At 70.2% G+C, this 454,192-nt stretch carries 401 protein-coding genes, 6 tRNA genes, 1 other RNA gene, 13 pseudogenes and 1 riboswitch (2 of these 422 only partly in view); of the genes and pseudogenes, 238 read left to right on the top strand and 183 right to left on the bottom strand.

Annotated elements, in window-relative coordinates; all coding sequences use genetic code 11:
* The 4 genes in view from lanKC to SALPAC3_RS0111255 are tightly spaced (each overlapping or abutting the next) and all read right to left on the bottom strand, a layout consistent with a single transcriptional unit that may run on beyond the window.
* A protein-coding gene (gene lanKC / locus SALPAC3_RS0111270) for a class III lanthionine synthetase LanKC (RefSeq protein ID WP_018221348.1) crosses the window boundary here: on the bottom strand, nucleotides 1–1,624 show its 5' portion. The gene continues 1,061 nt to the left of window position 1, outside the view; only the first 1,624 of its 2,685 coding nucleotides appear in the window; its start codon is at nucleotides 1,622–1,624; its stop codon lies beyond the left edge, outside the window.
* Nucleotides 1,621–2,256 carry a flavoprotein gene (locus SALPAC3_RS0111265; RefSeq protein ID WP_232430493.1) on the bottom strand — a complete coding sequence of 212 codons (636 nt, stop codon included), beginning with the start codon at nucleotides 2,254–2,256 and terminating at the stop codon, nucleotides 1,621–1,623. Before SALPAC3_RS0111265 ends, lanKC begins: the two co-directional genes overlap by 4 nt.
* Entirely contained in the window at nucleotides 2,243–2,887 is a 645-nt protein-coding gene (locus tag SALPAC3_RS0111260; protein ID WP_018221346.1) for a GNAT family N-acetyltransferase, read from the bottom strand. Before SALPAC3_RS0111260 ends, SALPAC3_RS0111265 begins: the two co-directional genes overlap by 14 nt.
* Nucleotides 2,884–8,388, bottom strand: a complete 5,505-nt coding sequence (locus SALPAC3_RS0111255) for a type I polyketide synthase (RefSeq protein ID WP_018221345.1) — start codon at nucleotides 8,386–8,388, stop codon at nucleotides 2,884–2,886. The genes SALPAC3_RS0111260 and SALPAC3_RS0111255 overlap by 4 nt, the downstream gene beginning before the upstream one ends.
* 315 nt (nucleotides 8,389–8,703) lie before the next feature.
* Between SALPAC3_RS0111255 and SALPAC3_RS0111250 the strand changes: the two genes are divergently transcribed.
* The 7 genes from SALPAC3_RS0111250 to SALPAC3_RS0111220 are packed head-to-tail and all read left to right on the top strand — an operon-like array spanning nucleotide 8,704 to nucleotide 18,805.
* Entirely contained in the window at nucleotides 8,704–14,217 is a 5,514-nt protein-coding gene (locus SALPAC3_RS0111250; RefSeq protein WP_018221344.1) for a type I polyketide synthase, read from the top strand.
* 26 nt (nucleotides 14,218–14,243) lie between these two features.
* Nucleotides 14,244–14,429: a hypothetical protein gene (locus SALPAC3_RS0111245; protein WP_018221343.1), complete on the top strand. Its 186-nt coding sequence runs from the start codon at nucleotides 14,244–14,246 to the stop codon at nucleotides 14,427–14,429.
* On the top strand, nucleotides 14,426–15,352 hold the full coding sequence (locus SALPAC3_RS0111240) for an LLM class flavin-dependent oxidoreductase (RefSeq protein WP_018221342.1): 927 nt from the start codon (nucleotides 14,426–14,428) through the stop codon (nucleotides 15,350–15,352). The genes SALPAC3_RS0111245 and SALPAC3_RS0111240 overlap by 4 nt, the downstream gene beginning before the upstream one ends.
* A 10-nt stretch (nucleotides 15,353–15,362) precedes the next feature.
* Complete coding sequence (locus tag SALPAC3_RS25655) at nucleotides 15,363–16,223, top strand: thioesterase II family protein (protein ID WP_232430492.1); 861 nt, start codon at nucleotides 15,363–15,365, stop codon at nucleotides 16,221–16,223.
* Nucleotides 16,189–17,151 carry an ABC transporter ATP-binding protein gene (locus tag SALPAC3_RS0111230; RefSeq protein ID WP_018221340.1) on the top strand — a complete coding sequence of 321 codons (963 nt, stop codon included), beginning with the start codon at nucleotides 16,189–16,191 and terminating at the stop codon, nucleotides 17,149–17,151. Before SALPAC3_RS25655 ends, SALPAC3_RS0111230 begins: the two co-directional genes overlap by 35 nt.
* Nucleotides 17,148–17,987: an ABC transporter permease gene (locus tag SALPAC3_RS0111225; RefSeq protein WP_018221339.1), complete on the top strand. Its 840-nt coding sequence runs from the start codon at nucleotides 17,148–17,150 to the stop codon at nucleotides 17,985–17,987. The genes SALPAC3_RS0111230 and SALPAC3_RS0111225 overlap by 4 nt, the downstream gene beginning before the upstream one ends.
* Complete coding sequence (locus SALPAC3_RS0111220; RefSeq protein WP_018221338.1) at nucleotides 17,987–18,805, top strand: ABC transporter permease; 819 nt, start codon at nucleotides 17,987–17,989, stop codon at nucleotides 18,803–18,805. Before SALPAC3_RS0111225 ends, SALPAC3_RS0111220 begins: the two co-directional genes overlap by 1 nt.
* Nucleotides 18,806–18,857: 52 nt before the next feature.
* Here SALPAC3_RS0111220 and SALPAC3_RS0111215 read toward each other — a convergent pair whose 3' ends face one another.
* Nucleotides 18,858–23,915, bottom strand: coding sequence for a non-ribosomal peptide synthetase (locus SALPAC3_RS0111215; protein WP_018221337.1), 5,058 nt, complete (start codon nucleotides 23,913–23,915; stop codon nucleotides 18,858–18,860).
* On the bottom strand, nucleotides 23,912–25,207 hold the full coding sequence (locus tag SALPAC3_RS0111210) for a condensation domain-containing protein (protein WP_232430491.1): 1,296 nt from the start codon (nucleotides 25,205–25,207) through the stop codon (nucleotides 23,912–23,914). Before SALPAC3_RS0111210 ends, SALPAC3_RS0111215 begins: the two co-directional genes overlap by 4 nt.
* Before the next feature lie 294 nt (nucleotides 25,208–25,501).
* Between SALPAC3_RS0111210 and SALPAC3_RS0111205 the strand changes: the two genes are divergently transcribed.
* On the top strand, nucleotides 25,502–27,772 hold the full coding sequence (locus SALPAC3_RS0111205; RefSeq protein ID WP_018221335.1) for a lantibiotic dehydratase: 2,271 nt from the start codon (nucleotides 25,502–25,504) through the stop codon (nucleotides 27,770–27,772).
* 416 nt (nucleotides 27,773–28,188) lie between these two features.
* On the opposite strand, the gene SALPAC3_RS0111200 is transcribed toward SALPAC3_RS0111205, so the two are convergent.
* From SALPAC3_RS0111200 to metH, 10 genes are all read right to left on the bottom strand, one after another.
* Nucleotides 28,189–29,160: an ABC transporter substrate-binding protein gene (locus tag SALPAC3_RS0111200; protein ID WP_026185460.1), complete on the bottom strand. Its 972-nt coding sequence runs from the start codon at nucleotides 29,158–29,160 to the stop codon at nucleotides 28,189–28,191.
* A gap of 20 nt (nucleotides 29,161–29,180) precedes the next feature.
* On the bottom strand, nucleotides 29,181–29,786 hold the full coding sequence (locus tag SALPAC3_RS0111195; protein WP_018221333.1) for a GTP-binding protein: 606 nt from the start codon (nucleotides 29,784–29,786) through the stop codon (nucleotides 29,181–29,183).
* The gene (locus SALPAC3_RS0111190; protein WP_018221332.1) at nucleotides 29,770–30,198 is read right to left on the bottom strand and encodes a DUF742 domain-containing protein; all 429 of its coding nucleotides are present in this window, start codon (nucleotides 30,196–30,198) and stop codon (nucleotides 29,770–29,772) included. Before SALPAC3_RS0111190 ends, SALPAC3_RS0111195 begins: the two co-directional genes overlap by 17 nt.
* Nucleotides 30,195–30,620, bottom strand: a complete 426-nt coding sequence (locus tag SALPAC3_RS0111185; RefSeq protein WP_018221331.1) for a roadblock/LC7 domain-containing protein — start codon at nucleotides 30,618–30,620, stop codon at nucleotides 30,195–30,197. The genes SALPAC3_RS0111190 and SALPAC3_RS0111185 overlap by 4 nt, the downstream gene beginning before the upstream one ends.
* Complete coding sequence (locus SALPAC3_RS0111180; RefSeq protein WP_026185459.1) at nucleotides 30,610–33,087, bottom strand: sensor histidine kinase; 2,478 nt, start codon at nucleotides 33,085–33,087, stop codon at nucleotides 30,610–30,612. Before SALPAC3_RS0111180 ends, SALPAC3_RS0111185 begins: the two co-directional genes overlap by 11 nt.
* Before the next feature lie 436 nt (nucleotides 33,088–33,523).
* On the bottom strand, nucleotides 33,524–33,925 hold the full coding sequence (locus tag SALPAC3_RS0111175) for a hypothetical protein (protein ID WP_232430490.1): 402 nt from the start codon (nucleotides 33,923–33,925) through the stop codon (nucleotides 33,524–33,526).
* A 429-nt stretch (nucleotides 33,926–34,354) separates the two neighbouring features.
* Nucleotides 34,355–34,615, bottom strand: coding sequence for a GNAT family N-acetyltransferase (locus SALPAC3_RS26975; protein ID WP_080635157.1), 261 nt, complete (start codon nucleotides 34,613–34,615; stop codon nucleotides 34,355–34,357).
* 217 nt (nucleotides 34,616–34,832) lie between these two features.
* Nucleotides 34,833–36,122 carry a choice-of-anchor A family protein gene (locus tag SALPAC3_RS0111165; protein WP_018221327.1) on the bottom strand — a complete coding sequence of 430 codons (1,290 nt, stop codon included), beginning with the start codon at nucleotides 36,120–36,122 and terminating at the stop codon, nucleotides 34,833–34,835.
* Between the two features lie 184 nt (nucleotides 36,123–36,306).
* Nucleotides 36,307–36,789 carry a hypothetical protein gene (locus SALPAC3_RS0111160; RefSeq protein ID WP_026185457.1) on the bottom strand — a complete coding sequence of 161 codons (483 nt, stop codon included), beginning with the start codon at nucleotides 36,787–36,789 and terminating at the stop codon, nucleotides 36,307–36,309.
* A gap of 195 nt (nucleotides 36,790–36,984) precedes the next feature.
* Nucleotides 36,985–40,599: a methionine synthase gene (gene metH / locus SALPAC3_RS0111155; RefSeq protein WP_080635255.1), complete on the bottom strand. Its 3,615-nt coding sequence runs from the start codon at nucleotides 40,597–40,599 to the stop codon at nucleotides 36,985–36,987.
* Nucleotides 40,600–40,625: 26 nt separating this feature from the next.
* Nucleotides 40,626–40,702: riboswitch (S-adenosyl-L-homocysteine riboswitch) on the bottom strand.
* 464 nt (nucleotides 40,703–41,166) lie between these two features.
* Between metH and SALPAC3_RS0111150 the strand changes: the two genes are divergently transcribed.
* Together SALPAC3_RS0111150 and SALPAC3_RS0111145 are read left to right on the top strand one after the other, a co-directional pair.
* Complete coding sequence (locus SALPAC3_RS0111150; RefSeq protein ID WP_018221324.1) at nucleotides 41,167–41,772, top strand: ArsR/SmtB family transcription factor; 606 nt, start codon at nucleotides 41,167–41,169, stop codon at nucleotides 41,770–41,772.
* Entirely contained in the window at nucleotides 41,769–43,031 is a 1,263-nt protein-coding gene (locus SALPAC3_RS0111145) for an MFS transporter (RefSeq protein WP_018221323.1), read from the top strand. Before SALPAC3_RS0111150 ends, SALPAC3_RS0111145 begins: the two co-directional genes overlap by 4 nt.
* Before the next feature lie 149 nt (nucleotides 43,032–43,180).
* Here the strand turns inward: SALPAC3_RS0111145 and SALPAC3_RS0111135 are convergent, their stop codons facing one another.
* Both SALPAC3_RS0111135 and SALPAC3_RS0111130 read right to left on the bottom strand, forming a co-directional pair.
* Complete coding sequence (locus tag SALPAC3_RS0111135; protein ID WP_026185456.1) at nucleotides 43,181–43,753, bottom strand: GNAT family N-acetyltransferase; 573 nt, start codon at nucleotides 43,751–43,753, stop codon at nucleotides 43,181–43,183.
* 120 nt (nucleotides 43,754–43,873) lie between these two features.
* Nucleotides 43,874–44,644, bottom strand: coding sequence for a hypothetical protein (locus SALPAC3_RS0111130; RefSeq protein WP_026185455.1), 771 nt, complete (start codon nucleotides 44,642–44,644; stop codon nucleotides 43,874–43,876).
* A 264-nt stretch (nucleotides 44,645–44,908) separates the two neighbouring features.
* On the opposite strand from SALPAC3_RS0111130, the gene SALPAC3_RS0111125 reads away from it, so the two are divergent.
* Both SALPAC3_RS0111125 and SALPAC3_RS0111120 read left to right on the top strand, forming a co-directional pair.
* The gene (locus SALPAC3_RS0111125) at nucleotides 44,909–46,108 is read left to right on the top strand and encodes an RtcB family protein (protein ID WP_026185454.1); all 1,200 of its coding nucleotides are present in this window, start codon (nucleotides 44,909–44,911) and stop codon (nucleotides 46,106–46,108) included.
* Between the two features lie 197 nt (nucleotides 46,109–46,305).
* The gene (locus tag SALPAC3_RS0111120) at nucleotides 46,306–47,016 is read left to right on the top strand and encodes a DUF3626 domain-containing protein (protein WP_018221318.1); all 711 of its coding nucleotides are present in this window, start codon (nucleotides 46,306–46,308) and stop codon (nucleotides 47,014–47,016) included.
* 72 nt (nucleotides 47,017–47,088) lie between these two features.
* Here the strand turns inward: SALPAC3_RS0111120 and SALPAC3_RS25650 are convergent.
* The 5 genes and pseudogenes from SALPAC3_RS25650 to SALPAC3_RS0111095 all read right to left on the bottom strand — a co-directional run.
* Nucleotides 47,089–47,457 (bottom strand): annotated as a pseudogene (locus SALPAC3_RS25650) (phosphotransferase); the annotation flags it as partial.
* Nucleotides 47,421–47,600 (bottom strand): hypothetical protein, encoded by a 180-nt coding sequence (locus SALPAC3_RS28710; protein WP_018221316.1) that lies wholly within the window; start codon nucleotides 47,598–47,600, stop codon nucleotides 47,421–47,423. The gene SALPAC3_RS28710 and the pseudogene SALPAC3_RS25650, both read right to left, overlap by 37 nt.
* Complete coding sequence (locus tag SALPAC3_RS0111105) at nucleotides 47,597–48,370, bottom strand: class I SAM-dependent methyltransferase (protein WP_018221315.1); 774 nt, start codon at nucleotides 48,368–48,370, stop codon at nucleotides 47,597–47,599. Before SALPAC3_RS0111105 ends, SALPAC3_RS28710 begins: the two co-directional genes overlap by 4 nt.
* 215 nt (nucleotides 48,371–48,585) lie before the next feature.
* Nucleotides 48,586–48,774, bottom strand: a complete 189-nt coding sequence (locus SALPAC3_RS0111100) for a DUF397 domain-containing protein (protein WP_018221314.1) — start codon at nucleotides 48,772–48,774, stop codon at nucleotides 48,586–48,588.
* Nucleotides 48,771–49,583, bottom strand: coding sequence for a helix-turn-helix domain-containing protein (locus tag SALPAC3_RS0111095; protein ID WP_018829229.1), 813 nt, complete (start codon nucleotides 49,581–49,583; stop codon nucleotides 48,771–48,773). The genes SALPAC3_RS0111100 and SALPAC3_RS0111095 overlap by 4 nt, the downstream gene beginning before the upstream one ends.
* A 675-nt stretch (nucleotides 49,584–50,258) precedes the next feature.
* Here SALPAC3_RS0111095 and SALPAC3_RS26965 point away from each other — a divergent pair.
* The 6 genes from SALPAC3_RS26965 (at nucleotide 50,259) to SALPAC3_RS0111065 (ending at nucleotide 55,857) form a co-directional block, all read left to right on the top strand.
* Entirely contained in the window at nucleotides 50,259–50,699 is a 441-nt protein-coding gene (locus SALPAC3_RS26965) for a flavin reductase (protein ID WP_080635154.1), read from the top strand.
* 43 nt (nucleotides 50,700–50,742) lie between these two features.
* Nucleotides 50,743–51,570: a polysaccharide deacetylase family protein gene (locus SALPAC3_RS0111085; RefSeq protein ID WP_018221312.1), complete on the top strand. Its 828-nt coding sequence runs from the start codon at nucleotides 50,743–50,745 to the stop codon at nucleotides 51,568–51,570.
* 9 nt (nucleotides 51,571–51,579) lie between these two features.
* Complete coding sequence (locus SALPAC3_RS0111080; RefSeq protein ID WP_018221311.1) at nucleotides 51,580–52,758, top strand: UDP-N-acetylglucosamine--LPS N-acetylglucosamine transferase; 1,179 nt, start codon at nucleotides 51,580–51,582, stop codon at nucleotides 52,756–52,758.
* 61 nt (nucleotides 52,759–52,819) lie between these two features.
* Nucleotides 52,820–53,323, top strand: a complete 504-nt coding sequence (locus tag SALPAC3_RS0111075; protein ID WP_018221310.1) for an S-ribosylhomocysteine lyase — start codon at nucleotides 52,820–52,822, stop codon at nucleotides 53,321–53,323.
* 110 nt (nucleotides 53,324–53,433) lie between these two features.
* Complete coding sequence (locus SALPAC3_RS0111070; RefSeq protein WP_018221309.1) at nucleotides 53,434–54,462, top strand: hypothetical protein; 1,029 nt, start codon at nucleotides 53,434–53,436, stop codon at nucleotides 54,460–54,462.
* Between the two features lie 87 nt (nucleotides 54,463–54,549).
* Complete coding sequence (locus tag SALPAC3_RS0111065) at nucleotides 54,550–55,857, top strand: MFS transporter (protein ID WP_018221308.1); 1,308 nt, start codon at nucleotides 54,550–54,552, stop codon at nucleotides 55,855–55,857.
* A gap of 95 nt (nucleotides 55,858–55,952) precedes the next feature.
* Here the strand turns inward: SALPAC3_RS0111065 and SALPAC3_RS0111060 are convergent, their stop codons facing one another.
* Complete coding sequence (locus tag SALPAC3_RS0111060) at nucleotides 55,953–56,408, bottom strand: Lrp/AsnC family transcriptional regulator (RefSeq protein WP_018221307.1); 456 nt, start codon at nucleotides 56,406–56,408, stop codon at nucleotides 55,953–55,955.
* Nucleotides 56,409–56,503: 95 nt separating this feature from the next.
* Here SALPAC3_RS0111060 and SALPAC3_RS0111055 point away from each other — a divergent pair, with 95 nt between their 5' ends.
* A complete protein-coding gene (locus SALPAC3_RS0111055; protein WP_018221306.1) occupies nucleotides 56,504–57,427 on the top strand; it encodes an SMP-30/gluconolactonase/LRE family protein in 924 nt (307 codons plus the stop codon).
* Here the strand turns inward: SALPAC3_RS0111055 and SALPAC3_RS25645 are convergent.
* The 5 genes from SALPAC3_RS25645 to SALPAC3_RS0111030 all read right to left on the bottom strand — a co-directional run bounded on the left by SALPAC3_RS25645 (nucleotide 57,403) and on the right by SALPAC3_RS0111030 (nucleotide 63,247).
* Nucleotides 57,403–58,680 carry an MFS transporter gene (locus SALPAC3_RS25645; protein WP_198290346.1) on the bottom strand — a complete coding sequence of 426 codons (1,278 nt, stop codon included), beginning with the start codon at nucleotides 58,678–58,680 and terminating at the stop codon, nucleotides 57,403–57,405. The genes SALPAC3_RS0111055 and SALPAC3_RS25645 overlap by 25 nt on opposite strands.
* Before the next feature lie 17 nt (nucleotides 58,681–58,697).
* Entirely contained in the window at nucleotides 58,698–59,537 is an 840-nt protein-coding gene (locus SALPAC3_RS0111045; protein ID WP_018221304.1) for an SDR family oxidoreductase, read from the bottom strand.
* A 94-nt stretch (nucleotides 59,538–59,631) separates the two neighbouring features.
* Entirely contained in the window at nucleotides 59,632–60,411 is a 780-nt protein-coding gene (locus tag SALPAC3_RS0111040; protein ID WP_026185452.1) for a glucose 1-dehydrogenase, read from the bottom strand.
* Nucleotides 60,412–60,437: 26 nt separating this feature from the next.
* Nucleotides 60,438–62,228: a glycoside hydrolase family 15 protein gene (locus SALPAC3_RS0111035; protein ID WP_018221302.1), complete on the bottom strand. Its 1,791-nt coding sequence runs from the start codon at nucleotides 62,226–62,228 to the stop codon at nucleotides 60,438–60,440.
* Nucleotides 62,229–62,263: 35 nt separating this feature from the next.
* Nucleotides 62,264–63,247: an NAD(P)-dependent alcohol dehydrogenase gene (locus SALPAC3_RS0111030; protein WP_018221301.1), complete on the bottom strand. Its 984-nt coding sequence runs from the start codon at nucleotides 63,245–63,247 to the stop codon at nucleotides 62,264–62,266.
* Between the two features lie 134 nt (nucleotides 63,248–63,381).
* On the opposite strand from SALPAC3_RS0111030, the gene SALPAC3_RS0111025 reads away from it, so the two are divergent.
* From SALPAC3_RS0111025 to SALPAC3_RS0111010, 4 genes are all read left to right on the top strand, one after another.
* On the top strand, nucleotides 63,382–64,089 hold the full coding sequence (locus SALPAC3_RS0111025) for a TetR/AcrR family transcriptional regulator (protein ID WP_018221300.1): 708 nt from the start codon (nucleotides 63,382–63,384) through the stop codon (nucleotides 64,087–64,089).
* A gap of 235 nt (nucleotides 64,090–64,324) precedes the next feature.
* The gene (locus SALPAC3_RS0111020) at nucleotides 64,325–65,500 is read left to right on the top strand and encodes an alpha/beta fold hydrolase (RefSeq protein ID WP_018221299.1); all 1,176 of its coding nucleotides are present in this window, start codon (nucleotides 64,325–64,327) and stop codon (nucleotides 65,498–65,500) included.
* A 143-nt stretch (nucleotides 65,501–65,643) separates the two neighbouring features.
* Entirely contained in the window at nucleotides 65,644–65,934 is a 291-nt protein-coding gene (locus tag SALPAC3_RS0111015; RefSeq protein WP_018221298.1) for a putative quinol monooxygenase, read from the top strand.
* A gap of 69 nt (nucleotides 65,935–66,003) precedes the next feature.
* Nucleotides 66,004–66,294 (top strand): putative quinol monooxygenase, encoded by a 291-nt coding sequence (locus tag SALPAC3_RS0111010; protein ID WP_018221297.1) that lies wholly within the window; start codon nucleotides 66,004–66,006, stop codon nucleotides 66,292–66,294.
* Between the two features lie 56 nt (nucleotides 66,295–66,350).
* Here the strand turns inward: SALPAC3_RS0111010 and SALPAC3_RS0111005 are convergent, their stop codons facing one another.
* The 3 genes from SALPAC3_RS0111005 to SALPAC3_RS0110995 form a co-directional block, all read right to left on the bottom strand.
* The gene (locus SALPAC3_RS0111005) at nucleotides 66,351–67,412 is read right to left on the bottom strand and encodes an AEC family transporter (RefSeq protein WP_026185450.1); all 1,062 of its coding nucleotides are present in this window, start codon (nucleotides 67,410–67,412) and stop codon (nucleotides 66,351–66,353) included.
* 189 nt (nucleotides 67,413–67,601) lie between these two features.
* The gene (locus SALPAC3_RS0111000) at nucleotides 67,602–68,186 is read right to left on the bottom strand and encodes a ClpP family protease (RefSeq protein WP_018221295.1); all 585 of its coding nucleotides are present in this window, start codon (nucleotides 68,184–68,186) and stop codon (nucleotides 67,602–67,604) included.
* 192 nt (nucleotides 68,187–68,378) lie between these two features.
* Nucleotides 68,379–69,008, bottom strand: a complete 630-nt coding sequence (locus SALPAC3_RS0110995; RefSeq protein WP_026185449.1) for a helix-turn-helix domain-containing protein — start codon at nucleotides 69,006–69,008, stop codon at nucleotides 68,379–68,381.
* Nucleotides 69,009–69,169: 161 nt separating this feature from the next.
* Between SALPAC3_RS0110995 and SALPAC3_RS0110990 the strand changes: the two genes are divergently transcribed.
* The gene (locus tag SALPAC3_RS0110990) at nucleotides 69,170–70,189 is read left to right on the top strand and encodes a potassium channel family protein (protein WP_018221293.1); all 1,020 of its coding nucleotides are present in this window, start codon (nucleotides 69,170–69,172) and stop codon (nucleotides 70,187–70,189) included.
* A gap of 138 nt (nucleotides 70,190–70,327) precedes the next feature.
* On the opposite strand, the gene SALPAC3_RS0110985 is transcribed toward SALPAC3_RS0110990, so the two are convergent.
* On the bottom strand, nucleotides 70,328–71,362 hold the full coding sequence (locus SALPAC3_RS0110985; protein WP_018221292.1) for a 2-oxoacid:ferredoxin oxidoreductase subunit beta: 1,035 nt from the start codon (nucleotides 71,360–71,362) through the stop codon (nucleotides 70,328–70,330).
* Entirely contained in the window at nucleotides 71,355–73,202 is a 1,848-nt protein-coding gene (locus SALPAC3_RS0110980) for a 2-oxoacid:acceptor oxidoreductase subunit alpha (protein ID WP_018221291.1), read from the bottom strand. Before SALPAC3_RS0110980 ends, SALPAC3_RS0110985 begins: the two co-directional genes overlap by 8 nt.
* Before the next feature lie 748 nt (nucleotides 73,203–73,950).
* On the opposite strand from SALPAC3_RS0110980, the gene SALPAC3_RS0110975 reads away from it, so the two are divergent.
* Complete coding sequence (locus SALPAC3_RS0110975) at nucleotides 73,951–74,595, top strand: C39 family peptidase (protein ID WP_018221290.1); 645 nt, start codon at nucleotides 73,951–73,953, stop codon at nucleotides 74,593–74,595.
* 106 nt (nucleotides 74,596–74,701) lie between these two features.
* Entirely contained in the window at nucleotides 74,702–75,079 is a 378-nt protein-coding gene (gene ndhC / locus SALPAC3_RS0110970; RefSeq protein WP_018221289.1) for an NADH-quinone oxidoreductase subunit A, read from the top strand.
* Nucleotides 75,080–75,116: 37 nt separating this feature from the next.
* Here ndhC and folP read toward each other — a convergent pair whose 3' ends face one another.
* Complete coding sequence (gene folP, locus SALPAC3_RS0110965) at nucleotides 75,117–75,986, bottom strand: dihydropteroate synthase (protein WP_018221288.1); 870 nt, start codon at nucleotides 75,984–75,986, stop codon at nucleotides 75,117–75,119.
* A 153-nt stretch (nucleotides 75,987–76,139) separates the two neighbouring features.
* Between folP and SALPAC3_RS0110960 the strand changes: the two genes are divergently transcribed.
* From SALPAC3_RS0110960 to SALPAC3_RS0110945, 4 genes are read left to right on the top strand one after another with little or no spacing between them, the layout of a single operon-like run.
* A complete protein-coding gene (locus tag SALPAC3_RS0110960; RefSeq protein ID WP_018221287.1) occupies nucleotides 76,140–76,754 on the top strand; it encodes a DivIVA domain-containing protein in 615 nt (204 codons plus the stop codon).
* Entirely contained in the window at nucleotides 76,751–77,272 is a 522-nt protein-coding gene (locus tag SALPAC3_RS0110955) for an SRPBCC family protein (RefSeq protein WP_018221286.1), read from the top strand. The genes SALPAC3_RS0110960 and SALPAC3_RS0110955 overlap by 4 nt, the downstream gene beginning before the upstream one ends.
* A gap of 53 nt (nucleotides 77,273–77,325) precedes the next feature.
* Entirely contained in the window at nucleotides 77,326–77,925 is a 600-nt protein-coding gene (locus SALPAC3_RS0110950) for a DNA-3-methyladenine glycosylase I (RefSeq protein WP_018221285.1), read from the top strand.
* Nucleotides 77,922–78,533, top strand: a complete 612-nt coding sequence (locus SALPAC3_RS0110945) for a hypothetical protein (protein WP_018221284.1) — start codon at nucleotides 77,922–77,924, stop codon at nucleotides 78,531–78,533. The genes SALPAC3_RS0110950 and SALPAC3_RS0110945 overlap by 4 nt, the downstream gene beginning before the upstream one ends.
* A gap of 10 nt (nucleotides 78,534–78,543) precedes the next feature.
* On the opposite strand, the gene SALPAC3_RS0110940 is transcribed toward SALPAC3_RS0110945, so the two are convergent.
* Both SALPAC3_RS0110940 and SALPAC3_RS0110935 read right to left on the bottom strand, forming a co-directional pair.
* On the bottom strand, nucleotides 78,544–79,335 hold the full coding sequence (locus SALPAC3_RS0110940) for an enoyl-CoA hydratase-related protein (protein WP_018221283.1): 792 nt from the start codon (nucleotides 79,333–79,335) through the stop codon (nucleotides 78,544–78,546).
* Nucleotides 79,332–80,159: a PaaX family transcriptional regulator gene (locus tag SALPAC3_RS0110935; RefSeq protein WP_018221282.1), complete on the bottom strand. Its 828-nt coding sequence runs from the start codon at nucleotides 80,157–80,159 to the stop codon at nucleotides 79,332–79,334. Before SALPAC3_RS0110935 ends, SALPAC3_RS0110940 begins: the two co-directional genes overlap by 4 nt.
* 189 nt (nucleotides 80,160–80,348) lie before the next feature.
* Between SALPAC3_RS0110935 and SALPAC3_RS26960 the strand changes: the two genes are divergently transcribed.
* Together SALPAC3_RS26960 and SALPAC3_RS0110920 are read left to right on the top strand one after the other, a co-directional pair.
* Nucleotides 80,349–80,516: a DUF3117 domain-containing protein gene (locus SALPAC3_RS26960; protein ID WP_011904620.1), complete on the top strand. Its 168-nt coding sequence runs from the start codon at nucleotides 80,349–80,351 to the stop codon at nucleotides 80,514–80,516.
* Nucleotides 80,517–80,750: 234 nt separating this feature from the next.
* Entirely contained in the window at nucleotides 80,751–82,217 is a 1,467-nt protein-coding gene (locus SALPAC3_RS0110920; protein ID WP_018221281.1) for a leucyl aminopeptidase family protein, read from the top strand.
* 33 nt (nucleotides 82,218–82,250) lie between these two features.
* Here SALPAC3_RS0110920 and SALPAC3_RS0110915 read toward each other — a convergent pair whose 3' ends face one another.
* Entirely contained in the window at nucleotides 82,251–82,838 is a 588-nt protein-coding gene (locus SALPAC3_RS0110915) for an O-methyltransferase (protein ID WP_018221280.1), read from the bottom strand.
* A gap of 331 nt (nucleotides 82,839–83,169) precedes the next feature.
* On the opposite strand from SALPAC3_RS0110915, the gene SALPAC3_RS0110905 reads away from it, so the two are divergent.
* The 3 genes and pseudogenes from SALPAC3_RS0110905 to SALPAC3_RS25640 form a co-directional block, all read left to right on the top strand.
* Complete coding sequence (locus tag SALPAC3_RS0110905; protein WP_080635253.1) at nucleotides 83,170–84,450, top strand: S1C family serine protease; 1,281 nt, start codon at nucleotides 83,170–83,172, stop codon at nucleotides 84,448–84,450.
* 73 nt (nucleotides 84,451–84,523) lie between these two features.
* A complete protein-coding gene (locus SALPAC3_RS0110900; protein ID WP_018221278.1) occupies nucleotides 84,524–84,952 on the top strand; it encodes a twin-arginine translocase TatA/TatE family subunit in 429 nt (142 codons plus the stop codon).
* 105 nt (nucleotides 84,953–85,057) lie between these two features.
* Nucleotides 85,058–85,810: pseudogene (locus tag SALPAC3_RS25640) on the top strand (tyrosine-protein phosphatase); the annotation flags it as partial.
* Nucleotides 85,811–85,910: 100 nt separating this feature from the next.
* On the opposite strand, the gene SALPAC3_RS0110890 reads toward SALPAC3_RS25640, so the two are convergent.
* Genes SALPAC3_RS0110890 through SALPAC3_RS0110880 form a run of 3 tightly spaced genes read right to left on the bottom strand, consistent with a single transcriptional unit; the run spans nucleotide 85,911 to nucleotide 89,001 of the window.
* Nucleotides 85,911–87,059 carry an Mrp/NBP35 family ATP-binding protein gene (locus SALPAC3_RS0110890; RefSeq protein ID WP_018221276.1) on the bottom strand — a complete coding sequence of 383 codons (1,149 nt, stop codon included), beginning with the start codon at nucleotides 87,057–87,059 and terminating at the stop codon, nucleotides 85,911–85,913.
* A 57-nt stretch (nucleotides 87,060–87,116) separates the two neighbouring features.
* Complete coding sequence (locus tag SALPAC3_RS0110885; RefSeq protein WP_018221275.1) at nucleotides 87,117–87,722, bottom strand: DUF1003 domain-containing protein; 606 nt, start codon at nucleotides 87,720–87,722, stop codon at nucleotides 87,117–87,119.
* Complete coding sequence (locus tag SALPAC3_RS0110880) at nucleotides 87,715–89,001, bottom strand: magnesium transporter MgtE N-terminal domain-containing protein (protein ID WP_018221274.1); 1,287 nt, start codon at nucleotides 88,999–89,001, stop codon at nucleotides 87,715–87,717. The genes SALPAC3_RS0110885 and SALPAC3_RS0110880 overlap by 8 nt, the downstream gene beginning before the upstream one ends.
* A 33-nt stretch (nucleotides 89,002–89,034) precedes the next feature.
* Here SALPAC3_RS0110880 and SALPAC3_RS0110875 point away from each other — a divergent pair, with 33 nt between their 5' ends.
* From SALPAC3_RS0110875 to SALPAC3_RS0110865, 3 genes are all read left to right on the top strand, one after another.
* Nucleotides 89,035–89,904: a PhzF family phenazine biosynthesis protein gene (locus tag SALPAC3_RS0110875; protein ID WP_018221273.1), complete on the top strand. Its 870-nt coding sequence runs from the start codon at nucleotides 89,035–89,037 to the stop codon at nucleotides 89,902–89,904.
* 118 nt (nucleotides 89,905–90,022) lie between these two features.
* On the top strand, nucleotides 90,023–90,532 hold the full coding sequence (locus SALPAC3_RS0110870) for a hypothetical protein (RefSeq protein ID WP_018221272.1): 510 nt from the start codon (nucleotides 90,023–90,025) through the stop codon (nucleotides 90,530–90,532).
* Nucleotides 90,533–90,711: 179 nt separating this feature from the next.
* Nucleotides 90,712–91,623: a DMT family transporter gene (locus tag SALPAC3_RS0110865; protein ID WP_018221271.1), complete on the top strand. Its 912-nt coding sequence runs from the start codon at nucleotides 90,712–90,714 to the stop codon at nucleotides 91,621–91,623.
* On the opposite strand, the gene SALPAC3_RS0110860 is transcribed toward SALPAC3_RS0110865, so the two are convergent.
* Nucleotides 91,611–92,465, bottom strand: coding sequence for an SDR family NAD(P)-dependent oxidoreductase (locus SALPAC3_RS0110860; RefSeq protein WP_026185447.1), 855 nt, complete (start codon nucleotides 92,463–92,465; stop codon nucleotides 91,611–91,613). The two genes, SALPAC3_RS0110865 and SALPAC3_RS0110860, sit on opposite strands and share 13 nt — an antisense overlap.
* Nucleotides 92,466–92,616: 151 nt before the next feature.
* Between SALPAC3_RS0110860 and SALPAC3_RS0110855 the strand changes: the two genes are divergently transcribed.
* A complete protein-coding gene (locus SALPAC3_RS0110855; RefSeq protein ID WP_018221269.1) occupies nucleotides 92,617–93,573 on the top strand; it encodes an HpcH/HpaI aldolase/citrate lyase family protein in 957 nt (318 codons plus the stop codon).
* An 86-nt stretch (nucleotides 93,574–93,659) separates the two neighbouring features.
* Here the strand turns inward: SALPAC3_RS0110855 and SALPAC3_RS0110850 are convergent, their stop codons facing one another.
* The gene (locus tag SALPAC3_RS0110850) at nucleotides 93,660–94,229 is read right to left on the bottom strand and encodes a DUF4190 domain-containing protein (protein WP_018221268.1); all 570 of its coding nucleotides are present in this window, start codon (nucleotides 94,227–94,229) and stop codon (nucleotides 93,660–93,662) included.
* A 121-nt stretch (nucleotides 94,230–94,350) separates the two neighbouring features.
* On the opposite strand from SALPAC3_RS0110850, the gene SALPAC3_RS0110845 reads away from it, so the two are divergent.
* Nucleotides 94,351–95,250, top strand: coding sequence for an SDR family NAD(P)-dependent oxidoreductase (locus SALPAC3_RS0110845; protein WP_018221267.1), 900 nt, complete (start codon nucleotides 94,351–94,353; stop codon nucleotides 95,248–95,250).
* A gap of 52 nt (nucleotides 95,251–95,302) precedes the next feature.
* Here the strand turns inward: SALPAC3_RS0110845 and SALPAC3_RS26950 are convergent, their stop codons facing one another.
* Nucleotides 95,303–95,803, bottom strand: a complete 501-nt coding sequence (locus SALPAC3_RS26950) for a DUF4190 domain-containing protein (RefSeq protein WP_026185446.1) — start codon at nucleotides 95,801–95,803, stop codon at nucleotides 95,303–95,305.
* Nucleotides 95,804–95,967: 164 nt separating this feature from the next.
* On the opposite strand from SALPAC3_RS26950, the gene SALPAC3_RS0110835 reads away from it, so the two are divergent.
* Complete coding sequence (locus tag SALPAC3_RS0110835; protein WP_018221264.1) at nucleotides 95,968–97,164, top strand: acyl-CoA dehydrogenase family protein; 1,197 nt, start codon at nucleotides 95,968–95,970, stop codon at nucleotides 97,162–97,164.
* A gap of 9 nt (nucleotides 97,165–97,173) precedes the next feature.
* Here SALPAC3_RS0110835 and SALPAC3_RS0110830 read toward each other — a convergent pair whose 3' ends face one another.
* The 3 genes from SALPAC3_RS0110830 to trxA form a co-directional block, all read right to left on the bottom strand.
* On the bottom strand, nucleotides 97,174–97,581 hold the full coding sequence (locus SALPAC3_RS0110830; protein WP_018221263.1) for a CoA-binding protein: 408 nt from the start codon (nucleotides 97,579–97,581) through the stop codon (nucleotides 97,174–97,176).
* A 66-nt stretch (nucleotides 97,582–97,647) separates the two neighbouring features.
* Nucleotides 97,648–98,685: an Rv2578c family radical SAM protein gene (locus SALPAC3_RS0110825; protein WP_018221262.1), complete on the bottom strand. Its 1,038-nt coding sequence runs from the start codon at nucleotides 98,683–98,685 to the stop codon at nucleotides 97,648–97,650.
* 72 nt (nucleotides 98,686–98,757) lie between these two features.
* Nucleotides 98,758–99,120, bottom strand: coding sequence for a thioredoxin (gene trxA / locus SALPAC3_RS0110820; RefSeq protein WP_026185445.1), 363 nt, complete (start codon nucleotides 99,118–99,120; stop codon nucleotides 98,758–98,760).
* Between the two features lie 558 nt (nucleotides 99,121–99,678).
* On the opposite strand from trxA, the gene SALPAC3_RS0110815 reads away from it, so the two are divergent.
* The 8 genes from SALPAC3_RS0110815 to SALPAC3_RS0110785 all read left to right on the top strand — a co-directional run bounded on the left by SALPAC3_RS0110815 (nucleotide 99,679) and on the right by SALPAC3_RS0110785 (nucleotide 104,489).
* Nucleotides 99,679–100,194 carry a MaoC family dehydratase gene (locus SALPAC3_RS0110815; RefSeq protein WP_018221260.1) on the top strand — a complete coding sequence of 172 codons (516 nt, stop codon included), beginning with the start codon at nucleotides 99,679–99,681 and terminating at the stop codon, nucleotides 100,192–100,194.
* Between the two features lie 115 nt (nucleotides 100,195–100,309).
* Nucleotides 100,310–100,825, top strand: coding sequence for a hypothetical protein (locus SALPAC3_RS0110810; RefSeq protein WP_018221259.1), 516 nt, complete (start codon nucleotides 100,310–100,312; stop codon nucleotides 100,823–100,825).
* A gap of 35 nt (nucleotides 100,826–100,860) precedes the next feature.
* On the top strand, nucleotides 100,861–101,484 hold the full coding sequence (locus SALPAC3_RS0110805) for a TrmH family RNA methyltransferase (RefSeq protein WP_018221258.1): 624 nt from the start codon (nucleotides 100,861–100,863) through the stop codon (nucleotides 101,482–101,484).
* Nucleotides 101,485–101,502: 18 nt separating this feature from the next.
* Complete coding sequence (locus SALPAC3_RS29185; protein WP_332308191.1) at nucleotides 101,503–101,733, top strand: hypothetical protein; 231 nt, start codon at nucleotides 101,503–101,505, stop codon at nucleotides 101,731–101,733.
* A gap of 77 nt (nucleotides 101,734–101,810) precedes the next feature.
* Nucleotides 101,811–101,969, top strand: a complete 159-nt coding sequence (locus SALPAC3_RS28325) for a hypothetical protein (RefSeq protein WP_018218449.1) — start codon at nucleotides 101,811–101,813, stop codon at nucleotides 101,967–101,969.
* A 6-nt stretch (nucleotides 101,970–101,975) separates the two neighbouring features.
* Nucleotides 101,976–102,851 carry a PH domain-containing protein gene (locus tag SALPAC3_RS0110795; protein WP_018221257.1) on the top strand — a complete coding sequence of 292 codons (876 nt, stop codon included), beginning with the start codon at nucleotides 101,976–101,978 and terminating at the stop codon, nucleotides 102,849–102,851.
* Nucleotides 102,852–102,933: 82 nt separating this feature from the next.
* Nucleotides 102,934–103,548 carry a MarC family protein gene (locus tag SALPAC3_RS0110790; RefSeq protein ID WP_018221256.1) on the top strand — a complete coding sequence of 205 codons (615 nt, stop codon included), beginning with the start codon at nucleotides 102,934–102,936 and terminating at the stop codon, nucleotides 103,546–103,548.
* A 32-nt stretch (nucleotides 103,549–103,580) separates the two neighbouring features.
* Nucleotides 103,581–104,489, top strand: a complete 909-nt coding sequence (locus tag SALPAC3_RS0110785; RefSeq protein ID WP_018221255.1) for a RecB family exonuclease — start codon at nucleotides 103,581–103,583, stop codon at nucleotides 104,487–104,489.
* A gap of 75 nt (nucleotides 104,490–104,564) precedes the next feature.
* On the opposite strand, the gene SALPAC3_RS0110780 is transcribed toward SALPAC3_RS0110785, so the two are convergent.
* Nucleotides 104,565–104,993 (bottom strand): Fur family transcriptional regulator, encoded by a 429-nt coding sequence (locus SALPAC3_RS0110780; protein WP_018221254.1) that lies wholly within the window; start codon nucleotides 104,991–104,993, stop codon nucleotides 104,565–104,567.
* A 152-nt stretch (nucleotides 104,994–105,145) separates the two neighbouring features.
* Between SALPAC3_RS0110780 and SALPAC3_RS0110775 the strand changes: the two genes are divergently transcribed.
* Nucleotides 105,146–105,628 carry a DUF2231 domain-containing protein gene (locus SALPAC3_RS0110775; protein ID WP_018221253.1) on the top strand — a complete coding sequence of 161 codons (483 nt, stop codon included), beginning with the start codon at nucleotides 105,146–105,148 and terminating at the stop codon, nucleotides 105,626–105,628.
* 3 nt (nucleotides 105,629–105,631) lie between these two features.
* Here the strand turns inward: SALPAC3_RS0110775 and SALPAC3_RS0110770 are convergent, their stop codons facing one another.
* On the bottom strand, nucleotides 105,632–106,039 hold the full coding sequence (locus SALPAC3_RS0110770) for a hypothetical protein (RefSeq protein ID WP_018221252.1): 408 nt from the start codon (nucleotides 106,037–106,039) through the stop codon (nucleotides 105,632–105,634).
* 102 nt (nucleotides 106,040–106,141) lie between these two features.
* Between SALPAC3_RS0110770 and SALPAC3_RS0110765 the strand changes: the two genes are divergently transcribed.
* The 3 genes and pseudogenes from SALPAC3_RS0110765 to SALPAC3_RS28705 all read left to right on the top strand — a co-directional run bounded on the left by SALPAC3_RS0110765 (nucleotide 106,142) and on the right by SALPAC3_RS28705 (nucleotide 107,278).
* Nucleotides 106,142–106,324 (top strand): hypothetical protein, encoded by a 183-nt coding sequence (locus SALPAC3_RS0110765; RefSeq protein ID WP_026185443.1) that lies wholly within the window; start codon nucleotides 106,142–106,144, stop codon nucleotides 106,322–106,324.
* A 200-nt stretch (nucleotides 106,325–106,524) separates the two neighbouring features.
* Nucleotides 106,525–106,874: pseudogene (locus tag SALPAC3_RS25630) on the top strand (endonuclease/exonuclease/phosphatase family protein); the annotation flags it as partial.
* Nucleotides 106,875–106,972: 98 nt separating this feature from the next.
* The gene (locus tag SALPAC3_RS28705; RefSeq protein WP_018221249.1) at nucleotides 106,973–107,278 is read left to right on the top strand and encodes a hypothetical protein; all 306 of its coding nucleotides are present in this window, start codon (nucleotides 106,973–106,975) and stop codon (nucleotides 107,276–107,278) included.
* A 14-nt stretch (nucleotides 107,279–107,292) separates the two neighbouring features.
* On the opposite strand, the pseudogene SALPAC3_RS29065 reads toward SALPAC3_RS28705, so the two are convergent.
* Together SALPAC3_RS29065 and SALPAC3_RS0110750 are read right to left on the bottom strand one after the other, a co-directional pair.
* Nucleotides 107,293–107,433, bottom strand: a pseudogene (locus SALPAC3_RS29065) (FmdB family zinc ribbon protein); the annotation flags it as partial.
* A gap of 114 nt (nucleotides 107,434–107,547) precedes the next feature.
* Entirely contained in the window at nucleotides 107,548–108,177 is a 630-nt protein-coding gene (locus SALPAC3_RS0110750; RefSeq protein WP_018221248.1) for a 5-formyltetrahydrofolate cyclo-ligase, read from the bottom strand.
* Nucleotides 108,178–108,301: 124 nt separating this feature from the next.
* On the opposite strand from SALPAC3_RS0110750, the gene SALPAC3_RS0110745 reads away from it, so the two are divergent.
* The 6 genes from SALPAC3_RS0110745 to SALPAC3_RS0110720 all read left to right on the top strand — a co-directional run bounded on the left by SALPAC3_RS0110745 (nucleotide 108,302) and on the right by SALPAC3_RS0110720 (nucleotide 114,690).
* On the top strand, nucleotides 108,302–110,485 hold the full coding sequence (locus tag SALPAC3_RS0110745) for a GGDEF domain-containing protein (protein ID WP_033774842.1): 2,184 nt from the start codon (nucleotides 108,302–108,304) through the stop codon (nucleotides 110,483–110,485).
* A gap of 9 nt (nucleotides 110,486–110,494) precedes the next feature.
* Nucleotides 110,495–111,451 carry a UTP--glucose-1-phosphate uridylyltransferase gene (locus SALPAC3_RS0110740; RefSeq protein WP_018221246.1) on the top strand — a complete coding sequence of 319 codons (957 nt, stop codon included), beginning with the start codon at nucleotides 110,495–110,497 and terminating at the stop codon, nucleotides 111,449–111,451.
* Nucleotides 111,448–112,761, top strand: coding sequence for a molybdopterin molybdotransferase MoeA (locus tag SALPAC3_RS0110735; protein WP_018221245.1), 1,314 nt, complete (start codon nucleotides 111,448–111,450; stop codon nucleotides 112,759–112,761). Before SALPAC3_RS0110740 ends, SALPAC3_RS0110735 begins: the two co-directional genes overlap by 4 nt.
* Nucleotides 112,762–112,803: 42 nt before the next feature.
* A complete protein-coding gene (locus SALPAC3_RS0110730; protein ID WP_026185439.1) occupies nucleotides 112,804–113,451 on the top strand; it encodes a GNAT family N-acetyltransferase in 648 nt (215 codons plus the stop codon).
* A gap of 180 nt (nucleotides 113,452–113,631) precedes the next feature.
* Nucleotides 113,632–114,450 carry a divisome protein SepX/GlpR gene (sepX, locus tag SALPAC3_RS0110725; RefSeq protein ID WP_018221243.1) on the top strand — a complete coding sequence of 273 codons (819 nt, stop codon included), beginning with the start codon at nucleotides 113,632–113,634 and terminating at the stop codon, nucleotides 114,448–114,450.
* A gap of 166 nt (nucleotides 114,451–114,616) precedes the next feature.
* Nucleotides 114,617–114,690 (top strand) — tRNA-Ala (locus tag SALPAC3_RS0110720).
* 747 nt (nucleotides 114,691–115,437) lie between these two features.
* On the opposite strand, the gene SALPAC3_RS0110715 is transcribed toward SALPAC3_RS0110720, so the two are convergent.
* The 4 genes and pseudogenes from SALPAC3_RS0110715 to SALPAC3_RS0110700 all read right to left on the bottom strand — a co-directional run bounded on the left by SALPAC3_RS0110715 (nucleotide 115,438) and on the right by SALPAC3_RS0110700 (nucleotide 119,511).
* A complete protein-coding gene (locus SALPAC3_RS0110715) occupies nucleotides 115,438–116,211 on the bottom strand; it encodes an HAD family hydrolase (RefSeq protein WP_018221242.1) in 774 nt (257 codons plus the stop codon).
* Nucleotides 116,212–116,330: 119 nt separating this feature from the next.
* Nucleotides 116,331–116,809: pseudogene (locus SALPAC3_RS25620) on the bottom strand (DinB family protein).
* Between the two features lie 245 nt (nucleotides 116,810–117,054).
* Nucleotides 117,055–117,723: an esterase/lipase family protein gene (locus tag SALPAC3_RS0110705; RefSeq protein ID WP_018221240.1), complete on the bottom strand. Its 669-nt coding sequence runs from the start codon at nucleotides 117,721–117,723 to the stop codon at nucleotides 117,055–117,057.
* Between the two features lie 162 nt (nucleotides 117,724–117,885).
* Nucleotides 117,886–119,511: an alkaline phosphatase D family protein gene (locus tag SALPAC3_RS0110700; protein WP_026185438.1), complete on the bottom strand. Its 1,626-nt coding sequence runs from the start codon at nucleotides 119,509–119,511 to the stop codon at nucleotides 117,886–117,888.
* Between the two features lie 229 nt (nucleotides 119,512–119,740).
* Here SALPAC3_RS0110700 and SALPAC3_RS0110695 point away from each other — a divergent pair, with 229 nt between their 5' ends.
* Genes SALPAC3_RS0110695 through SALPAC3_RS0110660 form a run of 8 tightly spaced genes read left to right on the top strand, consistent with a single transcriptional unit; the run spans nucleotide 119,741 to nucleotide 127,666 of the window.
* Nucleotides 119,741–120,064 carry an NADH-quinone oxidoreductase subunit A gene (locus tag SALPAC3_RS0110695; RefSeq protein ID WP_018221238.1) on the top strand — a complete coding sequence of 108 codons (324 nt, stop codon included), beginning with the start codon at nucleotides 119,741–119,743 and terminating at the stop codon, nucleotides 120,062–120,064.
* On the top strand, nucleotides 120,055–121,116 hold the full coding sequence (locus SALPAC3_RS0110690) for a hypothetical protein (RefSeq protein ID WP_018221237.1): 1,062 nt from the start codon (nucleotides 120,055–120,057) through the stop codon (nucleotides 121,114–121,116). Before SALPAC3_RS0110695 ends, SALPAC3_RS0110690 begins: the two co-directional genes overlap by 10 nt.
* Nucleotides 121,109–122,038 carry an NADH-quinone oxidoreductase subunit H gene (locus SALPAC3_RS0110685; RefSeq protein WP_018221236.1) on the top strand — a complete coding sequence of 310 codons (930 nt, stop codon included), beginning with the start codon at nucleotides 121,109–121,111 and terminating at the stop codon, nucleotides 122,036–122,038. Before SALPAC3_RS0110690 ends, SALPAC3_RS0110685 begins: the two co-directional genes overlap by 8 nt.
* Before the next feature lie 3 nt (nucleotides 122,039–122,041).
* Complete coding sequence (locus SALPAC3_RS0110680) at nucleotides 122,042–122,605, top strand: hypothetical protein (RefSeq protein ID WP_018221235.1); 564 nt, start codon at nucleotides 122,042–122,044, stop codon at nucleotides 122,603–122,605.
* Nucleotides 122,602–122,904 carry an NADH-quinone oxidoreductase subunit NuoK gene (locus SALPAC3_RS0110675; protein ID WP_018818170.1) on the top strand — a complete coding sequence of 101 codons (303 nt, stop codon included), beginning with the start codon at nucleotides 122,602–122,604 and terminating at the stop codon, nucleotides 122,902–122,904. The genes SALPAC3_RS0110680 and SALPAC3_RS0110675 overlap by 4 nt, the downstream gene beginning before the upstream one ends.
* Entirely contained in the window at nucleotides 122,901–124,766 is a 1,866-nt protein-coding gene (locus SALPAC3_RS0110670; RefSeq protein WP_018221233.1) for a proton-conducting transporter transmembrane domain-containing protein, read from the top strand. Before SALPAC3_RS0110675 ends, SALPAC3_RS0110670 begins: the two co-directional genes overlap by 4 nt.
* A 4-nt stretch (nucleotides 124,767–124,770) precedes the next feature.
* Nucleotides 124,771–126,261 (top strand): complex I subunit 4 family protein, encoded by a 1,491-nt coding sequence (locus SALPAC3_RS0110665; protein ID WP_018221232.1) that lies wholly within the window; start codon nucleotides 124,771–124,773, stop codon nucleotides 126,259–126,261.
* A 4-nt stretch (nucleotides 126,262–126,265) separates the two neighbouring features.
* Nucleotides 126,266–127,666, top strand: coding sequence for an NADH-quinone oxidoreductase subunit N (locus SALPAC3_RS0110660; protein ID WP_026185436.1), 1,401 nt, complete (start codon nucleotides 126,266–126,268; stop codon nucleotides 127,664–127,666).
* A gap of 83 nt (nucleotides 127,667–127,749) precedes the next feature.
* Here the strand turns inward: SALPAC3_RS0110660 and SALPAC3_RS0110655 are convergent, their stop codons facing one another.
* From SALPAC3_RS0110655 to SALPAC3_RS0110635, 5 genes are all read right to left on the bottom strand, one after another.
* Nucleotides 127,750–128,514, bottom strand: a complete 765-nt coding sequence (locus SALPAC3_RS0110655) for an enoyl-CoA hydratase-related protein (RefSeq protein WP_018221230.1) — start codon at nucleotides 128,512–128,514, stop codon at nucleotides 127,750–127,752.
* 19 nt (nucleotides 128,515–128,533) lie between these two features.
* Nucleotides 128,534–129,925: a ferredoxin reductase domain-containing protein gene (locus SALPAC3_RS0110650; protein ID WP_018221229.1), complete on the bottom strand. Its 1,392-nt coding sequence runs from the start codon at nucleotides 129,923–129,925 to the stop codon at nucleotides 128,534–128,536.
* Nucleotides 129,922–131,562, bottom strand: a complete 1,641-nt coding sequence (locus tag SALPAC3_RS0110645) for an amino acid adenylation domain-containing protein (RefSeq protein WP_026185435.1) — start codon at nucleotides 131,560–131,562, stop codon at nucleotides 129,922–129,924. Before SALPAC3_RS0110645 ends, SALPAC3_RS0110650 begins: the two co-directional genes overlap by 4 nt.
* Nucleotides 131,563–131,814: 252 nt before the next feature.
* Complete coding sequence (locus SALPAC3_RS0110640) at nucleotides 131,815–132,471, bottom strand: 4'-phosphopantetheinyl transferase family protein (protein ID WP_018221227.1); 657 nt, start codon at nucleotides 132,469–132,471, stop codon at nucleotides 131,815–131,817.
* Between the two features lie 423 nt (nucleotides 132,472–132,894).
* Nucleotides 132,895–134,586 carry a dolichyl-phosphate-mannose--protein mannosyltransferase gene (locus SALPAC3_RS0110635; RefSeq protein ID WP_026185434.1) on the bottom strand — a complete coding sequence of 564 codons (1,692 nt, stop codon included), beginning with the start codon at nucleotides 134,584–134,586 and terminating at the stop codon, nucleotides 132,895–132,897.
* Between the two features lie 85 nt (nucleotides 134,587–134,671).
* Here SALPAC3_RS0110635 and rsmI point away from each other — a divergent pair, with 85 nt between their 5' ends.
* From rsmI to SALPAC3_RS0110585, 10 genes are all read left to right on the top strand, one after another.
* Nucleotides 134,672–135,520, top strand: a complete 849-nt coding sequence (rsmI, locus tag SALPAC3_RS0110630) for a 16S rRNA (cytidine(1402)-2'-O)-methyltransferase (protein WP_018221225.1) — start codon at nucleotides 134,672–134,674, stop codon at nucleotides 135,518–135,520.
* 91 nt (nucleotides 135,521–135,611) lie between these two features.
* Nucleotides 135,612–137,414, top strand: coding sequence for a methionine--tRNA ligase (metG, locus tag SALPAC3_RS0110625; RefSeq protein ID WP_018221224.1), 1,803 nt, complete (start codon nucleotides 135,612–135,614; stop codon nucleotides 137,412–137,414).
* Between the two features lie 132 nt (nucleotides 137,415–137,546).
* Nucleotides 137,547–137,789 (top strand): DUF3311 domain-containing protein, encoded by a 243-nt coding sequence (locus tag SALPAC3_RS0110620; protein ID WP_018221223.1) that lies wholly within the window; start codon nucleotides 137,547–137,549, stop codon nucleotides 137,787–137,789.
* Entirely contained in the window at nucleotides 137,789–139,453 is a 1,665-nt protein-coding gene (gene mctP / locus SALPAC3_RS0110615; protein WP_018221222.1) for a monocarboxylate uptake permease MctP, read from the top strand. Before SALPAC3_RS0110620 ends, mctP begins: the two co-directional genes overlap by 1 nt.
* Nucleotides 139,454–139,506: 53 nt before the next feature.
* Entirely contained in the window at nucleotides 139,507–140,448 is a 942-nt protein-coding gene (locus SALPAC3_RS0110610; RefSeq protein ID WP_018221221.1) for a TatD family hydrolase, read from the top strand.
* Nucleotides 140,449–140,527: 79 nt separating this feature from the next.
* Nucleotides 140,528–141,397, top strand: a complete 870-nt coding sequence (gene rsmA, locus SALPAC3_RS0110605; protein WP_018221220.1) for a 16S rRNA (adenine(1518)-N(6)/adenine(1519)-N(6))-dimethyltransferase RsmA — start codon at nucleotides 140,528–140,530, stop codon at nucleotides 141,395–141,397.
* A gap of 101 nt (nucleotides 141,398–141,498) precedes the next feature.
* Nucleotides 141,499–142,446 (top strand): 4-(cytidine 5'-diphospho)-2-C-methyl-D-erythritol kinase, encoded by a 948-nt coding sequence (locus tag SALPAC3_RS0110600; RefSeq protein ID WP_018221219.1) that lies wholly within the window; start codon nucleotides 141,499–141,501, stop codon nucleotides 142,444–142,446.
* A 99-nt stretch (nucleotides 142,447–142,545) separates the two neighbouring features.
* A complete protein-coding gene (locus SALPAC3_RS0110595; RefSeq protein WP_018221218.1) occupies nucleotides 142,546–144,342 on the top strand; it encodes an ABC-F family ATP-binding cassette domain-containing protein in 1,797 nt (598 codons plus the stop codon).
* Between the two features lie 109 nt (nucleotides 144,343–144,451).
* Nucleotides 144,452–144,907 (top strand): DUF4383 domain-containing protein, encoded by a 456-nt coding sequence (locus SALPAC3_RS0110590; RefSeq protein ID WP_018221217.1) that lies wholly within the window; start codon nucleotides 144,452–144,454, stop codon nucleotides 144,905–144,907.
* Between the two features lie 148 nt (nucleotides 144,908–145,055).
* Nucleotides 145,056–145,490 (top strand): DUF4383 domain-containing protein, encoded by a 435-nt coding sequence (locus SALPAC3_RS0110585; RefSeq protein WP_018221216.1) that lies wholly within the window; start codon nucleotides 145,056–145,058, stop codon nucleotides 145,488–145,490.
* A gap of 26 nt (nucleotides 145,491–145,516) precedes the next feature.
* Here the strand turns inward: SALPAC3_RS0110585 and SALPAC3_RS0110580 are convergent, their stop codons facing one another.
* Nucleotides 145,517–146,200, bottom strand: coding sequence for a TetR/AcrR family transcriptional regulator (locus SALPAC3_RS0110580; protein WP_026185433.1), 684 nt, complete (start codon nucleotides 146,198–146,200; stop codon nucleotides 145,517–145,519).
* Nucleotides 146,201–146,525: 325 nt separating this feature from the next.
* Here SALPAC3_RS0110580 and SALPAC3_RS0110575 point away from each other — a divergent pair.
* From SALPAC3_RS0110575 to SALPAC3_RS0110540, 8 genes are all read left to right on the top strand, one after another.
* A tRNA-Gln gene (locus SALPAC3_RS0110575) sits at nucleotides 146,526–146,597 on the top strand.
* 98 nt (nucleotides 146,598–146,695) lie between these two features.
* Nucleotides 146,696–148,207, top strand: a complete 1,512-nt coding sequence (gene glmU / locus SALPAC3_RS0110570) for a bifunctional UDP-N-acetylglucosamine diphosphorylase/glucosamine-1-phosphate N-acetyltransferase GlmU (protein ID WP_026185432.1) — start codon at nucleotides 146,696–146,698, stop codon at nucleotides 148,205–148,207.
* A gap of 79 nt (nucleotides 148,208–148,286) precedes the next feature.
* A complete protein-coding gene (locus tag SALPAC3_RS0110565) occupies nucleotides 148,287–149,267 on the top strand; it encodes a ribose-phosphate diphosphokinase (RefSeq protein ID WP_018218501.1) in 981 nt (326 codons plus the stop codon).
* 295 nt (nucleotides 149,268–149,562) lie between these two features.
* A complete protein-coding gene (locus SALPAC3_RS0110560) occupies nucleotides 149,563–150,264 on the top strand; it encodes a 50S ribosomal protein L25/general stress protein Ctc (protein WP_018221213.1) in 702 nt (233 codons plus the stop codon).
* Between the two features lie 93 nt (nucleotides 150,265–150,357).
* Nucleotides 150,358–150,948 (top strand): aminoacyl-tRNA hydrolase, encoded by a 591-nt coding sequence (gene pth, locus SALPAC3_RS0110555; protein WP_018221212.1) that lies wholly within the window; start codon nucleotides 150,358–150,360, stop codon nucleotides 150,946–150,948.
* A gap of 63 nt (nucleotides 150,949–151,011) precedes the next feature.
* A complete protein-coding gene (locus SALPAC3_RS0110550; protein ID WP_026185431.1) occupies nucleotides 151,012–151,839 on the top strand; it encodes an inositol monophosphatase family protein in 828 nt (275 codons plus the stop codon).
* A gap of 69 nt (nucleotides 151,840–151,908) precedes the next feature.
* On the top strand, nucleotides 151,909–152,820 hold the full coding sequence (gene cysD / locus SALPAC3_RS0110545) for a sulfate adenylyltransferase subunit CysD (protein ID WP_018221210.1): 912 nt from the start codon (nucleotides 151,909–151,911) through the stop codon (nucleotides 152,818–152,820).
* The gene (locus SALPAC3_RS0110540) at nucleotides 152,820–154,127 is read left to right on the top strand and encodes a sulfate adenylyltransferase subunit 1 (RefSeq protein ID WP_018221209.1); all 1,308 of its coding nucleotides are present in this window, start codon (nucleotides 152,820–152,822) and stop codon (nucleotides 154,125–154,127) included. Before cysD ends, SALPAC3_RS0110540 begins: the two co-directional genes overlap by 1 nt.
* Before the next feature lie 68 nt (nucleotides 154,128–154,195).
* Here the strand turns inward: SALPAC3_RS0110540 and galE are convergent, their stop codons facing one another.
* Nucleotides 154,196–155,179 (bottom strand): UDP-glucose 4-epimerase GalE, encoded by a 984-nt coding sequence (galE, locus tag SALPAC3_RS0110535; protein ID WP_026185430.1) that lies wholly within the window; start codon nucleotides 155,177–155,179, stop codon nucleotides 154,196–154,198.
* A gap of 172 nt (nucleotides 155,180–155,351) precedes the next feature.
* Between galE and SALPAC3_RS0110530 the strand changes: the two genes are divergently transcribed.
* The 5 genes from SALPAC3_RS0110530 (at nucleotide 155,352) to SALPAC3_RS0110510 (ending at nucleotide 159,603) form a co-directional block, all read left to right on the top strand.
* On the top strand, nucleotides 155,352–156,374 hold the full coding sequence (locus SALPAC3_RS0110530) for a hemolysin family protein (protein WP_050563688.1): 1,023 nt from the start codon (nucleotides 155,352–155,354) through the stop codon (nucleotides 156,372–156,374).
* Nucleotides 156,375–156,407: 33 nt separating this feature from the next.
* Nucleotides 156,408–157,433 (top strand): tryptophan--tRNA ligase, encoded by a 1,026-nt coding sequence (gene trpS, locus SALPAC3_RS0110525; RefSeq protein WP_018221206.1) that lies wholly within the window; start codon nucleotides 156,408–156,410, stop codon nucleotides 157,431–157,433.
* Between the two features lie 30 nt (nucleotides 157,434–157,463).
* Complete coding sequence (locus SALPAC3_RS0110520) at nucleotides 157,464–158,042, top strand: 2'-5' RNA ligase family protein (RefSeq protein ID WP_018221205.1); 579 nt, start codon at nucleotides 157,464–157,466, stop codon at nucleotides 158,040–158,042.
* 117 nt (nucleotides 158,043–158,159) lie between these two features.
* Nucleotides 158,160–159,152 carry a YihY/virulence factor BrkB family protein gene (locus SALPAC3_RS0110515; protein ID WP_026185429.1) on the top strand — a complete coding sequence of 331 codons (993 nt, stop codon included), beginning with the start codon at nucleotides 158,160–158,162 and terminating at the stop codon, nucleotides 159,150–159,152.
* 7 nt (nucleotides 159,153–159,159) lie between these two features.
* On the top strand, nucleotides 159,160–159,603 hold the full coding sequence (locus SALPAC3_RS0110510) for a hypothetical protein (RefSeq protein WP_018221203.1): 444 nt from the start codon (nucleotides 159,160–159,162) through the stop codon (nucleotides 159,601–159,603).
* 77 nt (nucleotides 159,604–159,680) lie between these two features.
* Here SALPAC3_RS0110510 and SALPAC3_RS0110505 read toward each other — a convergent pair whose 3' ends face one another.
* On the bottom strand, nucleotides 159,681–161,312 hold the full coding sequence (locus SALPAC3_RS0110505) for a glycoside hydrolase family 13 protein (RefSeq protein WP_018221202.1): 1,632 nt from the start codon (nucleotides 161,310–161,312) through the stop codon (nucleotides 159,681–159,683).
* 171 nt (nucleotides 161,313–161,483) lie between these two features.
* On the bottom strand, nucleotides 161,484–162,548 hold the full coding sequence (locus tag SALPAC3_RS0110500; protein WP_018221201.1) for a LacI family DNA-binding transcriptional regulator: 1,065 nt from the start codon (nucleotides 162,546–162,548) through the stop codon (nucleotides 161,484–161,486).
* 343 nt (nucleotides 162,549–162,891) lie between these two features.
* Here SALPAC3_RS0110500 and SALPAC3_RS0110495 point away from each other — a divergent pair, with 343 nt between their 5' ends.
* The 11 genes from SALPAC3_RS0110495 (at nucleotide 162,892) to SALPAC3_RS0110445 (ending at nucleotide 175,257) form a co-directional block, all read left to right on the top strand.
* Nucleotides 162,892–164,193, top strand: a complete 1,302-nt coding sequence (locus tag SALPAC3_RS0110495; RefSeq protein WP_026185427.1) for an extracellular solute-binding protein — start codon at nucleotides 162,892–162,894, stop codon at nucleotides 164,191–164,193.
* A 110-nt stretch (nucleotides 164,194–164,303) separates the two neighbouring features.
* The gene (locus SALPAC3_RS0110490) at nucleotides 164,304–165,317 is read left to right on the top strand and encodes a carbohydrate ABC transporter permease (RefSeq protein WP_018221199.1); all 1,014 of its coding nucleotides are present in this window, start codon (nucleotides 164,304–164,306) and stop codon (nucleotides 165,315–165,317) included.
* Nucleotides 165,317–166,261 (top strand): sugar ABC transporter permease, encoded by a 945-nt coding sequence (locus SALPAC3_RS0110485; RefSeq protein WP_018221198.1) that lies wholly within the window; start codon nucleotides 165,317–165,319, stop codon nucleotides 166,259–166,261. Before SALPAC3_RS0110490 ends, SALPAC3_RS0110485 begins: the two co-directional genes overlap by 1 nt.
* A gap of 59 nt (nucleotides 166,262–166,320) precedes the next feature.
* Entirely contained in the window at nucleotides 166,321–166,662 is a 342-nt protein-coding gene (locus tag SALPAC3_RS0110480) for a hypothetical protein (RefSeq protein ID WP_018221197.1), read from the top strand.
* 289 nt (nucleotides 166,663–166,951) lie between these two features.
* Nucleotides 166,952–168,013: a BMP family lipoprotein gene (locus SALPAC3_RS0110475; RefSeq protein ID WP_018221196.1), complete on the top strand. Its 1,062-nt coding sequence runs from the start codon at nucleotides 166,952–166,954 to the stop codon at nucleotides 168,011–168,013.
* 192 nt (nucleotides 168,014–168,205) lie between these two features.
* The gene (locus tag SALPAC3_RS0110470) at nucleotides 168,206–169,801 is read left to right on the top strand and encodes an ABC transporter ATP-binding protein (RefSeq protein WP_332308190.1); all 1,596 of its coding nucleotides are present in this window, start codon (nucleotides 168,206–168,208) and stop codon (nucleotides 169,799–169,801) included.
* A complete protein-coding gene (locus tag SALPAC3_RS0110465) occupies nucleotides 169,798–171,111 on the top strand; it encodes an ABC transporter permease (RefSeq protein ID WP_018221194.1) in 1,314 nt (437 codons plus the stop codon). The genes SALPAC3_RS0110470 and SALPAC3_RS0110465 overlap by 4 nt, the downstream gene beginning before the upstream one ends.
* A 5-nt stretch (nucleotides 171,112–171,116) precedes the next feature.
* Nucleotides 171,117–172,397 carry an ABC transporter permease gene (locus tag SALPAC3_RS0110460; RefSeq protein ID WP_018221193.1) on the top strand — a complete coding sequence of 427 codons (1,281 nt, stop codon included), beginning with the start codon at nucleotides 171,117–171,119 and terminating at the stop codon, nucleotides 172,395–172,397.
* A 12-nt stretch (nucleotides 172,398–172,409) separates the two neighbouring features.
* On the top strand, nucleotides 172,410–173,114 hold the full coding sequence (locus tag SALPAC3_RS0110455; RefSeq protein ID WP_018221192.1) for a cytidine deaminase: 705 nt from the start codon (nucleotides 172,410–172,412) through the stop codon (nucleotides 173,112–173,114).
* Nucleotides 173,115–173,204: 90 nt separating this feature from the next.
* A complete protein-coding gene (locus SALPAC3_RS0110450) occupies nucleotides 173,205–174,485 on the top strand; it encodes a thymidine phosphorylase (RefSeq protein WP_018221191.1) in 1,281 nt (426 codons plus the stop codon).
* Between the two features lie 118 nt (nucleotides 174,486–174,603).
* Nucleotides 174,604–175,257 (top strand): DUF4272 domain-containing protein, encoded by a 654-nt coding sequence (locus tag SALPAC3_RS0110445; RefSeq protein ID WP_018221190.1) that lies wholly within the window; start codon nucleotides 174,604–174,606, stop codon nucleotides 175,255–175,257.
* On the opposite strand, the gene SALPAC3_RS0110440 is transcribed toward SALPAC3_RS0110445, so the two are convergent.
* Nucleotides 175,254–176,141: a putative RNA methyltransferase gene (locus SALPAC3_RS0110440; RefSeq protein ID WP_018221189.1), complete on the bottom strand. Its 888-nt coding sequence runs from the start codon at nucleotides 176,139–176,141 to the stop codon at nucleotides 175,254–175,256. The two genes, SALPAC3_RS0110445 and SALPAC3_RS0110440, sit on opposite strands and share 4 nt — an antisense overlap.
* Nucleotides 176,142–176,386: 245 nt before the next feature.
* Here SALPAC3_RS0110440 and SALPAC3_RS0110435 point away from each other — a divergent pair, with 245 nt between their 5' ends.
* The 5 genes from SALPAC3_RS0110435 (at nucleotide 176,387) to SALPAC3_RS0110415 (ending at nucleotide 183,077) form a co-directional block, all read left to right on the top strand.
* Entirely contained in the window at nucleotides 176,387–177,475 is a 1,089-nt protein-coding gene (locus tag SALPAC3_RS0110435) for an adenosine deaminase (RefSeq protein ID WP_018221187.1), read from the top strand.
* 584 nt (nucleotides 177,476–178,059) lie between these two features.
* On the top strand, nucleotides 178,060–181,617 hold the full coding sequence (locus SALPAC3_RS0110430; RefSeq protein ID WP_018221186.1) for a sensor histidine kinase: 3,558 nt from the start codon (nucleotides 178,060–178,062) through the stop codon (nucleotides 181,615–181,617).
* A complete protein-coding gene (locus SALPAC3_RS0110425; RefSeq protein WP_011904728.1) occupies nucleotides 181,614–182,018 on the top strand; it encodes a roadblock/LC7 domain-containing protein in 405 nt (134 codons plus the stop codon). The genes SALPAC3_RS0110430 and SALPAC3_RS0110425 overlap by 4 nt, the downstream gene beginning before the upstream one ends.
* An 89-nt stretch (nucleotides 182,019–182,107) precedes the next feature.
* Entirely contained in the window at nucleotides 182,108–182,485 is a 378-nt protein-coding gene (locus tag SALPAC3_RS0110420) for a DUF742 domain-containing protein (protein WP_026185425.1), read from the top strand.
* 1 nt (nucleotide 182,486) lies between these two features.
* Entirely contained in the window at nucleotides 182,487–183,077 is a 591-nt protein-coding gene (locus tag SALPAC3_RS0110415; RefSeq protein ID WP_018221184.1) for a GTP-binding protein, read from the top strand.
* A 140-nt stretch (nucleotides 183,078–183,217) separates the two neighbouring features.
* On the opposite strand, the gene SALPAC3_RS0110410 is transcribed toward SALPAC3_RS0110415, so the two are convergent.
* From SALPAC3_RS0110410 to deoC, 9 genes are all read right to left on the bottom strand, one after another.
* Nucleotides 183,218–185,488, bottom strand: coding sequence for a hypothetical protein (locus SALPAC3_RS0110410; protein ID WP_018221183.1), 2,271 nt, complete (start codon nucleotides 185,486–185,488; stop codon nucleotides 183,218–183,220).
* 39 nt (nucleotides 185,489–185,527) lie between these two features.
* Entirely contained in the window at nucleotides 185,528–186,451 is a 924-nt protein-coding gene (locus SALPAC3_RS0110405; protein ID WP_026185424.1) for a hypothetical protein, read from the bottom strand.
* A gap of 171 nt (nucleotides 186,452–186,622) precedes the next feature.
* The gene (gene cydC / locus SALPAC3_RS0110400; protein ID WP_018221181.1) at nucleotides 186,623–188,458 is read right to left on the bottom strand and encodes a thiol reductant ABC exporter subunit CydC; all 1,836 of its coding nucleotides are present in this window, start codon (nucleotides 188,456–188,458) and stop codon (nucleotides 186,623–186,625) included.
* A complete protein-coding gene (cydD, locus tag SALPAC3_RS0110395; protein WP_018221180.1) occupies nucleotides 188,458–190,131 on the bottom strand; it encodes a thiol reductant ABC exporter subunit CydD in 1,674 nt (557 codons plus the stop codon). The genes cydC and cydD overlap by 1 nt, the downstream gene beginning before the upstream one ends.
* A 97-nt stretch (nucleotides 190,132–190,228) precedes the next feature.
* Nucleotides 190,229–191,134 carry a M56 family metallopeptidase gene (locus tag SALPAC3_RS0110390; RefSeq protein WP_018221179.1) on the bottom strand — a complete coding sequence of 302 codons (906 nt, stop codon included), beginning with the start codon at nucleotides 191,132–191,134 and terminating at the stop codon, nucleotides 190,229–190,231.
* Nucleotides 191,135–191,144: 10 nt separating this feature from the next.
* Complete coding sequence (locus tag SALPAC3_RS0110385) at nucleotides 191,145–191,597, bottom strand: BlaI/MecI/CopY family transcriptional regulator (RefSeq protein ID WP_018221178.1); 453 nt, start codon at nucleotides 191,595–191,597, stop codon at nucleotides 191,145–191,147.
* Between the two features lie 31 nt (nucleotides 191,598–191,628).
* On the bottom strand, nucleotides 191,629–192,468 hold the full coding sequence (locus tag SALPAC3_RS0110380; protein WP_018221177.1) for an aldehyde dehydrogenase family protein: 840 nt from the start codon (nucleotides 192,466–192,468) through the stop codon (nucleotides 191,629–191,631).
* The gene (locus tag SALPAC3_RS0110375; protein WP_018221176.1) at nucleotides 192,461–193,891 is read right to left on the bottom strand and encodes an aldehyde dehydrogenase family protein; all 1,431 of its coding nucleotides are present in this window, start codon (nucleotides 193,889–193,891) and stop codon (nucleotides 192,461–192,463) included. Before SALPAC3_RS0110375 ends, SALPAC3_RS0110380 begins: the two co-directional genes overlap by 8 nt.
* A gap of 5 nt (nucleotides 193,892–193,896) precedes the next feature.
* A complete protein-coding gene (deoC, locus tag SALPAC3_RS0110370; RefSeq protein ID WP_026185423.1) occupies nucleotides 193,897–194,907 on the bottom strand; it encodes a deoxyribose-phosphate aldolase in 1,011 nt (336 codons plus the stop codon).
* Between the two features lie 122 nt (nucleotides 194,908–195,029).
* Between deoC and upp the strand changes: the two genes are divergently transcribed.
* Nucleotides 195,030–195,662 (top strand): uracil phosphoribosyltransferase, encoded by a 633-nt coding sequence (upp, locus tag SALPAC3_RS0110365; RefSeq protein ID WP_018221174.1) that lies wholly within the window; start codon nucleotides 195,030–195,032, stop codon nucleotides 195,660–195,662.
* A gap of 220 nt (nucleotides 195,663–195,882) precedes the next feature.
* Here upp and SALPAC3_RS0110360 read toward each other — a convergent pair whose 3' ends face one another.
* Both SALPAC3_RS0110360 and SALPAC3_RS0110355 read right to left on the bottom strand, forming a co-directional pair.
* Nucleotides 195,883–197,574, bottom strand: coding sequence for a phospho-sugar mutase (locus SALPAC3_RS0110360; protein ID WP_018221173.1), 1,692 nt, complete (start codon nucleotides 197,572–197,574; stop codon nucleotides 195,883–195,885).
* A 47-nt stretch (nucleotides 197,575–197,621) separates the two neighbouring features.
* Complete coding sequence (locus SALPAC3_RS0110355) at nucleotides 197,622–199,661, bottom strand: serine/threonine-protein kinase (protein ID WP_026185422.1); 2,040 nt, start codon at nucleotides 199,659–199,661, stop codon at nucleotides 197,622–197,624.
* 202 nt (nucleotides 199,662–199,863) lie between these two features.
* On the opposite strand from SALPAC3_RS0110355, the gene SALPAC3_RS0110350 reads away from it, so the two are divergent.
* Nucleotides 199,864–201,447 (top strand): acyl-CoA mutase large subunit family protein, encoded by a 1,584-nt coding sequence (locus SALPAC3_RS0110350; RefSeq protein WP_018221171.1) that lies wholly within the window; start codon nucleotides 199,864–199,866, stop codon nucleotides 201,445–201,447.
* Between the two features lie 562 nt (nucleotides 201,448–202,009).
* Nucleotides 202,010–203,269 (top strand): amidohydrolase, encoded by a 1,260-nt coding sequence (locus SALPAC3_RS0110345; RefSeq protein WP_018221170.1) that lies wholly within the window; start codon nucleotides 202,010–202,012, stop codon nucleotides 203,267–203,269.
* Here the strand turns inward: SALPAC3_RS0110345 and SALPAC3_RS0110340 are convergent.
* Nucleotides 203,226–204,239 carry a DUF4349 domain-containing protein gene (locus SALPAC3_RS0110340; protein ID WP_026185421.1) on the bottom strand — a complete coding sequence of 338 codons (1,014 nt, stop codon included), beginning with the start codon at nucleotides 204,237–204,239 and terminating at the stop codon, nucleotides 203,226–203,228. The genes SALPAC3_RS0110345 and SALPAC3_RS0110340 overlap by 44 nt on opposite strands.
* A 126-nt stretch (nucleotides 204,240–204,365) precedes the next feature.
* On the opposite strand from SALPAC3_RS0110340, the gene SALPAC3_RS0110335 reads away from it, so the two are divergent.
* Together SALPAC3_RS0110335 and SALPAC3_RS0110330 are read left to right on the top strand one after the other, a co-directional pair.
* Nucleotides 204,366–204,995: an MBL fold metallo-hydrolase gene (locus SALPAC3_RS0110335; RefSeq protein WP_018221168.1), complete on the top strand. Its 630-nt coding sequence runs from the start codon at nucleotides 204,366–204,368 to the stop codon at nucleotides 204,993–204,995.
* A 5-nt stretch (nucleotides 204,996–205,000) separates the two neighbouring features.
* Nucleotides 205,001–205,927 (top strand): hypothetical protein, encoded by a 927-nt coding sequence (locus tag SALPAC3_RS0110330; RefSeq protein ID WP_018221167.1) that lies wholly within the window; start codon nucleotides 205,001–205,003, stop codon nucleotides 205,925–205,927.
* Nucleotides 205,928–206,018: 91 nt separating this feature from the next.
* On the opposite strand, the gene SALPAC3_RS0110325 is transcribed toward SALPAC3_RS0110330, so the two are convergent.
* Entirely contained in the window at nucleotides 206,019–206,474 is a 456-nt protein-coding gene (locus SALPAC3_RS0110325) for a gamma-glutamylcyclotransferase (RefSeq protein ID WP_026185420.1), read from the bottom strand.
* 106 nt (nucleotides 206,475–206,580) lie between these two features.
* On the opposite strand from SALPAC3_RS0110325, the gene SALPAC3_RS0110320 reads away from it, so the two are divergent.
* Nucleotides 206,581–207,984 (top strand): NAD(P)H-quinone dehydrogenase, encoded by a 1,404-nt coding sequence (locus tag SALPAC3_RS0110320; RefSeq protein WP_018221165.1) that lies wholly within the window; start codon nucleotides 206,581–206,583, stop codon nucleotides 207,982–207,984.
* 368 nt (nucleotides 207,985–208,352) lie between these two features.
* On the opposite strand, the gene SALPAC3_RS0110315 is transcribed toward SALPAC3_RS0110320, so the two are convergent.
* From SALPAC3_RS0110315 to SALPAC3_RS26930, 3 genes and pseudogenes are all read right to left on the bottom strand, one after another.
* Nucleotides 208,353–208,754, bottom strand: a complete 402-nt coding sequence (locus SALPAC3_RS0110315; RefSeq protein WP_018221164.1) for a nuclear transport factor 2 family protein — start codon at nucleotides 208,752–208,754, stop codon at nucleotides 208,353–208,355.
* A 244-nt stretch (nucleotides 208,755–208,998) separates the two neighbouring features.
* Complete coding sequence (locus SALPAC3_RS0110310) at nucleotides 208,999–209,637, bottom strand: hypothetical protein (protein WP_018221163.1); 639 nt, start codon at nucleotides 209,635–209,637, stop codon at nucleotides 208,999–209,001.
* A gap of 39 nt (nucleotides 209,638–209,676) precedes the next feature.
* Nucleotides 209,677–209,886: pseudogene (locus SALPAC3_RS26930) on the bottom strand (metal-dependent hydrolase); the annotation flags it as partial.
* A 345-nt stretch (nucleotides 209,887–210,231) separates the two neighbouring features.
* Between SALPAC3_RS26930 and SALPAC3_RS0110300 the strand changes: the two are divergent.
* Nucleotides 210,232–210,597, top strand: a complete 366-nt coding sequence (locus tag SALPAC3_RS0110300; protein WP_018221161.1) for a VOC family protein — start codon at nucleotides 210,232–210,234, stop codon at nucleotides 210,595–210,597.
* 429 nt (nucleotides 210,598–211,026) lie between these two features.
* Here the strand turns inward: SALPAC3_RS0110300 and SALPAC3_RS0110295 are convergent, their stop codons facing one another.
* Together SALPAC3_RS0110295 and SALPAC3_RS28320 are read right to left on the bottom strand one after the other, a co-directional pair.
* Nucleotides 211,027–211,629 (bottom strand): hypothetical protein, encoded by a 603-nt coding sequence (locus tag SALPAC3_RS0110295; protein ID WP_018219561.1) that lies wholly within the window; start codon nucleotides 211,627–211,629, stop codon nucleotides 211,027–211,029.
* A 389-nt stretch (nucleotides 211,630–212,018) separates the two neighbouring features.
* On the bottom strand, nucleotides 212,019–212,234 hold the full coding sequence (locus tag SALPAC3_RS28320; RefSeq protein WP_196233726.1) for a hypothetical protein: 216 nt from the start codon (nucleotides 212,232–212,234) through the stop codon (nucleotides 212,019–212,021).
* A 218-nt stretch (nucleotides 212,235–212,452) separates the two neighbouring features.
* On the opposite strand from SALPAC3_RS28320, the gene SALPAC3_RS0110285 reads away from it, so the two are divergent.
* The 4 genes from SALPAC3_RS0110285 (at nucleotide 212,453) to SALPAC3_RS0110275 (ending at nucleotide 216,165) form a co-directional block, all read left to right on the top strand.
* Nucleotides 212,453–212,635, top strand: a complete 183-nt coding sequence (locus SALPAC3_RS0110285; protein ID WP_018221159.1) for a hypothetical protein — start codon at nucleotides 212,453–212,455, stop codon at nucleotides 212,633–212,635.
* Nucleotides 212,636–212,870: 235 nt separating this feature from the next.
* Nucleotides 212,871–213,542, top strand: coding sequence for a hypothetical protein (locus tag SALPAC3_RS0110280; RefSeq protein WP_018221158.1), 672 nt, complete (start codon nucleotides 212,871–212,873; stop codon nucleotides 213,540–213,542).
* A gap of 280 nt (nucleotides 213,543–213,822) precedes the next feature.
* A tRNA-OTHER gene (locus tag SALPAC3_RS27930) sits at nucleotides 213,823–213,950 on the top strand.
* A 55-nt stretch (nucleotides 213,951–214,005) separates the two neighbouring features.
* A complete protein-coding gene (locus tag SALPAC3_RS0110275) occupies nucleotides 214,006–216,165 on the top strand; it encodes a TerD family protein (protein WP_018221157.1) in 2,160 nt (719 codons plus the stop codon).
* Between the two features lie 238 nt (nucleotides 216,166–216,403).
* Here SALPAC3_RS0110275 and SALPAC3_RS0110270 read toward each other — a convergent pair whose 3' ends face one another.
* Nucleotides 216,404–216,790: a DUF6228 family protein gene (locus tag SALPAC3_RS0110270; protein WP_033669922.1), complete on the bottom strand. Its 387-nt coding sequence runs from the start codon at nucleotides 216,788–216,790 to the stop codon at nucleotides 216,404–216,406.
* A gap of 560 nt (nucleotides 216,791–217,350) precedes the next feature.
* Between SALPAC3_RS0110270 and thrS the strand changes: the two genes are divergently transcribed.
* Complete coding sequence (gene thrS / locus SALPAC3_RS0110260) at nucleotides 217,351–218,568, top strand: threonine--tRNA ligase (protein ID WP_018221155.1); 1,218 nt, start codon at nucleotides 217,351–217,353, stop codon at nucleotides 218,566–218,568.
* Nucleotides 218,569–218,676: 108 nt separating this feature from the next.
* On the opposite strand, the gene SALPAC3_RS0110255 is transcribed toward thrS, so the two are convergent.
* The 3 genes from SALPAC3_RS0110255 to SALPAC3_RS0110245 form a co-directional block, all read right to left on the bottom strand.
* Nucleotides 218,677–220,695: an ABC transporter ATP-binding protein gene (locus tag SALPAC3_RS0110255; RefSeq protein WP_026185419.1), complete on the bottom strand. Its 2,019-nt coding sequence runs from the start codon at nucleotides 220,693–220,695 to the stop codon at nucleotides 218,677–218,679.
* Nucleotides 220,692–222,425, bottom strand: coding sequence for an ABC transporter ATP-binding protein (locus SALPAC3_RS0110250; RefSeq protein ID WP_018221153.1), 1,734 nt, complete (start codon nucleotides 222,423–222,425; stop codon nucleotides 220,692–220,694). The genes SALPAC3_RS0110255 and SALPAC3_RS0110250 overlap by 4 nt, the downstream gene beginning before the upstream one ends.
* Nucleotides 222,426–222,540: 115 nt before the next feature.
* Nucleotides 222,541–222,987 carry a DoxX family protein gene (locus SALPAC3_RS0110245; protein WP_018221152.1) on the bottom strand — a complete coding sequence of 149 codons (447 nt, stop codon included), beginning with the start codon at nucleotides 222,985–222,987 and terminating at the stop codon, nucleotides 222,541–222,543.
* A gap of 80 nt (nucleotides 222,988–223,067) precedes the next feature.
* Between SALPAC3_RS0110245 and SALPAC3_RS0110240 the strand changes: the two genes are divergently transcribed.
* A complete protein-coding gene (locus SALPAC3_RS0110240) occupies nucleotides 223,068–223,697 on the top strand; it encodes a TetR/AcrR family transcriptional regulator (protein ID WP_018221151.1) in 630 nt (209 codons plus the stop codon).
* Here the strand turns inward: SALPAC3_RS0110240 and SALPAC3_RS0110235 are convergent.
* On the bottom strand, nucleotides 223,606–224,163 hold the full coding sequence (locus SALPAC3_RS0110235; RefSeq protein WP_026185418.1) for a MarR family winged helix-turn-helix transcriptional regulator: 558 nt from the start codon (nucleotides 224,161–224,163) through the stop codon (nucleotides 223,606–223,608). The genes SALPAC3_RS0110240 and SALPAC3_RS0110235 overlap by 92 nt on opposite strands.
* A gap of 52 nt (nucleotides 224,164–224,215) precedes the next feature.
* Between SALPAC3_RS0110235 and SALPAC3_RS0110230 the strand changes: the two genes are divergently transcribed.
* Nucleotides 224,216–225,841, top strand: a complete 1,626-nt coding sequence (locus tag SALPAC3_RS0110230) for a DHA2 family efflux MFS transporter permease subunit (protein ID WP_018221149.1) — start codon at nucleotides 224,216–224,218, stop codon at nucleotides 225,839–225,841.
* A gap of 33 nt (nucleotides 225,842–225,874) precedes the next feature.
* Here the strand turns inward: SALPAC3_RS0110230 and SALPAC3_RS0110225 are convergent, their stop codons facing one another.
* From SALPAC3_RS0110225 to SALPAC3_RS0110210, 4 genes are all read right to left on the bottom strand, one after another.
* Nucleotides 225,875–227,314, bottom strand: a complete 1,440-nt coding sequence (locus SALPAC3_RS0110225) for a GuaB1 family IMP dehydrogenase-related protein (RefSeq protein WP_018221148.1) — start codon at nucleotides 227,312–227,314, stop codon at nucleotides 225,875–225,877.
* A gap of 147 nt (nucleotides 227,315–227,461) precedes the next feature.
* Nucleotides 227,462–229,213, bottom strand: a complete 1,752-nt coding sequence (locus SALPAC3_RS0110220) for an acetyl/propionyl/methylcrotonyl-CoA carboxylase subunit alpha (RefSeq protein WP_018221147.1) — start codon at nucleotides 229,211–229,213, stop codon at nucleotides 227,462–227,464.
* Between the two features lie 132 nt (nucleotides 229,214–229,345).
* Nucleotides 229,346–229,999 carry an O-methyltransferase gene (locus SALPAC3_RS0110215; RefSeq protein ID WP_018221146.1) on the bottom strand — a complete coding sequence of 218 codons (654 nt, stop codon included), beginning with the start codon at nucleotides 229,997–229,999 and terminating at the stop codon, nucleotides 229,346–229,348.
* 40 nt (nucleotides 230,000–230,039) lie between these two features.
* Entirely contained in the window at nucleotides 230,040–230,720 is a 681-nt protein-coding gene (locus SALPAC3_RS0110210) for a Maf family protein (RefSeq protein WP_018221145.1), read from the bottom strand.
* 953 nt (nucleotides 230,721–231,673) lie between these two features.
* Between SALPAC3_RS0110210 and SALPAC3_RS0110200 the strand changes: the two are divergent.
* Nucleotides 231,674–232,976, top strand: a pseudogene (locus SALPAC3_RS0110200) (serine/threonine-protein kinase); the annotation flags it as partial.
* A gap of 26 nt (nucleotides 232,977–233,002) precedes the next feature.
* Here SALPAC3_RS0110200 and SALPAC3_RS0110195 read toward each other — a convergent pair.
* Nucleotides 233,003–233,215 (bottom strand): acyl-CoA carboxylase subunit epsilon, encoded by a 213-nt coding sequence (locus SALPAC3_RS0110195; RefSeq protein ID WP_018221142.1) that lies wholly within the window; start codon nucleotides 233,213–233,215, stop codon nucleotides 233,003–233,005.
* Between the two features lie 90 nt (nucleotides 233,216–233,305).
* On the opposite strand from SALPAC3_RS0110195, the gene SALPAC3_RS0110190 reads away from it, so the two are divergent.
* The 4 genes from SALPAC3_RS0110190 (at nucleotide 233,306) to SALPAC3_RS0110175 (ending at nucleotide 237,492) form a co-directional block, all read left to right on the top strand.
* Nucleotides 233,306–235,192 (top strand): serine/threonine-protein kinase, encoded by a 1,887-nt coding sequence (locus tag SALPAC3_RS0110190; RefSeq protein WP_018221141.1) that lies wholly within the window; start codon nucleotides 233,306–233,308, stop codon nucleotides 235,190–235,192.
* 75 nt (nucleotides 235,193–235,267) lie between these two features.
* Nucleotides 235,268–236,011, top strand: a complete 744-nt coding sequence (locus SALPAC3_RS0110185; RefSeq protein WP_018221140.1) for a M50 family metallopeptidase — start codon at nucleotides 235,268–235,270, stop codon at nucleotides 236,009–236,011.
* 106 nt (nucleotides 236,012–236,117) lie between these two features.
* A complete protein-coding gene (locus SALPAC3_RS0110180) occupies nucleotides 236,118–236,618 on the top strand; it encodes a SigE family RNA polymerase sigma factor (protein WP_018221139.1) in 501 nt (166 codons plus the stop codon).
* A complete protein-coding gene (locus SALPAC3_RS0110175) occupies nucleotides 236,611–237,492 on the top strand; it encodes a hypothetical protein (protein ID WP_018221138.1) in 882 nt (293 codons plus the stop codon). The genes SALPAC3_RS0110180 and SALPAC3_RS0110175 overlap by 8 nt, the downstream gene beginning before the upstream one ends.
* Before the next feature lie 18 nt (nucleotides 237,493–237,510).
* Here SALPAC3_RS0110175 and SALPAC3_RS0110170 read toward each other — a convergent pair whose 3' ends face one another.
* Complete coding sequence (locus tag SALPAC3_RS0110170; RefSeq protein ID WP_018221137.1) at nucleotides 237,511–239,094, bottom strand: acyl-CoA carboxylase subunit beta; 1,584 nt, start codon at nucleotides 239,092–239,094, stop codon at nucleotides 237,511–237,513.
* A gap of 85 nt (nucleotides 239,095–239,179) precedes the next feature.
* Here SALPAC3_RS0110170 and SALPAC3_RS0110165 point away from each other — a divergent pair, with 85 nt between their 5' ends.
* Both SALPAC3_RS0110165 and SALPAC3_RS0110160 read left to right on the top strand, forming a co-directional pair.
* Nucleotides 239,180–240,055: a biotin--[acetyl-CoA-carboxylase] ligase gene (locus tag SALPAC3_RS0110165; protein WP_018221136.1), complete on the top strand. Its 876-nt coding sequence runs from the start codon at nucleotides 239,180–239,182 to the stop codon at nucleotides 240,053–240,055.
* A 64-nt stretch (nucleotides 240,056–240,119) separates the two neighbouring features.
* Nucleotides 240,120–240,743: a PH domain-containing protein gene (locus tag SALPAC3_RS0110160; RefSeq protein ID WP_196231356.1), complete on the top strand. Its 624-nt coding sequence runs from the start codon at nucleotides 240,120–240,122 to the stop codon at nucleotides 240,741–240,743.
* Nucleotides 240,744–240,864: 121 nt separating this feature from the next.
* Here the strand turns inward: SALPAC3_RS0110160 and SALPAC3_RS0110155 are convergent, their stop codons facing one another.
* The 3 genes and pseudogenes from SALPAC3_RS0110155 to SALPAC3_RS29385 form a co-directional block, all read right to left on the bottom strand.
* Nucleotides 240,865–241,560 carry a GtrA family protein gene (locus SALPAC3_RS0110155; protein ID WP_018221134.1) on the bottom strand — a complete coding sequence of 232 codons (696 nt, stop codon included), beginning with the start codon at nucleotides 241,558–241,560 and terminating at the stop codon, nucleotides 240,865–240,867.
* Between the two features lie 64 nt (nucleotides 241,561–241,624).
* Nucleotides 241,625–242,200: a GtrA family protein gene (locus SALPAC3_RS0110150; protein WP_018221133.1), complete on the bottom strand. Its 576-nt coding sequence runs from the start codon at nucleotides 242,198–242,200 to the stop codon at nucleotides 241,625–241,627.
* A 140-nt stretch (nucleotides 242,201–242,340) separates the two neighbouring features.
* Nucleotides 242,341–242,425, bottom strand: a pseudogene (locus SALPAC3_RS29385) (GtrA family protein); the annotation flags it as partial.
* Between the two features lie 135 nt (nucleotides 242,426–242,560).
* Here SALPAC3_RS29385 and SALPAC3_RS0110145 point away from each other — a divergent pair.
* From SALPAC3_RS0110145 to SALPAC3_RS0110135, 3 genes are read left to right on the top strand one after another with little or no spacing between them, the layout of a single operon-like run.
* Nucleotides 242,561–244,399, top strand: a complete 1,839-nt coding sequence (locus tag SALPAC3_RS0110145; protein WP_018221132.1) for a phosphoenolpyruvate carboxykinase (GTP) — start codon at nucleotides 242,561–242,563, stop codon at nucleotides 244,397–244,399.
* Nucleotides 244,400–244,435: 36 nt separating this feature from the next.
* Nucleotides 244,436–245,656, top strand: coding sequence for a geranylgeranyl reductase family protein (locus SALPAC3_RS0110140; protein ID WP_018221131.1), 1,221 nt, complete (start codon nucleotides 244,436–244,438; stop codon nucleotides 245,654–245,656).
* Nucleotides 245,657–245,687: 31 nt separating this feature from the next.
* Nucleotides 245,688–246,458, top strand: coding sequence for an isoprenyl transferase (locus tag SALPAC3_RS0110135; RefSeq protein WP_026185416.1), 771 nt, complete (start codon nucleotides 245,688–245,690; stop codon nucleotides 246,456–246,458).
* A gap of 116 nt (nucleotides 246,459–246,574) precedes the next feature.
* On the opposite strand, the gene otsB is transcribed toward SALPAC3_RS0110135, so the two are convergent.
* The 3 genes from otsB to SALPAC3_RS0110120 form a co-directional block, all read right to left on the bottom strand.
* On the bottom strand, nucleotides 246,575–247,399 hold the full coding sequence (otsB, locus tag SALPAC3_RS0110130) for a trehalose-phosphatase (protein WP_018221129.1): 825 nt from the start codon (nucleotides 247,397–247,399) through the stop codon (nucleotides 246,575–246,577).
* Nucleotides 247,400–247,498: 99 nt separating this feature from the next.
* Nucleotides 247,499–247,852, bottom strand: coding sequence for a hypothetical protein (locus SALPAC3_RS0110125; RefSeq protein WP_018221128.1), 354 nt, complete (start codon nucleotides 247,850–247,852; stop codon nucleotides 247,499–247,501).
* A gap of 159 nt (nucleotides 247,853–248,011) precedes the next feature.
* The gene (locus SALPAC3_RS0110120; protein ID WP_018221127.1) at nucleotides 248,012–248,455 is read right to left on the bottom strand and encodes a helix-turn-helix domain-containing protein; all 444 of its coding nucleotides are present in this window, start codon (nucleotides 248,453–248,455) and stop codon (nucleotides 248,012–248,014) included.
* 266 nt (nucleotides 248,456–248,721) lie between these two features.
* Here SALPAC3_RS0110120 and SALPAC3_RS0110115 point away from each other — a divergent pair, with 266 nt between their 5' ends.
* The 6 genes and pseudogenes from SALPAC3_RS0110115 to SALPAC3_RS0110085 form a co-directional block, all read left to right on the top strand.
* A complete protein-coding gene (locus tag SALPAC3_RS0110115) occupies nucleotides 248,722–249,066 on the top strand; it encodes a hypothetical protein (protein WP_018221126.1) in 345 nt (114 codons plus the stop codon).
* Between the two features lie 31 nt (nucleotides 249,067–249,097).
* Nucleotides 249,098–249,469, top strand: coding sequence for a hypothetical protein (locus tag SALPAC3_RS0110110; protein WP_018221125.1), 372 nt, complete (start codon nucleotides 249,098–249,100; stop codon nucleotides 249,467–249,469).
* Nucleotides 249,470–249,751: 282 nt separating this feature from the next.
* Nucleotides 249,752–250,444, top strand: coding sequence for an aggregation-promoting factor C-terminal-like domain-containing protein (locus SALPAC3_RS0110105; RefSeq protein WP_018221124.1), 693 nt, complete (start codon nucleotides 249,752–249,754; stop codon nucleotides 250,442–250,444).
* Nucleotides 250,445–250,575: 131 nt separating this feature from the next.
* Nucleotides 250,576–251,229, top strand: a complete 654-nt coding sequence (locus tag SALPAC3_RS0110100) for a rhomboid family intramembrane serine protease (RefSeq protein WP_018221123.1) — start codon at nucleotides 250,576–250,578, stop codon at nucleotides 251,227–251,229.
* A gap of 108 nt (nucleotides 251,230–251,337) precedes the next feature.
* Nucleotides 251,338–252,306: an NAD(P)/FAD-dependent oxidoreductase gene (locus tag SALPAC3_RS0110095; protein ID WP_018221122.1), complete on the top strand. Its 969-nt coding sequence runs from the start codon at nucleotides 251,338–251,340 to the stop codon at nucleotides 252,304–252,306.
* A gap of 140 nt (nucleotides 252,307–252,446) precedes the next feature.
* Nucleotides 252,447–252,857 (top strand): annotated as a pseudogene (locus tag SALPAC3_RS0110085) (NAD-dependent epimerase); the annotation flags it as partial.
* Here SALPAC3_RS0110085 and SALPAC3_RS0110080 read toward each other — a convergent pair.
* Both SALPAC3_RS0110080 and glpX read right to left on the bottom strand, forming a co-directional pair.
* Nucleotides 252,854–253,798 carry a DMT family transporter gene (locus tag SALPAC3_RS0110080; RefSeq protein ID WP_018221119.1) on the bottom strand — a complete coding sequence of 315 codons (945 nt, stop codon included), beginning with the start codon at nucleotides 253,796–253,798 and terminating at the stop codon, nucleotides 252,854–252,856. The pseudogene SALPAC3_RS0110085 and the gene SALPAC3_RS0110080 sit on opposite strands and share 4 nt — an antisense overlap.
* 3 nt (nucleotides 253,799–253,801) lie before the next feature.
* A complete protein-coding gene (gene glpX, locus SALPAC3_RS0110075) occupies nucleotides 253,802–254,833 on the bottom strand; it encodes a class II fructose-bisphosphatase (RefSeq protein ID WP_018221118.1) in 1,032 nt (343 codons plus the stop codon).
* A 152-nt stretch (nucleotides 254,834–254,985) separates the two neighbouring features.
* Between glpX and SALPAC3_RS0110070 the strand changes: the two genes are divergently transcribed.
* Nucleotides 254,986–255,735, top strand: coding sequence for a DUF4245 domain-containing protein (locus SALPAC3_RS0110070; protein WP_018221117.1), 750 nt, complete (start codon nucleotides 254,986–254,988; stop codon nucleotides 255,733–255,735).
* A 40-nt stretch (nucleotides 255,736–255,775) separates the two neighbouring features.
* Here SALPAC3_RS0110070 and SALPAC3_RS0110065 read toward each other — a convergent pair whose 3' ends face one another.
* Nucleotides 255,776–255,988, bottom strand: a complete 213-nt coding sequence (locus tag SALPAC3_RS0110065; protein WP_018721170.1) for an exodeoxyribonuclease VII small subunit — start codon at nucleotides 255,986–255,988, stop codon at nucleotides 255,776–255,778.
* A 112-nt stretch (nucleotides 255,989–256,100) separates the two neighbouring features.
* The gene (xseA, locus tag SALPAC3_RS0110060; RefSeq protein WP_080635150.1) at nucleotides 256,101–257,354 is read right to left on the bottom strand and encodes an exodeoxyribonuclease VII large subunit; all 1,254 of its coding nucleotides are present in this window, start codon (nucleotides 257,352–257,354) and stop codon (nucleotides 256,101–256,103) included.
* A gap of 73 nt (nucleotides 257,355–257,427) precedes the next feature.
* Between xseA and SALPAC3_RS0110055 the strand changes: the two genes are divergently transcribed.
* On the top strand, nucleotides 257,428–258,411 hold the full coding sequence (locus SALPAC3_RS0110055; RefSeq protein WP_026185415.1) for a 4-hydroxy-3-methylbut-2-enyl diphosphate reductase: 984 nt from the start codon (nucleotides 257,428–257,430) through the stop codon (nucleotides 258,409–258,411).
* A 95-nt stretch (nucleotides 258,412–258,506) separates the two neighbouring features.
* A complete protein-coding gene (locus tag SALPAC3_RS0110050) occupies nucleotides 258,507–258,965 on the top strand; it encodes a hypothetical protein (protein WP_026185414.1) in 459 nt (152 codons plus the stop codon).
* A 72-nt stretch (nucleotides 258,966–259,037) separates the two neighbouring features.
* Here the strand turns inward: SALPAC3_RS0110050 and SALPAC3_RS0110045 are convergent, their stop codons facing one another.
* The 3 genes from SALPAC3_RS0110045 to ppc form a co-directional block, all read right to left on the bottom strand.
* Nucleotides 259,038–262,283, bottom strand: coding sequence for a S8 family serine peptidase (locus SALPAC3_RS0110045; RefSeq protein ID WP_026185413.1), 3,246 nt, complete (start codon nucleotides 262,281–262,283; stop codon nucleotides 259,038–259,040).
* A 130-nt stretch (nucleotides 262,284–262,413) separates the two neighbouring features.
* Nucleotides 262,414–263,622 carry a DNA recombination protein RmuC gene (gene rmuC / locus SALPAC3_RS0110040; RefSeq protein WP_018221110.1) on the bottom strand — a complete coding sequence of 403 codons (1,209 nt, stop codon included), beginning with the start codon at nucleotides 263,620–263,622 and terminating at the stop codon, nucleotides 262,414–262,416.
* 94 nt (nucleotides 263,623–263,716) lie between these two features.
* Complete coding sequence (ppc, locus tag SALPAC3_RS0110035) at nucleotides 263,717–266,503, bottom strand: phosphoenolpyruvate carboxylase (RefSeq protein ID WP_018221109.1); 2,787 nt, start codon at nucleotides 266,501–266,503, stop codon at nucleotides 263,717–263,719.
* A 237-nt stretch (nucleotides 266,504–266,740) separates the two neighbouring features.
* Between ppc and mfd the strand changes: the two genes are divergently transcribed.
* From mfd to SALPAC3_RS0110020, 3 genes are all read left to right on the top strand, one after another.
* Nucleotides 266,741–270,391, top strand: coding sequence for a transcription-repair coupling factor (gene mfd / locus SALPAC3_RS0110030; protein WP_018221108.1), 3,651 nt, complete (start codon nucleotides 266,741–266,743; stop codon nucleotides 270,389–270,391).
* 79 nt (nucleotides 270,392–270,470) lie between these two features.
* Complete coding sequence (locus SALPAC3_RS0110025) at nucleotides 270,471–271,205, top strand: hypothetical protein (RefSeq protein ID WP_018221107.1); 735 nt, start codon at nucleotides 270,471–270,473, stop codon at nucleotides 271,203–271,205.
* Between the two features lie 2 nt (nucleotides 271,206–271,207).
* Complete coding sequence (locus tag SALPAC3_RS0110020; protein ID WP_018221106.1) at nucleotides 271,208–272,185, top strand: nucleoside triphosphate pyrophosphohydrolase; 978 nt, start codon at nucleotides 271,208–271,210, stop codon at nucleotides 272,183–272,185.
* Between the two features lie 12 nt (nucleotides 272,186–272,197).
* Here SALPAC3_RS0110020 and SALPAC3_RS0110015 read toward each other — a convergent pair whose 3' ends face one another.
* Nucleotides 272,198–272,893 (bottom strand): hypothetical protein, encoded by a 696-nt coding sequence (locus SALPAC3_RS0110015; protein ID WP_018221105.1) that lies wholly within the window; start codon nucleotides 272,891–272,893, stop codon nucleotides 272,198–272,200.
* A 243-nt stretch (nucleotides 272,894–273,136) separates the two neighbouring features.
* Here SALPAC3_RS0110015 and eno point away from each other — a divergent pair, with 243 nt between their 5' ends.
* The 20 genes from eno (at nucleotide 273,137) to SALPAC3_RS0109915 (ending at nucleotide 290,419) form a co-directional block, all read left to right on the top strand.
* Nucleotides 273,137–274,420 carry a phosphopyruvate hydratase gene (eno, locus tag SALPAC3_RS0110010; RefSeq protein ID WP_018221104.1) on the top strand — a complete coding sequence of 428 codons (1,284 nt, stop codon included), beginning with the start codon at nucleotides 273,137–273,139 and terminating at the stop codon, nucleotides 274,418–274,420.
* 32 nt (nucleotides 274,421–274,452) lie between these two features.
* Nucleotides 274,453–275,076: an FtsB family cell division protein gene (locus SALPAC3_RS0110005; RefSeq protein WP_018221103.1), complete on the top strand. Its 624-nt coding sequence runs from the start codon at nucleotides 274,453–274,455 to the stop codon at nucleotides 275,074–275,076.
* A gap of 28 nt (nucleotides 275,077–275,104) precedes the next feature.
* Nucleotides 275,105–275,662, top strand: coding sequence for a DUF501 domain-containing protein (locus tag SALPAC3_RS0110000; protein ID WP_018221102.1), 558 nt, complete (start codon nucleotides 275,105–275,107; stop codon nucleotides 275,660–275,662).
* A gap of 1 nt (nucleotide 275,663) precedes the next feature.
* Complete coding sequence (locus tag SALPAC3_RS0109995; RefSeq protein WP_018221101.1) at nucleotides 275,664–276,176, top strand: amino-acid N-acetyltransferase; 513 nt, start codon at nucleotides 275,664–275,666, stop codon at nucleotides 276,174–276,176.
* Between the two features lie 45 nt (nucleotides 276,177–276,221).
* The gene (locus SALPAC3_RS0109990; protein ID WP_018221100.1) at nucleotides 276,222–277,151 is read left to right on the top strand and encodes a Ppx/GppA phosphatase family protein; all 930 of its coding nucleotides are present in this window, start codon (nucleotides 276,222–276,224) and stop codon (nucleotides 277,149–277,151) included.
* 109 nt (nucleotides 277,152–277,260) lie between these two features.
* Entirely contained in the window at nucleotides 277,261–278,997 is a 1,737-nt protein-coding gene (locus tag SALPAC3_RS0109985) for an alpha-keto acid decarboxylase family protein (protein WP_018221099.1), read from the top strand.
* Nucleotides 278,998–279,139: 142 nt separating this feature from the next.
* Nucleotides 279,140–279,472 (top strand): PadR family transcriptional regulator, encoded by a 333-nt coding sequence (locus SALPAC3_RS0109980; protein WP_018221098.1) that lies wholly within the window; start codon nucleotides 279,140–279,142, stop codon nucleotides 279,470–279,472.
* Nucleotides 279,469–280,563, top strand: coding sequence for an HAAS signaling domain-containing protein (locus SALPAC3_RS0109975; protein ID WP_018221097.1), 1,095 nt, complete (start codon nucleotides 279,469–279,471; stop codon nucleotides 280,561–280,563). The genes SALPAC3_RS0109980 and SALPAC3_RS0109975 overlap by 4 nt, the downstream gene beginning before the upstream one ends.
* Before the next feature lie 154 nt (nucleotides 280,564–280,717).
* Nucleotides 280,718–281,212, top strand: a complete 495-nt coding sequence (locus tag SALPAC3_RS0109970; protein ID WP_018221096.1) for an LppU/SCO3897 family protein — start codon at nucleotides 280,718–280,720, stop codon at nucleotides 281,210–281,212.
* 197 nt (nucleotides 281,213–281,409) lie between these two features.
* Nucleotides 281,410–282,096, top strand: coding sequence for a dienelactone hydrolase family protein (locus SALPAC3_RS0109965; protein ID WP_018221095.1), 687 nt, complete (start codon nucleotides 281,410–281,412; stop codon nucleotides 282,094–282,096).
* A 46-nt stretch (nucleotides 282,097–282,142) separates the two neighbouring features.
* Nucleotides 282,143–282,904, top strand: a complete 762-nt coding sequence (locus SALPAC3_RS0109960; RefSeq protein WP_018221094.1) for a uracil-DNA glycosylase — start codon at nucleotides 282,143–282,145, stop codon at nucleotides 282,902–282,904.
* Nucleotides 282,905–282,922: 18 nt separating this feature from the next.
* Nucleotides 282,923–283,705, top strand: a complete 783-nt coding sequence (locus SALPAC3_RS0109955; RefSeq protein ID WP_018221093.1) for a DUF4129 domain-containing protein — start codon at nucleotides 282,923–282,925, stop codon at nucleotides 283,703–283,705.
* A gap of 40 nt (nucleotides 283,706–283,745) precedes the next feature.
* Nucleotides 283,746–284,345 carry a hypothetical protein gene (locus SALPAC3_RS0109950; protein ID WP_018221092.1) on the top strand — a complete coding sequence of 200 codons (600 nt, stop codon included), beginning with the start codon at nucleotides 283,746–283,748 and terminating at the stop codon, nucleotides 284,343–284,345.
* Entirely contained in the window at nucleotides 284,345–285,352 is a 1,008-nt protein-coding gene (locus tag SALPAC3_RS0109945) for an AAA family ATPase (RefSeq protein WP_018221091.1), read from the top strand. The genes SALPAC3_RS0109950 and SALPAC3_RS0109945 overlap by 1 nt, the downstream gene beginning before the upstream one ends.
* Nucleotides 285,352–286,740: a DUF58 domain-containing protein gene (locus SALPAC3_RS0109940; RefSeq protein ID WP_018221090.1), complete on the top strand. Its 1,389-nt coding sequence runs from the start codon at nucleotides 285,352–285,354 to the stop codon at nucleotides 286,738–286,740. The genes SALPAC3_RS0109945 and SALPAC3_RS0109940 overlap by 1 nt, the downstream gene beginning before the upstream one ends.
* A gap of 31 nt (nucleotides 286,741–286,771) precedes the next feature.
* A complete protein-coding gene (locus tag SALPAC3_RS0109935; protein ID WP_018221089.1) occupies nucleotides 286,772–287,332 on the top strand; it encodes a hypothetical protein in 561 nt (186 codons plus the stop codon).
* Nucleotides 287,333–287,430: 98 nt separating this feature from the next.
* The gene (locus SALPAC3_RS0109930) at nucleotides 287,431–288,756 is read left to right on the top strand and encodes an NAD(P)/FAD-dependent oxidoreductase (protein WP_018221088.1); all 1,326 of its coding nucleotides are present in this window, start codon (nucleotides 287,431–287,433) and stop codon (nucleotides 288,754–288,756) included.
* A gap of 148 nt (nucleotides 288,757–288,904) precedes the next feature.
* Nucleotides 288,905–288,985, top strand: a tRNA-Leu gene (locus SALPAC3_RS0109925).
* Nucleotides 288,986–289,113: 128 nt separating this feature from the next.
* On the top strand, nucleotides 289,114–289,929 hold the full coding sequence (locus tag SALPAC3_RS0109920) for a Bax inhibitor-1/YccA family protein (RefSeq protein ID WP_018221087.1): 816 nt from the start codon (nucleotides 289,114–289,116) through the stop codon (nucleotides 289,927–289,929).
* 166 nt (nucleotides 289,930–290,095) lie between these two features.
* Complete coding sequence (locus SALPAC3_RS0109915) at nucleotides 290,096–290,419, top strand: hypothetical protein (protein ID WP_018221086.1); 324 nt, start codon at nucleotides 290,096–290,098, stop codon at nucleotides 290,417–290,419.
* Between the two features lie 88 nt (nucleotides 290,420–290,507).
* Here SALPAC3_RS0109915 and SALPAC3_RS0109910 read toward each other — a convergent pair whose 3' ends face one another.
* The 3 genes from SALPAC3_RS0109910 to SALPAC3_RS0109900 are packed head-to-tail and all read right to left on the bottom strand — an operon-like array spanning nucleotide 290,508 to nucleotide 293,723.
* Nucleotides 290,508–291,770 (bottom strand): acetyl-CoA C-acetyltransferase, encoded by a 1,263-nt coding sequence (locus SALPAC3_RS0109910; RefSeq protein ID WP_018221085.1) that lies wholly within the window; start codon nucleotides 291,768–291,770, stop codon nucleotides 290,508–290,510.
* A gap of 58 nt (nucleotides 291,771–291,828) precedes the next feature.
* Nucleotides 291,829–292,641, bottom strand: a complete 813-nt coding sequence (locus tag SALPAC3_RS0109905; RefSeq protein ID WP_018221084.1) for an SGNH/GDSL hydrolase family protein — start codon at nucleotides 292,639–292,641, stop codon at nucleotides 291,829–291,831.
* Nucleotides 292,638–293,723, bottom strand: a complete 1,086-nt coding sequence (locus tag SALPAC3_RS0109900; protein ID WP_018221083.1) for an SGNH/GDSL hydrolase family protein — start codon at nucleotides 293,721–293,723, stop codon at nucleotides 292,638–292,640. Before SALPAC3_RS0109900 ends, SALPAC3_RS0109905 begins: the two co-directional genes overlap by 4 nt.
* Before the next feature lie 121 nt (nucleotides 293,724–293,844).
* Here SALPAC3_RS0109900 and SALPAC3_RS0109895 point away from each other — a divergent pair, with 121 nt between their 5' ends.
* Nucleotides 293,845–294,216, top strand: a complete 372-nt coding sequence (locus SALPAC3_RS0109895) for a DUF1232 domain-containing protein (protein WP_018221082.1) — start codon at nucleotides 293,845–293,847, stop codon at nucleotides 294,214–294,216.
* A gap of 69 nt (nucleotides 294,217–294,285) precedes the next feature.
* Nucleotides 294,286–295,656: a cystathionine beta-synthase gene (locus tag SALPAC3_RS0109890; RefSeq protein ID WP_018221081.1), complete on the top strand. Its 1,371-nt coding sequence runs from the start codon at nucleotides 294,286–294,288 to the stop codon at nucleotides 295,654–295,656.
* Nucleotides 295,657–295,738: 82 nt separating this feature from the next.
* On the opposite strand, the gene SALPAC3_RS0109885 is transcribed toward SALPAC3_RS0109890, so the two are convergent.
* From SALPAC3_RS0109885 to SALPAC3_RS0109865, 5 genes are all read right to left on the bottom strand, one after another.
* Nucleotides 295,739–296,248: a GNAT family N-acetyltransferase gene (locus tag SALPAC3_RS0109885; RefSeq protein ID WP_018221080.1), complete on the bottom strand. Its 510-nt coding sequence runs from the start codon at nucleotides 296,246–296,248 to the stop codon at nucleotides 295,739–295,741.
* The gene (locus tag SALPAC3_RS0109880) at nucleotides 296,245–297,174 is read right to left on the bottom strand and encodes a ribonuclease Z (RefSeq protein WP_018221079.1); all 930 of its coding nucleotides are present in this window, start codon (nucleotides 297,172–297,174) and stop codon (nucleotides 296,245–296,247) included. Before SALPAC3_RS0109880 ends, SALPAC3_RS0109885 begins: the two co-directional genes overlap by 4 nt.
* A 377-nt stretch (nucleotides 297,175–297,551) precedes the next feature.
* On the bottom strand, nucleotides 297,552–298,745 hold the full coding sequence (locus SALPAC3_RS0109875) for an osmoprotectant NAGGN system M42 family peptidase (protein ID WP_018221078.1): 1,194 nt from the start codon (nucleotides 298,743–298,745) through the stop codon (nucleotides 297,552–297,554).
* Entirely contained in the window at nucleotides 298,742–300,589 is a 1,848-nt protein-coding gene (ngg, locus tag SALPAC3_RS0109870; RefSeq protein WP_018221077.1) for an N-acetylglutaminylglutamine synthetase, read from the bottom strand. The genes SALPAC3_RS0109875 and ngg overlap by 4 nt, the downstream gene beginning before the upstream one ends.
* A gap of 2 nt (nucleotides 300,590–300,591) precedes the next feature.
* A complete protein-coding gene (locus SALPAC3_RS0109865; protein WP_026185408.1) occupies nucleotides 300,592–302,376 on the bottom strand; it encodes an N-acetylglutaminylglutamine amidotransferase in 1,785 nt (594 codons plus the stop codon).
* Nucleotides 302,377–302,823: 447 nt separating this feature from the next.
* On the opposite strand from SALPAC3_RS0109865, the gene SALPAC3_RS28695 reads away from it, so the two are divergent.
* Together SALPAC3_RS28695 and SALPAC3_RS28690 are read left to right on the top strand one after the other, a co-directional pair.
* Complete coding sequence (locus SALPAC3_RS28695; RefSeq protein WP_232430489.1) at nucleotides 302,824–303,009, top strand: hypothetical protein; 186 nt, start codon at nucleotides 302,824–302,826, stop codon at nucleotides 303,007–303,009.
* Nucleotides 303,010–303,457: 448 nt separating this feature from the next.
* Nucleotides 303,458–303,988: a hypothetical protein gene (locus SALPAC3_RS28690; RefSeq protein ID WP_018221074.1), complete on the top strand. Its 531-nt coding sequence runs from the start codon at nucleotides 303,458–303,460 to the stop codon at nucleotides 303,986–303,988.
* Here SALPAC3_RS28690 and SALPAC3_RS0109850 read toward each other — a convergent pair.
* The 3 genes from SALPAC3_RS0109850 to SALPAC3_RS0109840 all read right to left on the bottom strand — a co-directional run bounded on the left by SALPAC3_RS0109850 (nucleotide 303,985) and on the right by SALPAC3_RS0109840 (nucleotide 305,754).
* On the bottom strand, nucleotides 303,985–304,386 hold the full coding sequence (locus tag SALPAC3_RS0109850; RefSeq protein WP_018221073.1) for a VOC family protein: 402 nt from the start codon (nucleotides 304,384–304,386) through the stop codon (nucleotides 303,985–303,987). The two genes, SALPAC3_RS28690 and SALPAC3_RS0109850, sit on opposite strands and share 4 nt — an antisense overlap.
* 194 nt (nucleotides 304,387–304,580) lie before the next feature.
* Nucleotides 304,581–305,249, bottom strand: a complete 669-nt coding sequence (gene msrA, locus SALPAC3_RS0109845) for a peptide-methionine (S)-S-oxide reductase MsrA (protein ID WP_018221072.1) — start codon at nucleotides 305,247–305,249, stop codon at nucleotides 304,581–304,583.
* A gap of 94 nt (nucleotides 305,250–305,343) precedes the next feature.
* On the bottom strand, nucleotides 305,344–305,754 hold the full coding sequence (locus tag SALPAC3_RS0109840) for an HIT family protein (RefSeq protein ID WP_018221071.1): 411 nt from the start codon (nucleotides 305,752–305,754) through the stop codon (nucleotides 305,344–305,346).
* A 57-nt stretch (nucleotides 305,755–305,811) separates the two neighbouring features.
* Here SALPAC3_RS0109840 and SALPAC3_RS0109835 point away from each other — a divergent pair, with 57 nt between their 5' ends.
* The 3 genes from SALPAC3_RS0109835 (at nucleotide 305,812) to ilvA (ending at nucleotide 309,690) form a co-directional block, all read left to right on the top strand.
* Nucleotides 305,812–306,954 (top strand): cystathionine gamma-synthase, encoded by a 1,143-nt coding sequence (locus tag SALPAC3_RS0109835; protein WP_018221070.1) that lies wholly within the window; start codon nucleotides 305,812–305,814, stop codon nucleotides 306,952–306,954.
* Between the two features lie 19 nt (nucleotides 306,955–306,973).
* Nucleotides 306,974–308,383, top strand: coding sequence for an amidase (locus SALPAC3_RS0109830; protein ID WP_018221069.1), 1,410 nt, complete (start codon nucleotides 306,974–306,976; stop codon nucleotides 308,381–308,383).
* A gap of 86 nt (nucleotides 308,384–308,469) precedes the next feature.
* Nucleotides 308,470–309,690: a threonine ammonia-lyase gene (gene ilvA / locus SALPAC3_RS0109825; protein ID WP_018221068.1), complete on the top strand. Its 1,221-nt coding sequence runs from the start codon at nucleotides 308,470–308,472 to the stop codon at nucleotides 309,688–309,690.
* 96 nt (nucleotides 309,691–309,786) lie between these two features.
* Here the strand turns inward: ilvA and greA are convergent, their stop codons facing one another.
* Together greA and SALPAC3_RS25595 are read right to left on the bottom strand one after the other, a co-directional pair.
* Nucleotides 309,787–310,284, bottom strand: a complete 498-nt coding sequence (gene greA / locus SALPAC3_RS0109820) for a transcription elongation factor GreA (RefSeq protein ID WP_018221067.1) — start codon at nucleotides 310,282–310,284, stop codon at nucleotides 309,787–309,789.
* Nucleotides 310,285–310,410: 126 nt separating this feature from the next.
* Entirely contained in the window at nucleotides 310,411–310,845 is a 435-nt protein-coding gene (locus SALPAC3_RS25595) for a DUF4307 domain-containing protein (RefSeq protein ID WP_033660504.1), read from the bottom strand.
* Between the two features lie 294 nt (nucleotides 310,846–311,139).
* Here SALPAC3_RS25595 and mca point away from each other — a divergent pair, with 294 nt between their 5' ends.
* The 6 genes from mca to purE all read left to right on the top strand — a co-directional run bounded on the left by mca (nucleotide 311,140) and on the right by purE (nucleotide 318,637).
* Nucleotides 311,140–312,000 carry a mycothiol conjugate amidase Mca gene (mca, locus tag SALPAC3_RS0109810; RefSeq protein ID WP_018221065.1) on the top strand — a complete coding sequence of 287 codons (861 nt, stop codon included), beginning with the start codon at nucleotides 311,140–311,142 and terminating at the stop codon, nucleotides 311,998–312,000.
* A 66-nt stretch (nucleotides 312,001–312,066) separates the two neighbouring features.
* Nucleotides 312,067–312,357 (top strand): hypothetical protein, encoded by a 291-nt coding sequence (locus SALPAC3_RS0109805; RefSeq protein ID WP_018221064.1) that lies wholly within the window; start codon nucleotides 312,067–312,069, stop codon nucleotides 312,355–312,357.
* A gap of 185 nt (nucleotides 312,358–312,542) precedes the next feature.
* The gene (locus SALPAC3_RS0109800; protein WP_026185406.1) at nucleotides 312,543–314,720 is read left to right on the top strand and encodes a putative bifunctional diguanylate cyclase/phosphodiesterase; all 2,178 of its coding nucleotides are present in this window, start codon (nucleotides 312,543–312,545) and stop codon (nucleotides 314,718–314,720) included.
* Between the two features lie 25 nt (nucleotides 314,721–314,745).
* Nucleotides 314,746–316,830: a thioredoxin domain-containing protein gene (locus tag SALPAC3_RS0109795; RefSeq protein ID WP_018221062.1), complete on the top strand. Its 2,085-nt coding sequence runs from the start codon at nucleotides 314,746–314,748 to the stop codon at nucleotides 316,828–316,830.
* A gap of 137 nt (nucleotides 316,831–316,967) precedes the next feature.
* Complete coding sequence (locus SALPAC3_RS0109790) at nucleotides 316,968–318,149, top strand: 5-(carboxyamino)imidazole ribonucleotide synthase (protein ID WP_018221061.1); 1,182 nt, start codon at nucleotides 316,968–316,970, stop codon at nucleotides 318,147–318,149.
* Nucleotides 318,146–318,637 carry a 5-(carboxyamino)imidazole ribonucleotide mutase gene (purE, locus tag SALPAC3_RS0109785; RefSeq protein ID WP_018221060.1) on the top strand — a complete coding sequence of 164 codons (492 nt, stop codon included), beginning with the start codon at nucleotides 318,146–318,148 and terminating at the stop codon, nucleotides 318,635–318,637. The genes SALPAC3_RS0109790 and purE overlap by 4 nt, the downstream gene beginning before the upstream one ends.
* Nucleotides 318,638–318,779: 142 nt before the next feature.
* Here purE and SALPAC3_RS0109780 read toward each other — a convergent pair whose 3' ends face one another.
* Complete coding sequence (locus tag SALPAC3_RS0109780; RefSeq protein ID WP_026185405.1) at nucleotides 318,780–323,681, bottom strand: SCO7613 C-terminal domain-containing membrane protein; 4,902 nt, start codon at nucleotides 323,679–323,681, stop codon at nucleotides 318,780–318,782.
* Nucleotides 323,682–323,809: 128 nt separating this feature from the next.
* Nucleotides 323,810–325,237, bottom strand: a complete 1,428-nt coding sequence (locus SALPAC3_RS0109775) for a UDP-glucose dehydrogenase family protein (protein ID WP_026185404.1) — start codon at nucleotides 325,235–325,237, stop codon at nucleotides 323,810–323,812.
* Nucleotides 325,238–325,488: 251 nt separating this feature from the next.
* Here SALPAC3_RS0109775 and SALPAC3_RS0109770 point away from each other — a divergent pair, with 251 nt between their 5' ends.
* The 3 genes from SALPAC3_RS0109770 to SALPAC3_RS0109760 all read left to right on the top strand — a co-directional run bounded on the left by SALPAC3_RS0109770 (nucleotide 325,489) and on the right by SALPAC3_RS0109760 (nucleotide 329,187).
* Nucleotides 325,489–326,652 (top strand): acyl-CoA dehydrogenase family protein, encoded by a 1,164-nt coding sequence (locus SALPAC3_RS0109770; protein ID WP_018221056.1) that lies wholly within the window; start codon nucleotides 325,489–325,491, stop codon nucleotides 326,650–326,652.
* Between the two features lie 493 nt (nucleotides 326,653–327,145).
* Nucleotides 327,146–327,334 carry a hypothetical protein gene (locus SALPAC3_RS0109765; RefSeq protein WP_018221055.1) on the top strand — a complete coding sequence of 63 codons (189 nt, stop codon included), beginning with the start codon at nucleotides 327,146–327,148 and terminating at the stop codon, nucleotides 327,332–327,334.
* Nucleotides 327,335–327,354: 20 nt separating this feature from the next.
* Nucleotides 327,355–329,187: a hypothetical protein gene (locus SALPAC3_RS0109760; protein ID WP_026185403.1), complete on the top strand. Its 1,833-nt coding sequence runs from the start codon at nucleotides 327,355–327,357 to the stop codon at nucleotides 329,185–329,187.
* Nucleotides 329,188–329,257: 70 nt separating this feature from the next.
* On the opposite strand, the gene SALPAC3_RS0109755 is transcribed toward SALPAC3_RS0109760, so the two are convergent.
* Nucleotides 329,258–329,869 carry a hypothetical protein gene (locus tag SALPAC3_RS0109755; protein ID WP_018221054.1) on the bottom strand — a complete coding sequence of 204 codons (612 nt, stop codon included), beginning with the start codon at nucleotides 329,867–329,869 and terminating at the stop codon, nucleotides 329,258–329,260.
* Nucleotides 329,870–329,925: 56 nt separating this feature from the next.
* On the opposite strand from SALPAC3_RS0109755, the gene SALPAC3_RS0109750 reads away from it, so the two are divergent.
* Entirely contained in the window at nucleotides 329,926–330,444 is a 519-nt protein-coding gene (locus SALPAC3_RS0109750; RefSeq protein WP_018221053.1) for an acyl-CoA thioesterase, read from the top strand.
* Between the two features lie 163 nt (nucleotides 330,445–330,607).
* Nucleotides 330,608–332,605 (top strand): acetoacetate--CoA ligase, encoded by a 1,998-nt coding sequence (locus tag SALPAC3_RS0109745; protein ID WP_018221052.1) that lies wholly within the window; start codon nucleotides 330,608–330,610, stop codon nucleotides 332,603–332,605.
* Between the two features lie 46 nt (nucleotides 332,606–332,651).
* Here SALPAC3_RS0109745 and SALPAC3_RS0109740 read toward each other — a convergent pair whose 3' ends face one another.
* Nucleotides 332,652–333,341 carry a TIGR03089 family protein gene (locus SALPAC3_RS0109740; protein ID WP_018221051.1) on the bottom strand — a complete coding sequence of 230 codons (690 nt, stop codon included), beginning with the start codon at nucleotides 333,339–333,341 and terminating at the stop codon, nucleotides 332,652–332,654.
* A 149-nt stretch (nucleotides 333,342–333,490) separates the two neighbouring features.
* On the opposite strand from SALPAC3_RS0109740, the gene SALPAC3_RS0109735 reads away from it, so the two are divergent.
* On the top strand, nucleotides 333,491–334,636 hold the full coding sequence (locus tag SALPAC3_RS0109735; protein ID WP_026185402.1) for a glycosyltransferase family 4 protein: 1,146 nt from the start codon (nucleotides 333,491–333,493) through the stop codon (nucleotides 334,634–334,636).
* A gap of 55 nt (nucleotides 334,637–334,691) precedes the next feature.
* A complete protein-coding gene (locus SALPAC3_RS0109730) occupies nucleotides 334,692–335,789 on the top strand; it encodes a mannose-1-phosphate guanylyltransferase (protein ID WP_018221049.1) in 1,098 nt (365 codons plus the stop codon).
* Here the strand turns inward: SALPAC3_RS0109730 and SALPAC3_RS0109725 are convergent.
* A complete protein-coding gene (locus SALPAC3_RS0109725; protein ID WP_018221048.1) occupies nucleotides 335,758–336,357 on the bottom strand; it encodes an NUDIX hydrolase in 600 nt (199 codons plus the stop codon). The genes SALPAC3_RS0109730 and SALPAC3_RS0109725 overlap by 32 nt on opposite strands.
* A 63-nt stretch (nucleotides 336,358–336,420) precedes the next feature.
* Here SALPAC3_RS0109725 and SALPAC3_RS0109720 point away from each other — a divergent pair, with 63 nt between their 5' ends.
* A complete protein-coding gene (locus SALPAC3_RS0109720) occupies nucleotides 336,421–337,455 on the top strand; it encodes a hypothetical protein (RefSeq protein ID WP_018827108.1) in 1,035 nt (344 codons plus the stop codon).
* A 49-nt stretch (nucleotides 337,456–337,504) separates the two neighbouring features.
* Here the strand turns inward: SALPAC3_RS0109720 and SALPAC3_RS0109715 are convergent, their stop codons facing one another.
* Together SALPAC3_RS0109715 and cofD are read right to left on the bottom strand one after the other, a co-directional pair.
* Nucleotides 337,505–338,593: a coenzyme F420-0:L-glutamate ligase gene (locus tag SALPAC3_RS0109715; RefSeq protein ID WP_018221046.1), complete on the bottom strand. Its 1,089-nt coding sequence runs from the start codon at nucleotides 338,591–338,593 to the stop codon at nucleotides 337,505–337,507.
* The gene (gene cofD, locus SALPAC3_RS0109710; protein ID WP_026185401.1) at nucleotides 338,590–339,537 is read right to left on the bottom strand and encodes a 2-phospho-L-lactate transferase; all 948 of its coding nucleotides are present in this window, start codon (nucleotides 339,535–339,537) and stop codon (nucleotides 338,590–338,592) included. The genes SALPAC3_RS0109715 and cofD overlap by 4 nt, the downstream gene beginning before the upstream one ends.
* 99 nt (nucleotides 339,538–339,636) lie before the next feature.
* Here cofD and SALPAC3_RS0109705 point away from each other — a divergent pair, with 99 nt between their 5' ends.
* From SALPAC3_RS0109705 to SALPAC3_RS0109695, 3 genes are all read left to right on the top strand, one after another.
* Nucleotides 339,637–340,464 carry a hypothetical protein gene (locus tag SALPAC3_RS0109705; RefSeq protein WP_018221044.1) on the top strand — a complete coding sequence of 276 codons (828 nt, stop codon included), beginning with the start codon at nucleotides 339,637–339,639 and terminating at the stop codon, nucleotides 340,462–340,464.
* A gap of 89 nt (nucleotides 340,465–340,553) precedes the next feature.
* Complete coding sequence (locus SALPAC3_RS0109700; protein ID WP_026185400.1) at nucleotides 340,554–343,064, top strand: bifunctional FO biosynthesis protein CofGH; 2,511 nt, start codon at nucleotides 340,554–340,556, stop codon at nucleotides 343,062–343,064.
* A 622-nt stretch (nucleotides 343,065–343,686) separates the two neighbouring features.
* Complete coding sequence (locus SALPAC3_RS0109695) at nucleotides 343,687–343,944, top strand: WhiB family transcriptional regulator (RefSeq protein ID WP_018218664.1); 258 nt, start codon at nucleotides 343,687–343,689, stop codon at nucleotides 343,942–343,944.
* An 80-nt stretch (nucleotides 343,945–344,024) separates the two neighbouring features.
* Here SALPAC3_RS0109695 and SALPAC3_RS0109690 read toward each other — a convergent pair whose 3' ends face one another.
* A complete protein-coding gene (locus tag SALPAC3_RS0109690; RefSeq protein ID WP_018810780.1) occupies nucleotides 344,025–344,474 on the bottom strand; it encodes a metallopeptidase family protein in 450 nt (149 codons plus the stop codon).
* 151 nt (nucleotides 344,475–344,625) lie between these two features.
* Between SALPAC3_RS0109690 and SALPAC3_RS0109685 the strand changes: the two genes are divergently transcribed.
* Nucleotides 344,626–344,997 carry a DUF3499 domain-containing protein gene (locus SALPAC3_RS0109685; protein ID WP_026185399.1) on the top strand — a complete coding sequence of 124 codons (372 nt, stop codon included), beginning with the start codon at nucleotides 344,626–344,628 and terminating at the stop codon, nucleotides 344,995–344,997.
* A 114-nt stretch (nucleotides 344,998–345,111) separates the two neighbouring features.
* Here the strand turns inward: SALPAC3_RS0109685 and SALPAC3_RS0109680 are convergent, their stop codons facing one another.
* The 3 genes from SALPAC3_RS0109680 to SALPAC3_RS0109670 are packed head-to-tail and all read right to left on the bottom strand — an operon-like array spanning nucleotide 345,112 to nucleotide 348,334.
* Nucleotides 345,112–345,507 (bottom strand): DUF779 domain-containing protein, encoded by a 396-nt coding sequence (locus SALPAC3_RS0109680; protein WP_018221040.1) that lies wholly within the window; start codon nucleotides 345,505–345,507, stop codon nucleotides 345,112–345,114.
* On the bottom strand, nucleotides 345,507–347,012 hold the full coding sequence (gene exaC / locus SALPAC3_RS0109675; protein ID WP_018221039.1) for an acetaldehyde dehydrogenase ExaC: 1,506 nt from the start codon (nucleotides 347,010–347,012) through the stop codon (nucleotides 345,507–345,509). The genes SALPAC3_RS0109680 and exaC overlap by 1 nt, the downstream gene beginning before the upstream one ends.
* Before the next feature lie 41 nt (nucleotides 347,013–347,053).
* Nucleotides 347,054–348,334, bottom strand: a complete 1,281-nt coding sequence (locus tag SALPAC3_RS0109670; protein WP_018221038.1) for a GAF domain-containing protein — start codon at nucleotides 348,332–348,334, stop codon at nucleotides 347,054–347,056.
* Nucleotides 348,335–348,409: 75 nt separating this feature from the next.
* Here SALPAC3_RS0109670 and SALPAC3_RS0109665 point away from each other — a divergent pair, with 75 nt between their 5' ends.
* The 12 genes from SALPAC3_RS0109665 (at nucleotide 348,410) to hpf (ending at nucleotide 363,301) form a co-directional block, all read left to right on the top strand.
* Nucleotides 348,410–349,849 (top strand): aldehyde dehydrogenase family protein, encoded by a 1,440-nt coding sequence (locus SALPAC3_RS0109665; RefSeq protein ID WP_018221037.1) that lies wholly within the window; start codon nucleotides 348,410–348,412, stop codon nucleotides 349,847–349,849.
* A gap of 526 nt (nucleotides 349,850–350,375) precedes the next feature.
* A complete protein-coding gene (locus tag SALPAC3_RS0109660) occupies nucleotides 350,376–351,761 on the top strand; it encodes a phosphomannomutase/phosphoglucomutase (protein ID WP_018221036.1) in 1,386 nt (461 codons plus the stop codon).
* Nucleotides 351,762–351,821: 60 nt separating this feature from the next.
* A complete protein-coding gene (locus SALPAC3_RS0109655) occupies nucleotides 351,822–352,007 on the top strand; it encodes a Trm112 family protein (RefSeq protein WP_018221035.1) in 186 nt (61 codons plus the stop codon).
* The gene (locus SALPAC3_RS0109650) at nucleotides 352,004–353,200 is read left to right on the top strand and encodes an SIS domain-containing protein (RefSeq protein WP_018221034.1); all 1,197 of its coding nucleotides are present in this window, start codon (nucleotides 352,004–352,006) and stop codon (nucleotides 353,198–353,200) included. Before SALPAC3_RS0109655 ends, SALPAC3_RS0109650 begins: the two co-directional genes overlap by 4 nt.
* Nucleotides 353,201–353,243: 43 nt before the next feature.
* Nucleotides 353,244–354,215: a cation diffusion facilitator family transporter gene (locus SALPAC3_RS0109645; RefSeq protein WP_018221033.1), complete on the top strand. Its 972-nt coding sequence runs from the start codon at nucleotides 353,244–353,246 to the stop codon at nucleotides 354,213–354,215.
* 3 nt (nucleotides 354,216–354,218) lie between these two features.
* Complete coding sequence (gene manA / locus SALPAC3_RS0109640; protein ID WP_018221032.1) at nucleotides 354,219–355,382, top strand: mannose-6-phosphate isomerase, class I; 1,164 nt, start codon at nucleotides 354,219–354,221, stop codon at nucleotides 355,380–355,382.
* Nucleotides 355,383–355,655: 273 nt separating this feature from the next.
* On the top strand, nucleotides 355,656–357,146 hold the full coding sequence (gene ahcY, locus SALPAC3_RS0109635; protein ID WP_018221031.1) for an adenosylhomocysteinase: 1,491 nt from the start codon (nucleotides 355,656–355,658) through the stop codon (nucleotides 357,144–357,146).
* 355 nt (nucleotides 357,147–357,501) lie between these two features.
* Complete coding sequence (gene mtrA / locus SALPAC3_RS0109630; protein ID WP_011904877.1) at nucleotides 357,502–358,191, top strand: MtrAB system response regulator MtrA; 690 nt, start codon at nucleotides 357,502–357,504, stop codon at nucleotides 358,189–358,191.
* Nucleotides 358,192–358,203: 12 nt separating this feature from the next.
* Nucleotides 358,204–359,955, top strand: a complete 1,752-nt coding sequence (mtrB, locus tag SALPAC3_RS0109625; protein ID WP_018221030.1) for an MtrAB system histidine kinase MtrB — start codon at nucleotides 358,204–358,206, stop codon at nucleotides 359,953–359,955.
* Nucleotides 359,952–361,721: an LpqB family beta-propeller domain-containing protein gene (locus SALPAC3_RS0109620; protein WP_018221029.1), complete on the top strand. Its 1,770-nt coding sequence runs from the start codon at nucleotides 359,952–359,954 to the stop codon at nucleotides 361,719–361,721. Before mtrB ends, SALPAC3_RS0109620 begins: the two co-directional genes overlap by 4 nt.
* Before the next feature lie 6 nt (nucleotides 361,722–361,727).
* Nucleotides 361,728–362,429, top strand: coding sequence for a ComF family protein (locus SALPAC3_RS0109615; RefSeq protein WP_018221028.1), 702 nt, complete (start codon nucleotides 361,728–361,730; stop codon nucleotides 362,427–362,429).
* Nucleotides 362,430–362,674: 245 nt separating this feature from the next.
* The gene (gene hpf, locus SALPAC3_RS0109610) at nucleotides 362,675–363,301 is read left to right on the top strand and encodes a ribosome hibernation-promoting factor, HPF/YfiA family (RefSeq protein WP_018221027.1); all 627 of its coding nucleotides are present in this window, start codon (nucleotides 362,675–362,677) and stop codon (nucleotides 363,299–363,301) included.
* A 51-nt stretch (nucleotides 363,302–363,352) separates the two neighbouring features.
* Here hpf and SALPAC3_RS0109605 read toward each other — a convergent pair whose 3' ends face one another.
* Nucleotides 363,353–364,489, bottom strand: coding sequence for a GNAT family N-acetyltransferase (locus tag SALPAC3_RS0109605; protein ID WP_018221026.1), 1,137 nt, complete (start codon nucleotides 364,487–364,489; stop codon nucleotides 363,353–363,355).
* Nucleotides 364,486–364,620 (bottom strand): hypothetical protein, encoded by a 135-nt coding sequence (locus SALPAC3_RS29060; protein ID WP_269744939.1) that lies wholly within the window; start codon nucleotides 364,618–364,620, stop codon nucleotides 364,486–364,488. Before SALPAC3_RS29060 ends, SALPAC3_RS0109605 begins: the two co-directional genes overlap by 4 nt.
* A gap of 166 nt (nucleotides 364,621–364,786) precedes the next feature.
* Between SALPAC3_RS29060 and secA the strand changes: the two genes are divergently transcribed.
* Nucleotides 364,787–367,702 (top strand): preprotein translocase subunit SecA, encoded by a 2,916-nt coding sequence (gene secA, locus SALPAC3_RS0109595; RefSeq protein ID WP_018221024.1) that lies wholly within the window; start codon nucleotides 364,787–364,789, stop codon nucleotides 367,700–367,702.
* A gap of 42 nt (nucleotides 367,703–367,744) precedes the next feature.
* On the opposite strand, the gene SALPAC3_RS0109590 is transcribed toward secA, so the two are convergent.
* Both SALPAC3_RS0109590 and SALPAC3_RS0109585 read right to left on the bottom strand, forming a co-directional pair.
* Entirely contained in the window at nucleotides 367,745–368,338 is a 594-nt protein-coding gene (locus SALPAC3_RS0109590; protein ID WP_026185396.1) for an Rv3235 family protein, read from the bottom strand.
* A 108-nt stretch (nucleotides 368,339–368,446) separates the two neighbouring features.
* Entirely contained in the window at nucleotides 368,447–368,677 is a 231-nt protein-coding gene (locus SALPAC3_RS0109585) for a helix-turn-helix domain-containing protein (protein WP_018810795.1), read from the bottom strand.
* Between the two features lie 214 nt (nucleotides 368,678–368,891).
* On the opposite strand from SALPAC3_RS0109585, the gene SALPAC3_RS0109580 reads away from it, so the two are divergent.
* Nucleotides 368,892–369,398 (top strand): DUF6912 family protein, encoded by a 507-nt coding sequence (locus tag SALPAC3_RS0109580; RefSeq protein ID WP_018221021.1) that lies wholly within the window; start codon nucleotides 368,892–368,894, stop codon nucleotides 369,396–369,398.
* A 74-nt stretch (nucleotides 369,399–369,472) separates the two neighbouring features.
* On the opposite strand, the gene SALPAC3_RS0109575 is transcribed toward SALPAC3_RS0109580, so the two are convergent.
* Entirely contained in the window at nucleotides 369,473–370,564 is a 1,092-nt protein-coding gene (locus tag SALPAC3_RS0109575; protein ID WP_018221020.1) for a hypothetical protein, read from the bottom strand.
* 270 nt (nucleotides 370,565–370,834) lie between these two features.
* Between SALPAC3_RS0109575 and pruA the strand changes: the two genes are divergently transcribed.
* The 8 genes from pruA (at nucleotide 370,835) to SALPAC3_RS0109540 (ending at nucleotide 378,562) form a co-directional block, all read left to right on the top strand.
* Nucleotides 370,835–372,463 carry an L-glutamate gamma-semialdehyde dehydrogenase gene (pruA, locus tag SALPAC3_RS0109570; RefSeq protein WP_018221019.1) on the top strand — a complete coding sequence of 543 codons (1,629 nt, stop codon included), beginning with the start codon at nucleotides 370,835–370,837 and terminating at the stop codon, nucleotides 372,461–372,463.
* A gap of 155 nt (nucleotides 372,464–372,618) precedes the next feature.
* Nucleotides 372,619–373,134, top strand: coding sequence for a PadR family transcriptional regulator (locus SALPAC3_RS0109565; protein ID WP_018221018.1), 516 nt, complete (start codon nucleotides 372,619–372,621; stop codon nucleotides 373,132–373,134).
* Nucleotides 373,135–373,472: 338 nt separating this feature from the next.
* The gene (prfB, locus tag SALPAC3_RS0109560) at nucleotides 373,473–374,594 is read left to right on the top strand and encodes a peptide chain release factor 2 (RefSeq protein WP_018221017.1); all 1,122 of its coding nucleotides are present in this window, start codon (nucleotides 373,473–373,475) and stop codon (nucleotides 374,592–374,594) included.
* Nucleotides 374,595–374,712: 118 nt separating this feature from the next.
* Entirely contained in the window at nucleotides 374,713–375,393 is a 681-nt protein-coding gene (gene ftsE, locus SALPAC3_RS0109555; RefSeq protein WP_018721072.1) for a cell division ATP-binding protein FtsE, read from the top strand.
* 58 nt (nucleotides 375,394–375,451) lie between these two features.
* Nucleotides 375,452–376,327 (top strand): permease-like cell division protein FtsX, encoded by an 876-nt coding sequence (ftsX, locus tag SALPAC3_RS0109550; RefSeq protein WP_018221015.1) that lies wholly within the window; start codon nucleotides 375,452–375,454, stop codon nucleotides 376,325–376,327.
* A 185-nt stretch (nucleotides 376,328–376,512) separates the two neighbouring features.
* Entirely contained in the window at nucleotides 376,513–376,992 is a 480-nt protein-coding gene (gene smpB, locus SALPAC3_RS0109545; RefSeq protein ID WP_026185395.1) for an SsrA-binding protein SmpB, read from the top strand.
* Between the two features lie 83 nt (nucleotides 376,993–377,075).
* Nucleotides 377,076–377,451: a transfer-messenger RNA gene (ssrA, locus tag SALPAC3_RS26910) on the top strand.
* A 169-nt stretch (nucleotides 377,452–377,620) separates the two neighbouring features.
* On the top strand, nucleotides 377,621–378,562 hold the full coding sequence (locus SALPAC3_RS0109540) for a hypothetical protein (protein ID WP_026185394.1): 942 nt from the start codon (nucleotides 377,621–377,623) through the stop codon (nucleotides 378,560–378,562).
* Between the two features lie 24 nt (nucleotides 378,563–378,586).
* Here SALPAC3_RS0109540 and SALPAC3_RS0109535 read toward each other — a convergent pair whose 3' ends face one another.
* The gene (locus SALPAC3_RS0109535; protein WP_026185393.1) at nucleotides 378,587–379,390 is read right to left on the bottom strand and encodes an S-methyl-5'-thioadenosine phosphorylase; all 804 of its coding nucleotides are present in this window, start codon (nucleotides 379,388–379,390) and stop codon (nucleotides 378,587–378,589) included.
* 132 nt (nucleotides 379,391–379,522) lie between these two features.
* On the opposite strand from SALPAC3_RS0109535, the gene SALPAC3_RS0109530 reads away from it, so the two are divergent.
* The 4 genes from SALPAC3_RS0109530 to SALPAC3_RS0109515 all read left to right on the top strand — a co-directional run bounded on the left by SALPAC3_RS0109530 (nucleotide 379,523) and on the right by SALPAC3_RS0109515 (nucleotide 383,282).
* Nucleotides 379,523–380,122: a YqgE/AlgH family protein gene (locus SALPAC3_RS0109530; RefSeq protein ID WP_018221011.1), complete on the top strand. Its 600-nt coding sequence runs from the start codon at nucleotides 379,523–379,525 to the stop codon at nucleotides 380,120–380,122.
* Nucleotides 380,123–380,212: 90 nt separating this feature from the next.
* Nucleotides 380,213–380,285, top strand: a tRNA-Ala gene (locus SALPAC3_RS0109525).
* 872 nt (nucleotides 380,286–381,157) lie between these two features.
* A complete protein-coding gene (locus SALPAC3_RS0109520) occupies nucleotides 381,158–381,736 on the top strand; it encodes a hypothetical protein (RefSeq protein WP_026185391.1) in 579 nt (192 codons plus the stop codon).
* Nucleotides 381,737–381,968: 232 nt separating this feature from the next.
* Nucleotides 381,969–383,282 carry a GNAT family N-acetyltransferase gene (locus SALPAC3_RS0109515; protein ID WP_018221009.1) on the top strand — a complete coding sequence of 438 codons (1,314 nt, stop codon included), beginning with the start codon at nucleotides 381,969–381,971 and terminating at the stop codon, nucleotides 383,280–383,282.
* A gap of 239 nt (nucleotides 383,283–383,521) precedes the next feature.
* On the opposite strand, the gene SALPAC3_RS0109510 is transcribed toward SALPAC3_RS0109515, so the two are convergent.
* The 12 genes from SALPAC3_RS0109510 to SALPAC3_RS0109450 all read right to left on the bottom strand — a co-directional run bounded on the left by SALPAC3_RS0109510 (nucleotide 383,522) and on the right by SALPAC3_RS0109450 (nucleotide 394,492).
* Entirely contained in the window at nucleotides 383,522–384,367 is an 846-nt protein-coding gene (locus tag SALPAC3_RS0109510) for an endo alpha-1,4 polygalactosaminidase (RefSeq protein ID WP_018221008.1), read from the bottom strand.
* Between the two features lie 332 nt (nucleotides 384,368–384,699).
* Complete coding sequence (locus tag SALPAC3_RS0109505) at nucleotides 384,700–385,344, bottom strand: DUF4360 domain-containing protein (protein ID WP_026185390.1); 645 nt, start codon at nucleotides 385,342–385,344, stop codon at nucleotides 384,700–384,702.
* 675 nt (nucleotides 385,345–386,019) lie between these two features.
* Nucleotides 386,020–386,781, bottom strand: coding sequence for an alpha/beta hydrolase family protein (locus SALPAC3_RS0109495; RefSeq protein ID WP_018221005.1), 762 nt, complete (start codon nucleotides 386,779–386,781; stop codon nucleotides 386,020–386,022).
* A gap of 128 nt (nucleotides 386,782–386,909) precedes the next feature.
* On the bottom strand, nucleotides 386,910–387,575 hold the full coding sequence (locus SALPAC3_RS0109490) for a class I SAM-dependent methyltransferase (RefSeq protein WP_018221004.1): 666 nt from the start codon (nucleotides 387,573–387,575) through the stop codon (nucleotides 386,910–386,912).
* A gap of 122 nt (nucleotides 387,576–387,697) precedes the next feature.
* Entirely contained in the window at nucleotides 387,698–388,480 is a 783-nt protein-coding gene (locus SALPAC3_RS0109485; RefSeq protein WP_018221003.1) for a bestrophin-like domain, read from the bottom strand.
* A gap of 245 nt (nucleotides 388,481–388,725) precedes the next feature.
* Nucleotides 388,726–388,911 (bottom strand): DUF397 domain-containing protein, encoded by a 186-nt coding sequence (locus SALPAC3_RS25590; protein WP_269744912.1) that lies wholly within the window; start codon nucleotides 388,909–388,911, stop codon nucleotides 388,726–388,728.
* 8 nt (nucleotides 388,912–388,919) lie between these two features.
* Complete coding sequence (locus SALPAC3_RS0109475) at nucleotides 388,920–389,351, bottom strand: hypothetical protein (RefSeq protein WP_026185389.1); 432 nt, start codon at nucleotides 389,349–389,351, stop codon at nucleotides 388,920–388,922.
* 186 nt (nucleotides 389,352–389,537) lie between these two features.
* Complete coding sequence (locus SALPAC3_RS0109470) at nucleotides 389,538–390,173, bottom strand: hypothetical protein (protein ID WP_018221000.1); 636 nt, start codon at nucleotides 390,171–390,173, stop codon at nucleotides 389,538–389,540.
* 24 nt (nucleotides 390,174–390,197) lie between these two features.
* Entirely contained in the window at nucleotides 390,198–390,458 is a 261-nt protein-coding gene (locus tag SALPAC3_RS0109465; protein WP_018218703.1) for a hypothetical protein, read from the bottom strand.
* A gap of 62 nt (nucleotides 390,459–390,520) precedes the next feature.
* Nucleotides 390,521–391,192, bottom strand: coding sequence for a hypothetical protein (locus SALPAC3_RS0109460; RefSeq protein ID WP_018220999.1), 672 nt, complete (start codon nucleotides 391,190–391,192; stop codon nucleotides 390,521–390,523).
* Nucleotides 391,189–393,660, bottom strand: coding sequence for an FtsK/SpoIIIE domain-containing protein (locus tag SALPAC3_RS0109455; protein ID WP_018220998.1), 2,472 nt, complete (start codon nucleotides 393,658–393,660; stop codon nucleotides 391,189–391,191). The genes SALPAC3_RS0109460 and SALPAC3_RS0109455 overlap by 4 nt, the downstream gene beginning before the upstream one ends.
* Nucleotides 393,661–394,021: 361 nt before the next feature.
* Nucleotides 394,022–394,492: a hypothetical protein gene (locus tag SALPAC3_RS0109450; RefSeq protein WP_018220997.1), complete on the bottom strand. Its 471-nt coding sequence runs from the start codon at nucleotides 394,490–394,492 to the stop codon at nucleotides 394,022–394,024.
* A 255-nt stretch (nucleotides 394,493–394,747) separates the two neighbouring features.
* Here SALPAC3_RS0109450 and SALPAC3_RS0109445 point away from each other — a divergent pair, with 255 nt between their 5' ends.
* Nucleotides 394,748–395,515 carry a Calx-beta domain-containing protein gene (locus SALPAC3_RS0109445; protein ID WP_018220996.1) on the top strand — a complete coding sequence of 256 codons (768 nt, stop codon included), beginning with the start codon at nucleotides 394,748–394,750 and terminating at the stop codon, nucleotides 395,513–395,515.
* Here SALPAC3_RS0109445 and SALPAC3_RS0109440 read toward each other — a convergent pair.
* Nucleotides 395,482–398,601, bottom strand: a complete 3,120-nt coding sequence (locus SALPAC3_RS0109440; protein ID WP_018220995.1) for an AfsR/SARP family transcriptional regulator — start codon at nucleotides 398,599–398,601, stop codon at nucleotides 395,482–395,484. The genes SALPAC3_RS0109445 and SALPAC3_RS0109440 overlap by 34 nt on opposite strands.
* A 224-nt stretch (nucleotides 398,602–398,825) precedes the next feature.
* On the opposite strand from SALPAC3_RS0109440, the gene SALPAC3_RS0109435 reads away from it, so the two are divergent.
* Nucleotides 398,826–399,977 (top strand): MerR family transcriptional regulator, encoded by a 1,152-nt coding sequence (locus SALPAC3_RS0109435; protein WP_026185388.1) that lies wholly within the window; start codon nucleotides 398,826–398,828, stop codon nucleotides 399,975–399,977.
* A 105-nt stretch (nucleotides 399,978–400,082) separates the two neighbouring features.
* On the opposite strand, the gene SALPAC3_RS0109430 is transcribed toward SALPAC3_RS0109435, so the two are convergent.
* Entirely contained in the window at nucleotides 400,083–401,318 is a 1,236-nt protein-coding gene (locus SALPAC3_RS0109430) for a DUF2786 domain-containing protein (protein ID WP_018220993.1), read from the bottom strand.
* 242 nt (nucleotides 401,319–401,560) lie between these two features.
* Between SALPAC3_RS0109430 and SALPAC3_RS0109425 the strand changes: the two genes are divergently transcribed.
* Nucleotides 401,561–401,632: transfer RNA gene (locus tag SALPAC3_RS0109425), tRNA-Lys, on the top strand.
* 137 nt (nucleotides 401,633–401,769) lie between these two features.
* Nucleotides 401,770–402,183, top strand: a pseudogene (locus SALPAC3_RS29180) (NF041680 family putative transposase); the annotation flags it as partial.
* A gap of 327 nt (nucleotides 402,184–402,510) precedes the next feature.
* On the opposite strand, the pseudogene SALPAC3_RS0109420 reads toward SALPAC3_RS29180, so the two are convergent.
* Nucleotides 402,511–402,816, bottom strand: a pseudogene (locus SALPAC3_RS0109420) (MarR family transcriptional regulator).
* A gap of 285 nt (nucleotides 402,817–403,101) precedes the next feature.
* On the opposite strand from SALPAC3_RS0109420, the gene SALPAC3_RS0109415 reads away from it, so the two are divergent.
* Nucleotides 403,102–404,118, top strand: coding sequence for a TerC family protein (locus SALPAC3_RS0109415; protein WP_018220991.1), 1,017 nt, complete (start codon nucleotides 403,102–403,104; stop codon nucleotides 404,116–404,118).
* A gap of 513 nt (nucleotides 404,119–404,631) precedes the next feature.
* On the top strand, nucleotides 404,632–405,933 hold the full coding sequence (gene nhaA / locus SALPAC3_RS0109410; protein ID WP_018220990.1) for a Na+/H+ antiporter NhaA: 1,302 nt from the start codon (nucleotides 404,632–404,634) through the stop codon (nucleotides 405,931–405,933).
* A gap of 208 nt (nucleotides 405,934–406,141) precedes the next feature.
* Here the strand turns inward: nhaA and SALPAC3_RS0109405 are convergent, their stop codons facing one another.
* Genes SALPAC3_RS0109405 through SALPAC3_RS0109350 form a run of 12 tightly spaced genes read right to left on the bottom strand, consistent with a single transcriptional unit; the run spans nucleotide 406,142 to nucleotide 419,381 of the window.
* Nucleotides 406,142–407,287, bottom strand: a complete 1,146-nt coding sequence (locus SALPAC3_RS0109405) for a hydroxymethylglutaryl-CoA synthase (protein ID WP_018220989.1) — start codon at nucleotides 407,285–407,287, stop codon at nucleotides 406,142–406,144.
* Nucleotides 407,277–408,332, bottom strand: a complete 1,056-nt coding sequence (locus SALPAC3_RS0109400; RefSeq protein ID WP_018220988.1) for a hydroxymethylglutaryl-CoA reductase — start codon at nucleotides 408,330–408,332, stop codon at nucleotides 407,277–407,279. The genes SALPAC3_RS0109405 and SALPAC3_RS0109400 overlap by 11 nt, the downstream gene beginning before the upstream one ends.
* A complete protein-coding gene (gene fni, locus SALPAC3_RS0109395) occupies nucleotides 408,332–409,411 on the bottom strand; it encodes a type 2 isopentenyl-diphosphate Delta-isomerase (protein WP_018220987.1) in 1,080 nt (359 codons plus the stop codon). The genes SALPAC3_RS0109400 and fni overlap by 1 nt, the downstream gene beginning before the upstream one ends.
* Nucleotides 409,408–410,373: a phosphomevalonate kinase gene (locus tag SALPAC3_RS0109390; RefSeq protein ID WP_026185385.1), complete on the bottom strand. Its 966-nt coding sequence runs from the start codon at nucleotides 410,371–410,373 to the stop codon at nucleotides 409,408–409,410. Before SALPAC3_RS0109390 ends, fni begins: the two co-directional genes overlap by 4 nt.
* Nucleotides 410,370–411,341, bottom strand: a complete 972-nt coding sequence (gene mvaD / locus SALPAC3_RS0109385) for a diphosphomevalonate decarboxylase (RefSeq protein WP_018220985.1) — start codon at nucleotides 411,339–411,341, stop codon at nucleotides 410,370–410,372. The genes SALPAC3_RS0109390 and mvaD overlap by 4 nt, the downstream gene beginning before the upstream one ends.
* The gene (gene mvk / locus SALPAC3_RS0109380) at nucleotides 411,334–412,371 is read right to left on the bottom strand and encodes a mevalonate kinase (protein WP_050563686.1); all 1,038 of its coding nucleotides are present in this window, start codon (nucleotides 412,369–412,371) and stop codon (nucleotides 411,334–411,336) included. The genes mvaD and mvk overlap by 8 nt, the downstream gene beginning before the upstream one ends.
* A complete protein-coding gene (locus tag SALPAC3_RS0109375; RefSeq protein ID WP_018220983.1) occupies nucleotides 412,358–413,530 on the bottom strand; it encodes a 3-deoxy-7-phosphoheptulonate synthase in 1,173 nt (390 codons plus the stop codon). The genes mvk and SALPAC3_RS0109375 overlap by 14 nt, the downstream gene beginning before the upstream one ends.
* A gap of 9 nt (nucleotides 413,531–413,539) precedes the next feature.
* Nucleotides 413,540–414,469 carry a diiron oxygenase gene (locus SALPAC3_RS0109370; protein WP_018220982.1) on the bottom strand — a complete coding sequence of 310 codons (930 nt, stop codon included), beginning with the start codon at nucleotides 414,467–414,469 and terminating at the stop codon, nucleotides 413,540–413,542.
* Nucleotides 414,456–415,319, bottom strand: coding sequence for an aminotransferase class IV (locus tag SALPAC3_RS0109365; protein ID WP_232430487.1), 864 nt, complete (start codon nucleotides 415,317–415,319; stop codon nucleotides 414,456–414,458). The genes SALPAC3_RS0109370 and SALPAC3_RS0109365 overlap by 14 nt, the downstream gene beginning before the upstream one ends.
* A complete protein-coding gene (gene pabB / locus SALPAC3_RS0109360) occupies nucleotides 415,316–417,385 on the bottom strand; it encodes an aminodeoxychorismate synthase component I (protein ID WP_018220980.1) in 2,070 nt (689 codons plus the stop codon). Before pabB ends, SALPAC3_RS0109365 begins: the two co-directional genes overlap by 4 nt.
* Complete coding sequence (locus SALPAC3_RS0109355) at nucleotides 417,382–418,215, bottom strand: arylamine N-acetyltransferase family protein (RefSeq protein WP_018220979.1); 834 nt, start codon at nucleotides 418,213–418,215, stop codon at nucleotides 417,382–417,384. Before SALPAC3_RS0109355 ends, pabB begins: the two co-directional genes overlap by 4 nt.
* On the bottom strand, nucleotides 418,212–419,381 hold the full coding sequence (locus SALPAC3_RS0109350; RefSeq protein WP_018220978.1) for a cytochrome P450: 1,170 nt from the start codon (nucleotides 419,379–419,381) through the stop codon (nucleotides 418,212–418,214). The genes SALPAC3_RS0109355 and SALPAC3_RS0109350 overlap by 4 nt, the downstream gene beginning before the upstream one ends.
* Nucleotides 419,382–419,692: 311 nt before the next feature.
* On the opposite strand from SALPAC3_RS0109350, the pseudogene SALPAC3_RS0109345 reads away from it, so the two are divergent.
* The 5 genes and pseudogenes from SALPAC3_RS0109345 to SALPAC3_RS28685 form a co-directional block, all read left to right on the top strand.
* Nucleotides 419,693–419,926 (top strand): annotated as a pseudogene (locus SALPAC3_RS0109345) (helix-turn-helix domain-containing protein); the annotation flags it as partial.
* 23 nt (nucleotides 419,927–419,949) lie between these two features.
* Nucleotides 419,950–420,258 (top strand): LuxR C-terminal-related transcriptional regulator, encoded by a 309-nt coding sequence (locus SALPAC3_RS0109340; RefSeq protein WP_018220976.1) that lies wholly within the window; start codon nucleotides 419,950–419,952, stop codon nucleotides 420,256–420,258.
* 112 nt (nucleotides 420,259–420,370) lie between these two features.
* Nucleotides 420,371–421,258: an SAM-dependent methyltransferase gene (locus SALPAC3_RS0109335; protein WP_018220975.1), complete on the top strand. Its 888-nt coding sequence runs from the start codon at nucleotides 420,371–420,373 to the stop codon at nucleotides 421,256–421,258.
* Nucleotides 421,259–421,289: 31 nt separating this feature from the next.
* The gene (locus SALPAC3_RS0109330; RefSeq protein WP_018220974.1) at nucleotides 421,290–422,120 is read left to right on the top strand and encodes a methyltransferase domain-containing protein; all 831 of its coding nucleotides are present in this window, start codon (nucleotides 421,290–421,292) and stop codon (nucleotides 422,118–422,120) included.
* Nucleotides 422,121–422,228: 108 nt separating this feature from the next.
* A complete protein-coding gene (locus SALPAC3_RS28685) occupies nucleotides 422,229–422,432 on the top strand; it encodes a GntR family transcriptional regulator (RefSeq protein ID WP_232430486.1) in 204 nt (67 codons plus the stop codon).
* A 510-nt stretch (nucleotides 422,433–422,942) separates the two neighbouring features.
* Here SALPAC3_RS28685 and SALPAC3_RS0109320 read toward each other — a convergent pair.
* The gene (locus SALPAC3_RS0109320) at nucleotides 422,943–424,196 is read right to left on the bottom strand and encodes a cytochrome P450 (RefSeq protein ID WP_018220972.1); all 1,254 of its coding nucleotides are present in this window, start codon (nucleotides 424,194–424,196) and stop codon (nucleotides 422,943–422,945) included.
* A 166-nt stretch (nucleotides 424,197–424,362) separates the two neighbouring features.
* Here SALPAC3_RS0109320 and SALPAC3_RS0109315 point away from each other — a divergent pair, with 166 nt between their 5' ends.
* Nucleotides 424,363–425,340 carry a polyprenyl synthetase family protein gene (locus SALPAC3_RS0109315; protein WP_018220971.1) on the top strand — a complete coding sequence of 326 codons (978 nt, stop codon included), beginning with the start codon at nucleotides 424,363–424,365 and terminating at the stop codon, nucleotides 425,338–425,340.
* Nucleotides 425,341–425,350: 10 nt separating this feature from the next.
* Nucleotides 425,351–426,247, top strand: coding sequence for a UbiA family prenyltransferase (locus SALPAC3_RS0109310; protein ID WP_018220970.1), 897 nt, complete (start codon nucleotides 425,351–425,353; stop codon nucleotides 426,245–426,247).
* Here SALPAC3_RS0109310 and SALPAC3_RS25585 read toward each other — a convergent pair.
* The 5 genes from SALPAC3_RS25585 to SALPAC3_RS0109290 all read right to left on the bottom strand — a co-directional run bounded on the left by SALPAC3_RS25585 (nucleotide 426,240) and on the right by SALPAC3_RS0109290 (nucleotide 430,037).
* Complete coding sequence (locus SALPAC3_RS25585) at nucleotides 426,240–426,476, bottom strand: hypothetical protein (RefSeq protein WP_018220969.1); 237 nt, start codon at nucleotides 426,474–426,476, stop codon at nucleotides 426,240–426,242. The genes SALPAC3_RS0109310 and SALPAC3_RS25585 overlap by 8 nt on opposite strands.
* Complete coding sequence (locus tag SALPAC3_RS28315) at nucleotides 426,473–426,859, bottom strand: hypothetical protein (RefSeq protein WP_018220968.1); 387 nt, start codon at nucleotides 426,857–426,859, stop codon at nucleotides 426,473–426,475. Before SALPAC3_RS28315 ends, SALPAC3_RS25585 begins: the two co-directional genes overlap by 4 nt.
* Nucleotides 426,856–427,032: a transposase family protein gene (locus SALPAC3_RS28310; RefSeq protein WP_232430558.1), complete on the bottom strand. Its 177-nt coding sequence runs from the start codon at nucleotides 427,030–427,032 to the stop codon at nucleotides 426,856–426,858. The genes SALPAC3_RS28315 and SALPAC3_RS28310 overlap by 4 nt, the downstream gene beginning before the upstream one ends.
* Before the next feature lie 132 nt (nucleotides 427,033–427,164).
* Nucleotides 427,165–428,805, bottom strand: coding sequence for a carbamoyltransferase N-terminal domain-containing protein (locus tag SALPAC3_RS0109295; RefSeq protein ID WP_018220967.1), 1,641 nt, complete (start codon nucleotides 428,803–428,805; stop codon nucleotides 427,165–427,167).
* A gap of 14 nt (nucleotides 428,806–428,819) precedes the next feature.
* Nucleotides 428,820–430,037 (bottom strand): cytochrome P450 family protein, encoded by a 1,218-nt coding sequence (locus SALPAC3_RS0109290; RefSeq protein WP_018220966.1) that lies wholly within the window; start codon nucleotides 430,035–430,037, stop codon nucleotides 428,820–428,822.
* A 114-nt stretch (nucleotides 430,038–430,151) separates the two neighbouring features.
* On the opposite strand from SALPAC3_RS0109290, the gene car reads away from it, so the two are divergent.
* From car to SALPAC3_RS28305, 5 genes are all read left to right on the top strand, one after another.
* Nucleotides 430,152–433,445, top strand: a complete 3,294-nt coding sequence (car, locus tag SALPAC3_RS0109285; protein WP_232430485.1) for a carboxylic acid reductase — start codon at nucleotides 430,152–430,154, stop codon at nucleotides 433,443–433,445.
* The gene (locus tag SALPAC3_RS0109280; RefSeq protein WP_018220964.1) at nucleotides 433,433–433,690 is read left to right on the top strand and encodes a hypothetical protein; all 258 of its coding nucleotides are present in this window, start codon (nucleotides 433,433–433,435) and stop codon (nucleotides 433,688–433,690) included. The genes car and SALPAC3_RS0109280 overlap by 13 nt, the downstream gene beginning before the upstream one ends.
* A gap of 30 nt (nucleotides 433,691–433,720) precedes the next feature.
* Nucleotides 433,721–435,043, top strand: a complete 1,323-nt coding sequence (locus SALPAC3_RS0109275; RefSeq protein WP_018220963.1) for an MFS transporter — start codon at nucleotides 433,721–433,723, stop codon at nucleotides 435,041–435,043.
* 3 nt (nucleotides 435,044–435,046) lie between these two features.
* Entirely contained in the window at nucleotides 435,047–436,477 is a 1,431-nt protein-coding gene (locus SALPAC3_RS0109270) for a GMC family oxidoreductase (protein ID WP_018220962.1), read from the top strand.
* Between the two features lie 76 nt (nucleotides 436,478–436,553).
* Nucleotides 436,554–436,706, top strand: a complete 153-nt coding sequence (locus SALPAC3_RS28305) for a hypothetical protein (protein WP_018220961.1) — start codon at nucleotides 436,554–436,556, stop codon at nucleotides 436,704–436,706.
* 321 nt (nucleotides 436,707–437,027) lie between these two features.
* Here the strand turns inward: SALPAC3_RS28305 and SALPAC3_RS0109260 are convergent, their stop codons facing one another.
* Both SALPAC3_RS0109260 and SALPAC3_RS28680 read right to left on the bottom strand, forming a co-directional pair.
* A complete protein-coding gene (locus SALPAC3_RS0109260; protein WP_232430484.1) occupies nucleotides 437,028–438,386 on the bottom strand; it encodes a threonine/serine exporter family protein in 1,359 nt (452 codons plus the stop codon).
* An 881-nt stretch (nucleotides 438,387–439,267) separates the two neighbouring features.
* A pseudogene (locus tag SALPAC3_RS28680) lies at nucleotides 439,268–439,475 on the bottom strand (hypothetical protein); the annotation flags it as partial.
* Between the two features lie 192 nt (nucleotides 439,476–439,667).
* Here SALPAC3_RS28680 and SALPAC3_RS0109255 point away from each other — a divergent pair.
* Entirely contained in the window at nucleotides 439,668–441,059 is a 1,392-nt protein-coding gene (locus tag SALPAC3_RS0109255) for a hypothetical protein (protein WP_026185383.1), read from the top strand.
* A 268-nt stretch (nucleotides 441,060–441,327) separates the two neighbouring features.
* A complete protein-coding gene (locus tag SALPAC3_RS26880) occupies nucleotides 441,328–441,483 on the top strand; it encodes a hypothetical protein (RefSeq protein ID WP_018220958.1) in 156 nt (51 codons plus the stop codon).
* A gap of 157 nt (nucleotides 441,484–441,640) precedes the next feature.
* On the opposite strand, the gene SALPAC3_RS0109245 is transcribed toward SALPAC3_RS26880, so the two are convergent.
* From SALPAC3_RS0109245 to SALPAC3_RS0109235, 3 genes are read right to left on the bottom strand one after another with little or no spacing between them, the layout of a single operon-like run.
* Nucleotides 441,641–442,750 carry a HAMP domain-containing sensor histidine kinase gene (locus SALPAC3_RS0109245; protein WP_018220957.1) on the bottom strand — a complete coding sequence of 370 codons (1,110 nt, stop codon included), beginning with the start codon at nucleotides 442,748–442,750 and terminating at the stop codon, nucleotides 441,641–441,643.
* Nucleotides 442,747–443,439, bottom strand: a complete 693-nt coding sequence (locus tag SALPAC3_RS0109240; RefSeq protein WP_018220956.1) for a response regulator transcription factor — start codon at nucleotides 443,437–443,439, stop codon at nucleotides 442,747–442,749. The genes SALPAC3_RS0109245 and SALPAC3_RS0109240 overlap by 4 nt, the downstream gene beginning before the upstream one ends.
* A 25-nt stretch (nucleotides 443,440–443,464) precedes the next feature.
* A complete protein-coding gene (locus SALPAC3_RS0109235; RefSeq protein ID WP_018220955.1) occupies nucleotides 443,465–444,286 on the bottom strand; it encodes a F510_1955 family glycosylhydrolase in 822 nt (273 codons plus the stop codon).
* On the opposite strand from SALPAC3_RS0109235, the gene SALPAC3_RS28675 reads away from it, so the two are divergent.
* Both SALPAC3_RS28675 and SALPAC3_RS0109230 read left to right on the top strand, forming a co-directional pair.
* A complete protein-coding gene (locus SALPAC3_RS28675; protein WP_232430483.1) occupies nucleotides 444,276–444,434 on the top strand; it encodes a hypothetical protein in 159 nt (52 codons plus the stop codon). The genes SALPAC3_RS0109235 and SALPAC3_RS28675 overlap by 11 nt on opposite strands.
* 178 nt (nucleotides 444,435–444,612) lie before the next feature.
* Nucleotides 444,613–446,139, top strand: a complete 1,527-nt coding sequence (locus SALPAC3_RS0109230) for a multicopper oxidase family protein (RefSeq protein WP_018220953.1) — start codon at nucleotides 444,613–444,615, stop codon at nucleotides 446,137–446,139.
* 75 nt (nucleotides 446,140–446,214) lie between these two features.
* On the opposite strand, the gene nshR is transcribed toward SALPAC3_RS0109230, so the two are convergent.
* The 5 genes from nshR to SALPAC3_RS0109205 form a co-directional block, all read right to left on the bottom strand.
* Nucleotides 446,215–447,117 (bottom strand): NshR/TsnR family 23S rRNA methyltransferase, encoded by a 903-nt coding sequence (gene nshR / locus SALPAC3_RS0109225; protein ID WP_018220952.1) that lies wholly within the window; start codon nucleotides 447,115–447,117, stop codon nucleotides 446,215–446,217.
* A gap of 153 nt (nucleotides 447,118–447,270) precedes the next feature.
* A complete protein-coding gene (locus tag SALPAC3_RS25575) occupies nucleotides 447,271–447,726 on the bottom strand; it encodes an NUDIX hydrolase (protein ID WP_018220951.1) in 456 nt (151 codons plus the stop codon).
* A gap of 204 nt (nucleotides 447,727–447,930) precedes the next feature.
* Nucleotides 447,931–449,073: an epoxide hydrolase family protein gene (locus tag SALPAC3_RS0109215; protein ID WP_018220950.1), complete on the bottom strand. Its 1,143-nt coding sequence runs from the start codon at nucleotides 449,071–449,073 to the stop codon at nucleotides 447,931–447,933.
* 86 nt (nucleotides 449,074–449,159) lie between these two features.
* Entirely contained in the window at nucleotides 449,160–450,155 is a 996-nt protein-coding gene (gene mgrA, locus SALPAC3_RS0109210) for an L-glyceraldehyde 3-phosphate reductase (protein WP_026185381.1), read from the bottom strand.
* Between the two features lie 19 nt (nucleotides 450,156–450,174).
* Nucleotides 450,175–450,630, bottom strand: a complete 456-nt coding sequence (locus tag SALPAC3_RS0109205) for a GNAT family N-acetyltransferase (RefSeq protein WP_018220948.1) — start codon at nucleotides 450,628–450,630, stop codon at nucleotides 450,175–450,177.
* 139 nt (nucleotides 450,631–450,769) lie between these two features.
* On the opposite strand from SALPAC3_RS0109205, the gene SALPAC3_RS0109200 reads away from it, so the two are divergent.
* Nucleotides 450,770–451,378 carry a TetR/AcrR family transcriptional regulator gene (locus tag SALPAC3_RS0109200; protein WP_018220947.1) on the top strand — a complete coding sequence of 203 codons (609 nt, stop codon included), beginning with the start codon at nucleotides 450,770–450,772 and terminating at the stop codon, nucleotides 451,376–451,378.
* Nucleotides 451,379–451,432: 54 nt separating this feature from the next.
* Nucleotides 451,433–451,900 carry a hypothetical protein gene (locus tag SALPAC3_RS0109195; RefSeq protein ID WP_018220946.1) on the top strand — a complete coding sequence of 156 codons (468 nt, stop codon included), beginning with the start codon at nucleotides 451,433–451,435 and terminating at the stop codon, nucleotides 451,898–451,900.
* A 4-nt stretch (nucleotides 451,901–451,904) separates the two neighbouring features.
* Here the strand turns inward: SALPAC3_RS0109195 and SALPAC3_RS0109190 are convergent, their stop codons facing one another.
* Together SALPAC3_RS0109190 and SALPAC3_RS0109185 are read right to left on the bottom strand one after the other, a co-directional pair.
* Nucleotides 451,905–452,639, bottom strand: coding sequence for an RICIN domain-containing protein (locus tag SALPAC3_RS0109190; protein WP_018220945.1), 735 nt, complete (start codon nucleotides 452,637–452,639; stop codon nucleotides 451,905–451,907).
* Nucleotides 452,640–452,696: 57 nt separating this feature from the next.
* Nucleotides 452,697–452,981: a DUF427 domain-containing protein gene (locus SALPAC3_RS0109185; RefSeq protein WP_018220944.1), complete on the bottom strand. Its 285-nt coding sequence runs from the start codon at nucleotides 452,979–452,981 to the stop codon at nucleotides 452,697–452,699.
* A gap of 101 nt (nucleotides 452,982–453,082) precedes the next feature.
* Here SALPAC3_RS0109185 and SALPAC3_RS0109180 point away from each other — a divergent pair, with 101 nt between their 5' ends.
* Nucleotides 453,083–454,192, top strand: the 5' portion of a protein-coding gene (locus SALPAC3_RS0109180; protein ID WP_026185380.1) for an FAD-binding oxidoreductase. 273 nt of this gene lie beyond the right edge of the window; 1,110 of the gene's 1,383 nt are visible here — the first part of the coding sequence; the start codon lies at nucleotides 453,083–453,085; its stop codon lies beyond the right edge, outside the window.

Below are 454,192 nucleotides of genomic sequence, written 5' to 3'. Positions count from 1 at the left end.
CGAACCCGACGCCGCCGCTACCGACGAACTGCGCCACATCGCCCGGGAAGAGCCGGTCGGTCCGCTCCGGATCGGCAGTGGACAGAATGGCCCGCACCATCGACTGGACCGCGCTAGCCGAGCCCGGGCCCTCGCTATCACGCCAGACGGGCGACCCGAGCGACTCCGGTGCCCGACGCCGGACGACGGGCGACTCCGGCTCGGCGGTCTGCTTTCGCGCGATCAACCAGTGGTCGATGGACTCCCGTAACTCCGTGGGCAGCGCAAACCGCTCGATCACGAAGTCCAGATACTCTCCTGCCCGGTCTGGCACGAGTTGCAGCATCCGGTTGAGCGGCAGGAACAGCCATAGTCCGAGGGCAGCCAGGGCGTGACGGTCCCGATCAAATCCTCGTACCTCGTCGGGTGCGGCGAATCCTGCAGCGCGCAGCGCCGGCCCTCCGACATCGGCTGCCTCATGGGCCACCTCAAAGTCGACCAGGTATGGCTCCTGGGAGTCGGTGACCATGATGTTGGCGGGATGTAGGTCATCGAATACGACGCCGCGCGCGTGCATGTGGGCGACGAGGGTACTGATGCGGTCGTACATCGCGAGTGCCTCGCGGGTGTACGCCTCAAGCTGGTGCTGCTCCGGCTCCTCCCAGACGACGTACGGATAGCGGCTGCCCTGCCACTGGTAGAGCGTTGGGCCGGCGATGTACTCCTCGGCGAGGAACTCGTGGTCGCCTGCGGTGAAGTAGTCGTGCAGCGCGGGGACCCCGGCGATGCCGCGCAGCCGGTCGAGCGCCCACCGCTCGCGGCGCAGGCGCGTCACGGCATGCTGTCCGAACGCGTCGACTCCAGCCAGCGGTCGGGCCTCCTTGAGGACCAACTCGTGCCCGTCGCGGTGTCGTCCGAGATAGACACCGCCTCCGTTGGAAAAGTGCAGTGCCTTCACCACCTGGTACGGCAACCGGCCGGCGCTGGCGACACGGCGGGCGGCCAATTGCTCCTCCAGGAACGCTGGGAGCGTCACCCAGGCAGGGGTGGTGAAAGTCGGCCGGCGGCGGTCGCTGACCAGTGTGCCGTCGGGGTCGGCGATCGCCGGTTCGAGCCGCCCGTTTCCGGCCACCCGGAAGCGCTCCACGAATCCGCCGTAGCGGACGTACAGGGGACCCTCACGCCATCGGAGATCGCTGAGAATGTACGGTGACGCCACCCCGCTGACGAGTTTGTCGAGTTCGTTCAGGATTTGGCGCAGATGCTCGACGTCCTCCGGGTACAGGGTCATGAGCTTGCCGCTGCTCGGTCGAGGTGCGTACTTGGCGCTGAGCGCCCGTAGGACGTTGCGGTTACGGAGGAACTTGAAAGCGACCCGATTCTGCTGGCAGTAGTCCCAGACCGTGGCGGTGAGTTGCTCGGCGTCGGCGACCGTGCTGGCAACATGAATTTTCCAGCCCTGATCGGGGAGCAGGCATCCGTTCGGGCGCAGCACGATCCAGGGGTCACGTTCGCTGCGGGTCCAACCCGATGGTGTCGACCGCGTGCTGACGGCGAACGCCTCACGGTCGTCGTCCCAGCGCCCAGGCGACTCGAAAAAGACCGGGTCAGCAAAGAGGTAGTACTGCTGCCCACCGAAGCTCATCCGGCTACCTCGCTCTCGGTGGTGGGTGCCACGTGAAGGGATTCCATCCGGGCGAGCAGCGTCCACAACGGCGTTGCGACTCCGTCACCGGAGCGTCCCGTCGTGGCACTGCGGCCGACCCTCGTCGGCGCGACGGTGATGTTCGGCCGGGCATCGAGACTCGTTACGTGTCGCTGGTACACCGGATTGGTCAACATGCCCGGCGGCACCGATGGGGCGACCCCGATCACCGCCTCGGTGCACTGGAGCGCGAGCATGACCGGCGTGTCGGCCAGCCCGAGGGCGAGTCGTGCGAGGAAGTGCGCGCTGGCCGGGTACACGGCGACCGCTTGCGCCCACTCCGCCAGCACGACGTGTGTCGCCTGCGGGTCGGCTGTGTCCGGCCACTCGTCCCGGACTACCGGCCGGCCGCTGAGCAATCCCAACGTCTGCGCCGTCACGAACCGTTCGCCGCTGCGGGTCACTGCCACCTTCAATTCGAGGTCCGGATAGCTGCTGCGAAGCCAGTTGATCCAGAACGCGCTGAAGCCCGCGCTGGCCGCGCCGGTGATGACCAGCAGCAGCCGGTCGACCGTCAGTCGCGGCGGCCGGCTTCCGCTCGCCGGGGGAGCGTCCGGTTCAGCCACAGACATCACCGTCGTCGATGGGGCGTAGGGCGACCGGATGCTTGGTGAGGTGCGCGGCGAGCAGCTCCCGCGCCTCCCGCTTTTCCTGCGCGGCGACCGCGTCGCGCGGGTAGCCGATGGTCGGCATCATCCGGTAGTACTCGTCGCGCAGTATCGAGCCGATCACCGAGTCGTGGTACTCGCCGTCGAGGTAGTAGTAATCACGGAGAACGCCTTCAACGACAATGACGCCGGAGGTGAGCAGCTGCATCATTTGCTTGTTGAACACGCCAGCCTGGATGTGCACTCGGTGGGCGTTCTTCGTGTGGAACAGGTACTCGAGCAAGACGAGCATCGAGTCCATCCCGTAGCCGCCGCCCCACAAGTCAGCGTCGCTGATCGCCACACCGACCGTGTACGACTGCGGGTGCGCCAACGTTTCCCAGTTGACCATGCCGATTGGCCGGTCGTCGTCTAGCTTGCGGATCATCAGGTACGACGAGGCGCGGCCGTCCAAGGTGGCGCGCATTTGGTCTGCGGTCATCGGGTTCTGGGTACCGGAGCTGTAACTGCTCATCAGGGATCCGGACCAGACCGCCAGCAGCCCGTAATCCTCCTCGCCGTCCAGCGCTACAAGGCGGACCAGCTCGCCCTTCATCGCTGCTCTCCTTCGTCGGTGGTGTCACGACCCTTGCCGGCCGCGGCGATGGCGTCGTCGATGGTTGCGGCGAGAGCCCGGATCGTCGCGTGTTCGAGGATGGTGATACCGGAGACGGTGATGCCAAAGTGCTCCCGCATCCGTACCGCGAGGTGAACCGCGACCAGGGAGTTGCCGCCCAGTTCGAAGAAGTCGTCGTCCATACCGATGTGACTGGCGCCGAGCATCTCCTGCCACAGGGCGAGGATCGCGGCCTCGGTGTCGTTCGCATCGGAGAGGGGGCCTACCGCGGTGGCCGAGTCGGCGCCCGCGGTGGCGCTCGCCTGATCCAGCTGCGCGGCCAGGCCGGCCATTCTCGCCAGCTTGTCCTCGACGGGCTCACGGCTGATGACCACCTGGTTGGGCGTCGTGTCGTCGAGCATCCGCCAGAGCAGGTCGATGCCTTCGTCCGGGGTGATGAGATAGTCGCCGATGCCGGTGCGCGGCGGGCCGCCCCGATCGGTGGCAGCGGGCTGCTCCCCACCGACGACCGCGTCGCGCACGGCCGCAATGTCGACGCTGCGGACAGCGAAACCGTCGATGGTGACGAGTACCCGGCCGGTGTCGTCGAGCAGTTCGACATCGTAGGTGTAGATGCCCGACGGGCTCTCCCGCATGCTGCGGTCCCGAAGGTGGCTGTAGAAGCGCGAGGGCAACGCTTCCCGGACGACCATTCGGCGGAAGCCGATCGGCAGGTAGCTGGCTCCGCCGCGGTTCACCTCGGGTAGGTAGAGGCTGAGCGCGGTGGCGCCGTCGAGGAGCGCAGGATGCAGGACGAACTCCGCGCAGTCCGCTTCGTACCTAGCCGGCAGCTGGATCGTGACCAGTTGCTCGCCCTCACCCATCCGTACCGACTCGACGTTGAGCCAGCGTGGCCCGAACTCGACCGCGCCGCTGTCCGTGCCGTTGAGATCCGGCCGCCAGGTCAGCAGGTTACAGCGGTTGTCGATCGCCGCCATGTCGCGTCGCTGCACCGTTGTCCGTGGCGCGGCTGTGATCCGGCCGCGGGCGTGCCGTTGCCAGGCGTCCAGGTCGGCGACCGGCCGGCTGACCACCTCGACGTCGAAAACCCCGGGCTGCTGCTCCCGGCCGATCACCCGCAGCTCTCGGCGGCCGTCGATTCTCAGCGGCTTGGCGAACACCAGATCGCTGATCTCGACCAGCTCGGCATCCTGCGCCGCCACGAACGCGGCGCGGATCAGCTCCGCGTACGCCGTGCCCGGTAGTACGGCTTCGCCCGCTATATGGTGTTCGGTCACAACCCAGTGGAAGTCCGGGCCGATGGTGGCGGTGAATACCAGGTCCTCGCCGTGGCCGGTGATACGCCGATCGAGCAGCGGGTGGCTGGCCGGCTGGTACTCCAGTCCCGCCTCGATGTCCCGGAACAGCTGTGGGGCGTCCTGCCTGGTGTTGCGGACCATGCCGACCTCACTCCAGCCGCACCAGTTGATCGACCGGACTCGCTGTGGGTCGCCGGCGCCGAAGTGGGCGAAGGCGTCGAGAAAGGCGTTGCCGGAGCAGTAGTCGACCATGCCGAAGTCGCCGGTCACACTGATGATCGAGGAGAAGAGCACAAAGATCTCGACCTCGGCCCCGAGTAGCCGGTGCAGCACCAGGGTCCCGTTCACCTTGGGTGCGAGAACCTGCTCTGCCTGCGCCCGGGAACGCAACGCCACCAGGCCACCGCCGGGCACCCCCGCAGCGTGGAACACACCGGCCATCGGGCCGAACCGGCGGTGGACCGACTCGACCACCGCGCGCATCGCGGACTCGTCGCAGACGTCCGCGGTGACGAGCATGACCTCACCACCGAGCTTTTCGATGTCGCGTACGCCGCGGATGCGTAGGCTCGTCGCGTCGTCGTCATCGTGGTTCGCCAGATGCTCGTCCCACTCGGCGCGGTCAGGCAGCGGTGAACGGCCGACCAGCACGACCCGGGCCCGCGCGGTGGCGGCCAGCTCCTTGGCGACGGCCAGCCCAATGCCGCCGAGACCACCAGTGATCAAGTATGCGCCGCCGGGTCGGATCCGGGGTGTGGCCGCGTCCCGCATGGGGAGCTGGACCGGCACGTACCGACGGGTCCAACGCAACCGACCGCGATGCGCGACGAAGCGGTCGGTGACTGGCGTGCGCAGCTCCACTATGAGCCCGTCGAGGTCCACGTTGTCCGGCCCGGAAAGAGGCCTGGACAGGTCGATCAGCTGAGTGCGCAGCGCCTTGTGCTCGGTCGGCACGACCATGGCCGGACCGACGAGCAACGACTTGGCTGGCTCGACTCGTTCCACCCCAGAGACGTCGAAGCAGTTGCTGGTCACGATCCGGAGGTCCATTTCTTCGTCCGGCCAACGCTCAGCCAGCACCTGCGACAGGAACAGCAGGCTGAGGAAGCCGCTCTCCTGCGCATCGGCGACGACTGCGGGGTCGATCGGTCCGGTGGCCGCCCGTCCCGCCGTCCAGCCATGAAGCATGGCGGCCGGCCGCCCGTACCGTTCACTGATCTCGTCGAGCAGGTCCACGTAGTCGGCGCGTTCACCTGGCGCGATTCGGTAGCGTCGATTGCCCACTCGGCCGAATGACCGTCCCTCAGCCACCCGTACCACCAGCACACCGGCGCTGCTGAGCCGAGCGGCCGCCTCCTCTACCGGACCCTCGCCCGGGCTGAACACGAGCCATACCTCGCCCGGGGTCCCCGGCTCCATCGGCGTCGAGTGTGGTTGGCGAAGCCAGACCGGGACGAACGTCGAGTCGGCCGGGGCCAGTGTGCCGGTGGGCCGAGACCCGTGGTCAGCTGCCCGATGCTCATCGACGGTATCCGGGTCCGGGTCGATCCAGAAGCGCTGCCGTTCGTACGGATAGGTGGGTAGAGTGGCCCGCCCGCGCTGGCTGTGATGGAGGCGCTGCCACTCGAGTGGGACGCCGCCGGTCCACAGCCGGGCGGATGCCTTCGCCAGCTGTTGCTCGTCGCCATACCCGTCGTCCATCCGGCTCAGCGAGGGCACCACCATCGCGGCGGTGTTCGACAGTTCGGCGAGCACCTGGCGTGCCAACGACGACAGGGTGTGGCGCGGGCCCACCTCGAGCAGAATCACGTCGGTGTCGGCTAGGGTGGCGCAGGCCTCGGCGAAGCGGACCGTGTCACGTAGGTGACCGGCCCAGTAGTCCGGATCGATTGCCTCCTCCGCGCTGATCCAGGTGCCGGTGCGGGTCGAAACGAAATCCCGGGTCGGAGGCTTGGGGCCGACCCGAGAGACCAGGTCGAGGATCTCCGGGACGACGGGATCCATCATCGGCGAGTGGAAGGCGTGGGATGTCCACAGCCGTTGGGTGGCAACGCCGCGTTCCGCGAACCGGTCGGCGAGCGCCTCGATTTCGTCGCGAGGCCCTGACACCACGCACGAATCGAATGTGTTCACGGCTGCCACGCCTGATGTCGCGCCGAGCTGCGGCAGCACGTCCGCCTCCGGCAGGGGCACGGCGAGCATGACACCCGGCGGCATGGCCTGCATCAGCCGGCCGCGGGCCACCACGAGTTCGACCGCCTCGGCGAGGTTGAACACCTCGGCCAGGCAGGCGGCCACGAACTCGCCCACGCTGTGCCCGATCATCGCCCTCGGCTGCACGCCGCGGCTCCGCCACAGTTGGGCCAGCGCGTACTCGACGGCGAATAGTGCGGGTTGAGTGAATCTGGTCTGCCGCAGCTTTTCGCCGTCGGCGTGCTCGCCGGCGAACACCACCTCACGTAGGTCGTCGCCGAGATGCTCGCGCGCCAGGTCGGCGCACTGGTCGAAGGCGGCCCGGAAGACCGGCTCGCGCCGGTAGATTTCCTCGGCCATGCCGACGTATTGTGCGCCCTGCCCGGGGAACATGAACACCACGGAGGGCTGGTAGCTCGCCCGAACCGGGGCGGTCTTCGTGATCGGGGCCCGCAGCTGCGCGACGGCGTCGGTCACGTCGCGGCACGTCATCGCCGACCGGTGGGCGAGCGCTGGTCGTCCCATCTGGAGGGTGTAGGACACATCAGCGAGCGAGGTCGGTGGGCCCGCTACGAGCCGGTCCGCGAGAGCCTCAGCCATGGTCGCCAGCGCACTGGGCGACCGGGCCGACAGCGGGAGGACGTGCCAGGAGTTGTCGTCCACGGAGGCGACCTGGGCCGGCGGCTGCTCGATGATGAGGTGGGCGTTGGTGCCGCCGATTCCGAACGAACTCACCGCGGCGCGCCGAGGTCCGCCCCGCTCTGGCCACGGTGCCAGCGAGGCGTTGACGTAGAAGGGGGTCCGCTCGAATGGGATGTTCGGATTCGGCTGCTCGAAGTGCAGCGAGGGCGGGATGAGGCCTGTCTCGACGGCGCGGATCGCCTTGATCAGCCCGGCGGCCCCCGAGGCCGGCCCCAGGTGTCCGATATTCGTCTTAACCGAGCCGATGGGGATGACCTGGTCGCCGGTCGCCCCGTCGAGCCGGTACGCCTCCGACAATGCCGCGACTTCGATCGGGTCACCCACGAGCGTCGCCGTCCCGTGCGCCTCGACCAAACCGATGCTGGCGGCCTCGACGCCCGCGTTCGCCAGCGTCGCGGTAATCAGACTTGTCTGGCCCTCCAGACCCGGCGCGGTGAACCCGACCCGCCTGGCGCCGTCGTTGTTCACCGCGCTGCCCAGGACGACTCCGTGGATCCGGTCTCCGTCGGCGACGGCGACGGTGTACCGCTTCAGCACCACCGCCGCGGCTCCGTGGCCGAAGTTGGTGCCCTGCGCCGCGGCGTCGAAGGCGCGCACGTGCCCGTCTCGCGAGTAGATGCTGTTCTCGGTCCACCTCCGCCCGACGTAGTACGGCAGTTCCACCGATACTCCACCGGCCAGCGCCATGTCGCACTCGCCGGCCAGCAACGATCGGATCGCGAGGTGCACCGCTACCAGAGACGTGGAACAAGCGGTCGCGACGGAGACTGCCGGCCCGGTGAGCCCCAGCGTGTACGCGACCCGGGTGGCCAGGTAGTCCATCTGGTTGCTGACCTCGATGGAGATCTCACTGGCCGCCCGCGTGGTCTGGGTGTTGCTGTAGACGTTGCTGGTGGCGTACCGGTTCGGTGAACTGCCACCGAAAACGCCAGCCCGGCCGGTGTAGCGGGTCACGTCGTATCCGGCGTGTTGAATGGCGGTATTGCAAATTTCCAGGAAGATCCGCTGTTGCGGATCGGATATCTCGGCCTCGCGCGGGCTCAGTTTGAAGTAGGCCGCGTCGAAGCCCTCCATGTCGCCCATCAGCGGCACGAGCCGCACGTAGCGTGGATCGGCGATTTGCTCCTCGGACACCCCTGCAGCGCGCAGCACCTCGTCGCTCAGTTCGGTGAGCGACTCGACGCCGTTGACAAGGTTGTTCCAGAACTCGTCGACGTCGCGAGCACCGGGGACACGGGCGGCCATGCCGATGATTGCGATGCGGTTGTCCTCGTTGCCGGCATTCACCCGCGGGACTCCTCACCAGTAGGCCACCGAGGCGGCGATCGCTGCGTTGCGCCGGGGAATGGGCGGCGACTGCCCGGAACGTGGCCCGGTTCGAACGACCGGCTGGACATCGCTGACCCGCCATGAACCTAGCTAGTCCGGAGCGCTGTGAGCATGTTCGTTTCTGATGGACCACTTTTACCGGGCGACTGACCATCGGCTTCGACCCCTTGTTCGGACGTCATGGGTTTGTGGACAAATCAGTGACGTTGGCACGCTCCGGTGTCGGCACTAGCGTCGGTGCCGATCGTCCGTCGCCGAACTCCAGGGGGCACCATGACTGACGAGCTCCGCGACGACCACATTGCGATCGTCGGCATGTCGTGTCGCTTTCCCGGTGCCGCGAACATCGACGACTACTGGCGAAACCTCGCTGCAGGCGTCGGGTCCATCCGGCCCCTCAGCGACGAGGATCTGCTCAGCTCTGGTGTCGCGCCCGAGGTCTTCAATGACCCTTGCTACGTGCGGCACGCTGCCCTGATCGACGACATGGAGGGATTCGACGCCCGCTTTTTCGGCTACACGCCCCGCGAGGCAGAGGTACGTGACCCACAGGGCCGGATGTTTCTCGAGGCCTGCTACGCGGCCATCGAGGACAGCGGGCACGACCTGGCGAGGATCGACGGGCTCGTCGGCGTCTTCGGTGGCATGTCCAGCAACATGTACGGCGAGCGGTACGTGGGCCGCAACCGGGCCGCCAGGGCAGCGGTCGGCGAGATGGCCATCGAGGTCAGCAATAGCCCCGACTACCTGACCACCACCGTGTCGTACCGGTTGGGCCTGCGTGGTCCGAGCGTGAACGTACAGACCGCGTGTTCCACCGCCCTGGTCGCGGTACACCTGGCCAGCCAGGCGTTGCGTAACGGCGAGTGTGACTACGCCCTCGCCGGAGGGGTCGAGGTGGAGCTGCCGTACCGGGTCGGCTACCGCTGGGTCGAGGGCGGCATCTACACCCGGGACGGCCAGATCCGTGCCTTCGACGCTGCCGCCTCCGGGACGTTGTTCGGTACCGGCGTGGGCGTGGTGGTGCTCAAACGTCTGGGCGACGCACGGCTCGACGGGGACCACATCTATGCCGTCATCCGCGGCTCGGCGGTCAACAACGACGGCGGCGACCGGGCTGGATTTACCGCGCCCGGAGTGGAGGGCCAGGCGCAGCTCATCACCGAGGCATTGGCCGTCGCCGAGGTGCATCCCGACACGATCGGCTACGTCGAGGCGCACGCGACCGGCACCCTGGTTGGTGATCCGATTGAGGTCGCCGGGCTGACCCGGGCGTTCCGCGCCGCGGGCTCGACCGGACGGCAGCTCTGCCCAGTTGGTTCGGTGAAGCCGAACATTGGGCACCTCGGCCCCGCCGCCGGGATGGCCAGCCTGATCAAGGTCTGCCTGGCGATGCGCGAACAGGCGATCCCGCCGAACATCAGCTTCAAGAGCCCCAACCCGAGCCTGCGGCTGGAGGAAAGTCCCTTCTACGTCCCCACCGAGTTGGTCGCCTGGCCTGGGGGCGACCGGCCGCGGCGCGCGGGAATCAGCTCCTTCGGTATCGGCGGCACGAACGCCCACGTGATCCTGGAGGAGACACCGGCGCCGCCCGCCGCGCCCTCGGATGGCCGGCGCTGGCGGGTCCTGCCCCTGTCGACGAAGACCGCAACCGCGCTGGACACCGCGGGACGTCGGCTCGCCGACCACCTGGCCGAGCGCCCCGATCTCGAAATCGCTGACGTCGCGTACACCCTGCAGGTCGGTCGCGCGGCGTTCGCGCACCGACGCGCCATCCTGGCGACATCGACTGCCGAGGCCGTCGTCGCGCTGCGCTCGCCGCATGGGTCGAGCGTTGTGCGCGCCACGGCGTCGGCCCAGCCGCGGCGGACCGTGCTGATGTTTCCCGGCCAGGGCTCGCAGCACGCCGGGATGGGCGCTGACCTCTATCTCACGGAGCCGGTGTTCCGTGACGCCATCGACCGCTGCGCCGAGCTGCTGCTCACACATCTCGATGTCGACCTGCGGGAGGTCCTCTACCCCGCGAGCGGGGTGGACGTCGCCGCCGAGGCCCAGATCCGGCAGACGCGCTACGCCCAGCCGGCCCTGTTCGCCGTGTCATACGCCATGGCCGAACTGCTCACCGCGCACGGGGTCATGGCGGCGGCCGCGATCGGGCACTCCGTCGGCGAATTCGTCGCGGCCCACCTCGCCGGTGTCTTCACCCTGGCTGACGCGCTGGCCGTCGTCGCCGCACGAGGGCGCATGATGCAGGCGATGGCCCCCGGTGAGATGCTCGCTGCCGCCGCGCCCGAGGCGACGGTCCGCTCGCTGCTCCCCGACGGCACGGAGGTGGCAGCGGTCAACAGCCCGGTGCTGACCGTGCTGACCGGTGCCCCGGAGCATATCGAGCAGGCACGCGCCAGCCTCACCGCTCGTGGCGTGGCCACCACGGACGTCCGTACCTCGCACGCCTTCCACTCGGCGTTGATGGAACCGTGCCTCGCGGAGTTCCGCGAGGTGGTGGCAGGCGTGTCGAGGAACCGGCCGGCCACGCCGTTCGTCTCCAACCTCAGCGGCACGTGGATCACCGACGAGCAGGCGATGGACCCCGCCTATTGGTCGGAGCACCTGCGCGGCACTGTCCGCTTCGCGGACGGGCTCGTCGCGGTGACCCCGAGCGCCGACGACGTGGTGCTGGTCGAGGCTGGTCCCGGCGACGCGCTGTCGAAGCTTGCCCGGCAGTGTGTGGCCCACCGTGGGGTGCCGATCGTGTCCACCATGCGGCATCCGGCCCGCGCGGTGACCGACGACCAGGCGTTCATCGAGGGGCTCGCCGCGGTATGGGTCGCCGGTGGACCCGTCGCCTGGGAGCCGTCGCACTCGGCTGGACGTCGGCGTGTGCCGCTGCCCGCGTACCCGTTCGAGCGGCGCCGCTTCTTCGTCGAACCGGACCCTGGGTACACCGACAGTGACGCCGTGCGGGAGCAACCCGCGGAGGTGCCGTTGCCGGCCGAGCGGTGTGCGTTCGCGCCGGTGTGGCGGGAGGAGCCGCCGGTACGCGAGGGCCGCGCCGACACCGCCACCCACTGGCTGGTGATGGGCGGAAAGCATCCGGTGGTCGACGAACTCGTCGCGGCGCTCGCCGCGGACGGGGCGTTGGTGACCCGGGGCGCCGCCGGCACCGGATTCGGTCAGCACGGCGAGGGTCGGTACACCCTTCGCGCAGCCGACACCCACGACCTCGACCGTCTCCTCGACGCGGCCGAGGCGCGAGGACCGGTCACCGACGTGATACACGCCTTCCAGGTCACCGCACCGTCGGACGAGCCGCTGGGGCCCGAGGCGGTCGGAGTTGGCGTCCAGGACGGATTCTTCAGCCTGCTTCATCTCGGGCAGCAGTTGTCACGCCGCAACGGACCACCGCCACGACTGACCGTGCTCAGCAGCAACCTCCAGGAGGTAACAGGCGACGAGCGGATCGAGCCGGCAAAGGCGCTGCTCCTCGGGCCGGTGAAGGTGCTGCAACGGGAGTTGGCCGGTGCCGTCTGCCGCAGCGTGGATATCGTGCTGCCGACGACCCTGCCCATCCCGGCGGTTGTCCGCAACCTTGTCAGTGAGCTGGTGACCCACAACGCACCGCAACAGGTGGCCTGGCGGGGACGCCGGCGATGGGTGCTCGACTACCGCACCGCACCGTTGGACCCGGTCGACGAGCCGGCGCATCCGCAGGGGCCCGGCCTGCGCTTCGGTGGGACGTACCTCATCACCGGTGGTCTGGGCGGCATCGGCCTCGCGGTGGCCGCGGACCTGGCCCGCACAGTCCGCGCGAACCTCGTGCTGGTCGGTCGCACGCCACTGCCGCCCCGCGCCGAATGGGCGGTGCTGCTGGCCGACCCGGCAACCGACGCGACGCTGCGCGCCAAGCTGGACCGGCTGCGGGAGGTCGAGGAGGCGGGTGGCACGGTCCTCACGCTCGCCGCCGATGTCGGCGACCCGACGGCGGTGGCGAACATGGTGGCACGGGCCCGTGACCGGTTCGGCCGGATCGACGGGATCTTTCACTCCGCCGGGGTCGCCGGCGGGGGAATGATCGCCGTCCGGGAGGACGCCGAGGCACGTGACGTCCTTACCGCCAAGGTGGACGGGACGCTGAATCTGTTCCATGCGGTGGGCGAGGATGTTGACTTCCTCGTCCTGTTCTCCTCGATCGTAGCGGTGACTGGAGACTTCGGTCTGGTCGACTACTGCGCGGCCAACAACTTTCTCGACTCCTTCGCTCGGTGGGCCGCACAGCGCGGCACCCCGGTGATCTCGATCGGCTGGGGCGGCTGGAGCGAGTTCGGCATGGCGGCGGATACGGACACCGCAGCCCCTGCCGCGTTCCGGCAACTTCAGGTGGGCTTCCGATCCGAACCGGCGCGCCATCCCCTGCTGGACCGGCGTGTCCACGAGCCGGGCAGCGACGTGGTCTTCACAACGCGGCTGGAGCCAGGCGGCCACTGGATCAACGCCGAGCATCGGCTCGGCGGCGTGGAACTCGTCGTGGGCACGGCCCTGGTGGAGATGGTTCAGGGTGCCTATCTGGAGGCAGTAGCCGACAACAACCTCCCAGGCGAACTCACCGACGTCGTCTTCCTCGGCCCGGTCGGCGTAACCGCACCAATGGACATCCGAACCGTGCTGCGACCCGACGACGCCGGCTGGACGGCCACCGTGTTCAGCGCCCCGCCCGGAGGGCGGACGCCAACCTGGACCGAGCGGATGCGCTGCCGGATCCGGGCGATTGATCGAGAGCCGGCACCGAAGCATGACCTCGCGGCTATTAGACAGCGGTGCAGTCGCTACGACGTCAGCGAGGCGGAGCTGTCCGCGCCCGACCGTCTGGTCAGTTTCGGGCCCAGATGGTCCAGTCTGAAGAGCACTTCGGTCGGAGTGGGAGAGGAGCTGTCCCGTCTGGACATCGACGAGCGATTCATCGCCGAGTGCGGCCGGTACCACCATCATCCGGCACTGCTGGACCAGGCGCTCAACGATACCCAGTACGCCCCGAACATTCTCGCCCGCGGTGATACCTACCTACCGTTCGGCTACAGCGGGTTGCGGATGCACGAGCCGCTGCCGCCGTCGTTCTGGGCGCTGGTCGCCCACCATGACGGCCAGGAGGGCGAAGTCACCACCATGTCAGTCCTGCTCATGCACGACGACGGTCAGGAGATCGGCCGGATCAGCGGGTACGCGATGCGCCGGGTCGACCCGGCGGCGATGCGGGCGTCGCTCGCCGGTCCCGCCGCTCCCGAGGTCGGCGACCTGCCCGGTGAGTCCCCGCGTCTTACCACCGGCATCACCGAACAGCTTGGCATCGAGGTGCTGCGCCGGATCGTACGCTGGCAGCCGGAGCCACACCTGGTCGTGTGCCCCGAGGACCTGCACCGGAACCTGCACCGGGTCGAGTCGCTCACCGTCGACCTGGTCGAGCAGGGACTCGACGCCGCGTTCCTGAGCGACTCCGTGATCGGCGAGAGACTCTCCAACGTTCCATACGTCCCGCCCGAGGACGACCTACAACGGACGCTGGCGTCGTTCTGGAGCGGGGTTCTCGGGCTCAGCGAAATCGGCGTAGACGACGACTTCTTCGAGCTTGGCGGCAATTCGCTGGTAGCGGTCCAACTGGCCGCGCGGATGCGGGACCAGTTCGGCGTCGATGTGTCGATCGCCAGTCTCTTCGACCACCCCACGATCCGGTCGATCGCCACCCACTTGGACACCGAGTACCGGCTCGGTGTCCGGTCCCAGCTCGCGTGCTGATGGAAGAGAACCGCGCCCCACGAGAAATGAACTATCAGATGGTGCGAAACGGGCAGGATCGGTGTTCGAGCGGGCCGCAGGAGCGTCCCCTGCCGCCCGGCTGGTGGCCGGCGGGCTTCGCCGGCGCCAAGGTGCACGGCCTGTCCTTCGTCGATGACCACTGGACCGACCTGTGGCCACGTGACCTGCGCACCTGGTTGGCCGAAGCATGACCGGCGTGGCGCGCGCCCTGATGATCGCTTCACATCAGGACGAGCTTCGCCAGTTACCCGCTCGCATCCGCCTCGCCGAACGGCTCGGCGTCGATGAGATCTGGACCGACCAGCTACCGGACCAGCGGGATGCGACGGTCGTCGCGGCGAGTCTCCTGTCCGCCACCCGTCGGGCCCGGGTCGGCACCGCGATCCTGCCCATCCGGCTGCGGCACCCGGTCGCGATGGCGCAGGCCGCAGGCACCCTCGCAGAGCTGTCCGGCGGCCGATTCATCCTTGGCATCGGCGCAGGACATCGCATCCTCACCGAGTTCGTGCTCGGTGAGCGGGACCTGTCGCCGGTGGGTGCCGTGCGTGACTACCTCACGATCGTGCGCGGCCTGCTCGACAAGGGTACGGTCGTCCACGAGGGCCGCTACTTCACCGCGCGTGCCGAGTACCGGCCACCGCGTCTAACGGTGCCGGTCTACCTCGCGGCGCTCGGGCCGCAGATGATCCGCCTGGCGGCGGCGTACGCCGACGGCATCGTTGTCTACCTGTGCACCCCCGACATCGTCCGGAGCACCCTTGTCCCGCTGCTCAGAAATGCCTGTGCGGCGGTGGGCAGAGATCCGGACGAGGTGCCGATTATGGCGGTGGTCCCGGCATACAGCGGCCCCGAGACCGCAGATCGGCTCGCCCGCCTACAGGTGAGCATCAATGGCTACCGGCTGCTGCCGGCGTACCGGAAGGTCCTGGAGCACATCGACGGTAGTGGCACGGGTCGGGACCTCGCCGAGCGAATTGCCCTGGTCGGCAGTGTCGAGCAGGTACGGCAAGGGCTTGACCGCTACCGTGCGGCCGGCTGTGTCCCGGTCCCGTCGCCGATGGCGGGAACTGACGAGGATTTCGCCCGCACGGTCGAGGCGCTCTATGGCCGCTGAGGTGTCCGGCGTGGCCAGCAGCTGGATCCGCTTCGCCCGCCGGGTCCCAAGGGTGCGGATCCGGCTGTTGTGCTTTGCCCACGCCGGTGGCGGCGCGTCGATCTATCGCAGGTGGCCCGCGCAGCTCGCCCGGCATGGCATCGAGACCTGGCCGGTGCAGATACCCGGGCGTGAGGAGCGTGCCGGCGAGCCACCGATCGCTAGCCTGAACGTCCTGACGGATGCCCTGCACGGCGCGCTCGGCGACCACCTGGACTCGGCACCGTACGCCCTGTTCGGGCACAGTGCCGGCGCGGCAGTCGCGTATGCGCTCGCGCTGGCGGCACGCCAGCGTGAATGTCCGCCGCCACGGTGGCTGGTGGTGTCGGCGTGCCGCCCACCGACCCATCCCGACCCCGACTCACCCATGCACGGGTGGGAACGCTCGCGCCTGGTTCCGAAGCTGATGCGGTACGGCGGGATGCCCGCCGATATCGCCGGCAACGACGAGCTTTTCGACCTCATCCTACCTGCCGTGCGCGCCGACTTCGCACTGTTCGAGAACGCGCGATGGCCCACCGGTCAGCTGCTCGACTGTCCGGTGACCGCGGTCGGCGGAGTGTCCGACCGAATGGTGCCCGCCGGACTGCTGCCCGCCTGGGGCGCGGTGACCCGTGGCCACTTCGAGGTCCAACTGCTGCCCGGCGGGCACTTCCGCCCTCCGCTGGCCGAACGGAAGCTCATGGAGGTGCTTGTCGATGGCCTTGTCAAGAATGCCGCAGCTCGCCCCGGCCCGCGAGGGCCGGGATCAGTGGCCGGAGCGATCTCACCCGAAGACGGACCTGTCGGCGGTCGAGTTGGCGCAGCTCACAAAGATTTACCCGGGCCGTAAGGACGAGAACGGCGCGCCGATCGCGGCGGTCGACGACGTCAGCCTGCGGGTCGGGGCGGGCGAGATCTTCGGGCTACTCGGACCCAACGGCGCCGGCAAGTCCACCACGATCCGGATGATCGCCAGCCTATTGGAGCCGACCAGCGGCACGGTACGCGTCGACGGCTTCGACGTCCGGACTGATCAGATCGAGGTACGTCGACGACTGGGTGTCGTGCTCGGCGGCGAGCGCAGCGTCTACTGGAAGCTGACCGCACGGCAAAACCTCGAGTACTTCGCCGCCCTGCACGGCGCGTCGCGGCGGCGCTCGCGGACACGCATCGACGAGGTGCTGGAGCAGATGGACCTGCTAGCCCGCGCGGATGACTATGTGGAGTCGTACTCGACCGGCATGCGGCAGCGACTCGTGATCGCGCGGGCCCTGCTCGGGCGGCCCACAGTTCTGTTGCTCGACGAGCCGACGACCGGGCTGGACCCGCACGCCGCCACCGCAGTGCACGAACACATCCGGCAGCTGAAGGCATCCGGTCATACGATCATCCTCACCACGCACTACATGGAGGAAGCCGACGCGCTCTCCGACCGGCTGGGCATCATCGACGGCGGACGGCTGATCGCGGAAGGCACCTCGGTGCGGCTCAAGTCCGAGGTCGGGATCGCGCAGGTGCTGCACGCGCGACTTCGGTTGCGCCATGCCGAACGCCTCGATGCGCTGCTCGCCGACCTCGGGGCCAAGGCCGAGGTCGAGTCCATCGCCGCCGACGACGGACTCGACCTGACGGTGCGGAGCAAACTCGGCGACGACCTCGTGCCCTGGCTGATCGTGACCGCCGGCCACCATGACGCGGCGGTGCTGCGGGTGGAAAGTGAGCCGGTCAGCCTCAAGGATGTCTTCCTCACCCTGACCGGCAAGGAGCTGCGCGAATGAGCCGGGTGGCCCATGAGGCGGTGGCGTTCGGGGCCGTGGTCCGCAAGGAATGGCTGGTGCTCTGGCGCTACCCGGTGAATCTCGTCGTCACGCTCGGTATGGCGGTCCTGCTGCCAGCGGCGTACGTGGCCCAGGCGTACGGCTTCGCCGGAGACAGCCAACAGGCCGTCGACGCGTTCACCCAACGGTCGGGCACGCCAGAGCTGGCTGGGTTCATCTATCTGGGCTGGGCCGTCTTCATGTGGATCTCGATGATGCTCTGGGGGCCGGGGATGATGCTGCGCGAGCAGCAGATGCAGGGTTCACTCGAGGCGGTCTTCCTCACCCCGGTGTCCCGGTTCGCCCTGCTATTCGGTCCGGCGGCGGCCCACATGGCGCCGGCGGTGATGGTCTTCGCTGTCGTCGGGCTGATGCTGCGGTTCGTGTTCGGTGTCCCGATCAGCTGGGGCAACCTGGTCGGTGGGCTGCTGGTGGTCGCCGCCTCCGTGCCCGTGCTCTTCGCGCTCGGCGCGATCTTCGCTGTTTCCGTGCTTCGCTTCCGTGACGCCGAGGGCATTTCCGGCGCGGTGCAGGGCCTGGTGACGGTGCTGTGTGGGATCACTTATCCGATTGCCGTGCTGCCCGGCTGGCTACAGCCGATCAGCGAGGCGTTGCCGCCGACCCAGGTTCTTGTTGCCCTCCGTGCGGCGGTGCTCCAACCGGTCGGACCCGAGGGCACCCTGCGCCGGGTCCTCGTTCTGCTCCTAGCCGGTGTCGTCGTTGGCGCCGCCGCGATCCTCCTCCTCGGGCGCTCGCTACGCAGCGCGCAGCAGACCGGAAGATTGGGCCAGTATTGATGTCCGCCGTTTCCGCGATAATCCTGCGCGACCTGCGGATCGCGCGTCGCTATCCACTGAGCGTGATCAACCTAGTCCTGCTCACTCCGCTGTATCAGATGGCGATCCCGACGCTGCTGCTCGGTACCGCTTTCCTCGTCCAGGGCAACGCGGTGGGGCTGGGCCAGTTCGTCGGGACCACCGATTTGGCCGGATGGCTCGGCCTCGGCGTCCTTGTCGCCTCGCTCATTGTCGGCGTGATGTGGACGGTCGCCGGTGACCTGATGTCCGACCGGATGACCGGGGTATTGGAGCACTCCTGGGCGACCCCGGCTCGGCGCGAGTCTTTCGTCCTCGGCGCGGCCGGCACTAGCTTCATCTTTACGCTGGCGGCTAGCGGTTTGTTGATCCTTTTCGGGGTGCTGGTGCTCGATGCTCGGTATGCGCCGAGTGGCCTGCTGCTCGCCGCGCCCGTACTCGGGGTGACCCTGGTCGGGATCATCGGCTTCGGTCATCTCGCCGCCGCCGGTATCCTGTCGCTGCGCAAGTCCAGTGCCCTGTTGGACACCGCCGGCTACCTGCTCTCCGCCCTGTCCGGTGTGTCCTTTCCGCTGGCTGTCCTCCCGACGCCGTTGCGCGAGATCACCTACCTGTTGCCGACGGCGTGGGGGCTGGACGTGATGCGTCACCTCACGCTCGGCACCGAGACGATGCTCCCGCTGCCGCAAGCCTGCGTCGCGCTGGTGGTCACCTCGGTCGGGGTGTTCACCCTCGGCCGGATGCTGTTCCTCCGGGCCGAGCGGGCGCTGCGGACCGCGGGCACCCTGGCTCAGTTCTGACCGGCCTTCGGTCACGTCGGCGCTGGTACCGGCGTGACCGCGGCTCATCGGGCTAACGGCCGGCTCGGCGAGGTAGCCGGGGGAGGACCGTGAGCGCCTCGCGGGCGGCAAGGCGGCGATCCCGTTCGGCGCCCGGGTCGTGCCGGGATCGGGATCTGCCCCGAGCGATCGCGGGCCGTTCGGGATCGTCGTGGCCGCCGGCGGCGGCGAGGCGGCGCGCCAGCGCCCGCACATTGGGGTACTCGTAGAGCGCGAGCAGTGCTACGCCCGGGTCGATCTGCCGGCGGATGGCCGCGTGCAAGGCGATGACCTGGAGTGAGTTCGCGCCAAGATCGAAGAAGTTGTCGGTGGGACCGATCCGGTTGATGCCGAGGACCGCGGCGCAGACGTTCGCCAGCTGCCGCTCCGCCGGTGACAGCGGCTGTGCCGGGGACGCCTCGGTGACGCCGGCATCGGGCCGTTCGGGTATGGAACGAACGAGCGCGGCCCGGTCGACCTTGCCGTTCGGGCCCAGCGGAAGGCTGCCCACGACGATGACGTGCGCCGGCACGGCGGCCCGGGGCAGCTCCTGTCCCACGAGTTCCCGGATCTGGGTGGGCAGCAGGACGCTACCTGGCCGTGGCACGACGAAGGTGACCAACTCGGTGGTGAGGGGACCGTCACGGGTGACCGTGACCACCGCAGAAATCCGCTCGTCACCGCGTACCACCCGGTCGATCTCGGCGGGGGAGACTCGGTGCCCTCGTATCTTGACCAGGTCACCGGAGCGGCCCAGCCACTCGACGGATCCGTCGGTGCGGTACCTGCCGCGGTCACCGGTGTGAAAGCGCTGGACACCGGGGACGTCATCGGCGCCGAACCGGGCCCGCTCGGCGGTGTCGCCGAGATAGCCGGAGAGCAGGTGTCGGCTCCGGACGACGATGTCGCCCGGTTCACCGACGCCGCACGGCACACCCTGGTCGTCCACGACGAGAAGCTGTGTGCCCGGCAGGCCGCGCCCGATCGACACCGGCTGCGGCGGGTCGAGGACGGCGTACGAGGCCAGCTGCGGTGTCTCGGTGGTGCCGTATCCGTTGACCACCGTGGCGTGCGGCGCGGCCCGGCGCAGTTCCGCCACCAGGGCCGGAGGGACCTCGTCACCGGCCAGGCAGACCAGCCGTAGCGCGGGCAGACCGCCCGGTGGCAGGGCATCGAGGATGAGCCGAGCCAGCAGCGGCGTGAGGTGGACGACCGTGATCGCCTCGCGCCCCAGCCAGTCCGCGAGCAGGTTCGGTGCGAGGTGGGTTCGCTCGTCGGGCACGTGCAGGGCGCCGCCGGTCCACAACGGTGCCAGTAGGTCCCGAAAGACCGGATCGTGCCCGAGGCCGGACAGCAGGGCGAAGCGGTCGTCGGGTCCGAGCGCGAACCGGTCGGCATACCAGCCGAGAAACGTCCACACCGGATCGAGGCGACCGGAGACGGCGATTGGGGTGCCAGTGGTGCCGGAGGTGAAGGCGACGTAGTCGGCCGCATTGAGCACCTCGTCGTGGCCGGTGTGTCCGGTCTGCCCCTTCAGCGTGGCCGCCACCCGTCCGTCCGGGCCGACGTCGACCACGGGGCCGGTCCAGTTCAGCGTCGCGGGCACCGTGTCGGCTGCCGGCCCCGCCGGTACCACAAGGCACCGCACCGCCGAACGGACCAGTTGTTCGCGCTGGCGACGAGTCGGGTGGCGCGGGTCGAGCACGACAAGTCGCCCGCCGGCACGCAGCACCGCCAGCACGCTGACGACGAAGTCGGCGGTGCGGCGACCATGCACCGCGACGGTGCGGCCCGGCGCGACGCCAGCGTGGCGTAGTGCGCCGGCCGCATCCCGGACCCGCCGGTCGACGGTATGCCAGTCGCAGTCGACGGCTGGGTCGCGCAACGCCGTCCTGCCGGCGTGCCGACGCAGCATCGTGGCGATCCGGCGGGCCGGCCGCACGTGCTTCCGGGCGGTTAGCGGGTCAGCGGGATCCGGCAATCGCCCGGTAGGGAACCGGTGCTGCCGAACAGGGCGGGCCGGTGCGGACGACGCCGCCGTGAGCAGCGTGTGGTACTGATCCAGCAGCTCGACGGCGCCGGCCGCGTCATGACGGCCGCCGTGTACGAGCTCAACGGTGATGCCGTCGACATGCTCGGTGACGTAGACGTTCACCTCGAACAGCGCACCCGGCGCCGGGGGGACGCGCAGCGCCGTCCGCAGGCCGTCCATGCGGGGCGGCTCGTCCGGCGGACCGAAATGGTTGAACCACACTCGGAAGGGCGGCCCGGCGCCCTCGGCAGGCCTGGCCGAGTGGGCGAACGGACCGGTCCGCCGGGTTGTGGCGGTCCCGATCTCCCGGTGTGCGCGGGTGGCCAGCTCGGTCAGGCCCGGCATGCCCGTGGTGTCGATCCGGGTAACCAACGTGTCGATGAAGAAACCGATCAGTCCGAGGGCGGCCGGATGGTCCCGCCGGCTGACCGGGAAGCCGATGCGCGGCGCCGGATCACCGCTCCAGCGCGCGACCAGTTCGGCCATCGCGGCGAGCATCGTGGCGAAAACGGTGGTGCCAGCATCCCGCGCGACCCGGCGGAGCGCTCGTGTCTGCCCGGCGTCGAGACGCACCTGGTGCCGGAGGGTGCGATCATGTCCCGTCGGCGACTGCGACGCCGGCCAAAGCAGCGGTGGGGCGGCGGTACTCCCCAGGTGGCTGCGCCAGTAGTCGGCGTTGTTCGCGGCCTCCGAAGGGGAGATCCGGCGCCAGTGGACGAGGTCGCCGTACGTGGTGTCGGGCGCCTCGCGCACCACCGGCTCCCCGTGTATCGCACGGTCGTAAGCCGCGCCCAGTTCTTCGAGCATGACCCGGATCGAGGCGCCGTCAGTGGCGATGTGGTGCACCGCGAGTACGAGTCGGTGGCGCCCTTCCCGCTCGGTCAGCAGTAGGCAGCGTACCGGTGGCTCACGGTCGAGCCGGAAGGGACGGCGCAGGCAGTCGTCGACGATCTGGTCGCCGTCGTCAGGTCCGGCCACCACCCGTACGGGCAGCGCCACCGGCGCCGGCGCGAGTACGGCCAGCGTCGGCTCGCCGCCCTCCAGCCGGATCACCGACCGCAGCGGCTCGTGCCGCGTCACGACAGCGGTGATGGCCGCACCCAACGCGGTGACGTCGAGGTGACCCTCCAGCAGGATCTCCGTCGGCACCGTGTAGGTCGGATCGTCCGGGTAGAGCACGCTGTGGAGCCAGAGTGTGCGCTGGCCGTCACTGAGTGGGTGCCGGTCCGCGTCGGGGCGGCGCGGAACGGACCAACCGGACCTTTTGCCCTGTGCCAGCGCGTGCGCCAGCCCTGCCGGTGTGGGGTCGCGGTGCACAGCTGCGATGTCGAGTGGGGCGCCGGCGATAGCGCCGAGTCGTACCGCGAGCCGCGCCAACGCCACCGAGTCACCTCCGGAGGCGAAGAAGTTGTCGCCGAGGGTGGCGGGTGCCCGGCCGAGCACCGCCCGCCACTGCGTGACGACGGTCCTGGCCACCGGGTCGTCGTCGACGATGCCTGCAGTTGGCGCGGCGCTCGCGTCAGAGTCCGCGGCTGCCAGTTCGGCCAGGGCCGGCCGGTCCACCTTGCCGTTGGGATTCAGCGGCAGCGCCTGGTGCCGCAGTAGCCGGGCCGGGACCGCCTCCGGGGGGAGGCGTTCCCGCGCGTAGGCCCACACCTCGTCGTCAGCGAGCGTCTCGTCCTTGACGACAAGGTGCCCGTACAGGACGGTTCCCACCTCGGTGGTGATGACGGTGGCGCAGGCGAGCGCCACTTCGGGGTGAGCGGCGAGGACCGCCGCCACCTCGTCGAGGTTGATCCGGGTGCCGCGCACCTTCTGTTGGTCGTCGATCCTGCCCAAGTAGTGCAGGGAGCCGTCCTCGTCCCGCCGGACGAGATCGCCGGTGCGCAGGGCACGTTGGCCGTACCGGTGCGGATGGGGTACGAACCGTTCCGCGGTCTGCGCGGGGCTGCGTAGGTAGCCGCGACCGATCCCCTGGCCGGCGAGGTACAACTCGCCGACACCCGTGCGCCGTACGGCACCGGTCGCCGGGTCGGCCACGAACGCCTCCGTGCCCGAATGCGCCACTCCCAGCGGCATCGGCCCGCCAAAGTGCTCGACGGCCGGCGGACCGTGGTGGATCAGGTTGTCGATGGTCGTCTCGACGAGTCCGTAGGTGTTGATGACGGAGGCGTTGGGAAACGCCGCGCTGACCCGTGAGAAGTCGACCGCCCGCCACGGTTCGCCGCCGACCGCGACCGTCCGCAGACCCGCCAACGCCTGCCCGGTGGCGGCAAGGTACTCCACCAGCAGGAACAGCAGTGACGGGGTGAACTCGGCCATTGCCACGCGGTGGTGCTCGATCAGGCCGGCCAGGCGCGCCGGGGCAAGTCCCGCCTTCGGTGGCGCGATGATCAGCGTTCCTCCGGAGAACAGGCAACGCCCGAGGTCCGAGACGAACACATCGAAGCCGAAGCCGGCGAGTTGCAGATGGGTCATCGGACGGTCGACCAGGTCGTACGCCTCGAGCCACCCGAGGGCGCACCGGGCCAACGCCTCGTGGCTGATCCCTACCGGTTTCGGCTGGTTGGTCGACCCCGAGGTATGCACGACGTACGCCAGCGCCAGCGGGTGCGGCCGGACCGGGGCCATTGCGGGAGACCCATCGGTGCGTGCGTCCGTCCGAAACACCCGGATGCTGCCCGCGTCGAGCACCCGGGCGTCAAGTTCCGGTGCCGCGATCACGATGTCCGGCCGGCCCGACTCGACGAGATACCGCAGCCGCTCGGTCGGGTTGGCCGGATCCAACGGCAGGAAGGCGACGCCCGCGTGCAGCACGGCGAGTACCCAGGCGACCGTGTCGCCCGCCCGGTGAGCGGCGATTCCCACCACCGTCTCCGGGCCCACCCCCTGCTGCTGGAGCCAGCCGGCTCGGGCGGACACCAGGCTGGCCAGGGCCGCGTAGCTGTATGTGCCATCCGGGCCCGTCACGGCGGTGGCCTCCGGCCAGCGCGCCGCACGGACGGCGAACTCCTCCGCGAAGGGACGAACGTCGTCCCATCCGGTTGTCGAGGAGCTCATAGGCGGGCGGCGCCGACCGCGGCCGGACGCACGGCGGCAGTGGCGACCATGGCTCGCCACTGCGTCATCGAGGATCGCCGCCAATCCAGGTCGGCGAGGGCCACGAGCGCGTCGTGCCAGCGATTCAGCAGGGTCTGCGCCATGCCGGCGCGGGACCGGGTGCAGATCGCACCGAGCCTGACCAGCGGCCGCGAGCCGTCCGCTCGTGGTGGTGGCGTCTCCAGGAGGAACAGGTCGATGTCGGCCCCGGTTGGGCATACCGAGACCGCCGACCGCTGTCCGGAGACCGGACCGCGTTGCGCGGTGGTCTGCGCGCCGCCGCTGAGCTGGCTGGGCAGGTAGAGCAGGGAGACCGACACCCCGCCATCCGGGACCGGCTGGCCCGCGTCCCGCAGCCGGTCAAGCGGCAGCCACTGGTCGCCGAGCACGTCGAAGATCTCACTGCGCAGGGCACGCAGGTAGTCATCGACCTGGCCGCGCGGTGCCGGCAGCACCACGGCCACGTCGGTGGAGAGCCACCCCACGACCTGCTGTTCCGCGCCTGGGGTGCGGGCGGCGAAGGTCGAGGTGACCGTGACCGGTCGAGTCGGCTCGCAGGGCAGGGCCGCGACCACGCCGGCCAGTCCGGCGGCGAGCGTCGAGCCGGCGGCCGCGCGGATCCGTTCCCGCAAGCGCAGCACCACCGCGTCAGGCAGGTCGACGGACTGCTCGGTGAGGGCATCGTTGCCCTGGTCGTCGGCATCAGCGGCGGGGGCGTTCCAAGGCAGGCGATCGGTGCTGCCCGCTAGCCGGGCGCGCCGGCGGGCCAGCGCGACCTCGCCCGCGGGGCCCTGCTCCCACCGGGCTCGGTTGCGACGCACCGCCGGGTAGGCGTCATCCGTGGGCGGCCCGACGGGGCGGGTCCCAGCTAACGCGTGTCTGACCAGGTCATCCTGGATGAGGTTGGCCGACCACGCGTCGGCAGCCAGCGGATCGGCGGAGATGACCAGCAGATGCCGACGAGGCTCGGCGGTGAGCAGGAGGGCGCGCAGCAGTGGGGTGGCGCCGACCGCGAACGGCTGCCTGCTCTCCTGTGCCGCCGCGTCGTGCGCGGCCTGCCAACGCCGTGCCGGCGTTGACTCCGACAGCACCCGGTGCACCAGGGGGACCGGCCTGGCTGGCGCGATCTCGTGGTATGGCACCGCGGGTGAGAAGACTCCGCGCAGCGCGGGCCGGGTGGCGACCACCCGGTCGAGGGCCTGTCGGAGTACGTCCACCCGAAGCGGCCCGGTGATATCGACTGCGGTCGTCACGCAGCGCGCGAGGTGACCGGCCTGCCCGGCCACGATCGCCGCGAGACGGGCACGTTGACCGTGGCTGTTCGGCAGGCGCTCAGGTGGTTCGGCCAAGGAGTCCCCCCATCCGGATCCTGCGCAGCGTCCACGCGACCACGCAAGCCCGACGCTAGCCAGCGATGCCGGGACCGCGCAGCCGCCTTGTGATTGTCCATCTGAGACGTCAAGCAGAAGCACGACACACGGTCGGCTTCGCTTGACTCGGATTACCGGACTCGATAAGCCGCGACCGGCGGGCCAGACTGTTCCGGGATGGACGCTGACAACGATCGCTGCCCGCTCGGTGCGGGCGGCTGGCTGCTGTGGCGGCACGTGGTGCTCCGTAGCGCCGGGTTTCCTTTCGCCCGGCTCACTGACGCCCTCGGCGACCCCGTGACGGCCGATCCGGAACCTACCGACGAGGCCTGGCGCGACGCGGTCGCGCGTACCGTCACCCGGGCACTCCCGCTGGCCGCCGATCCCGGGATCAGAATGGCCCTGTGGTGGCAGAACCCGGCGATCGACGAGGTGGTCGTACGCTGGCTTGAGCGGCACGCGGACACCCCTGCCGAGCGTCCGCAGGCCCGCCGCCGGCACGAGACGACGCTGACCAAGTACCTCCAGCGTTACCACGCCAAGAACGACTCCGTCGGATTCTTCGGTCCGGTCAGCTGGGCCACGATCGACCACACGAACGATAGCCCGCCAATCTCCGCGGTGCCCGGTGGCGCGCTGATCCGGCGCCAGCTCGTCCGATTCGAGGACTGGGCGGTGCACGCGCTCGGTGAGGCTTTCGCCGCTGACCCGGAGATTGCCTGGTGGCTGCCGCCCGCGCTGCGACTCGACGTGGGCCGGGTCGGCGGATACCTGACCCGGGCCGGCGAACGACCGTACCGCCTCACGGGCGACGAGCGTCGCGTCGTCGATCTCGTGGACGGATCGCGCGACCCCGACGACATCGCCCGTGCCGCGGGGTTGTCCCCGCGGCGCACCGCCGCGGTTCTCCGCGATCTGGTGGACGCGGGCCTGCTGACTTGGTCGTTCGACGTTCCCCTCGCCCTCGACGCGGAGCAGGCCCTGAGCCGGCAACTGGCCGCGTTGCCGCCGGGACCGGCGACCCGTCAGGCTTGCGAGGCCCTGCGTCGGCTCCGCGCCGCCCGCGACGATGTCGCCGCCTCGACCAGCCCGGTCGGGCTGGCCCCCGCGCTGGCCAGGCTGGACCGCTTGTTCACGGAGGTGACCGGGGCCGCACCGACCCGGTCGCGCAACGTCGCGCCACGCGGCCGTCGCCTGCTGGTCTCCCAGCACGAACGCGACGTACGGGTAACCCTCGGCCGACCGGTGGTCGACGCGCTCGCCGAACCCCTCGCGTTGGTGCTGGCCGCCGCGCGTTGGCTGGCCTGGCGAGCCGCTGAGCACTTCAACGATCTCGCCCGCGCCGGGCACCGGGCGCTGGCGCCGCTGTTCCCCGACGGCCACGTCGCACTCGACGTGCTGTGTCAGCGGCTGATCCCGGCAGTCAGGCCTGAGGTGCTCGCGGACGCCGTCGCGGAAATGCAGGAGCGCTGGGGTCGGGTACTGGCCGTCGACCCGTCGGCCAGCCGGGAACACCGCGCCGCGCGTGACCTCAGCGCGACGGTCGGCGAACTCTTCGCCGCACCGCCCGCCCCCTGGCACAGCGGTCGTCATCACAGCCCGGACGTGATGATCGCCGCCGCGAATCCGGAGGCGGTGGCGGCCGGGGAGTACGAGCTGGTCCTCGGAGAGCTGCACGTCGGTCTGGTGACAGCTGACGATTCGGCGTTCAACACCTTCGCGCCGGACCCGGATCTGGTCCGGCGGGCCTCCGACGCGGCGCTGACCGCAAGCCAGCCGCGCTTCGTGCCGCTGCATCCCCGTACCGGTGACGAGTTGTCCGGCTTCAACTATCCGCCGCCTGAGGCGTTCTCCCCGGCCTACCACTACCTGTCCTTCGGCGAGCGGGTCGGCGAGCGGCCGGTGCCGGCCGGACGCCGGATCAAGGCGGACGCCGTGTCGGTCCACAACGAGGGTGGCGACCTGGTCGCGGTGCTGCCGGACGGTAGTCGGCACAGCCTGACGCACGTGCTTGGCGAGTACGTGTCGTACCTGGTCTCCAGCCAGTTTCGGCTCATGGCGCCGACGCAGCACACCCCCCGGATCACGATTGACCGACTGGTGGTGACCCGGGAGACCTGGCGGGTACCGGTTTCCGCGTTCGCTGCGGCCACCATAGTCGCCGGCACGGACGAAGCGGGCGCGTTCCGGGCGGTTCGCCGCCTCGCGACCGACTGCGGCATCGCACGGCACACGTTCTGGCGGACGACCGATCCGATGAAGCCTATCTATCTCGATCTGTGTAGTCCGTTGCTGGTCGCGCTGCTGCTGCGCGTACTGCGGGGCGCCGAGGGGATGGTGACCTTCACCGAGATGTATCCCGGACCGGACGAGTTGTGGCTCACCGATGCCGACGGCGAGCGCTACACGAGCGAACTCCGGTTGACCGTCGCCGAACCGGCGCGATGAACCTCTCCACCGAACCGCACGGCGGCCATGCCCCGACCCCACCGATGGCGGGCGAGAGGTGATGGGGCAGGGTTCGATGGGAGGCGGAGTCTCTACGCGAGTTGGTGCAGCGTCACCTCTGCTGATCTTGGTTGTTTGGGCTGAAAGGGGGTCTTGTTGCGGATGCAGGCCCAGAGGACGTTGAGGCGTGGTCTGGACAGGGCGGCGGTGGCTTGGCGTTTGGACACCGGCGTCGATGATCTGGTCCGCACGTCGGCGCACCGCGCCAGGTCGTTGCCCTCCAGGATGCGGCCGCCGGCGGCACCGGAGATCCTGCTTGCTGGCCTTGGGCCAGCGGGCTCTCCGGTCCGGCGGAAGGTCGATGAACTGACCATCGGTCAAGGCCCACGCACAGACACCCGGCCCGGGCGTCCAGCTCAGGTGGCAGGCAGCCAGGACTGCCAGACGTCAGGGTTCGCGTCCAGCCACTTCTTGGCGGCCTCATCTCGGGACAGTTTGTCCTGCCGGATGTAGCGAGCGACCTCGTTCTGATCGTCGTTAGTCCACTGGAAGTTCTTGATCAGGCCCGCGGCCGGGCTACCGGATTCGGCGAACTCCCGGTTGGCGATCTTGTCGAGATCGTACGGCTGGTAGTCACAGGCCACCGTCGCCGGATCGGCGTCGCATCCGGGCGTGTACTCAGGGAGTCTGATGTGCACCAGATCGACCTCGGAGAGGAACCACTGGGGTGCGTAGAAGTACCCGATGACGGCCCGCCGTTCCTCCTCCGCCGCACGGAACGCCTCGATCAACTTGTCCTCACTACCGGTGAAGGTGACCGTGTAGTTCAGCTTCAGGTTTCGGATCAGTGCCTCGTCGTTGGTGACGTAGCTGGGGTCGCCACCGAGCAACTCTCCTTTGCCGCCGGAGCCGGGGGTCCGGAACAGGAAGGTGTAGTCGTTGAGCTTCCGCCAGTCGGTGATGCCCGGGTACCTCTCGGCCAGCCATGGCGGAACATACCAGCCGATGATGCCCTTGTTACCGGTGAGGCCGTGCTCCACGGCGACCCGCTCGTCATCGATGTACTGCTTTTTCAAGTCGTCGTGACCCCAGTTCTCCAGGATCGCGTCGACCTCGCCGGCGGCGAGCAGCTTCCAGGAGTCTTCCTCACTCAGATCCTTCTCGACCACGGTGCAGTTGAGCCGGTTCTTGGCCAGGTAGCTGATGACGGCGAGGTTCGCCTCGTACCCGACCCACGGGTTTACCGCCAGGGTCAAGGTGCCGCAGTCGGTCGCCGTGGGCGGGCCGGGGGCCGCGACTTTGGGCTGAATATCGGACGCACACCCAGCCAGGGCCAGTACGGCCGAGCCGACGAGGGACGTTGCCCTGATCCAAGCTGGTATCCGCATCGCGCGTGTTCCCCTTCTCGTTAGGCTCTGCCGGCGACATCACCGACGGTTGACCGAGCTAGGTGTTGGGTCAGGACCACCTCGGTGAGCGCGGTCAACACCTGCTTGACCGACCCCCGGTCGCGGGCGTCGCAATCCACGATCAGCACGTCGTCCGCCACCCCCAGGGCCTCTCGCACCTCGGTGAGCTCGAACCGGTAGGCCACATCGAAGTTGTTGATCGCCAACAGGAAAGGAACGTTATGATCCTCGAAGTAGTCGATGGCGGGAAAGCAGTCCTCGATGCGACGGGTGTCGACCAGGACAACCGCTCCCAACGCGCCGTCCACGAGGTCGTCCCACAGAAAAGCGAAGCGGTCCTGACCCGGCGTGCCAAATAGGTACATCAGCAGGGACTCATCGAGACTGATTCGGCCGAAGTCCAGGGCCACTGTGGTGGTGGTCTTCGCCGCGACCCCGGTGACGTCGTCGACGCCCACCGACACTTCGGTCATTTCGGCCTCAGTGACCAGGGGTTCGATCTCCGAGATGGCCCCGACGAAGGTGGTCTTGCCGACCCCGAATCCGCCACTGACCACGATCTTCACGGACGTGGGCGCGGACCGATAGCTAGAGGGCGCGGACACGGTCTCTGATCCTCTCAAGCATGGCGAGGGAGAACTCGCCCTCTTCCTCGCGACGCAGGTGGCCCTCGGTGAGGAGGTCGGCGACGAGCACCCGGACCACGCCGAGCGGTACCCGCATCGCCACCGCTAGATCTGCGACACTGGTGGGTCGCTGGCACAGCGTCACGATTCGGTTGGCCTCGAAACGCAGCGGTGCGGAGAGCGCTGCGGGCCGGGCGGAGAGCAGGGTCTCCACCCGCAGCCCGTCCTGCACCGGCCGGGTACGCCCGCCGGTGAGCAGGAACGGACGCACCGCCGCCTCGTCCGCCGGTTCCGCGGCGGGCGGCTGCGGTTCCACGGGAGCTGGCGGCCGCGTGGAGGTCCAGTGTGGGATCATCCGCGGGTCGGGCAGCCGGGGTCCGCTGTCGTTCACCGGGGTAGGACCCGTCTCGACTCGGAGATCAGGGCGGGGGTCAGCATGGCGCCGAACCGCTCAGCGAGGAGCGAGATTTCGTAGCCGACCAGTCCCAGGTCGCATCCGCCTTCGGCGAGCACACCCAGGCAGCTACCGTCACCGATCGTCGATATCAGGAGGAACCCTCGCCTCATCTCGATCATGATCAGCTTTAGTCCATCGAAGTCGTACTTCCGAGAGGCTGTTCGTGCCAGGCTCGACATACTTGACACGATCGCCGCCAACTGGTCCGCGGCCCCCCGGTCCAGTCCCGCCGATGCGGCTATCAACAAGCCGTCGGTGGAAACGGCGACAGCATCCCGGGCCCCGTCGGTATGCCGGACGAACTTAGCCAGCAACCAGTTCAACTGGTGCGGATCGGTCTGGGTGTCAACCGTCACGTGTCCTCCAAGGCTCGGTCGGGGCATCAGTGTCGGAGTCAGTCCCGTGCGCCGGCGGCTCGATCTGACCGCGAAACATTCCAGCGCGCAGTGCGGTTAACCGGTCCCGAATGTTCGTTGGTGAGTCGTCAAGAGCTGGCGGACGTTGTCCCGACTCGGGTGCGGTGACCGCGGGCACCGCTGTGGTCGTCCGCCGCTCCCGCGGCAGGCGTTTGCGCAACCCGTTGGCGGTCCGATCCCCGCTCAGGCCCGCCGGGGGTACCTGGATGGGGGAGGAGCCGGTCGGCTGGTCGATCACCGGCGGGGCCGCGGCGTCGGGCTGAGAACCACCAGTGTCTGGGGTGGTGCCGGCGGATGCCCCCTCGGCGGCGGGCCGACTGGCGACCTGAAGGGGTTGGTAGGACGGGCCCGCGGACACCGCCGCGACCTGTTCGGACGCGATGGCGATCGGCAAGGCCTTCCCGGCCACCGAGCTGTCCTCGCCCCGGTCCGTGCCCGGGGTTGTCAGCACGGCGAGCGGTAGGAGCACCCTGGCGGTTACCCCGGTTACCGGCGAGGGGACCAGTTGGACATCGACCTCCAGGTCCCGGGCGAGTTGGCCCACCACATAATGCCCGAGATACCGGGTGGGGGCCACGAGGAAGTCGCCCTCCCCACGAAGCCGGGCATTCGCCTGAGCTAGCTCCTCGGACGACATCCCAACACCGTGGTCGGTAATGGCGATGAGATACCCCTCGCCGCTGCGGCGACCCTGGATTTCCACGTCGGATTCGGGTGGTGAGAAGGTCAGCCCGTTTTCCACCAACTCGGCGAGTATGTGCGCCACCGCGCTGACATCGGCTCCGACGACCCAGGAATCGTCGATGCGTCGCAACTGCACGCGCCGGTACTCCTCGACCTCGGAGATCGCCGCGCGAATCACATCGGCGACCGGCAGTGGTGCCAGCCCCTGGCGCGGCTTAGGCTTACCCGCACCCACCAGTACCAGCAGGCTCTCCGCGTTGCGGCGCATACGGGTGGCGAGATGATCCAGCTCGAAGAGGTTGGCGAGCCCGGCGGGATCACTCTCCTCCCGTTCTAACGTGGTGATGAACCCGAGCTGGCGCCGCAGCAGATTTTGGTTACGCCGCCCCAGGTTCGCCAGCGATTCGGTGGTACTGCGACGGAGCAGGGCCTGCTCGGCGGCGAGTCGGAAGGCCACAGCCTGCACTTGGTCGAGGGCGCCAGCCACCGATCGGATTTCCGAAGTGGATCCGGCCGGTACCCGGACCGAGTCCGGGGCCACCAGATCACCGTCCTCGTGCCCATCCTGGAGCCGGCTCACCGCGGCTGGCAGCCGGGTTGTCGCCAGGTCGTTGGCCTCCGCGACAAGCGTCGCCAGCGGGCGGGTGATCGACCGCGCGGCCAACACCAGCAAGGCGATCGCGCTGACCAGGAAGAGCAGCACACCGGTGGCGACCACGAGGATGCGCTGGGTCGACTCGTTCTGGCGCTCCGCGGCCCGAGCCTCGATCTCCGCGCCGACGTGCTGCTGAATTCCGCGCATGCCGTCCAGCACGGTGGTGAGGGCCGACCACCATGACTGGGGGTTGACCTGTAACCGACGGCCATCCGCGGAGGTGAGGGCGACCTGCTCGAAGTGGGCAGCCACCCGGGCGGCCCCCGTGTCCAGCACCCAATCGCTGGCGGCCTTCTGACTCGGCGTCGCCTGTCCCGTGAAGTCGACGAGGGCGACGTCCCGAGCAGCACGCATCGCGGCGAACTGGAGGAACTCACCCTCTTCGAATCCACCGGCGGAGAACACCCCGTTGAGGAAGGCCCGCTGTTGGGCGGTGCTCTCCTTGATCCTGTTCAGTGCGGTGAAGGTGGCGACGTGCCGCCGCAGCTCCGGATCGGTGACCTGTTCGAGTCCGAGGTCGACGCGATTCAATGTGGCGATGCGTTCGGTGAAGAACTCGAACGTGGCTGCCCGTCCGGCGCTGCCGTTGTCGGCACCGGAGCGGACCACGGAAAGCCCGTCGAGCTCCCGCAGCGCCAGGTCCACGCGATCGGCAACATCCCCACCGTCGGCGATCGCGGTTTCGACCACCGCCCGCCGCTGGTCCACCCGCTCCCGGGCTGGGCCGATCTCGGAACGAAACCCCACGTTGCCGCCGAGCAGACCGGCGGTGAGACCGCGCTCAGTCTGCAGTTCCTGGGTCAGATCCTGCACGGCGAGGGCGAGCGACACCGAGTCACTGGCCGCCGTGACGGCGCGGTAGCTGGAAGTCTCCACGACCGTTATGTAGCCGAGCAGTAAGACGACTGCCACTACCGGCAGGGCGATGATGCCGACCAACCGGCCACGGATGGTTCCTCCCTGACTCGGGACCACCTGGGCCGAGGAGGATCCGACCGAGGGCTCCGGACTCGGCGAAGCCAACGTGGAGCTCGTCTGCCTGCTGCGCCGATGCCGCACCACCGTCACTACCTGCTCCTTGTCACGCCAGCCGGGCGGCGGCGGGTGAAGACCGTTTCAAACCTATGTGGACACGCGTTTTGGTCGCCGACAACGCCTCCCCGCCCGGTGGTATCGGATCACAGGAAATATGGCGGTACATTCGTCGTCCCGCAACCCTTGGACGGCGGTGACTTGGGCCAGAACCCTACTTCATAGCCCTTTGACCGATCTGGCTCCCGGCTGGATCGCCGATTTCGCGTCCGATCGCACCATCTACCGACGAAGTCTCAAGACCCCGCTTCGCCGTCGCCAGACCACACGGAGCGCTGTTCTCAGGTCACGCTGCGCAGCCGGGGTTGTCGCGGGATGGCCGCCACCATGCTGGGCACCGACAAACACCGAGATGTATCCGCGGTGGCTACGGAAGGGTCCGTCCCACGGCCACGCCCTGGACCGGGATCCCTCATGGATAGTCATCCGGCGCAACAGGTACGTCGCCGGAGCATATGTTCGGCCGATCCTTGGTGACAATGGTGTCGGTGTCGGTGTCGGTGTCGGTGCCGGTGTTCAACACGACAGTGCCGCCTGCTTCGTTGAAGATGCCTCCGCCATCGGTGACAGCGATGTTCTTGACAATCATCGTCGAAAAGAGAATGAGTGTTTCGTTACTGTCGTTGTAGACGCCAGCGCCCTGATCGGCTTGGTTGCCGACGATCTTCGTGCTCTGCACCGTCGTTTGCGCCGAGTTGTATATTCCTCCACCGAGGGACGTTGGGGTGGTGTTGTTCTTGATGAGACTGTCCTCGACGACAACGAAGCTTGGGTCCCCTTTACCTTCGACGAACAGGCCACCTCCCAGGCTCACAGAGGTATTCTCAATGAGGTTGACATGCCGCACCGTCAACTGTCTTCCAATGTCGACTCGGGTGCCGCCACCGCCACCACTAGCGGTATTACCCGCGAGACGGGTACCGGTGACTGTGCCGACCCGCCGGAATTAGACAGCCCCCTGCTCCTGACGTTTGGTGCGCGCTGACCTCGACGTCGAGGACGACGGTGGTGAACGGCACCGTCTGTTCGCGGAAGACGTGCGCAAGGCCTTCGACTGGTATCGGGCGCACCGCGTCCCACTGGACTGGCGCAGAATCTTGACGCACTGCTGACCGAGCGTGGCGTCACTGCTCGGTGGCGCGTCCGGTTTCTCGCCGACGCCGGACGTGGTTACCGCCGGAGTGACCCGACTCCCGACCGACAGAGGGTGGACGACAGCGCTGCCTCTGACCTCCACCGACGGCTACAGCGACGCCGGGTAGCACCAGACGCATGGTCGGAGAATGCGTCGGCGCGAAGCCCAACGCCCGGTAGAGCGACTCACCATCTGGGATGCCTGCAGATACGCTCTCGTAACTCCCCGCTGCTGATGCCAACCGAGGAGCGCCTGCATCCAGGACCGCGAGTAGCCACGCCTACGGCAGTCGCGATCCGTGGCTACATTGAAGACGTGTCCCACATCGCCGCTGGGGTTGTCCGGACCACCCAGACGATGAGGGGACATTCGGTGCGTACCAACGGGAGGTCTGCACCGCGTTCGCTGACGCTGACGCGGAGGTGGCGGAGGCCCGCGAGCGCAACCCGGGTTTGTGCTGCCTGAGTTCCTGACCAGCCTGCCCTGGCTGGTCGGTGCGTCCGCTGCCTGCCTGGACGAGGCCCGCCGCGATTCTCGGCGGGCGGAGGGCCATCGTCCAGGTAGCGGTAGCGGTGCGTCGTTGCGCTCAGCTTTCGGCGTTGCGCCGGCGCCGGTGCGTCAGACCGATTGTGAGCAGGAGGGCGGTGCCGGTTAGCACGGCCAGGCTGCCGGCGAGGAGCATCGACCCGCTGGACGATCCGGTGATTGGTAGGTCGGTCCCGGTCGGGCTTGGCGTGACGGTCGGGGTCGCCGTCGGATCGGCGGTGGGGCTGGCGGTCGGCGTCACCGTCGGGCTGGCCGTCGGGGAACCGCTGTCGCAGGCGAGCGTCGTGCTGAAGGGGTAGTCGTGGATTTCCCCGCCGCGGTGCTCCAGGGTGCGCGCGATGATGCTGCCTTCGGTGTTGCTCTGGTCAAGATCGGTGTAGTCGGCGCGCGGCGCGTAGATCGTTCCTTCGACCGTGGCGCCGCCGGGCGCGAGGGTGAGGGTGGTGGCGGTGGGGAAGTTGAACAGGATGAAGCGGGCTTCGGGCCCGCCGATGCCGGCGAAGTTCGGTGCGGTCCAGGCGAAGGTGTCCCCCACATCGGTGGTGTCGACGTTGACCAACAATGGGCTGCTCGCGGTCGGCTGGTCGGGGAAGGTCAGGACGCCGATGTTGTCCAGATCGGTAGAGTTGATGTTGAGCACGTTGGTGGTGTTCGGGCTCAGGTCGATGACGGCGTTGGTCCCGGGCGGGATGGGGGAGGAGATCGGGTCGCCGTTCGGGCCCCGCAGCACGACGGTGTTCTGGCACGTCGCGAGTTCGGTGGAGTTTGACCGGAAGGTCTGGAACGCCTCCGTGAAGTCAATCACCGAGACCGGGCCGACACTCGGCACCGACTGGTTGGTGACGAGTTCGATCCGGGGTGAGGCGTCGTAGTCGTCGGCCGGCAGGATCCGTGTGTTGGACGGCGCGTTGTTGTTGTCGACATTCCGCACGAAGGTGCCGTTCAGGTTTCCGATCTTGGCGAATCCGCCCTGCAGGACCTGGAGGCGGGTGTTGGGCACACTGTTCACAAAGTCCACCTGCCCGTCCACCACGAGCGCCGTGGGGATGCTCTCGCCGGGGGCGAAGAAGTTTCCGGCGCTCACCACGGCCAACTGGTACTGCGAGAATGCGAGGTTCCCGCCGACGGCCAGCGTCCCCTCGTTCTCCGTGCCGATCAAGGTCGCGTTTCCCTCCGTCATGACCAGGAATCCTTGGGTGGCCTCGACGGGGTCGATCGGGCCGACGGGCGCGGCGCTGACCACGTTGCCCATCATCACGAATGCGGTGGTGGCGGCTACCGCAGCGGTCGCGGTGGCGCGGGTGGTAGTCACCTTCGCGTTCTTGTTCATGGCTTCCCATCACATAGACGACTTCTTGCCCTCTTCAGTGATAATAGGTACGGTATGGGCAATTCGTGCGTCTTGACCTGCCCGGGCCTGTCGAGTCGAGACCGCGTAGCGCCAGATCGGGGCCAGTGCGCCCGACCGCGTCCCCACGGGACTGCCTGCCGGGGTGGAAGTGCGTCGGCTCCGACTAGGTGCTAGCCGGGCCTGATGCCGGCGACGGGAAGTGCCGTCGGGCCGAATTGGTCCTCGACATGGCGTGGGCGAGGACCACGTAGGCCACGGTGGGGCTGAGCACAGCGACCATGCTGCCCAGGCACGCCAGCGTTGTGCCGGCAGCTGACGCGTCGGTTGCTACCGCCACGACGACAACATAGATCGTGGCCAGCGCGGCGGCCACGGCGAACGTAGTCACCAACCTCAGAATGAGGCGCCCATGTTTCGTGGCCGCCTCGCCGACCAGGCCGGCTGGCAAGAACAGCAGCGGCACCAAGATGGCGCCCAGCACGGCAGCAAGCAGCACCGTCATCGGCCCGGCTAGCGGACTACCTAGCGGTGCATTGGTCAGCAGCGCAAGTCCGAACAGCACTGTGTAGGCGGCGGCCGCCTGCGCGACGAACACCCACCAGGCCGCGACCGCACCTAGAAGGTGCCGGACAGTCTGTTTGAGCATGGCGTCTCCCCGTACCACGGCTTCAGCAGTCGCCGAGACCAGCATGTAGACGCTGACCACACTGCCATGACCACAGTGTGGGCTCCGGATCTTCTGGACCTTCCCAGGTCTCCGGCTCCCAGGCCCAGCTGACGCTACGACGTGGCGCTCCCACCCGGCCGGTAAACCACGTGGTCGGTTGGGACGCGGCCGGCGTCAGGACGGTTCATAGGCCAGATTGGGTCGCAGCCACCGCTCGGCCTCGGCGACGCTGATGGCGCGGCGGGCGGCGTAGTCTTCGATCTGGTCCTTGCCGATCCGGCCCACGGTGAAGTACTTCGCCGCCGGGTTGGCAAAGATCAGCCCACTGACGCTGGCTGCCGGCGTCATCGCGCAGGTCTCCGTCAGACCGATGCCGAGCTCGGCGGTCTCCAGCAGGTCGAACAGGTCCCGCTTCTCGCTGTGATCCGGGCTGGCGGGATAGCCGAGCGCCGGTCGGATGCCCCGGAAGCGTTCGGCGTGCAGGTCGGCGAGGTCCGGCGTGGCGTCCGGCTCGAACCAGTCGCGGCGGGCCTTCAGGTGGATGTACTCGGCGAAGGCTTCGGCAAGGCGGTCGGCCAGCGCCTTGACCATGATCGCGCGGTAGTCGTCGTGCTGGGCCTCGTAGTGCGCGGCCAGGGAGTCGGCGCCGTGGATGGTCACGGCGAAGCCACCGAGGTGGTCACCGTCGGGGGCGACGTAGTCGGCCAGGCAGCGGTTGTTCCGGCCGGCCGGTTTCACCGTCTGCTGGCGTAGCATCGGCAGGCGCACCCCGTTGCCGAGGACGATGTCGTCGCCCTCGGAGTGTGCGGGCCAGAAGCCGTAGACGCCTCGGGCCTGGAAGGAGCCGTCCTTCGTGATCTTGTCCAACAGAGTGTTGGCGTCGTCGTAGAGCTCGCGGGCGACCGGCTGATCCAGGATCGCCGGGAACTTGCCCTTGAGCTCCCAGGCCAAGAACAGGAACTGCCAGTCGATCATCTCGCGCAGCTCCGGCAGGGTGGGCTGGACCGTCCGCCAGCCGGTGAAGTTTGGGGTCGGTAGGTCGCTGAAGTCGACCTGCTCGCGGTTGGCGCGGGCCTCAGCCAGGCCGAGCATCGGCTGGGAGCGCCGGTTGGCGTGCGCCTCGCGCAGTTGCTCCTGCTCGACGCGGTTGGTGCGGTCCAACTCGCGGGCCCGACCGTCGTCGAGCAGGTCGGAGACCACGCCGACGACCCGGGACGCGTCGAGCACGTGCACGGTTGTGCCGTCGTACGAGGGGGCGATGCGCACGGCGGTGTGTTGACGCGATGTCGTGGCCCCGCCGATCAGCAGGGGCACCTTGAGACCGCGGCGCTGCATCTCGGCGCCGACGGCGACCATCTCGTCCAGTGATGGCGTGATCAAGCCGGACAGGCCGATGGCGTCGGCGCCCTCGGCGACGGCGGTGTCCAGAATCCGGCCGGCCGGAACCATCACGCCCAGGTCGATGACCTCGTAGTTGTTGCAGCCCAGGACCACGCCGACGATGTTCTTGCCGATGTCGTGCACATCGCCCTTCACGGTCGCCAGTACGACCTTGCCCTGCCCGCGGCCGGGGTCGATCCGGCCCTCCAGGCGAGCCTGCTCCTTCTCGGCTTCCATGAACGGTTCGAGGTAGGCGACCGAGCGCTTCATGACCCGGGCGCTCTTGACCACCTGCGGCAGGAACATCTTGCCGGCGCCGAACAGGTCGCCGACGATCTTCATTCCGTCCATCAGCGGACCCTCGATGACATTGAGGGGTCGGTCGAGGCCCTGCCGGGCCTCCTCCGTGTCCTCTTCGATGAAGTCGACGATGCCGTGCACGAGCGCGTACGACAGCCGCTCGTGCACCGGCGCCTCGCGCCAGGAGAGGTCGACCGCACGCTTCGTGCCGGAACCGGTGACGGTCGACGCGAAGGTGACCAGGCGGTCGGTGGCGTCCGGGCGCCGGTCGAAAATCACGTCCTCGACGAGTTCGATGAGGTCGGCGGGGATGTCGGCGTATACGGCGAGCTGGCCGGCGTTGACGATGCCCATGTCCAACCCGGCACGGACAGCGTGCAACAGGAACGCCGAATGCATCGCCTCGCGAACCACGTCGTTACCCCGGAAGGAGAATGACAGGTTGGAGATGCCGCCGCTGGTGCGGGCACCCGGGCAGCGCGCCTTGATCAGCGGGAGGGCGTCGATGAACGCCTTCGCGTACCCGTTGTGCTCGGCGATGCCGGTGGCGACCGCGAGCACGTTCGGGTCGAAGATAATGTCCTCCGGCGCGAACCCGACCTGCTCGACGAGCAGATCGTAGGCCCGGGCGCAGATGGACACCTTTCGTTCGGTGGTGTCGGCCTGGCCGTCCTCGTCGAAGGCCATCACCACCACGCCGGCACCGTAGTCGTGGATCCGGCGGGCCTGCGCCAGGAACGACTCCGTGCCTTCCTTGAGGCTGATGGAGTTGACCACGGCCTTGCCCTGCACACACTTGAGGCCGGCTTCGAGCACCGTCCACTTCGAGCTGTCAATCACCACCGGGATCCGGGCAACCTCGGGCTCGGTGGCGATAAGATTGAGGAAGGTCGTCATGGCGCGCTCGCTGTCGAGCAGGTCCGCGTCCATGTTGACGTCGAGCAGGTTGGCGCCGCCGCGGACCTGCTCCAGGGCCACGTCGACCGCGCCCTGATAGTTGTCCGACTCGATGAGCCGACGGAACTTGGCCGAGCCGGTGACGTTGGTGCGCTCACCGATCATCACGAACCCGGTGTCCGGTCCGATCGCGAACGGCTCCAGCCCACTGAACCGGGTGGCTTCCGGCTGGGCGGCAACCGTCCGTGGCGGGATGCCGGCCACGGCGTCGGCGATCCGGGCGATGTGCTCCGGTGAGGTGCCGCAGCAGCCACCGGCGATGTTGAGCAAGCCGGATGCGGCAAACTCGCCGAGCAGGCCGGCGGTTTCCTCCGGCGTTTGGTCGTAGCCGCCGAAAGCGTTCGGCAGACCGGCGTTGGGGTGACACGCCACATAGCTCTTGGCGATCTTGGAAAGCTCCTCGATATGCGGGCGCATCTCGGCCGCACCCAGCGAGCAGTTCACGCCGACGACCAGCGGATCGGCCCGCTCTATCGAGCGCCAGAATGCCTCCACGGTCTGCCCCGACAGCGTCCGGCCGCTGAGATCAACGATGGTCACGGAAATCCACAGCGGCAGCTGCGGCGCGACCTCACGAGCTGCGGCGATCGCCGCTTTCGCGTTCAACGTGTCGAAGATCGTCTCGATCAGCAGGAGGTCGACACCGCCCTCGGCCAGGGCCGAGATCTGCTCCGCGTACGCCGCGCGCACCTCGTCGAAGTCGACGGCGCGATACGCCGGGTCCTCGACCCGCGGCGACAGCGACAGCGTCACGTTCAGCGGCCCGATCGAGCCGGCCACGAATCGGCCACCGAACTCGTCCGCCGCCTGCCGGGCCAGCCGCGCACCCTGAACGTTCATCTCACGAACCAGTGACTGGAGCCCGTAGTCGGCCTGGCCGATGCTCGTCGCCGTGAAGGTATTGGTCGTGGTGATATCGGCGCCGGCGGCCAGATACTGCCGGTGTACGTCCAGAATGACGTCGGGCCGGGTGAGGTTGAGCAGGTCGGGATCGCCATTGACGTCCTGCGGATGGTCGACGATCAGGTCGCCTCGATAGTCCGCGGCGGTGAGCTTCGCGGCCTGCAGCATCGTGCCCCAGGCGCCGTCCAGTACCAGAACCCGCTGCGACATCAGCTGCCGTAGCGACGATGCCGTGCTCTTCTGGCTCAGTAACGCGCTCAAGCAGCCGCCTCCAAAGCTCGGAGGCGCCCTTGTTTTAACAAATCAGGGCCGAGCGTGGCGGGCTCTGCCCGTCGCAGCGCCTCTCGACCCGAGCCAGATAGTACCCGATCCGCGTGCCGGGGCGTCCCCCATGAAGCGTCGGCATCTGACTGCTGCGGTCACGAGCCAAGCCCGATCGGTGACGAGCGCCGCCCTTCGCGGGCGAGGCGGCGGAGCGAGTCGACGCCGATGGTGAGCACGTAGCTGGACTCCGTCACGGGTAGGGGAACCAGCGCGGCAGCGCCAGCGCAGCCGACACCCCCGCCGGCTCGCGGCCGCACCGGGTCCGGGTCGGGAAGCTACGGCTCCCGTGAAGCCCGGGGGACATCAATGGCCCCATCAAACCCGGTGCGGGACAGGACGGCACCGCCGTCGAAAAGGCACACCTCGCCGAGCTGACCGGAAGCACCATAGGCGGATAAAACGGTCAATTGGAATCGGTTGGACCGGGAGTGGATCCGTCTGACTTGAGGCTGAACCCGTCCAGCTCTTGACCGCTGGACAACTTGGGAACTAATGTTCCGGAACATGTCTTCCACAATTCGAGCGGTAACCACGCTGGAGGGCCTGCGGGCGTTGGCCCATCCGACCCGCCTGGCTCTCCTCGACCTGCTTCGGGTACGGGACACGCTGACGGCGAGTGAAGGTGCCACGCTGCTCGGCCTCACCCCGAAGACCTGCTCCTACCACCTGCGCATCCTCGCCGCGCAGGGCCTGGTCGAGCCGGCTGTGGTGGAGGGGGCCAGCCTTCGGGAGCGCCACTGGCGACGGGCGACCCCGGAGACCGACGTGCCCTTGGCGGACGTGCCGACGGATGACCCAGAAACGGGAAAGGCGCAGGAGCAGTTCATGCGCGTCCGGCTGCACCGGGACCAGGCCCTGTTGCAGGAGTTCGTGGCCACGCACGACGAGCGCCACGCCGGGTGGAACACGTCGGTGACGATGCACAGCCGCACCGCGCTGATGTCGCCCGCCGAACTGTCCGCCTGGGGGCAGGAGGTGGAGTCGATCACCCGGGAGCATGTGCGCCGCGCCGAACTGGCGTCCTCGGAGGCACAGGAGCCCGTCCGACTGATCCTCTACGGGTTCCCGCAAACCATGCCCGGGGGAAGGCAGTCGTGAGCACCGCCCCGGACCAGACCTCCGCGCCGCCGGTGGCCGACCCCGTCGGAGTGCGTCGGTACCTCGTGGTGGTCTCGCACCCGACGATTCGGTGGGCGTTCCCCGGCTCGCTGATCGCACGCCTCACCCAGACCATGGTCCCGCTCGCGTTGCTCCTGTTCGCCCAAGAACACCTCGGTGGGTTGGGGGCAGGGGGCGCGGTCGTGGCCGTCTATGCGGTTACCGCGAGCCTCGGCTTCGTCGTCATCGGCCGAATGGTCGACCGCCGGGGACCGTACGTGCTGGTGATCGCGGCGGTGATCAATGCGGCGGGCATCATCGCCCTCGTCGTGGTGCCCGCGCCGTTCATCTGGCCGCTCGCAGCGGTCGCTGGCGTGTCGACCCCGCCGCTGGGTGCGGCTATCCGCTCCGTGTTCATCCACAGCTTCGGCAAGCCGAGCGAGCGGGCCAGCGCCCTGAGCCTGGACACGATCGGCACGGAGGTCATGTTCATCGGGGGTCCCGCGCTCGTCGCCGCACTGGTGGTAGTGGCTTCGCCCATGACGGCGTTGCTTATCGCTGTCGTCGTGGGTCTGGTGGGCGCCGGGCTGTTCGCCGCCACAGCGGGTTGGTCGAAGGGTGAGCAGATTCGGGCGACCACCCGACACCGCAGGTTGTTGGACCGCGGGTTGTTGGCCCTCGCTCCCCTACTGCTCATCGTGGCGCTGCAGATGGCGGCGGTCGGGTTCATCGAGGTCGGGATCATCGCCCGGGCCATCGAACTCGGGTCGACGTCCGCAGCGGGAGTGTTGTTGGCGGTCTGGGCAGCCGGGAGCGTGGCGGGAGGGCTCGCGTTCGGCACTCGGGACTGGCCCGGAGGTATCCGGCGGCAGTGCGGAGTCCTACTGGGCCTGACCGGCCTCGGATTCTGCACCCTGTTGACGGGTCAGAACCTCGCGGTCCTCTATCCCCTGATGTTCCTGGCCGGACTCGCGATCTCACCGGCGGCGACCACACTGGCCACGATCTGCGGTCTCCTCGCGCCCGCGCACTGCCGGACCGAGGCGTTCACGTGGCTCGCTTCCGCGACCGGTCTCGGCGGCGCCGGCGGCTACGCTCTCGGCGGCGTGCTGGTCAGCCAGACCAACGCCGGCACGGCCTTTCTCGTCGCTGCGGCGATTCCGGTGCTCGCGGTCGCGCTGGTCCTGACCCTGCCGGCCCGGCGCCTGTCGGGTGTGACCGGCGGTGGCGCCGAAGACGGCGCGCTTCTACATCGATAGTTCGGCCCGGTGCCGGTACAGCAACGCTCCGTTGAGCCGGCGGTCGAGGCGCTCTGGCGGAGCGGTCGGCAGCGGTTGCTCCACCTCGGTCACCGGGGTCACCTTCGGTTGCGGGGATGGCATCGACGAAAGCTCTCAGCTCCGGGCGGCTACCGGTCGTGGTCGAGACGGGAGTGGAGGTGCATGTCGTGCCAGCCATCGGTGTGGCGAGCCTCGCCCCGTTTCGTGCCTTCCATCGTGAAGCCGGCGTACTGCGCGACCCGGCAGGACGCGGTGTTCACCGTCGAGTGGCAGAGTTCGACGCGGTGGAGCCGGAGGGTGGTGAAGGACCAGGTGGTGACCGCGGACAACGCGCGGGGGGCGACCCGGCGGCCGCGCGCCTCCGGCAGCACCCAGTACGACACCTCTGCCAAGCCCTCGGCCAGGTCCACCCGGCGCAGGCTGATCTGCCCTACGACGTGTCCCGCAGCCAGCACGGCCCAACCGGCGCCGGTCTCCCCGCTCCACCGGCCGGGCCAGGCGGCTATCCAGTCATCAGCTTCATCGTCGGTCATCGAGCGGCAGTGCCAGCGTTGGATGGCCGGGTCGGCGTAGCCAGCCACGACGGTACGCCGATCTGACGGCTGCCAGGGGCGAAGCAGTAGGTCCTGCGCGGTGAGCTCGGGTTGCGTCAGCGCCGCCATCGAGCCGCGCGGCAGTGCGGGTGAGGCAAGGATCGGCACAGATCGACTGTAGAGGCACAGCGCCCGCCCGGGCTTGGTGCCACCCGCGCGGCGGTCGGAGAGCCCGGTCAGCTTTCGCTGATTTCTGGCCCAGCCGGGCATCTCATCGCCGGTCAAGCGCTAGACGCCGGGCCGCGGCACCCACCAGTCGCCGAGGGCTCTATGCAGGATCGAGACGACGGCGATGTGCAAGATTGCCAGGACTAGGCCGATCGCGAAGCCGAGAGCGCCGCGGTCTCGCCGTTCGCCGCTGCCGGAGGGGGCGGCATGAGGGGCCGAACGTGCCCACGGATGCTCCCGGACCAACCAGAACAACAAGCCGAGACCCAGCGGTGTTAGGTAGATCAGCCAAAACCAGAACCATCGAGTGCCCCGGCGCGGCGGTGGACCGGCGATCACGACGCCAAGAATGACCACGGCGAGAAGGAAGGTTATCCCGGCCGTGATGGATGCCCCCTGGGGCAGGATGCCGCCTCGCTGCTCGATCCCGGCGGCGCGTAGCTGCCGCGCGATGCCGGCGGCTCCAGGCCCGGAGTAGCCGTCATCGTCGATGGATGCCTCCACCTGCGTGAAAGTGGTGGTGTCGGTCCAGCACCACCGACCATCGGAGGTTTTCCACGCGAAGTATGACCCGCGCTGGCTGGAGCTCTGTCGCAGACCGGGAGTTTCGAACCAACGTCCCGCGTCGGTGCTGTTCCAGTGGTCGCCCCACTGAAAGGCCGTCACGCGGCCGGCAGCGGCATCGGCATGCGCCCTTTCGTAGCTCTGCTCTCGGGGAGTCGTCCACCAGGCGGCGACCGCCGCCACCAGCCACAGTAGGACCAGGGCGAGCCGCAGCGCACTCCACCATCGGAGGCTCCGGTCCACCGTACTGATGACAGGTGACTCCATGAGCAAATTGTCGCAGGACGTAGCCAGTTGCTGTTGCCGGCAGAAAGTCGTCACCACCTGAACTCGGTGGTCAGTGCGGTGACACCCGGCCTCGTCGGATCGGCACTGGTCGCCAGGGCAGGTTGAGCCCCAATAATCCGGTGATCTCGACGGTTGTCTTCGCGATACTGGGCTGACGAGGTCGAGACCGTTGTGGCCGAGCACGAGGGCGTACCCCGGTGTTCGGTAGACCTGTGCAACGCAAACCATCAGGAAGTGCAGATCATGACGTACGCCGTGCTGCCCGCCACCCGGGCTCCGGTTCGGGTGTGGACCGACCCGTACAGCATCGAACCGCAGGCCGCTCAGCAGCTCCGCAACATCGGCACCCTGCCCTGGGTGCAGGGCGTCGCCGTGATGCCCGACGTGCATTTCGGTAAGGGCGCCACCGTCGGCTCGGTCATCGCGATGCGGCAGGCCGTCTCGCCGGCCGCGGTTGGCGTCGACATCGGCTGCGGCATGTCGGCGGTTCGGACCTCGCTGACCGCGGCTGACCTGCCGGACGACCTCGCGGGGCTGCGGCACGCCATCGAGGACGCGATTCCGGTCGGCTTCGCCCAGCGCAAGAAGGCGGTGAACCCGCGTCGGATCTGGGGGCTGGCGCAGGCGGGATGGGACGACTTCTGGCGGCGCTTCACCGACCTGCACGCCGGGGTCGCCCGGCTGGAAGGCCGAGCGATGAACCAGATGGGAACCCTCGGCGGCGGAAACCACTTCATCGAGGTCTGCCTGGAGCAGGGTGGCGTGGATGCGGGCCGGGTGTGGTTGATGCTGCACTCCGGCTCCCGGAACATCGGCAAGGAGCTGGCGGAGCGGCACATGGCCATCGCCCGGAGGCTGCCGCACAACGCCGCCCTGCCCGACCGTGACCTGGCGGTCTTCCTCGCCGGGACGGCGGAGATGGACGCCTACCGGCGGGACCTGTGGTGGGCGCAGGAGTACGCGCGGCGTAACCGTGCGGTCATGCTCGCGCTGCTCTGCACCGTGGTCCGGGACCGGTTCCCGCAGGTGAGCTACGACGAGCCGATCAGCTGCCACCACAACTATGTCGCCGAGGAGACCTACGACGGTGTGGAGGTGTTGGTCACCCGCAAGGGCGCCATCCGGGCCGGGGCGGGAGAGCTGGGCATCATCCCCGGATCGATGGGGACCGGTTCCTACATCGTGCGGGGTAAGGGCAACGAGGCGGCGTACTGCTCCGCGTCGCACGGCGCGGGCCGGCGGATGTCCCGGGGGCAGGCCAAGCGGAGCTTCACCACCGATGATCTGGCGGCGCAGACCGCCGGGGTGGAGTGCCGCAAGGATGCCGGGGTCGTGGACGAGATTCCCGGCGCGTACAAGGACATCGAGGCCGTGCTGGAGCAGCAGACCGATCTGGTCGAGGTGGTCGCGCACCTCAAGCAGGTGGTGTGCGTAAAGGGGTAGGCCGCACCAGCGACCAACCGGACAATGGACGGGTGGATGAAAGGGTGTTTTCGGAAGCTAACCTGCACTCTGCCTGTTCGCAGGCTTTGCGCTACGTGGCAACCCGGTCCGCGGGGCCCCCGGTCGACGCGTCTCTGCGGATCACGCTGAACTTTCATCCTGACCGGATGGTCGCTGACAGCCCTATCCTCGGCAGGATGGTGGCGGACGGGGTTTACCTATCTCAGTTTGTCACCGGCACCAGCAACGGTGGGCTCACCGCCCATCCCGGTGGCGACCGGTGGCGCTGGGAACAGCGGATGTTCGGCGGCGCCTATGACGCCATACCCGTCCAGCATCGACCGGTTTACGGTGGGCTGAACTCCCGCCGTAAACCGGTCGGTGCCGCACCCCGATTCGGCTCTGCTCACCTGCGGCTGACGGCGTCCACGCTCAGCCGGGCGACCTTCTGCTACCCGGACAGCCACCTCGAGCCAACCATGTTCGGCGTGGCCGAACGCATGTCGCTGGTCGACCTGGCTCACGCCGACCAGCGGGACGAACTGGACGACTACGTCGAGGCGCAGGTGCACGGTGCGGTCCGGCTGGACCGTGATGTCGAGGCCCTCGTACTGGATTCCTGCTATCGCGGCACCGACGTCGAGAGTGCAGCCCGTCGCCTGCCCTGCCGGCTGGAGTGGCATCCGGGATTCCGGCTCTCCGTAGCCGAGCTCCGTCGGCATCCGGAGTACCGTGGCCCGCGCTACGTGGAACTCGGTGCCGCTCTCGCCGTCCAGGGGTACCTCACCCCACGCATCATCGGGGACGCCGTTCGTACCGGTTGCTACCACCCGCAGGATCTCAAGCGCGTCTGGCACTACCTCGCCCGTTTCGGCAGCCCCGCCACGCCGTCCCGCGTCCCTGGCTGAGGTTTGCGCCTGGGCAGCCCGCCTACCGGGGCGGGCGGGCCGTGCCACCGAAACCGCGGGGAGGCCGGCCCGTTACCGCCCGGTCTGGTGGTAGCGGCGCTCAAGAAGTGCGATGAGGGTGGCTCGTTCGGCCGCGACGCCTTCCGCGAGGCGAGCCGCGGCCTGTACCGCCAGCCAGGATCCCGACTGCGGTGGCGGCCGCACCGAGCCGGCCCGGTAGGCGCGGGTGTAGCGGCGGGCGAACACGGACCGGCTGCTGCTGATCAGCGTACGAGCCACCCGCGATGTCTCCGGTAGCGGAGCGGAGTAGCGCAGAAGCAGCTTCGTCCGGGCATGGTCGGCTGCTGGGGCGCCGCGCGTCGCGTTGGGCCAGTCGATGACCGCGGCTCGACCATCGGTGAGCATCAGGTTGCCGGGGTGGTAGTCCCCGTGGCAGGAGCGATGCCGGGCCCGGCCAGCGCGGTCAGTGCTCTCGCCTCGGCGCGGTGTCCGAGCAGCCCGGGCCGGTACAGCTTGATGACCGCGTCGTCGCACCACCTGTGTACGTCCGCCTCCCGTCCGGCACCGATCTTGGCTCCGATCATTTTTGGGCCCTTCGGCGGGGTGCGCGGCTGGCCTCGATCAGGGTCCTGGTGGAGCGCGCGACGAATGTGCCGTGGGCGCGGATGTGGGCGTCGAGCCGTTCGAGTCGGGCGCGGTGCCGCTCCACGGTGAAGTCGGGCACCCACCAGGCGCACTTGCGCAGGGTGTAGACGACCGCGCCGATGTCGAAGAACTCCATCCGGCAGCGGGCGGTGCGCAGCTCCACGATCTCCAGCCCGGCGCGCCGCGCGGCGGCGACCTCCCGGTGTGGGTCACGAGCGAAACGCTCGTGGGGCACGGGGCCGCGAAAGTACTCGATGAGTTCGAACGCGGAGGCGGGCCCGACATGCTGGGCGAGGTAGCTGCCGCCGTCCTGGAGCACCCGGGCGATCTCGGACCAGTCGGGGCGGACGGGGTGGCGGCTGGTTACCAGCGGGAAGCTGGCATCGGCAAAGGGCAACGATCGTCCCGGTTCTACCGCGACGACCGCGACGCCGCGGGGCTGTAGCAGTGCTCGGGCGCGCTCCACGTTCGGTGGCCAGCCCTCGGTGACCACCATCCGGGGCGCCAGCCGGGGCAGCTCGGCGAGGACTTCACCACCGCCGGTGTCGATATCCAGTGCCGCGGGGGAGTGGGGTAGCCGGGACGCGAGCAGACGTGAGTAGCGCCAGGGCGGTCGCTGCTCGGTCGCCCGGCCGTCGAGCCAGTCGAAGCTCCACCCGGACACGTCCGCCGCTGCTGCCTCGTCAACCAGTTCCTGGAAGGCACGCACCTCCGAATTTTGACCGTGCCGTCAACCGGTTTGACCTTTCAGGGCCGACCGAGGCCGATGACCGTGTTCACGAACGGGTGTTCGCGGCCCGCTCACCAGCCGAGCACGGCCGGGCTCGAAGCCGTTGTCGGCTGTCTGGAGGGTGATACCTGACGTCGAGGACCGGGCATGCGCAAGCCCCCCAGCGCGCCAGCACCGGGGGGCTCAAGTTCTTCTCAGCGCCGGGCGTGCGTAACGAACGCCTGCCACGCCTCCGGACCGAACACCAGCGACGGCCCGGTTGGGTCCTTGCTGTCACGGACGCCGACGACGCCGGGAAGGTTGTCGGCCACCTCCACGCAGTCCCCGTTTCCGCCACCGGAACTCCGGGTGGATTTGCGCCACGTGGCGCCGTCGAGGTTCATTGCTGTTCCTTCCGTAGTTCCCGCGTCACCGACGCGGCGGCTTTCTTTGACTCTACCGGGCTCAGGGCTGAAGCTCGGAGGTGATCGAAAGCCAAGGTGTATCGCCCCACGTCGCGGGCGGCGTCGACCGGGGTGTCCCCGGTCAGCGCCTCGCGGAACGCGATCGTGGGGTACTCCGCAAATTCCATGATCGTGAAGGCGCCGCTCAGCCCGGAGTGCCATCCGATGTTTGATGGCAGTACCTGCACCGTCACTCCTGGTGGCGGGCTGGCCACTCGCTCAAGCTGCCCTGCAAGCACCTCTGAGGACCCGACTTGACGGTGTAGTAGCGATTCGTCAAGGACGACCCACAAGCTCAGCCCGTCGTTCTCGATCCGCTGCTGACGTTGCATTCGAGCCGCCACCAGTCGATCCACCTCCTCGGGCTCCGTTCGTACGGGGTCTGCCGCGAACAGCGCCCGAGCGTACGCCTCGGTTTGGAGCAGCCCGGGGAAGACTCCCAAGGACCAAATCTTCAAGGATGTGGCGTCGTTCTCGAATCCAATGTAGGACCCGAGGGAGCCGGTGATGACGTCCCGGTACGACTCCCACCAACCCCGCTCTCGTCCGGCGCGGGCAAGCTGCCAGTGCCGATCTTGTTCGTCCGGGTCGGTGACGCCGTACAGGTTGAGCATCAGCATCAGATCCCCTTTGGATACCGGGGATACGGCATTCTCGATCCGACTGACCTTCGGCTGGCTGCTGGCAAGGTGCTCCGCGACCTGGGCTGTGCTTAGCTCGGCCGCCTCTCGAAGCGCCCGGAGCATCATCCCGAGCCGTCGACCAGCCATGTTGCCTGGTTGGTACCGCCGTGAGTTGGCCATGCATCGCATCGTACTCACGCGGACGCGAATCCAGATACCCCGAAGGTGAGCACGATTAGTATCGCGTGGGATTGCATTGTCGTGTGTGCATGATGCACGATGGACTCGACGTGGCACCCCATATGCAACCCGTATAGGTCGCCGGATCCCCAGCCCTGCAGGAGGAGACATGCGCCCCAGTCGTTGGTTCCGCCGCCAGAGGAGGAACTCGCCGCGCTCCGCGATCGCACCGCAGCAGAGGAACAACGTCCCGTACCCCGTGACGGTGCAGCGCGCTAGGCCGGTCAACTTGCCGGCATGGATGACCCAGCCCACCCTCGCCGACCCCCGGCCCGGCCGCGTCGGTTGGCTCACCCCGGCGCAGCAGTGGCGAGCCAACGGAGGCCGCTGGTGACCGCGCACCAGCCGCCTGCCCGAAGCGCCGACAGGCAAGACTGAGATGGCATCGGTGGTTGTCGTTGCTATTGCCGTCGTCGTTGGGCTCGCCGTTGGCGTGGTCCTGGGCCTGGTGACCAAAAGCCGTTCGGGTAGTTGGTGCCCCAGGTGTGGTGACCTCAAGCGCTGCCTACGTGACCACGACACGCGTGGGAGCCGGTCGTGGTGAGAAAGGCACACGACCCCATGCGCCCGCTCTGGCGGTGCCGGGCCTGCGGCGCCGACTGGCCCTGCCAGCCCGCCCGGCTCGCGTTGTTGGATGAGTATCGCGGCAGGAGGTCAGCCCTGCTGGCCCACCAGGGCAAGCTCCTGGCCGAGGCATCTGATCAGCTATCCCGGCTCAACGGCACCAGGCCGGACCTCAGGGAGAGGTTTGTCGACTGGTGCTGGCGGGCGGAACCCGACCACCCCACAACCAGCGCCTTCGAGCCGGGAGACCTGGACCTGGACCTGGTGTTTCGCGGAATCGAAACGATCATCCGTAGCCACTGGGAAGGGCGGACCTGCCCCCGGTGCGCGAACAAGGGTTGCCCGCATCTCGACTGGGCCGACGGCTGGCTGGCCCGCCTACGACGATCACCGCAAGGCCGCCCAGACGAAAGCCGTGCTCCGTTCCGAAGCGGGTAGCGGGGTCCGAAGCGGGTATCGGAACGCCGTGGCAGGTGGCGTCGTGGCAGGTGGCGTCCGGGTCGGGGGGCCCGAACTTCGGCGTTGGTTGGCGGGGACGGCCGCCGTCGCCGCGGGCGGGGCGGTGGTGCACGCGCTGCCGGTGGTCACCGCCAGCGGAGCGCTGCGGCGCCGGTATTGGCCTCGGCTGGCGGGGGTGGGTGCGGCCACCCGGATCGCGTTGACCTTCGACGACGGGCCACGCCGTGCCTCCACCACCCGGTTTCTGCGGGCGTTGGAGCATGCCGAGCTGCGGGCGACGTTCTTTCTGCTCGGCACGCTGCTCGACCGTGATCCGGGACTCGGTCGGGAAATGGCGGCGGCCGGGCATGAGCTCGCGGTGCACGGATGGGAGCACCGGAACCTGCTGTGCCGATCACCTGCCGCGACCTACGCTGATATTGCCCGCGCTCGGGATACCGTCGCGGCGGTCACCGGAGCCGAGCCGTTGTGGTACCGGCCCCCATACGGGGTACTGACGCTGCCGGCGCTGCTGGCTTGCCGGCGGCTGGGCCTGACCCCCCGCCTCTGGACCGCCTGGGGACGCGACTGGGACGTGACACGGTCTCCGGCGTCGATCTGGGCAACCATCGTGAAGGATCTCGACGGTGGCGGCACGCTGTTGCTACATGATTCGGATCATGCGTCCAGCCCGGGTGCCTGGCGAGGTGCCCTGGCTGTCCTGCCTCGCCTCGTGAGCTGGGCCCAGGAGCGGGAGCTGACCATCGGGACGCTCGGCGCACACGAGGAGACCGAGGCGGCCCGGGAGCCCGGGGCATGGCGCCCACCGGTCCGGGCACGACCGGGGCATGGCGACGTACCGGGTGGGTAACCACAGCCGGTGAAGCCACGGCCGGGCGGGAGAGGTCCGCGCGGCGGTACGTCCCCGATTGGTGCCGGTCGCGACGACCTCGACGGCCGCCAGGGCCAGCTGCGGATCCTGGTCGTCTCCGCCGACATCGGCGCGGGCCACGACGCCGCCGCGGCCGAACTCGCCGCCCGGCTCGCCGGCGACGGAGTCGTCGTGGAGCAGCTTAACTTCTTCGCGGCCCTGCCCCGGCCGCTGCACCGGCTCGTCCGGGAGGGCTACCGCACCATGCTCCAGCGGTTTCCCTGGAGCTACGACGCGCTCTTCCGGTTTACCGACCGGTCGTCGTCGATGGTCCGGGCGTTCCGGGCCGCGCTGCGGGCGGCCGTACCGCGGATGCTGTCGCGGATATCGGCGGACACCTGCCTGGTGGTGACGACACACCCGTTCGCCAACCAGCTACTCGGCCCGATGCGCGGCACGGGGCAGCTCACCGTGCCGGTGCTCAGCTACGTCACGGATTTCGTCGTCCACCCGATCTGGATCTCGCCGGGGGTCGACACCTACTGCGTCGTTCACGACGGGACACAGCGGCAGGCGGCGGCGCGTGGGGCAGCTGATGTCCGGGTGGTCGATCCGCTGATCTCCGCCGAGTTCGCCGCGTCGGCGACGGCCTGCCAGCGTACGGCTCGGGCCCGTTTCGGCCTGCCCGAGCAGGAGCGGCTGGCCTTGATCGTCGCCGGCTCCTGGGGGGTGGGCGACGTGGCCCGTACCGCTCGGGATGTGCTCGCCGCCGGCTGCGTCACCCCCGTCGTGGCGTGTGGGCGCAACGTCCGGCTGCGCCAGCGCCTGAGTGCCTTTCCCGGACACGTCCTGGGCTGGGTCGAGGACATGCCCACGCTGATGCGGGCGGTTGATGTGGTGGTGGAGAACGCCGGCGGGCTCACCTTTCAGCAGTCGCTGGCCGGTGGGCTACCCACCGTCACCTATCGGCCGATTTCTGGGCATGGTCGGGCCAATGCGGAGCTGCTCGCCGAGGCGGGGCTCACCACCTATGTCACGACCGCTGCCGAGCTGGCGCCGGTGCTGACGGAGCTGACCGGCGCGGCGGCCAGCCCGGCTCTTCCCGTTGGCAGCGCCACCGACATGGCCAGTTTGATTTCGGAGGTGGTCCGGAGCGGCGACCGGCTTGACCGGAAGCGGGCAGCATGAGCGCGCATTCCTCCTAGGCTGAGGGCGAGTCCGCCTTGGGAGTGACCTAGGAGTCCTGGCTATGCCGCAGTCACACGATTTGGATCATCGGTACGTGGTGCCGCCCTACCTGCGGATCGTCAACGAGCAGACGGTGCCCGGCACGAGCCAGCCGGTCGCGCTCTGGGACTTCCGGGTGGCGCAGCCGAACGCGTCCCAGGTGCCGGGCCCGGTCATGCACACACTTGAACACTTTCTCGGCACCTACGTACGGCAACATCACCCTACGATCATGAACGTCGCGCCGATGGGCTGCATGACCGGCTTGTACGTCTGGACGGTGGGCCCGTGGAGCTTCGACGATCTGGCGGAGGTCATCGCCGCCGGCCTGCGCTCCATCGAGGACGCCACCGAGGTGCCGCTCGCGAACGCTATCCAATGTGGCTCGGCGGAGTACCACGCCTTGGTGGGCGCGCAGGAACTCGCCGCACAGCTGCTCGCGAAGCGGGATCAGTGGGGGGATCCGGGTCCGGACGCCCATGAGGTGAGCGCGGCAGACCTGCGGGAACTCGCAGCGGGCCAGTGAGCCGACACCTTGGTGGTAACGGGGGAGGAACGGCCCGCAAGAAGGCGAGAATGATTCTACTTTTGTCCCTGGCGGGTCCGGCGGTCGTGCCCGCCGGTTGAGGGGGACGAATGATTCGCCGTCGGTTCATCGCCTGCGGGCTGCTGCCGGTCGCCACCGGACTGAGCCTGCTCGCGCCCGCCACACCGAGTCTGGCGCAGCGCCAACCCGGGGCGGACAGCCCACCGGCCCGGGAGGCGGTTGACGCTTCCTCGACCGAGCGGCTCGAGATCCGGGCACCCCGCGAGTTCAGCGGCATCGCCTGGCTCACCACCGAGGAGAGCGACGGGGTGGTGCAGGAGGTCTTCCTGGTCTGCCACGACACCCGGGACAACGATGCGGAGCGCGACCTGCCGCGACTCTCGATCGTGCGGACGCCCGTCGACCCGAACGGCATCGTCGTTGACGAACTCGATGTCGACTTCCCCGGTCGTGGGGTGCCGAATGATCTCGAAAGCATCGCCCGCCTGCCCGGCCGGAACGCGGCCCTGCTGGCGGAGAGCAACGCCGACGGTGTCGACCCCAACCCCACGATCTATCTCGCCCGGTGGGACCGGGACCTTAACGTCGAGATCGTGAGCGCGGTGCCGTGGCCCGAGACGCCCGAGCCGCTGGTGAACGTCGAGGCGACGGCCGTGGCGACGATCCGCGGAGAGGACTACTTCGTCTACGCCGAGCGGGCGGAGGGTCGGGACACCACCTTCATCCACATGACTCGCCTGAGGGTGTCCGAGGACGGCGAGATCCAGTTCGGTCGGCGGTGGACTTCGGTTCCCTTCACGGCACCCGAACCACCGGATGGACGACCCGCCTCGGGCATGGACATCGACCGGTGGGGCAACGTCTACGTCTCGTCCGCGTACGACCCGGGTGACCTCGGCCCCTTTGACAGCGCGGTGTATCGCGCGGCGACGGTCCGGGAGGAGGGACGCAGCGGCGTGCGGCTGCGTCCGGTCGAGCCACCCCAGCAACTGGCGCGCAGCTCGGGCCTCAAAATCGAAGGCGTGGGACTGGTCGCCGGCTCACTTCCGATCTTCATCGGAGACGACGACGAGGACTACGGTGGCCTGCTGCGTCAACTGCGGGTGACTTTCGAGTAGGCCGGCTTCGCGCACCGTGCGTCGGTGGTCGATCTCCCGCCTGGTTGGGGGCAGCGAGCCAGGTGGCCGTTCTGAGAACATCCCCGGGTGACGATTGGCGATCCTCCCCGTACGGATGACCGGAGAACGCCGGGCCCAGCGGGCCACCTGGCTGCTCGGCGTCGGGATGCCGAGAAGCTGGGCACCCCGTTCTGGCAGCTGTGGTCCGCGTCCGCGGCGTCGAACCTCGCCGACGGGATCGTCAAACTTGCGCTGCCGCTGGTCGCGGTCAGCTTGACGGATTCACCGATGCGGGTGGCCGGGGTGGCGATGGCGTTCAGCCTGCCGTGGCTGTTCTTCGCGCTGCCGGCCGGCGCGTTGGCCGACCGGTGGGACCGCCGCCGGGTGATGGCGGCCGCCAACGCGGTGCGTGCGGTGTTGTTCGGGGTGATGGCGCTGGCCGCGGCCCTGGATGCGGCGTCGATCTGGCTGCTCTACGCGGTGGCGTTCGGCGCCGGCGTCGCCGAGACGCTCTATGACACCTCGGCCCAGTCGATCCTGCCGCAGGTGGTGTCGCGGGACGCGCTGCCGCGCGCCAACGGGCGACTGCACGCGGTCGAGTTGACGGCCAACCAGTTCGTTGGCCCACCCCTGGCGGGGTTCCTGGTCTCCGCGAGCGTGGCGGTGGCGGTGGCGGGGCCGGCGGGGCTGTGGGCGGTCGCGGTCGCGGCGTTACTCCTCATCCGCGGCCGGTTCCGGGTCGAACGGGACGCGCCGAGCAGCCTGCGTCGGGACATCGCGGAGGGCCTCCGGTTCCTCTGGCGACACCAACTGCTGCGCACCATGGCGGTGATGGTGGGGGTCAGCAACTTCACGATGAGCGCGGTTGTCGCGGTGCTGCCGCTCTATGCGGTCGGTCCCGAATCGGCGATGGGGCTCACCGAGTCGGGGTACGGGCTGCTGCTCGCGACCCTGGCCGTCGGCGTTGTGCTCGGCTCGTTGGTCGCGGGGGCGATTGAGCGACGGCTGGGTCGCTCCGCCACCCTCGGCGTGGCAGTCGTCGTCGCCGCGGTAGTTGTCGGTGTGCCGGCGTTGAGCGCCAACCCATTCGTGGTGGGCGCGGTCTATCTGGGGGGCGGGGTTCTGGTCGCCACCTGGAATGTGATCACGATTTCGCTCCGCCAACGGATCACCCCCGACCGGTTGCTGGGCCGGGTCAACAGCGGCTACCGGATGCTGGCCTGGGGCGGCATGCCCCTCGGTGCGCTCACCGGCGGTCTGCTGGCGGAGTTGCTCGGCCTGCGCGTGGTCTTCGCGGTCATGGGTGTGTTGGCGCTCAGCCTGGTCATTGGCTTGTTCTGGGTCACCGACAGTGCGATTGACGCTGCCGAGCGGGAGGCGGAGCAGCAGGCGTGAATGCCGTCTCGCTCCGCGCCGGATGCCGGATCTGGCCGGTGCGTCGGCTGACGGTCGGGTCTGGCCGGTGCGTCGGCTGACGGTCGGGTCTGCGCTCAGCGAACCGGGTCAACGCTGATCGGCCGTTCGAAGAACGATTCCAGGACGACGATGGTTTGGGTGCTGGTGACGCCGTCGATGGCGAAGAGGCGTCTCAGCAGGGCTTGCAGGTCTTCGGTGGTGGCGGTGCGAACCTTCACCAGCACGCTCGCCGTGCCGGCGATGATGTGTGCCTCCTGGATCTCGGGAATGGCCGTGAGCGCGTCCCGGGTGGCCGCGTCGCCCATCCACTCGTCGGCACCGAGCATCACGTAGGCGAGCACGTCCCGGCTGACAGCGGCCGGATCGACGTCAACGGTGGTACGCCGGATCACGCCCCGTTCGCGCAGCTTGCGTACGCGTTCGTGCGCCGAACCCGCGGACAGGTCAACGGCCGCGCCGAGGGCCGCGTAGGACTGGGTCGCGTCCTGCTGCAGGCGGGCTACCAGGACGCGGTCAATATCGTCAAGCATCGAACACCCATCGGGATCGGAACGGCGACGACTTGACCATATCAGATTCGGAAGGCAGGCTTTGCTATAGAACAACATCTGGCGAGGAGGCCAATATGCCTGACACAGTCCCTGCTGAGTTCCGACTGCTGGATGAGCGCTTCCGGGACCTCGACGGTGACTTCGTCCTGACCGTCCTGCACGGTGACGCGCGGAAGTCGGAAGGCCCGGCCTACTTCGCGGCGGGGCGCTACCTGGTGTGGAGCGACATCCCCAACGATCGGCTGCTGCGCTGGGACGAGACCACCGGCGCGGTTGGGGTGTTTCGCCAGCCCTCCGGCTACGCCAACGGCAACACGATCGATCGGCAGGGCCGGTTGATCACCTGCGAACAGGGAAACCGGCGGGTGACCCGCACCGAGCACGACGGGGCGATCACCGTGCTGGCAGATCGCTACACCGGCAAGCGGCTCAACAGCCCCAACGACGTGGTGGTCCGGGCCGACGGCACGATCTGGTTCACCGACCCGAGCTACGGCATCAACAGCGACTATGAGGGCAACAAAGCCGAGCCCGAGTTCGGTGGCTCGTGCTACGTGTTTCGGCTGGACCCCCGCACCGGGGACCTGCGGGTGGTCGCGGACGACTTCTTCCGCCCCAACGGTCTGGCGTTCTCACCGGACGAACAACAGCTGTTCATCGTCGATACCCGACAGGAACCCAGCCACATCCGGGTCTTCGACGTCACCGCCGACGGGACCCTCAGCGGGGGCAAGATCTTCGCCGAGTGTGACTACGGACGCTTCGACGGGCTGCGCGTCGATGAGGCCGGTCGGGTCTGGGCCGCGGCCTGGGACGGCGTGCACTGCTTCGCTCCCGATGGCAGCCTCATCGGGAAGTTGCTCCTGCCCGAGCCGGCCGCCAATCTCACCTTCGGTGGGCCGAAACGCAACCAGCTCTACCTCACCGCGGGCCGGTCGGTGTACGCGCTGCGGGTCACCTTCAACGGCGCCCGCTACCCGGAACCAAGCGCCCGATGACCGGATCGTCGCGCCCACTGTGACCGGGCACGTCCTCTGAGAAATAGCATCGACGCGGTGACGAGCGCCGCGAGCACAACCGTGGCGATGCCGGAATACAGCAATGTGTCAGCGGCGCCCCAAAGCGTGACCAGTGGGCCGCCGAGCGCCGCACCCAAAGGTGTTGCCGTGGTGGTGACGGCGGACCGGGCTGCCAGGATGGAGGTAAGTTCAGAAGCGTCTGCGGCCTGCTGAAAAAGAGAAATAGTGAACGCTGGAAATGGGCCGTAGATCAATCCGCCGAGGGCGAACGAGGTCATGGTTGCTGAGGTGTTGTCGGTGATGCCGAAGGGGAGGAGGGTTAGACCCCAGCCGAAGATAATGGCGATCACAGCCGGCCATCTGGGCGCGCGGGCCAAGGCGCCGCCGGCGAAACCGCCGATCACTGCGCCGATACCGAATGCGGTCCAAAATGCTCCGAGTAGTTGGCCGCTGCCAGCCAGGTTGCCGGCGACATAGAGCGGAAGCCCAACCTCGACCGGGCCGTACAGGAAGAAGAAGGCGGCCGTGATCAGCAACAGGGAAACCAGTTGGGGTCGCCGCGCGAGTATCCGGAAGCCGGCCACGACGCCAGCCCGTCGAGCTACCGCCGGTTGTTGCGGAAGCTTCAGGCGGGCGACCGTGGTGAGAAGAAGCAGGTATGAGATCGCATTGACTGCGAGGATTGCCGAGCCGTCCAGCTTCAGCAGGATCATGCCAGCAATTGCCGGGCCGATGATGATGCTGACCTGCTGGGATACGCTGAGTAGAGCATTCGCGGGAAGTTGACGACCATCGGCGAACAACTGGCTGACAATAGTGTACAGACCCGCGTTCCCCCACGCTGAAAAGAGAGACGAAACGGCTAGGAGGGCAATGTAGGAGAAGGCGTTGAGTTGGTCGGCGGCGGCCAGCGCGACAATTGTTGCCAGTCCAAGAGTTCGCAGGCCGGTGCTTGCGCCGACCAACTTCTGTGCGCTCATGCCGCCGAACCACCGGCCAAGTACGAGAGCTCCAAGGGCGCCGGGCAGCGTGTACGCCGCCAGCGACAGTCCAGCGACAACTCCCCCTTGATCCGGCTGTGCCAGTTGTATCGCCAACCACGGTATTCCTACGAGTGCCATGCCGTCGCCAAGGAAGGAAACAGCGGAAGCGGGGATCAGTCTGGAGTACCGGCCGTCGGTGAGAACAGGGCGATAGGCGGAAAGAAGAGGGATTCGGATCTTACCCAGCAACCGGGATCCCGGATGGTTCAGGCGAAGTCGGCGGCGTGGTCGGCGGCCCACTGGGCGAAGGTCCGCGCGGGTCGCCCCAGTACCGTCTCGACATCGTCGGTCACCTGCTCTGGCTTCTCCGCCATCGCCGCCCAGCCGGCCAACGCCATCTCCGCGAAACCGGCGTCCCCGAACGCCTCGACCAGCATCGGGCGGACAGCCTCCGCCGGGATGTCCTGCCACCGCACCTCACGGCCGATCGCGGCGCCGATGAGACGTACCTGCTCGGCCTGGGTGATTGTCTCCGGGCCGGTGAGCACGTAGGTCCGCCGGTCGTGCCGGTCGCCGGTCATCGCCTCGACCGCCACCGCGGCGATGTCGTCCTCGTGGATCAGGGATCGGGCCGCGGCGCCGTACGGCCAGCGCACCACCCCCTCGGCGCGAATAGCGTCGGCCCAGCCCAGCGTGTTCGTGGCGAAGCCGGTGGGACGCAGCACCGTCCCGGGGAGGTCGCGTTCGCGGAGGGTGCGCTCCACCACCGCCCAGAACGAGTTCGGGTCGGCTTCGGCGGAGGCGGCCGACAGGTACACCACCCGGGGTGACCCGGCGCTGGCCAGCACGTCCGCGAGGGCCGGCGCGAGCGCAACGGCGACGGCGGGGTCAGTGTATGGCCAGATCAGGAACACGGCCCGGACCCCGTCCAGGTGCGGGCGGAGGGTCGCCGGATCAGCCAGATCGGCGGTGACCGCCGGTACCCCGGCCGGAAGGTTCGCCCGGCTGGGGTCGCGGACGACGGCGCGGACGTCGTGGCCTGCGGCGGTCAGCCGTGCCACCACCCGCCGTCCGACGTTGCCGGTCGCGCCAGTAACCAAGAACATGGGTCTCCTCCAGGAACGCTCCGATCGCGACAGGGAGACGGTAAAACCTCAACCAAGGTTGAGGTCAACCGTTCGCCACGCGTCGGAGCGCGCCCTACGCGCCCTGCCCCTGGTTCTGCATGAGGCCACCGTCCATGAAGTAGGTCGACCCGGTGACGTAGTTCGCGTCGTCGCTGGCCAGGAAGACGGCGAGCTTCGCGATCTCCTCCGGCTGGGCGGCCCGCTTCCACGGGATCGACTGCACCTGCTCCTCCAGGTACTGCGGGTCGTCGATCGCACGTTGGTTGAACGGCGTGAGCACCATGCCCGGCCCGATGTTGTTGACGTTCATGTGTAGCGGGGCGACCTCCAGCGCGATGCTCTTGGCCAGCTCCAGCATGCCGCCCTTGCTGGCGTCGTAGTCGGCGCCGCCGGCCCGGGCCACCTCCTGGTGGATGGAGGTGATGTTGATGATCTTTCCGTGTCCACCATGGTCGCGGCGGTGCCGGACGAACCGCCGACAGCAGAAGAACATCCCGTACAGGTTCGTACGGATGGCGCGGTCCCAGGTCTCGGTGTCCAGATCGGCGACCGGGGTGCCGGACGCGTCCACCCCGGCGTCGTTCATCAGGATGTCCAGCTCTCCGAACGTCGCCAGGGCCTCGTCGAACATCGCCTCGACCTGGTGCTCGACGCTGATGTCGCCCTGCACCACCACGGCCCGCCGACCGGCCCGCTCGATCTCGGCCTTGGTGTGGCTCGCCCCCGCATGGTCATGCAGGTAGTGCACCACCACGTCGGCGCCCTCCCGGCCAAACTCGATCGCGGTGGCCTGCCCGATACCGGAGTCCGAGCCGGTGATCAGGGCGGTTCTACCCATCAGTCGTCCGCTCATCAACGTGCTCCTTTCCTCGACTGCCACTACCTACTGGTTCCTGCGGCCTCGACCTGGCCGATGGTCCAGGCGGCGTTGATCAGACCGATGTGGGACAACGCCTGGGGAAAGTTGCCGATCAGGCGCCCGTCGCGTCGGTCGATCTCCTCGGCGAGTAGGCCGAGATCGTTCGCCCGGCCGGTGACGGTCTCGAAGACCTGTCGGGCCCGGTCAACCCGCCCGGCCAGAGCCAGGGCCTGGGCCAGCCAGTACGAGCAGATGATGAAGGCGCCCTCGTCCCCGGCCCGGGTCCAGCGCTGCACCAGGCCGTCCTGGACCAGGTCCCGTTCGATGGCATCCACCGTGCCCAGGATCTTGTCGTCGTCGGCGGGGAGGAACCCGAGAATGGGCATGACCAGGACTCCGGCATCCAGGTGGTCGGAGCCGAACGCGCCGGTGAACGCCCTGCTCGAGCTGTTCCACCCCTCCTCCAGGATCGCCGCGCGGACCTCCGCCATCGCCTCCGACCACTGCGGGACCTTCGCCTCAGCATCCAGAAGCCCGGCGAGCTTGACGGCCCGGTCGAGGGCCAACCAGCACATCACCTTGGAGGTCAGGTAGTGCCGCTGCCCCTCGCGCCCCTCCCAGATTCCGGCATCCCGCTCCCGCCAGGTGTCCGCGGCCCGGTCGGCCAGGGAGCGGAGCAGGCTGGCGGCGGCGGGCGACAACTCGGTGAGCTGGTCCCGCAGGACCCAGGCGCACTCGATGACCTCGCCGATAACGTCGAGTTGCTTCTGCAGCCAGGCGTCGTTACCAACCCGTACCGGGCGGCTGTCCCGGTAGCCCTCAAGGTGCCCGAGGGTGTGCTCGGTGAGATCACGCTCACCGCCCGGGCCAAACATGATCGGGACGTGGTCCTCCGCCTCCACCGAGCCCATCGACTCGGCCATCCAGTCGAAGAACCGGTGTGCCTCGTCCGGGCAGGCGGCGACCCAGAGCGCCTTCAGGGTGAAGGCGCCGTCGCGGAGCCAGCCGAACCGGTAGTCCCAGTTCGCCTCGCCACCGATCTCCTCGGGCAGGGAGGTGGTGGGGGCGGCGATCACGGCCCCGGTCGGCTGGTAGGTCAGCGCCTGCAGGACGAGGGCACTGCGTCGGACCTGCTCCCGGTAGGGCCCCTGGTACCCCTGGTGGATGCGGTCCCAGGACCGCCAGGCGGCGATGGTGTCCCGCAGCGCCACCCGACCGTCGAGGGGAACCGTCGGCGGGTCGGTGGACCGTCGGTGGTGCAGCGCGAAGACCGCGCTCTCGCCTTCGGCGAGACTGAACTCTCCGGTCACCACGGAACCGTCGATGGTCAGGTCGCGGTCGCTGGTAAGGGTCAGCCGGTCGGCGCCGCCGGAGATCTCGATCCCCGTTGTGGCGTCGGAGACAGTGGGGCTGACCAGGCCGTACTCGGGCCGGGCCGCCACCTCGACCGTCACCTGCGCCGGGCCGGCGATTGCGTCGACCCGGCGCAGGAGGACGTGCGGCGAGCTGAGGCCGATCTGGTGACCGCGTTCCCCGACCCCGAGGCTGAGCGCATCGGTCAGCCGCAGCACCCCGTCCTGGGTGTGAAAGTCGGTCTGGACGACCATCGTGCCGTCGAGGTAGCAGCGGCTCGTCGTGTACCGCCCGTGCGGTCGGATCCACCAGTGGCCGCCAGCGGAGCCGAGTAGCTGCGCGAAGACGCTTGGCCCGTCGAACCGGGGTGGACACCACCAGTCCACCGAACCGTCCGCCGACACCAACGCCGCGCCCTGGCAGTCGCCCAGAAACGCATAGTCACTGATCTCCGCCACACCCGCGTTCTACCCGCGATGGCACCGGTTACGCCTCAGAGGGTGATCACTACTTTCGCCCGCGCGTGTTCACCTTCGAGGTACCGAAGTGCTTGCGGTACCTCGTGCAGCGGGTAGCTCCGATCGATGACCGGGGTTAGGTCCCCGGCCTCGGCGTGGTCGCGGAGCACGTCGAGGTGCTTTCGGCTGGGCACGGTGGTGAGAACGGCGATGCGCTGTCGGACGAAGGGCGCCAGGAGTCGCCCGCGGGTGATGAGCCAGACCGGTCCGACGAGGCTACCGCCGCGGTAGACCCCGCCGCCGGAGAGGATCAGCCTCCCGGCGGGGGCCAGCACTCGCCGGAGTGCGGTGAGCGAGCGGTTGCCGACCAGGTCGAACACGACATCGTGTGGTTGGGCGTCGTGGGTGAAGTCGCTCCGGGTGTAGTCAATGACGTGGTCAGCGCCGAGGGAACGAACCAGCTCGGTGTTCCGGGTGCTGCACACTCCGGTCACGGTCGCGCCGAGCGCCTTGGCCAGCTGCACGGCGAGGGTGCCGACGCCGCCGGAGGCACCGTTGATCAGGACGCGGTGGCCGGGCTCGACCTGCCCGAGATCCGCCAGCCCCATGAGTGCGGTGACGCCGGCGAGGGGCAGGGCGGCGGCCTGCCGCGGCGTCAGGTTGGTCGGCTTCGGCGCGACCAGGGCTTCGGGTACGCAGACGTACTCGGCGAAGGCGCCGTTGGCATCGCCGAGGTCGCCGAAGACCGCATCGCCGGAATGAAACTGGTGAACGTTCTCGCCGACGGATTCCACCACGCCGGCGAAGTCGCGGCCACGGATGCGGGCCCGGGGCTTCGACCGGCCCAGCGCCAACCGCGCCATCCGCGGATCGCCGCGTAGCACATGCCAGTCGTAGGCGTTGAGGGCTGCGGCTTCGACCCGCACCAGCACCTCGTCGGCGGCGGGCACCGGCGGGTCAACCTCCGCGAGGGTGAGGGACTCCGGCGGCCCGTAGCGGTCCTGCACGATGGCCTTCATTCTCCACTCCAAGGTGTACGGCGTCCGCCTCATTCGTGGTGTACGGCGTACGCTGGTCTCTGAACAGTAGGTGTACGCCGTACACTCGTCAAGGCGGTTATGGTTTCCAGCACCGCTGGAGACGAGGAAACGAGATGGCTGAGCAGACCGAGGTGCCTCGCCGAACGCCGCTGAGCAGGGAGCGAGTCCTGCGGGCCGCTGTCGCGCTTGCCGACGAGGCCGGGATCGACTCCCTCAGCATGCGCAACCTTGCCCAGGACCTGGGCGTCGTGCCGATGGCCCTCTACAAGCACGTGGCCAACAAGGACGAACTGGTCGCCGGCATGATCGATGTGGTCATCGACGAGATCGCCCCGCCGCTGGCCGACACCGACTGGAAGCACGCGGTCCGGGAGCGGATTCTCTCCGCGCGGCGGGTGCTGCAGCGGCACCCCTGGGTGTCCCTCGCCATTGAGTCGCAGCAGACGCCGACGCCGGCCATCCTCGCCTACCTCGACTCGATGGTCGGGACCTTCCGGACTGGCGGCTTCTCCGTGGACCTTGCCCACCACGTGATGCACGCGATGGGCAGCCGCACCCTGGGTTTCAGTCAGGAACTCTTCGACACCGCACGGAACGCCGGCCGGACCGGCGTGACCAGTCCGGAGCCACCGGCGGCCCTACCAGCGCAGTTCGCCGACCGATTCCCCAACCTTGCGAAGATCGCCGTGGTGGCGTCCCACGACGACACGTCGGTGGTGGGGCGGGGCTGCGACGACCAGTTCGAGTTCGAGTTCGCCCTGGACCTGTTGCTCGAGGGCATCGAACGGCTGCATCAGCAGGGCTGGACATCCGCTCGTTGAGGCGCTGATGCGGCCAGCGGGCCGTATCGCGCGCCTCAATTTGGGTAGGGCTGCCCCCAGCAAAGACTGGCTGGTACGCCGTATTTCCTGGCCCACCCCGCGTTCCTAGGCTCGGGACGACGGGAGTGGTTCGCCGGGCGGTGCGCTGAGATCGTGCTGCTCTCCGACCGGCTCGGGGTTGGGATTGGGGATTGCCGTGAGCGGTAGGTCGAGGAAGTTCTCTGTTCGTCTCCTCGTGGCGTCGGGGGTGCTGGCCCTCGCCGCCCTGGCAGTCGCCGCCGGCGGCGTTCCGCAGCGGGACAGCAGGGCTACCCCAGAATGGGAGCGCCCGTTTCCAGTGGCGGAGAGCGTCTATCCGTTCCAGTCAAAAGTCTACGAGTGGAACGGGTTCGCATATCACTATGTGGACGTGCCCCCAGCCGTCGGCCATACCCCCAAGGGCACCGTTCTGGCGGTCCACGGCAACGGAACCTGGAGCATGATCTATCGGAAAATTGTCGACCCGTTGAGCGCGGCTGGATTTCGGGTGATCCTCACCGACCACCTTGGTTTCGGTTTCTCCGACAAACCGAGGGTCAGCGAATTCGACTACCTGCCGAGTTCGCACGCGACGGTGCTGCGGGACTTCATCGCCGACCTGGCCCTGGAAGATCTCTACCTGGTGCTCCAGGACTGGGGTGGGCCGATCGGACTGGCCGCCGGAGTCGCGACCCCGGAGAAGGTGCGGGGTCTTGTGCTGATGAACACCTGGGCCTGGCAACTCGACCGTATCGAACAGGGGCAGACCGGATTCATGCACGCGGTGCACGATCGTGGGCGCCATGCGCAGCTGGAACCAGAGTTCTACACGGAGGGCGAGCTCATCCGCCGCGGTGCGATCGGGGTCGCCGAACGCAACGCGGTGGAGGGGTCGGCGGAGTACGCGGCGCTGCGGGACGCGATGTGGGGGCCCTACCTCACCCTGGAGCCCCCGCATGAGCTGCGCTATCCGGAGGTGACCCAGCCCGTGCACATCTCCGCCATGGCGACCGTCGCGGACGGCGCGTTCCTGGATCAACTCGACCGGGACCTGGCCGCGCTGCGGTCGAAGCCGGTCTTCCTCGCCTTCGGTGACGACACGGCCTTCGGGCCCTACAAGGTCGACCTGGCGATTCTCGGCGGCGACCGGGAGCTCTGCCGGCCCGGCTATCACCCGGCGAGTGAGGAGGTCACCACCCGGACCAATTGTGTCGATGACGAGACCGGTGCGGCCTACTGGTATCCGCTGGAGCGGTTTCTGTCGGAGTGGCACCCCACCGCGGTCGTCGGTCAGTGGCGGGACAGTACCCACGGCCACTGGGTGCAGGACGAGGTTCCCTCGGTGGTGGTCGAGGCGGTGCGGTCCGTCCACGCGGCCGGTACCCGACCGTGAGGACGGGTACCCCCAAACCTGGGCCCTGGAACCACCTGATCAGCTCCGAGCCGCATCTGGCGACTCACCGGCCCTGGTGCGGGCTCTTCCGCTAGCGTGAAGAAGTTCCACAAACGAACGACGAGGCGACCAGGGGGTACCGCATGTCACGCCTGACTATTGTTGCCAACATTCACGCCAAGCCGGACCAGGTCGACCTGGTAAAGGCGGAGTTGGAGAAGCTTATCCCGACCACTCGGGCAGAGAAGGGGTGTATCAACTACGACCTGCACCAGGATAATAGTGACCCGGCTCATTTCGTTTTCTACGAGAACTGGGAGTCCCGTGACCTGTGGCAGGCGCACATGAACGCCGCTCACATGGAGGCTTATGGAGCGGCGACCGCCGGCAAGGTGGATGAATTCGTAGTCAACGAGATGACCCACATTGGCTGACGGCTCGTGAACCGCGCTGTCGGGCTGAGGGCGTTTCACAACGGAACGATCAGGTGAGGAGGGTGCAGAATGTCGCGTTTGTCTATTGTTGCCAACGTTCACGCTCGGCCGGGCCAGGCGGACCTGGTGAAAGCGGAGTTGAAGAAGCTTGTCCCGTTGACTCGGGCGGAGAAGGGGTGTATCAACTACGACCTGCACCAGGATAATAGCGACCCGGCCCACTTCGTCCTCTACGAGAACTGGGAGTCCCGCGAGATCTGGGAGGCGCACAAGGGTGGCGCGCACTTGCGGGAGTATATGGAGGCGACATCCGGCAAGATCGATAAGTACGATTTCATTGACCTGACGTATCTTGATTGATGTAGCGTTTGGGGCTAGCTCGGGTGCGCCGTACCGGAGGTGGCGGGGCAACGAGGTCATCCCGCCTGCGCCCAGTGGACCCAGAGCGGCAGCAGCAGTAGCGCCGCGACCGAGCTCTTCACCACCAGCGCGGCCGACAGCTCGACGTCAACGCCGTAGCGCTGCGCGACGATGAACAGGTTCTGTGGCGCCGGCATCGCCGCGATGAGGACGAGATAGGTCAACCAGGGGCCGTCAATATCGAGGACGTGCGCGACGGCCAGCCAGACCGCAAACGGGAACAGCAGACACTTGACGGCGATCAGCCAGATCTCCTCGCCGGTGGTGTGGCGGAAGCTGACCCCGCTGCCGCCCAGGTGCAGGCCCAGGGCGAAGAGCGCGATCGGCGCGGCGGCGCCGACGAAGTCGAATCCGCCGAGCAGCGGCTCCGGTATCCGGACGGCTAGCAGGTTGAACAGGAGGCCGGCGTTGCACGCCAAGACGACCGGGGTGTTCAGGGCACCCCACACCGCCCGGCCCACTCGGCCGCGTCGGCTCCGACGTTGCGGTGGCGCCGGTGGCCGGCCGGTCTGCGTCGGTCCCAGCCCGCCGGTCGGCTGCGCCTGCCGCCCGCCGGCCCCAGCCGAGGTGGGTACGGCCTGACCAGCCGGTACAGCCTGCACCGGCGCCCCGCTCAGCTCCATGATGGCCAGGACGACCAGGGTGAGGACGCATACCTGGAGCAGCAGCACCGGAAAGACCGGCGCTGCGTCGCCAAAGAGCATGATGAATACGGGTACCGCGAAATAGGCCGTATTTACCTGGATCGCCGCCATGATCCGTAACGCGAGCTGTCGCGGCTCGCGGGTGGTGGTCAGCCCCGCCAGCACCCCGACCACCGCCATGGTGATTCCCGCCGTGCCGGCGTAGCCGGCGAGAGCGGGCCAGGCGAACAGGGCGCTCAGATCGCTGCGGTAGATGTTGGCGAACAGGTAGCACGGCACGGCGAAGAGGAAGGCGAAATCGGCGAACGCCTTCGAGCTCGCCGCGCTGACGACGCTCCGCCGGGCGAACAACACACCGCCGCCGAGAGCCAACGCCACCGGCACGAGCTTTCCGAAGACGGCAAGCGCTTCCAACGGCACGGGCCTCCAGCGGTCCTGGTTGGCCGGCCCGATCCGGTCGGCAGAGGGCGTCCCGTGGTCCGGCGGAGGCTCCGTTGCTATCAAAGGGACAAGGGTCGACGCCAATCGGGGAGCGGGTGAACAACATCCGCCGCCGCAGTAGGTAGGTTCGGCCGACCCATGCGGCTTCGGCCCGACCGTTGCTCAGCGCGTGAGCTCCGCCGCCTGCGTGATGACGTGGTCGATGAGGCCGTACTCGCGGGCTTGCTCCGGGGTGAACCAGCGATCCCGGTCCCAGTCTCGCTGGATGTCCGCCAGCGTCCGACCACTGTGCTGGGCGATCAGTCCCTGCATGGTCTTCTTCACGTGCAGGAGGTTCTCCGCCTGGATCCGGACGTCGGCAGCGGTGCCCCCCATCCCGCCGGCCGGCTGGTGCATGAGGATCCACGAGTGGGGCAGCGCGTATCGTTTGCCCGCCGTCCCGGCGCAGAGGAGGAACTGCCCCATCGAGCCGGCCATGCCCAACGCCAGCGTCGCCACGTCGTTGCGGACAAACCGCATCGTGTCGTAGACGGCCATCCCCGCGCTCACCGAGCCGCCGGGCGAGTTGATGTAGAGCTTGATGTCGCGGTCCGAGTCCTCGGCGGCCAGCAGCAGGATCTGGGCACAGACCCGGTTGGCCGACTCGTCGGTCACCTCGGTGCCGAGGAAGACGATGCGTTCCCTCAGCAGCCGCTCGAAGACCTGGTCGCCGAAGCCCTGCTGCCCATCGGCCAACATTCTGATCATTAGGTGCTACCTCCAGCGCGTCGGCGGGCGGGGACCGCCCGGGAGTCGGCCCGTCCAGCGTGCGCGTGCCGGGGTAGGAGGAGGTAGCCGATCTGCCGGCAGCAGATCGGCTCAGAGCAGATCGGTCGAGGGCGGATCGGCCGAGCAGATCGATCGGCTCGGGGCGGTCTGGTTGGGCTACCGCCGGGTCCGCTACCGCCGAGCCAGCTGCCGGCGTGCCCGGACGAGCCGCCGGACCCGCCACGAGCGTCGTGCGGTTCGGTCAGCCGGCGCCGCCGCGATCAACCGGACTCGTAGGCCGGCCCCTCCCGCCGGGCCGCCGGTCAGCGCCGGCCCGGTCAGCGCCGGCCCGGTCAGCGCCGGCCCGGTCAGCGCCGGCCCGATCGGCGCGGGCCCGATCGGCGCGAGCCCCGCCCCACCGATGGGTAGCCCAGGAGAACCCAGTCGAAGGGGCACCTGGCCGGCGCCGCAGGAGGTGGGGCCGCCGCCGCGTAGCCCGGCCCGGACCGAGTGCTGCCGGGCCGGCTCGACGCGGGAACTCGGCGTGCGGTTGACCTCGCCGATGGTGAACCCCATCGGCTCGGGCCGCTCCAGGCGGCGTAGCTCGTCCCGGGCCTCCCCGAGCAGGTCGGATAGGCGGATCCCGAGTGCCCGGCAGACCGCCGCGAGCACCTCGGACGAGGCCTCCTTACGCCCCCGCTCCACCTCGGATAGGTACGGCATGGAGACCCCGGCGGCCGTAGCTACCTCCCGCAGCGTGCGGCCCTGCCGCATCCGGACCCGGCGCAACACCCCGCCGATGACTCGTCTGAGCAACGACATCCTTCGCCTCGCTTTCGTTGGCTGTGGTCGCGGGGCACAGCTCCCATCATGCCCGTCGGGGGCTGTCGTGCCGTCGTCCCTGCCGCCTCGCCATCTGCGTTACCCCCGACCCGTTATGTTGTGGGCGTGCAGGTATCAGCGGAGTTTGGGCGGGGCGAGCGGTGATCCATTTCCCGGCGCAACGGCGCGATCCGCTGAGCGCGTTGAGTCTACGGTTGGCCGCGGCCCTCGGGCTCGTCCTTGCCAGCGTCGCCGTGGTGTGGCTCGGCAGGGACGGTTATCGGGACGCCAACCGCGACTCGGACGGGCTGAGCCTCCTCGACTGCTTCTACTACGTTGTGGTTTCCCTCTCCACCACCGGGTACGGCGACATCGCCCCGGTCTCGGAGTCGGCCCGTCTGCTCAACGTCCTCTACATCACCCCGGCCCGGGTCATCTTTCTGATCATTCTGGTCGGCACCACCCTGGAAGTCCTGACCGAGCAGTACCGGACCGGCCGTCGCCTGTCGCGGTGGAGGAGAGCTGTGAAGGACCACGTCATCATCTGCGGCTACGGCACCAAGGGCCGCAGTGCGATCTCCGCCCTGCTCGAGAACGGTTTCGACAAGTCCAGGATCGTGGTGGTCGAACGTAGCGGCGCCGCCCTGCGGCAGGCGACCTCGGCCGGTCTGGTGGCGATCGAGGGGTCGGCGACCCGCTCGGCAACCCTCAACGAGGCGCACATCCGGACCGCCAAGGCGGTGATCATTGCTACCGACAGTGACGATGCTTCGGTGCTGGTGGCGCTGACCGTTCGGCAGCTCACCGCAGGACAGGTGCGGATCATCGCTGCGGCCCGGGAGGCGGAGAACGCCCCGCTGCTCAAACAGAGTGGTGCCCATCATGTGATCGTCTCGTCGGCGACCGCCGGTCGGCTGCTGGGCCTCTCCACCTCCGCGCCGCCGCTGATCGATGTCGTGGAGGATCTGCTCACGCCCGGTCAGGGGATGGCGCTCGCGATGCGGTCGGCCGAGCGGCACGAGGTCGGCCGCTCCCCCCGCGAGTTGGAGGCTCTGGTCATCGCGTTGGTGCGGCGGGGCAAGGTGGTCACCCTCGCCGATCGGGCCGGCGGGGTCATCGAAACCGGCGACATGCTCGTGCACGTCCGCGACGACCGTCGAACCTCCACCCCGATGTCCTGAACCCCGCGCCGCTGCGCCTCGGGCCGCTGTCCTGAACCCCGCGCCGTAAGTGCCCCGGGCCGGAGCGCCCGCGCCGCTGCACTCCGGGCCGCTGTCCGGAGCCCGGCTACCCGGCGGACACGGGGACCAGCCTCCGGCTCAGTTGATCGTCCAGGTATCGCCGCTGTGCAACAGGCCGGCGAACTGCTGCTCCCGAGTCTCGGTCACCGTCGCCCGGGCGGCGTCGAGCTGCTCCTGCACCACGCTGTCGTACGACGGTCGTCGGACCGAACGCAACACCCCGATCGGGGTGTTGCGCAGGTCCAGGCCCGGCAGCCGAGACAGGGCGAACGCGTACGCCGGGTCGGTGATGGTGGCATCGTGGACGACGATCTCCTCCGCCGTGGTGGCCGCGGTCTCGCGGACCTCCAGGCCGAAACCGCCGGGCGGGTGTACGACGCAGAACTGCCCGTCCCGGCCGAACGTGATCGGCTGGTTGTGCTCCAGCCGGATCAGCGAGTCGTCCCGGGTGGCGGGACCCTTGAGCTGTTCGAAGGCCCCGTCGTTGAAGATGTTGCAGTTCTGGTAGATCTCCACGAAGGCCGAGCCCTCGTGCTCGGCGGCGGCCCGGAGCACCGACTGCAGGTGTTTGCGGTCCGAGTCGATGGTGCGGGCCACGAATGTGGCCTCCGCGCCCAGCGCCAGCGAGAGCGGGTTGAAAGGTGCGTCCGCCGACCCGACCGGGGTCGACTTGGTGATCTTGCCGACCTCGGACGTGGGGGAGTACTGCCCCTTGGTCAGGCCGTAGATCTGGTTGTTGAACAGCAGGATCTTCAGGTTGACGTTACGCCGTAGCGCGTGGATCAGGTGGTTGCCGCCGATCGACAGCGCGTCGCCGTCCCCGGTGACCACCCAGACGGAGAGGTCGGGGCGGGTGGTGGAGAGGCCGGTGGCGATCGCCGGGGCGCGCCCGTGGATCGAGTGCATCCCGTACGTGTTCATGTAGTACGGGAAGCGCGACGAGCAGCCGATGCCGGAGACGAAGACGATCCGCTCCCGGGGGATGTTCAGCTCCGGCATGAAGCCCTGGACGGCGGCGAGGATCGCGTAGTCACCACAGCCGGGGCACCACCGCACCTCCTGGTTGGACTTGAAGTCCTTCGCGGTGAGCTTGAGGGCGACGGGCTCAGACATTCTTCAGGACCTCTTCCAGCATCGTCTCCAGCTCGTTGGCGGTGAACGGCAGACCGTGTACCTGGTTGTAGCCGATCGCGTCGACCAGGTACCGGGCGCGGATCACGTGGGCGAGCTGACCGAGGTTCATCTCGGGGATGACCACCCGCTCGTAGGAGCGCAGTATCTCGCCGAGGTTGGCCGGCATCGGGGCGAGGTGCCGCAGGTGCGCCTGGGCGACGGAGAGCCCGCGTTGGCGGAGGCCCCGGCAGGCCGCGCCGATCGGCCCGTAGGTGGACCCCCAGCCGAGCACCAGCACCTGAGCGTCACCGTCCGGGTCCTCGACCTCAAGGTCGGGCACCGGGATGGCCTCGATCCGGGTGGCACGGGTCCGCACCATGAAGTCGTGGTTGGCCGGGTCGTACGAGATGTCGCCGGTCTTGTCGGCCTTCTCCAGCCCACCGATGCGGTGCTCCAGCCCCGGTGTGCCGGGGACGGCCCAGGGCCGGGCCAGGGTCTCCGGATCCCGCAGGTACGGCAGGAAGGTGGCACCGTCCTCGCCGTTGGGCCGGGTGGCGAAGTCGACCCGCAGGTCGGGCAGGGACTCGACGTCGGGGAGCAGCCATGGCTCGGATCCGTTGGCCACGTAGTTGTCGGAGAGCAGGAGCACCGGCGTGCGGTAGGTCAGCGCGATCCGGGCCGCCTCCAACGCCGCGTAGAAGCAGTCGGCCGGGGACCTCGGCGCGAGCACCGCCACCGGCGCCTCGCCGTGTCGGCCGAAGAGGGCCATGTTCAGGTCGGCCTGCTCGGTCTTGGTCGGCATCCCGGTCGACGGCCCGGCCCGCTGCACGTCCACGATGACCAGCGGCAGCTCCAGCGCCACCGCGAGCGAGATGGTCTCGCTCTTGAGTGCCACGCCGGGGCCGCTGGTGGTGGTGACGCCGAGCGCCCCGCCGTACGAGGCGCCCAGCGCCGCGCCGATGGCCGCGATCTCGTCCTCGGCCTGCATGGTGAGCACGCCGAAACGCTTGTGCTTGCTCAGTTCGTGCAGGATGTCCGATGCCGGGGTGATCGGGTAGGCGCCGAGGAAGACCAGCAGCTCGGAGCGGACCCCGGCGGCCACCAGGCCGAGCGACAGGGCCGCGTTGCCGGTGATGTTCCGGTAGGTCCCGGGCGGCATCTTCGCCGGCTTGACCTCGTACCGGACCGCGAAGTCCTCGGTCGTCTCACCGAAGTTCCAGCCGGCCTTGAACGCCGCGACGTTGGCTCCGACCAGCTCCGGCCGGGTCGCGAACTTGCGCTCCAGGAACCGTAGGGTCGACTCGTACGGCCGGGAGTACATCCAGCTCAGCAGACCCAGCGCGAACATGTTCTTGGCCCGTTCGGCGTCTTTCTTGGACACCTCGTGGTCGGCGAGCGCCCCGACGGTCATCGAGGTCAGCGCCACCGGGTGCACCGTGTAGCCGGCGAGCGAGTCGTCCTCGAGCGGGTTGGCCTGGTAGCCGACCTTGGCCAGGTTACGGCGGGTGAACTCGTCGGTGTTGACGATGATGTCGGCTCCGCGCGGCAGGTCGGCGAGGTTGGCCTTGAGCGCGGCCGGGTTCATCGCGACCAGGACGTTCGGCGAGTCGCCGGGGGTGAGGATGTCGTAGTCGGCGAAGTGCACCTGGAAGCTCGACACCCCGGGTAGCGTCCCGGCGGGCGCGCGGATCTCCGCGGGGAAGTTGGGCAGCGTGGAGATGTCGTTACCGAGTTGGGCGGTTTCGGAGGTGAATCGGTCGCCGGTCAGCTGCATCCCGTCGCCGGAGTCCCCGGCGAAGCGGATGACCACGCGGTCCAGTTGGCGGATCTTCTTGGTCATGACCGCACCCCGCTCTGGTCGGCACGGTCGCCCGGATCGCCGCACTCGCTCCTGACCTCGCCCTGCCCGGTCACATGGCCTCCTCGGCGCGCCGCCGTGACCCACCTCGTGTGGTTGTCCGGCCTGCTGTCGGTTCTCACCTGAGAGCCTACGTCGGATCACCTCCACGCCAGCTCGAGAGGTCCGTCGACTGAGACTTGATTTGGCGAGTAGATGACCGTTTCATTGCTATTTTCGGCCGGCTGTCGTAATCCAGATCACCCGATTGCTTCGTCGGTCTCGGTGCCGGTGGACTCCGGTGCTCGTTGGCTGCCCCAAAGGCTGTTGGCCGAGCGGGGGGTGGTGGCCGGAAGGCTCTTTGTGGCCGCCGTTGCTATCGCCAATGCGATGCGATTACCGATAAAATAGGCGTTTTGGTCGGATTGGTAGTTTCATCGAATGTGAGGTATCTGACGTTTTGTCGGGTGGCCCGGGTCACCGTCGCCGGGGAATCGGTGGTGGGGGCCCGTGGTTATACCTGGCGTAACCATGCGGGGCAGCCGCGAGCGCCCCGCCGGACCGCCGGACGCCGGTAGTTCGCCCGCCCCGGAATGCCACCGGGCCGGCGTTGGTTACCCCCCTCGGGCCGCCCGAGTAGCACCCCGCCGGGCGCAACCCCCTCTTTCGAATCTCTTCTCGAACCACCTCGCCCGACCCGTAGGCGCGCCCCCGCGTCCGCGGCACCCCCGAGCGAAAGGCTTCGATCATCATGCGTACCGACATCCTTCGCAAGACCGCCCTGACCGCCGCTGGCCTGATCGCCACCGGTGGCGCCATCGCCGCCCCCGCGACCGCCGCCTTCGCCGCCCCCACCGCGCAGCCCACCGCGCAAAGCCAGCGCGACGGCACCCGCGTACTCCCGGTCGACTACGAGGCCCAGCCGAACTTCTACTACTGCGGCCCCGCCGCCGCCCGCAACGCCCTGTCCGTGCAGGACAAGGACATCGACGTCTACTCGATGGCCGAGCGGATGGGCACCACCGAGTCCGGCACCGACTCCATCAACGACATCACCCCGGTGCTGAACACCGAAACCGGCAGCGACGTGTACCGCAGCGTCGAGATCTCCACCCCCGAGGCCGACACCACACAGACCGACACCCTGCGCGAAGACATCATCCGCACCGTCGACGACGGCCGCGCCGTCGTGGCCAACATCGCCGGCACCGCCACCGACACCAACGGCGAGAGCCACTCCTTCGCCGGCGGCCACTACATCGCCGTCAACGGCTACCGCGACGCCGGCGACCAGGTGAAGATCGCCGACTCGGCGAACCCGAACACCGCCGAGTACTGGATCACCACCGAAGCCCTCGCCGACTGGATCGCCACCCGCGGCTACTCCACCAGCTGACCCCCAACCAACCGACAAGGGCCGGCCCCCACCAGGGGCCGGCCCTCGTCGTCGTCCACGGCTCGACGGATGCGGGCCGGGGGCCGGACCGGTAGTCTGAGCCACCGTGACCGGTTACCTGGGCTCCTACGCGACGCTCGGGCTCCTGCTCCTCGCCAGTCTGCTCTTCTTCGTGACGGCCTTCTCGGCCAACCGGGTGTTGCGCCCCGCCCGCCCTGCCGAGCCACCTGGCAAGCGCGCTGCCTACGAGTGCGGGCTGGACCCGGTCGGCGGTGACTGGGCCCAGGCCCAGATCCGTTACTACGTGTACGCCTACCTGTATGTGCTGTTCGCGGTCGAGGCGGTGTTCCTCTTCCCCTGGGCTGTGATCTTCAACCGGCGTGGCTACGGGCTGGTCACCGTCGTGGAGATGGCGATCTTCGTGGCGGTGCTGGCGCTGGGCATCCTCTACGCGTGGCGGAAGAACATCCTGCGCTGGACCTGACCGTCCGGCGACGCCAAGTCGGGGCCCACGGTGAGCGTTACGCCAGGCCGCGCCGGGTGGACGCGGGCGGGCGGTCGCCGCGGATGGTGGCCACCATGTCCAGGACCCGGCGGGTCGCCTGGACCTGGTGCGCCCGGAACACCCGGGCGCCCAGCCAGGCGGAGATCGCGGTGGCGGCGAGGGTGCCTTCCAACCGTTCGACGGCTGGCAGGTCCAGGGTCTCGCCGATGAAGTCCTTGTTCGACAGGGCGACCAGCAGCGGCCAGCCGGTCCCGGCGAGTTCGTCGAGGCGGCGGGTGAGCTCCAGGGAGTGGTGGGTGTTCTTACCGAAGTCGTGGGCCGGGTCGATCAGAATGCCGTCGGGCCGTACCCCCAGCGACACCGCCCGCTCGGCGAGGCCGGTCACGGTCGCCACCACGTCCGCCAGCACGTCGTCGTAGCCGACCCGGTGCGGCCGGGTACGCGGGGTCAGCCCGCCCGCGTGCGAGCAGACCAGCCCGGCGCCGGTCTCCGCCGCGACCCGAGCGAGCGCTGGATCGGTGCCGGACCATGTGTCGTTCAGCAGGTCCGCACCGGCGGCCACCGCCGCCACGGCTACCTCGGCCCGCCAGGTGTCGATCGAGATGACCACGTCGGGGAAGGCGGCGCGGACCGCGGCGATGGTGGCCACGGTCCGGCGGATCTCCTCGGCCACATCGACCTCGGCGCCGGGGCCGGCCTTGACCCCGCCGATGTCGATGATGTCGGCGCCCTCGGCGACCGCGCGTTCCACCGCGCGCAGCGCGCTCTCCTGCCCGAAGGTCGCGCCCCGGTCGAAGAACGAGTCCGGGGTGCGGTTGACGATCGCCATGACTCCGAGCTCACCTGGGCCGAAGGTACGTCGGCCGAGCCGCAGCGCGTTCGCCATCCCGCCTCCTGAGGGTGTCGCCGGACCTCCCGGCCGTCCCGACGCTAGTCGGTGCCCACCGAGTCGGCCGGACCGGTGGTCAATTCGCCTGCTCACCGGGGATCCGGGGTGGTGGGGTCGCCCCCGCCCGGTTGACATGCCACGATCTGGTGCATGGGTCAGGTTCTGCTCCTGTTGGTCGCGGCGCTCACCGTCGCGGCGGTGGTCTTCGGCGTGGCGGTGCTGGTCACCGACCGGGATTCGGGTCTTGCGCCAGTCGAGCCGGACGGGGCAGCGGTGCCCCTGCCCAGCACTCGCCCGCTGTGCGAGTCCGATATTGGCCAGGTGCGGTTCGACACCGCGCTGCGCGGGTACCGCATGGCTCAGGTCGACCAGGCGATGCGCCGGGCGGCGTACGACATTGGCTACAAGACGGAGCTGATCGGGGTGCTGGAGGCAGAGGTCACCGCGTTGCGTGAGGGGCGCAACGCCGATGCGGAGACGCTGCTGCGCGCCCGCAGGCAGGCCGCCGGAGCGCACTCCGGGGCCACCGCTGACCCGCCCGATGGCGTGGCGCAGCGGTCCCGACCACCGGCTGCCGAGACCGCTGACGAGTCGGCGGACGAGGCCCGCCTCGGTGGCGAGGTCGGGCGACGTTCCGATGCGCAAACCGTTGACGAGACCCGGTCCGGTCCCGAGGCTCGGTCCGGCGGCGAGAGCACGGCTGGCTCGGCGGACCGGGCCGGGCCGGGCGCGGCGGACTCGGCAGCCCGCTCGGAGTCGGTGTGACGGTGGGGGACGGCGCCGAGGAGCGGGCCACCCCGGACCGCGCTGACCTGCGCGAGGTGGCGCGGCCGGGAGCCGGCGAGGTTACCGCCGCGGTGATCGTCAACGCTTCGGCCGAGCGGGTCTTCGCGGCGCTGGTCTCCTGGGAACGACAGAGCGAGTGGATCCCCTTCACCCAGGTCCGGGTGGTCGAGGGGGACGGTGGCGAGGGCAGCCTGGTCGAGGCGGTCACCGCGGTCGGGCCGGCCACACTCCGCGACGAGATGCGGGTGGTCCGGGTAGACGCACCGTACGAGGTGCGCGTGGTTCACTGCGGGAAGCTACTGCGCGGCCCCGGCGTGCTGCGGTGCACCCCGTTGGCCGGAGAGCGGACCCAGGTCGTCTGGCACGAGTGGTTCCAACTGCCGGGCGGGGCGGCCGGACGGGTGGTGTGGCCCTTCCTGTGGCCGGGATCGAAGGTCGGCCTGACGCGGGCCCTCCGGCGATTCGGGCGGCGGGTGGAACAGGGCCGTCTTCCCTGATCTGCCCGGGCCGGGCGTGTCGGTGCGTCGGTGGGGTGCCGTAGCGTTGACGCGTGACTGACCTCGTGATCGGCGCTGACGGTTCGCCTCGCTGTGCCTGGGGGGCGGGCACGCCCGACTACGCCGTCTACCACGACACCGAGTGGGGCCGCCCGCTGCATGGCGACGACGCCCTCTACGAGCGGGTGACGCTGGAGGCGTTCCAGTCCGGGCTGTCGTGGCTGACCATCCTGCGGAAGCGGGCCGCGTTTCGGGAGGCGTTCGACGGGTTTCGGATCGAGTCGGTAGCCGCGTTCTCCGCGGCGGACGTCGCCCGGCTGCTCGGTGACACCGGCATCGTCCGCAACCGGGCCAAGATCGAGGCGGCGATCTCCAACGCGCGGGTCGCGCTGGAACTTCCGGCCGGTCTCTCCGCCCTGCTCTGGTCGTACGCGCCGCCACCGCGGCGCTCCCGACCGGCCTCGTTCGCGCAGGTGCCGGCGCTGACCGTGGAGTCCACCACGATGGCGAAGGCGTTGAAGAAGCGGGGCTTCCGGTTCGTTGGCCCGACCACCGCGTACGCACTGATGCAGGCCACCGGCATGGTCGACGACCATCTCGTTGGTTGCCACGTGCCAGCTGGCGGTGGCGACGTGATGAGATGGAGCGCATGACGACGGACACCGCGGACCGGACCGACCGGACACCCCGTACCGACGGCGCGGACACCTGGGCGGTGCTGCTGCCACCGGGGCGGTACGAGGCCGAGCGGCTCGTGCACCATGACACGTTCGAGCTAGTCGGTGCCGAGGGAACCCGGCCGCGCCTCGGCGACCAGGTCGCGGTGCTCGCCGATGCGCCGTCGAGGCTGGTCGCGCTGGGTCGGGTCACCGACATCGGCGACCTGCGCCCGGAGGGCCCGCGCACGGATCAGGTCGAGCCGCGGCTGGTGATCACCTACACCCGACGGTCTTTCGACACGCCGGTGTCGGCCGAATCCCTGATGGTCGATGGGCCGGTCACCCCGCTGGACCCGATGGCCTTCCAGGCGCTGGCCGACCAACTCGGCCCGCCCCCGCCGCGGCAGTCCTGGATGGTCAGTCTCAACCTGCCGATCGAGGCCGTGTCGCCGGCGGAGGCGGTTCGGGAGTTCTGGGCCTACGTGCAGGAACTGGGCCCCGGCGAGCTACCCGCATTCGTCTGGCCGTCCGGTGACGAGCTGGCCATGCAGGCGTTCGTCCTCGGTGCGGAGGCCAACCAGGACCCGGAGGAGGACGACTGACCGGGCACTGTCAGCGGCCCTCGAAGACCGGCTTCTGCTTGGCGACGAAGGCCATGGTGGCGGACCGGTGGTCGGCGGTGGCGCCGCAGATCGACTGAGCCTGCGCCTCGGCGGCCAGGGCGTCGGCGAGAGTGCCCGCGTCCGCGATGGAGAGCTGTCGTTTGATCGCCCCGTACGCGACGGTCGGGCCAGCCGCCAGTCGGGCGGCCAACTCCTGCGCCGCCGGGAGTACCTCCTCGTCGGTCGCGACCAGCCGGTTGAGTAGGCCGAGCTGGTGAGCCTCCGCCGCCCGTACCGGCTCGGCGAGCATCAGCAGCTCGACAGCCTTGGCGTGGCCGACGAGCCGGGGCAGTGTCCACGAGGCGCCGGTGTCGGCGGCGAGCCCAACCTTCGCGAACGCCATGAGGAAGCTGGTGGAGGGTCCACCGACGCGGATGTCGGCGAGGAAGGCCAGCGAGGCACCCGCCCCGGCGGCCATGCCGCCGACGGCGGCGACGACGGGTTTGGCCAGTCCCGCCAGCCGGGCGACGATCGGGTTGTAGTGCGTTCCCACGGTGTCGAGCGGGTTGCCCTCGCCGGACTCCAGCGTCCGCACGTGTTCGCGCAGGTCCTGACCAGCACTGAACGAACCGCCCGCCCCGGCCAGCACCACCGCTCGGCAGCTCCGGTCGTTCTCCAGCTCGGCCAGGGTGTCCCGGAGCGCCTCCTTCAGCGCCGTGTCGAATGCGTTCATGGCTTTGGGGCGGTTCAGGGTGAGGGTTACGACGGCGTCGGTACGGTCGATGAGGAGTGGCTCGGTCATGGTGTCAAATGACCCTTCTGTCCAGTGATGCGGTTACCGGCGTCGAGACAGGCCTCGACGTAGCGGTCGGCGGCCGGCCGAAGCCGGGCCGCGTGGCGGTCGAAGAAGCTGCCGGCGGCGGTGCCCGGCCAGCGCTCGGGAAGCAGCGCCAGCGGCAGCTGTGGGTCCCGGAACAGGAACGTGCGCCAGGCGTGCACGAGTCGGAACCGGGCGGCGTACGCCTCCTCGTCGGGACTGCGTACGGTGACTCCGGCGAGCAGCGCCCGTTGTTCGGTGACGAACTGCTCGTATGCCCGGCCGATCTCGGCCAGGTCCCAGGCGCGGCGGACGATGCCCATCGCCCCCGGGGTGCCGGCGGCGTGCGCGGCGGTGAACCGCTCGTAGCGCACCCCTGCCTCGTCAAGGAGCAGGTCCACGCCCTCGCCCGGTCGGGTGGCCACCCAGGTGCACTCGTCAAGCGTGCCGTAGCCGAGGAAGCTCAGGTTCGCGGCGAGGCGCTGCCGTTCCCGGCGGGCGGTCGGTGCCGCCAGGACGAGCAGGTCGAAGCGCCCGTCCCAGCCAGTTTTGCCGGTGCGGTAGATCCGCGTGGCCGCCTCGTCCAACCGGCGTGCGGCTTTCGGCGTGATCGCGTAGCCCGGCCCGGTGACCATTCGGAGGGGTTCGAGCCAGCCCTGGCGCACCATCCGGGAGACCGCCGTCCGTACTGCTGGCGGTGCGATGCCCAGGGGTGCCAGCAGCTTGACCAGGGCAGCGACCTGTGCGCGGCCACCACGGGGCCGGAGGTGGTCACCGTACAGGTCGAAGAGTGCTGACCGTGCCTGCATGACCGCACATTGTGACAGGCCTTCTCGGGATAAGCTAGGTTCTGTTACATCAATACTGCCTCGGTTTGGGTCCGGCGGTGTTCATCAGGGAAAATCGTTGGTCGACACCCCGGTGAAGGTGCGGGTGGTCGTGGCGAAGTGGCTGTGGGGCAACCCACCGACCCTGGTTCAGGTCTGAGGGGAGACAACATGGCGGCGATGAAGCCGCGGACGGGCGACGGTCCGCTGGAAGTCACCAAGGAGGGCCGGGGCATCGTCATGCGAGTCCCGCTGGAGGGCGGTGGCCGGCTCGTCGTCGAGATGACTCCGGACGAGGCCAACGCGCTCGGTGATGCGCTGAGGGCGGCTGCCGGCTGAGTACGGACCGTCCGCGCCTCGCGTGGACGGTCCGTCCGCCTCCTGATCCACCGGTGTTCGCTCGCCGGTGGTCGTAGGCATGCTGAAAACGGGACGGCGAGTCGGTGGCCACCCGGGACTCCGGGCGGCCACCGCTGGTCGTCAGGTGACCCACCGACCCGGCAGCCGCCTGCAGAATTTTTCCTGTCCTGCGGACGTCGCTCCGCAGGCTTCTCCTGGAAGGTACGGCGTCGCGTGCTCGCCATCCGTCTCATCGCTGAGCCCGAGCGGCTCGATGTCCTGGCCCTGCCCGTCCGACCCGCTGGCGAGGCGGAACCGTCAGCTCAGCCGGTGCCCGTCGCGGCGGCCCTGCCGGACGGGGTCGCCGACGAACTCGCCGCGCTGCTGCCGGTCGCGCGACTGCGCGGCGATGCCGGTCAGACCTGGACCCAGCTTCGACCCGAACGGGTGCCGGCCCGCCTGCTCCCGTTCGGGATCGGGGCCGGGGACGAGGCGGCCTGGCGGACGGCCGGGGCCACCCTCGCCCGAGCGGCGGCAGGCGGGGAGCACGTCACGCTCCCGCTACCTACGGCTACCAACCCAGCAGCCGTACGGGGGCTGGTGGAGGGGCTGCTGCTGGCGTCGTACCGGTTCCGGCTCGGCGCCGACGAGGCCGCGCCCGCCCTGGCCGCGGTTGACCTGGTGGTGCCGGATCCAGCGGAGTACGCCGACGTGGTCGCGGGCGCCCGCACCACCGCGGAGATGACCCGACTCGCCCGCGACCTGGTGAACATGCCCTCGTCGGTGAAGAACCCGGGCTGGTTCGCCGGGCAGGTGGCCGACGCCGCGGCCGACCTCCCCGACCTGCACCTGCGGGTCCGGGAACCGGATGAGCTGGCCGCCGAGGGCTTCGGCGGGATCGTCGCGGTGGGCAGCGGCTCCGCCAACGGTCCCCGGCTGGTCGAGCTGGACTGGCGGCCGGCCGGGGCGCGGATGCACGTCGTGCTGGTCGGCAAGGGGATCACCTTCGACACCGGGGGGATCTCGATCAAATCCCGGGACGGCATGAAGCTCATGCGCAAGGACATGGCCGGCGCGGCGGCGGTGGTGGCGGCCACGCTGGGGGCGGCCATGCGGCGGCTGCCGGTCCGGGTCACCACCCTCGCCCCGCTCGCCGAGAACATGGTCAGCGGCGCCGCGTTCCGACCCGGCGACATCATCCGTCACTACGGCGGCGTTACCAGCGAGACCACCAACTCCGACGCCGAGGGCCGGCTGGTCCTCGCCGATGCGCTCGCCTACGCCGTACGGGAACACCAGCCCGACCTGGTTGTCGATCTGGCCACGCTGACCGGTGCGAACGCGGTGGCGCTGGGCAAGCGCACCGGCGCCCTGTACAGCGAGAACGACCGTCTCGCCGGGGACCTGTTGGCGGCGGTCAACGCCGCCGGTGAAGCGGCGTGGCGGATGCCGTTGCCGACCGACTATGTCGACTACCTCAGCAGCGATCTCGCCGATCTCTACAGCGCGCCGGCCCAGGGAGCTGGGTCGGTGGTGGCGGCGCTCTACCTGCGCGAGTTCCTCGGCGAGCTGCGGGACAGGTGGGTGCACGTCGACATGTCGGCGCCGTCCTGGTCGGAAGGGGCGGACGCGGAGTTGACCCCGGGCGCCACGGGCTGGGGTGTCCGTTCGCTCCTGCGCTGGCTGGACACGCTCGGCTGACGTGGGTCGATGGCGATCCGGGCGTCCGGATGCCTAGCTGCGCACCGCGGTGAGTAGCCCGTGGCCGACCGGGAGCAGGGCGGGAATCCAGTACTCGGACTCCCGGATCGCCTTGATCGTCTCCCGGGTGGTCACCGTCTCCACATCCCGGGCGGCGGGGTCGGCGATCCGGCCGTCGGCCAGGGCGCCGTTGAGGGCGAGTACTCCACCCGGTCGGAGTAGCCGGTGGGCGGCCTCCACGCAGGTGGCGAAGCCAGTCGCCTCGGTGTCAACGAACACCAGGTCGTACGCGCCGTCGGCGAGGCGTGGCAGCACGTCCAGCGCCCGGCCGGTGATGATCCGGCTCCGCCCGGCGGGGAAACCGGCCTCGGTGAAGATCCGGCGGGCGATGCGCTGATGCTCGATCTCACCGTCGATCGTGGTCAGTACCCCGTCGGGGCGCATTCCGCGCAGCAGCCAGACACCGCTGACGCCGGTGCCGGTGCCGATCTCCACCACCGCGCGGGCGTTGCCCGCGGCGGCCAGCAGCCGCAGGGCGGCACCCGCACCGGGGGTCACCGCCTCTAGGCCGATCTCGTGGGCGAGGGCGCGGGCGGTGCGCAGTACGAGATCCTCGGTCACGTATGACTCGGCGAGTTGCAGAGCCTGGGCCGAAGAGCCGGAATTGGCGACCGTGGCGATGGGACACCTCCGGACGGCGTTCGGGTCAGAGCGGGCTCCGGGTGCTGCGGCAGCATGACCGGAACGCGCCCCGCAGGGGTGAGTGGGGCACTGTGAGCCTAGAGGCGATGTGCACGGGGCGCAGCCGCGCGTCCCACACATCGACGATCACGGTGGGTAGCCATGACTCCACCCGTGGCTTCCGTGCAATCCTGGAGGCGGTGTCCGAACGAGTGCGACCGGTCGAGCGTGGCTGGCACGGATGGGCCCGGGACGAGTGGGAGGCAGCGACGTGACCGATGGCTGGGACCGGCGCCAGCCCGGGACGGGTGCCACAGCGGCGGGCTCGTCGTCGGCTCCTCCTCCGCCGGGCGGCCCGGGTTCGCCCTGGTGGTCTGACGCGTTGGCCGACCCGTGGCGGGATCCGATGGCGCCGGCGGCGGTGGTCGTGCCCGCCGCGCCGGTTCCCGGCGCCGAGCCGGAGCCGGTCACCGACCCGGATTCGGCCCGTCCCAGACTGCGGCACCTGCTGATCATTCCGTTGGTGACGGCCCTGCTCGCCGGTGCGCTGGGGGGTGCGCTCGGTTACGCGTTCGCGATCCGCGGTGGCACCGCCCCGGTCCTCGGTGGTGCCCCGATCCAGCCGCCGGAGCTGGCCCAGCGCCGGCCGGAGTCGCTCGCCGGGGTGGCCGAGCAGGTGCTGCCGAGCGTGGTCACGGTTCGGGTGGCGGTGCCCGACGGGACGAGCGAGGGTTCCGGCTTCATCGCCACCACCGACGGCTACGTGATCACCAACGACCATGTGGTGGCGGGCGCGACCGGGCCGGCCACGGTGGTCTTCAACGATGGCAGCTCCGCCTCGGCCACCCTCGTCGGTCAGGATCCGGAGTCCGATATCGCGGTCATCAAGGTCGCGAAGGAAGGGCTCCGTCCGGTGGCGTTCGGTGACTCGGAAGCGCTCGCGGTCGGTGATCCGGTGTTGGCCATTGGGTCGCCGCTCTCCCTGGCCAACACGGTCACCGCCGGCATCATCAGCGCCCTCGACCGGACGATGCAGGCGGGCGAACCGGGCGGCCCCACCCGCTACTACGCGGCGATCCAGACCGACGCGGCGGTCAACCACGGCAACTCCGGCGGCCCCCTGGTGGACGGTGCCGGCCGGGTGGTCGGGGTCAACTCCACGATCAAGTCGCTGGTCGCCGAGGGGCAGGAGGCCGGCAACATCGGGCTCGCCTTCGCGATTCCGATCAACCAGGCCAAGCGGATCACCCAGGACATCATCGGCACCGGCAAGGCCCGTCGTACGGTGATCGGCGCCCAGGTGGGCGGCGGGGGTGTGGGCGCCGGGGTGGGGGTGCGGTTGGTCTCGGTGGAGCCCTCCGGTCCGGCGGCCAGCGCCGGGCTGCGGGCGAATGACGTGATCGTCACGCTCAACGGGCGGCCGACGAACGGGCCGACGGACCTGATCGCCCTGGTCCGTAAGTTCGCACCCGGTTCCGTGGTGGTGGTGGAGTACCGGCGTGGCACGTCGCGGCGGAACGCCTCGGTGACCCTGGTCGCGGATGCGAAGTGAGCCGCTCGGCCCCCTGCCGAGCTAGCCTGTGACGTGCGTAGGCTTGCGCTGAGGCCGAAGGGAGGGTCGTGCGGTGTTCGACAACCTGAACTGGTGGGAGATCGGTGCGCTGTTGCTCCTGGCGCTGTTGATCTTCGGTGACCGGCTGCCCTCGGTCATCAGTGACGGTCTGCGGATGGTGCGTAACCTGCGCCGGATGGCGACCAACGCCACCACTGACCTGAGTCGGGAACTGGGCACCGACATCCAGCTCCAGGACCTGCATCCGAAGGCGTTCGTTCGTAAGCACCTGCTCAGCGAGGAGGATGAGGCGGCGATTCGGAAGCCGCTGCAGGGGGTCTACGACAACCTGCGGGCCGATGTCACCAGCGTGCGCGAGGAGTTGAAGGACGTCGCCACCGCCGTTGACCCGACAAGCCGTCCAGCCAACCCCCCGGCCCGGACGACCGGCGGTACCCTGCCCGCGCCCACTCCTCGGGTCAGCTACGACGACGCGACCTGACCCGACGACGCGACCAGTAGCGGCGGCGCGACCGGCAACTGACGGCGCGACCTGACGGACACCTCGCCGGGGTTTGGTGGTGGGGTCGAACTACGGTGCCGTGGCATGACTAGCATCGACTGTGGATCGACGCCGCTCGTCCGTGCCGACGGCGATGACCCGACGGCGGCGCGGGGCAGGGAGCTCTTCTGGGACGGTTGTCTCAACGCTCGGGAACTGGGCGGGCTCGGGCGGGTACGGCCGGGCGCGGTGGTCCGGATGGCCGAGCCGAACCACCTGAGCGCGGCGGGGTGGGCGGCCGCCTGGGCGTACGGGGTTCGCACGGTCGTCGATCTGCGAAACGCCGACGAGTACGGGCCGGACAGCGCGCCCAGACCAGCGGGGATTACGACGGTGCGGGTGCCGCTCGAACCGGTCGGCACACCCTTCTACGCGCACTGGGAGAAGATCGATAACCTGGCGTCACCGTTGTACTACCCGGCGATGCTGACCGAGCAGTCGGAGCGGGTGACAGCCGCCGTCCGGGCGATCAGCACCGCCGCGCCGGGCTGCGTGCTGTTTCACTGCTCCGGCGGCAAGGACCGGACCGGGCTGCTCGCGCTGGTGCTGCTGACCTTGGCGGAGGCGACGCCGGAGGAGATCGTCGCCGACTACCTGCTCTCCTACGAGCGGATGCGGCAGCGCTACGCCGAGCTTGGTCACCCAGACCAACTCGTCGCGGTGACGGAGTTCCTGGCGACTCGGAACACCACCATCGAGGCATCGCTGAGCTCGACGGTCGCCGCCCTGACGATGCCCGACTACCTCCTCATGAACGGCCTGACCGCAGCCGAGGTCGGCGACCTACGGGCTCGCCTGATCCTGACCGGCGGGCCCAGCCACCCGCCTGACCGACTGACCGGCGGGCCGCCCGGCAAGAGGCCCGCTGGGTGTTGCCGAGCGGCCCGACCAGTTCGAGCTAGCTGCCGGCCGGCTTGAGGCCCAGCGGTTTGCCGAGCAGTGACTCGCGTCGTACCGCGAGCCGGTCGGCGACCTGGCCCAGCGCCGCAGCGGCGGGGGCGGTCGGCTCGGCGAGTACGACCGGGTTGCCCTCGTCGCCGGCCTCGCGGACTCGGGTGTCGAGCGGGACCTGACCGAGTAGCGGCACCTGCGCACCAACGGCCTTCGTCAACGAATCGGCGACCGCCTGGCCGCCGCCGGCCCCGAAAACCTCCATTCGGGTGCCGTCCGGCAGCTCCAGCCACGACATGTTCTCGATGACGCCGACCACCCGCTGGTGGGTCTGCAACGCGATCGCGCCGGCCCGCTCCGCCACCTCGGCGGCGGCGGTCTGCGGCGTGGTGACCACCAGGATCTCGGCGTTGGGCAGCAGCTGGGCCAGCGAGATCGCCACGTCTCCGGTGCCCGGGGGCAGGTCGAGCAGGAGCACGTCCAGGTCGCCCCAGTACACGTCGGCGAGGAACTGCTGTAGGGCCCGGTGCAGCATCGGGCCCCGCCACACCACTGCGGCGTTGCCGGGGGTGAACATCCCGATCGAGATGACCTTCACCCCGTGCGACTCGGGCGGCATGATCATGTCCTCGACGCGGGTGGGTCGCCCCTCGGCCCCGAGCATCCGCGGCACCGAGTGGCCGTAGATGTCCGCGTCAACCACCCCGACGGAGAGCCCCCGGGCGGCCAGCGCCGCCGCCAGGTTGACCGTCACGCTGGACTTGCCGACGCCGCCCTTACCGCTGGCCACCGCGTACACCCGGGTACGGGAGCCGGGCTGGGCGAACGGGATCACCGGCTCCTGGTCGGTGCCGCCGCCGCGTAGCCTGGTCTGGAGTTCCTTGCGTTGCTCGGGGCTCATCACGCCGAACTCGATCTCCACCCCCGTCACCCCCGGCACCGTGCCCACGGCGGCCGTGATGTCCGAGCGCAGCTTCTCCTTCAGCGGGCAGCCGGCGACGGTGAGCAGCAGCTCAACCTGAACCACGCCGTCGTCGCCGATCGCCGCGGAGCGGACCATCCCCAACTCCGTGATGGGACGGCGGATCTCCGGGTCGTTGACAGTGGCCAGGGCGACCTGAATCGCGTCGGAGACGGTATTGGCTGGTGCAGACATGACGGCAATGCTACGTCGGCGACGATGCGGCGCCGCCCTGGGTGGCAGCGACGACGGTCACCCGTTCCCGGCGCCGGTGCGGCCGTCGCCGGCCGGATTGGTCTCCACCTCATCCCGGGGTTCGTCGAGCCCGTCCCCGTCAACCGGCTGCCCCGGGGCCCGGTGCTGCCGGCGCAACCGGCGTTGGGCGGCGTCGTCCAGCTCCTCGGCGAGCCGGGCCAGCTCGGAGCGGAGGAAGTCGCGGGTGGCGACCTCACCCATCGCGTTCCGGAGCGCGGCGATCTCCCGGGCCAGGTACTCGGTGTCGGCCTTCTGGGCGGTAGCCCGACGCCGGTCCTCCTCCAGCGCCAGCCGGTCCCGGTCCGCCTGGCGGTTCTGCGCGAGCAGGATCAACGGAGCCGCGTAGCTCGCCTGCAACGACAACATCAGGGTCAGGAACGTGAAGGTGTACGGGTCGAACCGAAGATGCGTGGGGGCGAGCGTGTTCCAGCTGAACCAGGCGGCGATCACCACCGTCATGTAGACGATGAAGTGGGCGGTGCCCATCCCCCGGGCGATCGCCTCCGACCATCGGCCGAAAGCCTCCGGGTCGAACCGGGGCAGCTGGACGCGCCGGACCTCGCGTGGCTGATCCAACCGTTCCGGCCGCCGCCGCTCAACCATCCGTACCGTCCGACGACTCGCCGGTGCCGACCGGGGTGGACGGCCGCGCGTCCCGGTCCCGCCAGTCCCGAGGCAGCAGATGGTCCAGCACGTCGTCCACGGTGACCGCGCCCACCAACCGGCTGCTGCGGTCGATTACCGGCATGGCGACCAGGTCGTAGGTGGCCATCCGGCGGGTGATCTCAGGTAGCGGGGTGACCGGCCGCAGCGGGTCGATGTCGTTGACCACCACTCCGCCCAACAAGTCAGCCGGCGGCTCCCGCAGCAGCCGTTGGAAGTGCACGATTCCGAGGTAGCGGCCGGTCGGTGTGGTCAGCGGCGCCCGGGTGACGAAGACCTGGGCGGCTACCGCGGGGGAGAGCTGGGGCTCGCGGATTCGGGCCAGCGCCTCGGCCACCGTGGCGTCCGGGGGCAGAATCACCGGTTCGGAGGTCATCACCGACCCGGCCGTGCCCGGCGTGTACTTGAGGAGCTGGCGTACGGGATCGGCCTCGTCCGGCTCCATCAGGTCGAGCAGGACATCCTGCTCCGGTGGCGGTAACGCGCCGAGCAGGTCGGCGGCGTCGTCCGGGTCCATCTGCTCCAGTACGTCCGCGGCCCGTTCTCGGTCCAGTGCGGCCAGGACCTCCACCTGGTCGTGCTCCGGCAACTCGCTGAGCACGTTGGCCAGCCGTTCGTCGTCGAAGGCGGCAGCGATCTCGTTGCGCCGTTCGTCGGGCAGGTCCTGCAGGGCGTTCGCCAGGTCCGCGGGGCGCATCTCCTCCAGGACCGCCAGCAGGTTGGCGGTGCCCCGGTTGTCGGCGATCCCGCTCAACCCGCGAACCCGGTCCCACTCGAGCTGGCGCAGGTTGCCGCGGCGGGTGAGCCGGCCGGTGTGCTCGCGGATCGCGACTCGCGTCAACGTCCACTCGTCGCGGGTCGCCTCCATGGCGACATCCACCACTACCCCGGCCACCCCGTCCGGGTGGATCTGCACCCGGCGGTCGAGCAGTTCCTGGAGAACGAGCAGCTCGTTCGGGCGCTTCTCGAACCGGCGTAGGTTGAGGGTGCCGGTGCCGAGAACCACGGCGTCCGGATCGATCGAGGTGATCCGGTTGATCGAGAGGAAGATCCGCCGCCGCATCGGCATCTCAGCGACTAGGCCGACCACCTCCGGCGGGTGCTTCGTGGCCCGTAGCCGAGCTACCGCGTCGCGGACCCGGCCCACCTGGTCGCCGTTGGGGTCGTAGACGGCGACTCCGGCGAGCCGGGCGATGTAGACCCGGGTCGGCGTACTCACGCAGACCAGCCTAGGTGCCTATTGTCTATCAGCATGTCGACCCTGGATTACGAGATCGTGGACGTCTTCACCGATCGCCCCTTCGCCGGTAACCCACTGGCGGTGGTGTTTGGCGCCCAGGGGTTGGCCACGGAGCAGATGCAGGCACTCGCACTGGAGTTCAACCTCTCCGAGACGGTGTTCGTGCTCCCACCAACCCGGGCAGACGCTACCTATCGGGCGCGGATCTTCACCCCGGCTGCCGAGTTGCCGTTCGCCGGTCATCCAAGTGTTGGCGCGGCGGTCACCGCCAGCCGGCGTGGTCTCTTCGCCACCGGCTCGGTCCGGCAGGAGTGCGGCGCCGGTGTGCTGCCGATCGAGGTGGATGCGACCGGTGCGACGCTGACCGGAGGCACGCCGACGCTCGGCCCCGAGCTGGATCCGGGACCGCTGCTGGAACTGGTTGGCCTCACTGCGGTTGACCAGGCCGGGCCGGGGCCCCGGGTGGCCGGCTGCGGTCTGGAGTTTCCGTTCCTTCCGGTGCGTCGGGACGCGGTGCCCCGCGCCCAGCTGAATTCGGGGGCCGCACAGCGGTACGGCGTGGAGCACGTCGCGGTCTTCTCCTGGGATGCCGAGTCGCGGACCGCGCACACCCGGGTCTTCGTCCCCGGGCTGGGGGGGCCGGAGGATCCAGCGACCGGGTCGGCCGCCCTGGGACTGGGGGTGTGGCTGGTGGCCAGTGGGCTGCTACCCGGTACTGGCCGGACCGGTTACGCCGTCCGCCAGGGCAGCGAGATCAACCGACCATCCGCGCTGACCTGCACGGTTACCGCGACGGATGGGGCCGCCCTCGGTGCCACCGTCAGCGGCCGGGTGGTACCGGTGGCCCGGGGTAAGATTGTGATCCCGCCGTTCGTCGGCTGAGCGGCGCGGGCGGCGCGGTCGCTGCGGGCGGTGCGGTCGCTGCCGCGACGACGAACCGGAGCTGCGTCAACCCCCGACCACGGGTGCGGACCAGCGGTCGGTGCGGGAGGATGCGGGGGTGAGTGACGCGGTACGACGCAGCAACCTGCTGGTTGACGAGGCGCTGAAGAAGGCGGGCATCGCCTGGGTCGGCGTCGCCGACGCCCCGGCATCCGCGCTCTGGTGTGTGCCCCTGGCGGGCGCGCTCCTCGTGGTCAGCGGGCCGGGGGAGCAGTCCGCTCCCGGGCTCGCCGACGCGCGGCGGGCGGAGGTCACGCTGCGGGGCGATCACGGCGGCCGGATCGTCACCTGGCCGGCGGAGGTGACCCGGTTGCTGCCCGGTACCGAAGACTGGGAGACCAGCGCGCCGCTGGTTGCGGCGAAGCGGTTGAACGCACCAGGTTCGGCTGCCGACCTCGTGGCCCGCTGGGCGGCGGTCGGTTGCGCGCTCAACCGCCTCGTTCCCGCTGGCGATCCGCTGGCCGGCCCGGCACTCCCCACCGGTTCACTGGCCCAGCCACCCCGCCCGGCAGCGGTGGTGCGGGCCGCCCGCAAGCCGTTCCGGCTGCACCGCGTCCGTCGACGCTGACCTCCACCGGCTGGTGCTGCCCAGCGGGGGCCGACCACGCCGGGCAGCGTGCCGAACAAGAGCACCGCCCGGAACCTGGGCAGGAGGCCCTCGGCGCTGAAGGGTCGGCGGTGCGTCGCGGACGATCGTGATCGAAGGCTGATCGAACCGGCTTCGGATACGTGGGACTATTGCTCTTTGTGCCCGCCCTGCCGTACCGGCTGCCGTCGGAGCCGTTGACCGGCGGCGCGCTCGTCCTCGCCGTGCTCGCCGTGTCGTCCTCCGCGCCGCTGGTCGCCTTCGCCGCCGCACCGGCCCTGGCGGTCGCCTTCTGGCGCAACCTGCTCTCGACCGCCGTGCTCGGTCCGGCCACTCTGCTCCTGCGGCGGGCCGAGCTGCGGGCGTTGGCCGCTCCGGCCGGACGACGCGCCGGTCGATACTGCGTCTTCTCCGGGTTAGCGCTCGCCGCGCACTTCGCCACCTGGATGCCGAGCGTCAAACTCACCACGGTGGCGGCGGCCACCGCACTGGTCGCCACCCAACCCGTCTGGCAGGGGCTGATCGCGCAGGCCCAGGGGCGGCGACTGCCGAGGGCGGTGTGGGTCGGCGTCGGCGTGGCGGTCGCCGGCGCGGCACTGGCCACCGGAGCCGACTTCGCGCTCTCCGGGCCGGCCTTCCTCGGTGATCTGCTCGCGATCCTCGGCGGAATGTTCGCCGCGGTCTACACCGCCCTGGGGGAGCAGGTCCGTCGAACGGTCAGTACCATCACGTACACCACCGTCTGCTATAGCGTCTGCGCTCTGGTCCTGCTCGTGGTCTGTTGGATCGGTGGGGTGCGGCTGTCCGGCTTCGACACCCGTACCTGGCTCGCGGTGCTGGCCCTGGTGGTCGGTGCCCAACTGCTTGGTCATTCGATGTTCACCTACGCGCTGCGCCGGGTCTCGGCCACCACGGTCAGTCTGCTGATTCTGTTGGAGGCTCCGGGTGCGGCGCTGCTCGGCTGGGCCTGGCTGGGCCAGCTGCCACCGCCGCTGGCGTTGCCGGGCCTGGCGTTGCTGCTGGTGGGCGTCGCGGTGGTGATCCACAGCAGCGCGCGGGGTCAGCGCGCCTGACCCTCCCCGGACCCCTGGCTCCCGTCGATGCCGACCGCCTTCGCGCTGGTTTCCCAGAGCTGGGCGGCGGATTCCGGATCAGTTGCCTTCTGGGCTGGTTGGCGAAGCCGTAGATCCTGGTAGTACCCGCCGCTGTGGAGCCGTTCCGGAGCCTGGTTGGCGAGCCAGACCAGGGTCTCGGCCCCCTTCTCCGCACGGCGGGCCGGCATCAGGCGCATGGCGAAGGTGATCAACCGGCTGTCACCGCCGAACCGGGTCCGCACCACGCCTGGGTGGAAGCAGTACGTCGGCAGGTCCGGCCAGCGTCGGGCTGCCTCCGTGGTGAACAGGATATTCGCCTGTTTGCTGGTGCCGTAGGCGCTCATCGCGCGGTACCGGCGCAGCGGCTGGTTGAGATCGTTCGGGTTGAGCGAACCGCTGCGGTGGGCGCCGGAGGCGGTCACCACGACCCGGCCGAGTCGATCCCGCAGGAGATTGGTCAACAGGAACGGTGCGAGATGGTTGGTCTGCATCGACAGCTCGTAGCCATCAACGGTGGTGGTCGGCGCGAGCACGATCCCCCCAGCGTTGTTGGCCAGCACGTCGATCCGGTCGTACGCGGCGCGCAGCTGCTCTGCCAGGGCACGGACGTTGTCGAGGACGGCGAAGTCCGCGCGGAACACCGCCGGCAGTTCGCCAGCCGCCTCCCGGACCTGCTCGGCGGCGGCGTGGAGGCGGGCCGAGTCGCGTCCGACGAGTACCACCCGGTCGCCGCGGCAGGCCAGGTCAACGGCGGCGGCGAGGCCGATGCCGGAGCTGGCTCCGGTCACCACCACCAGTCGACGCCCAGTGAGATCTTCCACAGGTTCGTTCACCCCAGTCACGGCACGAGGTTACCGTGACCTCCCCATTACTTTGGCTTCGTCAAGCCGCCTGTTTGGGTCGCCAAGTCCACATACGTCTGCATGGTTGAGGTGGCGCCGGCCTGTCGCCGGACGCTGGAAGGAGCGCTTTATGACCGCAGTCGGTCGCCCCCGTCGGTCCTGCCTCGCGGTACCGGGTTCCAGCCTCAAGATGTTGGGGAAGGCGCAGGGCCTCCCCGCCGACCAGGTCTTCCTTGATCTGGAGGACGCGGTCGCCCCGCTCGCGAAGCCGGACGCGCGGAAGAACATCGTCGCCGCCCTCAACGAGGGCGACTGGACCGGCAAGACCCGGGTGGTCCGGGTGAACGACCTGACCACCCCATGGACCTACCGGGACGTCATCGATGTGGTCGAGGGCGCCGGCGCCAACCTGGACTGCATCATGCTCCCGAAGGTGCAGGACGCCGGCCAGGTGCGGTGGCTGGACCTCACCCTCACCCAGGTGGAGAAGACCCTCGGCCTCCAGGTCGGGCGGATCGGGATCGAGACGCAGATCGAGAACGCGGCTGGCCTGGTGAACGTCGATGCGATCGCCGCGGCGTCGCCCCGGGTGGAGGCCATCATCTTCGGCCCTGCTGACTTCATGGCGTCGATCAATATGAAGTCGTTGGCGGTCGGGGCGCTGATTCCGGACTACCCGGGCGATCCCTACCACTACATTCTGATGCGCATTCTGATGGCTGCCCGGATGCATGACAAGCAGGCGATCGACGGCCCGTTCCTGCAGATCCGGGACGTTGATGGGTTCCGCGACGTGGCCAAGCGGTCGGCCGCGCTCGGCTTCGACGGGAAGTGGGTGCTGCACCCGGGCCAGTTGGAGGCCGCAAACGAGGTCTACTCCCCAGCCCAGGACGACTACGACCACGCCGAGCTGATCCTCGACGCCTACCAGCACTACACCTCCGAGGCTGGCGGCAAGCTCGGTGCGGTGATGCTCGGCGACGAGATGATTGACGAGGCGTCGCGCAAGATGGCGTTGGTAATCGCGGCGAAGGGCCGAGCGGCCGGGATGGTTCGTACCTCTTCCTTCACCCCGCCCGCGCAGTAGCCGGCCGGCGGTCGGGGCGGTCAGCCGATTCCGGCCCGCCGGGCCTGGCCCCGGTTTCCCGGGGCGGCCCGCTGCGGCCGGTTGGCTCAGACGGTGCTCGCGGATTCGGTGGCGATAATGACGAACGCCACCACGTAGAAGACGATCAGGAGCGCTACCAAGCCGGTCAGGATCCAGCCGACGATGATCGCGGCCTTCGCCATACCCTCGCCGCGCTCGCCGGTTTCCCGGATCTGCTTCTGCGCGATGTGGCCGAGGACTGCCCCGACCGGCGCGGTGATGCAGGACATCAGCCCGAACAGCGACAACACCAGGGCGACGATGGCCATACTGTTCGTCTGCGGCTGGGGGTAGCCGTAGCCCGGGTACGCGCCCGTCGGGTACGCCCCCGGTGGGTTGGCGCCCGTCGGGTACGCCCCCGGTGGGTACGCCCCCGGTGGGTTGGCGCCCGCCGGGTAGCCGGCCGGCGGGTAGGCGCCCGGGTACGGGTCGGTCGGGGGGTAGGGAACGCCCCCGGCTGGCTGCCCGAGCCCGGGTTGGTCGCCTACCGAGGCGGAAGGAGCGGACTGCTGCCCGGGCTGCTGACTGTCGTCCGGCAACCCGCCAAGTGGTCTGGTGGGGTCCTGCCAGTCGCCGGAGGAGGGGGGGTAGGTCATGGTCTGGTTCTGCTCTCCGTTTGGGTAATGGTGAGCCGCCAGCGTAGTCAGCCGAATGAAATTCGGGGCACTGCCACCGCGCCGCGTTGCTCGGGCCGGGGCAAACAGGCAGGATTCTGGCATGGCGATTGACGCGAGTGCCGGGAGCCGACCGAAACGAGACGCGAGTCGGCGCGGTGTGGCCCGCCGCAGCCGGGCGACGGGCGGCAGTCTGGCCGGGCCCGGCGGGCAGGACGAGCAGGTACCCCTGCCGGAGCTGGTCACCATGCGGCTGGACGGGCGGGTGGCGTTGGTGACCGGAGCCGGCAGCCCGGACGGTATCGGGTACGCGACCGCGCGTCGCCTCGCCGACCTGGGCGCGCGGGTCGCCATCGTCTCCACCACTCGCCGCATCCACGAGCGGGCCGGCGAACTGGGGGTCACCGGGTTCGTGGCTGACCTCACCGACGAGTCGGAGGTCGGTGCGTTGGCAGATGCGGTCACCGAGCAGCTCGGTGAGGTGGAGGTGTTGGTCAACAACGCCGGCTTGGCGAGTCGGGCGAGCCCGGAGGTGCTGCGGCCGGTCGCCCAGCTCAGCTACGAGGAGTGGCGCGGTGAGATCGATCGCAACCTGACCACGGCCTTCCTGTGCAGCCGGGCGTTCATCGGCGGGATGGCCGAGCGGGGTTGGGGCCGGATCGTGAGCCTGGCGGCGACCGCCGGCCCGGTCAATGCCTTGCCAACGGAGGCCGCCTACGCGGCGGCCAAGGCCGGAGTCGTCGGGCTGACCCGGGCGTTGGCGATGGAGATGATTGCGGACGGGGTGACCGTCAACGCGGTGGCCCCGGGGACCATCCACACCGCCGCATCAACGGTGGCCGAGCTCAAACAAGGCCTGGGGACGCCGGTGGGCCGGCCGGGCACGCCGGACGAGGTGGCGGCGTCCATCGCGTTTCTCTGCTCGCCGGCCGCCTCCTACATCACCGGTCAGATGCTGGTCGTGGACGGCGGCAACAGCGTGCGCGAGGCGCAGTTTCGCTGACCCGACGGCGCTCAACACCCGGTCACCACGCCACGGGCCAGGGCGCTTCGATTCAGTACGTGCCGCTGTCGTTGCCGCCGACGGCGGCCAGGACCGCCCAACCGCAGCAGGCCAACAGGCCGAGCGCGGTGAAGATGTAGCTGAGGATCAGGCCCGCGGTGGCGAGTTGGCCACCGGACTCGCCGCTGGTGCGCAGCTGTCGGCGGGCCAGGTGGCCGAGGACGATGCCAGCGGGTGCGAAGACGAAGGCGAAGACCAGGCAGAGCACGGCCAGGACGTTCGTCGCCGAGCTTCTGGGCGAATCATAGAGCTGGTGCTGCTGCCCCCACTGTGGCTGTTGCGCCCACGGTTGTTGCTGCTGTTCCCATTGTTGCTGTTGTTCCCACTGCTGCTGCCCCCACTGGGGCTGGCCGCCCTGCGCCGCACCGTGCTCCGGCGGCTGGTTCGGGTCTGTTCGGTGTGAAGGGGGCGGCTCCGGGCCGGCGGCGGGCTGTTCCCAGGGGGACGCGGGCCGGTCGGGATCCGGTGGATCGGGCGACGGTGGCTGGCTCACGGTTTTCTCCTCCTGCCGAGGTCCCTATGGCCGGACGCTACCCCGGCTGGTGAAACTTTTCACAGCGGTTGGGGGGACCGGTCACCTTGGCGGCACCGCCCGCGCCGCCGATACTGGCCGGGCATCTGGTTACCCCCGAGTAGCACAACGACCCGGAGGCGGATATGGCTCGACTCGCCCAGACACCCGGCCTGACCGACGTGCAACAGTCGATTCTGGAAACCGTCCGGGAGTTCGCGAACAAGGAGATCATCCCGCACGCGCAGCGGTTGGAGCACGCCGACGAGTACCCGGCCGACATCCTGGACGGGATGCGTGAGATGGGGCTGTTCGGCCTGACCATCGGCGAGGAGTACGGCGGTCTGGGCGAGTCGCTGCTGACCTACGTGTTGGTGGTGGAGGAGCTGTCCCGGGGCTGGATGTCGATCTCTGGCATCGTTAACACCCACTTCATCGTGGCGTACCTGATCTCTCAGCACGGCTCGGTCGACCAGCGGGCTCGGTTGCTGCCGAAGATGGCCACCGGCGAGGTACGTGGGGCCTTCTCGATGTCCGAGCCGGAGTGCGGCTCCGATGTCTCGGCGATCACCTCGCGGGCGGTCCGGGACGGCGCGGACTACGTCCTCAACGGCCAGAAGATGTGGCTGACCAACGGGGCGTATGCGTCGGTGGTCGCCACCCTGGTCAAGACCGACACCGGCGCCGATTCGGTGTACGGGAACATGAGCACCTTCCTGCTGGAGAAGGAGCCGGGCTTTGGGGAGACCGCTCCGGGCCTCACCATCCCCGGCAAGATCGACAAGATGGGCTACAAGGGGGTCGAGACCACCGAGATGGTTCTCGACGGCGTGACTGTCCCCGAGTCCGCGGTGCTCGGCGGAGTGGAACAGGTCGGTCGCGGTTTCTACCAGATGATGGACGGGATCGAGGTGGGCCGGGTGAACGTGGCGGCCCGGGCCTGCGGCATCTCGATCCGCGCCTTCGAGCTGGCCGCCGCGTACGCGCAGCAGCGTCGCACCTTCGGCCAGCCGCTCGCCAAACACCAGGCCATCGCGTTCAAGCTGGCCGAGATGGGGACGAAGATCGAGGCCGCGCACGCGTTGATGGTCAACGCCGCCCGGCTCAAGGACGCCGGTCAGCGCAACGATGTCGAGGCCGGCATGGCCAAGCTACTCGCCTCCGAGTACTGCGCGGAGGTGGTCCAGGAGGCGTTCCGGATCCACGGTGGCTACGGCTACTCCAAGGAGTACGAGATCGAGCGTCTGATGCGGGAGGCCCCGTTCCTGCTCATCGGGGAGGGCACCTCGGAGATCCAGAAGACCATCATCTCTCGTGGTCTGCTCCGGGAGTACCGGCTCTGACGCGTCCGGTCAGCCCCGGCGGCTCAGGCCGGCGGCGGCGCGTTCGACGCCGAGGCAACGGTCCTCGACGTAGTCGATGCCAGCGTCGGCGGCGATCCGTCGGGCCGCTGGGGAGACGATGCCGAGTTGCAGCCAGACCGCCGGTGCGCCGATTGCGACGGCCGAGCGGACGACCTGCACCGCGTCGTCGGCCGGCCGGAACACGTTCACCAGGTCGACCGGGTGCGGGATGTCGGCGAGGGACGGGTGGGCGCGCTCGCCGAACAACTCGTCCACGGCCGGGTTGACCGGGATGATCCGCCAGCCGTGTTGTTGCAGCTGTAGCGGCACGGTGTGCGCGAATTTTCGCGGATCCCGGGACGCGCCGACAACAGCGATCACGGTGGCTTCGGCGAGGATCTGCTGGGGTCCGCGCATCCATCGACTCTAACGTCCCCGTCGGGATCTGGTGGGGCGGAGAGTCGGGGGATCCGGTGGGGGCGGCTAGAGCAGGCTGAGCTGCTCGGCGTGCGGCCGGTCGGGGGGCCGCGGGGCGTCCCGGGGAGCGCCGGGATGGAGGCCGTGCCGGCGGGCCGCGATCCGGACCCGGGCGGTCAGCTCCCGCTGGTACGACTGCGGGGAGTACGCACCGGCCCCGTACAGCTCACGGTAGCGGGGGACCAGGTGCGGAAAGGCGCGACCGAGCCAGCGGGCATACCAGTCCCGGGCGCCGGCGCGCAGGTGCAGCGCGATCGGGGTCACGCCGGTGGCCCCGGCATCGACGATCGCCGCCACGGTCGCTTCGATGGACTCGTCGTCGTCACTGAGGCCGGGCAGGATCGGTGCCATCAGCACCTCGACGGCGAAGCCGGCTTCGGTGAGTTGGCGGACCACGTGTAGCCGGCGACCCGGGCTCGGCGTGCCCGGCTCGACCGCCCGCCAGAGCCGTTCGTCCACGAAGCCCAGCGAGCAGGCCAGGTTGACCCGGGTCACCTGGGCGGCCTGGCGGAGCAGGGGAAGGTCACGCAGGATGAGGGTGCCCTTGGTGAGGATCGAGAAGGGGTTGGCGAAATCCCGTAGCGCGCTGATGATCCCCGGTAGGAGTTGGTAGCGCCCCTCTGCTCGCTGGTAGCAGTCCACGTTGGTGCCCATCGCGATCTGCCCGCCCCGCCAGCTGGGTGCTGCCAGTTCTCGGCGGAGCAACTCGCCGGCATTGGTTTTGACGATCACTCTGCGGTCGAAGTCGGCACCGGCGTCGAGGCCGAGGTAGGTGTGCGTGTTGCGGGCGAAGCAGTACACGCACGCGTGGCTGCAACCCCGATACGGGTTGATGGTCCACTCGAAGGGGACCCGGGAGGTGCTGGGGACTCGGTTGATGATCGACTTTGCCTGGATTTCATAGAAGGTCATGCCGGCGAAGTCGGGCGTGGGAAAGCTGCGGACGGTGGCGCCGGTGAGCGCCAGCGGCAGGGGTGGCGCCGCTGGCGCTGACCCGTCGAGGCCGATCGTGCTCGGATCGGCGGCGAGGTTGTCCCAGCGCATGACCGGTATTCGAACACAGGTACGAACAGGTGGGCAAGCGTTGTGGGGTGTGCCGGCCCGGCCCGGGGTGGGTCAGTGGGGGTGCTCGGCGAGCTTCTTGCGGACGTCGTCCATGTCCAGCGCCTCGACCTGCTCGATCAGGTTCTCGAGGGCCGACTCGGGCAGCGCGCCGGGCTGGGCGAAGACGATGACCCCGTCGCGGATCGCCATGATCGTCGGGATGGAGCGGATGTCGAACTTTGCGCCCAGCTCCTGCTGTGCCTCGGTGTCGACCTTGCCGAAGACGATGTCTGGGTGCTTCTCCGAGGAGCGCTTGTACACCGGGGCGAACCGCTTGCAGGGGCCACACCAGTCGGCCCAGAAGTCGACCAGCACGATTCCGTCGCCACCGGTCAACTCGTCGAAGTTCGCCGTGGTCAGCTCAACGGTTGCCATCTCAATCTCTCCGATCACGTGGAACAGCTACCTCTGGTCGAACCAGAGCACGCCGCGGGGAATTCCCGGGGCCCTGATGGCCGAAACGCCGCCGCCGTGGGTTGGTTACGGCGAGGGGTCACGCATCATCGATGTCTATCGGTGCCGAGTGGGTGCTGCAATACGCAAGTGCATGTCGCATTTGCGTTACCATCGGTAGTGGGAGCGCTCTCAGGGTGGGTGGGCGGCACTGTGGGTACGTGTCGGTAACTTTAGTCATGACAAGGGGCTATCGGATTCACCGTGATCACTTGCAGCAGGGCTGTGGATTACGCTGAGTGATGTAACAAAAAGGAAACTGTGATCCCCGTCTCTGTTGGAAAGTGGTTGCCGTGCGGCAGAATCTGTCGCATCAGAGCGTGGGCGGCGGGTGCCGGGGAGGGCCCCGCCGCTCATTGCGTCCGGCCTCGGTTGGCACTGGTGTGACTTTTCCCGGCCACCGTCGTCCCCTGGCCCACCTTTACGATCGGTAAGGCATGCTGTGCCGAACTCATCACCGCCCGTCGAAGGGGGACCAGGATGCAGTTCGGCCGCTACTACGAGGATTTCGAGGTTGACGCGGTCTACCGGCACTGGCCGGGCAAGACGGTCACCGAGTACGACGACCATCTCTTCTGCCTGCTCACGATGAACCACCACCCGCTTCATCTGGACGCGCACTACGCCGAGACCGCGAGCCAGTTCAAGCGCAACGTCGTGGTCGGCAACTACGTCTACTCCCTGCTGCTCGGCATGTCGGTGCCCGATGTCAGCGGCAAGGCGATCGCGAACCTGGAGATCGAATCCCTGCGCCATGTCGCGCCGACGTTCCACGGCGACACGATCTACGGCGAGACCACGGTCCTGGACAAGCGGGAGTCCTCCTCGAAGCCGGACCGCGGCGTGGTCGCCGTCGAGACCCGTGGCTACAACCAGGACGGCACGCTGGTGTGTGTGTTCCGGCGCAAGGTCATGGTGCCGAAGAGGGCGTACGCCGAGGCCGCGGCCGCCGACGGGGTGGATCTGGAGCGGCCGAGTTTCCCCACGCCGCGCTGACGGCGTTGCCGCGCCGGAGGCTCCGGAAGGCTTCCGGCGTGGTCCATCCTTCGCGCTATTACAGATTTATCCGGTACTCCTCGTTTTGTTGCTCTTTTATCGGTAATCGGGGCTTATGCTGGCGCCGGAGGTTCCGATGAGCCACTCCGTCGCCGGCGAGCCGCCCGTCACTGGCCGCCACGCCGTACCGCTGACCGCTGCTGCCTACTCCGCCGCGGAGTGGGACCTGCTCTCCAGCCTGCCCAGCTGGACCGTCGTCGTTACCGCCACCCAGGTACCCGTGCGGGGGGTCGCCGCTGGGCTGGCCGGCCTCGACGCCGTTGCCGCCGGTCGGTCCTTCGACAGCGATTTGGTCCGCGCGGTGGTGGCCACGATCTACGCCCGGCACGACGGTTCGGCGAGCGCGCCGAGGGGGCGGCTCGCCGACGACGCCGAACTGCTCGCCGTCGCCCGTGCGGTGGCCCGGCTGCTCGAGCGGCGGGCCGATCCAGCGGACTCGGCCGCCTACCGGCAGTGGGTGCAGTCGGTCGCCGCCCGGGTCTGCCGGGCCGGGCCGAGCCGGGGCGGGCCGGTTGCCCGCAGCGACCGCCGGTTCCTCGATCGGCTCGGGAATGCCCTGGGGCTGGGCTGAGTGGCGCGTCCGACTGGCCGTACCCTCTAGGACCCGTGACCGGTGAGCAGTTTGAGGTCGGGGTGGGTCCGTGGCAGGGCACCCCGCCCGACGACCCGCACTATGACCCAGACCTGCTGGCGCACGGTGACCGACGCAATGTCGTTGACCGGTACCGCTACTGGCGACAGGAGGCGGTCGTCGCGGACCTGGACCAGCGGCGGCACGACTTCCACGTGGCGATCGAGAACTGGCAGCACGATCTGAACATCGGCACCGTGGTCCGCAACGCCAACGCGTTCCTCGCCGCCGAGGTCCATATTGTTGGCCGCCGCCGGTGGAATCGACGCGGCGCGATGGTGACCGACCGCTACCAACATGTGCGGCACCACGAGACGATCGAGGGCTTCGTCGGCTGGGCGGCGGGTGCCGGGCTTTCGGTGGTTGGCATCGACAACCTGCCGGGTTGTCAACCGCTGGAGACGGCCACGCTGCCCCGGCGATGCGTACTGCTCTTTGGTCAGGAGGGCCCGGGTCTATCCGAACCTGCTCGGGCCGCCTGTGACCAGCTCTTCTCGATTGCCCAGTACGGCTCGACCCGTTCGATCAACGCCGGCGTGGCCAGTGGCATCGCGATGCACGCCTGGATCCGGTCCTACGGCGGGCCAGCTCCGGCCTGAGGCGGTGCCGCCCCTCCACTGTGTCGTGTGAGATCACCGACGGATCGAAGCGCGTCGGCCGGTGAGGCTCGGGGATTGTGGCTGCATGCGATAGCCTGGCCGGCGAGTGCGGGGCGTTGCTCGTGGGTCGTCAAGCGCGACCTCTCGAGGTTGACGCGCCTTGGGCTCAGGCACGGTGCACCCCCTCCGGATCTTGCGATGGGCTTGACAAGTCCCTCGGAATGTCGGAGAACGGACACAGTCAAATAACTGTACGGCATCACGCTGATACTCTGAGTGTCGCTGCGGTAATCGGACCCGGCGCCCGCGCGAGAGGATGGCCCGTCATGGTCAAGAAGGTCCTCACCTGGGCCGGTATCGCATTTTTGATCTTTTTCGTGGCCTACCGGCCGAACTCCGCGGCGGACGTCTTCAAGTCGCTTGGCGGCGGTCTCGTGGACATCGCCCAGGGGTTTGGCGAGTTCGTCACCAACATCGTCGCCTAGTCGACGATGGGTAGCCCCTCCGATCCCCCCTTCGACCCCGACGACCCCGACCGGGAGCGCCGGGAGCGCGACACGGAATCGATTCCCCGGATCGAACCAGAGAACGGATCCGGCTATGGATCCGGTCCACCCCCGTTCCAGGGCCCCGGGCCGTTCGACGAGGCGAGGTTGGGCGAGGGGCCCGGGTTCGCCGACGACAGCAGGTCGGGGCGGAGCTGGATTCCAGACCCCGAGGGCGACTACCAGCCGCCGCAGATCTCCGAGGACGAGATCGCCGGCCTGCGGGCGGACGCGGCCGGCATGGCGCCGCGCCGGGTCCTGCCGTTGGAGGATGAGCCCAGTTCCCTCGTCGCCCGTTACCTCTTCCCCACCGAGCGGTACCGGGGTGAGTGGAAGCGGCACTGGGTTCACCTCGTCACCCCGCTGCTCATCGGCGTGGTGGCCACCTTCGTGCTGGGGTACCTCTCCGGCTTCCTCGCCGGCCGGGATGTCGGTGGGCTGACCACCGTCGCCGTGCTGGCCTGGTTTGCCGTGATGGGTTGGGTGGCGTGGCGGGTCGCTGACTGGTGGTACGACCGGTTCATCCTGACCAACAAGCGGGTGATGGTGGTCAACGGCATCATTACCCGCCAGGTGGCGATGATGCCGTTGGTTCGGGTTACCGACATGAAATACGAGCAGACTCCAGCCGGGCGAGCGCTCAACTACGGCACGTTCGTCCTCGAGTCCGCCGGTCAGGAACAGGCGCTGCGCGAGATCAAGAATCTGCCCAACCCGAACGAGCTTTACCTGCGTGTCGTCGAGGAGATGTACGAGCCGCAGGCGGTCGAGGCGCGGCTGGGCAAGGAAGCCGACGAGGCGAAGGCCGACGACGGCGCCTGAGACAACGCCGGAGCCGGCGTGACCAGCGTCCCTTCTGGGGGAGGCGACGTGACGTCCACGCCGGCGCCGCTAGGTTGATCCGGTGGATATCAAGCTCTTCGGCGAGGTCTTCGTAACCCTGCTCGTGATCGTCGACCCGCCGGGCATGATGCCCATCTTTCTGGCGCTGACCGGACCGCTGTCCGCCCGGGACCGGCATCGGGCGGCCTGGCAGGCGGTGGCGCTGGCGCTCGGGGTGATCGCGATCTTCGCGGTGGCGGGCTCGACCCTGCTCGACTACCTGCACGTGGACCTGCCCGCACTGCAGGCCGCCGGTGGCCTGCTGCTCGTACTGGTCGCCCTGGAACTGCTGACCGGTAAAGCGGACGACCCCAGCCAGCAGGTCACCTCGAACATCGCGCTGGTGCCGCTGGGCACCCCGCTGCTCGCCGGTCCCGGTGCGATCGTGGCCACGATGCTCTTCATGCAGCAGGCCGATGGCGCGAAGGACATCACCGCGATCGCCGGCGCGATCGTCGCCGTGTTGCTCGCCGTCTGGGTGGTCCTTCGCTTCTCCGGCGGAATCGTCAAGATCCTGCGTCCGGGTGGAATCGAGGTGCTGACCCGGATCGCCGGACTGCTACTGGCGGCGATCGCGGTGCAGTTGATCGCCGACGCGGTGGCCGCCTTCGTCACCCAGTACACGACCGCGGGCTGACTTCTGTCGGGGGCGGATGGCAGGATCGCGGTGTGCGACGAGCTGGCCGACCTTCCACCACCCCGCCGCGACCCCGCGCCGCCGAGCCCGAACAGCTCGGCTTCGAGGGCATGCCGGAGCGGCTCTTCGTCTGCACCCCCAGCAAACTCGGCGCCTACGCGGACTGCCCACGGCGCTACCGCTACACCTACTTGGACCGTCCCGCCCCGCAGAAGGGGCCGCCCTGGGCACACAACTCACTCGGGGCCAGCCTGCACACCGCGTTGAAGAACTGGTATGCGCTCCCCGTTGACCGGCGACGGTCGGCGGCGCTGGCGACGCTGCTCAAGGGCACCTGGGTGCGCGACGGCTACCGGGATCACGAGCAGGAGCGAGCCGCGTTCCGAAAGGCGCTGGGCTGGCTTGAGGCATACGTGGCGACGCTTGACCCGGAGACCGAACCGCTGGGGGTGGAGCGGGTGGTCGCGGTGAAAACCGGGGTACTGGCGTTCAACGGCCGCGCCGACCGGATTGACTCCCGGGTCGGGCCGGCGGGGGCGGAGCTCGCCATCGTGGACTACAAGACCGGCCGAGCTGGGCTGGACACCGACGATGCCCGCGGCTCGCAGGCGCTGGCGCTCTACGCGTACGCCGCGGAGCGGGTCTTCCGCAAACCGTGTCGCCGGGTGGAGCTACACCACCTGCCGACCGGGACCATCGCCGCGCACGAGCACAGCCCGGAGTCACTCGCGCGGCAGGTGTCCCGGGCTGAGGAGACCGCCCGGGACATCATTGCGGGTGAGCGCTCGGTCGCCGCCGGCGGTGACCCGGAGCAAGCCTTCCCCACCGCTCCGGGGCCGCGCTGCGGCTGGTGTGACTTCCGGCGGCACTGTCCGGCCGGTGCGCAGACGCCGGGGAAGGATCCGTGGGCCGCGGTGGAGCGGGTGACCGACAACGGGTGACGGTCGACGCCCCAACCGCCCACGGGAGGGCGGCGCGTTGTCGTCCCCGGCGCAACGGCGGAGCCGGGTCGGTGGTCAATCGTCGGCGCGGCGGCGGGCCTGGCAGCGGGGGCAGAGACCCCAGAAGGTCACGTCGGCCTCGTCCACCTCGAAACCGTGGGCGATGTTCGGGTCGAGGCAGGGAGCGTCGCCGACGGCGCAGTCCACGTCGGCGATGTCCCCGCAGCCCCGACAGACAACGTGGTGGTGATTGTCGCCAACGCGGGCCTCGTAGCGGGCGGGGCTGCCGGCCGGCTCGATCCGGCGGGACAGCCCGGCCCGGGACAGTGCGCCGAGCACGTCGTAGACCGCCTGGGTGGAGACCGAGTTGAGGCGCTCTCGGACCCGCCGGGCGATCTCGTCCACCTCCAGGTGGCCCCCGGCGGCGAGCACGTCGAGGACAGCGAGGCGGGGACGGGTTACCCGCAGACCCTTCGACCGGAGTAGCTCCTCACTACTGGACATGCGCCAATGACAGCACGCGACGACCGAGAGCGACAACCGAGCGGCGAACCGAACGGATCACGACTGCGTGTAGCTCGGGCGCGGGTCGTAGGTGGGTGGGTCAGGTGACCGTAGGCTGGCCGTCCCGTGCCGGCACTCACCCGGAGGTGTCCATGTTCAAGGAGTTCATGGGGCTGCCCGCCCACGTGCTTGTGGTGCACGCTGTGGTCGTCTTCGTGCCACTGCTCGCGCTGGTGGCGATCGCCTATGTCGCGTTGCCGCGCTTCCGGCCCCGGATCGACTGGGCACTCGTCCTGCTGGCGGTGACGGCGCCGGCCACCGCCTGGGTCGCGGTGCAGTCCGGCGAGGAGCTGAACGACCTCTTCACCGCCCGCGGGATACAGGGGCCGATCGTCGACCAGATCGCTGAGCACTCTCGGTACGGCGCCCTGACCTTCCGATACGTACTGGCGTTGGCTGTCGCCGCGATCGTGCTGCTCGTGGTGACCAGCGGTCACCCCCGTGCGCCGAAGACGCCGCCCTGGGTGATTCGCGTGCTGTCAGTGGTGGTGGTCGCGCTCGCCGTGGTCAGTCTCATCTACGTCTCGCTCACCGGACATACCGGCGCCGAGGCGGTCTGGGGGAACACCCTCTGACCCTCAGCGCACCAGCCGGACGCAGAACGCACAGCTGAGCGCCAACAGGATCACGACGACGACCGCGCCGACGGTCCAGGTCAAGTGCTGCGCTCGCTGCTCGGCCCGGTCCAGCGCCGTCAGGTCCTGTCCGGGGAGCTGTCGTGGTGGTGGCGGCTGGACGTGGAGCGGCGGATGCCAGTCGGCCGGCGGCGGGATGGTCGGCGGCGGGCCGGTGTATCCGCCGGGCGGAGCCGTCGGCGGCGGGTCGGGCTCGCCGGGCGGAGCACCGGCCGGGTCGGGCTCGCCGGGCGGAGCACCGGCCGGGTCGGGCTCGCCGGGCGGAGCACCGGCCGGGTCAGGCTCCGCACGCGGAGCACCGACGCCGGGGGATCGCCAGTAGTCGTCCGCGGAGCTGCCGGGAGTCGTCACGTCCGCTGACGCTACCAACGGCTGGTCCGCGCCACCGTCCGGTCGTCGACGCGCATCGTGATCTCGTTCTCCCCTCGGCCGGCTGGGCTAGGGTTGGTGCTCGTGAACCACCAGGAGCCGGGGAGATCCGGGGTGCGTGCCGAGGACCGGCCGAGCGAGCGGCGCGATGACGGCTACTCGATGCTGCCAAAGCGGGCCGGTGACGACACCGACCAGGGGTGGGGGGAAGCCACCGGCGGTAACGACGCCTGGCTGCTCGAGCAACGCCCGCCGCACTGGGACTGAGTACGCGGGCCTGGCCGGCTCTGTCGTCGCCGCACCCTGCCCAAACCGTCGCGTGGCGAAGCCGGGGTTGATTGCCACCCCGGCTTGTCGCGTATGCGAATAGTTTCCCACTGTCGGCTCTGGCGGGAGAACGGGTTGTTCGTCAGGAGCCTGATCACCGCCATCTTGGTCCCACTTGCGCTGATACTCGGTTCGGGTACGCGCTTGGGGTGACCGTCATTCTCGCTGGCGATCTCAACAATCAGCCCGACTACGCGCGGTTGGACAAGTGGTACTCGTCCAGTCCGAACACTCCGTACAACTCCGCCAACTATGGCAGCTATCGGGAGCTGGACGACACGGATACCCGTTGTGCCGGGTACGGCGAGGTCACCGTCGACAACGGTGGCCCGTGCGGGTTGGGTCGCAAAATGACTTCATCTTCGTACGAGAGAATCGCGCTGCCGGGTCGTACCCCGGTGACTCGCTCTCCATCTCCACCGTGTGTGACGGCTACTGTTCCGACCATCGGATCGTGATCGGCGCCGCCACGGTCGACGTGAACCTCTGACCCGGTCGGTCCGCTTCCTGCCATCGGGCTGAACCCCGAGCGACTACGGACAACCCCGGCGTGTTGATGGTTCCGCTGAAGGACCGTTTCCCGACCGGGTGCTGCCCGTGATCGACGTGCCGGAAGCCGCGGGGTGGGGCGGGGCCACCCCGCCCCACGCTCAACTGGTGCCGCTGGCGGCGGGGGTCTTCTTGCCGCCGGAGTTGGCAGCGGTGCCCGTGCTCTTCGAGGAGGTTGCGCCGCCCGCCGCGGAGCCGTTCGAGGCCGATCCGCTCGAGGTCGAGTCCTTCGAGGTCGAGTCCTTCGAGGTCGAGTCGCTCGACGAGCCGGACTCGTTGCTCGCGGCGGCGGGCTTGCTGGCCGCGCCACCCGAGCCGGAGTCGGTGCGGGAGTCGGTGCGGTAGAAGCCCGACCCCTTGAACACGATGCCGACCGAGTTGAACAGTTTCCGCAACCGCCCCGCACAGGTCGGGCACTCGGTCAGCGGCTCGTCGGTGAAGGACTGCACCGCCTCGAGCTGGTGGCCGCACGCGGTGCAGGCGTACTGGTACGTGGGCACGTTCTCCTCCGGAACTGGCACTGTCGGTTGGCACTCAAGATATTCGAGTGCCAATGGTGCGTCATCGCCCCGGATTCGTCCAGCGGACGTGTGGGGCGCGACACCACCGCGGGTTCAGCGCGGTAGGGCATCGTCCAGCGTACGCAGGCCGTCAGCCGGGGTGACCACAGCGTGGACCGGACGGTCATGCGGCTCCACCGGTAGCGTGTGCACCAGCTCACCATCGTGCAGCGGCACCACGGTCAGGGTGGTCGTCGGGACCCGGGCGAGCGCCCGGTCGTACGAGCCGCCACCCCGCCCCAGGCGCACCCCCCGCCGGTCCACCGCCAGCGCCGGCAGCACCACCAGGTCGGCCGTCGTGACCGCGGCCCGCCCCAGTGAGGGCGCGGTCGGCTCCCGCATCCCCCGCCCGGCGGCTGCCAGGTCGTCGGGTCCGGTCCATGGCGCCCAGTCCAGGTCGAGGTCGGCCCGGAGCACCGGCAGCAGCAGTTCGGCTCCCTCCGGCAGCGCGGCGTGCAGCACCGCCGGTAGATCCGGGCCTCCGGGTTCGGTGGCGACCGGCACGTACGCGGTCACCCGGCGCGGGCGCAGTCGGCGCACCAGGGCGACCAGGCCAGCCTGGACCTGCCGGGCGGCGGCGGCGCGCTCGGCGTCGCCGAGCCGCCGACGGTGGGCGAGCAGTCTGGTTCGCGCCGCAAACTTCGCGTCGCGGGTCAGTTCCGCCCGATCAGAAAAATCTGGCACGCAACACTCCTGACGCAGGGCTCACCCGGGAGTGACTCTGTGTCAGCATCGCAGGCATCGGCCGGCGAAGTCCCGGGGGGACCGAGTGACACTACGGGCACGCTTAACCGCAGTCCTCCTCACGGTGGTGCTCGGCCCGGTGCTGGTCGGGGCGTACTTCGTGGGGTCGGCGGTGAACAGCATCGATCGAAGTCGGTCCGCCGACCGGCTCGCGGTTGCCACGACCGCCGTCCGAACCGCGGTCAACGTGCTCTGCCAGCAGCTGCGGGCCGCCGCGGAGGTGGTGGCCCTCGCCGCCGATCGGGCGGTCGCCGTGGGGCAGGTGGTCGATCGGGGTCTCGCCGCCGCCGTGCGGGTCACCGATGGTGAGGGGCAGGTGCTCCATGCCACCGCGCCGCTGCCCGCCGCGCCCTGGTGGGACTGCGCGGCTCGTACCCCGGCCGAAGCTCCGCCCGGCGCCCTGGCCGTTCGGGTGGAACTACGGGGCGCCACCGGGGTCGCGCAGGGCGCGGTCACCGCGGTGCAGCCGGTCAACCCTGCATTCGTGGCGCGGCTGGCGGTGCTCACCGGGGCAGCGGTCACCCTGCTCGACGGCGCGGACCACCCGGCCGGCCGGTTCCAGCGCACCACCGAGTCGGCGGGAGCGCGCGAGGCGGTGCTCGGGGCTACCGGTGAATTGGACGGGGAGCAGGTGGTGGGCACCAACGACGGTCGGTACATGCGGCGGGTCGGTCCGTCCGACGGGCAGCCACTGTCGTTGGTGCTCTCCGTTCCGAGCGACCAGCCCTCCAGTCTGTACGTCGCTCTGGCCGCCGCCGTGCTGTTGACCGTGCTGTTGGTGGTCGTTGTCGCCGGGCGGCTGGCCCGGGCCGCCAGCCGACCCCTGGTCGAACTGGCGGGGGCGGTGGACCGGGTGGCGCGGGGTGATCTGACCGCGCGGGTGCCGGTGCGCGGTCGGGACGAGATCGGGCGGCTGGCCGCGGCGTTCAACCGGATGACCCGGGAGACCGGCACCTACGTCGCCGCGCTGACCAGCAGCCGGGACCAGCTGCGGGGACACCTGGAGGTACTGGGGGACACCCTGGCCAGTACCCATGATCTGCAGCGGATCCTGCGGGTCATTCTGCACAGCGCGATCGCGGCGACCGGCGCCCGAGCGGGGGCGGTACTCCTCGTCGATTCGGCGGGGCTGCTGGTCGCGCAGGCGACCGAAGGGCTCGAGGCGCCGGCCGGTGGGCCGGGGCCGATCCGGGTGCCGCTGGGCGACCTGGTGGGCGCGGTTACGGTCAGCGGAGAGGCACGCCGCGGCCGGGTGGAGCCATCCGTGGCGCCGCCGGGGGAGCCCCCTTGTCGGACGTACATCGCGGTGCCCTTCGCGGCTCCGCGGGCTGATGGTGCTCCGCGGGATGGCGGCCCATCCCCCCGCGCGGGTGGCCCGCCGGACGGTGCGGCGCCGGCGACGTTCGGCGTGCTCGCCCTCTACGACCGGCTCGGCGGGGAGGAGTTCGACGACGACGACCTGGTCACGCTGCGCACCTTCGCCGGGCACGCCGCGGTGGCGGTGGACAACGTCCGGGTGCACGAGGAGACCCGGCGACTGTCGCTGACCGATCCGCTCACCGGTCTCTGGAACTACCGCTACCTGCGCCAGTCGCTTCGCCGTGAGGTGGAACGGGCCACCCGGTTCGGCCGAATGCTCAGCGTCCTCGCCCTCGACCTGGACCGCTTCAAACACGTCAACGACACCCACGGCCACGCCGCCGGGGACCGGGTGCTGGTTGAGTTCGCCCGGCGGATCCGCGGCGAGATCCGCGAGGTCGACCTTGCCTTCCGACTGGGAGGAGAGGAGTTCGTGGTGCTGCTACCGGAGACCGACGCCACGGGTGCGACCATCGTCGCGGAACGGCTCGGTGCGGCGGTACGGGACACCCCGATCACCATCGACGGGTTGGCTGCCCCGACCCTGGTGCCGGTGACCGTCTCTATTGGTGTCGCTGTCCACCCCCACCACGGCGGCACCGGCCAGGAGGTGCTCAATGCCGCTGATGAAGCCCTGTACGTGGCGAAAGCCAGCGGCCGCGACACCTGCCGGGTCGCCGGGGCGGCGAAGGCGCCCGCGCCCGGGCTGCCGGCGCCGGCCGGCACGGCCGAGGGGACGCCCCGAGCCGGGACGCGGCGCGAGCCGCCGGCGCAGCCCCGTGTCGGTGGGAACGGGTCGGAGACCGAGGCGGCGCCGGGGTCGGGGACGGTCCCGCCCCGCGGCGCGACTTCCGGTCCTCACCCGCCACGGCAGAGCCGCGGCCGATAGTCTCGCGGCATGTCGGAGCACGCAGCGAAACCTCCATCGACGGCCACCGGGACCGGCGGTCCCCGCGCGGTCAAGGCGGTCATTCCGGCCGCCGGGCTCGCCACCCGCTTCCTGCCCGCCACCAAAGCGGTGCCCAAGGAGTTGCTCCCCGTGGTTGACCGGCCGGTGTTGCAGTACATCGTCGAGGAGGCCACCCAGGCCGGGATCACCGACGTCCTGCTGATCACCGGGCGAGGCAAGACCTCCATGGTCGATCACTTCGACCGCCGCCCCGACCTGGAAGAGCGGCTCGCGAAGAAGCCCGAGTTGCTGGCCGCGGTCAAACGGACCGAGGACCTGGCCGCCATCTACACCTGCCGGCAGCCGGATCAGCTCGGGCTCGGCCACGCCGTCGGCTACGCCGAGTCCCACATCGGGGACCAGCCCTTCGCGGTGCTGCTCGGGGACGAGTTCGTGAAGCCGACCGAGCCGCTGCTGCCGGCCATGTTGGAGCTGCAGGCCCGGACGGGCGGGGTCGTGCTGGCCTTCTTCGAGGTCGACCCCGACCAGACCACCCGTTACGGCATCGCCTCGGTGGTTCCAGCCGAGGCGGAGTTCGCCGACATCGGCGACGTGGTTCGGGTGACCGGCATGGTGGAGAAGCCGGAGCCGGAGGAAGCCCCCAGCAATCTCGCCGTGTTGGGCCGCTACGTCCTTCCTGGCCGAATCTTCGACGCGATCCGCCGGACCGATCCGGGTAGCGGTGGCGAGATCCAACTGACCGATGCGATGGAACGCCTGCGCACCGAGGGGGTGCCGGTGCACGCCATCGTCTACCGGGGCACCCGGTACGACACGGGCATGCCGTTGGGCTATCTCCAGACCGTCGTGCAGATCGCCGCGGAACGCGACGACCTTGGCGCAGAGTTCCGTAAGTGGCTCGCCGACTTCGTCAACGCGGGCTCCTCGGGTGGTCCGCGTACATGACGGGGACGGCCGACGCCGAGGCGGCCGTGAACGAGTTGACGCCGCTCGCCGACTACCTGGGCAGTGTGCTGCGCAGGTTACGCGCACTGCCGCCACTCGACCTCGACCTCACCCAGGCGTACGGAAACGTCCTCGCTGAGGATGTCGTCGCGACACACTCCGTCCCCGCCTTCGACCAGGCGGCCGTGGACGGGTACGCGGCGTGCTGGGAGGACATCGTCGCCGGTGGCCGGGGCATCGTGTCCCTACCGGCCCAGGCCGGCTCGCCCGGCGGGCGGGTTGTGCAGCTCAACGTCGTCGGTGACCTGGGTGCCGCTAGTTGGCGTCCGGTCCGGCTCACCCCGGGGACCTGCTTCTCGGTGGCCGCCGGGGCGCCGCTGCCGATCGGTGCGGACGTGGTGGTTCCGGTCGAGTGGACCGACCAGGGTATGGCATCGGTGGAGATCTACCGGGTGCCGAAGCGGGGGTACAGCGTCCGCAAGGCCGGCGAGGAACTCCCGGCCGGCACGTTGCTCGCCCGGGTCGGTACCTATGTCTCGCCGGCGCTGGTCGCGGTGCTCGCCGCTACCGGAATCGGCCATGTGGTGGTCCGGCCCAGCCCGCGCGTGGTGGTCGTGGCCACCGGTGACGAACTCGTCGAGGTGGGGCGGGGCAGCCAACCCGGCCAGGTGGTGGATGTGAACTCGCACGCGTTGACCGCGGCGGCGGCTGAGGCCGGCGCTCTCGCGTACCGGGTGGGCATCTGCGACGACGACCCGGAGGGGCTACGTGGCCTGCTGGAGGACCAGACCCTGCGCGCCGACCTGATCATCACCACCGGTGGTACCGGCACCGGGCCGGGCGACATGGTCCGGCGGATTCTCTCCCGTCGGGAGGGGAGCCGGACCGGATCGGTGGCCTTCACCGAGGTGGCGCTCTACCCCGGCACCGCCCTCGGGTTCGGTACGGTCGGCCCGGAGGAGGTACCGGTGGTCTGCCTGCCAGGTGACCCGGGGGCGGCGCTGATCGGTTTCGAGGTGCTGGCCCGACCGGTGATCAATGTGTTGGCCGGGGCGGAGCCGGTTTTTCGCCCCGGTGTTCGGGGACATCTACTGGAGACGATATCGTCGCCGGCGGGGTTGCGTGAGTTTCGACCGGCGCAGGTCGCGGAACGGCGTGGCGGCGGCTACACCGTCCAGCCGTTGCGGGGCGGCCCACTGGCCCTTTCCGGGCTGGCCGAGGCGAACGGGTTGCTGGTGCTCGGTGAGCGGGTGACCACAGCCGCGGCGGGTTCCACCGTGGACGTGTTGCTGCTGGACCGACGTCGGTGAGGGTGCTTGCCCCGGCCGGCGCCGAGGGCGGAGGATCGGCCGGTGAGCCTTCTGGGACGACGTCCGCCGGGCTGGCCCGCCGTGTTGGTGGATGGTCCGGTGTTGGTGCGGCCCTACCGGCGTTCCGACGCCGTGGCCTGGTCTGAGGTGCGCCGCGCCAACGAGGCGTGGCTTGCTCCCTGGGAGGCGTCGCTCCCAGGTGCCTGGGCGGACCTGAACTCACCCGACGCCTTTCGCTGGGTGTATCGGGAGCAGCGCCGCTCGGCCCGGATCGGCGAGAGCATGCCGTTTGTGGTCTGTCTCCGCGAGGGAGGACGGGAACGCCTGGTCGGGCATCTGAATGTCGGCAGCATCGTGCGCCAGGCGTTCTGCTCGGGCTCTGTCGGCTACTGGGTGGATTCCCGGGTGGCCGGGCGAGGCATCATCCCTACCGCGCTTGCCCTGGCGGTGGACCACGCCTTCGGGCCGGGCGGGCTGCACCGGGTCGAGATCAGCATCCGCCCGGAGAATCAGCCGTCGCGTCGGGTGATGGAGAAGCTGGGCTTTCGCGAGGAGGCGTACCACGTGCGCTACATGCACATCGACGGCGCCTGGCGTGACCACATCGGGTACGCCCTGACCAGCGAGGACGTGGCGGCCGAGGGGGGCCTGCTGGCCCGTTGGTACCGGCTACGGGCAACGACCGGCTGAACGGGTCCCGGCCGAGACGATCGGCGCGGCGTGCCGGCATCCGGTGCCTCCGCCCGTAACCTCAGGTAACTGCAAGCTACGGCATTTGCAGCCGCCCGTAGGATCTTCGGCTTCAGGCCGAAACGTGAAAGATCGTCCGGTGTTGGCCTGTGCTTGCCCGAAATTCGGTGAACGGGAGGGGTGCGGGTGCCGACCTCGGTGCTCCTCGCCGTCCTCGCCGCCGCCGGCCTGCTCGCCCTGGCGCCGGCCCTGGTCCGCCGGTACGACGCGACCGAGCGGCTGGTGGCGGAGCGGGCGAAGTCGACGGCGCGGGTGCTCCAGCGCCGTCGACGACGCCGCACTGTCCCAGGTCGCCGACCGATAAATCCGCCACGTTCCCTTTCGGTTACGTTAAGCGAAAACGGCGGCTCCGATACCGGCGGTGCCGAATCGGCGCCACGGTCCCGTCGGTCGGACCAGCTGCGCGCGGTCCCGGCCAACCCCAAACGGCAGCGCCGGCTCGGTGGGCGCCCGGGCGCCCACCCACGCCGACCCCAGCCGCGCCGCCGCCCGGGCCCCCCAGCCATCTACCGCCGGCGGCGAGTGCTTGCCGCGCTGTTCTTGCTCAACGCCGTCGAACTGGTCGGGGTGCTGTTCGTCGGCCCCGGATTCTGGATCAGCTTCGCGGTCACCGCCGCCCTACTCCTGGCCTACGTCGCCCACCTGCGCTCCCGTGCCCTCGCGGACCAGCGCCGCCGACGCGCCCAGGCCCGCGAGGCAGCCTGGCTGGCCGCCCGTCAAGCTGAGGTGCGGCGCGAGCAGTCGCGCCGGGCCGCGGCCCGGCGCGAGGCACAGCGCCGCCTGGCGGCCCAACGGGAGTCGGTACGCCGTACCGCGATGGGTCTGGACCGGCCGGCGGACCTGCCGGCGGCGGCGAACGGCGGGACCGTCTCCTACCGGCGGGCCGGCGGCCTACGCGGGCGCCCGTACCAGTCCGGCCGCGGTGCCCACCCGGCTTGACCTCGGAGCGCACACGCGGCCGGAACCGGGCGTTCCACCCGCTTGGTTCGCGGCGCACCCCTTCGCCGCGTCGGGGGCAATTCGCCGGGCGGCCAGCGACCTGTTAGCCTTAGCGCCGGCCCGCTCGGTGAACGCCGAGTGGGACCTACGCCGGTACACCGGCGGAGGGGCTGTGGCGCAGACCGGTAGCGCACCTCGTTCGCATCGAGGGGGTCAGGGGTTCAAATCCCCTCAGCTCCACATCAATAAGGCCCTGACCAACAGTTCCGGTCAGGGCCTCAGTGTTTGGCTAGGCGAGTGTGATCACCCGGGACGCCACCAAGATAGGTCATTGTCTTCGATGCATCTCGTGGTGTTGTTGACCATGCCAGGAAGTTGCAGATGTCTTCCTGGCGCCTGGGCAGATCAGCATCCCCGCAGAATGGGCTGACGACTTGCAGCCCTGATACCCACATGTTCCCGTTGACGCCGGATGCGCGGGCCACCGTTCGCGCCAAACCTGCCAAGATCGAGTGGCGGCTCGCCGCCGAGCACCCCAGGCAGGCACACCCCCCGTCAGTGGACCCGTGTCACCTGCGCAGTCGTCCGCTGGTCTGGGTGTCGCTCGAACCCAGTGAGGCGAATGCCGGGGTGGCCGAGCTCAGCTGTGAGATGTGGCCGGAACATCGACGGGTGCGCCTTGCTCGACAAGATCGATGACACGGCGTGGATCGTCGCCCTGCTTGCGCTTTCGACATCGAGACCGCCCACACCGCCGACGGAATCCGCGAGGAGTTACCGGAACACGAAGGGGCTATCCGACGAGAGTCGGATAGCCCCGGGCACCACAGACGGTCAGGCATGGTTGGTGCGGCTATCCCGGACCGGCTTCGCGGAATCATGACGCGCCCGTTGTCGGGGGACGGACCTCGTCCCCGACCGAACAACTCGCCCACCTGCTCGGTCACCGGAGAGACCGGCGATGAGGCGTACGGCGGCCGGGCCTCGTCAGATGTCCGCGGCGGTGCTGCTTCGGCGCAGCAGGGCGAGTAGCTCGTTGCCATCCTCGACCCGAGCGTCCGGCCGTATGTCGGGATGTGGGGGTTCTCGGTCGGTGCGGGGCGAGCGCATCAGGATGGCCGCGCCGGCACCGGCACGGCGGGCGCACACGATGTCCCGGTGCACGCTGTCGCCGATGAACCAGCAGCCCCGGATCGGTACGCCGAGGGCGTCGGCGGCGAGGTGGGCGAGGCGGGGGTTGGGCTTGCGGGGCCCGGCTTCGTCGCTGTAGAACTCGGCGGTGAAGCGCCCGGACAGGCCAGCGGTGGCGAGGAAGTCCCGGTGTGCGGCGCCGCAGAGGGCGTTGCTGACCACGGCCATCGGTAGGCCCGCCTCGGCAGCGGCCTGTAGCGCTTCGGGGATGCCGGGGCGGACCTGCCACTCGGCCCGCCAGGTCCAAGCGTACGCCAGCGATGTGGCCTCCCGTTCGACGGCCTCGCGGGCGGGCTGCGGCCAGGTGTGGGTGACGAAGTCCGCCCAGACCCGGGTGTGTGGTAGCTCCGTCGGCTCGCCACCCCGGCCGACCTCGTCGCGCCAGGCGGCGTAGGAGCGGGTGCCTCTGGCCAGGTCGTTGGCGATCCGCTCGGTGGAGACTGTGCCGTTCACCAGGGTGAACAGTCGGCGGACCACTGCTGCCGGTGCCGGTGACTGTCGCGGAGCGTCCGCGAGGACACCACCGAAGTCCCACAACAGGGCGTACGGCATCCGCAGCATGCCGTCCATGATGCGACACGGCACTGTCGATGGCTAACCCCTGCTGCCGCGTCGACCGGGCGGCGAACCGTTTGGCGGCGGATCGGGCGCGGACAACGGCGCAGCCGAGCCCGGCGGCCGGGCTGCGGTCAGAAAGCGCTGGTTGACCCGTCGGTCAGCTCGCGAAGGACGTCCGCGTGGCCGGCGTGCCGGGCTGTCTCCTGGATCATGTGCACCAGGATCCAGCGGAGTGAGACTTCGCCGAGCTGCGGCTGCGGCACCACATGGTCGAGGTCGAACCGGGCGGCAACCGTTCGGGACCGGACGCACTCTGCCTCGTAGGCCGTCGCAAGCCGCTCGACGGTGTCCTCGTCGGTCAGGGTGAAGCTGGCCAGCGCGCTCTCCGCGGTGGCCAGCACGACCTCCCCGGCACGGGGGTCGAGTAGCGCGGAGAACCAGTTTCGCTCGACGAGCGTGAGGTGTTTGACCAGGCCGGCGACCGTGGTGGTGGACGGCACCAGGCGGCATCGGTTTCGGAGAGTCCACGCAGCTTGCGCAGCGCCACGCCGCGGTGGAAGTCGAGGAAGGATTCGAGTACCGCGCGTTCACTGTCCGTGCGTACCTGCACCAGGCCTACCGTGGGATCAACGTTCCTCGTAAGCATGCCGGGACCCTAATCGACTGCTGGTGCCGGCACTGCCCCGAGCACCGCGGGTCCTTTCGGTCGGGGGCGGAAAGCGGTCAGGAGCGGGTCTCGGTGGCCTGAGTACCCGCCCCTGATCGGTTGCGGAGCGCGATAGCCGGGGAAGTTTCGGCGTTGGGCTGCCGGTGACGGCTTTCGGACGTACGAACTGGACGGTGGTGCCGTGCCGGTCAGGCGATGAAGTCTCGGACCTTGGTGTAGTTACTGGAGTCGTCATTCATGTCGGTGTGCCCCTTGCAGCCCACGGAGGTGTTCACCGCACCGTCGAGCTTTGCCGAACTGTCGGGGTTGATCAGTGCGTCGCACGTCGACCACAGGGTGGCGTAGTTTACGTTTCCGGGGGTTTCGTCACCGGAGTTCAGGGAGTCGAGGAAGCTACTGCCTCGAATCATTTCCCGGCACGAGATGTAGAAGAAGCAGAACAAGGAGACGTCGGTGCCGTGGTTTACCCCGGCCACGGAGACGAAGTCGTCCACGGTGGCGGTCCCGCCGCCGTTCTTGAGGTACCAGCGGGAGCTCAGTGCTCCCATCGAGTGGGCGACGATATCAACCTTCGTGGCGCCGCTCGCGTCGAGCACCTCCTGCACCTTGGTGATGAGCTTCGAGCCGGTGGTCGCGTTGGACTGTTTCCAGTCGTAGGACCAGGTGTACAGCTCGGAGGCCTGGTAGCCGTCCGCCTTGAACTTGTTGATCCAGGCGTTCCAGGTGCTGGCGGAACTGCTCAGACCATGGACGAAGAGGACGGGATTGCGGTCTGCGGCCTGCGCGGCCGACGGGGCGACCAGTGCCACCGTCGCCACTAGGGCGGCGACGATGGCGGTGCGGACGAAGCGTCTCATGGGGGTCTCTTTCGATCCAGGCGGCCCAGAGTTCGGACCTGACGGTGGTGGGTGGGAGACAATCCAGTGACGAACGTCAATGTGACATGAAGGTGTTGGAGGGTGCTAGTGGCGTTATGTTTCGATCAGGTAACACCGTTCGGTGTCTGGTGGGAATGCGGGTCAGGTTAGGGGTGAATGCTCCTCGCGTAGCTTCGCCGACCCGGCGCCGACCGACCAGCCGGCGACCCACTGGCTGGATGTGGTCGGCTTGGTCCGGTCCGCCAGGTGGTACCAGTCCATTCGGCACGAGGCCCGCGTCACCTCCAACACGCCGTAGCCGTGTCCGTCCAGTTCGGTCCAGCGCACGTGTGGATTCGTCGCGCGGATCAGGCTCGCGCCGAGCTTGCTGATGGCGTTGTCGGGCCGTAGTCGCAGGAAGTCGTCCACGTTGTCGGTGGTCACCGATGGCACCACGAATTCGGCGGCGGCCGGCGACCAGGGGCCGGTGGCCTTCGTCGTCAGTTCGTTGGCCCACGAGGTGTGGATATCCCCGGTGAGGAAGACGACGTCGCGGGTACCGGTGGCGCGGAGGTGGTCGACCAGTTCGTTGCGGTCGGCGTTGTAGCCGTCCCACTGGTCGGCGTTCAGCACCAAGCCGTTCTGTGGCACGCCCAGCAGTTCGCCCAGCGGGCCGAGGAGCCAGGCGGGCAGCGTGCCGACATCGAGGCGAGAGATCATCACCGAGCTACCGACCAGCTTCCATCGCGCGTCGGAGGCGGCCAGACCGCTCTTCAGCCAGGTCATCTGGTCTTCGCCGGTGATTGTCCGGTCGGCGTCGTCGACCTCGCCCCAGTCCTGCTCTGACCGGTACGTCCGCAGGTCCAGCATGGAGAGATCAGCCAGGCGCCCGAAGCGGAGTCGGCGGTAGATGGCGCCGTCCACTCCCGCGCGTACGGGCATCCATTCCAGGTATGCCTGCCGCGCCGCGGCCAACCGGGCCGCGTAGTCACCCTCATCGCCCGGGGTGTGGTTCTCCGCGCCGCCGGACCACGAGTTGTTGGCGACCTCGTGGTCGTCCCAGGTGATCGCCCACGGCAGCGCGGCGTGCAGGGACTGCAGGTCTGGGTCGGTCTTGTAGGTGGCGTGCCGGATGCGGTAGTCGGTCAGGGTGAGTGTCTCGTGCGGTGGGCTGACCGGACGGATGACCTGGCCCCCGGTGCCGAGTTCTCCGGTGCCGTACTCGTAGAGGTAGTCGCCGAGGTGCACGATGAGGTTCAGGTCGCCCCGCTCGGCCAGGTACCGGTAGGCCGCGAAGTAGCCGCCCTCCCAGTTCGAGCAGGAGACTACTCCCAGTCGCAGGCGATCGATCTCGGCGTCCAGGTCCGGTGCCGTCATCGTTCGCCCGGTCGGAGACCAGCCGCCGTCGTAGCCGAAGCGGTACCAGTACGTGGTGGCTGGCTCGAGCCCGGTTGCCTCGACGCGAACGGTGTGGTCCCGCGCGGGCCCGGTGGGGATCGTCCCCTGTGCCAGCAGCGTGGTGAAGTCTGGGTCGGCGGAGATCTGCCAGGACACCTGCGCCTCGGGGCCGAGCCCGGAGCCGGGCTGGGCCTCCTCGGTCGGGGTCAGGCGGGTCCAGAGTAGGACTCCGTTGGGGAGGGGGTCACCGGAGGCGACGCCGTGCCGGAAGGCGCCGCCGGCGGCCTGCGCGGGATTGCCGCTGGCGACGGTGGCGCTGGCGAGGGCGGCGGTGCCAGCGGATGCACCGGCCACCCGGAGTAAGGTCCGGCGATCAATTCCATTCATCATGGACTATGTCTACCGGATCCGGTGTCGGGTTCGCTACCGCTGGCTGTGGCGGCGGCGGTGCCCCGTCCGGGCGTCGAGAGATTGCGGGGGCGGGGCCGGGGATGAGCCTCAAACGGGTGAGGAGGCCCGCCATCCGGGTGGAAAGTCCCGTTCGGTTCCTAATGTGATAGCGCGCCCTCGCGGGTGGGGCAGGGCGGGGTGAGGCGTGATGTACGCAGGGGCGGCGGGTATGGCGCTGGTCGCCGTAGTGGTCGTGGCGGGCTGCTACCTGGCGCATCGTGCGCTGGCGATCGCTCGTCGGCCGCTGCTGGTCTCGCCCTTCCAGTCCGGCTGGCCCCCAACGGAGCACGCCCTGTCTCGGTACCACGTCCGTTGGTACCTGGTGACGGTGTTGTTCCTGGCGTTCGACGTGGAGATGCTCTTCATGTACCCGTGGGCGGTCGTCGTCGCCGACCTGGGTGTCACCGCCGTGGTGGAGATGTTCGTCTTCCTGGCGGGTGTGCTCGTCGCGGTGGTGTGGGCCTGGCGGGAAGGCGCGCTGCGATGGGTGTGAGCAATGCGCTGGCGGGGCTCGCCCTCCGGCACGCCCACCTGCTGCTCATCGAGGTGCCCGGGTACTGGCTGACCCGGGTCGCCGTTGAGCGGCTCGCGGGCGTCCGGGGGTGGCGGCTGGCGGTGTCACCGGCGGACGCCGACATTCTGGCGGTGTGTGGGGCGCCCGGACCGGAGCTGGCGCTGGTGGTGGCGCGCCTGTGGGAGCAACTGCCCGGGCCGCGAGCCCGGATCGACGTTACCGGGCCGGAGCTGGTGGCCGCCGCCCTGGACCAGGCGGAGGCAACCCTGCGGGACACGCCCCGCCAGCGGAGGGACAGCACCGCCCGCGACGGGCGTGGGCCCGACGACGCCCCGGACGGCGACATTGCCCTGGCACACGGCAGCGAGGATCGCGACGGGCTGGAGATGGACGTGTTGCACGTGCGACTCGGCCCGGTGCTGCCGGACTGGCCAGCCGGCCTGGTCCTCCACGCCCATCTGCACGGCGACCTCATCGCCGAGGCGCAGGCGGGTGTCGTTGACGCTGGGCACTGGCCTGCCGGCGGTGCGCAGGTGGTCGGTGGTGATTCATCCGGCGAGGTCAGGCCGGCAGACGCCGCAGAGCTCGCTGCCCAACGCTGCGACAACGCGGCTCGGCTGCTGGCCCTGGCGGGCTGGCAGGACGCGGCCCAGCGGGCCCGCGTTGTCCGCGATCGGCTCCTGGTCGGTGAACGGCCGGCGGCGACCACGGAGTTGGCGCGGCTACGGCGCCGGGTGCGCCGCTCACGGCTGCTGCACTGGTCGCTGCGGCGGGTGGGGCCACTGCCGCCCGACGAACTGGCCCGCTTGGGGCTCGCCCCGGATCTCACCGGCGATGTGTGGGATCGACTCAACGGCATGCTCGACCGGGCTGCCCTCGCGGCCGGTGGTCCCGTCGGCGTCGCGGTCGGCGTGCCGGTCACCCCGCCCGCGGCGGTCGCCCGCGTGGTGTCCGGGTGGGACCTGGCCACCGCCCGGCTCATCGTGGCCAGCCTCGACATTGCTGCGCTGGGTGTGGTTACCGATGGCTGAAACACCGGTAGCCGTCTCCGGTGGCTGGGCGCCGGTCGCGGCGGGGCTGCTGGGGACGCTCGTGGTCGCCGCGGCGCTCCTCGACGGCGCCCTGGCCGGCCGGGCCGCCGGTGCCCGGTCCAGGATGGGGCGGCCGGTGGGTGAGGTGGCGCGGTTGCTGCGGCAGCGCCGGCGAACCACCGTCGCCGCGGACCGCCTGCTGTGGCGGGTCGGCGGGGCCGGGTTGCTCGGGATGGCGCTGATGATCGTCACGGTGGTGCCGCTCGGGCGGTGGACCCTGTTCGACCTGGCTGTCGGGGTGGTGTGGGTAAACGCACTCGATGTCCTGGCCTGGGCGTTCGTCTGGCTGACCGGGTGGGGCGCCAACTCCGCGTACGCGATGGTCGGCGGGTACCGGTTCCTCGCGCACGGGCTGGCGTACGAGTTGCCGTTGATGTTCGCGTTGGTGGCGCCGGCGGTTGCGGCGTCCAGTCTGCGGGTCGGGGAGGTCGCCGCCGCGCAGCAGGGGTTGTGGTTTGTGGTGTGGATGCCGGTGGCCTTCGTCGTCTACTGCCTCGGCGTGGTGGCGATCGCGGTGTGGGGGCCCTTCTCGCCGGCGCTCGGTCGCGACGTGGCGGGTGGGGTGACGGCGGAGCTCTCCGGTGTGGATCGGCTGTTGTTTCTGGCCGGGCGGTACGCGCTGCTGGCGGCGGGTGCCGCCTTCGCCGTACCGATGTTCCTCGGTGGTGGGGGCGGGCCGCTGCTGCCCGCCTGGGCCTGGGTGCTGGTGAAGGCCACGGTGCTACTGGCGGGATTGGTGTGGCTGCGCCGGCGGGCGCCCGCGCTGCGTCCGGACATGTTCATGGAGGTGGGCTGGCTGGTGCTGCTGCCGGCGGTGCTGCTGCAGGACCTCCTCGTCGCCGTCATCGTGATCGGGGGCTGAGGCATGCTCGCCCACCTCGTCTTCTGGGGCCTCGCGGTCGTCGCGGTGCTCGCCGGGGTCGCCGTCTTCGTCGTCAACTCGATGGCCCGGGCCAGCTACTCCCTGGCGCTGTCCTTCATCGCGGTCGGTCTTCAGGTGCTCCTGCTGCAGCAGCTCTACGTCGGCGTGTTGGTCATTCTGATGATGGTGATGGAGATGGCGATCATGGCCGTCTACATGAACATGTTCATGGGAATGAATCCGGCGATGATGTCGATGAACATGGTCCACGGTGCTCGTCATGCCCTGCCGGTGTCGGTCGGGGTGTTTCTGCTCCTGGCCGCCGGGGCGCTGTTCGCGCCGTGGCCGAGCCGTCGCGGCAGCCCACCGGCGGATGTCACCGCCGCCCTCGGCACGGAGCTGATGGGTCCGAAGATGTTGACCATGGCGACGGTGGGCGTGGTCATGGCGGCCACCATCGTCAGTGGGGTCGTTCTGGCCGCGCACCGCACCCGCTACGACCGGCTCGGGGACGACCTTCGTCGGCCTCGGGCGGCCGATCCGCAGCCGGGGGGAGTCAGCCGGTGACAGTACGGACTGTGCTGCTGGTGGCCGCGGCCCTGATCTCCGTCGGTTTGTACGGCGCCCTGTCCCAACAGGTCGTGGTGATGGTGATGATGGGCCTGGAGTTGATGCTCAACGGCCTGATCCTGGCCGTGGCCGGGCTGTGGTGGTTCTGCGCCCCCGACCCGTCCGGGCAGGTGCTGCTTCTGGTCATCCTCGCGGCGATGACGGTGGAGATGGCGATGGGCTTCGCCGTCGCCACGTCACTGCACCGGATCCGGCGGTCGGACCTGACCGACACGGCCGCGGACCTGTCCGGATGACCGCGCTCGGGATGGCAGCGTTGTGGGCGGTGGTCGGCCTGCCCGCCACCGCCGGTGCCGTGCTGGTCGTCGCCCGGCCCAGGGATCGGGTCGCGGTGCGGGTCGCGTTGGCGGTCGCTGCCACGGCCGTGCTGCTGTCAGCACTGGTCGCCGTCGCCCGGCCGACGGTGGCGGTGCCGTTCCTGGCCGGCGCGGATCTCGTCCTGACGGTGGATGGGCTGGCCGCGCTGGTCCTGCCGACGGTGCTGGCGGTGACGCTGCTGGTGCTGGTGGCCGCCGCCGGCGAGGCGCTCACCCCGGCGGCGCGGTTCCACGGCCTGATGCTGTTGTTCGCTGCCGCGGCCGCGCTCACCGTCAAGGCGGGCACCCTGCCGACGTTGCTCTTCGCCTGGGAGCTGATGGGCGCCGCATCGTACGCCTTGATCGGGTTCTGGTGGTGGGACGAGGCCCGAGTCGCCGCCGGCCGCACGGCATTCGTCACCACCCGTACTGCGGATCTTGGCCTCTACCTGGCGGCCGGGGCGGCGCTGGCCGGTGGTGCGGGCCTGGCCCTGGCCGACCTCGCCGCCAGCAGCCCGGGGTGGCGGCACGTGTTGGCGGCGGGTGTCCTGGTCGCGGCGCTCGGCAAGGCCGCGCAGCTACCGTTCTCCTTCTGGCTGTCCCGGGCGATGGCCGGGCCGAGCCCGGTCAGCGCGCTGCTGCACTCCGCGGCGATGGTGGCGCTGGGCGGCTACCTGCTCCTGCGGACGCAGCCGCTGCTGGCCGCCACCGGCTGGGCCCCGTGGGTGGCCATGTGGGTGGGTGCGGGGACCGCGCTGCTGCTCGGCGCGGTCGCGCTCACCCAGCCCGACCTCAAGCAACTCCTCGCCGCTTCCACCTGTGCTCAACTCGGTTTCGTGGTGTTGGCCGCCGGGGCCGGCGCGGTAGCGGGTGGGACCGCGCATCTGGTGGCGCACGCCGCGGTCAAGGCGCTGTTGTTCCTCGCCGCCGGGGCGTGGCTTGCCGCGCTGGGCACCAAACAGCTCGCCGGTCTGGCCGGGGTGGCCCGGCGGTGGTCGCTGGTCGGTTGGTCGGCCACGGTCGCGCTGTTGGCGTTGGCCGGGATCGCGCCGCTGTCGCTCTGGGCGACCAAGGACGCCATCCTCGTTGCCGTCCGTGAGGAGTCACCGGCGCTGTACGCGGTGGGCCTCGCGGCCGCAGCGCTCTCCGCCGCCTACGCGGGGAAGGTTCTCGTCGTGCTCTGGCGGCGGGTCCCCGCCGAGCAGCAGGGCGCGGTGGACGCGTACCGGAACCAGGAGGGGACCGGCACCGGGCGGATTCCCCGGGCCGGGTGGTTGCCGCTGCTGGTGCTGGCGGTCGCCGCCGCGGGCGCCGGGCTGCTGGCGCTGCCCCCGACCGGTGCCGTGGTCGCGCACGCCGTCGGTCAACCCGGCGGCTACCACCCGGTTCCGGTGCCGGAACTGGCCGCGTCGGCGTTGATCGCCCTGGCGGCCCTCGTCGTCGTGGCGCGGTGGCGGGCGCCGGCACCACGCTGGGCGCGGCGGTGGCTGGGCCTCCGACAGGTGGCTTCGGTGCTGGTGACGCGTCCGACCCTGGCGCTCGGTGCGGCGGCGGCTCGGTTCGACGACCGGGTGCTGGACCGGGGCGTCGCGCAGGCGGCGCGGGCCACGGTCGTCCTCGCCCGGCGGGCCGCTCGGGTCGACGAGCGCCGAGTCGACCGGACGGTGGAGGTTGTCGCGGCCGGGCTGCGGCGGCTGGGGCACCTCGCGCGCCGGCCGCAGACCGGGCAACTGCACCAGTACTACCTCCAGGCTGTGGTGGTGCTCGTCGTCGGTGCCGTCGTTCTCGTGGTGCTGGGGTAGCCGGATGTTGACCGCGATCGTCTTTTTGCCCCTGCTCGTCGCGGTGCTGCTGGCCGCCGTCCCCCGGTGTGGCGACGCCACCGCACGCTGGGTCTGGGTGGGTGCGGCGACGATCGAGCTGGCGCTGGTCGGTGTCGTCTGGGCGGGGTACGAGACGCCGCCGCCGGGAGAGTTGGCCTTCGCCGAACGGGCGGCCTGGATCCCGGGGGTGGGCAGTAGCTACCACCTCGGCGTGGACGGGCTCTCCCTGCCCCTGATGGCGATGACCGCGGTGGTCTTCCTCGCCTGCGCGGTGTACGCGCTGCGGGAGCGGCACCGCCCCCGCGTACAGGCGTCGCTCTTCCTGTTCTTACAGAGCGTGTGCCTCGGGGTCTTCGCCGCGGCCGACCTGATCCTCTTCTTCGTCTTCTTCGACCTGTCCATCGTCGGGATGTACGTGGTGATCGCCGGCTGGGGGCACGGCGACCGGGCCCGGTCGGCGCTGAAGTTCTTCCTCTACACGTTCCTCGGCTCGCTGGCACTGCTCACCGGGTTCATCGGCCTGTACGCGGCCGCCGACCCGCACACCTTCGACATGCCGACCCTCACCGCGGAGAACCCGCTCGCGGGGCGCCCCCTGGCCGGCGGCGTGGTGCTCGCCGCGATCCTGATCGGCCTGGCGGTGAAGACCCCCACCGTGCCGTTTCACACCTGGTTGCCGCCGGCGCACACCGACGCTCCCGCGGTCGGCTCCGCTGTTCTGGCCGGGGTGCTGTTGAAGCTGGGTACCTACGGCTTCGTGCGGATCGCCGCGCCGATGCTGCCCCAGGCGTGGCGGGGCTGGGCGTGGGTGATCGTCGCCGTCGGGGTGGTGTCGGTCCTCTACGGCGCGCTGGTCGCCCTGGCCCAGACCAACCTCAAGCGGATGATCGCCTACACCTCGATCAATCACATGGGCTACGTCGTGCTCGCCGTTGGCGTCGCCGGTCTGGTCAGCGTGGACACCGTCGAACCGCGGGCGGTGGCGGTGACCGGTGCGGTCACCCAGATGGTCAGCCACGGTCTGATCACCGCTGCCCTGTTCCTGCTCGCCGGCGTCCTGTACGAGCGGGCCGGCAGTTATGACCTGCACGCGTACGGCGGTCTCGCCGCCCCGGCGCCGGCGTTCGCCGCGTTCTTCGCCGTCGGCGCCTTCGCCTCCCTCGGCCTGCCGGCCTTCTCCGGCTTCATCGCTGAGTTCCAGGTCTTCGCCGGCAGCATCGCCACCGCCCCCGTGACGGCGGTGGCGCTGCTCGGCATCCTCGTCACGGCCGCGTTGTTCCTCCGCGCCGGGCAGACGTTGCTGACCGGCCCCACCGCCGGCTGTGCGAAGGGCTTCGGTGACCTGCGCGCCACCGAGCTGTGGTCGGTGGGGCCACTTCTGGCACTGTCCCTGCTCATTGGGGTGCTGCCGCGCCCGCTGCTCGATCTCGTCGAGCCCGCTGCCCGTACCGTCGTTGACCTGCTTGGCCGGTGACCGGGTGGCGTCGGAGATGATGCGCGCCGAGCTGCTGTTGCCGGAGATGCTGCTCGCCGGCGGTGCCCTCGTGGTCCTGCTCGGCGGCTCGTTCACGCCCCGCCACCGGCAGTGGATCCTGCGAGGGGTCGCCGCCGCTGTCTGCGGCACAGTGATCATCACCGCGGCGGTCGCGCTCTCCGCTCCGGCCAACACCGCCTTCGACGGCACCTACGCGGTCGACACCGGCACCGGCGTCGCCCGGATCCTCGCCGCCACCGGCTGCCTCCTCGTCCTCGCCCTCGCCGGGGACGAACTCGCCGGGTCCGCCCGGGAGAGCGATGCCTACGCGCTGCTGCTCTTCGCCACCGCCGGGGCGGTGCTGCTCGCCGGCGCCACCGACCTGCTCGCCCTGGTAGTGGGCTTTCTGCTGGCCAGCATCCCGCTGTACGCGCTGATCGGTCTGGCCGGCACCGGCGCCGGCGCCGAAGCGGTGCTCAAGACCTACCTTCTCGGCGCCCTCTTCGGCATCCTGCTGCTGCTCGGTGTCACGCTGCTCGCCGGGACCACCGGCACCACGGCCTACGCCGACCTCGCCGCTCGGCTGCCGGACGCGCCGCGGTCGGTGGTGACCGCCGCCGTCGTCGCGGTGATCGGCGGGTTGATGTTCAAAGCCGGTGGATTCCCCGCGCACTTCTGGGTTCCCGACGCGGCCCAGGGCGGTACGGCCACGGCGGCGACGTTCCTCACCACCGTGCCCAAGATCGGTGCGTTGCTCGCGGTCCACCGGCTCGCCGAGGTCCTCCCCGGCTCCTCGAACTGGCCGACGGTGGTGGCCACGCTGGCCGTGGCGTCCATGCTGTTGGGTAACCTCGCCGCGTACTGGCAGACCGACGTGCGGCGGCTACTCGGCTGGTCAACGGTGAGCCAGGTCGGCTACCTGCTGGTGCCGGTGGTCGCCACCGGACGCAGCGACCTCGCCCAGCCGTCGTTGTTGGTCTATCTCGCCGGCTACACCGTCACCAACGTCGCCGCCTTCGCGGTCACCGCCGCGCTACCACGGCACCGCGGCCGTACGTCCTGGCGCGGGGTGGCGGCGGCCGCGCCGTGGCTGGCCGCCGCCCTGGTGGTGGCGCTGCTCGGTTTGGTCGGCACGCCGCCGACAGCGGTCTTCGTCGGGAAACTGACCGCCGCGAGCGCCGCCTGGGACGGCGGGTACGCGTGGCTGGCGGTCGTCGTCTTCATCAACTCCGCGCTCAGCCTCTTCTACTACCTGCGGTGGCTGATTCCGCTCTATCAGCCCTGGGCGGTCGCCCCGCCCGACCGCCCAGGGCGATGGAGTACGACGGTGGCCGTCGTGGCGGCCGTGCTCAGCCTCGCCGTCGGGATCGCCGCCGGCCTGGTGTGGCGGGCCGCCGGCGGATAGCGAGCCGGAGCACGAGGTCAGCGGCAGAATTCACCGGGCGCCTACCGACGGGTTCGGCGCAAACCGAGGCGTTCACCGGGCGCCTACCGACCGGTGAACCGTGGCGCCCGCTTGTCGAGGAAGGCCTGCATCCCCTCCCGCTGGTCGGCGGTGCCGAACAGGGAGTGGAAGCTGCGTCGCTCAAAGCGGACCCCCTCCCGCAGGCCGGTCTCCAGCGCGCGGTCGACCGCCTCGCAGGCGGCCGTGGTGGCCACCTTGCCGTATCCGGCCACTGTCCGGGCCACCGCCTCCGCCTCCGCCAGCAACTGGTCGGCCGGAACGACCCGGGAGACCAGGCCGCCGCGCTCGGCCTCCTCGGCAGTCATGAGCCGGCCGGTCAGAATCAGGTCCATGGCTTTGGCCTTGCCCACCAGCCGGGTCAGCCGCTGGGTGCCACCGATGCCGGGGATCACGCCGAGTTTGATCTCCGGCTGCCCGAAGCGAGCCGTGTCGGCGGCGACGATGATGTCGCACATCATGGCCAGCTCACAGCCGCCGCCGAGGGCGTAGCCGGCGACCGCCGCAACGGTGGGCGTACGAAGCGCGGCGAACGCCTCCCAGCCGGCGAAGAAGTCCTCGACCACCATCTCCGCGGCCGACTTCGCCGCCATCTCCCGGATGTCCGCACCCGCCGCGAAAAACTGGTCGGTGCCGGTGAGGACGAAGCATCCGACGCCCGGGTCAGCATCCAGCGGCTGCAGCGTGGCCAGTAGTTCGGTCAACAGTGCGGTGTTGAGCGCGTTGCGGGCGGCGGGCCGGTTCAGCCGTACGGTGACGACTCGGTCGGTCCGCTCCACGATGAGATTCACAGTCTTCTCTCCTTGTCGCTCAGGAGTCCCAGATGGCGCCGTAGGCGGGGATGCCCCGTTGCTCCAGTCCGTGGACGACCTGCCAGGTCAGCTTCTTGTTGGAGATGCAGATGACGGCTTCGGCGCCGTGTTCGCGGTAGGCGCGGTAGGCCAGGGCCACCATGTCGGGCTTACCGTCGGTGGCGGTGTCCCAGATCAGGGCGTCGGGCCGGGCGGTGCGAATCTCGTCGATCAACGCGTCTCCGTAGGTGGTCCGGGGGCTACGGACCGCCCAGACCAGGTGCGAGGGGACCGCATCTGCCAGCAGGTGGGGCAGCACCGGCCCGATCCCGCTGCCGGTGGCGACGTAGACGACCTTGGTGAAGAGCGTCTCGATGTTGGCCACCCCGGCGGTGGTGATGCCCTTGACCCACAGGTGGGACGGGGGGTCGTCAACGAGGGCGCCGGTCCAGTCGCCCGCGCGGGAGATGGTGATGCGGAAGTGTCGTTGTCCTGGTGCGGGCACGTTGGCGAACGAGTGCCACTCCAGCAGCGGGCTACGGCTGACCGCGGTGGAGGAGCCGGGGAAGGGAACCCGGCGTCGCTTGAGCTGGACCAGCGCGACGTGGGTGGATGGTCGTTCGACGGCCACGGGCACCCTGCGCAGGCGGAGCCACGGCAGGGCGACGCTGAACGTCATCAGGGCGAGCGCCCAACTGCTCGGCGCGGTCAGCAGCGCGGTGGCGAGCGGTCGGGAACCGGATTCTGCGGCGATCATCAGTACCGTCAGCGCCCAGAACAGCGTCAGCGCCAGCCACCCGCCGAAGCGGTGGACCCGCTCGAACAGGTCGTGGCGCCGGGCGCGTACCGGTGGCAGGGCGGTGCCGCAGACGGTGAGGAGCAGCGCGGCCAACAGATAGGTCACGACCAGGGTCGCGGGCAGGCCCGAGCCGGCTCGGCGGGCCTCGACGGTGGCTGTCGCGGTGAGGGCGAGGAACCACAGGGTCCCGGCGAGCGCACCGCCGACATGTAGCCCACCGAAGTGGTAGACCTTGCCGAGGGTCCGGCGGATGCGCAGGGGCCAACTCGGTCGGGCCCGGGTGGCCAGCCAGAAGAAGAGGTTGATGACGTACTGCTGTCGGACGATGACGGCGAGGGTGAAGTTCGCCAAGGTCAGGTCGGCGAGTGGGGAGGTCGGTAGCTCGGCGGTGGACCATCCGCCGGGGCCGAGCCCGTACCCGGCCAGGCCGATGTTCACGACCAGCACCACCGCGGCCAGCCGGTGATGGTGCATCAGGGCCGGGTGCGTGAAGATTCGCCGCGGTAGCGGAAGCCGTGGCGGCAGCGTGCCGCCGCGGGCGGAGCGCTCCGAGTCCAGGGCTGCGCTGGTCGATGGGGCGGGCGGCGTTTCGGCCAGCGGGGTGGTGGTCATCGCGTCGCCTCTCGCTCGTGGTCGGTTACGAGCCGGCGGAGGGCGGTCTTGTCGATTTTTCCTCGGCTGGTCATCGGGAGTTCCGGCAGGGTGTGCACGGTCTCGGGCACGCAGTAGTACGGCAGCGCCTCGGAGACGGCCATCCGGGCGAGCCCGGGATCCACCTGGGTGGGTGCCACGAATGAGATGAGAGTGCGGTCGTCCAGTTTGATGGTCGCCGCTCGGGTGCACCCCGGTACCGCCTCCAGGATCGCCGACACCGAGTCCAACTCCACCCGAAAGCCGCGGACCTTCACCTGGTCGTCAGTCCGTCCGAAGTGTTCCAACTCGCCGTCGGGGGTCCAGCGCCCCAGATCCCGGGTACGGAACATTCGGCGCCCACCGCCGAGGAACGGGTCGTGGGCGTACCGTTCGGCGGTGAGCTGGGGGTTTCCGAGGTATCCCGCCGAGACACCGGCACCACCGGCCCACATCTCACCGACCGTGCCGATCGGGCAGGGTCGGAGGTCGGCGTCGAGCACGTACACGGTGTTGTTGGGGGTTGGCCGGCCGATGGTGAGTCGTTCGGTGGTCGGGTGGTGTCGACTCATCGTGTTGACGATTGTGGTTTCGGTGGGGCCGCAGGAGTTGTAGAAGGAACAGACCGCGGACCAGGTGTCCGCGAGCGAGCGGGGGCAGGGCTCACCGGCGACCGCCACGACCTTGACCCGGTGGCACCGGTGTGGGTCGATCCGGCTGAGCACCGTCGGGGTCGCCACAATGACGTCGACGCGGGACATCGTCTCGGCGATGTCCCGGCCACGAACGACGAGCGTTGCACCGTGGCTGAGCGCCCCCAGGATCTCCCAGGCGGCCATGTCGAAGGCGATGTTGAGGATCTGGCCGACCCGCCATCCCGGCTGGATACCGAGGTCGCCGGGGGAGGTCAGCAGGATGTTGCAGAGGTTGCGGTGGGTCACGACCACCCCGTTGGGTCGGCCGGTGCTACCAGAGGTGAACAGCACATAGCAGGGGTCGTCGGGCTGAAGCGGCCTGGTCGGGGTGAAGCGACGGACCGGGCGGTCGCCGGGCTCCGCAGCCGGACTGTCCAGGGTGATCACGACGTGGCCGTGGGGAGCCGGAATGCGGTCGGCGGTGGCGGTGAGCGTCAGGATCACTCGGGTCCCGGCGGCCTGGATGACATGCTGCAACTGCGCCGTGGGCACGGAGTCGACGTGTTGCGGTACGTAGGCCGCGCCGGACTTCAAGGCCGCGATCAGGCCGACGACCATGGGGATCGACCGCCGGACGAAGAGCGCGACCCGGTCGCCGGGACGGACACCGGCGGCGGCGAGCCGGGCCGCCAACTGGTCTGCTCGCCGGTCCAACTCGCGATAGGTGATGGTCTCGTCGCCGTGTTCGACGGCGACGGCGTCCGGAGTCACGGTTGCCCAGTACTCGAAGGCGTGGTGGATGTGGGAGTGCGCGACGGATTCGGTGGGACCGTAACCGAAGCGTATGAATAGCTCGCGGTCGTGGGGCGGCAGTGTGGCCAGTGGTTCCGGAAGTTGGCGGGGCGGGGTGGGCACGTTCGGGTGGCTGGTCGTTCGGGTCGAAGCGGTTGTCTCTCCGGTTGGGGCAGTCGAGCTGCGCTGCATGGGGTCCTACTTCCTGGCGTGGGTTCCAGACCGATGGCGACAGCGCGGGTCGCCGCTTTCCAGAGAAGCGGACGAATCCTGAATGGTCAGCGTTCATGCCATTTACGTAAGTAAATGGTAATGTATTTCGATATGTCTGGGTATGGCTAGCTTGGGACGGCTCAGGGTGGTTCTGGTGCTGGCTCTGTGGCTCGGGCGGGCCCTCTGATGGCAGGGTGGTGCCGCCCCCGACCGGCGCCGGTGGTCCGGGTGCTACGCCGGAAGCAGCACCGCCGCGGTGCGGACCAGACCGTCAACGACGGCGAATCGTCCGGACACTGTGGCTGGTGGAGCGGGCACGGGGGCGGCGGCAACTCGCGCGGGGGCGATCCGGGCGGTGAATCGACCCGCCTCTGGATCCAGCGTCACGGTCGCGTCATGGAAGTCCAACCAGGTGCCGACGACCGGGTGCCAGACCTTGTAGACCGTCTCCTTCGCGCTGAACACCACGGTCGGCCAGGAGACGCCGCTGGGCAACCGCGGAAACAGCGCTTCCTCCTCCGGCAGGCAGATCGCCGATACCACCCCCGGGCTCAGCGGCCGGTGCTGCTCGGCGTCGAGGCCGACCGAGCGGATCTCGTCGGCCCGGGCGACGGCGGCGGCGCAGTAGCCGCGGGTGTGGGTGATCGCCCCGACCACCCCGGCCGGCCAGACCGGCGCCCGGTTGGCGGCGGTGGGGACGGCGACCGGCGACCGGCCGAGTACGGAGATGGCGCGGCGGGCGCAGACGCGACCAGCGGTGAATTCACGCCGGCGGCTGGCCACAACTCGATCGCCGAGGCCCGCCTGCTCCTCCGGCAACAGCACGCCCTCCCAGTCGGGCGGCTCCGCGACCACGACGGCGACGGTGGCAGGCAGCAGGTCACGCATCGACTACTCCGGTGCGGCTTCGTCGGCGGAGGGTTCGCGCGGCGCAGCCGGCGTCTGCGGGACGGCCATGGCTGCCCAAGGTAGCGCATTCGCGGTGATGCTGTTGGAGCCCGACCCCCGCGCGGAGACTCGAACCCCACGCGAAACCCCCGCCTCGACTCGGGCGCGGGTTGCTAGCGGCTCATTCGCCTCGGCCGCAACGACGGATCGGCGTGGCGATCGTCGTATATCTGACCCAACCCGGCCAGTTGTGCCATCGCTGTAAGCTGGTTAAGCTTTTCCTGCGCGCTCCAATCGCCCGCTTCCCCCGTGGCAGGCGATCGGGGCGCGCTTTTCATGGCAGGGCCCGCACGCCGCGCGTGCGGGCCCTTTCCGTTGTCACGGGTGCCAGAGACGGAGTCGGCCTGATCCAACCGGAGCCGGTCAGATCCATCGGCTGTCCAGCCACATCCGGTTGGACCAGCTGTCGTATGGAATCGGCTCGCCGACGAAGATCGGATAGAAGTAGGCGAAGTTGAGCGCCACCAGCAGCACGAACCCTCCGGCGACGACGGCGCCGACGAGTCGTTGCCCCCCGTTGCCTGCTGCCGGGGTCTCCGTCGCGCGCTCCGAAGCGGTCGCCGCCGGCGGGCCGATGATCACACCCAGCACGTAGGTCACGGCGAGCACCAGGAACGGGAGCGCCGGGGCGGTATAGAAGGAGAACATGGTGCGCCCGCTGTCCGTCGCGTACCAGAACCAGGGCAGCAACCCGGCCGCCACACAGAGCAGGATCGCCCCGGCCCGCCAGTCCCGTCGGGCGAGGCCCAGCCAGGCGAGCGCGGCCAGGGCGGGTAGGAAAGACCACCAGAGCAGCGGCGTGCCCAGCAGCAGCACCTCGGTGGCGCAGTTCGCCGCAGCGCAGGGTCCCTCGCCCGACCAGTAGAACGCGACCGGCCGCGCCAGGAGGAGCCACTGCCAGGGCCAGGACTGGTATGTGTGCGCGCTGTCGAGTTGCCGGTGGAAGCCGTACGCCTGCCGGTGGTACTCGATCAGGTTCTGTAGCGGCCCGATGACGGGGGTGTCGCTCAGCGCGGCCTGCGGCCATCGCTGTGCGTCGGGCACCCGGTAGAACCCCTCGTCGCCCAGCAGCCACCCGGACCAGGTGGCGAGGTAGGTGACCACCACCAGCAGCCCGGCCAGCAGCAGCCAGGGTGTCTCTTCGAGCAGGGTGCGCCGCCACGGTCGGCGTACCCGGGCGGAGCGGCGGGCGCCGACCTCCCAGAAGATCACCAGGAGCGCGAACACCGGGAGGAAGTACAGCGCACTCCATTTCACTGCGCAGGCACAGCCGAACAGCACCCCGGCGGCCAGCCGCCACCACGGCCACGTCCGCCAGCCGCCGGCCGGTCGGTCGGCGGCTGGCGGGTGGCCCGGATTCAGTCCGGCGGTGAGGGTCTCCGCCCAGCGGCGGCGCCGGGCGTCCCGGTCGAGAACCAGCGCGCCAAACGACGCCAGCACGAAGAAGAGCAGGAAGATGTCGAGCAGTGCGGTGCGGGACAGCACCAGGTGGAAGCCGTCCAGGGCCAGCAGCAGCCCGGCGGCGCAGCCCAGCACGGTGGAGCCGAACAGTCGGCGTGCGATGCGGACCAGCAGCAGTACCGAGAGGGTGCCGATCAGTGCCGCCGAGAACCGCCAGCCCACCTCGGGGGCGGTGGTGATCAGGTGCCCGGCGGCGGCGACCCCCTGTTCGGTGTCGCTGTAACCGAAGGCCCACTCGCCGAGCCCGATGAGCCACTTGCCCAGGGGTGGGTGGACCACGTACGACGGGCCGTCGTCCTGGTAGTTCCACTCGACGCCCCGGTCGACCAGAGCCCAGCCCTCGCGGGCGTAGTAGACCTCGTCGAAGATCTTGCCGGGCGGGTTTCCGAGGTTGACGAAGCGCAGGACCGCCGCGATCGTGACGATCACCGCGGTGGCCAGCCAGGACCGCCGGTCGAGCCGGTTGTCAACGGTGGCCAGCCGGCGGCGGACGAGGTCGGGAAGGCCCTTGCCGGGGGGCAGGTTCCGGCCCGTCGGCTCGGGCTGTTCCGGCCCGGCCTGGCCGGCGGGGTGCGCTGTTGACGCCTGGGTCACCCCGTGATCGTAGGCTGCGAAGGTGGGCCGGCGTGCCCACTGCCCCAAGCCAGACTTGTAACCGTCGATGAAGGAGCGTCCTTTCGTGGATGCGAAGTCCGATGTCGGGCGCTTGGTCCTGCTCGGCGCGCCGCTCGGAAATCCGGCCGACGCCTCCGCCCGGCTCCGCGAGGTGCTCGCGACCGCTGACCTGGTGGCGGCCGAGGACACCCGGCGCCTGGCCCGGTTGGCCCGGGAGCTCGAGGTGACCGTTTCCGGGCGAATCGTCTCATATTTTGAGGGGAACGAGGAACGCCGTACGCCGGAACTTGTCGAGGCGCTCCGCACCGGCCTCAGCGTGGCCCTGATCACCGACGGCGGCATGCCCAGCGTCTCGGACCCGGGCTACCGGCTGGTCCGGGCGGCGGTGGACGCCGGGATACCGGTCACCGCCGCCCCCGGCCCCAGCGCGGTCACCACCGCCCTCACCCTCTCCGGCCTGGCCAGCGACCGGTTCTGCTTCGAGGGCTTCCTGCCCCGCAGCCCGGGCTCGCGCCGTGCCCGGCTGGCCGCGCTCGCCACCGAGGAACGCACCCTGGTCTTCTTCGAGGCGCCGCACCGGGTCGCCGTGGCCCTCGCCGACCTGGCCGCGGCGTTCGGCGCGCACCGGCCGGCGGCGCTCTGCCGGGAGCTGACCAAGACCTACGAAGAGGTGCTCCGACGTCCGCTCGGTGAATTGGCGAGTTGGGCCGCCGAGGAGCCGGCGCGTGGCGAGATCACGCTGGTGGTGGCGGGGGCCTCGGGTCCGGCCCGGCAACGGCCGGACGACGAGACGTTGCGGGCGGCGGTCGCGACCCGGGAAGCGACCGGCCGTTCCCGTCGGGACGCGGTGACCGAGGTCGCCGTCGAGTACGGGCTACGCCGACGTGAGGTCTACGACATCGTCCACCGGTGAGGTGGGGTCCACGGAAGAGAAGTGACCAGGGCCGCCCGGTCGGGCCTGTTGGTTCGCGGCCCCGCGGCCGGGGTCACTAGGCTTGCTGGTCATGAGTCACGTTCTCGCGGCGGTTGCCTGGCCTTACGCCAACGGCCCGCGCCACATCGGCCACGTCTCCGGCTTCGGCGTTCCCTCCGACGTCTTCGCCCGGTACATGCGGATGGCCGGCCACGACGTGCTCATGGTCTCCGGCACCGACGAGCACGGCACGCCGATCCAGGTGCAGGCCGACGCGGAGGGGGTCACCCCCCGTGAGCTGGCCGACCGCTACAACCGGGTGATCGTGGCGGACCTGCATGGGCTCGGGCTCTCCTACGACCTGTTCACCCGCACCACCACCCGCAACCACTACGCCGTGGTGCAGGAGCTGTTCGAGGGGATGTACCGCAACGGCTACATCGTGCCGAAGACCACCATGGGTGCCATCTCCCCGTCCACCGGTCGGACCCTGCCCGATCGCTACATCGAGGGCACCTGCCCGATCTGCGGCTACGAGAGCGCCCGCGGCGACCAGTGCGACAGCTGCGGCAACCAGCTTGACCCGATCGACCTGCGAAACCCGAGGTCGAAGATCAACGGAGAGACGCCGAAGTTCGTCGAGACCGAACACTTCTTCCTCGACCTGCCGGCGCTCGCCGACGTCCTGGGGCAGTGGCTGGACTCCCGGGAGGGCTGGCGGCCGAACGTGCTGCGCTTCTCCAGGAACCTGTTGGACGACCTCCAGCCCCGGGCGATCACCCGGGACCTGGAGTGGGGTGTGCCGGTCCCGCTCGACGGCTGGCGGGAGCGCGGCGACAAGCGCATCTACGTGTGGTTCGACGCGGTGATCGGCTACCTCTCCGCCTCGATCGAGTGGGCCCGCCGCTCCGGTGACCCACAGGCGTGGCGCCGGTGGTGGTCGGCGGACGGGCCGGGCAAGGATGCCCCCAGTCACTACTTCATGGGTAAGGACAACATCGTCTTCCACTCGGTGATCTGGCCGGCGCTGCTCGCCGGCTACTCCGGCGAAGGCTCCCACGACGGGCAGCCGGGCGAGTTGGGTCGGCTGAACCTGCCCACCGAGGTGGTCTCCAGCGAGTTCCTGACCATGGAGGGGCGGAAGTTCTCCTCGTCGCGGCGCGTGGTCATCTACGTCCGCGACTTCCTGGAGCGCTACGACGCCGACGCGTTGCGCTACTTCATCGCGGTGGCCGGCCCGGAGAGCAACGACACCGACTTCACCTGGGCGGAGTTCCTCCGGCGCAACAACGACGAGCTGGTCGCCGGCTGGGGCAACCTGGTCAACCGCTCCATCTCGATGGCCGCGAAGAACTTCGGCGCGATCCCGCCGGTCGACCCGGCCGGGCTCACCGAAGCCGACGAGGCGTTGCTCGCGGTGGCCCGGTCCGGCTTCGACACGGTCGGCGAGCTGATCGGCCGGCACCGGCAGAAGCAGGCGATCGGCGAGGCGATGAAGGTGGTGGCCGAGGCTAACCGCTACCTCTCCGAGCAGGCGCCGTGGAAGCTCAAGGGCGAGGCGGACCGGCCGCGGATGGGCACCGTCCTGCACGTCGCCCTGCAGGTGGTCAGCGACGCGAACACGCTGCTCACCCCCTTCCTGCCGCACTCCGCGCAGAAGATCCACCAGCTGCTCGGCGGCACCGGGGTGCACGCGCCGATGCCGGTGATCGAGGAGGTTGAGGACCTCGACGGTGGGCCGGCCTACCCGGTGCTGACCGGCGACTACACGGTCGGTGCCCGGTGGGAGTCGGTGCCGTTGGAGGTGGGGCGGGCACTCGAACCGCCCAAGCCGGTGTTCCGCAAACTCGACCCGTCGATCGTGGACGAGGAACTAGCCCGCCTGGCGGGCTGAGCGCTGGTGGCCGCGCCGCTCGCCGCAGCGGAGCCACCGCTCGGCGCAGCGGCCCACCGGCGGCAGGTGATGGTGATCATGCGGTCGTAGTCTCGGCCGGCACACCCAATCACCCGCACCGGAGGTGGGCCGATGGCGACACCCGAACCCAAGACGCCGGCCGCCGCGAAGACCCGGGCGAAGGACAAGAGTCCCTGGAACTGGCTGCTCTTCGTGCCGGTCGTCGTGCCGCTGATCCCAGCGTTCTACAACTCCGACTCGCCCCGGGTTCTCGGCTTCCCACGGTTCTACTGGCTCCAGCTCGCGTACATTCTGCTCGGCGTCGCGGTCACCACGCTCGTGTACCAGCTCACGAAGAGGCGGGGTGACCGCTGATGTGGCGTGATCACGTCACCGAGATCAGCATCTTTACCGCGCTCTTCCTACTGGTGAGCGTCATGGGATTCATCGCATCCCGCTGGCGCGCGCCGAAGGACATGGCCCACCTCGACGAGTGGGGGCTGGGCGGGCGCAACTTCGGCGGCTGGATCACCTGGTTCCTGATCGGCGGCGACCTGTACACCGCGTACACCTTCGTGGCCGTGCCGGCGTTGGTATTCGGTGCCGGCGCGATGGGCTTCTTCGCGGTGCCGTACACCGTCGTCATCTACCCGATGGTCTTCCTGGTGCTCTGTCGACTCTGGTCGGTGTCGCACCGGCACGGCTTTGTCACTCCGGCGGACTTCGTCCGTAGCCGGTTTGACTCGCCGGTCCTTGCGCTACTTGTGGCGATCACCGGGATTGTGGCCACGATGCCGTACATCGCGTTGCAGCTCGTCGGGATCGAGGCGGTGCTCAAGGCCATGGGCGTGACCGGGGAGACTAGCCTGGCTCGGCACCTGCCCATCATCATCGCGTTCGCGATCCTGGCGGCGTACACGTACCAGTCCGGGCTCCGTGCGCCGGCGCTGATCGCCTTCGTCAAGGACGCCCTGATCTACGTGGTGATCCTGGCGGCGGTGCTGTACCTGCCGTACAAGCTGGGGGGCTGGGGAGAGATCTTCGACGCTGCCGACGCGAAGTTCGCGGCATCCCCGAATCCCAACGACGGGATTCTGCTCAACGCCAACAACCAGGTCCAGTACGTCACCCTGGCCTTCGGCTCGGCGCTGGCGCTCTTCCTGTACCCGCACAGCATCACCGGTGTGCTGGCCAGCCGGAACCGGGACGTCATCAAACGGAACATGTCGGCGTTGCCCGCCTACAGCGTGCTGCTGGGGCTCATCGCGCTGCTCGGCTTCATGGCGATCGCGGCCGACGTGCAGCCGCTGCCCGGGGCGACCGCGGGCACGGTGGACAACAACACCATTGTTCCGGTGCTCTTCGATCAGCAGTTCCCGAGCTGGTTCACCGGCGTCGCCTACGCGGCCATCGGCATCGGGGCGCTGGTGCCGGCGGCGATCATGTCGATCGCGGCAGCGAATCTGTTCACCCGCAACATCTACAAGGAGTATCTGCGGCGGGACGCCACTCCGGCCCAGGAGGCGAAGGTCTCCAAGCTCACCTCGTTGGTGGTGAAGATCGGCGCAGTAGCCTGCATCGTCTTCCTCGACCCGCAGTTCTCCATCGATCTGCAGCTGATCGGCGGCGTGATCATCCTGCAGACGCTGCCGGCGGTGGCCCTCGGCCTCTACACCCGCTGGTTCCACCGCGGTGCGCTGATCGCCGGTTGGGCAGTGGGCATGTCCCTGGGAATGTGGATGCTCTACCAGGTGTCCAGCCCGACCCGGAGTCACTTCGGTGGTTCCGCGTTCCCCCTGGAGAGGTTCGGCTTCGACACGACGATGACCATCTACGCCGGGTTCGTGGCCGTGCTGGCCAACCTGTTGGTCGCGGCAGCGCTGACGCTGGTGCTGCGGACCGCGCAGGTGGCCGACGGGGGCGACCGGACCAGCCCGGACGACTACTTCGCCGACGAGGGGGACCCGCGGGTGAGCCTGGGTGATCGCCGGGGCGTCGACGCGGCCCCGGAGTCGGTGGCGGGCGCGAGTGCCGGGTAGCCGATGGTCCGGGTGAACACCGGGTAGCGGGAGACTGCCGGCACTGGTGTGTGATGCTTGCGCCGATGACCGAGCAGACCGAAACCCGTAAGCAGCGCGCGGCTCGGCGGGCCGGGGAGTTCCCGCCCGCGCCCGCGTCGTTGCCCCGACCGGTGCCCGACAGCCACACCCACCTCGACATCACGATCAGTGCGGCCGGGGTCCCGCCGCGCCGGGAAACGGCGGTGTCGGCCGCCGACCCGGGGGCCGACACCGGCCGGGCGGTCGACCCGGTCCAGGCCGCGGTCGAGGCGGCCACGGAGGTCGGGGTGGACCGGTTGGTGCAGGTGGGGGTCGACGTCGACTCGTCCCGGTGGGGGGTGGAGGTGGCCCAGCGCTATCCGGCGGTCGTCGCCACCGTCGCGCTGCACCCCAACGAGGCGCCCCGGTTGGCGGAGCTGGACGAGGCGCTGCGGGTCGTCGAGTCGCTGGCCGGCCAGGACCGGGTACGGGGCGTCGGCGAGACCGGGATGGACTTCTTCCGCACCGGCGAGGACGGGCGGGCCGCGCAGGAGGCCAGCTTCCGGGCACACATCGACATCGCCAAGCGGTACGGCCGGACCCTGGTGGTCCACGATCGCGACGCGCACGCCGACGTGTTGCGGATCCTGGACGACGCGGGCGCCCCGGAGACGGTGGTGATGCACTGTTTCTCGGGCGACGCCGAGTTCGCCCGCGCGTGCGTGCGCCGCGGCTACCTACTCAGTTTCGCCGGCACCGTCACCTTCAGCAGCGCCGCGGCACTGCGGGAGGCCGCCGCGGTGACCCCGCTGGATCACCTCCTCGTGGAGACGGACGCGCCGTATCTCACTCCGGTGCCGCACCGGGGGCGGCCCAACGCGTCGTACCTGATCCCGCTCACCGTCCGCGCGCTCGCCGCCGCCACCGGCAGCGACCTGGACGAGCTCTGCGCTGCCCTCTCCCGTACCGGCGAGCGGGCCTTCGGTCCTTGGTGACGGCGGGGCTGACGGGATTTCGGCGGGAGGTGGCGGGCCCCTGCCCGGGGCGCGCCGGCGTCCACCTACGCTAGCGGGCGTGACCGGTCTCCTCGGCCCGGCGGAGATCCGGGACCTCGCCGCCCGCCTCGGCGTCGCTCCCACCAAGCGGCTCGGCCAGAACTTCGTGCATGACCCCAACACGGTGCGGCGGATCGTCACCACCGCTGGCCTGACCGCCGAGGACGTGGTGGTGGAGGTCGGGCCGGGACTCGGCTCGCTCACCCTCGCGCTGCTGCCGGCCGCCGCGCACGTGCACGCTGTCGAGATCGACCCGGTCCTCGCCGCCGCCCTACCGGAGACCGCCGCCCGGCACGCCGGTCCCGCCGCCGGTCGGCTCTCGGTGCACCGCGCCGACGCGCTTCGGGTCACCGCCGGGCAGCTCGCCGATCCCGCGCCGACCGCGCTGGTCGCCAACCTGCCGTACAACGTCGCCGTGCCGGTGGTGCTGCACCTGCTCGCCGAGTTGCCGACGCTGCGGCATGGCCTGGTCATGGTGCAGAAGGAGGTCGCCGATCGGCTCGTCGCCGGTCCCGGTTCCCGGGTGTACGGCGTGCCGTCGGTCAAACTCGCCTGGTACGCCCACGTTCAGGCGGCCGGGAAGGTGCCGCCGAACGTGTTCTGGCCGGTGCCGAACGTCGACTCCGGGCTGGTCGCCTTCACCCGTCGTGAGCCGCCGGGCGCGGGTGGTTCCCGGGAACGTGTCTTCGCGGTGGTGGACGCCGCGTTCGCCCAGCGTCGCAAAACCCTTCGCGCGGCCCTGGCCGGCTGGGCCGGCGGTGCGGACCGGGCGGCCGCGGTGCTCACCGCCGCCGGAGTGGACCCCGGCGCCCGGGGGGAGGCGCTCCCGGTCGAGCAGTTCGCCGCGATCGCCGCGTCGGCCCCGGCTGCCACTCCCACCGGGCAGTAGGCTGACGCCGTGCCCGTCAAGGAAGTTGGAAAAGCCACGCCGTTGTCCCCGCCCGTCGCGCCGGGGACGGTGAGCCGGGGCTCGGTCTGGGGCGCCATCCCGTGACCGAGGCATGGCGACCGGAGGATGACGAACCGCGAGGTGTCAGCGGGCCGGTCCGGGTACGAGTCCCCGCCAAGATCAATCTGCATCTGGGGGTGGGCCCGCTACGCCGGGACGGTTATCACGAGCTGAACACCGTCTACCACGCGATCTCTGTGCACGACGAGTTGACCGCCCGCCGGGGCGACACCCTCAGCCTGACGATGGCGGGCGAGGGGACCGGCGAACTTGCCCTGGACGAGTCGAACCTGGTTATTCGCGCTGCCCGCGCCCTCGCCAGCTCCGCCGGGGTGCCGCCGCACGCCCGGCTGCACCTGCGTAAGCAGATTCCCCTGGCCGGTGGGCTCGCCGGAGGCAGCGCCGATGCCGCCGCCGCGCTGGTCGCCTGCGACGCGCTGTGGGGAACCGGGCTGTCGCGGGACGAGTTGGCGGAGATCGCCGCCGACCTCGGTTCCGACGTGCCGTTCCTGATCCACGGTGGCACCGCGCTCGGCACCGGCCGGGGTGAGGCGGTCAGCCCGGTACTGGCCCGGCCGACCGTCTGGCACTGGGTCGTCGCGGTCGCCGACGGCGGCCTCTCCACGCCGGTCGCGTACCGGGAACTCGATCGGCTCCGTGAGGCCGGGGCCGCCGGCCCCCCACTCGGCAGCACCGACACCCTCCTCGCCGCCCTCCGGCAATCTGACCCCGGGGTGCTCGCCGCGGCCCTCGGTAACGATCTTCAGGACGCCGCACTCGCCCTGCGGCCGTCCCTGGCCGCCACCCTGAAGGCGGGCGAGGCGGCGGGGGCGCTCGCGGGTATCGTCTCCGGCTCCGGGCCGACCTGCGTCTTCCTGGCCACCGGAGCGGCCGACGCGGAGCGCATCGCCGCCGAGCTGGGCGCCCTCGACGTGTGCCGACACGCGCGCACCGCACACGGCCCGGTCGCCGGGGCCCGGATCGGCTGACCGTCCCCGGCGTCGGCCGCCCGGCGTCCGCGTACCCTTGCTTCGGGCGTCCTTGGCTGCCGATCCGGTGCCGGGCGCCCTGACCATGGAAGGGGTGTAGTGGCCAACATCGTCAACCTGGACCGGGTGTCCAAGGGCTACGGCGCTGCCGGGCCGCTGCTCACCGATGTTTCGCTCGGTCTCGACGACGCCGACCGGATCGGTGTGGTGGGGCTCAACGGCGCCGGCAAATCCACCCTGCTGCGCCTGCTCACTCGGCAGGAGGAGCCGGACGACGGCCGGGTGACCCACCGGCGCGACCTGCGCGTCGCCGGGTTGCCGCAGAACCTGCAGCTCGCCCCCGACGCGACCGTCCGAGACGTGGTCCTGGGCACTGCGTGGCTGGCCGAGGGGATGGGCGCCGAGCACGAGTGGGCCGGCGACGCCGGCGTCCGGGCGGTCCTCGACGGCCTCGGGATGCCGCACCTCGGCCTCGACGCTCCGGTCGGCCCGATGTCCGGCGGCGAGCGCCGCCGGGTCGCCCTGGCCGCGCTGCTGGTCCGCGACGCCGACCTGCTGATCCTCGACGAGCCGACCAACCACCTTGATGTCGGCGGCATCGACTGGCTGGCCCGGCACCTGCTCGCCCGCCGAGGTGCGCTCGTCGTGGTCACCCACGACCGGTGGTTCCTCGACGCCGTCTGTACCACCACCTGGGAGGTCGCCGACCAGACCGTCCGGGCGTACGAGGGTGGGTTCGCCGCCTGGACCCTCGCCCGGGCCGAACGGGAACGGGTCGCCGCCGCCACCGAGGCGCGCCGCCAGAACCTGCTCCGCAAGGAGATCGCCTGGCTGCGGCGCGGCGCGCCGGCCCGTACCGCCAAGCCGAAGTTCCGCATCGACGCGGCGAACGCGCTGATCGCCGACGTTCCGCCACCGCGGGACAGCATGTCGCTGCAGCGGCTCGCCACCGCCCGGCTCGGCAAGCAGGTGTACGACCTGGAGCACGTCCGGTTGGACGCGGGGCCGAAGGAGATCCTGCGCGACCTCACCTGGCAGGTCGGTCCCGGGGATCGGATCGCCGTCCTCGGCCGCAACGGCGCCGGCAAGACCACGCTGTTGCGGATGCTCGCCGGCGTCACCCGACCGGAGCACGGCCGGTTCGTGGCCGGTTCCACCGTGCGTCCCGCGTTCCTCTCCCAGGAACTCGCCGAACTCCCCGGCCAACTGCGCGTTCTTGAGGCGGTCGAGGAGATCGCCCGCCGGGTCCGGCTGGGTGACCGGGAGATCTCCGCCGCCCAGCTCGCCGAGGTCTTCGGCTTCGACGACCGCCGGCTCTGGACCCCGGTGGCTGATCTCTCCGGTGGCGAGCGGCGGCGGCTGCAGCTGCTACGCCTGCTCGCCGGTGAGCCGAATGTGCTCCTGCTGGACGAGCCCACCAACGACCTGGATACCGACACCCTCGCCGCGCTCGAGGATCTGCTCGACTCCTGGCCTGGCGTGATCATCGTGGCCAGCCACGACCGGTACCTGGTGGAACGGGTCGCCGACACCGTGTACGGCATGTTCGGCGATGGCCAGTTGGTGCACCTGCCCGGCGGGGTTGACGAGTACCTGGCGCGGGCCACCGACGGCGGCCGTCCGGTACCGGCGTCCGGTGGTGGGCCAGCGCCGGCGAAGGCGAGCGGGATGTCTGCGGCGCAGGTCCGCCAGGCCCGTAAGGAACTGGCCCGGCTGGAGCGGCAGGTGGGCCGGCTGGAGCAGCGGGAGGCGGAGCTGCTCGACCAGTTGGCCGCGAACGCGACCGACTACGCCCGGGTGGCTGAGCTGGATGCCCAGCTCAAGGAGGTCCGGGGCGAGCGGGAACAGGTCGAACAGGCCTGGCTGACGCTGGCTGACGAGATCCCGGCCGGCTGACCGCCGCCGCGCCGCGGCGTGGTCGCCCCGGGACCGTGTGCGGCGTCACACCGGCCGGTACGGGACAATCGGCGCCGACCCTCACCGTAACGTCGTTGGAGACTCAGCCATGGCCCACACCCCCGTGAACCACCCCGCGCGGCCGATCTACCGGGCGATCGGCGGGCTGACCGGCCTGTACCTGGTCGTCTTCGGCGTGCTCGGTCTCATCGCGACCGTCGGTGACGAGCTCTGGGCCCAGGGCGACACCGCGGTACTCGGTCAGGGCACGAACCTTGGCTTCTCGTTGCTCAGCGTGCTGCTCGGTGGCGCCGTGCTGGCCGGTACGGCGATCGGCCGCAACGTCGACGTGTTGATCAATCAGGGGCTGGGGTACGCGGGTATCGTGCTCAGCCTCGCCGGCCTCGCCTTCCTCCGCACCGAGGCGAACTTCTTCAACTTCAACATCGCCACCGTCCTCGTGCTGATGGTGACCGGCCTGGTCCTGCTGATGGTCGGGATGTACGGCAAGGTCGGCACCGACGCGGAGCAGGAGGCCTGGCAGAAGGCACGGCTGGTGCTCTGACCGTCGTCCTCGGCCACGGAGCCCGCCGCACCCATGGGGCCGCGGCGGGCTCCGTGCCGCCTGCCGGCTACCCGGCCGATTCGCCGTACGCGCGGCCCCGGCCTGGGTGACAATGGCCCCTGGCTGTCGTCGAGTGGTCGGAGGCGTCATGGCGCACATCCCACTGAACCATCCGGCGCGGCCGATCTACCGGGTCCTCGCCGGGCTGATCGGTCTCTACATCCTGGTTTTCGGTGTCTGGGGCGCCGCGCAGACGCTGGGTGACCCGCTCTTCGACCGGGACGGAGAATGGGTGCTCGGTCTCCGCACCAACCTCGCGTTCGCGCTGGCCTCGGTGGTCTTCGGCGCCTTCCTCCTGGTGGGGGCGTCTCGGCGGGGCAACCTCGGCCACTACATGAACCTGATCGCCGGGGTCGTCTTCCTGGTGACCAGCATCCTGATGATGTCGGTGCTGCAGACCTCGGCCAATGTCCTCAGCTTCTCGATGTCGACCGTGATCGTGTCGATGCTCTTCGGGCTGATCCTGCTCGGCACCGGCCTCTACGACAAGGTCGGGCCGGTGGAGCCCGCCGAGACGGAGTAGGCCGCCGCCCGGAACCGGTCGATGACTCAGCGTCTCCGGACGGTGATCAGGCCGGGCTTCGGCTCGAGGTGGGACAGGCCGTTCCAGGCCAGGTTCACCAGGTGCGCCGCCACCGTCTCCTTGCCCGGCCGGCGTACCTCCAGCCACCAGCGGCCGGTCAGCGCCACCATTCCCACCAGGGCCTGGGCGTAGAGTTCGGCCAGTTTCGGGTCGTACCCGCGGCTGGAGAACTCGGCGCCGAGGATGTGCTCCACCTGGTGCGCGACGTCGTTCATGACGCTGCTGAAACTACCCGTTGACGACATCAGGGGTGACTCCCGGACCAACACCCGGAACCCGCTGTTCTCCTCCTCGATGTACGTGAGCAGGGTCAGCGCGGCCTGTTCGAGCAGTTCCCGCGGGTGGCCGGCGGTCAGGGCGGTGGTGATCCGGTCGAGCAGGCTGCGGACCTCCCGGTCCACCACCACCGCGTACAGCCCCTCCTTGCCGCCGAAGTGCTCGTACACCACCGGTTTGGAGACCTTCGCCCGAGCCGCCACCTCCTCGATCGAGGTGGCGTCGAAGCCGCGTTCGGCGAAGAGCTGGCGCGCGGTCGCGATGAGTTGTTCGCGCCGCTGTGCCGCCGACATGCGTACCCGTGCGGTTTTGCCGGCCGCTGCGGCTCCCCGGCGCCGACCGGGGTTGTGGTCGCTGCCCAGGCCATTCATTATGTCGTCACCTCATCGGGGCTCGGTGCCGTCCAGTCTTGGGGTCGAGTCGGTCACCGGCCATCCGGTCGTGCGTCGAGCCCGTTACCGGCCATCCTGTCAGGTCGGCTCGGGCGCGGCGCTCGACGGCCGGTCGGGTCCGGTGCCGCGGCGCGGCACCGGACCCGCGCTGACCCCACCACCCGGTTGGCCCTAAGTTGGCGGGGACTATCGTGGTTGTCGGTAATTCGGCCTGCGGCCGGGCGCTGTCCGGACGGATCGCAGGTATGATCACCGAGCTGTTCCGGATCGTGGGTCTGCCCGACCACGCGTCCGGACGACATGGCGATGGGGTGTGGGGTAACGGCAACCCGCAGGCCTTTGGAGCCTTGAGCTCCTGGTTCGAATCCAGGCACCCCAGCTCCTGCCACCGGTCAGCATGGTGCAGGCCCCGCCGATGCCGGGTTGATCTGGTTAGCATGACCGCGAGACTGTCGCCGCACCGACGGGAGCCCTTCCGTGTCCCAGCAGCCCTCTCCCCGTACCGTCGTGGTGCTCGCCGCCGGTGCGGGTAAGCGGATGAAGTCCGGGCTTCCGAAGGTGCTGCACCCACTACTTGGCCGCACGCTCGTCGGCCACGTGCTCGGCGCTGCCGAGCCGCTCGCCGCCGACCGCACGGTGGTCGTGGTCGGCCACGGCGCCGACCAGGTCCGGGCCCATCTGGCGGAGATCGTCCCGCAGGCCACCCCGGTGCTTCAGGCCGAACAGCTCGGCACCGGGCACGCGGTACGGGTCGCGTTGGCCGCCGTCCCGGAGAGCAGCGGCACCGTGGTGGTGCTCAACGGTGACGTGCCGCTGCTCCGCCCGGAGACCCTCGGCGGGTTGGTCGAGGCGCACGAGCGGGCGGGCGCCGCGGCGACGGTGCTGGCCGCTGAGGTACCCGACCCGACCGGGCTCGGCCGGATCGTGCGCGACGCCGACGGTCAGCTCCAGCAGATCGTGGAGCAGCGCGACACAACCCCCGACCAGCGGGAGATTCGGGAGATCAACGCCGGCATCTACGCGTTCGACGCGGCCCTGCTGCGGGACACGCTCGGCAAGCTGTCGACCGGCAACGCCCAGGGCGAGGAGTACCTGACCGACGTCTTCGGCCTGCTGCGGTCGGCGGACGAGCCGGTCGCGGTACACGTGGCGCCGGACCACATCGAGACGCTGGGCTGCAACGACCGGGTGGAGTTGGCCGGGCTGCGGCGACTGCTGCGTGACCGGGTCAACGAAACCTGGATGCGCAGCGGGGTCAGCCTGCTCGACCCGGCGACCACCTGGATCGACGTGACCGTGGCGTTGGACCGGGACGCGGTGGTGGACCAGAACACCCAGCTCCGGGGCGCCACCGTGATCGGTGCCGGTGCGCAGGTCGGCCCGGATGTCACGTTGGTGGACACCCTGGTCGGGCCCGGCGCCACCGTGGTCCGCAGCCACGCGGTCGGAGCCGAGATCGGCCCGGCGGCCAGCGTCGGCCCGTACGCGTATCTGCGGCCGGCGGCGCGGCTGGCCGAGAAGGCGAAGGTGGGCACCTTCGTCGAGGTGAAGAACTCCGAGGTCGGCGTGGGGTCGAAGGTCCCGCACCTGACCTACGTCGGGGACGCCACGATCGGCGAGCAGAGCAATATCGGCGCGGCGACCGTGTTCGTCAACTACGACGGGGTACGCAAGCACCGCACCGTCATCGGTGACCACGCCCGTACCGGCGCGGACAACATGTTCGTGGCGCCGGTCGAGGTCGGCGACGGGGCGTACACGGCGGCCGGTTCCGTGATCGCCGAGGATGTGCCGGCCGGGGCGATGGGGGTGGCCCGGTCGCGGCAGCGCAACATCGAGGGCTGGGTGCTCAAGCGGCGGGCCGGCACCGCCGCCGCGGCGGCTGCCGAGCGGGCCGGGCGGGCCGGTGGCCCGGGAGCGTCTTCCGGGGCGACGGCAAGTGAAGGTGAGGTAATGCACGCGGGGACCGAGCCGGCGGGTGGGGCGTAGGGCACCGGGGATACTGCAACCGACTCGCTCCGGCCCACCACCGCGCCGGGCACCACCAACCAACAGGAGCAGACGGGCCATGGGCAGCATCGTCGCCGAAAATCGCAAGAGCCTGATGCTCTTCTCCGGGCGTGGCTTTCCGGAGTTAGCCAAGGAGATCGGCGAGGTGCTCGGGGTCGCCCCGACACCGGCCGACGCCTACGATTTCGCCAACGGTGAGATCTTCGTCCGCTACAAGGACTCGGTGCGTGGCTCGGACGCCTTCGTGGTGCAGTCCGTCACGCACGGGGTCAACACCTGGGTCATGGAGACCCTGATCATGATCGACGCGTTGAAGCGTGGGTCGGCCAAGCGGATCACCGTGGTCCTGCCCTTCTACCCGTACTCGCGGCAGGACAAGAAGCACCGGGGTCGGGAGCCGATCTCGGGCCGGCTGATCGCGGACCTGTTGAAGACCGCCGGCGCGAACCGGATCCTCACCGTGGATCTGCACACCGCCCAGATCCAGGGCTTCTTCGACGGCCCGGTGGACCACCTCTTCGCGATGGACGTGCTCGCCGAGGAGGTGGAGCGTCGGTACGCGGGGCGTCCGATGACGGTGGTCGCCCCGGATTCGGGTCGGGTCCGGGTCGCCGAGCGGTGGACCGACCGGCTGGGCGGCTGCCCGCTGGCGTTCATCCACAAGACCCGGGACCCGTCCAAGCCGAACCAGGTGGTGGCGAATCGGGTGGTCGGTGAGGTTGAGGGCCGGGTCTGCCTGATCGTTGATGACATGATCGACACGGGTGGCACGATCACCAAGGCGGCGGAGATCCTCAAGGAGTTGGGTGCGGCCGAGATCGTCGTCGCCTCCACCCACGCGCTCTTCTCGGATCCGGCGACCGAGCGGCTGAAGAACAGCCCGATCAGCGAGGTGCTGGTGACGAACACGTTGCCGCTGCCGCCGGAGAAGCAGCTCGACAAGATCACCGTGCTGTCGATCGCCCCGCTGCTGGCCCGGGCGATCCGGGAGGTCTTCGACGATGGTTCGGTGACCACCCTCTTCGGTGGCCTGAGCTGAGTTACCCCGGCTACGGTCCGGCGGCGGTCACCGCCGCCGGACCGGAGCTTCGGCGGTGCTGCTCCGGACGGAGCGGTTGATTCCGGGGTGCCGCCGGAGTGGGTGGATTATCTTCGGGTAGACTGGTGCGGTTGCCACGGCGAGGGTGCCCTGCGGGCCGCTGATCAGGACCGCACGGAGGCGCCGTCATCGACGCGGCGCTCCGAGGCGGTCGGTCATGACGCAGGAGCCCCAGCGAGCCCCTCACCCGGCACCGAGACGACCATCGCCGCAGCGAAGCATCAGGAGTTTCCCCGTGTCCGAGGTAAAGATCAGCGCCGAGCCCCGTACCGAGTTCGGCAAGGGGGGTGCCCGTCGTACCCGCCGGGCCGGCAAGGTGCCTGCCGTGCTGTACGGCCACGGCGAGAAGCCCAAGCACATCGCGCTGCCGGCCCGTGAGTTCGCCGCAGCGATCCGGCGCGGTGGCGCCAACCAGCTCTTCGCGATCGACGTCAGCGACGGCACGCAGGTGCTGGCGCTGCCGAAGGCGATTCAGCGGGATCCGATCAAGGACACCTTCGAGCACGTGGACCTGCTGCTGGTCCGCCGCGGCGAGCAGGTCACGGTCGAGGTCCCGGTGCAGTTGGTCGGGGAGGCCGCGAAGGGCACGCTGATCGTGCACGACCACGACAGCCTCTCGGTGACCGCTGACGCCACCAAGGTGCCGGACCACCTCGACGCCACCATTGAGGGCCTGGAGGCGGGTACCCAGGTCGCCGCCGGCGACGTGCAGCTGCCGGCCGGAGTCGAGCTGGCCACCGACCCGGAGCTGCCGGTCGCCGCGGTGACCGCCGCCCCGACCGAGGAGCAGCTTGAGGCCACGCTGCCGGAGGTGGAGGAGGCCGCTGCCGAGGCCGAGGCCGAGGTCGGCGAGGTCACCGAGGGCTCGGAGGGCGCCGAGGCCGGGGCCCCGGTCGCCGAGCAGGAGGCGGATGCCGAGGCGAAGGCCGAGGCCTGATCGTTCGCTGCGCAGATGTCAGGCGTCCCCGCTCGTCGGGGGCGCCTGTTGCGTATCGGTGGGTGGTACGGGTGCGAGCGGAAGGGGCAGACGGTGGCGGAGGAGACAGGGCCGTGGCTGGTGGTCGGTCTGGGCAACCCCGGTCGGCAGTACGCCGGGAACCGGCACAACGTCGGCTTCCTCGTGGCCGACCTGCTGGCCGGGCGACTGGGGGCCCGTTTCAGTCGACACAGGCGGGCGATGGCGGAGGTCGCCGAGGGGCGGTTGGGTCTCGGCGGACCGCGGCTGGTGCTGGTGAAGCCGCTGACCTATATGAACCTCTCCGGCGCGGCGGCGGCTGGCCTGGCGCAGTTCTACAAGGTGCCGCCGGCCCGGGTGGTGGCCATCCATGACGAGCTGGACATCCCCTACGGCCAGGTTCGGGTGAAGTGCGGCGGCGGCGAGGGCGGTCACAACGGACTGCGGTCGATGACGAAGTCCCTGGGAACGAAGGAGTACGCCCGGGTGCGGTTCGGAGTCGGCCGGCCGCCGGCGCGGCGGGACCCGGCGGATTTCGTACTGTCGGATTTCGGTACCGTCGAGCGTAAGGAGCTGGACTTCCTGGTGGATCGGGCGGCAGATGTCGTGGAGTCGGTTGTCCAACGCGGGGTGGAACCGACCCAGAACCTCTACCACGGTGCCTGACGGCCAGATCGGCGATGGTCTCCGCTCCTACCGACGGCTGGCGCGGCGACGGGAGTACGGGAGATGGGTAGTCCTCCGATGATCGATGGGGCGTTCGCCCGTTGGTTGGCGGTCCGGGCCGGGCAGGCGCTGGTCAGTCTCCGCGACGAGGTGGGCTTCGGAGATCCGGGCGCCCTGCGGGCCGCGGGGGACAAGGTCTCGCACGACCTGCTCCGGACTGAACTGGCGAGGTGGCGTCCGCAGGATGCGGTCCTGTCGGAGGAGGACGAGGGTTCCCGGCTGGCGTGGGCGACGGAGGCGGGCGCTTCGACGGCACCGCGACTGGGCAGCGACCGAGTGTGGATCATCGACCCGTTGGACGGGACCCGGGAGTTCGCCGAGGTGGGCCGGGTCGACTGGGCGGTGCATGTGGCGCTCTGGGCGCGGAACGCCCCGACGCCGCACGGACTGGTGGCGGGTGCGGTCGGGTTGCCGGCCCAGGATCGGGTGTTGGGAACGGACTACCCGCCGGGGTACCCGCAGGCGTCGGCGGTGACCACCGCGGGCGAGCCGACGATCCGGTTGGCCGCCAGTCGGAGCCGCCCCCCGGTCTTCCTCACCGACCTGGCCGCCGAGGTGGGTGCCCAACTGGTACCGATGGGTTCGGCCGGTGCGAAGATCGCGGCGGTGATCACCGGTGAGGTGGACGCGTACATCCACGCGGGCGGGCAGTACGAGTGGGATTCGGCAGCGCCGGTGGCGGTGGCGACCGCCACGGGGCTGCACGCCTCCCGGATCGACGGCTCCGCGCTGGCCTACAACGAAGCCAACCCACGCCTGCCAGACCTGTTGGTCTGTCGTAAGGATCTCGCCAGCCGACTGCTTGCGGCGTTGCGGCGCCATAGCGGGTAGCCTGAGCGCTACTTCTGGCAAAGCCGACCGGAGAGGTCTGGAAATGAGTGCGGGAATCGAGTCGGCGTCATGACCACGATGGCGGCATACCAGGTGTCCCACCTCGACGCGCTGGAGGCGGAGAGCATCTTCGTGCTGCGTGAGGTGGTCGCGGAGATGGAACGACCAGTGCTGCTCTTCTCCGGCGGCAAAGACTCGATTGTCATGCTCTGGCTGGCGCAGAAGGCGTTCGCCCCGGCGAACATTCCGTTCCCGGTGCTGCATGTCGACACTGGGCACAACTTTCCCGAGGTGCTGGCGTACCGGGACCAGCGGGTCGCCGAGCTGGGCCTGCAACTGCTGGTGGCGAGCGTGCCGGAGGCCCTGGCCAGCGGGCTGGTACGGGAGAGCGCGGACGGCATGCGCAACCGGATCCAGACCCCGGTGCTCCTGGCCGCCGTCGAGCAGCATCGCTTTGACGCGCTCTTCGGTGGCGCCCGTCGGGATGAGGAGAAGGCGCGGGCCAAGGAGCGGGTGTTCAGCTTCCGGGACGAGTTCGGCCAGTGGGATCCGAAGAACCAGCGTCCGGAGCTCTGGTCGCTCTACAACGGTCGGCGCCAGCCGGGTGAGTCGATCCGAGCGTTTCCGCTGTCCAACTGGACCGAGCTGGATGTCTGGCACTACATCGCCCGGGAACGGATCGAGGCGCCCTCGATCTACTACGCGCACGAGCGCGAGGTGATCGAGCGCGACGGGATGCTGTACGCGGTGAACGAGTTCGTCCGCCCGCGCGCCGGTGAGGAGCGGTTCAAGGCCCGGGTGCGCTATCGGACGGTGGGCGACGCCTCCTGCACGGCGGCGGTCCGCTCGGACGCCGACACGGTGGCGAAGGTCATCGAGGAGGTGGCCGCCACCCGGATCACCGAGCGGGGCGCGACCCGCGGGGACGACCGGGTCAGCGAGGCTGCGATGGAGGACCGCAAGCGGGAGGGCTACTTCTGATGACCACCGAGACGACCGCCGAGGTCGGTGCCGAAGCGGCGTTCGCCCGCCCGATGGACCTGCTGCGGTTCGCCACCGCCGGCAGCGTGGACGACGGCAAGTCGACCCTGATCGGCCGCCTGCTCTATGACACCCGCTCCCTCTTCACCGATCAGCTCGCCGCGGTGGAGGCGGTCAGCGCGGCCCGCGGCGACGAGTACACCAACCTCGCGCTGCTCACCGATGGCCTGCGGGCCGAGCGGGAGCAGGGCATCACGATCGACGTGGCGTACCGCTACTTCGCCACCCCCCGGCGGAAGTTCATCATCGCCGACACCCCGGGGCACATCCAGTACACCCGGAACATGGTCACCGGTGCCTCCACCGCGGACCTCGCGCTGATCCTGGTTGATGCCCGGAAGGGTCTGGTGGAGCAGTCCCGTCGGCACGCCTTCCTCTGCTCCCTGCTGCGGGTGCCGCACCTGGTCCTCTGCGTCAACAAGATGGACCTGGTGGACTGGTCGCGCGAGGTCTACGAGAAGATCGCCGACGAGTTCACCGCGTTCGCGGCGAAGCTCGACGCACCCGACCTGACGGTGGTGCCGGTCTCCGCGCTGCACGGCGACAACATCGTCTCCCGGTCGGAGCAGATGCCCTGGTACGAGGGGCCGTCCCTGCTGCACCACCTGGAACGGGTGCACATCGCCAGCGATCGGAACCTGGTCGACGTGCGCTTCCCGGTGCAGTACGTGATCCGCCCGCAGTCCACCACCGTCACCGACTACCGCGGATACGCGGGCCAGGTCGCCTCCGGCGTACTCAAGCCCGACGACGAGGTGATGGTGCTGCCGAGTGGCTTCACCAGCCGGATCGCCGCGGTGGAGACCGCCGACGGGCCGGTCCCGGAGGCGTTCCCGCCGATGTCGGTGACCGTACGGTTGACTGACGAGATCGATATTTCCCGGGGCGACATGATCTGTCGCCCGAACAACGCCCCGGCCGTTGCCCAGGACATCGAGGCGATGGTCTGCTGGATGGACGAGACCCGACCGTTGCAGCTTGGTGGCAGGTACGTCATCAAGCACACCACCCGGTCGGCGCGGGCCATCCTCCGCGGGCTGCACTACCGGTTGGACATCAACTCGCTGCACCGGGACGAGTCGGCGGGGGAGTTGAAACTGAACGAGATCGGCCGGGTCCGGTTCCGGACGATGGTCCCGCTGCTTGTTGACGAGTACCGCCGGAACCGCACCACTGGTGGCTTCGTCATCATCGATGAGACGACGAATCGGACGGTTGGCGCCGGGATGATCGTCGAGGCGGGCTGACCCCACCCGGTCGGCGCGAGCGCTCCGGGGCTGCCGCTGATCGAGGTTGGCCGCCGCCGACGTGCTGGCTACCCCCGTGCCGGCAGGTGGTCGCGGTAGAAGGTCCAGGCATCGCCGATGATGTCGGGCAGGGTGGGCTTGGCGGGTGTCCAGCCCAACTCGGTGCGGGCCAGGTCGGCGGCGGCGACCAACTCGGCGGGGTCGCCGACGCGGCGGGGGGCGACCACCACCGGCACCGGGCGGCCGGTGACCTCGCGGACCACCTCGACGACCTGACGGTTGGTGAACCCGTTGCCGTTGCCGAGGTTGTAGATCCGGTGCTGTCCGCCGACCGCGGCGCCGAGCGCGAGCAGGTGGGCCCGGGCGAGGTCGGTGACGTGGATGTAGTCGCGGACGCAGGTGCCGTCAACGGTCGGGTAGTCGTCGCCGAAGAGCTGGAGCTTCTCCCGACGGCCGGCGGCGACGTCGAATGCGATGGGGATGAGGTGTGTCTCCGGATTGTGCCGTTCCCCGAGGGGCACCGGGGCGGCCAGGTGGGCGCCGGCGACGTTGAAGTAGCGCAGCGAGACGGCAGCCAAGCCGTTTCCGGCCGCCGCCGAGGTGAGCGCCATGTCGACGGTGAGCTTGGTGGCCCCGTACGTGTTGGTGGGGGCGGTGCTCGCCGTCTCCGAGATGGGCAGCTCGACCGGGTTGCCGTAGACGGCGGCGGTGGAGGAGAAGACGACCTTCGGGACCCCGGCGACGCGTACGGCGTCGAGCAGGGCGAGGGAGCCGACAACGTTGGTGTGCCAGTACAGCTCTGGTTTGACCATCGACTCGCCGGCGGCGATCAGGGCGGCGAAATGCAGTACCCCGTCGAAGCCCGCCTGCGGGGTTACCACCTGTGCCACCTCGTCCAGGGGGGCGACGATGTGGGTGGCGTCGGGTGCCACGGCGACGCGGTGTCCGGTCCGTAGGTCGTCCAGAACGACAACCTCGTGGCCGGCGTCGAGCAGCATCCGAGTCACCACGCTGCCGATGAAGCCGGCGCCGCCGGTGACGAGTAGTTTCACGTCGATCTCCTCCTGCCGGGGCCGCCCCACCAACGACCCTTCGGTGATCACCCTACGGCGGCTTGCTGTGACTGCGCTGCGAGGCGATCGGCGGCGCGGGTCTCCGCCCGCGGGGTGGAAGAACTGGCGCGGTGCTGTTCCGCCACTGCGATGAGTGTCTACCATCCATCTCATGCGGGAAGCGGGTCGTCCCGGGCTCCGGCGTCGTGCGCGGGGGCGACCCCGCCGCGAACCCGGCTCGCTGTCCTGGGCGGTCGCCCGGGTCGTGGTTCGCACCGCTACCGCCGCCACCCGCATGGTGACCGGTCTACTCGGCACCAGTCCGGTGGCCGGGCGGGAACGGATCAGCGAGGACGAGTTACGCGACCTGGTCGCCGCGGCGACCGTGCTGGACCCGGTGGAACGGCGGATTATCGACGAGGTCCTCGTGGCCGGTGCGAGCCTGGTACGCGAGGTGATGATGCCGCGTACCGAGGTGGTCTTCCTCTCCACCGCGCTGACCGTCGACCAGGCGGAGCGCCTGGTCCGGGTCGAGCCGCACACCCGTTACCCGGTGGTTGACGGGACCCACGACGACGTGGTCGGCTTCGTGCACCTACACGACGTGTTGCTCCGTACCGACGAAGACCCACTGGTCACAGTGGGCGAGCTGGCCCGGGAGGTCAAGCGTCTGCCCGGCAGTAAACGGGTGCTTTCGGCCCTGACCGAGATGCGCCGGGAGGGACATCACCTGGCGGTGGTCGTCGACGAGTACGGGGGGACCGCGGGCATCGTCACCTGTGAGGACCTGATCGAGGAGCTCGTCGGCGAACTGTACGACGAATACGACACGCCGCCGGAGCCGACGCACGCCGGCCTGCCCACCACCGTTGACGGTCGGCTGAACCTGGCCGACTTCGCCGAGCGGACCGGGGTGAGCCTGCCGAATGGACCCTACGAGACGGTTGGTGGCTTTGTCATGGCCGAGCTGGGCCGGCTGCCGGTGGCTGGCGACGAGGTGTCGGTGACCGCCGCGCCGGCCGCCCCGGTGGAGCCGGTGCGGGCGCCGCCCGGGGGTTGGCGGTTGCGGGTGCTGACGCTGGATGGGCGTCGGGTGGCCCGGGTGACGGTAGCCGCGGCCCGGCCCGCCGAGTCGCGACGCGAGTCGGGGCTCCCCACCCAGCCCGGTCGCGGCCAACCCGCCGGCCCGTCCTGACGGATGCCCCCGGTTGCTGACAGAATTGCCGGCATGTCCAACGTACCCGTTCGACCGCGCGTATTCTCTGGCATTCAGCCGACCGCCGACTCGTTCCATCTCGGCAACTACCTGGGCGCGGTTCAGCACTGGGTGGCGTTGCAGGAGACGCATGACGCCACCTACTGCGTGGTTGATCTGCACGCGATCACTGCCGGGCACGACCCCCGGGTGCTGGCGCAGCGGTCCCGGGTGGCCGCCGCGCAGCTGCTCGCGGTCGGGCTGGACCCGGAGCGCTGCACCCTCTTCGTGCAGTCCCAGGTGCCCGAGCACGCGCAGTTGGCCTGGGTGTTGGGGTGTATCACCGGGTTCGGTGAGGCGGGCCGGATGACCCAGTTCAAGGACAAGTCGCAGAAGCAGGGCAATGAGCGGGCCAGCGTCGGCCTGTTCACGTACCCGGTCCTGCAGGCGGCCGACATCCTCCTCTACCAGGCGGACGCGGTGCCGGTCGGCGAGGACCAGCGGCAGCACCTGGAGCTCAGCCGCGATCTGGCGCAGCGGTTCAACACCCGGTTCGGCTCGACCTTCGCCGTTCCCGCGGCACACATCGTCAAGGACACGGCAAAGATCACGGATTTGCAGGACCCGACGGCGAAGATGTCGAAGTCGTCCTCCTCACCGGCGGGTATCGTCCTGCTCCTGGAGGACACGGCTCGGTCGGTCAAGAAGATCCGTTCGGCGGTCACCGACACCGGACGCGAGATCGTTTTTGATGTTCAGCAGAAACCGGGTGTCTCCAACCTGCTGACGATCTACTCGGCGCTGTCCGGCCGGAGCATTGACGATCTGGTCGGTGCCTACGCGGGCAAGGGCTACGGTGACCTGAAGAAGGACCTCGGAGAGGTGGTACGCGAGTTCGTGACGCCGATCCAGGAACGCGTCCGTGGCTACCTGGACGACCCGGCCCAGCTCGACAAGCTGCTCGCCGCGGGGGCGCAGAAGGCGCGGGCGGTGGCGGCACCGACCCTACAGGCGGTGTACGAGCGGGTGGGCTTCTTCCCGCCGGTTCGCGGCGAGTAGGCAGCGACGCGACACGTGCGGGTGAGCGGGATGGAACCGGTGGCCGAAGGGGTGGCACGAGGCGTGGACCTGCGGGACGGGTCGTCGACGGCCGGCGGCACAATCCAGATCGGCATCGCGGTGGACATCCCCGAGCCCTGGGGGAGTGCGCTGACCCAGCGGCGGATGGCGGCGGGTGACCAGCAGGCCGTCCCGGCGCACGTGACGCTGCTCGGGCCGACCGAGATTCCGGGCGCTGCCCTGCCAGCCGTCGAACGGCACCTGACCGCGGTCGCCGCCGCGCACCCTCCGTTCACCCTGCACCTGCGTGGGACCGGCACGTTCCGGCCGGTCACCCAGGTGGTTTTCGTAACGGTGGCGACCGGGATCAGCGAGTGCGAGCTGCTCGCCGCGGCGATCCGGGCCGCCCCGGAGCTGCACCGGGAAACTCGTTTCCCGTACCACCCGCATGTCACGGTGGCGCAGGATGTCTCACCCGACGCGCTGGACCAGGTGTACGAGGACCTGGCGGACTTCTCGGCGATGTTCGGGGTGGCGGCATTCACGCTCTTCTCCCACAGTGGCCAGACACGGTGGCAGCCCCGGCGGGACTTTCGGCTCGGCGGCTGAGCTGGTGCCCCGTTCCCGGCGGCGCAACCCGGCCCCCAACTCCGGGGGGTCCACGTCGGTCCGGGGCTACCGCGGAGGATGCCGGCGGGCCGGCGACAGGTCGGCGAGGATGGCGAGGTGAACGTGTTCCGCCGGATCCAGGCGGGTGCCCAGGGCCGGATTACCACCACGCGGCGCCGCTATCCGACCTTCGACCACGGGTTGCGGGCGGCCCTGCTCTACAACCGCCGGTTCGGCAGCCGGCTCGCCGCCGCGATCGCCTACTACGGCTTCTTCGCGGTCTTCGCGCTCGCCCTCGTCGCCTACTCCGTCTTCGGGGCGATCTTGGAGGGAAACGCCGAGGTCAATGCCGCCGCGGCGGACTTCCTTCGGGAGAATCTGCCCTTCCTCGACCCGGTGCAGGTCGCCGAGAGTAGCGGGGCCGTCGGCGTGGTCGGTCTGACCATCCTGGTCTTCACCGGGGTCGGCTGGGTGGAGGCGATCCGTTCCTCCCAGCGGTTGCTGTACGGCCTCGACCAACAACCCGGCAACTTTGTCGTTCGCCGGCTGGTCGACCTGGGCGTGCTGCTGGTGGTGTTCGTGCTACTCGGCGTCTCGGTAGCGGCGGTGGACACGTTGGAGTCGCTGCTGCGGTGGTTGCTGGGCAGCGCCGGCTCGGCCGGGCTCACCACGATCAGTGCGGTGCTCAGCGTCTTCGTGAACGCGGTGTTGGCGACCCTACTGCTGGCGGCGGTGCCCAGGCTGCGGCCCAGCCGGGTCCGGCTGCGCCCGGCGGTGCTGCTGGTGGCGGTGGGTATCACCCTGCTCAACACCATCGGGCGGTACTACGTGGTGCGGACCGAGCGGAACCCGGCGTACACGGTGGTGGCGGGCGCGGTGGGGCTGCTGCTCTACCTCTACCTGCTCAACCAACTCGTGCTCTTCGGCGCGGCGTTGGTGGCCACCGGCACCCGGGGAGAGGTGGTGGACCTCGCGGCGGAGCGGGGGGCGGCCGACCAGGAGGAGGCGGGCTCCCCACCCCCCGAGCAGCCGAGTGCGAACGGGCCGACGGCACCCGAACCAGGGACGGAGCGTCGAACCGGGGATCCGCCCACGGCCGGGGAACGATGATTGGCCGGTGGGCACTCTCGTGACACTTGATCTGCCGGACGACTCGCCGATGCTCGACCTGCCGTGGATTATCACCTTCGGCCCGCTCGGTGGTGCCGACGAGTGGGAGCCGGTGGTCTGCGGCCCGTACGAGCGGGCGCCTGCGTTGGCGTTGGCCGAGGTAATGGTGGCGGAGGAGGCGCTGATGGCAGTGGTCGAGCCGCTGCTGCCGGCGGTGTCGGCGGAGCAGATCCGTGGTGAGATCGCCGCGGCTCAGGCCGCCGCCGAGGATGAGGCGGCGGCGCAGGCGGACAGCGCCGAGCTCTACGGCAACTTTGACGACACCTTCGACGAGGAACTGGTGGAGGGGGAACGGGACCGGGCCGTCCAGGCGGCGATGCCGCCGAGTGAGGCCGCGATCCGGGCAGGCTTTGCCCGGATCGCGGCGAGGTTGCCCGGCCTCGAGCGTTGACCCCGGGCTGGTCGGCTGCCCAGCCGCCCGGCGGCCCGGGGCACGCCGAACGACCAGGTTGGTGGGGTCTTACCCGCTCAGCGCCGTTCGAACCAGGCGGCCGCGTCGACCGGGATCAGGTAGCCGGACTCCTCCCGGGTGAGCGTGGCGCTGGCGACGAGCGGCTCGCCGTACTCGGTGCTGACGGTGGGTGCGTCGCTGATGTTGACCACACAGGTGAGCGCTGTACCGCCGGCGGTGCGGGTGAAGGCGAGGACGCCCGGCCGGCTCTCCTGCCAGACGATCTGGGCCGCGGCGGTGGCGAGCGCGGGGTGCGCTCGGCGGATCCGGAGCGCGGTGCGATACAGCTCGAGCGTGGAGTCGGGGACGCCGCGCTGGGCAGCCACCGACAGTTCACGCCAGGTAGCCGGGGCGGGCAGCCAGCTCAGCGCGCTGCCGGCGGGGCCGAAGCCGTACGGGGCGAGCTCGCCGCTCCACGGGATCGGCACCCGGCAGCCGTCCCGGCTCTGGCCGGTCCGGAGGTACTGCGGGTCCTGCCGCAGGTCGTCCGGGAGGTCGAGGACCTCGGGTAGGCCGAGCTCCTCACCCTGGTAGACGTAGGCGCAGCCGGGCAGCGCCAGCATCAGCAGAGCTGCGGCGCGGGCGCGGCGTAGCCCGGCCGGCCCATCCCCGTACCGGGTGACGTGTCGCTGCTTGTCATGGTTTGACAGCACCCAGGTGGTGGGCGCGTTGATGACCGCTGACTCGGCGAGCGCGCTGTCGATGACCTTGCGGAAGGAGTCGGCCGACCAGTGGGCGTCGAGGAAGTCGAAGCTGAACGCCTGGTGCAGCTCGTCGGGACCGATGTAGCGGGCGAGCCGTTGCGGGGTCTCCGCCCAGGCCTCGGCCACCGCCATCCGCCCTCCGGGGTAGCTGTCCAGGATCGGCCGCCAGGCACGGTAGATGTCGTGCACCTCGTCCTGGTCGAAGTAGGGCAGTCGGCTCTTGCCGAGCAGTTCGACCTGTCGTTGGCCGGTCTGCTGGCCGAAGCCGACATCCGGCAGCCCCTCCGCCTTGATCATTCCGTGGGCTACGTCAATCCGGAAGCCGTCGACGCCGCGGTCCAACCAGAACCGGAGCACATCCTCGAACTCGGTGCGGACCTCGGGGTTGCGCCAGTTCAGGTCCGGCTGCGCCGAGTCGAACAGGTGCAGGTACCACTGCCCGTCGGGCAGTCGGGTCCAGGCCGGTCCGCCGAAGATGCTCTCCCAGTCGTTCGGCGGCAGTTCGCCCGCCGCTCCGCGCCCCGCGGCGAAGTGGTAGCGGGCCCGCTCGGGGGAGCCGGGGGCCGCCGCGCTGGCGGCCTGGAACCAGGGGTGGGCGCTCGACGTGTGATTGGGTACCAGGTCGACGATGATCCGTAGGCCCAGTGCGTGCGCGTCAACGATCACGTCGTCGAATTCGGCGAGGGTGCCGAACATCGGGTCGACATCGCGGTGGTCAGCGACGTCGTAGCCGCCGTCAATCATGGGTGAGGGGTAGAAGGGGGTCAGCCAGAGCGCGTCCACCCCGAGGTCGCGCAGGTACGGCAGGCGTTGCCGCAGGCCCGCCAGGTCGCCGATCCCGTCACCATTCGCGTCGGCGAAGCTGCGGAGGTAGACCTGATAGATGGCGGCGGAGCGCCACCAGTCATCGTCGGAGGTCGGCGGGGTGGGGTTGCGGACGGTCATGAGGGGTTCCCCGATCTCGCGCGGTACGGCGGTCTCCGGCGCGGGTAGGGGTGGTGGCGCCGGTTGCTGTGCAGAATGCCGGCAAGGCGTTGCAAGAGTCAAGCAGCTCTTGCGCAAGGTTGTCCGGGGTGCGCCGCCCGGCCGGGATCCGACGGGGCGGACGGCGGGTGGTCAGACCGAGACCGCCAGCGGGGACGGGGTGGCACCGGGGTCAACGCTGGGCGTCCGGGCGACCGCGGTCGAGCCGCGTACCACCAGCTCTGGCCGGAACAGATACTCCGAGTGTGGGGCGGCATGCCCGTTGATCTCGTCCACCAGGGCCTGCACGGCGGCGACCGCCATCGCCGCGACCGGCTGGCGCATGGTGGTCAGGGGTGGATCGGTGAAGGCCATCAGCGGGGAGTCGTCGTATCCGACGACGGAGACGTCGCGGGGCACGGCGAGCCCGCGTTGTCGGGCGGCGCGGATGGCGCCCAACGCCATCGGGTCGGAGCCGCAGACCAGGCCGGTGACGCCGCGGTCCAGCAGCCGGGTGGCGGCGGCCTCGCCCCCTTCGACGCCGAAGAGGGAGAGCTCGGTCAGTTCGGTGAGCTCGGCCTCGGAGACATCGGTGCAGCGCCGCATGGCGGCCTGGTAGCCGGCGACCTTGCGCTGTACGGGAACGAACCGGTTCGGCCCGGTGATCAGGCCGATCCGTCGGTGCCCCAGCGCGACCAGGTGGGTGACGGCCAGCTCGGCGGCCTCCCGGTCGTCACAGGAGATGAAGGGCGCGGGGAGGTTCGGTGCGTAGCCGTTGACCATGACAACCGGTAGTGGGCGGGCGATCAGTGCGCGGTACCGCTCGTGGTCGGCGGCGGTGTCGGCGTGCAGGCCGGAGACGAAGACGATGCCGGATACCTGCCGGTCGAGCAGCATTTCGACGTATTCGTCCTCCCGGATCCCTCCGGGGGTCTGGGTGCACAGCACCGGGGTGAAGCCGGTCGGCGCCAGCGCCGATTCGATGATCTGCGCGAAGGCGGGAAAGATCGGGTTGTCGAGTTCCGGGACGACCAGGCCCACCAGTCCGGCGCAGCGTTTGCGCAGCCGGGCTGGACGTTCGTAGCCGAGCACGTCGAGGGCGGTCAGGACGGCCTGTCGGGTCTCGGGCGCCACTCCGGGGCGGTCGTTGAGCACCCGCGACACGGTGGCCTCACTGACCTCTGCCTGCTGGGCGATGTCGGACAGTCGAGCGCGCATGGCGGCACTGTAGCTCACCAGATGGTTCTTGCGCTTACGGGCAAATTCTTGCAGTCCTGGTTTCCGAGGCTGCTGGCCCGGCGAAGGACGATGTTCGGTCGGCGCGGATCCTAGGGACGCCGCATCGAGCAGCATCAACGCGGCGGTGGTGTTGGCGGCCCGGGGGGTGGCGGGCGATGGCCGGCCGAGGCTTGGCCTGCCGTTTTGTCTTGCAAGCCCGACATGAGCTGGGTCTAGATGACAAGATGGCTCCGGTTGTTGCAAGACCATTCGCAAAGGGTTTCTAACTTAGAAAACTCTTGCTAGTGTCCCGCCGACACCGGCAGGCAATCTAGGAGCGAACATGCGTCGCACAGCCAAGGGAGTCGCCGTACTCGCCTCCACCGCCCTTGCTCTGACCCTCGTCGCCTGTGGCGAGGACGAGCAGAGCGCGGGGGAAGGATCAACGACCGACCCCGCAGCCATGACCGCCGAGCTGACCTGGTGGGACACCTCAGACCCGAAGAACGAGGGTCCGGTCTTCCAGGAGCTGATCGCCAGGTTCAACCAGACCTATCCGAACGTGAAGATCAATTATCAGTCGGTCCCGTTCGGTGAGGCGCAGAACCAGTTCAAGACGGCAGCGCAGGCCGAGACGGGTGCGCCGGACATCATGCGGGCGGAGGTGGCCTGGGTTCCGGAGTTCGCCTCGCTGGGCTACCTCTACGCGCTGGACGGCTCCGAACTGCTCGCCGACGAGTCGGACTTCCTGGCTACTCCGCTCGCCTCGAACAAGTACGACGGCAAGACCTACGGCGTTCCGCAGGTGACCGACACGCTCTCGCTCATGTACAACAAGAGGCTGTTGGCCGAGGCGGGTGTCGCCGCCGCGCCGACGAGCTGGGCCGAGCTGAAGACCGCCGCCCAGGACGTCAAGGAGAAGACCGGCGCGGACGGCCTCTACCTGAATCCGGCGGGCTACTTCCTGCTGCCGTTCCTCTACGGCGAGGGCGGGGACCTGGTCGATGTCCCGGCCAAGAAGATCGTCGTCGGCTCGGACCAGAACGTCGCCGGGTTGGAGATCGCCAAGGATCTGATCGACAGCGGTGCGGCCGTCCCGCCGCCCGCGACGGACTCCTACGGAACCATGATGACCCTCTTCAAGGAAGAGAAGGTCGCCATGATCATTAATGGTCCCTGGGAGGTCAACAACGTGTCGCAGGCGCCGACCTTCGGCGGCGTGGAGAACCTCGGCATCGCCCCGGTCCCGGGCGGCTCGGCCCGGGCCGGTGGTCCGGTCGGTGGGCACAACTACACCGTCTGGTCCGGAATGCCGGAGGAGAAGGTCGAGGCCGCCGTCGCATTCGTGGCGTTCATGAGCTCCGCCGAATCACAGGCCTTCCTCGCCGAGAAGCTCGGGCTGCTGCCGACGCGAAAGTCGGCCTACGACCTGGACTCGGTACGGAGCAATCCGATCGTGACCGCGTACCAGCCGGCCGTCGAGGCTGCGGTCGGCCGCCCCTGGATCCCCGAGGCCGGCCAGTTCTTCGAACCGCTGGACCAGATGGCCACCGAGGTCCTGATCCAGAACCGGGACCCGAAGGAGGCGCTCGACAAGGTCGCGAAGAGGTACCAGGCGGAGGTCGTCACCGCGTACGGGTTCTGATCCACCGCCGGCGGGCAGAGGCCGGCGACCACTCGTCCCTCGGCATCCGGCCGGGCCGGCGACCGCTCCGGTCGCCGGCCAGCCGGCTCACCTACTGGAGCTCAGCTGATATGCGCACCGTGACCGCCGCGCCAGCGCCCGCGCCGCCCGACCGTCGCTTCGCCCGCCCGTCCCGACTTCGTCGTAGCTGGGACCGGAACTGGTACGCCTGGGCGATGGTCCTGCCGGTGGTGATCGTCCTGGCAGTCTTGATCTTCTATCCGCTCGGCCGCGGAATCTGGCTCTCCTTCACCGACCTCAACGAGGCCAACCAGGTGGCGGAGATCTGCACCAAGTCGATCACCGGCGGTGAGGTCTGCGAGGAGAACCCCAACCGGTGGGAGTATGCGGGTCTGGACAACTACGTCCGGGTCCTCACGGGCCAGGTTGGCCGGTTCTGGGAGTGGACCGGGATCACCCTGATCTGGACCTTCGTCGGTGTCGCCTTCCACTATGGTCTCGGGCTTGGCCTCGCCATCCTGCTCAACCGCCCGATGCGCGGCCGTGGCCTCTACCGGGTGCTGCTGGTGCTGCCGTGGGCGGTGCCGGCCTTCGTCAGCGCCTTCGCCTGGAAGTTCATCTTCAACGAGCGCTTTGGCCTGGCGAACTCGCTGCTCACCGGGTTCGGGGCCGACCCGCTCCCGTGGTTCTCCGAACGCTGGACCGCACTGTTCACCGCGATCGTCACCAACGTCTGGCTCGGCGTGCCGTTCATGATGGTGGCGCTGCTCGGCGGGCTGCAGACCATTCCCGGTGAGCTCTACGAGGCGGCAGAGATCGACGGCGCGTCGCCGTGGCAGCGGTTCCGGGCCATCACATTGCCGGGCCTGCGGTCGACCAGCATGACCGTGATCCTGCTCGGCACCATCTGGACGTTCAACCTATTCCCGGTCATCTTCCTGGTGACGGAGGGAGAGCCGGCCGGAGAGACCGAGATCCTGGTGACCGGCGCGTACCGGGCCGCCTTCGAGGGCATCCGCAACTACTCGCTCGCCTCCACGTACGGCGTGTTGATTCTCTCCATTCTCTTGGTCTTCTCCGTGTTCTACCGGCGGGCACTGCGTAAGCAAGGCGAGGTGTGGTGATGAGCCAATCGACCAGCTCCGGGATGGCCGCGGCAGCGGCGGAGACACCGGCGGCCCCGATCGAGGCCGGGGCCACGCCGACCGCCCCGGCCGAGACCACGCGGCGTGCTGGCCGTAGTCGGCGTAGCCCGGCGACGTCGCTGCTGTTGCACGGGACCTTGATCGTCGCGTCGCTGGTCGCGATCGGTCCGATCGTCTGGGTGCTGCTCTCCTCGTTCAAGCCCGGGTACGCGGTGCAGAGCACCAACCTGACCCTGGTCCAGGATCCGACCCTGACCAACTACCGCTACGTGCTCTTCGACACCAACTTTCTGCGGTGGCTGCTGAACTCGGTGCTTGTGGCGGCCGGCACGATGGGGATCGGCATCTTCCTCTCGGCGACCACCGGCTACGCCGTCTCCCGGTTCAACTTCCCGGGCCGCCGGCCGTTGATGATGGTCTTCCTGGTCACCCAGATGTTTCCGGTGGCCATCCTGATCGTGCCGATTTACACGATCATGGCGCGGCTCGGGTTGATCAATACGTTGCCGTCGCTGGTGATCGCCTACCTGACCATCGCGGTTCCGTTCTGTGCCTGGATGCTCAAGGGCTACTTCGACTCCATCCCCACCTCACTGGACGAGGCGGCGGCGCTGGACGGCTGCGGCCCGTTCGCCACCTTCTGGCGGGTGGTGCTGCCGTTGGCCCGCCCGGCCGTCGCGGTTACCGCCTTCTACACCTTCCTCACCGCGTGGGGGGAGGTCGCGTACGCGTCGGCCTTCATCCAGACCGACAACCAGTTCACCCTGGCGTACGGTCTTCGGCAGTTCGTGCCGCAGTACAACCCGCAGTGGGAGTACCTGACGGCGGCGGCGGTGCTGGTGACGGTTCCGGCCGGGCTGGTCTTCATGATCGCCCAACGGCACCTGGTCTCGGGCCTGACCGCGGGTGGTACGAAGGGCTGAGGCGCCGGTCGACCGAGCCCCTCTACTACGACCCGTCGTGGTGCGGGAGGATAGGCCGCGTGGAAGCTCTACGACTAACTCTCCGTTACATTCACCTGATCGGGTTCGCGCTGTTGCTCGGTGGCGCGGTGGTGCAGTACCTCAAGAGTAAGTTCCGGATCAACCCGGCCATGCTCTGGGGCGCGGCGCTCATGCTGCTGACCGGAATCGGCCTCTCCGCGCCACTGCGAGACGGCGGTGAGCCGGACCCGGCGAAGCTCGTCACCAAACTGGCGCTCGCGCTGCTCATCTTCGTCATGGTCTTCTTCTCCCGGAAGCGGGAAGCGGTCAACCGTGGACATTTCCTCGCGATCATCGGGCTGACCCTGGTCAACGCTGCGGTGGCGGTCTTCTGGCGGTAACGTCCGATGGAGGACCCCCCTGCACGGGGAACCTCCCCGCAGCGGAGAATTCGTCCCACCCGCGCTCCTTTGGCCGGCATGTCGCGTGACCGAAATACCCCAGGATCACGTCGGGGTAACAGGCACCCAACAGTCACGCATGATTGTCGGCCGGGATGGGTGCCGAGGCGTACGCTCGGCGTCCGGAACGGGGGACACCGGCGGCACAGTGCAGGCCGGTTCACAAGGGCTGCCACCGTGGTGGACGCGGTGCGCAACGGAAGGAGTCGTCTTGCGCTCGGTGCGTGGGATGCGGATCGCCTCGGTCTTCGCGGTGGGTGGCCTCGTGCTGGCCGCCTCCGCCTGCGGTGAGGCGCCCGAGGAGAACAACGCCGGCAACGGCGGCGAGAAGTTCAGTGCCTGCATGGTGACCGACGTCGGTGGGATCGACGACAAGTCCTTCAACACCTCGGCCTGGCAGGGCCTGGAGGCAGCCAAGGCCGAGAACAAGGACATCGACATCAAGTACGTCGCGTCGAAGGCCGAGGCTGACTACGAGCCGAACCTGACGCAGTACGTCAACCAGGACTGCGACTTCATCCTCGCCGTCGGTGGCCTGATGGGGGACGCCACCGCCAAGATCGCGGCGGCGAACCCGGACCAGCAGTTCGGCATCGTGGACACGAAGCTGTCGGAGAGCAACGTCTACCCGATGCAGTTCGACACCGCCCAGGCCGGCTTCCTCGCCGGATACCTGGCCGCCGGCTTCAGCCAGACCGGCAAGGTGGGTACCTACGGCGGCGAGAAGATCCCGCCGGTGACCATCTTTATGGACGGCTACGCCGACGGGGTTGACCACTACAACGAGGCCAAGGGGAAGAACGTTCAGGTCCTGGGGTGGGACAAGGCCAGCCAGGACGGCTCGTTCGCCAACAGCTTCGTCAAGCAGGACGAGGGCAAGAAGGTCAGTGACGCGCTGGTCGCCCAGGGCGCGGACATCATCATGCCGGTCGCCGGGGGCGCGGGTCTCGGCACCACCGCGGCGGCCCAGTCCTCCGACGGCAAGTACAACACCATCTGGGTCGACGTCGACGGCTGCGAGAGCACCTCGAACTGCCCGGCCATCATCACCACCGTGGTGAAGAACATCCCCGGCGCCGTTCAGGAGGCCGTGCTCAAGGCCGCCGCCGGCGAGAAGCTGGAGGCGAACCCGGGCTTCACCGGGACGCTGGCCAACGGGGGCGTCTCGCTCGCGCCGTACCACGAGTTCGACAGCGAGATCCCGGCTGAGCTGAAGGCCGAGGTCGACAAGCTGAAGGCGGACATCGCCGCTGGCCTGATCAAGGTTGAGTCGCAGTCCCAACCGCAGTGAGCTGATGCCAGCTCGCCGTGGTGAGATGCTCTACCAAGCCGTTCGGCGAGCGGCGCCGCACGACGATCCGGCCGCCTTGGCGCCACGGGACCTCCCGCTGGCGCCGGGGCGGCCGATCGGCTCCATCACGAGTGCCGTTGCCGGCGTGCCGGCAACTCCCCCGCACCATCGCTTCGTACCCGGGAGGTTGCGCTGAGACTCGAACTGCGCGGCATCACCAAACGCTTCGGTGACCTGGTCGCCAACGACCACATCGATCTCACGGTGGAGCCGGGGGAGATCCACGCCCTGCTCGGGGAGAATGGCGCGGGTAAGTCGACCCTGATGAACGTGCTGTACGGGCTTTACCAGCCCGACGAGGGCGAGATCCTGGTGGACGGGAAGCCGCTGAAGCCGCGCGGCCCGGCGGACGCCATCGCGGCCGGAATCGGGATGGTGCACCAGCACTTCATGCTGGTCCCGGTCCTCACCGTGGCCGAGAACGTCATGCTCGGGGCTGAGCAGGTCCGGGGCGGCATGCTCGGTTTCCTCGACCGTCGACGTGCCCGGCGCGAGGTCGCGGAGGTCTCCGCCCGCTACAACCTCCAGGTTGACCCGGACGCGATCATCGAGGATCTGCCGGTCGGCATCCAGCAGCGGGTCGAGATCGTCAAAGCCCTCACCCGCGATGTTGACCTGCTCATCCTCGACGAGCCGACCGCGGTGCTCACGCCGCAGGAGACCGAGGAACTGCTCACCGTCATGCGGGAGCTCAAGGCCGCTGGTCGGTCGATCGTCTTCATCACCCACAAGCTCGGCGAGGTGAAGGCCATCGCCGACCGGGTCACCGTGATCCGGCGTGGGCGGACCGTTGGCACCGCCACGCCGGAGGCGAGCCGGGACGAGCTGGCCGCCCTGATGGTTGGCCGCACCGTCCGGCTCACCGTGGACAAGCAGCCCGCCACGCCGGGCGAGCCGGTTCTTGAGCTCTCCGGGCTGGTGGTGGACGACGACCGGCAGGTACGTGCGGTGGACGGCGTTGACCTGACCGTGCGCGCCGGTGAGGTGCTCGGCATCGCCGGCGTGCAGGGTAATGGCCAGACCGAGCTGGTCGAGGCGGTCATGGGGCTGCGTCCGCTGCTCGCCGGCTCGGTGCAGCTGGGCGGGGAGCGGATCGACGACTGGTCAACCAAGGAGGTCCTCCGCGCGGGCGTTGGCTACGTGCCCGAGGACCGCAGTGTCGACGGGTTGGTCAAGGAACTCAGCATCGCGGAGAACCTGGTGCTGGACCTGTACGACCGACCGCCGTTCGGCAGGGGGCTGGCGCTCCGACCGGATGCGATCAAGAAGTCGGCGCGGGAGCGGATCGCCCAGTTCGACGTCCGCACCCCGTCGGCGGAGGCGGCGGTCGGCACGCTCTCCGGCGGTAACCAACAGAAGGTGATCGTCGCCCGGGAGCTGTCCCGGCCGCTGAAGCTCCTCATCGCCGCCCAACCGACCCGTGGCGTCGATGTCGGCTCCATCGAGTTCATCCACAGTCGGGTCATCCACGAGCGGGATGCTGGCACCGCCGTCCTCCTCGTCTCCAGCGAACTCGACGAGGTGATCGGCCTGGCCGACCGGATCGCGGTGATGTACCGCGGTCGGATCATCGGCATCGTCGGCCCGGACACCCCCCGCGAGGAGATCGGCCTGCTGATGGCGGGTATCACTCCGGACCCGGCCGACGCCGGGGGGAACGGAGCGACGGCGGGCACCGACGCCGGGGCGCCTGCCCCATCGGGCCCCGGGAGCGAGGACGAGGCATGACCAACGCAGAGTCCGGCTCCCCGGACAAGGAACCGGCGACCACGGACCAGGCGGCCAGGACGACGCTCGACAACACCGAGCGAGCCGAGCCGACGAGTCAGCAGCCACCGGAGCGCCCCGCGCTCGGGCAGCTCTTCGTGGCGAATCTCTGGGCCGCCAACACCTTCACGGTGACGTTGCTGTCGCTGGTCCTGGCGATGATCGTCGGCGGGATCCTGATGATCGTCTCCGATCCGGACGTACTGGCCACCTACGGCTACATCACCGCCCGCCCGGGCGACGCGCTCAACGCCAGCTGGGCGTTGGTCAGCGAGGCGTACGCGAACCTGTTCAAGGGCGCGGTCCTCGACCCGGACGCGGTCGGCCTCACCGCGGCGCTGAGCCCGATCTCGGAGACGCTGACCTACACCGCCCCGCTGGTCTTCACCGGTCTCTCCGTGGCGCTCGCCTTCCGTGGCGGCCTGTTCAACATCGGCGCCCAGGGGCAGGCCACGATGGGCGTCATCGCGGCCGGGCTGGCCGGGTTCCTGCTGCCGCTGCCGGCCGGGCTGCACCTGCTCGTCGCGGTGTTCGCCGGTGCGGTTGGTGGTGCCGTGTGGGGCTTCATTCCGGGGATCCTCAAGGCCCGCACCGGCGCCCACGAGGTGATCAACACGATCATGCTCAACTACGTCGCGGTGTACTTCCTGGTGTGGTTGATCGTGCAGAACGGGGTTCAGGACCCGAACCGTACGAATGCCATCAGTCGACCGGTGGACGCCTCCGCGCAGCTTCCCCGGCTCTTCGGCGACAACCTGCGGGCGCACGCCGGAATCATCCTCGCCGTGCTGGCAACCTGGGCGGTCGCCTGGCTGCTGAACCGGTCGACCCTCGGCTTCGAGCTGCGGGCCGTGGGGAGTAACCCGGCGGCTTCGCGTACCGCCGGCATCAGTGTCACCCGGACCTACGTGTTGATCATGGTGTTCGCCGGCGCCCTGGCCGGCCTTGGCGGCTCGCAGATGGTGCTCGGCACCACCGCCGCCGCGCTGACCCCGCTGGTCGTGGCCCAGATCGGTTTCGACGGCATTCTGGTGGCGCTCCTCGGCCGGGTGAAGCCGTGGGGTGTGTTGCTCGCCGCCCTGCTCTTCGGCGCGCTGCAGGCCGGCGGTAACCGGATGCAGTCGTACTCGGGTGTCTCGCTGGAACTGGTTACCGTGCTCCAGGCGCTGATCGTGATCTTCATCGCCGCACCGGCCCTGGTGAAGGCGATCTTCCAGCTTCGAGCCGCCCGGGCCGCCCGGCCGCAGACGAGCCTCGCGAAGGGCTGGTGACGCGCATGTCCACCATGGCTGTTGACGACGTCGCGGTCGCCCCGGTCAACGAGGGGTTCTGGACCCGGGCCCGGAAGGCCGGCCTGGTGCTGACCGCGCTCGGCCTGCTGGCGGTGCTGCTCTTCACCGCGCTCGCCGCCAGTGAGCCGGCCCGATTCACCCTCAGCGAGGATGCCAGCGGCGCCGCGTTGAAGATCAACGGAACGGTTGGCGCGGCCCTCTTCGGGGCGGTCGCCCTCGCCGCCGGCGTGGCGATCCTGGCCGGGCTGCCGAAGCGCTGGTTCACCCTCGTGCTCGGTGTCGGCCTGGTCGGCTTCGTGGTGAGCTTCCTCTGCTGGCAGGTCTCCACCGCGCCGGCCGGGCAGAACTTCATGCCCCTGGTCAACATCGTCCGGGGCACCTTCATCCTGGCACTTCCGCTGATCTTCGGGTCGCTGGCCGGCGTGCTCTGCGAACGCTCCGGCGTGATCAACGTGGCGATCGAGGGTCAGCTACTGATGGGGGCCTTCAGCGGCGCCCTCTTCGGCAGCCTCAGCGGCAACCTCTGGGTGGGCCTGGTCGCCGCGGCGATCGGCGGCACCTTCATCTCGCTGCTGCTGGCGGTCTTCGCCATCCGCTACCTGGTGGACCAGGTGGTCATGGGGATCGTGCTGAACCTGCTCGCGGTGGGCATCACCGGCTTCCTCTACGAGCGGTTGATGCAGCCCGACCCGGCGAAGTACAACAGCGCCCCACACTTCAGCAACTGGGAGATCCCGCTGCTGTCGGAGATCCCGGTGCTGGGGCCGGCGCTGTTCGCCGGCAACATCTTCCTCTACCTCGGCCTGCTGCTGGTCCTGGTGATTCACATCGGGCTGTTCCGGACCCGGTGGGGTCTGCGTACCCGTTCGGTCGGTGAGCATCCGACCGCCGCCGACACCCTCGGCGTCCGGGTGCTGCGGCTGCGCTACCGCAATGTGCTGCTGGCCGGGGCGGTCGCCGGCATCGGTGGCGCGTCCTACACCCTCGCCCTCTTCTCGTTCACCAAGAACATGATCGGCGGCAAGGGCTTCATCGCCCTGGCGGCGCTGATCTTCGGCCGGTGGAGCCCGACCGGCGCGCTGCTCGCGGCGCTCTTCTTCGGCTTCGCCGACCAACTCGCCACCTACCTGAGCGCGATCAACAGCGCCATTCCGAGTCAGTTCCTGGCGATGCTGCCGTACCTGGCGACGATCCTGGCGGTGGCGGGGCTGGTGGGTAGGGTCCGGGCGCCGGCCGCCGATGGCAAGCCGTACATCAAGGGTTGATGGGGATACCAGATGGAGCTCGACTGGGGGCGGCTGCGCGCCGCCGCGACCGAGGTGATGCGGCACGCGTACGTGCCGTACTCGAAGTTTCCGGTGGGGGCGGCCGCCCTGGTGGACGATGGTCGCATCGTGGTCGGCTGCAACGTGGAGAACGCGTCGTACGGCATGGCGCTCTGCGCCGAGTGCGGCGTGGTCTCCGGCCTGCACGCCACCGGTGGTGGGCGGATCGTCGCGCTCTCCTGCGTAGACGCCACCGGGGAGCCGCTGATGCCGTGCGGGCGGTGCCGGCAGCTGCTCTGGGAACACGGCGGCCCGGAGTGCCTGATCGAGGCGAAGGGCGGAGCGCTACGGATGGCCGAGCTGCTGCCGCACGCCTTCGACGCGGCGGATCTGGAGGCGGTGACCGGGGCGGACCCGGTTCCGATGGTGCCGGAGCGGCTGGCTGCCTGGCGGGGGCGTGGGACGGTCTTCGTGCACCCGGACCTGTCGGCGGGGCAGCAGGTGTGGACGGCGTACTGGGAACGCTCGGCGGGGGAGGCCGGCGACGGCGAGACCGGCGTCCTCGAGGAGGGGCCGAGCTGGGATGATCCAGCGGAGGCGATCACCTGGGGGCTGGCCCGGGTACCTCGGGTCGTGGTGGTGGACGCGGCGGGCACGATCTTCTGGGCGGGTGAGGGTGAGCCGCCGTTGGAGATCCCGATCCGGTGGCCGGGCTGAGCGTACGGGGCAGAGGCCGACCGACGGCCGGACACATCGGAGTGTGCGGGTGGCCAGCCCGGGCTGAGGACGTGGAGAGAGAGTTAGCTCATGGCGGAATTTACGGCGGTTGATGTCATTCGGGCCAAGCGGGACGGCGCGGCCCTCTCCGATGCGCAGGTCGACTGGGTGGTGGACGCCTACACCCGGGGCCAGGTGGCGGACGAGCAGATGGCCGCGCTCGCGATGGCGATCCTGCTGAACGGCATGACCACGCCGGAGATCGCCCGGTGGACCGCGGCGATGATCGCCAGCGGGGAGCGGCTGGACCTCTCGGCGGTCGACCGGCCGACGGTGGACAAGCACTCGACCGGCGGCGTCGGAGACAAGATCACCCTGCCGTTGACTCCGTTGGTGGCGGCCTGTGGCGCGGCCGTGCCGCAGCTGAGCGGCCGGGGCCTCGGGCACACCGGCGGCACGCTGGACAAGCTGGAGTCGGTTCCGGGCTGGCGGGCATCGCTGGGCAACGAGGAGTTCCTCGCCCAGCTCCGCGACATCGGCGCGGTGATCTGCGCGGCCGGTGCCGGTCTCGCGCCGGCCGACCGCAAGCTGTATGCGTTGCGGGACGTGACCGGCACGGTGGAGGCCATCCCGTTGATCGCCAGCTCGATCATGAGCAAGAAGATCGCTGAGGGGACCGGCGCGCTGGTGCTCGACGTCAAGGTCGGCTCGGGCGCGTTCATGAAGTCGGTCGACCAGGCCCGGCAACTGGCCCGCACCATGGTCGAGCTGGGTGGTGCGCAGGGTGTGCGCACGGTCGCCCTGTTGACCGACATGTCCACCCCCCTGGGGCTGGCCATCGGCAACGCGGTCGAGGTGACCGAGTCCGTCGAGGTGCTGGCGGGCGGCGGACCAGCCGACGTGGTGGAGCTGACTCTGGCCCTGGCCCGCGAGATGCTGGACGCGGCCGGGCTACCGGACGCCGATCCGGCGGCGGCGTTGCGCGACGGCCGGGCGATGGACGCCTGGCGGGCGATGCTCCGAGCCCAGGGCGGGGACCCGGACGCCCCGCTGCCCACCGCGCCGGAGGTCGAGGTGGTCCGCGCTGACGAGAGCGGGGTGGTGGCCCAGGTCGACGCGTACGGAATGGGGGTGGCCGCGTGGCGGCTCGGTGCCGGCCGGGCCCGTAAGGAGGACGCGGTGTCCGCGCCAGCGGGTGTGCTGCTGCACAAGCGCCCCGGTGATCCGGTCCGGGCCGGCGAGCCTCTCTTCGAGCTGCGGGCCGAGGAGGCCGATCGGATTCCGGCGGCCCGGACGGAGGCGGTGCGGGCGGTACGGATCGCGGCGGCTGCCCCGGAACAGCAGCCGTTAGTGCTCGAGCGAATCGGCTGACCGTCCGTTCCGTTCCCCTCAGCGGAGGGCTATCCTGCCTGGCCAGGAGGACGATTCGGCCAGCCAGTCCACACAGACGAGGATAACCGTCGTGGCGGTACCTGCCCCAAACCCCCGAATGGTGCGTGCGGCCAGCCTGGAGGAGTTGTCTCGGCTGGGTCTGCCACTGCCGCCGGCGCACTTTCCCCTGGTGTGGGAGCCCGGTGACGAGATCGAGCTGCGCCCGACCGGTGAGATCGAGACGCGGGTCGCGGTGCTGCACCTCATCCTGGCCCGCTGTTTCGGCATGCCGCCGCAGGCGGCGATGAGTTGGCTGCTCGCCTCGCATCTGGTGGAGACGGTCACCCCGCCGGAGTGGCAGTTCGTTACCGGCGGCAAGGGCGACCACCGCTCGTTCGTGCTGCACTACGACGCGCTGTACGCCCTGGCCTGGGTGCTTGGCCTAACTCGGCAGCTGGACCCGACGCTGCCGGTGGACGAGCGGCTGGTGGAGCGGATGCCGAACATTCTGGCCGGCGAGACGGTCCGACACTGGCGGTCGCGGACCCTCACCGCCCCCCGGGATCCGGCGGACGCGGCGGCCCTGCTTGACCTGCACTACTGCCTGGACTGGGCCTATCTTGAGGTGGAGCACGCCCACCGAACCCTGCCCGGCCTGGTGGACGCCAATGCGATCGGGCAGCGTCGTTGGGCACTGGAGTGGGCAGTGGTCCTCCGGGGCCCTTACCACGACGAGCCCGCCGGCTGGGAAGAAGTGGATCTCTCTACCTAACGGCGGCGGTGGACACCGAGTCGGACGGCCACGGTTACCTCGACCGGGTTGGGTAGGGCGGCGATCCGTTCGGTGAGCCGGGCCGGGTCGGTGTGCCAGGCGCTGGGTCCCATCCCCACCAGAGTGGCGATCTCCGGGCGGGTCAACGTCAGCCGGGTTCGGTGTTCGGTCTCCGACTCGGTGGCGAAGCGCGTACCGAGTCGCCCGGCCACCCGGTCGGGCTTCGCCGGATCGACCTGGAGCAGGCCGAGCGCACCAACCAACTCGGTGAGGTGGTCGGCGGCGGGCGTGACGACCAGCAGCGCGCCGGCCGGATCGAGTACCCGGTGAAACTCCGCTCCGTTGCGTGGGGCGAAGACGTTCAACAGCACGGCGACCGACGCGTCGGGCAGCGGGAGCTGCTGCCAGGTGTCGGCCAGCGCCGCCCCGGCTCGTTGATGGGCGCGGGCCGCGCGGCGTAACGCCGGCTTCGACACGTCCAGGGCCAGGCCGACGGCGTCCGGCAGGGCCGCCAGCACCGCGGCGAGGTGCCGGCCGGTGCCGGCGCCGGGCTCCACCACCAGGGGGTTCGCCGCGGCAGTCGTCCCGGGCTGGGGGTGCGCGGCGCGGTAGCGGGCCGCGGCGACCGCGGCCGCTTCGGCCAGCGCCCGGGAGATCAGGTCGTAGTGGCCGGCGGCGAGGAAGTCGGTGCGGGCGGCGACCATCTCGCCGGTGTCCCCGACGTGTGGCGCCCGGCCGGCCAGGAGGTTCACATAGCCCTGTCGGGCCACGTCGAAGCTGTGCCGGCGCGGACAGGTCAGCGTCCGGGTGGTGCCAGCGGTCGCCGCGGCCAGCGGAAGGGCGCAGACCGGGCAGCGCAGCCGGTGGCGGATGCGGGGATCCATGTCGGGCTCCGGGCCGGTCGGTGGCGAGCCGGGCGGTCACCCGGTGGACCGGCATCCTATCGACCCCGGGCGAGCCGGTTGCGGAGGACGACGTCGTGGTCCAGGAACGGCACGAACCGCGGCCACGAGGTGCGCGGGATTGTCGGGTCGAGCAAAGCCGTTCCCTCCCGGCCGGGGGGGTGACCCGGGCAACGCGCCAACGGGGCTGCCGCGGTGCAGACGTTGGTGCCGACTAGGGTCTGAACATGGTTGCGACTATCCGGTACGAGGACATCGTCAAGGTTCCCAAGGCGCTGCTGCACGATCACCTCGACGGCGGCCTGCGGCCAGCGACGGTCGTCGAGCTGGCCGCCGAGGTGGGGCACGAGCTGCCGACGACCGACCCGGAGGCGTTGGGCCACTGGTTCGTTGACGCGGCCAGCTCCGGCTCGTTGGAGCGGTATCTGGAGACCTTCGCGCACACCGTGCAGGTCATGCAGACCGCTTCGGCGCTGCGGCGGGTGGCCCGGGAGTGCGCGCTGGACCTGGCGGCTGACGGTGTCGTCTACGCGGAGGTCCGGTTCGCGCCGGAGCTGCACCTGGAGCGGGGCCTCACCCTGGACGAGGTGGTCGCGGCGGTGATCGCCGGCTTCGCCGAGGGCAGCGACCTCGCCGCGGCGCAGGGCACGCCGATTCGGGTCGGCACGCTGCTGACCGCCATGCGGCACGCCGCCCGGTCGCAGGAGATCGCCGAACTGGCCGTGCGGCACCGGGACGTCGGTGTCGTGGGCTTCGACATCGCCGGTGCCGAGGCCGGTTTCCCGCCCACCCGGCACCTGGATGCCTTCGAGTACCTGCAGCGGGAGAACTTCCACTTCACGATCCACGCCGGCGAGGCGTTTGGGCTGCCGTCGATCTGGCAGGCGATCCAGTGGTGCGGAGCAGACCGGCTCGGCCACGGGGTGCGGATCGTGGATGACATCACGCCCGGCGCGGAACCGGTGCTTGGCCGGCTGGCCGCGTACGTGCGCGACAAGCGGATTCCGCTGGAGCTGTGCCCCTCGTCGAACGTGCAGACCGGGGCGGCCCCCTCGATCGCTGACCATCCGATCGGGCTGCTGCGGGATCTGCGGTTCCGAGTCACTGTCAACACCGACAATCGGCTGATGAGCGGCACGTCCATGTCGCGGGAGATGGCCTTGTTGGTGGATGCGTTCGGGTACGGCTGGCGGGAACTGCAGTGGCTGACGATTAACGCCATGAAGAGCGCCTTCATCCCGTTTGACCAGCGGCTGCAGATTATCGACGAGGTGATCAAGCCGGCGTACGGGCGGCTGTTGACCGACGCCGGGTAGCCGTGGGGCGGAGCCGGGGCGTGGGTGAGCCGGTCGCTCGGTCGGCATCCGTCGCTGCCCGGCGTCCGCGGCAAACCGTCCCTTTGGCGCCGGGAAGTGGCGAGCCGGCGGCTCTAATTCGCCGACCGGCTGTACCCAAATCGCCTCCAATCGCGTATAATGACGCGTCGGCCCGCCCTGGGCTGACCGGAGCGTCGTCTCCCGTTGTCGGGTTGGCGCGTCGAGGGCAGCACTCTCGGTCGACCTGCCCTTTCCGTGCCGGCGGCAGTGAGGGTTCCCAGGACTCGGGTGGCAGTCGTTCGAGCTGGGTTGGAAGTTCGGTTCGTCAGCTATGTACGACTTTTGATGGCCGAAGCGGCGGCTAGTAGGACAACGCGGAGGGGCGTTCCATTGCGTTGGGTAACGCAGGTCAGACTGAATGCGATCGGATCGCCAGAACATTTCGCTGTGGCGGTGGTCAAGACCAGCCTGGGCTTTCTCTTTCCGGGGTGGCGTGGTGGAATCTCGGATGGTCCGACCCAATGGGTCGGTCGCCGGGCGTTGCCCGAGGGCAACACGAGGGCTGCAATCGCGAGGGCGGTGACGTGAGCAAACGACCGAAGACGGCAGACTCTTCGCTGTCGCGTCTGCGCCGGCCTGCTGGTCGGCTTCGCGACCTGCCGATCTGGTCCAAGCTCGGTCTCATCTTGATCGTGCCGACCGTTGCAACGGTCGTCGTGGGTACCAGTGGCATCGTTGACCACCTGCAGACACTCAACAACGCCAATCGATCCGGCGACCTCGCCAGCCTGGTCGCCTACTCGGGTGACCTGGTCGGCCAACTACAGGCCGAGCGGACGGAAGCGGTCCGGCTGCTTGGCGAAGATCGGGCGGCGGAGCAGGAGGAGCGCCGCGCCGCGTACGATGCGGCTTCCGCCCGGGTTGACCAGGCGAAGGAACCGTACGCCGAGCGGCGGGGCGAGGTTACGGGCCTGCCCGACACGCTGGAGAACCAGCTCCGCTTCATCGACCAGACCCTCACCGACCTGCCCGGAACGCGAAGCCAGGTTCTCAACGGTCGGCTCAGCATCACCCAGGCGCAGCAACAGTACGACAGCCTGCTCGCCGACCTGATCAACGTGCGTGACTCGGCCACCCAGTTGGCCGGTGACTCCGGGCTGAGCGACCTGATGCGGGCCGCGACCGCCCTCACCCGAAACAAGGAGTACCTGTCCCAGCAGCGGGACGTGGTTCACGTAGCCCTCGGCCGGCAGCAGCTCACCCCCGAACTACGGAACACCTACATCTCCACCTGGACCGGCCAGCGCCAGTGGGTGGAGACCTTCGCCGCCGTCGCTGACCGTGCCGACCAGGAGCTGTTCGACCAAACGGTCGCCGGTCCCGACGCCCGCGAGGCGGTCTCCTACAACAGCAACCTGCGCGGCCTCTCCGACGCCAGGAACCTGGAGAGCGTCGGCTTCACAGCCGACCAGTGGGACAAGGCGATGACCGAATACGCCGCCCTGGTTCGGGAGGTGGAGGCGAAGATCGACAGAGACGCCGTCCAGCTCGCGGACGAGCTCCGGTCGGCCGTGCGGCTGCAGGTGTTCCTGGAGACCGGGGTGCTGCTCAGCATGCTGCTGCTCGCCGTCCTCTTCGCGTACCTGATCGCCCGCTCGATGGCGCGGTCGCTGCGCGAGCTGCGGCAGGGCGCTTTCATGATCGCCCGGCACGGGCTGCCGCAGGCCGTCGCCCGACTGCGGGAGAAGCAGGCCACCGGCGGCCAGCAGACTCCGGTGCAACTCGCCAACCAGATCGCCGAGCCGCTGCCGGTGCGCAGCAAGGACGAGTTCGGACAGGTGACCGAGGCGTTCAACGCCGTCCACCTGGAGGCGGTGCGTACCGCGGCGGAGCAGGCCGCCCTGCGGGCTTCCGTGGCGACCATGTTCGTGAACCTGGCCCGCCGGTCGCAGATTCTGGTTGACCGACTTATCGGTCAACTCGACCGGCTCGAACGGGGCGAGGAGGATCCGGATCGGCTGGCCGAGCTGTTCCAGCTCGACCACCTCGCCACCCGGATGCGCCGCAACGACGAGAACCTGCTGGTCCTCGCCGCGGCCGACTCCACCCGCGTACAGCGGGAGCCGGCCGCCCTGATCGACGTGCTCCGGGCCGCCCAGTCCGAGGTGGAGCACTACACGCGGATCGAGTTCGGCGTCATTGACCGCGATCTCGAGGTCGTCGCCGCCGCCGTCAACGACCTGGTGCACCTCGTCGCCGAGCTGTTCGACAACGCGACCGCGTTCTCGCCGCCCGAGTCGCAGGTCGTCGTGGAGGCCCGCCGGGCCGGCGACCGCGCCTCCCTCTACGTGGAGGACCGGGGCATCGGCATCAGCCCGGAACAGCTGCGGGAGCTGAACGAGAAGCTCGCCACCCCGCCGCAGGTGGACGTGGCGGTTTCTCGGATGATGGGCTTGGTCGTGGTTGCCCGGCTGGCGTCCCGGCACGGGGTCAAGGTGGAGCTGCGCGCCGGCACCAATGGGGGAGCCGTCGCGGAGGTGAGCCTTCCGGCTGGTGTGCTGGTGCCCCGGGCGCTCGGCGCCGGGCGGCAGCTGCCTCCCGGCCTGCCGCCAGCGCCGAACACCAGCCCGGCGGCGTCACTCGACGCGTTCCCCGCGTCGAGTGGCTCCATCGCTGGCCCCCGTCCGGGTGAGTCGGGTAACCAGGTAACGCTCGGTGGCCGGCCCTTCGATCCGGCCCACAGCAACGGTGCGGGCACGCCTTCGGGTTCGCCGCGGGCGATGCCGGCGTGGTCCGATCTCACCGGTGCGACCAACGCCGTCACCGGCGGCGAGTCCCATGCCCCGTACCCCATGAACGGGCAGCCGAACAGCACGTTGCCGCAACGGCGTTCCCCGAGTGGTTCCGATGTCACCGGGCAGCAGCCGAGGATTCCGCGACAGCTGCCGAGTAGCCCAGAAGCCCAGTCGTACGGCACACCGTCGACTCCCTACTCCGGGTGGCCGGATTCCGGTCAACCCACCGCGGGCATGCCGACTTCCGCGTCGCCGGTGTCGGCTACCCCGATCTCCGGGCAACCGAGCTCCGGCCAGCCCTACGCGCCGCCGATCTCCGGGCAGCCGAGCTCCGGCCAGCCCTACGCAGCGCCGTTGCCGCAGCCTCCGGCCACCACGGCCCCGAGTAGCGCCGTCCCACCGGCTTGGCCACCGGTGCCCAGCACCGCTGCCTCGGCCTCCGAACAGGTCCCCACAGCACCCGACCTGACCACCGAGCTGCCTCGGGTAGCAGGCTCGGCCGGCTCCCCGCCCGCCGCATACCCCACTGCTCCCACGTCGGCCGGCCCAGCCGCTCCGGTGCCGGGCCCCCCACTGGTGGCACCGGCCACGCCGCCACCAGCCGTACCGCCGGCGGGGCCAGCCGCGCCGCAGAACCAGCAGCCGCCGGCCGCGCCGCCGTCAGCCGCGCCGCAAAGCCAGCAGCCGCCTGCCGACGCGACGATGGAACTCCCGATCTTCCGGGAGCTGGAGTCAGCCTGGTTCCGCACCCGTCGACCCGGCTCCGAGGAGACAGCCAAGAACGCCGACACTGTCGGGAGCAGCGGCGCCCCGGGGCAGAGTGGTGGGGCGACCCAGCAGTTCGCCAGGATAGACGCGGACCGACAGCAGCAGACACCACCAGCGACGACAGGTAACACACCAATGGCAGAAAGCCCGACGAACGGTGGTACATCGGGTCAGAACGGCACGGCCACGAACGGGAACACGTTCCCCACGGACGCGTTCACCCCGTCACGGGGAAGAGTCGGCGAGGGTTGGAGTACCGCCGCCGACGACGGTTGGCGGGCCGCTACCGCGGCCAGCGACGTACCGGTGGCGGCGACCACCTCGACTGGTTTGCCGAAGCGTACGCCGATGGCGCAGCTGGTACCGGGTGCGGTGGAGAAGCCGTCGGCAGCGGTTCAGCGGCGAACGCCCGAGTCGGTCCGAGGGCTGCTCTCCGCGTATCACCGTGGGGTTCAGCGAGGGCGCAAGAATCCCTCGGACAGCAACCGGACCAGCCCGGAGAGTAGTCCGGGTGGGCAGTCCTCGCAATCTGGCTCAGGCCCAATGGCTGGGAGCGGGCAGAAGGAGCAAGAAGGATGACTACTACGCAGGATCTCGGCTGGCTGCTCGCCAACTTCGCCGACCGGGTGCCGGGAGTCGCGCATGCGGTCGCCGTGTCGGCGGACGGCCTGCTCCTCGCGGCCTCACGGGACCTTCCGCGGGACCGGGCCGACCAGTTGGCTGCCATCGCATCCGGACTGGTTAGCCTTACCCAGGGTGCAGCCCGCTGCTTCGAGGGCGGTGCCGTGCTCCAGACCGTGGTGGAGATGGACAACGGTTTCCTTTTCCTGATGTCGATTTCGGATGGCTCGTCGTTCGCGGTGCTCGCTGCCCGCAACTCTGACGTCGGGCAGGTCGGTTACGAGATGGCCCTCCTGGTTGACCGGGTGGGGGATGCGTTGACCCCGCAGCCGCGTGCGGCGGCGGGAATGCCGGGCTGATGTTTCGCTGACCGGATGGTCGGCGGGCAGGGACAACCTGGAGGGGTCGGCCTGTGCCGGCCCCGGGTGCGAAGGAGGTGAGCGGTGAGATGACTGATCGTGACGAACCGACCGGCTCGTTGGTCCGTCCGTACGCCGTGACCCGGGGTCGCACCCGTCCCCGGCTCGATATCGCGATGGAAGCGCTCATCGAGACGACGGTGCGCGGGCGAGCTGTTGCCACGGGCAACGGCGGGCACGGCCGTGAGCACCAGTACATCGCCGCGCTCTGTGATGGACGTGTGCAGTCGCTAGCCGAGATCGCGGCGCGGATGCAGCTTCCACTCGGCGTGGCCCGGGTGCTCATCGCCGACATGGCGACAGACGGCCTGGTCGCCGTCCATGAGCCGACCATCCTGGACGACTCGGACGACGTGGTGGGCACTGAACTGCTGGAAAGGGTGCTGAGTGGACTTCGCAGGCTCTGACATGGCGCGTCCGCCGACCGCGAGCGGCCGCGTGACATCGGCGAAGATTGTCATTGCTGGTGGATTCGGCGTCGGCAAGACGACATTGGTCGGCTCGGTCTCGGAGATCACGCCGCTGACCACGGAGGCGATCATGACCTCCGCGAGCGTGGGCGTTGACGACAATCGGCAGGTGCCGGGGAAGTCGACGACCACGGTGGCCATGGATTTTGGTCGAATCACGATCGACCGAGACCTGATTCTGTACCTGTTCGGTACGCCCGGTCAGACGCGGTTCTGGTTCATGTGGGACGAACTGGTTCGTGGCGCCATCGGTGCGGTTGTCCTGGTCGACACCCGTCGGCTCGCTGACTGTTTCGCGGCGATTGACTTCTTCGAGCACCGGCAGCTGCCCTACCTGGTGGCCATCAACTGCTTCGATGGGCTGCAGTACCACAACCCGCAGGAGGTCCGGGACGCGCTGGCAATCTCCAGCCACGTGCCGGTGGTGGCGTGTGACGCCCGTAACCGGGAGTCCACCAAACACGTGCTGATCTCGCTTGTCGAGTACGTGCTCACCATGCGTCGGTCCCGGGCTGTCGCCCGGGCCTGACTGATGTTCCGGTTTCCGGCGACGGCAAGGCCGTCGCCGGAAACCTAAGCCGTTCTGACCAAGGACATCGAACAGCCCCCGGCAACTACCGAGGGCTGTTCGCGATCCAGTTGGTGCTGATTGAGGCCGGGCCCCGGACGTCAGGACCGGTATCCAACCGAGCGGTACTCGTACTTTTCTTCTTCGTCGCGGTCATTGGTGTCCCGGGTGAAGTCCCAGCCACCAGCGGCTTCGCGCCCTGGACGGCCACCCACCGCGAACCCTCCGATCTCCTGACCGCGACGCCAACCGCGGAAGTAGCCGGTGGTGTTCTCGGCGAGGCTGGCCGCGTCCCGAACGATCCGCAGTGGCCGATCATCCCGCTTCGGTGAACCGGGGACCAGGTTGGCCTGTGGCACCCGGACTGGAAGACCGGCGGCTGTCTCGGTGGCGGCCTTCGGTTTCGCCGCCTGCTCCGCCGCCTGTTCGGCCGCCTGCCAACCGGTGTCGTTCAGCGACGACCAGTTCACCTCGTCGTCTTCGCTCTGACCGACGAACCAAGCCGACTTCGCCTGGGCGAAGATGAGCAGGTCCCCGTCCCCGTCCCCGTCATCGGCGACCGGTGGGGGACGGTGCTCCGCCGGCGGCAACTGCTGCCCGCTGGGCCGCTCGGTGGGCTGGTGACCGCGGGGCCCATCCCGATCAACGAGGCGGAGCGGCGGCGTGTCGAGCTGTTGGTCAACCCCTTCGAGTAGCGCGCGGTCGGCCAGCGGTGGCGGTTCGACCAAGCGCAGCACCGGCGGCTCCTGCGGCATGTCGTCGGCCAACCACGGTGGTGGCACTCGATTCTCCGCACCTGGGTCAGTCGGAGCGTCCACCCCATGCCCGCCATACGAGTCGGCCGTAGGGTTGCGCGCGGAACCCTCCGCCGGGTCCGGGTTGTTGACCAGCGGCCAGTTCGCCCGCGAGCCCGGGGGAGCGGGCTCCCGGCCGGGACGTGGGTTCGGCACCGGCACGCTGGGGTCGGTCACGCTGAACCCGCTGCTCGGTGTCGCCGGCTCGGATTCCGGGTTGGGTCGTGGCGGGATGACGGTGCGCTGCCGCTCAGCGCGGGCATTCTGGATCGCCGCGGTGGTCAACGTCGCCCGGAACGGCTCACCCGCCTCCGCCGGTGAGCTCGAGCCGCGCTGCGACGGCGGGGCCGGGGCGTTGGCGGCCGACGAGATGGGGCGGTTCGTCGGGCCGTCAATGGGGCTTGGCGTCGCCTCCGGTTGAGTCGGTTCCACCGCGGCCGGCGGACCGGCCACGGCCATGGGGGTAATCGGCTCCGGGGCCACCGGTGGGGGTGCGACCGGCAGCGGTGCGACCGGTGGGGGGCCGAGCGGGCGCGGGGACGGCGGGGCGGTCTGGCCCGGCGCCGGCTCTGGCTGGGGCCGGCGGGCGCTGTCCAGCCGGTTGGGCAGGGTGGCGCCGGCGGACGCTGGCTCGTGGCTCGGCGCCCCGCGTCGGGCGGTAGACCGGCGGCCCGGCGCGGGAGTGCCCGCCCGGTCGTGGAGCACACCGACCAGCGCCTCGCAGCCGACATCGCAGGCCCGGACCGCGGCGACGGCATGCCGGACGGTTGTGGAGACCGCTGCGGTGAGGGCTCGGCTGGCCGAGGCGCGGCGCGGGGTCTCGGCGACCGCGACCCGGAGGGAGGTGATCGCCGCCTCGATCATTTCAGGTGTGGCGACGCCCGCGGCGGCGAGGTCCGCGAGGACCCGGTCGGCCGGTTCGTCGGGCTCCGCGCTGGCCAGCATCCCGGGCTCGGGGAGGGCGTCGAGCACCGCCAGCGCAACCGGCTCGGCGGGATCAGGGTAGGCCTGTAGGGCCGCCGGGAAGAGCTCCCGTAGCACTTCTCGCAGCGCGACCGCGGCCGAATGCCGGCCGCTGGCGAGCGCGGCGTGCGCGGCGAGGACCGGCTGGTAGCCGGCCAGGTCCCGAGGAGCGGGCAGCGCGACGGCGGAGAGCGCACCGGCTTGTAGGGCGCGGGCGAGGCCGATGGCCCTTCGCTGCACCGGCGGTGCCTGCACCTCCTCCGGGGAGTCGTCGTCGGCGAACCGCTCGGCGAAGTCGTCCACCGAGTCGTCGTCCGCGACTGCCAGCGGACGACCAGCGGCGGTGACGAGGGAGGTGACGGTGTGGTCATCGTTGTCGGCGGCGATCGCCGCGCCGCTGGGCCCGCCCGATCGTTCCACGAGCAGTGTGACCAACTGCGCGTAGCCGGCGGGGTCATCGCTGATCTCGCGGATGTGCAGCAGACGACCAGCGTCGTCAACTACGGCGGATGTCAGCGTCGAACTGACCGAGGCCGGCCGCTCAGCCGGATCCGCCGAGGCCAGACCGCAGTACACGCGCACGAGCGCCACGGCGTCGTCCTCCTCCCGGGACACAGGTCTTCTCTGCCAGAGAATGATGCTCCCTGGTGCGGGTCAGTCGCGCCAGTCCACAACGGCAGAGATCTTGCCGACAATGGTGCGCCAACCCAGGCTTGCGGTTTGTGCCCCGATCTTCTTGAGCCGGCGCCGGCCGCGAAACCCGCCAATTCCCCCGCTGGCGGCCGCCCGCAACGCCTCGTCCAGGTCGTCGAGGCTGGAGCCAGCGGAGAGCATGTCCAGCACGGCGGGCACCCGCAGCGCGTACGAGAGGTCACGGGCGACCTCGCCGGCCTCGATGAGTAGCGCTGAGTCCCAGGCGTCGTGCCCGCCACGCAGGTTCTCCACGACCAGGTCGAGCTCGTAGGTGTCCTCGTCGAGCGGTGTGACATCGCTCGGCTCCACCCGCTCGGACAGCTCGCCCCAACTGTCCAGCTGGGACAGATCATTGGGAGCGCCGGAGCGCACGAAGCTGACCAGGGATTCGGTCGTCTTGAAGAGCAATAGCCGACCCTTGTGACTGAGGAAGACCGGCACCTCCTCATCGCCCGCGTCGTCGGTGGATTCGGTCGAGGAGGCCTCCGCATCGTCCCCGGAGTCCTCGCGGGCGTTGCGCTCCTCCCGGTCGCTCTCCGCGAACTCCTGGGCGACCTCCTCGTCGAGGATGACGACCTCGTCGTCGTCCTCTTCGGCCACCACCTGTCGCCGGGCGAGGAAGGGGTCGTCCTGGTCGCGCTCCTCGACATCGGTCGGGGTTAGCTCCCGAGCCGGACGGTAGGCGCGCAGCGTGTAACCGGTGCCGGCCGGTAGCGCGATCTCCACCGGGTCGATCCGCAGCTCCGCCCAGAGCGCGCGGTCAACCTCATCCGACTCGGCAGCGGTGCCGGAGGCAGCCGAGTCGTCGACTTCGGGCTCGTCGGAATCGGGTCGTTGAGGCGACTGGCGGGCCACGCTGACCTCCGTGTGCTTCGGATTACCCACCCACCCGGTCGCCCGGCGGGTGACTACGCGCACATACCCTAGTGGGCGGCGCCGGACTGTGGTGTCGGTACCCCGGCGGAGAATGGGAATTGCGGACGTGCGAGCGGGCGGAGACGCTTGGCGGGGCGGTGGCCGGTGGGGCGGGTAGCCCCGGCCCTCGGCCCAGCCCGGTCAGGGCAGTGGGCCAAGAGCGAGGTAGCCGCGCTCTGCAGCCTCCTGGAGCTGCCACTGATCCCGGTACCAGCCGGGGATGGCGACCAGGTCGTCGTGCTGGCCGCGCTGAACCACCCGACCAGCCTCGAGCACCAGGATCTCGTCCACCGCGTCGAGGCCGCGCAGCCGATGACTGATCAGCAGCACGGAGCGTTGGGCCGGGGTGGCGGCCAGCACGGAGGCCAGTACGTCGTCCGCGGCCATCGGGTCGAGCCCTTCGGTCGGCTCGTCGAGCACCAGCACCGCCGGCTCGGCGAGGAGCGCCCGGGCCAGCGCGAGACGCTGCCGCTGGCCGCCGGAGAGTTGCCCGCCCTCCTCCCCCACCACCGTGTCCCAGCCGTCGGGCTGCTCTCGTACCCAACCTGCCAACCCAGCGGTGGCGGCCGCCGCGGCGAGGTCCTCCTCGGTCGCCCCGGGGCGACCGAGCAACAGGTTCTCCCGGACCGTGGCGTGGAAGACGTACGCCTCGGCGAGTAGGCCCCCGACAAAGCGGGGGAGGAGCTCTGTCGGGTAGGCGGAGAGCTCCTGTCCGGCCAGGACGACCCGTCCGGTGGTCGGCCGTACAGTGCCGGTCAGGAGGGCGGCGAGCGTGCTCTTGCCGGCGCCGCTCGGCCCCACCACGGCGACCCGTCGACCGGGGGGTAGGTCCAGGCGGAACCGGTCGAGGGCGGGCGGCCCCTCGCCGCGGTACCGGACGGTGACATCGCTGACCCGGATCTCCGCGGCGGTGGGGGCGGGGCTCACCGCGGGAGTGGCCGCGGATACCGCCGGCGCCTCCCGAAGCAGCGCGGCGATCCGGGTGAGGCCGGCGCGGAGGCCGGTCCATTGCCGGGCGGCGCCGACGAGGGCGAGCGCGACCTCGACGGCGACCAACGTGCCGACGGCGAGGACGCCGACCAGCACCCCGGCTACGCCGTCGGCCAGGGCCATCAGCAGCACCGCCCCGGCGGTCAGCCCGGCCACCAGAACTCCCAGCGCGTCCACCGCGAAGCCGGCCGCGGCCAGCCGCCGTTCGATTCGGGCCAGCCGCCGGATCCGGCCGGTAGCCGCGCCCCGGGCCCGATCGGTGGCCCCGAAGGCGGCGAGGTCGGCAGCGCCGTGGGTCAGGTCAACGGCGTCGGTGGCCAGGGCGCCGCGTAGCGGCGCCAGCTCGGCGGCGGCGCGTCGGGTCAGCACAATGGCCAGCGCCGGTAGCGCGACCCCCGCAAGTAGCAGTCCAACCGCGAGCGCTCCGGCGGCGGCCGGTGAGACGAACGCGGTAGCGGCGACGGCCACCACGCCTACCAGCCCCGCTGCCGTAGCCGGAACAAGGACCCGTAGCAGCAGGTCCTGGACGGCTTCGACGTCGGACACCAGCCGGCTCAGGGCGTCACCGGAGCGCTGCCCGGCGCTGTCCCGCCGGGACGCCAGGGCGGCGAAGACCCGGGTACGGACATCGGTGACCAGCCGCAGCACCGCGTCGTGCCCGGCCAGGCGCTCGGTGTAGCGGAGCACGCCGCGCCCGATGGCGAGCGCACGGACGGCGACGATCGCCACCGTCAACCGGTCCAGCGGCGGGCGGCCGGCGGCGCTCATCAGCAGCCACGTCGCGGTGGACATCAGGGCCAGCGCGGCGAATTCGGTGGCGGCGGCGAGCAGGCCCGCCCCGAGGAGCCGGTTCAGGTAGGGGCGGGCCAGCCGCAGCACCACCCGCTCCGGCGCGCCGGCACGGCCGGTGGACAGCGGCGCCGTATCGCCCTGGGCGCCGTCGGCCGGGGGAGTACCTGGGTGACCGGTCCGGTCGGAGACACGCATCAGGTCGTCCTCCCGGCGGGGGTCGGGGTGAGCTCGGTAACGCGTCCGTCGGCGACCCGCAGCACGCGGTCCGCGTCGGCCAGCAGCGCGGGACGGTGGGCCACCAGCAGCGCCGTGCGGCCGGCCACCAGCGCGCGGGTGGCCTTGAGGACGGCTGACTCGCTCCCCGAGTCCAGGCGGGCGGTTGGCTCGTCGAGGAGCACCACCGGGGCGTCCCGGAGGAAGGCACGGGCTAGCGCGACCCGTTGTCGTTGACCGCTGGAGAGGCCATGCCCCCGCTCACCGAGGCGGGTGGCCAGCCCGTCCGGGAGCGCGGCGACGACCTCGGTCAGCGCCGCGTCGCGCACGGCGTCGGCCAGCGCGGCGTCGGGCGTGTCGGGGGAGCCGAGACGGATGTTGTCTGCCAGTGAGGCGGCGAAGAGGTGGGCCCGCTGCGGCACCCAGGCGAGGTTGCGGCGCCAGGCGTCCAGGTCGGCCCGGGCCAGGTCCACGCCGTCCACGGTGACCCGGCCGGAGGTGGGCCGAACAAATCCGAGCAGCAGGTTCAGCAGGGTGCTCTTGCCGGCGCCGCTCGGCCCGACCACCGCGATCCGTTCGCCGGGCTGGATGGTCAGCGTGACATCGCGCAGCGCCGTGGTCCGGTCGTAGGCGACGGTGACTCCCTCGAACCGGATCACGCCCCGGCCGTTCGGCTCGGCCCGGCCCGTCCCGGTGCCGGCCTCGGGCGCCCCGGCGGAGAGGGTGAGCGCCTCGTCCAGCGCGGTGAGCCCCTCCATGCTGGCGTGGAAGCGACTGCCGGCAGTCCGCAGCGGCAGGTACGCCTCGGGGGTGAGGAGCAGCACCAGCAGCGCGGTCTGCAGGGTCAGCCCGCCGCCGAGTAGCCGGACCCCGACCGGCACCGCGACCAGCGCGACGGAGAGGGTGGCGACCAGCTCCAGCACCAGCGCGGAGAGGAACGCGATACGCAGCGTCCGCATGGTCGCCACCCGGTGCCCGTCGGCCATCCGGCGGACCACCTCGGTCTGGGCCCGGGCCCGGCCGAACGTCCGCAGCGTCGGGAGCCCGGCGATCATGTCCAGGAAGTGCCCGCCGAGCAGCGCCAGCCGCCGCCACTGACGTTCCGTCGCCGCCTGTGCCTGCCAGCCGAGCAGCGCGCCGAAGATCGGAATGAGGGGGAGGGTGACCGCGATGATGAGGGCGGAGCTCCAGTCGGCGACGAAGATCCGGGCGAGTACGGCGATCGGCACGGTGACGCTGAGTACGAGCTGCGGCAGGTACCCGGTGAAGTAGGCGTCCAGCGCGTCCAGCCCGCGCCCGGCCAGCGTTGCCAGCTGTCCGGCCCGCTGCCCGGCGACCCAGGTCGGGCCGTGCCGACCGACCGCGGCGAGCAGCTCGGCCCGCAGCGCTGCCTTGACCGTCGCGGCGACCCGGGCCGACACCGTTCCCTGCGCCCACACCAGCAGCGACCGGGCGCTGATCGCGGCGACGAAGCCGGCCAACGCGGGCCGGTTGAGCTCTCCGTCGAAGGCGGTGGCGAGCAGGGCGGCGAGCGCGGTCGCCTGCGCCAGCACCAGGCCCGCGGCGAGTACGCCGAGAAGCGCGAGTACGGCGAGGTCGCGCCGGGCCGCGGGGACCCGTCGCAGCAGACGTGGATCAAAGGGACGACGGTTCACCGCTGTCCCGGTGCCCTACCCTCGGTCCGTCCCCGGAACTCCCACCAGCACATTGCGTAGAGCCTAGTCGGGCCGGACTCCGGTGATGCCGCGGCCATCAGCTCAGGAACAGCGAGACCGGTAGGGCGACCAGAGTGGTCGTCACCGCCAGCGCCGCGGCGCCGACCAGCCGGGGCGGTCGTCCCGACTCCAGCAGCCGGTGGACCCGCAGTTCGAGGTCGTGGTCGCCGAGGCCCAGGGTGCCGGCCGGAGTCAGCCGCTCACCAGCGGCGGCGAATCGGCGCAGCGCACCTGCCAGGGGTGCCTCGGCGTGCCGCTCGCGAGCCTTGTCATCGGCGCGCATCTCGACCAGCAGGGTGACTCGCTCGTGTGCGTCCCGTACCCAGCGGAGCCAGGGCAACGCCCGGCGGAGCGCGGTGAACGGCAACAGGACGAGGTCATGCCGTTCCTGGGCGTGAGCCCGCTCGTGGGTGAGCACTGCCGCCAGCTCGGCCTGGTCCAGCAGGTCGAGGGTGCCGGCACTGACCACGACCCGGGGTCGTACTCCGGGTAGGCAGTACGCGGCCGCACTCGGATGGTCGAGCACCAGCGCGCCGGGCACCGTCGGATCCTGCCGGGCGACCAGCGTGAGCAGATCCCGGTGGCGGCGTTGGGCCCGGACGGCGCTGTGCAGGCTGCGGAGGGTGGTGGTGAACAGCACCACGCCGATTCCGCAGCCGAGACCGACGAGCCCGAGCTGGAGGGCGGTTACCCCGGCCGGCCACGCGTCGCGCCGCAGTTCCCCGGCGAGGGCCCAGAGCGCGCTGCCGGTCGGCAGGTCGTACCCGGCCAGGCCGAGGGCCATCGGGAGACCCATCGCCGCCAGACCCGCCGCCAGACCGACCGCCTGCCAGCAGAGAATGGCCACCCGCGGGCTGCGCCAGGTCCAGGTCGAACGGGCCAACACCTGCGCGGTGAGCCAGCAGGCCAGCACCGCGAGCCCGAAGTGCAGCGCGTACGTCATGCTCGCCGCCCTAGCGCTTCGGCGTCTTGGCCGACGGTGTGACCGGGTCCGCCGGGGTGGCGGGGCCCGCCGGGGTGACCGGGTCCGCCGGGGGGCTGGGCTCTCCGGACGCGATCAGCGCGGCGCGCAGCACCTCCGCCTCGGTGCCGGTCACCGACCGGGCGAAGCGCACCAGGGCGGCGTCTCGGCTACCGCCGAGGTCCAGCGCGTCGAGCATCAGTTGGGCGATGTACGCCTCTCGGCTCGCGGCGGCCCGGTACCGCCAGGCCCGCCCCTCGCGTTCCCGCCGCACCATGCCCTTGCCGGCGAGCCGGTCCAGCACGGTCAGCACGGTGGTGTAGGCCAGCTCACGTCCGGCGAGGGCGTCGGCGACCTCCCGCACCATCAGTCCGTCTGCTCTGCCGGGGAGTAGGTCCCACAGCACATCCATCACTGCGCGTTCGAGCTCGCCGAGCCGGGTCACCCGGCAATCCTACCCGGCGTAGTAGCGGCGGCTACCCGCCCTTGGGGTGCCAGACCGTCTTCGTCTCCAGCAGCGCCGTCATCCGGGCCAGGCCGGGATCGGCGTACCAGTCGTGGTGGGGCGGGACGGGGCGCAGTACCCGCTTGAGGTTCTCCGCCGCCCTGACCTCCAGACTCGTCGCCAACTCGGCGTCGGCCACGCCGGTCAGGTCGAGGGCGTTGACATCCCGGTGGCCCGCCAGGGACGGGACTGTCTCCTTGATGCGACCGGTCAGGATGTTGACTACCCCGGCGGGCAGATCCGAGGTGGCCAGCACCTCGGCCAGGGTCACCGCGGCGAGGGGGTCGGTGGGCGAGGCCGCCACGACCACTGTGTTTCCGCTCACGATCGCCGGGGCGATCACACTGACCAGGCCGAGTAGCGCCGGCGCCGCGGGGGCCACCGCCGCCACCACCCCGGTGGGCTCCGGCGTCGACAGGTTGAGGTACGGGCCAGCGACCGGGTTCACGCCGCCCCGCACCTGGGGCAGCTTGTCCGACCAGCCGGCGTACCAGACCCACCGGTCGGTCGCGGCGTCCACCTCGTCGCCGGGGATGCCCAGGGCCACGAACTGCTCGCGCCGGCCCTCCAGCATCTCGGCGACGCGGTAGAGGATCTGACCACGGTTGTACGCGGTCGCGCCGGCCCAACCCGAGCCGGCGGCCCGGGCCGCCACGACCGCGTCCCGGGCGTCCTTGCGTGAGGCGAGCGCCACGTTGGCTGTGCTGTTCTCACCTGACTGCACGAGATACGACCGTCCCGACTCGCTGCGCGGGAACTTCCCGCCGATGTAGAGCTTGTACGTCTTTCGTACCGCGACCCGCTCAGACATTCAGGTACGCCTCCAGCCCGTGCCGGCCGCCCTCGCGACCGTAGCCCGACTCCTGGTAACCGCCGAACGGCGCGGTGGGGTCGAATTTGTTGAACGTGTTTGCCCAGACCACGCCGGCGCGGAGCCGGTCGGCCAGCCACAGCATTCGGGAGCCCTTCTCCGTCCACACCCCGGCCGAGAGCCCGTACGGAGTGTTGTTGGCCTTCTCGACGGCCTCCGCCGGAGTGCGGAAGGTCAACACGGACAGCACCGGGCCGAAGATCTCCTCGCGGGCGATCCGGTGGGCCTGGGTGACACCGGTGAAGATGGTGGGCGCGAACCAGAAGCCACGGTCGGGAAGCTCGCACGGGGGCGACCAGCGCTGGGCACCCTCGGCCGTGCCGGCGTCGGCGAGCTCGCTGATCCGGGCCAGTTGCGCCGCCGAGTTGATCGCCCCGATGTCGGTGTTCTTGTCCAGCGGGTCACCGACGCGCAGCTGGGCCATCCGCCGCTTGAGCGACGCCAGCACTTCGTCGGCGACCGACTCCTGCAGCAGCAGGCGGGAGCCGGCGCAGCAGACGTGCCCCTGGTTGAAGAAGATGCCGTTGACGATGCCCTCCACCGCCTGGTCCACCGGGGCGTCGTCGAAGACGATGTTGGCGGCCTTACCGCCCAGCTCCAGGGTTAGCTTCGTGTCGGTGCCGGCGACGGCGCGGGCGATGGCCTTGCCCACCTCGGTGGAGCCGGTGAAGGCGACCTTGTCCACGTCGGGGTGCTCGACCAGAGCCCGGCCGGTCTCACCCGCGCCGGTGACGATGTTCACCACCCCGGCGGGGAGGTCGGCCTGTTGGCAGATCTCGGCGAAGAGCAGCGCGGTGAGCGAGGTCGTCTCCGCGGGTTTGAGTACCACGGTGTTGCCGGTGGCCAGCGCCGGGGCGATCTTCCACGCCAGCATGAGCAGGGGGAAGTTCCACGGGATGATCTGCGCGGCGACCCCGAGCGGCCGGGGGCCGGGCCCGAACCCCGCGTGGTCGAGCTTGTCCGCCCAGCCGGCGTGGTAGAAGAAGTGGGCGGCGACCAGCGGAAGGTCAACGTCCCGGGACTCCCTGATCGGTTTGCCGTTGTCCAGCGACTCCAGCACCGCCAACTCGCGGGACCGCTCCTGGATGAGGCGGGCGATCCGGAACAGGTACTTGGCCCGGTCCCGGCCCGGCATCGGACCCCAGACCCGGTCGTACGCGGTGCGCGCGGCGCGGACCGCGCGGTCGACATCGCCGACGCCGCCGAGGGCGATTTCGGCGAGGACCTCCTCGGAGGCGGGGTTGATCGACGTGAAGCTGTCGCCGTCGGCCGGATCAACGAACTCGCCGCCGACGAAGAGCCCGTACGCGGGCTGGAGCTGTACCACCGAGCGTGACTCGGGGGCGGGGGCGTACTCGAACATCGCGCTCAGTCCCGGGTGAAGTAGTCGGGACCGGCGTAGTCGCCGGTCGTCAGCTTGGTGCGCTGCATCAGCAGGTCGTTGAGGAGGCTGGAGGCGCCGAACCGGAACCAGTCCGGGTCCAGCCAGTCCGCCCCGACCGTCTCGTTGACCAGCACGAGGTACTTGATGGCGTCTTTGGTGGTCTTGATGCCGCCGGCCGGCTTCACGCCGACCTGCCGTCCGGTCGCGGCACGGAAGTCCCGGACCGCTTCCAGCATCACCAGCGTCACCGGCGGGGTGGCCGCCGCCGGGACCTTGCCGGTGGAGGTCTTGATGAAGTCCGCGCCAGCCAGCATCGCGAGCCAGGATGCGCGGCGGACGTTGTCGTAGGTGCAGAGCTCCCCGGTTTCCAGGATCACCTTGAGGTGAGCCGGGCCGCAGGCCTCTCGGATGGCCACGACCTCGTCGTAGACCTCCTGGTACCGGCCGGTCAGGAAGGCGCTCCGGTTGATCACCATGTCGATCTCGTCGGCGCCGGCCGCGACCGCTGCCCGGGTGTCGGCGAGCTTGACCTCCAGCGGCGCCTGGCCGGCGGGGAAGGCGGTCGCCACGCTGGCCAGGTGTACCACGCCGGCTCCGGCTGGTGCTGCTTCGGCGCCGGCCGATCCGGCCCCGCCGGCGGGCCCACGCAGCACCTCGGCCACGTACGGGACCATCGACGGGTAGACGCAGACGGCGCCGACGTGCGGACAGGACGGGTCGGCGGGGTCGGGGCGCAGGGCCTTGGCGGCGAGGGCCCGAACCTTGCCGGGGGTGTCGGCCCCCTCCAGGGTGGTCAGGTCGACCATCCGGATTGCCAGGTCGATCGCCCAGGCCTTCGCCGTGGCCTTGATCGAACGGGTGCCGAGCTGCGCCGCCCGCTGCTCGGCACCGACCTGGTCCACGCCGGGCAGGCCGTGGAGGAACCCCCGGAGCGCGGTCTCGGATCGTCCCAGCTCGGTTAGGTCCGGCCGGGCCGACATCGCTGTCGCCGTCATGAACCGGAGTCTACGCCCGAGCGTCTGGCTGTGATCTTGGTCATGGTGGTGGTGCCCGCCAGCGCCGTCGTTCCGGCCACACCGAGGGTGCCCAGGACCGTGGGCGGGTAGGTTGAGCGACCGTGGAAGTACACGTCATTGACCACCCGCTCGCCCAGGCGCGGCTGACCGCGATGCGCGATGCCCGGACCGACTCGGCCTCGTTCCGTGCCGCGCTGCACGAACTCACCACCATGCTGGTGTACGAGGCGGCCCGCTCCTTCCCCGTCGAGCGCTACCCGGTGCAAACCCCGGTGACCGACACTCAGGGCACCCGACTCGCCAATCCGCCGCTACTGGTGCCGGTGCTGCGGGCCGGCCTCGGCATGGCCGACGCCGCGCTGGGCCTGCTGCCGGAGTCTTCGATGGGCTTCGTCGGTCTGGCCCGGGACGAGGAGACCTTCGAGCCCCGCGCGTACATGGAGTCGCTCCCGCCCGACCTCACCGGACTGCCGGTGCTGGTGCTCGACCCGATGCTCGCCACCGGGGGCTCGTTGGAGCACTGCTGCCGGCTTCTCGCCGATCGGGGGTGTACCGACATCACTGTGCTCTGCGTGCTCGCCGCGCCGGTCGGAATTGACCGGCTGGACCGCTCCGGCCTGCCCCTGCGTCTGGTCACGGCGGCAGTCGACGAGGGCCTGAACGACCGTCGGTTCATCGTCCCCGGCCTGGGCGACGCCGGTGACCGGCAGTTTGGTGGCATGCCCCGCTTCTGACCGACTGGTCCACGGCGCGGCCGCTCCGGCGGCTTCCGGCTCGTGCGGGCGGCGGTCGGCGGCGCTCGGCCAGAGCGTGGGCCTGGGGCGCCGCTGCCGCACCGCGTGGGCTGCCCGTTTGTGCGGGCAGGCTCGACAGCGTGGAGTCCGGGGTATGCCGTGCTGTCAATCAGCCCGCTGCCCCGGATCGGACCGCCCCACGCTCCCGGTACCGGACCCGCTACACCCCCAAGCTGGCGGCGGTTTCGGTGCGCAACTCGGCGACGGCCGCGGCGGCGTGGCGGCGGGCCGTGGCGATGTCACCCGCCACGACCGGCTGCACCACCTCCAGGTACGCCTTGAGCTTTGGCTCGGTGCCGGACGGTCGGATCACCACCCGGGCGGTGGCGCTGCGCAGGATCACCACATCGGCCGTCGGGAGTAGGTCCCGGGATTCGATGAGCGCTTCTCCGAGCAGCGTGCTCGGGGTCGCGGCGCGGATCCGGGCCATCGCGTCTGTGATCACCTGCAGGTCGTCCACCCGGACCGAGAGCTGGTCGGTGTGGTGCACGCCGAACTCGGCCGCCAACTCGTCCAGCCGGTCGGCGAGGCTACGCCCCTCCGCCTTGAGCCCAGCGGCGAGCTCGGCGATGGTCAGCGCTGCGGTGATGCCGTCCTTGTCCCGGACATGGTCGGGGGCGACGCAGTAGCCCAGCGCCTCCTCGTAGCCGAAGACCAGCGGGGTGGAGCCCCCGCCGGCTCGGACAATCCACTTGAACCCGGTCAGGGTCTCGTCATACGGCAGGTCCCGGGCCGTGCACATCGCGCGCAGCAGCGCCGACGACACGATGGTGGTCGCGTAGAGGCCGGTTCGGCCGCGGCGCATCAGGTGGTCGGCGAGGAGTGCCCCCATCTCGTCACCGCGGAGCATTCGCCAGCCCGGAGCGTCCCCGTCCGCCCCCGCGTCGGCCGGCTCGCGGATCACCACCGCGCAGCGGTCCGCGTCCGGGTCGTTGGCGATCGCGAGGTCCGCGCCGGTCGCGTCGGCCAGGGCGGTGAGCCGGTCAACGGCGCCGGGCTCCTCCGGGTTGGGGAAGGCGACCGTGGGAAACTTCGGGTCCGGCTCAGCCTGGTCCGGCACGAGCTGCGGGGCGGGGAAACCGGCCGCCGCGAACGCCGCCGTGAGTACCTCCGCGCCGACTCCGTGTAGCGGCGTGTACGCCACCTGTAGGTCACGCGGCCCGTCCGGTGCGATCACCGCGACGGCCTGCTGCACGTACGACGCCACCAGGGTGTCGTCGAGGAGCTGCCCGGGTGGGCCCAGCCGTACGTCAGCCAGCGGGCCGACCGCGCGGATGGCGGACTCGATCTCGGCGTCCGCCGGCGGCACGATCTGCGCGCCCGCGCCCAGTTCACCACCGAGCTGGGCGCCCAGGTAGACCTTGTAGCCGTTGTCCTGGGGCGGGTTGTGGCTGGCGGTCACCATCACTCCGGCGACCGCCTCGTGCTGCCGCACCGCATGGGCCAGCACCGGCGTCGGCAGCGGGCGGGGGAGCAGCAGCGCCGGGCGGCCAGCGCCGGTGGCGACCTGCGCGGTTCGTTCCGCGAAGGCGCGGGAGCCGGTTCGGGCGTCGTACCCGATCACCAGGGGACCGACGCCGCCCTGGGCGGTCAGCCAGGCGACCAGCCCGGCGGCGGCCTGGGTGACCACCGCGAGGTTCATTCCGTTCGGGCCGGCACGCAACGGGCCGCGCAGGCCCGCGGTGCCGAAGGTCAGCGGGCCGGCGAAGCGGTCGGCCAGCTCCGGGGCGCTGGCCGGAAGCCGGTCGAGCACCGCCTGGAGCTCGGCGCGGCCGGCCGGGTCCGGATCGTCGTCGAGCCAACGCTGGGCCTGCTCACGAAGGTCATTGAGGTGGTGGTGATCCGCCGACATGCCTCTTGATAGCACGTCGGCGGATCACCCCGTCAGCTCGCCCAGGCTCAGCTGGCCGCGGTCAGCTGGAAAGATTTGACCATCTCGTCGAAGATCGGTCGACTCTCCTCGAACCGGGCGTCGTTGGCGGTCAGGTAGAACGAGTACGACTGACCCTCGTGGGCGACGCCACGCCAGATGCCGTGCCGCATCTCCGCGCCCGCGCCGCAGGTGTATTCAAGCTGGGCCGCCGGCTTGCCGGCCAGCTCGACCCCGACGTCCAGGGCGATCTGACGGTACGGCTCCGCGCAGGAGGAGTTGCTCCGCAGCCCGTCCTCGGCGATCTCCGCCCAGCGGGCCGAGGTGTTGTTCCACTTCTCGGTGATGACGCGGACCCGGCGGCCCTGGTCCTCTGGGTCCACGTAGTCGGTGTACAGCCCGCCGACCTTCTCCTCCCAACCCTGCGGCACCAGGACCCGCACCCCCCGCGCCGAGTACTCCATCAGTTCGGGAAGCTCGATGGTGGGAGCGGCCGACGTCGGCGGGGCCGCCGGGGGTGCGACCGGCGGCTCCGGATCGTCACCGCCGGTGAAGGCGAAGATGCCGATCAGGAGCACCACGGCCAGCCCGCCCGCGACGGCGAGTTGGACCCTGCCCGGCCAGTTCTTCACCCGGCGTATGAGTTGGTTGCCGCCGAACCGGGCCTGACCGGGGAGGCCCCCGCTTGGCGCCGGTGCTGGTGTCGGTGACTGCGATGTGCTGGTCCACGCCTGACCGGTGCCCGGAACGGACCACTGGGCCCCGGCCGGGGGAGCGGCCGGGGCCGGGTAGCTGCCGACGCGCTGGGTGACATCCCCGCCGTAGGTGCGACTCGGCGCCGGCATCGCCCCGGTCGGTGTGTTCACCGGACCGGCGAGCGCGTCGGCGCTGGTTTCCTCCAGGGCCGCGGGGGTGGCCCGGGACTCCACCGCGGGACGCTCGCCCCGGCGCAGCGCGGCGAGTCGGTCGGTGAGCGACTCACCGGCCGCGAGCATCGCTCGCCCGCCGATCGTGCCGCTCGGTTTCGGCTGGGCCGGTTGGGCCGGCGTCGGTTGAGCCGGCTGGGCCGGTTGGGCCGGCGTCGGTTGAGCCGGTTGGACGGGTTGGGCCGGCTGCGGGATCGCGGCTGGCTGTTGCTGGACCGGCACCACCGAGTACGGGTCGGTCACCGAGTTCACCGCAGTCGCGTTGCTGGTCAGCGGGCCGGCGAGCAGCTCGCGGAGCATGGCCCGGGCCGTGTGCACCGGCAGCCGGTGGTCCGGGTCCTTCTCCAGCAGCCCCATCAGTACGGGCACCAGCGGGCCACTGCGCCGGGGCGGGGCGGGCGGATCCTCGACGACCGAGTGCATCGTCTCGATCGGATCGCCCTTGTCGAAGGGCGGGCGCCCCTCGACGGCCGTGTAGAGGGTCACCCCGAGGGAGAACAGGTCGCTGGGCGGCCCGAAGTCCTGGCCCATCGCCCGTTCGGGGGAGATGAAGTGTGGGGAGCCGAGCACCATGCCGGGCGTGGTGAGCTGCACGTCGGTGGGCATCCGGGCCACTCCGAAGTCGGTCAGCACGCAGCGGCCGTCCGAACAGATCAGGACGTTGGCGGGCTTGACATCGCGATGCAGTACGCCGATCGCGTGCGCCACCTCCAGCGCGCCGAGCAGCGAGACGCCGATCTTGGCTACCACCCGCTGGGCCAACGGGCCGTCTTCGATCACCATGTCCGCGAGGCTGCGGGAGTCGAGCAGCTCCATCACGATCCACGGTCGGCCACCCTCGGTGACCACGTCGTAAACCTGGACGACGGCGGGGTGTTGGATCGCTGCCGCGGCACGGGCCTCGCGCAGGGTTCGTTCGTACATCGCGTCGCGGTCGGAGGGGGCCAGCCCCTGGGGTAGGACGACCTCCTTGACGGCCACGTCTCGGCGCAGGAGAGTGTCTGCGGCACGCCAAACCGTGCCCATGCCGCCATTGCCCACCGCCGAGCGCAGTGAGTAGCGCCCGCCAATGATGGTGTTGGGTGTTGCGCGGTCGCTGGGAGGACTGACAGGTCCGCCGCTCCACGTCGGGATCTGAGTCACTGAAGAGCCACCGGGGATTTCGAGGGGGGCTGGGACACAACCCCCCTATCTTGCTGGGTCGGATGCCGGTTGCGAAAGCCGACGCGGCGGACATTTGGCAAAGTCGACGATGCGTGTCCGAGCGGGCACGCTGGGGTGGCCGGGTGGGGTGTGTGCCCAATCCCTCATCCGGTGCCGGAACAGGTCGTCTTACCATCCGGTAATGAGCGAACGGCGGTCAAGCGAGTCCGGTTTCCCGATTCAGGGCGTCTACACGGCGGCCGACCTCCCGGAGGACCTGGACTCCCGGCTGGGCAACCCGGGGGAGTACCCGTACACCCGTGGGGTCTACCCGACCATGTACACGGCGCGCCCCTGGACGATGCGCCAGTATGCCGGCTTCGGTACCGCCGCGGAGTCCAACGCGCGCTACCACCAGCTGCTTCGGGCCGGCACGATGGGACTCTCCGTCGCCTTCGACCTGCCCACCCAGATGGGGTACGACTCGGACGAGTCGATCGCCCACGGTGAGGTCGGCAAGGTCGGTGTCGCCATTGACTCCATCGAGGACATGCGACTGCTCTTCGACGGCATTCCGCTGGACAAGGTCTCCACCTCGATGACCATCAACGCGCCGGGCTCGGTGCTGCTGCTGCTCTATCAGTTGGTCGCCGAGGAGAACGGCGTGCCGGGGGCGGCGTTGAACGGCACGATCCAGAACGACATCCTCAAGGAGTACATCGCCCGCGGGACGTACATCTTCCCGCCGAAGCCCTCGCTGCGCCTGGTCGCGGACACCTTCGCCTACTGTCGCGCCGAGGTGCCAAAGTGGAACACCATTTCCATCTCCGGCTACCACATGGCCGAGGCGGGCGCGTCCCCCGTTCAGGAGATCGCCTTCACCCTGGCCAACGGGGTCGAGTACGTGCGCGCGGCGATCGCCGCCGGGCTCGCCGTGGATGACTTCGCGCCCCGGCTGTCGTTCTTCTTCGTCGCCCGGACGACGCTGTTGGAGGAGGTGGCGAAGTTCCGTGCCGCCCGGCGGATCTGGGCGCGGCTGATGCGGGACGAGTTCGGGGCGGAGAACCCGAAGTCGATGATGCTCCGTTTCCACACCCAGACCGCCGGCGTGCAGCTCACCGCCCAGCAACCGGAGGTGAACCTGGTCCGGGTGGCGGTGCAGGGGCTCGGTGCCGTACTCGGCGGAACGCAGTCGCTGCACACCAACAGCTTCGACGAGGCGATCGCGTTGCCGACGGAGAAGGCCGCCCGGCTCGCGCTGCGGACGCAGCAGGTGCTCGCCTACGAGACGGACCTGACCGACACTGTTGACCCGTTCGCCGGTTCGTACGTGGTGGAGGCGATGACGGCCGAGATCGAGACCGCGGCGGAGGGGCTGATGCAGCGGGTCTTCGAGCACGGTTCGGCGGTTGAGGCGATCGAGGTCGGGTTCCAGAAGCGGGAGATCGAGCAGTCGGCGTACCAGATCGCGCAGCAGATCGACTCCGGCGAGCGGGTCGTGGTGGGGCTCAACCGGTTCACGGTGGACGAGGAGGAGCCGTACGAGCCGCTGCGGGTCGACCCGGCGATCGAGGTCGCGCAGGCCGAGCGGCTGGCGAAGTTGCGGGCTGAGCGGGACTCCGGTGCGGTCGAGCGAGCCCGGGCGCAGCTCCGGGCCGCTGCCGAGGGGAGCGGTAACGTGCTCTACCCGATGAAGGAGGCGCTGCGGGCTCGCGCCACGGTTGGCGAGGTTTGCGGCACGCTGCGTGAGGTCTGGGGGATGTACCGCCCCGCTGATCGCTTCTGACCCCGCCCCGGCGCCCGTCCCCACGTCCTGGCGTCCCGGCTCCCCGCCCTGGCATCCGGCGGCTGGCGTTCCCGCGGTGCTGCCGGTGCCGCCAGCGGTTGCTGCCCGCTGCCCGTTCGGGGGCTGGGGTAACAGTTTCGGCGGGTAGTCGGCGGCAACCGTGGGTAACCCGTTCGAGTGAGGTAGACGCACATCGTGTGTGGTCGGTTACCGGGTGAACGTGTGACCGTCTGCGGGCCCGGTCGTGAGTGTGGTTGCTAGTTGTCGGAGTGTCCGTTAATAGAACGGACTAATGCCACAATTCGGATGACGGTCTCGAGTGATGGGGAAAAATTCCTCACTCGTGAATCGGTTACGCGTTGTAGGAGGTGTGGGGCAGATGGCAGCGTTCAACCGCGATCTACCTGCTGTCCCGCCGATGAACGAGCGCCCCGAGCAGGGCGTACGTGACGCAGAGCGGCCCGATCGCTACCAGAACGAGGTTGCGCAGCGTCACCGTCGGAGGTCTAGGCTGTCGGCGGTTCCGGAAGATTCATCCATTTCTAGTGATCGAGAATTCGACGTGACGAGTGCGTTGACGCTGCCGAGTAATGGCCAGCTGGCGTCGTCCTGGACGGAGGCGCCCGCCGGCTCCCAGCCCCTACCCCTCGACCTGGACCAGTTTCTTGCGTTCCGGGTGTCGGGCCTGATCGCCACCCGTCGGCGAATCCACTCACATCCGGAGCTCTCCGGCGAGGAGTTCGAGACGGCCGCTCTGATCGCCCGGGAGCTGACCCGAGCCGGGTTGCGACCCCGGCTGCTCCCGAAGGGCAACGGAGTCATCTGCGACATCGACGGTCGCCCAGACGGTCCGGTAATCGCGTTCCGGGCCGACATCGACGCGCTGCCGTTGACCGACAGCAAGGACGTGCCCTTCCGCTCCACGGTTGACGGGGTGTGTCACGCCTGCGGCCACGACGTGCACACCACGGTCCTGCTCGGCCTGGGAATGCTCCTCGCCCGCCTCGCCGAAGCGGGCGAACTGCCGGGCCGGGTGCGCCTGATCTTCCAGCCGGCCGAGGAGATCCTGCCCTGTGGGTCGCTTGAGGTGATCGAGGCCGGCGGTCTCGACGAGGTGGTGCAGATCTTCGCGCTGCACTGCGACCCGAACCTGCCGGTCGGCGAGGTCGGCCTGCGGGTCGGTCCGATCACCGCTGCCGCCGACAACGTCAGCGTTCGGTTGACCGGTCCCGGCGGGCACACCGCCCGCCCGCACCTCACCGTCGATCTGGTTGACGCCCTCGGCCGGCTGATCACCGAGGTGCCGGCCATGGTCGCCCGGCGGGTGCCGGCCAACAGTGGACTACTGCTGGTCTTCGGCCACGCCTCGGCCGGCACCCGCTACAACGTCATCCCGTCGGAGGCCTGTGCCTCCGGGACGCTGCGCGTGATGGATCGGGACACCTGGGCGATGGCCCCCGATGTCGTCGCCCAGGTGGTCCAGGACGTGATCGCCCCCACCGGCGCCACCGTGGACCTGGACTATCAGCGTGGCCGACCACCGGTCAGCAACGATTCCCAGGCCATCCAGGTCTTCGCCGCCGCGACCACCGCCGCGCTCGGGCCGGCCGGCATCGCGGAGACTCCGCAGAGCATGGGGGGTGAGGACTTCTCCTGGTATCTGGAGTACGTCCCCGGTGCCCTGGCCCGACTCGGTGTCGGCCGCTCGGGCCCGAACGTTGACCTCCACCGCGCATCGTTCGATCCGGACGAGCGGGCCATCCCGGTCGGTGTCCGGCTCATGGTGCAGACCGCGCTCCAGGCGCTTGCGGCGGCGGGCTGACCGCGGGCGGAGCGACCCCGGCGCCGGTGGGATCGGCCGGCCCCCTCCCGGCGCCGTCCGCGGGGGGAGCGACCAGGGCCGGCCGCGAGCGGCGGCGTAGCAGCCACACCGTCGTGCCCACCGGCACGCCGAGCAGGAGCAGCCACGGCAGTACCGCCCCGAGCACGGTCAGCAGGACGGTCCCCGAGATCAGGAAGACCTTCCACCCGCCCTCGAGACCAGCCACGAAACCGAACGCGGAAGCCTCGTCCTCGGTGGCGGCGTCCGGGCCGACCAGCGACACCACGATCGAGGAGAGCGCGGTGAGGTCCGCCAGCCGGCGCTGCTTCGCCTCCAGCGAGGCGAGATCGGCCTCGCGGCGCGCCAACTCGTTCTCCAGCGACACCAGATCGCTGATCGACTGTGCCTCGCCGAGCAGCCGTCGGGCGTTCTCCACCCGAGCCCGTTGCGTGGTGATCCGGGCGTCGAGGTCGATCGTCTCCTCGGTAACGTCCTCGGTGGAGATCTCCTGCCGCTGCCGTTTGCCGAGTTCGGCGACCTGCTCCACCACCGACGCGAACTTCGCGGCCGGCACCCGGAGGGTCAGCTCGACGGTGGCGTTCCCAGCGGCACTACGTCGCTGGTCACCACCGACGAAACCACCGGCCGCGGTGGTCCGGGCGATCGCCTCGCGGGCGGCCTGCTCGACGTCGGGCACCTGCACGCGCATCGAACCGGTGTAGACGATGGCACGCTGGTCGACCCGGAGGTCCGCCGAAGCGTCGCCACCCTCGGCCGGCCCGGCCGGCCCGTCCTGCTGGCCGGCACCCGCCGCGGTCGCCGCCGCGTCGTCGTCGGTGCCCGGACCGACGTGCTCGTCGGTCCCCGCACCGCAGCCACTGACGAGCAGGACCCCCACCAGTATCGCCAGCAGCGCCGCCCCTCGGCCGCGCGGTTCACATCGATACATGTCCGCTCCGATCCGTAACATTCATCTGCTCCCGCCCCGGGGCGTGACCCGGACGGCAGGGACGATCGGTCAGTCGGGACGCGATGCGGCGTCCCTTCCGGCAGACTGCGCTGAGGAGGTCACGATTCGATTCTCGAGGAGTCACGAATGCGGCTGACCAAGTACACGCACTCCTGCATCCGGGTGGAGGACGAAGGCGGGGTGCTGGTCGTTGATCCCGGCGTCTACAGCGAGCGCGCCGCGCTGGACGGGGTGGACGCTGTGCTGATCACCCACGAGCACCCGGACCACGTGGATGTGGCGGCCCTGACCGAGCAGCACGACCGGGGGCCGTTCGTCGTGTACGGGCCGCCGTCGCTGGCGACTGTGCTGGAGGGCCTGACCGCCGCGTTCGTCCCGGTCGAGGCGGGCGCGGAATTCACCGCCGCCGGCGTCCCGGTCCGTGCCTACGGCGGCCGACACGCCGTGATCCACTCCGACCTTCCGGTGGTGGAGAACCTGGCGTACCTGATTGACGACGTGGTCTACCACCCCGGCGACTCCTTCGTCGTACCGCAGGACGTTCCGGTCGACACGCTGTTCCTGCCGATCCACGCGCCCTGGGCGAAGTTCGCCGAGTCGCTGGACTTCCTCCGCGCCGTCACGCCCCGCCGGGCGTACGCGTTGCACGACGGGTTACTCAACGACCGAGGCCTGGACGTGCTGAACAACAACTTCGTCCGCCTCTCCGACGTGGACTACCAGCGGCTCGTACCGGGCACCCTGGTGGATGCCTGAACCGCATGTCTGGTCCGTCTCGGGAACTGCTGCGGCAGCTCTACCGCACGCCACCCGACCGGTTTGTGGCCGCCCGGGACGAGGCGGTGGCCGAGGCGCGGCGAGCGGGCGACGTACCTGCCGCGCGGGAGATCGCCCGGCTTCGTCGCCCCACGGTCGCAGCCTGGCTGGTGAACCTGCTCGCGTTGGAGCGACCGGAGCTCGTCGCCGACCTGGGTCAGCTCGCGGAGTCACTCCGGTCGGCCCAGCGCGAGCTTCGCGGCGCGCAACTGCGGGAGCTCTCCACCCAACGGCGGGCGGTGGTCGGCGCGCTGCTCGCGGAGGTCCGCAGTCTGGCAACCGCGGTACCCGGTGCCCCACCGCCCGGCAAGCTCCCGCTCGGTGCGGTGGAATCGACCCTCAACGCCGCGCTCTCCGACGCCGAGGTCGCCGAGCAGGTGCGCTCCGGCCGGCTGCTCCGGGCCGCCAGCTACGCCGGATTCGGCGAGGTGCCGCGACCGCAGCTACGGCTGGTCACCGAGGAGCCGGCGCCGCCGTCCCGGCCACCGGGTGGCGACCGGTCAGCACCCCGTGCCCGGCAGGCGGAGCGGGCCGCCCGCGCCGAGCGGGAACGGCGACGTCGGGCGTTGGCGACGGAGTTGGCGCAGGCCCGTACTGATCAGGAACGGGCCGAGGCGGAGCTGGCCGGTGCCGCGGAGGCTGAGCGGGGCGGAGTGGACGGCCTCGCTGCGATCGAAGCGGAGATCGCCGAGCTGGAGCGGCAACGGGCTGCTGCCGAAGAGGAGCTGAGCCGGGCGAAGTCGGCGCGGCGGGCAGCCGAACGGGCGGTCGTCGTCGCGCGACGCCGGACCGGCGAGGTGGAGGCCGCGGCAGAGGCGCTCGCCGAGGAGGAGGCCGACCCACGCCGTGCCGGCCGACACCCGAATGTGTGATTGACGACGCACGGCGGGGCCGGCTCGTTGCCCCGACGGGGGCGATAGCAGACTGTGGGTCGTGCGACATCCCGCGACAGACTGCCGGCCGTCAGGCCGAAGCGGTGCCGGTGGGGCGGGAACGCAGTCCCGTGACGTAGTCGTCCGGGGCGCCCGCCTTCTCGGCGGCGTTGGCGATTTCCGAGAGGTACCACGAGGTCGGCAGGCCCCCCTCGTAACCGTCGAATACGTAGATCCACGCCGTCACATCGCCGGTCAGGGCCGACACCCGCAGGTGGAGTTTTCGGTAGGTGCCGGAGGTTACGCCCTCGATCTCGTCGAGCTGGGCCGCGTCGTACGCGTGGATGTCGTAGAGCGCCACGAAGACGCGGTCCCCGGGGGACTCGACCACGGTGCTGACCGCGCCCTCCCAGCCGATCACGCCTTCACCGGCGAAGGTGAGCCGCCAGCCTTCGAGCCAGCCGGTGCCCACCATCGGCGAATGCGGACAGTAGGCGCGCATCCGGGCAGGGTCGAGGTTTGAGCCGTAGGCGGCGTAATGACGCACAACGATGACGATAGCCCGGCCGACGGGTGGGGGAGAATACGACGGTGCGTGTCGGATGCGTTCGGGAGAAGAAAGTCACTGTGAGCATGGACGAGGAGTGAGCGCTGTGAGCCGGATCGTGATCATCGGTGGGGGGCCGGCCGGTTATGAGGCGGCGTTGGTCGCCGCCCAACTGGACGCCGATGTCACCGTGGTCGAGGCAGACGGCGCCGGCGGTGCCTGCGTGCTGTCCGACTGTGTGCCGTCGAAGACCTTCATCGCCAGCTCACAGCTGGTGACCGGGTATCGGGACACGGAGGAGTTCGGGGTCCACTCGGACGGGCTGGCGGCGGTCACCGTTGACGCCCCGGCGGTGCACGCACGAGTCAAGCGGCTCGCGCTCGCGCAGTCTGCCGACATTCACGCCAAGTTGGTCAAGGCCGGGGTGACGTTCGTGGCCGGCAGGGCCCGGCTCGGCGAAGACACGCTCGGTCACAACCATCGGGTGATCGTCACACCAGCGGATGGTGGCGCGGAGGACCAGATCGATGCCACCACCGTCCTGATCGCCACCGGCGCTACCCCGCGCCAACTCCCCACCGCGGTCCCGGACGGCGAGCGCATCCTCACCTGGCGGCAGGTGTACGACCTCCCCGAGTTGCCCCGGCACCTGATCGTGGTCGGCTCCGGCGTCACCGGCGCCGAGTTCGCCAGCGCCTACCTGGCGATGGGGATCGAGGTCACCCTCGTCTCCAGCCGGGACCGGGTGATGCCGCATGAGGACGCCGACGCGGCGATGGCGATCGAGCGGGTGTTCCGCAGCCGGGGGATGAGCATCCTGAACAACTCCCGGGCCAACGCCGTCCGCCGGACTGCCGACGGCGTCGAGGTCGAGCTCTCCGACGGGCGCCGGGTGCACGGTTCACACGCGCTGATCGCGGTGGGCTCCGTTCCCAACACCGCCGATCTGGGGCTGGCCGAGTACGGCGTCGGGCTGGCCCGGGGTGGGTACGTCGCGGTCGACCGGGTGTCCCGGACCAACGTGCCCGGCATCTATGCCGCCGGTGACTGCACCGGGATGCTGCCGTTGGCCAGCGTGGCCGCGATGCAGGGCCGGATCGCGATGTGGCACGCGCTCGGCGAGGCGGTTCGGCCGCTACGGCTACGTACGGTCGCGGCGAACGTCTTCACCGACCCGGAGCTGGCCACGGTCGGCGTTTCCCAGGACGAGGTGGACGCGGGGAGGGTGCCGGCTCGGCAGGTCATGCTGCCGCTCGCCGGCAACGCCCGGGCGAAGATGGACGAAGTCCCCGACGGCTTCGTCAAACTCTTCTGCCGGCCCGCCAGCGGCCAGGTGATCGGTGGCGTGGTGGTCGCCCCGAAGGCCAGCGAGCTGATCCTGCCGATCACGATGGCCGTGGAGAACCATCTGACGGTCAACGAGCTGGCTCAGACCATCACCATCTACCCCTCGCTCTCCGGCTCCGTCACCGAGGCCGCCCGGCAGTTGATGCTGCACGAGCCGGAGTAGCCAGGTCCACATCCAGGGATGCTCTACTCGTAGTGCGTCTGATCCACATTCCAACGCCACAGCCCCGACTCGCAAGGGTCGGGGCTGTGGCGTGTCTTCCCGCCCGCTGCGGACTGCCCTCCACTCCAGGCCTAGTCGACTGGCAGGGTCGCGTAATCTAAGTGTCTTGTATTCGTGTTCCTGGCTTGTCCAGCAATCACGGTGAGTAACGCCGAGCACGGTGCTGGCAGCGAGATCTGCATCCACGATCATCGTCTGATGACGCGAGTTGTTCCGGTGCGGCGGGGCCTGATTTGGGCAGCTGTCCGCCCGGCCACAGATGATCTTGCCTAACGGGACTTCTCCGAGCGCTAGTCCTCAAGGGCCGGCTACGTCGCGGGGAAGGGTGGCGTGAAGTACCCGCTCAAGGACGTGATCCGTTCAGACTCGTCCACCTCGTACACGAACACGCCGTCGTAGCTGAGTGCCTCGCCTCCAGGCAGCGTGACGGCGACTGACGCCACCTTCGCCGTGGCCTGGGACGAGGGGTATTCCTCGCGCACGACGAAGCGCACGTCCTGGGCGGGCTCGACCAGTGAGTCCCAGAACTGTGCTAGGGCGGCATGCCCCCGGAAGCCCTTTCCGTGCGGGTCAAGCGGCGAACCACCGACCGGGTCGCGCAGCAGCGCGTCCTCGGCAAAGCAGTCGAGCCACGCGGCCCGGTTCTTTGCCATGACAGCACGCATGGCGCGGTCGGATACGGACTTGGCCGGCGAGGTCTTACCGGTCATCTCTGCTCCTCTGTGTCGCGCATGGCAACTTGCTGTCCGTTGTATACCTGCCTGCTTGTCCTCACACACGCGAGTTTTCGGCTACGTCGCCCGCTACGGTGCGCCGCTACCGACGAGCAAGCCGACGGCTGATTGCGGCAGTCTCTACAGACCGGCGACCTGAGGTGTCGGCGTAGGCCCTGTACTGGCCCTGGCAAGATTTCGTAGTCGGAGATCACCAGGGTCTCCTGCGCCGGTGACCGGCTCAGGCTTCCTTGTTGTCGACCCAACGGCAGAACGGGTCCGCGGTGTCCTCGTTGCCCATCTCGGCGGGCTCCGGCACGATCTCCAGCCCGGTCGTCGGGGCGGTGACACCGAAGGTGCGGTACAGCCAGTTCCGGTAGGGCGCATTGACGATCTCGTGGTCGGCGTCCCACGGCTCGGGCGGCGCGCCGAACTCCACGTTCCAGCAAATCTCCCGGTAGCCGATCGCTAGCAGCCGCAGAAAGTCGACCGCATCGTCGGCGAGCACACACGTCATCATCGAACCGCTGCCTGAACCGAGATGAACGATCCTGACTCGTCCCTCACCGTCACGCCACAGCGCGGCTGTCGAACCTTCGCCGCCGGTCTGCGCGAACGGCCACAACCGTGCGGCCGGATCTGGGATCGACTCGTCGAACCATGATCGTGCGTACGAAAGGGTCTGCTCGGCGGTACAGCCACGCAGCTCAATCGAGGTGCCCACCCAGCCGTTGTCACTCAACGAGCCGTACAGATCCCCGTCGTGCCCTTTCGCCACGAAACCCTGCTCGTCGACCCAGGCGAAGAGCAGGCGCAGCGGCTCCGGCAGGTCGAATCCGTCCGGCACCCGGGCCAGCGTCGTCTTGAGGAAGTCACCCACGTTCGGCAGCGTACGAGATCACCTCGTCCGGGGTGCGCAGGTGCGAAACCGCAACGGCGCCCACTTGCCCCGCCGCCCACCGGCAGCCTCGTACCCGGATCGGCCACAGCAGCGGAACCCGCGAGTGCGTCAACGCGTCGCCGAGGGATGAGTCAGGCAGCCCAGTCCCAACGGCACACCCAGCCACCACCAACCACCCCCGGGGCCCGACAGCGCCGCCATCACCCCGACAAGCAGCCCCACCCTTGCCAACAGCCGTACCTAGGCCCCATCACCCGGGGCTGCTAGCCAATAGCGAGTCGCCTATTCAGTGCCAGCCGGTACCTGCTCCTGATCATCAGGAGTGGTGTAGACCTGCAGCAGCAGGTGAGCCAGCGCTCGAAGGTCTTCAGGTGTCATCTCTGCCTGTAGCGACTTCGCGATCTTGTCGGGAGTGCCGCCGAGGTGCCTGATGGTCGGCATCGTCCGCGGGCGGCCGGTGGATCTGGCACCCCAGCCGCCCGCGGACTACCGGCCCTACGGCGACCGGAGGCCTTATGCGGCCGAGACCTTTGCAGACCGTCGGGTCCCGTCCCGCCAGCCGGCCGACTGTCTATGATCATGCTTATGGCCCTCGAATGGGAACAGATCATCGTGGACTCCTCCGACCCGATCGCCCTCGGGCAGTGGTGGGCCGTGGCTCTCGGCTGGGTCGTGGTCGACAAGACCGAGGAGATCATGGAGATCCGACCCGAGCCGGACCGGTTGCCGGGGCTGCTCTTCGTCCCCGTCCCTGAGGGCAAGACGGCGAAGAATCGGCTCCACCCCGACTTCCGCCCCGACAACCACGAGGCCGAGGTCGCCCGGCTGATCTCCCTCGGTGCCCGGCTCGCCGACCCCGCGCAGGAAGGGCAGCACTGGGTGACCCTCTTCGACCCCGAGGGCAACGAATTCTGTGTCCTGTCCGAGCCGAAGAGCTGAGCAGGACCACTCACCCGTTCTGGAGACCGGGTTTTCTGTGGGAGGCCGTCTGGGGTGTCAATGAATCTCGAACGTGATTACTTGACACTTCTCCCAAGATCGGAATATACCGAACGCCTCGGCCACGGGTTCGCCGTAGCGGGAACATCCGGGTCGCCGAGATGACACCTGAAGACCTTCGAGCGCTGGCTCACCTGCTGCTGCAGGTCTACACCACTCCTGATGATCAGGAGCAGGTACCGGCTGGCACTGAATAGGCGACTCGCTATTGGCTAGCAGCCCCGGGTGATGGGGCCTAGGTACGGCTGTTGGCCGGCACCCAGTTCGGGCGCCGGCCAACAGTTTGCTCTCCCCTTGCGAGGGCGTGATCTTGGTGGGTCGGCTGTACTCGGTGACCAGCCCGGCGGCGTGGTCAACGACCCGGTCGGCTCACTTGTTGAGCCGCCACTGGTCCACGGTCTCGCCTCGGAGAACGCTGAGTAGTGCCTCTTTGTTCTCGAAGCTGGTGACCTTGTCCCGGTCCTCGCTCAGGTGGATGTGCCAGAGGTGNGACGGGTCNGANGTGGCGGCTTCGTCCTTGCGGAAGTCCCAGCCTTCCACCTCGTTGTCGCTGTCGGCCTGCCCGAAGAACTCACGCCAGCCGTCCAGTCGAGGATCATCGGGATCCTGGCCGGAGGCGAGCAGNCGGCTGGAGTACTCGGCGATGTTGGTGGCCTCCGAGAAGGTCCAGTCGTAGGCGGCGGCCTTGTCCGAGGGTCCGCCCTGGTCGTTGTCGTCGAGGACGGAGTAGTCGGTGGGGCTGTTGGCTACGCGGGTGTTGTGGTAGCCGGGCTTGTCGGTGTAGATACCGCCGTCGGCTGTGCCGGGCTGCAACTTCAGCAGCTCCTCCTGCAGCCACGAGGAAGCCTCGGCCACCTTGTCCGGATGCGGGTTGCTAGCAGCGGTTGCGGGCGTGGCGCCCACCGCGAACGCTCCGCCTAGGGTCGCGGACGCCGCCAGGGCCAGCACACTACGACGCAGAATCGTGTTCATGAGAATGCTCCATTCGGGGGTCGACACCCCACACGCGCCCAAAGGGGGTTTGGGAGCGCAGGGTGCGAGCACCGTCCGGCGCTCAACAGAACAGGAAAGAAAGGGATCCCCGGGCAACCGCGCGGCCCTAGGAGGCTTTCACGGTGCCGGGTCCATGTGTAACGACCGACGGGCCGCCCTCATTCCGGGGCCTCACCCACGCCGCGGGCGGGTCGCTTCCTCGGTCGCACGCATGGTGTAACGCCCCCACGCCGGCCGAGATTCCGCCACCACCATGCCCCCGACCACACCCCACACGGACATCATGTGGATATCAGTGATGACGGCCCAACCAGGCGCCGCATCCACCCATACACACCTCCAGCGATCGTCGGTCTGACGTACGGCGATCAGGCCCGGCGCTGCGCTGCGCGGCGTTGACACTCGGCCGGGTCGCTCGCGGCCCGCTGCCGGGCGGCCTGGCTCTGCGCGGCACGGCGCTGCCGCTCCGCCGGCGTCGCCGAAGCCTGGCCGCAGGTCGCGCGTTCCCGGTCGGCCGCGCTCTGCGCCATCCGCCGCTCCCGCTCCGCTGGCGGCAGCTTCGCCCACCGGAGCCGCTTACCCATGACCACATCGTCACCGACGACACACCCCGTCCAGCGTCCTGCGGGCATCGGCACCAGCAAGGCCACTTCCCGACCTCGCGGGTAGTCAGGGTGACCGTGCCGGCCTCGGCGGCCGGACAAGGTCGGCCCATCGGGGACGCTTACCGGTACGAGCACGTTAGAGTGACATTGCGACCGCAGCCGCTATCCATCACTGCGTCCGCCGTAAAGGAGTGGCAGTGAAGTTCTCCAACGTGTGGACGGAGATCGCCGCCATCGCGGTCCTCACCGCGATCGGTATGGCCCTCGCAGGTCTCGCCTTCGACATTGACTACACGAGCCTAGTGATCAGCTACGCGATCGTCATGGCCGCCACCGTCGCGGCGAAGCTGACCCAGGTCCGCCGGAGGCGGCGGACCTGACACAGCGACTTCCCGCCGGACGCTCAGCAGGCCCGGCGTCCGGCTGGGCAAGGTCGCCGCCGTCCGAACGCGTGACGGCGGGCACCTGGTGGCGGCCGGCGGCGGCGAGTAGGCCTAGCCGACTGGCCAACGTGTAATCCAACCGTTTGGTATCCCGATCAACGAGCCAAGGCTTGGTGACTCTTCGTGCTGGGCGGCGGATGGCGAGGAGCCGGGAAGCTCGTCGAGGTTAGATGTGCCGGTGACGGTTCATGACGTGGCGCGTGCCCTGCCGGACATCCTGACGCTTCGCGAGCGGTGTCGAGCGCTCGCGATGCTGGACGCGATCATGAGCCCTGAGTGGGAGTCGCGGTACTACTCGTTCAATACGCGCTGGGCCCCGGATGAGCAGCTGGCCTCCATGAGGAACGGATCCGGCGACGAGTGGTCGATCGTCTTCGCGTCGGCTGGTGCGTTCGTCCGGGGTTTCGACCACGAGTCGCCGATGAGCCCGGCCAACAACGATGAGGAGCTGTGGCCGGGACTGGTTGATACCGTGGCGCAGATCTTCTCAAGCTATGTCGACGAGCCGGCGTTCAGTTACGAAGGCACGCTGGAAGCAACCGTGTGCCTATGGCGTCAGCACGGCGACGACCGGTGGCACGCCGGAGAACTCAATTTTCCTGGCGGTGATGATCCGGATGGTGCTGACAAGCTGTTCCGCGTGCTCGTTGACGGCACTCCGGTGGCGTACCAGCGTTTCGCCGAGGACTACTACGGAAGAGCCGTGAACCTTGAGGCCGTCAGCGAGGTGTTCGCCGGACACCCGTTGACCGACGAGTTGGTGCGTCGCCTGAACGGTGACCTTCTGGTGGCCGATCTCGCCGAGGATCTCGCTGAGATCGGTTACCCGTCCCGGCCGGTGTAGCGGTTCCAGGTTCCGCCAGCAGCGGCGTGATGGCGGTGGGTGGTGGTGTAGTGAAAGCCGAGGGCTTGGGCGACGACCGGTGCCGGGCCTGGAGGACAAGTTGGTGCAGTGCCGCCAGGCGACCGGGGCTCGCCGCGGGCCGGGCTGCGTGTCCTGCGGGTACGGTCCGCTGTTGTCGCCAACAGCGCCAGGGGGAAGGGCACGCTTGCTCCACCGCGTCCAAAGTGGTGTAGAAACCCGGTGGCCAAGTCCGTGTGGCCGGTGTGATCATCGACATCTGGGGTCGCTAGCTCAACTGGCAGAGCATTCGACTGAGTAGCGCGTCCACTCTCCGCCTGTGCGGTCATGGAGGCGCTTCCTTCTCCTTGTTGGATCGAAGGGTTCGGGGTTCGAGTCCCCGGCGACCCACTGTGCCGCGGCTGCAGGTTGGCAGTTGTTGGAGTCCACCGGGAGGAGGAGGCACGTGCTGGACAAGTTGATCATTCAGAGGGCACTGCGCGTGCCGGCGAGCACCGGCGCGGCCGGTGATGGCACGTCCGTGGCCCGGCAGTTGGATGCAGCGCTGCTCGATGTCGGGTTCTCGGCGTCGCGGGCTCTGCTGGGCCACATCGGCGGCCTGGCGCCCGAGCCGGCGATGGATCTTGCCGCCACCGTGGTGTCGGCGGTGCGGGAGCTGGTCGGTGATCACGTTCGGCACAACGCGTACTTCATCGGCTTCCCGGACGATGTGCCGGACACCGTAGAGTTCTGGATCGACCGGCTGCGGGCGGCCGTTCTCACCGGTGGGGGCACGGCGACCGACGCGCAGCTGCGTGCGGCTGTCGCCTCGGGTGGGGTGAACCTGCTCGACCTGCCGGCGTACGGGACCTACCAGCACACCTACGCCGAGCTGCTAGCGGCGCACGATGAGCTGATCACCGCGGCCGGTAGCCGGGTGACGGTGCTACGGCTCGGTGATGTCGCCGAGGTGGAGGCGGAGCGGCTGTATCTGGCCCTGGCCGGCAGCGCGACGCCGCTGGGTGAGGCGGACCTGACCGTCCTCGGTGAGCTGGCGGTCGCCTGCATGGATGGCGCACAGCCGGCGGAGGTGCCGGTGCGGGAGAACCGTGCCGTGCTCAACGGGGTCCGGCTGGTGCTTGGCCGGCCGCTGGTCGGTATGGACACCACGACGGATGTGCTGCGGCTTGCCTGCCAGGCTTCCGGCGGGGACACCTCACTGGTGACGGCTACGCGGTTCCGGTCGTTCCGGCGCCCGGAGCGGCGGGTGCTGCTCGCTGCGCTGGACGCTGTCGTCGGGGCGAGCCCGGGCAAGCTCGGTGACGTCGCCCGGTATGCCGAGCGGTGGAAGCGACTCGGGGAGCGGCTGCACCCGCACGAGTACGGCCAGTGGCCGCACGCCCGGGAAGTGTTCGCGGTCGCGCGTGGCGAGCGCCGGGTGCCGAACCTGGCGGGTCGGGCCGAGACGGCCGTCCGTGCCGGCGCTGTCGGTCAGGCCGCGTCGTTGCTGTCGGCCGCTCCGGGCATGCTCCTGCGATCCGCCGACCGGCTGCTACGGCTGGCATCGGCGGCCGAGCGGAGCGCCGTCCTCGACGCGGTCACCGGCGCGTTCGGTGCGGCGTCGGGCCGGGTGCTGCTGTCGCTGCGGGAGCACGTCGACAACCGGCTGACACCCGCGTCGGCCCGGATGTACGCGAGCCGCTCGCGCAGCGCGTGGGTCGGCCCGGATGCCCGCCCGCCGCTGCCCGCCGAGCTGGTGGCCAAGCTGTCGGACCTGCTCGACGCCGAGATCAGCGCCCGACTGCCGGATCCGCAGCGGCCGCTGCTGGTGGATCCGGAGGTGCTCGACGTCGCCCTGCCGCTGTCGGGCAAGGCGACCGAGAGTGGTTTCGCGGTGCTGCCGCGAGGCTCGCGCGCACCGGTCACCGGTGAGCTGCTGCGCTTCTTCACGTATTGGCGGCAGGCGAGTCGCCGCACCGACTACGACCTGTCGGTGCTGCTGCTGGACAGCGAATTCCACACGACGGGGCAGGTGTCCTGGACGAACTACCACCACGACGGGGTGGTGCACTCCGGGGACGTCACCGACGCGACGAACGGCGCGACCGAGTTCATCGACGTGCCCTTGGCGGAACTCGGGCATTACGTGGTTCCGCAGGTCTACATCTATGCGGGTGAGTCGTTCGACGAGGTCGCCGAGTCGATGTTCGGCTACCAGACCCGAGAGCGGGACCAGCGAGGTGCCCCGTTCGACGCCCGGACCGTGCGGGCACGTTCGCAGATGCGCGGGCAGGGCCGGGTCGCGCTGCCGATGGTGTTCGCCAGGACCGAGCACGGTTGGCAGGCCGTGTGGCTGCACCTGTACCTGCGGGGGCAGCCGTCGTTCAACCGGGTGGAGGACAACACGTTCACCACGACGGATCGGGTGCGGGCGCTGATGGAGCGGCGGTACCTCACCGTGTCCTACCTTGTCGACCGGTGGCGCGCGCGGGCCGAGGTGACGACGTGGGACGGACAGCTGCCGGACGAGCCCGTCACGTTCATCGGCATTGACGCGCCGGAGGGCTTGCCCCACGGGTCCGAGGCATACACGTTGGATAGGCTGAGTGAGTTGATCCCTGAGTAAGCGGCGAGAGCCGAGGCCATGCGGGCGCTTCCTTCTCATCCGTTCGATTCGGTGCCTCCGCGCAAGCGGAGGATTGGTAATCAGCGCCCGTGCTCTCCTCGGCTCTCGCTAGTCGACTGGCAGAGTCACCTATTTGATGTAGCTGGTATTCATCTGTCTTAGTGGGCTTCGGTTACGGAGGGCAGCAGCCCGTGGTGGTTGACGGCAGCGGCGGTTGGCGGGGGTGGTGCCGTGGCGGCTACTTGGTCGGACCGGGGTTGGGTAGGAACTCGCGGAGGTCCGCGGCGAGATTGCTCATCTGCTCCCCGCCTTCGAGCCAGGTGGTGATCGACGCCTGCCAGGCATCGGAGCGGGATACCCAGGGTTGGAGCTGCCAGGTGAGTGCCACGTGACCGCCGGAGTGGAAGGTGGCGCGGACGGTGAGGTGGTTGGCCTGCCAGGTCCGCTCGTCGACCCAGCCGCGGTAGTCGGCGGCGAGCTGACCGATGAAGTCAGGAAGCCAGGCTCCGTCCCAGACCCACATCTCAGCGCCCAGTTCGGCGTGTAGGCCCTGTGCGCGGGCTTCGACCGCGAAGCAGATGCCGTATTCGTCGGGAAAGGAACGGTCGTGCAGGCGGATGGACACCGCCGGGTCGTCTTGGCATCGGACTATCACGTGGAGGTTGTCGTCACCGCTCTGGTCAGGCACCTCGCGACAGTAGGCGATCGAACTCATTTGAGCAGGCGAGTTACGGTTCAGCGCTACGGCCGACGGTGTAGCGGTTCCAGGTTCCGCCAGCAGCGGCGTGATGGCGGTGGACGGTGTGGTGAAAGCCGAGGGCTTGGGCGACGACCGGTGCCGGGGCCTGGAGGACACGTTGGTGTAGTGCGGCCAGGCGGCCGGGAATGGCGGGGACGCCGAGGCCTCGGATGAGTGGCCCGATCGTGCTTGTGGTCGGCGGGCGAGACGGTGAGGTCGGCGCCGGGTCGTCGCGGCCGGAGGTGGGTCAAATTCGGGTGCGGGCTCGACACTGCTCGCCGTAACCTCGCCCCATGCAGGCTGCGGTAGGGAACACGACGCCGGGGAACCCCGGCATACCGCACTGACTTCACCGTCAACGAGGCCCCGGGGCGAACCGCCCGGGGTCTCGGTTGCGTTCCCGGTACCGATCGCTCCGAGCGCCGTACCCGAACCAGGAGCGCGACATGATCGACCACCGTAGGCTCGGCCGCGAGCTGGGCCTGTTCACCTCCGACCCGCTCGCCGGCGCGGGGCTGCCACTCTGGCTGCCGGCCGGGGCGGCGGCCCGGCACGCCGTCGAGGAGTACCTCCGGGACCTCGAACGTCAGGCCGGCTACCAGCACGTCGTCACCCCGCCCCTCGGTCGGCGGGAACTCTTCGAACGCTCCGGGCACCTTGGCCACTTCGCCGAGGAGATGTTCCCACCGATGCGGCTGTCGGCCGACGACGAGCTTCTGCTCCGCCCGGCGCTCTGCCCACACCACGCATTGGTCTACCGGTGCCGGGGACGATCCTGGCGGGACCTGCCGCTGCGGATCGCCGAGCTGGGCGGGATGTACCGGGCCGAGCGCTCCGGTGTGCTGGGCGGGCTGGCCCGGGTGCGGGCGATCTCGCTCAACGACGCCCACAACTTCTGCACCCTGGAGCAGGTCGGGGCGGAGGTGGCGGAGATCCTCCGGCTGATCCGCGCGGCACACGCCGCCCTCGGCGTACGGCCGGCGGGGTTCCGGCTGTCGCTGCGGGGTCCGGGCCAGCGCTACGTCGGCGCGGAGGACAACTGGGCGTGGGCCGAGGAGTTACTCCGCGCCGCGCTCGGAGGGGTGGAGTACACCGAGGATGTCGGTGCGGCGGCCTTCTACGGACCAAAGATCGATATCCAGGTGTCGGACGCCGCCGGTCGGGAGTGGACGCTCTCCACCGTCCAACTCGACTTCGACAAGCCGGAGCGGTTCGATCTGTCGTACGTCGACTCCGGTGGCGCCCGGCGCCGGCCGGTGCTGGTGCACCGCAGCCTCGTCGGGAGCATGGAGCGGCTGTTCAGCTACCTGATCGAGGTGCACGAGGGGGCTTTCCCCGTCTGGTACGCGCCGGTTCAGCTGGTGGTCCTGCCGGTCGCGGCCGAGCAGGACGGCGCGGCTGACGAGTTCGTCGCCGCGGCGCGCGCCGCCGGCCTGCGGGCCGAGGTGGACCGGGGCGGCTCGCTGGGCGGACGGATCCGTGACGCGGCGCAGGCCCGGGTCCCGTACGCCGCGGTGGTCGGCCCGCGGGAGGCCGCCGCCGGACGAGTGTCGCTGCGGCTGCGGGACGGCCAACACCTGGCCCCGCTGCCCACCGCCGAGGCCCTCGCCCTGGTTACCCGGGTCGTCGCGACCCGCTCGCCGGAGCTGCTCCCACCGGGCTGAGCGGCACGCCGAGGACCGCCGGAAACCCGGGTGTTCCGGGTTGCCGGCGGTCGACTCGCCTTCCGTGCGGTAGGCGTTCTTCCGTGGTCCCCGCTGCCCCTTCGCCGGCTACGGAGCCGAGATCGGTTCGGATTCGGTCGGCCGGCCCTGGGTGAACTGGGACCGATGCAGGCCGGCGTACGGGCCGTCGGCCGCGAGCAACTCGTCGTGGGTGCCCTGTTCGACGATGCGCCCGTCCACCATCATCAGGATCAGGTCGGCGTCGCGGATGGTGGAGAGCCGGTGTGCGATCACGAAGCTGGTGCGGTCGGAGCGCAGCGCCGCCATCGCCCGTTGGAGCAGCACCTCGGTCCGGGTGTCCACGGAGCTGGTGGCCTCGTCGAGGATCAGCAGTGACGGCTCGGCGAGGAAGGCGCGGGCGATGGTGATGAGCTGCCGCTCGCCGGCGCTGATGTTGCTCCCCTCCTCGTCGATCACGGTGTCGTAGCCATCGGGCAGGCTGCGTACGAAGCGGTCCACGAAGGTCGCCCGGGCCGCGGCCAGGATCTCCTCCTCGGTGGCGTCGGGTCGGCCGTAGGCGATGTTCTCCCGGATCGTGCCGGTGAACAGCCAGGTGTCCTGGAGCACCATGCCGATGCGACAGCGTAGGTCGTCCCGGCGCAGCCCGGTGATGTCCACTCCGTCGAGGGTGATCCGACCCGCGTTCAGCTCGTAGAAGCGCAGCACCAGGTTGACCAGGGTGGTCTTGCCGGCCCCAGTCGGCCCGACGATCGCCACCGTCTGGCCGGGCTCGGCGGTCAGCGACAGGTCCTCGATCAACGGCTCGTCCGGCGTGTACCGGAAGGAGACGTGCTCGAACGCGACCCGTCCGCGGGGTGCGGTCAGTTGGGCCGGGGAGGTCGGTTCCGGAGTCTGCTCCTCGGCGTCGAGCACCGCGAAGACCCGCTCGGCGGAGGCGACCCCGGACTGGAGCAGGTTCGTCATCGCGGCGAGCTGGGTGAGCGGCTGGGTGAACTGGCGGGAGTACTGGATGAAGGCCTGCACGTCGCCGAGGGTCATCGTGCCCGATGCCACCCGGAGCCCGCCGACCACGGCGATCGCCACGTAGCTCAGGTTTCCGATGAACATCATCGCCGGCATGATGATTCCGGAGATGAACTGCGCCCCGAAGCTGGCCTGGAACAGCTCCTCGTTCTTGGCCGCGAAGGAGGTTTGCACAGCCCGCTGCCGGCCGAAGACCTTGACCAACTCGTGGCCGGTGAAAGCCTCCTCGATCTGACCGTTGAGCTCCGCGGTGTGCGTCCACTGGGCGACGAACCGCGGCTGGGACCGCTTCGCGATCTGCTGGGTGACGAGGACCGACAGGGGTACCGCCACCAGTGCGATCAGGGCCAACAGTGGCGAGATCCAGAACATCATGGCGAGCACCCCGACCACGGTGAGCAGCGCGGTGAGCAGTTGGCTCAGGGTCTGCTGCAGGCTGACCGAGATGTTGTCGATGTCGTTGGTGACCCGGCTGAGCAGCTCACCCCGGGGCTGCCGGTCGAAGTAGGGCAGGGGCAGCCGGTTCAGCTTGGCCGCCACGTCCTCGCGTAGCCGGTGCACGGTCCGCTGCACAATCCCGGTGAGCAGCCAGCCCTGCGCCCAGATGAGCAGGGACGCCGCGGCAAAGAGGGCGAGCGCCAGCAGCAGCGCCCGGGCCAGCGCGGCCGAGTCGATCCCGGCGCCGGGGACCACGTCCATCCGGGTGATGATGTCGGCGAAGCTGTCGTTGCCCGCCGCGCGCGCCGCCGCGGCGGCAGCCTCCGTCGTCGTGCCGGGTTCGAGTTGTCTCCCCAACACCCCAGCGAAGATCAGGTCGGTGGCGTGGCCGAGCACTCTCGGGCCGACCACGTTCAGGCCGACACCGAGCACCGTCAGGGCGATCACCCCGATCAGGGGGAGACGGTGCGGGCGCAGCCGTCCGAGGAGGCGCCGAGCCGACGGCCCGAAGGACATCGACCGTTCGGCGGGCATGCCCGGCCCCGGCCAGGACGGCCCGCTGCCGCGTTGGCCGCCGGCTGGTAGCCGCTGGGGCGTGGGCTCCTCGCCGGGTGGGTTCTTCTTCGGTACGACCGGAGCACTCACGCCGTCACCCCCGTGCTCTGCTGAGATGCGACGATCTCCGCGTACGTGGGGCAGTTCGTCAGTAACTCGGCGTGCCGGCCGATCCCCACGACACCCCCGTCCTCCAGCACCACGATCTGGTCGGCGTCTGCCACGGTGGCGACCCGCTGCGCCACGACCACCACCGCCGCGTCGGCGGTGACTGGGCGCAGCGCCGCCCGCAGCCGTGCGTCGGTGCCGAGGTCAAGGGCGGAGAAGGAGTCGTCGAAGAGGTAGATCTCTGGTCGGCGGACCAGCGCCCGGGCGATGGCCAGCCGCTGCCGCTGCCCGCCGGAGAGGTTGGTGCCCCCCTGCGCTACCGGTGCGTCCAGCCCGTCCGGCAGCGCCGCGACGAAGTCGTGGGCCTGCGCCACCTCCAGCGCCGCCCACAGCTCGGCCTCGGTGGCGTTTGGGTTGCCGTGTCGCAGGTTGGTGGCGATCGTGCCGGTGAACAGGTACGGGCGCTGGGGCACCAGGCCGATCCGCTGCCACAGTACCTCCGGCGCGAGATCCCGGACGTTGACCCCGTCCACCAGCACCGCGCCGGAGGTGGCGTCGATCAGTCGTGGGATCAGGGCGAGCAGGGTGCTCTTGCCGGCGCCGGTGCTGCCGATGATCGCGGTGGTCGTGCCCGGGGTCACCCGGAACGACACGTCCCGCAGCACCGGCTCGGCCGCACCCGGGTACTGGAATCGCACCTTGTGTAGCTCCACCTCGGCTCGGCCCGGCGGTGTGGTGACCGGCTCCGGTGGGGGCGTGACCGAGGTTTCGGTCGCCAGCACCTCGCTGACCCGCTCCGCGCAGACCGCCGCTCTCGGCACCATCATCAGCATGAAGGTGGCCATCATGACCGCCATCAGGATCTGCATCAGGTACTGGAGGAAGGCGGTGAGGGAGCCGACCTCGATGGCGCCGGCGTCGACCCGTCCGGCACCGAACCAGAGCACCGCGACGCTGGAGACGTTGAGGACCAGCATCACGATCGGGAAGATCAGTGCTGCCAGTCGGCCGGTCTGCAGGGCGGTCGCGGTCAGGTCGGTGTTGGCGGTGGCGAAGCGCCGGGTCTCGACCGGTTCCCGGACGAACGCCCGTACCACCCGGATGCCGGTGATCTGCTCGCGGAGGACCCGGTTGACGGTGTCGATGCGGGTCTGCATGAGTCGGAATCCGGGCACCATCCGTCGGATCACCTGCCCCAGGCCGAGCGCCAGGACGGGGACGCTGACCAGCAGCAGCCAGGAGAGCCCGAGGTCCTCGCGGAGCGCCATCACCACCCCGCCGACGCTCATGATCGGCGCGGCGACCAGCATCGTGCAGCTCATCAGCACCAGCATCTGCACCTGCTGCACGTCGTTGGTGTTGCGAGTGATCAGCGATGGTGCGCCGAAGTGGGCGACCTCCCGCGCGGAGAAGGTGTTGACGTGGGCGAAGAGCGCCGCCCGGACATCCCGGCCGTACGCCATCGCGGTGCGGGCGCCGAGGTAGACGGCGGCGATCGAGCAGACGATCTGTACCAGGCTGACGACGAGCATCCAGGCCCCGGTGCGGAGGATGAAGCCGGTGTCGCCGCGGGCCACGCCAAGGTCGATGATGTCGGCGTTGAGGCTCGGCAGGTACAGCGAGGCGATGGTGCCGACGAACTGGAGGGCGACCACGGCCGCCAGCGGGCGGTGGTAGGGGCGTAGGTAGGTGCGGAGCAGTTGGATCAGCACGCCGGCTCTCCGTGGGGCTCGCCTGGGTCGGCCCGGGCGGTCAGGATGACCAGCGCCCGAGTGGTGTGTCCTGGCGGGGGGCTAGGTTCACCCGGGCAGGTTAGTGGCCGGATCGTCAGGTGCCAACCGAAATGGCGACGGCGGTGGCGACGAAGATTCCCTGCATGGCGGTACGGGCGGCCAGCGGGGTGACGGGACGGCCGGCCAGGGTGAGCTTGCGTCGTGCCCCGGACACGTTCGCCGGGAACATCGCCAGCATCAGGACGGCCAGCCCGGCGGCGGCCCACCGGGCGGTGGGAGGAGCCAGGAGCGCCGCCGCGCCGAGTAGCTCCAGCATCCCGGTGAGGGTGACCAGGATCCTGGGGTGGGGGAGTCGTGGTGGCACCAGCGCGACGAGGTCGGCCCGGCGTCGTGGGCTGAAGTGCGCCAGGCCGGTGACCGTGAGCATCAGGGCGAGCCCCACCCGCAGAGCGGGGTGCCAGCCGTCGAGCGCACCCACGCCGGCCAGGCCGGCCAGCCGGGCTAACCCGGTGCCGGCCACCAGTGTGATCAGTGGAACCATCGGAACCTCCAAGCCGATCTTGTCGGTGCCAAGACTGCCTCCGTCGGCATATCTTGTCAACGGCAAGATATGCTTCCGGGATGACCGGTGTACGTGGCTACCATCACGGCGATCTTCGGCGGGTCCTGCTCGCCACCGCCGCGGTGGCGATCGAGGAGTCCGGGCCCGCCGCCCTGAGCCTGCGCGACCTCGCCCGCCGAGCCGGCGTGTCGCATGCGGCGCCCGCCCATCACTTCGGCGACAAGCCGGGGTTGCTCACCGCGCTCGCGGTCGAGGGCTTCGACCTGCTCGCCGCGGCGCTGCAGACCGGCGACAGCCTGCTCGAGATGGGGGTGGCCTACGTGGATTTCGCCGTCCGGCGTCGGGCGCACTTCGAGGTGATGTACCGCCCCGACCTCTACCGCGTCGACGCGCCGGAGGTGGTGGCGGCCCGAGGACGATCGCGTGCGGTCCTGCGCTCGGCGGTGGCTGACCTGCCGCCGGGGCCGGGCGCGGCGGGTGGCGCCGCCGGGGACGCGCTCGCCGCCTGGTCCATCGTGCATGGCTTCGCCACCCTGTGGAATGCGGGCGCCCTGCCGGACGAGGCGGGGGACGATCCACGGGAGGCCGCTCGCGCCGTCATTCGTCGGCTGTTCGGATCCCGCGTGTCTGACGGTGACGTACGAGGTCGGGCGGCTCCGCCGGCGCGGTCACCACATACTCCCGCATAACCTCGGCCACCTGCAGCAGGAAGGTGGCGGTAGCGGCTGCCTGCTCCGGCGTGAGCCGGTCGACCGCCTGTTCGATGCCGGCCAGCATCGGCTGTAGTGCCGCCGACACCTCGTCGTACCCCTCGTCGGTGACCTGCAGCGCCACCCGGCGGCGGTCCTGCGGATGCGGCGTACGCGCCAGGTGGCCGGCTCGGACCAGCCGATCCACCAGCACGGTGGCCGAGGCGGACCGGATGCCGAGGCGGTTGCCCAACTCCACCGGGCCGAGCGGGACCGGGCTGGCGGCGAGGTGGTCGATGGCGGCGGCGTCGGTGACCCCGATCCCGAGCCGGCGGGCCAGCGCCCCCCGGGTGTCGCTGGCAGCCCGGATCACCTCGCGCAACGCCCGGGCGGTTCGGCTGGTCGAGGGAGCTTCGCTGTATGGCCCGCGACGCGAGCCGGGGGTGGTTGACGCGGCGCTGTCCACGGGACGAAGCTAGCAGCTCAGGTAGCTAGATAAACTAGCGATCGGAGCGAGTATGCCGAAGCAGGGACGTGGCCGCTGGTGGGGGCTGCTCGCCATCAGCCTCGGAGTCGCCACGATCATCGTCGACGTAACGATCGTCAACGTCGCCGTCCCGGCGATCATCGCCGACCTCGGTGTCAGCTCCGCCGGGGCGCAGTGGGTCCAGGAGGCGTACACCCTCGTCTTCGCCGCCCTGCTCCTGGTCGCCGGCCGCTTCGCTGACCGTGCCGGCCGCCGCCGGATGTTCGTCGTCGGCGTGCTGGTCTTCGTCGTCGCCAGCCTGCTCGCCGCGTCCGCCGGCTCCGGTGCGGAGCTGATCGGGGCGCGGGTGCTCCAAGGGCTCGGCGGCGCGATGATGCTGCCCACCTCACTGTCCCTGCTGAACGCGAACTTCGCCGGCCGAGAGCGGGCGATCGCCTTCGCGGTCTGGGGCTCCACCATCGGCGGGGCCGCCGCGCTCGGCCCGCTGCTCGGCGGCTGGCTCACCACCGAGCTCTCCTGGCGGTGGGCCTTCGGCATCAACCTGCCGATCGGCCTGCTGGTCGTCACCGCCACGCTCGCGCTGGTCCCCGAATCCCGCGACGACCGGGTCGAGCGCGGCATCGACCTGATTGGGGCGCTGCTGTCGGTGCTCGGCATGACCGGCGTCGTCTTCGCCCTCATCGAGGGGCGCACGTACGGCTGGTGGGGGTTGGCGAAGCCGGTCAAAATCCTCGGCCTGGACTGGCCCGCCGTGATCTCACCGGTGCCGGTCGTCGGGGTGACCGGCCTGGCCGCCCTCGCCCTTCTGGTCACCCACCAGGTGCGCCGTAACCGGGTCGGTCGGCCGGCGCTGATCGACCTGTCGCTGTTTCGGATCGGCTCCTTCCGGACCGGCGTCACCGCCGCCGCGATCGTCAGCCTGGGCGAGTTCGGTCTCCTCTTCGCGCTCCCGCTCTGGTATCAGAACGTGCTCGGCTACAGCGCCTTCCACACCGGCCTGGCGCTGCTGCCCCTCGCCGTCGGGAGCTTCCTCTCCAGTGCGCTCGGAGCGCTTCTCGTCAAACGGTGGGGCACCACCCGGGTGGTGCAACTCGGCGTAGCCGCGGAGATCGCCGGCATCGCCGGACTCGGCCTCGTGGTTGCCCCCGACACCCACTGGTGGGCTCCGCTCGGCCTGCTCTTCGTCTACGGCGTCGGCGTCGGTCTGGCCACCGCCCAGCTCACCGGGGTGTCGCTGCGAGAGGTGCCGGTCCGGCGCAGCGGCCAGGGGTCCGGGGTGCAGAGCACCGCGCGGCAGGTCGGCTCCGCCCTCGGCATCGCCGTGCTCGGCACGGTCCTCTTCGCCGGGCTCAGCGGGCTTCTCGGGGCGCGGCTCGCTGATCGCCCCGAGCTCGATTCCACCCAGCGGGAACAGGTGGTGACTGAGGTCCGGGAGAGTGGCGGAGCGGCGATCGCCGGGCTCGCCGCCGACCCCCGCACCGCGCCGATCGCCGAGGAGGCGAAGGCCGCCTTCGCCGATGCCACCCGGTACGCCGCCTTCACCGCCGCCGGCTTCCTGATTATCGGACTGATCGCCTGTGCCCGACTGCCCCGGGACCGCCCCGAGGCGGCGGAGCCGGCGCCGACGCCGCAGCCGGCGGGCAGCCCGGTCAGCTAGACCGCGGCGGGCCGCCGCCGGGTGGCGTTCGAGTCACCAGCTCGTCGGAATCGGCATCCCCTCGGTGTAGCCGGCCGCGCTCTGCACCCCGACCAGCGCCCGCTCGTGGAACTCGGTGAGGTTGTGCGCCCCCGCATAGGTGAAGGCGCTGCGTACCCCGGAGATGATCTCGTCAACGAGGTCCTCCACGCCCGGCCGGTCCGGGTCCAGGTACATCCGCGCCGACGAGATGCCCTCCTCGAAGATCGCCTTCCGGGCGCGGTCGTACGCGGAGTCCTCCGCCGTCCGAGCGCTGACCGCCCGGGCCGAGGCCATGCCGAAGCTCTCCTTGTAGCGGCGGCCGTCGGCGTCGGAGTAGAGGTCGCCCGGGGACTCGTAGGTGCCGGCGAACCAAGAACCGATCATGACGTTCGAGGCCCCCGCGGCCAGCGCCAACGCCACATCGCGGGGGTACCGGACCCCGCCGTCCGCCCACACGTGCCGGCCCACCGCCCGCGCCGCCGCGGCGCAGTCCAGGACCGCCGAGAACTGGGGTCGGCCCACCCCGGTCATCATTCGGGTGGTGCACATCGCCCCCGGCCCCACGCCGACCTTCACGATGTCCGCACCCGCCGCAACGAGATCGCGTACGCCGTCGGCGGTGACCACGTTGCCGGCCGCGACCGGAACGGCCGGATCGAGCGCGCGTACCGCCCGCAGGGCGGAGAGCATCCGTTCCTGGTGGCCGTGCGCCGTGTCCACGACCAGGGTGTCCACCCCGGCCTCCAGCAGGGCTCGCGCCTTGCCGGTGACGTCGCCGTTGATGCCCACCGCCGCGGCGATGCGCAGCCGGCCCCGGTCGTCGAGTGCCGGTCGGTACAGCGTGGCCCGCAAAGCACCCGACCGGGTCAGCACGCCGACCAGCCGCTCCTGCTCGTCCACCACCGGCGCCAGCCGACGCCGGCCGGCCGAGAGCCGGTCGAAGCCGGTACGCGGATCGGCGTCCGCCGAAACCGTGTGCAGCTCTACCGACATCACGTGCCGTAGCTGCGCGAACCGGTCCACGCCCACCGTGTCGGCCTCGGTGACCACCCCGACCGGCCGGCCGGACTCGTCCACCACGACCACCGCGCCGTGCGACCGCTTCGGCAGCAGGTGGATGGCGTCGCCGACCGTATCGGTCGGACCCAGGGTGATCGGGGTGTCGTACACCAGGTGCCGCTGCTTGACCCAGGCGACGACGTTCGCGACCACCTCGATCGGGATGTCCTGCGGGATGACCGCGATGCCACCCCGTCGAGCCACGGTCTCGGCCATTCGGCGGCCCGCCACCGCGGTCATGTTCGACACCACCAACGGGATGGTGGTGCCGGTGCCGTCACCGGTCGACAGGTCGACGTCGAGCCGGGACGCCACCTCGGAGCGGGCCGGGGCCATGAAGACGTCGTTGTAGGTCAGGTCATGCGCGGGGACCGCGCTGTGTAGGAACCGCACTCGGCCATCATGACTGGCTGCCCCGGCTCGCGTTCCCCAGGTCGGCCAACATCCCGCCGGCTGGCCAACCGGGCGGTGCCGCAGCGCCACGACGCGGGCGGCCGCGTCGGCGGTGTATGTCTTCCGAACCGCGGCAGCCAGCGCGCCTCAGGCGATGGTGCAGATCGCGCCACCAGCGGTGATGACCGCGCCGATCTCGGCGGCGAGGCTGCTGACCGTGCCCGCCTGGTGCGCGTGCAGCGGCTGCTCCATCTTCATCGCCTCCAAGACCACGACCAGGTCGCCCTCGGCCACGATGTCTCCGTCCGCGACCGCGATCTTCACGATCGTGCCCTGCATGGGGGAGGTGAGCGTGTCGCCGCTGACCGCGGCCCCGGCCTTCGCCGCGCCGCGCCGACGGGCCGGCTTCTTCGCCGTGGGCGCGGCGGCGGCCGTACCGGCGCCGAAGCCGGCCGGGAGGCTGACCTCCAGCCGCTTGCCGCCCACCTCCACCACCACGGTGTCGCGCTCCGCCGGGCCCTCGGTGGGGCCGGCAGCGGCGGTGAAGGCCGGCACGGTGTTGTCGAACTCGGTCTCGATCCACCGGGTGTGCACCGTGAACGGCTCGGTGGTGAAGGCCTCATCCCGGACCACCAGCCGGTGGAACGGCAGCGCGGTGGCCATGCCCTCAACCACCATCTCGTCCAGCACGCGACGGGCCCGCTCCAGTGCCTCGGTACGCGTCTCGCCAGTCACGATCACCTTGGCCAGGAGCGAGTCGAAGTTGCCGCCGATCACATCGCCGGCGGTGACCCCGGTGTCGACCCGTACTCCCGGACCGGTCGGCAGGCGCAGCGCGGTGATCGTGCCCGGGGCGGGCAGAAAGCCCCGGCCCGGGTCCTCACCGTTGATCCGGAACTCGATGGAGTGTCCGCGGGGCGTCGGGTCCTCGGTGAACCGCAGCTTCTCCCCGTCCGCGATGCGGAACTGCTCCCGGACCAGGTCGACCCCGGCCGTCACCTCGGTCACCGGATGCTCCACCTGAAGTCGGGTGTTGACCTCCAGGAAGGAGATGGTGCCGTCGGCGCCGACCAGATATTCGACGGTGCCGGCACCGTGGTAGCCGGCCTCCCGACAGATGGCCTTGGCCGAGTCGTGGATCTGCTGTCGCTGCGCGTCGGTGAGGAACGGCGCCGGCGCCTCCTCGACCAGCTTCTGGTGCCGGCGTTGGAGGGAGCAGTCCCGGGTGCCCACCACGATGACGTTGCCGTGCTGGTCGGCGAGGACCTGCGCCTCCACGTGTCGTGGCTGGTCCAGGTACCGCTCGACGAAACACTCACCCCGGCCGAACGCGGCGACCGCCTCCCGGGTGGCCGACTCGAACAGGTGGGGGATCTCCGTCATCGTTCGGGCCACCTTCAGGCCGCGACCACCCCCGCCGAAGGCCGCCTTGATGGCGACCGGCAGGCCGTGGTCGGCGGCGAAGGTCAACACCTCGTCGGCGCTGCCGACCGGGTCCGGGGTGCCGGGTACCAGCGGTGCGCCCGCGCGTTGCGCGATGTGTCGGGCGGTCACCTTGTCCCCCAGGTCGCGGATCGCCTGTGGGCTCGGCCCGATCCAGGTCAGCCCGGCGTCGATCACCGCCTGGGCGAAGTCGGCGTTCTCGGAGAGGAAGCCGTAGCCCGGGTGCACCGCGTCGGCACCGGACCGCGCCGCGACCTCGATCAGCTTCTCCATGCGCAGGTAGCTGTCGGCGGCGGTGTCACCGCCGAGCGCGTACGCCTCATCGGCCAGGGTGGCGTGCAGGGCGTCGCGGTCGGAGTCCGCGTAGACGGCGACGCTGGCCAGGCCGGCATCGCGGCACGCGCGGATGACGCGGACAGCGATCTCGCCGCGGTTGGCGATGAGTACCTTGCGCACCTTGGGGGCTCCTCCCGGGGTGTTCGTTGACGGGGAGTGTATCGGCCCTGCCGAAGCTCCCTAACGAGCGCTAAGTGTGGGATGCCGCACTGCCCGTTCACCGACCGTCTCGCAGCGCCCGTGGCGGGCCGGTCAGCGCACTCGGGCCAGGGTCAGCCCGTCGGCGATCGGCAGCATCACCGGGTCAACCCGTACGTCGGCCAGCACCTCGTCGTTGAACGCGGCGATGGCCTGGTCGCCGGCGTCCTGCGGGGCGAGCACCCGGCCGTCGCGGAGGACGTTGTCGACGGCGATCACTCCGCCGGGCCGCATCCTGGGCACCAACTCCGCCCAGTATGCCGAGTAGCCGACCTTGTCGGCGTCGATGAAAGCGAAGTCGAGGTGGCGGTCGGCCGGTAGTTCCCGCAGCGTCTCTCCGGCGGGGCCGATCCGCAGCCGCACCCGGTCGTCCACACCGGCCCGGGTCCAGTAGCGCCGAGCGATCCCGGTGAACTCCTCCGAAACGTCGAAGCAGTTCAGCTGCCCGTCCTCGGCCAGCCCGCGGGCGATCGCCAGCGCGGAGAGCCCGGTGAAGGTACCGACCTCGACCGCCTGTCGCGCCCCCAGTAGCCGGGTCAGAAAGGTCAGGAACGCGGCCTGCTCCGGCGCCACCTGCATCTGAGCGTCCTCCGGCAGGTGCGCCCGGGTCTCCTCGATCAGGTCGAGCATGACCTGATCCGGCGGGCTTCCGTGTGCGACCAGGTACGCGTGCAACTCCGACGTCAACGGGATGGACTTGGTGGTCAACGCTGCTCCTTCGTGCTCTCGACGGCGAGACTCTCGGTGGTCAGGATCCAGGGTTCGGCTTCGGGGTAGCTGGGGCACCGGACGTCGGGGCACTCGGTGTGCCGCGACGCCACAGGTCGGTGATCGGTAGACCAAGCTCGGCCAGGAGGCGGCGCAGCAGCGGCAGGGAGAGGCCCACCACCGTGCCGGGGTCGCCCTCGATCCGCTCCACGAATGGACCCCCCAACCCATCGATGGTGAACGCGCCGGCCACGGCCAGGGGCTCGCCCGTGTTGACGTACGTGGCGATCTCGTCGTCGCTTACCGCGGCGAAGTGCACGGTCGTGGCGGCGACGGCCTCCGCCCGTCGGGACGCCGTCGCGTCAATGAGGCAGTGCCCGCTGTGCAGGATTCCGCTGCGCCCCCGCATCCGCTCCCAGCGGCGGACGGCGTCAGCCCCATCGGCGGGCTTGCCGAAGATCTGGCCGTCGAACTCCAGCACCGAGTCGCACCCGATCACCAGCGTGCGCTGGTCTTTGGCGGGGCGCAGCCGGGTCAGGACCGCCTGCGCTTTCAGCCGGGCCAGCTCAAGGCAGAGCTCATCGGCGCGATCGCTGGCCACGAGGGACTCGTCAACGCCGCTGACCAGTACATCCGGCTCGATCCCCGCTGCCTGGAGGGTCTTGCGGCGGGCCGGGCTCGCGGAGGCGAGGACGAGGCGAAGCGGTAGAGATCCAGACACGACACCGACGTTACCTGCTCCGTCCCCGGCGCTTGGGAGGCTGAGCTCCCGGCCAGTGGGATCACCGCGCCGGAACCCGGGGCGCGGCCAGCAACGTCGATTGGTGTGGTCGATGGCGGGGTCGGGTCGGTCGGCCTGTCCTGCGGCGGGGGGAGTGTCGGACTCACCCCTGATCTGACTCCCCCCGATGGTCGGGATCAGAGGTGCGCGGGGTCTCCTCGGAGTTGGGGTGGGTCGGGCTCGCCGGTCGGTCCGTCGGTGCCGAGGACCCCGGTGCGGCCCAGAAGGGCGGGACGGTGGGCTCGCTGGGGAAGCCCTTGCCGCCCCCCGGACGCGAGCCGGCTCCACCGGTCGGTGCGGTGCCCGCGCCGCCACCGCCGATCACCCCGCCGCGGGGGCGGCGTGGCGCGCCATCGGTGCGGGAGGGGCAGCCCGCTCCCGGGCTCGGGTCGGTGCTGCTGGGCGCGGGGGTGGTTCGGTTCTTCGATGGGGTCGGCGTTGGCTCGGGGGCGGCTCCGGGCGACGGGGGCGGAAGGGGCACGGGAACAGCCGCCTTCGGGCCTGCCGCCTCGGACTCGTACGGCCGTTCTTGGTGGAGCTTCGCCTGGTGCTCCTCAGCTATCTTCACAACGCCGCTCAGGCTGGGAAACTGGGCCGCTGGGCGACCCTCACCCTCCTCGATCATCGTCCCTCCTGTCTGTTACCGCGCCGTTTCCATGAGTGAGCGTAGCGGGTGTGGGATGGGAGTTGCATCCCTGGAATAGCGCATATCAGATGAGATGCCTCGAGTTGGATGGCCTCGTAGTGGAGTCAATCGATCGCGTCAGCGCGATCGTGGACGCGGAAACCGGTAGTCAGCCCACCGGCCTTGGGGCTGCCGTGACGTGGATCTTCGTCGCGCGGTGGCGTGCCGCCCGACTGGCCGTTTTCGGCGCCCGGTACCGTTTTAGGTGATGTTGAACGCACCCTCGGAACTCGTCGCTGGCCGGTATCGGCTCTTGTCGCCGATCGGTCAGGGTGGCATGGGTCGGGTGTGGAAGGCGCAGGACGAGGTGCTGCATCGGACTGTGGCGATCAAGGAGTTGGTTCCGCCGCCCAGTCTCACCGATGAGGAGCGCCGTGAGATGCGGGAGCGTTCGCTGCGCGAGGCGCGGGCGATCGCTCGTCTCAATCACGTCAACGTCGTTCGTATCTTCGATGTGCTGCGTACCGATGGTGATCCGTGGATTGTGATGGAGTATGTGGCGTCGAAGTCTCTCCAGGACACGCTGGCGGAGCAGGGGTCGGTGTCGCCGGCCCGGGCGGTGCAGATTGGTCTGGGGGTGCTTGGTGCGCTGAAGGCGGCGCACAAGGCGGGGGTGATGCACCGGGACGTCAAGCCGGGCAATGTGTTGCTCGGTGAGGACGGGCGGGTGGTGTTGACCGATTTCGGTCTTGCCACGGTTCCGGGTGACCCGAATGTCACCCGTACTGGCATGGTGCTCGGCTCGCCTGCGTACATCGCGCCCGAGCGGGCACGGGACGGTACTGCCGGGCCGGAGGCGGATCTCTGGTCGCTGGGGGCGACCCTGTACGCGGCGGTGGAGGGTAAGTCGCCGTATGCTCGTCCCTCGGCGATCGCGACCCTCGCGGCGCTGGCCACCGAGCCGCCGCCGCCGCCGAAGAACGCCGGACCGCTGCGTCCGGTGCTCAACGGCCTGCTGCGTAAGGATCCGACCGAGCGGATCACCGCTGAGGTGGCGGAGCGACTACTGCGCCGGACCGACGCCCCCTCCACGGCGACGCCGGCCAACGCCCGCTGGGCTGACCTCCGCCCAGGCAACAGGCGCGCGGCTGCGCCGGTCGGTCTTCCGGTGGCCCGAGCGGACGCCGGGCCGGCGGTGAAGGCCGGCGAGTCGGGTATCCCGGCATCGCCCGGGCCCCCGCCAGCCGTGCCCGGTGCGCAGCGTTACCCCACCCGCCACCGGTGGTTGTTCAGCGCAGTTGCGGGCCTGCTTCTGCTCGGTGCCGTGCTGTTTTCCGGATGGCTACTCGCCACCCGACCATTGATCGGCGCCGTGGCGGGCCTGCTTCTGCTCGGCGCCGTGATGGCCTATCCCCGGCGCACCCCGGACGACGACGGCGTGGATCCGGATCCCGTCCGGCCCGGCGCCGCGCCCACCGCGGGTCGGGCGCCTTCGACGGCCGAGGCCGGCTAGATCGGGTCGTGACCCGGGGGCGGGCTCGCCGGCACCGGGGCCCTCGGTGCAGACCGGATGACCGGTGCGGGGCGGAAGTCGTCGTCAGCGGGGCAGGCCGGAGGCGCGCCAGGCGTCCGGGCCGGCGGCATGGCCGGTACTGGCGGGGCGGGCGCCGCGCGCCCAGGCGGAAACCGTGGGTCGGGCGGGGATTGTCGCCGGCCTGGGATGAACGACGATCGCGCCCACCAGGGCGGCCAACTCCTCAGCGGTCGGCGTGCCGTGAACGACACGGAACAGTGGCTCCTCGGCAGACATGGCGTCAGCGTACGCGTGGAGCTTGGATCTTCGTCGCGCGGTGGCGTGCCGCCCGAGTTGCCGCCGTCGCCGCCGGGTACCGTTTCAGCGATGTCGAACGCACCCTCGGAACTCGTCGCTGGCCGGTATCGGCTCTTGTCGCCGATCGGTCAGGGTGGCATGGGTCGGGTGTGGAAGGCGCAGGACGAGGTGCTGCATCGGACTGTGGCGATCAAGGAGTTGGTTCCGCCGCCCAGTCTCACCGATGAGGAGCGCCGTGAGATGCGGGAGCGTTCGCTGCGCGAGGCGCGGGCGATCGCTCGTCTCAATCACGTCAACGTCGTTCGTATCTTCGATGTGCTGCGTACCGATGGTGATCCGTGGATTGTGATGGAGTATGTGGCGTCGAAGTCTCTCCAGGACACGCTGGCGGAGCAGGGGTCGGTGTCGCCGGCCCGGGCGGTGCAGATTGGTCTGGGGGTGCTTGGTGCGCTGAAGGCGGCGCACAAGGCGGGGGTGATGCACCGGGACGTCAAGCCGGGCAATGTGTTGCTCGGTGAGGACGGGCGGGTGGTGTTGACCGATTTCGGTCTTGCCACGGTTCCGGGTGACCCGAATGTCACCCGTACTGGCATGGTGCTCGGCTCGCCTGCGTACATCGCGCCCGAGCGGGCACGGGACGGTACTGCCGGGCCGGAGGCGGATCTCTGGTCGCTGGGGGCGACCCTGTACGCGGCGGTGGAGGGTAAGTCGCCGTATGCTCGTCCCTCGGCGATCGCGACCCTCGCGGCGCTGGCCACCGAGCCGCCGCCGCCGCCGAAGAACGCCGGACCGCTGCGTCCGGTGCTCAACGGCCTGCTGCGTAAGGATCCGACCGAGCGGATCACCGCCGAGGTGGCGGAGCGACTACTGCGCCGAGCCGGCGGCAAGCGTTCACAGCTCATCCCGCTGCTGTCCGGCGTACGCCGGCCCGGGCCGAACCGTCGCCCGGGGCGGACGCCGGCGGCTGTGCCGGCGCCGCGACCGGCGCCGAAGCTGTCCGAACCCCCGGCGTCGGTGGCACCGGCATCGCCGCCGTCGCCCGGTGCGCCACCACCGACGGCCGAGCCGCCGGCGGATGCCGCCCGCACCGCGAAGGTGACGGGTACCGGCCCGACCGCGCCGGTCGATCCTCCGGTGGACCGACCGTACGCCGACCCGACGGCGAAGCTCGGTGGGCTGTCGGCTGCCCCGGTATCGTCCATGTCCCCACCCGGGGTGCCCGCGGCCGGTACGAAGCGTCACGTCACCCGTCGCAACCTGCTGATCGGTGCCGTGGTGGTCCTGCTCCTGCTTGGTGCCGTGGTGGCCTATCCGCGGCTCGCCACGGAGGGTGACGGAGTGGATCCGGGTGCCGTCGCGACCGGTGCCGGGGCCACCACGGCTCCGGCCGACTCGGCTCCGAGCGCCACGGCGCCAACGAGCCCCCCGACGGCCAGCGCCAGCCCTCCGCCGGCCAGCGTCAGCCCGACCCCGAGTGGCACGGCAGGCGCGGCCCTGCCGGCCGGCTGGAAGCTACACCGGGACGCCACGGGATTTGTGGTGCCGGTGCCGCCGGGGTTCGACCTGGACTACCGCCGGCAATGGGGTCGGGGGCCGGAGGACTATCGGGTCCGGTTCTCCGACGGTCAGGGGCGGGCCCTGCTCATCGACCAGACGACGACGCCACTGGACGATGCCGTGGCCGACTGGCGTAAGCAGGAGGCTGCCCGACGCGACGGCTACCGTGGCTACCAGCACGTCAAGATCGTTTCAGTGGACTACTGGGATGAGGCCGCCGACTGGGAGTGGATCTTCGATGACGACTACGGACGTCGGTTGCACGTCCGCAATCGTGGCTTCGTGACCGCACCCGACAAGGGGTACGCGATCCGCTGGGACTGCCCGGAGGACGACTGGGCGGCGAACGAGTCGATCTTCGAAATCATCGCCGCCGGTTTTGTGCCAGTACGTAGCTGATCTCCTCCCGGCTGGCCGAGGGCGGCCAGATCGGGCCGGAGGTCGGCCGGGACGAGGGCGGTAGGCTCCCCGCCCATGGTGTCGATCGACGGTCTGACCGGTATCTGGGACACACTGCTCGGCGCGCAGCCGGACCCGCCTCCGCTGCTGGTGCTGCTGACCGGGGTGGGGGCGTTGGTTGTGGTCAGCGCCGGTCGACCCTGGCGGGTCGCCCGCAACGCGGTCACCATCGCCCACGAGGGCGGGCACGCCCTGGCCGCCCTGCTCACCGGCCGTCGCCTGCATGGCATCCGGCTGCACTCGGACACCTCCGGGCTCACCCTCTCCGCCGGTCGCCCCACCGGACCCGGCATGGTGATCACCCTGCTCGCCGGCTACCTGGCTCCACCGCTGGTCGGGCTTGCCGGTGCCGGAATCCTCGGTGGCAACCGGATCACCCTGCTGTTGTGGATCGCCGTCGCACTGCTGCTGGCGATGCTGGTCCTGATCCGCAACGTCTTCGGAGTGCTGTCGCTGCTGGTCACCGGAGGGCTCGTACTCGCCGTCTCCTGGTACGCCGCACCACAGGTGCAGGCGGCGTTCGCGTACACCGGGGTGTGGTTCCTGCTGCTCGGCGGTATCCGCCCGGTGGTCGAGCTGCAACGGCTACGCGCCAGCGGCCGGATGCCCGCCTCCGACGCCGACCAACTCGCCGGCATCACCCCCTTCCCCGCGTTCTTCTGGGTCACGATGTTCGCCCTGGTCAACCTGGTCGTGCTGGGTGTCGGCGCGGCTCTGTTGGCCGGCCCGGCCCTGACCGGGTACGGGCTGACCGGCTGAACCGGAGCCCGGGTTGGCCCAGTCGGGGCGGAAAAGCCGGGAGCTGCCGGCAACCTGGGGCCGGCGCTGGGGCGTGTCCTCTGCGACCGCCACGGGAGGTAGCCAGGTGCCGGATGTCGATGGGTTCGACGAGTTCTATCGGGGGAGCCGACAGCGGCTGCTCGGCTTCGTGTACGTGCTCACCGGTGATCTCACCGAGGCCCAGGATGCGGTGCAGGAGGCGTATATCCGGGCCTGGCAGCGCTGGTCCACGGTGAGCGGGTACGACAACCCGGAGGCGTGGGTGCGGGTGGTGGCGAGCCGGATCGCGGTCAGCCGATGGCGCAGCCTGCGCAGCCGCGCCCGGGCGTACCTGCGGCACGGTGCCACCGAGAGCGTCCCGGCGCCAAGCACCGACACGGTGGCGGTGGTCGCCGCACTACGCCGGCTGCCGGAGGAGCAGCGCATCGCGATCGCGCTCTACTACCTGGTGGGGATGCCCGTCGTCGAGGTGGCCCGGGAGACCAACGCCCCGGTCGGCACCGTCAAGGCCCGGCTGGCTCGCGGCCGGGCTGCTCTCGCCGGGCTGCTCGCTGTCGTCGATCTGGAGGAGGCCGTCGATGCGTGATGAGTTGAGCGTCTCCGAGCCGATGCAACGCGGCCTGCGCGACGTCCGTTGGCTGGAGGCGGCGGAGCTCCGTGCTCGGGCCCGCCGTCGCAGCCGGCGTACCGCCCTGTTGGCGGGGATCGTCCTGGTGGGGACCTTGGCGGTGGTCACCGTCGCGGTGATCAACCCCCCATGGAGCTACTCACCGGCCACCTCGGTACCGGTGCAGGCCGCGGTGGGAAGCACCCCCGCGTCGCCCGCCGGGCAGGTTACGGCGGTGCGTTCCGACCTTCCGCCCGAGCTCTTCGTCCAACAGTCGGACCTGGTCGTGCGCACGGAGCTGCACCTCGGCGAGGCCGCCCTGGGCGGGACGGTCACGCTGGGGCTCGGGCGCGACCGATGTGGCCCGGGCCCGGAAGCGGAGGCGTGGATGAACCGGTCGCAGACGCTACTGCGGTGGTCGGCCGGCGGCCCCGATCGGCTCGGCGACATCCTGGTTGTGCAGGATCTGTATCGGTTCCGCGGTGATGACGCGGCTCGTTTCTTCGCCGAGGTCCGACAGACGATCGCTTCCTGCCCCCAGCAGGGGGAGGTCTGGACGGCCTACCACGAAGGCAGCGCGGTGGAACTGAAAGCGCTGCACCACTGGGACACCCCGCAGGTGGACTTCGCCGGTGAGGAGTCGCTCCTGCTGCGGCATTCGTCCTCCCTGTCCGTCAACCCCACGACGGGCGAACCGCAGGCCGTGGCGAACTCACCGGAGCTGCGGGTCGTGTTGCGCGTCGGTGACCTGGTGACGGTGCTCTTCCTCAGCATGGCCGGCGAGGCGGAACTGGTCCGCCTCGCCGACGTGGCGGCCCGCCGCATGTGCACCGCCGCCAGCCCGCCCTGCTGAACCCCGCTGACCGCACACCTACAGCGGGATGTTGCCGTGCTTCTTCGGGGGCAGGGTCTCGCGCTTGGTACGCAGGACCCGCAGCGCGCGGACGATCTGTGCCCGGGTTTCGTGTGGCGGGATGACCGAGTCGATGTACCCGCGTTCGGCGGCGATGTACGGGTTGGCGAGGGTGTCCTCGTATTCGGTGATCAGCTCGGCGCGCCGCGCCGCCGGGTCGGCGGCGCCGGCCAGCTCCTGCCGGTGCAGGATGTTGACCGCCCCCTGCGCTCCCATCACCGCGATCTGGGCGGTTGGCCAGGCGAAATTCAGGTCCGCGCCGAGGTGCTTGGAGCCCATGACGTCGTACGCGCCGCCGTACGCCTTGCGGGTGATGACGGTGACCTTCCCGACGGTGGCCTCGGCATACGCGTAGATGAGCTTCGCGCCCCGGCGGATGATGCCCTCCCACTCCTGGCTGGTGCCGGGGAGGAAGCCGGGTACGTCCACGAAGGTGAGTACCGGAATGTTGAACGCGTCGCAGGTGCGGACGAAGCGCGCGGCCTTCTCCGACGCGGCGATGTCCAGCGTGCCGGCGAAGTGCATGGGCTGATTCGCGACCACGCCGACCGGCCGGCCCTCGACCCGGCCGTAGCCGACGATCAGGTTCTGCGCGTACAGCGGCTGCACCTCAAGGAACTCGCCCTCGTCGAGGACGTGCTCGATGACCTGGTGCATGTCGTATGGCTGGTTCGCCGAGTCCGGGATGAGGGTGTCCAGCTCCCGGTCATCGTCGCTGATCTCGAGGTCCATGTCGACCGGGTACGTGACCGGCTCGTCCAGGTTGTTCGACGGCAGGTACGACAGCAGCGCCCGGACGTACTCGATCGCGTCCTCCTCGTCGGTGGCGAGGTAGTGCGCGTTGCCGCTGCGCGAGTTGTGCGTACGGGCGCCGCCCAGCTCCTCCATTGCGACGTCCTCACCGGTGACGGTCTTGATCACGTCCGGGCCGGTGATGAACATGTGTGAGGTCTGGTCGACCATCACGGTGAAGTCGGTGACCGCGGGCGAGTAGACGGCGCCACCCGCGCACGGGCCCAGGATGAGCGAGATCTGCGGGATGACGCCACTGGCCCGCACGTTGCGGAAGAAGATCTCGCCGTAGAGGCCGAGCGAGGCGACGCCCTCCTGGATTCGCGCCCCGCCGGAGTCGTTGATCCCGATGACCGGGCACCCGATCTTCATGGCCAGGTCCATCACCTTGACGATCTTCTCGCCGAAGACTTCGCCGAGGGAGCCGCCGAAGACCGTGAAGTCCTGTGCGAAGACGCAGACCTGGCGGTCGTCGATGGTCCCGTAGCCGGTGATGACGCCGTCGCCGTAGGGGCGGGTCTTCGCCAGTCCGAAGTTGGTGGACCGGTGTCGGGCCAGCTCGTCCAGTTCGACGAAGGAGCCCGGGTCGAGGAGGAGCTCGATCCGTTCCCGCGCGGTTTTCTTGCCCCGTGCGTGCTGCTTGTCCACGGCGCGCGCCGACCCGGCGTGCACCGCCTCGTCGATCCGACGCTCCAGGTCCGCCAGCTTGCCCGCGGTGCTGTGGATGTTGGTCCCGGTCTCGGTAGTCACCAAGGGAATATAACGATGGTTCAGCTCGGCGCCGCTGTGCAGTACGCCTCACCACCGGTGATCGGGAGGGCCGTAGGCTGGCGGGATGCTGGGTTCCCCGTACACCGATCTGGATCGCCCACCACTGTCGGTGGCGCGGCTGCGTCGCGCGTTGGTCGCGCCGCACGGTGCCTGGGCCCGGCTGGAGCTTCTCGCGGAGACCGGTTCGACCAACGCGGACGTGGCCGAGTATGCCCGCTCGGGGGAGCCGGAGGGCCTGGTACTGGTCGCGGAGCGGCAGCGTGCGGGGCGGGGGCGGCGGGGCCGTGACTGGCAGTCGCCGGCCCGGGCGGGGATCGCGACCAGCGTCCTGCTTCGGCCGGGGGAGGCGGTGGCCGAGCGGGGCTGGGCGCCGGTGCCACCGTCGGCGTACGGGTGGCTGCCGCTGCTCGCCGGAGTGGCGCTGGTACAGGCGGTGACCCGGCTGGCCGAGTTGGAGGCCACCCTGAAGTGGCCGAACGATCTGCTCATCGGTGCGGCGAAGTGCGGCGGCATCCTCGCCGAGGGGGTGCCGATGGCAAGTGCGGCGGCGCCCCCCGCGATCGTCCTCGGCATCGGGCTGAACGTGACTCTTCGTGCTGATGAGTTGCCGGCGAACCCGAATGGTCTGCCGGCGACCTCGCTGCAGTTGGCCGGTGCCGCGGCGACCGACCGGGATCCGTTGTTGCGGGCGCTGCTCCGGTCGCTGGGCGACTGGTATGGGCGGTGGCGGGCCGCTGAGGGTGATGCGGTGGCCAGCGGCCTGCGCGCGGCGTACCTGGCCGTCTGTGCCACCGTGGACCGTCCGGTCCGGGTGCTGCTGCCGGACGGCGGCGAGTTGACCGGCACGGCGACCGGCGTTGACGCCGACGGCCAGCTGGTGGTGGCCACCCCGGAGGCCACCCGGCACCTCTCCGCCGGCGACATTCTGCATCTGCGCTGAACGGCCACGGCTGACCGGCGGGGCCGAGTTCGGTAGCGCTGTCGTCGTCCGGCCCGCGCGGCTGATGTCGTGGGATGAGGTGAGCGGTTACGGTCTGCGCGTCCGATCTGTGCTGGAGGTACCCGTGGCGTTTCCGGAGGACGTGCTCACCGAGGACGAGCACGTCGTGCTGCATCTGCACCCGCACTGGAAGGCCCTGGTCCGGCCGGTCGCGGTGATGGTGCTCGCCGTCGCGGTGGTGGTGGCCGCCCTGGTGCTGGCCCCCGACGGTGCTGGCCGGGCGGCGGCGTTGGTGGTGCTGGGCGGGGCGGCGCTGGTGGGGGTGCTCTGGTTCGCGCTCTGGCCGGCGCTGGTCTGGCAGGCGACCCACTACCTGTTCACCAGTGAGCGGGTGCTCATCCAACAGGGCGTGCTCTCCCGGGACCGCCGGGACATCCCGCTCACCCGGGTCACCGACCATGCGATGCAGCAGCGCCTCAGCGAGCGGTTGTTCGGCTGCGGAACCCTGACCATCGACTCCGCGGGGGAGCGTGGGCGGTCGGTGTTGGTTGATGTGCCGCAGGTGGGGCGGGTGCAGACCACGCTCTACGAGCTGGTGGAGGCGCAGTACGACCGACCGCCGTCCGGCGACGCCGAGCCTCGGGAGGCGCTGACCGAGGCCCGGGACGGCAGGCCGTCCGGGGAGTAGGGCTGAGCGGTCCCGTCGCAGCCGGGCTGAGCTGGCTCCGGGTCGGGCTGGTCCGGGTCGGGCTGGCTCCGGTCGGGCCGGGGCGGGCTGGGCCGGCGCCCCGCCCCGGAGCCGGGCACGGTCAGGGGCGACGGGATCGGCGGGTGCTCGTCTGCAGCTCCGCGGCGAGCTCGGCGGCCAGCTCCCGGTCCAGGTCGAGGCGGGCGTCCAGCGGGATGGTCAGGCCTTGGATCGGTGCGCGGAGGGGGTGGTGGGTGCCCGGTGGCGGGGCGGTTTCCTCCAGCTCCGAGACCGACTCCGCCAGCTCGGCGACCGGGTCCATCTCGGCCATCGTGTCCCACTCGTCGCGGGGGATGCTGTGCCAGTTGTTGGTGGCCGGCGCTGGTGCGGGTTGGAAGACGAACGTCCGGTAGGACCAGAACCGGAACAGCGTCGCCAGCAGGATGCCCATCGTCTTGGCGAGGTTGAGGGCGAGCAGGCTGGTCACGCCGAGGCCGTATTTGGCCGCGGCCAGCACGCCCAGCTCGATGAGGAGCCCCGCACCGTTGAAAAGGAAGAAAAGGGCATACTCGCGTCTAACTGCTGTTTTCGGGCGATCACGGTACGTCCAGTGGCGATTCATCAGGTACGACGTGATCGTCGCGGTGATGGTGGCGACGACCGTCGCCTTCAGTGCGCCGCCCTGGAAGACAGTGAGTGCAAGGGCGTTGAACACCGCGTAATTGATAACGGTGTTGACGCCTCCGACGATGCCGAATTTGAGCGCCTCATGCAGGAACTTCTGCCAGCGCTCGGGCAGGAGACGGACAAGACGCATGCAGAACACCTTAAGCGAGTTGGCTGGGCCGGGATCGCCCCGGCCTGGCGAGATGGGCGCCAGGTCACGCCCGGTATCGGTCGTGCTTCGCTTCCGGTGCGGCGGGAGTTCCCGCTGGTACGAAGACGAACCGTCGATAGGACCAGAACCGGAAGAGGGTCGCCAGCCCGGTGCCGACGAGATAGCTGGCGATGTTGTCCGCCAGCGGGGTCTGGAAGACCTCCGGCCAGATCTGGCCCAGGCCGTAGCGGCTGATCGCCAGAACCGCCACGGTGATACCGAGGCCCACCGCGTTGAAGATGAAGAAGAGCGCGTACTCGCGGGCTGGGTTGCCGCCCCGGCGGTGTCGCCACGTCCAGAACCGGTTGCCGAGGAAGGCGAAGGTCGCCGCCACCACCGTGGAGATGGTCTTCGCAGTCACCTGCTCGACGTCCTGCACTGAGGTCAGGAGGTTGAAGAGGGCGAAGTCGACGAGGAAGGCGATGCCGCCCACGGTGGCGAACTTGCTCAACTCGTGGACGAGGTGACCGAACCGGTCCAGCAAGGAGTGGATCAGGCCCGGCCGGGTTCGCCGGGAGCCGGGCTCCCCGGTCATCGTCGCTGCCACCGAGCGAGCGTACCGGGTGCGGGCCCGCGGCACGGGTAGCACCGGTCGGCATGGCCGGTCCCGACAGCGATGAGCGGGGTACTACCGCCCCGGGCAGTGCCTCCCGAGTGACCTGGCCAAGTGGGGACACGGTCACTGCAGCCGTACCGGACGACGACAGGCCAGCTGTTTCGTCACTGGATTTGCGTGAAACTGCGCGTGAAAGCGGGTATTAGCTCGCGATGCCGCAGCCGGACCGTAGCTTGTGCAGTTCTTCACAACCAGTCCCACTGACTGGTGACGCAAGCCGGTTTACGCTGAGGCCAATCCCAGGTTTCACGTAGGCGACGCGACGCGCCGTCAAGCCTCGTGCATCCCATAGACCGGTCAGCGTCGACCACAAGGAGATGTGTCATGGTTGCTCCGGCCACTGTTCGGGGTATCGATCAGGCCCCGACATCCCACCCCAAACTGCTTGCCTGGGTCCGTGAGATCGCGGAACTGACCACCCCGGACCGTGTGGTCTGGGCGGACGGGTCAGAAGAAGAGTGGCGTCGTCTCACCGACGAACTCGTCGAGGCCGGCACCCTGGTCCGACTCAACCCGGAGAAGAAGCCCAACTCGTTTTACGCGCGAACCGATCCGACGGACGTGGCGCGGGTCGAGGAGCGTACCTACATCTGTTCGGTGGACGAGGCAGACGCCGGCCCGACCAACAACTGGATGGCCCCGGCCGAGATGAAGCGGACGATGACGGAGCTGTACCGCGGTTGCATGCGCGGTCGCACCATGTACGTCATCCCATTCTGCATGGGCCCGGTAGAGGCCGAGAAGCCGATGTTCGGCATCGAGATCACCGACAGTCCGTACGTGGTCGCCTCAATGCGGATCATGACCCGGATGGGCGGGAAGATCCTCGCGGCGATGGGCGACGACGCGGACTTCGTGCACGCGCTGCACTCGATCGGCGCGCCGCTGGCACCGGGCCAGCAGGACGTGTCCTGGCCGTGCAACGAGACGAAGTACATCTCGCACTTCCCGGAGACCCGGGAGATCTGGTCCTACGGCTCCGGCTACGGCGGCAACTCGCTGCTCGGCAAGAAGTGCTACTCGCTGCGGATCGCCAGTGTGATGGGGCGGGACGAGGGCTGGCTCGCCGAGCACATGTTGATCCTGAAGATCACGTCGCCGGAGGGGAGGGTCTACCACCTCGCCGGGGCCTTCCCGTCGGCCTGCGGCAAGACCAACCTCGCCATGCTGGAGCCGACCATCCCGGGCTGGAAGGTCGAGACCATCGGGGACGACATCGCCTGGATGCGGTTCGGCCCGGACGGGCGCCTCTACGCGGTCAACCCGGAGTACGGCCTCTTCGGGGTCGCCCCCGGCACCGACTGGAAGACCAACGCCAACGCGATGCGGACGTTGGACCGCGGCAACTCCATCTTCACCAACGTGGCCCTCACCGACGACGGTGATATCTGGTGGGAGGGCATGGGCGAGCCCCCGACGCACCTCATCGACTGGAAGGGCAACGACTGGACGCCGGAGAGCGAACACCTCTCCTCCCACGCCAACAGCCGGTTCTGCACCCCGATCACCCAGTGTCCGATCCTCGCCGAGGACTACTACAACCCCAACGGCGTACCGATCGACGCGATCCTCTTCGGTGGCCGGCGTCGGGACACCGTTCCACTGGTCACTGAGGCGCGGGACTGGGTGCACGGCGTCTACCTGGGCGCCACGCTCTCCTCGGAGACCACCGCCGCGGCTTCGGGCGCGGTCGGGGTCGTGCGTCGCGACCCGATGGCGATGCTGCCCTTCATCGGCTACCACGCCGGCGACTACTTCCGGCACTGGATCGAGATGGGTAAGGGCGTCGACGGCGACGAGTCGAAGCTGCCGAGCGTCTACTACGTCAACTGGTTCCGCAAGGACGCCGAGGGCAACTTCCTCTGGCCGGGCTTCGGCGAGAACTCCCGGGTCCTGAAGTGGATCGTCGAGCGGATCGAGGGCCGGGCCGACGCCGTGGAGACGCCGATCGGCATGGTTCCCACCGCGGACGCGCTGGACATCGAGGGCCTGGACATGACCTCGGAAGACATTCGGATCGCACTGAAGGTCGACGCGAACGAGTGGCAGGCCGAACTACCGATGGTCACCGAGTGGTTTACGAAGTTCGGGGACAAGCTGCCCGGTGTCCTCTGGGCTGAGCTGGACGCGCTGCGTGCTCGGCTCGACGCGGAGCCGCAGTAGGAGCGGATTTGGCTGGGCCGGCGCCGCGGGCGATGGATGATCCCCGCAACGGCCGCCGAGAGCGGTAGCTCGGCGGCGGAGAGGGGATACGACGTGGCGACCGGGCTGGCTGACGGGGGCGACGAGTTCGATGTGGTGGTGGTGGGGGCCGGCCCGGCGGGCTCGGCCGCCGCCCTCGCCGCCCGCCGGACCGGAGCCCGGGTGCTCCTGCTGGATCGGGCCGACTTCCCCCGGGACAAGGCCTGCGGGGACGGGATCGCCGCGCATGCGCTGGATGTCCTGGCCGGGCTGGGGGTGCCCGACCCGGTGGCCGGATACGCCCCGCTGCGCGCACTTCGCCTGGTCGCCCCGGGCGGACCGGCGGTGGCGCGGGCACTGCCCCGCCCGGCGTACACGGTGCCCCGAACCGTCTTCGATGCTCGGCTGGTAGCGGCGGCCGTCGCGGCCGGCGCCCAGCTGCGTCGGCACGTGGTACGTCGGGTCGAGGTGCGGGCGGACCGGGTCGTGCTCGATGGGCAGATCGCCGGGCGGGCCGTGGTGGGTGCCGACGGTGCGGGCTCCGTCGTGCGTCGGGTACTGGGACACCCCCCGAATCCGGACCGCCATCTGGCCCTGGCGATCCGGGGCTACGCGCCCGCCCCGCCCGGCCCGCCGGAGCAGCTCATCGTCACCTCGGCCGCCCGCTGGCCGGCATACGCCTGGTCCTTCCCGATCGGCGACGGACGGGCGAACGTCGGGTACGGGGAGGTGCTCCGCGGCGAGTCGCTGACCCGGGAACACCTCGTCGCGCGGATTCCAGCGCTGCTACCCGGGCTCGATCCGGCGGCGGTTACCGCCCTGCGAGCCCACCACCTGCCGCTCTCCACCCATCGGCCGGTGCCGGGGCGCGGCCGGGTGGTGCTGGCGGGTGACGCGCTCTCGTTGATCAATCCGTTCACCGGGGAGGGGATCTTCTACGCGTTGCTCTCCGGAGCGCTCGCCGGCGCCGTGGTGAGTCGTACGCCGGGGCAGGCCGCTCGGCGCTACACCGCGGCGCTTCGTCGTCGACTCGGTGGCCACCTGCGGCACAGCTCGGTTGCGGCCTGGCTCGCCCGGCGGGAATCGGTGGTGGACGCGGCGGTGTGGGCGGCCGACCGGGATGACCGGGTGTATCGGGCGGTGGTGGAGTTGGGGCTCGGCGACGGCCGGTTGGATCTCCGGACGCTGGCAATGATCGGGCGTGGTCTGGCCGTCGGGGATCGGCATCCCCAGCCGTGAGGCGTCATTCCGGTCGCTACCCTGGCAGGTGATGACTCTGCGGGACGTTGTCTACTCGGTGTACGAACGCCGGCTCACGGCCAAGCTGGCGGGCAAGCCGGTGCCTCAGCACGTCGGTGTGATGTGTGACGGTAACCGCAGGTGGGCGCGGGAGATGGGGTTCGTTGACCCCAACGACGGCCACCGGGTCGGTGCCGAGCGGATCAAGGAGCTGCTGCGGTGGTGTGACGCGGCCGGCGTCGGGCATGTGACGCTCTGGCTGCTCTCCACCGACAACCTGACCCGCCCGGCCGCTCAGCTCGATCCGTTGTTGCAGATCATCGAGGACCTGACGAGCGAGCTGGCCGAGGAGGGCAACCCCTGGCGGCTGCGGCTGGTCGGGGCGCTCGACGTGTTGCCGGCGCAGCACGCGGCGGCGCTCAAGGCAGCGGCGGAGCGGACCCGGGACCGGGTGGGCGGCGCACAGGTCAACATCGCCGTGGGCTACGGCGGCCGGCGCGAGATCGCCGACGCGGTGCGATCGTTCCTGCACGAGCACGCGAAGGCCGGCACCGGCATCGAGCAGCTGGCCGAGACGTTCGATGTCGAGCACATCACCGAGCACCTCTACACCCGGGGCGTGCCGGACCCCGATCTGATCATCCGGACCAGCGGCGAGCAGCGGATGTCCGGCTTCATGCTCTGGCAGTCCGTCCACTCGGAGTTCTATTTCTGCGAGTTGAACTGGCCGGATTTTCGCCGGGTCGACTTCCTCCGCGCGCTGCGCTCCTACGCCACCCGCCAGCGTCGCTTCGGCATCTGATCGCCCGGGGACCGCCGTCGCTGGCTGGCCCGGGATCACCGCGCACCTGGTCGGCGGCCCCGAACCGGCCCGAGGCTGGGGTGTGCCACGGCCGCTGGTGCGCCGCAGCCCGGGAGTCAGGCCAGCCGGCGCGCGGCGGCCGTGAGGAAGTCGCCGAGGTCTGCGGGTGAGTCGATGGTCAGGTCTGCCTCGGCGGCAACCTCCGCACCGGTCTCCGGGTTGGCGACGGCGACGCAGACGCCGAAGAAGCGCGGGTCGGCGGCGGCCCGGGCGCGTAGCGCCGCGAAGGCCTTGATGTCCGATACGTCGTCGCCGAAGTACCAGGCGGCCTCCGCGTCCCGCACCGCCTCGTCGATGACCATGCCCTTGTCCCGGTCGACCGGCGGCTTCAGCTCGAGGACCATCCGTCCGGCCTGGACCCGGAGGCCGAGCTGCTCGGCCTGGGCGTAGCCCCACCGGGTAACCGCCGGTCCGAGCTGCGGGGCGGTCCGCCAGTGCAGTGCCACCGAGAGCCGTTTGTACTCCACCAGGGTGCCCGCGGGCAGCTCGGCGCGGGCCTGGCCGGCGAGCTCCGCCATGGTCGGCACCCAGGGCAGCGCCGCCGGTTCGGTGACGGTTTCGCCGCCGGAGTGGCTGTGCTCCAGCCCGTAGAGACCGTAGAGGTCAACACCGGCGAGATCACCGAGTCGCTCGCGGAGGAAGTCGACCGGGCGGGCGGAGACGATCGCGATCCGACGGACGAGGGGAGCGAGCGCCTCGATCGCGGTGCGCACCCTCGGTGCGGGGTGCACCGCCGTCGGGTCGTCCCGGACCGGTGCGAGGGTGCCATCGAAGTCGAAGAAGAGGACGGTTCCGGCAGCCCGGGCAGCGGTTCTCTGCCAGGCGAGGTCGGCGGTGAACGGGGTTTTCGGCGGCTGCTTGCCCAGATTCAACGGCGGCACGCGCGACAGCGTACCCCGCTCGCAGCGGCTCAATCGTGGCCGTGAGGTACCCGGCCACCGGGCCTGGCGGCGGGTGGATGCCGGGTCTTGGTGGTGGCGTTAGCGTTCGGCGGCTTCCCGTCCCCGACGCCCGATTGGGACGACGGTGGCTTCCCGGCTGTGCCTGAGCAGGTAGCCCTCGACGAAGCCGGAGTTTCGGTCACCGGTGCCGGATTCGATCTCGTTGAGCCGGGCCACCAGGAACTCGGTGAGCGCGCTGATTCGGTCGTTGAGTCGTTCGTTCAGTTCGGCGAGCACGGCCAGGACGACGGCGGTGCCGGTGGCGGTGAGCGTGACGAGGTTGACGAGCAGGGGAAGCTGCTCGCCGTTGACCGCCAGGGTCACCGCGTTCCCGGTCACGCACAGCGTCAGGGACGCGGTGCCGACCACGACTGCCAACCATTTCAGGGTCATGGACAGACCCCTCCTTCTGTCCCGCAGGGCTGGGTTCGGCCTTCCCGTCCCCCCGCCGACGACGAGCCCAAGCAGTACGAGTAGGGACGCTAGCGTGCCGATCCGGGCCCGGGAGTGAAACGAATGAGTCTGACCTGCTGTTCTTTCGCCATCTGAGGATCATCCAACCTTTTTGCCCTGGTTTGGTGCTGCCACCGGGAGAGTGGGGCGATACGCGAGGTATCGGATAGTTTCTCGAATGTGGAACTTCTCCGCATCCGACACCTCGGGGTTGACCAGTCGGCGCAGGAGTGCCTCGACGTCGGGATCCATCGGGGGCGGGATCGTCTCGGGTCGGTGGGGGGTGCTCCGTCGGTCCCAGCCCAGCGTGGTGAAGGCGGTTGCCGGGTCGAGCCCGAGTCCTTCACAGAACGCCACGACGCGTTCCGCCTCGGGGTCGCTGGCCCAGTCGCCCCGGACCCATCGGTTCACCGTCTGTCGGGAGACGCCGGTGCGCCGGGAGACCTCAGTGCCGCTCCAGGCGCGGGTAGCTCGGGCCTCTTCGAGTGCGCGCCGGACGAAGGTGGCGAAGGCGATCTTTCGTGCGTTGGCCGTCTCGGTCACCTGGTGACCGTACGGCTACGGAGCCCTCGAACGGTCTCCTGGCACGCGGTTGTCACGTGAATGTGACGATCTGCTCGGCTTTTCGCTGTCCAGATCAGCGCTCCTGATACCGGTCCTCACCTGGGTTAATAGGTGCTTGCGCGGCTGGGGGGAATCAGGCGAAAAGCTGATACTGTCACGTTCGCGGGACACTCTACCGTGTGTCCCTGCAGGAGATGACGACTGCTTGCTCCCATGCGTGATATCTCCGGCACGAGGGGGACTTGGTGACCGAACTCGCCACCCGAGCGCAGGCCTTCGGCCTGATCGCCGCCGGGGTAGCCACCGGTTTGAGCGCGCCCTGGTGCCTCTACCTGGCCCGGGGTTCCCGCTACCTCTCCCTCAGCGTCGGGGACCGGGCGGAGTGGCACGCCTGGCGTACCCACCTCGGTTGTCCGGAGCTCCGCGTCCGCGTCTACGACACGGGCGGTGAGCTTCGCCGCTCGTCGGTGGCCGAGGTTGTCCTGGACGGGTGCCGGATCCGCGTCGAGTTGGTCGAACAGGTCGGCACCGCCGACCTCGACCAGCTACTCGTCGTGGATCCCACCCCGGTTGAGCCGGAGGAACGATGAGTTCACACAGCCCACAGTCCGGAGTGGCCGGATGAGCCCACTCCTCGCCCTGCTCCTCGTCTGCGTCCTGACCGCCGCCAGCTATGCCGCCGGTCGTTTGCATGGTCAGCTCAGCTACCGGATCGGTTACCGGTTCGGCTACCGACAGGGCTACTTCGACGGTGACCGCGGCGCCTGGAACCGGCGTCGGCGCGACGCCCAGGCGGCGATCGCATCCGCGCTCGCCGGCCCGCGGCCGGTGGAGGCGGCTCGCACCCGCATCGCGCCCCCGATGGCCCGGTCCGGCACCACCTACACCGGCACGGCGGCGGCTCCGGCCGGTGGCCGACAAGCGACCGGTGCGGCGGCGGCTCCGGTCGATGGCCGACATTCGACCGGGACGCTGGTTCGGCGAAGTGGGTGAGCGGTCGGCGGGTGAAGCTCTCGACTACCCTGGGTGGCGAAAGGTGGGGTTCGAGAGTGGTGCAGGTCACAATTGGGGCTGATGGTTTCCCATCCGCTCTACTGTGCGCAATCGTGTCCCCGAGCGCTCGCACAACCGGCGGATCGTCGGTGATCGTTCGCCCGCGTCCCCGTTGGCGGGGTTGCCAGGGGACCCGCGCGGTCGGAGCGCTCGCGGTGTGACCCCACCCCATCCGGGTGTGGTCAGCGCCGTTTCCGTGCCCCGAAAGGAAGGGACCACCTCGTGAATCGGCTGTGGAGCCGGTTGGGTGCCCGGACGGCCGCGGTGGCGCTGCTCTCTGCGGGCGTCGTCGGCGGCTTCCAACTGGGCGACGACCGGGATCAGGGCCAACACCTGTTGGAGACCGCCGGAGTCGAGCAGGTTGCGCTGCGAGCACCGCAGGTGCATCCGATGCAGGAGCAGGCCACCGAATACCAGGAGAAGCTGCGCGACGCCGCGGTGGCCGAGGCGGCGGCGGAGCGGAAGCGCCGGGAAGAGGCCGCTGTGGCCTCGCGGAACGCGGCCCGAGCGGCGGCGGCGGAGCTCGCCGAGGCCAAGGCCGAGGCCGAGGCCAAGGCCAAGGCGGCCGCGGAGAAGCCGTACGACGGCCCGATCCCGGCATCGTGTGCGGAGTTCACCGGCAACCGGCAGATCGGCTGCGCGGAGATGCTCAACGCCGGCTTCGAAATCGACGAGTTCCCCTGCCTGGACAAGCTCTTCACCAAGGAGAGCGGCTGGAACCACCAGGCCCGCAACCCGTCGACCGGCGCCTATGGCATTCCGCAGGCGCTGCCCGGTAGCAAGATGGCCTCGGCGGGCGACGACTGGGAGACGAACCCGAAAACCCAGATCCGGTGGGGGCTTGGCTATATCGAGGGTCGCTACCAGACGCCGTGCAATGCCTGGGCCTACCTGCAGCGCGTGGGCTGGTACTGAGCTCCAGCAGGGACTACTGCTGATTTGTCGGGTGGCGACGGGGTGTGCTTGGTCACACTCCGTCGTCGTCCGGCCAAACTTGACACCGGCCCAGGTGGCGGCGGTCGCCGCTACCTGATAGCTGTTGACGGGTGAGCCTGCTATCGGAGGGCGGTGACCGGCACCGGTTCGGCACCGAGGCGTTCTACGCCGCGATCGGTCGGGCCTTCGTCGCCATGTGCGCGGTGGTGCCGTTCCTGTTCCTCGTCGAGGCCATTGACCAGGGGCTGGCATTCGGGCTCGACCCGGCGGCCGGCATCATCCCGCAGCGCCTCGACGGCCTGGATGGCGTCTTCTTCTCACCGTTCCTGCATCATGGCTTTGATCACCTTTACAGCAACAGCGTCCCGCTGATCCTGCTTGGCACCTTCGTGCTCGCGGCGGGTGCGCGTCGCTTCCTCTGGTCCACGCTGATCATCATTCTGGTCAGCGGGCTCGGCGTCTGGTTCACCGGAGCCCCGAACTCCGTCGTGGTCGGCGCGAGCGGCGTCATCTTCGGCTACCTCGGCATCCTGCTCACCCGGGGCATCGTCGAGCGGAGCTGGTGGAACTTCGCGGTTGTTCTCCTGGTCGGCCTCCTCTACGGCTGGCAACTCGTCGGCATTCTCCCCACCGACGAGCGGATCTCCTGGCAGGGGCACCTCTTCGGGCTGCTGGGCGGGGTGGTCGCCGCGATCGTCTTCCGGCGGCGTCGACCGGGCCTGGGTGGTTCGCACTACTCCGACTCGACCCGCATCTTCGGCTGACCGGAGCGGCGACGACGGACTGTCGGACATCCTTGCCCGGCGGCTCCGGCACCTCTACCGTCAGGATCAGCGTCGGTTGAGCCGGGAGCGGAAAGCGACGGTACGCCCATGCACGAGGTCGATGTCGCGGTGATCGGGGCCGGGCCCGCCGGCCTCTTCGCGGCGTACTACGCCGGCTTCCGCGGGCTCTCGGTGGCGGTGGTGGACGCGTTGCCCGAGCCCGGTGGCCAGATCACGGCGATGTACCCGGAGAAGTTGATTCACGATGTCGCCGGCTTCCCATCCATCAAGGGCCGGGATCTGGTGGCCAACCTGGTTGCCCAGGCCGCCCCGTTCGACCCGCGTTACCTGCTCGGCACGCGGGCGGAGAAGCTGTCGTACGCCGATGGCCAGCCGGTGCTCGGCCTCGCCGGGGGTGAGCAGCTCCGCTGCGGCGCGGTAGTGATCACCGGCGGGCTGGGCAGCTTCACACCCCGCCCGTTGCCCGTCGCGGAGGGCTTCGTCGGGACCGGAATCATCTACTTCGTGCCGCAGCCGGCGGACCTCACCGGTCAGGACGTGCTGATCGTCGGTGGTGGGGACTCCGCCTTCGACTGGGCGTCAACCCTCCAGCCGCTGGCCCGTTCGGTGACCCTCGTGCATCGCCGGGAGAAGTTCCGAGCGCACGCCGCCACCGTCGCCCGGGTCCGCGCCCTGCCGGTGCGGGTGGTGGTGAACGCGGAGGTGACGATGCTGCACGGGGGCGGCGCGGTGACCGGTGCCGAGGTCACTGTCCGGGGTGGCGCGGCGGAGCTGTTGCCGGTCGACACCGTCGTCGCGGCGCTCGGCTTCACCGCCGACCTCGGCCCGCTGGCGGAGTGGGGCCTGCGCCTGGACCGCCGGCATCTCGTGGTTGATAGCACCATGGCGACCAACCTGCCGCGGGTCTTCGCCGCCGGGGATATCACCGAGTACCCGGGTAAGGTTCGCCTGATCGCCACCGGCTTCGGTGAGGCCGCGACCGCGGTGAACAACGTGGCCGTGGTGCTCGATCCGGCGGCGCACCTGTTCCCCGGGCACTCCTCCGACGGGACCTGACGCTTCGGCGACCGGCTTATCGGGGTAGGCCGACGAGGTCGGCCATCAACGCGATCTGGTGGGGGAGCAGGTCCGGCTGGTCAGCCGCCGCGGCGCCGGCCCCGAGCATCCGGCCATCGAACTCGTCGCCGCCGATGCCACCGGTCGACTTCGACGTCCCGCACGCCATCACCTACGTCGGCGACGTGGCCCGTACCGTGGTCGCCGCCGCCACCACCCCGGATGCCTGGGGACGGGCCTGGCACGTGCCGAGCCCGCCCGCGCTCAGCATGCGGGAGTTGGCCACCCGCGCCGCTGCGCTGGCCGGCGCACCCAGGCCCCGGTTGACCCGCCTGCCCTACCCGGTGCTCTGGCTGGGCGGCCTGGTCAACCCGTTACTCCGGGAGCTGCGGGAGACGACATACCAGTTCGATCGCCCGTACGTGTTGGACTCCTCGGCCACCCAACAGGCCTTCGGGATCGAGCCGACCGCGCTCGAAGAGGCCCTCGCCGAGACCCTCCGCGCGCTGCGCCGGGACTCCGGTGTCAGCTCGGCGAAGCGCAGTTCCTAACGCCGGGCGGCGATCAGGACAGCGACCAGGGTCAGTGCCGCGCCGAGCAGGGTGGTGGCGTCGGGGCGGGAAGCCGCGGTCGGCAGGAGCACGTCCAGCAGGACGGCGCCGACCACCTGGCCGGCGATCGTGGCCAGGCCGAGCAGCAGCACCCCGGTGAACTCGACGACAGCGGCGGCGATCGCGATGAAGGTGATCCCGATCGGCCCACCCAGGTAGAGCCACGGCTCGGCCGGCGGTGAACCAGCGGGTAGCCCGCGTACCGCGATGTTGACCGCGAAGACCGCCAACAGGGCGACGAGGCCTACCGTGAAATTGACCAGCGTCGCGGTCAACGGGCTGCCGGCCGCCCGACCGACCAGCCCGTTGACGGCCTGCTGCCAGGCCACCGCGATCCCCGCGAGCAGCGGCAGCACCGCCAGCGCCAGCGCGGTCGGATCGTTGAGCCGCCCGCCGACGGCCAGCCCGACCGCGAGCACGGTGAGCGCCGCCCCGAAGAGGCGCCGACCGGTAACCGGCTGGCGTCCGCTCGGGCCGATGCCGGCCCGGTCCACGAGGAGACTGCTGGCGGACTGGCCGGCGACCACCGCCACGGTGAAGACGGCGACGCCGAGGGTGCCGACCGTGAGGCCCTGCGTCGCCACGAGGAACGCCCCGCAGAGCCCGCCGAGGCACTGCCACGGGCGCAGCCTCCCGGCGGTCAGCGCGGCGCGCAGGGCGGCCAGCCCGCGCCGACCGCCGGGCGTCGCCGGCACCAGTACCAGCAGGACCAGCAGACCCAGACCGAACGAGATGACCGCCGCGGCGACCCCGTCGGCCAGGCGTACGCCCAACTCGCCGTTGACCCGGGATTGCACGGCGACGGCGACGCCGGCAATGGTCGCGAGCACCACCCCGACCAGCCGGCGGGCCGGGGACGGCCGGTGTAGCGCCCCCGGCAACGCCTACTCCTGCTCGGCGAGGGGGCGGCCGTCGAAGTCCACGGCGGAGTACAGCGCCAGCTTCTCCAGTCGGTGATAGGAGTCGATCATGCGAATCGTGCCGCTCTTCGAGCGCATCACGATCGACTGCGTGTACGCCCCACCGGCCCGGTACCGGACACCACGGAGCAGGTCACCGGAGGTGACTCCGGTGGCGACGAAGAAGCAGTTGTCGCCGGTCACGAGGTCGTCGGTACCGAGCACCCGGTCGAGGTCGTGGCCGGCGGCGACGGCCTTCTCCCGCTCCTGCTCGTCGCGGGGCCAGAGCTTGGCCTGAAGGGCGCCGCCCATGCACTTCAGGGCGCAGGCCGCGGTGATCCCTTCGGGGGTGCCGCCGATGCCCATGAGCACGTCGACGTCGGACTCCTCACGAGTGGCGGCGATCGCGCCGGCGATGTCACCGTCGGAGATGAAGCGGATGCCCGCGCCGGTGCGGCGGACCTGGTCCACCAGCTCGTCGTGCCGGGACCGGTCCAGCACACAGACAGTCACCTCGGCGGCGTCGGTGCCCTTGACCCTGGCGATACGTCGGATGTTCTCGGCCACGCCGGCGTTGATGTCCACCACGTCGGCGTAGGCCGGGCCGACGGCGAGCTTCTCCATGTAGAAGACGGCGCTCGGGTCGAACATCGCCCCGCGCTCGGCGACCGCCAGCACCGCCAGGGCGTTCGGCATGCCCTTGCTCATCAGGGTGGTGCCGTCGATCGGGTCGACCGCGACGTCAACCTCCGGCCCCGTCCCGTCGCCGACCTCCTCGCCGTTGAAGAGCATCGGCGCGTTGTCCTTCTCGCCCTCGCCGATCACCACGATTCCGCGCATCGGAATCGAGTTGATCAACTTGCGCATCGCGTTGACGGCGGCGCCGTCCCCGCCCTCCTTGTCGCCCCGGCCGACCCACCGGCCGGCGGCCATCGCCGCGGCCTCGGTCACCCGGACCAGGTCGAGGGCGAGGTTGCGATCGAGATTCTGTGGGGTCCGCGTCGTGGTGTTCGTCATGACGGCTCCTCCTCGCGACGGTGCGGGGTGGCCCGGCAGGCGTGGGTCGCTGCCGGCTTTGTCGCTGATCCTCACATGATCGGCGACACTGCGTGGTGGTGGGGCGGTGATGGCTTGGTCACGTCTGATCGGGTGGCTGCGAAGATAGCGGGGTGGAACCCGCACAGCCCGCCGACCGCGTCCCTGCCGACCAGACCGCGCCGGAGCTTTCGCCGGTCGATCCGGCGCCCCCCGGCCCGGCCGCGCCCGCGACCGCCGAGGAGCCGGCGTTGGTCGAGCCCGCCACCGGCCCGGCGGCAGCCAGCGGCCCGACCGAGACCACCGGCGTCGGGGAGACCAGCGCTGTGCGGGAGGCCGGCGAGTCGTCGGCGCCGCCCGCTGCGGCGGACACCACCCGTTCGGAGCGTTCGCCGAAGGACATGGCCATCTCGCTCCTCGTGCTGCTGGTCCCGATCGCCCTGCTGCTCGCCTTCTACCGAGGCTTCCTCGGGGGAGACCAGGCAACCGTCGTCGACCCGGCGCCCGCGTTGGACTCGGCGCAGGCGGCGGCGGCCTTTCCGGTCAGCCAGCCACAGGGGCTGGACGCGGGATGGCGCACCGTCCGGGCCGACTTCCGGACCGTCGAGGGCGGGTCGACGCTGCGCCTGGGCTACCTGACCCCGGAGGGGCGGGGGGCGCAGATCGTGCAGAGCAGCGTGCCGCCGGAGCAGTTGCTCCCCACCGAGCTGACCGATCAGGGGCAGCCCCAGGGCCGGACCGATCTCGCGGGACGCACCTGGCAGCGGTACACGGCCCGCGGCAACGAGCAGGCGTTCGTGCTCCTCGAACCGGACCGCACAGTGATCGTGGTCGGCGATGCCCGAGACACCGAGCTACGGGAGCTGGCCGGGGCGTTGGGCTGAACCCGACCCGAGTCAACCGGGGCAGCGGGGCGGGGCGGCGTCAGTCGGTCGGTTCCTGTCGGGCGGCGTCCAGGCGGGCCCGGGCGCCGTCCAGCCAGGCCTGGCAGACCCCGGTCAGCTGCTCACCGCGCTCCCAGAGGGCCAGTGACTCCTCCAGCGTGGTGCCGCCGGCCTCCAGCCGTTCGACCACCGACGCCAACTCGGCGCGGGCCTGCTCGTAGCTGAGCCGCTCGTCCTTCGTCTCCTCGGTCATCGTGCACATCCCACCACATCTACCCGTCCGGGCTTTCCCCGCCGTGCCCGGGCGCCGCCGGTGCCCGCCCCGACGCCGGTACCCGGGTTCGGCCGGATCGGCGGAGGAACCGCTACCGCCGTTGGGCCTCCGGGTGGTGCGACCCGGCGTCGATGGTCGCCGCCAGTTCCCCGTCGCCGAGCCGGACCCGCACCGGGTCCCCGACGGCGACCTCGGAGACCGTGCGGACGACGGTGCCGTCGGCGCGCCGCACGATCGCGTACCCCCGGTCGAGGGTGGCGGCCGGGGAGAGGGCCCGGAGCCGGGCCCGGGTGTGCCGAAGGCCCTCCTCGGCGGCGGTCAACCGGTGGGCGAGACAGCGGGCGGCCCGATGGCGCAGCCCGGCGACGTCGGTGGCCCGCTGCTCGATCATCACCTCTGGCCGGGCCAGCACCGGCCGGGATCGCAGCAGCTCCAGCCGGTGTGCCTCGCGGTCAACCAGGTTGCGCACCGCGCGTTCGAGTCGGGACCGGGCCTGCCCGATCAGGCGTACCTCCTCGGTGAGGTCCGGGACGACCCGCTTGGCCGCGTCGGTCGGGGTGGAGGCGCGGATGTCCGCGACGTAGTCGAGCAGCGGCGCGTCGGTCTCGTGGCCGATGGCGCTGACCACCGGGGTACGGGCGGCGAACACCGCCCGGCACAGCGCCTCGTCGGAGAAGGGCAGCAGGTCCTCGATGCTGCCGCCGCCCCGGGCGATCACGATCACCTCGATGGTCGGGTCGGCGTCCAACACCCGTAGCGCGTCCACGATCTGCGGCACGGCCGACGGCCCCTGCACGGCCACGTTGACCGTGCGGAACGCCACCGCCGGCCAGCGTCGGCGGGCGTTGGTACGCACGTCCCGCTCGGCGGCGCTGGCCCGGCCGGTGATCAGCCCGATCCGGTGCGGGAGAAAGGGCGGGCGTCGCTTGCGTCGGGGGTCGAAGAGCCCCTCGGCGGCCAGCAGCTTCTTGAGCTTCTCCAGCCGGGCCAGCAACTCGCCCAGCCCCACCTGTCTGATCTCGTCGGCGCGCAGGCTCAACGTGCCCCGGGCGGCATAGAAGTCGGGCTTGGCGTGCAGCACCACCCGAGCGCCCTCGCGAAGCTGCGGTGCGCCGGAGTCAAGCACGTCGCGGTTGGTGGTCACGGTCAGGCTGAGGTCGGCTGAGGGGTCCCGGAGGGTGAGAAACACCGTGCTCGCGCCAGGCCGGCGACTGACCTGCGCGACCTGCCCGTCCACCCACACCCAGCCAAGCCGGGCGATCCAGGCGCTGATCTTCTGGCTGACCACCCGGACCGGCCATGGCTCCTCGGGTGTGCTGCGGGTAACCCCGCCATCCGAACTCACCCGCTCACCCTACGGACCGTCCGGGCGGGTCGCAGCCGCTGGCGGGTGGTGGGTCGGCACGTACGATGGGCGGGTGAGTGAGGCTGAAGCGACCCGGACCGGTAAGCGGGTGATCCTGGCGAAGCCGCGCGGTTACTGCGCGGGCGTCGACCGGGCGGTGCAGACCGTGGAGGAGGCGCTCAAGCTCTACGGCGCGCCCATCTACGTCCGTAAGCAGATCGTGCACAACCAGCACGTGGTGCGGACCCTGGAGGCCAAGGGCGCCATCTTCGTGGAGGAGAACGAGGAGGTGCCGGAGGGCGCGACCGTGGTCTTCTCCGCGCACGGCGTCGCCCCCGAGGTCCACGAACAGGCGCGGAGCCGCTCGCTGAAGGCGATCGACGCGACCTGCCCGTTGGTCACCAAGGTGCACCAGGAGGCGAAGCGGTTCGCCGCCGAGGACTACGACATCCTGCTGATCGGTCACGAGGGGCATGAGGAGGTCATCGGCACCGCTGGCGAGGCGCCCGAGCACATCCAGCTCGTCGATGGTCCGCAGGACGCCGAGCGGGTCACCGTCCGGGATCCGAACAAGGTGGTGTGGCTGTCCCAGACCACCCTGTCGGTGGACGAGACGCTGGAGACGGTGGCCCGGCTGAAGAAGCGGCTGCCGCTGCTCCAGTCGCCGCCGAGCGACGACATCTGCTACGCCACCAGCAACCGGCAGCACGTGGTCAAGCAGATCGCCTCGGACTGCGACGTCATGATCGTGGTCGGCTCCACGAACTCGTCGAACTCGGTGCGGCTGGTCGAGGTGGCCCTGGACGCGGGTGCGCGGGCCGGCCACCTCGTCGACTTCGCCCACGAGATCGACGACGCGTGGCTCGGGGGCGCCCGCACGGTCGGCCTGACCTCGGGGGCCAGCGTCCCCGAGGAGCTCGTCCAGGAGGTTCTCGTGCACCTCGCGGCGCGGGGCTTCACCGATGTCGAGGAGGTGGTGACCGCGGACGAGCGGTTGACCTTCTCGCTGCCGCAGGAGCTGAAGCGGGACATGCGGGCGGCGGCGGCCCGCGGTTGAGCGGTGGGGACCCGCTTCGACGGACGGGGCCCGGGCAGGGGTGGCGGCAGCGGCGGGACGGGAACGAACCCATGGGCCGGAGCGTCCGAAACTGTATGAGAAGCCCTTGGCTCGCCACCCCGGCGTTGGCCGTCTGCCTGGCGCTCAGTGCCTGCGGCAGCGGCCAGGGCGCGGGTGCTGGCCCCCCGACCGAGATGGGAGCGACGCCCGTGACGACCCCCACCGATCCGGAACCAGCGGCCGCCGACAGCGAGTCCGCCACCCCGGCCGCCCCGAGGTCGACGCCGGCCTCCGTGCCGACGCGTACCCCGAAGGCGCCGGCGGGTCCGAGTAAGCCGCCGCCGGTCGGCGCCGCCACCCTTACCGGCACCGTGCAGGCCGGGGTGGAGCCCGGATGTCTGCTGCTGGATGGGTATCTGCTGGTGGGTGGGCCCCGTGCGGTATTGACCCCCGGCGCGTCGGTGCTGGTGACCGGGAAGATCCAGCCGGACCTGGTGACCATCTGCCAGCAGGGCATTCCCTTCCTGGTGGAGACGGCCTCTCGGCAGGGCTGACCCGCCCGCCGAAACCGACGGAGCCCGCCCCCGGGTCACCGGGGACGGGCTCCTGCTGGTTTCGGGTACGGGTCAGTTCACCGAGCCGATGGCGACGGTGCCACGGCCGACGACCGCCCCCTCCGCCGTCACCACGGTCAGCTCACCCTGCAGCTCCCGACCAGCGGCCGGGCCAGCCAGGGCGGTCACCGTGCCGCCGAAGGCGTCGGTGTCGCCGTGCCCCAGGGTGAGGGAGGTTGCCGGTGCCGACAGGGTGCCGAGCGCCGGGGCGGAGAAGGAGTCCCGGTAGTCGTAGGCCGTGCTGCCACCGAGGCCGTCCACCGAGTACCCCTCGACCACGATCCGGTAGGTGCCCGGACCCGGGTTCGACAGCGTCACCGCCTCCTCCGAGTCACCGTCCGCAGAAGAGCCGAGCAGCTCGGTGCCCCGGTAGACGTACAGGTCCAGGTCGGCTCCGGCGTTCGCCGGGTTGCCGATCCGGGCCACGAACTCGGCTGCGTCGGCCGGCACCTCCACGTGGAACTCCTGCTCGGCGTCCTCGGCGATGGTCGGGCGGTCGGTGTGGACGCTGGCGAGCGGGCCACCCTGGCCGGTGATGGTGACCGGGCCATAGGTGTTGGTCAGGCTCCACTCGACCGGGGTCGGCGCACCGGCGTCAACCGCCGGTAGGTCGACCACGGCCGGCTCGAACGCCACGCCCTGGATCCGCGCCGTCAGCTGGTACGGGTTGTTCAGCGACGGCGAGGTGCGACGCGACTCCACCTCGATCTGCCAGACACCGGGGAGCGGGTTCTGGTAGTCCCGCTCCTGCGGGTTGCAGATGGCGGGGTCGGAGTAGTTGGTGAAGCAGACTCGGCTGGAGGTGCTCTCCGTCGGTACGCCGTACGGGTTGATGGCGATGAACCGGGTCTGCGAGCCGGTGGCGATGCCGCCGAGGTTCAGCTGGAGCGCCTCGGTACCCGGCGGAACGGTCACGAAGTAGGACTCGAAGCCGTTCCGGTCGACCGAGCCTTCGGCGGCGAGGGAGAAGTCCGGCTTGCGGGTGTCGGTGCTGGCCACGACGACGAGGGAGACCTCGAAGTCGATCGTGTTGGTCGCCGGGTCATCCACCGTCATGATCGCACCGTGCGCGCCCGCGTCCGGCCGGGCGACGACGGGGACGGTGACGGTCCGGTTCAGCGGCAACGCGACGGACTTCGGTGCCTGGAAGGTGCCGTCATTGCCGCGCAGCGCGATGTTGTGCTTGACGGTGCCGGTCGGCCCGCTGGTACGGGTGATCTTGACCCGGTAGGTCTTCTTCTGGTCGATCCGGTGACCCCCCTCACCGGCGGGGCACCGGTTGTAGACGCCGGTACCGCGGTGCGGTGTCCCCAACTGGTCGGAGAGGACGGTGCAGACCGGCGCGACCGAGGTGTACGAGCGGGTCTGCACACCCTTGCGCAGCAGCTTCCACGCCTTCGACACGTGCACCATGCCGTAGCCCTGGCCGTACGTGGGCACGTCCTTGATCGGCTGCGCCGAGCTGTACAGCGCGCGGCGCAGCATCTGCGGGGTGACCCCGCGGTCGGTCGCCCGGGCGGCCGAGAGCAACAGCGCGGTGGCGCCGGCGGCCTGGGGAGAGGCCATCGAGGTGCCGTTGAACATCCCGTAGCCCGGCGGCAGCGAGTAGCCGGCCTCGGGGACCGGGCTGCCCGCCTGCCAGAGCGGGATGGTGGAGATCGCCGCGCCGGGTGCGGCGACGTTCGGCTTGGCGCCGCCGTCTTCGCGTGGGCCGCGGGACGAGAAGTTGAACAGCGCGTTCTTGGTCCGCACCACCGAGCCGTAGTTGGCCAGCCAGGTGTCCTTGCTGACGCTGGCCGCGACGCTGATGACGTGCTGGGCGACCGACGGGTCGCCGATGGTGTTCAGGCCGGGGCCGGAGTTGCCGGCGGAGATGATGAGCTGGACGCCGTAGGTGGTGATGAGGTTGTTGTACAGCTCGGCGCGGGCGTTGTCGCCGTCGTTGAGCGCCGGCAGACCACCGATCGACATGTTGACCACGTCGACACCCCGGTTGATGACCAGGTCGGCCATGCCGCTGGTGAGCGCCGAGTAGGTGCAGCCACCGCCCCAGGAGCAGGCGCGGGACGAGACGATCTGGGCGCCGGGCGCGGCCCCGTCGAAGGCCTCGTTGCCGAACATGTCGTTGGCGGCGGTGATGCCGGCGACGTGACTGCCGTGGGCGTCCGAGACGATGCCGATGTTGACGTAGTCGACCAGGCCGGGGCCGCCGACCGGGGTGGTGTCGACGTCCTCCCGGAACTCGACCACGAAGGGCAGCTGCTCGCGGACGGTGGTCGCCGGGTTGTCCGTGCCGAAGTGCCCGATGTCGAACTTCTCCTGGTACGGACGCATGACGGTCTCGTCGGTGAAGTCTCCGTCGAGGTCAACGTCGATCAGGATGTCGTTCGTGGCGGGGTCGTAGAGCACGCCCCACTGGTCGGTGGTGTCGCCGTCGCGGTTGACGTCACCGTCCACCTCGCTGCCCGCGGTGATCTCTTCCCGGAAGACGTTGAAGCGGTAGCTGCCCGCCGGTGCCGTCCAGGTCCCGCCGGCCGACTCGAACGACGGGCCGGTGACCTCGGTGATCATCGGGCGCCAGGTGGCATCCTCGAACGGGTGCGTGGCGGTGACCCAGTCGACGATCTTTCGGTCGCCCGTGGTGGTGTGCTGGAGCGCCGGGTGGTCCAGGTCCACTCCGGAGTCCATGATGCCGATGGTGATTCCCCGGCCGTCCCACTCGGGGTTCTGGTCGACGAACTTGACGGCGCCGGTCTCGCCGGCCGGCAGGTAGGGGTTGTCCGCGCGGGTGTCATCACCGGGACCGCTGAGGGTGCTGCCCTGCTTGGCGGCCTGCCGGCCGCTGGTCACCGGCCGCGGGTCGGCGAGCTGGATCGTCTCGTCCAGGTCGACCGCGGCGACCCCGGGCAGGGTGGCGGCCTTGATCACCTTGCTGGTCGGGACGGTGGCCAGGACGTAGCCGATGGTGTCGTATTTGTCCGTGACGGCCGCACCGAGCTCGGTCAGGTCGGCGGCGACCTCTTTCGCCTCGTCCTGCTCGGTCGCGACGATCAGGGTGACGGTCTCGGCCTTCGTCGCTTCCGCCTCGGCCAGGAGTTTGGCGTCGTGCGAACCCAACACCTCGACGGGGGTGGACGGCGTGTCGGGTGCGGCGCTCGCGGTGGTGGCGCCGCCCGCGACGGTCACGGCGCTGGCGGCCATGACCGAGGCGAAGAGTCCGGCGGAGGTGCGCCGGCTCAGCTTTCGGGGTTTGCTCACGTTCTCTCCTCCGGAGAACAGGGCCCTCAGTTCCAGGGCGCAGGTGAGCGAAATCCTTCGGCTATCGATGCCCATTGTCACTATCGATGGAGGCGTTGTGACCATCTCGTGACATGCAGGTTTGCCGCTGTCACGCCGATTCGGCGCCTTTCCCCTCCATGGTGGAGTGCTCCGGTGTCCGGTTTGGAGTGAAGTCCAGCAGCTCCGGCGCCTGCGGCTGGCGGGGAGCGAGCTCCACCTGCGCCGGTGGCGCCAACTCCTCGTCGGAGACGCCCAACTCGGCGAGCTTGCGGGCGCTGACCAGCACCCGCGACTCCAGCGAACCGACCGCCCGGTTGTACGCCGTCACCGCCCCACCGAGCGCGGACCCCAGTCGGCCCACGTGCTCGCCGAGCGTGGCGAGCCGGCTGTGGAGTTCCCGGGCGAGCGAGTGCACCGCCACCGCGTTGCTGGCCAGCGCCGCCTGCCGCCACGCGTAGGCGACCGTACGCAGCAACGCGACGAGGGTCGCCGGGGTGGCCAGCACCACGTTGCGGGTGAAGGCGTGCTCCAGCAGGGTCGGGTCGCGCTGTAGGGCGACGTCGAGGAACGGGTCGGCCGGCACGAAGAGCACCACGAACTCCGGTGCCGGGTCGAAGGCGGTCCAGTACGCCTTCGCGGCCAGCGCGTCCACGTGGGCCCGCAGGTGTTTCGCGTGCGCGTCCAGGTGTGCGTCGCGTCCCCGTTCGTCGCGGGCCTCCATCGCGGTCAGGTACGCCTCGAAGGGCGCCTTCGCGTCCACCACCACCGACCGCCCCCCGTGCAGGCGAACCACCAGGTCGGGGCGGACCGTCTGCTGATCGGTCGCGGCCGTCACCTGCTCGGCGAAGTCGCAGTGTTCCAGCATGCCGGCCGCCTCGACGATGCGGCGCAGCTGGTGCTCGCCCCACCGTCCCCGGACCTGCGGTGCACGCAGTGCCGCGACGAGCTGTTTGGTCTCGGTGCGCAGCTCACCGGAGACCGTGCTCATGGCGCGCACCTGCTCGCGCAGCTCGGCGTAGGCGTCAACCCGGTCCCGCTCCAACTCGGCTACCCGCTGCTCGTAGCGGTGCAGCGTGTCGTGCAGGGGGGCCACCGCCCGGGCCACCGCCTCCTGGGACTGCGCGGTCGCCTCGTAACCCAACGTCCGCAGGGACTGCTCCAGTCGACCCTCGCCCGCCCGCGCGGCGGCCAGCGTGGCCTCCAGCCGGGCCAGCTCGGTGGCGGAGCGGGCCCGGGCGGCGAACCACCCCACCACGCCGCCCGCCGCGAGGCAGCCGAGCACCACGGCCAGCGTCGGAAACTCCATGTCACCGAGCATCCCAAACGGGTACGACCGAGGCGGCCCCGGGCAGATCGAAGGTGGTGCCCACCCGCCTCCACCGCGAGCCGGCGAAGCGGCCCGCCCGCGGTGTTCAGCCGGTGTTGCGCATGCCAGCGGCGATGCCGTTGACCGTGGTGAGCAGGGCGCGTTCCAGGGCGGTGCCGTCGCTGGGCGCCCGCCGGCTGCCCGGCGCCGTCACCACCGCCCGGCCCGGCGCGCCCGAGTCCCGGTACTGCCGCAGCAACGCCACCTGGAGGTGGTGCAGCGGTTCCAGGTAGGTGTCGCGTACCGCCAGCGTGCGCTGGAGCACCGGGGCGTTCTCCAACAGCTCCGGGGAGGCGGTCACGGCGAGCACCTCCCGCCGGGTCAGCTCGTACTCCTGCTCGATCTTGTGGAAGATCGGGTGCAGCTTCTTCGGTACCAGCGTCTCCACGTACCGGCGGGCGATGGTCAGGTCGGTCTTGGTCAGCATCATCTCCACGTTCGACAGGAACGTCCGGAAGAAGTGCCAACTGCGGTGCATCTCGGCGAGCACGTCCCCGTGGCCGGCGGCGCGGGCCGCCGCCAGCCCGGAGCCGACGCCGAACCAGCCGGGGACGATCTGTCGGGTCTGGGTCCAGCCGAACACCCATGGGATGGCCCGCAGGCCGGTGAGCCCAGCACCCGTGTTTGGTCGCTTCGCCGGTCGGGAGCCGATGTTCAACGCGCCGAGCAGCTCGGTCGGGGTGGACGCCCAGAAGTACGCCGGCAGGTCCGGATCCTCGACCAGGTCCCGGTACGAGCGGTAGGCCGCCGCACTCACCACGTCCATCGTCGCGTCCCAGCGTTCCAGCATCTCGGCCGGCTGCCGGGGCGTGGTGTGCAGCAGCGTCGACTGGAGCACCGCGGCGACGGTCAGCTCCAGATTCTCCCGGGCCAGCGCCGGCAGGCTGTACTTGTCGGAGATCACCTCGCCCTGCTCGGTCACCTTGATCTCGCCGTCGAGGGTCCCGTACGGCTGGGCCAGGATCGCGTCGTGCGTCGGCCCGCCACCCCGGCCGACGGTGCCACCCCGGCCGTGGAAGAGCCGCAGCTGCACGCCGTGCCGGGCGGCCACGTCCCGCAGCGCGCGCTGCGCCCGGTGAATGGACCACTGACTGGTGGTGATGCCGGCTTCCTTGTTGGAGTCGGAGTAGCCGAGCATCACTTCCTGGACGTCGCCGCGGGCGGTGACCAGGGCCCGGTAGGCGGGCAGCGAGAGCAACTCGTCCAGCAGGTCACCGCCGGCGTTCAACTCGGCGGGGGTCTCCAACAGCGGCACGAAGCCGATCCGGGCCCGGCTGCTGTGCACGTCCACCAGCCCCGCCTCGCGGGCCAACACCACGGCGGCGAGGACATCGTCGACGCCGAGGGTCATCGAGATGATGTACGACTCGATCACCTCGGTGCCGAACCGGTCCTGGGCCTCCCGGATGGTGCCGAAGACATCGAAGGTCCGGCGGGCCGACTCGGTCAGTGGAGTGTCGACTGTGGACAGCGGACGGCGGCCGGCCAACTCGTCGGCGAGGAGCTTGGTGCGCTCCAGTCGGCTCAGCGCCGGGTAGTCAGACACCTCGCCCACCGCACCGAAGAGCTGGGTCAACACCTCGTGGTGCTTCTCCGCGTGTTCGCGGACGTCCATCGTGGCGAGGTGCAGGCCGAAGGCGGAGACCGTACGGATGGTCGAGGCGAGTCGGCCCACGGCGGTGAGCTGGCCGGAGTTGCGGGCCAGCGAGGCGCGCAGCAGCTCCAGGTCGGCGATCAGCTCACCCGAGCCGCGGTAGTCCCGTCCCGGCAGGTGCGGCGTGCCCTGGCGTAGCCGCTGCCGGGTGTTGGCGAGCTTCGACTTCACACACCGGGCCTTGAGCCGGTACGGCTCCTCGGCGTTCACCCGACGGAACCGGGGCGCGACCTCGGGCAGCGCGTCCAGGTCGGCGGCGAGGCTCGCGGAGAGGTCCAGCGAGACCCCGCGCAACCGCCGGGAGACGGAGACCTCCTTGATCAGTTGGTCCATCGCCTTCTCGGTGGCGGCCAGGCCGTGCTCGTGTGCGATGACCAGGACCTCCCGGGTCACCGCCGGCGTGACGAACGGGTTGCCGTCCCGGTCCCCCCCGATCCAGGTGCCGAAGGTGAGGGGCCGGGCGGTGGGTGAGGTCTCCACCCCGAGGGTGCGCAGCGTGTCGGCGAGGTCGTCGAGCACCTGGGGCGCCGCCTCGGCGTAGAGGTCGCGTAGGTAGTAGATGGCGTTGCGCGCCTCGTCGGTCGGGTCCGGCCGGTCGAGCCGCAGCTCGTCGGTCTGCCACATCAGGTCGAGGAGCTCGGCGAGGCGGCGGTTGGCCGGGCCCTCGTCGCTGGCGCCGTAGAGGACCGCGTTGGTGGTCTCGGTGTCCAACTCGTCGGCGATCGCGCGCAGCTTGGACAGGATGGAGCGGCGGGCGGCCTCGGTGGGGTGGGCGGTGAAGACCGGGCGGATGGCCAGTCGCCGCGCCGCCGCCGCGATCTCCTCGGCGGGAACGCCGCGCTCGGCGATCATCTTGGCGGTCTGGTCCAGCCAGCCGCCCCGAACGGCCCGACGACGCCGCAGATCCCGGGCGCGATGGACCTGTTCGGTGATGTTGGCCAGGTGGAAGTAGGTGGAGAAGGCGCGGGCCAGCCGGGTGCCGGTGGCGACATCCAGCCCGGCGAGCCGCTGCGCGGCGGCCGGGGCGTCGGTGCGAACCTGGGCGCGGATCTCCTCGACCAGGTCGAGCAGGGGCCGCCCCTCTTGCCGGGCGAGGGTCTGGCCGAGCAGGGTGCCGAGGCGGCGGATGTCGGCGCGCAGTGCGGCGTCGGGGCCGTCGTGGTCGTGCTGGTCGGTCACAATGCGCTCCTTACGTGAGTACGAAGGACAGCGCTGTCCGACTCCCAGGATGGTAACCGCGGGAACCGGGCGGAGCCCACGGGGTGCCCCTGTTAACTCTCGGCGAGCCGCTTTCGGTCCGCTGGAGACGCGTCACGTGGCTGTTGACCCGCCCCCGGAGCGATAGGGTCAACGGGTCAACCCCTCGTCCGGCCGGACGAGGGGCGCTCGTCGTGCCGTCGCCGTGGAAGTGATCACATGCTCACCGGACTCTTCGCCGCCGCCCTCGCCGACCCGGCCCTGGTTCGGGCCCGGGACCTGGCACGATCCGGCGCGGCCCAGGTCGACGGGCTCGACCTGACCGCACCGCCGGCGCTGCGTCCGTTCGCGGTCGCCGCCGTGGCCGCCGACGAGCCGGTGGGGGGCGCGGGGCGCCCGGTGCTGGCGATCACCGCCACCACCCGGGAGGCGGACGACCTCGCCGCCGCGCTGGGCAGCCTGCTCCCCACCGACCAGGTGGCGGTCTTTCCGTCCTGGGAGACGTTGCCGCACGAGCGGCTCTCGCCGCGCTCCGACACCGTGGGCCGCCGGCTGGCGGTGCTCCGTCGTCTCGCCCACCCCGACGCGACCGACGCACAGGGGCGCAGTGGCCCGCTGCGGGTGGTCGTCGCTCCCGTCCGATCCCTGCTGCAACCCCAGCTCAAGGGGCTGGGGGACCTGGAGCCGGTGCGACTGTCCGCCGGTGACGAAGCGGACCTCGAAGAGGTGGCGCGCCGGCTCACCGACATGGCGTACGCGCGGGTGGACCTGGTCACCAAACGCGGTGAGTTCGCGGTGCGTGGCGGAATTCTCGATGTCTTCCCACCCACCGACGAACATCCGTCCCGGGTCGAGTTCTGGGGCGACGAGGTGGAGGAGATTCGTACCTTCGCCGTGGCCGACCAGCGCACCATCGAGCAGGTGGACCAACTCTGGGCCCCGCCCTGCCGGGAGCTGCTGCTCACCCCGGCCGTCCGGAAGCGGGCCGCCGTGCTGGCGGCGGAGCACCCGGAGCTGGTGGAGATCCTCGATCAGCTGGCCGAGGGCATTCCGGTCGAGGGAATGGAGTCGCTCGCTCCGGCGCTGATCGGTGCCGACTCGATGGAGCTGCTGCTGGACACCATGGCCGCGGGGACCCACGTGCTGCTCTGCGACCCGGAGCGGATTCGTACCCGGGCGCACGACCTGGTGCGTACCTCGGCGGAGTTCCTCCAGGCGAGCTGGGCCGCGGCCGCGGTCGGCGGCGCCGCCCCGATCGACCTCGGTGCGGCCGCCTTCCGGACGCTCGCCGACGTCCGCGCGCGGGCCCGCGAGCTGCGGCAGCCGTGGTGGACGATCTCCCCGTTCGGGCTGGCCGAGCCGGCCCTCGCCCGCCAGCCGTGGGAGGACGAGCCGGACGGGGTCGACGTCACCCCGGACGACGCGATCGCGGTGACGGTCGCGGTCCAGCCCGCGCCGCTCTACCACGGCGAGACGGCGCGGGTGGTGGACGAACTGAAGCGTTGGGCCGGTGAGGGCTGGTCGGTCGCGTTGGTCTTCGCCGGGCACGGCCCGGCCCAGCGGGCCGTCGAGGTGCTGCACGACGCCGGGCTCGGCGCCCGCCTGGTGGACGAGGTGACCTCGGCGCCGGCGCCCGGCCAGATCCTGGTCAGCTGTGGGTCACTGACCGGTGGCTTTGTCGCCGAGGTACCCCGCTTCGTCCTGCTCACCGGGGACGACGTCACCGGCGGCCGGGGCGCGTCGACCCGGGACATGCGCAAGCTGCCGAGTCGGCGGCGCAACACCATCGACCCGTTGGAGCTGCGGGCCGGCGATCACGTGGTGCACGAGCAGCACGGCATCGGCCGGTACGTCGAGTTGGTGCAGCGCACCGTCAACGGGGCCAGCCGGGAGTACCTGGTCATCGAGTACGCCCCGAGCAAGCGGGGCCAGCCGGGCGACCGGCTCTTCGTCCCCACCGACCAGCTCGACCAGCTCTCCCGGTACGTCGGCGGTGAGCAGCCGGCCCTGCACAAGATGGGCGGCTCGGACTGGCAGAAGTCGAAGGCCCGGGCCCGCAAGGCGGTCCGGGAGATCGCCGCGCAGCTGATCCAGCTCTACGCCGCCCGCAAAGCGTCCAGGGGGCACCCGTTCGGCCCGGACACCCCGTGGCAGCGGGAACTGGAGGACGCCTTCCCCTGGCAGGAGACGCCGGACCAGCTCGCCGCGATCGAAGAGGTCAAGCGGGACATGGAACAGACCGTCCCGATGGACCGGCTGATCTGTGGCGATGTCGGCTACGGCAAGACCGAGATCGCCGTCCGGGCGGCGTTCAAGGCGATCCAGGACGGTCGGCAGGTGGCGGTGCTGGTGCCCACCACCCTCCTGGTGCAGCAGCACTACAACACCTTCGCCGACCGGATGAGTCAGTTCCCGGTGACGATTCGCCAGCTGTCCCGGTTCCAGACACCGAAGGAGGCCGAGCAGACCCTGGAGATGGCCGGCGCCGGCACCGCCGACATCGTCATCGGTACCCACCGGCTGCTTCAGGCGTCCGCCCGGTTCCGCTCCCTGGGGCTGGTCATCGTGGACGAGGAGCAGCGCTTCGGCGTCGAGCACAAGGAGCACCTGAAATCCGTGCGGGCCTCGGTTGACGTGCTGAGCATGTCGGCCACGCCGATTCCCCGAACCCTGGAGATGGCGATCACCGGCATTCGGGAGATGTCCACCATCGCCACCCCACCGGAGGAGCGGCACCCGGTACTCACCGCGGTCGGGGCGTACGACGAGCGGCAGGTGGCCGCCGCCATCCACCGTGAGCTGCTCCGGGACGGCCAGGTCTTCTACCTGCACAACCGGGTGGAGTCGATCGAGCGGGCGGCGCGGCGGCTGCGGGAGCTGGTGCCCGAGGCGCGGGTCGCGGTGGCGCACGGCCAGCTGGGTGAGGAGGCCCTGGAGCGGGTCATGGTCGGCTTTTGGGAGAAGGAGTTCGACGTCCTGGTCTGCACCACGATCGTCGAGTCCGGCATCGACATCCCGAACGCCAACACCCTGATCGTCGAGCGGGCCGACCTGCTCGGTCTGGCCCAGCTGCACCAGATCCGGGGCCGGGTCGGCCGGGGCCGGGAGCGGGCGTACGCGTACTTCCTCTATCCGTCGGACAAGCCGCTCACCGAGCACGCCCACGAGCGGTTGGCGACCATCGCCCAGCACACCGAGCTGGGTGCCGGCATGTACGTGGCGATGAAGGATCTGGAGATCCGGGGCGCCGGCAACCTGCTCGGCGGCGAGCAGTCCGGCCACATCGAGGGCGTCGGCTTCGACCTGTACGTGCGGATGGTCGGGGAGGCGGTGCAGGCCTTCAAGGGGGAACGCCCGGAGGAGGAACCGGAGATCAAGGTCGATCTGCCGGTGGATGCCCACCTGCCGCACGACTACGTCGGGGTGGAGCGGCTGCGCCTGGAGATGTACCGCAAGCTCGCCGAGGCCCGGGACGAGGAGCGGCTGCGCGCGGTGGTCGCCGAACTGACCGACCGCTACGGCGAGCCGCCCGCCCCGGTGCAGAACCTGGTGGCGGTGGCCCGGTTCCGGCTGCTCGCCCGCCGGTACGGGCTCACCGACGTCAGCATGCAGGGGCGCAACATCCGGTACGGCCCGTTGCCGCTACCGGACTCGAAGCAGCTGCGGCTCAAGCGCTACCACCCGGACGCGGTCTACAAGCAGGCGCTGGAACAGGTCAGTGTGCCCCGGCCGAGCACCCGGCGGGTCGGCGGCGAGCCGCTGCGCGACCAGGCGCTGCTGGAGTGGTGTGGGCAGCTCCTCGCCGACGTGCTCGGCCCGCCCCGGGAGCCGGCCGGTGCCGCCACCTCCACAGCGCACGGCGGGCGGTGAGCGGGCGCAGCTCCAGCCGGCAGCTGCGGGTCGTGGGGGGCGTCCGTTCCGGCGCCGCCGGCGTGAGAGAGTTGCCGCTATGCGTGCTCGCCGTCTTGTCGCCGCCGCCAGCCTGGTGGTCGGCCTCGTCGCCCTCACCGGATGCCGTACCGAGCCGGGTGTCGCCGCGTACGTGGGTGACCAGCAGATCACCGAGGACACCGTGGACAGCATCCTCGACGAGCTGCGGGACAGCCGCGCCGCGACGGAGGCGCCCGAGCTCGGTGGACCGGCCCCGGAGCTGCCGCCCCGGTCTCAGGTCGTCGGCGAGTTGGTACTGGGTCAGGTGTGTGACCAGGTCTCCGCTGACCAGGGCTACCAGCCGCGGGGGCGGGTGGAGCCGGTCCAGCTCGCCGGCCAGCTCGGACTCCCCCCGGAGTCGGAGTATGTGCAGCAGTTGGCCGCCCTCCACACCTGCCTCTCCGGGCTGCCGGTGGGCGAGCTGGCCGCGCCGACCGAGCAGGAGCTCGCGGAGGTGATCGCCGCAGGGCGGGCGGCCGGAGTGATTTCTCCGGACACTCCGGATGCCGAGATCGCCGGTCAACTCGACGTCCCCCAGCTGCGCAACGCGCTGGCGAGTCGCCGGGCACTTGCTGAGGCTGCCGGGGAGCACGGTGTCACGGTCAATCCCCGCTACCGGCCGCTGGAGTTCCCGATCCTTAACTTCTCTTCCGAGGTCGCTGCGGTCAGCGTGCCCCTGGGTGAGCCCGGTTCGGACGCGGTCACCGACGTCTCCAGCCCGGAGCCGCCGACCGGGGCGCAGCAGCCGGCCTGAGCATGACGACGCGGATCATTCTGCTCGTCACCTCGCCGCGGCTGCCGGCCGGGCTGCTCACCGCAGCCGCGTGGGACGTCGTACGCCAGCATCCCGTGCTGGCGGGGGCGGAGAGCGAGTTGACGGCGGCGCTCCGGGTCGCGGGCGCCGAGGTCACTGTCGTGGCCGGCCCGGCCACCCCGGCGTTGCTCGACGCCGCCACCACTCGCGGCGGTGCGGTCTGGCTCGCCGGCCCGGCGGGTGACGAGTCACTCGCTCGGGAGCTGGGCCTGCGACTGGCCCGGGAGCCGGGGCTCGCCGAGTTGGAGCTGCTGTACGGATCATGGGACCCGCCCGGAGCGCGGCTGCTCGACGCGGTGGCGGTGCTGGACCGGCTCGCCTCGCCCGGGGGTGACCCGTGGAAGCGGGCGCAGACCCACCGCAGCCTGGCCGGCTTCCTGTTGGAAGAGTGCTACGAGGCGTACGACGCGATCAGCGCCGGTGACACCGACGCGCTCCGCGAGGAGCTCGGGGACGTGCTGCTCCAGGTGGTGCTGCATGCCCGGCTCGCCGAGGAGTTACCCGAGGGCGAGCGGTGGAGCGTGGACGACGTGGCCGGTGGCCTGGTCGACAAGATGGTGCGGCGCAATCCGCACGTCTTCGCCGAGGAGCAGGCCGGCACCCTCGCCGAGATCGAGGAGAACTGGGAGCGGATCAAGCGGGCGGAGAAGGCGCGTGACTCGGTGCTGGACGGCATCGCCCTGAGCCAGCCCGCCCTCGCCCTGGCCGCCAAGATCATTGATCGGGTCGCCCGGGTGCGGCTCGCCGTCGCGCCCCCGCCGCCGCAGTCGCAGGTCGACCCGGAGGCCCGGCTCGGCGCCGACCTGCTGGCCGCGGTGGCCGCCGCCCGCGCCTCCGGGCTGGATCCGGAGGCGGCCCTGCGCCGCGCCGCCCTCGCCCACGCCGAGGCCGTCCGCCGGGCCGAACGCGCTGGCAGCTGAGGTTGGTCGGGGTCAGGTTCCCGGGCTCGTCGAACGGTCGACCACGTCGGCCTCCGTCGGCAATTCGAACATCGGGCCGTCCGCGGTCTCCCGGTAGCTGGTCAGCGTCACACTGACCGGTTCGCCGTCCAGGTGACCGACGAAGCTGCCCAGCGCCCCCTCGGCGGTGAAACAGCCGGTGAGGTCGCCGTCCGACCGGCCTACTTCGACGCAGGTCGCCGGCCGTCCGGCCAGCGTGGTGTCGCTGCGGGTGATGCTGGACTCCGGATCCAGGGCGGCAGCGGTCAGTAGCTCCAGCACCGCTGGCGGGGTGATCAGCCCCTGCCTCTCGGCGGCGGCGAAGACGGCCACTGCCGGCTTGTCCGGCTTGTCCGGCGGCGGTGTGATCGTGCAGGCCGTCCGCCCGTCGGCGGTCTCGCACCGGGTGGTCGCCTCCTCGGTGGCGGTCAGTCGGCCGGCCGTCCAGTGGTAGGTGGCGCGGGCCGGCTCCTGGTCCTGCGCGATGGTCGCGGTCTGCCCGGACGCGAGCCGGTAGTCGGCCGTGTAGGTCCGGATCAGCGACCCGTCCAGCCGGTTCGCGAGGTCGTTGACCAGATCGGCGTGGCTGATGGTCTGGCCGGCCTCTCCGAGGCTTTGACAACCGGTGACGGTGAGCGACGCGATGGCGGCAGCGGCGAGCAGCCGGAGCGGGGTCGAGATGGCGGACATGATGACCAGCCTCGCCGATCGGATCGAGTGTGCGCAAACTCCGACGTCGGTTGACATCGGAGAATACGGGAATGTCGGGCGGGCCGCTCGGAGGAAGCGGTCGGCGCTCGACTGCGCGGCCGGAGAATCAACCGCCGGGTGCCGCGTCGCGCTCCACCGCCGCCCGATACGCTGCGTGCAACACCTTCCCAGCCGCACCGTCGCGGCCATGACCGATCGGCAACACACGCGAGGAGCGACTCAGTGGCAACCATCGAGGGAATCGTCGCCCGGGAAATTCTCGACTCACGGGGCAACCCGACCGTCGAGGTCGAGGTTGGGCTCGACGACGGTACGATCGCCCGCGCTGCGGTGCCCTCGGGCGCCTCCACCGGCGCCTTCGAGGCGATCGAGCTGCGCGACGGTGAGAAGGACCGCTACCTCGGCAAGGGCGTTGCCAAGGCCGTCTCGAACATCGAAGACAAGATCGTCGACGAGTTGATCGGGTACGAGGCCAGCGAGCAGCGGCTGATCGACCAGAAGATGCTCGACATCGACGGTACGGACAACAAGAGCCAGCTCGGCGCCAACGCGATCCTGGGCGTTTCCCTGGCGGTGGCGAAGGCTGCCGCCGGCGCCGCCGAGCTGAGCCTCTTCCGCTACCTCGGCGGGCCGAACGCGCACCTGTTGCCAGTTCCGATGATGAACATCCTCAACGGCGGGGCGCACGCGGACTCCAACGTCGACATCCAGGAATTCATGATCGCGCCGATCGGTGCGCCGACCTTCCGGGAGGCCCTGCGTTCCGGCACCGAGGTCTACCACGCGCTGAAGTCGGTGCTGAAGAAGAAGGATCTCGCCACCGGCCTCGGCGACGAGGGTGGCTTCGCGCCCAACCTACCGACCAACGCCGCCGCGCTGGACCTGATCTCGGAGGCGGTCGAGAAGGCGGGCTACCGGCTCGGCACCGACATCGTCTTCGCGCTCGACGTGGCCGCGACCGAGTTCTTCGAGAACGGCACCTACACCTTCGAGGGTGCCGCGAAGACCGCGGAGGAGATGAGCAGCTACTACACCCAGCTTGCCGACGCGTACCCGATCGTGTCGATCGAGGACCCGCTGGCCGAGGATGACTGGTCCGGGTGGCGGACGCTGACCGCTGCCGTCGGCGACCGGATCCAGATCGTCGGCGACGATCTGTTCGTCACGAACCCGCAGCGGATCGCCCGCGGTATCGCCGAGAACGCCGCCAATTCGGTCCTGGTGAAGGTTAACCAGATCGGTTCGCTCACCGAGACCCTGGACGCGGTGGACCTTGCCCACCGGGCCGGCTTCCGGTGCATGATGAGCCACCGCTCCGGCGAGACCGAGGACACCACCATCGCCGACCTGGCGGTCGCCACCGGCTGCGGCCAGATCAAGACCGGCGCCCCGGCCCGCTCGGACCGGGTCGCGAAGTACAACCAGCTGCTGCGGATCGAGGAGGAGCTGGCTGACGCCGCGCGGTACGCCGGATCGGGCGCGTTCCCGCGTTACCGTTCTGCCTGACAGACGCGCAACCTTCGGGGGAGGGGCAGGGGATGCAGCAGCGCCGCATGCCGGGCGGACAGCGTCCGGCCCGCCGGCCCGGTCAGGCCGGCCGGTCGGGCGGTGCCCGGCCGGTTCGTACGGGCGGCGTCCGCGCCGAGTCGCGGGCGACCGCCGGCCGCGCCCCGGGCGTGGTCCGGGGCGCCGACGGAGCCCGTTCGGCGAACCGGCCCGCCGCGCGGCGGTCGGCCTCCGGCAGTGCGGTGAAGCGGCTCTCCGCCCCCCGCCCCCGACGGGGCACCGGGCGGGCGACCGTGCTGGTCGCGGTGCTGATCGCCCTCGCGCTCGGCTACACCTATCCGGTGCGGGTCTACCTCGACCAGCAGACGGACATCGCCCGGATGGAGGCCGCCCAGACAGCGCAGCGGGCGGAGATCGAGAGGCTTGCCGCCGAGGCCGCGAAGTGGCAGGACCCGAAGTACATCGCGGCCAAGGCCCGGGAACGCTTCTTCATGGGCCGTGAAGGCGAGCAACTGTTGATCGTGCTCCCCAAACCGGGAGTGGCCGAGTCGGCGGATCAGCCCGCTGGTCCGGACGGCCTGGCCGGGGCCGATCGGTGGTACGACACACTGTGGTCGAGCGTGACGGCCGCGGATCAGGAACGGTCCGGCGAGTGAGTGCCGGCACCGAACCAGGAAGGACACCGTGACAGTCGTACCACCGCAGGAGCCGGCGGCATCCTCCGTGCCGCTGCCGCGACGCGAGCCAGCCACCCCCGCCGACCTGGCCGCGGTGGCGGGACAGCTCGGCCGTCCGCCCCGGGACACCCGGGCGGTGGCCCACCGCTGTCCGTGCGGCATGCCCGATGTGGTGGAGACGACACCGCGGCTCGCCGACGGCACGCCCTTCCCGACGCTCTTCTACCTGACCTGTCCCCGGGCGACGGCGGCCTGTAGCCGGCTGGAGTCCGCCGGGCTGATGAAGGAGATGGCCGACCGGCTCGCGGCGGATCCGGAGTTGGCAGCGCGCTATCGTGCCGCGCACGAGGACTACCTCCAGCGTCGGGAGGCGATCGGTCACGTGCCGGAGATCGCCGGAATCTCCGCCGGTGGGATGCCGGATCGGGTCAAGTGCCTGCACGTGCACCTCGGGCATGCGCTCGCCGCCGGTCCCGGTGTCAACCCTTTCGGGGACGAGGTGTTGCGGCTGATCGAGCCGTGGTGGGCGGGGGGACCATGCGTGGCCACGCCAGCGGACGAGTGAGATGACCGCTGCCGGCGGACCCGTGGTCCGTCGAGCCCGGACGGCGGACATTCGGGGGATCCGGCGGCTGATCGACACGTACACCGACGGCCGGCGGTTACTCAGCAAGGCGACCGTGACCCTGTACGAGCACGTGCAGGAGTTCCGGGTCGCGGTGACACCCACCGGGGACGTGGTCGGCTGTGGTGCCCTGCACGTCATGTGGGAGGACCTGGCGGAGATTCGGACGGTGGCGGTCCACCCGAGCTGTCGGGGTGGCGGGATCGGGCACCGGATCGTGGGCGGCCTGATCGACGATGCCCGGGAGTTGGGCGTGGCTCGGATCTTCGTGCTCACCTTTGAGACTCGCTTCTTCGGTCAGTTCGGGTTTACCGAGATCGACGGGGCGCCGGTGCCCCACCCGGTCTACGAACAGCTGCTGCGCTCGTACGACGAGGGGGTCGCGGAGTTTCTCGACCTGGAGCGGGTCAAGCCAAACACGCTCGGCAACACGCGAATGCTGCTGCGGCTCTGAGTGGGCTGTCCGGTCTGCCGTAGGGTTGCGGGCGTGACGACGCGTGTGGCCGCCATCGACTGCGGGACCAACTCGATTCGCCTGCTGGTCGCCGAGCTGCCGGATCCGGGCGCCGGAGCGAGCGCACCGTTGGTTGAGCTGAGCCGTCGACTGGAGACCGTTCGACTGGGTCAGGGCGTTGACCGCACCGGTCGGCTGGCCCCGGAGGCGATCGAGCGGACCCGGGTGGCGCTGGCGGAGTACGCCGCCGAGATCGAGAAGTTGGGCGTCGACCGGGTGCGGATGTGTGCCACGTCGGCCTCCCGGGATGCGGAGAACGCCGCCGACTTCCGCGACATGGTGGAGCGGACGCTGGGGGTTGCCCCGGAGGTGGTGACTGGTCAGGAGGAGGCGCGGCTTTCGTTCACCGGGGCAGTTCGTGGCCTGCCCGACTCGACCCGGGAGCCGTACCTGGTGGTCGACATCGGCGGCGGTTCGACGGAGTTCGTCGTGGGCACCAGCAGCGGTGGTGTGACGGCAGCGATCTCGGTGGACATTGGTTGTGTCCGGATGACCGAGCGGCATCTGCAGGGTGACCCACCGGATCCGGCCGAGATCAGGGCGGCCGAGGCGGACATCGTGGCTGCCGTGGACCGGGCGCTCGATGCGGTGCCCGGTCGGGAGGCCGCCACGCTGATCGGGCTCGCTGGCTCCGTCACCACGGTGGTCGCGATCGCCGAGGGGCTGACCGGGTACGACCCGCAGCGTATCCACCACGCCCGGGTGTCGGATCGGGCGGTGGCGGCGGTGACGACTGATCTGCTGGTGGCGACCCGGGCGCAGCGGCTGGCGATTCCGGTGATGCATCCGGGTCGGGCTGACGTGATCGCGGCGGGTGCCCTGGTGCTTCGCGTGATTATGGAGCGTTCGGGCAAGGACTTCGTGGTCGCCTCCGAGCACGACATTCTGGACGGCATCGCCTACAGCCTCCGGTAGGAGCGGCACCGACCCTTCCCGTCGCGATATGGCCGAACCAGCTCAATTTTCGGGTGGTTTGGATAGGCTGAGTCTGTTTCATGATCAGCCGATCGTGGTGAGGGGAGGCGTGGTGGTCGGGCGGGGGGAGACGGTCACAGTAGCCGAACTACTACTTGGTCGCCTGCACGACCTCGGTGTGCGGCACATATTCGGTGTGCCGGGCGACTATGCAATGGAATTCACCGATCAGGTCATGGCTTTTGACGGTATCGAATGGGTCGGCAGCTCCAACGAGCTCAACGCCGGCTACACGGCGGACGGCTATGCGCGGATTGCTGGCGTCGGGGCAATTGCTACCCAGTACGGCCCGGGTGAGCTGTCGGCGCTCAACGCCCTGGCCGGCGCGATGGCTGAGTCTGTCCCCGTCGTTTCGATCGTCGGTGGCCCCTCGACCGAGATCATGCGGCGGCGCACCTCGGTCCATCACTCTTTCGTGGATGGCGACTTTGACCATTGGGCCCGGATGGCGGGCGAGGTTACGGTTGCCCAGACGTCGTTGACCGCGGAGGATGCGCTGCGGGAAGTCGATCGGGTGCTGGGCGAGTGTTGGTCGCAGCAGCGTCCGGTGTACATCCGAATTCCGGGGGACGTGGCGGTGGCTTCGGTCCCGCGACCGGCGCGACCCTTCCGGCGCCCGGAGCCGGTCACGAACGCGGCGCAACTGGACGCGTTCGCGGCCGCTGCGCAGCGCCGGCTCGCCGGCGCCCAGCGGCCCGTACTGCTGGTGGGAAACGTGCCGATCCGGCTGGGTCTGGGGCCGGCTGTCGCCGCGTTCGCGAGCGAGCGCAACTGGCCCGTTGCCGCGCAGGCGCTCGGCCGGGGTCTGTTTGACGAGGCTGACCCCCGATACGTCGGGGTCTATTCTGGCCTGGAGAGTCGGGACGCGGTCCGGGAGGTGGTCGAAGCCGCCGACGTCGTGGTCTGTCTCGGAACCACGTTCATTGACTGGAATGGCCTGTTCACCGCGGAACTGGATCCGGATCGGATCATTAACTTGGGGCCTCATGCCGCATCGGTCGCCGGTACCCGTTTCGGCCCGATCTCCATGGCTGCGGCGTTGGGTCGGTTGCACCAGCTGGCTGTCCGTCGTACGCGCGACTGGCGGAGCGGGGTGGTCCAGTCAAAGGGATCGTCCGAACTGGACAGGGCGAGCAGTGGGCCGATCACTCACGAGCGACTCTGGCCGGCGATCGAGGCTCTGCTGCGTCCGGGGGACATTGTGGTCGCGGAGGTCGGGACCTCCTTCTTTGGCCTGGAAATGATGCGTCTGCCGACTGGGGCGTCCGCTCTGTCGGAACCAATCTGGAGTTCGGCCGGCTACGTGATTCCGGCGGCTTTCGGCGCCGGAGTCGCTGGATCAGGCCGGCGGGTGGTGTCGATTACCGGTGACGGTGGAATGCAAATGTCCCCGCAGGAGATTGGCCAGATGTTCAACTTTGGTCAATCGTCGATAATTGTCATGATCAACAATAGTGGCTACGCTACCGAGCGGGCGCTCGAGAAAGCGGTGGGGGAAGAGTCTCAGGGCTACGCCGAGATACTCAACTGGCGGTACAGCAAGCTGTTGGCGGTGTTCGCGGCGGAGGGAGACTTCGTCGCGCGCACGGCCCGCACCGAGGCCGAGCTGGCCGAGATCCTGGCCGATATCGATGAGCGCGCGGAGCGGCTGACCTTCGTCGAGGTGGTCGTCGATCCGGCGGATGTGCCCGAGGGCATGCCGGAGTGGAGTCGGGAGGCTTCCGCCGCCATCTATCACGCGAAGTTTCCTGCTCCGGCTCGCCTGCCCTGGAGCGGGCTCACCTAGTCGGGCGGGCCTTGTCGGCACTGCTCCGCGGGAGGTTCTGGGGTGCCGAGTCAGGGGTGGTGCGCCTGGCTCCGGGTGTCCGCCGCGGATCCGGTGACTCGGCCGTTGACGCTACTGTGCATTGAATAGTACTGTCCTTTGTATGGACACCACACAGCTCTTGAAGGGCGTGCTGGACCTGGCTGTCCTCGCGGTGCTTCGGGAAGAGGACGGCTACGGCTACGACATCCTGCGTCGACTGCGCGACGCCGGCCTGACCGAGGTGGGCGACGCCTCCGTCTACGGCACGTTGCGGCGTCTCTTCGCGGCGGGGCTGCTCACCACGTACGTGGTGCCCAGCGAATCCGGGCCACACCGCAAGTACTACTCGCTGAACGCCGCCGGCCGAGACCAGGTCGCGCGCTCCGGCAAGCTCTGGCGCTCATTCGCCAGCACCATGGACACGCTGCTCGACGATCGGGGGAGGGCGGTATGACCGTCACTGAGCAGGAGATAGCCGACTACGTCGCCCGGGTTCGCGGCGCCCTGACCGACCTGTCGCCGGCGGTCCGCGACGAGCTGACCGAAGACCTGCCGGAGCACCTCGCCGTGGTGGCCGCCGAGTCCGACGGAACGCTGGTGGAACGGCTCGGTGAGCCGGAGGCGTACGCCCGTGAGCTGCGGATCGCCGCCGGGGTCGGAGCCGGTCGCCGGTCGGCGACCGGAGAGCTGACCGCCCTTGTTGACCGGGTCCGCGGCCGGCTGAACACGCTCGACCGGCAACTGGGCCCACCCCTCGGGTATCCGACGGTGCGCGCCTTTCTGCACCTCCTCGCCCCGGGCTGGTGGATTCTGCGCGGCTACCTCGCGGCGATGCTGCTGGCCGTGCTCAGTACCGGCCTCAATGGCGAGATCGGGCTACTGCCCAGGATCGGGGGCCACCTGTCGCTTGGCCTGATGATCCTGGCGGCCCTGGTCGTCGCCTCGGTCATGCTCGGTCGCCGGGATGCCCGGTCGCGACCCTGGCCGGGACGGCTGCTGGTCCTCGGCAACCTGGTGCTCGTCGGTTTCGCGCTGGCGGCGCTGGTTCACCAGGAGGATCGGCGCGGTGCGGGTGACTACTACGCTCCGATCTCGGTCGACAGCCGGTACGACCACATCCGCGACGTCTTCGTCTATGACACCGAGGGTCAGTTGGTGGACTACGCGCGGCTGTTCGACCAGAACGGCGATCCGATCCGGCTCGGCTACCCGGACTGCGCGGACGCGCGGGACGTGATCCGCCGGGATGAGATCAACGGTGCCAGCCCGCTGCTGCGCGGCTACCCGTACTGCCCGGAGGCGGCGCCGTTCGGGCCGCGGCCCACGGCTGAGGCGTCCCCACCGGCCCTCCTCGCTCCACCGGGCACGGTCCAACCGGACTCCACTGCCTCGCCGGCCGTGCCGGAGACCGCACCGAGCACGCCGGATCCAGAGACCGCACCGGTGGTTCCGGAGACCCCGCCGGCCACATCGGAGACCGCGACGACGGTGCCGGAGACCCCGCCGACATCCGCGCCCGCGCCGGGTGTCGCGCCCACCGGGTGAGCGCTCCGGAGAGCGCTGGCCCCCGGGTTCCAAGGTGTTCCTCATATCCCCGTAGCGATGAAAGTGGCCGAAGGGATGAGGCTGTGGGGTAATAGGGCCGTTGTTGATCGTCTACGGTTTTCTCCGCACTATCACCCCCTGGGAAGGAAAATTCGTGCCGGAGCAGGTCGTACCCCCCACCCAACCCGACGTCCCGCAGCCGGCTGGCACTCAGCCGTCAACCGACGTACCCCAGGATGGTGCCCCAGCCCCAGCCCCAGAGCCAGCTCGGAAGTCCGGCCGCAAGAAGGTCTTGGGCATCGTTGGCGCGATCGTCGCGTTCCTGGTGGTCGCCGGCCTCAAGTTCGGCCTGGGCGCGGTGCTCGGGGCCGACGAGACCGCGGAAGCCAAGGCTGGTGACTGCATCGCCGAGCTACCCACGACCATCGGCGACGAGATGGAGGCGGTTGACGGTGGCAAGGTCGTTGACTGTGCCTCCGCCGAGGCGACGTACAAGGTGGTCGGTCGAGCAGAGGACCAGACCGAGGAGCAGGCCGAGTCCGGCGAAGCGTGTGCCGAGTTCTTCCAGGAGAACGAGGAGTACTACATCTTCAGTAACATCATTCCGGGCAAGACGGGCTATCTGCTCTGCCTGACCGACAACTCCTGAGCGGCTTACGGGAGTACGGCGACGGCGGCGCGGTTTTCGGCGCCGCCGTCGCCGTACCTGGGCCATCGATTGGTGTCCGGGAGGTGAACGCCACTTCTCCGGCGTCTTCCCGGGGCCCGCGTGGCCGTGGCAGGCTACCGGCACGTAGGACCACTGGGCGACCAGCCAACGATGACTGACCGCTAGGAGGACGGCCGATGGGCGACATGGTGACGTACCGGTGCGACGGTGGTACGGGCGAGGGGTATCTCGTGGTACCGCCTGGCGGTACGGCCAGCCCGGCGGTCATTGTGATCCAGGACTGGTGGGGCCTGGCGTCGCACGTCCGAGCGGTCGTTGACCGCTTTGCTGAGGCCGGCTTCGTCGCCCTCGCCCCGGACCTGCGGCGCGGCGGGCCGGCCAACAAGCCGGATGAACCCCGGCAACTGCTCAACAGCGGGCAGTTGGACGCCGCCGCGGCGGACATCGCCGCCGCGGCCGACTACCTCGCGGGTCGGCCGGAGGTTGCCGGCAAGATCGGTTGCGTCGGCTTCTGCGCCGGGGCCAGCCTGGCGCTCTGGTCCGTTGCCCGCACCGAGCGGATCGTGGCGACCTCGGCCTTCTACCCTCGGCTGCCCGGGGAGGGGATGCGCCCGAAGTGGTCGGAGTACGCGGGCAAGGCCGCCGCCATCCACTGCTGCGAGGCCGACGGCACCTCGGCCGAACCGGGAGTGCAGCTCGTTCGTCGGGCCATCGAGGCTGGTGGCGGCACCTGTCAGACCTACGACTACCCGGGCACCGCGCACGCCTTCTTCAACGAGGACCGGCCAGAGAACTTTGACCAACGGGCTGCCGCCACGGCGTGGGCCCGCACCCTGGAACTCTTCCGGGCGAAGCTTGGCTGACCACGGATCGGTGCCTCCCGGCGGAACGCCCGCCGGGAGTCGGCGCGTGCCGCGGGTACCCGCGGTCACAGCCCGGCCACGCACCGCCGAGCAGGTGACCGGGGCCGCGGCCGGGGCGCCCAGCCTCGCCGCACTCGGAGCGGCGATCAGCGACTGCTTCGCCTGCCCCCGCCTGGTCGATTGGCGGGAAGAGGTGGCCCGCACTCGACGCGCGGCCTTCCGGGAACAGGAGTACTGGGGACGCCCGGTGCCCGGTTTCGGCGACCCGAGGGCCCGCATCGGGCTCCTTGGCCTCGCGCCGGCGGCGCACGGTGGTAACCGGACCGGCCGGGTCTTCACCGGCGACCGCTCCGGCGATGTCCTCTTCGCCGCCCTGCACCGGGCCGGGCTGGCCAACCAGGCGACCAGCGTCGCCGCCGATGACGGGTTGACCCTGCGCCACACCCGAGTCTTCGCGGCGGTGCGCTGCGCGCCGCCAGCCAACAAGCCCACCCCGGGCGAGCGCGATACCTGCCAGCCCTGGCTGCACCGCGAGGTCGCGTTGCTCCGGCCGAACCTGCGGGTTGTGGTCGCGCTGGGCGCCTTCGCCTGGGCCGCGTGGTGGCCGACTCTGCCCCGGGTGTACGCGATGTCCCCGCCCAGCCCGCGACCCGCTTTCACGCATGGGGCACACTGGTCCGGGAACGGCGCCCCGGATCTGCTCGGCTGCTACCACGTCAGCCAGCAGAACACCTTTACCGGGCGGCTGACACCAGAGATGCTGGACGACGTGTTCGCCCGGGCGAAGCGACTGGCCGGGGTGGAGTAAGGGCTGCGGGGCATTGGGATGACGGACCGGAAGCGCCGATCCGCATCCTCGGCTCCCGCCGACAGCGGTGTGCTGCGCCGGTGGTGGCCCCTCGCAGCGGTGTTGCTTTTGTTGGCCGCCGCCACCGCCGCGGCCGCGCACTCGTCGCTCGGGGCCAGCCGCATCCCACCCGCGGCCGAACAGCTGCCGCTCGTCCCGGACTACCCGACGGCCGAGCCGGCCGTATCGATGCCGGTAGAACCGCGCGACGCGGGCGAGCTGAACAGCCAGCAGCGGCCCGACTGGCTGCGAACCGCACTCCTTGCGCTGCTCGGGCTGGCCGGGCTGGCCGTTGCCGGCGTCCTCGCCGGGGCGCTCCTGCGTAGTGTGCTGCGCCGAAGCACTCGGCGCCGCTCCGAGCGCCGGGTCCCGCGCACGGCCGAAGGCACGGCCCGTGAGGTGGTCGCCGCACTCGATGCCGGCCTGGTTGACCTCGACGACACCGGCACCGATCCGCGTACGGTGGTCATCGCCTGCTGGGTTCGCCTGGAGGAAGCCGCCGCCAGCGCCGGGGTACGTCAACTGGCCGGCGACACCCCCACCGAACTGGTGGTTCGCCTCCTGCGGGGTGACCCGGCCACCGGGGTGCCCGCGATCGCCAGCGCCGACGTGCTGGCCGATTTCGCACATGTCTACCGGGAGGCGCGCTACGCTACCCGGCCAGTGGACGAGCGTACCCGGGACCAGGCCCGGGCCGCGTTGCGTCGGCTTCGCGGGGAGCTGACCGAGCTGGCCGGTGCGAGCGGGGAGGGGCCGGCGTGACCAACCGAGGGCTCCGGACCGGGTACGAGGAGGTGTCGCGGTGAGCGGCACCAGCATCGACGACCTGTTCAGTGGCGCGGAGGAGCGGGGCCCGCAGCGGCGCCCACACCAGGAATCGGCTCGCGGCCGGCCGTTGCGGCTGTTGCTGCGTAACCTGGCCGGCGTCGGGGCCGTGGTGGTCGTTGTGGTCGCCGGCCTACGTGCGGTTGGGCTCCAGGTGTCGTTGCCGGTTCTGGTCGCCGGCGTACTCGCGCTCTTCCTGGTCCGCCAGGTTGTTCGGGCGCTCCGCCCACCACCTGCGGCGCCGGCCGTTCACCTGGCGCTGTTCGACCCGGCCGAGCTCCGCGGGCAGCGCGGCGACCAGCACGACGCGTTGGGTGCGGCGATCAACAGTTGGGAGGGTCCGCTGGACTGGGCGGCCACCCGGGCCAAGCGGTTCAACGGGACCATCCTGCCCCGACTCGGCGAACTGGCCGACGAACGGATCCGGCTGCGGCACGGGGTGACCCGCGGGTCGGATCCCGCCCGCGCCCGCGTACTGCTCGGTGATCGGCTGTCGACCTTCCTGGAGCACCCGCCTCGCCGCCCGCCGTCGCCGCGCGAGCTCGCGGCGATCGTCGCCGAACTGGAGAAACTGTGATGAACGACGTGGACCGGAAGTTACCCGCTACGGAGGTCGGCCACCTTGCCCACGCGGTCCTGGACGCGGTGGGCGAGGTCGTGGTCGGAAAACGGGAGGCGCTGGAGCTGGTCCTCGCCGGGATTCTGGCCGGCGGGCACGTGTTGCTCGAAGACCTGCCCGGGCTTGGTAAGACGCTGACCGCCCGGTCCTTCGCCCAGGCCCTCGGGCTCGATTTCCGGCGGCTCCAGTTCACTCCGGACCTGCTGCCCGCCGATGTCACCGGCTCCTTCCTCTACAACCAACGTAGCGGGGACTTCGCGTTCCGCGCCGGGCCGGTCTTCACCAACCTGCTCCTCGCCGACGAGATCAACCGCACTCCGCCGAAGACCCAGTCCGCGCTGCTGGAGGCGATGCAGGAGAAGCAGGTCTCGGTGGAGGGCGTCACCTACCGGCTGGATGAGCCCTTCCATGTGCTCGCGACCGCCAACCCGGTCGAGTACGAGGGCACGTACCCGTTGCCCGAGGCCCAGCTGGACCGCTTCCTGCTCCGGGTCTCCTTCGGATATCCCGAGCCCGGCGAGGAGTGGGAGGTGCTGCGTCGCCGGATTTCCCGCCGTCGTGAGGAGGCGGAGATCAAGCCGGTGGTGAACGCCGCGACCCTGCGCGCGATGCAGGCCGCGCTGGAGGACGTGGTGGTGGAGGACTCGATCGGCCGGTACCTGGTCGCGCTTGCCGCGGCCACCCGGGAACACCCCTCCGTGCTGGTCGGCGCCTCCCCGCGTGGCTCGCTGGCGCTGCTGCTGCTGTCCCGGGTCCGGGCCGTGATGGCCGGCCGGGACTACGTGGTGCCAGAGGACGTCAAGGAGGTGGCGGTACCGGCGCTGGCGCACCGGATCACGCTTCGTCCGGAGCTGTGGCTGCGTCGGGTCGCTCCGGCCATCGTCGTCGACGAGGTGCTGGCGGCCACCCCGGCTCCGGCCAGCGGCGCGCTGCCCAGCTACGCCACCGGCCTGCCCGTCCGCTGATGACCTCGTCCACCGTGCCGACACCACCGGAGCAGGCCGGCGGCTGGACGCCGACCTGGGCGTTCGGCCGGGCGGTGCTCCTGACCGGTCTGCTCCTGATCGCCGGCGTGCTGCTCGGGCGGGTGGACCTGGTGGTGCTGGCCGCTCCGTTCGCGATCGGCACCGCGTACGCCCTGCGTCGCCGGCCCGCCGCGTTGCCGCTGGTCCAGGTCGCCGCCGAGGGAAGCCAGGTGGAGGGGGGCGCGCTCGCCGCGCAGCTCACCGTTGGTAATCCGGACCCGGTCGACTATGACCTCGCGTTGCTGCAGAGCCGAGCGTCGCGTTGGTTGCGGGTCGATCGGGTGTCCGTCGCCGGGATGGCGGCGACCCACGCCGCGTCGCGCGGCGGGCAGTCGGTCGTCGACCGTCCCCTGGCGACCGCCGTACCGGCTGGTGCCCTGGTCGAGGTGGAGCTCGCCGGTACCGTGCGCCGCTGGGGACGGCACCCGCTGGGGCCCGTCGGGGTCCAGGCTAGCGCCGCGTTCGGCTTACTGGTCTCCCGCGCGGTGGTGGCCGAGGCGGTCTCGGTCAGTACCTACCCGGTGACTGATCCCTTCGATGCGGTGGAGGCGATGCCCCGCGCGGCGGGCCTGGTTGGCGCACACCACTCGCGTCGCCCCGGCGAAGGCGGGGAGCTGGCCGGCGTACGGGTCTTCGGCCCCGGTGACCGGCTACGTCGGGTGGACTGGCGAGTCTCGCTGCGGGCCCGACAGCTGCACGTCGCGGCCACCCTCTCCGACCGGGACGCTGAGGTGGTGCTGCTGCTCGACGTGTTCGCCGAGGCGGGCCGCTCCGGTGGAGTCGGGGGCACCGCCTCGGTGCTGGACACGACGGTTCGGGCCGCTGCGGCGATCGCGGAACACTACCTGCACCGGGGCGACCGGGTGTCGTTGCTGGAGTACGGTCCGGCCGGCCGTCGGTTACGTCCCGCCACTGGCCGCCGCCACTATCTGACAGTGCTGGAGTGGTTGCTCGACGTGCATCCCCAGTCCTCCCCAGAGGAGCTGCACGACTCGGGCTTCGGACCGCAGCTGCTCTCCTCGGATGCGTTGGTGGTGGTGCTTACGCCGTTGCTGGATGAACGATCCGCGCAGATGCTGGCTCGCCTGGCCTGGTCGGGTCGCTTCGTCGTGGCGGTGGACACCCTTCCTGTTGAGCTGACCCCGTCGGGGGAGCGGCGGTGGTCGGAGGCGGCGCACCGGCTGTGGCGGCTGGATCGGGACACGATGCAGCGCCAGCTGCGGGAGCACGGTGTGCCGGTGGTGCGGTGGGCCGGCGCGGGCAGCCTGGACGAGGTGCTGCGGGACGTGGCTCGGCTGGCGGTTGCGCCGAGGGCGGGGGCCCGGTGAGCCGGCTGGCCCGGGCCGAGAGCGGGCGGCGATGAGCGCCGCGGTGACCCGGGCTCGCGCGGCCCGGCGCGCGGTGACCCGGATCACGCTGGCGCCGTTGCTGCTCCGGTCGGGCGTCTTCCTCACTGCGTTGGTCGGGTTGGTGCTCGCGTATCCGGTGGAGCTCCTGCGGGGGCAGCTGCTGGTGGTGGCGCCGGTGGTGGCGCTGCTGCCGGCGGTGGGGCCGCGGCGGATCTGGCCGACCGTCGTCGCCCTGCTGACCGTGGGCGGGTGGGTGCTGGCGATCGATGGCTACGATCGGCCGGTCGCGCTCTGGCGGTTGTTTGCCGTGGCGGCGGCGCTCTATCTCAGCCATACCCTGTGCGCGCTGGTGGCCGTGTTGCCGTACGACGCGGTGGTGGATCCGGCCCTGGTGCTGCGCTGGCTGCTGCGGGCGGTCGCCGTGTTGCTCGGTACGGCGGTGCTGGGCGTGCTCCTGGTTGAGCTGGCCGGTGTCGGCGGAGCGCAGGGGCTGCAGGCGGTGACGGTGGCCGGGCTGGTGGTAGCGGTGCTGGTGACTGCGCTGCTGGGGTGGCTACTCCGTCGGCGCTGACGGCGGTATGTCCGGGTTAGGTGGGGTCACCGGTTGTGTTGGGTCACAACCGGGTCCGTAGCCGGGGATTTGCCGGGTCACCGAGGAAAGATAGAGGCGTGAATCCGAAGCGGATCCTTGTGGTGGGTGCCGGACACGTCGGGCTCTACGCGGCGCTGCGGCTGTCGAAGAAGCTCGGCCCGCGGGAGGCCGAGGTCGTCGTGGTCGACCCGCAGCCCCACATGACCTATCAGCCATTCCTCCCGGAGGCGGCGGCGGGCAGCATCTCGCCCCGGCACTCCGTGGTGCCGCTGCGGCGGGAGCTGCGCCGCTGCACCGTCGTCGTGGGCGCGGTCACCCGGATCGACCACGCCACCAAGACCGCCTTGGTCCAGCCGATCGCCGGTCCGACCCGCGAGATCCGGTACGACCAGGTGGTCATCGCCCCCGGCTCGGTCTCCCGGACCCTGCCGATTCCCGGGTTACACGAGCACGGCATCGGGTTCAAGACCATTGGCGAGGCGATCTACCTGCGCAACCATGTGCTGGATCGGCTCGATGTCGCCGCGGCCACGCCGGATCCGGCGCTGCGCCAGCGGGCGCTGACCTTCGTCTTCGTCGGCGGGGGCTACGCCGGCATCGAGGCGCTCGCCGAGATGGAGGATATGACCCGGAGCGCGCTGCGGTACTACCCGGAGCTGAACCCGGACGACATGCGGTGGGTGCTCGTCGAGGCGACGCAGCGGGTGCTGCCCGAGGTCGACCCGGACATGGGTGCCTACACGGTGCAGCAGCTCCTCCGGCGCCGGATGGACATTCGGCTAGGTACCCGGCTGGAGTCCTGCGTTGACGGGCTGGTGAGCCTCTCCGACGGCGACAGCTTTCCGGCGGACACGATCGTCTGGACGGCCGGGGTGAAGCCCTCGCCGATGCTGGACTCGACGGACTTCCCCCGTGACGATCGGGGGCGGATCACCTGTCAGCCCACGCTGCAGGTCGTCGACGGTGATCAGGTGGTGGCGGATGCCTGGAGCGCCGGGGACTGCGCCGCGGTGCCGGATCTGACGAAGGAGCCCGGCAGCTACTGCTCGCCGAGCGCCCAACACGCGGTCCGTCAGGCGAACCGGATGGCCGACAACATCGTCAACGTCATCCGGGGCCGGGAGCCGGTGCCCTACCAACACCGGCATGCCGGCAGCGTCGCCAGCCTCGGCCTCTACCGGGGGGTCGCGCAGGTGTACGGCATCAAAATGAAGGGCCTGCCCGCCTGGTTCATGCATCGGACGTATCACATGAGCCGGATTCCCTCGTTGAACCGAAAGGTCCGGGTGGTCGCCGACTGGACATTGGCGTTCTTTCTCCGGCGTGAGGTTGTCGCCCTCGGTCAGCTGCATGATCCGCGTGAGGAGTTCGCCGAGGCGTCCCAGCCGGTCAACCCCCGATAGCCGGGGCGCGGGGTTTGCCCCCGGGCGCGGCGCGGCACCGGCCGTGCCCGGGCGACGTCCGGGCACCTGGGACTGCGAGTACGCCTGCTGGCCAAAGACCGGCTACGGTGGCACTGCACCGTCGCGTGTCGGCGTGCCGGTGCCACCCGCCCGGGTGGTGGAATGGCAGACACGGCCGCCTTAAAAGCGGCTGCCGCAAGGCGTGCGGGTTCGATCCCCGCCCCGGGCACCTGCGGTCAGCCGTCGTCGGAGCGTCGTTCAACACCGCCCCACTGTGCGATCTCCACGAATCATGTTGGCCGTTTATCCTTGATGCTGCACGTTGACGTGCACCAACCCCCTGAGGGAGGCCTGACAGTGAAGACCTCGAACCCGGTGCTCGCCCGGCTCGGCCAGGCGGCCGAGCGTGAGCGGGCCACCGGGTACGCCCCGACCGGGCCGTATGGACAGCCCGGCTACCCCCAGCAGTACCCGACGCAGGCCGGCTACCCGGCTGCGCCGCCGACCGTCAACACCATGACGGTTGACGACGTGGTGGTGAAGACGGTCAGCCTACTCGGCATCCTCGGCGTGGTCGCCGCTGCCTCGTGGATCATGATCCCGGAGGCGCTGCTCGGCGCCGCGTGGATTGGCGCCGCGATGGTCGGCCTGGTGCTCGGCCTGATCATTTCGTTCTCGCGGATGGCGAACCCGGCGCTGGTTGTCGCGTACGCCGTCGTCGAAGGCGTGCTTGTTGGTGCCGTCAGCAAGTATTTCGAGACGCTCTACGACGGCATCGTGCTCCAAGCGGTCGTGGCCACCTTCGGCGTCTTTTTCCTGATGGCGATGCTCTACCGGGCCAAGGCCATCCGGGCCACCCCGAAGTTCGTCAAGGGCATGGTCGCGGTGATGGCCGGCCTCTTCGCGGTCATCATGATCAACCTGGTGTTGTCGCTCTTCGGCATCAACACCGGGCTGCGCGACGGCAGCCCGCTGGCGATCGGGTTCAGCCTCGTCGTCATCGTCGTGGCGGCGCTCAGCTTCGTGCTGAGCTTCAAGGAGGTCGAGGACGGCGTCCGGATGGGGCTGCCGCAGCGTTACTCCTGGGTCGCCGCCTTCGGCATCCTGGTAAGCCTTATCTGGCTCTACATCGAGATTCTCCGACTGTTGAGCTACTTCCAGGGCGACGACTGATCGTCTCCGTGCAACCGGCGATGCCCGGCCCGCCTCACGGGGGCCGGGCATCGCCGTCTTCACATGCGGTTGGTTGCTCCGCGGCGGTTCGCAGCCCCTCGGCGACGAAGCTGGTCAGCGAGATTGACGAGCAGGCTGCGGAGACGTCCGGCGTAGACTCGGCGAGGTGGAACAGGCCGGGGACTTCAGGCGGACGGTGGAGCTGATCGTGCGGCAGGTGGGGCACTGGCAACAGCCACGGTGGGCCGCCAGCGCTGCCGGCGGAAATGTCTCCCGGGCCGATCTCGTGCACCGGCTCGTGCAGGAACTCGCGAATCTGGTGGCGGACGCCGAGGCGCGGCCGCGCCGGCTCGTGCCCCGACTTGACCACGATGTTGCCCTGCCGGACCAGCTGCGGGTGGTGGCGGCAGATCTGCTTGCCGCGGGGGCATCGGACGCCACGCTGGCGCGGGCTGCCAGCGTGGCCACGGCGACCCGCGCGGCCCTCTGAGGACCATCCGCGCGGCCCACGGCGACCCGCGCGGCCCGCTGCGGGCTACCCGCGGAGCCGGCCCGCGCCGGGCCGGCTCCCGAAACCCTCAGGTCAGACGTTCGATCACCATGGCCATGCCCTGGCCGCCGCCGACGCACATCGTCTCCAGGCCGATCGTCGCGTCGTGCCACTGCAGGGCGTTGAGCAGGGTGCCGGTGATCCGCGCGCCGGTCATACCGAACGGGTGGCCGACGGCGATGGCGCCGCCCATCACGTTCAGCTTCTCCTCCGCTATGCCCAACTGCCGGTAGGAGGGGATCACCTGTGCGGCGAAGGCCTCGTTGATCTCTACCAGGTCCACGTCGTCAATGGTCATCCCCGCCCGCTTCAGGGCCTGCTTCGACGCCTCGACCGGGCCGAGCCCCATGATCTCCGGCGAGAGCGCGGTTACGCCGGTCGAGACGATCCGTGCCAGCGGGGTGACTCCGAGTTCACTCGCCCGCTGTGCGCTCATGATCACTACGGCGGCGGCGCCGTCGTTGAGGGGGCAGCAGTTGCCGGCGGTGATCCGGCCGTCGGGCCGGAAGACCGGATCCAGTTGGGCGACGGCGGAGAGCGTGACACCGGGTCGGGGACCGTCGTCGGCGCTGACCACGGTGCCGTCCGGGGCGGTCACCGGGGTGATCTCCCGAGCCCAGAACCCAGCGGCGATCGCCTGCTCGGCGCGGTTCTGGCTGCGCACACCGAACTCGTCCATCTCGGCCCGGGTGACGCCATGGACCTGGGCCAGGTTCTCCGCGGTCTGCCCCATGGACAGGTAGATGTCGGGTAGGTCGCCGGTGTCCCGCGGATCCGTCCACACCTCGGCCCCGCCCTTGGCGCGTGCCGTCGAACGCTCCCGCGCGGCGTTGAAGCGGGGGTTCTCCCAGCCTCCACCGACCAACGCCTGCGCCTCCGGCGGCAGACTGTCTGAGGTGCCCCGGGCGTACCGGGAGACGGTCTCGACGCCGGCGGAGACGAAGATGTCACCCTCGCCTGCCCGGATCGCATGCATCGCCATCCGAGTGGTCTGCAGGGACGAGGCGCAGTAGCGGGTCAGGGTGGCTCCGGGTAGGTCGTCGTGCCCCATCAGGGTGGCGACCACGCGGGCCAGGTTGAAGCCCTGTTCACCGCCGGGCAGACCACAGCCCAGGTACAGATCGTCGATCTCGCTCCGGTCGAGCTGGGGGATCTTGTCGAGGGCGGCCTGCACGATGGTGGCGGTGAGGTCATCCGGGCGGAACTCGCGCAGGGACCCCTTGCGGGCCCGGCCGATGGGGGAGCGGGCGGTGGCGACGATGACAGCGTCGCGGGACGACTCAATCGGCATGGACCAAACCTAACCGGTCAGTAACATCGGGCGGAAGTCGTGCCAGACCCGGGAAATGTCACCGCGGCGGGCCGTGCCGAGCCGCCATCGTTGCGGCAGCGGCAACCGCCGGAAAGAGAGCGTGCGCCCACACCCGGTACCCGTCGGCAGACGGGTGGAAGCCGTCGTGGCAGAACGTGCCGGCGTCGGCCCGGAAGACCGGACCGGCCTCAGTGGCGAGATCCACCACCGTCCCACCGGCGGTGAGTACCGCGAGGGTCTGGGCACGCGCCGTCCGCCGACCGGACCAGCTGACCAGGTGCCGTAGCGGGGGCGCGATCGCGCGTACCGCCCCGAGGTCGGGGCAGGTCCCGACCACGACCTCCACCCGCGCCTCACGGAGCCGGTGCACCGTGGCCCCGAGGCAGGCCGCGGCGACGGTCGACCGACGCAGGGAGGTGGCGTCGTTTGCGCCGATCAGGATCACCGCCACGTCGGGTCGTTCGCCGAGCAGTGCCCGAGCGACCTGGGTGGCCAGGTCGGTGGAGCGGGAGCCGGAGACGCCCACGCTGGAGAGGTGGACCAGCTGCCCGGCCGGTCCCTCGGCGAGCAGGTGGGCGAGCTGCCCACCGACGGTATCCGCCAGCCGGCTCACGCCGACCCCGAGTGCGGACGAGTCCCCGAGCAGCACGAGCCGCAGCGGGGGAGCGTCGGCCTGGCCGACCGTGGCCCGCAGGGCCAGCCCCAGCTCGGGCTGGGCATAACGCCGATGGCGGGCGGCGAAGGCCTGTCCAGCCAGGAGAGCGGCACCCCCCACTGCCGCGGCGGCGAAGCAGCCGGCCGTGGTCCGCCCGAGCCGGCGGGAGAAGCCGGGGCGGAAGCGGTCAGTCACGGTGCTACCGCCCCCCGCTCAGTATTCCGCTCCTGCATGCCATCCCCTCCATCGTGGGGCGAGTCCACGGCCGGGTCGGATTGGGTCACGGCACCGAAGAAGGCCCGTCGGCGTAGCTGCGCCCACCGACCCGCCGGACCGCGATCGTGGCCCCGAACCTGGGCGCCGCTGACCTCGGTCCCCGCGTGCCGCGCCGCCTCCTGGGCGGCCTCCGGCAGCGACCGTACGCCGCGGACCCGCGATGGCGCAGCCCCCCGCTCCGGCCCTGCCCCGAGAGCGGAGAGGACGGTCGGCAGCAGCGCGGCGGCAGCCATCGCGTAGCCCTCCGCCGACGGGTGGAACCGGTCCCAGGCGAACAACCGGGCCGGCTCGGCCGTGAACCGGGGACCGAGCAGGTCGCCGAGGGAGACCGTCGCGCCGCCGGCCTCGACCACGGCCACCGTCTGGGCGGCGGCGAGCTGGCGACTCCAGCGGCGGGCCAGCCAGCGCAGTGGCGGCTGGATGGGGCGGATCGCCCCCATGTCCGGGCAGGTGCCGACGACCACCGCGCAGCCAGCGGCACGAAGCGTGGTCACCGCCTCGATCAGGTAACGCACGGCCACGGCGGGCGGGGTGCGGTTGGTGACGTCGTTACCGCCGATCAGGATGACGGCGACATCGGGTCGGGCTTCGAGCGCCGCCTCGACCTGGTGGCGCAGTACGGCGGAGTGCGCTCCCACCACGGCGAATCGGTGTAGCCGGACCGGCCGGTGTAGCCGGCGGGAAACCCCGGTGGCGAGCAGCGCCCCCGGGGTTTCGCGGCGGCGGTACACGCCGTAGCCGGCAGCGCAGGAGTCGCCCAGTACGACCATGGTGACCGGTGGTCCGGGCAGCTTCGCCCCGTAGACTCCATCGCAGCGCGGTGGCGGCGCCTCGGCCGGGGGGATGCTTCGTCGCGCCTGCCGAGCCTGGCCGATCAGGACACCACCGGCGGTCGCCGCGGCGGCGGCCGTGGCGACCGCGCCCAGCCCCACCAGCCGGGTGACGCGCCAGGCGACCTGCCAGCGTGGACCGGCCGGGACAACGGAATCAGCGACCCCCATGCACCGACATTACGCGAACCCGCCACCGGACACCGTCGCCCGAGACGGCTCCCGTTGCCGGAACCGGTCCGGCCCGGCTTGTGCCGGGGCGGCACGCTGGCGTAGGGAAAGGAGTGAGCAGATGGGGAAGACACTGCACCGGCGGGCGGCGTTCCTCGCGTTGGCCCGGGCGCTCGTGGTCGGCGTACGAGGCGGGCCGGGGCTCGGGGCGCGGGTGGCGGCGCTGCCCCGGATGTTTCTGGCGACCGTCCGGGGACGGTATGACGGGGGCTTCCGGCTGGCGCTGATGACCGCCGCCGCCGCCTACATCGTCTCGCCGGTCGACCTGCTGCCGGAGCTTGGGCTGGCGCTGCTCGGGCTGGCCGACGACGCGGTCATGGTCACCTGGCTAGCCGGTAGCGTACTCGCCGAGACCGAGCGGTTCCTGGAGTGGGAGGCGCGCCAGGCTTCGGCCGTCCCGGGCGAGGTGGCGGGCGGACGGGACGTAGGCTGAGCGCGCGACATCCGTATTCGTCTGCCCGGCCGCCCACCCGGCGGCACCGGAGGAGAAGGGCACAACCAGGTGCAGTACTACGACAACGTCGTCGAGTTGATCGGCAACACCCCGCTGGTACGCCTGCGCAACGTGACTGAGGGCATCCAGGCCACCGTCCTGGTGAAGGTGGAGTACCTGAACCCCGGCGGGTCGGTCAAGGATCGGATCGCCCTGCGCATGGTGGAGGACGCCGAGCAGGCGGGGATTCTCCGACCGGGCGGCACGATCGTCGAACCGACCAGTGGCAACACCGGGGTCGGGTTGGCGCTGGTGGCCCAGCTGAAGGGCTACCGGTGCGTGTTCGTCTGCCCGGACAAGGTCAGCCAGGACAAGCAGGACGTGCTGCGCGCCTACGGCGCTGAGGTGGTCGTCTGCCCGACCGCGGTCGCGCCCGCGGATCCCCGCTCCTACTACAACGTCTCCGATCGCCTCGCCCAGGAGATCCCCGGCGCCTGGAAGCCCAACCAGTACGCCCACCCGGCGAACCCCCGCTCCCACTACGAGACCACCGGTCCGGAGCTGTGGGCGCAGACCGAGGGCCGGATCACCCACTTCGTCGCGGGGGTCGGCACCGGTGGCACGATCTCCGGTATCGGGCGCTACCTGAAGGAGGCGTCGGCGGGGCGGGTCAAGGTGATCGGCGCCGACCCGGAGGGGTCGGTCTACTCCGGTGGCACCGGGCGGCCGTACCTGGTCGAGGGGGTCGGTGAGGACTTCTGGCCGGAGACCTACGACCGGGAGATCGCCGACGAGATCGTTGAGGTCTCCGACAAGGCGTCGTTCGAGATGACCCGCCGGCTGGCCCGGACCGAGGGGCTGCTGGTCGGTGGCTCCTGTGGGATGGCGGTCGTCGCGGGGCTGGAGGTGGCCCGTGCAGCCGGTCCGGACGACGTGGTCGTGGTGCTGCTGCCGGACGGGGGGCGCGGCTACCTGTCCAAGATCTTCAACGACTCGTGGATGGCCCGGTACGGCTTCCTGGACAACTCCGGCAACGAGCCGACCATCGCCGAGACCCTCGCCGGCAAGCCGGGTGGGTTGCCGGAGCTGGTGCACGTGCACCCGACCGAGACGGTTCGGGACGCGATCGACTACCTGCGCGAGTACGGCGTCTCCCAGCTGCCGGTGCTGAAGGCTGAACCGCCGGTGGTGACCGGCGAGGTGGCTGGGTCGATCGCGGAGCGGGACCTGCTCGACGCGCTCTTCACCGGCCAGGCGCAGCTGCACGACACCATCGAGCGGCACATGGCCGCGCCCCTGCCGATGATCGGTGGTGGGCAGCCGGTCAGCGAGGCGGTGACTTTGCTGGAGAAGTCCGACGCCGCTCTGGTGCTGATCGACGGCAAACCGAAGGGGGTTCTCACCCGGCAGGACCTGCTCGCCCACCTCGGTTCCCGCTGACGGACGCTGGATCAACCCCCCGCGGGGCCCTCGCCGACCTGGGCGTGGGCCGGGGCCCTGCCGGGTACCTCGCCCATCGGAGCTACAACTCCCGCCGGTAGCGGAGCAACACGGCGGGGGTCGAGCCGATCAGTTCTTCCTGGGTGACGCCGGTTGGCCGCCACCCGCCCCGCTCGTAGAAGCGGCGGGCCGGTCCGTTCTGCCGTAACACCCAGAGGGCTGCGACCCGCCAGCCACGGGAGCGCATCTCGGCCAGGGCGTCGGCCATCAGCATCCGGCCCAGCCCGCGGCCCCGCTCTGCCGGCTCCAGGTAGACCGCGTGGAGCAGCCCGGTGGCGGGGTCACCCTGGTCGTCCGGGCCGAGGTAACTGAAGCCGACCAGGTGGTCACCCCGTTCCGCCACGGTCAACACGTGGTCGGCGCGCTCGTGACTCCAGCGTTCTCGCCAGTACTGTCCGAGCGCCGCCGGGGTCGGCTCGGTCAGCTGCGCGGTGGTCAGGAGGGGGGCGTAGGCGGCGACTCGGGACCGTTGGTGCAGCGCCCCAACCGCGATCAGGTCGTCCACCGTCCCGGGACGGAGCGTGACGGTCACCTGGCCGAGGGTACCCGCCGGGGTGGCACCGGCACGGTCGTCAGGTCCTCGGCGACCACCAGATCACCCGTGAAGTGCTCCCGGGCCTCAGCGGCGAAGCGGTCCAGGTCCGGGTAGCGCTGGGAGAAGTGGGTGAGCACGAGGCGGCGTACCCCGCACTCGGTGGCGACCTGCGCCGCCTGCCCTGCGGTCAGGTGCCCAACCTCGGCGGCGAGCGCGGCCTCCGAGGCCAGGAAGGTGGCCTCGATGACCAGGAGGTCGGCGTTGTCGGCGAGGGCGTACACCGCGTCGCAGAGGCCGGTGTCCATCACGAACGCGAACCGCTGGCCCGGCCGCGGCGTGCTCATCTGCTCCCGGGTGACCCGCCGTCCCGCCACGTCGAGGTGGCCGACGCGGAGCAGCTCGCCGATGGCCGGGCCGGCGATGCCGTGGGCCGCGAGCCGCTCCGGCAGCATCCGGTGCCCGTCCGGCTCGACCAGCCGATACCCGTACGTCTCGACCGGGTGCCGGAGCCGGCGGGCCTCCAGCATGCCGCCGCGGACCGCGATCTGCTGCCCGTCCGTGGCGATCGGTACGACGGCCAGCTCGGCGGTCTCGTAGAAACTCGACGCGTGCCGCAGCCGGGCAAAGTACTCGGCACCGCCGGCCGGAAAGTGCACCGTGACCGGGTGCGGCACCCGGTCCAGGGAGAGCCGCTGAATGGTGCCGGGGAGCCCGAGACAGTGGTCGCCGTGGAAGTGTGTGACACAGATCCGGGTCAGGTCGGTGGCGGTCACCGTGCTGTACAGCAGCTGCCGCTGGCTGCCTTCCCCCGGATCGAAGAGGATCACCTCGTCGTCCCAGCGCAGGACGTACCCGTTGTGGTTTCGGGTGCGGGTCGGCGTCTGGCTGGCAGTCCCGAGTACCACCAGTTCCCGCATCGACATGCCGCCCTCCTGTCGCCCTGGCGCTGCTGGGGAAAGAACGACCCCCGGGGCTTCCGCGTTGACACGCGGGCCGGCTGGACTGGGCCGGCACCCCGGGGGTCGGGTGGCTGTCATGGATTCGCCGCACCGCTGCCACACGGTCTCGACGATCTTTACTGCCCACCCAGCCGGGTGGACGACTGTCGAGGACAGCGGCTAGCGGGCAGCCACCTCACGAGTCCGATTGCTATACAAGTCTGGACCACCTCCTTTCCCGTGTACCGTCACGCTATCCACAGCGCTGTGCCCCCGGCAACGGATTTCGATCACAAGCCCGGGCGGGAGGCGAATCAGCTTCGCGACGGCCGCCCGGGCGCTGGTCGCGGCGTGGGCATCCCTCAGGTGAGGCCGTGCAGGCCGATCGGGCCCTCGCGCGGCCCGTCCTCCTGCGCGGGCTGCACGGCCAGCGACGGGAACTTCGCGAGCTCACCCGCGGGCTCCGCATCCCACTCCGGGAAGACCAGGTCGCTCTGGAGGTAGAGGCAGAGCAGCTGGGTCAGGTGGCGCAGCCCGTCCAGATGGGTGCGCTCGTGGCCGTGAGTGGCATCCACCCCGAATCCGAGCAGCGCCACCCGGGCGTGCGCACCGGCCTCGACCGCCGCCGCGACATCCGAACGGTAGTTGTCGAAGACGTCCCGGACCAGGTCGACGTCGTTGGCGCGGGCGATCGCCGCCAGGTTGCGGGTCAGGTGGTAGTCGAACGGGCCCACCCCGTCCCCCATTGCCAGGGTGGCCGCGTCCTCCCGGGACTGCTGTCCGGGGGCGACGACGGCCGCGTCCACCGAGACGATCTCAGCCACATCCGGATCCAGCCCGTGGGAGGCGCCGTGGCCGATCTCCTCGGTGACAGTGATCAACAGGTGTGCGCTGACCGCCGGGGTGACCCCGGCGTCAACCAACGCCTTGCACGCGGTCAGCACCGCGGCCACGCCCGCCTTGTCGTCCAGGTGACGGGACTTCACGTACCCGGCGGGGGTGACCTGTGGGTTGGGTAGGAGCGCCACGAAGTCGCCCACGTCGATCCCCAACGCGCGGAGGCCGGCGGTGTCGTACACCGGCTCGTCCACCCGGACCTCGACCAGCTCCCAGCCGATGCCCTGGGAGTCCACCGCGTCGTTGTAACGGTGCCCACTGGCCTTCAACGGCAGCACCTGGCCGGTGACCACCCGATCCAGGTGATCGGTGAAGACCCGTACGTGGGCGCCCTCGGCGAAACGTGCGCTGTGCGTCCCGATCGGCTGGAGCTCCAGCCGCCCGTTCTCCTTGAGCCGCTTCACCATCCCGCCGATGACATCGGTGTGCACCACGATCGCCCGGTCGGCCCCGGTTGTGCGGGGGCCCGGCAACTCGGCGCTGAGCGCGCCGCGTCGGGTCAGCGTGGACGGGATCCCGAGCGCCGCCAACCGCTCGCCCACGTACTGCTGTACGTGGTCGGTACGGCCGGCCGGGCTCGGGATCTCCAGTAGCTCCACCAGGACGTGGCGTAGGTAGTCGAGGTCGAGTGGGAGGGGTACGGGCTGGCTCGGGGTCATACTCCAGAGCTTGCCGCACCCGCCGGGGACCAGAGGCGTTGCGGTGCCCGGGTCCCGGGGAAGAGTAGATCGACGAAGCGTTCGGCGGTCGGCTGCGGCTCGTGGTTGGCCAGGCCGGGTCGCTCGTTCGCCTCGATGAAGACGTGCTCGGGATGCTCCGCGGCGGGCACCAACAGGTCCAGCCCGGTCACCGGGATGTCAAGTGCCCTACTCGCGGCCACACACGCCTCGGCGATCTCTGGATGCAGCTCCGCGGTGACATCGTGGATCGTGCCACCGGTGTGCAGGTTGGCGGTCCGGCGGACGACCAGCAGTTCGCCCTCCGGCAGGATGTCGGTCAGGGCGTATCCGGCTTCGGCGACCACCTCGCGGGTCATCTCGTCCAGTGGGATGCGGGACTCGCCGCCGGTCGCGGCGGCCCGACGCCGGCTCTGCCGCTTGATCAGCTCCGTGATGTCGTGCGCCCCGTCGCCGATGATCGATGCTGGTCGACGCAGCGCGGCCGCCACCACCTCATGATCGATCATGATGACGCGCAGATCCTCACCGGCGCGCAACTCCTCGAGCAGCACCTCCGGGCAGTATCGGGTGGCCAGCTCGATGGCCGTCTGCAGGGCCTCGGCGGTGCGTACGCCGACGGTGATCCCCTTGCCCTGCTCGCCCCGGGCCGGCTTGACGACCAACTCGCTGACCTCGGCCAGGAACGCGGTGTCGGCCCCGTCACCGGTGGCCGTCCGGCCCCGCGGCACGGAGAGCCCGGCCTGGGCGAGGATCCGCCGGGTGACCCGCTTGTCGTCACAGCGGCTCATCGCCACCGCCGAGGTCAGCTCGGAGAGCGACTCGCGGGTGAGGATCGTCCGGCCGCCGCTGGTCAGCCGCAGCTCACCCCAGGTCGGGTCGGTCACCTCCACCCGGATGCCCCGGCGCATCGCCTCGTCCGCGACGATTTGCGCGTACGGGTTGAGCTCGTCGTACCCCTCCGGCATGGCGGGGAGGAAGAGCCGCTCGTTGATCGGGTTCTTCCGCTTCACGCAGAGTGCGGTGACGCGGTAGAAACCGAGCCGCTCATAGAGCCGGATCGCGCCCTCGTTCTCGGCGAGCACCGAGAGGTCCACGTACGCCCGTCCCCGGTTGACCAACCGGGCCGCCAGCTCGGTGATGAGCGCCTGGCCGGTGCCGGGCGGTGCGGCGTTGAAGTCCACGGTCAGGCACCAGAGGCTGGAACCGCCGTCCGGGTCGTCGAAGACGGCGACGTGGTCCACCCCGGTTATGGTGCCGACGATCTCGCCGGTCGCGTTCTCGGCGACCAGGTGCAGGAAACTGTCGGTGGCGGCGTTGGCGACGAGTACCTCCACCGGCGCGGTCACCATGCTGTTGGCCGCGTAGATCCGATTGACGTCCTCGGCGTCCTGCGCGTCCCGCAGCGGCCGGATCCGCAGGCCGGGGATTTCCGGGGCAGCGAGCCCCTCGCCGTGCAACGGCAGCCGGAAGGTCAGCGACGGGTCGATGAACAGCTCGTCCGGCAGCCGGGAGACGAGTACGTGCGGATCGTCGAGGTAGATGCAGATGTCCCGGGCGCCGGCCGCCTCCGAGCGCAGCACGTCGGCGACGTCGGCCTGGTCGGCGTAGGTCTGGCCGAACACCAACCGGCCCCAGCCGCAGTCGAGCACGACGCCCGCGGCGGGCGCGTCGGCGACGTGTTCCGCCGTGGGTACGACGGCCGGGCTGGCGGAGGTGGCCGCGGCGGCCACCGGGTCGCCGCCCGGGCCGACCCGCTCGAACCGACGGCTCCGGCCCCGTACCTGATCTGCCAGTGCTACCCCGGTCGCGAGGCTCCCCGACATGGTCAACCGATTCCGTGGTTCTGGAGCCACATTTCCAGGAGTCCGAGTTGCCACAGCTTGTTTCCGTTCAACGGGGTCAGTTCGGCGTTCGGGTCGTCGAGCAGCGCGTTGACGTAGTCGGTGCGGTACAGCCCTCGACGACGAGCCTCCGGCGCCGAGAGCGCGTCGCGGACCCGGTCGAGGAGCTTGCCCTCCAGGTGGGTGAGGCCCGGAACCGGGAAGTAGCCCTTCGGCCGGTCGATGACCTCGTGCGGCAGGACCCGTCGGCCGATCTCCTTGAGCACGCCCTTGCCGCCCTGGGCCAGCTTCAGCTCCGGCGGGCAGGTCGCGGCGAGCTCCACGAACTCGTGGTCGAGGAACGGGACCCGGGCCTCCAGCCCGTGTGCCATGGTCATGTTGTCGACCCGCTTCACCGGGTCGTCGGTCAGCATGATCTGCGTGTCGATCCGCAGGCCGGCGTCGACCGCGGTCTGCGCCCCGGCCTGGGCCAGGTGGGCGGCGACGAACTCGCGTGCCGGGTCCCCGTCGGCCAGCCAGGCCGGGTTGAGGACGCGGGCCAGCCCGGCCGCGTCCCGGTCGAAGAACGCACGGGCGTACGTCCCGAGCGCCTCCTCCCGCGCGACCTGCGCCAGCGGCGGGTACCAGTGGTAGCCGCCCAGGATCTCGTCCGCGCCCTGACCGGACTGGACGACCTTGACGTGTCGGGCCACCTCCTGGCTGAGCAGGTAGAACGCGACGCAGTCATGGCTGACCATCGGCTCGCTCATCGCGGCGACGGCCGCCTCCAGCGGCGGCACCAGGTCCTGCGATGGGACGCGGATCTGGTGGTGGTCACTGTCGAAGGTCTTCGCCACCAGGTCCGAGTAGCGGAATTCGTCGCCCTCCCGGCCCCCGACCGAGTCGAAGCCGATGGAGAAGGTGGAGAGGCCGCGCTGGCCCTCCCCGGCGAGCAGGGCCACCACCAGGCTTGAGTCCAGGCCGCCGGAGAGCAGCACGCCGACCGGTACGTCGGCGACCATTCGTCGCCGCACGGCGGTGGTGAGGGAGCCCAGCAGGGCGTCCTGCCAGTCCTCCGCCGACCAGCCGGCGCGTTCGGGGTGCCGGGTGAAGGACGGATTCCAGTAGACCCGCTCGTGGCTGCGGCCGTCCGGCTCGTAGACCCGGATGGTGGCCGGGGGAAGCTTGGCCACTCCGCGCAGGATGGTGCGCGGGGGCGGCACGATGCTGTGGAAGCTCAGGTAGTGCGCGAGCGCGACCGGGTCGATCTCGGTGTTGACGCCGCCACCGGCCAGCAGCGCCGGCAGGGTGCTGGCGAAGCGGACCACGCCCGGCGACTCGGCTAGGTAGAGCGGCTTGATGCCGAGCCGGTCCCGGGCCAGCACGAGTCGGCCGGTGTCCCGCTCGGTGATCGCCACGGCGAACATGCCGACGAGGTGGTCAACGAAGTCGAGGCCCCATTCGGCGTACGCCTTGACCACCACCTCGCTGTCTCCGGAGGAGAAGAAGTGGTGCCCCTTGGCCTGCAGTTCCGTCCGCAATTCCCGGTAGTTGTAGATGCAGCCGTTGAAGACGCCGGTCAGGCCGGCGGCGGCGTCCACGACGGGCTGGCCGCTGGCGGCCGAGAGGTCGATGATCTTTAGGCGGCGGTGCCCCAGGGCGATCGCTCCCTGTGCCCACACCCCGCTGTCGTCCGGCCCTCGGTCACTCATCGTGGCCGCCATGCGCTCCACCGTGGCCACGTCGGCCCGGGAACCATCACGGCGAAACTCTCCCGCAAGTCCGCACATGTCAGCCCATGCTGCCAGAGGATATTGCGATTAGCCTGTTGAGACTATGACGGTCGTGTAAAAGGGTTGCTAGAATTCCTGTCCCCCATTGCGCAGAGTGACGGTTCATGGGGTTGAGGGTGGCGGTTCGTGTCACGCGTGGTCACTCTGCGAGGATCTACCGCCGTCACGCGATGTGATGATTGACCCATTTATGGAATCCGATGTGGCGGGCGGGTCGCCGGCGCGAGTGATCCATCGGCCCCGCCCTCGGCTGGCGGCAGGAATGGGTCAAATCGAATAAATGGGTCATATCGGGGCGAGCCTTGCGCCGTGTCTGTTGGTATCCGGCCGAGGTGACAGCGAGGTTTAGGATCCGCGACGGACATCGGGCTCGGTGGACATCCTTCGCCGCTCGGCAGGGAGCCGCCGCCGTGGCCCGTCGCGATCCGACTGATGGGGCTTTCGATGGGCCATACCGCACATTCCGGGCGAAGGTTGAACATCGACGCGGGAGATTCGCTCGCTGTCCAGCACGTTCCCGGCCGGGTCGGTCTGCCGGTCCTGGAGGTCGAGGAGCTGCGGCACAACAAGGGAAACGCCGCGACCTACGGGATCTGGCGGGTGCGGGGGCGGCCGGTCAAGCCGTGTTGAAGATCTACCGGCCGGGTGCGCCCGGCTACACCGGCTTCTGGCCAACCTCCACCGAGCCGACGCACTGGAACTACTGGCGGCGGGAGTCGTTGGCCTATGCGGAAGGCCTGACCTCGACTGTCTACGCCGAGGCCGGCGTCAGCGGGCCGGAAATGCTGGAGACCAACGTACGCGCCGACGGCATGGTCGAACTCTGGCTGGACTACGTCCCCGGCATCGGTGGGTTCGAATGGTCGCCCAGCCGTATCGCCCGGTTCGCCTACGAACTCGGCGCGGGCCAGGCGCGGTGGACCGGGCGGGTGCCGGACCTGCCCTGGCTCTCGCGCGGTTGGCTGCGGCAGTACCTCGCCGATGGGCCGCCGCTGTCGGTGAACATCGAGGACTCCGATTGGGGGCATCCGGACGTCGCGTTCTGGCCCGACCCGGTGCGGCAGCGCCTGCGTCGGCTGTGCGCAACCAGACGCTCGCGGTCGCACAGGGCGTCGAGCGTACGTTGTGCCACCTCGATGTCTGGCCCGCCAACCTCATCGATGTGGGCGGCAGGTCGGTGCTGCTCGACTGGGCGTTCGCCGGAGAGGGAGCGGTCGGCGAGGACATCTCCAACCTCATCCTGGACAGCTTCACCGGCGGCCTGATGGATCCGGACCTGCTACCGGAGATCGCGGAGGGCTGTGTCGACGGCTACCTCAAGGGCTTACGGGACGGTGGCTGGTCCGGCTCCGAGGACGCGGTCCGCGTCGCGGTCGGCGCGTGTGGCGCCGCGAAGTTCAGCTGGTTTGGTCCCGCCGTGCTCGGCCGGGCGGTCAGCAACGACGTCGGGTCGTCGGCCTACAGCCAGGACGAGTCCGCCGAACTGGTGGTCAAGCGGGGTAGCGGGCCTGGTCACGCTCATCGCCGACTGGGCACGCGTCTCCGGATCACGCTAGGCCGGTACCACGGGGACCTGGTGGCCGCGGTCGCCGCGCCGGTTCCAGGCTAGGCGGGCTGCTCCGGCTCCAGGAACTCGAGCCGGTTGCCCAGTGGGTCGTGGGCGTAGAACCGACGGTGCCCGGGGAAGCTGTCGTCCCAGTCGACCTCGATCCCATGCTTGCCGAGGCGCTTGGCCAAGGCGTCGATGTCATTCACCAGGATTCCCGGGTGCGCCTTGCGGGCCGGCCGGAAATCCAACTCCACACCGAGGTGGATCTCGAGCCCGCCGGAGCGGAACCAGCAACCACCGCGGGTGGCGAGGACTGGCGGCTTGGCTAGCTCGGCCATGCCCAGCACACCGCCGTAGAACTCTCGCACGGTCGGCTCCGACTCCGGCGGGATGGCCAACTGCGTGTGGTGCAGCCCGTTCAACCGGTAGCCCTGCTGCCACTGGTCGTTCACCGACATACCCCCCACTCGTCGTGACAACGCGCCTTAACGTATCCGCCGGCCGCCGTTCGCGCTGCCCGGGTTCGGTCACCACGGCGCTCTCGCCAGACCGTTCATGCCGTTGCCACGGAGTTGGGCAACCTCAGGGACGCACAGTTGGAATGTAGGCGGGGCCGGGCGTCCGCCGCGGCCCCGCCTGCATGCTTACCTGGTCAGTCTCGGTTTGCCGGTTGCTCGGAAGGGGCGCAGAAGCTGAGCCCATTGGGGCCGTGGTTGCAGTAGCCGCCGGGATTCTTGGTTGGAGCGAGGTACTGCTGGTGGTATCCCTCGGCTAGGTAGTAGTCGCCGAGGGGGCTGATCTCGGTGGTGATCTCGCCCTTGCCGGCGCGGGCCACGACCGGTGCGAACGCGTCCCGGGACGCCAGTGCGGTGGTCAGCTGCTGGTCGGTGGTCGGGTAGATCGCCGACCGGTACTGGGTGCCCATGTCGTTGCCCTGCCGCATGCCCTGGGTCGGGTCGTGGTTCTCCCAGAAGACCTTCAACAGGTCCTCGTATGTGATCTTCGTCGGGTCGTAGTTGACCTGGACGACCTCGGCGTGCCCGGTCCGGCCGGAGCAGACCTCGTCGTACGACGGGTTCGGCGTGTGGCCGCCCGCGTAGCCCACCGAGGTGGTGAGCACGCCGGGCAGCGTCCAGAACAGCCGCTCGGCGCCCCAGAAACAACCCATCCCGAAGACGGCGACCTCGGTTCCCTCAGGGAACGGGCCGGTCAGCGGGGTGCCCAACACCTCGTGCGGGTCGGTGACCGGCGTTGCGACCGGGCGGCCGGGCAGGGCCTCCTCCGCGGTGATCAGCTGGGCTTTCGTACGGCGCAGGAACACGATGGAACTCCTCTCATACCTTCCCCGGCTGCAACGCCGGCCGGCCCGGTTTCCTTACCCGTGCCGACGGCTGCCTTACCCGCGACGGTGGCCCTCAGGCGGAATCCGGCAGCGCCGCGCGGATCCGGTCGGCGTGGTCGGCCGCCTCGGCGTCGTTCCGGTAGCGGGTGCGGGGCCAGAAGAAGCCGCGCAGCCCGTCGCCCCTCGTCCGCGGCACCACATGGGTGTGCAGGTGCGGAACCGATTGCGACACCTTGTTGTTCATCGCCACGAACGTGCCGCCCGCGCCCAACCCGGCCTCAACCGCGACGGCGAGTCGGCGGACCAACGCGAAGTAACCCGGCAGCGCCTGAGCCGGCAGGTCCGCCAGCGTGACCAGGTGGGGACGCGGCACCACGAGCAGGTGGCCCGGGAACACCGGCCGGGTGTCCAGGAAGGCCACCCCGCCGGGCTCGTCCACAACCCGGAACGCCGGCACCTCGCCCGCCACGATCCCGCAGAACACGCATCCGCTCATCCCTCGGCAGGGTAGCCCAGACCGGGCCCGACTAACGTTCCGGTCATGAGTAACGGCTTCGAGACGCTCGCCATCCACGCCGGTCAGGCCCCGGAGGCCCGCACCGGTGCGGTGATCCCCCCGATTTACCAGACCAGCACGTACGCGCAGGACGCCGTCGGGGCGCCGCGCCAGGGCTACGAGTACAGCCGCTCCGGCAACCCGACCCGGGACGCACTGCAGGAGTGCCTGGCCGCGCTGGAAGGCGGTGCCGTCGGTCTCGCCTTCGCCAGTGGCCTCGCCGCCGAGGACACGCTGCTGCGGGCGGTCTGCACCCCCGGCGACCACGTGGTCATCCCGGACGACGCCTACGGCGGCACCTACCGGCTCTTCGCTCGGGTCACCGAGCGCTGGGGCCTGTCCTACACCCCGGCCCGGGTCTCCGACCCCGACGCGGTGCGGGCCGCGATCCGGCCGGGCCAGACGAAGATCGTCTGGGTGGAGACCCCCACCAACCCGCTGCTCGGCATCGCCGACATCGCCGCCCTCGCGGCGATCGCCCACGAGGCGGGGGCGTTGCTCGTGGTGGACAACACCTTCGCCTCCCCGTACCTGCAGCAGCCCATCACGTTCGGTGCCGACGTCGTCGTGCACTCGACCACCAAGTACATCGGTGGACACTCCGACGTGGTCGGTGGGGCGCTGGTCGTCGCCGACCCCGAGCTCGGTGCCGAGCTGGGTTATCACCAGAATGCGATGGGTGCGATCAACGGGCCGTTCGACGCCTGGCTCACCCTGCGCGGGATCAAGACCCTCGGCGTACGAATGGATCGCCACTGCGACAACGCCGAGCGGATCGCGACCTTCTTGGACGGGCACCCGTCGGTCGCCTCGGTCAGCTACCCCGGCCTGTCCACCCACCCCGGGTACGAGGTGGCCGTGAAGCAGATGCGACGCTTCGGCGGGATGGTCTCCTTCCGTGCGGTCGGCGGCGAGGAGCAGGCCGTACAGATCTGTAACCGGGCGAAGCTGTTCGTGCTCGCCGAGTCGCTCGGCGGGGTGGAGTCCCTGATCGAGCATCCGGGTCGGATGACCCACGCCGGTGCGGCCGGCTCGCCGCTTGAAGTTCCCGGCGATCTCGTGCGACTGTCTGTCGGCATTGAGACGGTAGACGACCTGCTGGCTGATCTGGAGCAGGCGCTGGGCTGATCACAGGGGCTGGGGGAGGGTGGCCGTGCAGGACATCGTGCCGACCTGGGTGGGGGCGACTGCCAAGCAGATCGCCCGCGGCGTGCGCCGCGGTGACATCTCCGCCACCCAGGTCGTCGCCGACCATCTCGACCACCTCGCCCGGGTCGACCCCGACCTGGCCGCGTTCCGGCAGGTACGGGCCGGTGCGGCGGTCACCGAGGCGGAGAAGGTCGACGAGTTGGAGGACCTGGCTGACCTTCCGCTGGCCGGGGTGCCGGTGGCGGTCAAGGAGAACACCGCCGTGGCCGGCCTGCCCACCTGGAACGGTTCGGCCGCGGCCCGGACCCCGGTGGCGGAGGCCGACCACGAGGTGGTCCGGCGGCTGCGCGGCGCGGGCGCGGTGATTCTCGGCGTCACCCGGATGCCGGAGCTGGGCCTGTGGGGGGTGACCGACGACTTGACCGCGGTGACCCGAAACCCGTGGGACCGCGGCCGAACCCCCGGCGGCTCGTCCGGGGGGTCGGCCGCGGCGGTGGCCGCGGGGCTGGTGCCGATCGCCCACGGCAACGACGGGCTCGGGTCGATCCGGATTCCGGCGGCCTGCTGCGGTCTGGTTGGCCTCAAGCCCGGGCGTGGGGTGGTGCCCTGCCAACTCGGCGCGGACGACTGGTTCGGCCTCACCGAGCACGGGATGCTGACCACCACCGTCGCCGACGCGGCGGTCGGCTTTCAGACGCTCGCCGGCCGGCGGCAGGAGAAGCTTGTCCCGCCGGCCCGGCTCCGGGTCGGCGTATCCCTGCGCTCCCCGGTGCGGGGCATTTCGCCGGATGCGTCGAACCGGGACGCGGTCGCCGCCGCCGGCCGACTGCTCGCCGCCGCCGGGCACGACACCGTGCCGGCCGACCCGAGCTACTCGACGACACTCGGCCTACAGGGCCTCGCCACCTGGTTCGCCGCGGCTGCCGCGGATGTCCAGGCCGCCGGCCTGGACCGGCGGAGTCTGCAGAAGCGCAGCCGCCAGCACGTCCGGCTCGGAGAGTGGGTGCAGCGCCGGGGGTACGTACGCCCGGCCGACCGGGCGGACTGGCGGGAGCGCTCGATCGGACTCTTCACCGACCACTCGATCGACCTGCTGCTCACCCCGGCCCTGGCGGGCATCCCCCCGGCGGCGAACAGCTGGTCGGCTCGCTCCTGGCGGGCGAACGTCCTGGCCAACCTTCGTTACGCCCCGTACACCGCACCGTGGAATCTCGCCGGACTACCCGCGCTGGTGGTGCCGGTGGGTCGTCGCCCGGATGGGATGCCGGTGGCGGTCCAACTGGTCGGTCCGCCCGGGTCCGAGCTCCTGTTGCTCAGTGTGGCCGGCCAGTTCGAGATGCAGGCCCCCTGGGCCCGACACGCCGATGGCTACCCACAAGGCGGGATGCCCTCGCCGGCTGCCGGGTGAGGCGTCCCGGCACCGGACCACGACAGCGGGAAGCGGGGGCGGTGGCCAGGCCCGGCGCTGGTCGGGGCGGGTGGCACGATCAGGGCATGACGAAATTGGTCAGCCTGGACGACGTACAGGCCGCGCGGGAGCTACTTGCCGGTGTCGTTCGTACCACCCCGTTGGAACCGTCCCGTCCCCTCAGCGCGGCGCTCGGCGGGCCGGTGTGGCTCAAGTGCGAGCACCTCCAGCGAGCTGGTTCGTACAAGGTGCGAGGGGCTTTTGTGCGGATCTCCCGGCTGTCGGCGGCGGAGCGCGCCAACGGTGTGGTCGCCGCCAGCGCTGGCAACCACGCCCAGGGTGTGGCGCTCGCTGCCGGCCTGGTCGGCACGCACGCCACCGTGTTCATGCCGGTGAACGCACCGTTGCCGAAGGTGGAGGCCACCAAGGGGTACGGCGCGCAGGTCGAACTCGTCGGTAGCACGGTTGACGAGACGCTGGTGGCCGCGCAGACCTACGCCGAGCGCACCGGGGCAACGCTGATCCACCCGTTCGACCACCGCGATGTGATCGCGGGGCAGGGCACGGTGGCGCTGGAGATCCTCGAACAGTGCCCGGAGGTCCGCACGATCGTCACCGGGGTGGGGGGCGGTGGACTGGTCTCCGGCATCGGCGTCGCGGTTAGGGCGCTGCGTCCGGACGTGCGGGTCGTCGGGGTGCAGGCGGCGAGCGCCGCCGCCTTCCCGCCCTCGCTGGCCGCGGGTGAGCCGGTGCGGCTGCCGTCGTTCGGCACGATCGCGGACGGGATCGCCGTCGGCCGCCCCGGTGAGCTGACCTTCCAGCACGTCCGCGCGTTGGTCGACGAGGTCGTGACCGTGCGCGAGGAGGACATCTCCCGGGCGCTGCTGATGTTGTTGGAGCGGGGCAAGCAGGTGGTCGAGCCGGCCGGTGCGGTGGGGGCGGCGGCGCTGCTGGCCGGCGTGGTTGACGTCGAGGCGCCGGTGGTCACGGTGCTCTCCGGTGGCAACATCGATCCGCTACTGATGCTGCGCGTGATCGAGCATGGGCTCGCGGCGGCCGGGCGCTACCTGCGGGTCACCGTCCGCTGCTCCGATCGACCGGGCCAGCTCGCCCTGTTGCTCAGTGAGATCGCCGAGCAGCGGGCGAACGTCGTGGACGTCGAGCACCAGCGGGCCAATCCGCACCTGCGGCTCGGCGAGGTCGAGGTGGCGTTGTCGGTGGAGACCCGCGGCACCGAACACTCGGACACGCTGATCAGCGTGCTGCGGGCGAGTGGCTACCAGGTGGTTTTCGCCGGCGAGGCGTGAGGCCGCCCAGCCCGAGCTCCGACGGAGCCCGCAGTCCCGACGTGCCGGTGGCCCCGGGCCACCGGCACGTCGGGACGGGTGGGGTCAGCGCCGCCCTCAGCCGGCGAAGGGCTCGAAGGCGACCACGGTCACCTTGATATCGGCGCCGCTGGGCGCGGTGTAGGTGCAGGTCTGGCCCGGGCGGCAGCCCAGGATCGCCTGCCCGATGGCGGACTCGGGGCTGTAGACCGTCAGGTCGGTGGTCGATGAGATCTCACGGGAACCGAGCAGGAAACGCTCGGTGTCATCCTTGTCATCATCGAAGTAGATCGTTACTACCATGCCCGGCGCGACCGTGTCGGCAGTCGGTGCCTCACCCACCTGAGCGGTGCGGAGTAGCTCCTTCAGGTAGACGATCCGTCCCTCGGCCTTGCCCTGTTCCTCGCGGGCGGCGTGGTAGCCGCCGTTCTCCCGCAGGTCACCCTCCTCACGCCGGGCGTTGATCTCGGCGGCGATGACCGGCCGATTGGCGATCAACGCGTCGAGCTCCGCCTGGAGGCGGTCGTGCGCCTCCTGGGACAGCCAGGTGGCGGGCGCCTCGTTGCCAGTGGACACAGGCGATCTCCTCAGTCGTGCTGGCGACAGGTGAAATTCCAAGTTACCAGTGCCCGCCGACGTCGTCGGCCCGACGATCAACGTCCAGCCCTTCGCACGCCGCCCCGCCACGGCCGTCGGAGCAGGTCAGGCCGGGCGACGACAGCGAAGTACCTCGCCGATGAAAGGGCGTCCCTCGGTCACCAGACGATGCTGTGCGCGTACCTCCCGCTCGTCGGGCTGGGCGGTCACCGTGACCTGCTCCCGGGCCACCTGGGCGCCGTCCCGGTCCCGGGCCCGCAACACACAGACCGCCGACCCGCCCGGGGGTACGGTGACCCGGAAGTCGATCAGCACCTGGGAGTCGGTGATCTCGGTATAGGTGATCACGGTTGCGTCGTACTCCAGCCCGCCGTACTGCTGGTAGAGCCGAACCACGATCGTGCCGAGGGCCGCCACCAGGGCGAGCCCCACCAGCGCGGTCAGCACTGGACGGCGCCGACGGCGCTCCCGCCGCCGGCCGTACCGGCCGGGTGGGAACACCGGCGCGCCGGTTAAATGTGTGGCGTGCATCTCGCTCACCGGCGGGCATCTCCTGGCATCGTTGTCGGGGCCATCAGCAAGAATGGCCTGGTAAGAGTGGCAGGTTCATTCTCCCAGCCGTCCGCGCACGTCACGCACCGTGGCCACGTCAGGCATCGTGGGAGCTCCAGCAGCGCCGTAAGCATCGTAGGTCAGCGCCGGTGGAGTGCCCAGGGGTGCGGGTGTGCCCGGTGGGCGGCACGACGGCGGGGGATGTGCCGTAGCCGGGCGGCCTGGGTAGGACCGCCGGGGCAGAGATGAGGAGCACCGACCTTGGCAGAGCGACTGCGACTCATGGCCGTCCACGCACACCCGGACGACGAGTCGAGCAAGGGCGCCGCGACCACCGCGAAGTACGTGGCCGAGGGGGTGGACGTCCTGGTCGTGACGTGCACCGGCGGCGAGCGGGGGAGCGTGCTCAATCCCAAGATGGACCGGCCCGACGTCTGGGCCAACATCGCCGACATCCGCCGTGCCGAGATGGACGCCGCGCGGGCCATCCTCGGTATCGAGCAGGCCTGGCTTGGCTTCGTCGACTCGGGGCTGCCGGAGGGGGACCCGCTGCCACCGTTGCCGGAGGGCTGCTTCGCCCTACAGGACGTGGCCGAGGCCGCCGGCCCGCTGGTACGCCTGATGCGTGAGTTCCGTCCGCACGTCGTCACCACCTACGACGAGGACGGCGGCTACCCCCACCCCGACCACATCATGACTCACAAGATCACCGTTGCGGCCTTCGACGCCGCCGGCGCCGCCGAGCGTTACCCCGATCTCGGCGAGCCCTGGCAGCCGCTCAAGCTCTACTACGACATCGTTTTCTCCAAGGACAGGATCCTGGTGCTCCACGAGGCGCTGCTCGCCGCCGGCTTCGAGTCGCCGTACGAGGAGTGGCTCACGCGTTGGGAGGACCGGACAGACAAGGGCTCCAGAATCACCACCCGGGTGGGATGCGCCGAGTACTTCCCGGTCCGCGACGACGCGTTGCGCGCCCACGCGACCCAGATCGACCCGGACGGATTCTGGTTCCAGGTGCCGATGGAGGTGCAACAGCGCGCCTGGCCCACGGAGGACTTCCAACTCGTCCGGTCCCTGGTCGACAGCCCCCTGCCCGAGTCGGACCTGTTCGCTGGCATTGCTGAGCCCGGCGCACCCCGATGAGGGGGTCCATCGGCCCTGCCCCGGGGGCGGGCTAGGCTGGTCACCACTCGCGCAACGGAGGACGCCATGCTGACCGCCGCTGAGGTGCTCGCCCAAAACAACTTCGGGAACACCCGCACGGGCGGGCTGGCCGGCCCGATGGGCCTGTTCCTGATCCTCGTGCTGGCGACCGCCACCGTCTTGCTGATCCGCAACATGAACGCTCGACTGCGCCGACTGCCCAACCAGTTCCCGCCCGCCTCCGACTCCACCCCGTCCGGTGCTGATCCGGCAGCTGCGACAGTCAGTGCGGTGACCGGCGGCACCCCGGTGCGGGATTCATCACCGAATTCCGGCACCGGGTCCCAGCAGCCCTGAACCGGCCCTGGTCACATGATTCACGACTATCGGCACCCTAGCCCCCTGTTGCGGTAACCGGTATTGGCCTAGCCTTCCCGCCGGGGACGGAAGTTTCGTCGGCCTGGGCAGGAGGGGGCGCCGATGATCAGCGCAGCTGAGGCTGCCCGTCGTACTGTCGGAGAGCTCGGGGCCGGAGCGCGGTGGTGACCTCCGCGCTGCCCGGCCAATCCCGGGCAGGTCCCTCCGACCGGTCGCAGCGGGCTCGCGTGCTCACGGCGGCAGTGCTGGTGACGGCCTTGGTGGCAGCCGTGGCGGCGGTCATCGCACCGAGCGGTCTGCCCAGCGACGACCCGCTCGGCGGCCTCGCACGCTTCGGGCTCGCGGTCACCGTGTTCGCATTCGCGCAGCTCGCCCAACTCCAGTTCCGGGCCGCGGCGGGAGCGGTCAGCCTCACCTGGGGCGAGGCCGCGCTCGTCATCTGTCTCCACCAGGTGCCCGCCGGCTGGATTCCGGCGGCCACCCTGCTCGGCGCCGGTCTGGCCTGGTCGGGGATGTCGTTACTCGGCACTCGCCGGCGGCCGTTGGAGATCGCCCGGGTCGCATCGTCGCTGACCGTGGCGACGGCGTTGGCCGGGTTCGTCACCACCCTGCTGGGGCAGCCGCTGCTGGCGACACCGACCCCACCGCTGGTGCTCGCGATGCTCGCCGGTGCGGTCACCTATCTACTCGTCAGTGTCGGGCTGGGTGCGGTCACCCTCAACCTGCACCACGGCGTCCCAACGGGTGTCCTGCTGGGGGAGGTGCTCCGCGGCAAACTGCTGATGTTCGTCGGGAACGTGGTGGTGGGCCTGGTCGTGGTCGCCCTCATCGAGGTCGACCCACGTTGGTTGTTGATCCTCCCGCTGCCGCTCTGGCTGCTCCAGCAGGCCTACCGCCACCGGCTCCGCGTCGATCGGGATCGACGTGCCTGGCGGGCCTTCGCCGAGGCGACCGCCGCGCTCGATCACCGCGACGAGCGGGGCGTCGCAACGGCGGTGGTGAGTGACGCGCTGACCGGCCTGACCAACCGGACGGCCATGCTCAGCAGGGGAGACCAGGTGCTGCGGCAACTGGCCCGGGACCGGCCGGTGGCGTTGCTGCTGCTGGACATCAACCGGTTCAAGGAGGTCAACGACACGCTCGGGCACGCGGCCGGTGACCAGCTACTCCGGCTGACCGCCGACCGGCTGGGCGGGCTGGCCCGCGGCGGGGACCTGCTGGGCCGGCTCGGCGGCGACGAGTTCGCCCTCCTGTTGACCTCGGTGCCGGTGCTTGGTGACAGCGCCGCCCCGATGGCGTACACGCTGCGCCAGGCCCGGGAGATCACCGAACGGCTCGCCGCCCCCACCGAGGTGGCGGGGGTCCGAATGTCCGTGGAGGCCGCCGTCGGAGTGGTGGTCGCCAGCGCCGGCACCGCCGACATGGCGGAGCTGCTGCGCCGGGCGGACATCGCGATGTACCAGGCGAAGGAGGGCAGTGGTTGCGTCGCCGCGTACGACTCCGCGCGGGACGCCACCAGCACCGACCGGCTCGCGCTCCTGGCCGAGTTGCGCGAGGCGCTGGCCGCCGACGACCAACTGGTGCTGGTCCTGCAACCGGCGGTGGACCTGGCCACCGGAGCACCGACCGGGGTGGAGGCGCTGATCCGCTGGCGGCACCCCCGACGCGGTTGGCTCAACCCGCACGAGTTCATCCGTCCGGTGGAGAACAGCGAGCAGTTGGGCACCTTCACCCGGTACGTGCTGGACAAGGCGCTCGGCGTGGCGGCGCAGTGGGCCCGGGACGGGTTGGACCTGCCGATCTCGGTGAACCTCTCCGCCCGCAGCCTGCTCGACCGGCGGCTGCCGACCGAGATCGCGGACGCACTGCGCCGCCACCGGGTGCCGGCGCGGCGCCTCGTCCTGGAGATCACCGAGACGGTGGTGATGAGCGAGCTGGAGGTGATCGACGAGGTGCTTGGCGCGCTGCGCACGATGGGCGTGCAGCTGGCCGTAGACGACTTCGGCACCGGGTTCTCGTCGTTGACCTTCCTCACCCGGGTCGCCGTGGACGAGTTGAAGGTGGACCGTTCCTTCGTGCTCCGGATGGCCGACTCGCCGGAGGCGGCGGCGATCGTGCGCACCACGGTGGGGCTTGGCCAGCAGTTGGGGCTACGGGTCGTCGCCGAGGGGGTGGAGACCGCCGAGCAGCGCAGCGCGCTGGCCGAACTCGGCTGCACGGCCGCCCAGGGCTACCACTTCTTCAAGCCCATGCCGGCCGACAAGATCGGCGCGGTCCTCGGTGGTCTGGTCAACGGGGCGCGCTCCCGGGTTGTCCCCCTCCGGGCCGACGGCGCCTCCTGACCGTCCGCGCCGATAGGGTCGTCTCGTGAACCGACTCGCCGACGCCAGCAGCCCGTACCTGCTCCAGCACAAGGACAACCCGGTCGACTGGTGGCCCTGGTGCGCGGAGGCGTTCGCCGAGGCCCGCCGCCGAGACGTCCCGATCATGATTTCGGTCGGTTACGCCGCCTGCCACTGGTGTCACGTCATGGCGCACGAGTCCTTCGCCGACGAGCAGGTGGCCGCGCTGCTGAACGAGGGCTTCGTGGCGATCAAAGTAGACCGCGAGGAGCGTCCGGACGTAGACGCCGTCTACATGACCGCGACCCAGGCCATGACCGGGCAGGGCGGCTGGCCCATGACCGTCTTCGCCGCCCCAGACGGAACCCCGTTCTTCTGCGGCACCTACTTCCCGAAGCCCAACTTCCTCCGACTGCTCCAGTCGGTCACCACCGCCTGGCGGGACCAGCGCAGCGCTGTGCTCCAGCAGGGTGCCGCGGTCGTCGAGGCGATTGGCGGTGCCCAGGCGGTCGGGGGTCCGGCCGCCCCGTTCACCGCCGACCTGCTCGCCGCCGCCGCCGACCGGCTCGGCGCGGAGTACGACGAGACGAACGGTGGGTTCGGCGGGGCGCCGAAGTTTCCGCCGCACCTGAACCTGCTCTTCCTGCTGCGGCAGTACCAGCGCACCGGCGACCAGCGGAGCCTGGAGCTTGTTCGACACACCGCGGAGGCGATGGCCCGGGGCGGCCTGTACGACCAGCTAGCCGGGGGCTTCGCCCGCTACTGCGTGGATGGACAGTGGTTGGTGCCGCACTTCGAGAAGATGCTCTATGACAACGCCCTGCTGCTGCGGGTCTACACCCACCTGTGGCGGCTGACCGGTGACCCGATGGCCCGTCGCGTGGCCCGGGACACGGCCCGTTTCCTCGCCGACGAGCTGCACCGGCCGGGCGAGGGGTTCGCCTCCGCGCTGGACGCCGACGCCGCCGGGGTGGAGGGGCTGACCTACGTCTGGACCCCCGCCCAGCTCGTCGCGGCCCTCGGTGAGGCGGACGGCCGGTGGGCCGCCGACCTGTTCGCGGTCACTGAGCAGGGCTCGTTCAGCCCCCACGCCGCCGCCCCGACCAGGGCGGCGGCCGCCGAGCAGTCGGCCAGCGTGCTCCGGCTGGCCCGGGACGTCGACGATGCGGCGCCGGAGGTGCAGTCCCGCTGGCAGGAGATCGCGCACCGGCTCCTGATGGTCCGCGACACCCGCCCGCAGCCGGCCCGCGACGACAAGGTGGTAGCCGCCTGGAATGGGCTCGCGATCACCGCGATGGCCGAGTTCCAGCAGGTTGTAGCCAGCTTCGCCGAGGACGCTCCGGGGCCGGACGCCAACCTGGTGGAGGGCGTGACGATCGTCGCCGACGGCGCCATGCGGGACGCGGCCGAGCACCTGGCAAAAGTGCACATCGTGGCCGGGCGGCTGCGCCGCACCTCGCGGGACGGCCGGGTCGGCGAGGCCGCCGGAGTCCTGGAGGACTACGGCTGCGTGGCCGAGGCGTTCTGCGCGATGCACCAGCTGACCGGCGAGGGACGGTGGCTGACCCTGGCGGGGCAGCTCCTCGACGTGGCGCTGGAGCGGTTCGCCGCACCGCAGGGCAGCTTCTACGACACCGCTGATGACGCGGAGCGGCTGGTCAGCCGGCCCGCCGACCCCACCGACAACGCCACCCCGTCCGGCCGGTCGGCGATCGTCGCCGCCCTGGTCACGTACGCGGCGTTGACCGGCGAGACCCGCTACCGGGAGGCGGCGGAGGCGGCACTGGCCACCGTGGCGCCCGTCATCGCCGCGCACGCCCGCTTCACCGGGTACGCGGCCACCGCCGGTGCGGCGCTGCTCGCCGGCCCGTACGAGATCGCGGTGGTGACCCCCGATCCGGCCGGTGAGCCGTTGGTGCGTGCGGCGCACCGGTACGCCCCGCCGGGTGCTGTGGTGGTGGCGGGGCGGCCAGATCAGCCCGGGGTGCCGCTGCTCGCCGGTCGGCAGCTGGTTGACGGGCAGGCCACCGCGTACGTCTGTCGGGGCTTCGTCTGCGACCGGCCGGTAACCGGAGTTGACGACCTGGTGGCGCAGCTGACGGGCCGGTAGCCGGCCGGTCGGCCCGGCTGGCGGGCCGGTGGCGACTGGGCGGGCCGGCCGGCGGCGCCGGGCTGTGGCGTGGCGGGTGGCGGGTGGCGGGCCCGGGTGGCGGGCTGGCTCCGCTGGCCGGATACGCTGACCTGGCTATGGACTCCCACACCGGTCTGCCTGTTGTCGGCATGGTGGGTGGCGGCCAATTGGCCCGGATGACCCATCAGGCCGCGATCGCCCTTGGCCAGTCGCTGCGCCTGCTCGCGCTCGCTCCCGACGACGGCGCCGCCCTGGTGGCCGCCGACGTGCAGTACGGCGAGCACACTGATCTCGCGGCGCTGCGTACCTTCGCCAAGGGCTGCGACGTGGTCACCTTCGACCACGAGCATGTTCCCACCGAGCACATCGAGGCCCTCGCCGGCGAGGGCGTCAAGCTCTTCCCGCCGGCCGAGGCGTTGGTGCACGCCCAGGACAAACGGGTCATGCGGGAACGTCTGGCGGCGCTGGGCCTGCCGAACCCGGCCTGGCGGCCGGTCGAGACCCCGGCCGAGCTTGAATCCTTCGGCGACGCCGTGGGCTGGCCGGTGGTGCTCAAGGCGGCCCGGGGCGGCTATGACGGCCGGGGCGTGTGGCTGGTTGAGGACGCCGCCGAGGCGGCCGAACTGTCGGCCACGCTGTTGGCCACCGGGATGCGCCTGATCGCCGAGGAGCGGGTGGCGCTGCGCCGGGAGCTGGCCGTGCAGGTGGCCCGATCCCCGTTCGGGCAGGTCGCCGCGTACCCGGTGGTCGAGACCGTGCAGCGGGACGGGATCTGCGTCGAGGTCCTGGCCCCCGCACCGGATCTGCCGGCGGAGCTGGCGGTCGGTGCGCAGCAGCTCGCCATCGACCTCGCCACCGAGCTCGGCGTGGTGGGTCTGCTGGCCGTCGAGTTGTTCGAGGTGACCGACCCGGCCGAGACGACGGGCAGTCGTCTCGTGGTCAACGAGCTGGCGATGCGGCCGCACAACTCCGGGCACTGGACCATCGAGGGCGCCCGGACCTCACAGTTCGAGCAGCACCTACGGGCGGTGCTCGACTACCCGATGGGGGACACCTCGTTGGCCGCGCCGGTGGTGGTGATGGCGAACGTGTTGGGCGGTGAGCCGGGCGGCATCTCCATCGACGAGCGCCTGCACCATCTCTTCGCCGCTGAGCCGGGCGCGAAGGTGCACCTGTACGGCAAGCAGGTGCGCCCAGGTCGCAAGATCGGCCACGTTACCGTACTCGGCGAGAACCTGGACGAGGTACGCAGCCGGGCGGCGCGGGCGGCCCGTTGGCTGCGGGAGGGGCACGGATGAGCACGGTCGGGCTGATCATGGGCAGCGATTCGGACTGGCCGACGATGCGGGCCGCCGCCGAGACGCTGGAAGAGTTCGGGGTCGGGTACGAGGTCGAGGTGGTCTCCGCGCACCGGACGCCGGTTCGCATGATCGAGTACGGCCGCGACGCCGCTGACCGTGGCGTAAAGGTGATCATCGCGGGGGCGGGGGGTGCGGCACACCTGCCGGGCATGGTCGCCTCGGTCACCCCACTGCCGGTGATCGGGGTGCCGGTGCCCCTGAAGTATCTGGACGGGATGGATTCGCTGCTCTCCATCGTGCAGATGCCCGCTGGCGTGCCGGTGGCTACCGTCTCGATCGGTAACGCCCGCAACGCCGGTCTGCTCGCGGTCCGGATCCTCGGTGTCGAGGACCGGGCGCTGCTCGATCGGATGGCGGCGTACCAATCCGATCTGGAGCAGGTGGTCGCGGAGAAGAACGCGGCCCTGCACGCCTCGCTGAGCTGAGCCGTGCCCGGATCTGGGTGTTCCGGCTGAGCGGTGCCCGGATCCCGGTGTTCCGCGAGCCGCGCCGCGCCGGATCCGGTTGGTCCGCTGTCGCCGGCCCCGCCGTTGGCCCGGAGGTGGGCCCCGGCTGGCCAGTCGTCGGCTAGCGCATACCGCGCAGGGCGGCCTGGAGGCGTTCCTGGGCCCGACGGCGACGCTCGTTGCTGGCCCCGAGGACCAGCAGGAGGAGACCGACGGGGATCAGCAGCAGCCACGGCCCGAGGCTGAACAGCGCGTGGATCGCCGTGATCGCGGTGGCCGTGGCCCCGACGATCACTGGCGCCTGTTGCTGCCGCAGCGAGCCGAAGACCAGCACCGCCGCTGCCCCGAGTAGCAGCAGCACCTGGCGCAGCATGCTGCTCTCGGTGACCAGCACGATCGCCAGGGTCGGAGCGAAGGCGGTCACCAGCGCCGGTCCGTACGCCACCCAGCTGCTGATCTCGGCTCGTTGGCGCAGCTCCAGTACGCCGACGAGCAGGGCCAGCACCGCGAACGGCAGGGTGTAGGCCTCGGGCAGGGCCACGTCCGCCACCCACATCAGAATCCACCACGCGGTGATCTCGCAGCTCACCACCGCCCAGAAGAGGATCCGCCGCTCGGAGTCGCGACGGCCCGGCCGGGCCGCCGCCACTCCGAGGATGGCGCCCCCGGCGGCGAGCAGGGCCGCGATGTGCCGGGGCGAGTCGTAGGCCAGCGCCAGGGCGATCAGCGCGGCGGCGAAACCGCTCCACTCCACCGTGGCCGCCTCCCGCCCCGCCTCCGGGCGACGCAGGCGCGGCAGGGTGGCCGCGAAGACCTGGAGGGCCGCCCCGACGGCTAGGACGCCGAACGCCGACCAGCGCGCGCTCAGACCGGCGACCAGGCCGGTGGTGAGTACGAAGAGCTGCGCCATCAGGGCGGCGAACAGCCAGCCGAGGATGCGGGCGTGCCCGGTGGCGCCGAAGAGCGCCGCCACCGTACCGACGCCCACCGCGCCGCCGAGCGTGACCAGGGTCAGGTTCTCCGTGGCCAGGCTGCCGGCCAGCCCCGCGCCGCCGGCGGTGAGACCGATGCCGAAGACGAGTATCCGGGCCAGCCGGAGCGAGCGGGCCCGCTCCACCAAGGCGGGCGGTGGCGTGAGCGCAAGCCCGAGCATGGCCAGGGTGAACACGGTGAGCCCGGCGAGCGTACTCGCCGGCCAGGCGAGATCCAGCGCCACGGGCGTGATCAGCAGGGTCACCGCCGCACCCGGCAGGATGACCGGCACCGCCCGACTGCGCCGGCCGCCACTGAAAGCGACCGCAGCCAGCGCGGCGGCGGCGGTCAGCAGCAGCGCGGTGAGCACGTGCGTCGGGTCCGCCGCCGCGGGTGCGGGCAGAAGTAGCTCCGGCGGCGGGCCCTGCCAGGTGTGATTGAGGGTTCGGTGCGGCTCGACCAGCGCCACGTGCAGCGCCGGTGCGAGCGAGACCAGGGCCAGCACCGTGGGCAGCGTCGCCGCGGCGAGCGCCCCGGTGGCCGGGTTCACTCGCCACCGGCGGGCACCGGGCCCGGTGGAGCGGCCCAGGGCACCCCCGAGCACTCGCCATCGGCGAGTCGGTGCCGCGAGCCCGGCCGGTGGCTCGGTGGCGCCACGGCTCAGCTCGGCGAGGACACCGATCAGGGCAGCCGCGGCGGCGTACACCCCGACCTGCAGGCCGGCGGGGATGGCGGCGAGGGCACTTACCATGGCGCCGGCGACCAGCGCGGCGCTGGCCCAGGGCAGGTATTGCGGAACCCGGTGTCGGGCAGCAAACACGGTGGTCAGGCTGAGGCCGGAGGTGGCCAGGGCGGCGATCAGCACCACCCGCGACGAGTGCCCGAACTCGGCGGTCAGGGCGGCCACCGCACCGGGTAGCGCGAAGAGCATGGCCCCGGTCGCGGCACCACCGATCAGCGTCGGGTGGGGTGGCGGTCCCGCGACGTCCACATCGGTGCCCAGCGGCGGGGAAAGGGCGCGAGCGAGGGCCGCCACGGCGACACCGATCAGCGCGATGCTGCCGAGGGCCAGTGCGGTCGTCGACGGCCGGACCAGCCCAGCGCCGGCGACATGCAGCGCCAGTACGCCGGCCACGACGGCCCGGGAGAACGCGGCCCGAGCCTCCACCGACGCCACCGACGCCAGGCCGTACCCGGTTGCGACCAGCGAACCCACCAGCACCGGCGACCACCACGGCAGCGCGAACGCGGCTGGTGCGCCGATGGTGGCCAGGACCACGGCCGCGCCGGAGACGTCGTGCTGCCAGGGCGGCGGTAACAGGACCGCGGCGGCTATCGCCAGCAGCGCCAGCGCGACTGGCGCCTGCCAGGTCGAGCCGCCGATCGGGGCGGCCGGCCACGTGTTCAGGTCGCCGGCCCAGATCGGGCCGGCGGTGAGCAGGACGCCGATGCCCCCGCGGAGCGCCATCCCGGCGGCCAGCAGCCCGACCAGCCCGCCCCCCAGGGCCAAACCGAGAACTGGACCCCGCCGCCACTGCTGTGGAAGTGCGCGGGCAGCCACGGCCACGACCAGCAGCAGCCCGGCCGCGACCGCCAGCTGCGCGCCCGGCGCAAGGACAGCGGCGATCCGAACCAGGGTGGCGACCAGCGCGGCGGTTACCGCGGCGCTGGCCAGGTCGGAGCCGTCCAGGCGGAGGTCGGAGCGGCGACGGGCGTCGACGGAAGGCGCGAAGAACAGGAGCACTGCGGCGATCACCAGCAGCGCGCCGACCCAGGCGTCGGCGGCGGTGGTGGCGGGCGCCACGAACGAGGCCGCGGCGACGGCCAGGGCGCCCAGTACCGCCCCCGTCGCCAGTGGCATCGGGAGATGCCGGTGGGAAACCTGCACGAGCGCGGCGTAACCGAGCGTGACGCAGACCGCGAGGAAGCTCGCCGCCAGCAGCGCGACGGTCACCTCCCGCAGCGCGGTTGTGGACGCTGCCGGCACAGCGACGACCGCTGCCACCGTGCCGGGCAGGGCGAAGGCCGCCCCGCCCGCGGCCCAGCCGGAGAGGAGTTCCGCTCCGACGGAGGTGGCCCGGAGCCGGGGTGCCACCGCCACCAGCAGGCCCGCCACACAGAGGGTGAGCAGGACGGCGGCGGTCAACGACGGCCGGGTCAGGCCGGCTCCGGCACCGAACAGCCCCACCCCGGCGGCGGTTACGGCGTGTGCTCGCGCCGCGCGTGTGCTCCGCGCCGACAACCCGGCCACCCCGATCCCGACCGCCGCCACCACCATCGGCCACGGCGCGGCAGTCCAGCCGAGTCCGAACGAGGCGGGCACGGCGAGCGCGGTCAGCGCGGCGCCCACCACCGCGAACTCCCGGCGGATCTTCGGCGGCAGGGCGACCATGGCGGCCACGGTCAGCAGCAGTGCGCTGGCGGCGAGCTGGCTGGCGACGGGGGCGCCCACTGCGGCCAGCTGGGCTGGGTAGCGGTCGAGGTCGGCGGTCCACGCCGGGAGGGCTGCGCGGACCGGGGTCACTCCGGCGCGCAGGGCGCCGGCGGCGACGACGACACCACTGATGGTCAACGCGATGGCGGAGGCGGACTGCGGGCCGCGTCGCAGGACAGTCGGTACCGCCCGGACGACCAGCCCGGTGAGCGCGATACCGGCGGTGATCAGAAGTAGTGCCTGGTCGGGTGCGGCCACCCAGGCGAGCCGGCTCGACGCGCTGATCACGGCGAGGGTGAGCAGGCCGGTGCCGATGTCGGGGAACGGGGCGCGGCGAGTCGCCAGCATCCCCGCGCCGGCCACGGTGGCGGCGAGCAGGAGCGCGGCTCCCGCTCCGACCGTCGCCGGCACGGTGGTCACCCGCAGCAGCGCGGTGCTGGCGTAGCCGAGGGCCGCCAGAGCGGCGACGCTGTAGAGGACGAAGATCAACTCGCGGAGCCCGGGCACTGGGCGGACGGCGGCGTCGTCCCCACTGGGCACCTGGTCGGTCCCGGCCCCGCCATCGGTTCGTCGGCCCGCCCCCGATCGTTGACGCGGGGCGACAGGGGTGTCCGGGGGCCGCTCCGGGCCGGTCTGGCCCCCAGCCGTGGTCAATGGGGTCGGGGGTGCCTCGGGTAGGTCCTGGCGGACCGGTCGGGCCCGGGTGACGGCGGAGCCGGCCAGCGAGAAGTTCAGGACGGCCACGAGGGCCAGCACCGCGGCCCAGCCCGCCGGAGCGCTGGTTCGGTCGTAGGCAAGCAGTGGCAGGATCGGCTGGAGGGCCAGCACCGTGGCGAACCGTGGTGCGCGGAGTCCGGTCCAGCCGCCGTAGGCCAGGGCAACCCCGGCGGTGACCGCGCAGACGGCCCCGGCGAACACCGCCCGGGATGCGTCGTCGACGCTGGTTACGGACCAGAGCGCGTACCCGGCCAACGGCACCAGGAGCAGGCCGACGGCGGAGATGGTCTCGGCGGTGGAGGTGAGCCCCCGTCGGGCCAGCACCGGCGGGGCGAGCAGCATCAGGACCGTCGCCAGGCAGAGCACGCCCAGCCGGGCGAGGGCGTCCAGGGAACTGGTGGCGACGGCGGCGAAGACCACCGCGGCGACGCCGAGCAGCAACGCGCCGAGCCCGAGGGGAATGTTCTGCACCTCGCGGCTGGACGCCTCCGGCGGATGCTCGGGGTTGTCGGCGTCAAGCCAACCGGCGGTCGGGGGCGGCGGCTCCGCCGTCCCGGACGAGGTGCCCTGCCGGGGTACCCGGGGCGGTGTGCCGGGGGGAGCGGTCGGTGGCCGCCGGTCTGGCCGGCGACGGAGTACGCGCCGGGGACGGGTGGCCTGTTTGACGTTCTCCTCACCGGCATGCGCGAGGATGTCCCGCTGGAAGAGCGCAGCCTGCATCTTGGCGGCGATCTTCCGCTGTTCCCCGGCGATCTCGGCGTCCCGCGCCTTCATCTCCGCGATCGACCGTTCGATCTCCGCCAGGTGTTCGAGCCGCTGCGGCTGTTCCGCGCCGCAGTGTGGGCAGCGGGCGGCGGGCTTCAACTCCCGGCCGCACGAGGAGCACTGAAAGCTCACCACGACACCCTCCAGCCGCACGGCGGACCTTACTGTCGCAGCATGCCCAATGCTGGCGCGGATTTCGACAGTTGCCGGCGGCGGGTCCAGGGGCGTGGCGCCCTACTCCGCGGAGCGCGGCCGGCGACGGGTCAGGGGCGGCCCATGCCGCGGTACTCCCAGCCAGCCTGTGTCCACAACGTTGGGTCGAGGCAGTTGCGACCGTCAACCACCCGGCGCCCGGCGACCAGGGCGCCGAGCGTGACCGGGTCGGCGTTGCGGAAGTCAGCCCATTCGGTCAGGACGCAGATCAGGTCGGCACCGGTCACCGCCTCGTTGATGCCCGGCTCGTAGCTGAGCTCGGGCGCCACGGCACGGGCACGCTCCATCCCCTCTGGGTCGTAGACGTGCACGTCAGCGCCGGCCTTGTGGAGCAGCGATGCCACGGCGAGGGCCGGGGCGTCGCGGACGTCGTCGGTGTTGGGTTTGAAGGTCGCACCGAGCACGCCGATTCGGGTACCGGAGAGGTCGGGGCCGGCCGGGCCGGTGCGCCGGCCGAGTAGGTCGGCGGCGAGTTGGACCACTCGGGTCCGGCGGCGCAGGTTGATCAGGTCGACTTCGTGCAGGAAACGCAGCGCCTCGCCAGCGCCCAGTTCCTGCGCCCGGGCCTGGAAGGCGCGGATGTCCTTGGGTAGGCAGGCCCCACCGAAGCCCAGACCGGCCTGGAGGAACCGGTTGCCGATTCGGGGGTCGAAGCCGACCGCCCGGGCCAGGTGGGTCACGTCGCCGCCAGCGGCCTCGCAGACCTCCGCCATCGCGTTGATAAACGAAATCTTGGTTGCCAGGAAGGCGTTCGCGGCTACCTTCACCAGCTCCGCGGTGGCGAAGTCGGTGACCACCATCGGCACCTCGCGGTCCTCGGTGGCGGCTAGGTCGAAGACGCCCTTGTGCGCGGCGTAGAGCATGCCGTTGGCCCACTCGCTCTTGACGCCGACCACGATCCGGTTCGGGCGGAGCACGTCGTCGACGGCGAAGCCCTCCTGGAGGAACTCGGGGCTCCAGGCGACCTCAATGCCCAGGTCGGCCGGCGTGTGCTTGCTCACCAGCTGCTCGACCCACTCCGCGGTGCCGACCGGCACGGTGGACTTGCCGACGATCAGTGCCGGGCGGGTGAGCTGCTGCGCCAGGCTGGTGACGGCTGCCTCGACGTACGACAGGTCCGCACCCAGCGCATCGGCCCGCTGCGGGGTGCCGACGCAGATGAAGTGCACGTCCCCAAATTCGGCGACCTCGGCCATGTCGGTGCTGAAACGCAGCCGCCCGGCGGCGAGGTTGCGCTTGAGCAGTTCGTCCAGGCCGGGCTCGTGGATCGGCACCTCGCCCGCGTTGAGCATGGCGATCTTGTCGGCGTCCACGTCGAAGCCGAGTACCTCGTAGCCCAGTTCGGCGTAGCAGATGGCGTATGTCGCGCCGAGGTAGCCGGTGCCGAGGAAGGTCACTCGGGGGCGAGGGGCGCCGGATGGGGGGGTTACCGCCCCGATCGGAGGTACTGGCTGGGTGTTCGGGTACGGGATCGTCACGCCTGTCTTCTCCGCTCGCACTGGCGCCGCTCGTGGCGTCGCTGTCGACCGCGGCGCCTGCCAGGGGCACCGAAGGTGGGGTTGTTCGTTTGTGTGACCATGCTCCCGCGCGGGCCGGTCGGTGCGACACTTCGTGGCCTACGCGGCGGTAACATCGCCCGACTCCGGGGTCGCTATCCTTCAGTCTGCGCGGTCCGCGGTCAGGTGACGCTACAGACTGCGCATGATAGCGGTGAAGAGGAGGGGCCGACATGGCCGCAGAGCAGGCATTCGACGGCTATCGATTGACCGATGAGCTGCAGGCGATCCGGGAAGCGGTCCGGGAGGTCTGCGCGGCGAAGGTGGCACCGCACGCCGCTGAGGCGGACGAGACCGGTGAGTTCCCGAAGGCGTCCTTCGACGCGTTGCGGGCGGCTGACTTTCACGCCCCGCACATCCCCGTCGAGTACGGCGGCGCCGGCGCGGATGCCCTCGCCACCGCCATCGTGATCGAGGAGGTGGCGCGGGCCTGTGCCTCCTCGTCGCTGATTCCGGCGGTCAACAAGCTGGGTACGATGCCGCTGATTCTGGCCGGGTCCGCGGCGCTGCGGCGGAAGTACCTGACCCCGGTGGCGGCCGGCGACGCGATGTTCTCGTACTGCCTGTCCGAGCCGGAGGCGGGCAGCGACGCCGCCGCGATGACCACCCGGGCGGTCCGGGACGGCGACGACTGGGTACTCAACGGCGTCAAGCGGTGGATCACCAACGCCGGGGTGTCCGAGTTCTACACGGTATTCGCGGTTACCGACCCGACCGCCCGGAGCCGGGGTATCTCGGCCTTCGTGGTCGAGAAGTCCGACCCGGGGGTGAGTTTCGGCGCACCGGAGAAGAAGTTGGGGATCAAGGGCTCGCCGACCCGTGAGGTTTACCTGGACGGCGTCCGTGTCCCCGCCGACCGCATGATCGGCGCGGAGGGCACCGGCTTCGCCACCGCTATGCAGACCCTGGACCACACTCGGGTCACCATCGCCGCGCAGGCGGTGGGCATCGCGCAGGGCGCGCTCGACCACGCCAAGGGGTACGTGCAGGAGCGTCGGCAGTTCGGCAAGCCGATCGCCGACTTCCAGGGCATTCAGTTCATGCTCGCGGACATGGGCATGAAGCTGGAGGCGGCCCGGCAGCTGACCTACGCCGCAGCGGGCCGGTCCGAGCGAGGGGACGCCGACCTGACCTACTTCGGCGCGGCGGCCAAGTGCTTCGCCTCCGACGCCGCCATGGAGATCACCACCGACGCCGTGCAGCTGCTCGGCGGTTACGGCTACACCCGGGACTACCCGGTCGAGCGGATGATGCGCGACGCGAAGATCACCCAGATCTACGAGGGCACCAATCAGGTGCAGCGAATCGTCATGGCGCGGCAGCTTCTGAAGGGTTGATCGGAAGCTGCTTTTGGTAGCTCGATCGGGTTCCCCGAGCACGGGTGGCGTGCCTGCTCGCCGTAACTGAACAATCACCCTTAGGGGCGAACTGCGGCACGCGACCACCCTGCCGGCGATCTTCGTCGCCACGCTCGGGCTGATCTTCCTCGGTCTACCTACCTAGCCGACCACGACGACCTCCCTCGACCTCCGACGACCTGCACTGGTTGTGCTACTCCGACGGCGTGCTGGTGTCGAGGGAACCCCTCATGGACGACCGGGGACAGGCGGAGCCGCACCGGCGGGCGCTGCCATGGCGACAACGATTTGTCGTTCCCCCGAGTGGGCGCCAGTGTCAACAACTTTGTCGGCAGTGGTCAGTCAAACGGGCAAGGCAGGGGCTCCGACGTGCTCTTCGCCTTGTGCCGTCCACTGTCCCCTTGCATAGTCGCTATACGGTTTAGCTCGGGTTCCCAAGGGGGAAGGCCGGCCCCTCGTCGGTACCTACCAGGTGACCCGTCCATGGTCCCCTCCGGGCGGTCTGTCCCGCACCCTCGAATTCGTCGAGGGCCGTAACGTCCGCTCCAATCCCTCCTGGCGGGAGATCCGCGCTACCGGTCTGGCGCCGGCGACCGTACGGGCCAGTGCCAGCCTGCCCGGGCTGGCCGTCGCCCCGATGCTGCGGTCGTTGCAGCTTTAACTGGTAGGAGGTCGGAACTGATGGGGCAGGTGCCCATTCGGGAGGTGGCCGCCGGTGCCGCCCCGCCGCCGGCGGCGGTACAGCGGATCACCTCCGCGACTGAGGCCAGCGAACTCGCCCACCGGTTGCTGACGCCGGGGCGGCGGTGGCCGGTCGCGGTACTCACCCTGCCCACCGGGTATGACGAGCCGTTCGGTGATCCCGATGAGCTCAAAGCGGCGGTGGGGGATCTGGCTGAGGTGGTACTCATGCCCACGAGCGATGTCTCCTGGGCCTTCTCGCGGGTGATGCCGCCGATGACCCAGGTCTACGGCGGGGCGGGGCGGGTGTACTCGGTCGATCACAGTTGGGTGGGTGACCCGACCCGCAGTAGGTTGCGGTTCGCCTACTCCCGCCAGGACCGTCGTCGCATCACCGAACAGTTGATCAGCGATGCGCTGCAGGCGGCGCTGTCGGCCGGACTGGTCGAACCCCGCGCTCGTCCCGAGGCCCAGCGTCGGTCGGGACGGGTACAGGGTCTGATCGGGTCCCGAGCGCTCGTGACGTTGGACGATCAGGCGGTGGCGACAGTGTGGGAGGAGTTGACACTCCCCGGCGTTGCCCTGGATCAACTGCTCACCAGGGGACAGGCGGTCACGGGCAGCTATGACCAGGTCTCGCGCTGTCTAGACCTGCGGGCGGCGCTGCGTTTCGTTGACGTCCCCAGCGCCCTGGTGGCTGTCAACGAGGCGTACCAGGTCGGTGATGTGGTGCTGGCCGAGGTGGTGGCGGTGGCCGACGAAGCTGTCACCGTACGACTTCTGCCCGGGCTCACCGTCGAGGTCGGCCTGGATGCGGTCACCTCCAACCGGAGAGACCGGCTGAGCGGACTGTTCAGCGTTGGGGAGATCGTCGCCGGCCGTCTCGTCACGCTCACACCACTGGCGCTGCGGTTCGACGACGTTGACGACACGGAGCAGGTGAAGCCCGCGCTGAGTCTGCTCCCCGGCGGGCCTGCCTGGCTACGTCCGCCCGACCCGCGGCCCGCGCCGACATCGACGCCTCGACCACCGGTGCCCCCGCTGCCGCCCGCCACGCCACCGCGGCCGGTCGTACGGACGGTGCCGGCGCGGCAGCCGACGCCGTTGGATCTGGCCCGACGCCTTCCCTCGGCCCTGCATCCGGTGCTGGCGCGTCCTGCCAGCACGGCGCCAGCAGGGGAGCAAGCCCAGGTCGTACAGCTGCGTAATGAGTTGGCAGCCGAGCAGGCGACACGCAAGGCCCTCGCCGACGAGTTGGCGGATCTGCGATTCCGGGCGGCTGAGCTGGAAGCCGAGCTCGCGCGGGCCGTTGGCGCCATCGAGCAGCTACAGACCCGCTACCGCGGCGCCGATCTGGCTCGACAGCGGCTGGTCAAGCAGCTCCGGAGCGCCCAGGACCGCGCTGGTCAGCCAGCGACCGGGGAGGCGACGCTCTTTCTCGATCCGGAGGAACAGTTCCGCTATGAGGTCACCTGCGAGTGGGCACAGCGCGTTCCCGCTGCCGAGAAGGCCGGCAGGCCGCTCGCCTCGTACGTTCTGGGTCCCGGCTTCCTGGACTCCCTGGAACAGCTGGAGGGCATCAGCCGGGCGAAGGTCGTGACGGTCGTGGTCGAGGTGCTCACCGGTCAGGTCCAGCACCTCGCCGGGCGGTACCCGCATCAGATCCGCACCGGCCGGGCCGGCAGTGGCTATCTGCGTCGTGCTGACGGTGCGACCTGTTGGCGGGTGGCCCTGCAGCGGGAGTCGGCCGCCGCTCGGCGGTTGCACTACTGGCGCACCCAAGGTGGCTATGAGTTTTCCCGCGTCGTTCTCCACGACGACTACCGGCCCTGACGAGGCACCCCCGGATGCCCCACCTCCGGCCGGCCGGGAACGGGCCGGACGTGGGGCTCGGGTCGGCAGGTCAGCGCGGCCCGGTGGTGGTCGTCTGCCGGGGGCTGCCCGGCGCGGGAGCGGACCAGGGGTTCTCGGCGTCGGTCTGTTGGGGTAGCGCTTCGGTCGGGTCGGACTTCGGGCTGCCCGGAACCGGCTGGGTGGTGCCCCGAACCGGTGTGGGCGGCCAGTCGTCGAGCGGGGTGTCCGATGGGGTTGGGCTCTCCGCCGTCTTCGGTTCCGCCTTGGTCGTCGGCCACTGCCGCCAACGTTGACCGCTGAAGCCGGCGACCAGCAGCAGCAGGCCGATCAGGAAGAGCGTCCCGTTCTCCAGCGGCAGCAGTAGCGGCAGCGGGTCGCCGAGGACCTCCCAGTCTGTCGGGATGCGGTCACGGACAGCGAAGGGACGGAGAGCCAACCCCAGGTACGGGGTGGCGAGCAGCAGCCCGGCGACGATCGGGCCGATCGGCGAGACGCGCAGCGTGCCGAGGAGTCCGAGCAGGACACCGCCGACGACCAGCCAGACCGCGGGCTCGATGAGGTTGGCCGAGTTGAACTGACCGATGTCCATCCAGCGGTTGACGGTACGCGCCGATCCATCTTGACCGAGAGTAACCAGGATCCACGTGACGGGTGCCACCACGAGACCCGCTAGGAAGCTCCATAGATGTCGCATCCGCGCACCGTACCGTCTCCGATATGAGCGAGTACCCCGCCACCACCGCACCGGGTCGGCCGACCGCCTACTCCCGGGTCACGCTGAGTCGAATCATGACTGCTGTCGATGTGAACCTCTACGGCACCGTGCACGGCGGGGTGTTGATGAAGTTCGTGGACGACGTCGCCGGGGCCGCCGCCGCCCGGCACAGTGGTGGGACGGCGGTGACCGCGGCGATCGACGAGATCGTCTTCTCCGAGGCGGTGCGGGTCGGAGACCTGGTGCACGCCTATGCCCAGGTCAACTGGGCCGGGCAGACCTCGATGGAGGTCGGGGTGCGAGTCACCGCCGAACGGTGGGACTCAGCCGAGGGGGAGCCGGTGCGGGTCGCCACCGCGTACCTCGTCTTCGTCGGCGTCGACGCCGACGGCAGTCCGCGTCCGGTCCCACCGTTGGCTCCGGAGACCGTCGCGGACCAGCGGCGCTTCCGGGAGGCGGAGATCCGGCGGGCGCACCGACTCGCCCGCCGGCGGGCGATCCAGGCACACCGGCGCGGCTGAGTCGTCGCCGGTCCAGATCGGTGGAAAGCCGGCGGCGTGGCGCGGCGCTGGATCGTCCGCGTCCGCGATCGTCCGGACCAGGTGCGGGCTACGGCGCCCCGAGGTAGGGCAAGATGGCGCCACGGCCGGACAGCGTCGTGCCGGGCCGAGGGAGGGTGGAGCGATGGGTGAGGTGCTGTGGACGCCGCCGGCGGACGTGCGTGAGCGGTCCCGGATCGGGACCTACCTGCGTTGGCTGCGCACGCACCGGGGGCTGGACTTCGCCGACTACGACGAGCTGTGGCGCTGGTCGGTCACCGACCTGCCCGCCTTCTGGCAGTCGATCTGGGACCACTTCGAGGTCGTGTCGCACGCCCCGGCCACGACCCCGCTCGCCGAGCGGAGCATGCCCGGTGCCCGCTGGTTCCCCGGCGCCACCCTGAACTACGCGGAGAACGTGCTGCGGATGCCGGGCCGCGCCGACGCCGACCCGGTGGTGATCGCCCACGGGCAGACCCGGCCACCGGTCACCCTCTCCGCCGCCGAGCTGCGGGAGCAGGTGCGCCGGGTCGCCGCTGGGCTACGCCGGCTCGGTGTCGGCGCGGGCGATCGGGTGGCCGCGTACGCCCCGAACATTCCCGAGACGTACGTACTGTTGCTGGCCACCGCCAGCCTCGGCGCGATCTTCTCCTCCTGCGCGCCGGAGTTCGGCACCCGGAGCGTGACCGACCGCTGGCAGCAGATCGAGCCGAAGGTTCTGGTCGCCGTTGATGGCTACCGCTATGGCCAGAAGCCGATTGACCGGCGAGCCGAGGTGGCCGCCATCCGCGCTGCCCTGCCGTCGCTGTCACACACCGTCGGCATCGCCTACCTCGATCCGGCCGGTCCTCCGCCGGCGGACGCGATCGCCTGGGCCGACGTCGCCGCGGCCACCGACGAGCCACTCACCTTCGCGCCGGTGCCCTTCGACCACCCGCTCTACGTGCTCTACTCCTCCGGCACGACGGGCCTGCCCAAGCCGATCGTGCACGGCCACGGCGGCATCCTGCTCGAGCACCTGAAGATGCTCGCCCTGCACCACGACCTGGGTCCGGCGGACCGGTTCTTCTGGTTCACCACGACCGGCTGGATGATGTGGAACTTCCTCGTCTCCGGGCCGGCCGTGGGGGCGGCGATCGTGCTCTTCGACGGCGACCCGGGCAACCCCGACCTGGGCACGCTGTGGCGGCTGGCGGAGCGCACCGGCACCACCTACCTCGGTACGTCGGCGCCGTTCCTGCTGGCCTGCCGCAAGGCCGGGCTGGTCCCCACCGAGTTCGCCGACCTGTCCGGCCTGCGCGGGGTCGGCTCCACCGGAGCGCCCCTGCCCCCCGAGGGCTTTCACTGGGTCTACCGGAACGTCGGCGACGCCCTCCAACTCCAGTCGCTCTCCGGTGGAACCGATGTCTGCACCGGCTTCGTCGGCGGAACTCCGCTGCTGCCCGTACACGCGGGCGAGATCACCTGCCGGGCGCTCGGGGCGAAGGTGGAGGCGCGCTCCGGCGACGGCACCCCGGTCATCGGTGCGCTGGGCGAGCTGGTGATCACTGAACCCATGCCGAGCATGCCGGTCGGGTTCTGGGGCGACGCCGACGGCAGCCGCTACCGGGAGGCGTACTTCGACCGCTACCCCGGCGTCTGGCGACACGGCGACTGGATCACGATCAACCCGCGGGGCGGCTGCGTCATCACCGGCCGCTCCGACGCGACATTGAACCGGGGTGGGGTTCGCCTCGGCACCGCCGAGTTCTATTCGGTCGTGGAAGGGCTGGATGAGGTCGTCGACTCTCTCGTCGTGCACCTGGAGGACGCCGAGGGCGGCGCTGGTGAGCTGCTTCTGTTCGTGGTGCTCGCCGGGGGCGTGGAGTGGGATGACGCGCTGCGGAAGCGGATCTGCCGGGAACTGCGTACCGCCCTGTCGCCCCGGCACGTGCCCGACGAGATCCATCCGGTCGGAGCCGTGCCGCGGACCCTGTCGGCGAAGAAGCTGGAGGTACCGGTCAAGAAGATCCTGACCGGTACCCCCGTCGACTCGGCGGCGGCCCGGGGTGCGCTGGCCAACCCGGAGTCGCTGACCGCCTTCGCCGGTCTGGCCCAGCGCCGAGCCGCCCACGACGACCCCGCCGACCGGGGAGCCCGGTGACGGCGGCGCCCGGACGACCAGGGCCCGGGTGACACCGACCGCGGGATCAGGGCAGGGTGAGGGTGGTCCGCTCGGCGACGGCGCGGGCGCCGAGACGACTGGGGTCGCCGTGTGCGACCAGGACCGTGGAGGCGCTCGCGGTCAGCGGGGCCAGGAGCCAGTCGACCGGGTCCGGGTAGCGGTCAACGTCGATCAGGACCCGGGTGCCGGGAGTGAGCCCGAGGTCCGCGGCGCGCGCCGTGGCCCGGGCGGCCAGGTCAGCCTGGTCCGACCCACCGGGCGGGGCCGCCCCGAAGTGGTCGCCGTGTGTCCGTACCTCGGACGCGAAGTCGGCGTACCCCGGTGGCACCTCCCGCAGTGGCCGGGCGAACGGGTCCAGCGCGAGCAGGTAGCGGTCCCCGGCGCTGGCGGCCTCCGCCTCGGCCAGCCGGCCGGTGGCGACGAAGAGAACGTCCACATCGTCCGGCGGTTCGGCCACCGTGAGGCCGGCCGACCAGCATCCGAGCAGCACGGCGGCGGTCTGCCAGTGCGGGGGCAGGAGCACCCCGGCGGTATCGCCGGGTGCGAGTCCCACCCCGTCGACCAGCAGGTTGGCGGTCTTGGCCACCCAGTTCGCGCAGGTCGCGCCGGAGAGTTCGGTGCGTTCGCCGGTGGCGTCGTCGTACCAGGTGAGCAGCGGTCTGGTCGGGTCGGGTGCGATCGCGTCGGCGAGGACCCGGGCAAGGTTGTCGGCCATCAGCGCGAACGATACGCTCCGCCGCCCGGCGTCGAGGCGACGACGACTTGGTTCGGCGTCGGGTCGCAGTCACCGCCTGAGCGCCGGCGCGGCGTAGGCTTACGGCGAAAGTGTCGTACCCCACACCCCCGAGTGCAAGGAGTCGCCCCTTGACCGCCGGCAGCCCGCCCCGTGTGCTCATTGACGCCACGAGTGTTCCCGCCGATCGTGGCGGCGTCGGTAGATATGTTGATGGCCTGCTCGGTGCGCTCGGGAAGGTCTGCGGCACCAGCGTCGACCTGGTCGTGGTCAGCCTTCGAACGGACCTTGAGCGCTACTCCCGGATGCTGCCCGGGGCGGAGGTCATCCCCGCCCCCGCCGCGGTGGCGCACCGGCCCGCCCGGCTCGCCTGGGAGCAGACCGGCCTGCCGCTGCTCGCCCAGCAGGTCGGCGCCCAGGTGCTGCATTCGCCCTTCTACACCTGCCCGCTGCGGGCGGGCTGTCCGGTCACGGTGACCGTGCACGACGCCACCTTCTTCACCGAGCCGGAGCACTACGACAAGTCACGTCGCACCTTCTTCCGGAGCGCGATCCGGACGTCGCTGCGCCGTGCCGACCGGGTGATCGTGCCCAGCAAAGCCACCCGGGACGAGCTGATTCGGCTGTTGGACGCCGACCCGACCCGGATCGACGTCGCGTACCACGGCGTTGATCACGCCGCGTTCCACGCCCCGAGCGCCGAGGAGAAGGCCCGGGTTCGGGCTCGGCTGGGGCTCGGCAGCCAGAGCTACATCGCGTTCCTCGGCGCCAAGGAGCCCCGCAAGAACGTCCCCAACCTGATTCGGGGCTGGTCGCGGGCCGTGGCGGACCGGCACCAGCCGCCGGCCCTGGTGGTCGCCGGGGGGCAGGGACACGACGACGAGATCGATCGCGCGGTCGCCGAGGTGCCGTCACACCTGCGGCTGCTCCGCCCCGGCTACCTGCGCTACGCCGACCTGCCAGGTTTCCTCGGCGGGGCGTTGGTCTCCGCCTACCCGTCGTACGGCGAGGGGTTCGGCCTGCCGATCCTGGAGGCGATGGCCTGTGCCGCCCCGGTGCTGACGACACCCCGGCTGTCCCTGCCCGAGGTGGGCGGCGAGGCGGTCGCCTACACCAGCGAGGCGCCGGATCAGATCGCCGCCGACCTCGTCGCGTTGCTGGACGACGAGCACCGCCGGCTGGCACTGGCCCAGGCCGGTTTCGACCGGGCCAAGGAGTTCACCTGGCAGTCCAGCGCCGAGGTGCACCTCGCCGCCTGGTCGCGGGCCCGTGCGTGAACGGGGTGCCGGTTCGGCTGACCCTGCGGCCTGAGTCGATCAGTTCAGGGAGAATGTGCGGGTGATTTACGCCGTCATCCCGGCGGGTGGCAGCGGCACCAGGCTGTGGCCGTTGTCCCGCGCCGGACATCCAAAGTTCCTTCACCCGCTCACCGGGTCCGCCGCATCGCTGTTGCAGGCGACTGTGGAGCGACTCGGTTCGCTGGCGACGCCGGAACACACCTTCGTGGTCACCGGCCTGGCACACGCCACCGCGGTGGCCCGCCAGTTGGCCGGGATGCCGGAGCAGAACATCCTGGTCGAGCCGTCGCCGCGGGACTCGTGCGCGGCGATCGCGCTGGCCGCCGCCGTGATCGCCCGGCAGGAGCCGACCGCGGTGATGGGCTCGTTCGCGGCGGACCATCTGATTGGTGACCCGGCCGGGTGGCGGGAGACTGTTCGCCAGGCCGCCCAGGGCGCCGAGCAGGGGCTGCTGATGACCGTCGGCATCACCCCGGCCTGGGCGGAGACCGGCTACGGCTACCTGGAAACCGGGGAGCCGACCGGGGCCGGGTCGCTGCGGCCGGTGGTCGAGTTCAAGGAGAAGCCGGACGCCGAGGTGGCGGAGGCGTACCTCCGGTCTGGCCGGCACCTCTGGAACGCCAGCATGTTCGTGTGGCGGGTGGATGTCTTCCTCGCCGAGTTGGCCCGCCAGCAGCCGGCACTGCACGCGGGCGTTCTCGAGATCGCCGCCGCCTGGGGCACCGAGAAGCAGGACGAGGTGCTTGGCACGGTCTGGCCGACGCTGCCGAAGATCTCGGTTGACTACGCGGTCATGGAGGGGGCGGCGACCGCGGGCCGGGTGGCGACCGTCCCCGGCGACTTCGGCTGGAACGACGTCGGTGACTTCCACACCCTCGGCGAGGTCCTGCCGGCGGATGCGGCCGGCAACATGGTCCTGGGCGGGGAGGCGAAGCCCAGTGTCCTGTTGCGGGACAGCACGAACCTGGTGGTTGTCCCGCACTCGGGCCGGCTCGTCGCGACAGTCGGGGTGCACGATCTGATCGTGGTTGACACCCCGGACGCGTTGCTGGTCTGCCCGCGTGACCGTGCCCAGAACGTGAAACAACTCGTTGACGAGCTCAAGGAGCGGGGTGAAGTGGGGCTCGTCTGAGCGTCGCCAGGGCCGGCGTGATCAGTTGGGCGGTTCCGCCGGCCAACGGGGTCGGAAGCTGGTGTGGTGGGAACCAGCCCAGCTCCTCAGACTCCTCGCTGACCTGGGTCTGCGCGCCCGGCGGGGCGAGGACGGCGAAGCGTACGTCGTAGTGGAATGAGCCGCCCTGGCAGGTGACCGGGTGAATGTCCACGTCGATCGGTACCGGATCGATCCGCAGGCCGGTCACGCCGGACTCCTCGGTCGCCTCCCGCAGCGCCGCGGCGGCCAGCGTCGGGTCGGCGGGCTCGCAGTGCCCGCCGAGCTGCACCCACTGGTGGAACTTGCCGTGCAGGCAGAGCAGCACCCGGGAACCGGTGGCGTCGAGCACCAGCGCGCTGGCGGTGACGTGGCCGGCCCGGTGCGTCCGACTCATCGCCTCCGGCCCGGCGGCGAGGAGGTCCAGCGTTCGGTCTCGGGCTTCGGCGGCGGCCACCGAGGTGGGCGTCCAGCCACGCAGCACGGTGAGAGCGTCGGCGTGCAGGGCGGGATTGGGCGGCGGGTCGGCGTGGAGATCCGGCGTTGACAAGGGCCCTCCTTGGTGTTCGGGTGCGCCGCAACCCTACGGGTGCGGTGTTCGTACGCTTGGCCGGTGACTTTGCGACTCCTGGAATTCGTGGTGGGCGACAACGAGGCCAGTGATCTACTCCCGGTGCGTTCGCCGGTGCTGCTGCGCGCCCACGGTGCTCGGCGTGGCTTCTGGACAGTGCTGGACGAGGGCCCGGTGGAGCAGTGCCTCGCGCTGCTCCTGGAGCTTGCCGACGGCACCTGGACGGCCCAGCACGTGACCGCCGACGCCGGAGCCGAGAACGGCCGTACCGAGGACGGTGAGGCGTTGGCCCACCACGACGGCTGGGTGTATGTCTTCGGGTCGCACTTCGGGTCGAAGGCCGGCCCGCTGCGTCCGCGGCGGGCGTTCGTGGCCCGGTTCCGCGAGCAGGACGCAGCCCACGGCCCGCTGCCGGTGCAGGTGGTACGCAATCGGTTCCGGCTGCACCGAGCGGTGAACGACGCCCTGCTCAAGGCCCCGTTCGTGCCGCTGCCGCCAGGAGACCAGGTTCGCTCCCGGTTCATCGGCGCCACCGTGGCGCGGGGGACCGCCCGGTCCAAGGGCTGGGTCGAGCGGCTGGCCGCCGACGACCTGCCGCTGAACGTGGAGGCGGTCGCCTTCACCCCGGCCGGCACGGCGCTGCTCGGGCTTCGGTTCCCGGTCACTGCCGACGGCGACCCGATCCTGGTCGAGTTGGCCGGCGTGCCCCAGCTCTTCGCGCCCCGCCCGACCTGGCCGGAGGCGCTGGGCGGATACGTGCTGACGGGGGTGACCCCGCCCGGCGCGCTGGCCGGCTTCCGGGCGATGGCGCCCACCGCGGACGGTGGCTACGCGGCGGTGATCGGTTCGATCGACGCGCTCGGGAAGGGCTCGGTGCTGTTGGCCGACCACCCGGCGGGTGGGGAGGTGACCTCTCGGCACGTCCGCTTCCGGCTTCCGGGTCAGGGGCACCGGATCACCGGTGAGTTGGTCGCCGACCTCGCGCCGTTTCACCACGTCGAAGGGCTTGCCGAGCTCGACGGGAGCCGATATTACGTCACGGACGAGGACCATCGGGTCGCGCTCTGGGTGGGCTGATCCCGGCCGGGTCGCGGGGCGGCAGCCCCGCGACCCGATGCCATCGACCCTAGAGCGCCAGGGCCGCGGTGGCGGAGGTGCCGGGTGGGGGCGGCAGCAGGGTCGACGGCAGGCCCTCGGCGGCCAGGGCGGCGCGCAGGCGGTGTACGTCCGCGCCGAACCGGACCAGCCCGAACGGGTCCACCGGGGTCGGCGGGGCGGCGAGTAGCAGGGTGCTCGCCGCGACCGGCCAGCCCGGGACCGTCCCGGCCAGTTGGTCGTGGGTCGCCGGGTCGGTGACGTGGGTGAAGACCGTGCCCGGGGCTGCCGTCGCGCCGACGACGGCGATCGCCCGGTCGATCGCGGCCGGGTCGGGTGATGTCGCGCCGGTGCGGTTCGGCAGGGTTGCCGCCTCGGTCAGCCCGGTGGCCCGCGCCTCGGCGGTGCCGAGCGAGAACAGGTCCAACGACGAGTCCCGGATCAGGGCTCTGGCCCCGGGGCCGTCGTCGGCCCGCGGGGTGGCGGGGTAGCCGCGTACGACCGCGACCGGCACCTGGTCGCACTTGCCCTTGACCAGTTCGCCGGCGCCAGCCAGTTCGTCAATCACCGCCATCTGGGTGAGTTCCAACTCGTTGCCGTACGGGTCGACCTCACCCCGGTGGTCGTGGACGGCGTCGAGGCCGGCGACGCCGAGCGCGACATCGGTGAGCCCGTTGCGCCACGGTCGGCCCATGGTGTCACTGATGATGACCGGCACATCGAGGCCGTACCGTTGGCGGAGCGCGGCGCGTAGTGCCCGGGCGGAGGCGTCCGGGTCAACCGGGAGTAGCACCAGCCGGGTCTTGTCGACGTTGGAGGCATCGATACCCGCGGCGGCCATCACGAAGCCGTGATGGGTTTGGACGATCCGGGTCGTGCCGCGGGCGGCGACCACCCGCGCGGTCTCCGCCGCCAGGACCTCCGCGCGGGCCGCGAGCCGCTCCGGCCCGTCGGCTGGGACGTCCACCAGTCGTCCCTCGGCCTTCGAGACGACCTTGCTCGTCACCACCAGGATGTCGCCGTCACGCAACCACGGCGCCGCCGTGACGATCATGGCGGCCAGGTCGTCGCCTTCGGACACGTGGCCGATGCCGCGCACCGGCATGATCTCCAGGTTCACATCAACCCCACCGCGGCCTGGACCATCGTCGTGGTCGCCGCCTCGTCCGTCATTCGCAACGGCGCCGCGTGGACCGTCACCCCCGGCACCACCGTCGCCGCGTCCTCCTCGGCCACCAGCCAGCCGTCGAGCAGACCACCGCTGTTCCGTCCACCATAGAGACTGCCCACCCCGGCGGCGCTGCACTCGATGCCGAGCACGGCCAGGCATCGGTCGGCCATCCCGCGGACCGGTGCGGCCCCGATGATCGGGGAGACTCCGACCACCGGGGCCGGGCCCGCCGCGATCGCGTCCCGCACCCCGGGCACGGCCAGGATCGGGGCGATGCTCACCACCGGGTTACTCGGTGCGATCAGCACCAGGTCCGCCGCGGCGATCGCCTCGGTCACTCCCGGCGCCGGCTTCGCGTCCTCCGCGCCGACGAAGACGAACCGGTGCGTGGGCAGTTCGGCCCGGTGCCGTACCCACCACTCCTGGAAGTGGATCGCCCGCTGGCCGCCGTCGAGGTCGACCACCGCGTGGGTCTCCACGCGGTCGTCGGTCGCCGGCAGCAGGTGCACGCCGGGCTTCCAGCGGGTGGCCAGCGCGGCGGTGACCTGGTGCAGGGGGTAGCCGGCAGTGATCTTGGTGGTGCGGACCAGGTGGGTGGCGAGATCTCGGTCGCCCAACCCAAACCAGGCCGGCTCCGCCCCGTACGCGCCCAGTTCCTCCCGCACCGTCCAACTCTCCGCGACGCGTCCCCAGCCACGCTCCGGGTCGGCGCCCCCACCCAACGTGTACATGACACTGTCCAGGTCCGGGCAGACCTTCAGACCGTGTAGATACAGGTCGTCGCCGACGTTGACCACGGCGGTCACCTCGGCGCCGATCGCCCGGGCGTAAGCCCGCACCCCGAGGAGGAAACGGGCGCCGCCGATTCCTCCGGTCAGAACCACGATGCGCATGCCGTCCATCCTCGCCTACCTGCTGCCTTCGGGCGTTGGGCCACCCAAGAGACTAGGCTCACGTCGGCAGTTGTCCGCTTCCGCTCGTAGGGGGATACCGTGACCAGCCCTGTCGAACCGGCGTCCACCGAGCCGACGCCGGCCAGTCAACTGACCCAGCCGTTGCGTGAGCCGGTGGCGCTCGTGCTCCTCGGCGCGAATGGCCTCCTCCTCTTTGTCGGCCTGCTTCGGCTCATGACCTCGGCCACCTCCGCCGCCGTCACGTTCACGGGCATCGAGGTGGTCGTCCTACCGTTGCTGGCGGTCCTGCTCGCCACACACCTGCACCCGGTGCTTCCCCGGGCGAAGCTGATCACGCAGGTGGCGTTGGGCCAGTACGCCTTCAGCGCGTTCTTCGGCACCCTTACCTTCCTGATCTGGTCCGTTGACCGGCTGGTGTCGGCGGTGTTGCTCGAGGCCTTCCTTGGGTTCCTGAGCCAGCTGGCCGGGCTGGGGCTGCTGCTGGTGGCCGGGTTCATGGTGTATCGGATCTGGCGGCGGCTCTACTACGTGCCCAAGCCCAAGCCCCAGCCCGGGGTTTACGGCGCTCCCCAGCCCGGGGTTTACGGTGCTCCCCAACCCGGCTGGCCGGCTCCGCCCCCGGGCGGGCAGCCGGGCGGCCAGCCCGGTTGGCCCGGCCAGGGGGCTGGTTGGTCCGGCCCGAGTCAGGGGGCCGGCTGGCCGGCTTCGCCCCAGCCGGCTCCGCCCCAGCCCGGTGTGGTCTACGGCCAGCCGGCCACGCCGCACGCCGGGACGTCCCCGCCGTTCGGGCAGCCGCCGTCGGCGGAGCCGAACCAGGCCATTCCCCGTCAGTCGGTCGAGCCCCCGGCGCCGTCCCACGACGAGGACCGCACCCGGCGGATCAATCCGTCCGACAGCCCCGACTGACCACGTCGGCCCCGGCCCACGGCGTTCTGGCCGACCCAGTGATCAAACCGGCCGGGCGGGATGGCGGGTGGAGCGCCTACGCTGAGCGGATGGTTGATCGCACGGAGCCGGCCCCCACCGAGGCGAGTGTGCGGCGGGCCCTACGTCGAGCGGCGTCTGGGCGGGCGCTGGACGCCGACGAGGCGACGGCACTGCTGAGCGCCCGGGGTACCGCGCTGGACGAGTTGCTGCGGGTCGCCGGAGCGATCCGGGACGCGGGGCTGCGCGCGGCCGGGCGGCCGGGGGTGGTGACGTACTCGAAGAAGGTCTTCATTCCGCTCACCCGACTCTGCCGGGATCGGTGTCACTACTGCACTTTCGCCACGGTGCCGCACCGGCTGCCGGCGGCGTTCCTCGACCGCGACGAGGTGCTGGCGATCGCCCGGCAGGGCGCGGAGCTCGGCTGCAAGGAGGCGTTATTCACTCTCGGTGACCGGCCGGAGGATCGCTGGCCGGCGGCGCGTCAGTGGTTGGACGAGCGCGGCTACGACTCGACCCTGGACTACCTGCGCTCCTGCGCGGTGGCCGTGCTGGAGGAGACGGGCCTGCTGCCACACCTCAACCCGGGGGTGCTCAGCTGGTCTGAACTACAGCGGCTCAAACCGGTCGCGCCGAGCATGGGCATGATGTTGGAGACCACCGCCACCCGGCTGTGGTCCTCCCCGGGGGGCCCGCACCACGGCTCGCCGGACAAGGAGCCGGCCGTTCGGCTGCGGGTGCTGGCGGACGCGGGTCGGGTGAATGTTCCCTTCACCACCGGTGTTCTCATCGGGATCGGGGAGACCCCGGCCGAGCGGGTCGATGCACTCTTCGCGATTCGTCGGTCACACCGGGAGTACGGCCACCTCCAGGAGGTGATCGTGCAGAACTTTCGGGCCAAGCCGGATACGGCGATGCGCGGGATGCCCGACGTGGAGCTGCACGATCTCGCCGCCACCGTGGCGGTGGCCCGGGTGCTGCTCGGTCCCCAGGCCCGCCTCCAGGCGCCACCGAACCTCATCGCGGGCGAGTACGACCTGCTGCTGCGTGCCGGCATCGACGACTGGGGCGGCGTCTCGCCGTTGACCCCGGACCACGTCAACCCGGAGCGGCCCTGGCCGCAGCTCGACGAGCTGTCCCGCCGCACCGAGCAGGCCGGATTCGCGCTGCAGGAGCGGTTGACGATCTACCCGGAGTACATCCGTGCCGGTGACCCGTGGCTCGACCCGCGCCTGCTGCCACACGTTGCGGCCCTGGCGGACCCGGAGACCGGGCTGGCGGTGCCCACCGCCCGCCTGACGGGACGGCCGTGGCAGGAGCCGGACGAGGCCTACGGCGGGCGGGTCGACCTGCACAGCACCATCGACACCACTGGCCGTACCGCCGATCGGCGGGGCGACTTCGACCAGGTCTACGGCGACTGGTCGATGGTGGCCGACCGGGTGGGCGCAGGAGCGACCACCGGGGTCGGCGACCACGACCTGCGGGCCGGTCTACGCCTCGCCGCCGACGATCCGGCGGCGCTGCTGGAGCCCGAGCGGACCGCTGCGGCGCTGGCGCTCTTCGCGGCGGATGGCCCGGCGTTGGACCAGCTGTGCCGAATCGCCGACGAGGTACGCCACGACGCGGTCGGCGACGAGGTCACCTACGTGGTCAACCGCAACATCAACTTCACCAATGTCTGCTACGTGGGCTGCCGCTTCTGCGCCTTCGCGCAGCGCGAGCGGGACGCCGACGCGTACCGGCTCTCGGTTGACCAGATCGCGGACCGGGCTGAGCAGGCGTGGCAGGCCGGAGCCAGCGAGGTGTGCCTCCAGGGGGGCATCGACCCGAAACTGCCGGTGACGGCCTACGCCGACCTGGTGCGGGCGATCAAGACCCGGGTGCCGGGGCTGCATGTGCACGCCTTCTCCCCGATGGAGGTCGTTACCGCGGCCGGTAAGGCGGGTGTCTCCATCCGGGAGTGGCTGACCGAGTTGCGGGAGGCCGGGCTGGACACCATCCCGGGTACCGCCGCCGAGATCCTCGACGATGAGGTGCGCTGGGTTCTCACCAAGGGCAAGCTACCGACGGCCGCCTGGGTCGAGGTGGTCACCACCGCCCACGAGCTGGGAATTCGGTCCAGCTCCACGATGATGTACGGGCACGTTGACCATCCCGCGCAGTGGCTTACCCACTTCCGCGTGTTGGCCGAAACGCAGGACCGGACGGGTGGCTTCACCGAGTTTGTCGCGCTGCCGTTCGTGCACACCAACGCTCCGATCTACCTGGCGGGGATCGCCCGTCCAGGGCCTACCTGGCGGGAGAATCGGGCGGTACACGCGATGTCCCGGCTGCTGCTGCACGGTCGGATCCACAACATCCAGTGCTCGTGGGTGAAGTTGGGGGACGAGGGGAGCGCCGAGTTGCTCCGCGGTGGCTGCAACGATCTGGGCGGCACCCTGATGGAGGAGACGATTTCCCGGATGGCGGGCTCCGGCAACGGGTCGGCCCGGACCGAGGAGCAGTTGATCGCGATTGCGGCAGCGGCCGGGCGGCCAGCGAGTAAGCGAACAACCGCGTACGGCCACCGGGCCGGATAGCGCCGGACCTTCCCACCGCCGGCCGTGGAACCGGGGCCGGCGGTGGCCCGCCTGGGTTCTCCGTAGGTCCTCCTTCCACGTAGTGGGAGGCCATATCGGACGTACTCGACCTTTGTCCATCATGGATAAAGCTCTGTTCTTCCTTGCCTGGACGATGTTTCGGTGGCCTGACTGTTGGTCATGCCTAGTCCCCGGTCTCATCGAGCGTCCACCATGTGGGCGGTGGTTGCACCCCTCGGTCACCCTGGGCGACGGGTGTGGTGGTAGCGGGATAGCCTTGGCGACATCAAGATCAACGAGTCGGTTCGGTGGGCTGGCTGGACGGCTGTTCGGTGCCGCGCCACGGAGAAAACTCCGGCAACTCGCCGGGGCGGGCGTTACCCGGCGGGGGTCTGAATCGGTAGGGCAGGTTGCGAGGCCGGGAGGCCGGATGGGCCGGACCGGGTGAGGTTTGGAGGGCAACCCCAATATCAAGTTTGGCTTGACGGCGCACGAATGACACACGTGTAATTTGACTGGGGTTGTTCGCGAAGCACTGCATTTCGGTACCGGACGGACAGCACGCCTTTCGCGTGGGGGGTTGCAGCGGCGATGACGCCGGTGCGCGACAAGGAGGCATTGAATGGACGGCCAGCTCGAGGCGGCCGACCTGCTCGGAAACGAGCCGGAGTGGCAGGAGCGGGCACTCTGCTCGCAGACCGATCCGGAGGCGTTCTTCCCCGAGAAGGGCGGCTCGACCCGTGAGGCAAAGCGGATCTGCTCGCGCTGCGAGGTCAAGACCGAGTGCCTCGAATACGCGCTCGGTCACGACGAACGGTTCGGTATCTGGGGCGGTCTCTCGGAGCGGGAGCGCCGCCGGCTCAAGCGGCGTGCCGCCTGACAACAGGTTGGATCCGGGGTAGTGGGGGCTGCCCCGGACCGCCGCCGTGGCCCCGCTCGGTCCAGCTTCTGCCGCCGGGCTCAGGCCAACTCATCCGGGTCGGCTCCGAGTAGGTTCGCCACCTGTTCGATGATCACGTCATGGACGAGGTCGGCCAGGTCCTCACGGTCCATCGCCCGAAACTCGAGCGGCCGGCGGTAGAGGACGATCCGTGGCGGCATCTCCTGCCGGCCCGGTCGCCCCAGCAGCAGGCGGGCGAGGGGCACAGCGCCGTCCTCGAGCACGTCCGAGTCGTAGACATTCAGCTCCGGCGGCACATCCTCCACCGCGAACTCGACGCCGGCCAGTTCCTTGGCGAATCGCCGTTCGAGCGTCTCCACCGTGTCCAGCACCAGTTCATCGAAGACCTCGGCCTTTGTTCGGGCCAGCGGCACCGTCGCCGGCACCAGACGGCCGCGCAGGCCACGTCCATGACGGTCGCGGCGGGTGCGTCGGCCGGTACCGGGGCGGCGGTGTTCCGGGCTTCCCATGCGCCCAGGGTAGTCTCCGGTCGGTGCTGTCCCACGGCAGCCGGGGCGCACTGGCGCGCCGGATCCGAACGGCTGAAATGTGATCACCAAGACGGGCGTGTCGGGTCGCGAACCGGTGCGCGGGAGCCGGTAATGGAGATACCCTGCCGCGGTGAGGTCACCACGGCGCTGCACCCGAAACGGCTGCCCCCGGCAAGCAGTCGCCACATTGACCTATGTCTACCACGAGTCCACCGCCGTGGTGGGGCCGTTGGCTGCTTTCGCCGAGCCGCACACGTATGACCTCTGTGAGCCGCATGCGCGCAGTCTGACCGCGCCACGGGGCTGGGATGTCGTCCGGCACGAGGGGGAGTTCGAGCCGCCGCCGCCCACCACCGACGACCTGGTCGCTCTCGCCGAGGCGGTCCGCGAGGCAGCCCGCCCGGTAGCCCCTCGACCCCCGGAGGGCGGCTCCGACCCGGGGGCCGCGGCGCCATCCACCGGGCGTCGCGGTCACCTCCGCGTGATTCCTCCCAGTCACTGACCGCGGCCACCGGCGGTCGGCGGATGCGATCCAGACCATCCCCGGCGATGAAGAGTGTCGTTTTTCGGCGTCCCGCTGATCCGGTCGTACCGGTGGGGCAGCCCGACAGCAGCGTCACCCGATCTGTCGTGGGCGACCTGGCCCGCCCGGCAGGTCGTTGTCGCGGCGGGCAAGGGTGGAGCGAAGGAGGAAACGCAGGCCCTCCGGGGCCTCCAGGGAGAATCCGCTGCCCCGGCCGGGGACGACGTCGATCGTGAGCTTCGTGTGCTGCCAGAGGTCCCACTGGGCGCGCGAGATCCAGAACTCGACTGGCTCTGGCACGCCGTCCACCACCAGCGCGGCCAGCCGAATGTCCGACGAGCCGGTGCGGAACTCGCCGGCGGGGTAGCACATGGGTGCGCTGCCGTCACAGCAGCCACCGGACTGGTGGAACATCAGCGGTCCGTGCTGCCCCCGCAGCGACCGGATCAGCTCGGCCGCTGCGGGGGTCACGGCTACCAGGTCGCGCATCAGAAGAAGCCCAACTTCTTCGGGGCGTAGCTGACCAGCAGGTTCTTGGTTTGCTGGTAGTGGTCCAGCATCATCTTGTGGTTCTCCCGGCCGATTCCGGACTGCTTGTACCCGCCGAACGCGGCGTGTGCGGGGTACGCGTGGTAGCAGTTGGTCCAGACGCGGCCTGCCTGGATAGCCCGTCCTGCCCGGTACGCCGTGTTGATGTCCCGAGTCCAGACGCCGGCACCGAGTCCGTACAGGGTGTCGTTGGCGATCTTTACCGCGTCGTCGAGGTCGGCGAAGGAGGTCACCGACACCACCGGGCCGAAGATCTCCTCCTGGAAGATTCGCATCGAGTTGCTGCCCTCGAAAATCGTTGGCTCGACGTAGTACCCACCGGCGAGCTCGCCGTCCAGCTGCGCCCGTGCCCCACCGGTCAGCACCCGGGCGCCTTCCTGCCGGCCGATGTCCAGATAGGAAAGAATCTTCTCGAGTTGGTCGTTGGACGCCTGCGCGCCGACCATGGTCGTGCTGTCCAACGGGTGCCCCGGCCTGATCTCCCGGGTTCGCGCGACGGCCGCCGCCAGGAAGTCGGCGTAGTGGCCCTGCTGGATCAGCGCCCGCGACGGGCAGGTGCAGACCTCGCCCTGGTTCAGGGCGAACATGGTGAAACCCTCGAGCGCCTTGTCGCGGAAGTCGTCCGACGCGGCGCTGACGTCGTCGAAGAAGATGTTCGGACTCTTGCCACCCAGCTCCAGGGTGACCGGCTTGATGTTCTCACTGGCGTACTGCATGATCAGCCGCCCGGTCGTGGTCTCGCCGGTGAACGCCACCTTGGCCACCCGCGGCGAGGAGGCCAGCGGCCGGCCCGCCTCGACCCCGAAACCGTTGACGACGTTGACCACACCCGGCGGCAGCAGGTCAGCCACCAGGGACAGCAGATAGTGGATCGACGCGGGCGTCTGCTCGGCGGGCTTGAGTACCACCGCGTTACCGGCGGCGAGTGCCGGGGCGAGCTTCCAGGTCGCCATCAGCAGCGGGAAGTTCCACGGGATGATCTGCCCGACCACACCGAGCGGCTCGTGGAAGTGGTACGCGACGGTGTCATCGTCGATTTCGGCGAGGGAGCCCTCCTGCGCCCGGATCACGCCGGCGAAGTAGCGGAAGTGGTCGATCGCGAGCGGGATGTCGGCGGCGAGTGTCTCGCGGATCGGCTTGCCGTTCTCCCAGGTCTCCGCGATCGCCAGGGCCTGCAGGTGCTCCTGCATCCGATCGGCGACCTGGTTGAGCACCAGGGCGCGGTCGGCGGCCGGGGTGCGGCCCCAGGCCCCGGCGGCGCCGTGCGCGGCGTCGAGGGCCCGCTCCACGTCCTCGGCGGTGCCCCGGGCCACCTCGCAGAAGGGCTGCCCGGTCACGGGGCTCGGGTTCTCGAAGTACCGCCCGCCATGCGGCTTGACGTACTCGCCACCGATGAAGTGGTCGTAGCGGGACTGCCAGTGGGTGGGCGTGTCGTAACGCGTCATGAGTACCTCCGCCGTCAACGAGGAGTGGGACGGCATCGAACCTAGGTAGCTCGACGTTGCAGCGACGTTGCACGCGGGAAGCCGTACTCCCGGGCGAGCTGGCGGGCCCGCGCCAGGGCGAGCGGCCGACGCGGGGCGCCCGGCGGCAGTGCCCGCGCCAAGGCCTCCCAGGCGGTCAGGTCGTCGGTGCCGGCGGGGGTCGCGGTCCAGGAGACGAGCAGTGCCGGATCCGCGGCCGCCAACACGGCCGCACGAAGTTGCCCGTCGACCAGCCGGCGCAGTCGGGCCACTCCCGGCGCATCCGAGCCGGGCAACAGGCTCCCGGAGTACGCGGCGATCCCACCCGCCGGGTCGCCCCGTTCCAGCCGGTCGGTGACGGTACGGAAGTCGGCGCGTACCCGGCAGCGCAGTCGGTACGGACGGGAGTCGAGCAACTCCGGGCCGAGTACCCGGCGCAGCCGGGACAGCTCGGCCCGGAGGGTGACGGGGTGCAGCCGGTCCTCGCCATACAGATCGAGGGCGAGCTGTTCCCCGGTGCGCCCCTCCGGGTGCTCCACCAGCAACACCAGCAGTTCGCTGTGCCGCCGGCCCAGCCGAATCCGGCGGCCACCAACCCGTAGCTGGGCCTCGTCCCGGCCGAGCGCGGTCACCTGCACCACGTCCGGCTCGACCTGGGTCATCCCGGCCAGGAACGCCTCGGCGGCCCGGGCGGTGGCCCGGACCAGGGCCAGGCTCTGCGGAGTGGCGAGGTGATCACCGCCGGTGATGTCGACCGCCCCGAGCATTCGACCGGTGGCCGGATCATGGATCGGCGCGGCGGCACAGGTCCAGCGCTGGGCGCGGCGGTTGAAGTGCTCGGTGGCGAAGATCTGCACGCTGTGGTCCAAGGCGAGAGCGGTGCCGGGTGCGTTGGTGCCCGCGTGCGTCTCATCCCAGCGGGCCCCGGGCACGAAGTTCATCTGTTCGGCTCGGCGCAGCACCCCCGGGTGCCCCTCCACCCAGAGCAGCCGGCCGTGGGTGTCGCAGACCGCCATCAGGTGTGCGCCGTCCTGGGCGATCCCACCGAGCAGGTCTCGGAAGATCGGCAGCACCGGGGCCAGCGGGTGCCCGGCCCGGTAGCTCTCCAGCATGTCGTCAACGAGGTCAACGGGCGGGGTGCCCTCCGGGTCCAGTGGCATCGACCGTTCCCACGACCGGCGTACCACCTCCCGCACCCGCTGCGGCGTCGCCCCGGTGAGAAAGGCCGTGTGGGCGGCACCCACCTGCGCGATCCGCTCCGCCGGATCGACGCCGATTTCCAGGGCGAGCCACGGGTCAGCCATCGGCGACCTCCTGGCGCCCATCGTGACCCAGCTCATCCCGGATCGCCAAGTGGTGTGTCGTCTACGCTGCAAGATGTGGAGTCCGTAGCCTTCTATGTCGCCTCTCGCCCCGCCCACGGTGAGCAGGAGCTGACCGTGCGCCATCCGTACGACGGCCGGGTTGTCGGGCGGACCACCTTCGCCACCGGTGACCAGGTCGAGGCCGCCGTCGCGGCGGCAGCCGCGGTGGCCCCGACGGCCGCGACCCTCCCCGCCTACCGGCGCGCGGCGGCTCTGGAGCATGTCTCCCGGCGGCTCGCCGAGCGGGCCGACGAGGTGGCGGCACTGATCACCGCCGAGAACGGCAAGCCGGTGCGGTGGGCACGCGCCGAGCTGGGGCGGTCGGTCGAGACGTTCCGGTGGGCCGCCGAGGAGGCCCGGCGCTACTCCGGTGAGCTGCAGCGCCTGGATACCGACCCGGCCGCCGGCGGCCGGTTGGCTCTGGTCCGGCGGGCGCCACGGGGCCCCGTGCTGGGGATCTCCCCGTTCAATTTTCCGTTGAACCTGGTGGCGCATAAGGTTGCGCCGGCGATCGCGGTCGGCGCACCGATCGTCGTCAAACCGGCCCCGGCCACTCCGCTGTCCGCGCTGCTCCTCGGGGAGCTGCTGGCCGAGACCGACCTGCCGGAGGGCATGTTCTCGGTGCTGCCGCTCCCCAACGAGCAGGCCGCCGGCCTCGTCGCCGACCCGCGGCTGCCGGTGGTGTCGTTCACCGGCTCCGGCCCGGTCGGCGCGGCTATCCGCCGTTCGGTACCGGAGAAACACGTCACCCTGGAGCTGGGCGGCAACGCGGCCGTGGTGATCTGCGAGGACTGGAGCACGGAGGAGGATCTGACCCACGCCGCGCAGCGGATCGCGACGTTCTCGAACTACCAGGCCGGCCAGTCCTGCATCGCGGTGCAGCGGGTCTACGTGCACGAGTGGCTCTACGACGGATTCCTGCCCCGGCTGGTCGCGGCGGTGCGGGCGTTGCGCACGGGTGATCCCTCGTCCGAGCTGACCGAGGTCGGTCCGCTGGTCTCGGAGGCAGCCGCCCGCCGGGTCGAGGAGTGGGTGGACGAGGCGGTCGCGGCGGGCGCCACCGTCGAGGTCGGTGGGCGCCGGGTCGGGGCCGCGTTCCCGCCCACGGTGCTGTCCGGGGTGCCGAGGGACGCCAAGGTCAGTGTTGAGGAGGTGTTCGGACCAGTGCTGGTGATCGCCCGGGCGAGCACCGACGACGCCGCGTTCGCCGCGGTCAACGACTCGGCGTACGGCTTGCAGGCGGGCGTTTTCACCCACCGGCTGGACACCGCGTTCCGGGCCGGGCAGGTGCTGGAGGTGGGTGGGGTGATCGTCGGGGACGTGCCGTCGTACCGGGCCGACCAGATGCCGTACGGCGGGGTGAAGGCCTCCGGCGTCGGGCGGGAGGGGGTCCGTAGTGCGATGGACGACTACACCGAACCCCGGGTTTTGGTCCTCACCGATACCGCCGGCTAGGTCTGCGCCGGCTTGGTCGGGCCGCCGCCGGTCGGGCGTGGCCGCGTCGGGCCGTCAGCCCCCGGGACGCGGGACGCCGGCGGGCCAAGCGTCAGTTGTTCGCGGTAGTAGCCTGGCCGGCGAACCCGGCAGCTCACCCCTACCTCGACGGCCTCCGGGCGGATCAGTTGCGGGTACGGGTCAACGCCGGGGGCAGGTGGCTTCCGGTGGAGCTCTCCGCCGGCCCGGGAGGACCGGTCGGTGCCCGCCGGCGGCAGCCAGCCCCCTGCTGGGTTCGGGTATTCCGGCCCCGGTCAGTCGCCGGCCCCCGGGCGTCCGGCGACGCCGGGCCGGTACGGCAGCTCAGCTACGCGGCGACCGAGCCCGGGGCGCTACGGCGGCGCCGACGTCGGACGACCGTACCCGGTTCATCCCGGGCTGCCGGACTGAGCTGGGTACTGCCAGCTCTTCGGCTGGGCCGGAGCGATCGTCCGCGCTCCGATACGCTCAGGCCGTTGACGACCGCCAGCGCGAGGAGCGGAGCACGGTGACTGACCTGTCCCAGATCGTGAAGGCCTACGACGTGCGTGGGGTGGTGCCGCACCAGTGGGACGAGCAGGTCGCGGAGGCACTTGGCGCCGCCTTCGCCCAGGTTCTCAACACCGGCGGGGAGCCCGGCGACGCGGTGCTGATCGCGCACGACATGCGGGACAGCGGCCCCAGGCTCGCGGCGGCCTTCGCCACCGGCGTCCGGGGCGCCGGCCGGGGGGTCATTGAGCTGGGCCTGGCCTCGACCGACATGCTGTACTACGCCTCCGGGTCGCTTGACCTGCCGGGGGCGATGTTCACGGCGAGCCACAATCCGGCCGAGTACAACGGCATCAAGATGTGCCGCTCGGGAGCGCGTCCGATCGGGCAGGACAGCGGCCTGGCCGAGATCCGGGCGCGGGCCCAGGCGCTGCTGGACGAGGGTGCGGCCCAGCCGGTGGGTGCGGCGAGCGCGCCGGTCCAGCAGCGCGATTTACTCGCGGACTACGCGGCGTACCTGCGCAAGCTGGTTGACCTGACCCGGATTCGACCGCTGAAGGTCGTGGTGGATGCCGGTAACGGCATGGGCGGCTACACGGTCCCGACGGTGCTCGGCGATGCCGCGCTGGCCGCGTTGCCGCTCGAGATTGTGCCGCTCTACTTCGAGCTGGACGGCACCTTCCCCAACCACGAGGCGAACCCGCTGGACCCGAAGAACCTGGTCGACCTGCAACGGGCAGTGCGGGCCGGGGGTGCGGACATCGGTCTGGCCTTCGACGGCGACGCGGACCGCTGCTTTGTGGTCGACGAGCGTGGGGAGCCGGTGTCACCGTCGGCGATCACCGCGCTGGTCGCCGCGCGGGAGCTGGCCAAGCACCCCGGCTCGACGGTTATCCACAATCTGATCACCTCGGCTGCCGTGCCGGAGATCATCCGGGAGAACGGTGGGCAACCGGTCCGGTCCCGGGTCGGGCACTCGTTCATCAAGGCCGAGATGGCCCGGACCAACGCCATCTTCGGCGGCGAGCACTCCGCGCACTACTACTTTCGGGACTTCTGGTTCGCCGACACCGGGATGCTCGCCGCGATGCACACCCTGGCGGCGCTGGGTGAGCAGTCGTTGCCGTTGTCGGTGCTGGCCGGAGAGTACGAGCGGTACGTCGCCTCCGGTGAGATCAACTCGACCGTCGAAGACCAGGCGGCGCGGGTGGCTGAGGTGCGGGCCGCCTACCCGGACGCGGAGGTTGACGAGACCGACGGCCTCACTCTGCGTTTCGCCGACCGCGCCTGGTTCAACCTACGGGCCTCCAACACCGAACCGTTGCTGCGACTCAACGTCGAAGCCCCGACCCGGGAACGCATGGCCTCGCTCCGCGATGCGGTGCTCGACCGGGTTCGCCGATAACATCCCGTGCGCCCGGTCGGCGCCACCGACCGATAACCCAGAGGTGGAAGGAGCCGCGCCGTGGCCCTGGATCCGCAGTTGCTGGATATTCTCGCCTGCCCGGACACACATCACGCCCCACTCGACTATGACGCCGGGGCGCAGACGCTCACCTGTACCGAGTGCGGCCGGATCTTCGAGGTCCGCGACGATGTGCCGGTGCTCCTACTGGATGAGGCGCGCGGCGGCCCGGCGGAGCGGTCGTGATCGACGGTACGGCTGGCGTCAGTGGCCACCGGGACGTCGACGAGGCCCGGCTGGACGATCGGAACGCGCTCGCCGAGCGGGACCCCGGTGGGATGCTGCGGCATATCGCATCCGGTGGGGCACAGGTCCGCGAGTCGGCCGCCCTCGCCGCCGAGGCCAACCTGTCGGTGCTGGCCGACGAGGGCCGTCCGCGCGCGGTGGTGATCGCGGGCATCGGCACGGCCGGGCGGACCGGTGACGTGCTGGCGACGGTCGCCGGGCCACGCTGCCCGGTGCCGGTGATCCCACATCGCAGTGCCGGCGTGCCCGGCTGGGTGGGCGCCGCCGATGTGGTGATCGCGGTCAGCGCCTCCGGCCGTAGCCCGGAGGCGCTCGGTGCGGCCGAGGCGGCTCACCGGCGGGGTGCCCGCCTGGTCGCGGTCGGTGCCCCGGATTCCCGGCTACAGTCGGTCGCGGAGCGGGCCCGAGCGCCGTTCATCCCGGTACCCCGACGGGCCCCGGCACGAGCGAGTCTCTGGGCGCTGACCGTGCCGGTGCTGCTGGCTGCCCGGATGCTCGGTCTGGTCAAGGTCAACGAGGCGGATCTGGCGGAGACCGCCGCCCGCCTGGACGCCGAGGCTGACCGGTGTCGGCCGTCCGCAGAGTCTTTCGTCAATCCGGCCAAGTCCCTCGCGCTGGGTCTGGCCGGCTCGATTCCGATCGTCTGGGGGTCGTCGCCCCTGGCCACCGTCGCGGCCCGCCGTTTCGGCGACACGCTTTCGGCGAATGCCCGGTACCCGGTTGTCTCCGGGGCGCTCGGCGAGGCCGGGCGCGGCCGGGTCGGCCTACTCGACGGGGTCTTCGGCGGGCTGGTTGAGGGAGAACGGGACATCTTCGCCGATCCTGACCTGACGGCGGCGGTGGGGACTCGGCTGCGGCTGGTGCTGCTGCGCGACGGCGGTCTCAACCCGGAAGACGACGCCGACGAGCCGCTCGCGGTGGAGGAGCGGCGTGCCGACGCGGTCCAGACCCTCGCCGAGCGGCGGGGGGTGCGCGTTGACGTGGTCACCGCCGAAGGCGGATCGGCGCTGGAACGGCTCGCCTCGCTGGTCGCGGTGCCAGACTTCGCCTCGATCTATCTCGCCCTGGCGCACGGACTGGATCCGATGGCCGTTCCCGCGGTCACCGAAATGAAGGAATTGGCCAATCAGTGAGCGTAGGTAGGGTCGCCACGGCCCAGCGAAGCGGGGCCGGGACGTGAGCGCCGGTGGCGGGACCCGGGCAATCATCGCCGCGCTGTTGGCCAACACGGGTATCGCGGTAACAAAGTTCGTCGCATTCCTGCTGACCGGCTCGTCGTCGATGTTGGCCGAATCGATCCACTCGGTCGCGGACGCCGGCAATCAGGGCCTGCTGCTGCTCGGCGGGCGGCGGGCAAAGCGTGCCGCCACCCCACAGCACCCGTTCGGGTACGGCCGGGAACGCTACATCTATGCGTTCATCGTGGCCATCGTGCTGTTCAGCGTTGGTGGTCTTTTCGCTCTGTACGAGGCGTACCACAAGTGGTCGCACCCGGAGGGTATCGAAAGCTGGCAGTGGGTTCCGGTCGTTGTCCTGGTGAGCGCTATCGTCATGGAGACGTTCTCCTTTCGGACCGCGATCCAGGAGTCGAACCGGGTCCGGGGAAAGCAGTCCTGGGTGCGGTTCGTCCGGCGGGCGAAGGCGCCCGAGCTGCCGGTGGTGCTCCTGGAGGACCTGGGTGCGCTGGTCGGTCTGATCTTCGCGCTCTTCGGGGTCGGCATGACCCTGGTCACCAACGATGGCCGGTGGGACGCCGCCGGTACCGCGATGATCGGTGTCCTGCTGGTGGTGATCGCGGTCATCCTCGCCATCGAGACCAAGAGCCTGCTCCTCGGCGAGGGCGCCGAGGAGCATGAGGTCCAGGCAATCGAGCAGGCGATGACCGCCGGTCGCGAGGTGGAGCGAATCATCCACATGAAGACGCTCTATCTCGGCCCCGAGGAGCTCATGGTGGCGGCGAAGATCGCCGTTACCGCGGTCGGCAGTGCCGAGGAGCTGGCTCGGGATATCAACGCGGTGGAGGCAAGGGTCCGCGCCGCCGTGCCGATCGCTCGCGTGATCTATCTGGAGCCGGACGTCTTTGTCGCGTCTGGTGTTGAGCGGACCGTAAGTGAACCCGGCGAGAACGTCGGGCTGTCTGGGGGTTGACCCATGGAATTGTTGTACGGGCCGATCCGAAACTATGCCTGGGGCTCTCGCTCGGCGATCGCCACCCTTCAGGGGCGGCCCACGCCGAGTCCGGAGCCGGAGGCGGAGCTGTGGTTGGGTGCGCATCCCGGCGCACCGGCCAGCGTGGACCGGGACGGGGCCCGGGTCAGTCTGGTCGAGTTGTTGTCGGCCGAACCGGGGCACTGGCTGGGCCAGCAGGTCGTTGATCGGTTCGGCGTTCGGCTGCCGTTCCTGCTCAAGGTCCTCGCCGCCGACGCGCCGCTCAGTCTTCAGGCTCATCCCGATCCGGAGCAGGCCCACGCTGGCCACGCCGCTGATGCCGCCCGGGAGGCGGGGCAGCGCAACTACGTTGACCCGTTCCACAAGCCGGAGCTGCTGGTGGCGCTGACCCCGATGGAGGCGCTCTGCGGGTTCCGCGCTCCGGCGGAGTCCGCGGAGGTGCTCGCCGCCTTCGGCGTACCGTCGCTGGATCCGGTGGTGGCCGCCCTGCGGACGGGCGCGGCGGGTCTCGCCGACGCGGTGCGTCTCCTGCTGACCTTCCCCACCGATCAGCGTGCTGGGCTGGTGGCGGCGGTGGCGTCGGCGGCGTTGGACACTCCGGACGCGCGGCTGGCCCGGTCGCTCGCCGACAGCTACCCGGGTGATCCCGGTGTGCTGGTGGCGCTGCTGCTCAACTGGGTGCGGATCGCGCCGGGGGAGGCGATCTGGATGCCGGCCGGGAACCTGCACGCGTACCTGCGCGGCACCGGCGTGGAGATCATGGCGGCGAGCGACAACGTGCTGCGCGGGGGGCTGACGCCGAAGCGGATCGACGTCGATGAACTGTTGCGGGTGCTGCGGTTCGAGGTGTTGGACGATCCGGTGGTGCGGGCGGTGCCGGTCGCGCCGGGTGTGGTCTGCTGGCCGGTACCGGTGGACGACTTCGCGTTGCACCAGGTCCAGGTGGGCTCGGATCGGGCGGAGGTTACGGTGCCGCTGGTCGGGCCGCGGGTGGTGCTCTGCAGTGCCGGCGCCCTCATCGTGGACGACGGTGCCGGGTCGGTGGAGCTGGGGCCGGGGCAGGCCGCGGTGAGCCCGGCTGCCGCCGGTGACCTGCGGATCGCGGGTACGGGTGAGGCGTACGTGGCGAGCTCTGGGCTGCGCTGAGCTTTACCCCCAGCAACTCGCAAGTCCGATTTTTCCGGAATAGCTTGACTTGCCGGGGATGACGGTGCGACTCTTTGAGCGCAGCGTTCTCGCGACGACGGTCGCGGGGCGTGTGGGGAACCAAACCGGGGGGATGTGCGGGGCGGTCGGACCAGGGGCGGAGCGTTCGTCCCGGGGCCGGCCGCCTCGTGCGCTGTCCGGGGAGGGGCGCGGTCGGCCGGTACGCGCGCGTAAGGTGTTTATCGCGCTGCACATCGTCGACAGGAGTACTTCATGACCAGCACCCTTCCGGCGTCCGCCAGCGGGACGTCCCAGCCCACCACCGTCTCCGACGGTGACTACAAGGTTGCGGACCTGTCGCTTGCTGAGTTTGGGCGCAAGGAGATTCGGCTCGCCGAGCATGAGATGCCGGGGCTGATGGCGCTTCGGCAGGAGTTTGGGCAGTCGCGGCCGTTGGCTGGTGCGCGGATTTCGGGTTCACTGCACATGACGGTGCAGACGGCCGTGTTGATCGAGACGTTGGTCGTGTTGGGAGCACGGGTCCGATGGGCGTCGTGCAACATCTTCTCCACCCAGGATCATGCCGCTGCCGCGGTGGTGGTGGGTCCGGAGGGCTCCGCGGAGGCGCCGGCGGGTGTGCCGGTCTTCGCCTGGAAGGGCGAGTCGCTGGAGGAGTACTGGTGGTGCACCGAGCAGGCGTTGACCTGGCCGGGTGACGAGGGTCCGAACATGATCCTCGACGACGGTGGCGACGCCACGCTGCTGGTGCACAAGGGCGTGGAGTTCGAGCGGGCCGGTGCGGTGCCGGCGGCGGGCGCCAATGACAGTGAAGAATTCACCATGGTCCTGGACCTGCTGCGTCGGTCGCTGGAGCGCGACAGCGGAAAGTGGACCCGGTTGGCGAGCGGCATCCGTGGCGTGACGGAGGAGACGACCACGGGTGTGCATCGCCTGTATGAGATGCACCGGGCGGGCTCACTGCTGTTCCCGGCGATCAATGTCAATGACGCGGTGACGAAGAGCAAGTTCGACAACCGGTACGGGTGTCGGCATTCGTTGGTCGACGGGATCAACCGGGCCACCGATGTGTTGATCGGTGGCAAGGTCGCGGTGGTCATCGGCTACGGCGACGTGGGTAAGGGGTGCGCGGAATCGCTGCGCGGCCAGGGAGCCCGCGTGGTGGTGGCTGAGATCGACCCGATCTGTGCGCTCCAGGCGGCGATGGATGGTTACCAGGTCGCCACGGTGGAAGACGTGGTGGAGACCGCCGATATCTTCATCACGGCGACCGGTTGCTTCGATGTGATTACCAACGAGCACATGGCGCGGATGAAGCACCAGGCGATCGTCGGTAACATCGGGCACTTCGACAATGAGATCGACATGGCGGGGCTGGCGCGTCGGACGGATGTGACGCGAGAGAACATCAAGCCGCAGGTGGATGTGTGGCGGTTCGATGACGGGCACGCGGTGATCGTGCTCTCGGAGGGGCGGCTGCTGAACCTGGGCAATGCGACCGGCCACCCGTCGTTCGTGATGTCCAACAGCTTCGCCGACCAGACGATCGCTCAGATCGAGCTGTTCACGAAGACCGACGAGTACCCGACGGGCGTGTACGTGCTGCCGAAGCACCTGGACGAGAAGGTCGCGCGGCTGCACCTGGACGCGCTGGGCGCGCGGCTGTCAACGTTGACGAAGGAGCAGGCGGCGTACCTCGGGGTGCAGCAGGAGGGTCCGTTCAAGCCGGACCACTACCGCTACTGAGGCGCGACGCCCGGCACGGTTAATTATCTCGTGTGTTGGCCGACCCCCGCCCGACCGGGCGGGGGTCGGCCAGCCCGGGGCGGCCGCTGCTCTCGCCGCCTCCCGAGCGGGCTCGGCTACCCGCCGCCAGCCGGGTGAGCACCGGGATTACACGTTCGGTACTGGCGTCGGTGGGCGCATCCAGGGATCATGGTGGCAGGCTGGTCCGATCAGCCGACCGCGCGGCCGACAGTGACGTCCGGGCCGCAGGGTGCTGGGTAACGGCGGCCGACGGCATCGGTGCCAGCGGACGTGGATCCCGCCACGGAGGCGGACGTGGATCCCATGACGGAGATGGGGATGGAAGATTAATCCCATGAGAGCTCGGGTACTGGTGGTTGACGACGACCCCGCCCTCGCCGAGATGCTGGGCATTGTCCTGCGCAGCGAGGGCTTCCTGCCTTCGTTCGTTGCCGACGGCGAACGTGCCCTGGCTGCGTTCCGGGAGAACCGGCCGGACATCGTGCTGCTCGACCTCATGCTGCCGGGCATGAGTGGCATTGACGTGGCCCGGTCGATCCGGGGTGAGTCGGGTGTACCGATCGTCATGCTGACTGCCAAGAGCGACACGGTTGATGTCGTCCTGGGGCTGGAGTCCGGGGCGGACGACTACGTGGTGAAGCCCTTCAAGCCGAAGGAACTGGTGGCCCGGATGCGGGCCCGGCTACGCCGGGGCGAGGATGCCGCCCCCGAACTGCTCACCATTGGTCCCCCGGGCAACCAGATCACCATTGACGTGCCGGCGCATACCGTCAGCCGGAACGGCGAGGAGGTGAAGCTGACGCCGTTGGAGTTCGACCTACTGGTCGCGCTCGCCCGCAAGCCACGGCAGGTCTTCACCCGGGAGGTCTTGTTGGAGCAGGTCTGGGGATACCGGCACGCTGCCGACACCCGCCTGGTCAACGTGCATGTCCAGCGGCTCCGGGCCAAGATCGAGCCAGATCCGGAGCGCCCGGAAATCATCCTCACCGTGCGCGGCGTGGGCTACAAGGCGGGTACCGGATAACCTGGCCACACTGTGGCCAACTCCCTGGTTTCCGACCCCACCACGAACGGCTCCCCGCGCCGCCTCGGCGCCGGGGAGCTGTGGCGTGCCGTGGGCGGGTGGGGCGCCCGGCTGGCCAGCGGGCTGCACCAGGGCTGGCGGCGCTCGTTGCAGGTGCGGGTGGTAACCATCACGCTCCTCGCCTCCAGCCTGCTGGTTGGTGGCTTCGCCTACCTCATCGCAGACAAGATCACTAACATCCTGCTGGAGAACGCCGAAGCCGATGTGCAGGACCGGCTGAACAGCGGTGCGGCGTACGCGGCCAAACAGCTCGGGCTCTACCACAAGCCAGAAGAGGCGCAGTTCCAGGAGACCGTTGACGGGACGGTGAACTACCTGGCCGGCGGCGGCCCCCAGCAGGCGACCGGGGTGGTGGTCGCCCTGATCGCGGACAACGCCGAGGGAGTGATCCAACCCCGAACCGCCCCGGCGGTGAACAACTTCGGTTCGTTGATCAGCCCGGAGCTGCGCGCCACCGTTGCCGCGGGTGAGGTCGCCAGTCAGATCAGCACCGGCCGACTCGGTGAGACCGATACGAAGTATCTGGCCTACGGCTCGCCGGTGCCGACCCAGTTCGGTCAGGTCGAGCTCTACTACCTCGTTCCGTTGACCCGGCAGGACGAGACCGCCGCCGATGCCCGGGCGACCGTGGTCGGGACCGGTGTCGCCCTGGTAGTGCTGCTTGGGCTGCTCGCCGCCCTGGTGACCCGGCTGGTGGTGACGCCGGTCCGGGTGGCCGCCCGGACCGCGCAACGCCTCTCCGCCGGCCTGCTCGACCAGCGGATGGCGGTAAACGGCGAGGACGATCTGGCGCTGCTCGCCGAGTCCTTCAACCAGATGGCGACCAACCTGCAACGGCAGATCCTCCGGTTGGAGGAGATGTCGCGGCTGCAACGCCGCTTCACCTCGGATGTCTCGCACGAGCTGCGGACTCCGTTGACCACGGTCCGGATGGCCGCAGACCTGATCTTCGCCGAGCGGGATGAGTTCGACCCGGCCGTGGCCCGGAGCGCCGAGTTGCTCCAGACGGAGCTGGACCGGTTCGAGGAACTGCTGACCGACCTGCTGGAGATCAGTCGATTCGACGCCGGCTTCGCCGCGCTGGACGCCGAACCCACCGACCTGGTGCCGGTCGTACACCGGGTGGTGGGTCGGCTGGCCGGCCTCGCCGAGCGGGTCGGGGTCACTGTCGAGCTGGATCTGCCGGGTAACCCGGTCATCGCCGAGGTCGACCCGCGTCGCGTCGAGCGGGTGCTGCGCAACCTGGTCGGCAACGCCGTCGAGCACGGCGAGGGTAAACCGGTGCGCATCACCCTGGGAGTGGACGACACCGCGGTGGCGGTCACTGTGCGCGACCGTGGGTTGGGGCTCAAACCCGGGGAGGAGAAGTTGATTTTCAACCGGTTCTGGCGGGCCGACCCGTCGCGGGCCCGACAGACCGGGGGCACCGGGTTGGGCCTGTCGATCAGCCTGGAGGACGCTCGGCTGCACCGCGGGTGGCTGGAGGCGTGGGGCGCGCCAGGGCAGGGGGCCCAGTTCCGGCTCACCCTGCCGGCGCGGGCCGGCGACCGGCTGACCTCCTCGCCGCTGCGACTGGTTCCCGCCGACGTGCGGCTGCCGTGTGGTGGCCCACGCGAGGGCGGCCTGCTCGCCATTGGTCCGGGCAGCGCGGGGGCGCTGGCGGTCGGTCCCGCACCGACCGATGGCGCGGAGGCCCGGCCGTGAGCCGCCAGGTGCTCGCCGGCCTACTCGGTGGCGTTCTCCTCGTCACCGCGGCCGGTTGCGGGATCCCGGGGGAGACCGAGGTGCGCATCGAGGGCCCCGGTCCGGCGGCCGAGACGGGCGCGAGCAGCGGGGGCAGGCACGAGCCGCCGTCTCGTACCGCGGCCGACCGCCGGGAAGAGTTCGTCGACAACTTCCTCGCCGCCGCAGCCGGGGAGCCGGGTGGGGCCTACGACCGGGTTAGTGAGTTCGTCGTTCCCGAGGATCGAGCCCGGTTGCCGCGGAAAGAGGGGAGCGAGGTCGCGCTGACCGTGGTGCGGCTGCTGGAGGAGCCGGTGATCGTCCCCGGGCCGGAGGAGATCCAGGTCACCCTCACGGTGCAGCAGGTCGGGCAGCTGACCGCCGACGGGGTGCTGGCGCCACCGGAGGCCACCCCGGCGACGTACGAATTCGGCCTGCGCCCGTTCGCGCCGGAGGGTGGGGACGACGTTGAGTGGTATGTGACGAATCCACCGAACGTGCTCCTGCTCAGCATCGAGGCGCTGCAGCAGTACTACACGCCCTGGACGATCTACTTCTGGAGTTCGGACCGGCTGCGCCTGGTGCCGGACCAGCGCTATCTGGCGCGCGCCGTGCCCGAGGACCGGCTGGTCAGCGAGGTCGTTCGGTGGCTGGTCGGTGGCCACTCCACCTGGCTGAAGCGGGCGATCAGCGGGTTGCCAGACGGTACCAATTTGATCAACAACGCCACCCGGACGGACGACCGCTGGGAGGTCAACCTCGACATGGCCGGTACGGACAGAACCTGGCTGAACCTGCTCGCCACCCAGCTTGTGTGGTCGCTGCCGGAGCTGACCGGGCAGCTCGAGCTGAAGATCCGCAACCAGTCGCAGGTGATCATCAAGGATGTGGGGGAGCACCGGAGGCTGAATCCGGTGTATCAGGTCAACCCCATCGCGGAGCCCTTCTGCGTCTACGAGGGGGCGATCCGATCCCTCGGCCCGACAGCTGAGCCGGTGACGACGGACGCGAACGACAAGGTGCTCTCGGCCGGTATCAGCTACTCCGGGCAACGCATCCTCGCGGCACTCGCGGTTGATGCCGGGGACGGGCGGCAGCGACTCGCGGTCGAGGTCGGATCCGCCCCCCTCACCTCGTTCACCGTGAGTCAGGAGACGTTCCAGACGGTGGCTCGTCCGGTCTGGCTGCGTTCGGCGCAACCGCAGCGGCCGGTTGGCCTGGTCGTCGCCGATGGCCAGCTGTACCGCTTTGACGAGGCGGCCAAGCTGGAGCCGGTGCAGCTGAGCCTCGGGGGCGTGACAGCGGTGGCCGGTGCCCTGGAGGGACATCGACTCGCGATCGTCAGCGAAGGTGAGCTCTACCTGGCCGCGGTGAGCCACGATGGGGACACCCTCGCCGTCGGGCCGCCCCGCCGGACCCACACCTCCCTCAGCGGGCTCACCGCAGTCGACTGGTACGGCGAGAACAGTCTGGTGGTGGCCGGTTCGAAGGGCGGCAAACGAGTGCTCTACGAGGTCGGAGTGGATGGGTCCCGGGAGACCAAGCTGCATGTCACCGGCGCCATCGTGACGCATCTGGCGGCGTACCCGGCGCATCCGGAGGCCCCGTACGGCATGGTGATGTATGAGGCCAACGATGTGGCGTACCAGGGCTTTCCGTTCAAGCGGATCACCCCGGACCAGGTACGGGACCTCACGCCGAACGACGCGCAGACCAGCGACCCGTCCGCGCCCCTCCTGCTCTTCTGATCAGTGATGCGGGGCCTTGGTCAAGTCGTCCAGGACCTCGGCGCACTGGTGCTGCCGGTGGAGTGCGCCGGATGTCGGGACCGGCGACCCGGGCTGCGGCACGGTGTCTGCCCGGAGTGCGTCGCGGCGCTGGGCGACCTGCGTCCGCGGCCGGTACGCCCGACACCGGCTCCGGAGGGGCTGCCGCCCTGCGTGGCACTCGGCCCCTACACGGGCCCGCTGCGCGAGGTGCTGCTCGCGTACAAGGACCATGGCCGGCACGGGCTGGCTCGGCCGTTGGGCGCGCTGCTCGCCGAGGTGGTGGCGGTCGCGGTCGGCCCGGTGCGCCCGGTGTTGTTGGTGCCGGTGCCCGACACCCCGGCTGCGGCGCGGGCCCGGTACGGCGATCACCTCAGCCGGTTGGCCCGGCACTGCGCGGACCGGTTGCGGCGGGCCGGCTGGCCGGTCGAGGTCCGTTCCGCGGTGCGGGCGCTGCCCCGGCCGGACTCGGTGACGTTGGACAGCGCGGGCCGGGCGGCGTCGGCCGCCGCGGCGTTTCGGACCCGGCGCCGGTGGCGGCCGATGTCGGCGGGTGCGGCGCTGGTTGTCGTGGACGACATCGTCACCACCGGCTCGACGCTCGCCGCGGTGAGCCGGGTGCTGACCGCGACTGGCCGGGTGCCCTCGGTTGCGGCGGTGCTTGCGGCGACCGAGCGGAGGCGCCGGTAACCGGCCGTAATTTTCTTCTCCCCTGGTGAACGATTCACGAAAAATCCTGGACTGTCCTGAAAACCAGGGGTGACGGTCGGCCGAACAGGAGTTAGCGTTCTGCTGTCGGGGGAAGTAGGAGTTCTCCCACCTCCCGGCGGTGAAGGGAGGCGTAGCCGCACTGACCGGTCGACGCTGAGAGTGGGACCGTCCCGAGGGCGCGACCGGGGTACCGCAGTAACGACCATCCGAACGAGGGAGGTCACGTGGACATCGTGGTCAAGGGCCGGAACGTCGAAGTTCCAGATCATTTCCGGGTGCACGTAGCGGAGAAGCTCGCCAAGATCGAACGCTACGATCACAAGATCATCCGGGTCGATGTCGAGCTGTTCCATGAGCGCAATCCGCGTCAGGCGGACCACTGCCAGCGGGTGGAGATCACCTGCGTTTCGCGGGGCCCGGTGATGCGGGCCGAGGCGGGCACGAGCGACTTCTACAGCGCGCTCGACGCGGCCATTGCCCGACTGGACGCCCGGATGCGCCGGGCGGCCGACCGCCGTCGGGTCCACCACGGCCGGCACGCCCCCATCTCCGTCGCCGCCGCCACCGCCGGCCTTCCGGTGACCGACCTCGTCGCCGGGCCCCTGTCCGCCGACGCCGCCACGTCGACGGCGGTTGCCGAGCGGGCCGAGGAGGAGCGCGACGACCAGCCGTGGCACATCGCCCGGGAGAAGGTCCACCCTGCCGAGCCGATGACCATTGACGATGCCCTGTTCCAAATGGAGCTGGTCGGGCACGACTTCTACCTGTTCCAGGACAAAGAGTCCGGGCGGCCCAGCGTCGTCTATCGGCGGCATGCCTACGACTACGGGATCATCTCCCTGGCCGTCTGACGCCCCAGGTCCGGGCCGAGCGCACCGGTGACCGGCCCGGGCCCGGGCCGGTCACCGGCTCAGCGTGCTCCGGTTGCCCTGGGTCAGGTCACCCGGGAGCAGGCCGAAGAGCGTGCTGTCCCGCCGCGGCCCGTCGCCGGCGGGGAAGCGCCCGCGTACCCGGCCCTCCCGGTGGAACCCGGCCCGTTCCAACACCCGCTCCGAGGCGATATTGCCGGCGTGGGTGTCCGCCCAGATCCGGCCGAGTCGGACCTCGGTGAATCCCCACTCGGCGAGCAGCCGGACCGCACGGCTGGCGTACCCGAGTCCGCGCCAGGCCGGCAGCAGGCCGTAGCCGACCATGCCCTGTCGGAACTGCGGATGGTCCAGGACCAGTTGGCAGATGCCGGCGGTGGCCCCGCTGCTCGCGTCGATGATGACCAGGTTCGCGACCTGGTCCCGCAGCCATTGGGACTGCACCTCCCGGCAGTTCCGTTCGATGTCCGCCCGCCGCGGCGGCTCCGGCGGCACCAGGACGGCGACCGTCTCGGGCTGGGTGTGCAGGTGGTACATGGCCTTCGCGTGCTGCGGGCCGCGCGGCCGGAGCTCCACCACGCCGTCGGTGAGCCGGCCGTCGGGTAGGTCCGGCAGCAACCGCGGAACCGGCCCCGGGGGGTCGTCGGCGAGCCGCGCCCAGGTGAGGAGATCAGCCCGCTCGCCGTCCCGGCCGCGGCTCGCCAACCGGCGTACGCCCTCGGGGCGGAAGCCGGCGGCCAGCGCCACCCGCTGGCTGGCGATGTTCTCCGGGACGGTGAGGAGCTCCAGCCGACGGATCCCGCTGGCGAACGCCCGGTCGGCGAGGGTCTGGGTCGCCGCAGTGGCGACGCCGCGTCCCCGCGCCCACGGGGCGACCCAGTAACCGATCGCCGCCTCCTGGCGGCTGGGGGCCGGGTCGTTCAACCCGACCGTGCCGAGGAGCCGATCCGTTTCGCGATCCGTGATGGCATACGCGGCCCCACCGCCGGCCCAGGCCGCGGGCGCCCCTTCGGTGATCCACCACCGGGCGTCCGCCTCGGTGTACGGCGACGGCAGCGCTGGCAGGAACTGCTGGACCAGCGGGTCGGAGCAGGCGGCCACGGTGTCGGGGATGTCCCCGAGGTGGGGCAGACGCAGCCTGATCCCGGGCCCGTCGATGGTCTCCGGGGTCATGCCGCCTCCGGCCCGGGCGCGGTGTCGATCGGTCCGGACCCGGTCTCGATCCGCCCCGGCCCGGTCTCGGTTCCGGCCGGCCGCGCCACGGGGAGGTCTCCCTCCAGGTCATTGATCTCGACTCGTCTCACCCGAGCCATCGTGCCGGACCGTTCGCCCACGGCGTAACCGGATTAGTCCGCCCGCTCGAACCGAGTGCGTTATGTCCGCTTCGGCGGAGTGGACCCCGCCACCAGTGACCATCGCCGCGATGGAGCGCCTACGATGGGTCGAGACTGTCTAGGGGAGCGTTGATCCGTGTCGATTCTGGAAAAGGTCCTCCGTGCGGGCGAGGGGCGCCTGGTGCGCCGGCTCAAGGCGATCGCCGCCGCCGTCAACTCCATCGAGGACGACTACGTCAACCTCACCGACGACGAGCTGCGGGAGATGACCGCGCAGTTCCGGGAGCGGCTGGCGGACGGCGAGACCCTCGATGACCTGTTGCCCGAGGCCTTCGCGGTCTGTCGCGAGGGCGCAGCCCGCGTGCTTGGTCAGCGCCCGTACGACGTCCAGGTGATGGGTGGCGCGGCGCTGCACTTCGGCAACATCGCCGAGATGAAGACCGGTGAGGGGAAGACCCTCACCTCGGTCATGCCGGTCTACCTCAACGCGCTCTCCGGCGAGGGCGTGCACGTGATCACGGTCAACGACTACCTGGCCGAGCGGGACGCCGCCTGGATGGGCCGGGTACACGAGTTCCTCGGGCTCACCGTCGGCGTCGTGTTGCCCAACCGGCCCGCCGCGGAGCACCGCGCCGCCTACGAGTGCGACATCACCTACGGCACCAACAATGAGTTCGGCTTCGACTACCTGCGCGACAACATGGCGTGGTCGAAGGAGGACCTGGTCCAGCGGGGCCACAACTTCGCCGTCGTGGACGAGGTCGACTCGATCCTGATCGACGAGGCCCGCACCCCGCTGATCATTTCCGGCCCGGCCGAACACTCCGCCCGCTGGTACGGCGAGTTCGCCGCGGTGGTCGCCCGCCTCCAGGCGGGCAAGGAGGGTGAGGGCGACTACGAGGTCGACCGGGCCAAGCGCACGGTCGCGGTGACGGAGCGGGGAGTCGGCAAGGTCGAGGACCGGCTCGGCATCGACAACCTCTACGAGTCGGTCAACACGCCGCTGGTCGGTTACCTGAACAACGCGATCAAGGCGAAGGAGCTCTTCAAGCGGGACAAGGACTACATCGTCAGCGAGGGCGAGGTCCTGATCGTTGACGAGTTCACCGGCCGCATCCTGCACGGGCGCCGCTACAACGAGGGCATGCACCAGGCGATCGAGGCCAAGGAGGGGGTGGAGATCAAGCAGGAGAACCAGACCCTGGCCACCATCACCCTCCAGAACTACTTCCGTCTCTACGCGAAGCTCGCCGGGATGACCGGTACCGCCCAGACCGAGGCGGGCGAGTTCAACAAGGTCTACAAGGTTGGGGTGGTGACCATCCCCACACACCGGCCGATGGTCCGGGAGGACCGCTCCGACGTCATCTACAAGACCGAGAAGGCCAAGTTCAACGCGGTCGTCGAAGACATCGTCGAACGGCACCAGGCCGGTCAGCCGGTGCTCGTCGGCACGGTCTCGGTGGAGAATTCCGAAATTCTCTCCCAGCTCCTACGCCATCGGGGCATTCCGCATTCGGTGCTGAACGCGAAGTTCCACGCGCGCGAGGCGGAGATCGTGGCCCAGGCGGGGCGTAAGGGTGCGGTCACCGTCGCCACCAACATGGCCGGCCGCGGCACCGACATCCTGCTCGGCGGTAACCCAGAGTTCCTCGCCGCCAACGAGCTGCGCCAGCGTGGGCTCGACCCGGCCGAGCACGAGGAGGAGTACGCCAAGGCGATGGAGGAGGTCCTGCCCACCTGGAAGCAGGCCTGCGACGCCGAGGCGGAGGAGGTCTCCGCCGCCGGCGGCCTCTACGTACTGGGCACTGAGCGGCACGAGTCCCGGCGCATCGACAACCAGCTGCGCGGTCGGTCGGGTCGCCAGGGCGACCCGGGTGAGTCCCGTTTCTACCTGTCGCTGCAGGACGAGTTGATGAAGCGCTTCCGTTCCGGCGCCGTCGAGGCGGTCATGGAGCGCTTCAACATCCCGGAGGACGTGCCCATCGAGTCCAAGATGGTCACCCGCCAGATCAAGACCGCGCAGGCGCAGATCGAGTCCCAGAACGCCGAGATCCGCAAGAACGTCCTCAAGTACGACGAGGTCATGAACAAGCAGCGGCAGGTCATCTACGCTGAGCGGCTTCGGGTGCTCAACGGCGAGGACCTGTCGGACCAGGTCCGGAACATGATCGACGATGTCGTCGAGGCGTACGTCCGGGGCGCCACCGCCGAGGGCTACGCCGAGGACTGGGATTTCGAGCAGCTCTGGTCCAGCCTCAAGCAGCTCTACCCGGTGGGCATCACCATCGAGGAGCTGGAGGAGGAGGCGGGCGGAAGCCGGGCGAGCATCGATGTCGACTTCCTGCTCAGCCGGCTCAAGGAGGACGCGCACGCCGCGTACGGCCGGCGCGAGGAGCAGCTCGGCACGGAGGGTGTCCGCCAGCTGGAGCGGATGGTCCTGCTCCAGGTGATCGACCGCAAGTGGCGTGAGCACCTCTACGAGATGGACTACCTCCAGGAGGGCATCAGTCTTCGGGCCTACGCCCAGCGGGACCCGGTGGTGGAGTACCAGCGCGAGGGCTTCGACATGTTCGCCACCATGATGGATGGCATCAAGGAGGAGACGGTCGGCTTCCTCTACAACCTGGAGGTGCAGGTCCAGGAGCCGGAGCCGGCGGCAGACGAGGTCAAGCTCCTGGAGAAGCCGGTCGAGGTTCGGGCCAAGGGTCTCGGTCGTGCGCCACAGCAGCAGGGCCTGCAATACTCCGCGCCGACCATCGACGGGGAAGCCGGGCGCGGCTCGGTCGCCGTCGAGCAGGCCGACGAGCCGGCGCCGCGGAAGGGCCGGCCCGCCAGGACCGCTCCGGCCGCCCCCGGGCAGAGCGCACCCACTGCCCCACAACGGCCGGGCAGCGGTACGCCTGGCCACGCGGTCGCCGCTGGCACTGCCCGCCGGGCGGCACCTGGGCAGGCCGAGGGCGGCAACGGTCCGTCGCGAAACGCGCCGTGTCCGTGTGGCTCGGGCCGTAAGTACAAGCGCTGTCACGGCTCGCCCAACGGCGGCGCCTGACCGACCTGTGAAAAGGTGCGCACGCGTTGCGTGCGCACCTTTTCACAGCACGTTGAGCGCGGTGCAGAGCCAGCTGCCGCGGCGCTGTTCGAGGCGGACCGCCATCGCCCAGGTCCTGCCGGCTGGCCCGGCCAGCACGGCGGCCGCCTCGACGGCCGCGGCTCGTGGCTCGCATACCCGCAGCCGGCGGAGGCGCGTGCCGGGCCGGGTGGAGCGGCGTCGCACCGGCCCCGCGCGGGCGGTGGCGCGGGTCAACTCGGCCGCCAGCTCGGCAGTCTGGCTTGGATCGAGTAGTCGGCGCAGTTGGCTGTGGGGTCGATAGCCGTTGATCACCTCCAGGCAGGTGGTGACGAACCGATGCGCGACCCGGGTCGCCTCCGGGGTGGCGGTGGCCAGCGCTGTGGCGGGCATTCGGGTCGGTGCGCGCCGGGGCCGGGCTGGGCCCGGACCGGCCCCGGGACCTGGGTTGGGCGAGCGGGGCAGCGGGCCTGGGCCCAGCCGAAACAGGTCGAGCGCGAGTTGGCCGTCGATCGGCCAGTGGGCGGGGTCGTCCTCAACGCAGGGCGGGTCGATGGACGGGGCCGGGCGAAGTCGGACGGGGGGACGAGTCGGCTCGGGGCGGCGGACAGCAGACATCCCAGCCCTCCAAATCCTTGTGTTTGCCTTCGTTTGCCTACGGCAGCCACGATTCTGGAGGACAAAAGAGGGGATGGTCAATGCCTGTGGATGAGGGGCGACGGCGGGCTACTCAGGCTCACGTTCGGCGAGTGGGTTGTCGCGAACCCACTCGGCGGTCTCCGTGTACTTGTGGTTGATGTACTCCTCCAGCCGGGTGCGCTCCACCCGCCACTGACCACGTCCGCCGATCTTGATCGCGGGCAGCTCACCGCTGCGTACCATGTGGTAGACCTGCGAGTCCGACACATTCAGCTCGGCGGCGACCTCGGACAGCAGCAGGAACCTCGGCTCCGCCACGCACACTCCCGGAGTTGGCTACGTTTGCCTTAGTTTGCCACCAGCAGTCTCCCGAAGGCAGTGGGGTCCACCGCCCCACCGAGAGTGCGTCCGGAAACACACCGGGAACCCGACTTTCGTCGAGTCGGTCCGGGGTGTATGACGGTCACGGCGTACGGCATGACCGGCGCCCCAGACCGGCATCCGCCGGTGGAGCTGAACCCAGGGAGAACCGGTGACCAATGAGCATGTCCGGGTGTACGTCCCGGCGACCGTGCCGATGCTGACCCTGCTGCGGACCGCGGGGCTCCCCGCGGCCTCCGCGCACGCGGTCACCCCGGCGCTGCGCGAGTGGTACGCCGAGGGGGACGAGGAGGAGCTGGAGTACGTCGCGTTCACCCGAGCTGCCCAGGACGCGCTCCAACTCCTGCTGGCCGACGAGGCGGCGCCACGCCGCCGGGTCGTCGTCTCGGCTGATCTGCCCGCGGCGACGGTCGGACCGGGTGACGCGGACTCGGGAGCCAGCACGGTCGAGCTGGCCGGCCCGGTGCCCGTGGGGGCGGTGGCCGCCATTCACGTGGACGGGGTGGACGCGGTCAAGGATGTCGCCGCTGCGGCCCGGGTGGTGACCGATGCGCTCGGTGGTGATCCAGACGCGCAGTTCACCGTTGACGGCGCCGAAGACCATGAACTGGAGTGGTACGACCGCACAGAGCTGGACCAGCTTCTCGAACTGAGCTAGCCCAGCCGCTCGACCTGGTTGGCCGCATCCGATCCGACCCGGCTGACGCCGAACGCCTTCCGGTTGGAGCGGGGCTATGCCCCATCCGGTTCCTCCTCGTCCAGCGGGGCCGGTCCGAGGGTGCGGCCGAAGGCAATCATCGCGGTCAGCGCGCCGACGAAGAGCACCCAGATTCCGTTGTCCACCCGTGAGGTGCCGAGAGCGGTCTGTGCCACGGCGTCCGCCTCGCTGAGCGCGCCAGCCAGGTCGAGCAGGCGCCGCCCGCCGACGCGCAGGATCACCTCGGCGACGAGTAGCAGCAGGCCGGGCCCGGCTCCGGCGATCAGGTAGGCCGGCCAGCGCAGGGTGTGCGGATCATTGCGGTGCGTCGCCGCTCGGCGTCGGGACCAGGTCAGGTAGCCGAAGGCCAACAGCCCCGCCACCAGACCGGCGAGCAGGGATTCGGTGCGGGAGACCCACTTCGCGGCGTTGAGCAGCGACTCCTGGGTCTCGCCGGCGCCGAAGAGGTCGAAGAGCGGGTCCCGGGCCCAGCTGAACGCCACGACGAAGACGAGCGTGCCGAGACCGGCGGCCACCACCGCGCCGATCACCGGGGCGGTCCGCGTCGCGGCGATGCCCCCGCCGATGATGGCGGCGGCGGCGGTGGTGCCGGCGATCACGTTGGTGGTGGCTGTGTCGGCGTAGGTCAGGTTGATGGCGAAGGCGGCGGCGAGCCCGATCAGCAGCCCGCTGGCGACCGCCATGACAAAGCGCAGGGTGGCCCGGTCTCGACCCCGATGGGCGAGCAACTCCGCTCCGAACAGCGCGAAGGCGGCGCCGGCGACGAGCGCGGCAGAGATCACTCCGGGTAGGGCGAAGGCGGAGAGGCTGATCGCGGTGACTCCGGCCGCCGCCGAGTCGATCACCGCGCGGGTCGACCAGAGCATGGCGGTCAGCCAGCCGAGCGCCAGCAGGCCGAGCATCGGCGCGCCGGGGGCGAGGAGGCCGGCCCTTGCCGGCGCCGTTGGCGTGCCGGTCGCGAGCGGGCTCGCTGCGGTCGGGTGCTCTGGGCTCGCTTCGTCCTGGTACTCCGAGCCTGCTCCGTCCGCGTCCGGGCTTGTCTCGTCCGGGTCCGGGCTCGCCTGCGTCGGCTCCGTGGTGGCGGAGTCGCCGGGCTGCTTCGTCATCGTTGTCCCTTCGACCGGCATTCGGCCTGCGGCGCGGCCGGTGGTTCACCGGCCCACCAGGGTACGCGTCCGTCGTCGTCGGCCCGGGATCCGTGTCGGTCGGTGCGCGGAGAGTTGGGTGGTGGGGAAAGGGGCCCAAACGTGGGAGTATCAGTCGAGGTCCCGCCGCCGTGTCTGGCCCCTGCGGCCCCGGTGTCTGGCGTCCGGCCACCCGGCCGACGCTCTGTGGGTCCGCTACCCCCGCTGCCCCGAACGCCCAGGAGTTTTGTGATGGACGCCGTCTTCTCCGTGCCCGAGCCCCGCAACGAGCCGGTACGCCCCTACGAGCCGGGGGACACCGACCGGGATCGGCTGCAACGGCGGCTGGTCGAGCTGGCCAGCGACCGGATCGACCTGCCGATGACCATCGCGGGCGAGCAACGGATGGCCGGCGGTGCCTCGATCGACGTGGTGCAGCCCCACCGACACGCGCACGTGCTGGGTGTCACCGGCCATGCCACCCACGACGACGCGCGGGCCGCGGTGCAGGCCGCCAAGGACGCGGCGCCTGACTGGCGGGCGTTGCCGTTCGCAGAGCGGGCGGCGATCTTCCTGCGCGCCGCTGAGCTGCTCGCCGGGCCCTGGCGGGACACGCTGAACGCCGCCACGATGCTCGGCCAGTCGAAGACCGCGTTCCAGGCGGAGATCGACGCGGCCTGTGAATTCATCGACTTCCTTCGGTTCAACGTCCACTTCGCGCGCCGGCTCCTCGCCGAACAGCCCCTCTCCTCGTCCGGCACCTGGAACCGGTTCGACCACCGTCCGCTCGAGGGCTTCGTCTACGCGATCACCCCGTTCAACTTCACCGCGATCGCCGGCAACCTACCCACGGCGCCGGCCCTGCTCGGCAACACGGTGGTCTGGAAGCCGGCCCCCACCCAGCAGTTCGCCGCGCACTTCACGATGCGGCTCTTCGAGGCGGCGGGCCTGCCCCCCGGCGTGATCAACATGGTCACCGGGCGCGGCGAGGAGGTTTCCGACGTGGTGCTGACCGATCCCGACCTGGCCGGCATCCACTTCACCGGCTCCACCAAGGTCTTCCAGCAGCTCTGGCGAACCGTCGGCGAGGAGATCGCCAACTACCGGACCTACCCGCGCCTGGTCGGCGAGACCGGCGGCAAGGACTTCGTGGTAGCCCACCCCAGCGCTGATCCGGACGCGCTGCACACCGCCCTGATCCGCGGCGCGTACGAGTACCAGGGTCAGAAGTGCTCCGCGGCATCCCGCGCGTACATCCCGCGGTCGTTGTGGGCAGGTGGGCTGCGGGACCGGCTCGCTGCCACCGCGGAGGCGCTCACCTACGGCGACGTCACCGACTTCAGTAACTTCGGTGGCGCCGTCATCGACGCCAAGGCGTACGCGCGGCACACCGCCGCCCTAAAGTTGATCTCAGGGGATGACTCGTGCCAGGTCGTCGCCGGCGGCACCGCCGACGACTCGGTCGGCTACTTCGTCCGGCCGACGCTCTTCGAGTGCACCGACGCCGCGCACGAAACCTTCACCACCGAGTACTTTGGGCCGATCCTCGGCGTGCACGTCTTCGACGACGCTCGCTTCGACGAGGTGGTCACCCAGGCCGAGTCGATCGCGCCGTACGCGTTGACCGGCGCCATTTTCGCAACCGACCGGCAGGTGGTCGACCGGGTCGCCGAGCGGATGCGGTATGCGGCCGGCAACTTCTACATCAACGACAAGCCCACCGGTGCGGTGGTCGGTCAGCAGCCGTTCGGCGGCGCTCGCGCCAGTGGCACCAACGATAAGGCCGGCTCCTGGCAGAACCTGGTCCGATGGATGTCCCCTCGTACGATCAAAGAAACCTTCGTCCCGCCGACCGACCACACCTATCCCCACATGCGCTAACCAGAAGGACCCCTTCGCTACGTCGACCGCCCGGCTTGGGGGAGGGGTCCTTTCATCCACTCAATATCGATAGACAGTGCACATAGGAAGCCCTTACGGGTGGCGAAAAGGTGAAATCCTGGACGCCGCGACTGCAAAGTGGCAGCGTGGGAGTCATGGCGGATTCCGGAGTCAATCCCACGGCGGCGGCCCTGCTCGGGCTGCTTCACGAGGGCCCGATGACAGGTGGTCAACTGATGGCCGCCGCCGAGCGCCGATTGGCGCCGTACTGGTCAATGACCCGCAGCCAGGTCTACCGAGAGCTGCCCGTGCTGGCCGAAAAGGGGCTGGTGCGGCTCGGTAAACCAGGGCCGCGGATGAGTCAGCCGTATGCGATCACCGCTGCGGGTAAACGGACCTTCTCCCGATGGCTGACGGAGGAGCCCGGTCGGGACACCATTCGAAACCCGATCGCGCTGCGGTTCGCCTTCGGGAACCTGCACTCGGCCAGCCAGCTCAAGAACCTTCAGACAGCTGCGAACGAGTACCACACCGAGGCCTTGGCCCGGGTTCGGGAGCAGGTAAAGAATGCGAAGAAGGAAGGCGAGACGTACGACGCCAGCGCCTTGGAGTTCGCCGTCGCCTACCACAAGGCCGCCCTGTCCTGGCTCAAGTCCGCCCAGGTCGGCTGACCCGGCGGTTGCCCCCGGGCCTGGGCGCAGGTAGCCCCAGGTCCGGAAGACTCTGCCCCGGATCGGCCGGCCCGGAGGAAGACCCGCCTCGGCCGCGGGGTGGCTGTGGCGTGGGCTGCGGGGCCGCCGGCTCGCGCCCGCACGCGGGGCTCGTTTCCGCTGCGCCTGCGCCCGCAAGCTTGCCCCTGCTCCCGCAAGCTCGCTCCTCGCCCGCGCTGGGTTTGTTCGGCGCAGGCTGCGGGGCTCGCAAGCTCGCTCCTCGCCCGCGCTGGGTTTGTTCGGCGCAGGCTGCGGGGCTCGCAAGCTCGCTCCTCGCCCGCGCAGTAGTCTTGTCTGTCGTGACCGATGCCGACTACGCCGAACAGCTCAAGGACCTCGACGCCACTCTTCGCAACATCGAGTCGGTGCTCGACATCGACCGGCTGCGGGCGGACAAGGCCCGTCTGGAGGAGGCCGCCTCCGCCCCCGACCTCTGGGACGACCAGGCCCGGGCGCAACAGGTCACCTCACAGCTGTCGTACGTGAATGGGGAGATCAACAAGCTCGCGGAGCTTCGTTCTCGCCTCGAAGACGCCAAGGTGCTGCTGGAACTGGCCGAGGCGGAGTCCGACCCGGGTGCCTTCGCCGAGGTCGAGACGGAGGTTGCCGGGCTGGCCAAGGCCATCGACGAGATGGAGGTCCGCACCCTGCTCTCCGGTGAGTACGACTCCCGGGAGGCGCTGGTGGCGATCCGCGCCGGTGCCGGCGGCGTGGACGCGGCAGACTTCGCCGAGATGCTGCTGCGGATGTACCTGCGCTGGGCCGAGCGGCACGGCTACCCCACCGAGGTCTACGAGACCTCTTACGCCGAGGAGGCCGGGCTCAAGTCGGCCACCTTCACGGTCAAGGTGCCGTACGCGTACGGCACGCTCAGCGTCGAGTCGGGTACCCACCGGCTGGTCCGGATCAGCCCCTTCGACAATCAGGGCCGGCGGCAGACCAGCTTCGCCGGGGTCGAGGTGCTCCCGGTGGTGGAACAGACCGATCACATCGACATTCCCGAGAACGAGATGCGCTTTGATGTCTACCGGTCGTCCGGCCCCGGCGGGCAGAGCGTGAACACGACCGACTCGGCGGTGCGGATCACCCACATACCGACCGGCATCGTGGTCACCTGTCAGAACGAGAAGTCCCAGCTGCAGAACAAGGCGTCCGCGCTGCGCGTCCTCCAGGCCCGACTGTTGGAGCGGAAGCGCCAAGAGGAGCAGGCCAAGCTCCAGGGCCTGAAGACCGACGCCGCCGGCTCCTGGGGTGACCAGATGCGTTCGTACGTCCTGCATCCGTACCAGATGGTGAAGGACCTTCGAACGGAGCAGGAGACCGGGACACCCTCCGCGGTCTTCGATGGCGAGTTGGACGCCTTCATTGAGGCCGGTATCCGGTGGCGAAAGCAACAGCAGCTTGCTGATGACAAAGCGTGACCGATCATGGGCGCAGCGCACCATCGAAAATCGTGAGTGCTGGCAGATCGACGACGTGCCCGGAATTTGAGGGGCGCGGGATTTGGCACATCTGTTACACCGCGTAGACTCACGACCCGTGATTCAGCTTGAGCAAGTGACGAAGACGTACCCGAAGGCGTCCCGGCCTTCGCTCGACAACGTGTCCGTCGCGATCGAGAAGGGCGAGTTCGTCTTCTTCATCGGCCCATCCGGCTCCGGCAAGTCCACCATCATCAAGATGCTGCTACACGAGGTTGCGCCCAATAAGGGACGGATCGTCGTGAACGGCAAGGATGTCACGTCGATGCGCTCCTGGAAGCGGCCCGCCTTCCGGCGCTCGATCGGCTGCGTGTTCCAGGACTTCCGGCTGCTACCGAACCGCACCGCCTACGAGAACGTGGCGTTCGCGCTCGAGGTGATCGGCAAAACCAAGGCGGTTGCCCGCCGGGTGGTACCGGAGGTGCTGGAGCTGGTCGGGCTGGGTGGCAAGGAGCACCGCTACCCGCAGGAGCTCTCCGGTGGTGAGCAGCAGCGGGTGGCGGTCGCGCGAGCGTTCGTGAACCGTCCGCTTATCCTGCTCGCGGACGAGCCGACCGGAAACCTCGACCCGGACACCTCCATCGAGATCATGCGTTTGTTGGACCGGATCAACCGCACCGGTACGACCGTCGTGATGGTTACCCACGACTCGAACATCGTGAACCAGATGCGCCGCCGGGTCATCGAGATTGAGAGCGGCCGGATCGTCCGCGACCAGGCTCGCGGCGTCTACGGGTGAGCCGGCGCTCCACCTCGACTGACGACCACCACCTGCCGGAGACGCGGAGGAATCTTCGATGCGCTTGAAATACGTCCTGTCCGAGGTCCTGGTCGGACTGTGGCGCAACGTGACCATGACCATCGCAATGATCATTACGATGGCGGTCTCGCTGACCATGCTCGGCGCGAGCGGTCTGATCTACGTCAAGGTCGCCGAGATGAAGGAGCTGTACTTCGAGAACATCGAGGTCTCGATCTTCCTGGAGACCGAGGTCACCGAGGAACAGAAGACAGCGATCCAGGCCAAGCTGGATGCCGACCCGCTGATCGAGAGCGTCACGTACGTCAACAAAGAAGAGGCGTACGAGATTGTCGAGGAGATCTTTCGGGACTCCCCGGACCTGCTCAGTGCGATCGGTCCGGAGGTGCTGCCGGAGTCGTACCGGCTGAAGCTGGTGAACCCGCAGGAGTACCAGGCGATCGGGGAGCAGTACGCCGAGATTGAGGGCGTCGACCAGGTGATCGACAAGTCCAGCGTACTCGACAAGATCTTCAAACTCTTCTCCGCCGGTCAGAATATCGCCCTCGTCGCGGCGATCGCGATGGCTGTCGCCGCCCTGCTCCTGGTCGCCAACACGATCCAGGTCGCCGCCTACAGCAAGCGGCGCGAGGTCGCGGTGATGAAGCTCGTCGGCGCGTCGAACTGGTTCATCCAGGCGCCCTTCGTCCTGGAAGCCGTGGTCGCCGGCCTGATCGGATCCCTACTCGGCCTCGGCGCCCTCGCCGGGCTGAAGGTCTTCCTCTTCGACGGCGCACTGCGCGCCCTCCAGGGGCTCTTCGCGCCGGTCAGCTGGGGTGAGGTGCTGCTGGCCTTCCCCCTGATGGCCGCCGTCGGAGCTCTGATCAGCGCGATCACCGCCTGGGTCACGCTCCGCTTCTACCTGCGGGTCTAGTGCCCGCCGGGCGGCCGCTGGGGCCGCCCGCGCACCCTGTCGGACCAGGGCTCCCCCGCACCGGAAATAATCGGCGCGGGGGAGCCCTTGTCCTCCGGTAGGATGATCGCCGCTGTCGACCCAAGGGGCGCAGCGACCAGGCTGTTCGACCAGGGACGCAGCGATCAGGAAGGGAGGTGGCGCCGATGCCACGGGAGAAGGGGCGGAAGGTCGTCGCCTCCAACCGGAAGGCCCGCCACGACTACTCGATCCTCGACACCTACGAGGCGGGGATGGCGTTGACCGGCACCGAGGTCAAGTCGCTGCGGGCGGGGCGGGCGTCGCTGGTGGACGCCTTCGCCCAGGAACGCAACGGCGAGCTCTATCTGCACGGGATGCACATCCCGGAGTACGTGCAGGGCACCTGGACCAACCACGAGCCCCGACGCACCCGCAAACTACTGCTCAACCGCATCGAGATCGACCGGCTGATCGGCAAGACCCGGGAGAGTGGGCTCACGATCGTCCCGCTGCAGGTCTACTTCTCCGACGGCTGGGCCAAGGTCGAGATCGGCGTCGCCAAGGGCAAGAAGTCGTACGACAAGCGGCAGGACCTCGCCAAGCGGGACGCGCAACGGGAGATCGCCCGGGCCGCCGGTCGGCGGGGCAAGGGGATGGAAGACTGAGCTGACGCCCGGCTGGGGCGGGATGAAACCCGTTGCGTCAGGCGTTAGGCTTATCGGTGCCGCCAACAGGGGCGGCCCGTCGAGGGGGTGACTGGTTTCGACTTCGTACGTTGCGGCAGGGGAAGCGAGCCGAGGAAGCCAACGTCGTCTCGGAAATCGTTCGTTGGAAAACAATAAGCGCCAAGCAGAATCGCGCTGACTTCGCTCTCGCCGCCTGAGGCGAGTAGCAAGTCTGTCGGCCTGGGAGTGCCTTCGACCCAGTTAGCCGGCATCAGCTAGGAGGCTGGCCAATCGGCCCCGGTCGCGGGGGCCGTGCGGCGAGATTAATCAGCGACTGGGCCCGTCACACCGACTCGCTCGCGTGATCGGAGGGGCCGAGTAGAGGCACAGCGAGCTGCGCTCGGAGAAGCCCTGGCAAGGCGGCGAAGGACCCGGGTTCGATTCCCGGCACCTCCACCACCTGGCCGATGCGCCCCGGTCCACCCGGACCGGGGCGCATCGGCGTTTCTGGCCTCGAACCTCCGTGCCGCCGGGTACCACCAGGCCCGGCGACGAGTGCCACCGATGGATGGGAACGAGTGCCACCGGTGGACGGGAACCAGTGCGCGGTGGCGGGCGTCGGAAGAGTATGCGTCGAGTATTCGTCACCCTGTGCGTGCCCCTGCTGCTGGTCGCCGGTTGCGCGCCGGCCGACTCGGAGCCGGCCGACGCCCCCCCGCCGGACGGCCGGCAGGCGGCGTTCGAAGAGCGGGCCACCCAGATCGCCGCGGCCTGGCAGCCCGGCCCATCCTGGAGTGACGGGTACATCCCACTCCAGGAGCCCGCCATGACCGTCGGAGACCCCGGCTTCACCCCGGACACTCAGGCCGCCTTCCAGGCCGGCTGGTACCGGGACCAGATTCCGCTGCCGACGGACCAGCCCGAAGACGGCACCATCCAGTTCCCCTCCGGCACCCTCACCGTGCCGCTGGTCAGCGCTGCCGAGGCGTACCGGGAACTCGACCGGGGCGACCCACCGGCCTGCGACGGGCGGCCGACGAACCCGGCCACCCCACCAGCCCCGGCGGATGGGCCGGACACCGGGGTGAGCACCTCGCCGCAGACCGCCTGCATCCCGCTCACCGTCACCGCCGTCGAGCTCGACAGCGTGCCGGTGCGGACCAGTCGCGGCGAGGCAGCGGTGCCGGCCTGGCTGTTCACCATTGACGAGCTGACCGCCCCGGTGGCCCGGCTCGCGGTCGCCCCGACCGCCGTCGGAGAGCCGCCGGAGCCGACCGCACCCACCGCGCCACTGCCCCAGGAACTGGTCGGGGCGCTGGACCTGCGCGCCGTGGACGACGCCACGCTGACCGTGCGGGTCGGCATCGGTGCGTGTGACACCAGCGTCACCCCACTGGTATACGAACAGGATGACGTGGTGGTGGTCGGCGGCGCGGTGACCCGCAGCACCGGTGTCTGCACCGAGCAGCTTCTGCTCGAACCGGTGACCGTGCAGCTAGCCGCCCCGCTGGGGGAGCGGACCGTCCTCGACGTGCTCGGCGGTGGGCCGCTGCGGCTCACCACCGGCTGACCGGCGACGGCCCGGCCGCCGGGCTCAGGGCAGCGCGAAGGGAAGCTTGATGCCCTCCAGGGCTGACCCGCAGGCGCAGTCCCGATCGGCCGGCAGCTGGGCCACCGCGGTGAAGAGCAGCTCCCGCAGGCGGGCGGTGTTCTCGCCGAAGACCCGGAACACCTCCTCCTGGGTCACCGATCCGCCGCCCGGCACGCCCGCATCGTGGTCGGTGACCAGCGCGATCGACGAGTAGCAGAGGGCCAACTCCCGGGCGAGCACCGCCTCCGGGTGGCCGGTCATGTTGACCACCGTTCCGCCGATGGCCGTGAACCAACGCGACTCGGCACGGGTGGAGAAGCGGGGACCCTCGACGACCACCACCGTCCCCCCGTCCACCGCCGGCAGGCCCCGCTCGGCGCCGGCGGCGAGCAGCGTACGCCGGCCGACCGGGCAGTACGGGTCGGCGAAGGAGACGTGCACCGCGCCCCGGTCGTAGTAGGTCTGTGCCCGACCACTGGTGCGGTCGATCAGCTGGTCCGGCACGACGAACGTGCCGGGGCCCAACTCCGGGCGCAGCCCGCCGACCGCGCAGGGGGCGAGCACCTGGCGGACCCCGAGCGAGCGCAGCGCCCACAGATTGGCCCGGTAGGGGATCTGGTGCGGCGGATGCCGGTGATCCCGGCCGTGCCGGGGCAGGAACGCCAACCGGCGGCCCGCGACCTCGGCGATCGTGACCACGTCGGACGGCGACCCGTACGGGGTGTCTACTACGTGCTCGGTGGCGCCGTCGAGCAGGGCGTACAGCCCCGACCCGCCGATCACCGCGAGTTCTGCCGTGGGACTCACCGAACCTCCCTCGTCTCTGTCGCGTCAGACCTTAGCCAGCGACCCAGCAGCAGGCTATGGTGCCAGGCATGACGTTGACGGGGTGGCTGGCACCGGTGTCCCCGGTTGTCCGGGCACGGTCGGACTGACGGGATGTCCGACATGCAGGAAGAGGGGCGGGCGATCGGCGGGCAGGCGACGGAGTCGATGGCCGGGCGGTTGCTGGTCGCGGCACCGACGTTGAAGGATCCGAACTTCGACCGGACCGTGGTGCTGCTGGTCGCCCACGAACCGGGCGGGGCGCTGGGCGTCGTGCTCAACCGGGCCACCGAGATTCCGGTGGCGGAGGTACTCGGCGACTGGGGTGAGTTGGCCCGTGACCCGGCCGTGGTCTTCGAAGGGGGCCCGGTGCAGCCGGATTCGGCGATCTGCCTCGCCCGCATGCGCCACCCGCTGCGGCCGATGAAGAGCTTCCAGCAGATCTCCGGTGCGGTCGGCACGCTCGACCTGACGGTGGACCCGGAGCAGCTGCGGGAGAGTATCGTGGGCATCCGGGTCTTCGCCGGCTACTCCGGGTGGGAGTCGGGCCAGCTGGAGCAGGAGATCGCGGAGGGCTCCTGGTTCGTCCTGGACGCGTTGCCCGGCGACGCCTTCGTCGATCGTCCGGACGACCTGTGGCCGATGGTGCTGCGCCGGCAGGGCGGCATGATGGCGGCGGTGGCGCACTTCCCGGCGGATGTGGCGCTCAACTGACCCGGTGCGGTGGCGGGCACCCCGCGCGATGACCGCGCCGGCCGCCGTGTGTATAGTTCTCCCGTGCCCGGGCGACCGGGTAGTGCACAGGGGGCCGTGGCGCAGCTGGTAGCGCACCACACTGGCAGTGTGGGGGTCAGGGGTTCGAGTCCCCTCGGCTCCACCGACCGCACCATTGTGCGACCGGTGGTTCATCTGAGATGCCCCGTCCGTTCCGGGCGGGGCATCGTCATGTCGGTGGGAATCCTGACCACGTGCCGACCCCATTGTTGCTGCGGGTCGCTGTCCCGGTTGACCCGTTGAATTCAAGACCGTCATGCACCTGTCGGCCAGTCAGGCCGCGGGACCGCACCTGTCACCTGCCGGTGAGCAGACCCGTGGATCTGCCCGTAGCGTGGGGAGCGGATCTTGCTCAGGTGGGCCTGTCGCTGGCGGTGCCCGCAGACTTCCCAAGGGTGCTCACCGCGGTCGGTCAGGATCTCCTGAACGGGCGGCGCGGGGGAGGATTCCGGATCTGTCGGTGTTAACTGCCGTTGCCGCGACGGCCACCCCTATCGCTTCCAGTACGGATCTCCGTATTGCTATGGTTCGTCGTCTCGCAGACGTCGGAAGGCGGGCGTCATGATATGAGCAGAACCCGACCGGTGGACGTCGCTGACCTGTAAGTCCGGCCCGGGGTTAGCTGTCACATAGGTCGGGTTGATGCCCGTATGGGGTGTGGTCGGGGGCACGGTGGTGGCGGAATCCCGGCCGCCGTCAGGGCGTTACACCATGCGTACGACCGAGCCGGCGTTCCGCCGATGGCGGATGCCAGCCGTGCGTGAGCCCCGGAATGTTGGCGGCCCGCCGGTCGTTACATCTGGACCCGGCGCCGTGCGTGTCCCCCCGACCGCGGTAGCCGAGGATCCTCTCTCCCCTGTTTTGTTGAGCGCCGGACGGTGCTTGCACCCGCCCCTTTGCCGCCTGAAGGCCCCCCCCCCTTTTTCCTTCGGGCGTGCGTGTGGGTGTCGACCCCCGAATGGAGCAACCCTCATGATGAACACGATTCTGCGTCGTAGCGTCCTTGGTATCGCTGGTCTGGCCCTGTCCACCGGTGTCGTCGCCGGCCCCCTGGCCACCCTCACCACCCCCACCCCGGCCGCTGCTGCGGCCGTTCAGGTCGCGAAGCCGGACAGGGACACGCTGATCCCGCACGGCACCCAGGGCAAGCAGTCACGCATCGACCTGGGCGACGAGCAGGTCGCCAACGTCAAGGCCATCATCGAGGCCACCAAGAAGGCCGGCATGGACGAACGTGCCGCCGTGGTGGCGATCGGCACCAGCCTGCAGGAGTCGAAGCTGGAGAACCTGGGACACCTGGGCGCGCGTAACGACCACGACTCGCAGGGCCTGTTCCAGCAGCGCCCGTCGTCTGGTTGGGGCACGGTGGAGCAGATCACCGACCCCGCCTACTCCACCACCGCCTTCCTCAACGGCCTCAAGCAGGTCGAGGGCTGGCAGGACATGCCGTTGACCGAGGCCGCGCAGAAGGTGCAGGTGTCGGCGTACCCGTTCCACTACGCCCAGTGGGAGACCCAGGCCGCTGACCTGGTGGCCGAGCACTGGACCAGCTGACCCCACCCGCACCACCCACAACAAACCCCCGCAGACCTGACCCACACAAAGGGGGAAAGAAACTGTTGGCCGGCACCCGAACCGGGTGCCGGCCAACAGTCGTCTCGCTGCCGCCGATGATCGTGCGGGATCCGGAGCGATCTCGTACAACGGTCTGCTGAGCGTCCGGCGTGTGCGGAGTCACTTCCCCGCAAGCGACCGCTAGCGATCATCTGACGGTAGAACGTAAGGCATGAGTAGCCGAGGCGATCATTACGGGATTCGGCGCGGTCGCGAGTCGGACGTCGATCAGCTCGCCCGCCTGCAGGCGGCCGTTCAACTGCAGGCGGCAACCGGCGGAGAACCACACGCGGGGATCACCGCATGGGTTCACGATCTGCTGAGCGGGCATCCTTCGGTCACACCTGACGACTTCCTGGTCGTGGAGGACACCACCACCGGCCGGCTGGCGGCCAGTTTGGTCGGTCTTCGTCAGGAGTGGAACCTGGCCGGGATTCGGCTGCCGGTGATTCAGGTCGAGTTGGTGGGCACGGCACCGGAGCATCGCGGGAACCAGCTCACCGAACGGCTACTCGCCGCGCTGCACGACCGCTGCGCGACCGAACGCGTGCCACTCCAGATCGTCGAAGGGATTCCCCACTTCTACCGTCGGTTTGGCTACGACTACGCGCTGACCCACGGCGGTGCACCCACGGTGCCCGCCACCGCCCTACCGGACGCCTACCCGGGGGCCTGGACCGTCCGCCCCGCCACCGCGGCCGACGCGGACGCCCTCGCCCGCCTCGACCGACGGCAGGTGGACGGGGATGCTCTGGTCTGCCCACGCGACGCCGCCGCCTGGCGGTACGAGATCGTGGGCCGCCGGGCGGAGGCTCTCGTTCGCCGCGAGGTCGCCGTACTGCTGCGCGACGAGCAGGTCCAGGGATATCTGGTGCACAGCACCGCGCTCTCCGCGGCGGGAGAGCTGACGGTGCTCGCCGCGACCTGCGAGCCTGCCGGGCGCTGGCCGGAGGCCGCCGCCGCGACGTACGCCTATCTCGGCCGGGTCGGTCGGCGCTACGCCACGACGGCCCAGCACCCGTTCCACGCGGTGCGTCTGTTGCTCGATCCGGACCACCTCCTGGCCCGGATCGGGCCCACCGGGATACCGACGCGCCCCAGGGCCTGGTATGCCCGAACCGGCGACCCGGTCGAGTTGCTCGCCCACCTTGCCCCGCTGCTACGCCGCCGTTGGCAGTCAGCCGATCTGCGTTGGCCCGAGTCCACGCTCGTGATTGACACCTACACCGCGAGCGCTCACCTCGAGTTCGACGACGGTGAACTAATGGCGATGACGGCGAGACGGAGCACGATCGGTCCGAGCTCCGACGCGAGCCATCATGCCGCCATTCCACCAGGTGCCCTGCTGCACCTCGCCGTTGGTCACCGCACCCTGCCTGAGGTGCTCGATGCCTGGCCGGACGCCGCCGTGCGCGACGGCCTCACCGAGCAGTTCCTGACAGCCGCGTTCCCGCGCGTACCGGTGCGGGTCTGGCCGTGTAACTGACGGGCCACGATCCTTAGCCGCGTTGTGCCAGATCACACGCTGATTCTGCCTCGCGTGTCTTCGATCCAGGCGTCTGGTGTGGCTGCGGTGGCGTGACAGTTCGGGGTCATCGACGGCAGGTCTCCCGGCGGCGGGAAGGCCAAGTGCTTCGCCTACAACAGGGCAGCTCCCGGCCGGGCGGGATGTGCGAGCACGTGCAGGCTGTGCGCGTCGATCAGGACGAGTGCGACGACGAGGGCTCAGCAGGAGCCGTACCGGTAGGTGCCGCTGCCGGGCGCGGTGACGCCGACGTCGCGGCGGACGACCGAGACCTCGTCACCGACCGCTGAGCACGCCTTCGCGAACGCACTGTCGGTGTACTCGATGACAATGACGTTGTCGCCGTACACGCCGGTGAAGTAGTCACACTCGTTGTAGCGCCCACACTCCTCGGCGATGGCGAAGTCGAGTCCGGCGTTCCTGCCACGCGTACCGAGGTCGGTGGTGTTCTTTTGCCCGATGGCGAGCCCTGCATCGTGGGCGTGTGGCGCCAGCAACTCCAGGTAGGCGATCGCGTCATGGATGGCGAGCAGGCCCTCAGACCGCTCGTACGAGTCGATATTATCTGGTTCGATCGCCTGGTAGCCGGCCCGCGCGCAGCCGTCGAACCAGTTCTGGACGATACCCGCGATTGCCGCACGTTTGGCCGAGGTCGATATATCGAGCAGAATTTCGTTCCAGTCGCCATCAACGACGTAGTTTCCGTCGGAATCGCGGAGCAGGAGGTCATCGTGCTGACTCTGCCACCAGTCAACCTCGTTGGGCTGCACCTGGAACGCGTTGACGTAGCAGATGTTGTAGAGGTTGGCGGCGATCGGATCCTGTCGGTCGCGGCTTACGACCCGCACCCCGGGTGGGGGCGGGTAGGCAGCGCCGATTTGATAGTCGAATTTCGCATTGACCGGTGGTAAGACCGTGGTGGAGGCGGTCGGCACGACTGGGGCGGGTGCCGGGTCGTTGTGCGCATAGACCCCGACCGAGACTGTGAGTGCGGTAGCGGTGAGCACGGTGCATGCGGCAAGCATCGACCGGGTGAAACTAGCCATTGAACAACTCCAGGGAAGGGCTATGCCGGGGCGCCTGGTCGCGGGCGGGATAGTTCGGCAAGCCCAACCCGACTGCCCGGCACGAACGTTGCTACCAACCAAACTCCGCTGACAAGCCAACGTCAATGGCCGTTTATACCCTCATCCGATGACACAACGGGCACAGGTGGAGTTCCTCGCCGCGATCGCCGCCACGCCCGCTGCTGTCGGAAGTCACCCCAAGCGTGGGGGGCGAGAGCAGCACGTCGTTTCTACGGTCGGTCGGTGACGGCCGTGGACGCGAACCCACCGGCTGGGCGCTACTGACGCTCAGCCGGTGGGCTCGTCCTGCCTTACGGGCAGGTCTTCCAGGCCAGGTTGTAGGTGGTGGAGATGGCCCCGTCGGTCGAGTCCATCGTCATGAAACTCGTTGTGGTGCTGGTGTCCGAGGTGCCGGCGAGCGCCCAGAGCTCCGTGTTGATGTTGAAGTTGCGGAACTCGCCGCACGGGTGCCAGACCAGCGAGGCGACGTCCGTGACGTCGGTGGCCTGCCAGTTGTCCACCATCGGACCGTCGAAGATGTGGGTCTTGTAGGCCGTGGGTGACATTCCCTGGAAGTAGTAGTTTGCCCGCTCCACGCCGGACGCCCCGTCCGCCAGGGCGGCGAAGCCGCGGTAGTCAGCCTGGGCCACCGCGTAGGTGAAGCCCTGCGGGACGTGAACCCGTAGGTTGAGCTGGCAATTGCGGCGCCAGTCGGTCGGCTCCGCCCCGACCCCGACCTGGGCCATGAATGCGCTGTAGGTGACCGTGAATGCGGTGTTGTCGACCGACATGGCGGTGGCGGCAGTGCCGGCCGGGCAGCCAGAGCCATTGACAGTTACCAGATCGATGACGATCTGACCTGGGGGTGGGGTCGCGGGCTCGGGGAAGTCCACCACCGGGTTCGTGGGAGCCAGCAGGGAGAGGATCATGCCTCCGGTTGCGAGCCAACTGAACATGAAAATCCTTCCTGTACGCCTCGGTGCGTGAGCGGCGGTACCGGCTGGCGCTGGACCGTCCGGGACTTGGGAGGAAGACAGGGTTCGTGCCGAAGGGCGGTGGTGGGGAGGGTTTGGAGGGCCAGCCGGACCGCGCACATGAGGATACGGGCGCCTCGGCGAGGAGCTAGCGTCACATCAGTGACCATTGCCCAATTAATGCATATTGATGTCCTGGCGCATCCGCTCGCCGTCGTGTCACTCGACAATACGAGAGGTCGGACGCTATGTCGCTGCCATGCTGGTAAGGCGGATTCGACCGATAGATTCCTCATTGCACTTTGCGAAATGATACATAATTTCGTTACGGCTGGCCGCTTGACGCGGCCGGTGGCTGACTCGGGGGTCTTCTCAGCCGCGCACGCCACCAGCGGGGGACTCGCTATCCGGGCTGCTCTCGCCGCCGTGCGTGAGTGCCGCAGTCCGCTGACCGAGCGGCGCGGGAGACGACTTCACCGCGCTGGCCCGCCGGCTTCACCGCGCTGGCCCGCCGGCTTCGCAGCGCGATCACCGTCAGCTGGTGGGGTAGGTCCTGCCGGTTGTCCGAAGCCATCGGCCGCCAGCGCATGCACCCTGTTGCCACCGCCAGGATGCCGGCTGCGACCAGGCTGATTCGTTGCAGGGGCATGGCTCGGCCTACGCGGTCAACTGCTCGCGGAAGAAGGCGACGGCCGCGCTGGCGAGGCGGCTGCGGACCCGATCCGCGCCCGGCGTGTCCCGCACGAACACGTAGTGGCCGGCCGACGGGTCGGCGCAATGCTGGGTGGCACCAGGAATCAAGGAAGCGTAGTGCAGTGCGTTGGTCTCGGCCGGGGTCTGGTCGTCCTCGCCGGTCCACCAGATCGACACCGGCGTCGTGATGCCCCGCAGGCTGGTGGAGGTGAGTAGTTGGCCCTGCGCCGGGCAGATGAGAAGACCGGCGGTCACGCGGCGGTCAGCGTAGTCCTCGCCGGATTCGCTGATCCACGCGGCGATGTCATCGGCACCGATCCGGTCGGACAGTTCGTCGATCAGCGTCGGGTACTCCGGCGGTGACAGCACCGTCACTCGTCTGGTGGCGATAGCGCCGAACACGTCGGCGTCGATTCGGGCGCCAAGCATCGCGGCGGCGGTGTATCCGCCGAGCGAGAAGCCGGCGACGCCAACGGGACCGCCGTCGGCGAGGTGGTCCAGCACCACCGAAAGGTCTTGGGGGCGGTCCCACCAACGCGCGAAAGCTTCGGCATGGTAGCCGCCACGATGGCTGTTGCCGTGATGGTCGACGCCGATTACCCGCAGGCCAGCCGAGGCCAGTGGCTCGGCCAGCCAGGACAGGTCGAGGGCGCAGCCGCCGGTACCGTGCGAGAGCAGGACGGTGCCACCGGTCGTCGCGGCGGCTGCCGACCACACGTAGGTCACGACCGGCCGTGGGTCGCCCGTACCCCAGGCTTCTCGTCGGGGATCTGTCAGCACGCGGACGTCCGGTGAGGCCATATCGAAACTATGGTAGGGGCCCGCCAACGCCCGGATCCGCCGCTCAGGACGAGCTATCGGTGGGCGACGTCGGACAGCCCGGTGGACAGCAGCAGCTGGGTAGCCCGGGCCGGGCGGCCGTTCATGGTGGCCACGGAGACCTCGCGGGTGGCGACCCGGTCGAAGTCGACGAACAGGTCATCCAACCAGTCCGCTGTGTGGTGCCGGCACACCGCCCCGTCGTCGGTTTCGAACACCCCATAGCTGCCGTACGTCGCGGCGAACTGCTGATACCGAGAACGATTACGTTGATCCGCCTGCAGGCACAGGTCGCTGAGGTAGAGGAGTCCACCGGGCCGCAGAACCCGGCGCAGCTCGGCCACCAGCTTTCGCTGCCCGGCGTCGCTCGGCAGGCACGTCAACACCGCGAACAGCAGTATCAGGTCAACACTGCTGTCCGGGTGGTCCAGCCGGGGAGGAGCGTCGAGAACAGTGAACCGCGCCCCCGGCTGCTGCGCACGTGCGCGGGCGACGAGATTGGGAGCGACATCCACCCCTTCGACGTTGTCGAAACCCCACTCGGCGAGTTCTCCCGCGAGTCGTCCGTAGCCGCACCCGTAGTCGAGGATGTGCGCCTGGCGATCGAGGCCCTCCAGCCATGAGGGCTCAACCGGATGCCCGAAGGTCTTCGACGCCCCGGTGGAGTTCCAGTACCCCAGTTGATTGTCAAGATCCACCATGGCGATGAGCGTTTCACCGATCGCTATGGACGGTCAAGCGCCGTAAAAGGTCGACCGACGCGAGGGGACAGTCCAAAGTTGTGGCGCCGCCTCTGGGATGGCACCACAGCGCCTCATCAGAATCAGTCGAAAGTCTTGGCGACCCTCGCATAAGGATCGGCAGAGACGCTCATCGACCCCCGGAAGGGGTCGTCCACCCGCTCGACGACGAATATCAGCAGGGAAATCATGGCCGCGGTCGCGGAGACCAATACCAGGGAGGCGTGCCGGGTCCGGGTCGGGATGAGGCAGGACAGGAAGATGATGAACACACCGCCGACCAGGAGCGTGAACCAGAGCGTCGGGGGGAGAGCGGCGGTGCTGAAGGTGCTTCGAATCTGGCGGGACTTGCTCCAATCCTCGAACTCCGACTGGGCGAGGACACTCAACTCCTGCTCCTTGCCAGAATTCGGTGTGAAATTCAGAAGGGTACGCCAGATTCGCTCCTCGAGTTCGCGGTCTCCGTCCACCTCGTCGCCGCGTTGGTAGGTCGGCCACGCTTCGTTGACCATATAGTCGACATACTCGTTCAACAGGCCCTCCAGCTCGCCGCGGGTGGGCTCCGGATACTCGGACACGACGTTGTGTAGTGCCTTCAGATCCGCCGCCTCAGTTGCGACCGCCGCGCTAGCCTGCGAGTACGTCCCGTACACCGTCAGGGCGGTCAGGACGAGCAGAAGCGCGTAGAGGGTGCCGGTGACCGAGACCGTGTGGGTGATGAGATCCAACCACTTCGGCTCAGCACCGGACAGCCGCTTGGCTCGGCCCCGCAGCAGCCAGATGCCCAGCGCGCCGACAATGAGAAATACTGCCAAGAATATGAGGAAAATGAGCCAACCTGGCGCAAGATGATTCCAGCTCCACATGTGGCCACTCCTTGTCGCGGAATATGAATCCCTCGAAGGTTCACCAAAACCTTCGCCTACTGCACGCCACCGCAGCCGGCTTCCGGTAGCCACCTGAAGGGAGGCAGATGGAGTGCATCGACGGCCGGCCGCCGTGCGGCGAGCGTAGGACTGGCATTCGGCGAGAGCAAGGACGTGGCCCGGTTACCGCTGGGCCGCGCGAGTCGGAGGTGATGGCACACCAGGGCGGGCCGGTGCGGCACCGTTTACCGCTGCGGGAACCCAGCTTTCGTCTCGGCCAGGAAGTTCGTCCAGGCGGCGCGACCGAAGACGAGGGCCGGACCGTTCGGGTCCTTGCTGTCCCGGCATGCCACCGCATCATCGAGCGCAGCGACTTCGACACACGAAGGCGCTGGTGGCTGGCAGTGGTCGCTGTCTGCGGCCTGGTCCACCGGGACGGTCAGCCGCAAGTCTTTGCCACGCCCACGAGGTGCTTTCCGACGAGATCTCCGGCCTGCTTGAGGTCGTCTACGCCCTCCTCAAGCTGAACCGGTGCCTGCCGGCAGGCCCGTACCGCGCTGTTGAGAAGGTTGTTTTCTCCGCCGCGGCTGACCTTCTGGAAGTGGGCCTGGGCTTTGTTCACGGCATCGATGGCATCGCCGACGCTGCGGCCCACCTGCTCCAACACCCGAAGCGTCGTGATCAGGTCCGCTATGACCGAGTCGATCGGGCCACCGCCGCCCCGTCCGGCGGTGATCCGGTCCAGCCCGGCGGTCATCGCGCGACCGACCAGCCCGCCCGCCTTCATTCCGGCGTAGGCTGCGCCAACCGCAATCAGCGGGGAAGGGTGGTAACCAGCGGCGTCCACGGCTGCCGTGGCTGCTATCGCCATCCCACCGCCAGTAGCCTTGCCGATCTTCTCACTGACGTTCTTGATTCCTTCCCGGGCTGACTCGATAGCCGTATCGCGGAGGGCGCCGGCCGTTGCGGTGAGTGCTCCGGCTGCCTTACCACGAGCGCCCGAGACTCGCGCGTCTCTCGTTCGCCCCCGGCCCTGTCTTCCCAGCCCGAGCATCGGCTATCGAACCGGTTCCAGGAACGCGCAGCCGGAAGCAATCAGCATGGGAGTAACGTTCGCGACATCAATTGCCAGCTCAGCGGCTGTCATCGGATCAATGTCCTCACCGGCGGCTCGTTGTTCATCGGCTAGCGCGGTAGCGAGGGTACACGCTTGCCAAAGCGAGCTGACAGTTGAGGAAAACGCCCATAGGTTGTAGACGGTGTAGTTGACTTTGACGTATGCCTGACCGTTGTGTCCGATGAGGCGGCGGTCTGGTTCTTCGGGGGTGTTGCCCATCCCTTCGGCGAGTGGGTGGAGCTTGATGCGCCGGAACGGCTTCTCCAGCTCACCGTTCGGGTCGAACTCGATCAGTAGGCCCCGGTCGATGAGCTGCTCGATGACCGGCCCCGCGCTGGCGGGGCCGGCGCCCGCGGCGAGCAGGTCGCGTTGGAGAGTGTCGCGGGTGACTTCCAGGCGGGCGTGGCGCTCGGGGTCGAGGAAGGCCCGTCCCCACACCTGGAATTCGTCATCGGTGAGTTCCTCGGAGTCGTTGCCGAGCCGGACCTCCCAGTACTCCGGGTTGGGGTCGGGTGGGGTGACGTACCGGTAGGAGGGGCCGAGGTTGAGGCCGACGGGGACGATGACGGTGGGCATCGGGGACCTTCCGGGAGATCGGTGTCAGAGGACGGCGTTGTACTTCTCGGTCTGCGCGACGGCGGCCTGGATCAGGCCGGCGCCCTCACCGAACTTCTGCTTGGCGGCGGTGAGCTTGCCGATGGCGCCCATGACGGCGGGCTGCTGGGTGCCGGCGGCGAGGGCCTGGAGCACGGCGATGGCCTTGTCGACCTGGGCGTTGACGCCAGCGAGTTGGGCGAGGGCCTTGTCCGCCTCAGTCTTGCCGTGGGCCAGGCCTGCCTTGATGTCTCCGATGGTGGCCATTGACTTTCCTCCCTGGGTTGTGGGGTCCAACGCCCTGCCGTCGGTCGCAGGTGCGCCTGTTGTCAGCCGCGGGTCGCGGCGATGAAGATGAACCACAAGATCGGCATGCCGACGAAACAGATCACCCCGCCGACCTTTCTGGACCGGGTGCCGCCACCCCCGATGCGGGGCTGACCGACGAGGCTGATGGTGAGATAGCCGGCGAAGAAGGCGAGCGCGGGCAGTCCACACAGGGACCAGGGCACCAGGTGCAATGGAATGCGCCCGAGGTCCTTGTCGGGGCTGAGGGCAAACATCAGCAGCGATGCGAAGGTGCCGACCATCGCCGCGATGGAGTAGACGAGGGCATTGCGGGCCAGCGGGGTGAGCCCCGGCAGCAACGGCGGCTGGGCTGCTCGCCGGTGGGCGTTCTCGGCGGCGGCGTCGGCGGCGTTGGCGGCGGTTGTCGCCCGCCGCAGCGCCTCGGCCGGGTCCGGGATGGGGCCGGGCGCGATCTGGCCAAACTGCGGCGCGGGCAGGCGCAGGGTGACTGCGAGGTGGTGCAGGTGCTGCCGTTGCGTCGCCGCCCGGTGGGTGAGCTGATCCACCGCGGCCTGCCCGTCACGACTGGCGGCGGCCTGCTGCTCGCCGCGGGAGCGTTCCTCCTTCAGCAGGGCGGACAGGCGGCGGGCGTGATCCGTGTAGGCGGCCCAGCCGCCATCGCGGGGCAGTGGAGTGCCCGGTTGCTCAGTCATGCGTACTCATCGATCTGGTCCAGGGTGCCGGGGCGCACGTAGGGGACGATGAGGGCGCGGCGGTTGTCGTGCCGGTCGATCAGCAGCGCCCGGTTGGGGCGGGACTGCCACTCCGAGGCGTAGTCGCCGAGCAGGGAGCTGACCTCGTTGCTGGGCAGGTTGAGGGCGACGAGGCAGGCGACCTCGTTGCCGCCGGTGGGCCCGAGGTCGCTGCTGAACCGACTCACCGAGCGCCACCAGCCGAGCAGGTGGACACCGTGGGTGGGGCCGTTGGCCAGCATGTCCCGCAGCTCGTCGTGCCCCGAGCGGTAGGTGGTGGGGTCGCTGGTGGTCAGCAGACTGCTGGCGATATCCGCACCGAAGATCACCAGGTGGGTGGTCGGCCCAGCGTCAGAATCGGTCGGCTGGGCGAGCTCCGTCAGCCGCGCCCGAAGCTGGGCCGCGCTGAGCGTCTCGTACGGGTGCCCGGCGGCGGCGATCGCCTCGACGGTGGCGTCGGAGGCCTCGTCGGCGGCGGCGACCAGCGGCGCGATGAGGAACCGGGCCGTGCCCGGCGCGTACTGGCGGGCCAAACTGGCCGTGGCCGCGTAGAGCACGTCGGCCCCGACCGGGGAGGTACCCAGGACCGCCAGGTGGCTGCCCGGGGTCGCGTCGAGGGTGAAACCCGCGGTGGGCAGGCCGACGGCCACGGTCCGGCCGACCAGGGCTCGCCGCCGCCGTACGTCGGGCGTCAGGTTGGCGAAGGTGGGATCCTGGTCGGGATGTTGCTCGGCGTAGCCGGCGAAGACCGTCGGCGGTGCACCACCCGGGCGGCGGGCACTCCAGAGCAGGTGCCGCTGGGCGGCCACCGACCCGGCGTCGGCGTTCGGAAAGCGGATGACCCGGTTCGCCCCCGGAATCCCGGCCGCCGAGTTGATCACCGCCCCGCCGAGGGGCAGGTTGTCCGCACCATCGTTGAGCTGGTCGAGGACTCCGCCGCCACCGGCGAGGGCAACCCGCAGCGGAAACTGGCCAAAAATGGAGTCGGTCTTGGTGAAGAGCGCCTCCACCCCGGAGATCGTCTGCGACGCCAGGATCAGGTGGACGCCGTACGAGCGGCCCTTGCGCGCCAGCTCCTCAAGGAGCGCCACCGCCTGCTGGGCCACCGCGTCGTTGCCCTCGAAGAGCACATGGAACTCGTCGATCACCGCCAGCAGCCGGGGCATCGCCACATCCGGTCGACCGGTCCGCAGATCGGCAAGTTTCGTCACGCCGGCCCGCTTCAGCTCGGTCGCCCGGCGGGTCATCTCCCGGGACAGCGTCCGCAGCACCGCCAGCCCGTACTCCCGGTCGGACTCGATGCCGACCGTGTGGGCGTGCGGAATCCACGACGGGTCCACCATCGTCGGGGTGAACTCCGCGAACGACACGCCCTCCTTGAAGTCCAGCAGGTAGAGCGACAACTCGTCCGGCGAGTAGCGCGAGGTCAGGCCGTAGAGCACGTCGAGGAGAAACACTGTCTTCCCCGACCCGGTGCGACCCCCCACCAACCAGTGCGGCGTCGCGTCGTCCAACGCCAGCACGCACTCGGTACGCCCCTCCCGGCCCACCACCGTCCGCAGGCCGTCGATCGACGACTGCTGCCAGATCTCCTCTGGCATCAGCATCGTGAAGTCCGTCGCCGTCTGCACCCGAGCCGACTTCGCCAACCGGCGGCAGACCGCCTCCACCAGCGTGTCCGGCGGGCCGGCGTCCAGGCTTACCGGCACCGCCAACCCCGATTCGTCCGAGCTGAACCGGTGCTGCCCCGGCGGGTCGGAGACCGCGAACACGCCGCCGCGGGACGCTGTCAACGCGGTGGTGCCCTCCAGGCGCGGTGCCGGGTTCAGCCCGCCCGGATGCTGCGCCGGCGGGTAGCCGGCGAGCAGCAGGAACACCCCGGCCGCCGGGCCCGCGTGCGCGATCGCCGACAACCGGGACCACTCCCTACGCCCAGCGCCCTCCGGCATCGCCGCCACGCACACCAGCAGCACCGAAGGATCCGACTCGCCACCCTGGGCGCGCTCGATCCGCTCCTCCGCCTCGGCCAGCACCTGCTGAAACCCCGGCAGGTCGATCGCCGGACGTGGCCACGCCTCCGCCTCCACCATCTCGCGGAACGGCCCGAAGACGGTCCCGAGGGTCGCCCCATCCACCGCCGCGACCTGGAGCACGCCGTCCGGCAACGCCGCCAACACCCGCAGCAGTACGCCGCGCAGCCAGCGCGCCACCGCCGGATCACGGGCGTCACTGTCGACCGCCAGGTGACCGGCGCCCACGAACGGCGCCACGACGCTGAACCCGCTTCCCGCCACCGGCGTCGTGTCGCCCAGGCGAACAGGCATCGGACGCCCCAGCGCCGCGTCCACGCCGGTGGGCAGATCCGCAGCCGAACCGTCCAGTCGGCAACCGAGCCAACCGGGCGTCAGCCCCTCGGCGAGCCGCTGCATCCGGGCGGTGAGACGCTGTGCTTCCTCGCGGGCCCGCGCCGAGACGCCAGCTTCCGCAGCGCGGTCGCGCAACCTCGCGCGAGCAGCCTCAATGTGAGAGACGGCATCCCGGTGCGCCGCCACCGCCCGACCGAACGCTGACGCCACCGACTCCAACGCACGCCCCCAGCTCACCGACCACGGCTACTCGCGCAGACCCTACCCAAAGTGGCCACTGCGAGTCAGCCCCCACGTCGCCCACAGCTACGGCCGTCATCGGCGGAACGCCTTCGACGGCGATCCCGCCAGGGGTGAGGGGTGACCGGATGCGCGCGCCGAACCCCGGGACGCCGGTCAGCGGCGTCCCGGGGTCAGGTTGAGATCAGAAGCCGTGATTGATTCCGGTGTAGGTGTGTGTGACACCGCCGGCGATGGTGTAGTCATTTCCCCAGCCGCAGTACCAGGTCACTCCGTTGTCCAGGCAGAAGTGCATTGCGGTGGATCCTGGAATTGGGGTGCTGGTGTCGGTGTAGGAATAATACTGATCGGCCGTACCGTATGGGCCGAAGCGGCTCTGCCACCCATTCCGCTCGAACCAGACAGATGCCCGCCAGCCGGCATAGTTGCTCTTGAAGCCGCCTTGGTAGTAGTTGTTGTCATTGCAGGTGCCGGCGATCGGGGTCTCGACGACGGCGGCGGCTGAGCCGATGTTCAAGGTGCTGGTAATGCTGTTGCCGACGCCGTTGCACCGTGCCTGTGCGGCACTGGGAGCCACCGCCAGTGACGCGAATGTGGCACCGAAAAGCCCCAGCATCGCGGTGATCGCACGCACCTTCGTCTGTCGCCTGAGCATGAGTTCTCCTTTCCTGGCACGGTTCGGAGGACCGTGTCGTGCCGGGCCTGACTCTCGATGCGTCCAACCAACGGCACCGCTGTTGCGCGGCGGTTGTGGCGCTGTTGTGGGGGTGGCCCGCCCTGTCCCCGCGGTGGCGGGCCGCGGAAGCGAGACGGCACCACAACCGCGCCACAACAGGCAGGGGCTAATCCTGGAGGAGACCCGTTCGACCGGCGCCGATCGGGCGCCAAGGAGGTGGACCCTTTGAAGGGCATGACACGGCTGGTTGCGGTCGGCGCAACACTGGTCCTGGCGGTGGCCGCCATTTCGGTCGGTCCGGCTGCGGCGGACGATATCTGTGCGCCGCGCAGCGTCGGCGTAAGCGACGCCACCCAGTTCGAGGGCGGGTTCTTCCCGGCGGAGATCACGTTCACGGTGACGTCGGCCGGCTGCGCGGGGGGAACAGTCCAGTTTGCGACGGGGGCTGACCCCGGCGGTGGGATGCCGATGGCCGAACCCGGACTCGACTACACGCCGGTATCCGGTGAGTTGTCCTGGCTGCCGGGCGAAACCACCAACCACACCATCGTCGTGGACATTGTGAGCGACTACGGAATCGAGCCGGACGAGGTGTTCACGCTAGAGCTGTTCGACCCGGTCGGGCTGGGAATTGTCGACCCGGTCGGTCTGGGCACGATCCGCAACGACGACGTCATAATCACGCCCCTTGGTAAGCCACATTGCCTGGAGTCAGGTGGCAGCTGCCGGCTGAACATGATCATATCGGAGCCGGTGTCGGTCGACCTGACCATCCATTTCGCCACCCGGAATGGTACTGCGACCGCTGAATCGGACTACACCGGAACCTCCAACGGGCAACTCACCATACCGGCCCGGGCATCAACAGCGGAGCTCAGCATCCCGGTCCGGGACGACCGAGAGGTGGAGGGCCACGAGTACTTCTACGTTCACCTCTACGCACCCTCGAACGGGAAGATCACCCAGGATCAGGTGGCCATGGGCATCGTCGACGACGACTGACGAGAACGCGGGGGAACGGGGACGGCACCCAGGTCGGCTTCGTCGGTCAGCTTGCTGGCGAGCTGCTCCGCCTCATCGGTCGCGCTCGCCTCGTGGTAGAGGCGAACAGCCGTTGACCAGTGGCGTTCTGCGGCACCTCGGCTGCCGGTCAACTCCGCGAGGTCGCCGAGGTTGCGGAGCACGTGTGCCTGCTCGTACAGGTCGGGCACGGCCCGCCGAAGGCTGGCGCTTGCCGTCAGGCACCGGCGGGCCGCGTCGAGGTTCGCCAGGCGCAGATGCGCTTCGCCGAGCTGGTTGAGGGTGCGTGCCTCGATGTGTCGATGACCCAGGCTCCGACTCATCGTCAGTGCCCGCTCGAAGTGCTCCACAGCCGACGCGGGGTCATCGTGGGCCAGGTAGGTGCGTCCGAGGTCGCCCAGCGCGACCATCTGGTAGCGGCGATCGCCGGCTTTGCGGCTCACGGCGAGGGCTTCGTGGAAGCAGTCGAGCGCCCGACCGTGCCGCAGCTGCTGCAGGTGCGCCTCGCCGAGGCTGTTCAACGTGCTCGCCTCGAGCCGGTGCAGACCAATGGATCGGCTGGTGGCCAACGCCGCGTTCAGCGGGGCGAAGCTGAGATCGGCACGGCCCATCCGGACGTGGACGTACCCGAGGTTGCGCTGGGCGGTCGCCGCGCCGGCCTGCTTGCCACAGTGATCGTGCAGCCGCAGCGCGGTCTCGTACGCCTCGATCGCGGCAGTGAACCGACGCATTTCTACGAACGCCCCACCGATGTTGTTGTAGACGTACGCCAAGCCAGCTTCGTCCCCGAGCGGCCGCAACAGCGCCAGCGCCTGATTGTGGCTGTCGAGTGCCGGGCTGAGCTGGTGCGTCGTACGGTAGGCCACGCCGAGCGCCCGATGCATCTCGGCTTCGAGGACCGGATCGCCGAGCCGGCGGGCGGCCCGGACCGCGTGCTGGCACATTACCACCCGCTCGGACCAGTCGCCCCGCACGTCGAAGTAGCTGGTCAGTAGGTAGGTCAGCTGGCATGCCGCCGCGGGCTGGTCGTGCTCCTCCGCGTACCGCACGATCGGCAGTAGATTCTCGCGTTCGGACTCCAGAAACGCGATCGCGTGCTCGCGAACGGCGGGAAAGGGAAGCTCCGGAGCCGGATGACGCAGCACCGCCGTCACCCGGTCAAGGTGGCTGTCGAGCACCTGGGTGGCCGCTTCGGCGCCGACCAGATACCAGTCGAGCAACTTCTCGGCCACCTCGGCACGCGTACTCGGGGGCTCGTCGACCAGCGCACACCGCCACGCGAAGAGCCGGACCAGATCGTGGAACTGGTACCGGCCGGGCTGTGGCTCGGCAACCAGATGCGCCGCGACGAGTTCGGCCAACGCGTGCCGCCACACCTCGGCGGGCAGGCCGCAGAGCGTGGCAGCCAGGGGTGCGCCGAGGTGCGGCCCGGGGTGCAGGCCGAGCAGCCGGAACAGCCGCATCGCGGGTAGCGACAGCGATTGGTACGCACTGGCGAACACCACACTGACGTCGCGGCTGCCGTTCTCGACGGACAGGTGGGCCAACCGGTCGCCGCCCGACAACTCCTCGACGAGTACCGAGATGGGCTGAGCCGGGCGCATCGCAAGCTTTGCCGCCGCGATCCGTAGTGCGAGCGGAAGCCGACCGCACAACTCGGCAAGCCCGGCCACCGCATCGCGCTCTCGGCCCACCCGCTCGGCGCCGAGCATCTTTTCCATCAGGTCGGTCGCCTCATCCTGGCTGAACAGGTCAGGAAGGAGGGTGTGCACCCGGGTGTGCGTCACCAGGGCGACGAGGCTGTTACGGCTCGTCACCACGAGCAGGCTCGCGGCGCTGCCCGGGATCACCGGCAACACCTGCTCGGTGCAGCCGACGTCGTCGAGCACGACGAGCATGCGCTGGTCGGCGAGGATCGTGCGGTACAGAGCGACCCGCTCGGCCAGCCCGGTAGGAAGCCGGTCATCCGGAATCCCGAGGCACCTCAGCAGGACTGCCACCACCTCAGTCGGGGCAAGCGCCTCGGCCCGGTTGTGGCCACGGAGATTGACGAATAGCTGACCGTCCGGAAACCGATCAGTGGCGCTGACGGCCCACTGCACCGCGAGCGACGTCTTGCCGATCCCGCCTTGGCCGCTGATCAGCACCACGGGCCGGACGCCGTCGTGACCTGTCTCGATGACACTGCTCAGCTCACCCAGCTCGGTGACGCGGCCGGTGAAGTACCCCACCGGTGCCGGCAACTGCGCCGGCCGGGGTGGCGTCGCCGCGACCGGGTTCCGGCCAAGAACGCTACCCGGCGCCCGCAGTTCACCCGGCGCGGCGCCACGTAGCAGCGCGGTGTGCAGGTCTGCCAGTTCGGGCGACGGATCTACCCCGAGTTCCTCCGCGAGCCGAACGCGTAGCCGTTGGTAGGCGTTCAGCGCCTCAGTCGGCCGCCCGGATCCCGCCAGGGCGAGCATGCGCAGGCCCACCAGCCGTTCGCGGGTCGGGTCCGCGGCCAGCATTCGCTCTATGTCGCCGAGCGCCTCATCCGGTCTGCCGAGGCAGGTCAGTACCTCGCAGCGGTCCATCTGCGCGGCGAGCCGCAGGCCCGCCAGGCGCGCTGCCTCGGCTGCCGTCCACCCGATCGGATCCGCGTCGGCCAGTGCCTCGCCACGCCACAGCTCCAACGCCTGTGCCATGACGTCGGCAGCCCAACTGGCCACCCCGGCGGCCAAACCGTCCCGGGCCGCCCTGGTTTGCTGTTCGAACCGGTACGCGTCCACCGCCGTCGCGTCGATGGCGAGTAGGTAGCCCGGCTCCCGGGTCTGCAGTATTCCGCCCAACCCGCTCGCGTCGAGCGCGAGGCGTAGCCGCGCCACGTGACTGTGCAGCGACCGGACGGCGGTTCGTGGTGGACAATCCCCCCACAGCGCCTCGACGAGCCGCCACAGCGGCAGCACCGCGCCGGGCCGCAGGGCCAGGGCGGCCACCAACGCACGATGCCGTCGTCCCACCAACGCGGTCCGGCCGCGCGGCCCGATCACTTCGACGCCGCCGAGAATATTGACCTCAACACCCGACATCATCGACCTCTCCCGCTGTGGCAGCCCAGGCCGTCGCGGCTTCGGACGAGTTGGCATCGACGTAGCGAATGCTCTCTGGCTCCGAGACCAACCCTCGACCAAAGGATAGGTAAGGACCGGTTGGGGTGGGCGGCTAGCGCTGGTACCGGACAGTCCAACCACGGCGGGTGGCTCATCACTTTCTGCTTGCGCCTCACGCGGCGGGATGTCACATAGTCCACGTCGTGGAGGATCACCTGACTGTGGGGCAAGCGGCCGAGCTGGCCGACGTAACCGTCCGCACGCTGCATCACTACGACGAGATCGGCCTCCTGCGGCCGTCCACCCGGACCGTGGCGGGACACCGGGCCTACTCGGCGGGCGACGTGGAGCGACTGCGGGAGGTGCTCGCGTACCGGCGGCTTGGTTTCGGGCTGCGGGAGATCGGGGACCTGGTCAACGATCCGACCACTGACGCGGTCGCGCACCTGCGTCGGCTGCGTGGGTTGCTGTTGGACCAGCGGGACCGCGCCGCGGCCATGGTGACGGCCATCGACCGGGAGTTGGAGGCACGGACAATGGGGATCAGGACGACACCAGCGGAGCAGCTGAAGATGTTCGGCGCGCAGTTGTACGACGCGATCGGGTCCGCCTACCCAGCGACGCGGCGCACCGAGCCACGGATCGCCGCCCAAATCTGGGGCGCGTTGGGAGACGCCCGTACGGTGCTCAACGTTGGGGCGGGCACCGGCTCCTACGAACCGCACGACCGTGAGGTCACGGCGGTGGAACCGTCGGCGGTCATGCGCGCGCAGCGCCCCGCGGGCGCGGCGCCGTGCGCGGCCGCCGCTGCGGAGAGTCTGCCGTTCGAGGACCAGTCCTTCGACGCCGCGATGGCGGTCAGCACCGTGCATCACTGGCGGGACCCGGTCGCCGGGCTGCGGGAGATGCGGCGGGTTGCGCGTCGGGTGGTGGTGTTCACCTACGACGCTGAGGACACCGGCTGGGGGCAGCGGTTCTGGCTCACCCGCGACTACCTACCCGAGTTCGCGGATCTGCTCGTGGGCTGGCCGTCCCTCGCCGAGCTGACCCGTGCGATCGGCGGACGTGCCGAACCGGTGCTCGTCCCATGGGACTGCGCTGACGGCTTCTTCGAGGCCTACTGGCGCCGACCTGAGGCGTACCTGGACGAACACGTACGCCGGGCGGTGTCGGTCTGGACCAGGGTGGGAGCGCAGGCAGAGGAGCGGGCAGTCAGGTCGCTCCACGAAGACCTGTCGTCCGGCCGGTGGGCCGAGCGGAACCGCGACCTCGTCGCCCTCGACACGGCCGAGCTCGGCCTCCGGCTGCTCGTAGCGGGAGGTGACGGCGGCGCCGCCACCCCGGCGCGGACCTGAGCCGAATTCCCCGCCGCCGCGACCCCCGCCGCCGCGACCCCCGCCGCCGCGACCCCTGCCGCAGCGACCGGCCCTCCGGAGGATGGCCAGTCGCGTGCCAGCTGATCAGCGGGGCGTGACGGACGCTCGCCCGTGCAGCGAGGCCTGGTCGGCCGCGGCCCGGCCGGACGCCCAGCCGGCCCGGTTGTTGATGGTCGTCGTCTGCTGGGTCAACTCGGGGAACTGCTGGTCGAAGACATCGCGTACGGCGTCGTCGCGGGCGGCGAGGACCGGGAGGAACTGGGCAGCCTGCGCCGACTCGGCCAACTCCTGGTCCACTCCGCCGGCCGCGGCCTCGAGTCGTTCGCCGATCCGCGACGCGTACGCGGTCAGGAACGACTGGCGGAACGAGCGGGTCGTGTTGCGCCCGTACCGGTCGGTGCTGGGCTTGGCCTGGGTCATCGCTCGCGTCGCCTGCACCAGCAGTGAGGTGAACAGCAGCTCGGTGGACTCCAGGTCGGCCGGGAAGCCGACGACGCTGCTGAAACCGAAGCGTTTGCTCCACACCGCGCGGCAGCTGTTGGCCTCGGCGACGACCTGCAACAGCAGGGTCTTCGGCGCCTCGTACGGATTGTCGATGCCCACCCGGCGGGTGGTCGGCTGCTCGCGCTCACCGGTCGCGGCGATGAGCAGGGCGTGGTCGATGCGGTGCCGGGCCATCAGTTCCTGGGCCTTGGCGGTGAACGCCTCTGCCTCCTCCGGGAAGTCGGTGGACTCTGCCTTGGCCAGCAGGGCCCGAACCCGGTCGAGGACTCGCCGATCCAGGTCGGCCGACGGTTCCGTCCTGGTGGGCCGAGCGGTGCCCGGCATCGGCCCGACCTGCTCGATCGGTGGTAGCGTCGCGAGCAGGTAGCAGATGTCGATCATGATGGCGATGACCGCGCTGCGGTCCAGGCCCTGTCGCTCGCCCCAGACGGCCGGATAGTGGTCGTCGTGCTCCCACCACACCGTCGCGTCGAGGGACGTCAGCTGCGACTGCCACCGCGGATCGACGGTCGCCGCGGCGTAGCCACGCATTTGCGCCGCGATAACATCGATCATGAGCCGCCCGTGCCGCGCGGCGTGTTCACGGCGGGCCACCCGTACCAGCTCGGCCGGCTGCCAACCGTGCCGCCATGCCTGCTCGACCTCACGGAGCAGGTAGGTCAGTAGCGCCCGGTTGACGACCTGGAGCCCGGCGGCGCCGCCGGGGCCGATAATCAGTAGGCGGAGGCAGTCGTCGAACTCGGCGGCATCGTCGTGCTGCCGGGCGAACATCGCCTGGTTGATGATCTGTTCCGCGAGTTGCCGCTGCGTCGGCACGCTTGACCCGCCATACCTGCCCAGCGGGTCGTCCTGCCCAGTCGCTGCGGCCCGCCGGCGTTGAGCCGCCGCGGCGGCCTTCCGCCTGGCCTTGTGGCGTTCACGACTGTTCCTGCCCATCGGTATCCTTTGGGTCCGCGAGGTCGAGCACCGAACGTTAGCAACCGGAGCCACGCCGTTCACCCGTACCACCCAGGCGGCCCCGGAGCGGAGCCGGCGATCGGGTAGCCTGGTGCCCCAGCGGGCCGTTAGCTCAATGGTAGAGCTGAGGACTTTTAATCCTTAGGTTCAGGGTTCGAGTCCCTGGCGGCCCACTCCAAGCTAATCCTGAGCTGCGAAAACGCCAGCTGAAGATCATCGGGCACAGCCAGGGCACAACCTAACTCCGATCTTGGGCTCGGTAGCTACTCTGCCCGGTACTGCCGGATTGACGTGGTGCGACGGCTGACCACACACCTTCCGCATGCTTAAGCAAGCCCTTGGCTGGACCAGCCCGAAACTGCGCGATCCGCACGCCGCCGACCGCTGGACCTGGCTCGTGTTGGCCGCCTACACCCAGCTGCGCCTCGCCCGAGGCGCCGTCGGCGACCTGCGCCGGCCCTGGGAACGCCCAGCGTCGCCCGAGGGACTCACGCCCGCCGGCGTCCGGAGAGGGTTCCGGCACCTGCGCGGCAAAGCCGGCAACCCCGCCCGCGCGCCGAAACCGTCCCGACCAGGACGCGGCCGTCCACCCGGACTACGTAACCGCCACCCGGTAACCCGGCACGACGTCCACATCGTCACCGCCGCCACCAGCACAAAATTGAAAGGCGGCACGAAGAAAGCGAAGACTTCGAATAGCCCGAGGCCACGTCGCACAGGTTAAAGCTCAAGTTAGACGCGCGGCGGCCTCCGGGAGACGGGGTTGCGCCGGGCGATGACACGGTCCAGTTGATGGTCTGCTCATCTATTTATTCCGATGCGCCCTGCTCCGTTTTGGGTCCAGCGCGTCGGACCCCCGCTCGTTGCATGCGTGGATCACATCGCGGACGTCGTCCTCGCTGGCCCGGGTCGGAGGTCCCAGGTCACGTGCCATGTGATCGCGCAGGTGCAAGGTGGCGCGGACGGTGAGGTGGTTGGTCCGCGGTCCGGCGGATCATCGGCGCGGTGGCGGGGATCTGAAGCCTTCTGTGACCGAAAGGCTTCGGCATCCTCAGTGCCGCGGCGGGTCGGTGAAGAGTGTGATGAGGTCGCCGATGTGGTGGTCGGCTTCGGCGGGGTGCCGGAACCGGCCGGTGGCGTTGATGGTGTACGCGTTGCGCCGACCGACGCGTTCGCGGTGCAGGTATTCGCGACGTGGTCTGTGCGGCGCGTTCGGTGATGCCGACGGAGTGGCGACGTCACGCAGGCGTGCGGTCGGCTCGCGAACGATGGCCAGTAGCACGTGCGCGTGGTTGGTGAGGAATGTCCACCCCTTCGCCGTGGATGCAGTGTTCGGCTGGGCTGCCACAGTCGTCAGCGCCTCCGTTCTCGACGTGGTCCTCTACTCCGATCTACGTAGTTCGAGACACGAAACCAGCATCGCAAATCTTCTCCCTGGTCTTGACAGGCGAAGCATGCTTCGCGAATAATTCGTCGTAGTTCGAAGGGGAGTACCCGACGTTCCGCGCACCGCCGTCAGTACGAGTCCGGCCTACCCGGGTTCCGGTGGTGCAGCCACTGGTTCAGTGGCTTGGGGAGACCTTCGTCCAGCACCGGCCGGCCTCTTGTGTGGGTCCGGCCAGGACGAAAGGTCTCCCCTAGCATGTCCGTGTCCTGGTGGGTCTGGGCCGTACTCATGCTCGCGGTTGCCGCGATGCTGGCAGTCGACCTGTTCCTGCATCGCGACAACCACGTCATCGGGTTCCGCGAGGCCGCGATCTGGTCTGGTATCTGGATCGTCGCCGGTCTGCTGTTCGGCGTGATCCTGTGGCTGTGGCAGGGTGGCGAGGTAGCCGGCACCTACTACGCCGGATACCTGATCGAGAAGGCGCTGTCGATCGACAACGTGTTCATCTTCGCGCTGATCTTCACCTACTTCACCGTCCCCGCCGCCTTCCAGCACAAGGTGCTGTTCTGGGGAGTCATCGGCGCCCTGGTGTTTCGGCTGGTGTTCATCATCGTCGGCGCGGAACTGCTGGATTCGTTCTTCTGGACCGCCTACGTGTTCGGTGTGTTCCTCATCTATACCGGCTACCAGATGGCATTCCGCCACGGCGGGCAGACCCCGCCGGACCGCAACCCGGTCGTACGTCTGGTACGCAAGGTGATCCCGACCGACCCGGCATATCACGGCGACAAGTTCTTCACCCGAATCAACGGCAAGCGGGTGGCCACCCTGTTGTTCGTGGTGCTCATCGCGGTCGAGGCCACCGACCTGATCTTCGCCATGGACTCTGTGGCGACGATCTTGGCCATCACCACCAGCACCTTCATCGTCTGGACCGCCAACGCGTTCGCGATCCTCGGCCTGCGCAGCCTCTACTTCTGCCTCGCCGGGCTGCTGCGCCGCTTCGTGCACCTGCACTACGGACTCGCAGTCCTGCTCACCTTCGCCGGCGTCAAGCTGATCCTGTCGGAGACCCCGGTCGGTAAACTCCCGATTCCGGTCACCCTCGGCGTCATCGTCGCCACGCTCACGGTGTCGATCGTATGGAGCCTGCACAGCACCCGCGGCACCACCACGGACGCCATCGATGCCGGCGAGCCGACCGACTCCGCCCCGGATTCGCGCACTGATCACCTCGAACAGTTGCCGACACCGCGACGAGGGGCACGGTGATGACGACTACCCCGCTTTTTCTCCGCCGAGCTGCCCACCCACTGCGACCACCGATGTCGGGAACTATTCGACGCATGCCGCCGCGCAGCGGGCCGTGGGCTGCCTGCCCGGCCGACGGCCTTCCGGTCCGGCGCGCCACCGTCGTCGGTGTCGACCTACGCCTGGCGGACCGTTGTCGCGGTGACGCGCTGGCGCCGCGGTACGGGGCGTGGACACCGGCGCAGTCGCCCAAGCCGCTACCCGCGGCAGCCGGGAGTCCGCACCACCGTCGACGCGCGCATCGAACTCGGGCTGATCCGCGGCGGCTGGATCGCCCACCACCTTCGGTGCCCTCGACCACCATCACGGCGTCGCCCTCGCCGTCCGGAACGGACAAGCAACCGCCACGCCCGGCCCTCGCGAGTGAGGTGGGCAGCGACCCGGCGGCGAGGCCGAGCCGTACAAAGCTGCTCAGCCTCGCCGTGACACGTCCCTCGTGAGGCGCTGCCCCGTACCCACCAGACAGGAGGACCGATGGACGCCACCCGACGAGATCTCCCACCCGGATCCGTCGTACGACGCCAGGCCGGCCGCATCGCCGATGTCCTGCGCGCGGAGACGACCGGCGGCGCGCTCCTGCTCGCCGGAGCCGTCATCGCGCTCATCTGGGCGAACTCGCCCGGATCCCCCGGCTACGACGCCATGCGCTCGTTCACTGTCGGTCCGACCTGGCTGCACCTGGATCTGTCGCTGGCGGCATGGGCCAAGGACGGCCTGCTGGCCATCTTCTTCTTCGTTGCCGGGCTGGAACTCAAACGCGAGTTCGTGACTGGTGAACTCCGGCAGCCACGCCGCGCCGCGGTGCCCATCGCCGCCGCCGTCGGCGGTGTCCTGGCACCCGCAGCCGTGTACGTGCTGATCACCGCCGCCGCCGGAGCCGACGCCCTACGCGGCTGGGCCATCCCCGCCGCCACCGACATCGCCTTCGCCTTGGCGGTACTCGCCGTCATTGGCCGGCACCTGCCACCCGCCGTCCGGGTCTTCCTGCTCACCCTGGCCGTGGTGGACGACCTGATCGCCATCATGATCATCGCTGTCTTCTACACCGCCACCCTGTCGATCACGCCGCTGTTGGCCAGCGCCCTACCGCTGGTTGCCTTCGCGATCTTGTTACGACGCCGGGTGACCTCCGCCTGGCTGCTTCTGCCGCTGGCTCTTACCGCCTGGGCGCTCGTGCATGCCTCCGGTGTCCACGCCACCGTCGCCGGAGTTTTGCTCGCCCTCACCGTGCCCGCCCGCCCGCAGGCCCAGCACGAGCACACCGCCGTGCCCACCAGCCTGATCGAACGCTTCGAGCACACCGTCAAACCGGTCTCCGCTGGCCTGGCCGTACCTGTCTTCGCGTTGATGTCCGCCGGGGTTGCCATAGGCGGCCTGGGCGGACTGGTGTCCGCCCTCACCGATCCGGTCGCCATCGGCGTCATCGCCGGGCTCGTCATCGGCAAGCCCCTCGGCGTCATCGCGGTCACCTGGCTCGTCACCCGCCTCACCCGGACAGGTCTCGGCACCAATCTGACCTGGACCCACATCACCGGACTGTCCATGCTCGCCGGAATCGGCTTCACCGTCTCCCTGCTCATCGGTGAGCTCTCCTTCGTCGATGGCACCGGACGCCATGACCATGTGAAGATCGCCATTCTCACCGGATCTCTGCTTGCCGCCGTCCTCGCCGCCGTCATCCTGCGTCTGTCCCAGCCTGCCCACCGACACAGCACCGACGCCATAACCCGCGACCCCGAGCAGACCCGAGCCGGGGAGACGGCAGGGACTGCGTAGATTTCCGTGTTTGACCTGGGTGTGGTCCTTCCTGGACAGGACGTCGATCCTGTGCAGGAAGGACCACGTCATGACAGACAAGAACAACGGGTACCAGATCGTGCGATGTCACGGGGTGGATCTCCTTGAACGCCCTCACGGGTCAGAGTTTCAGCAGGTCAACCTGTCTTCCCCAAGGTTGCCGCAGAGGGCTCCGCGTGTCTCGGGATCACGACTCATAGAGGCGCTTGTGCCCGCTGGTCTCGCGCGGCCGGAGGTGATCGCCGCCGTCGGCCGGGAACGTCAGCTGGTGGAGATCGCGATACCGGGCGTAGTCGATGTCCTGGCGCCGGTCGATCGCCGCCCGGTGCTGGACGGTGCGTAGGTGGGTGCGGTAGCCCGGGACGACCTCGCCGGCGAAGAACTCGGCGACGCTGCCCGAGCCGTAGCTGAGGAAGCCGACCGCCCGGCCGGTCAGGTCGACCGCGCTGTCCAGCAGGGCAGCCAGGCCCAGGTATATCGAAGCGGTGTAGCTGTTGCCGATCACCGAGTTGTACGCGGTGGTCGGCTGGACGGCCCGGTCCACGTCGGCCGCCTCGGCGTCCAGCCCGCAGTGCCGCAGCAGGTGCCGGTGCGCCTTGTACGCCATCTTGGTGAACGGCTGGTGATAGCAGAACGCCCGGAACTCGGTCAGCGCCCGGCCGCCCTGCTCGGCGTAGTCCTTCCATGCGCCCTGCACCGCCTGGAGGTACGCCGCGATGGACTCCTGCCCGTCGACCAGGGCCGTGTTGCGGTAGTTGGGCCGCCAGAAGTCCATGATGTCGGCGGTCTGCAGACCGGCCGGGTCCTCGATGCGGACCAGGGCCGGGCCGGCGCCGACCAGCATGGCCACCGCGGCCGCGCCCTGGGTGGACTCGCCGGGACTGCCCAGCTCGTACCGGGAGGTGTCGGCGGCGATCACCAGGACCTGCTGGGCCGGGTCCCGGTGGACCAGGCCGATGGCGAACTGCAGGGCCGCGGTCCCGGCATAGCAGGCCTGTTTGAGCTCGACGACCCGGGCCGCCGAGGGCAGGCCGAGCAGCGAATGGACATAGATGCCGGCCGCCTTGGCCTGGTCGATGCCGGTCTCGGTGGCGAAGACGACGGTCCGGATCCGGTCGCTGCCGTGCCGGGCGACGATCGTGGCGGCGGCGGTGGCGGCCATGGTGACCACGTCCTCGTCGGCGGCGGGCACGCTAATCGCGGTCTGCCCGATGCCCTGGTGGTACTTGGCCACGTCGGCGCCGGTGCGGGCGGCGAGGGTCGCGTGGGTCAGGACGTATTCGGTCGTCGCGAAGGCGAGGTCGTGGATTCCGACCGCGAGTTCACCGGACATCGTCAGCTCCGATCGTGGCGGGGCGCTCCAGGCGGACGTGGGCCCGCATCAGCTCGCCCGGGTTGGTCTGCGCGGCCAGCAGCGACAGCTCGCCGCAGAGCACCGTGGCGGCGCAGATGACGGCGAGGCGGCGGGCGTTCTCGCCGGGTGCCCGGTCGGCGCGGCAGCCGAGCCGGGTCAGGTTGTCGTCGACGAAGCCGAGGTCCTTGCCGTTGCCGACGGTGCCGACGATCAGGTTCGGGACGGTGCAGGAGAAGTAGAGGTCGCCGTCGCGGTCCTCGGCCACGGTGACGCCCTGCGATCCCTCGACGATGTTGGCCGCGTCCTGCCCGGTGGCCAGATAGAAACCGAGCAGCATGTTGGCGTAGTGGGCGTTGGCCGACCGGATGCCACCGGCCAGCAGGGTGCCGATCAGGTTCTTGCGGACGTTCAGCTCGGCGATCGCGGCCGCCGTGGTGTGCAGCCGGGCCCGCACGGTGTCCCGGGGGACGACGAGCTCGGTGACCACGTTCTTGCCCCGGCCCAGGATGCCGTTGACCGCGGTGGCCTTCTTGTCGGTGCAGTAGTTGGCCGAGATCGAGCCGTAGGCGATGCCCGGGACGGTGGCCAGCAGGTGGGTGAGCAGCGCGTCGGCGGCCAGCGTGGCCATGTTGTGCCCGGAGGCGTCGCCGGTGCGGAAGTCGAACCGCAGGAACAGGAGGTTGGCGGTGATCTCGTGGTGGAAGCCGAGCAGCTCGACGAACCGGCCGCACTTGCGGACCACCTCGCGCAGCTCGTCCAGGCGCGCGTCGACCTGCCGCACGGCCTGGTGCGCGGTGTGCGCGTCGTCGGCCCGGACCAGCACCGAGCGGGTCATCCGCTCGTCGACCAAGGTGGCGACGACGCCGCGCGGAACCGTCATGGAGATGCGGGCGCCGCGCCGGACCGAGGGCCAGAGCGGTGTCTCGTAGGTGGCCAGCGGGACCTCGGTCTCGATCTCGGCCACGTTGCCCGTGATCCGCATCGGCCCGACCCAGTTCATCGGTACCCCGGCGACGAGTGTCATCACATGTCTCCTTCGCTGTCCGCAGTGACCCCGGACCGGGTGCCGAACCGGGTCAGGGAGATGTCGCGCCGGGCGCAGAACGTGGCCAGACTCCCGCCGATCAGCACGTCGCAGCGGGCCAGGTCGGCCGGTGTCCGCGCGCCGAGGACGGTCATCAGGGCGGCCAGCTGGTCGAGCCAGGTGGCGATCAGTGCGACCAGGCCGGGCACCCCGTGCTCCAGGACGGTCCGCAGGAACAGCCCGGACGCACCGGCCGCGGCGGCGCCCAGGGCCAGTGCGCGCAGCACGTCGAGCGGGTTGCGGACGCCGCCCGAGGCCAGCACGGGCAGGCCGGCGTCCCGGGCGTCGAGTAGGCAGGCCGGGGTGGACTGGCCCCAGCCGAGCAGGTACGAGTAGTCGGCCCGGTCGCGCCGGTCGTTCTCGATCCGGGCGAAGTCGGTGCCGCCCCGGCCGGCGACGTCGGCCACACGTACGCCCAGATCACCGAGCCGGAGCAGGGTTTCCCGGCTGAGCCCGAAGCCGACCTCCTTGACGATCACCGGGACGTCGACCCCGGCGGCGATCTTCTCGATCGCGGTCGCCCACGCGCCGAACGACCGGTCGCCCTCGGGCATCACGGTTTCCTGCACGCAGTTGACGTGGATCTGTAGGGCGTTCGCCTGTAGCAGGTCGATCGCACGGCGCGCTTTGTCCACAGTGGCGTTGGCGTTGACGTTGGCCATGATGAAGCCGTCCGGGTTCTGGCGCCGCATCACCCGGAAGGTGTCCGCCGTGGCCGCATCGGCGAAGTAGGCGCTCATCGACCCGGAGGCGATCGGCACCCCGGTCTCCCGGGCCGCGGTCGCCAGGTCCCGGTTGATCCGGCCGGTCATCTCGCTGCCGCCGGTCATCGCGTTGATGTACAACGGAACCGGCCACTCGATGCCGCCGAACCGGGTGGCCAGCGACACCTCGGCCCGGTCGATGCCGGCCAGCGCGTGATGGATGAACGTCACGTCGTCGAACTCGTTGGCGCCGGCGGGCCGGCGTTGCTGCTCGTGGGCGAACCGGACGTGGTCGTCCTTGCGTTCGGCGATCATGGCGCGCTCCCGTTCGTCGGCTCGACTCGGATCGGCAGGGGCTGTACCCCGGCGGCGGTCCACCCGGCGTACAACTGCTCCCGTGGCGCGGCGGCGTCCAGCAGGGCGATCCCGCAGTCGCCGCCACCGGCGCCGGACGGCTTGGCCGCGGCGCCGACGGTTTCGGCGATCTCGCACAGCGCGGTCAGGCGATCGGTGAAGATGCCCAGCCGGGCGTGTTCGTCCAGTTCGGCGAGCACCAGCCGGGCTGCGCGGATCTGCTCCATCACGTCGCCGTCCGACCCCCGATCGAGGGCGCGGATGGCGGCCCGCACACAGTCGTCGCTGCGGGCGAGAAAGTCTCTTGGCCTGCCGGTCAACGCCGGGGTGCCGGCCGGTTCGCTGGTCCAGCCGACGGCCAGGGTGAGTCCGCGCGGCGGCGGCAGCGGGCGCACGGCATGGTCCGGCCATGGGGCACGCAGCATCGCCTCGACGCCCTGATGCTCGGCCAGCGCGAGGACGGCTGTGCGATCCGGTGCCCGGTAGGCGATCCAGCCACCCCAGATGCTCGCCGCGAGGTCACCACCGGAAGCGCGGGCGTCGATCCGGGCCGTCGCCAGCAGGGCCAGCCGGAACAGTTCCGATCGGGTCAGCTCGATCCCGGCGTACGCGGCCGCGGCGGCCACCGTGGCCACGGTCACCGCTCCGCTGGATCCCAGCCCCAGCTTGGTCCCGTGGTGGTGCAGGTCGCTCTCCACGGTCACCTGGAACGGCGGCACCTCGGCGCCTCGGGCGGCCAGCAACTCGCGGGCCACGGCGACCGCCGACTCCACGTGGGGCGAGCCGGGAGTCTCGCCACGGGACTCCGACACGGTGACGGTGACCCGCCGGTCGACCGCGATCAGGATGGCCGGGTGGCCCGGCTCCATCACCGCGTACTCGCCGGCGATGAACAGCTTGCCGGGCGCGCTCCGCCGGATCATCGCTCCGCCGCCAGTCGTGCTGCCGGTCCGCAGCGGGCGGTGACGATCGGGCACCCGGGAGCCGTGGCGCGCAACGCTTCGGCGACTGTTTGGGCGTCCGCGCTGCGGCAGAGGACTTTCACGTTCGGGCCGGCGTCCATCGTGGCGTACGCCGGGACACCCGCCCCGCGCAGCTGCAGCACCCGGTCGAGCACGGTCAGGGTGGCTGGCGCGAGATAGCGCACGGCCGGCCGGGCGGCCAGCATCGTGGCGTGCATCCCGAGGGCGTTGCGTTCGGCGATCTCACCCACCCGGTCGAGGTCGCCGGAGTCCAGGGCGGCCCGCATCTCGGCCAGGTCGACCCGGCTGGATTCGGCCCACGCCTGATAGAGCGGTGATGTCTCGGTGGTCCGGCGCATGGCGCCCCGGCTGGAGATGGCCTTGGCCCCGGCGTTCAGCACCACGATGACCATCGCCGGGTCGATCCCGCTCACCGGGAGCGGCTCGGCGAAGGCACCCGTGCCTCGATGGCAGATCGCCCAGCCGGCGATGACCGACCGGGCGGCCGACACCGAACCGCGCCGGGCCAGCCGGGACAGCTCGGTGCGGTCGAGGTCGAGGCCGAAGGCGGCCGCCCCGGCGACGGCCAGCGCGGCGAACCCGCTCGCCGAGGAGGCCAGTCCGGCCCCGGTGGGGACGGTGTTGCGGGTGTCGACCACCGCCGGGGCCGGCCGGTTGGAGCGTTCCCGCAGCAGGTCCAGAAAGGTCGCCACCCGCTTGGTCGTCTCACCGTCGGCCGGGCGGCCGTCGAGCAGCACCGTGTCGGTGCCCGCGCCCGGGGTGAGCCGGACGGTGGTCGTGGTCGGGAAGACGTCCAGGGTCATCGACAGGCTGTCCACCGCCGGGATCATCAGCCGCTCGTCGGCCTTGCCCCAGTACTTGATGAGGGCGATGTTCGGGTGCGCGATCGCGGTCGCCGTCTCAGTCATGGCTCGCCGTCCCCGGCATCCGGACGATCCAGGTGCGTTCGGCGCCGGCCGCGCGTAGGGCGGCCGCCACCTGCTCGGCTGCCGTTGGTTCATCGGTCATTGCGAGCATGCAGCCGCCGAGGCCACCGCCGGTGAGTTTGGCGCCCAGGGCGCCGGAGTTCAGCGCTGCTTGCACCAAACTGTCGATTCGAGGGGTGCTGACCCCGAGTTCATGCAGCAGCCGGTGATTCTCGGTCAGCCGGCCGCCGAACCCGGGCAGGTCGCCGCGGTCGAGGTCGCCCAGGGCTCTGGTCGTCAGCGCGGCCACTTGGTCCACAAAGGCGTCACACCTGCTCGGGCGGCGGGCCACCAGGGCGACCGCCTCCTTGGTGTTGCCCGGGGCGCCGCTGTCCCCGATCACGAAGGTGGCTCGCGGATGGCCGTGGGGGAGTTCGCCGGCGGTGCCGGACCGGAACACCAGGAGCGACGCCGCGCCGGTGGCGACGGCGTCGATGCCGCTCGCCCGGCCGTGCGCCACCCGCTCCGACGACTGCACCAGGTCGTACACCTGGCCCGGGTCGAGCCGATGGCCGTACGCTTCGACCAGCGCCAGGGCGGCTGCCCGCCCGCAGGCGGCGCTGGACCCGAGCCCGCGGGAGGGCGGGACCGCCGACTCGATGACGATGTCGGCGCACAGCCCGCCGGTCCGCCCGGCCAGCTTCTTGAACTCGGTCACCAGGTGCCGCAGGCCGTCCGTGGCCACCGGGGTCACCGCCGCCCGGCCCGGCCCGCCGACAGCCACCGGGGTCACCACCGCCCGGCCGGGTTCACCGACGGCCACCGTGATCCGGTCGGGGCCGGAATTCGTGCCGGGGAACCGGGTCGCGGTCGCCGTGACGGTCAGCCGGGGGAGCGGGAGGACCAGTGCCGGGGCGCCGTACACCACGGCGTGCTCGCCGAGCAGGATCGCCTTGCCGTGCGCGTGGCCGACCCCGGGCGCGTCCGCGGACACCCCGCGGCCAGGTCGGGGGCGTAGGTCAGTCGGTCGCATCGCGTACCCCTTGCTTGAGCAGGTCGGCCAGGGCGGCGGCCAGCTCGAGCGCCTGGCCCCGGTTGAGGCGCGGGTCGCAGGCCGACTCGTAGCGGCGGGGCAGGTCGGCGAAACCCACTCCGCCGCCGACGCACTCGGTCACGTTCTCGCCGGTCATCTCCACGTGCAGCCCGCCGACCTGGGTGCCCAGCGCGCGGTGCACCTCGACGAAGGCGGCCGTCTCGGCCATGATGTCGGCCAAGCGCCGGGTCTTGTGCCCGGTCGGTGCCGCGAACGTGTTGCCGTGCATCGGATCGCAAACCCACGACACCGGGGCGCCCGAAGCGGTTACCTTCGCCACCAGCTCCGGCAGTAGATCGCGGACGCGGCGCGCCCCCAACCGGACGACGAAGGTGAGCCGCCCCGGTCGCCGGTCCGGGTCCAGCCGGTCGATCAGGGCCAGCGCCTGCTCCGGGGTCGTGGCCGGGCCCAGCTTCACCGCGATCGGGTTGGCCACGGTGGCGAACCAGGCCACGTGCGCGCCGTCGAGCTGCCGGGTCCGGTCGCCGATCCACAGTAGGTGCCCGCTGCTCGCGTACCGCCGGCCCTGCTCGTCGGTGCGGGTCAGCGCCTCCTCATAGTCGAGCAGCAGGCCCTCGTGGCTGGCGTAGACCTCCGGGGCGTACGTCCGCATGACACCGCGGGTCGCCCGGGACGCCTCGTAGATCCGGTGCAGGCGGGCCGGGTCCGGCCGGCGGTCGCCCGGGCCGCAACCGGTGCCGTTGACCGCGTCGCCCCGGTACGCCGGCAGGGTGCGGCCGGCCACCGTCTCGGTCGGCCGGGAGCGGGGCTTGGCGTACTGACCCGCCATCCGGCCCACCGGGACGACCGGGACCCGCACGGCGTACGCGATGATCCGGGCCATCTCGCGGAGCAGTCGCAGCTTGCCGCGCACCGCCGGGATCTCGCCGAGGCGCTCGGCGCAGTCGCCACCCTGCACCAGGAACGCCCGGCCCTCGGCCACCCCGGCCAACCGCTCGGTGAGCGCGTCGCATTCGCGCGGCGCGACCAGGGCCGGCGCGGTCGCGAGCCGGTCGACGACCACCCCGAGCTCCCGCTTCGGCCACTGTGGACGCTGATGGGCGATGCGGGTGCGCCACGATGCCGCTGGCTCTGTCATCGGATCCTCTCAGCCCGCCGGGTGCACCCGGAGCGACTCGGCCAGATCCCGGCTGATGCCCAGATCGTCGAGGAGAAGCTGCAACGGCCCGGTGTCCCGCGGCGGGACCGGCCGGGACGCCGCCCACTCGCGCAGCTGGTCGACGCCGACCGCGAAGCCGCCCTGGGCCGCCACCGTCACCCACGGGTCCAGGTCGGCCGACCGGAACGCGGCCAGCCCGTGGACCAGCGCCTCCCGGAACATCCGCTGCTGCCCGTCGTCCAGGCTCCGGTAGAGCGAACCGCACAACTCGCGGAACACCACCGCGTGCCCGCTCTCGTCCCGCCGGTGCAGATCGGTGGTGATCCGGTTCATCGGCTGGATGTCGGCCGCGGTGGACAATGCTGACAAGAACCCGCTGATCGTCGTCTCGGCGGCCAGCGAGAAGGCGATGTCGACGATGTCCCGATCGATTCCGGACAGCCCGGACCGGGTCGCCGCCCGCCCCCGCACCACCGACCAGACGTCCGGCGCGAACCGGACGTCGCCCAGATCCCGCCGCCGCCGGGTCACGCCGACCGCGTTGTGGCACATCAGGATGTGGTAGTGCTCGTCGATGATGGTCTGGTGCAACGCCTCGACCGCGACGTCGTCCCGGCGCACCGGGATCCGGTCGAGCAGCATCAGCCGGCAGGCGGGCAGGATGATCTCGTCCTCGATCGCCGCCGTCTTGGCGTTGTAGGCGATCCAGGCGGCCGACAGGATCCGCTCCCGGGCGTCCCGGTCGAGCCGCTCGGCGCCGGGCAGGTTCAGCACCGGGACCAGATGCTCGGGGAAGTCCGGCCGGGTCACGTCGAAGTGCCCGTCCAGGTCGAGTTCGTTCTTCTTGACGGCCACCCGGCGGCCCCACCGGCGGGTCAGCTGGACCAGCAGGTCACGCTCATAGTCAGGCTCGGACATCAGGGTGCGCTCCTCCCGGTCGTACGGGTAGAGCCAGCGCCTCCAGCCGGGACTGCCATCCATCGGCTCTTTGGAACCGGCCCAGCCCTTCGGTGACCGGGCGGATGCCGTGCAGCGCATTCAGCGTCCAAACCGGACAGGCGCTTAGGCCGGCCGGCGTGGCGGACTCGAGGACCACCGGGTGGCCGGCTGCGGTGGCCAGGTCGGTCAGCAGCGAAAGGGTGACTCCGGGCAGCGCGCCCGGAGAAGTGCAGAGGGTTTCGCCGCGCCACCAGACGATGCTTGTGGTGGAGCCCTCCAGGACGTGGCCGGAGCGGGCCAGGAGGAGGGCCTCGTCGGCGCCGGCTTGGATGGCGGCGGCGCGGAGGGCGGCCAGGTGGTCGAGATCGGGGCCCTTGACGGCGGGGTGGCGTCGGCGGTCGGGGTGCGGGGCGGTCCAGAGGCGGACGGTGGCGGTGCGGGGTGGTGCTGGTCGCAGCCACAGTCGCAGCCGGGTCTGTGGATAGGTCCCGGACGTTGTCGTACCTGGGTGCCATGATGGCCGCCCAGCCACGAGGGTGGGGGAGGCGGCCCGCGTGTCGATCTCGGCGAGTTCAACTCGCGGAAACCACCGGCCGGTCGTCGGCAACTCCGAGGCCACCGCCTGGATGAACGCGTCCACGGGCACGCCGAACCGGGCGCAGGACGCCCCGAATCGCCGGGCGTGCCGGTCGAGCCCTCGCACTCGTCCGTCCTCCACCAGCCAGGAGTCGACGACCAGCACCGTCCCGGCCGCCGCCCCAGGCGCCGATGTCCAGCCGCCGTCGGCGTCCCACCAGCGGCGGCTTCCCGGTTCGACGGTGACGGTCATCGCGGTGCCCCGCCCACGTCCGACACTGCCGGCGCCCGCCACGCCCGCAGGGACGCTGCCGCCTTGAGCAGCATCTCGTCGTACTCCTCGGCAGGGTCGGAGCCCAGCACGATCGCCCCGCCGGCGCCGATCGACAGCCGGTCGCCGACCCGGACCGCGGTGCGGATGACGATGTTCAGGTCGGTGCCGCCGGACAGCCCGAAGTAGCCGAGCGCCCCCGAATAGACGCCCCTGGCCTCGGTCTCCAGCCGGTCGATGATCTCCATCGTGCGGAGCTTCGGGGCACCGGTCATCGAGCCGCCCGGGAAGCACTGCCGGACGCAGTCGATCGCGCTCACCCCGTCGCGGAGCCGCCCGTGCACGGTGGAGACCAGCTGGTGCACGGTCTGGTAGCTCTCCACCGCCAGGTACGGGTCGACCCGGATGCTGCCCGTCTCGCAGACCTGGCCGAGGTCGTTGCGCAGCAGGTCGACGATCATCAGGTTCTCGGCCTGGGTCTTGGCCCCGGCGGCCAGCCCGGCCGCGTTGCGGGCGTCGCGGACCGGGTCGGCGTCGCGGGGTGCGGTGCCCTTGATCGGCTTGCTGGTGACGGTGCGGTCCCGTTCGATGCGCAGGAACCGTTCCGGCGAGGAGCTGAACACGGTCAGGTCGCCGAGGCGCAGCAGGGCGGCGTACGGGGCCGGGTTGGCCCGCCGGAGGCGGCGGTAGAAGGCGGTGTCGTCGTCGTGGAAGGGCAGGTGCAGTCGGTTGGTCAGGCAGATCTCGTAGCTCTCGCCGAGGGCCAGTTGGCGCCGGCACTCCGCGATGTCGGCCAGGTATCGACTCCGGTCATGAGTTAGATGATCTTCGAACTCATCCGAGAAGCCGGAAATATCCGTATCAGCGAAGCGCGAAGGGCGAAGCCGCGCCGCCGTCCGGTCCAGCCACGCCTGCGCCTCCGGCCGGCCCTTCTCGTCGTGCACGGCGACCAGATAGGTCAGCCCCTCCTGATGGTCGACCGCGACGACCCGGTCGGCGAACATCCAGACCGCGTCCGGTGTCTCGGCCGTGTGGCGGGCGGTGGCGCCGCACTCGGCCTTCAGCTCGTACCCGAAGTAGCCGACGTAACCGCCGGTGAGATCGAACGGCAGATCGTCCGCGGGCAGCCGGCGCCGGCGCAGCCGTTCGGCCAGGACGTCGAACACGCTGCCGCTCTCCGTGCGGGTGCCGCTGCCATCGCGTACGTGTACGCCACCGCCCCCGACGCGGTAGGTCAGCACCTCGCTGAGCGGTCCGGACGTGTCGCCGAGGAACGAGAACCGGGACAGGCCCTCCTGCACGCGGCTGCTGTCCAGCCAGAAGGAGTATGGGCTGTCGCCGAAGAGGTCGAGGAAGACGGCCTCGGCGTCGGCCGCGGTCGGCACCACGGTGCTGACGATCCCGAGTTCGGCCGGCGAACCAGGGGAGATGGGCGCAGCGGGGGCGGGCGGTCGCGAGAAACGGCGGCGCCGTGGGGTCAGCTCGATGAAGTTCCGGATGATTTCCCGGCCATAGCGCGACGCGACCGACTCCGGGTGGAACTGCACCCCCCACTGCGGCCGGTCGCGGTGGCGCAATGCCATGAGTACGCCGTCGTCCGCCCACGCCGTCGCGATCAGCTCATCGGGCAGCGGCTCCCGGACGCACAGCGAGTGGTACCGGACCGCGGTGAACTCGCGGGGTACCCCGGCGAACAGCGGGTCCACGTCGTGGTAGATCCGGGCCAGGTGGCCGTGCCGGGGCTCGGGGGCGGCAGCGACCGTGGCGCCGGCCAGGTACCCGATCATCTGGTGGCCGAGACAGACCCCGAGCACGGGCAACGTGGTGCGGCCCAACAGGTCACTGGCGAAGCCGACGTCGCGAGGGTTCTGCGGCCGTCCCGGTCCGGGCGAGACGACGATGTTGTCGAAGTCGGCCGGCCGCAGACGGGGCAGGGCCGGATCGTCGTTGACGACGACGGTCGGTTCCGTGCCGCTGATCCCGGTGATCAGCTGGAACAGGTTGTAGGTGTACGAGTCGTGGTTGTCGACCAGCAGGGTGCGCGTCATGCGACACCGGCCATGGTGCGGTGCAGGGCACGGAGGTCGTTCGGCGCGAGGGACACTCCGAAGACGTCCCAGATCGCCGCGAGCGCGTCGTCGCGGCTGAGGTCGCGGACGGTGGCCGGTTGCCCGGGCCGCAGCTCGGTGAGGGCGGTGCCGATCAGCAGGTGCCGCACCTTGGGCCGGGTGCGCTGCAGCACGATCTGCCGGTTGAACGGGGACTTCGGGTGCGTCAGGCACCAGTGGTTGAGCACCTCGAAGTCGGCCGGGTAACGCGGGTCGGTGGTGAAGCCGTACAGCTCGGCCGGCCCCTCCGGGTGCAGGAACCGCAGCCGGTACTCGCCGTGCGGTTCCCGGGTCAGGTCGAACGACCAGTCGCCGTCCAGCCGGGCCCCGTCGGCCAGGCGGATCGGCTCGTGCGGGCCGTACCCCCCGAAGGAGATGTCGAACAGCCAGCCGTCGCCGGCCAGGTCGACGCGGAGGGCGACGTGCACGGCGGGCCCGTGCCGGTTGCCGGTGCGGACGCGGGACCGGGCCGCGAACGCGGAGACGCGGAACCCGATGCGGTCCAGCACCGCCGCGGCCAGGACGACCTGTTCCAGGCACCAGCCGCCGCGACCCTGCCGCACGATCTTGTCCTGGACCCGGTCCAGGTCGAGCGGCACGGTGGTCCGGCCGAGCAGCGCGTCCAGGTTGTCGAAGGCGATCGCGTCGACGTGCGCGGCCTGCAGGCGGCGCAACGTGGCGAGGTCCGGCGCCACGTCGCCGTGGTGCCCGATCCGGGCCAGGTAGGCATCGAGGTCGACGGCGTCGCCCTGCCAGCGGGTGTCGGTCATCGCGGTCCCCAGGTCACCGGCAGCTCGACCAGCCCGCCGACCAGGGTCTCGTGGCGTAGCTTCAGCTCGTCAACGCCGACCGCCAGGCGCAGGTCCGGGAAGCGGGTGATGAGCCGGGACAGCGCCACCCGCAGCACCATCCGGGCCAGCGGGGCGCCGACACAGGAGTGCCGCCCGTACCCGAAGGCGAGACTCCCCGCGGTCGGGCGGGTGATGTCGAGCCGGTCCGGGTCGGGGAAGGCGGTCTCGTCATGGTTGGCCGCGATGATGTTCAGCAGCACCAGATCACCGGCCCGGATGGCGGCGCCGTCGATCTCGAAGCCGGTCACCGCGAACCGGGGCATCCCGCCGTTGTGCGGGTTCGGCATCGACCGGCGCAGCAGCTCGTCCACTGTGGCTGGGACGAGGGCCGGGTCGGCGCGCACGGCGGCCCACTGGTCCGGGTTGGTCAGCAGCAGCAGGACGCCGGTGCCGATCCGGGCCACCGTCGTCTCGTACCCCCCGAACAGCAGCAGCGCGGTGAGCGCCACGACCTCCGTGTCGCCGATGCCCGCGGTCGCGATCAGCCGGGAGATCACGTCGTCGCCGGGGTCCTGCCGCTTGGCCGCGACCAGCTGCCGGCAGTAGCCGAACAACTCGGCCAGGCCGCGCTGGGACCGCTCCGGATCCTGGACGCCGGCCGCGTCCTGGGTCCAGACGCTGAACCGGCCCTTGTCCTCGGCCGGCACGCCGAGCCACTCGCACAGCACCAGGATCGGCAGCGACATGGCCAGGGTCGGGCGCAGGTCGACCGGTGGGGTCCGGGTGGCCAGCTCGTCCAGGTGCTGCTCGGTGAGCTTCTCGACGACCGCCCGCAACGGTTCCAGCCGTTCGGGGGTGAACTGCGGTTCCAGCAGGCTCCGCAGCCGGGGGTGGTCGTCGGCCAGCGGGCCCAGCAGCTTGTTGAGCAACGCGGTGCCGCCGTCCCGGCCGCCCGGATCGGACCGGCTCAGCCGGTCGTCGTCGAGCAGCTGCTGGACCTCCGCATGACCGGTGACCAGCCACGCCGGCACCCCTTCGGGGGTACGAACCCGATGCACTTTCCCGCGCGACTGGAGCAGGCGCAGCGCCGGCGCGACGTCCAGCACGTGCGTCTGTGTGAAGGGCAACTGGGCGACAGTGTTCACGGGCGACCTCCCGTACGTGGTGAGAAGGTGCACTTTCGGGATGTCTTCGAGGGCACCCTTGCCTATGCCGGTTTCATCCTGCGGGATCTCCGGCTACGGTGTCAACGACCAATTTATTTACGTCATCACATATCGCGGGTCCGGCGGGATGGGGATAGGGTTACTCACGGGTTGGGGTGGATCGGAACGACGTGGGGAGAATGGCTCGGTGCCGGTGCCAGTGATGGGGACGCGGAAATTCAGGATTCATGAACAAACTCCAGGGTTCGCGATAGGGGGTCGAAGTCCCGAATCGACGGAGGGCTGAACCGGTGCGGTGGAACCTGCGGCTGCGTGCGGCCGAGATGGGGATCTGGAAGTCGGCCGACATGCGCCGGTTGCTGGCCGAGGCCGGGCTGGAGATCAGCGCCGGGAAGATGTCGGGGCTGTGGGCCGGCACCCCGACGACGATCCGCCTGGATGACCTGGAGGTGATCTGCGCGGTCCTCGACTGTAACCCGGCCGAGCTGCTGATCTGTGAGCCCGAGAAGGTCCGGGCGACCAGGCGGAATCGGGTGGGGTGAGGGTAGTGACCGAGGATCGGCCGAACCACGTGCGCGAGTGCGAGTATCACCCGGGCTGCGCCCGCCGGCGCGGCTGTTGCTGGTGGCTGAGTTCCCTGCAGGCGCAGATCCTGGAGGGCGTGGCGGCCGGTTTCTCCAGCGATCGGCTGTCCCGGGCGCTGTATCTCAGTCCCAAGACCATTGACTATCACGTCCGCGTCATGTCCGACAAGCTGCAGGCGCCGAATCGGGTCGCGCTGGTGTCGAGAGCGTTCGTCCTCGAGATTCTGCGGACGGATACGTGGCCACCGCGAGTGGCCCGCCGGAACCGTTGATTGACGCTTCTCTGGGGTTTTTCCTAAAGCCGATCAGGTTCGTTGACATGGTCGGAGAAGGTCCACCACGATGAAGTTACGTCGTCGGCATCCGACCCCTGGAGAAGTGACTATGTCAATTTCCCCGAAAGAAGCGCCGGTCTTTCCGGATGAGGTCAGAATTGTCGGCCAGTATTACGACGACAAGACCACGAGACTGGTTCGCAAATACGGTCCCGGTCCCAAGATCCACTACCACGTGGGTTACTACCCGTCCGGGTCGGCCCCGGTGCTCGAGGACGTGACGCCGGACGCCATCCGTGCCGGCATCCGGCAGCACCAGGAGGGTCTGCTGCGATTCGCGGCCGAGGCCTGGGGAGCCGAGAGCCGGCTGTCCGGGCGGATCCTGGACGTCGGCTGCGGTCTCGGCGGCGGCTCGCTGTTCTGGGCCCAGGAGTACGGTGCCGAGGTGACCGCGGTGACCAACGCGCCGGACCACGCGCCGATCGTGACGGAATTCGCCCGGGAGTGCGGCGTCGACGACCGGGTCCGGACGCTCGTCTGCGATGCCATGGACCTGCCGGTGGAGGCACCCTACGACGCGGCGGTCGCCATCGAGAGCAGCGGCTATTTCGACCGGCCGCGGTGGTTCCAGCGGCTGGCCCGGGTGCTGCGCCCGGGCGCGAGCGTGTGCGTCGAAGACGTGTTCACCGTCCGCCCGCACGGCGCCGACGTGTGGACCGAATACTTCTACTGCAAACCGGCTACGGTGCACGACTACGCCGAGGCCGCCGCGTCCGCCGGTTTCCGGCTGGTGGACGAGGTCGACGCGACGGCTGAGACGGCGCCGTTCTGGGACGAGAGCGCCGCCTGGACCAAGGCGGTGCTGGACACCGACACCAGCCTGTCCCCGGTGGACCGCCGGCACCTGCGGATCTCGCTGATGGCGAATCAGGCCCAGGGCGCCGAGTGGAGAGCCGGCGGCCTGCGCCTGTCCTTCCTGCGTTTCGAACTGACGTGACGTCCGGCCCGTTCCTCATGAGGAGTTCCGCATGACGCTCGAGCAGTCTCCCGCCCCCGGCGACGTCGCCGACGTGTACGACGGGATCGGTCGAATCTACGGGTCCACCTGGGGCCCCAACTTCCACTACGGCTACTGGGACGACGACGCCGACCAGAGCTCCATCGAGGTCGCCACCGACCGGCTGACCGACATGATGATCGCGGGGCTGGCGGCGACGCCGGGGCAGCGGGTGCTGGACATCGGCTGCGGCGTCGGCCATCCCGCGCTGCGCCTCGCCCGGACGACCGGCGCGCACGTCCTGGGCATCTCGGTCAGCCACGTCCAGGTGGCCGAAGCCAACGCCCGGGCGGACGCGGCCGGGCTGGCCGGGCAGGCCACCTTCCAGTTCACCGACGCGATGAACATGCCCTTCCCGGCCGGCTCGTTCGACGCGGCCTGGGCGTTCGAGTCGATGTGGCACATGCCCGACCGCGGCCGGGTGCTCGCCGAGGCCGCCCGTGTGCTGCGCCCCGGCGGCCGGCTCGCCGTGGCCGACGTGATCGAGCGCGGCCCGGTCAGCGAGGAGGGCCGCAAGGTCCTGGACCACATCTGCGAGAACTACGCGGTCAAGTCGCTGGGCACCATCGAGGAGTACCGGAACGCGTTGGCCGCCAACGGCTTCGTCGACGTCGAGATTCGCGACATCACCGACAACTGCGCCCGGACCACGGCGCTGATGGCCGACACCGTCGAGACCCGGCGCGCCGATCTCGTCGCCCTGGTCGGCGAGGAGCAGACCGCCTCGCTGCTCGATTTCATGCGGCGAGCCGCGGCGGCGGCGGAGAGCGGCTACCTCATCCTGACCGCCACCCGCGCCTGATCGTCCCCCCAGCCAGCCAGCCAGCCAGCCAGCCAGCCAGCCAGCCCGGCCCGCGCCCCTTGGCGTGGACCGGGCCGGTTCGGCCTTGCGGGCGACCGGTTGCCGAAGGTGCGTGACGTCGCCCAGTCGCTGGCGATCAACCCGAACACGGTGTCGAAGGCCTACCACGAGCTGGAGCTCGAAGGTCTCGTCGAGGGGCGGCCGGGGGTCGGCACCTTGGTCACCGGAACCCGCGCCGGTGCCTCGCCGGCCAGGCCGAGCTGCGCACCGAGTTCGTCGGGTGGCTGGAGCGGGCCCGCGCGGCCGGGCTGACCGACGAGGACGTCATCGCCCTGATCGACACGACGATCCGCGCGGCCCGGCCGGACGGCGCACTCCAAGGGCGGATCCAGGTGAGCGGACTCTGGTCAAGTCCGCCCTGCTCGGCGGCGCGGTGGCGGTGTTCGCCGTCGGCTACGGTCTTGGCCTGTTGTGGTGGTACCAGCCGCTCGGCCAGATCGACGTCCGGCAGAGCCGGTTCACCGAGGTCTTCTTCGACATGCAGGGCGTGGCCCCGGTCGGGTACACGCTGTTCGCGGTGGCGATGCTGGCCCGGCCGCACTACCTGGCGCCGGCCACCGACGAGCGGCCGATCGCGAGCGGTGACGACGGCCAGGGCGATCTGGCCGGCGGCTGGGTGCTGACCAAGGAGGTCCGGCAGGCCGACGGCACGGTGGTCGCCACCGTTACGGTCCAGGACCCGCCCGCTACAGACTGCGTCCGGTGCGGCGCCGACTCGGCCCTGAGGGCAGCGCCGAGCACCACCAGGTGTGCCAGTCCGGCTTACGGTCCGGAGCCTCCGCCGGATCGCGTGACCCGCAACTCGGTCAGGGCCCGCAACGGGAACACCGGCCGGAACCGTGGTGGCCGGCCCGGGGCCAGCCCCAGGTCGGGCATCCGGGCGGCGAGGACCTCCACCGCGACCCGGAGTTCGGCGCGGGCGAAACCGGCGCCCAGGCAGAAGTGGATCCCGTGGCCGAACGCCAGATGCCCGGACGAGCCGTCGCCCGGGCGGAACGCGGCCGGGCAGGCATGGGCGCGACTGTCCCGGCCAGCCGCACCGTACAGCAGCAGGAGTCGGCTCCCGGCGGTCAGCCGGATGCCGCCGACCGTCACGTCCCGGGTCGCGGTCCGGTACATTCCGGCCAGCGGGCTGTCGAACCGCAGCCCCTCCTCGACCAGGTCCCCGACCGGGATCGTCCGGTCGACCACTCGGGCCCAGCCGCCCGGTGACCGCAGCTGCTGATAGAAGATCGTGCCCAGTGCCTCGGCGCAGGTCATGTGGCCGGCGAAGATCAGGGTGGGTATCTGCACCGCGACCTCGTCGGCGGTGAGTGTGCGGCCCGCCTTGCCGTCGTGCAGCAGTTCGCTGATCAGGTCGTCGCGCGGGTCGGCCACCCGGTCCCGGACCAGGGACCGGGCGAATTCTCCGAATTCCATCAGCCCGCGGGCGAATTCCCGGAGCCGGTCGTGGTCGGCGTCGCCCTGCGCCATCATCAATTCGATGCGTTGCTCTGACCAGGTGCGGCACCGGTCGAGATAATCGTCCGGGACGCCGAGGCGGCGGCCGATCACTTCCAGGGCGAACGGCACCGCGAAGTCGGCGATGAAGTCGAACTCCGGCGCGTCGCCGATGCGGTCGGCGAGATCGGCGGCGACCGCCCGCATGGTCGGTTCGAAGGCGCGGACCCGGGCCGGCGTGAAACCGATGTTGAGGACGTCCCTGATCTTGGCGTGGGCGGGCGGGTCGAGGGATCCGACGGCCACCGCGCCGGCGCCGCGCCAGGTGCGGAACATCTGATTCACGTCGTCCGGCAGGGCCACCGCGGGACGCGGATTGTGGTCGCGGGCCGAGAAACTCCGATCGTCGCGCAGCACCGCCACCATGTCTTCGCGCCGGGTGACGCACCAGGCATCCAGCAGTGGGGCATAGAAGACGCCGAGGCCGGCCAAGAAGGTGTACGGGTCGTCGCGATGCGCGCCGTACGGGTCGAATGGTCTGCCCTGCACCTGCTCGGAATCAGCCGAGATAGACATTTTGCCACCTCCCTGTTCGGCTGAAGAATAGTCCACATGGGCGCATCCGGAGAGAAGCTTTGAGGTTTCTCCTAAAGTGCGACGGAATCGTTTGACAAGCCCGGAAACGCAGGTGAGCCTCAGGGCTGGGGAATTCCATTTCGCGACCCCCGGAAGGGAATCGTCGATGAGCACACTCGAAACATCGCCGGGGGCGGTGTCGTCCGTCATCCGGCAGCGTGTGTCCGCCCTGGAGCCGACCCTGGCCGGGATCTGCGCCTACCACCTGGGGTTCACCGGTGATCACGAAACCGGTGGCAAGCTGACCCGCGCCGGCCTCATGACGCTGGCGGCCGAGGGGCTGGGACTGTGGCCCGAGGACGTCCGGTCCCCGGCCGTCGCCCTGGAGCTGCTGCACAACTCGACCCTGATCCACGACGACATCATCGACGCCGACGAGCTGCGCCGCGGCCGCCCGGCGGCGTGGCAGGTGTTCGGCGCCGGCCCGGCCATCCTGGCCGGGGACGCGTTGCAGGCGCTCAGTCTGCAGATGGTCGTCGACGACCCGGGCGCCGGGCGGGCCGAGATCGCCGCCGCGTTCGCCGAGGCGCTCCGGCTGGTCCTGGCCGGCCAGTCCCGCGAGCTCACCGTCCGGCTCGGCGCCGGAACGGGGGTCGCCGAGTACAACCAAATCGTGACCGAGAAGACCTCCGCGTTGCTGGAGTGCGCGCTGGTGACCCCGGCGTTGCGGGCTGGTCGGCCGGAGCCGGTCCGGGACGCCCTACGCGGGGCCGGCCGCCATCTGGGTCTGGCCTTCCAGATCGCCAATGACGTCGAGGACATCTGGGGCGACCCGGCGGTGACCGGCAAGCCGGTGCGGGGCGACCTGGAACGGCGGAACCCGTCCTTCCCGGTGCTGGCCGGGCTGACCGCCGGTAACCCGGCCGGCGAGCGCCTGCGCGGGCTGTGGGCGGGCGACGGGACCGCGGCGGCGTATCTGGCCGAGATGGCCGCCCTGATCGAGGAGTCCGGTGGCCGGCGTGCCGCCGAGGAACGCTCCCGACGGCACCTCGACGAGGCCCTGGACCACCTCGCAAGGGCCGAACTGGACCCGGCGGCATCAGCCGGCCTGGCCGCACTCTTCAATCGCGTCGTCCACCGGTGATGGGATCCTGATGCTGCACAAACTTTCCGCAGGTGCGGTCACTCGGAGCCCCGACTCGATCCGCGACTACCTGCTGCTGATGCGCCTGGACCGGCCGACCGGGTACGTGCTGTACCTGCTGCCTGGGCTGTGGGCGGCGGTGCTCGCCTCCGGGAACCGCCCGGACGTCCGGGCCCTGGTGGTGCTCGCCGTGGCCGCGGTGCTGGTGCGCGGCGCCGCCTGCGCGGTCAACGACGTGGTCGACCGTGAGGTGGACTCCCGGGTCGCGCGCACCGTGTCACGGCCGGTCGCGTCGGGCACGATCGGGGTCCGGAACGCGTTGCTGTTCGCCGTCGCCCAGGGAGTGGTGGCGCTGCTGGTCCTGGCGGTGGCCAACGTGGCGACGGCCGTGGTGGTGGCGACCTCGTACCCGCTGATCTTCGCGTACCCGTACATGAAGCGCATCTTCGTCTGGCCATCGGCGTTCCTGGCCCTGGTGATGAGCATCTACGTGTTCGTCGGCTGGACGGCGGTGACCGGCAGCGCGGACTATCCGCTCGCGGTCTATGCCCTCTACGCCGGGGGCGCGTTTTGGACCCTGATCCACGACGCCATCTATTCCCATCAGGACAAGGAGTTCGACCGGCGGATCGGGGTCCGGTCGTCCGCCCTGCTGTTCGGCGACGCCACCAAGGTGTGGCTCGCGGTCTTCGCCGTCCTGAGCGTCGGCGGCGTGCTGTGGGCCGGTTCCCTGGTGGCCACCGGCTGGGCCGTCTATCCGGTCGCCGCGCTGGCCGGCGGATACCTGGCCTATCTGATCGCCCGGGTTGACCTGGACAAGCCGAAGTCGTGCTGGGACGCCTTCGTGGCCAACACCTATTTCGGCTGGATCGTGCTGGCGGCGCTGGTCGCCGGGTTGCTCAGCTGATCGCGTACGAAAGGGGCAAGGCGCCGATCGGGTGCCCTGCCGGGGTCATCGCGTAGTCGGGTAGCCGCTGTTTCACGGTGGTGATGAGGTCGTGGGGGCGGCGGGTGGCTCTGGCGATGTTGGTCTCGCCGTTGCCGCGGTGGACTCCGATGGCGGTGTTGCGCAGGACGGCCGCGACGGCGGGTCCGGTGCCGGTACGGGCTCGGTGGGCGTCCTCGCCGAAGGTCACGTCGCGGACCCAGTGCAGCCGGTTCTCGATGTGCCATTCCAGCCCGGCCCACTGCTGCAGGTCAGCGGGGTTGGGCGTGGGCGGCGGGCAACGAGGCCACCAGGTAGACGATCACCACCCCGGTCCGGCTGCCCAGCCGTGCCTTGACCTGCCCCCAGCAGCGGTGCGAACGCCGGAATCTCGTTCGACTTCGCCGCGACCTGGACCTGCGCCAGGACCCGCCGCACCGGCGGCGGCGCCACCGGTAGTCGGGGGCATAGCCAGTCGGCCAATACCGCGGTCAGCGTCTCGGCGTCGACGCGGATCAGCAGCCGCCACAGGGTGGTCAGCACCGGCGCCCGGCTGGTGAACCCGAGCCGCTCCGAAGCTGACGTCGAGATCATCGACCCAGTCGCCGATCGCGGCGAACGTGCTCGCCCCCGGCCATCACCGCACACACCGCGACCGCGAGCACGCTCGCCAGGGAGTACCGAACTCCTCGTGGGTCACGCGGGTCAGGCACCCGCGCCAGGGCCGTCAATAGGCCAAACGCCTCACGACCAGCGGGCAACTCCATGATCACCGACGGGCCACACCCGTTCTCCGTCACCCTCCACACAGGCCGCGCCACTACCTCAGGCCGGGCCAGACACACCTCGATGGACTACGCAAAGGCCCTGGGCGCCCCGCCACCTTCTCGTTGCGAGGGTCAGCGCGTGTAAAGGGTCCCCTCCGACCAGATGTAGCGCGTGCCACCCCACCGGGCGGCCGACTCGACGTCCGGGAAGAATCCCCGCCCCTCCAGGTTGGCGCTGGTGTTGCACAGCACCGGAATGCCACTGATCTCGGCATACGCCCGGAGAATACGCACCGTCCTGGTGTCCTGCGTGGATTCGATGGTCTGCAGACGGGCCGTGCCGTCCAGGTGCACGATGGCCGGCACCCGCTCGGCCCAGCCCGGCCGCATCCGGTGCTCAAAGAGCATGTAAGGGTCGGGGGTGCCCGGCTCGAACACCTCGGGCGCCCGGTCCGCCAGGCAGATCGGCGCCACCGGACGGTATCCGGCCCGGTTCTTGATGTCGTTGAGCCGGTCCTTCATCCGGGTGCTGGTGGCCGCCGCGAGGATGCTCCGGTTGCCCAGCGCCCGCGGGCCCAGCTCGGCCCGGCCGGATAGCACCACCACCGGTTCGTCCTCGGCGTGCAGCAGCGCGGCCAGCTCCCGTTCGTCGCAGGGCCGGGCCGTCCACCCGGCGGGCAGTTCGCCGGTGGTGATCCGGGGCCCGCGATAGACGTCCCACTCCAGGGCGGTGCGGCCGCCCCGGAACATCTCGCAGGCCGCCGTCCCGATCGCCGCCCCCGCGTCGTTCGGGAAGGGCGGGATGAAGACCTCCCGGAACATCCCGGTGGCCCGGATCGCGGTGTTCCACTTGATGTTCAGCGCGCAGCCGCCGCCCATCACCAGGTTGTGCCGTCCGTCCGGGAACCGGCTGCGGATCGCCGAGACGAGCCGCACCAGCAGCCGGTCGCCGAGGTAGGCCTGATAGGTGGCGATCAGGTCGGCGTTGGTCAGGCCGGGCAGCAGCTCGTCCCGGTTGGCGGCCACCTTGTCGCCCAGCACGCCGACCCGGTCGACCGAATGGTCGCGGTATTCGGTCACCAGGTCGTCGAAGACCGCGAACGCGCCCGTCTCGACCCGGCCCTTGGCCGCGTACGCCATTGCTTTGCCGGCCACCGACAGGTGGTGTCGGATGGCCCGCTCGGAGGCCATGTCCTCGGTCGGCCGCAGGTATGGCTCGAACCGCGCGCAGAAGGCCGCGAAGCTCCCGCCGAAGACCGGCAGCAGGACCTCGACCAGGCTCACCTCCTGGGTCGCGGCCCGCACCCGATAGAGGCGCGGGTGGATGATGCCGTCCCAGACCAGCACGAACGCGTCCTCGCCCCGGGCGGCGAACGGGCTCGCGCAGTACGTGCCGATGAGGTGGTTGGCGACGTGCGAATAGCTGACGTAGTTGCCGAGCCCGGGTGTGTGGAACGGATGCCGTTGCAGGGGACCGGGGTGCTCCACGTACGGCGCGACCCGGAGCTGAACCGGCCGCCCGCCCGCGTCGACCGCGACGGCGGGGTCGCCGGCGGCGTCCGTGGTGTACCACCCGTCGACCACGAACTGGTCGATGCCCGCCGGCGACAGGCCCTCCATCGCCAGGATCTCGGTCACCCGGTCCAGGTCACCGAGCGAGCTGTACCGTTCGCCGTTGCCCAGCTTCTCGATCTCGTAGCTGAACAGCAGGCGGCCGTCCTCGATGACGGCGACGCCGCCGTCGTGTGAGGCCTTGATCCCGCAAATGCGCATCGCGCCGCACCTCTCTAGTTGTTCAGATGGACCGGGAGGGAGTCGAGCCCGCGGATGATCGTGCTGTTGCGCCAGCGCAGGCCGGCCGGGTCGGTGGCGAGCCGCATGTCCGGGAACGCGTCGAGCAGCGCGTCGAACGCCATCCGCACCTCGACCCGGGCCAGCGGCGCGCCGAGGCAGTGGTGGATGCCGTGGCCGAAGGCGAGATGGCCGGCGGCCGGCCGGCGGACGTCCAGCGTGTGCGGATCGGGGAACCGGCGCGGGTCCCGGTTGGCCGAGGCGATGGCCAGCAGGACGAAGTCGCCGGCCGCGATCTCGGCGTCGCCGATCCGCAGCGATTCGGTGGCACACCGGAAGGTGGCGTGCTTGAGCGGGCTCTCCAACCGCAGGAACTCCTCGACCGCGTTGTCGAGCAGCGCCCGGTCGGCCCGCAGCGCCGTCCACTGGTCCCGGTGGAGCATCAGGTGCAGGGTGCCGTTGCCGAGGGCGTTCAAGGTGGTCTCGAACCCGGCGATGAACAGCAGGTAGGCGGTCGAGACGAGTTCGGTGTGGGTCAGCCGGTCGTCCACGTCGTGCGCCGCGACCAGCGCGGTGAGCACGTCGTCGGTGGTGGCGTGGCGTTTGCGTTCGACCAGGTCGCCGAGGTAGGCGGCCACCTCGGTCGCGGCGGTGGCCGCCGCCTCGGGGGAGTGGCCCGAGACGAGCGCCCGGGACCAGGACCGGAAGTTCTCCTGCTCCGCGACCGGCACGCCGAGCAGCAGGCAGATCACCCGGATCGGCAGCGGGAACGCGAAGGCGTCCAGCAGGTCCACCGTGTCGTGTCCGGCCAGGTCCGCGGTCAGTTCGTCGGTGGTCTGCTGGATCCGCGGCCGGAGCGCCTCGATGGCCCGCCGGGTGAAGGCCTTGCTGACCAGCTTGCGCAGCCGGGTGTGGTCCGGCGGATCGGTGTGCATCATGTGGCTGGCCAGGGCCGACGAGAAGCCACCGCGGTGGCTGCGGTCCGGGTCCTTCTGCGCGAACAGCCCGTCGATCCGGTGCAGGTCGGTGCTCAGCCGGGAATCGGCCAGCGCGGCCCGCACGGCGTCGTACCCGGTGATCAGCCAGACCGGCAGCCCGCCGATCAGCGGGACCCCGGGCGGCATCCGGACCCGGTGCGCCGGTCCCTCGGCGCGCAGCTTCTCGTACACCGCGTAGGGGTCCTGCACGAACGCCTCGTCCAGTTCGATCGGCACCAATAAATTGTTATCAACTGCCTCCGGGTCCGGCAATTCTGTTTATCAAAATCCCTAGTCACCGATTTGTGGCCGTGACTGCCGGAACGGGTTCCTGCTACCGTGTGTCGGTAGATGAATACATTGCGACTCGCGCAGGTAATGGCAGATGTCTTCGCCCGCTTCGGCGATCGGCCCGCCGTCGGTGAGCGCGCCCGGGAGTACGTGCGGGACGACCGCACCGGGCGGGTCTCGGCCCGGCTGCTGCCCCGCTTCGAGACGATCACCTATCGCGAACTGTGGGGCCGGGTCGGCGCCGTGGCGGCCGAGTGGCACCACCACCCGGAGCACCCTCTGGCCGCCGGGGATCGGGTGGCGCTGCTCGGCTTCACCAGCCGGGACTACGCGACTCTGAAGCTGACGTGCGGCTATCTCGGCGCGGTCAGCGTGCCGCTGCAGACCAGCGCGTCGCCGGCGAACCTGGCCGCCATCCTGTCTGAGACCGAGCCGGTCCTGCTCGCCACCGCCATCGATCGTCTGGACGTGGCGGCCGAGTTGGCCCGTGGGTCGTCCTCGATCCGCCGGGTGGTGGTGTTCGACTACGACCCGCGCGACGACGACCAGGCGGATCGGTTCGCCGCCGCCCGGGACGTCGGGGTGGTCGCCCTGTCCGATCTCCTCGACCTGGGCGCGACTCTGCCCGAGGCGCCGCCGTACGTGCCCGGTGACGATGAGGACCCGCTCGCCATGCTGGTATACACCTCGGGCAGCTCCGGCACGCCCAAGGGCGCGATGTATCCCGAGTGGCTGGCCCGGGTGATGTGGGAGGACCGGGCGCGGCGGACGCCGGACGGGGGTCTGAGCACTGTGCACTACATGCCGCTGAGCCACATCGGCGGCCACTTCACGCTGATGAACACCCTGGCCCGCGGTGGACTCAGCTGCTTCACCGCCGCCGCCGACCTGTCCACCCTGTTCGAGGACCTCGCGCTGGTCCGGCCGACCGAGGTGTCGCTGGTGCCGCGGGTCTGCGAGATGCTGCACCAGCGCTATCGGGGCGAGCCGGACGAGCGGGCCCGGGCCGAGGCTCTCGGCGGGCGGGTCACCTTCGCCACGTGCGGCTCCGCGCCGCTGTCGGCCGCGCTGACCGGCTTCATGGAAACGCTGCTCGGCGTCCCGCTGTACGACATGTACGGCTCCACCGAGGTGGCCGGCATCGCCGTCAACGGGATCCTGATGAACCCGCCGGTGCTCGACTACCGGCTGGTCGACGTGCCGGAACTCGGCTACTTCGGCACCGACGTCCCGCACCCGCGCGGCGAGCTGCTGCTACGGGCGACCGGCGTCCCCGGCTACTACCGGCATCCCGAGCTGACCGCGGAGCTGTTCGACGCGGACGGCTACTACCGGACCGGTGACATCGTCGCCGAGCTCGGCCCCCGCCGGATCGCCTTCGTGGACCGCCGTACCAGCGTGCTGAAGCTGTCCCAGGGCGAGTTCGTGGCCACCTCCCGGGTGGAATCGGTGCTCGGGGCCGGCCCGCTGGTGCGGCAGATCTTCGTCTACGGCGACAGCGAACGCTCCCACCTGCTGGCCGTCGTGGTGCCCACCCCGGAGGCGCTGGCCGCCCACGGGGACGACCCGGCCCGGCTGGACCAGTTGCTGGGCGAGTCGTTGCGGCGGGTGGCCCGGGACGCCGGCCTGAACTCCTACGAGATCCCGCGCGGGCAGCTGATCGAGACCGAGCCGTTCAGTCACCGCAACGGCCTGCTCTCGGACAATCGCAAGCTGCTGCGCCCCCGGCTGGTCGAGCGCTACCGGGCGGAGCTCGACCAGCTGTACGACCGGATCGCCGCCCGCGCGGAGCAGGAGCTGCTCGATCTGCGCCGGACCGGCGGTGACCGGCCGGCGCTGGAGACGGTCCAGCGGGCGGTGCGGGCGCTGCTCGGCGGTACGGCGGCCGAGATGCGCCCGGACACGTGCTTCCGGGACCTGGGCGGCGATTCGCTGTCGGCGGTGACCCTGGCCAACCTGCTGTACGACATCTTCGCCGTGCCGGTGCCGGTCGACGTCGTGCTGCGGCCCGGTCACGATCTACGGCAGCTGGCCGGGTTCATCGAGTCCAAACGCGATGGTACGACCGGACGGCCCACGTTCGGGTCGGTGCACGGAGCGGGCGCTGCCCAGGCGTACGCCCGGGATCTGACCCTCGATCGGTTCCTGGACGCCGGGATCCGCGAGACCGCCGCCCGACTCCCCGGCCCGGTCGGGGCGCCCCGCTGCGTTCTGCTCACCGGGGCGGCCGGCTACCTGGGCCGTTTCCTCGCCCTGGAGTGGCTGCGCCGGCTGGCCCCGGACGGCGGCCGGCTGATCGCCGTGGTCCGCGGCCGGGACGCCGAGGCCGCCGGGCAGCGACTGGCCGACGCCTTCGCGGGCGCCGATCCGGAACCGGAGGCGGCCAAGCACCTGGAGGTGGTGGCCGGCGACCTGGCCGAACCCCGGCTGGGCCTGGACGAGACGACCTGGGCCCGGCTGGCGTCCGAAGTGGATCTGATTGTGCATGCCGGCGCGCTGGTCAACCACCTGCTGCCGTACCCGCACCTGTTCGAGGCCAACGTGGCCGGGACCGCCGAGGTGATCCGGCTGGCCCTGACCACCCGGATCAAGCCGGTCACCTACGTCTCCAGCGTGGCCGTCGCCGCCGCTCCGCTCGCGGCCGGGACCGGGCCGCCGCTCGACGAGGACGCCGACGTGCGGGTCGCCCTGCCGGTGCAGCCGGTCGACGGCGGCTACGCGAGCGGGTACGCGACCAGCAAGTGGGCCGGCGAGGTGCTGCTGCGGGAGGCGCACGACCGGTTCGCGCTGCCGGTCACGGTCTTCCGGGCCAGCATGCTCCTGGCCCACCGTCGGTACGCCGGGCAACTGAACGCGGGCGACCTGTTCAGCCGCCTGGTGTTCAGCGTCCTCGCCACCGGGATGGCACCGGAGTCCTTCTATCAGCCCGGTCGCGCACACTACGACGGGCTGCCGGTCGACTTCACCGCGGCCGCGATCGTCGGTCTGGGTTCCGGCGCACCCGGATTCCGGACCCGGCACGTGGTGAACCCGCACGACGACGGCATCTCCCTGGACACCGTGGTGACGTGGCTGATCGAGGACGGCCGCCGCATCGAGCGGATCCCGGAGCACGCCGACTGGCTCGCCCGCGTCGAGGCCGCCCTGCGCGCGCTGCCCGAGACGCACCGGCAGCACTCGGTCCTGCCGCTGCTGCACGCCTTCCGCGAACCGGAGCCGGCGGTGCCCGGGTCGGCCCTGTCGTCGGAGCGTTTCCGGGCGGTGGCCGGGGAGATACCGCACCTGACCAGCGACCTCATCCGCCGGTACGCGACGGATCTGCACGATCGGACGGGCGGGCCGTGGACGAGGTGACCGAGGCGCGGGCGTTGCTGGAGGCGGCCGCCCGACGCCTCGGCGAGGGCGGCGACCGCTCCGACCCGGCCGGCGAGACACTGCTCTGCCTGATCGAGTGCGCCCTGGAGGCGGCGCGGGCGGTGACCGAACCGGGTGACACCCGGGCCCACCGGCAGGAGGCCCTGGCCGCCGCCCGGGCCGCCGTCACGTGCGCGTCCTACGCGGTCGCCACGAATGATCCGCCCGTGCGTCAGGAATCCTGACGCACGGTCGCCATTTCTGACCATTTTGCAATGATGTACATCAATGTTATTGACACTGATCAAAAGGCCGAGGAGAATGCCACGATGTCGACGACGGCGGCACCACGGAGCCACCAGATCCGTATCGTCCTCGGAGCCGTGCTCGGGCTGAGCACCGGATTCACCCCGGTCTACTTCAGCACCCTGGCGCTGTTCCTGGTGCCGATCACCGACGACTTCGGCTGGAACCGCACCCAACTTGCCTCGGCCGGCGCGCTGTCCCTGCTCGGCGCGGCCGTCGCCACCCTGCTGGTCGGCCGGGTGATCGCCCGGCTCGGTGCCCGCTGGACGGTGCTGGGCTCGGTCCTGCTGGTGTCGCTCGGCATGCTGCTGATGGCCGCGGCCCCCGCCCGCACCGAGTACTTCCTGATCCTGGCGCTGCTGATGGGCGCGGTGGCCGGCGGCTCATCGGCCGTCGCCTACCTGTCGCTGATGCCGCGCTACTTCGACCAGCGCCTCGGCCTGGCCCTGGGCATCACGATGACCGGTGTCGGTGTCGGCGCGTCGCTGATCCCGATCCTCACCGGCGCGCTGATCGCCGGCGGCGGCTGGCGCAACGCGTACGTCGTGCTCGCCGTCATCACCGCCACCGGTGGCCTGCTCAGCGTGGTGATCGGCTTCCCCAAGGGCACCGGCGGCCCGGAGCCGAAGGTGAAGGCGGCGCTGGCCGGCGCCGGGCGGACCGTGCGCGAGGCGATCCGCAGCGGCAAGTTCCTGCTGCTGTGGGGCGTGCTGTTCGTGGCCTACGCGCTCGGGCTGGGCTTCTCGGTCAACGCCGCCGCGTTCAGCCAGGACAACGGGCTCACCCTGCAGCAGGCGGCCGGCGCGGCCACCGCGGCCGGGCTCGGCCTGCTCGCCGGCCGGCTCACCGCCGGTCTGGTGATGGACCGGATCCACGCCGCCGTCGTCGGCGGGACCTTCATCGCGTTCGGCGCGTCGGGGTACGCGATCCTGGTCGTCCTTCCGGTGAGCCTGACCACGGTGACCATCTCGGCGGTGCTGGTCGGCCTGTCCATCGGCGGCGAGGGTGACCTGATGCCCTACCTGGCCCGGCGCTACTTCGGGTCCCGGCACTTCACCGGGGTGTTCGCCGTCCTGTATTCGGCCTACTTCATCGGCGGGCTGCTCGGCGCGATCGTCTTCTCGGCGACCTACGACCTGTTCGGCAGCTACGACCCGATCATCACCGTCGCCGCCCTGGGCGCGGTGCTCGCCGCCGTGGCGTTGCAGTTCGCCGGGCCGTACCGTTTCCCGGCCGGCGAGCCCGTCCCCGAAGTGGTCAAGCAGCCCGCCGCCGACCCGGCCGGTGCCTGACCGATGGGGTTCGACTTCCTCGTCGTCGGTGGCGGGACCGCGGGGTCGGTGCTGGCCCACCGACTGTCCGCCGACCCGGCAACCACCGTGCTGCTGCTGGAGGCCGGTCCGGACGAACGGCCCGCGGACATGGTCGTCCCGGGTCGCTGGCCGTTTCTGCTCGGCACCGAGGTCGACTGGCGGTTCAGCACCGTCCCGCAGCCGGGCTTGGGCGGGCGGGTGCTGTACTACCCGCTCGGCCGGGCGATCGGCGGGTCGAGCGCCATCAACGGCCTCACTCACCTGCGGGCCGCCCCGGCCAACTTCGACGCCTGGGCAGCCGCCGGGGCCAAGGGGTGGGGCGCGGCCGACCTGCTGCCGTACGTCGAGCGGGCCGAGGCGAAGTTCGCCCTGCCGAGGTCCGCGGGCACGTCCTTCGAGCACGCCGCCGTCGCCGCGATGCGTGCCGATCCCCGCCTGGAACAGGTCGCCTTCCACCAGATCGCCATGGCTGGGGGAGAGCGGCAGAGCGCGGCTGACGCGTACCTCGACTCCAGGACGCGCGACCGGTCCAACCTGACCATCCGGGCCGACACCCCGGTGCTGCGTCTCACCGTTGATCGAGGGCGCGTCACCGGGGTGGAAGTGCCCGCCGGCCGGATCGCCGCGAACCGCGAGGTGGTGCTGGCCGCCGGGGCCATCGGCTCGCCACACCTGCTGCTGCGCTCCGGCATCGGGCCGGCCGATCAGCTGCGCGCGCACCGGATCGAGGTGGTCGCCGACCGGTCCGCCGTCGGCGCCAACCTGCGCGACCACGTGCACAGCACGATCACCTTCGCGGCCGGCCGGGAACTGCCCACGACGGTTTACGGCGTGGCGTCGGTGTCGGCCACGGTGTCCCCGGACCAACCGGGCGAGCCGGCCCTGCAACTGATGGTGGCTCATCTGCCCTACCACCCGCCGGAGCTCACCGGACCGCCGGCCGGGTTCTCGATCGCGGTGGGCCTCATCACGCCGTACAGTCACGGCTCGGTCGAACTGGCGAGCGCCGACCCGGCGGCGGCGCCGCTGATCAACCCCGGCATGCTCACCGACCGCCGCGATGTGGCCCGGCTCCGGCACGGGCTGCGGATCGCCCGCGACGTGGCCCTGCGCCCGAGCCTGGACCCGTGGCGCGGCGACGAGGCGCTGCCCGGCGCCGGCGTGACCACCGACGCGGCCCTCGACGACTACGTCCCGGTCTCGGCGATGACCTACTTCCACCCGATCGGCACGTGCCGCCTCGGCACCGGCGACGACACGGTGGTCGGCCTCGACCTCCGCGTGCACGGCCTCGACGGGCTGCGGATCGCGGACGCCTCGGTGCTGCCGGGTCAGGTGTCGGCCAACACCAACGCCACCGTGCTGGCCGTCGCCGAACGCGCCGCCGACCTGATCACCGGCACGCAGCCGTAGGCGATCGATAAGAGCCGCGCGGCCGCGCGCCGGAGATCCTTGCATCGACGGGAATGTCTGATGTGGAGGAGCTCGGATGATGCGTACGCGGGGGATCGCGGTCGTGCTGGCGATGGTGACGGCCGGCGTCGGCGGGGTGGCGCCGGCACCGGCCGAAGCCGCCGTGCCGCGGTATCGGTATGTCGACCTGGGCGTGCTCGGCACACCGGCTGGCGGGACGGCGTCCTGACCGATCTCGGCGGGATCTCGGCGGCCGCGGTCATCGGTTCCGGCCCGGGCAGCGGCAGCGCGGCGGCGCGCTGACCGACCTCGGCACCCTGGGTGGGCCGGCGGGGTCCTCGTAGTCCGCAGCTTGGATCATCTTCTCAGCCACGGATACCTCCTCCTCGGCCTGTTCGACGGTACGCCCATCCGCTGCGTTCCGCAGACGACAGGTACTCGTCCCGGTTCGAGGCGGACTCTCGCCGATGCGAGGATTGTGGGCATGCGTCCACACGATTTTGGCCAGCGGCTGCCTTCTGGCGGGTGCACTTCATAGTCGCTTGATAGTTCAGTCGGCTGGTTTGGATCGGCGGTTCGTGATCGGGCGTCGTGGTACACCGGACTGCATTATGTTCGGTCTACGAGTGCGGGCGAACCATTCACCGAGAGTGACGCCAGCTGCTAGTGCGCACCCGATACCGCCAGCTGCGAGTAGCTGGTCGGCTCCGGCGAGCAGTTCGTCGTGGATAACGGAGTAGAGACCGCGGTAGAGCCTGAGACCGGGTAGTAACGGCGTGATGCCGGCGACCGCGATGACCAGTGGAGGGGTCAGCGCGCGGCGTGCCGTCAGGCCGCCGGCCAAACCGACCAGGGTCGCCGCGACCCCAGAGGAGATGACGGGACCAAACCCCGCTTGCTTGACAAGCAGAAAGCAGACGGTGCCGGCGGCGCCGCTGCAGGCCGCGGCGACGAGCGCACGTCGCTCGGCGTAGCAGGCGAGGGCGAATGCCATTGCCGCTACGGCACCGGCCGCGATCTTTACGGGGAGGTCGGTAATGTCGCGCCCGGAGGTGAAGGAAACCGGTGGCACGGTGACATCGATGAGATAGGCGATGCGTAGCGTGAGTGCGATGCCAGCGATGATGCCGCCCGTCATCATCAGTACCTCGAGCATGCGGGCCATCGCGGTGACAGGGGCGCCGGTGATCGCGTCCTGTACCGCTCCGACCAGTTGTAGGCCACTGAGCAGCACGGTGATTCCCGCAGCGATGATCAGGGTTGGGTTGACTTCGATCTGCAGCCGTGTGGCGAGGCTTGCCAGCACGATAGCCGGCACTGTCGCGATCGCGCCGCCTAGGACATGCTGAAAGAAGATCGGCAGGCCGTGACCGTCGAGAACGCGGTTGAGACGGTCTATCACCACGGTAGTGGCGAAACTGACGGCTGCGACGATCACTCCGGCGCCGAGCAGCGCCGCGATCGCGGTGGCCATGAGCGACCGGGCGACGGTGGCAATCCAGTCGCGATATGGGTGGGGTGTCGAGGTGGTGACGTCGAGCGCGGCACGCGCTTCGTCGAGAGGGACCATCCCGGTGCGCAGCCGGCGAGACAACCGATTCACAGCTGCCAAGCTGGTGAAGTTCAGGGAGCGGTCGTGCACGACACGCATGGCACTAGCCGGCGGTAACTCTGGACCACGGTCCGCCCAGATCCGGATGGCGTCGTAGGTGACGTCGATACTGCACTGCGACAGGCCATAGGTGGTAGCGATGAGCCGTACCGTTGTGGTGGTGTCTAGCACGCCGGTGCCCGACGCCAGAACCACCTCGCCGGCTCGTACCGCAAGGTCGAGCACCTCGGCGACTTGCGCGTCATCGGTGAGATCGATCGACGAAAGCGGCGTGGGGGCCTTGATGACCGTATTCACCGTCGTGTGCCGGTCAGCGGCCAACCGGTCGCCAGCTCCGAGGACGGCGGTCGGTCCGGTCCGTAGCCGTGACCACGACGCGCGTCGACACGACCCGACCCAGCGGTCGCCTGGCCTGCATCGGAAACACTAGGACCCATGGGCAAAGATTCAAACATTCGCTGCGTCATCGACGCGCACACCCCTGAGGGCAAGCTGGCTGCCGCCACTCGACCCTCGGATGTTGGGGCGGGTGGCGATCGCTGATTCGTGGCGACTCGAGGAGGATCGCTTACTTCTGACGTTGCGCAATGAAGTCGACACGGTCTCCCGCGGCTGGGTTCATCTGGCACCACCCGGTCCGCGTGAGCTGGGCAGACTCAGTGGTAGCGGGTCACCAGCGATCGTGGCGGTGTGGTTCGCATGGTGGTACCTCCGGCCCACTCAACGATCAAGGTCCTGAGCAGGCATATCGCGCCTAGCGATAATCTTCTTCATTAGTTTCGGTCGAACTGTCCTGCTCGCATGTGCCCCGTTGTGAGCCCGAGGTGAGCCGGGAGTGCATTGCCGTGACACCAGACGGGCGGTGTTAGCCGCCGCTTCAGGAGGCTTGTCCATCGGCGTCGGCCGAAATATCGGGTTTGTGTGGACTCTGCGCATGCAGATCTGCGGGAGGTCGGCGAAGCGCTCAAGCGTGCCGAGGGTGGCGGCCTGGGTGATGTGATGAGAGCGGCTGTGCAGATGACGGCGGCGTGCGCCCGGCGTGGGGTGGTCATTGATCCGACGTGGTAAACCGCCTCCCTGGACAGCGACCGCGCCCAATCGTAAGGCCAGGCGGGCGCGCGCGTTTGTTGGTCGGGGCCGCAGGGGGTGTCGCCGGCGGCACCGCATTGACGATTCTGTGGGGCTGGTGGCAGGCAGTCGGCTGCGGCCGGCGTGCCGAGTAGGACACCCAGCCACGGCCAGCGTGCCTCGGCCACCCGAGCCAGGGCGGTGGACGAGTCGCCGTCGATGGCAGTCGCTGCCTGCGAGGCCAACCAGGCGAGGATGGCGCCGACGGCGGCGGGGGCAGCGGTGCGGATCAGTGAAGATCAGGTAGTTGTGGGTCATTGGGGGTTCCTCTCCGGGTGTGCGGGGTGCGCCTGGTGTCGCGGCGGATGTATGCCTCATTCAGATATATTTTTCGGGTCTATGCCTTGGTGGGGTTTATGTCGGTTTAGCTCGGGGTGGTTGCTGCCGCCTGCCTGGTAGCCGAGGAACACCACCCCGGGTCCTGCCCTCCGGGGGTGGTGGTGCTCGTCCGTGACGGGGAAGGACACCAACACCGCGATGAACTATCAGAGCCACGAACACAAACCGGACCGACCGAGTGCACGCCGGGCGAGGTCACGATGGTGGGCTGTCGGACTGGCCGGCATGACCGGCCTGGCCCTCACCACCAGCCTCAGCATCAGCGGAGCGCCGGCTGTCGGCGCCGTCGACGGCACTCTCACCGTCGCCGACGACCGGCTGGGAAAGCCCAACCACGCCTCCCCCGACAACAAGGGCCACAAGGGCGGGGGAAAGAAGGACAAACGCAAGGGCACACCCGTCCCGTGTGACGCCGACGCATTGATCGCGGCGGTCACCCTCGCCAACGCCCGCGACGGCGCCGTCCTCGACCTCGCCAAAGACTGCACCTACCTACTCACCGCCAACATCGACGGCGCCGGCCTGCCCGCCATCACCACCCCGATCACGCTCAACGGCGGCAAACACACCACCATCAAACGCGCCGCCGCGGTCGATCAATTCAGAATCTTTACCGTCCAGAGCGGCGGCCACCTCACCCTCAACCACCTCACCATCACCGGCGGGGAGATAAACGCCGACGGCGGAGGGGCTCTTGTCATCTCCGGCGGAGCGCTGACCGCTAACCACAGCACCATCACCCGCAACGTCGCTAACGACGGTGGTGGTGTCGACAACTTTGGTGTCACCACTATTAATCACAGTACCGTCAGCCATAACAGCTCCCAGGGATTTGGTGGCGGCATTTCAAACTCTCAGGGAACATTAATTATCAACAATTCTCATATAGCCGCTAATACGTCCAGCGAAGGCGGCGGCGTAGTGAGCTTCGATATGGCTAATGCCGTAACGATAAAAAAGAGCGTGTTCGCCGACAATTTTTCCCGGGGAGGGAGCGGAGGCTTGGCTGTTAGAAGCGGAATCGGTCAAATCTCCGATACAAAGTTCACGAACAATCGTGCGAGTAACTTCGCTGGTGGAATCTATATCGACACGCCAGCCACTCTGCGGAACGTAGAGATCGTAAAAAACACGGCGTTAACGCGGATGGCCGGAGGGCTGTTTGTAGATATTAACGCGGCGGTCGTTGTCGAAAAAAGTTTGATCAAGGACAACCATACTGTCGCCGCCATCGGTGGCGGAGTGTACAATCCGGGTCAGCTGGTGATGCGAAAGACAAAGGTTATTGGCAACCGGGCCGACCAAGGCGGCGGAATCTACAACGATGCCAATGGTGCGCTCACACTTTTTTCGACCAAGATTGTAAAGAATATCGCCACCACCGACGGTGGCGGCATCTTCAACAATGGCGGCACGGTCGAGTTGAACACCGTCACTGGAACCACTGTGGTCAAGAACCGGCCGGACAACTGCTCTGGCGACGTACCCGGCTGCGCCGGATAGCAATCCGAGCACATCGGATCTACGAGGGGTCCCGTTTACGCCGCTGTCGGTGGGCGGGGCCCCTTCGTCGTTCCCGCACGATCAGCGCATCTCGGGCTTGTCGGCACCGGCCGCCTGGGCGATCCGATTAACCTGGTCCTTGATCGACTGGCCGCCGTTGGGGCGTAGCTCCTCCTGTAAGGCGTCAAGACGGCCCTCGATGCAGCCCGCCCGGCGCTCAACCCTGGGTAGCCGTTGGGCAGGGTGTCTGGCTGCACCTCGCCCGTCAATGCCCGCTTCTCTGCCGGTCTGGCCCGAGCCCGGCGGCTTCCTCCCCTTCGCCAACTCGATCGACAGTGACGAGCTCGGGTGGCTCACCGAAGGGAACCCCGACGAATGGCCACTGATCATTTTTGAGCTGTGGGACGATGAGGACTACTGGTAGCTGGCGGGGAAGGTGTTCTCCGGGATCGGATTGGGAGCTGCTGGACGCGGTGACCTGGAGGCGACGACCGCATCGTAACTGCTGGCCGCACACCGAACATCCCGCAACCACAATGCTGCCGGCCTGGGCAACAGAAACCGTATCCGCCCGTCAGCCATCAGCCCTGCGTCTGTGCAGCTGACGGCAAGACCACCCTGACGATTGCACCACCGCCCGGGACGTTCTCCGCCCATACCCGCCCCCCGTGGGCGCTGACTACGGCCCGCACGATGGCGAGCCCGATCCCCGACCCGCCGTTGTCCCGGTCCCGGGCCGTATCGACCCGGTAGAAGCGTTCGAAGACATGCGGGAGGTGCTGCGCCGGGATGCCGGGACCGGTGTCGGTCACCGCCAGCTCCACACCTCTGGCGCCGCTGACCACCTGTACCGTGACGGTCCCGCCCTCGGGTGTGTGCCGTAGCGCGTTGTCCAGGAGGTTGCCGAGCACCTGCCCCATCCGCTGCGGGTCGACGTCGACCTGCGGGGAAGGGGGAAGATCGCTGCGCAGCGTCACGCCCTTACCAGCGAAGCGGGGCCGCACCGCGGCCACGGCGTCCCGGACCAGGTCCGCCGGGGCCGTCTGTACCGGGTGCAGGTCGAGCTGATGTGTCTCGGCGCGGGAGACCGCGGCGATGTCGTCGGCGAGGCGGTGCAGCCGCGCGGTCTGGGCCCGTAGCACCGATTGAAGGTCCTCGTCGTCAACGGCGACGCCGTCCTCAGCCGCTTCGAGGTAGGCCTCGATGGTGGCCAGCGGGGTGCGCAGCTCGTGACCGAGGTCGGCGAGCAGCCGTCGCCGGGTCGTTTCGACGGTCTCCAGGCCTTCCGCCATGGTGTTGAACGAGTCGGTCAGGGTCTTGAGCTCGTTGCCGAGGCCGGGGTCGGCCATGCGGACGTCGTAGTGTCCGTCGGCGAGGCTGGCCGAGGCGTGCGCGAAGTGAGTGATCGGGCTGGCGATCCGCCGTGTCGCGTACGCGCTGGCCACCAGCGCCGCGACCAGCGCGGCGAGGAGACCGACACCGAGCGCGAGCGCGTTCGCCGAGGCGTACGCCCGCTCGACGTGCCAGCGTGCCTCGGCGCTGACCTCCCCGCCGACCTGCCCGAGGTGCTCGTGGAAGATCCGTGGTCCCACCGCACCGGCGACCAGCGCCAGGGTCAGCCCGCCGACGGCGAGCGCGAGCACCTGCGCGGCGAAGAGCCGTACGGCGAGGCTGACGCGCCAGGAGTTCACGACTGCGGTCCCATCCGGTAGCCGATGCCCCGGACGGTGAGGATGAACCGGGGGTGGGCGGGGGCGTCGCCGAGCTTGCGTCGCAGATGGCCGATGTGCACGTCGACCAGGTGCTCGTCGCCCACCCACCCCTCCCCCCACACTGCGGTGATCAGCTCAGCGCGGCTCAGCGCGACATTCGGTCGGCCGGACAGAACCGCCAGCAGATCGAACTCGGTGCGGGTGAGCGGCACGGGCACCTCGTCGAGGCGGGCTTCGCGGGCTGGCACGTCCACCGCCAGCGGACCGAACCGACGCGGTGCCGTCTCCGGCCGCTCGCGGGGCTGGCGTGGGCGACGCCGCATCGCTGCGACCCGGGCGACGAGTTCTCTAGGGCTGAACGGCTTGGTGAGGTAGTCGTCCGCTCCAACACCGAGCCCGGTCAGCTTGTCGGCCTCCTCGGTGCGGGCGGTCAGCATGACGATGTAGCAGTCGCTGAACGACCGCAACCGCCGGCACACCTCCACACCGTCGAGGCCGGGCAGCATCAGGTCCAGGACGACGACGTCGGGCTCGTCCTCCCGGGCGGCATCGAGCGCCGCCGGGCCGTCAAAGACGCAGCGCACCTGATAGTCGTCGCGCTCGAGATAGCTCGCCACGACCTTGGCGAGGCTCCGTTCGTCGTCGACGACCAGCACCCGTCCACTCATGTCCTGATCCCTCGGGCCGTGTTTCTCACTCCGACGCGTACCGATCAGTCCAGGTAGCACCGCCGTCGGTGCTGGCTGCGATCCGGTCACCGGCGAGCGCGGCGAAGAGGGTACCGTCCTGCACAGCGAAACTGTGCGGCTCAGCCGGCGCCGCGCCGCGCCGCTGCCACTGCCCCCCGCCGTCGGACGACGACCAGACCGCTCCGTCCGGGGCGACCGCCCACACGCCGGTGTGGTCCCAGGTCAGCAGGCCGACAGCAGGAGCCTCCGGCACCGGCTGCCAGCTTCGGCCGCCGTCGGTGGAGCGCTGCAGGCCGTCGCGTCCGACGGCGAGGACTGTCCCGTCGTCGGTCGGGCTGACCGCGAACGCGCCGATTGTCGTACGGGAACGGTGCTCCCAGTCTCGCTGGTCGCCGCTGACCATGAACTCGCCGTCGACCGAGTTGTAGCCGTAGACCGAGCCGTGGGCGACCTGGAGCCCGTGGAAGTCCGCCGTACCGGATAGCGACTTCTCCCGCCAGGTCACGCCGCCGTCGGTTGACTCGATCAGGCCCACGTTGGCCGGGCCGTGCGCGGAGTGGCCCGAGGCCAGGTAGTGCCCGGGGCCGACCACGGTGAAGCCCATCAGGTCCAGGTAGTCCTTTGACACGCGTACGGCGCTCCGCGGACCGTCGACGCGGAACAGCCCGACGTGCGTGGCGACATGCAGGGCGCCGCTACCCGGGTCGACTGCGATCCCGTGGACGTGCCCGAACCCCTGGTGTCCGGCACCACCGGTGGTGTCACCGTTCGAAGACCCCTGACTGCGCAGGGCGAACACCACCACGGCGGTGAGCGTGGCCAGCACGGCCAGCGCCGCGATGATGATCGTCCACGTCGGTGCGGCCAGCGCACCGCGACCCGGCGACTTTGGCGCGGATCCGGACCTGCTGCGTGGTCGCATCGGCTGCGACGTCCTGCTCATCGGCTACATTCACTTCCTCGTCCTTGACTGACCCGGTGCAGGGTGGCCCCCGGTGCGGGATCAGGGTGACCTCTCGTCCCCATCAACCATGGCCCGAAGCCAGCGGAAAGACCCCTTCGGGGCCATGAAGATTCTCTGAAGAAGCGGCCCGATCCCTACTCGCCGGGCCGGCGGTCGATGACGCTGATGGCGCACACGAAGGAGCCTCCATGCCATCGCTGCTCACCCGCCGGCACGTGATCGCCGGGATCGCCGGGGCTGCCGGTCTCGCCGGGACCGCCGGAGTCGTCGCCGTCGCCGCCAACCGCAACACTCCGAAACTGGTCGACCCCCACGCCGAGGCCATCCACCGCGCCGAAATGGCCCGGCAACGCCCCGGCGCCGCCACCGTCCGCGCGACCCTCACCCCCCGCCCGGTGACCCTGGATCTTGGCGGCGTGATGGTCGACACCTGGGGGTACACCGAGGACGCCCCCGCTCCGCTGATCAGGGCCAAGGCCGGTGACCGGCTCCGCGTCGACGTGGTCAACGAGTTGCCTGTGGACACCAGCGTGCACTGGCACGGCATCGCGCTGCGCAACGACATGGACGGCGTCCCCGGGGTCACCCAGGACCCGATCGGCGCGGGCGGGCGGTTCACCTACGATTTCACCGCGCCCCACCCGGGAACCTACTTCTACCACCCGCACTCCGGGGTGCAACTCGACCGAGCGCTCCACGGCGTCTTGATCGTGGATGACCCGAACGACGCGGGCCGCTACGACCAGGAGTGGATCGTCGTCCTGGACGACTGGGTCGACGGCACTGGGCGCACCCCGGACGACGTGCTGGCCGCGCTCGGCGACGGCACCGACGGGATGCACGGCGGGCACGACATGCCCGGCATGGACCGCGGCGCCGGGATGCCGATGGATGGCGGCAGCATGGAGACTATGACCTCGCCGTTGCTCGGCGGCGCGGGCGACGTCGACTACCCGCACTACCTGATCAACGGTCGGGTGCCGGCCACCCCCGTCACGCTCACCGCCCGGCCCCGCCAGCGGGTACGCATCCGGCTGGTCAACGCCGCCTCCGACACCGCCTTCCGGGTGGCGCTGGGCGAGCACCAGCTTACCGTTACGCACAGTGATGGATTTCCGGTCGTTCCGGACGTCACGGACGCACTGGTCGTCGGCATGGGTGAGCGGGTTGACGTCGAGGTCGTCGTCGCCGACGGGGTGTTCCCCCTGGTCGCGGTCGCCGAGGGCAAGACGGGCCAGGCGCTTGCCGTGGTCCGGACCGGAGGCGGCAGGGCACCGTCGGCCGAGGTACGCGCAACCGAACTCGACCGCCGCGTCATTCTCACCAACCAGCTGCGGGCCGCGGACAACGTGCGGTTGCCCCAGCGCAAGCCGGACCGGACCCATGATCTGGTCCTCGGCGGCGGCATGGAGCCCTACCGCTGGACCATCAACGGCAAGACCTTCACCGACGCCGAGCCGCTCCTGGCCGGGGAGGGCGAGCGGGTACGGCTACGAATGATCAACCAAACGATGATGTTCCACCCCATGCACGTGCACGGGCACACCTTCGCCCTCGGCGACGGCGGCGCCCGCAAGGACACTGTCATCGTGACCCCGCACCAGACTGTCACCGTCGACCTCGACGCGGACAACCCCGGACAGTGGATGACCCACTGCCACAACATCTACCACGCCGAGACCGGCATGATGATCAATCTGGCCTACCAGCTGTGAGCTGCCCGGACACGTGACTGGGCCGGACCACCCGCGCCTCTGGTTTCCCGCTCTCCGCGCGAGGCCGCTCCCCGGCTACCGGCCGGGGCGGCCTCGGTGTCCCGACCGCACGGGTCTGCCGTTGCGCCGGGGGCCGGCCTGCCGGCCGGTAGCCGGCGGGCGCGGCGAGCGGCTTCGTGCGGGGAGGTTCCAGAAGGACCGCTCGTACAGGGCGATCCCGGCGCAGACCGAAACGTTCAGCGACTCCGCGTCCGGATTGAGAGGGATCGACACGGTGCTGCTGGCGATGCTCTCGAACGACTGCGATGTGCCCGTCTTCTCCGCACCGAGCAGGAGGGCGAGCGGCTCGTCGGCGTCGCGCAGATCGCTGACCGCCAGATCGCCGTCTGTGTCGAAGGCGATCAGCGGGACTCTGCTGTGCCGGAAGTGGTCGATCGCCTCGGCCCGGGACGCGAGCACGATCGGCAGCGAGAAGACGTAGCCTCGGCTGGCCCGGACCAGGCGTCGGTCAGCGACGGTGGCCAGATCGCTGTCCACGAGCACGATGCCGGCGGCGCCGAGCGCGAAGGAGGTGCGCACGATGGCGCCGATGTTGCCGACGATCTTCACGCCGTCCAGGACGATGATGTCACCGGTGGTGCGGGACAGATCGTTGAAGCTCCACGGTCTCGGCGTGCGTGCCACCCCGAACACCTTGGGCTTCTTGTCGACCTTGAACAGGCTGCTCATGATCGGGACCGCCACCAGGCGAACGGGAATGTTCCGCTGCCGGCACGCGGCGAGCACCTCATCGGGGAAGGGACTGCTCTCGACTCCGTAGACCTCGACGAAGTCCAACCCCGCGCGGATGCACTCCACGAGCGGCTCGGCATCCTCGATGAGTACGGTGCGGACGGCGGATCGCGAATGCTTGACGACGTCGCTGATCCGCTGTACGGCCGGATCCGACCGTTCGGTGATGACATCGAGGCTTACCACGGGCGCGACCCTAGCACAAGCCCCTCTCGCTTCCCGCTGGAGTGCTGCCCGGCCACGTCCACCCGGTCGCGCGCGGCGGTTCGGTGCCCCCGGCCCACGCGACGGTGGTCAGGCGCGACTGAGCCGGCCCAGGACCCAGGGTTGACGAACGCCTCATCCCGCCCGGAGCCGTCGGCGGCCAGGTTCGTCCGGCCGCGGGTGATCTCCAGGTGACTCGAGCCGGCGGAACCAGTCGTCGATCGAGCGCCGGTACCCGTCGGGCATGGGCAGGTCCGCGAGCTCGTCGGCGGCGAACAGGCGACCTTCTTTGTGTTCGGAGCTCACTGTGATCGGTGAGTCGTCGTCGGTGAGGCAGCCGTAGGTCACGATCAGCACGTTGACGCCGTCGCGGATGTGGTACTGCCAGGAGTCGAGGATCGGGCCGACCCGTACCGTCCAGCCCGTCTCCTCGCTGATCTCTCGGCCGACGCAGGCGGCCGGGTCCTCGCCGAGTTCGAGCTTGCCGCCGGGTAGTTCCCATTCTTCCCGCTCGTTGCGGAGCAGTAGAACCCGGCCGTCGCGGACGCAGACGCCTTTGATGGACACCGGGAAGGTGCCCGGTCGATACATGTGAGCGTCCTTCCGTGCTCGGCTGTCGGGGCGAGAGGGCGTCGCCCGGAAGCGCCACCAGCACATCCACTGTATCGATGGCGGTAGTGCCATGCCGGGGCCTGGCCGAACGCTACCGAAGGGGCCTCGCCAGGGGCACAGGATGGCCGGATGGCCCGGCGGGCGCCGAGCCATCCTCGTGGGGGTTGTCGTGGGCTCGCGGGATCAGGTGATGCCGCGGAAGAAGGTGCGGATGTCGTTCGCCAGTAGTTTGGTGGCATCCATCGCGGGGAAGTGGCCGCCTTCGGTGAACTCGCTCCAGTGGCTGATCGCCTGCCCCGGGTCCATCGCGCGGCGTACGAGGGGGTGGGTGTTGAACACGGCCCAGCCGGTCGGTACCTGGGTGGCCATGACCAGGTCGAGGCCGGAGTGTTCGGCCTCGTAGTAGAACTGTGCGCTGGACGCGCCGCCGCGGGTGAACCAGTAGAGGCTGATGTTGGTGAGGAGTTGGTCGCGGTCGACCGACTCGTCCGGGGTCCGCCAGGCGCCGTCGGTTTTGGTCTTGAACTTTTCGGCGATCCACGCGAGCTGACCGACCGGTGAGTCGGTGAGGGCTGCGCCGATGGTGTCGGGGCGGTGGTTGTGCATCAGGAGGTATCCGCGTTCGGCCGAGGCCTCGGTGCGTACCGCTTCGATCTGGGCGATTTCGTCCGTGGAGAGGCCGTCGGGGTAGGGGAATTTGTCGCCGACCAATCCGAGCAGGAAGGGGTCGAGGCCGAGGTGCGTACCGATGACCCGCTCCGGGTATTCGGCGGCGAGGCGGCCGGTGGTGCCCGAACCGATGTCGGTGCCGTGGGCGGCGAACCTCTCGTAGCCGAGCCGCGTCATGATCTCGGCGTAGGCGGCCGCGGTTCGCGCCAACTCCCAGCCGGTCCCGGACAGCGGGGTGGAGAAGCCGAAGCCGGGCAGCGACGGGATGATCACGTGGAACTCGTCGGTCAGCAGCGGGATGAGGTGCTGGTACTCGACGAACGAGCCGGGCCAGCCATGGTTCAGCATCAGCGGGGTGGCCTGCGGGTTCGTCGATCGAACGTGGACGATGTGGAACGTCTGGCCGTTGACGACCGTGGTGACCTGTTCGTACTCGTTGAGTTTCGCCTCCTGCGCCCGCCAGTCGAAACCGTCGTGCCAGTACTCGACGAGTTCCTTCAGGTACACCATCGGGATGCCGCGGCTGAAGTCGGTGCGGTCGTCGCGGCCGGGCACCGGGTTGGGCCAGCGGGTGTGGGCCAGCCGGTTACGCAGGTCGTCGAGGTCGGCCGGTGGGATGTTGATGCGGAACGGGTTGAGCGCGTTGTTCTCGTGCATGGCACCGACGGTCTCAGGCGATGCGGCAGGATAGCTTCCGCGATCGCTGAGAGAGTGAGGAAAGGTGTTGCAGACCTCCGCCGGCGTCAGCCGAGCTGGCGGTCGATGTCGGCCAGTTCCTCGGCGGTCAGCTCAAGGTTGTCCAGCGTGGCGAGGTTGGCCTCGAGTTGGGAGACGCTGCTGGCGCCGATGATCAGACTGGTCATTCGGGGGTCGCGCAGGGCCCAGGCGAGTGCGAGCTGCGCGAGGGACTGGTGGCGGCGTTGGGCGATGGCGGCGAGGCCGCGGATGGTGACCAGCCGTTCCGGGCGCACGTCCCGCTCGGAGAGGTGGACGCTGGTGCGGACCCGGGAGTCGGCCGGGATGCCGTCGAGGTAGCGGTCGGTGAGCAGGCCCTGGGCCAGGGGGCTGAAGGAGATGCAACCCGCGCCGACCTCCGCTAGCGTGTCGAGCAGGCCGTCCTCCTCGGTCCAGCGGTTCAGCATCGAGTACGACGGCTGGTTGATCAGTAGCGGGGTGCCCAGGTCGCGCAGGATCGCCGCGGCCCGCCGGGTCTGTTCGGCGGTGTGGTTGGAGATGCCGACGTAGAGCGCCTTGCCGGCCCGGACTATGGCGTCCAGGGCGCCCATCGTCTCTTCCAGCGGGGTGTCCGGGTCAAACCGGTGGCTGTAGAAGATGTCGACGTAGTCCAGCCCCAGGCGGCGGAGCGACTGGTCCAGCGAGGCGACGAGGTATTTGCGGGATCCCCACTCGCCGTATGGGCCGGGCCACATCAGATAGCCGGCTTTGCTGGAGATGACCAGTTCATCCCGGTGCGGCTTCAGGTCCGTGGCGAGCATCCGGCCGAAGTTCTCCTCGGCGGCGCCCGGCGGCGGGCCGTAGTTGTTGGCGAGGTCGAAGTGGGTGACCCCGAGGTCGAAGGCCCGGCGGACAATGTCCCGCTGCCGTTCGAAGGGGCGGTCGGGCCCGAAGTTGTGCCACAGGCCGAGCGAGATCGCCGGTAGGCGGAGCCCACTGGCCCCGCTGCGTCGGTAGGTCATCTGGTCATAGCGGGTGTCGGCGGCCTGGTAGGTCACGATCAGGAGGGTAGCCGTTGACCGGTCAGGCCAGTTCGCGGGCGTAGCAGACGGAGAGTGATTCGTCCTGGTACGGGCCGAAGTTGGCGATGCGGTGGTAGCCCTCACGTTCGTAGAAGCGGATCGCGTCGGGCTGGGCGGGGCCGGTCTCCAACAGCAGGGTCCGTACGCCGGCGGTGCGGGCGGCAGCCTCCAGGGCCTGCAGGATGGCGGTCGCCACGCCGGTGCCGCGGGCGCTCGGCTCGACGTACATCCGTTTGATCTCGGCGGATTCGGTGGAGAGGAAGCGGAGACCACCGCAGCCGAGCGCGGCGCCCAGGTGGTCGCGGGCGACGAGGAAGACGGGGACGCTGTCGGCGGTGGGCGGGGCACCCGGCTCGTGGTCGTCGCTGCGGTAGCGCGCGTCCAACTCGGCGCGTTGCGCGGCGCGCAGTCGGGTGCTGTCGGTGGACTCCCACGGTTCGGGGTGGACGGAGATCACATGTCCTCCTTGGTTCGTGCCGGTCGCACCCCGGTGGGGAGACCGCTCGTAACAAGCGTTACCGTAACGTACGTTACGACAGGGGAGGCCGGCGCGGTGGGCGCGGGCCTGCCGGATGGAGCCGGACCGGGGAGGGTGGATGGCCAGCCGACGTGACCGGGTTGACCAACGGCAACGCCTGTCGGCGGCCACCTGGTCAGTGCTCGCCGAACGCGGCCTGCCCGGTCTCACCCTGCGTGCCGTCGCGGAGCGGGCCGGCTGCACCACCGGGATGGTGCTGCACACCTTCGCCGACAAGCAGGCCCTGCTGGTGCACGCGCGCGAGCTGCTTCACCAGCGCACCGGCCAGCGGGCCGACGCCATGCAGGCCGCCGCCGAAACACCTGGCACGGCGCTGCGCGCCGTGCTGCTCCAGGCCGCCGCCCCGACCACGGAGCGTCAGGAGGAGGCGCGGGTATGGGTGGGTTTCCTGGCCGCCGCGTTGGCCGACCCGGTCCTGGCCGAGCTGCACCGCGGCTACAACCGCCAGTTCGTTGATCGGGTTCGGGGACTGGTCGCCGCGGTCCGGCCCGACTGGCCCGCGGCGGACTGCTCGTCCACCGCCATCGGGCTGGTGGCCCTGGTCGAGGGGCTGAACACGCTGACCGCCATCGACCCGACCACCTACTCCGGGGCAGCGCAGCGCGTCGCCCTCGACGATGCGCTCGCCCGGCTTGGCCCGGCTGCCGCTGGCCACCCATCCGGGTGAACACCCCACCGGAACGCGACGCGGACCGGCGCGTCGCGGGTTTGACTGGCAGGCGTGGACAGCGCAGGGCTGGGGCGGGCCTACGACGAGCTGCTCGCAGAGTTGACCGCGGGCGGCTTCGGCCCGGCGCCGCCGGGGCGGCTCGGCGCCGAACAGATCGTGGCCCATCTCGTCGCGAACGACGAGCTGATGACCGAGGCGACCGAGGCGGTCCTCGCCGGCTCGCCGTACGCCTACTACGACCTGGAGACGATGCACCGGCCCCAGGTCGATGCGCTGGTCGCCGAGTTCGGTGACCTCGACGCGTTGGACGCCCGGCTGCGCGCCACCAGTAGCCGGCTGGTGGCCCTGGTCGACCGGCTCGGCCCGGCGGCCGGTACCCCGGTCGACACCCACCTGCGAGAGGGCTACGACCTCGTCGTGGACGGCCCACTGCCCTGGGGGCGGGTGCTGGACCTGCACGCCCGGGTCCACCTTCCCAAACACCGGGCGCAGCTCAGAATGCTCCGGGTGGCCGAGTAACCGGTCAGCCGAACCGCCACTGCTGGTTGGGGGCGTCAACGCAGGTGATCTGCCGGATTTCGGTGCCGGCGTCGAGCCGGCCGCCGTCCGGGTACGCGCACCGGCCGCTGTGCAGCGCCGCGATCAGCACCTGTCCGCCGGCGCTGGGTACGAGCTGCCACTGCTGGTTGGCCTCGCCGTGGCAGGGATACTGCTGCAGCCGTGCCCCGTCGGCGGCGTTGGAGCCCTCCACGTCGAGGCACATGTTCGAGGCCTGGTTGACCAGGCTCACCAGGCCCGACCCGACGGCGTTGGGCAGCCACCGCTGCCGGGGGTCGTCGCCACGGCAGTCGAGGAGCCTCGCGGGCGCCTTCGCGCCGTCTCCGTCAATGCCCAGACACCGGCCCGAGGCCACCTGGCGAAACGCTGTCGGGCCGGTGGGGATGGCCGGCGGGGAGCTGGCTCCCGCGGTGGTCGGAGTGGCCGTCGGGGAGCTGACTGTCACGGTGGGTGGGGCGGGCGGCTCCTGCCCCACCGGGGTCGATTCGCCGGTGGACGGCGTCGCGGCCACCGCCGGGACGCCTGGCGTGCCGTCACCCCCCGCGCCGCCGAGGACGAAGAAGCCCCCGAGTAGGAGGCCGGCCGCGCCGATGAACACCGCCACCCACGTCAGCGGATCGCGGGGCAGCCGAGGTCGGGGGGCGCCGGGCCGGCGGTAGATGGTGCCGGCCGGGTCGGGGTGTTGGGTGGAGGCGGACATACCGGCATCCTGGCCCACCAGCGGGGCCACGGCTAGCCTCCCCGGCCGCATCGCCGCTCAGTCGATGACTTGGACGTCACCCGAGAACGCGATCCGGTCGCGGACCATCCCCGCCTTCGGTCCCGGTTCCGGGTAGTACCAGACCGCGTCCGGGCTGATCTGGCCGTCGTGTTCTAACGTGTAGTAGGACGCGGTTCCCTTCCACGGGCAGACCGACTGCGTGTTGGACCCACGGATCAGGTCGTCGCGCAGCGTCGAGCGCGGGAAGTAGTGATTTCCCTCGACCAGTACGGTGTCGTTGCTCTCCGCGATCACCAGGTCGTTCCAAACGGCCTTCGGCATGACCCTACGCTAGGCCGCCGTCCGTTGGTCAGGTGGACATTTTCGTCATCGGCCACCATGGACGTCCAGTGCGGTGGCCCGGTTGGGCGTAAAGTGATCTGATGAATGCCGTGCGTGATCATGATCAGGCAGTGGTCCAGCTCCGGCGCTCGTATGCGGCGGTGCGGCCGGGACAGCCGGTTCGGCTCGCCAAGCGCACATCCAACCTGTTCCGCCCGCGCGCGGCCCCACGCGCACCGGGCCTTGATGTCAGTGGCCTCGGCGGTGTCCTCCACGTTGACCCGGTGGCCCGCACCGCCGACGTGCAGGGCATGTGCACGTACGAGGACCTGGTGGAGGCGACCCTGCCGCACGGGCTGATGCCGCTGGTGGTGCCGCAGTTGCGCACCATCACCCTCGGTGGGGCGGTGACCGGCCTGGGGATCGAGTCCACGTCGTTCCGCAACGGGCTGCCGCACGAGTCGGTGACCGAGTTGGACGTGCTCACCGGGGCCGGGGAGGTCATCACCGCCCGACCGGAGGGAGAGCACGCCGACCTGTTCGCCGCCTTCCCCAACTCGTTGGGCAGCCTCGGCTACGCGACCCGACTGCGGATCGAGCTGCAACCGATCGGCCGGCGGGTCGTGTTGCACAATGTGCGGTTCAACCGGCTGGAGGAGCTCGCCGAGGCGATCGGCGAGGTCATCGTCACCCGTTCGTGGGCCGGCGCGGTGGTGGACGCGATGGACGGGGTGATGTTCAGCCCGGATGAGGCGTACCTGGTGCTCGCCACCTTCACCGACGACGCCGGGCCGGTCAGCGACTACACCGGTCAGGAGATCTACTACCGGTCGCTGCAGCAACGCACCCAGGATGCGCTGACCGGGCACGACTACCTGTGGCGCTGGGACACCGACTGGTTCTGGTGCTCCGCGGCGTTCGGGGCGCAGCACCCGGTGCTGCGCCGGGTCTGGCCGGCACGCTGGCGGCGTAGCGACTTCTACCACCGGCTGGTCCGGTTGGAGCACCAGCATCAGGTGGCCGCGCGGATCGACCGGTGGCGCGGCCAGCCGGCGCGGGAACGGGTGGTGCAGGACGTGGAGATCCCGCTGGGGCGTACCGCCGAGTTCCTGCGCTGGTTCGCCGGCGCGGTGCGAATGACCCCGGTCTGGCTCTGCCCGTTGCGGCTGCGGGAACCGACCGGGCCGGGATCGGCCCGGTCCTGGCCGCTG

This window comes from Salinispora pacifica DSM 45544 (assembly GCF_000378845.1).
In the GTDB taxonomy this organism is placed as follows: domain Bacteria; phylum Actinomycetota; class Actinomycetes; order Mycobacteriales; family Micromonosporaceae; genus Micromonospora; species Micromonospora pacifica.
Note: the sequence above shows the minus strand (reverse complement) of the source record. Positions and strands in the feature narration are given on the sequence as shown.

Excerpts from the sequence above, each read along its gene's own strand:
- SALPAC3_RS0110875 (WP_018221273.1), top strand. The coding sequence starts at position 89,035 with ATGTCGACCCTGGATTACGAGATCGTGGACGTCTTCACCGATCGCCCC.
- SALPAC3_RS0110855 (WP_018221269.1), top strand. The coding sequence starts at position 92,617 with ATGACCGCAGTCGGTCGCCCCCGTCGGTCCTGCCTCGCGGTACCGGGT.
- SALPAC3_RS0110740 (WP_018221246.1), top strand. The coding sequence starts at position 110,495 with ATGTCGGAGCACGCAGCGAAACCTCCATCGACGGCCACCGGGACCGGC.
- fni (WP_018220987.1), bottom strand. The coding sequence starts at position 409,411 with ATGATCGCCGAACGCAAGGACGACCACGTCCGGTTCGCCCACGAGCAG.
- SALPAC3_RS0111215 (WP_018221337.1), bottom strand. The coding sequence starts at position 23,915 with ATGAGCTCCTCGACAACCGGATGGGACGACGTTCGTCCCTTCGCGGAG.
- SALPAC3_RS0110540 (WP_018221209.1), top strand. The coding sequence starts at position 152,820 with ATGACCACCGAGACGACCGCCGAGGTCGGTGCCGAAGCGGCGTTCGCC.
- mca (WP_018221065.1), top strand. The coding sequence starts at position 311,140 with ATGGCCGTCCACGCACACCCGGACGACGAGTCGAGCAAGGGCGCCGCG.
- SALPAC3_RS0110015 (WP_018221105.1), bottom strand. The coding sequence starts at position 272,893 with ATGTCCGCCATCTCGACCCCGCTCCGGCTGCTCGCCGCTGCCGCCATC.
- SALPAC3_RS0110590 (WP_018221217.1), top strand. The coding sequence starts at position 144,452 with ATGGCCCACACCCCCGTGAACCACCCCGCGCGGCCGATCTACCGGGCG.
- SALPAC3_RS0111070 (WP_018221309.1), top strand. The coding sequence starts at position 53,434 with ATGATTCGCCGTCGGTTCATCGCCTGCGGGCTGCTGCCGGTCGCCACC.
- SALPAC3_RS0110440 (WP_018221189.1), bottom strand. The coding sequence starts at position 176,141 with ATGGATCCCCGCATCCGCCACCGGCTGCGCTGCCCGGTCTGCGCCCTT.
- SALPAC3_RS26965 (WP_080635154.1), top strand. The coding sequence starts at position 50,259 with ATGCGCCCGCTCTGGCGGTGCCGGGCCTGCGGCGCCGACTGGCCCTGC.
- SALPAC3_RS0110975 (WP_018221290.1), top strand. The coding sequence starts at position 73,951 with ATGCGTACCGACATCCTTCGCAAGACCGCCCTGACCGCCGCTGGCCTG.
- SALPAC3_RS0111245 (WP_018221343.1), top strand. The coding sequence starts at position 14,244 with ATGAACTATCAGATGGTGCGAAACGGGCAGGATCGGTGTTCGAGCGGG.
- SALPAC3_RS0109975 (WP_018221097.1), top strand. The coding sequence starts at position 279,469 with ATGACCGTCACTGAGCAGGAGATAGCCGACTACGTCGCCCGGGTTCGC.
- SALPAC3_RS28325 (WP_018218449.1), top strand. The coding sequence starts at position 101,811 with ATGGTCAAGAAGGTCCTCACCTGGGCCGGTATCGCATTTTTGATCTTT.
- SALPAC3_RS0110670 (WP_018221233.1), top strand. The coding sequence starts at position 122,901 with ATGACCGCGCTCGGGATGGCAGCGTTGTGGGCGGTGGTCGGCCTGCCC.
- SALPAC3_RS0111165 (WP_018221327.1), bottom strand. The coding sequence starts at position 36,122 with ATGAACAAGAACGCGAAGGTGACTACCACCCGCGCCACCGCGACCGCT.
- SALPAC3_RS0110185 (WP_018221140.1), top strand. The coding sequence starts at position 235,268 with ATGGTGTCGATCGACGGTCTGACCGGTATCTGGGACACACTGCTCGGC.
- SALPAC3_RS0110780 (WP_018221254.1), bottom strand. The coding sequence starts at position 104,993 with ATGTCCAGTAGTGAGGAGCTACTCCGGTCGAAGGGTCTGCGGGTAACC.
- SALPAC3_RS0110705 (WP_018221240.1), bottom strand. The coding sequence starts at position 117,723 with ATGAGACGCTTCGTCCGCACCGCCATCGTCGCCGCCCTAGTGGCGACG.
- SALPAC3_RS0109185 (WP_018220944.1), bottom strand. The coding sequence starts at position 452,981 with ATGCCGAAGGCCGTTTGGAACGACCTGGTGATCGCGGAGAGCAACGAC.
- ilvA (WP_018221068.1), top strand. The coding sequence starts at position 308,470 with ATGACGAAATTGGTCAGCCTGGACGACGTACAGGCCGCGCGGGAGCTA.
- SALPAC3_RS0111250 (WP_018221344.1), top strand. The coding sequence starts at position 8,704 with ATGACTGACGAGCTCCGCGACGACCACATTGCGATCGTCGGCATGTCG.
- SALPAC3_RS0109505 (WP_026185390.1), bottom strand. The coding sequence starts at position 385,344 with ATGTTCAGTTGGCTCGCAACCGGAGGCATGATCCTCTCCCTGCTGGCT.
- SALPAC3_RS28320 (WP_196233726.1), bottom strand. The coding sequence starts at position 212,234 with ATGGGTAAGCGGCTCCGGTGGGCGAAGCTGCCGCCAGCGGAGCGGGAG.
- SALPAC3_RS0110500 (WP_018221201.1), bottom strand. The coding sequence starts at position 162,548 with ATGCGCGCTCGACTGTCCGACATCGCCCAGCAGGCAGAGGTCAGTGAG.
- SALPAC3_RS0109935 (WP_018221089.1), top strand. The coding sequence starts at position 286,772 with ATGAGCGCCGCGGTGACCCGGGCTCGCGCGGCCCGGCGCGCGGTGACC.
- SALPAC3_RS0110065 (WP_018721170.1), bottom strand. The coding sequence starts at position 255,988 with ATGACCGAGGAGACGAAGGACGAGCGGCTCAGCTACGAGCAGGCCCGC.
- SALPAC3_RS0109490 (WP_018221004.1), bottom strand. The coding sequence starts at position 387,575 with ATGGTGGATCTTGACAATCAACTGGGGTACTGGAACTCCACCGGGGCG.
- SALPAC3_RS0110465 (WP_018221194.1), top strand. The coding sequence starts at position 169,798 with ATGACCAACGCAGAGTCCGGCTCCCCGGACAAGGAACCGGCGACCACG.
- SALPAC3_RS0111220 (WP_018221338.1), top strand. The coding sequence starts at position 17,987 with ATGTCCGCCGTTTCCGCGATAATCCTGCGCGACCTGCGGATCGCGCGT.
- SALPAC3_RS0110335 (WP_018221168.1), top strand. The coding sequence starts at position 204,366 with ATGCGGCTGACCAAGTACACGCACTCCTGCATCCGGGTGGAGGACGAA.
- SALPAC3_RS0109760 (WP_026185403.1), top strand. The coding sequence starts at position 327,355 with ATGGGGCAGGTGCCCATTCGGGAGGTGGCCGCCGGTGCCGCCCCGCCG.
- SALPAC3_RS0109980 (WP_018221098.1), top strand. The coding sequence starts at position 279,140 with ATGGACACCACACAGCTCTTGAAGGGCGTGCTGGACCTGGCTGTCCTC.
- SALPAC3_RS26880 (WP_018220958.1), top strand. The coding sequence starts at position 441,328 with ATGCCCGCTTCTCTGCCGGTCTGGCCCGAGCCCGGCGGCTTCCTCCCC.
- SALPAC3_RS0110460 (WP_018221193.1), top strand. The coding sequence starts at position 171,117 with ATGTCCACCATGGCTGTTGACGACGTCGCGGTCGCCCCGGTCAACGAG.
- SALPAC3_RS0109790 (WP_018221061.1), top strand. The coding sequence starts at position 316,968 with ATGGACTCCCACACCGGTCTGCCTGTTGTCGGCATGGTGGGTGGCGGC.
- SALPAC3_RS0111015 (WP_018221298.1), top strand. The coding sequence starts at position 65,644 with ATGTCACGCCTGACTATTGTTGCCAACATTCACGCCAAGCCGGACCAG.
- folP (WP_018221288.1), bottom strand. The coding sequence starts at position 75,986 with ATGGCGAACGCGCTGCGGCTCGGCCGACGTACCTTCGGCCCAGGTGAG.
- SALPAC3_RS0111010 (WP_018221297.1), top strand. The coding sequence starts at position 66,004 with ATGTCGCGTTTGTCTATTGTTGCCAACGTTCACGCTCGGCCGGGCCAG.
- SALPAC3_RS0110985 (WP_018221292.1), bottom strand. The coding sequence starts at position 71,362 with ATGTCTGAGCCCGTCGCCCTCAAGCTCACCGCGAAGGACTTCAAGTCC.
- SALPAC3_RS0109880 (WP_018221079.1), bottom strand. The coding sequence starts at position 297,174 with ATGTCGATGCGGGAACTGGTGGTACTCGGGACTGCCAGCCAGACGCCG.
- glpX (WP_018221118.1), bottom strand. The coding sequence starts at position 254,833 with ATGACGAACACCACGACGCGGACCCCACAGAATCTCGATCGCAACCTC.
- SALPAC3_RS0109295 (WP_018220967.1), bottom strand. The coding sequence starts at position 428,805 with ATGCGCATTTGCGGGATCAAGGCCTCACACGACGGCGGCGTCGCCGTC.
- SALPAC3_RS0111120 (WP_018221318.1), top strand. The coding sequence starts at position 46,306 with ATGGTGGCGGACGGGGTTTACCTATCTCAGTTTGTCACCGGCACCAGC.
- SALPAC3_RS0110505 (WP_018221202.1), bottom strand. The coding sequence starts at position 161,312 with ATGACCGTCCGCAACCCCACCCCGCCGACCTCCGACGATGACTGGTGG.
- mfd (WP_018221108.1), top strand. The coding sequence starts at position 266,741 with ATGCTCACCGGACTCTTCGCCGCCGCCCTCGCCGACCCGGCCCTGGTT.
- SALPAC3_RS0110230 (WP_018221149.1), top strand. The coding sequence starts at position 224,216 with ATGCCGAAGCAGGGACGTGGCCGCTGGTGGGGGCTGCTCGCCATCAGC.
- SALPAC3_RS0110455 (WP_018221192.1), top strand. The coding sequence starts at position 172,410 with ATGGAGCTCGACTGGGGGCGGCTGCGCGCCGCCGCGACCGAGGTGATG.
- SALPAC3_RS0109475 (WP_026185389.1), bottom strand. The coding sequence starts at position 389,351 with ATGGCGATAGCAGCCACGGCAGCCGTGGACGCCGCTGGTTACCACCCT.
- SALPAC3_RS0109405 (WP_018220989.1), bottom strand. The coding sequence starts at position 407,287 with ATGTCCGGTGAACTCGCGGTCGGAATCCACGACCTCGCCTTCGCGACG.
- SALPAC3_RS0110025 (WP_018221107.1), top strand. The coding sequence starts at position 270,471 with ATGCGTGCTCGCCGTCTTGTCGCCGCCGCCAGCCTGGTGGTCGGCCTC.
- SALPAC3_RS0109240 (WP_018220956.1), bottom strand. The coding sequence starts at position 443,439 with ATGAGTGGACGGGTGCTGGTCGTCGACGACGAACGGAGCCTCGCCAAG.
- SALPAC3_RS0109615 (WP_018221028.1), top strand. The coding sequence starts at position 361,728 with ATGCGGGGCCTTGGTCAAGTCGTCCAGGACCTCGGCGCACTGGTGCTG.
- SALPAC3_RS0109670 (WP_018221038.1), bottom strand. The coding sequence starts at position 348,334 with ATGGCTGACCCGTGGCTCGCCCTGGAAATCGGCGTCGATCCGGCGGAG.
- cydC (WP_018221181.1), bottom strand. The coding sequence starts at position 188,458 with ATGCGTGTCTCCGACCGGACCGGTCACCCAGGTACTCCCCCGGCCGAC.
- ngg (WP_018221077.1), bottom strand. The coding sequence starts at position 300,589 with ATGTCGGGGAGCCTCGCGACCGGGGTAGCACTGGCAGATCAGGTACGG.
- SALPAC3_RS0110940 (WP_018221283.1), bottom strand. The coding sequence starts at position 79,335 with ATGACCGAGCCACTCCTCATCGACCGTACCGACGCCGTCGTAACCCTC.
- SALPAC3_RS0109965 (WP_018221095.1), top strand. The coding sequence starts at position 281,410 with ATGGGCGACATGGTGACGTACCGGTGCGACGGTGGTACGGGCGAGGGG.
- SALPAC3_RS0110350 (WP_018221171.1), top strand. The coding sequence starts at position 199,864 with ATGAGCGAACGGCGGTCAAGCGAGTCCGGTTTCCCGATTCAGGGCGTC.
- SALPAC3_RS0109700 (WP_026185400.1), top strand. The coding sequence starts at position 340,554 with ATGGTTGATCGCACGGAGCCGGCCCCCACCGAGGCGAGTGTGCGGCGG.
- SALPAC3_RS0110450 (WP_018221191.1), top strand. The coding sequence starts at position 173,205 with ATGGCGGAATTTACGGCGGTTGATGTCATTCGGGCCAAGCGGGACGGC.
- SALPAC3_RS0111060 (WP_018221307.1), bottom strand. The coding sequence starts at position 56,408 with ATGCTTGACGATATTGACCGCGTCCTGGTAGCCCGCCTGCAGCAGGAC.
- SALPAC3_RS0110645 (WP_026185435.1), bottom strand. The coding sequence starts at position 131,562 with ATGCAGCGCAGCTCGACTGCCCCAACCGGAGAGACAACCGCTTCGACC.
- SALPAC3_RS0110885 (WP_018221275.1), bottom strand. The coding sequence starts at position 87,722 with ATGGTTGAGCGGCGGCGGCCGGAACGGTTGGATCAGCCACGCGAGGTC.
- SALPAC3_RS0109575 (WP_018221020.1), bottom strand. The coding sequence starts at position 370,564 with ATGACGAAGCAGCCCGGCGACTCCGCCACCACGGAGCCGACGCAGGCG.
- SALPAC3_RS0109940 (WP_018221090.1), top strand. The coding sequence starts at position 285,352 with ATGACCTCGTCCACCGTGCCGACACCACCGGAGCAGGCCGGCGGCTGG.
- SALPAC3_RS0109680 (WP_018221040.1), bottom strand. The coding sequence starts at position 345,507 with ATGCGCGACCTGGTAGCCGTGACCCCCGCAGCGGCCGAGCTGATCCGG.
- SALPAC3_RS0110960 (WP_018221287.1), top strand. The coding sequence starts at position 76,140 with ATGGGTCAGGTTCTGCTCCTGTTGGTCGCGGCGCTCACCGTCGCGGCG.
- SALPAC3_RS0109865 (WP_026185408.1), bottom strand. The coding sequence starts at position 302,376 with ATGTGCGGACTTGCGGGAGAGTTTCGCCGTGATGGTTCCCGGGCCGAC.
- SALPAC3_RS0110565 (WP_018218501.1), top strand. The coding sequence starts at position 148,287 with ATGGGCAGCATCGTCGCCGAAAATCGCAAGAGCCTGATGCTCTTCTCC.
- SALPAC3_RS0110390 (WP_018221179.1), bottom strand. The coding sequence starts at position 191,134 with ATGACGTACGCGCTGCACTTCGGGCTCGCGGTGCTGGCCTGCTGGCTC.
- SALPAC3_RS0109200 (WP_018220947.1), top strand. The coding sequence starts at position 450,770 with ATGGCCAGCCGACGTGACCGGGTTGACCAACGGCAACGCCTGTCGGCG.
- SALPAC3_RS0110610 (WP_018221221.1), top strand. The coding sequence starts at position 139,507 with ATGCTTGCGCCGATGACCGAGCAGACCGAAACCCGTAAGCAGCGCGCG.
- SALPAC3_RS0111100 (WP_018221314.1), bottom strand. The coding sequence starts at position 48,774 with ATGAACCTCGACGGCGCCACGTGGCGCAAATCCACCCGGAGTTCCGGT.
- SALPAC3_RS0109750 (WP_018221053.1), top strand. The coding sequence starts at position 329,926 with ATGAGCGAGTACCCCGCCACCACCGCACCGGGTCGGCCGACCGCCTAC.
- SALPAC3_RS0110665 (WP_018221232.1), top strand. The coding sequence starts at position 124,771 with ATGTTGACCGCGATCGTCTTTTTGCCCCTGCTCGTCGCGGTGCTGCTG.
- SALPAC3_RS0109690 (WP_018810780.1), bottom strand. The coding sequence starts at position 344,474 with ATGGGAAGCCCGGAACACCGCCGCCCCGGTACCGGCCGACGCACCCGC.
- thrS (WP_018221155.1), top strand. The coding sequence starts at position 217,351 with ATGATCGACCACCGTAGGCTCGGCCGCGAGCTGGGCCTGTTCACCTCC.
- SALPAC3_RS0109605 (WP_018221026.1), bottom strand. The coding sequence starts at position 364,489 with ATGACCCCGGAGACCATCGACGGGCCCGGGATCAGGCTGCGTCTGCCC.
- SALPAC3_RS0111200 (WP_026185460.1), bottom strand. The coding sequence starts at position 29,160 with ATGCGGATACCAGCTTGGATCAGGGCAACGTCCCTCGTCGGCTCGGCC.
- SALPAC3_RS0109370 (WP_018220982.1), bottom strand. The coding sequence starts at position 414,469 with ATGTCCGAGCCTGACTATGAGCGTGACCTGCTGGTCCAGCTGACCCGC.
- SALPAC3_RS0109805 (WP_018221064.1), top strand. The coding sequence starts at position 312,067 with ATGCTGACCGCCGCTGAGGTGCTCGCCCAAAACAACTTCGGGAACACC.
- SALPAC3_RS0111045 (WP_018221304.1), bottom strand. The coding sequence starts at position 59,537 with ATGTTCTTGGTTACTGGCGCGACCGGCAACGTCGGACGGCGGGTGGTG.
- SALPAC3_RS0110810 (WP_018221259.1), top strand. The coding sequence starts at position 100,310 with ATGCTGGCGCCGGAGGTTCCGATGAGCCACTCCGTCGCCGGCGAGCCG.
- SALPAC3_RS0109455 (WP_018220998.1), bottom strand. The coding sequence starts at position 393,660 with ATGCAGCGGCTCGCCGAGGGGCTGACGCCCGGTTGGCTCGGTTGCCGA.
- SALPAC3_RS0109400 (WP_018220988.1), bottom strand. The coding sequence starts at position 408,332 with ATGACACTCGTCGCCGGGGTACCGATGAACTGGGTCGGGCCGATGCGG.
- SALPAC3_RS0110095 (WP_018221122.1), top strand. The coding sequence starts at position 251,338 with ATGCACGAGGTCGATGTCGCGGTGATCGGGGCCGGGCCCGCCGGCCTC.
- SALPAC3_RS0110425 (WP_011904728.1), top strand. The coding sequence starts at position 181,614 with ATGACTACTACGCAGGATCTCGGCTGGCTGCTCGCCAACTTCGCCGAC.
- SALPAC3_RS0110160 (WP_196231356.1), top strand. The coding sequence starts at position 240,120 with ATGTCGTGGGATGAGGTGAGCGGTTACGGTCTGCGCGTCCGATCTGTG.
- mvaD (WP_018220985.1), bottom strand. The coding sequence starts at position 411,341 with ATGACTGAGACGGCGACCGCGATCGCGCACCCGAACATCGCCCTCATC.
- SALPAC3_RS0111055 (WP_018221306.1), top strand. The coding sequence starts at position 56,504 with ATGCCTGACACAGTCCCTGCTGAGTTCCGACTGCTGGATGAGCGCTTC.
- SALPAC3_RS0109365 (WP_232430487.1), bottom strand. The coding sequence starts at position 415,319 with ATGACCGTCACCGTCGAACCGGGAAGCCGCCGCTGGTGGGACGCCGAC.
- SALPAC3_RS0109590 (WP_026185396.1), bottom strand. The coding sequence starts at position 368,338 with ATGTCTGCTGTCCGCCGCCCCGAGCCGACTCGTCCCCCCGTCCGACTT.
- SALPAC3_RS0110240 (WP_018221151.1), top strand. The coding sequence starts at position 223,068 with ATGACCGGTGTACGTGGCTACCATCACGGCGATCTTCGGCGGGTCCTG.
- SALPAC3_RS0109310 (WP_018220970.1), top strand. The coding sequence starts at position 425,351 with ATGCTGCACAAACTTTCCGCAGGTGCGGTCACTCGGAGCCCCGACTCG.
- SALPAC3_RS0109335 (WP_018220975.1), top strand. The coding sequence starts at position 420,371 with ATGTCAATTTCCCCGAAAGAAGCGCCGGTCTTTCCGGATGAGGTCAGA.
- SALPAC3_RS0110640 (WP_018221227.1), bottom strand. The coding sequence starts at position 132,471 with ATGCGTGACCTGCTGCCTGCCACCGTCGCCGTCGTGGTCGCGGAGCCG.
- SALPAC3_RS0110980 (WP_018221291.1), bottom strand. The coding sequence starts at position 73,202 with ATGACCAAGAAGATCCGCCAACTGGACCGCGTGGTCATCCGCTTCGCC.
- SALPAC3_RS0109415 (WP_018220991.1), top strand. The coding sequence starts at position 403,102 with ATGTCCGTGTCCTGGTGGGTCTGGGCCGTACTCATGCTCGCGGTTGCC.
- SALPAC3_RS0110935 (WP_018221282.1), bottom strand. The coding sequence starts at position 80,159 with ATGCAGGCACGGTCAGCACTCTTCGACCTGTACGGTGACCACCTCCGG.
- SALPAC3_RS0110825 (WP_018221262.1), bottom strand. The coding sequence starts at position 98,685 with ATGCGCTGGGACAACCTCGCCGCCGATCCGAGCACGATCGGCCTCGAC.
- SALPAC3_RS0110650 (WP_018221229.1), bottom strand. The coding sequence starts at position 129,925 with ATGACCACCACCCCGCTGGCCGAAACGCCGCCCGCCCCATCGACCAGC.
- SALPAC3_RS0110620 (WP_018221223.1), top strand. The coding sequence starts at position 137,547 with ATGGCGACACCCGAACCCAAGACGCCGGCCGCCGCGAAGACCCGGGCG.
- SALPAC3_RS28695 (WP_232430489.1), top strand. The coding sequence starts at position 302,824 with ATGGGCCATACCGCACATTCCGGGCGAAGGTTGAACATCGACGCGGGA.
- SALPAC3_RS0110735 (WP_018221245.1), top strand. The coding sequence starts at position 111,448 with ATGACGGGGACGGCCGACGCCGAGGCGGCCGTGAACGAGTTGACGCCG.
- SALPAC3_RS0110300 (WP_018221161.1), top strand. The coding sequence starts at position 210,232 with ATGATCATGCTTATGGCCCTCGAATGGGAACAGATCATCGTGGACTCC.
- SALPAC3_RS0110190 (WP_018221141.1), top strand. The coding sequence starts at position 233,306 with ATGTCGAACGCACCCTCGGAACTCGTCGCTGGCCGGTATCGGCTCTTG.
- SALPAC3_RS0110005 (WP_018221103.1), top strand. The coding sequence starts at position 274,453 with ATGCAGCAGCGCCGCATGCCGGGCGGACAGCGTCCGGCCCGCCGGCCC.
- SALPAC3_RS0111000 (WP_018221295.1), bottom strand. The coding sequence starts at position 68,186 with ATGATCAGAATGTTGGCCGATGGGCAGCAGGGCTTCGGCGACCAGGTC.
- SALPAC3_RS0109510 (WP_018221008.1), bottom strand. The coding sequence starts at position 384,367 with ATGGCTAGTTTCACCCGGTCGATGCTTGCCGCATGCACCGTGCTCACC.
- SALPAC3_RS0110520 (WP_018221205.1), top strand. The coding sequence starts at position 157,464 with ATGGAACCGGTGGCCGAAGGGGTGGCACGAGGCGTGGACCTGCGGGAC.
- SALPAC3_RS0109565 (WP_018221018.1), top strand. The coding sequence starts at position 372,619 with ATGGCGGATTCCGGAGTCAATCCCACGGCGGCGGCCCTGCTCGGGCTG.
- SALPAC3_RS0111125 (WP_026185454.1), top strand. The coding sequence starts at position 44,909 with ATGACGTACGCCGTGCTGCCCGCCACCCGGGCTCCGGTTCGGGTGTGG.
- SALPAC3_RS0110415 (WP_018221184.1), top strand. The coding sequence starts at position 182,487 with ATGGCGCGTCCGCCGACCGCGAGCGGCCGCGTGACATCGGCGAAGATT.
- SALPAC3_RS0110375 (WP_018221176.1), bottom strand. The coding sequence starts at position 193,891 with ATGTTCGAGTACGCCCCCGCCCCCGAGTCACGCTCGGTGGTACAGCTC.
- SALPAC3_RS0109275 (WP_018220963.1), top strand. The coding sequence starts at position 433,721 with ATGATGTACATCAATGTTATTGACACTGATCAAAAGGCCGAGGAGAAT.
- SALPAC3_RS0110835 (WP_018221264.1), top strand. The coding sequence starts at position 95,968 with ATGGCTCGACTCGCCCAGACACCCGGCCTGACCGACGTGCAACAGTCG.
- SALPAC3_RS0110315 (WP_018221164.1), bottom strand. The coding sequence starts at position 208,754 with ATGACCGGTAAGACCTCGCCGGCCAAGTCCGTATCCGACCGCGCCATG.
- SALPAC3_RS0110690 (WP_018221237.1), top strand. The coding sequence starts at position 120,055 with ATGGGTGTGAGCAATGCGCTGGCGGGGCTCGCCCTCCGGCACGCCCAC.
- SALPAC3_RS0109230 (WP_018220953.1), top strand. The coding sequence starts at position 444,613 with ATGCCATCGCTGCTCACCCGCCGGCACGTGATCGCCGGGATCGCCGGG.
- SALPAC3_RS0111030 (WP_018221301.1), bottom strand. The coding sequence starts at position 63,247 with ATGAAGGCCATCGTGCAGGACCGCTACGGGCCGCCGGAGTCCCTCACC.
- SALPAC3_RS0109465 (WP_018218703.1), bottom strand. The coding sequence starts at position 390,458 with ATGGCCACCATCGGAGACATCAAGGCAGGCCTGGCCCACGGCAAGACT.
- SALPAC3_RS0110775 (WP_018221253.1), top strand. The coding sequence starts at position 105,146 with ATGTTCAAGGAGTTCATGGGGCTGCCCGCCCACGTGCTTGTGGTGCAC.
- SALPAC3_RS0111040 (WP_026185452.1), bottom strand. The coding sequence starts at position 60,411 with ATGAGCGGACGACTGATGGGTAGAACCGCCCTGATCACCGGCTCGGAC.
- SALPAC3_RS0110420 (WP_026185425.1), top strand. The coding sequence starts at position 182,108 with ATGACTGATCGTGACGAACCGACCGGCTCGTTGGTCCGTCCGTACGCC.
- SALPAC3_RS0110530 (WP_050563688.1), top strand. The coding sequence starts at position 155,352 with ATGCGGGAAGCGGGTCGTCCCGGGCTCCGGCGTCGTGCGCGGGGGCGA.
- SALPAC3_RS0110715 (WP_018221242.1), bottom strand. The coding sequence starts at position 116,211 with ATGGACGGCATGCTGCGGATGCCGTACGCCCTGTTGTGGGACTTCGGT.
- purE (WP_018221060.1), top strand. The coding sequence starts at position 318,146 with ATGAGCACGGTCGGGCTGATCATGGGCAGCGATTCGGACTGGCCGACG.
- SALPAC3_RS0110435 (WP_018221187.1), top strand. The coding sequence starts at position 176,387 with ATGGTTGCGACTATCCGGTACGAGGACATCGTCAAGGTTCCCAAGGCG.
- SALPAC3_RS28315 (WP_018220968.1), bottom strand. The coding sequence starts at position 426,859 with ATGATCTCGACGTCAGCTTCGGAGCGGCTCGGGTTCACCAGCCGGGCG.
- SALPAC3_RS0109515 (WP_018221009.1), top strand. The coding sequence starts at position 381,969 with ATGAGTAGCCGAGGCGATCATTACGGGATTCGGCGCGGTCGCGAGTCG.
- SALPAC3_RS0109740 (WP_018221051.1), bottom strand. The coding sequence starts at position 333,341 with ATGGCCGACAACCTTGCCCGGGTCCTCGCCGACGCGATCGCACCCGAC.
- SALPAC3_RS0109520 (WP_026185391.1), top strand. The coding sequence starts at position 381,158 with ATGAACACGATTCTGCGTCGTAGCGTCCTTGGTATCGCTGGTCTGGCC.
- SALPAC3_RS0110550 (WP_026185431.1), top strand. The coding sequence starts at position 151,012 with ATGGGTAGTCCTCCGATGATCGATGGGGCGTTCGCCCGTTGGTTGGCG.
- SALPAC3_RS0110445 (WP_018221190.1), top strand. The coding sequence starts at position 174,604 with ATGGTGCGTGCGGCCAGCCTGGAGGAGTTGTCTCGGCTGGGTCTGCCA.
- SALPAC3_RS0109320 (WP_018220972.1), bottom strand. The coding sequence starts at position 424,196 with ATGTCTATCTCGGCTGATTCCGAGCAGGTGCAGGGCAGACCATTCGAC.
- SALPAC3_RS0111025 (WP_018221300.1), top strand. The coding sequence starts at position 63,382 with ATGGCTGAGCAGACCGAGGTGCCTCGCCGAACGCCGCTGAGCAGGGAG.
- SALPAC3_RS0110700 (WP_026185438.1), bottom strand. The coding sequence starts at position 119,511 with ATGATGAATGGAATTGATCGCCGGACCTTACTCCGGGTGGCCGGTGCA.
- SALPAC3_RS0109770 (WP_018221056.1), top strand. The coding sequence starts at position 325,489 with ATGGCCGCAGAGCAGGCATTCGACGGCTATCGATTGACCGATGAGCTG.
- SALPAC3_RS0109460 (WP_018220999.1), bottom strand. The coding sequence starts at position 391,192 with ATGACTGAGCAACCGGGCACTCCACTGCCCCGCGATGGCGGCTGGGCC.
- SALPAC3_RS0110815 (WP_018221260.1), top strand. The coding sequence starts at position 99,679 with ATGCAGTTCGGCCGCTACTACGAGGATTTCGAGGTTGACGCGGTCTAC.
- SALPAC3_RS28710 (WP_018221316.1), bottom strand. The coding sequence starts at position 47,600 with ATGATCGGAGCCAAGATCGGTGCCGGACGGGAGGCGGACGTACACAGG.
- SALPAC3_RS0109215 (WP_018220950.1), bottom strand. The coding sequence starts at position 449,073 with ATGCACGAGAACAACGCGCTCAACCCGTTCCGCATCAACATCCCACCG.
- SALPAC3_RS0109995 (WP_018221101.1), top strand. The coding sequence starts at position 275,664 with ATGACCGCTGCCGGCGGACCCGTGGTCCGTCGAGCCCGGACGGCGGAC.
- SALPAC3_RS0111130 (WP_026185455.1), bottom strand. The coding sequence starts at position 44,644 with ATGGAGTCACCTGTCATCAGTACGGTGGACCGGAGCCTCCGATGGTGG.
- SALPAC3_RS0110155 (WP_018221134.1), bottom strand. The coding sequence starts at position 241,560 with ATGCGTCTTGTCCGTCTCCTGCCCGAGCGCTGGCAGAAGTTCCTGCAT.
- SALPAC3_RS0109190 (WP_018220945.1), bottom strand. The coding sequence starts at position 452,639 with ATGTCCGCCTCCACCCAACACCCCGACCCGGCCGGCACCATCTACCGC.
- SALPAC3_RS0109390 (WP_026185385.1), bottom strand. The coding sequence starts at position 410,373 with ATGATCCGGCGGAGCGCGCCCGGCAAGCTGTTCATCGCCGGCGAGTAC.
- pruA (WP_018221019.1), top strand. The coding sequence starts at position 370,835 with ATGGACGCCGTCTTCTCCGTGCCCGAGCCCCGCAACGAGCCGGTACGC.
- SALPAC3_RS0109745 (WP_018221052.1), top strand. The coding sequence starts at position 330,608 with ATGGGTGAGGTGCTGTGGACGCCGCCGGCGGACGTGCGTGAGCGGTCC.
- SALPAC3_RS0111075 (WP_018221310.1), top strand. The coding sequence starts at position 52,820 with ATGCCGCAGTCACACGATTTGGATCATCGGTACGTGGTGCCGCCCTAC.
- SALPAC3_RS0109910 (WP_018221085.1), bottom strand. The coding sequence starts at position 291,770 with ATGCCGATTGAGTCGTCCCGCGACGCTGTCATCGTCGCCACCGCCCGC.
- mctP (WP_018221222.1), top strand. The coding sequence starts at position 137,789 with ATGTGGCGTGATCACGTCACCGAGATCAGCATCTTTACCGCGCTCTTC.
- SALPAC3_RS0110110 (WP_018221125.1), top strand. The coding sequence starts at position 249,098 with ATGAGCCCACTCCTCGCCCTGCTCCTCGTCTGCGTCCTGACCGCCGCC.
- trxA (WP_026185445.1), bottom strand. The coding sequence starts at position 99,120 with ATGGCAACCGTTGAGCTGACCACGGCGAACTTCGACGAGTTGACCGGT.
- pabB (WP_018220980.1), bottom strand. The coding sequence starts at position 417,385 with ATGACGCGCACCCTGCTGGTCGACAACCACGACTCGTACACCTACAAC.
- SALPAC3_RS0111240 (WP_018221342.1), top strand. The coding sequence starts at position 14,426 with ATGACCGGCGTGGCGCGCGCCCTGATGATCGCTTCACATCAGGACGAG.
- SALPAC3_RS0109695 (WP_018218664.1), top strand. The coding sequence starts at position 343,687 with ATGGACGGCCAGCTCGAGGCGGCCGACCTGCTCGGAAACGAGCCGGAG.
- SALPAC3_RS0109955 (WP_018221093.1), top strand. The coding sequence starts at position 282,923 with ATGACGGACCGGAAGCGCCGATCCGCATCCTCGGCTCCCGCCGACAGC.
- SALPAC3_RS0110020 (WP_018221106.1), top strand. The coding sequence starts at position 271,208 with ATGACGACGCGGATCATTCTGCTCGTCACCTCGCCGCGGCTGCCGGCC.
- SALPAC3_RS0110165 (WP_018221136.1), top strand. The coding sequence starts at position 239,180 with ATGCTGGGTTCCCCGTACACCGATCTGGATCGCCCACCACTGTCGGTG.
- SALPAC3_RS0109355 (WP_018220979.1), bottom strand. The coding sequence starts at position 418,215 with ATGACCGACACCCGCTGGCAGGGCGACGCCGTCGACCTCGATGCCTAC.
- SALPAC3_RS0111160 (WP_026185457.1), bottom strand. The coding sequence starts at position 36,789 with ATGCTCAAACAGACTGTCCGGCACCTTCTAGGTGCGGTCGCGGCCTGG.
- SALPAC3_RS0109895 (WP_018221082.1), top strand. The coding sequence starts at position 293,845 with ATGGGGAAGACACTGCACCGGCGGGCGGCGTTCCTCGCGTTGGCCCGG.
- SALPAC3_RS0109875 (WP_018221078.1), bottom strand. The coding sequence starts at position 298,745 with ATGACCCCGAGCCAGCCCGTACCCCTCCCACTCGACCTCGACTACCTA.
- mtrA (WP_011904877.1), top strand. The coding sequence starts at position 357,502 with ATGAGAGCTCGGGTACTGGTGGTTGACGACGACCCCGCCCTCGCCGAG.
- SALPAC3_RS0110585 (WP_018221216.1), top strand. The coding sequence starts at position 145,056 with ATGGCGCACATCCCACTGAACCATCCGGCGCGGCCGATCTACCGGGTC.
- SALPAC3_RS0110475 (WP_018221196.1), top strand. The coding sequence starts at position 166,952 with ATGCGGATCGCCTCGGTCTTCGCGGTGGGTGGCCTCGTGCTGGCCGCC.
- smpB (WP_026185395.1), top strand. The coding sequence starts at position 376,513 with ATGCCACGGGAGAAGGGGCGGAAGGTCGTCGCCTCCAACCGGAAGGCC.
- SALPAC3_RS0110495 (WP_026185427.1), top strand. The coding sequence starts at position 162,892 with ATGCGTCGCACAGCCAAGGGAGTCGCCGTACTCGCCTCCACCGCCCTT.
- SALPAC3_RS0110685 (WP_018221236.1), top strand. The coding sequence starts at position 121,109 with ATGGCTGAAACACCGGTAGCCGTCTCCGGTGGCTGGGCGCCGGTCGCG.
- SALPAC3_RS0111150 (WP_018221324.1), top strand. The coding sequence starts at position 41,167 with ATGTTCCGGAACATGTCTTCCACAATTCGAGCGGTAACCACGCTGGAG.
- mvk (WP_050563686.1), bottom strand. The coding sequence starts at position 412,371 with ATGCGACCGACTGACCTACGCCCCCGACCTGGCCGCGGGGTGTCCGCG.
- SALPAC3_RS0110145 (WP_018221132.1), top strand. The coding sequence starts at position 242,561 with ATGGTTGCTCCGGCCACTGTTCGGGGTATCGATCAGGCCCCGACATCC.
- SALPAC3_RS0110845 (WP_018221267.1), top strand. The coding sequence starts at position 94,351 with ATGGCGATTGACGCGAGTGCCGGGAGCCGACCGAAACGAGACGCGAGT.
- SALPAC3_RS0110490 (WP_018221199.1), top strand. The coding sequence starts at position 164,304 with ATGCGCACCGTGACCGCCGCGCCAGCGCCCGCGCCGCCCGACCGTCGC.
- SALPAC3_RS0110175 (WP_018221138.1), top strand. The coding sequence starts at position 236,611 with ATGCGTGATGAGTTGAGCGTCTCCGAGCCGATGCAACGCGGCCTGCGC.
- SALPAC3_RS0109450 (WP_018220997.1), bottom strand. The coding sequence starts at position 394,492 with ATGCTCAGGCGACAGACGAAGGTGCGTGCGATCACCGCGATGCTGGGG.
- exaC (WP_018221039.1), bottom strand. The coding sequence starts at position 347,012 with ATGACGCGTTACGACACGCCCACCCACTGGCAGTCCCGCTACGACCAC.
- SALPAC3_RS0109330 (WP_018220974.1), top strand. The coding sequence starts at position 421,290 with ATGACGCTCGAGCAGTCTCCCGCCCCCGGCGACGTCGCCGACGTGTAC.
- SALPAC3_RS0110995 (WP_026185449.1), bottom strand. The coding sequence starts at position 69,008 with ATGTCGTTGCTCAGACGAGTCATCGGCGGGGTGTTGCGCCGGGTCCGG.
- SALPAC3_RS26960 (WP_011904620.1), top strand. The coding sequence starts at position 80,349 with ATGGCGGCGATGAAGCCGCGGACGGGCGACGGTCCGCTGGAAGTCACC.
- SALPAC3_RS28305 (WP_018220961.1), top strand. The coding sequence starts at position 436,554 with ATGATGCGTACGCGGGGGATCGCGGTCGTGCTGGCGATGGTGACGGCC.
- SALPAC3_RS0109270 (WP_018220962.1), top strand. The coding sequence starts at position 435,047 with ATGGGGTTCGACTTCCTCGTCGTCGGTGGCGGGACCGCGGGGTCGGTG.
- SALPAC3_RS0110195 (WP_018221142.1), bottom strand. The coding sequence starts at position 233,215 with ATGTCTGCCGAGGAGCCACTGTTCCGTGTCGTTCACGGCACGCCGACC.
- SALPAC3_RS0111225 (WP_018221339.1), top strand. The coding sequence starts at position 17,148 with ATGAGCCGGGTGGCCCATGAGGCGGTGGCGTTCGGGGCCGTGGTCCGC.
- metG (WP_018221224.1), top strand. The coding sequence starts at position 135,612 with ATGAGTCACGTTCTCGCGGCGGTTGCCTGGCCTTACGCCAACGGCCCG.
- SALPAC3_RS0109440 (WP_018220995.1), bottom strand. The coding sequence starts at position 398,601 with ATGTCGGGTGTTGAGGTCAATATTCTCGGCGGCGTCGAAGTGATCGGG.
- SALPAC3_RS0109530 (WP_018221011.1), top strand. The coding sequence starts at position 379,523 with ATGTCCGACATGCAGGAAGAGGGGCGGGCGATCGGCGGGCAGGCGACG.
- SALPAC3_RS0110125 (WP_018221128.1), bottom strand. The coding sequence starts at position 247,852 with ATGACCCTGAAATGGTTGGCAGTCGTGGTCGGCACCGCGTCCCTGACG.
- SALPAC3_RS0110330 (WP_018221167.1), top strand. The coding sequence starts at position 205,001 with ATGTCTGGTCCGTCTCGGGAACTGCTGCGGCAGCTCTACCGCACGCCA.
- SALPAC3_RS0111260 (WP_018221346.1), bottom strand. The coding sequence starts at position 2,887 with ATGAAGGGCGAGCTGGTCCGCCTTGTAGCGCTGGACGGCGAGGAGGAT.
- car (WP_232430485.1), top strand. The coding sequence starts at position 430,152 with ATGAATACATTGCGACTCGCGCAGGTAATGGCAGATGTCTTCGCCCGC.
- SALPAC3_RS0110140 (WP_018221131.1), top strand. The coding sequence starts at position 244,436 with ATGATCCCCGCAACGGCCGCCGAGAGCGGTAGCTCGGCGGCGGAGAGG.
- SALPAC3_RS0111095 (WP_018829229.1), bottom strand. The coding sequence starts at position 49,583 with ATGATGCTCCGGGCGCTTCGAGAGGCGGCCGAGCTAAGCACAGCCCAG.
- SALPAC3_RS0109470 (WP_018221000.1), bottom strand. The coding sequence starts at position 390,173 with ATGCCCACCGTCATCGTCCCCGTCGGCCTCAACCTCGGCCCCTCCTAC.
- SALPAC3_RS0110795 (WP_018221257.1), top strand. The coding sequence starts at position 101,976 with ATGGGTAGCCCCTCCGATCCCCCCTTCGACCCCGACGACCCCGACCGG.
- nhaA (WP_018220990.1), top strand. The coding sequence starts at position 404,632 with ATGGACGCCACCCGACGAGATCTCCCACCCGGATCCGTCGTACGACGC.
- SALPAC3_RS0109900 (WP_018221083.1), bottom strand. The coding sequence starts at position 293,723 with ATGGGGGTCGCTGATTCCGTTGTCCCGGCCGGTCCACGCTGGCAGGTC.
- SALPAC3_RS0110830 (WP_018221263.1), bottom strand. The coding sequence starts at position 97,581 with ATGCGCGGACCCCAGCAGATCCTCGCCGAAGCCACCGTGATCGCTGTT.
- SALPAC3_RS0109445 (WP_018220996.1), top strand. The coding sequence starts at position 394,748 with ATGACACGGCTGGTTGCGGTCGGCGCAACACTGGTCCTGGCGGTGGCC.
- manA (WP_018221032.1), top strand. The coding sequence starts at position 354,219 with ATGGAATTGTTGTACGGGCCGATCCGAAACTATGCCTGGGGCTCTCGC.
- SALPAC3_RS0110340 (WP_026185421.1), bottom strand. The coding sequence starts at position 204,239 with ATGTTACGGATCGGAGCGGACATGTATCGATGTGAACCGCGCGGCCGA.
- SALPAC3_RS0109375 (WP_018220983.1), bottom strand. The coding sequence starts at position 413,530 with ATGACAGAGCCAGCGGCATCGTGGCGCACCCGCATCGCCCATCAGCGT.
- SALPAC3_RS0110380 (WP_018221177.1), bottom strand. The coding sequence starts at position 192,468 with ATGTCTGAGCGGGTCGCGGTACGAAAGACGTACAAGCTCTACATCGGC.
- SALPAC3_RS0109850 (WP_018221073.1), bottom strand. The coding sequence starts at position 304,386 with ATGTCGGTGAACGACCAGTGGCAGCAGGGCTACCGGTTGAACGGGCTG.
- SALPAC3_RS0110050 (WP_026185414.1), top strand. The coding sequence starts at position 258,507 with ATGAGAAGCCCTTGGCTCGCCACCCCGGCGTTGGCCGTCTGCCTGGCG.
- SALPAC3_RS0110850 (WP_018221268.1), bottom strand. The coding sequence starts at position 94,229 with ATGACCTACCCCCCCTCCTCCGGCGACTGGCAGGACCCCACCAGACCA.
- SALPAC3_RS0109540 (WP_026185394.1), top strand. The coding sequence starts at position 377,621 with ATGCGTCGAGTATTCGTCACCCTGTGCGTGCCCCTGCTGCTGGTCGCC.
- SALPAC3_RS0110945 (WP_018221284.1), top strand. The coding sequence starts at position 77,922 with ATGACGACGGACACCGCGGACCGGACCGACCGGACACCCCGTACCGAC.
- SALPAC3_RS0109315 (WP_018220971.1), top strand. The coding sequence starts at position 424,363 with ATGAGCACACTCGAAACATCGCCGGGGGCGGTGTCGTCCGTCATCCGG.
- ftsX (WP_018221015.1), top strand. The coding sequence starts at position 375,452 with ATGCGCTTGAAATACGTCCTGTCCGAGGTCCTGGTCGGACTGTGGCGC.
- SALPAC3_RS0109835 (WP_018221070.1), top strand. The coding sequence starts at position 305,812 with ATGAGTAACGGCTTCGAGACGCTCGCCATCCACGCCGGTCAGGCCCCG.
- SALPAC3_RS28310 (WP_232430558.1), bottom strand. The coding sequence starts at position 427,032 with ATGGAGTTGCCCGCTGGTCGTGAGGCGTTTGGCCTATTGACGGCCCTG.
- SALPAC3_RS26975 (WP_080635157.1), bottom strand. The coding sequence starts at position 34,615 with ATGTCCCCTCATCGTCTGGGTGGTCCGGACAACCCCAGCGGCGATGTG.
- rmuC (WP_018221110.1), bottom strand. The coding sequence starts at position 263,622 with ATGCTCGGTGACATGGAGTTTCCGACGCTGGCCGTGGTGCTCGGCTGC.
- SALPAC3_RS0110890 (WP_018221276.1), bottom strand. The coding sequence starts at position 87,059 with ATGTCTGCACCAGCCAATACCGTCTCCGACGCGATTCAGGTCGCCCTG.
- cysD (WP_018221210.1), top strand. The coding sequence starts at position 151,909 with ATGACCACGATGGCGGCATACCAGGTGTCCCACCTCGACGCGCTGGAG.
- ahcY (WP_018221031.1), top strand. The coding sequence starts at position 355,656 with ATGACCAGCACCCTTCCGGCGTCCGCCAGCGGGACGTCCCAGCCCACC.
- SALPAC3_RS0109945 (WP_018221091.1), top strand. The coding sequence starts at position 284,345 with ATGAACGACGTGGACCGGAAGTTACCCGCTACGGAGGTCGGCCACCTT.
- SALPAC3_RS0110360 (WP_018221173.1), bottom strand. The coding sequence starts at position 197,574 with ATGTCGGCGGATCACCACCACCTCAATGACCTTCGTGAGCAGGCCCAG.
- SALPAC3_RS0111265 (WP_232430493.1), bottom strand. The coding sequence starts at position 2,256 with ATGTCTGTGGCTGAACCGGACGCTCCCCCGGCGAGCGGAAGCCGGCCG.
- SALPAC3_RS25575 (WP_018220951.1), bottom strand. The coding sequence starts at position 447,726 with ATGTATCGACCGGGCACCTTCCCGGTGTCCATCAAAGGCGTCTGCGTC.
- SALPAC3_RS0109485 (WP_018221003.1), bottom strand. The coding sequence starts at position 388,480 with ATGTGGAGCTGGAATCATCTTGCGCCAGGTTGGCTCATTTTCCTCATA.
- SALPAC3_RS0110485 (WP_018221198.1), top strand. The coding sequence starts at position 165,317 with ATGAGCCAATCGACCAGCTCCGGGATGGCCGCGGCAGCGGCGGAGACA.
- SALPAC3_RS0110135 (WP_026185416.1), top strand. The coding sequence starts at position 245,688 with ATGACTCTGCGGGACGTTGTCTACTCGGTGTACGAACGCCGGCTCACG.
- SALPAC3_RS0110680 (WP_018221235.1), top strand. The coding sequence starts at position 122,042 with ATGCTCGCCCACCTCGTCTTCTGGGGCCTCGCGGTCGTCGCGGTGCTC.
- SALPAC3_RS0111205 (WP_018221335.1), top strand. The coding sequence starts at position 25,502 with ATGGACGCTGACAACGATCGCTGCCCGCTCGGTGCGGGCGGCTGGCTG.
- cofD (WP_026185401.1), bottom strand. The coding sequence starts at position 339,537 with ATGCGCATCGTGGTTCTGACCGGAGGAATCGGCGGCGCCCGTTTCCTC.
- trpS (WP_018221206.1), top strand. The coding sequence starts at position 156,408 with ATGTCCAACGTACCCGTTCGACCGCGCGTATTCTCTGGCATTCAGCCG.
- deoC (WP_026185423.1), bottom strand. The coding sequence starts at position 194,907 with ATGACGGCGACAGCGATGTCGGCCCGGCCGGACCTAACCGAGCTGGGA.
- SALPAC3_RS0110245 (WP_018221152.1), bottom strand. The coding sequence starts at position 222,987 with ATGGTTCCACTGATCACACTGGTGGCCGGCACCGGGTTAGCCCGGCTG.
- SALPAC3_RS0110695 (WP_018221238.1), top strand. The coding sequence starts at position 119,741 with ATGGCGCTGGTCGCCGTAGTGGTCGTGGCGGGCTGCTACCTGGCGCAT.